The organism is Ciceribacter sichuanensis (genome assembly GCF_024055605.1).
Lineage (GTDB): Bacteria > Pseudomonadota > Alphaproteobacteria > Rhizobiales > Rhizobiaceae > Allorhizobium > Allorhizobium sichuanense.
Genome location: NZ_JAMXLX010000001.1, coordinates 230687 through 676204, shown reverse-complemented (window position 1 = coordinate 676204; position 445518 = coordinate 230687). Strand labels below are relative to the sequence as shown.

446 protein-coding genes, 1 tRNA gene, 2 pseudogenes and 2 riboswitches (2 of these 451 only partly in view) are annotated in these 445518 nt (G+C 61.7%); of the genes and pseudogenes, 218 read left to right on the top strand and 231 right to left on the bottom strand.

The window, feature by feature from the left end:
- From NBH21_RS03275 to NBH21_RS03255, 5 genes are all read left to right on the top strand, one after another.
- Nucleotides 1-405: the 3' portion of a hypothetical protein gene (locus NBH21_RS03275; protein ID WP_250912509.1), read on the top strand. It extends 348 nt beyond the left edge of the window; the window shows 405 of its 753 coding nt (coding positions 349-753); its start codon lies off the left edge, out of view; its stop codon occupies nucleotides 403-405.
- Between the two features lie 118 nt (nucleotides 406-523).
- Nucleotides 524-1363, top strand: coding sequence for a CAF17-like 4Fe-4S cluster assembly/insertion protein YgfZ (gene ygfZ, locus NBH21_RS03270; RefSeq protein ID WP_250912508.1), 840 nt, complete (start codon nucleotides 524-526; stop codon nucleotides 1361-1363).
- A 2-nt stretch (nucleotides 1364-1365) separates the two neighbouring features.
- Complete coding sequence (locus tag NBH21_RS03265; protein WP_250912507.1) at nucleotides 1366-1992, top strand: HD family hydrolase; 627 nt, start codon at nucleotides 1366-1368, stop codon at nucleotides 1990-1992.
- Nucleotides 1989-2525: a tyrosine phosphatase family protein gene (locus tag NBH21_RS03260; protein ID WP_250912506.1), complete on the top strand. Its 537-nt coding sequence runs from the start codon at nucleotides 1989-1991 to the stop codon at nucleotides 2523-2525. Before NBH21_RS03265 ends, NBH21_RS03260 begins: the two co-directional genes overlap by 4 nt.
- Nucleotides 2522-3511, top strand: a complete 990-nt coding sequence (locus tag NBH21_RS03255; RefSeq protein ID WP_250912505.1) for an NUDIX hydrolase — start codon at nucleotides 2522-2524, stop codon at nucleotides 3509-3511. Before NBH21_RS03260 ends, NBH21_RS03255 begins: the two co-directional genes overlap by 4 nt.
- Nucleotides 3512-3804: 293 nt before the next feature.
- Here NBH21_RS03255 and NBH21_RS03250 read toward each other — a convergent pair whose 3' ends face one another.
- From NBH21_RS03250 to nadA, 4 genes are all read right to left on the bottom strand, one after another.
- Nucleotides 3805-4395 (bottom strand): EF-hand domain-containing protein, encoded by a 591-nt coding sequence (locus NBH21_RS03250; RefSeq protein WP_250912504.1) that lies wholly within the window; start codon nucleotides 4393-4395, stop codon nucleotides 3805-3807.
- A gap of 240 nt (nucleotides 4396-4635) precedes the next feature.
- A complete protein-coding gene (nadC, locus tag NBH21_RS03245) occupies nucleotides 4636-5541 on the bottom strand; it encodes a carboxylating nicotinate-nucleotide diphosphorylase (protein ID WP_250912503.1) in 906 nt (301 codons plus the stop codon).
- Nucleotides 5542-5558: 17 nt separating this feature from the next.
- On the bottom strand, nucleotides 5559-7157 hold the full coding sequence (locus tag NBH21_RS03240; protein ID WP_250912502.1) for an L-aspartate oxidase: 1599 nt from the start codon (nucleotides 7155-7157) through the stop codon (nucleotides 5559-5561).
- A gap of 46 nt (nucleotides 7158-7203) precedes the next feature.
- Entirely contained in the window at nucleotides 7204-8283 is a 1080-nt protein-coding gene (gene nadA, locus NBH21_RS03235; RefSeq protein WP_250912501.1) for a quinolinate synthase NadA, read from the bottom strand.
- A gap of 315 nt (nucleotides 8284-8598) precedes the next feature.
- On the opposite strand from nadA, the gene NBH21_RS03230 reads away from it, so the two are divergent.
- The 6 genes from NBH21_RS03230 (at nucleotide 8599) to NBH21_RS03205 (ending at nucleotide 16228) form a co-directional block, all read left to right on the top strand.
- Nucleotides 8599-11406, top strand: a complete 2808-nt coding sequence (locus tag NBH21_RS03230) for a DUF2339 domain-containing protein (RefSeq protein WP_250912500.1) — start codon at nucleotides 8599-8601, stop codon at nucleotides 11404-11406.
- Between the two features lie 176 nt (nucleotides 11407-11582).
- On the top strand, nucleotides 11583-12605 hold the full coding sequence (locus tag NBH21_RS03225) for an acyltransferase family protein (RefSeq protein WP_250912499.1): 1023 nt from the start codon (nucleotides 11583-11585) through the stop codon (nucleotides 12603-12605).
- An 83-nt stretch (nucleotides 12606-12688) separates the two neighbouring features.
- The gene (locus NBH21_RS03220) at nucleotides 12689-13342 is read left to right on the top strand and encodes an HD domain-containing protein (RefSeq protein WP_250912498.1); all 654 of its coding nucleotides are present in this window, start codon (nucleotides 12689-12691) and stop codon (nucleotides 13340-13342) included.
- Between the two features lie 8 nt (nucleotides 13343-13350).
- Nucleotides 13351-14202 carry an MOSC domain-containing protein gene (locus tag NBH21_RS03215; protein WP_250912497.1) on the top strand — a complete coding sequence of 284 codons (852 nt, stop codon included), beginning with the start codon at nucleotides 13351-13353 and terminating at the stop codon, nucleotides 14200-14202.
- 156 nt (nucleotides 14203-14358) lie between these two features.
- Nucleotides 14359-15582, top strand: a complete 1224-nt coding sequence (locus NBH21_RS03210; protein ID WP_250912496.1) for an MFS transporter — start codon at nucleotides 14359-14361, stop codon at nucleotides 15580-15582.
- 394 nt (nucleotides 15583-15976) lie between these two features.
- On the top strand, nucleotides 15977-16228 hold the full coding sequence (locus NBH21_RS03205) for a hypothetical protein (protein WP_250912495.1): 252 nt from the start codon (nucleotides 15977-15979) through the stop codon (nucleotides 16226-16228).
- Here the strand turns inward: NBH21_RS03205 and recO are convergent.
- Nucleotides 16156-16929 carry a DNA repair protein RecO gene (gene recO / locus NBH21_RS03200; RefSeq protein WP_250912494.1) on the bottom strand — a complete coding sequence of 258 codons (774 nt, stop codon included), beginning with the start codon at nucleotides 16927-16929 and terminating at the stop codon, nucleotides 16156-16158. The genes NBH21_RS03205 and recO overlap by 73 nt on opposite strands.
- A gap of 155 nt (nucleotides 16930-17084) precedes the next feature.
- Between recO and NBH21_RS03195 the strand changes: the two genes are divergently transcribed.
- Entirely contained in the window at nucleotides 17085-18185 is a 1101-nt protein-coding gene (locus NBH21_RS03195; RefSeq protein ID WP_280924840.1) for an AbrB family transcriptional regulator, read from the top strand.
- 33 nt (nucleotides 18186-18218) lie between these two features.
- Here NBH21_RS03195 and era read toward each other — a convergent pair whose 3' ends face one another.
- The 8 genes from era to rpoZ all read right to left on the bottom strand — a co-directional run bounded on the left by era (nucleotide 18219) and on the right by rpoZ (nucleotide 24999).
- A complete protein-coding gene (gene era / locus NBH21_RS03190; RefSeq protein ID WP_250912492.1) occupies nucleotides 18219-19169 on the bottom strand; it encodes a GTPase Era in 951 nt (316 codons plus the stop codon).
- Nucleotides 19170-19178: 9 nt separating this feature from the next.
- Nucleotides 19179-19901 (bottom strand): ribonuclease III, encoded by a 723-nt coding sequence (rnc, locus tag NBH21_RS03185; protein WP_250912491.1) that lies wholly within the window; start codon nucleotides 19899-19901, stop codon nucleotides 19179-19181.
- Complete coding sequence (lepB, locus tag NBH21_RS03180) at nucleotides 19898-20641, bottom strand: signal peptidase I (RefSeq protein WP_250912490.1); 744 nt, start codon at nucleotides 20639-20641, stop codon at nucleotides 19898-19900. Before lepB ends, rnc begins: the two co-directional genes overlap by 4 nt.
- Nucleotides 20642-20734: 93 nt before the next feature.
- Nucleotides 20735-21139 (bottom strand): holo-ACP synthase, encoded by a 405-nt coding sequence (gene acpS, locus NBH21_RS03175; RefSeq protein WP_250912489.1) that lies wholly within the window; start codon nucleotides 21137-21139, stop codon nucleotides 20735-20737.
- A gap of 27 nt (nucleotides 21140-21166) precedes the next feature.
- Entirely contained in the window at nucleotides 21167-21754 is a 588-nt protein-coding gene (locus tag NBH21_RS03170; RefSeq protein WP_250912488.1) for a DUF2062 domain-containing protein, read from the bottom strand.
- A gap of 128 nt (nucleotides 21755-21882) precedes the next feature.
- Nucleotides 21883-22035 carry a DUF3563 family protein gene (locus NBH21_RS03165; RefSeq protein WP_099057250.1) on the bottom strand — a complete coding sequence of 51 codons (153 nt, stop codon included), beginning with the start codon at nucleotides 22033-22035 and terminating at the stop codon, nucleotides 21883-21885.
- A 240-nt stretch (nucleotides 22036-22275) separates the two neighbouring features.
- Nucleotides 22276-24501, bottom strand: a complete 2226-nt coding sequence (locus NBH21_RS03160; RefSeq protein WP_250912487.1) for a RelA/SpoT family protein — start codon at nucleotides 24499-24501, stop codon at nucleotides 22276-22278.
- 96 nt (nucleotides 24502-24597) lie between these two features.
- Nucleotides 24598-24999: a DNA-directed RNA polymerase subunit omega gene (gene rpoZ / locus NBH21_RS03155; RefSeq protein ID WP_250912486.1), complete on the bottom strand. Its 402-nt coding sequence runs from the start codon at nucleotides 24997-24999 to the stop codon at nucleotides 24598-24600.
- Between the two features lie 300 nt (nucleotides 25000-25299).
- Here rpoZ and NBH21_RS03150 point away from each other — a divergent pair, with 300 nt between their 5' ends.
- The 4 genes from NBH21_RS03150 (at nucleotide 25300) to NBH21_RS03135 (ending at nucleotide 30066) form a co-directional block, all read left to right on the top strand.
- Nucleotides 25300-25878, top strand: a complete 579-nt coding sequence (locus NBH21_RS03150) for a LabA-like NYN domain-containing protein (RefSeq protein WP_250912485.1) — start codon at nucleotides 25300-25302, stop codon at nucleotides 25876-25878.
- 353 nt (nucleotides 25879-26231) lie between these two features.
- Nucleotides 26232-27746: a globin-coupled sensor protein gene (locus tag NBH21_RS03145; protein ID WP_250912484.1), complete on the top strand. Its 1515-nt coding sequence runs from the start codon at nucleotides 26232-26234 to the stop codon at nucleotides 27744-27746.
- A gap of 111 nt (nucleotides 27747-27857) precedes the next feature.
- Nucleotides 27858-28934, top strand: a complete 1077-nt coding sequence (locus NBH21_RS03140) for a bifunctional transcriptional activator/DNA repair enzyme AdaA (protein ID WP_250912483.1) — start codon at nucleotides 27858-27860, stop codon at nucleotides 28932-28934.
- Between the two features lie 253 nt (nucleotides 28935-29187).
- The gene (locus tag NBH21_RS03135; protein ID WP_250912482.1) at nucleotides 29188-30066 is read left to right on the top strand and encodes a LysR family transcriptional regulator; all 879 of its coding nucleotides are present in this window, start codon (nucleotides 29188-29190) and stop codon (nucleotides 30064-30066) included.
- A 153-nt stretch (nucleotides 30067-30219) separates the two neighbouring features.
- Here the strand turns inward: NBH21_RS03135 and smpB are convergent, their stop codons facing one another.
- The gene (smpB, locus tag NBH21_RS03130; protein ID WP_163904416.1) at nucleotides 30220-30699 is read right to left on the bottom strand and encodes an SsrA-binding protein SmpB; all 480 of its coding nucleotides are present in this window, start codon (nucleotides 30697-30699) and stop codon (nucleotides 30220-30222) included.
- A gap of 135 nt (nucleotides 30700-30834) precedes the next feature.
- Nucleotides 30835-31719: a 4-hydroxy-tetrahydrodipicolinate synthase gene (gene dapA / locus NBH21_RS03125; protein WP_250912481.1), complete on the bottom strand. Its 885-nt coding sequence runs from the start codon at nucleotides 31717-31719 to the stop codon at nucleotides 30835-30837.
- A gap of 219 nt (nucleotides 31720-31938) precedes the next feature.
- Here dapA and NBH21_RS03120 point away from each other — a divergent pair, with 219 nt between their 5' ends.
- Both NBH21_RS03120 and NBH21_RS03115 read left to right on the top strand, forming a co-directional pair.
- The gene (locus tag NBH21_RS03120; RefSeq protein WP_250912480.1) at nucleotides 31939-34005 is read left to right on the top strand and encodes a lytic transglycosylase domain-containing protein; all 2067 of its coding nucleotides are present in this window, start codon (nucleotides 31939-31941) and stop codon (nucleotides 34003-34005) included.
- Between the two features lie 174 nt (nucleotides 34006-34179).
- Nucleotides 34180-35064 (top strand): alpha/beta fold hydrolase, encoded by an 885-nt coding sequence (locus NBH21_RS03115; protein ID WP_250912479.1) that lies wholly within the window; start codon nucleotides 34180-34182, stop codon nucleotides 35062-35064.
- Between the two features lie 208 nt (nucleotides 35065-35272).
- On the opposite strand, the gene NBH21_RS03110 is transcribed toward NBH21_RS03115, so the two are convergent.
- Nucleotides 35273-36310: a porin gene (locus tag NBH21_RS03110; protein WP_250912478.1), complete on the bottom strand. Its 1038-nt coding sequence runs from the start codon at nucleotides 36308-36310 to the stop codon at nucleotides 35273-35275.
- A 650-nt stretch (nucleotides 36311-36960) separates the two neighbouring features.
- Between NBH21_RS03110 and NBH21_RS03105 the strand changes: the two genes are divergently transcribed.
- From NBH21_RS03105 to NBH21_RS03095, 3 genes are all read left to right on the top strand, one after another.
- Nucleotides 36961-37051, top strand: a tRNA-Ser gene (locus NBH21_RS03105).
- A gap of 218 nt (nucleotides 37052-37269) precedes the next feature.
- Nucleotides 37270-38307, top strand: coding sequence for a porin (locus NBH21_RS03100; RefSeq protein ID WP_250912477.1), 1038 nt, complete (start codon nucleotides 37270-37272; stop codon nucleotides 38305-38307).
- Between the two features lie 269 nt (nucleotides 38308-38576).
- Nucleotides 38577-39503: a tyrosine-type recombinase/integrase gene (locus tag NBH21_RS03095; RefSeq protein WP_280924863.1), complete on the top strand. Its 927-nt coding sequence runs from the start codon at nucleotides 38577-38579 to the stop codon at nucleotides 39501-39503.
- A gap of 203 nt (nucleotides 39504-39706) precedes the next feature.
- Here the strand turns inward: NBH21_RS03095 and NBH21_RS03090 are convergent, their stop codons facing one another.
- Together NBH21_RS03090 and NBH21_RS03085 are read right to left on the bottom strand one after the other, a co-directional pair.
- Nucleotides 39707-40924 carry an NAD(P)/FAD-dependent oxidoreductase gene (locus NBH21_RS03090; RefSeq protein WP_250912475.1) on the bottom strand — a complete coding sequence of 406 codons (1218 nt, stop codon included), beginning with the start codon at nucleotides 40922-40924 and terminating at the stop codon, nucleotides 39707-39709.
- A 222-nt stretch (nucleotides 40925-41146) separates the two neighbouring features.
- On the bottom strand, nucleotides 41147-41590 hold the full coding sequence (locus NBH21_RS03085) for a glyoxalase superfamily protein (RefSeq protein WP_250912474.1): 444 nt from the start codon (nucleotides 41588-41590) through the stop codon (nucleotides 41147-41149).
- A 319-nt stretch (nucleotides 41591-41909) separates the two neighbouring features.
- Between NBH21_RS03085 and NBH21_RS03080 the strand changes: the two genes are divergently transcribed.
- Nucleotides 41910-42263, top strand: a complete 354-nt coding sequence (locus tag NBH21_RS03080) for a hypothetical protein (protein ID WP_250912473.1) — start codon at nucleotides 41910-41912, stop codon at nucleotides 42261-42263.
- A 58-nt stretch (nucleotides 42264-42321) separates the two neighbouring features.
- Here the strand turns inward: NBH21_RS03080 and NBH21_RS03075 are convergent, their stop codons facing one another.
- A complete protein-coding gene (locus NBH21_RS03075) occupies nucleotides 42322-42768 on the bottom strand; it encodes a baeRF12 domain-containing protein (RefSeq protein ID WP_250912809.1) in 447 nt (148 codons plus the stop codon).
- A 242-nt stretch (nucleotides 42769-43010) separates the two neighbouring features.
- Between NBH21_RS03075 and NBH21_RS03070 the strand changes: the two genes are divergently transcribed.
- Nucleotides 43011-43409 (top strand): PilZ domain-containing protein, encoded by a 399-nt coding sequence (locus tag NBH21_RS03070; protein ID WP_425340370.1) that lies wholly within the window; start codon nucleotides 43011-43013, stop codon nucleotides 43407-43409.
- A 121-nt stretch (nucleotides 43410-43530) separates the two neighbouring features.
- On the top strand, nucleotides 43531-44640 hold the full coding sequence (locus NBH21_RS03065) for a pyridoxal phosphate-dependent aminotransferase (protein WP_250912472.1): 1110 nt from the start codon (nucleotides 43531-43533) through the stop codon (nucleotides 44638-44640).
- 172 nt (nucleotides 44641-44812) lie between these two features.
- Here NBH21_RS03065 and NBH21_RS03060 read toward each other — a convergent pair whose 3' ends face one another.
- A complete protein-coding gene (locus tag NBH21_RS03060; RefSeq protein WP_099057231.1) occupies nucleotides 44813-45079 on the bottom strand; it encodes a sel1 repeat family protein in 267 nt (88 codons plus the stop codon).
- A gap of 528 nt (nucleotides 45080-45607) precedes the next feature.
- Between NBH21_RS03060 and NBH21_RS03055 the strand changes: the two genes are divergently transcribed.
- A complete protein-coding gene (locus NBH21_RS03055) occupies nucleotides 45608-45943 on the top strand; it encodes a DUF2147 domain-containing protein (RefSeq protein WP_250912471.1) in 336 nt (111 codons plus the stop codon).
- A gap of 109 nt (nucleotides 45944-46052) precedes the next feature.
- On the opposite strand, the gene NBH21_RS03050 is transcribed toward NBH21_RS03055, so the two are convergent.
- The 3 genes from NBH21_RS03050 to NBH21_RS03040 are packed head-to-tail and all read right to left on the bottom strand — an operon-like array spanning nucleotide 46053 to nucleotide 47925.
- On the bottom strand, nucleotides 46053-46265 hold the full coding sequence (locus tag NBH21_RS03050; RefSeq protein WP_250912470.1) for a tautomerase family protein: 213 nt from the start codon (nucleotides 46263-46265) through the stop codon (nucleotides 46053-46055).
- A 12-nt stretch (nucleotides 46266-46277) separates the two neighbouring features.
- Nucleotides 46278-47174 carry an SDR family NAD(P)-dependent oxidoreductase gene (locus NBH21_RS03045; protein ID WP_250912469.1) on the bottom strand — a complete coding sequence of 299 codons (897 nt, stop codon included), beginning with the start codon at nucleotides 47172-47174 and terminating at the stop codon, nucleotides 46278-46280.
- A 10-nt stretch (nucleotides 47175-47184) separates the two neighbouring features.
- Nucleotides 47185-47925: an SDR family oxidoreductase gene (locus tag NBH21_RS03040; protein ID WP_250912468.1), complete on the bottom strand. Its 741-nt coding sequence runs from the start codon at nucleotides 47923-47925 to the stop codon at nucleotides 47185-47187.
- 104 nt (nucleotides 47926-48029) lie between these two features.
- Between NBH21_RS03040 and NBH21_RS03035 the strand changes: the two genes are divergently transcribed.
- Nucleotides 48030-48923 carry a LysR family transcriptional regulator gene (locus NBH21_RS03035; RefSeq protein WP_250912467.1) on the top strand — a complete coding sequence of 298 codons (894 nt, stop codon included), beginning with the start codon at nucleotides 48030-48032 and terminating at the stop codon, nucleotides 48921-48923.
- A gap of 32 nt (nucleotides 48924-48955) precedes the next feature.
- Here the strand turns inward: NBH21_RS03035 and NBH21_RS03030 are convergent, their stop codons facing one another.
- From NBH21_RS03030 to NBH21_RS03015, 4 genes are all read right to left on the bottom strand, one after another.
- Nucleotides 48956-49243, bottom strand: coding sequence for a YciI family protein (locus NBH21_RS03030; protein ID WP_250912466.1), 288 nt, complete (start codon nucleotides 49241-49243; stop codon nucleotides 48956-48958).
- Nucleotides 49244-49288: 45 nt separating this feature from the next.
- Complete coding sequence (locus tag NBH21_RS03025; RefSeq protein WP_250912465.1) at nucleotides 49289-49897, bottom strand: TetR/AcrR family transcriptional regulator; 609 nt, start codon at nucleotides 49895-49897, stop codon at nucleotides 49289-49291.
- 125 nt (nucleotides 49898-50022) lie between these two features.
- On the bottom strand, nucleotides 50023-50715 hold the full coding sequence (locus NBH21_RS03020; RefSeq protein WP_250912464.1) for a glutathione S-transferase family protein: 693 nt from the start codon (nucleotides 50713-50715) through the stop codon (nucleotides 50023-50025).
- Between the two features lie 135 nt (nucleotides 50716-50850).
- On the bottom strand, nucleotides 50851-51339 hold the full coding sequence (locus NBH21_RS03015; protein WP_250912463.1) for an acyloxyacyl hydrolase: 489 nt from the start codon (nucleotides 51337-51339) through the stop codon (nucleotides 50851-50853).
- Nucleotides 51340-51621: 282 nt separating this feature from the next.
- Here NBH21_RS03015 and NBH21_RS03010 point away from each other — a divergent pair, with 282 nt between their 5' ends.
- From NBH21_RS03010 to NBH21_RS03000, 3 genes are all read left to right on the top strand, one after another.
- A complete protein-coding gene (locus tag NBH21_RS03010; RefSeq protein WP_250912462.1) occupies nucleotides 51622-51792 on the top strand; it encodes a hypothetical protein in 171 nt (56 codons plus the stop codon).
- 21 nt (nucleotides 51793-51813) lie between these two features.
- Nucleotides 51814-51990: a hypothetical protein gene (locus NBH21_RS03005; protein WP_250912461.1), complete on the top strand. Its 177-nt coding sequence runs from the start codon at nucleotides 51814-51816 to the stop codon at nucleotides 51988-51990.
- A gap of 126 nt (nucleotides 51991-52116) precedes the next feature.
- Nucleotides 52117-53619: an AMP nucleosidase gene (locus NBH21_RS03000; protein WP_250912460.1), complete on the top strand. Its 1503-nt coding sequence runs from the start codon at nucleotides 52117-52119 to the stop codon at nucleotides 53617-53619.
- A 21-nt stretch (nucleotides 53620-53640) separates the two neighbouring features.
- On the opposite strand, the gene NBH21_RS02995 is transcribed toward NBH21_RS03000, so the two are convergent.
- Nucleotides 53641-54615, bottom strand: coding sequence for a lysylphosphatidylglycerol synthase domain-containing protein (locus tag NBH21_RS02995; RefSeq protein WP_250912459.1), 975 nt, complete (start codon nucleotides 54613-54615; stop codon nucleotides 53641-53643).
- Nucleotides 54616-54705: 90 nt separating this feature from the next.
- Between NBH21_RS02995 and NBH21_RS02990 the strand changes: the two genes are divergently transcribed.
- Entirely contained in the window at nucleotides 54706-55707 is a 1002-nt protein-coding gene (locus tag NBH21_RS02990; protein ID WP_342451982.1) for a glycosyltransferase family 2 protein, read from the top strand.
- Nucleotides 55704-57209, top strand: coding sequence for an ArnT family glycosyltransferase (locus NBH21_RS02985; RefSeq protein WP_250912458.1), 1506 nt, complete (start codon nucleotides 55704-55706; stop codon nucleotides 57207-57209). The genes NBH21_RS02990 and NBH21_RS02985 overlap by 4 nt, the downstream gene beginning before the upstream one ends.
- Before the next feature lie 9 nt (nucleotides 57210-57218).
- Here the strand turns inward: NBH21_RS02985 and NBH21_RS02980 are convergent, their stop codons facing one another.
- The gene (locus NBH21_RS02980) at nucleotides 57219-57692 is read right to left on the bottom strand and encodes an OsmC family protein (RefSeq protein WP_250912457.1); all 474 of its coding nucleotides are present in this window, start codon (nucleotides 57690-57692) and stop codon (nucleotides 57219-57221) included.
- 186 nt (nucleotides 57693-57878) lie between these two features.
- On the opposite strand from NBH21_RS02980, the gene NBH21_RS02975 reads away from it, so the two are divergent.
- Together NBH21_RS02975 and NBH21_RS02970 are read left to right on the top strand one after the other, a co-directional pair.
- On the top strand, nucleotides 57879-58460 hold the full coding sequence (locus NBH21_RS02975) for a PadR family transcriptional regulator (RefSeq protein ID WP_250912456.1): 582 nt from the start codon (nucleotides 57879-57881) through the stop codon (nucleotides 58458-58460).
- A gap of 2 nt (nucleotides 58461-58462) precedes the next feature.
- A complete protein-coding gene (locus NBH21_RS02970) occupies nucleotides 58463-58750 on the top strand; it encodes a DUF2218 domain-containing protein (RefSeq protein WP_250912455.1) in 288 nt (95 codons plus the stop codon).
- Nucleotides 58751-59050: 300 nt separating this feature from the next.
- Here the strand turns inward: NBH21_RS02970 and NBH21_RS02965 are convergent, their stop codons facing one another.
- Complete coding sequence (locus tag NBH21_RS02965) at nucleotides 59051-60421, bottom strand: aspartate aminotransferase family protein (RefSeq protein ID WP_250912454.1); 1371 nt, start codon at nucleotides 60419-60421, stop codon at nucleotides 59051-59053.
- Nucleotides 60422-60626: 205 nt separating this feature from the next.
- Between NBH21_RS02965 and NBH21_RS02960 the strand changes: the two genes are divergently transcribed.
- Nucleotides 60627-61985 (top strand): glutamine synthetase family protein, encoded by a 1359-nt coding sequence (locus tag NBH21_RS02960; RefSeq protein WP_250912453.1) that lies wholly within the window; start codon nucleotides 60627-60629, stop codon nucleotides 61983-61985.
- 21 nt (nucleotides 61986-62006) lie between these two features.
- Here the strand turns inward: NBH21_RS02960 and NBH21_RS02955 are convergent, their stop codons facing one another.
- Nucleotides 62007-62912 carry a diacylglycerol/lipid kinase family protein gene (locus NBH21_RS02955; protein WP_250912452.1) on the bottom strand — a complete coding sequence of 302 codons (906 nt, stop codon included), beginning with the start codon at nucleotides 62910-62912 and terminating at the stop codon, nucleotides 62007-62009.
- 340 nt (nucleotides 62913-63252) lie between these two features.
- Between NBH21_RS02955 and NBH21_RS02950 the strand changes: the two genes are divergently transcribed.
- Entirely contained in the window at nucleotides 63253-64425 is a 1173-nt protein-coding gene (locus NBH21_RS02950) for an MFS transporter (protein WP_425340384.1), read from the top strand.
- Nucleotides 64426-64436: 11 nt separating this feature from the next.
- Here NBH21_RS02950 and NBH21_RS02945 read toward each other — a convergent pair whose 3' ends face one another.
- Entirely contained in the window at nucleotides 64437-64859 is a 423-nt protein-coding gene (locus NBH21_RS02945) for a winged helix-turn-helix transcriptional regulator (protein WP_250912450.1), read from the bottom strand.
- A 123-nt stretch (nucleotides 64860-64982) separates the two neighbouring features.
- Between NBH21_RS02945 and NBH21_RS02940 the strand changes: the two genes are divergently transcribed.
- A complete protein-coding gene (locus NBH21_RS02940; protein WP_250912449.1) occupies nucleotides 64983-65999 on the top strand; it encodes a zinc-binding alcohol dehydrogenase family protein in 1017 nt (338 codons plus the stop codon).
- A 23-nt stretch (nucleotides 66000-66022) separates the two neighbouring features.
- Here NBH21_RS02940 and NBH21_RS02935 read toward each other — a convergent pair whose 3' ends face one another.
- Nucleotides 66023-66499 (bottom strand): Lrp/AsnC family transcriptional regulator, encoded by a 477-nt coding sequence (locus tag NBH21_RS02935; RefSeq protein WP_163904355.1) that lies wholly within the window; start codon nucleotides 66497-66499, stop codon nucleotides 66023-66025.
- 126 nt (nucleotides 66500-66625) lie between these two features.
- Between NBH21_RS02935 and NBH21_RS02930 the strand changes: the two genes are divergently transcribed.
- Nucleotides 66626-67531, top strand: coding sequence for a DMT family transporter (locus NBH21_RS02930; RefSeq protein ID WP_250912448.1), 906 nt, complete (start codon nucleotides 66626-66628; stop codon nucleotides 67529-67531).
- Nucleotides 67532-67544: 13 nt separating this feature from the next.
- On the opposite strand, the gene NBH21_RS02925 is transcribed toward NBH21_RS02930, so the two are convergent.
- Nucleotides 67545-68159 carry a L,D-transpeptidase gene (locus tag NBH21_RS02925; protein ID WP_250912447.1) on the bottom strand — a complete coding sequence of 205 codons (615 nt, stop codon included), beginning with the start codon at nucleotides 68157-68159 and terminating at the stop codon, nucleotides 67545-67547.
- Between the two features lie 113 nt (nucleotides 68160-68272).
- A complete protein-coding gene (locus NBH21_RS02920; RefSeq protein ID WP_250912446.1) occupies nucleotides 68273-69409 on the bottom strand; it encodes a low temperature requirement protein A in 1137 nt (378 codons plus the stop codon).
- Between the two features lie 171 nt (nucleotides 69410-69580).
- On the opposite strand from NBH21_RS02920, the gene NBH21_RS02915 reads away from it, so the two are divergent.
- A complete protein-coding gene (locus NBH21_RS02915) occupies nucleotides 69581-69976 on the top strand; it encodes a DoxX family protein (protein WP_250912445.1) in 396 nt (131 codons plus the stop codon).
- 45 nt (nucleotides 69977-70021) lie between these two features.
- Here the strand turns inward: NBH21_RS02915 and NBH21_RS02910 are convergent, their stop codons facing one another.
- Nucleotides 70022-70954, bottom strand: a complete 933-nt coding sequence (locus tag NBH21_RS02910) for a DMT family transporter (protein ID WP_250912444.1) — start codon at nucleotides 70952-70954, stop codon at nucleotides 70022-70024.
- A 95-nt stretch (nucleotides 70955-71049) separates the two neighbouring features.
- Here NBH21_RS02910 and NBH21_RS02905 point away from each other — a divergent pair, with 95 nt between their 5' ends.
- Entirely contained in the window at nucleotides 71050-71838 is a 789-nt protein-coding gene (locus NBH21_RS02905; protein ID WP_250912443.1) for an AraC family transcriptional regulator, read from the top strand.
- A 33-nt stretch (nucleotides 71839-71871) separates the two neighbouring features.
- Here NBH21_RS02905 and NBH21_RS02900 read toward each other — a convergent pair whose 3' ends face one another.
- From NBH21_RS02900 to NBH21_RS02875, 5 genes are all read right to left on the bottom strand, one after another.
- Nucleotides 71872-72978: a branched-chain amino acid aminotransferase gene (locus NBH21_RS02900; RefSeq protein WP_250912442.1), complete on the bottom strand. Its 1107-nt coding sequence runs from the start codon at nucleotides 72976-72978 to the stop codon at nucleotides 71872-71874.
- Nucleotides 72979-73125: 147 nt separating this feature from the next.
- Complete coding sequence (locus NBH21_RS02895) at nucleotides 73126-73872, bottom strand: pentapeptide repeat-containing protein (RefSeq protein ID WP_250912441.1); 747 nt, start codon at nucleotides 73870-73872, stop codon at nucleotides 73126-73128.
- A gap of 368 nt (nucleotides 73873-74240) precedes the next feature.
- Nucleotides 74241-74717: an EF-hand domain-containing protein gene (locus NBH21_RS02885; RefSeq protein ID WP_250912440.1), complete on the bottom strand. Its 477-nt coding sequence runs from the start codon at nucleotides 74715-74717 to the stop codon at nucleotides 74241-74243.
- Nucleotides 74718-74999: 282 nt separating this feature from the next.
- Nucleotides 75000-76664 (bottom strand): electron transfer flavoprotein-ubiquinone oxidoreductase, encoded by a 1665-nt coding sequence (locus tag NBH21_RS02880; protein ID WP_250912439.1) that lies wholly within the window; start codon nucleotides 76662-76664, stop codon nucleotides 75000-75002.
- 300 nt (nucleotides 76665-76964) lie between these two features.
- Nucleotides 76965-77972 carry a magnesium transporter CorA family protein gene (locus tag NBH21_RS02875; protein WP_250912438.1) on the bottom strand — a complete coding sequence of 336 codons (1008 nt, stop codon included), beginning with the start codon at nucleotides 77970-77972 and terminating at the stop codon, nucleotides 76965-76967.
- A gap of 334 nt (nucleotides 77973-78306) precedes the next feature.
- Here NBH21_RS02875 and NBH21_RS02870 point away from each other — a divergent pair, with 334 nt between their 5' ends.
- A complete protein-coding gene (locus tag NBH21_RS02870; RefSeq protein WP_250912437.1) occupies nucleotides 78307-79713 on the top strand; it encodes an FAD-binding oxidoreductase in 1407 nt (468 codons plus the stop codon).
- Between the two features lie 30 nt (nucleotides 79714-79743).
- Here the strand turns inward: NBH21_RS02870 and NBH21_RS02865 are convergent, their stop codons facing one another.
- Nucleotides 79744-80526, bottom strand: coding sequence for a DeoR/GlpR family DNA-binding transcription regulator (locus NBH21_RS02865; RefSeq protein WP_250912436.1), 783 nt, complete (start codon nucleotides 80524-80526; stop codon nucleotides 79744-79746).
- A gap of 162 nt (nucleotides 80527-80688) precedes the next feature.
- A complete protein-coding gene (locus NBH21_RS02860; RefSeq protein ID WP_250912435.1) occupies nucleotides 80689-83961 on the bottom strand; it encodes an autotransporter domain-containing protein in 3273 nt (1090 codons plus the stop codon).
- 365 nt (nucleotides 83962-84326) lie between these two features.
- Between NBH21_RS02860 and NBH21_RS02855 the strand changes: the two genes are divergently transcribed.
- The 3 genes from NBH21_RS02855 (at nucleotide 84327) to NBH21_RS02845 (ending at nucleotide 85836) form a co-directional block, all read left to right on the top strand.
- A complete protein-coding gene (locus NBH21_RS02855; protein WP_099057201.1) occupies nucleotides 84327-85115 on the top strand; it encodes an SDR family oxidoreductase in 789 nt (262 codons plus the stop codon).
- Nucleotides 85116-85268: 153 nt separating this feature from the next.
- Nucleotides 85269-85493: a hypothetical protein gene (locus NBH21_RS02850; protein ID WP_250912434.1), complete on the top strand. Its 225-nt coding sequence runs from the start codon at nucleotides 85269-85271 to the stop codon at nucleotides 85491-85493.
- Nucleotides 85494-85623: 130 nt separating this feature from the next.
- Nucleotides 85624-85836 carry a hypothetical protein gene (locus tag NBH21_RS02845; protein WP_163904334.1) on the top strand — a complete coding sequence of 71 codons (213 nt, stop codon included), beginning with the start codon at nucleotides 85624-85626 and terminating at the stop codon, nucleotides 85834-85836.
- 24 nt (nucleotides 85837-85860) lie between these two features.
- Here the strand turns inward: NBH21_RS02845 and blaOXA are convergent, their stop codons facing one another.
- On the bottom strand, nucleotides 85861-86682 hold the full coding sequence (gene blaOXA, locus NBH21_RS02840; protein ID WP_342451981.1) for a class D beta-lactamase: 822 nt from the start codon (nucleotides 86680-86682) through the stop codon (nucleotides 85861-85863).
- A gap of 101 nt (nucleotides 86683-86783) precedes the next feature.
- Between blaOXA and NBH21_RS02835 the strand changes: the two genes are divergently transcribed.
- The 5 genes from NBH21_RS02835 to NBH21_RS02815 all read left to right on the top strand — a co-directional run bounded on the left by NBH21_RS02835 (nucleotide 86784) and on the right by NBH21_RS02815 (nucleotide 90792).
- Complete coding sequence (locus NBH21_RS02835) at nucleotides 86784-87671, top strand: LysR family transcriptional regulator (RefSeq protein ID WP_250912432.1); 888 nt, start codon at nucleotides 86784-86786, stop codon at nucleotides 87669-87671.
- 138 nt (nucleotides 87672-87809) lie between these two features.
- Nucleotides 87810-89102: an Hsp70 family protein gene (locus NBH21_RS02830; RefSeq protein ID WP_250912431.1), complete on the top strand. Its 1293-nt coding sequence runs from the start codon at nucleotides 87810-87812 to the stop codon at nucleotides 89100-89102.
- Nucleotides 89103-89257: 155 nt separating this feature from the next.
- The gene (locus tag NBH21_RS02825; protein ID WP_250912806.1) at nucleotides 89258-90136 is read left to right on the top strand and encodes a uracil-DNA glycosylase; all 879 of its coding nucleotides are present in this window, start codon (nucleotides 89258-89260) and stop codon (nucleotides 90134-90136) included.
- A 153-nt stretch (nucleotides 90137-90289) separates the two neighbouring features.
- Nucleotides 90290-90481 carry a hypothetical protein gene (locus NBH21_RS02820; RefSeq protein ID WP_250912430.1) on the top strand — a complete coding sequence of 64 codons (192 nt, stop codon included), beginning with the start codon at nucleotides 90290-90292 and terminating at the stop codon, nucleotides 90479-90481.
- A gap of 152 nt (nucleotides 90482-90633) precedes the next feature.
- Nucleotides 90634-90792, top strand: a complete 159-nt coding sequence (locus NBH21_RS02815; protein WP_250912429.1) for a hypothetical protein — start codon at nucleotides 90634-90636, stop codon at nucleotides 90790-90792.
- A 35-nt stretch (nucleotides 90793-90827) separates the two neighbouring features.
- Here NBH21_RS02815 and NBH21_RS02810 read toward each other — a convergent pair whose 3' ends face one another.
- Nucleotides 90828-91736 carry a hypothetical protein gene (locus NBH21_RS02810; protein ID WP_250912428.1) on the bottom strand — a complete coding sequence of 303 codons (909 nt, stop codon included), beginning with the start codon at nucleotides 91734-91736 and terminating at the stop codon, nucleotides 90828-90830.
- Between the two features lie 366 nt (nucleotides 91737-92102).
- Here NBH21_RS02810 and NBH21_RS02805 point away from each other — a divergent pair, with 366 nt between their 5' ends.
- Nucleotides 92103-93335 carry an MFS transporter gene (locus tag NBH21_RS02805; RefSeq protein WP_099057193.1) on the top strand — a complete coding sequence of 411 codons (1233 nt, stop codon included), beginning with the start codon at nucleotides 92103-92105 and terminating at the stop codon, nucleotides 93333-93335.
- A gap of 25 nt (nucleotides 93336-93360) precedes the next feature.
- Here the strand turns inward: NBH21_RS02805 and NBH21_RS02800 are convergent, their stop codons facing one another.
- On the bottom strand, nucleotides 93361-94296 hold the full coding sequence (locus NBH21_RS02800; RefSeq protein WP_250912427.1) for a DMT family transporter: 936 nt from the start codon (nucleotides 94294-94296) through the stop codon (nucleotides 93361-93363).
- A 309-nt stretch (nucleotides 94297-94605) separates the two neighbouring features.
- On the opposite strand from NBH21_RS02800, the gene NBH21_RS02795 reads away from it, so the two are divergent.
- Both NBH21_RS02795 and pepN read left to right on the top strand, forming a co-directional pair.
- On the top strand, nucleotides 94606-95715 hold the full coding sequence (locus tag NBH21_RS02795; protein WP_250912426.1) for a methyl-accepting chemotaxis protein: 1110 nt from the start codon (nucleotides 94606-94608) through the stop codon (nucleotides 95713-95715).
- Between the two features lie 171 nt (nucleotides 95716-95886).
- The gene (pepN, locus tag NBH21_RS02790; RefSeq protein WP_250912425.1) at nucleotides 95887-98535 is read left to right on the top strand and encodes an aminopeptidase N; all 2649 of its coding nucleotides are present in this window, start codon (nucleotides 95887-95889) and stop codon (nucleotides 98533-98535) included.
- A gap of 54 nt (nucleotides 98536-98589) precedes the next feature.
- On the opposite strand, the gene NBH21_RS02785 is transcribed toward pepN, so the two are convergent.
- A complete protein-coding gene (locus tag NBH21_RS02785) occupies nucleotides 98590-99456 on the bottom strand; it encodes a DUF4344 domain-containing metallopeptidase (protein WP_250912424.1) in 867 nt (288 codons plus the stop codon).
- A 244-nt stretch (nucleotides 99457-99700) separates the two neighbouring features.
- Here NBH21_RS02785 and NBH21_RS02780 point away from each other — a divergent pair, with 244 nt between their 5' ends.
- Nucleotides 99701-102046 carry a PAS domain-containing sensor histidine kinase gene (locus tag NBH21_RS02780; RefSeq protein ID WP_250912423.1) on the top strand — a complete coding sequence of 782 codons (2346 nt, stop codon included), beginning with the start codon at nucleotides 99701-99703 and terminating at the stop codon, nucleotides 102044-102046.
- A gap of 454 nt (nucleotides 102047-102500) precedes the next feature.
- Nucleotides 102501-104750, top strand: coding sequence for an autotransporter domain-containing protein (locus NBH21_RS02775; RefSeq protein WP_250912422.1), 2250 nt, complete (start codon nucleotides 102501-102503; stop codon nucleotides 104748-104750).
- A 73-nt stretch (nucleotides 104751-104823) separates the two neighbouring features.
- Here NBH21_RS02775 and NBH21_RS02770 read toward each other — a convergent pair whose 3' ends face one another.
- The 22 genes from NBH21_RS02770 to NBH21_RS02665 all read right to left on the bottom strand — a co-directional run bounded on the left by NBH21_RS02770 (nucleotide 104824) and on the right by NBH21_RS02665 (nucleotide 129104).
- Nucleotides 104824-105795, bottom strand: a complete 972-nt coding sequence (locus tag NBH21_RS02770) for a hypothetical protein (protein ID WP_250912421.1) — start codon at nucleotides 105793-105795, stop codon at nucleotides 104824-104826.
- A gap of 138 nt (nucleotides 105796-105933) precedes the next feature.
- Nucleotides 105934-108891: a bifunctional [glutamine synthetase] adenylyltransferase/[glutamine synthetase]-adenylyl-L-tyrosine phosphorylase gene (locus NBH21_RS02765; RefSeq protein WP_250912420.1), complete on the bottom strand. Its 2958-nt coding sequence runs from the start codon at nucleotides 108889-108891 to the stop codon at nucleotides 105934-105936.
- Between the two features lie 335 nt (nucleotides 108892-109226).
- Entirely contained in the window at nucleotides 109227-110636 is a 1410-nt protein-coding gene (locus tag NBH21_RS02760; protein WP_250912419.1) for a sensor histidine kinase, read from the bottom strand.
- 7 nt (nucleotides 110637-110643) lie between these two features.
- Nucleotides 110644-111345, bottom strand: a complete 702-nt coding sequence (locus tag NBH21_RS02755) for a response regulator transcription factor (RefSeq protein ID WP_280924052.1) — start codon at nucleotides 111343-111345, stop codon at nucleotides 110644-110646.
- A 143-nt stretch (nucleotides 111346-111488) separates the two neighbouring features.
- Nucleotides 111489-113048 carry a Do family serine endopeptidase gene (locus tag NBH21_RS02750; protein ID WP_250912418.1) on the bottom strand — a complete coding sequence of 520 codons (1560 nt, stop codon included), beginning with the start codon at nucleotides 113046-113048 and terminating at the stop codon, nucleotides 111489-111491.
- Between the two features lie 176 nt (nucleotides 113049-113224).
- Nucleotides 113225-113806: a cytochrome c-type biogenesis protein gene (locus NBH21_RS02745; protein WP_425340369.1), complete on the bottom strand. Its 582-nt coding sequence runs from the start codon at nucleotides 113804-113806 to the stop codon at nucleotides 113225-113227.
- Between the two features lie 20 nt (nucleotides 113807-113826).
- Entirely contained in the window at nucleotides 113827-115821 is a 1995-nt protein-coding gene (locus tag NBH21_RS02740) for a heme lyase CcmF/NrfE family subunit (RefSeq protein WP_250912417.1), read from the bottom strand.
- A complete protein-coding gene (gene ccmE, locus NBH21_RS02735; RefSeq protein ID WP_250912416.1) occupies nucleotides 115818-116264 on the bottom strand; it encodes a cytochrome c maturation protein CcmE in 447 nt (148 codons plus the stop codon). Before ccmE ends, NBH21_RS02740 begins: the two co-directional genes overlap by 4 nt.
- Entirely contained in the window at nucleotides 116261-117403 is a 1143-nt protein-coding gene (ccmI, locus tag NBH21_RS02730; protein ID WP_250912415.1) for a c-type cytochrome biogenesis protein CcmI, read from the bottom strand. The genes ccmE and ccmI overlap by 4 nt, the downstream gene beginning before the upstream one ends.
- A gap of 117 nt (nucleotides 117404-117520) precedes the next feature.
- On the bottom strand, nucleotides 117521-117946 hold the full coding sequence (locus NBH21_RS02725) for a hypothetical protein (RefSeq protein ID WP_250912414.1): 426 nt from the start codon (nucleotides 117944-117946) through the stop codon (nucleotides 117521-117523).
- Nucleotides 117947-118057: 111 nt separating this feature from the next.
- A complete protein-coding gene (locus NBH21_RS02720) occupies nucleotides 118058-119455 on the bottom strand; it encodes a sensor histidine kinase (RefSeq protein ID WP_250912413.1) in 1398 nt (465 codons plus the stop codon).
- A gap of 1 nt (nucleotide 119456) precedes the next feature.
- Nucleotides 119457-120116 carry a response regulator transcription factor gene (locus tag NBH21_RS02715; protein ID WP_099057179.1) on the bottom strand — a complete coding sequence of 220 codons (660 nt, stop codon included), beginning with the start codon at nucleotides 120114-120116 and terminating at the stop codon, nucleotides 119457-119459.
- Nucleotides 120117-120191: 75 nt separating this feature from the next.
- Nucleotides 120192-120479 carry a hypothetical protein gene (locus NBH21_RS02710; protein WP_250912412.1) on the bottom strand — a complete coding sequence of 96 codons (288 nt, stop codon included), beginning with the start codon at nucleotides 120477-120479 and terminating at the stop codon, nucleotides 120192-120194.
- A gap of 76 nt (nucleotides 120480-120555) precedes the next feature.
- Complete coding sequence (locus NBH21_RS02705) at nucleotides 120556-120783, bottom strand: hypothetical protein (RefSeq protein ID WP_250912411.1); 228 nt, start codon at nucleotides 120781-120783, stop codon at nucleotides 120556-120558.
- Nucleotides 120784-120954: 171 nt separating this feature from the next.
- Nucleotides 120955-124797, bottom strand: a complete 3843-nt coding sequence (locus tag NBH21_RS02700; RefSeq protein WP_250912410.1) for a baseplate multidomain protein megatron — start codon at nucleotides 124795-124797, stop codon at nucleotides 120955-120957.
- Nucleotides 124798-124806: 9 nt separating this feature from the next.
- Entirely contained in the window at nucleotides 124807-125244 is a 438-nt protein-coding gene (locus NBH21_RS02695; RefSeq protein WP_250912409.1) for an NlpC/P60 family protein, read from the bottom strand.
- A gap of 464 nt (nucleotides 125245-125708) precedes the next feature.
- The gene (locus tag NBH21_RS02690; RefSeq protein ID WP_250912408.1) at nucleotides 125709-126602 is read right to left on the bottom strand and encodes a DUF2163 domain-containing protein; all 894 of its coding nucleotides are present in this window, start codon (nucleotides 126600-126602) and stop codon (nucleotides 125709-125711) included.
- Nucleotides 126599-127240 carry a DUF2460 domain-containing protein gene (locus NBH21_RS02685; protein ID WP_250912407.1) on the bottom strand — a complete coding sequence of 214 codons (642 nt, stop codon included), beginning with the start codon at nucleotides 127238-127240 and terminating at the stop codon, nucleotides 126599-126601. The genes NBH21_RS02690 and NBH21_RS02685 overlap by 4 nt, the downstream gene beginning before the upstream one ends.
- Before the next feature lie 12 nt (nucleotides 127241-127252).
- Nucleotides 127253-127840 carry a phage tail tape measure protein gene (locus tag NBH21_RS02680; protein ID WP_250912406.1) on the bottom strand — a complete coding sequence of 196 codons (588 nt, stop codon included), beginning with the start codon at nucleotides 127838-127840 and terminating at the stop codon, nucleotides 127253-127255.
- 243 nt (nucleotides 127841-128083) lie between these two features.
- Nucleotides 128084-128293 (bottom strand): phage tail assembly chaperone, encoded by a 210-nt coding sequence (locus NBH21_RS02675; RefSeq protein WP_250912405.1) that lies wholly within the window; start codon nucleotides 128291-128293, stop codon nucleotides 128084-128086.
- Nucleotides 128290-128697, bottom strand: a complete 408-nt coding sequence (locus NBH21_RS02670; RefSeq protein WP_250912404.1) for a gene transfer agent family protein — start codon at nucleotides 128695-128697, stop codon at nucleotides 128290-128292. Before NBH21_RS02670 ends, NBH21_RS02675 begins: the two co-directional genes overlap by 4 nt.
- Nucleotides 128697-129104: a phage major tail protein, TP901-1 family gene (locus NBH21_RS02665; RefSeq protein ID WP_112831351.1), complete on the bottom strand. Its 408-nt coding sequence runs from the start codon at nucleotides 129102-129104 to the stop codon at nucleotides 128697-128699. The genes NBH21_RS02670 and NBH21_RS02665 overlap by 1 nt, the downstream gene beginning before the upstream one ends.
- Nucleotides 129105-129212: 108 nt before the next feature.
- Here NBH21_RS02665 and NBH21_RS02660 point away from each other — a divergent pair, with 108 nt between their 5' ends.
- Nucleotides 129213-130409 (top strand): MFS transporter, encoded by a 1197-nt coding sequence (locus tag NBH21_RS02660; protein WP_250912403.1) that lies wholly within the window; start codon nucleotides 129213-129215, stop codon nucleotides 130407-130409.
- Here NBH21_RS02660 and NBH21_RS02655 read toward each other — a convergent pair.
- The 11 genes from NBH21_RS02655 to NBH21_RS02605 all read right to left on the bottom strand — a co-directional run bounded on the left by NBH21_RS02655 (nucleotide 130398) and on the right by NBH21_RS02605 (nucleotide 137443).
- On the bottom strand, nucleotides 130398-130814 hold the full coding sequence (locus tag NBH21_RS02655) for a DUF3168 domain-containing protein (RefSeq protein ID WP_250912402.1): 417 nt from the start codon (nucleotides 130812-130814) through the stop codon (nucleotides 130398-130400). The genes NBH21_RS02660 and NBH21_RS02655 overlap by 12 nt on opposite strands.
- Nucleotides 130795-130983, bottom strand: coding sequence for a hypothetical protein (locus NBH21_RS02650; RefSeq protein WP_250912401.1), 189 nt, complete (start codon nucleotides 130981-130983; stop codon nucleotides 130795-130797). The genes NBH21_RS02655 and NBH21_RS02650 overlap by 20 nt, the downstream gene beginning before the upstream one ends.
- Entirely contained in the window at nucleotides 130980-131315 is a 336-nt protein-coding gene (locus NBH21_RS02645) for a phage head closure protein (RefSeq protein ID WP_250912400.1), read from the bottom strand. The genes NBH21_RS02650 and NBH21_RS02645 overlap by 4 nt, the downstream gene beginning before the upstream one ends.
- 2 nt (nucleotides 131316-131317) lie before the next feature.
- Nucleotides 131318-131887, bottom strand: coding sequence for a head-tail connector protein (locus tag NBH21_RS02640; RefSeq protein ID WP_250912399.1), 570 nt, complete (start codon nucleotides 131885-131887; stop codon nucleotides 131318-131320).
- Nucleotides 131888-132188: 301 nt separating this feature from the next.
- Nucleotides 132189-133475, bottom strand: coding sequence for a phage major capsid protein (locus NBH21_RS02635; protein ID WP_250912803.1), 1287 nt, complete (start codon nucleotides 133473-133475; stop codon nucleotides 132189-132191).
- Between the two features lie 14 nt (nucleotides 133476-133489).
- The gene (locus NBH21_RS02630; RefSeq protein WP_250912398.1) at nucleotides 133490-134065 is read right to left on the bottom strand and encodes an HK97 family phage prohead protease; all 576 of its coding nucleotides are present in this window, start codon (nucleotides 134063-134065) and stop codon (nucleotides 133490-133492) included.
- A gap of 114 nt (nucleotides 134066-134179) precedes the next feature.
- The gene (locus NBH21_RS02625) at nucleotides 134180-134503 is read right to left on the bottom strand and encodes a DUF6107 family protein (protein ID WP_250912397.1); all 324 of its coding nucleotides are present in this window, start codon (nucleotides 134501-134503) and stop codon (nucleotides 134180-134182) included.
- A 270-nt stretch (nucleotides 134504-134773) separates the two neighbouring features.
- Nucleotides 134774-135955 carry a phage portal protein gene (locus tag NBH21_RS02620; RefSeq protein ID WP_250912396.1) on the bottom strand — a complete coding sequence of 394 codons (1182 nt, stop codon included), beginning with the start codon at nucleotides 135953-135955 and terminating at the stop codon, nucleotides 134774-134776.
- A 71-nt stretch (nucleotides 135956-136026) separates the two neighbouring features.
- The gene (locus tag NBH21_RS02615; protein ID WP_250912395.1) at nucleotides 136027-136335 is read right to left on the bottom strand and encodes a Dabb family protein; all 309 of its coding nucleotides are present in this window, start codon (nucleotides 136333-136335) and stop codon (nucleotides 136027-136029) included.
- 87 nt (nucleotides 136336-136422) lie between these two features.
- Entirely contained in the window at nucleotides 136423-136848 is a 426-nt protein-coding gene (locus NBH21_RS02610) for a hypothetical protein (protein ID WP_250912394.1), read from the bottom strand.
- Complete coding sequence (locus NBH21_RS02605; RefSeq protein WP_250912393.1) at nucleotides 136823-137443, bottom strand: lysozyme family protein; 621 nt, start codon at nucleotides 137441-137443, stop codon at nucleotides 136823-136825. The genes NBH21_RS02610 and NBH21_RS02605 overlap by 26 nt, the downstream gene beginning before the upstream one ends.
- A gap of 354 nt (nucleotides 137444-137797) precedes the next feature.
- Between NBH21_RS02605 and NBH21_RS26025 the strand changes: the two genes are divergently transcribed.
- Nucleotides 137798-137932, top strand: a complete 135-nt coding sequence (locus NBH21_RS26025) for a hypothetical protein (RefSeq protein WP_280513847.1) — start codon at nucleotides 137798-137800, stop codon at nucleotides 137930-137932.
- Here the strand turns inward: NBH21_RS26025 and NBH21_RS02600 are convergent, their stop codons facing one another.
- The 8 genes from NBH21_RS02600 to NBH21_RS02565 form a co-directional block, all read right to left on the bottom strand.
- Nucleotides 137933-139147: a DNA-packaging protein gene (locus NBH21_RS02600; RefSeq protein WP_250912802.1), complete on the bottom strand. Its 1215-nt coding sequence runs from the start codon at nucleotides 139145-139147 to the stop codon at nucleotides 137933-137935.
- Nucleotides 139148-139475: 328 nt separating this feature from the next.
- Nucleotides 139476-140072, bottom strand: coding sequence for a hypothetical protein (locus NBH21_RS02595; RefSeq protein WP_250912392.1), 597 nt, complete (start codon nucleotides 140070-140072; stop codon nucleotides 139476-139478).
- Between the two features lie 383 nt (nucleotides 140073-140455).
- On the bottom strand, nucleotides 140456-141505 hold the full coding sequence (locus NBH21_RS02590; protein WP_280924837.1) for an acyltransferase family protein: 1050 nt from the start codon (nucleotides 141503-141505) through the stop codon (nucleotides 140456-140458).
- Nucleotides 141506-141926: 421 nt separating this feature from the next.
- Nucleotides 141927-142277: a hypothetical protein gene (locus tag NBH21_RS02585; RefSeq protein WP_250912390.1), complete on the bottom strand. Its 351-nt coding sequence runs from the start codon at nucleotides 142275-142277 to the stop codon at nucleotides 141927-141929.
- Nucleotides 142278-142367: 90 nt separating this feature from the next.
- Nucleotides 142368-142718 (bottom strand): carboxymuconolactone decarboxylase family protein, encoded by a 351-nt coding sequence (locus NBH21_RS02580; RefSeq protein WP_250912389.1) that lies wholly within the window; start codon nucleotides 142716-142718, stop codon nucleotides 142368-142370.
- A 337-nt stretch (nucleotides 142719-143055) separates the two neighbouring features.
- A complete protein-coding gene (locus NBH21_RS02575; protein ID WP_250912388.1) occupies nucleotides 143056-143262 on the bottom strand; it encodes a heavy-metal-associated domain-containing protein in 207 nt (68 codons plus the stop codon).
- An 86-nt stretch (nucleotides 143263-143348) separates the two neighbouring features.
- Nucleotides 143349-143765 (bottom strand): Cu(I)-responsive transcriptional regulator, encoded by a 417-nt coding sequence (cueR, locus tag NBH21_RS02570; RefSeq protein WP_250912387.1) that lies wholly within the window; start codon nucleotides 143763-143765, stop codon nucleotides 143349-143351.
- Nucleotides 143766-143837: 72 nt separating this feature from the next.
- Nucleotides 143838-146339 carry a heavy metal translocating P-type ATPase gene (locus NBH21_RS02565; protein WP_250912386.1) on the bottom strand — a complete coding sequence of 834 codons (2502 nt, stop codon included), beginning with the start codon at nucleotides 146337-146339 and terminating at the stop codon, nucleotides 143838-143840.
- Here NBH21_RS02565 and NBH21_RS02560 point away from each other — a divergent pair.
- The 4 genes from NBH21_RS02560 to NBH21_RS02545 all read left to right on the top strand — a co-directional run bounded on the left by NBH21_RS02560 (nucleotide 146275) and on the right by NBH21_RS02545 (nucleotide 149225).
- Nucleotides 146275-146691: a hypothetical protein gene (locus NBH21_RS02560; RefSeq protein WP_250912830.1), complete on the top strand. Its 417-nt coding sequence runs from the start codon at nucleotides 146275-146277 to the stop codon at nucleotides 146689-146691. The genes NBH21_RS02565 and NBH21_RS02560 overlap by 65 nt on opposite strands.
- Before the next feature lie 73 nt (nucleotides 146692-146764).
- Nucleotides 146765-147616, top strand: coding sequence for an N-acetylmuramoyl-L-alanine amidase (locus NBH21_RS02555; protein WP_250912385.1), 852 nt, complete (start codon nucleotides 146765-146767; stop codon nucleotides 147614-147616).
- Between the two features lie 26 nt (nucleotides 147617-147642).
- Nucleotides 147643-148167 carry a hypothetical protein gene (locus NBH21_RS02550; protein WP_250912384.1) on the top strand — a complete coding sequence of 175 codons (525 nt, stop codon included), beginning with the start codon at nucleotides 147643-147645 and terminating at the stop codon, nucleotides 148165-148167.
- Nucleotides 148164-149225, top strand: coding sequence for a hypothetical protein (locus tag NBH21_RS02545; protein ID WP_250912383.1), 1062 nt, complete (start codon nucleotides 148164-148166; stop codon nucleotides 149223-149225). Before NBH21_RS02550 ends, NBH21_RS02545 begins: the two co-directional genes overlap by 4 nt.
- Nucleotides 149226-149319: 94 nt before the next feature.
- Here NBH21_RS02545 and NBH21_RS02540 read toward each other — a convergent pair whose 3' ends face one another.
- Nucleotides 149320-149793, bottom strand: coding sequence for a YcgN family cysteine cluster protein (locus NBH21_RS02540; protein WP_250912382.1), 474 nt, complete (start codon nucleotides 149791-149793; stop codon nucleotides 149320-149322).
- A gap of 237 nt (nucleotides 149794-150030) precedes the next feature.
- On the opposite strand from NBH21_RS02540, the gene NBH21_RS02535 reads away from it, so the two are divergent.
- A complete protein-coding gene (locus NBH21_RS02535) occupies nucleotides 150031-152208 on the top strand; it encodes a transglycosylase domain-containing protein (protein WP_250912381.1) in 2178 nt (725 codons plus the stop codon).
- A 209-nt stretch (nucleotides 152209-152417) separates the two neighbouring features.
- Entirely contained in the window at nucleotides 152418-153614 is a 1197-nt protein-coding gene (locus NBH21_RS02530; RefSeq protein ID WP_250912380.1) for a GGDEF domain-containing protein, read from the top strand.
- 11 nt (nucleotides 153615-153625) lie between these two features.
- Here NBH21_RS02530 and NBH21_RS02525 read toward each other — a convergent pair whose 3' ends face one another.
- Together NBH21_RS02525 and NBH21_RS02520 are read right to left on the bottom strand one after the other, a co-directional pair.
- Complete coding sequence (locus NBH21_RS02525; RefSeq protein WP_250912379.1) at nucleotides 153626-154111, bottom strand: hypothetical protein; 486 nt, start codon at nucleotides 154109-154111, stop codon at nucleotides 153626-153628.
- Nucleotides 154112-154140: 29 nt separating this feature from the next.
- Nucleotides 154141-154947: a DUF5677 domain-containing protein gene (locus tag NBH21_RS02520; RefSeq protein ID WP_250912378.1), complete on the bottom strand. Its 807-nt coding sequence runs from the start codon at nucleotides 154945-154947 to the stop codon at nucleotides 154141-154143.
- 327 nt (nucleotides 154948-155274) lie between these two features.
- On the opposite strand from NBH21_RS02520, the gene NBH21_RS02515 reads away from it, so the two are divergent.
- Nucleotides 155275-155862, top strand: coding sequence for a DUF1214 domain-containing protein (locus NBH21_RS02515; protein ID WP_250912377.1), 588 nt, complete (start codon nucleotides 155275-155277; stop codon nucleotides 155860-155862).
- Nucleotides 155855-156403, top strand: a complete 549-nt coding sequence (locus tag NBH21_RS02510; RefSeq protein ID WP_250912376.1) for a DUF1254 domain-containing protein — start codon at nucleotides 155855-155857, stop codon at nucleotides 156401-156403. Before NBH21_RS02515 ends, NBH21_RS02510 begins: the two co-directional genes overlap by 8 nt.
- Nucleotides 156404-156489: 86 nt before the next feature.
- Here NBH21_RS02510 and NBH21_RS02505 read toward each other — a convergent pair whose 3' ends face one another.
- Nucleotides 156490-156681 (bottom strand): hypothetical protein, encoded by a 192-nt coding sequence (locus tag NBH21_RS02505; RefSeq protein ID WP_250912375.1) that lies wholly within the window; start codon nucleotides 156679-156681, stop codon nucleotides 156490-156492.
- A 317-nt stretch (nucleotides 156682-156998) separates the two neighbouring features.
- Here NBH21_RS02505 and NBH21_RS02500 point away from each other — a divergent pair, with 317 nt between their 5' ends.
- Nucleotides 156999-158126: a DUF2336 domain-containing protein gene (locus NBH21_RS02500; protein WP_250912374.1), complete on the top strand. Its 1128-nt coding sequence runs from the start codon at nucleotides 156999-157001 to the stop codon at nucleotides 158124-158126.
- Nucleotides 158127-158151: 25 nt separating this feature from the next.
- Here NBH21_RS02500 and NBH21_RS02495 read toward each other — a convergent pair whose 3' ends face one another.
- On the bottom strand, nucleotides 158152-158505 hold the full coding sequence (locus tag NBH21_RS02495) for a DUF1491 family protein (RefSeq protein WP_250912373.1): 354 nt from the start codon (nucleotides 158503-158505) through the stop codon (nucleotides 158152-158154).
- A 216-nt stretch (nucleotides 158506-158721) separates the two neighbouring features.
- Here NBH21_RS02495 and NBH21_RS02490 point away from each other — a divergent pair, with 216 nt between their 5' ends.
- The 6 genes and pseudogenes from NBH21_RS02490 (at nucleotide 158722) to NBH21_RS02465 (ending at nucleotide 162837) form a co-directional block, all read left to right on the top strand.
- A complete protein-coding gene (locus NBH21_RS02490) occupies nucleotides 158722-159978 on the top strand; it encodes a Tad domain-containing protein (protein WP_250912372.1) in 1257 nt (418 codons plus the stop codon).
- 153 nt (nucleotides 159979-160131) lie between these two features.
- A pseudogene (locus NBH21_RS02485) lies at nucleotides 160132-160566 on the top strand (DUF1801 domain-containing protein); the annotation flags it as partial.
- Nucleotides 160567-160599: 33 nt separating this feature from the next.
- Nucleotides 160600-160995 carry a DUF1801 domain-containing protein gene (locus NBH21_RS02480; RefSeq protein WP_425340383.1) on the top strand — a complete coding sequence of 132 codons (396 nt, stop codon included), beginning with the start codon at nucleotides 160600-160602 and terminating at the stop codon, nucleotides 160993-160995.
- 183 nt (nucleotides 160996-161178) lie between these two features.
- Entirely contained in the window at nucleotides 161179-161985 is an 807-nt protein-coding gene (locus NBH21_RS02475) for a GNAT family N-acetyltransferase (RefSeq protein WP_250912371.1), read from the top strand.
- A gap of 90 nt (nucleotides 161986-162075) precedes the next feature.
- A complete protein-coding gene (locus NBH21_RS02470) occupies nucleotides 162076-162276 on the top strand; it encodes a hypothetical protein (RefSeq protein WP_250912370.1) in 201 nt (66 codons plus the stop codon).
- Nucleotides 162277-162363: 87 nt separating this feature from the next.
- The gene (locus NBH21_RS02465; RefSeq protein ID WP_250912800.1) at nucleotides 162364-162837 is read left to right on the top strand and encodes a VOC family protein; all 474 of its coding nucleotides are present in this window, start codon (nucleotides 162364-162366) and stop codon (nucleotides 162835-162837) included.
- Between the two features lie 69 nt (nucleotides 162838-162906).
- Here NBH21_RS02465 and NBH21_RS02460 read toward each other — a convergent pair whose 3' ends face one another.
- Nucleotides 162907-163338, bottom strand: a complete 432-nt coding sequence (locus NBH21_RS02460; RefSeq protein ID WP_250912369.1) for a hypothetical protein — start codon at nucleotides 163336-163338, stop codon at nucleotides 162907-162909.
- A gap of 7 nt (nucleotides 163339-163345) precedes the next feature.
- Complete coding sequence (locus tag NBH21_RS02455; RefSeq protein ID WP_250912368.1) at nucleotides 163346-163978, bottom strand: TetR/AcrR family transcriptional regulator; 633 nt, start codon at nucleotides 163976-163978, stop codon at nucleotides 163346-163348.
- A gap of 279 nt (nucleotides 163979-164257) precedes the next feature.
- On the opposite strand from NBH21_RS02455, the gene NBH21_RS02450 reads away from it, so the two are divergent.
- The 6 genes from NBH21_RS02450 to NBH21_RS02425 all read left to right on the top strand — a co-directional run bounded on the left by NBH21_RS02450 (nucleotide 164258) and on the right by NBH21_RS02425 (nucleotide 173482).
- Entirely contained in the window at nucleotides 164258-165910 is a 1653-nt protein-coding gene (locus NBH21_RS02450) for an electron transfer flavoprotein-ubiquinone oxidoreductase (RefSeq protein ID WP_425340382.1), read from the top strand.
- Between the two features lie 92 nt (nucleotides 165911-166002).
- On the top strand, nucleotides 166003-167124 hold the full coding sequence (locus NBH21_RS02445) for a thiolase family protein (protein ID WP_250912366.1): 1122 nt from the start codon (nucleotides 166003-166005) through the stop codon (nucleotides 167122-167124).
- 2 nt (nucleotides 167125-167126) lie between these two features.
- Nucleotides 167127-169424 carry a 3-hydroxyacyl-CoA dehydrogenase/enoyl-CoA hydratase family protein gene (locus tag NBH21_RS02440; RefSeq protein WP_250912365.1) on the top strand — a complete coding sequence of 766 codons (2298 nt, stop codon included), beginning with the start codon at nucleotides 167127-167129 and terminating at the stop codon, nucleotides 169422-169424.
- A 24-nt stretch (nucleotides 169425-169448) separates the two neighbouring features.
- Entirely contained in the window at nucleotides 169449-171212 is a 1764-nt protein-coding gene (locus tag NBH21_RS02435; RefSeq protein ID WP_250912364.1) for an acyl-CoA dehydrogenase C-terminal domain-containing protein, read from the top strand.
- A gap of 131 nt (nucleotides 171213-171343) precedes the next feature.
- Entirely contained in the window at nucleotides 171344-172993 is a 1650-nt protein-coding gene (locus tag NBH21_RS02430; RefSeq protein WP_250912363.1) for a long-chain-fatty-acid--CoA ligase, read from the top strand.
- Between the two features lie 12 nt (nucleotides 172994-173005).
- Nucleotides 173006-173482, top strand: coding sequence for a MaoC family dehydratase (locus NBH21_RS02425; RefSeq protein WP_250912362.1), 477 nt, complete (start codon nucleotides 173006-173008; stop codon nucleotides 173480-173482).
- A 377-nt stretch (nucleotides 173483-173859) separates the two neighbouring features.
- Here the strand turns inward: NBH21_RS02425 and NBH21_RS02420 are convergent, their stop codons facing one another.
- Nucleotides 173860-174651 carry an aldolase gene (locus tag NBH21_RS02420; protein WP_250912361.1) on the bottom strand — a complete coding sequence of 264 codons (792 nt, stop codon included), beginning with the start codon at nucleotides 174649-174651 and terminating at the stop codon, nucleotides 173860-173862.
- A gap of 197 nt (nucleotides 174652-174848) precedes the next feature.
- On the bottom strand, nucleotides 174849-175529 hold the full coding sequence (locus NBH21_RS02415) for a GntR family transcriptional regulator (RefSeq protein WP_250912360.1): 681 nt from the start codon (nucleotides 175527-175529) through the stop codon (nucleotides 174849-174851).
- A gap of 334 nt (nucleotides 175530-175863) precedes the next feature.
- Here NBH21_RS02415 and NBH21_RS02410 point away from each other — a divergent pair, with 334 nt between their 5' ends.
- The 8 genes from NBH21_RS02410 to atzF are packed head-to-tail and all read left to right on the top strand — an operon-like array spanning nucleotide 175864 to nucleotide 184178.
- Complete coding sequence (locus NBH21_RS02410) at nucleotides 175864-176994, top strand: BMP family ABC transporter substrate-binding protein (RefSeq protein WP_250912359.1); 1131 nt, start codon at nucleotides 175864-175866, stop codon at nucleotides 176992-176994.
- 22 nt (nucleotides 176995-177016) lie between these two features.
- Nucleotides 177017-178165 carry an ABC transporter permease gene (locus NBH21_RS02405; protein ID WP_250912358.1) on the top strand — a complete coding sequence of 383 codons (1149 nt, stop codon included), beginning with the start codon at nucleotides 177017-177019 and terminating at the stop codon, nucleotides 178163-178165.
- Nucleotides 178165-179091 (top strand): ABC transporter permease, encoded by a 927-nt coding sequence (locus tag NBH21_RS02400; protein ID WP_250912799.1) that lies wholly within the window; start codon nucleotides 178165-178167, stop codon nucleotides 179089-179091. The genes NBH21_RS02405 and NBH21_RS02400 overlap by 1 nt, the downstream gene beginning before the upstream one ends.
- Before the next feature lie 12 nt (nucleotides 179092-179103).
- Nucleotides 179104-179820 carry a biuret amidohydrolase gene (gene biuH / locus NBH21_RS02395; protein WP_099057111.1) on the top strand — a complete coding sequence of 239 codons (717 nt, stop codon included), beginning with the start codon at nucleotides 179104-179106 and terminating at the stop codon, nucleotides 179818-179820.
- Nucleotides 179817-181364, top strand: a complete 1548-nt coding sequence (locus NBH21_RS02390) for an ABC transporter ATP-binding protein (protein WP_250912357.1) — start codon at nucleotides 179817-179819, stop codon at nucleotides 181362-181364. The genes biuH and NBH21_RS02390 overlap by 4 nt, the downstream gene beginning before the upstream one ends.
- Nucleotides 181364-182032 (top strand): cysteine hydrolase family protein, encoded by a 669-nt coding sequence (locus NBH21_RS02385; RefSeq protein ID WP_250912356.1) that lies wholly within the window; start codon nucleotides 181364-181366, stop codon nucleotides 182030-182032. Before NBH21_RS02390 ends, NBH21_RS02385 begins: the two co-directional genes overlap by 1 nt.
- Entirely contained in the window at nucleotides 182025-182369 is a 345-nt protein-coding gene (locus NBH21_RS02380) for a cupin domain-containing protein (RefSeq protein ID WP_250912355.1), read from the top strand. Before NBH21_RS02385 ends, NBH21_RS02380 begins: the two co-directional genes overlap by 8 nt.
- A 3-nt stretch (nucleotides 182370-182372) precedes the next feature.
- Nucleotides 182373-184178, top strand: a complete 1806-nt coding sequence (gene atzF / locus NBH21_RS02375; protein ID WP_250912354.1) for an allophanate hydrolase — start codon at nucleotides 182373-182375, stop codon at nucleotides 184176-184178.
- Nucleotides 184179-184445: 267 nt separating this feature from the next.
- Here the strand turns inward: atzF and NBH21_RS02370 are convergent, their stop codons facing one another.
- The 3 genes from NBH21_RS02370 to NBH21_RS02360 all read right to left on the bottom strand — a co-directional run bounded on the left by NBH21_RS02370 (nucleotide 184446) and on the right by NBH21_RS02360 (nucleotide 188637).
- Nucleotides 184446-185894, bottom strand: coding sequence for a methyl-accepting chemotaxis protein (locus NBH21_RS02370; RefSeq protein ID WP_250912353.1), 1449 nt, complete (start codon nucleotides 185892-185894; stop codon nucleotides 184446-184448).
- A gap of 126 nt (nucleotides 185895-186020) precedes the next feature.
- Nucleotides 186021-187115 carry a peptidoglycan-binding domain-containing protein gene (locus NBH21_RS02365; RefSeq protein WP_425340368.1) on the bottom strand — a complete coding sequence of 365 codons (1095 nt, stop codon included), beginning with the start codon at nucleotides 187113-187115 and terminating at the stop codon, nucleotides 186021-186023.
- The gene (locus NBH21_RS02360; RefSeq protein WP_250912351.1) at nucleotides 187087-188637 is read right to left on the bottom strand and encodes a sensor histidine kinase; all 1551 of its coding nucleotides are present in this window, start codon (nucleotides 188635-188637) and stop codon (nucleotides 187087-187089) included. The genes NBH21_RS02365 and NBH21_RS02360 overlap by 29 nt, the downstream gene beginning before the upstream one ends.
- 450 nt (nucleotides 188638-189087) lie before the next feature.
- Here NBH21_RS02360 and NBH21_RS02355 point away from each other — a divergent pair, with 450 nt between their 5' ends.
- Both NBH21_RS02355 and NBH21_RS02350 read left to right on the top strand, forming a co-directional pair.
- A complete protein-coding gene (locus NBH21_RS02355) occupies nucleotides 189088-189561 on the top strand; it encodes a DUF5330 domain-containing protein (protein WP_250912350.1) in 474 nt (157 codons plus the stop codon).
- 350 nt (nucleotides 189562-189911) lie between these two features.
- Entirely contained in the window at nucleotides 189912-190346 is a 435-nt protein-coding gene (locus NBH21_RS02350; protein ID WP_250912349.1) for a SufE family protein, read from the top strand.
- Between the two features lie 86 nt (nucleotides 190347-190432).
- Here NBH21_RS02350 and NBH21_RS02345 read toward each other — a convergent pair whose 3' ends face one another.
- From NBH21_RS02345 to NBH21_RS02290, 12 genes are all read right to left on the bottom strand, one after another.
- Complete coding sequence (locus tag NBH21_RS02345) at nucleotides 190433-191284, bottom strand: DUF6456 domain-containing protein (protein WP_250912348.1); 852 nt, start codon at nucleotides 191282-191284, stop codon at nucleotides 190433-190435.
- Complete coding sequence (locus tag NBH21_RS02340) at nucleotides 191281-191658, bottom strand: helix-turn-helix domain-containing protein (protein WP_250912347.1); 378 nt, start codon at nucleotides 191656-191658, stop codon at nucleotides 191281-191283. Before NBH21_RS02340 ends, NBH21_RS02345 begins: the two co-directional genes overlap by 4 nt.
- Nucleotides 191659-191857: 199 nt before the next feature.
- Nucleotides 191858-192286 carry a Ros/MucR family transcriptional regulator gene (locus NBH21_RS02335; protein WP_250912346.1) on the bottom strand — a complete coding sequence of 143 codons (429 nt, stop codon included), beginning with the start codon at nucleotides 192284-192286 and terminating at the stop codon, nucleotides 191858-191860.
- 438 nt (nucleotides 192287-192724) lie between these two features.
- A complete protein-coding gene (gene mnhG / locus NBH21_RS02330) occupies nucleotides 192725-193063 on the bottom strand; it encodes a monovalent cation/H(+) antiporter subunit G (protein WP_250912345.1) in 339 nt (112 codons plus the stop codon).
- Nucleotides 193060-193467 carry a cation:proton antiporter gene (locus NBH21_RS02325; protein ID WP_250912344.1) on the bottom strand — a complete coding sequence of 136 codons (408 nt, stop codon included), beginning with the start codon at nucleotides 193465-193467 and terminating at the stop codon, nucleotides 193060-193062. Before NBH21_RS02325 ends, mnhG begins: the two co-directional genes overlap by 4 nt.
- Nucleotides 193464-193937, bottom strand: coding sequence for a Na+/H+ antiporter subunit E (locus tag NBH21_RS02320; RefSeq protein ID WP_250912343.1), 474 nt, complete (start codon nucleotides 193935-193937; stop codon nucleotides 193464-193466). Before NBH21_RS02320 ends, NBH21_RS02325 begins: the two co-directional genes overlap by 4 nt.
- Nucleotides 193934-195511 carry a Na+/H+ antiporter subunit D gene (locus NBH21_RS02315; protein ID WP_250912342.1) on the bottom strand — a complete coding sequence of 526 codons (1578 nt, stop codon included), beginning with the start codon at nucleotides 195509-195511 and terminating at the stop codon, nucleotides 193934-193936. The genes NBH21_RS02320 and NBH21_RS02315 overlap by 4 nt, the downstream gene beginning before the upstream one ends.
- 319 nt (nucleotides 195512-195830) lie before the next feature.
- Nucleotides 195831-196208 (bottom strand): Na+/H+ antiporter subunit C, encoded by a 378-nt coding sequence (locus tag NBH21_RS02310; RefSeq protein ID WP_250912341.1) that lies wholly within the window; start codon nucleotides 196206-196208, stop codon nucleotides 195831-195833.
- On the bottom strand, nucleotides 196208-196627 hold the full coding sequence (locus NBH21_RS02305; protein ID WP_250912340.1) for a Na+/H+ antiporter subunit B: 420 nt from the start codon (nucleotides 196625-196627) through the stop codon (nucleotides 196208-196210). The genes NBH21_RS02310 and NBH21_RS02305 overlap by 1 nt, the downstream gene beginning before the upstream one ends.
- Nucleotides 196624-199011, bottom strand: a complete 2388-nt coding sequence (locus tag NBH21_RS02300) for a putative monovalent cation/H+ antiporter subunit A (RefSeq protein WP_250912339.1) — start codon at nucleotides 199009-199011, stop codon at nucleotides 196624-196626. The genes NBH21_RS02305 and NBH21_RS02300 overlap by 4 nt, the downstream gene beginning before the upstream one ends.
- Before the next feature lie 256 nt (nucleotides 199012-199267).
- A complete protein-coding gene (locus tag NBH21_RS02295) occupies nucleotides 199268-199756 on the bottom strand; it encodes a hypothetical protein (RefSeq protein ID WP_250912338.1) in 489 nt (162 codons plus the stop codon).
- A gap of 92 nt (nucleotides 199757-199848) precedes the next feature.
- Nucleotides 199849-200433, bottom strand: coding sequence for a TetR/AcrR family transcriptional regulator (locus NBH21_RS02290; RefSeq protein ID WP_250912337.1), 585 nt, complete (start codon nucleotides 200431-200433; stop codon nucleotides 199849-199851).
- Nucleotides 200434-200583: 150 nt separating this feature from the next.
- Here NBH21_RS02290 and msrB point away from each other — a divergent pair, with 150 nt between their 5' ends.
- Together msrB and NBH21_RS02280 are read left to right on the top strand one after the other, a co-directional pair.
- A complete protein-coding gene (msrB, locus tag NBH21_RS02285) occupies nucleotides 200584-200994 on the top strand; it encodes a peptide-methionine (R)-S-oxide reductase MsrB (RefSeq protein WP_250912336.1) in 411 nt (136 codons plus the stop codon).
- A gap of 455 nt (nucleotides 200995-201449) precedes the next feature.
- Nucleotides 201450-201596, top strand: a complete 147-nt coding sequence (locus NBH21_RS02280; protein WP_250912335.1) for a hypothetical protein — start codon at nucleotides 201450-201452, stop codon at nucleotides 201594-201596.
- 4 nt (nucleotides 201597-201600) lie between these two features.
- Here NBH21_RS02280 and NBH21_RS02275 read toward each other — a convergent pair whose 3' ends face one another.
- Entirely contained in the window at nucleotides 201601-202677 is a 1077-nt protein-coding gene (locus NBH21_RS02275; RefSeq protein WP_252759570.1) for a helix-turn-helix domain-containing protein, read from the bottom strand.
- 130 nt (nucleotides 202678-202807) lie between these two features.
- On the opposite strand from NBH21_RS02275, the gene NBH21_RS02270 reads away from it, so the two are divergent.
- Both NBH21_RS02270 and NBH21_RS02265 read left to right on the top strand, forming a co-directional pair.
- Nucleotides 202808-203545 (top strand): hypothetical protein, encoded by a 738-nt coding sequence (locus tag NBH21_RS02270; protein WP_250912333.1) that lies wholly within the window; start codon nucleotides 202808-202810, stop codon nucleotides 203543-203545.
- Nucleotides 203546-203657: 112 nt separating this feature from the next.
- Nucleotides 203658-203960, top strand: a complete 303-nt coding sequence (locus NBH21_RS02265; RefSeq protein WP_250912332.1) for a hypothetical protein — start codon at nucleotides 203658-203660, stop codon at nucleotides 203958-203960.
- Here the strand turns inward: NBH21_RS02265 and NBH21_RS02260 are convergent.
- Nucleotides 203911-204411 (bottom strand): GNAT family N-acetyltransferase, encoded by a 501-nt coding sequence (locus NBH21_RS02260; protein ID WP_250912331.1) that lies wholly within the window; start codon nucleotides 204409-204411, stop codon nucleotides 203911-203913. The genes NBH21_RS02265 and NBH21_RS02260 overlap by 50 nt on opposite strands.
- Before the next feature lie 26 nt (nucleotides 204412-204437).
- On the opposite strand from NBH21_RS02260, the gene NBH21_RS02255 reads away from it, so the two are divergent.
- Together NBH21_RS02255 and NBH21_RS02250 are read left to right on the top strand one after the other, a co-directional pair.
- Nucleotides 204438-205007 (top strand): helix-turn-helix domain-containing protein, encoded by a 570-nt coding sequence (locus NBH21_RS02255; protein WP_250912330.1) that lies wholly within the window; start codon nucleotides 204438-204440, stop codon nucleotides 205005-205007.
- A gap of 98 nt (nucleotides 205008-205105) precedes the next feature.
- The gene (locus NBH21_RS02250; protein WP_250912329.1) at nucleotides 205106-205600 is read left to right on the top strand and encodes an ABZJ_00895 family protein; all 495 of its coding nucleotides are present in this window, start codon (nucleotides 205106-205108) and stop codon (nucleotides 205598-205600) included.
- Here the strand turns inward: NBH21_RS02250 and trhA are convergent.
- Complete coding sequence (gene trhA / locus NBH21_RS02245) at nucleotides 205590-206243, bottom strand: PAQR family membrane homeostasis protein TrhA (protein ID WP_250912328.1); 654 nt, start codon at nucleotides 206241-206243, stop codon at nucleotides 205590-205592. The genes NBH21_RS02250 and trhA overlap by 11 nt on opposite strands.
- 335 nt (nucleotides 206244-206578) lie before the next feature.
- On the opposite strand from trhA, the gene NBH21_RS02240 reads away from it, so the two are divergent.
- A complete protein-coding gene (locus NBH21_RS02240; protein ID WP_250912327.1) occupies nucleotides 206579-206962 on the top strand; it encodes an MAPEG family protein in 384 nt (127 codons plus the stop codon).
- 85 nt (nucleotides 206963-207047) lie between these two features.
- Here NBH21_RS02240 and NBH21_RS02235 read toward each other — a convergent pair whose 3' ends face one another.
- Nucleotides 207048-207368: a TraR/DksA family transcriptional regulator gene (locus NBH21_RS02235; protein WP_250912326.1), complete on the bottom strand. Its 321-nt coding sequence runs from the start codon at nucleotides 207366-207368 to the stop codon at nucleotides 207048-207050.
- A gap of 47 nt (nucleotides 207369-207415) precedes the next feature.
- The gene (locus NBH21_RS02230) at nucleotides 207416-207826 is read right to left on the bottom strand and encodes a universal stress protein (protein ID WP_250912325.1); all 411 of its coding nucleotides are present in this window, start codon (nucleotides 207824-207826) and stop codon (nucleotides 207416-207418) included.
- A 313-nt stretch (nucleotides 207827-208139) separates the two neighbouring features.
- On the opposite strand from NBH21_RS02230, the gene NBH21_RS02225 reads away from it, so the two are divergent.
- Nucleotides 208140-209024 (top strand): VOC family protein, encoded by an 885-nt coding sequence (locus NBH21_RS02225; RefSeq protein ID WP_250912324.1) that lies wholly within the window; start codon nucleotides 208140-208142, stop codon nucleotides 209022-209024.
- 54 nt (nucleotides 209025-209078) lie between these two features.
- On the opposite strand, the gene NBH21_RS02220 is transcribed toward NBH21_RS02225, so the two are convergent.
- The 3 genes from NBH21_RS02220 to NBH21_RS02210 form a co-directional block, all read right to left on the bottom strand.
- Nucleotides 209079-210404 carry an adenylate/guanylate cyclase domain-containing protein gene (locus tag NBH21_RS02220; RefSeq protein ID WP_250912323.1) on the bottom strand — a complete coding sequence of 442 codons (1326 nt, stop codon included), beginning with the start codon at nucleotides 210402-210404 and terminating at the stop codon, nucleotides 209079-209081.
- A gap of 103 nt (nucleotides 210405-210507) precedes the next feature.
- Nucleotides 210508-211980 carry a sensor domain-containing diguanylate cyclase gene (locus tag NBH21_RS02215; protein WP_250912322.1) on the bottom strand — a complete coding sequence of 491 codons (1473 nt, stop codon included), beginning with the start codon at nucleotides 211978-211980 and terminating at the stop codon, nucleotides 210508-210510.
- Between the two features lie 173 nt (nucleotides 211981-212153).
- Nucleotides 212154-212954: a polysaccharide deacetylase family protein gene (locus NBH21_RS02210; protein WP_250912321.1), complete on the bottom strand. Its 801-nt coding sequence runs from the start codon at nucleotides 212952-212954 to the stop codon at nucleotides 212154-212156.
- 422 nt (nucleotides 212955-213376) lie between these two features.
- Here NBH21_RS02210 and NBH21_RS02205 point away from each other — a divergent pair, with 422 nt between their 5' ends.
- The 5 genes from NBH21_RS02205 to NBH21_RS02185 all read left to right on the top strand — a co-directional run bounded on the left by NBH21_RS02205 (nucleotide 213377) and on the right by NBH21_RS02185 (nucleotide 215598).
- Nucleotides 213377-213586, top strand: coding sequence for a cold-shock protein (locus tag NBH21_RS02205; protein ID WP_250912320.1), 210 nt, complete (start codon nucleotides 213377-213379; stop codon nucleotides 213584-213586).
- Between the two features lie 163 nt (nucleotides 213587-213749).
- The gene (locus tag NBH21_RS02200; protein WP_250912319.1) at nucleotides 213750-214109 is read left to right on the top strand and encodes a cold-shock protein; all 360 of its coding nucleotides are present in this window, start codon (nucleotides 213750-213752) and stop codon (nucleotides 214107-214109) included.
- 74 nt (nucleotides 214110-214183) lie between these two features.
- Nucleotides 214184-214423: a 30S ribosomal protein S21 gene (gene rpsU, locus NBH21_RS02195; RefSeq protein ID WP_250912318.1), complete on the top strand. Its 240-nt coding sequence runs from the start codon at nucleotides 214184-214186 to the stop codon at nucleotides 214421-214423.
- 270 nt (nucleotides 214424-214693) lie between these two features.
- Entirely contained in the window at nucleotides 214694-214927 is a 234-nt protein-coding gene (locus NBH21_RS02190; RefSeq protein WP_250912317.1) for a hypothetical protein, read from the top strand.
- A gap of 245 nt (nucleotides 214928-215172) precedes the next feature.
- On the top strand, nucleotides 215173-215598 hold the full coding sequence (locus NBH21_RS02185) for a PACE efflux transporter (protein WP_250912316.1): 426 nt from the start codon (nucleotides 215173-215175) through the stop codon (nucleotides 215596-215598).
- Nucleotides 215599-215729: 131 nt separating this feature from the next.
- Here NBH21_RS02185 and NBH21_RS02180 read toward each other — a convergent pair whose 3' ends face one another.
- The 3 genes from NBH21_RS02180 to NBH21_RS02170 all read right to left on the bottom strand — a co-directional run bounded on the left by NBH21_RS02180 (nucleotide 215730) and on the right by NBH21_RS02170 (nucleotide 217826).
- Complete coding sequence (locus NBH21_RS02180) at nucleotides 215730-216515, bottom strand: VOC family protein (protein ID WP_425340381.1); 786 nt, start codon at nucleotides 216513-216515, stop codon at nucleotides 215730-215732.
- A 69-nt stretch (nucleotides 216516-216584) separates the two neighbouring features.
- Nucleotides 216585-217073 (bottom strand): DUF1579 domain-containing protein, encoded by a 489-nt coding sequence (locus tag NBH21_RS02175; RefSeq protein ID WP_250912314.1) that lies wholly within the window; start codon nucleotides 217071-217073, stop codon nucleotides 216585-216587.
- Nucleotides 217074-217097: 24 nt separating this feature from the next.
- A complete protein-coding gene (locus tag NBH21_RS02170) occupies nucleotides 217098-217826 on the bottom strand; it encodes a DUF899 domain-containing protein (RefSeq protein WP_250912313.1) in 729 nt (242 codons plus the stop codon).
- A 130-nt stretch (nucleotides 217827-217956) separates the two neighbouring features.
- Between NBH21_RS02170 and NBH21_RS02165 the strand changes: the two genes are divergently transcribed.
- Nucleotides 217957-218406 carry a MarR family winged helix-turn-helix transcriptional regulator gene (locus tag NBH21_RS02165; RefSeq protein WP_250912312.1) on the top strand — a complete coding sequence of 150 codons (450 nt, stop codon included), beginning with the start codon at nucleotides 217957-217959 and terminating at the stop codon, nucleotides 218404-218406.
- A gap of 346 nt (nucleotides 218407-218752) precedes the next feature.
- On the opposite strand, the gene NBH21_RS02160 is transcribed toward NBH21_RS02165, so the two are convergent.
- On the bottom strand, nucleotides 218753-219175 hold the full coding sequence (locus NBH21_RS02160; RefSeq protein WP_250912311.1) for an organic hydroperoxide resistance protein: 423 nt from the start codon (nucleotides 219173-219175) through the stop codon (nucleotides 218753-218755).
- Between the two features lie 168 nt (nucleotides 219176-219343).
- Here NBH21_RS02160 and NBH21_RS02155 point away from each other — a divergent pair, with 168 nt between their 5' ends.
- A complete protein-coding gene (locus tag NBH21_RS02155; protein WP_250912310.1) occupies nucleotides 219344-219793 on the top strand; it encodes a MarR family winged helix-turn-helix transcriptional regulator in 450 nt (149 codons plus the stop codon).
- A gap of 95 nt (nucleotides 219794-219888) precedes the next feature.
- Here NBH21_RS02155 and NBH21_RS02150 read toward each other — a convergent pair whose 3' ends face one another.
- Nucleotides 219889-220620 (bottom strand): L,D-transpeptidase, encoded by a 732-nt coding sequence (locus tag NBH21_RS02150; protein WP_250912309.1) that lies wholly within the window; start codon nucleotides 220618-220620, stop codon nucleotides 219889-219891.
- Nucleotides 220621-220935: 315 nt separating this feature from the next.
- Here NBH21_RS02150 and NBH21_RS02145 point away from each other — a divergent pair, with 315 nt between their 5' ends.
- Both NBH21_RS02145 and chrA read left to right on the top strand, forming a co-directional pair.
- The gene (locus NBH21_RS02145) at nucleotides 220936-221247 is read left to right on the top strand and encodes a PadR family transcriptional regulator (protein ID WP_250912308.1); all 312 of its coding nucleotides are present in this window, start codon (nucleotides 220936-220938) and stop codon (nucleotides 221245-221247) included.
- Nucleotides 221240-222448: a chromate efflux transporter gene (chrA, locus tag NBH21_RS02140; protein ID WP_250912307.1), complete on the top strand. Its 1209-nt coding sequence runs from the start codon at nucleotides 221240-221242 to the stop codon at nucleotides 222446-222448. Before NBH21_RS02145 ends, chrA begins: the two co-directional genes overlap by 8 nt.
- Nucleotides 222449-222505: 57 nt before the next feature.
- Here the strand turns inward: chrA and NBH21_RS02135 are convergent, their stop codons facing one another.
- Entirely contained in the window at nucleotides 222506-223333 is an 828-nt protein-coding gene (locus tag NBH21_RS02135) for a L,D-transpeptidase (RefSeq protein WP_483413721.1), read from the bottom strand.
- A 78-nt stretch (nucleotides 223334-223411) separates the two neighbouring features.
- Entirely contained in the window at nucleotides 223412-224959 is a 1548-nt protein-coding gene (locus tag NBH21_RS02130; protein ID WP_250912306.1) for an MDR family MFS transporter, read from the bottom strand.
- A gap of 124 nt (nucleotides 224960-225083) precedes the next feature.
- Here NBH21_RS02130 and NBH21_RS02125 point away from each other — a divergent pair, with 124 nt between their 5' ends.
- A complete protein-coding gene (locus NBH21_RS02125) occupies nucleotides 225084-225659 on the top strand; it encodes a MarR family winged helix-turn-helix transcriptional regulator (RefSeq protein WP_250912305.1) in 576 nt (191 codons plus the stop codon).
- 320 nt (nucleotides 225660-225979) lie between these two features.
- Here the strand turns inward: NBH21_RS02125 and NBH21_RS02120 are convergent, their stop codons facing one another.
- Complete coding sequence (locus NBH21_RS02120; protein WP_250912304.1) at nucleotides 225980-226183, bottom strand: hypothetical protein; 204 nt, start codon at nucleotides 226181-226183, stop codon at nucleotides 225980-225982.
- Between the two features lie 234 nt (nucleotides 226184-226417).
- Here NBH21_RS02120 and NBH21_RS02115 point away from each other — a divergent pair, with 234 nt between their 5' ends.
- Nucleotides 226418-227791 carry a TIGR03808 family TAT-translocated repetitive protein gene (locus NBH21_RS02115; protein ID WP_250912303.1) on the top strand — a complete coding sequence of 458 codons (1374 nt, stop codon included), beginning with the start codon at nucleotides 226418-226420 and terminating at the stop codon, nucleotides 227789-227791.
- A gap of 10 nt (nucleotides 227792-227801) precedes the next feature.
- Here NBH21_RS02115 and NBH21_RS02110 read toward each other — a convergent pair whose 3' ends face one another.
- The gene (locus tag NBH21_RS02110; RefSeq protein ID WP_250912302.1) at nucleotides 227802-228434 is read right to left on the bottom strand and encodes a LysE family translocator; all 633 of its coding nucleotides are present in this window, start codon (nucleotides 228432-228434) and stop codon (nucleotides 227802-227804) included.
- 319 nt (nucleotides 228435-228753) lie between these two features.
- Between NBH21_RS02110 and NBH21_RS02105 the strand changes: the two genes are divergently transcribed.
- Nucleotides 228754-230580, top strand: coding sequence for a bifunctional diguanylate cyclase/phosphodiesterase (locus tag NBH21_RS02105; protein WP_250912797.1), 1827 nt, complete (start codon nucleotides 228754-228756; stop codon nucleotides 230578-230580).
- Between the two features lie 110 nt (nucleotides 230581-230690).
- Here the strand turns inward: NBH21_RS02105 and NBH21_RS02100 are convergent, their stop codons facing one another.
- Nucleotides 230691-231245: a DUF2087 domain-containing protein gene (locus NBH21_RS02100; protein WP_250912301.1), complete on the bottom strand. Its 555-nt coding sequence runs from the start codon at nucleotides 231243-231245 to the stop codon at nucleotides 230691-230693.
- 301 nt (nucleotides 231246-231546) lie between these two features.
- Here NBH21_RS02100 and NBH21_RS02095 point away from each other — a divergent pair, with 301 nt between their 5' ends.
- On the top strand, nucleotides 231547-232206 hold the full coding sequence (locus NBH21_RS02095) for a glutathione S-transferase family protein (protein WP_250912300.1): 660 nt from the start codon (nucleotides 231547-231549) through the stop codon (nucleotides 232204-232206).
- Between the two features lie 342 nt (nucleotides 232207-232548).
- Here the strand turns inward: NBH21_RS02095 and NBH21_RS02090 are convergent, their stop codons facing one another.
- Nucleotides 232549-232905, bottom strand: coding sequence for a DUF4406 domain-containing protein (locus tag NBH21_RS02090; protein WP_250912299.1), 357 nt, complete (start codon nucleotides 232903-232905; stop codon nucleotides 232549-232551).
- Nucleotides 232906-233024: 119 nt separating this feature from the next.
- Here NBH21_RS02090 and NBH21_RS02085 point away from each other — a divergent pair, with 119 nt between their 5' ends.
- Nucleotides 233025-233780 (top strand): DeoR/GlpR family DNA-binding transcription regulator, encoded by a 756-nt coding sequence (locus NBH21_RS02085; RefSeq protein ID WP_250912298.1) that lies wholly within the window; start codon nucleotides 233025-233027, stop codon nucleotides 233778-233780.
- 39 nt (nucleotides 233781-233819) lie between these two features.
- On the opposite strand, the gene NBH21_RS02080 is transcribed toward NBH21_RS02085, so the two are convergent.
- Complete coding sequence (locus tag NBH21_RS02080; protein WP_250912297.1) at nucleotides 233820-234602, bottom strand: hypothetical protein; 783 nt, start codon at nucleotides 234600-234602, stop codon at nucleotides 233820-233822.
- An 11-nt stretch (nucleotides 234603-234613) separates the two neighbouring features.
- Complete coding sequence (locus tag NBH21_RS02075; protein ID WP_250912296.1) at nucleotides 234614-235519, bottom strand: AraC family transcriptional regulator; 906 nt, start codon at nucleotides 235517-235519, stop codon at nucleotides 234614-234616.
- 98 nt (nucleotides 235520-235617) lie between these two features.
- On the opposite strand from NBH21_RS02075, the gene NBH21_RS02070 reads away from it, so the two are divergent.
- Nucleotides 235618-236367, top strand: coding sequence for an SDR family oxidoreductase (locus NBH21_RS02070; protein WP_250912295.1), 750 nt, complete (start codon nucleotides 235618-235620; stop codon nucleotides 236365-236367).
- 188 nt (nucleotides 236368-236555) lie between these two features.
- Here NBH21_RS02070 and NBH21_RS02065 read toward each other — a convergent pair whose 3' ends face one another.
- The 5 genes from NBH21_RS02065 to NBH21_RS02045 form a co-directional block, all read right to left on the bottom strand.
- Nucleotides 236556-237563, bottom strand: coding sequence for an asparaginase (locus NBH21_RS02065; RefSeq protein WP_250912294.1), 1008 nt, complete (start codon nucleotides 237561-237563; stop codon nucleotides 236556-236558).
- Nucleotides 237564-238181: 618 nt separating this feature from the next.
- On the bottom strand, nucleotides 238182-239183 hold the full coding sequence (locus NBH21_RS02060; RefSeq protein WP_250912293.1) for an NAD(P)H-quinone oxidoreductase: 1002 nt from the start codon (nucleotides 239181-239183) through the stop codon (nucleotides 238182-238184).
- A 280-nt stretch (nucleotides 239184-239463) separates the two neighbouring features.
- The gene (locus tag NBH21_RS02055) at nucleotides 239464-239853 is read right to left on the bottom strand and encodes a hypothetical protein (RefSeq protein WP_250912292.1); all 390 of its coding nucleotides are present in this window, start codon (nucleotides 239851-239853) and stop codon (nucleotides 239464-239466) included.
- Between the two features lie 131 nt (nucleotides 239854-239984).
- A complete protein-coding gene (locus tag NBH21_RS02050; protein ID WP_250912291.1) occupies nucleotides 239985-241793 on the bottom strand; it encodes a bifunctional diguanylate cyclase/phosphodiesterase in 1809 nt (602 codons plus the stop codon).
- 149 nt (nucleotides 241794-241942) lie between these two features.
- Entirely contained in the window at nucleotides 241943-242491 is a 549-nt protein-coding gene (locus NBH21_RS02045) for an HdeD family acid-resistance protein (RefSeq protein ID WP_250912290.1), read from the bottom strand.
- A gap of 192 nt (nucleotides 242492-242683) precedes the next feature.
- On the opposite strand from NBH21_RS02045, the gene betI reads away from it, so the two are divergent.
- From betI to betB, 4 genes are all read left to right on the top strand, one after another.
- Nucleotides 242684-243280: a transcriptional regulator BetI gene (betI, locus tag NBH21_RS02040; protein ID WP_250912289.1), complete on the top strand. Its 597-nt coding sequence runs from the start codon at nucleotides 242684-242686 to the stop codon at nucleotides 243278-243280.
- A 76-nt stretch (nucleotides 243281-243356) separates the two neighbouring features.
- Nucleotides 243357-244877, top strand: coding sequence for a choline-sulfatase (betC, locus tag NBH21_RS02035; RefSeq protein ID WP_342451978.1), 1521 nt, complete (start codon nucleotides 243357-243359; stop codon nucleotides 244875-244877).
- Between the two features lie 2 nt (nucleotides 244878-244879).
- Nucleotides 244880-245524, top strand: coding sequence for a glutathione S-transferase family protein (locus NBH21_RS02030; RefSeq protein ID WP_250912288.1), 645 nt, complete (start codon nucleotides 244880-244882; stop codon nucleotides 245522-245524).
- Entirely contained in the window at nucleotides 245521-246984 is a 1464-nt protein-coding gene (gene betB, locus NBH21_RS02025; protein WP_250912287.1) for a betaine-aldehyde dehydrogenase, read from the top strand. Before NBH21_RS02030 ends, betB begins: the two co-directional genes overlap by 4 nt.
- A 23-nt stretch (nucleotides 246985-247007) precedes the next feature.
- On the opposite strand, the gene NBH21_RS02020 is transcribed toward betB, so the two are convergent.
- On the bottom strand, nucleotides 247008-247211 hold the full coding sequence (locus NBH21_RS02020) for a hypothetical protein (protein WP_250912286.1): 204 nt from the start codon (nucleotides 247209-247211) through the stop codon (nucleotides 247008-247010).
- Between the two features lie 119 nt (nucleotides 247212-247330).
- Here NBH21_RS02020 and betA point away from each other — a divergent pair, with 119 nt between their 5' ends.
- Both betA and NBH21_RS02010 read left to right on the top strand, forming a co-directional pair.
- A complete protein-coding gene (gene betA / locus NBH21_RS02015) occupies nucleotides 247331-248983 on the top strand; it encodes a choline dehydrogenase (RefSeq protein ID WP_250912285.1) in 1653 nt (550 codons plus the stop codon).
- A 202-nt stretch (nucleotides 248984-249185) separates the two neighbouring features.
- Complete coding sequence (locus NBH21_RS02010; protein ID WP_250912284.1) at nucleotides 249186-249470, top strand: hypothetical protein; 285 nt, start codon at nucleotides 249186-249188, stop codon at nucleotides 249468-249470.
- Between the two features lie 159 nt (nucleotides 249471-249629).
- Here the strand turns inward: NBH21_RS02010 and NBH21_RS02005 are convergent, their stop codons facing one another.
- The 5 genes from NBH21_RS02005 to NBH21_RS01985 form a co-directional block, all read right to left on the bottom strand.
- The gene (locus NBH21_RS02005) at nucleotides 249630-250670 is read right to left on the bottom strand and encodes a sulfate/molybdate ABC transporter ATP-binding protein (RefSeq protein WP_250912283.1); all 1041 of its coding nucleotides are present in this window, start codon (nucleotides 250668-250670) and stop codon (nucleotides 249630-249632) included.
- 14 nt (nucleotides 250671-250684) lie between these two features.
- On the bottom strand, nucleotides 250685-251557 hold the full coding sequence (gene cysW, locus NBH21_RS02000; protein ID WP_250912282.1) for a sulfate ABC transporter permease subunit CysW: 873 nt from the start codon (nucleotides 251555-251557) through the stop codon (nucleotides 250685-250687).
- Complete coding sequence (gene cysT / locus NBH21_RS01995) at nucleotides 251547-252383, bottom strand: sulfate ABC transporter permease subunit CysT (protein ID WP_250912281.1); 837 nt, start codon at nucleotides 252381-252383, stop codon at nucleotides 251547-251549. The genes cysW and cysT overlap by 11 nt, the downstream gene beginning before the upstream one ends.
- Before the next feature lie 109 nt (nucleotides 252384-252492).
- Nucleotides 252493-253515, bottom strand: coding sequence for a sulfate ABC transporter substrate-binding protein (locus NBH21_RS01990; protein ID WP_250912280.1), 1023 nt, complete (start codon nucleotides 253513-253515; stop codon nucleotides 252493-252495).
- Nucleotides 253516-253766: 251 nt separating this feature from the next.
- Nucleotides 253767-254216, bottom strand: a complete 450-nt coding sequence (locus NBH21_RS01985; protein ID WP_250912279.1) for an RrF2 family transcriptional regulator — start codon at nucleotides 254214-254216, stop codon at nucleotides 253767-253769.
- A gap of 330 nt (nucleotides 254217-254546) precedes the next feature.
- On the opposite strand from NBH21_RS01985, the gene NBH21_RS01980 reads away from it, so the two are divergent.
- The 3 genes from NBH21_RS01980 to cysN all read left to right on the top strand — a co-directional run bounded on the left by NBH21_RS01980 (nucleotide 254547) and on the right by cysN (nucleotide 257789).
- A complete protein-coding gene (locus NBH21_RS01980; protein WP_250912278.1) occupies nucleotides 254547-255296 on the top strand; it encodes a phosphoadenylyl-sulfate reductase in 750 nt (249 codons plus the stop codon).
- 62 nt (nucleotides 255297-255358) lie between these two features.
- Nucleotides 255359-256309: a sulfate adenylyltransferase subunit CysD gene (gene cysD / locus NBH21_RS01975; RefSeq protein WP_163904059.1), complete on the top strand. Its 951-nt coding sequence runs from the start codon at nucleotides 255359-255361 to the stop codon at nucleotides 256307-256309.
- A gap of 1 nt (nucleotide 256310) precedes the next feature.
- Complete coding sequence (gene cysN, locus NBH21_RS01970) at nucleotides 256311-257789, top strand: sulfate adenylyltransferase subunit CysN (RefSeq protein ID WP_250912277.1); 1479 nt, start codon at nucleotides 256311-256313, stop codon at nucleotides 257787-257789.
- 94 nt (nucleotides 257790-257883) lie between these two features.
- Here cysN and NBH21_RS01965 read toward each other — a convergent pair whose 3' ends face one another.
- The 4 genes from NBH21_RS01965 to NBH21_RS01950 form a co-directional block, all read right to left on the bottom strand.
- Nucleotides 257884-258192, bottom strand: coding sequence for a Dabb family protein (locus NBH21_RS01965; RefSeq protein ID WP_250912276.1), 309 nt, complete (start codon nucleotides 258190-258192; stop codon nucleotides 257884-257886).
- A gap of 156 nt (nucleotides 258193-258348) precedes the next feature.
- The gene (gene rnhA, locus NBH21_RS01960) at nucleotides 258349-258819 is read right to left on the bottom strand and encodes a ribonuclease HI (protein ID WP_099057024.1); all 471 of its coding nucleotides are present in this window, start codon (nucleotides 258817-258819) and stop codon (nucleotides 258349-258351) included.
- Entirely contained in the window at nucleotides 258816-259781 is a 966-nt protein-coding gene (locus tag NBH21_RS01955; RefSeq protein ID WP_250912275.1) for a homoserine kinase, read from the bottom strand. The genes rnhA and NBH21_RS01955 overlap by 4 nt, the downstream gene beginning before the upstream one ends.
- A gap of 151 nt (nucleotides 259782-259932) precedes the next feature.
- Nucleotides 259933-260907 carry an AraC family transcriptional regulator gene (locus NBH21_RS01950; RefSeq protein ID WP_250912274.1) on the bottom strand — a complete coding sequence of 325 codons (975 nt, stop codon included), beginning with the start codon at nucleotides 260905-260907 and terminating at the stop codon, nucleotides 259933-259935.
- 121 nt (nucleotides 260908-261028) lie between these two features.
- Between NBH21_RS01950 and NBH21_RS01945 the strand changes: the two genes are divergently transcribed.
- Nucleotides 261029-261952: an SDR family oxidoreductase gene (locus tag NBH21_RS01945; RefSeq protein ID WP_250912273.1), complete on the top strand. Its 924-nt coding sequence runs from the start codon at nucleotides 261029-261031 to the stop codon at nucleotides 261950-261952.
- 149 nt (nucleotides 261953-262101) lie between these two features.
- Here the strand turns inward: NBH21_RS01945 and ispH are convergent, their stop codons facing one another.
- The 10 genes from ispH to coxB all read right to left on the bottom strand — a co-directional run bounded on the left by ispH (nucleotide 262102) and on the right by coxB (nucleotide 270207).
- Nucleotides 262102-263106 (bottom strand): 4-hydroxy-3-methylbut-2-enyl diphosphate reductase, encoded by a 1005-nt coding sequence (gene ispH, locus NBH21_RS01940; protein WP_250912272.1) that lies wholly within the window; start codon nucleotides 263104-263106, stop codon nucleotides 262102-262104.
- On the bottom strand, nucleotides 263106-263474 hold the full coding sequence (locus tag NBH21_RS01935) for a DUF1304 domain-containing protein (RefSeq protein WP_250912271.1): 369 nt from the start codon (nucleotides 263472-263474) through the stop codon (nucleotides 263106-263108). The genes ispH and NBH21_RS01935 overlap by 1 nt, the downstream gene beginning before the upstream one ends.
- A gap of 37 nt (nucleotides 263475-263511) precedes the next feature.
- Nucleotides 263512-264180 carry an SURF1 family protein gene (locus NBH21_RS01930; RefSeq protein ID WP_250912795.1) on the bottom strand — a complete coding sequence of 223 codons (669 nt, stop codon included), beginning with the start codon at nucleotides 264178-264180 and terminating at the stop codon, nucleotides 263512-263514.
- A 70-nt stretch (nucleotides 264181-264250) separates the two neighbouring features.
- Nucleotides 264251-264634: a DUF983 domain-containing protein gene (locus NBH21_RS01925; protein WP_250912270.1), complete on the bottom strand. Its 384-nt coding sequence runs from the start codon at nucleotides 264632-264634 to the stop codon at nucleotides 264251-264253.
- Between the two features lie 274 nt (nucleotides 264635-264908).
- Entirely contained in the window at nucleotides 264909-265784 is an 876-nt protein-coding gene (locus NBH21_RS01920) for a cytochrome c oxidase subunit 3 (RefSeq protein ID WP_250912269.1), read from the bottom strand.
- Between the two features lie 58 nt (nucleotides 265785-265842).
- A complete protein-coding gene (locus NBH21_RS01915; protein ID WP_250912794.1) occupies nucleotides 265843-266445 on the bottom strand; it encodes a cytochrome c oxidase assembly protein in 603 nt (200 codons plus the stop codon).
- A gap of 24 nt (nucleotides 266446-266469) precedes the next feature.
- A complete protein-coding gene (locus NBH21_RS01910; RefSeq protein WP_250912829.1) occupies nucleotides 266470-266607 on the bottom strand; it encodes a hypothetical protein in 138 nt (45 codons plus the stop codon).
- A complete protein-coding gene (locus tag NBH21_RS01905) occupies nucleotides 266604-267560 on the bottom strand; it encodes a heme o synthase (RefSeq protein WP_250912268.1) in 957 nt (318 codons plus the stop codon). Before NBH21_RS01905 ends, NBH21_RS01910 begins: the two co-directional genes overlap by 4 nt.
- 83 nt (nucleotides 267561-267643) lie before the next feature.
- On the bottom strand, nucleotides 267644-269308 hold the full coding sequence (ctaD, locus tag NBH21_RS01900; RefSeq protein WP_250912267.1) for a cytochrome c oxidase subunit I: 1665 nt from the start codon (nucleotides 269306-269308) through the stop codon (nucleotides 267644-267646).
- Between the two features lie 14 nt (nucleotides 269309-269322).
- Nucleotides 269323-270207, bottom strand: a complete 885-nt coding sequence (gene coxB / locus NBH21_RS01895; RefSeq protein ID WP_250912266.1) for a cytochrome c oxidase subunit II — start codon at nucleotides 270205-270207, stop codon at nucleotides 269323-269325.
- A gap of 331 nt (nucleotides 270208-270538) precedes the next feature.
- Between coxB and NBH21_RS01890 the strand changes: the two genes are divergently transcribed.
- The gene (locus tag NBH21_RS01890) at nucleotides 270539-271063 is read left to right on the top strand and encodes an invasion associated locus B family protein (RefSeq protein ID WP_250912265.1); all 525 of its coding nucleotides are present in this window, start codon (nucleotides 270539-270541) and stop codon (nucleotides 271061-271063) included.
- A 129-nt stretch (nucleotides 271064-271192) separates the two neighbouring features.
- Entirely contained in the window at nucleotides 271193-272608 is a 1416-nt protein-coding gene (gene tldD, locus NBH21_RS01885) for a metalloprotease TldD (RefSeq protein ID WP_250912264.1), read from the top strand.
- Between the two features lie 79 nt (nucleotides 272609-272687).
- Here the strand turns inward: tldD and NBH21_RS01880 are convergent, their stop codons facing one another.
- From NBH21_RS01880 to NBH21_RS01870, 3 genes are all read right to left on the bottom strand, one after another.
- Nucleotides 272688-272993 carry a nucleoside triphosphate pyrophosphohydrolase family protein gene (locus tag NBH21_RS01880; protein ID WP_250912263.1) on the bottom strand — a complete coding sequence of 102 codons (306 nt, stop codon included), beginning with the start codon at nucleotides 272991-272993 and terminating at the stop codon, nucleotides 272688-272690.
- 230 nt (nucleotides 272994-273223) lie between these two features.
- Complete coding sequence (locus tag NBH21_RS01875) at nucleotides 273224-274609, bottom strand: serine hydrolase (RefSeq protein WP_250912262.1); 1386 nt, start codon at nucleotides 274607-274609, stop codon at nucleotides 273224-273226.
- Nucleotides 274610-274818: 209 nt separating this feature from the next.
- Nucleotides 274819-275583, bottom strand: coding sequence for a glucose 1-dehydrogenase (locus NBH21_RS01870; RefSeq protein WP_250912261.1), 765 nt, complete (start codon nucleotides 275581-275583; stop codon nucleotides 274819-274821).
- 331 nt (nucleotides 275584-275914) lie between these two features.
- Between NBH21_RS01870 and NBH21_RS01865 the strand changes: the two genes are divergently transcribed.
- Complete coding sequence (locus NBH21_RS01865) at nucleotides 275915-276289, top strand: VOC family protein (protein ID WP_250912260.1); 375 nt, start codon at nucleotides 275915-275917, stop codon at nucleotides 276287-276289.
- 138 nt (nucleotides 276290-276427) lie between these two features.
- On the opposite strand, the gene soxR is transcribed toward NBH21_RS01865, so the two are convergent.
- A complete protein-coding gene (soxR, locus tag NBH21_RS01860; RefSeq protein ID WP_250912259.1) occupies nucleotides 276428-276877 on the bottom strand; it encodes a redox-sensitive transcriptional activator SoxR in 450 nt (149 codons plus the stop codon).
- A 147-nt stretch (nucleotides 276878-277024) separates the two neighbouring features.
- Here soxR and NBH21_RS01855 point away from each other — a divergent pair, with 147 nt between their 5' ends.
- Together NBH21_RS01855 and NBH21_RS01850 are read left to right on the top strand one after the other, a co-directional pair.
- The gene (locus NBH21_RS01855) at nucleotides 277025-278437 is read left to right on the top strand and encodes an MFS transporter (RefSeq protein WP_425340380.1); all 1413 of its coding nucleotides are present in this window, start codon (nucleotides 277025-277027) and stop codon (nucleotides 278435-278437) included.
- Nucleotides 278438-278606: 169 nt separating this feature from the next.
- A complete protein-coding gene (locus NBH21_RS01850) occupies nucleotides 278607-279653 on the top strand; it encodes a polysaccharide deacetylase family protein (RefSeq protein WP_250912257.1) in 1047 nt (348 codons plus the stop codon).
- 61 nt (nucleotides 279654-279714) lie between these two features.
- Here the strand turns inward: NBH21_RS01850 and pdxH are convergent, their stop codons facing one another.
- Nucleotides 279715-280335, bottom strand: a complete 621-nt coding sequence (pdxH, locus tag NBH21_RS01845) for a pyridoxamine 5'-phosphate oxidase (RefSeq protein ID WP_250912256.1) — start codon at nucleotides 280333-280335, stop codon at nucleotides 279715-279717.
- Nucleotides 280336-280461: 126 nt separating this feature from the next.
- Between pdxH and NBH21_RS01840 the strand changes: the two genes are divergently transcribed.
- From NBH21_RS01840 to NBH21_RS01825, 4 genes are all read left to right on the top strand, one after another.
- Entirely contained in the window at nucleotides 280462-280857 is a 396-nt protein-coding gene (locus NBH21_RS01840) for an RT0821/Lpp0805 family surface protein (RefSeq protein ID WP_250912255.1), read from the top strand.
- Between the two features lie 188 nt (nucleotides 280858-281045).
- Nucleotides 281046-282293 (top strand): DnaJ domain-containing protein, encoded by a 1248-nt coding sequence (locus NBH21_RS01835; protein ID WP_250912254.1) that lies wholly within the window; start codon nucleotides 281046-281048, stop codon nucleotides 282291-282293.
- Between the two features lie 122 nt (nucleotides 282294-282415).
- Entirely contained in the window at nucleotides 282416-283234 is an 819-nt protein-coding gene (fabI, locus tag NBH21_RS01830) for an enoyl-ACP reductase FabI (protein ID WP_250912253.1), read from the top strand.
- A gap of 20 nt (nucleotides 283235-283254) precedes the next feature.
- Nucleotides 283255-283845, top strand: coding sequence for a histidine phosphatase family protein (locus NBH21_RS01825; protein ID WP_250912252.1), 591 nt, complete (start codon nucleotides 283255-283257; stop codon nucleotides 283843-283845).
- Nucleotides 283846-283877: 32 nt separating this feature from the next.
- Here the strand turns inward: NBH21_RS01825 and NBH21_RS01820 are convergent, their stop codons facing one another.
- Entirely contained in the window at nucleotides 283878-284138 is a 261-nt protein-coding gene (locus NBH21_RS01820; protein WP_250912251.1) for a DUF1344 domain-containing protein, read from the bottom strand.
- Nucleotides 284139-284475: 337 nt separating this feature from the next.
- Here NBH21_RS01820 and NBH21_RS01815 point away from each other — a divergent pair, with 337 nt between their 5' ends.
- From NBH21_RS01815 to ribB, 3 genes are all read left to right on the top strand, one after another.
- The gene (locus NBH21_RS01815) at nucleotides 284476-287514 is read left to right on the top strand and encodes a sensor domain-containing protein (RefSeq protein ID WP_252759569.1); all 3039 of its coding nucleotides are present in this window, start codon (nucleotides 284476-284478) and stop codon (nucleotides 287512-287514) included.
- A gap of 123 nt (nucleotides 287515-287637) precedes the next feature.
- The gene (gene aroC, locus NBH21_RS01810) at nucleotides 287638-288732 is read left to right on the top strand and encodes a chorismate synthase (RefSeq protein WP_250912249.1); all 1095 of its coding nucleotides are present in this window, start codon (nucleotides 287638-287640) and stop codon (nucleotides 288730-288732) included.
- A gap of 9 nt (nucleotides 288733-288741) precedes the next feature.
- Nucleotides 288742-289842: a 3,4-dihydroxy-2-butanone-4-phosphate synthase gene (gene ribB / locus NBH21_RS01805; RefSeq protein ID WP_250912248.1), complete on the top strand. Its 1101-nt coding sequence runs from the start codon at nucleotides 288742-288744 to the stop codon at nucleotides 289840-289842.
- Between the two features lie 75 nt (nucleotides 289843-289917).
- On the opposite strand, the gene NBH21_RS01800 is transcribed toward ribB, so the two are convergent.
- Nucleotides 289918-290781 (bottom strand): DMT family transporter, encoded by an 864-nt coding sequence (locus NBH21_RS01800; RefSeq protein ID WP_250912793.1) that lies wholly within the window; start codon nucleotides 290779-290781, stop codon nucleotides 289918-289920.
- Nucleotides 290782-290894: 113 nt separating this feature from the next.
- Here NBH21_RS01800 and NBH21_RS01795 point away from each other — a divergent pair, with 113 nt between their 5' ends.
- A complete protein-coding gene (locus NBH21_RS01795; protein WP_250912247.1) occupies nucleotides 290895-292292 on the top strand; it encodes an aminotransferase-like domain-containing protein in 1398 nt (465 codons plus the stop codon).
- A gap of 363 nt (nucleotides 292293-292655) precedes the next feature.
- On the opposite strand, the gene NBH21_RS01790 is transcribed toward NBH21_RS01795, so the two are convergent.
- Nucleotides 292656-294071, bottom strand: a complete 1416-nt coding sequence (locus NBH21_RS01790) for a hypothetical protein (protein ID WP_250912246.1) — start codon at nucleotides 294069-294071, stop codon at nucleotides 292656-292658.
- Nucleotides 294068-294835 carry a KAP family P-loop NTPase fold protein gene (locus NBH21_RS01785; protein ID WP_250912245.1) on the bottom strand — a complete coding sequence of 256 codons (768 nt, stop codon included), beginning with the start codon at nucleotides 294833-294835 and terminating at the stop codon, nucleotides 294068-294070. The genes NBH21_RS01790 and NBH21_RS01785 overlap by 4 nt, the downstream gene beginning before the upstream one ends.
- 503 nt (nucleotides 294836-295338) lie before the next feature.
- Here NBH21_RS01785 and NBH21_RS01780 point away from each other — a divergent pair.
- From NBH21_RS01780 to NBH21_RS01760, 5 genes are all read left to right on the top strand, one after another.
- Entirely contained in the window at nucleotides 295339-296733 is a 1395-nt protein-coding gene (locus tag NBH21_RS01780; RefSeq protein ID WP_250912244.1) for an MATE family efflux transporter, read from the top strand.
- Complete coding sequence (locus tag NBH21_RS01775) at nucleotides 296730-297152, top strand: glyoxalase superfamily protein (protein WP_250912243.1); 423 nt, start codon at nucleotides 296730-296732, stop codon at nucleotides 297150-297152. The genes NBH21_RS01780 and NBH21_RS01775 overlap by 4 nt, the downstream gene beginning before the upstream one ends.
- A gap of 268 nt (nucleotides 297153-297420) precedes the next feature.
- Entirely contained in the window at nucleotides 297421-297984 is a 564-nt protein-coding gene (locus tag NBH21_RS01770; RefSeq protein ID WP_250912242.1) for a hypothetical protein, read from the top strand.
- A gap of 279 nt (nucleotides 297985-298263) precedes the next feature.
- Nucleotides 298264-298635 carry an HIT family protein gene (locus tag NBH21_RS01765; RefSeq protein ID WP_342451974.1) on the top strand — a complete coding sequence of 124 codons (372 nt, stop codon included), beginning with the start codon at nucleotides 298264-298266 and terminating at the stop codon, nucleotides 298633-298635.
- Nucleotides 298636-299116: 481 nt separating this feature from the next.
- The gene (locus tag NBH21_RS01760; RefSeq protein ID WP_250912241.1) at nucleotides 299117-300130 is read left to right on the top strand and encodes an aldo/keto reductase; all 1014 of its coding nucleotides are present in this window, start codon (nucleotides 299117-299119) and stop codon (nucleotides 300128-300130) included.
- A 25-nt stretch (nucleotides 300131-300155) separates the two neighbouring features.
- Here NBH21_RS01760 and NBH21_RS01755 read toward each other — a convergent pair whose 3' ends face one another.
- Entirely contained in the window at nucleotides 300156-301067 is a 912-nt protein-coding gene (locus NBH21_RS01755) for a LysR family transcriptional regulator (protein WP_250912240.1), read from the bottom strand.
- A gap of 224 nt (nucleotides 301068-301291) precedes the next feature.
- Here NBH21_RS01755 and NBH21_RS01750 point away from each other — a divergent pair, with 224 nt between their 5' ends.
- Together NBH21_RS01750 and NBH21_RS01745 are read left to right on the top strand one after the other, a co-directional pair.
- Nucleotides 301292-302503 (top strand): MFS transporter, encoded by a 1212-nt coding sequence (locus NBH21_RS01750; protein ID WP_250912239.1) that lies wholly within the window; start codon nucleotides 301292-301294, stop codon nucleotides 302501-302503.
- A gap of 198 nt (nucleotides 302504-302701) precedes the next feature.
- Complete coding sequence (locus tag NBH21_RS01745) at nucleotides 302702-303214, top strand: GrpB family protein (RefSeq protein ID WP_250912238.1); 513 nt, start codon at nucleotides 302702-302704, stop codon at nucleotides 303212-303214.
- Between the two features lie 40 nt (nucleotides 303215-303254).
- Here NBH21_RS01745 and NBH21_RS01740 read toward each other — a convergent pair whose 3' ends face one another.
- The 3 genes from NBH21_RS01740 to NBH21_RS01730 form a co-directional block, all read right to left on the bottom strand.
- On the bottom strand, nucleotides 303255-303644 hold the full coding sequence (locus NBH21_RS01740; RefSeq protein WP_250912237.1) for a cupin domain-containing protein: 390 nt from the start codon (nucleotides 303642-303644) through the stop codon (nucleotides 303255-303257).
- A gap of 110 nt (nucleotides 303645-303754) precedes the next feature.
- A complete protein-coding gene (locus tag NBH21_RS01735) occupies nucleotides 303755-304225 on the bottom strand; it encodes a GNAT family N-acetyltransferase (RefSeq protein ID WP_250912236.1) in 471 nt (156 codons plus the stop codon).
- Between the two features lie 260 nt (nucleotides 304226-304485).
- A complete protein-coding gene (locus tag NBH21_RS01730; protein ID WP_250912235.1) occupies nucleotides 304486-304905 on the bottom strand; it encodes a winged helix-turn-helix transcriptional regulator in 420 nt (139 codons plus the stop codon).
- An 89-nt stretch (nucleotides 304906-304994) separates the two neighbouring features.
- On the opposite strand from NBH21_RS01730, the gene NBH21_RS01725 reads away from it, so the two are divergent.
- The gene (locus tag NBH21_RS01725) at nucleotides 304995-305882 is read left to right on the top strand and encodes an NmrA/HSCARG family protein (RefSeq protein ID WP_250912234.1); all 888 of its coding nucleotides are present in this window, start codon (nucleotides 304995-304997) and stop codon (nucleotides 305880-305882) included.
- Nucleotides 305883-305965: 83 nt separating this feature from the next.
- Here NBH21_RS01725 and NBH21_RS01720 read toward each other — a convergent pair whose 3' ends face one another.
- On the bottom strand, nucleotides 305966-306406 hold the full coding sequence (locus NBH21_RS01720; RefSeq protein WP_250912233.1) for a winged helix-turn-helix transcriptional regulator: 441 nt from the start codon (nucleotides 306404-306406) through the stop codon (nucleotides 305966-305968).
- Nucleotides 306407-306525: 119 nt separating this feature from the next.
- Between NBH21_RS01720 and NBH21_RS01715 the strand changes: the two genes are divergently transcribed.
- From NBH21_RS01715 to NBH21_RS01705, 3 genes are all read left to right on the top strand, one after another.
- On the top strand, nucleotides 306526-307743 hold the full coding sequence (locus tag NBH21_RS01715; RefSeq protein WP_280924855.1) for an MFS transporter: 1218 nt from the start codon (nucleotides 306526-306528) through the stop codon (nucleotides 307741-307743).
- Between the two features lie 181 nt (nucleotides 307744-307924).
- Entirely contained in the window at nucleotides 307925-308557 is a 633-nt protein-coding gene (locus NBH21_RS01710) for a CatB-related O-acetyltransferase (RefSeq protein WP_250912231.1), read from the top strand.
- 202 nt (nucleotides 308558-308759) lie between these two features.
- A complete protein-coding gene (locus NBH21_RS01705; protein WP_250912230.1) occupies nucleotides 308760-309773 on the top strand; it encodes a hypothetical protein in 1014 nt (337 codons plus the stop codon).
- A gap of 234 nt (nucleotides 309774-310007) precedes the next feature.
- On the opposite strand, the gene NBH21_RS01700 is transcribed toward NBH21_RS01705, so the two are convergent.
- The 4 genes from NBH21_RS01700 to NBH21_RS01685 all read right to left on the bottom strand — a co-directional run bounded on the left by NBH21_RS01700 (nucleotide 310008) and on the right by NBH21_RS01685 (nucleotide 313859).
- Complete coding sequence (locus tag NBH21_RS01700) at nucleotides 310008-310400, bottom strand: DUF4209 domain-containing protein (protein ID WP_250912229.1); 393 nt, start codon at nucleotides 310398-310400, stop codon at nucleotides 310008-310010.
- A gap of 16 nt (nucleotides 310401-310416) precedes the next feature.
- Nucleotides 310417-311973, bottom strand: a complete 1557-nt coding sequence (locus NBH21_RS01695; RefSeq protein WP_250912228.1) for a DUF7380 domain-containing protein — start codon at nucleotides 311971-311973, stop codon at nucleotides 310417-310419.
- A 256-nt stretch (nucleotides 311974-312229) separates the two neighbouring features.
- A complete protein-coding gene (locus tag NBH21_RS01690; RefSeq protein WP_250912227.1) occupies nucleotides 312230-312646 on the bottom strand; it encodes a GNAT family N-acetyltransferase in 417 nt (138 codons plus the stop codon).
- Nucleotides 312647-312668: 22 nt separating this feature from the next.
- Nucleotides 312669-313859, bottom strand: coding sequence for a winged helix-turn-helix domain-containing protein (locus NBH21_RS01685; RefSeq protein ID WP_250912226.1), 1191 nt, complete (start codon nucleotides 313857-313859; stop codon nucleotides 312669-312671).
- Nucleotides 313860-313951: 92 nt separating this feature from the next.
- Between NBH21_RS01685 and NBH21_RS01680 the strand changes: the two genes are divergently transcribed.
- The 4 genes from NBH21_RS01680 to NBH21_RS01665 all read left to right on the top strand — a co-directional run bounded on the left by NBH21_RS01680 (nucleotide 313952) and on the right by NBH21_RS01665 (nucleotide 316706).
- Nucleotides 313952-314683, top strand: a complete 732-nt coding sequence (locus NBH21_RS01680; protein ID WP_250912225.1) for a hypothetical protein — start codon at nucleotides 313952-313954, stop codon at nucleotides 314681-314683.
- A gap of 113 nt (nucleotides 314684-314796) precedes the next feature.
- Entirely contained in the window at nucleotides 314797-315477 is a 681-nt protein-coding gene (locus NBH21_RS01675) for an energy-coupling factor ABC transporter ATP-binding protein (RefSeq protein WP_250912224.1), read from the top strand.
- Nucleotides 315474-316076: an energy-coupling factor transporter transmembrane component T family protein gene (locus NBH21_RS01670; RefSeq protein WP_250912223.1), complete on the top strand. Its 603-nt coding sequence runs from the start codon at nucleotides 315474-315476 to the stop codon at nucleotides 316074-316076. Before NBH21_RS01675 ends, NBH21_RS01670 begins: the two co-directional genes overlap by 4 nt.
- A 66-nt stretch (nucleotides 316077-316142) precedes the next feature.
- Nucleotides 316143-316706: a biotin transporter BioY gene (locus NBH21_RS01665; RefSeq protein WP_250912222.1), complete on the top strand. Its 564-nt coding sequence runs from the start codon at nucleotides 316143-316145 to the stop codon at nucleotides 316704-316706.
- Between the two features lie 5 nt (nucleotides 316707-316711).
- Here NBH21_RS01665 and NBH21_RS01660 read toward each other — a convergent pair whose 3' ends face one another.
- Nucleotides 316712-317389 carry a TetR/AcrR family transcriptional regulator C-terminal domain-containing protein gene (locus NBH21_RS01660; protein WP_250912221.1) on the bottom strand — a complete coding sequence of 226 codons (678 nt, stop codon included), beginning with the start codon at nucleotides 317387-317389 and terminating at the stop codon, nucleotides 316712-316714.
- Between the two features lie 76 nt (nucleotides 317390-317465).
- On the opposite strand from NBH21_RS01660, the gene NBH21_RS01655 reads away from it, so the two are divergent.
- Entirely contained in the window at nucleotides 317466-318911 is a 1446-nt protein-coding gene (locus tag NBH21_RS01655; RefSeq protein WP_250912220.1) for an FAD-dependent monooxygenase, read from the top strand.
- Nucleotides 318898-319335, top strand: a complete 438-nt coding sequence (locus NBH21_RS01650) for a RidA family protein (protein ID WP_250912219.1) — start codon at nucleotides 318898-318900, stop codon at nucleotides 319333-319335. The genes NBH21_RS01655 and NBH21_RS01650 overlap by 14 nt, the downstream gene beginning before the upstream one ends.
- A 20-nt stretch (nucleotides 319336-319355) precedes the next feature.
- Here the strand turns inward: NBH21_RS01650 and NBH21_RS01645 are convergent, their stop codons facing one another.
- Nucleotides 319356-319793 (bottom strand): hypothetical protein, encoded by a 438-nt coding sequence (locus NBH21_RS01645; protein WP_250912218.1) that lies wholly within the window; start codon nucleotides 319791-319793, stop codon nucleotides 319356-319358.
- A 223-nt stretch (nucleotides 319794-320016) separates the two neighbouring features.
- Here NBH21_RS01645 and pqqA point away from each other — a divergent pair, with 223 nt between their 5' ends.
- The 6 genes from pqqA to NBH21_RS01615 all read left to right on the top strand — a co-directional run bounded on the left by pqqA (nucleotide 320017) and on the right by NBH21_RS01615 (nucleotide 324792).
- Nucleotides 320017-320112, top strand: coding sequence for a pyrroloquinoline quinone precursor peptide PqqA (gene pqqA / locus NBH21_RS01640; protein ID WP_099056987.1), 96 nt, complete (start codon nucleotides 320017-320019; stop codon nucleotides 320110-320112).
- A gap of 21 nt (nucleotides 320113-320133) precedes the next feature.
- Entirely contained in the window at nucleotides 320134-321072 is a 939-nt protein-coding gene (gene pqqB / locus NBH21_RS01635; RefSeq protein ID WP_250912217.1) for a pyrroloquinoline quinone biosynthesis protein PqqB, read from the top strand.
- A complete protein-coding gene (gene pqqC / locus NBH21_RS01630) occupies nucleotides 321032-321835 on the top strand; it encodes a pyrroloquinoline-quinone synthase PqqC (protein ID WP_280924833.1) in 804 nt (267 codons plus the stop codon). The genes pqqB and pqqC overlap by 41 nt, the downstream gene beginning before the upstream one ends.
- On the top strand, nucleotides 321832-322146 hold the full coding sequence (gene pqqD / locus NBH21_RS01625; protein WP_250912216.1) for a pyrroloquinoline quinone biosynthesis peptide chaperone PqqD: 315 nt from the start codon (nucleotides 321832-321834) through the stop codon (nucleotides 322144-322146). The genes pqqC and pqqD overlap by 4 nt, the downstream gene beginning before the upstream one ends.
- Nucleotides 322143-323279, top strand: coding sequence for a pyrroloquinoline quinone biosynthesis protein PqqE (gene pqqE / locus NBH21_RS01620; RefSeq protein ID WP_250912215.1), 1137 nt, complete (start codon nucleotides 322143-322145; stop codon nucleotides 323277-323279). Before pqqD ends, pqqE begins: the two co-directional genes overlap by 4 nt.
- A 217-nt stretch (nucleotides 323280-323496) precedes the next feature.
- Nucleotides 323497-324792, top strand: coding sequence for a PQQ-dependent sugar dehydrogenase (locus NBH21_RS01615; RefSeq protein WP_250912214.1), 1296 nt, complete (start codon nucleotides 323497-323499; stop codon nucleotides 324790-324792).
- Between the two features lie 84 nt (nucleotides 324793-324876).
- Here NBH21_RS01615 and NBH21_RS01610 read toward each other — a convergent pair whose 3' ends face one another.
- Entirely contained in the window at nucleotides 324877-326343 is a 1467-nt protein-coding gene (locus tag NBH21_RS01610; RefSeq protein WP_250912213.1) for a methyl-accepting chemotaxis protein, read from the bottom strand.
- Nucleotides 326344-326585: 242 nt separating this feature from the next.
- On the opposite strand from NBH21_RS01610, the gene NBH21_RS01605 reads away from it, so the two are divergent.
- Entirely contained in the window at nucleotides 326586-327728 is a 1143-nt protein-coding gene (locus NBH21_RS01605; RefSeq protein ID WP_250912212.1) for an AI-2E family transporter, read from the top strand.
- 123 nt (nucleotides 327729-327851) lie between these two features.
- Nucleotides 327852-329141, top strand: coding sequence for an NAD(P)/FAD-dependent oxidoreductase (locus NBH21_RS01600; RefSeq protein WP_250912211.1), 1290 nt, complete (start codon nucleotides 327852-327854; stop codon nucleotides 329139-329141).
- A gap of 27 nt (nucleotides 329142-329168) precedes the next feature.
- Here the strand turns inward: NBH21_RS01600 and NBH21_RS01595 are convergent, their stop codons facing one another.
- Nucleotides 329169-331115, bottom strand: a complete 1947-nt coding sequence (locus NBH21_RS01595) for a putative bifunctional diguanylate cyclase/phosphodiesterase (protein ID WP_250912210.1) — start codon at nucleotides 331113-331115, stop codon at nucleotides 329169-329171.
- 188 nt (nucleotides 331116-331303) lie between these two features.
- On the bottom strand, nucleotides 331304-332230 hold the full coding sequence (locus tag NBH21_RS01590; protein ID WP_250912209.1) for a bestrophin family protein: 927 nt from the start codon (nucleotides 332228-332230) through the stop codon (nucleotides 331304-331306).
- Between the two features lie 279 nt (nucleotides 332231-332509).
- Here NBH21_RS01590 and NBH21_RS01585 point away from each other — a divergent pair, with 279 nt between their 5' ends.
- From NBH21_RS01585 to NBH21_RS01560, 6 genes are all read left to right on the top strand, one after another.
- Nucleotides 332510-333598, top strand: coding sequence for an ABC transporter substrate-binding protein (locus tag NBH21_RS01585; RefSeq protein ID WP_250912208.1), 1089 nt, complete (start codon nucleotides 332510-332512; stop codon nucleotides 333596-333598).
- A 1-nt stretch (nucleotide 333599) separates the two neighbouring features.
- Nucleotides 333600-334652: a FecCD family ABC transporter permease gene (locus tag NBH21_RS01580; protein ID WP_250912207.1), complete on the top strand. Its 1053-nt coding sequence runs from the start codon at nucleotides 333600-333602 to the stop codon at nucleotides 334650-334652.
- Nucleotides 334649-335407, top strand: a complete 759-nt coding sequence (locus NBH21_RS01575) for an ABC transporter ATP-binding protein (protein WP_250912206.1) — start codon at nucleotides 334649-334651, stop codon at nucleotides 335405-335407. The genes NBH21_RS01580 and NBH21_RS01575 overlap by 4 nt, the downstream gene beginning before the upstream one ends.
- Nucleotides 335404-336714 carry a hypothetical protein gene (locus NBH21_RS01570; RefSeq protein WP_250912205.1) on the top strand — a complete coding sequence of 437 codons (1311 nt, stop codon included), beginning with the start codon at nucleotides 335404-335406 and terminating at the stop codon, nucleotides 336712-336714. The genes NBH21_RS01575 and NBH21_RS01570 overlap by 4 nt, the downstream gene beginning before the upstream one ends.
- On the top strand, nucleotides 336707-337216 hold the full coding sequence (locus tag NBH21_RS01565; RefSeq protein ID WP_250912204.1) for a hypothetical protein: 510 nt from the start codon (nucleotides 336707-336709) through the stop codon (nucleotides 337214-337216). Before NBH21_RS01570 ends, NBH21_RS01565 begins: the two co-directional genes overlap by 8 nt.
- A 141-nt stretch (nucleotides 337217-337357) precedes the next feature.
- Complete coding sequence (locus NBH21_RS01560; protein WP_250912203.1) at nucleotides 337358-338236, top strand: metallophosphoesterase; 879 nt, start codon at nucleotides 337358-337360, stop codon at nucleotides 338234-338236.
- Here NBH21_RS01560 and NBH21_RS01555 read toward each other — a convergent pair.
- Together NBH21_RS01555 and NBH21_RS01550 are read right to left on the bottom strand one after the other, a co-directional pair.
- Nucleotides 338233-339456, bottom strand: a complete 1224-nt coding sequence (locus NBH21_RS01555; protein WP_250912202.1) for a glycosyltransferase family 87 protein — start codon at nucleotides 339454-339456, stop codon at nucleotides 338233-338235. The two genes, NBH21_RS01560 and NBH21_RS01555, sit on opposite strands and share 4 nt — an antisense overlap.
- Before the next feature lie 72 nt (nucleotides 339457-339528).
- Nucleotides 339529-340230, bottom strand: a complete 702-nt coding sequence (locus NBH21_RS01550; RefSeq protein ID WP_250912201.1) for a helix-turn-helix transcriptional regulator — start codon at nucleotides 340228-340230, stop codon at nucleotides 339529-339531.
- Between the two features lie 127 nt (nucleotides 340231-340357).
- Here NBH21_RS01550 and NBH21_RS01545 point away from each other — a divergent pair, with 127 nt between their 5' ends.
- The 7 genes from NBH21_RS01545 (at nucleotide 340358) to NBH21_RS01515 (ending at nucleotide 344755) form a co-directional block, all read left to right on the top strand.
- Nucleotides 340358-340996, top strand: a complete 639-nt coding sequence (locus tag NBH21_RS01545; RefSeq protein WP_250912200.1) for a LysE family translocator — start codon at nucleotides 340358-340360, stop codon at nucleotides 340994-340996.
- Nucleotides 340997-341159: 163 nt separating this feature from the next.
- The gene (locus tag NBH21_RS01540) at nucleotides 341160-341603 is read left to right on the top strand and encodes a c-type cytochrome (protein ID WP_250912199.1); all 444 of its coding nucleotides are present in this window, start codon (nucleotides 341160-341162) and stop codon (nucleotides 341601-341603) included.
- A 100-nt stretch (nucleotides 341604-341703) separates the two neighbouring features.
- A complete protein-coding gene (locus tag NBH21_RS01535; RefSeq protein ID WP_250912198.1) occupies nucleotides 341704-342621 on the top strand; it encodes a c-type cytochrome in 918 nt (305 codons plus the stop codon).
- A 176-nt stretch (nucleotides 342622-342797) separates the two neighbouring features.
- The gene (locus NBH21_RS01530; RefSeq protein ID WP_099056965.1) at nucleotides 342798-343022 is read left to right on the top strand and encodes a hypothetical protein; all 225 of its coding nucleotides are present in this window, start codon (nucleotides 342798-342800) and stop codon (nucleotides 343020-343022) included.
- A 72-nt stretch (nucleotides 343023-343094) separates the two neighbouring features.
- A riboswitch (cobalamin riboswitch) is annotated at nucleotides 343095-343307 on the top strand.
- Nucleotides 343308-343426: 119 nt separating this feature from the next.
- Nucleotides 343427-343603, top strand: a complete 177-nt coding sequence (locus NBH21_RS01525; RefSeq protein WP_250912197.1) for a CbtB domain-containing protein — start codon at nucleotides 343427-343429, stop codon at nucleotides 343601-343603.
- 114 nt (nucleotides 343604-343717) lie between these two features.
- Nucleotides 343718-344467, top strand: a complete 750-nt coding sequence (locus NBH21_RS01520; protein ID WP_250912196.1) for a CbtA family protein — start codon at nucleotides 343718-343720, stop codon at nucleotides 344465-344467.
- A 6-nt stretch (nucleotides 344468-344473) separates the two neighbouring features.
- Nucleotides 344474-344755 carry a hypothetical protein gene (locus NBH21_RS01515; RefSeq protein WP_250912195.1) on the top strand — a complete coding sequence of 94 codons (282 nt, stop codon included), beginning with the start codon at nucleotides 344474-344476 and terminating at the stop codon, nucleotides 344753-344755.
- An 11-nt stretch (nucleotides 344756-344766) separates the two neighbouring features.
- Here NBH21_RS01515 and NBH21_RS01510 read toward each other — a convergent pair whose 3' ends face one another.
- Both NBH21_RS01510 and NBH21_RS01505 read right to left on the bottom strand, forming a co-directional pair.
- Complete coding sequence (locus NBH21_RS01510) at nucleotides 344767-345333, bottom strand: DJ-1/PfpI family protein (protein ID WP_250912194.1); 567 nt, start codon at nucleotides 345331-345333, stop codon at nucleotides 344767-344769.
- A 73-nt stretch (nucleotides 345334-345406) separates the two neighbouring features.
- A complete protein-coding gene (locus NBH21_RS01505) occupies nucleotides 345407-345976 on the bottom strand; it encodes a GNAT family N-acetyltransferase (protein WP_250912193.1) in 570 nt (189 codons plus the stop codon).
- A gap of 231 nt (nucleotides 345977-346207) precedes the next feature.
- Here NBH21_RS01505 and NBH21_RS01500 point away from each other — a divergent pair, with 231 nt between their 5' ends.
- Nucleotides 346208-347131, top strand: a complete 924-nt coding sequence (locus tag NBH21_RS01500; RefSeq protein ID WP_250912192.1) for an alpha/beta hydrolase family protein — start codon at nucleotides 346208-346210, stop codon at nucleotides 347129-347131.
- An 8-nt stretch (nucleotides 347132-347139) separates the two neighbouring features.
- On the opposite strand, the gene NBH21_RS01495 is transcribed toward NBH21_RS01500, so the two are convergent.
- The 5 genes from NBH21_RS01495 to NBH21_RS01475 form a co-directional block, all read right to left on the bottom strand.
- Complete coding sequence (locus NBH21_RS01495; protein ID WP_250912191.1) at nucleotides 347140-347598, bottom strand: cupin domain-containing protein; 459 nt, start codon at nucleotides 347596-347598, stop codon at nucleotides 347140-347142.
- A gap of 10 nt (nucleotides 347599-347608) precedes the next feature.
- Nucleotides 347609-348022, bottom strand: a complete 414-nt coding sequence (locus tag NBH21_RS01490; protein WP_250912190.1) for a MerR family transcriptional regulator — start codon at nucleotides 348020-348022, stop codon at nucleotides 347609-347611.
- Nucleotides 348023-348161: 139 nt separating this feature from the next.
- On the bottom strand, nucleotides 348162-348470 hold the full coding sequence (locus NBH21_RS01485) for a hypothetical protein (protein WP_250912189.1): 309 nt from the start codon (nucleotides 348468-348470) through the stop codon (nucleotides 348162-348164).
- 215 nt (nucleotides 348471-348685) lie between these two features.
- The gene (locus tag NBH21_RS01480) at nucleotides 348686-349207 is read right to left on the bottom strand and encodes a DUF1697 domain-containing protein (protein WP_250912188.1); all 522 of its coding nucleotides are present in this window, start codon (nucleotides 349205-349207) and stop codon (nucleotides 348686-348688) included.
- Nucleotides 349208-349270: 63 nt separating this feature from the next.
- Nucleotides 349271-351379, bottom strand: a complete 2109-nt coding sequence (locus NBH21_RS01475) for a S9 family peptidase (protein ID WP_250912187.1) — start codon at nucleotides 351377-351379, stop codon at nucleotides 349271-349273.
- Nucleotides 351380-351849: 470 nt separating this feature from the next.
- On the opposite strand from NBH21_RS01475, the gene cyoA reads away from it, so the two are divergent.
- From cyoA to NBH21_RS01450, 5 genes are read left to right on the top strand one after another with little or no spacing between them, the layout of a single operon-like run.
- Nucleotides 351850-352980 carry a ubiquinol oxidase subunit II gene (gene cyoA / locus NBH21_RS01470; protein ID WP_250912186.1) on the top strand — a complete coding sequence of 377 codons (1131 nt, stop codon included), beginning with the start codon at nucleotides 351850-351852 and terminating at the stop codon, nucleotides 352978-352980.
- Nucleotides 352970-354955 (top strand): cytochrome o ubiquinol oxidase subunit I, encoded by a 1986-nt coding sequence (gene cyoB, locus NBH21_RS01465; RefSeq protein WP_250912185.1) that lies wholly within the window; start codon nucleotides 352970-352972, stop codon nucleotides 354953-354955. The genes cyoA and cyoB overlap by 11 nt, the downstream gene beginning before the upstream one ends.
- Nucleotides 354952-355575: a cytochrome o ubiquinol oxidase subunit III gene (cyoC, locus tag NBH21_RS01460; protein ID WP_250912184.1), complete on the top strand. Its 624-nt coding sequence runs from the start codon at nucleotides 354952-354954 to the stop codon at nucleotides 355573-355575. The genes cyoB and cyoC overlap by 4 nt, the downstream gene beginning before the upstream one ends.
- Nucleotides 355572-356033 (top strand): cytochrome o ubiquinol oxidase subunit IV, encoded by a 462-nt coding sequence (gene cyoD / locus NBH21_RS01455; protein ID WP_250912183.1) that lies wholly within the window; start codon nucleotides 355572-355574, stop codon nucleotides 356031-356033. Before cyoC ends, cyoD begins: the two co-directional genes overlap by 4 nt.
- A 53-nt stretch (nucleotides 356034-356086) precedes the next feature.
- The gene (locus tag NBH21_RS01450; RefSeq protein ID WP_250912182.1) at nucleotides 356087-356881 is read left to right on the top strand and encodes an SURF1 family protein; all 795 of its coding nucleotides are present in this window, start codon (nucleotides 356087-356089) and stop codon (nucleotides 356879-356881) included.
- Between the two features lie 36 nt (nucleotides 356882-356917).
- Here NBH21_RS01450 and NBH21_RS01445 read toward each other — a convergent pair whose 3' ends face one another.
- Entirely contained in the window at nucleotides 356918-357805 is an 888-nt protein-coding gene (locus NBH21_RS01445) for a branched-chain amino acid aminotransferase (RefSeq protein WP_250912181.1), read from the bottom strand.
- A 332-nt stretch (nucleotides 357806-358137) separates the two neighbouring features.
- On the opposite strand from NBH21_RS01445, the gene NBH21_RS01440 reads away from it, so the two are divergent.
- The 3 genes from NBH21_RS01440 (at nucleotide 358138) to NBH21_RS01430 (ending at nucleotide 359930) form a co-directional block, all read left to right on the top strand.
- Nucleotides 358138-358791 carry a haloacid dehalogenase type II gene (locus NBH21_RS01440; RefSeq protein WP_250912180.1) on the top strand — a complete coding sequence of 218 codons (654 nt, stop codon included), beginning with the start codon at nucleotides 358138-358140 and terminating at the stop codon, nucleotides 358789-358791.
- A 53-nt stretch (nucleotides 358792-358844) separates the two neighbouring features.
- Complete coding sequence (gene tam / locus NBH21_RS01435) at nucleotides 358845-359615, top strand: trans-aconitate 2-methyltransferase (protein WP_250912179.1); 771 nt, start codon at nucleotides 358845-358847, stop codon at nucleotides 359613-359615.
- Nucleotides 359616-359684: 69 nt separating this feature from the next.
- The gene (locus tag NBH21_RS01430; protein ID WP_250912178.1) at nucleotides 359685-359930 is read left to right on the top strand and encodes a DUF982 domain-containing protein; all 246 of its coding nucleotides are present in this window, start codon (nucleotides 359685-359687) and stop codon (nucleotides 359928-359930) included.
- Between the two features lie 103 nt (nucleotides 359931-360033).
- On the opposite strand, the gene NBH21_RS01425 is transcribed toward NBH21_RS01430, so the two are convergent.
- Nucleotides 360034-360840, bottom strand: a complete 807-nt coding sequence (locus tag NBH21_RS01425) for a class I SAM-dependent methyltransferase (protein WP_250912177.1) — start codon at nucleotides 360838-360840, stop codon at nucleotides 360034-360036.
- A 177-nt stretch (nucleotides 360841-361017) separates the two neighbouring features.
- Between NBH21_RS01425 and NBH21_RS01420 the strand changes: the two genes are divergently transcribed.
- From NBH21_RS01420 to NBH21_RS01395, 6 genes are all read left to right on the top strand, one after another.
- The gene (locus tag NBH21_RS01420) at nucleotides 361018-362097 is read left to right on the top strand and encodes an ABC transporter substrate-binding protein (protein WP_250912790.1); all 1080 of its coding nucleotides are present in this window, start codon (nucleotides 361018-361020) and stop codon (nucleotides 362095-362097) included.
- A gap of 59 nt (nucleotides 362098-362156) precedes the next feature.
- Nucleotides 362157-363290 (top strand): ABC transporter substrate-binding protein, encoded by a 1134-nt coding sequence (locus NBH21_RS01415; protein ID WP_250912176.1) that lies wholly within the window; start codon nucleotides 362157-362159, stop codon nucleotides 363288-363290.
- The gene (locus tag NBH21_RS01410; RefSeq protein ID WP_250912175.1) at nucleotides 363290-364357 is read left to right on the top strand and encodes a FecCD family ABC transporter permease; all 1068 of its coding nucleotides are present in this window, start codon (nucleotides 363290-363292) and stop codon (nucleotides 364355-364357) included. Before NBH21_RS01415 ends, NBH21_RS01410 begins: the two co-directional genes overlap by 1 nt.
- Nucleotides 364351-365106, top strand: a complete 756-nt coding sequence (locus NBH21_RS01405; RefSeq protein ID WP_250912174.1) for an ABC transporter ATP-binding protein — start codon at nucleotides 364351-364353, stop codon at nucleotides 365104-365106. The genes NBH21_RS01410 and NBH21_RS01405 overlap by 7 nt, the downstream gene beginning before the upstream one ends.
- A gap of 273 nt (nucleotides 365107-365379) precedes the next feature.
- Nucleotides 365380-366309: a substrate-binding domain-containing protein gene (locus NBH21_RS01400; protein ID WP_250912173.1), complete on the top strand. Its 930-nt coding sequence runs from the start codon at nucleotides 365380-365382 to the stop codon at nucleotides 366307-366309.
- Between the two features lie 20 nt (nucleotides 366310-366329).
- Complete coding sequence (locus NBH21_RS01395) at nucleotides 366330-368477, top strand: methyl-accepting chemotaxis protein (RefSeq protein WP_250912172.1); 2148 nt, start codon at nucleotides 366330-366332, stop codon at nucleotides 368475-368477.
- 57 nt (nucleotides 368478-368534) lie between these two features.
- Here NBH21_RS01395 and NBH21_RS01390 read toward each other — a convergent pair whose 3' ends face one another.
- Together NBH21_RS01390 and NBH21_RS01385 are read right to left on the bottom strand one after the other, a co-directional pair.
- Nucleotides 368535-368861: a DUF2798 domain-containing protein gene (locus tag NBH21_RS01390; RefSeq protein WP_113426174.1), complete on the bottom strand. Its 327-nt coding sequence runs from the start codon at nucleotides 368859-368861 to the stop codon at nucleotides 368535-368537.
- The gene (locus tag NBH21_RS01385; protein WP_250912171.1) at nucleotides 368858-369160 is read right to left on the bottom strand and encodes a putative quinol monooxygenase; all 303 of its coding nucleotides are present in this window, start codon (nucleotides 369158-369160) and stop codon (nucleotides 368858-368860) included. The genes NBH21_RS01390 and NBH21_RS01385 overlap by 4 nt, the downstream gene beginning before the upstream one ends.
- Before the next feature lie 101 nt (nucleotides 369161-369261).
- Here NBH21_RS01385 and NBH21_RS01380 point away from each other — a divergent pair, with 101 nt between their 5' ends.
- Nucleotides 369262-370113: a LysR family transcriptional regulator gene (locus NBH21_RS01380; RefSeq protein ID WP_250912170.1), complete on the top strand. Its 852-nt coding sequence runs from the start codon at nucleotides 369262-369264 to the stop codon at nucleotides 370111-370113.
- A 333-nt stretch (nucleotides 370114-370446) separates the two neighbouring features.
- The gene (locus NBH21_RS01375) at nucleotides 370447-372837 is read left to right on the top strand and encodes a membrane-bound PQQ-dependent dehydrogenase, glucose/quinate/shikimate family (RefSeq protein WP_342451972.1); all 2391 of its coding nucleotides are present in this window, start codon (nucleotides 370447-370449) and stop codon (nucleotides 372835-372837) included.
- A gap of 64 nt (nucleotides 372838-372901) precedes the next feature.
- Here the strand turns inward: NBH21_RS01375 and NBH21_RS01370 are convergent, their stop codons facing one another.
- Both NBH21_RS01370 and NBH21_RS01365 read right to left on the bottom strand, forming a co-directional pair.
- Complete coding sequence (locus NBH21_RS01370; RefSeq protein ID WP_250912169.1) at nucleotides 372902-373510, bottom strand: YceI family protein; 609 nt, start codon at nucleotides 373508-373510, stop codon at nucleotides 372902-372904.
- Nucleotides 373511-373547: 37 nt separating this feature from the next.
- Complete coding sequence (locus tag NBH21_RS01365; RefSeq protein WP_250912168.1) at nucleotides 373548-374267, bottom strand: hemerythrin domain-containing protein; 720 nt, start codon at nucleotides 374265-374267, stop codon at nucleotides 373548-373550.
- Between the two features lie 167 nt (nucleotides 374268-374434).
- On the opposite strand from NBH21_RS01365, the gene NBH21_RS01360 reads away from it, so the two are divergent.
- From NBH21_RS01360 to NBH21_RS01340, 5 genes are all read left to right on the top strand, one after another.
- Nucleotides 374435-374917, top strand: a complete 483-nt coding sequence (locus NBH21_RS01360) for a hypothetical protein (RefSeq protein ID WP_250912167.1) — start codon at nucleotides 374435-374437, stop codon at nucleotides 374915-374917.
- Nucleotides 374914-376266, top strand: a complete 1353-nt coding sequence (locus tag NBH21_RS01355) for a GAF domain-containing protein (RefSeq protein ID WP_250912166.1) — start codon at nucleotides 374914-374916, stop codon at nucleotides 376264-376266. The genes NBH21_RS01360 and NBH21_RS01355 overlap by 4 nt, the downstream gene beginning before the upstream one ends.
- A gap of 164 nt (nucleotides 376267-376430) precedes the next feature.
- The gene (locus NBH21_RS01350; protein WP_250912165.1) at nucleotides 376431-376781 is read left to right on the top strand and encodes a hypothetical protein; all 351 of its coding nucleotides are present in this window, start codon (nucleotides 376431-376433) and stop codon (nucleotides 376779-376781) included.
- Between the two features lie 86 nt (nucleotides 376782-376867).
- The gene (gene secD / locus NBH21_RS01345; RefSeq protein WP_250912164.1) at nucleotides 376868-379390 is read left to right on the top strand and encodes a protein translocase subunit SecD; all 2523 of its coding nucleotides are present in this window, start codon (nucleotides 376868-376870) and stop codon (nucleotides 379388-379390) included.
- Nucleotides 379391-379680: 290 nt separating this feature from the next.
- A complete protein-coding gene (locus NBH21_RS01340) occupies nucleotides 379681-381408 on the top strand; it encodes a chloride channel protein (RefSeq protein ID WP_425340367.1) in 1728 nt (575 codons plus the stop codon).
- Nucleotides 381409-381494: 86 nt separating this feature from the next.
- Here NBH21_RS01340 and NBH21_RS01335 read toward each other — a convergent pair whose 3' ends face one another.
- Entirely contained in the window at nucleotides 381495-381884 is a 390-nt protein-coding gene (locus NBH21_RS01335) for a hypothetical protein (protein ID WP_250912163.1), read from the bottom strand.
- Between the two features lie 224 nt (nucleotides 381885-382108).
- Between NBH21_RS01335 and NBH21_RS01330 the strand changes: the two genes are divergently transcribed.
- Nucleotides 382109-383698: a helicase HerA-like C-terminal domain-containing protein gene (locus NBH21_RS01330; protein WP_250912162.1), complete on the top strand. Its 1590-nt coding sequence runs from the start codon at nucleotides 382109-382111 to the stop codon at nucleotides 383696-383698.
- Nucleotides 383699-384026: 328 nt separating this feature from the next.
- On the opposite strand, the gene NBH21_RS01325 is transcribed toward NBH21_RS01330, so the two are convergent.
- A complete protein-coding gene (locus NBH21_RS01325) occupies nucleotides 384027-384428 on the bottom strand; it encodes an acyl-CoA thioesterase (RefSeq protein WP_250912161.1) in 402 nt (133 codons plus the stop codon).
- A gap of 172 nt (nucleotides 384429-384600) precedes the next feature.
- Nucleotides 384601-384975, bottom strand: a complete 375-nt coding sequence (locus tag NBH21_RS01320) for a nuclear transport factor 2 family protein (protein ID WP_250912160.1) — start codon at nucleotides 384973-384975, stop codon at nucleotides 384601-384603.
- Between the two features lie 177 nt (nucleotides 384976-385152).
- Here NBH21_RS01320 and NBH21_RS01315 point away from each other — a divergent pair, with 177 nt between their 5' ends.
- The 8 genes from NBH21_RS01315 to NBH21_RS01280 all read left to right on the top strand — a co-directional run bounded on the left by NBH21_RS01315 (nucleotide 385153) and on the right by NBH21_RS01280 (nucleotide 392056).
- Nucleotides 385153-386088 (top strand): histone deacetylase family protein, encoded by a 936-nt coding sequence (locus tag NBH21_RS01315; protein WP_250912159.1) that lies wholly within the window; start codon nucleotides 385153-385155, stop codon nucleotides 386086-386088.
- 2 nt (nucleotides 386089-386090) lie between these two features.
- Nucleotides 386091-386345 carry an exodeoxyribonuclease VII small subunit gene (locus NBH21_RS01310; RefSeq protein WP_099056925.1) on the top strand — a complete coding sequence of 85 codons (255 nt, stop codon included), beginning with the start codon at nucleotides 386091-386093 and terminating at the stop codon, nucleotides 386343-386345.
- A gap of 33 nt (nucleotides 386346-386378) precedes the next feature.
- The gene (locus NBH21_RS01305) at nucleotides 386379-387011 is read left to right on the top strand and encodes a LysE family translocator (RefSeq protein ID WP_250912158.1); all 633 of its coding nucleotides are present in this window, start codon (nucleotides 386379-386381) and stop codon (nucleotides 387009-387011) included.
- A gap of 111 nt (nucleotides 387012-387122) precedes the next feature.
- The gene (locus NBH21_RS01300) at nucleotides 387123-388049 is read left to right on the top strand and encodes a pirin family protein (RefSeq protein WP_250912157.1); all 927 of its coding nucleotides are present in this window, start codon (nucleotides 387123-387125) and stop codon (nucleotides 388047-388049) included.
- Between the two features lie 117 nt (nucleotides 388050-388166).
- Complete coding sequence (dxs, locus tag NBH21_RS01295) at nucleotides 388167-390086, top strand: 1-deoxy-D-xylulose-5-phosphate synthase (RefSeq protein ID WP_250912156.1); 1920 nt, start codon at nucleotides 388167-388169, stop codon at nucleotides 390084-390086.
- 28 nt (nucleotides 390087-390114) lie between these two features.
- Nucleotides 390115-390369 (top strand): hypothetical protein, encoded by a 255-nt coding sequence (locus tag NBH21_RS01290; RefSeq protein WP_250912155.1) that lies wholly within the window; start codon nucleotides 390115-390117, stop codon nucleotides 390367-390369.
- A gap of 163 nt (nucleotides 390370-390532) precedes the next feature.
- Nucleotides 390533-391711, top strand: coding sequence for an MFS transporter (locus tag NBH21_RS01285; protein ID WP_250912154.1), 1179 nt, complete (start codon nucleotides 390533-390535; stop codon nucleotides 391709-391711).
- Nucleotides 391712-391714: 3 nt separating this feature from the next.
- On the top strand, nucleotides 391715-392056 hold the full coding sequence (locus NBH21_RS01280) for a YkgJ family cysteine cluster protein (protein WP_163903881.1): 342 nt from the start codon (nucleotides 391715-391717) through the stop codon (nucleotides 392054-392056).
- Between the two features lie 20 nt (nucleotides 392057-392076).
- Here the strand turns inward: NBH21_RS01280 and NBH21_RS01275 are convergent, their stop codons facing one another.
- Entirely contained in the window at nucleotides 392077-392406 is a 330-nt protein-coding gene (locus NBH21_RS01275) for a hypothetical protein (protein ID WP_250912153.1), read from the bottom strand.
- A gap of 196 nt (nucleotides 392407-392602) precedes the next feature.
- Here NBH21_RS01275 and NBH21_RS01270 point away from each other — a divergent pair, with 196 nt between their 5' ends.
- Nucleotides 392603-393205 (top strand): superoxide dismutase, encoded by a 603-nt coding sequence (locus tag NBH21_RS01270; protein WP_250912152.1) that lies wholly within the window; start codon nucleotides 392603-392605, stop codon nucleotides 393203-393205.
- A gap of 93 nt (nucleotides 393206-393298) precedes the next feature.
- On the opposite strand, the gene NBH21_RS01265 is transcribed toward NBH21_RS01270, so the two are convergent.
- A complete protein-coding gene (locus NBH21_RS01265; RefSeq protein ID WP_250912151.1) occupies nucleotides 393299-393790 on the bottom strand; it encodes an SIMPL domain-containing protein in 492 nt (163 codons plus the stop codon).
- A 234-nt stretch (nucleotides 393791-394024) separates the two neighbouring features.
- Between NBH21_RS01265 and NBH21_RS01260 the strand changes: the two genes are divergently transcribed.
- The gene (locus NBH21_RS01260) at nucleotides 394025-394363 is read left to right on the top strand and encodes a hypothetical protein (protein ID WP_250912150.1); all 339 of its coding nucleotides are present in this window, start codon (nucleotides 394025-394027) and stop codon (nucleotides 394361-394363) included.
- An 89-nt stretch (nucleotides 394364-394452) separates the two neighbouring features.
- Here the strand turns inward: NBH21_RS01260 and NBH21_RS01255 are convergent, their stop codons facing one another.
- The 3 genes from NBH21_RS01255 to NBH21_RS01245 form a co-directional block, all read right to left on the bottom strand.
- The gene (locus NBH21_RS01255) at nucleotides 394453-396381 is read right to left on the bottom strand and encodes a methyl-accepting chemotaxis protein (protein ID WP_250912149.1); all 1929 of its coding nucleotides are present in this window, start codon (nucleotides 396379-396381) and stop codon (nucleotides 394453-394455) included.
- A gap of 290 nt (nucleotides 396382-396671) precedes the next feature.
- Nucleotides 396672-397673 carry a DUF4424 domain-containing protein gene (locus NBH21_RS01250; protein WP_250912148.1) on the bottom strand — a complete coding sequence of 334 codons (1002 nt, stop codon included), beginning with the start codon at nucleotides 397671-397673 and terminating at the stop codon, nucleotides 396672-396674.
- 170 nt (nucleotides 397674-397843) lie between these two features.
- A complete protein-coding gene (locus NBH21_RS01245; protein ID WP_250912147.1) occupies nucleotides 397844-399763 on the bottom strand; it encodes a methyl-accepting chemotaxis protein in 1920 nt (639 codons plus the stop codon).
- Nucleotides 399764-400089: 326 nt separating this feature from the next.
- Here NBH21_RS01245 and NBH21_RS01240 point away from each other — a divergent pair, with 326 nt between their 5' ends.
- Together NBH21_RS01240 and NBH21_RS01235 are read left to right on the top strand one after the other, a co-directional pair.
- A complete protein-coding gene (locus NBH21_RS01240) occupies nucleotides 400090-400854 on the top strand; it encodes a TlyA family RNA methyltransferase (RefSeq protein WP_250912146.1) in 765 nt (254 codons plus the stop codon).
- Nucleotides 400851-402104, top strand: a complete 1254-nt coding sequence (locus NBH21_RS01235; RefSeq protein ID WP_250912145.1) for a class I SAM-dependent RNA methyltransferase — start codon at nucleotides 400851-400853, stop codon at nucleotides 402102-402104. Before NBH21_RS01240 ends, NBH21_RS01235 begins: the two co-directional genes overlap by 4 nt.
- 18 nt (nucleotides 402105-402122) lie before the next feature.
- Here the strand turns inward: NBH21_RS01235 and NBH21_RS01230 are convergent, their stop codons facing one another.
- From NBH21_RS01230 to NBH21_RS01220, 3 genes are all read right to left on the bottom strand, one after another.
- Nucleotides 402123-402419 (bottom strand): hypothetical protein, encoded by a 297-nt coding sequence (locus tag NBH21_RS01230; RefSeq protein WP_250912144.1) that lies wholly within the window; start codon nucleotides 402417-402419, stop codon nucleotides 402123-402125.
- 119 nt (nucleotides 402420-402538) lie between these two features.
- The gene (locus NBH21_RS01225; protein WP_250912143.1) at nucleotides 402539-403300 is read right to left on the bottom strand and encodes a crotonase/enoyl-CoA hydratase family protein; all 762 of its coding nucleotides are present in this window, start codon (nucleotides 403298-403300) and stop codon (nucleotides 402539-402541) included.
- A gap of 171 nt (nucleotides 403301-403471) precedes the next feature.
- Complete coding sequence (locus tag NBH21_RS01220; RefSeq protein ID WP_250912142.1) at nucleotides 403472-405262, bottom strand: acyl-CoA dehydrogenase family protein; 1791 nt, start codon at nucleotides 405260-405262, stop codon at nucleotides 403472-403474.
- Between the two features lie 256 nt (nucleotides 405263-405518).
- On the opposite strand from NBH21_RS01220, the gene NBH21_RS01215 reads away from it, so the two are divergent.
- The 3 genes from NBH21_RS01215 to NBH21_RS01205 all read left to right on the top strand — a co-directional run bounded on the left by NBH21_RS01215 (nucleotide 405519) and on the right by NBH21_RS01205 (nucleotide 408786).
- Nucleotides 405519-406652 carry a cache domain-containing protein gene (locus NBH21_RS01215; protein WP_250912141.1) on the top strand — a complete coding sequence of 378 codons (1134 nt, stop codon included), beginning with the start codon at nucleotides 405519-405521 and terminating at the stop codon, nucleotides 406650-406652.
- Entirely contained in the window at nucleotides 406649-407716 is a 1068-nt protein-coding gene (locus NBH21_RS01210; RefSeq protein ID WP_250912140.1) for a ligand-gated ion channel, read from the top strand. Before NBH21_RS01215 ends, NBH21_RS01210 begins: the two co-directional genes overlap by 4 nt.
- A gap of 71 nt (nucleotides 407717-407787) precedes the next feature.
- Nucleotides 407788-408786, top strand: coding sequence for a CorA family divalent cation transporter (locus NBH21_RS01205; protein ID WP_250912139.1), 999 nt, complete (start codon nucleotides 407788-407790; stop codon nucleotides 408784-408786).
- A gap of 71 nt (nucleotides 408787-408857) precedes the next feature.
- Here NBH21_RS01205 and NBH21_RS01200 read toward each other — a convergent pair whose 3' ends face one another.
- From NBH21_RS01200 to NBH21_RS01190, 3 genes are all read right to left on the bottom strand, one after another.
- Complete coding sequence (locus NBH21_RS01200) at nucleotides 408858-409280, bottom strand: BA14K family protein (protein ID WP_250912138.1); 423 nt, start codon at nucleotides 409278-409280, stop codon at nucleotides 408858-408860.
- Between the two features lie 339 nt (nucleotides 409281-409619).
- Complete coding sequence (locus NBH21_RS01195) at nucleotides 409620-410702, bottom strand: FAD-binding oxidoreductase (protein WP_250912137.1); 1083 nt, start codon at nucleotides 410700-410702, stop codon at nucleotides 409620-409622.
- Nucleotide 410703: 1 nt separating this feature from the next.
- On the bottom strand, nucleotides 410704-411948 hold the full coding sequence (locus NBH21_RS01190; protein WP_250912136.1) for an aromatic ring-hydroxylating oxygenase subunit alpha: 1245 nt from the start codon (nucleotides 411946-411948) through the stop codon (nucleotides 410704-410706).
- 108 nt (nucleotides 411949-412056) lie between these two features.
- Nucleotides 412057-412265, bottom strand: a riboswitch (cobalamin riboswitch).
- Nucleotides 412266-412573: 308 nt separating this feature from the next.
- Between NBH21_RS01190 and NBH21_RS01185 the strand changes: the two genes are divergently transcribed.
- Nucleotides 412574-413182: a DUF6656 family protein gene (locus tag NBH21_RS01185; RefSeq protein ID WP_250912135.1), complete on the top strand. Its 609-nt coding sequence runs from the start codon at nucleotides 412574-412576 to the stop codon at nucleotides 413180-413182.
- A gap of 17 nt (nucleotides 413183-413199) precedes the next feature.
- Here the strand turns inward: NBH21_RS01185 and NBH21_RS01180 are convergent, their stop codons facing one another.
- Nucleotides 413200-414273, bottom strand: coding sequence for a GGDEF domain-containing protein (locus NBH21_RS01180; protein ID WP_250912134.1), 1074 nt, complete (start codon nucleotides 414271-414273; stop codon nucleotides 413200-413202).
- 235 nt (nucleotides 414274-414508) lie between these two features.
- Here NBH21_RS01180 and NBH21_RS01175 point away from each other — a divergent pair, with 235 nt between their 5' ends.
- Genes NBH21_RS01175 through NBH21_RS01165 form a run of 3 tightly spaced genes read left to right on the top strand, consistent with a single transcriptional unit; the run spans nucleotide 414509 to nucleotide 417321 of the window.
- Nucleotides 414509-415489 carry an L-threonylcarbamoyladenylate synthase gene (locus NBH21_RS01175; protein WP_250912133.1) on the top strand — a complete coding sequence of 327 codons (981 nt, stop codon included), beginning with the start codon at nucleotides 414509-414511 and terminating at the stop codon, nucleotides 415487-415489.
- A 9-nt stretch (nucleotides 415490-415498) separates the two neighbouring features.
- Nucleotides 415499-416926, top strand: a complete 1428-nt coding sequence (locus NBH21_RS01170) for an FAD-binding oxidoreductase (RefSeq protein WP_250912132.1) — start codon at nucleotides 415499-415501, stop codon at nucleotides 416924-416926.
- Nucleotides 416926-417321: a winged helix-turn-helix domain-containing protein gene (locus tag NBH21_RS01165; RefSeq protein ID WP_250912131.1), complete on the top strand. Its 396-nt coding sequence runs from the start codon at nucleotides 416926-416928 to the stop codon at nucleotides 417319-417321. Before NBH21_RS01170 ends, NBH21_RS01165 begins: the two co-directional genes overlap by 1 nt.
- A 73-nt stretch (nucleotides 417322-417394) precedes the next feature.
- Here the strand turns inward: NBH21_RS01165 and modC are convergent, their stop codons facing one another.
- From modC to modA, 3 genes are read right to left on the bottom strand one after another with little or no spacing between them, the layout of a single operon-like run.
- Nucleotides 417395-418480 carry a molybdenum ABC transporter ATP-binding protein gene (modC, locus tag NBH21_RS01160; protein ID WP_250912130.1) on the bottom strand — a complete coding sequence of 362 codons (1086 nt, stop codon included), beginning with the start codon at nucleotides 418478-418480 and terminating at the stop codon, nucleotides 417395-417397.
- Complete coding sequence (modB, locus tag NBH21_RS01155; protein ID WP_342451971.1) at nucleotides 418480-419172, bottom strand: molybdate ABC transporter permease subunit; 693 nt, start codon at nucleotides 419170-419172, stop codon at nucleotides 418480-418482. The genes modC and modB overlap by 1 nt, the downstream gene beginning before the upstream one ends.
- Nucleotides 419173-419205: 33 nt before the next feature.
- Nucleotides 419206-420006 (bottom strand): molybdate ABC transporter substrate-binding protein, encoded by an 801-nt coding sequence (gene modA / locus NBH21_RS01150; protein ID WP_250912128.1) that lies wholly within the window; start codon nucleotides 420004-420006, stop codon nucleotides 419206-419208.
- Nucleotides 420007-420389: 383 nt separating this feature from the next.
- Between modA and NBH21_RS01145 the strand changes: the two genes are divergently transcribed.
- A complete protein-coding gene (locus NBH21_RS01145; protein WP_250912127.1) occupies nucleotides 420390-420956 on the top strand; it encodes a DUF6101 family protein in 567 nt (188 codons plus the stop codon).
- Nucleotides 420957-421035: 79 nt separating this feature from the next.
- Here NBH21_RS01145 and dmeF read toward each other — a convergent pair whose 3' ends face one another.
- The 3 genes from dmeF to ubiA all read right to left on the bottom strand — a co-directional run bounded on the left by dmeF (nucleotide 421036) and on the right by ubiA (nucleotide 423395).
- A complete protein-coding gene (gene dmeF, locus NBH21_RS01140; RefSeq protein WP_250912787.1) occupies nucleotides 421036-421974 on the bottom strand; it encodes a CDF family Co(II)/Ni(II) efflux transporter DmeF in 939 nt (312 codons plus the stop codon).
- 95 nt (nucleotides 421975-422069) lie between these two features.
- Nucleotides 422070-422348 (bottom strand): metal/formaldehyde-sensitive transcriptional repressor, encoded by a 279-nt coding sequence (locus NBH21_RS01135; RefSeq protein WP_250912126.1) that lies wholly within the window; start codon nucleotides 422346-422348, stop codon nucleotides 422070-422072.
- Nucleotides 422349-422441: 93 nt separating this feature from the next.
- Nucleotides 422442-423395 carry a 4-hydroxybenzoate octaprenyltransferase gene (gene ubiA / locus NBH21_RS01130; RefSeq protein ID WP_250912125.1) on the bottom strand — a complete coding sequence of 318 codons (954 nt, stop codon included), beginning with the start codon at nucleotides 423393-423395 and terminating at the stop codon, nucleotides 422442-422444.
- A 247-nt stretch (nucleotides 423396-423642) separates the two neighbouring features.
- On the opposite strand from ubiA, the gene NBH21_RS01125 reads away from it, so the two are divergent.
- Nucleotides 423643-424335, top strand: a complete 693-nt coding sequence (locus tag NBH21_RS01125; protein WP_250912124.1) for a hypothetical protein — start codon at nucleotides 423643-423645, stop codon at nucleotides 424333-424335.
- A 75-nt stretch (nucleotides 424336-424410) separates the two neighbouring features.
- Here the strand turns inward: NBH21_RS01125 and NBH21_RS01120 are convergent, their stop codons facing one another.
- The 3 genes from NBH21_RS01120 to NBH21_RS01110 form a co-directional block, all read right to left on the bottom strand.
- Entirely contained in the window at nucleotides 424411-425214 is an 804-nt protein-coding gene (locus tag NBH21_RS01120) for a MipA/OmpV family protein (RefSeq protein ID WP_250912123.1), read from the bottom strand.
- 144 nt (nucleotides 425215-425358) lie between these two features.
- Complete coding sequence (locus NBH21_RS01115; RefSeq protein WP_250912122.1) at nucleotides 425359-426615, bottom strand: cyclopropane fatty acid synthase; 1257 nt, start codon at nucleotides 426613-426615, stop codon at nucleotides 425359-425361.
- 275 nt (nucleotides 426616-426890) lie between these two features.
- Nucleotides 426891-429206: a Tex family protein gene (locus NBH21_RS01110; RefSeq protein ID WP_250912121.1), complete on the bottom strand. Its 2316-nt coding sequence runs from the start codon at nucleotides 429204-429206 to the stop codon at nucleotides 426891-426893.
- A gap of 178 nt (nucleotides 429207-429384) precedes the next feature.
- Between NBH21_RS01110 and purD the strand changes: the two genes are divergently transcribed.
- The 4 genes from purD to NBH21_RS01090 all read left to right on the top strand — a co-directional run bounded on the left by purD (nucleotide 429385) and on the right by NBH21_RS01090 (nucleotide 435627).
- Nucleotides 429385-430656: a phosphoribosylamine--glycine ligase gene (gene purD, locus NBH21_RS01105; protein WP_250912120.1), complete on the top strand. Its 1272-nt coding sequence runs from the start codon at nucleotides 429385-429387 to the stop codon at nucleotides 430654-430656.
- A gap of 133 nt (nucleotides 430657-430789) precedes the next feature.
- On the top strand, nucleotides 430790-431263 hold the full coding sequence (locus NBH21_RS01100; RefSeq protein ID WP_250912119.1) for a plant virulence effector HPE1-like domain-containing protein: 474 nt from the start codon (nucleotides 430790-430792) through the stop codon (nucleotides 431261-431263).
- A 426-nt stretch (nucleotides 431264-431689) separates the two neighbouring features.
- Nucleotides 431690-433531: a methyl-accepting chemotaxis protein gene (locus tag NBH21_RS01095; RefSeq protein WP_250912118.1), complete on the top strand. Its 1842-nt coding sequence runs from the start codon at nucleotides 431690-431692 to the stop codon at nucleotides 433529-433531.
- A 263-nt stretch (nucleotides 433532-433794) separates the two neighbouring features.
- Nucleotides 433795-435627 (top strand): methyl-accepting chemotaxis protein, encoded by a 1833-nt coding sequence (locus NBH21_RS01090; RefSeq protein ID WP_250912117.1) that lies wholly within the window; start codon nucleotides 433795-433797, stop codon nucleotides 435625-435627.
- A gap of 191 nt (nucleotides 435628-435818) precedes the next feature.
- Here NBH21_RS01090 and NBH21_RS01085 read toward each other — a convergent pair whose 3' ends face one another.
- The 11 genes and pseudogenes from NBH21_RS01085 to NBH21_RS01035 form a co-directional block, all read right to left on the bottom strand.
- A complete protein-coding gene (locus NBH21_RS01085; protein ID WP_250912116.1) occupies nucleotides 435819-436304 on the bottom strand; it encodes a 2-thiouracil desulfurase family protein in 486 nt (161 codons plus the stop codon).
- Between the two features lie 16 nt (nucleotides 436305-436320).
- The gene (gene glyS / locus NBH21_RS01080) at nucleotides 436321-438474 is read right to left on the bottom strand and encodes a glycine--tRNA ligase subunit beta (protein ID WP_250912115.1); all 2154 of its coding nucleotides are present in this window, start codon (nucleotides 438472-438474) and stop codon (nucleotides 436321-436323) included.
- A gap of 117 nt (nucleotides 438475-438591) precedes the next feature.
- On the bottom strand, nucleotides 438592-438888 hold the full coding sequence (locus tag NBH21_RS01075; protein ID WP_250912114.1) for a HigA family addiction module antitoxin: 297 nt from the start codon (nucleotides 438886-438888) through the stop codon (nucleotides 438592-438594).
- Nucleotides 438889-438907: 19 nt separating this feature from the next.
- Nucleotides 438908-439188 (bottom strand): annotated as a pseudogene (locus NBH21_RS01070) (type II toxin-antitoxin system RelE/ParE family toxin).
- A gap of 75 nt (nucleotides 439189-439263) precedes the next feature.
- The gene (locus NBH21_RS01065) at nucleotides 439264-441195 is read right to left on the bottom strand and encodes a DUF2207 domain-containing protein (RefSeq protein ID WP_250912113.1); all 1932 of its coding nucleotides are present in this window, start codon (nucleotides 441193-441195) and stop codon (nucleotides 439264-439266) included.
- Between the two features lie 18 nt (nucleotides 441196-441213).
- Nucleotides 441214-441765: a LemA family protein gene (locus tag NBH21_RS01060; protein ID WP_250912112.1), complete on the bottom strand. Its 552-nt coding sequence runs from the start codon at nucleotides 441763-441765 to the stop codon at nucleotides 441214-441216.
- Between the two features lie 129 nt (nucleotides 441766-441894).
- A complete protein-coding gene (locus NBH21_RS01055; protein ID WP_250912111.1) occupies nucleotides 441895-443508 on the bottom strand; it encodes a DUF2207 domain-containing protein in 1614 nt (537 codons plus the stop codon).
- The gene (locus NBH21_RS01050) at nucleotides 443486-443713 is read right to left on the bottom strand and encodes a hypothetical protein (RefSeq protein WP_250912110.1); all 228 of its coding nucleotides are present in this window, start codon (nucleotides 443711-443713) and stop codon (nucleotides 443486-443488) included. The genes NBH21_RS01055 and NBH21_RS01050 overlap by 23 nt, the downstream gene beginning before the upstream one ends.
- 122 nt (nucleotides 443714-443835) lie before the next feature.
- Nucleotides 443836-444798, bottom strand: coding sequence for a glycine--tRNA ligase subunit alpha (locus NBH21_RS01045; RefSeq protein WP_250912109.1), 963 nt, complete (start codon nucleotides 444796-444798; stop codon nucleotides 443836-443838).
- Nucleotides 444799-444897: 99 nt separating this feature from the next.
- Nucleotides 444898-445296 (bottom strand): PIN domain-containing protein, encoded by a 399-nt coding sequence (locus NBH21_RS01040; protein WP_250912108.1) that lies wholly within the window; start codon nucleotides 445294-445296, stop codon nucleotides 444898-444900.
- Nucleotides 445293-445518: the 3' portion of an AbrB/MazE/SpoVT family DNA-binding domain-containing protein gene (locus tag NBH21_RS01035; RefSeq protein WP_250912107.1), read on the bottom strand. It continues 11 nt past the right edge of the window; only the last 226 of its 237 coding nucleotides appear in the window; the start codon falls outside the window, past its right edge; its stop codon occupies nucleotides 445293-445295. Before NBH21_RS01035 ends, NBH21_RS01040 begins: the two co-directional genes overlap by 4 nt.

Genomic DNA, 445518 nt, shown 5'->3' with positions numbered 1-445518 from the left:
CTGATCGAAGCAGCCGCATCCGGCGACATCGAGCGGCTTCGCCCCTTCCTCAATCCCGGCCCCAACCAGACGCAGATCCTGCTGGATGCCGAAGATGCCGATCCGGTCACGACCCTGAAAGGTCTTTCCGGCGATGACGACGGGATCGAAATCCTGGCGATCCTCATCGATGTGCTTTCCACCGGCTTTGTTCATGTCGACGTCGGCACGCCGGAAGAAGCCTATGTCTGGCCCTACTTCGCCGAGAAGTCGCTGACATCGCTAACGCCGCCGGAGAAGGTTGAACTGCTGCGAATCGTCACTGCAGGCGACTATGCCGACATGCAGGAGCAGGGAAACTACAACTTCTTCCGCGTCGGCATCTCTCCCGACGGCAAGTGGAAATTCTTCACCGCCGGAGACTGACGCCCGCCCATTCCACCATTCCCGTGGATCGTCTCGATTGCGGCCAATGGAAACGATTCCCTTTTGCAGCCCGATGTTCTACAGCATCGGATAACGAGCAACCGGGATTGGGACGACGATGCCAGCCGCCTTCTTGCAAGACCGCTCCCTCATTCGCGTCAGCGGAGCGGACGCCGAGCATTTCCTTCAGAACCTCATCACCACCGACATCGAAGCCATGCCGGTCGGTGAAGCAAGGCCGGGTGCCCTGCTGACGCCGCAGGGCAAGATCCTGTTCGATTTCCTGATCTGGCGCGACGGCCAAGCCTTCGTTCTGGAGACGGCCTCTTCCCAGCTGGAAGGCCTGATAAAACGCCTTTCCATGTACAAGCTCAGGGCTGCGGTCACGATCGCTGCCGAAGCGCAATCAGGCGTCACCGTTTCCTGGGGTGAGGATATCGCCAGCGAAGGCGTTTCCGATTTCCGCTTTGCTCGCGCCGACGTGGCATTGAAGCGCCAGCCGGGCGAACATGGCACGCACAATGCGGCAGGCTACGATGCGCTGCGGGTTCTCTCCGGCGTTGTGGAATCAGGCCGTGACTACGCCCTTCAGGACGCCTTCCCGCACGATATCCTGCTCGACCTTTCCGGCGGCGTCTCCTTCAAGAAGGGCTGTTATGTCGGGCAGGAAGTGGTGTCGCGCATGCAGCATCGCGGCACTGCCCGCCGACGCGTGGTGATCGTCACGGCAGAGGAAAACCTGCCGCCGACGGGAACGGAGCTTACTGCGCAGGGCAAGCCGATCGGAACGCTCGGCACGGTAACAGGCAATCGCGGCCTTGCCATCGTGCGCATCGACCGCGCAGGCGAAGCAATCAGCACAGATGCCGGCATCCTCGCAGCCAACGTTCCGGTTGCGCTTGCGCTGCCCACTTGGAGCGGCCTCAGTTTCCCGACGAGCGCCTCCGAGGAGGCCTGAGAATGGCAGTCGGCGACAATTCGGGCCGCGCCTGGCAGCGCATGCTGTCCGGCCGCCGGCTCGATCTTCTCGACCCGTCACCGCTGGACGTGGAGATCACCGATATCGCACACGGACTGGCGCGCGTCGCCCGCTGGAACGGCCAGACCTCCGGCGACCACGCCTTCTCCGTCGCCCAGCACAGCCTGATTGTCGAGGACGTTTTCAGCCGCGGCAACCCCAGGGCGACGGTGGACGAGCAGCTGATGGCGTTGCTGCATGACGCGCCGGAATATGTGATCGGCGACATGATTTCCCCGTTCAAGGCGGTCGTCGGCGGCGGCTACGAGGCCGTCGAGAAACGGCTGGAGGCTGCGATTCACCTGCGCTTCGCGCTTCCCCCGCACCCGCCCGCGGACCTCAAGAGCCAGATCAAGAAGGCCGACCGTGTCTCCGCCTATTTCGAGGCGACGGAACTCGCAGGCTTCTCCGAAAGCGAGGCGAAGAAATTCTTCGGCCAGCCGCGGGGCATCACCCGCGACAGCCTGTCGATGGAACCACTTCCGGCATTCAAGGCGCAGGCACTTTTCCTTCGGCGTTTCGAAGAAATCGAAGCTGCCCGCAAGCCCGGTGCGAAGGTGCTCCTATGAGCTATATCGTCGTCGCGCCGCTCTCCCGCATCGCCGAGATGGCCGTCCGCCACAAGGCGCGTGAAATGGTCAGCCTGATTGCCGAGGGGCAGGATTTTCATCGCCCTGCGGTGATTTCAGCTGAACGACACCTGAAGCTCAAGATGAACGACATCAGCTTTGCCGGCACCGGCAATCTGATCGCGCCGCAGGAGGCCCATGTACGGGAGATCATCGATTTCGCCCGTTCCTGGGATCGCACTACGCCTCTGCTCATCCATTGCTGGATGGGTGTATCCCGCTCGCCGGCTGCCGCCCTGATCGCAAGCCTCGCCGTTTCGCCCGATGAAGCCGATGATATTCTGGCACAGCGGCTTCGCGCGGCCTCTCCCTATGCCACACCGAATACGCGCCTGATCGAGATCGGCGACGATCTCCTCGGACGCGGCGGCGCGCTGGTTCGCGCGGTCAAGGCAATCGGACGCGGCGCCGATACCGATGGCAATGCGCCGTTCACCCTCGCCTTGCCGGAACAGGCGGACAAAGTGCCATGACCGAAGGACCGATCAGCGAACGGCCGGCGGCAATCGAGATCGGCCTCAACGCCGCAATCGTCGCGGTGGCTGACCGCAGCCCGCGCCTGCTCGTCGTCAGCGATCCGACAAGCCCGCTGGAGGCACTGCCTTTCGGCCCCTTTGATCCGTCTCGTCACCGCACGATGGAAGTGTCGCTGCGCACCACCGTCACTGCCCAGACGGCGCTGCACATGGGCTATATCGAACAACTCTACACCTTCGGCGATCAGGGGCGCCACAAGATGCCGGGCGACAGTGGCATGCATGTCGTCTCCGTCGGTTATCTGGCACTGACCCGCATGTATCCCGCCCGTCGAGAAAGCCTGCATGCGGCCGGCGTTCACTGGCGGGACTGGTACGGCTACCTGCCCTGGGAGGACTGGCGTCGCGGACGCCCTGCCATCCTCGACCAGGTGATCCTGCCTGCCCTTTCCGTGTGGGCCGAGGAAGCGCCGGTGGAGGACAGCGACACCATGCGTCCCTCGCGCAAATCCCGCCTGAAGCTCGCCTTTGGCCTCGATGACTTCCCGTTCGACGAGGAACGGGTTCTGGAGCGCTACGAACTGCTTTACGAAGCAGGCCTGATCGAGGAAGCGGTTCTGGACGAACGGGTTCCGGCACGTCGGGTTGCCATCCCTCTCGGTACGCCGATGCGCTTCGACCATCGCCGGATCGCGGCAACGGCGCTCGCGAGGCTGCGCAGCAAGATCAAATACCGGCCGGTGGTGTTCGAACTCATGCCACCGGAATTCACCCTGACGGACCTGCAGGCAACGGTCGAGGCGATCTCCGGGCGGCATCTGCACAAACAGAATTTCCGCCGTCTGGTCGAGGGTGCCGAACTGGTCGAGCCGACGGGCGGAACGCAGGCGGCCACGGGTGGCCGCCCCGCAGCGCTATTCCGTTTCCGCCGGCAGATCCTCGAGGAACGCCCCGCTCCGGGGCTCAAGGTCGGCGGCCGCTGAGAGGACCGCGCAACCCCGGCGACACGGACAGAAGCTTGACCGGTCGGCCTCCCGCTCCATGCAGCCCTGTTGAAGTGGCAGGAAGAGGAGCAATTCGGTCTTGGTCGGCTTGCGGTATTGGATGCATGCGGTGGACGTTTGGTCCGTTTTCCGTAAGATCATCAGGCAAGTCAGGTAAATACTCAACGATAGCGACTTGCGATCCGCCCCGACAGTCGAGCATCACCGGCTCGCTGCCCGCGGAGACGGTCTAGTAGCACACTGTTTCCAAACGCCGGCAAAACACTCCGAGGTCAGACCGTCGCGCGAACTGTGGCTTCCGTATCGCCGCCGTCGTCTGCGGCATTGGCCTGATAGGCGGCGATGACTGACTGCATCTCCGCGAGAACATCCAGCAGACTGACAGTGTCGCCATCCTCGCCTTCCGCGTCGGACGAGACGCCTACCGTCCGATTGGCTTCCATTGCCGTGACGAACTGGCTCTCGCTGAGCGATCCGGTCCCCTCGGGGTCGAGTTCGGCGAAGAGCGCCGCGGCGTCCTCCTCGCTCATGTCGCCAGGGCGAGCCGCGACGTATTCGGCCTGCGTCACAGAGCCATCGCCATCGGCATCGATTGCTGCAAAGAGTTCCTTCGGGGAGGGCTTTTCTTCGAAACCGCCGTCCTCCGATCCCGCCAGCATTATCGCCATCACGCCTCCGGTCACCTGGGACGACACCCCGGTTGCGGCATTTTCATTTTCCACGGTGGGATCCTGCGTGCGCTTGCTCTCGGAAGCCGCCGCTACCTCATCGGCGCTCACCACGCCATCGCCATTGGTATCGAGATAGCCAAGTGAAGTAGAATATGCGCTTGCACCGCTGACGGGCAAAGAAATACTGGTCATACAAACCTCCACAATATTACTGGAATATGTCTGTATCCACAGCACGCAATACAAAACCGCGGGATGTTTACGGGGTAGGAGATTCGTTTCAGACGGTCAAAAACCAATAATTATCTACAACAAGTAGCTTGCGAACTTTCGTAGAAACTTCAACACATTGAAAGCTCTTCAAGATTTCGCAGTTGCTGACAGGTTTTCCCAAGACGAGTGACGACGATCGTCACGAAAAATTATCAATTATCAGCGGATTTCCACATCCAGACCGATATCGAGCGTCGGTGCGGCCATGGTTATCTTCGATGTGGAGATGAAATCGACCCTTGTTTCGGCGATGGCACGAATGGTTTGAAGGTTGACGTTGCCGGAAGCCTCCAGAATCACGCGCCCCGGAGCCGCCGCATAATCAGTCGGCGAGAACCCACCGTGAGTGCGGTTGATTTCCACGGCTTCGCGCAACAGATCGGGACCCATGTTGTCCAGCAATATCGCATCCGGCCGTGCGGTAAGCGCTTCCTTCATCTGATCGAGATTATCGACCTCCACCTCAATCCGGACGAGATGGCCGGCATAGGCTCGAGCCGCCAGGATCGCCTGAGCGACACCGCCTGCAACTGCAATGTGGTTGTCCTTGATGAGGATCGCGTCATCCAGACCGAAACGGTGGTTGGAACCGCCGCCGAGCCGGACAGCGTATTTCTCCACGGCGCGCAGACCCGGCAGCGTCTTGCGGGTGCAGGTGACGCGCGCGGAGGTATGTGCAATCTCGTCGGCAAAGCGCGCGGTATAGGACGCGACGCCGGAGAGATGCATCAGGAAATTCAGCGCCACGCGCTCCGCCGAAAGGATGGAGCGAGCCGCCCCCTCGACACGGATCAGCGGCGTGCCCGCCGTCACCCGGTCACCATCGGCCACCAGCGCATGGAAGACAACGGAGGGATCCACGAGGCGGAAGGCCGTGCGGGCAAGCTCGATACCGGCGATGACACCATCCTCACGGCCGTTGAGGGCGGCCTTGGCGGTCTTTTCCGGTCCAATGGTCGCGTAGGTGGTGATGTCGCCTGCGCGTCCGAGATCCTCCAGCAGCGCGGCCTTGACGATATCCTCTGCCATCAGCGGCGAGAGGACGGGGCGAAAGGGCTCGGTCATAGCGATATCCTCGGGGCTCAGCCGGCAAGCTCGGCAGCGATACGGTCGGCATCCTTCAGCGTGATGAAGGTCCGGTGGCGGAAGGCCTCGCGCGGCTCTGGGCAATCCGAACGGTAATGCCCGCCCCGGCTCTCCTCGCGCAGATAGGCGGCGGTGGCGATCAGCTTGGCAGTTGTCGCCATGTTGGCGAAGCGGACACGGGTTCGTCCCCGCTCCTCTTCCAGTGCTACGATTTCGCGGATGAGCGTCTTCAGCCCCTCGCCCGTGCGAATGACGCCGGCATTGGCGGACATCAGCCGCCGCAGCTTCATGAGCTGCGGGCTGTCTTCCAGCGTCACCAGATCGTCGCTTTCGCCGGCGCTCTTCGGCCATTCGTAGAGCCGCGGCTCCGGCATCATGCCCTTGATGTTCTCGGCGATCCGCGCCGCGAAGACCACGGCTTCCAGAAGCGAGTTCGAGGCAAGGCGATTGGCGCCGTGGACACCGGTCGAAGTGACCTCGCCCGCCGCCCACAAACCGTCGATGCTGGTCCGGCCATCGGCATCCACCAGAACGCCGCCCATGTGATAATGCACCGCGGGTGCCACCGGGATCGGCTGCGTCACCGGATCGATGCCCGCCTCCATGCAGGAGGCGTAAACGGTCGGGAAAAGCTCGGGGAAATGCGCGCCGACCGCCTTCGTGCAATCGAGGAAAGCGCCTCGGCCCGCCTGAACCTCGGCAAAGACGCCGCGCGCCACGACATCGCGGGGGGCAAGTTCGGCGTTGGGATGCAGATCGGTCATGAAGCGATGGCCGGCCGTGTTGACCAGCGTCGCGCCATCGCCGCGCAGGGCCTCGGTCGCCAGCGGGGCCGGATCGCGGCCGATGTCGATTGCGGTCGGGTGGAACTGCACGAATTCGGGGTCGGCGATCACGGCGCCAATCCTTGCCGCCATGCCGACACCAGCACCGCGCGCTTCCGTCGGATTGGTGGTAACCTGATAGAGATGGCCGACACCACCGGAGCAAAGCACGACGGCACGCGCGGGAAAGGCGACGCGGGTCTTCGACTGGCCGGCGTCCGGGCGGGCGATGACGCCGGAAACGAAGCGGCCCTCGGAGATCAGCTCCTCGACCACATAACCTTCCATCACACGGATCGACGGCGTCCTGCGTACGGTGGCAATGAGCGCCTCCATGATCGCCTTGCCGGCGCGGTCGCCCTTCACCCGCACGATGCGGCGCTCGGAATGGGCGGCCTCGCGCGAAAGCAGGAGTTGGCCTTCAAGATCCCGATCGAAGGGAACGCCATAGGCGAGAAGATCGCGAATGCGGTCCGGCCCTTCCGAAATCATCAGGCGGGCCATCTTCTCATCGACCGTTCCGGCACCGGCAGCAACCGTATCGGCCAGATGCTTGTCGAAGGTATCGCCCTCGCTCATGGCGGCAGCAATGCCGCCTTGCGCCCAAGCCGACGAAGCGCCGAAGCCGATGGGGGCAGCGGCCAGAACCGTCACCGGACGGGGCGCAAGCTTCAGCGCGCAGAACAGGCCGGCAAGCCCGCCGCCGATGATGACGATATCGTCTATGCCCTGCCAGGATTGCGGGCGGATGGATTCGGTATTGCTGGGCATGCGGCACATTTCTCCGGCCTGCGCCGGCCTTCCTGTCTCGTCGGACCTACTGCTTCAAGTTCACCATGCGCTCGACCGCGAGACGCGCGCGGTCCGCGATTGCCGGATCAACGAGCACCTCTTCCATCATGAACAGAAGGCTGTCGAGAATCTTGGGCAGAGTGATCCGCTTCATATGCGGACAGAGATTGCAGGGCTTGACGAAGTTGACGTCCGGCACCTCGGCCTGAATGTTGGAGGCCATGGAGCATTCGGTGACCAGCAGCACGCGACCGGGGCGACGCGTCTTGACGTAGTCGATCATGCCCGACGTCGAGCCGGCATAATCGGATACGGCCAGCACACTCGGATGGCACTCCGGATGGGCGACGATCTCGATGGAGGGATCGGCTGCCTTGTATTCCAGAAGCTCCTCGGCGGTGAAGCGCTCGTGGACCTCACAATGGCCCTTCCAGGTGAGGATCTTCTTGTTTGTCTTCTTGGCGACGTTCATAGCCAGATATTCGTCGGGGATGCACAGCACCGTGTCCGACTGCAGGCTGTCGACCACAGCGACGGCGTTGGACGAGGTACAGCAGATATCGGTTTCGGCCTTCACATCGGCGGAGGTGTTGACGTAAGTCACCACCGGCACGCCGGGATAACGCGCTTTAAGAGCACGGACATCGGCACCGGTGATCGATTCCGACAGCGAGCATCCGGCAAGACCGTCCGGGATCAGCACCGTCTTCTGCGGATTGAGCAGCTTGGAGGTCTCGGCCATGAAGTGCACGCCGCACTGGACGATGATCTCCGCATCGACGCGGGTGGCGTCACGCGCCAGCTGCAAAGAATCGCCCTTGATATCGGCCACGCAATGGAAGATTTCCGGCGTCTGGTAATTATGCGCCAGAATGACCGCGCCGCGCTCCTTCTTGAGCCGGTTGATGGCGTGGATGTAAGGCGCAAAAACCGGCCATTCGATTGCCGGGATGAAATCCTTCACACGCTCGTAGAGATGCGCCGTCTCCTTTGCGACAGCCGGGGTGTAAGCGAGATCAGGACGCTCCAGCACGCCGAAGCGTTCCGCCGCCGTCTGCAAGGAAGGCGCCTTGCCCGCGTTTCCGGGTTGCGTGACATGCTGCATCTCGACCTCCCCGCCGCATCAAACGGCATTATGCTCATTTTGAGCATAAACATTCCCAAAGAAAACCGGCGACTGCCGGTGGTGTTGATTTAGAAAGTTTTGTGACGAATTGCAAGCATATCCACAGGTGAAATGAGGCACATTATTGACCCTCCGGTTCAGGGGAAATACCTCCGGATGCGCTGATAATCAGGGAAAAGCAAAAGCTTGCGTTCGCAACTTGATATCCTGATTCCGGTGAAGTGATGCCTCCCTCTTTCGTCACGGGTGAAAAACGCTAGTCTCCATGGTCCGGATAGAGGCGCGGGAGGTCCCATGTTCGAAGTCGTGCTGCTGATTCTGCTGCTGGTCCTGTTTGCGGTGGGCCGCGGAACAGGCAATCGGATCGACAGGCTTGAAAAGGAAGTGGCAAAGCTTTCAGAACAGCTCCAGCTGCTTCGGCAATCGCCTGACGCAGTACAAGCCTCTTCCATTCAATCTGCGACAGGCGAGGATGTGGCAGCGATCCCGACACCGGGAGAAGCGGCGGGATCACAGCAGCCGGAAGAAACGACGCCCGCCCTGGCGGCCATCGATGGGCCGCAGGTTATCGCCGACGGCGATGCTGTGCCGGCCGCAGAAACAGCCGGCACGGAAGCGCTCGCCGCTGCGGTGCCCGCCCCGGCAGCTCCGGCCAAGGAAAGCCTTGAGAGCTATCTCGGCGCACGCTGGGCCGTTTGGGCCGGCGGTCTGGCGCTGGCGCTCGGCGGTCTCTTTCTGGTGCGCTATTCCATCGAGAGCGGCCTGCTCGGCCCCGGCGTGCGCCTGGTCCTTGCGAGCCTCTTCGGCCTTGCGCTGATGGGCGCTGGCGAGGCGATCCGCCGCAAGGCAATGCCGGGCATTGCGGCGCTCTATTCCAATGCGATGATCCCAGGCATCCTGACCGCCGCCGGGGCGCTTTCCCTGTTCGGGGCGATTTACGCCGCTCATGGCATATACGGCTTCATCGGTGCGGCAGCGGCATTCACGCTTCTCGCCCTCGTCGCCTTCGCGACCCTCGGCCTCTCGCTCATGCACGGGCAGGCACTGGCCGGCCTCGGACTTGCCGGCTCGATGGTCACGCCGCTTCTGGTCTCCAGCACATCGCCCAGCCCGTGGACGCTGTTCGGCTTTCTCACCCTGTCGCTCGTCGCGACAGCCGCCGCCTCGCGGCTCCGCGGCTGGCGCATCGTGCCGTCACTCGCCAATCTCGGTCTCGGCGGCTGGGCCTTCGTCTATGTGGCGGCAGCCTCTCCCGCCGAACTGATGCCGGTTACGCTTGCGCTGCTCGCCATGCTCGCGACCTCCGCCTTCATCTGGCCGGCCAAGGCATTCGAAATCATCCCGCAAGCGGAGCAGCCTTCGCCCGGCGCGTTCCTGCGGGTTCTCGCCAGGCCGCCGCTCGGCATGGCAATGACGCTTTCCTTCGCGACGCTTCTGCCCGCAATTGCGATGCTCGTCGCCACCCTTGGAAGCGACATCAACCCCTTCTATGTGATGGCGGCGCTTACCGCTGCACTTGCCGGCATCGGCGCAGGCAGACATTCGATGGTCTGGCCAGCGCTCTTCGCCGCAGTCGGCGCGATCCTCGGTACGGCATTACAGGTCCAGATCGCCGAAAGCCTGCTCGCCATGCTCGGCAACTCCATGGACGATGCCGTTGCCATTCCCGGGATTGCGGTCAACGTCATGCCGGTCTCGCTTGGCCTCGGCGCCTTCTTCGTTCTCGCTGGCCTGTTCTTCCTGCAACGGAAGGGAAACCGCGATCCGCTGCTTGCGACGATCTGGGCCGGCATCATGGCGACGGCTCCGCTTGTCATCGCCGCCATCAGCTATTTCGGTTATGGCGATTACGGCAGGGACTGGGCGTATGGTCTCTATGGCATCGCCCTTGCGACAGCGCTTCTCGTCTCTGCGGAGATGCAGGTTCGTGGCGGGCGGCGCGAAAGCCTGACACTCGCCATCGATCTGCTTGTCGCAGGCTCCTTCCTGGCGCTGGCCTTCGGGCTTAAGGCACTGACCTCAGGCCTGACACTGACACTGCTTCTTGCAGCAGCGGGCTTCGCCTATGTGCTGGCGACGCGGCTGCGCGACTGGCGCGCCCTGCCATGGATGATGGTTGCGGCATCGCTTGCCGTCCTTGCCCGCATCGCATGGGAGCCGACCATCGCCGGGCCGCTATCGCTCGGCAAAACGCCTGTCTTCAACGCGTTGCTGCCGGGCTATGGCATCCCGGCCCTGCTCGCCATCCTCTCTGCCTATCTGTTGCGGAACTGGCCGGGCGTCAGGGTGCGCAACGCCCTGCAGGCGCTGGCCAGCCTGATGGGCCTTTTGACCGTCGCCATACTTGTGCGCCATGCCATGAATGGCGGCGTGCTCACCGAGAGCGTACCGACACTTGGCGAGCAATCCATCTACACCCTGCTGCTGACCGGCCTTTCCGGCGTGTTGATGACGCTCGACCTCAAGTCGCCAAGCCCGGTCTTCCGCTACGGCTCGATGATCGTCGGCTGCATTGCAGCGCTGAACGTGCTCTTCCTGCATCTCGGGGTGCTCAACCCCTATTTCAGCGGCGAGAGCACCGGCTCGTGGCCATTCTTCAACCTGCTGCTGATCGGCTACCTGCTGCCGGCCGCCGCCTATGCCGGACTTGCCTATTACGCCCGCGACAAGCGCCCGCAGCCCTATGTCATCATGCTTGCGGTGACAGGCTCCGTTCTCGCCTTCGCATGGGCGACGCTTTCCGTCCGCCGCTTCTGGCAGGGTGAATTCATCTCCGACTGGAAGGGCTTCCTGCAAGGAGAGACCTACAGCTACTCGGTGGTCTGGCTTGCGATCGGCGTCGGCCTTCTGGCGCTCGGCTCCCGCTTCGACGCCAAAAGCATCAGGCTCGCCTCCGCGGCTCTGGTGCTGATCTCCGTCGCCAAGGCCTTCCTCATCGACATGAGCCATCTCGAGGGGGTGCTGAGGGCGCTTTCCTTCATCGGCCTCGGCTTCGTTCTGATCGGCATCGGGCTGTTCTACCAGAAGATCCTGAGCAACAGCCGGAAGACGGAACAAGCAAGCCACGCGGCGACGCCGGGTGTCGGTCCGGACCCGACCTGACGACGAAACACTCACCGAGGAACGTTTCCGCCTGATAGCCGATGGTTGCCCGGGCTTAACCATGCGCATTGGTTTTCAGGCTGTTTCCGGGCGGTTTCGTTGACAAAGCACGCATGCGCGCGCCCTAGTCTGGCACCAAGGAAACAGAAAAAGCCCCATACTGGGACGGAAAACCGATGCAGCAACCGCAGCATATCCGCAGCCTCGACGGCCTTAGAGGCATTGCCTCCTTCGCCGTCGTCCTTTCCCATATCATTCTCCTTTTCCCAAGGGAGACATGGGCCGGAGCACTGGTATTCGGCAACGAAGCGGTGGCGCTGTTCTTCTGCCTGTCCGGCTTCCTGATGGCCTATCTCTACGGCGGCAAGGCCTTTACCCGCCGTTCGGCAACCGACTATCTGGTTCACCGCTTCACCCGCATCTATCCCGTCTATTTCGTCGCGGTGATTTCGGTGGCGCTGCTTTCGATGGTTCCGGGGCTTGATTATCCGCAGCCGCTCGCAGGCTCCGTCGAGATCATCCGTCACATAGCTCTTCTCGGCTCGACCGGGGTCTTCTGGTCGATCCCGCCGGAGATCCAGTTCTACGTCTTCTTCCTCGTTCTCTGGTTCTGGTTCGAAAAGCCCAGGGACCGCCTTCCGCTCGGTGTTGCCATCGCCATCGGTTTCGCAGCGCTCGCCTATCTCGGCTTTCCGGGACCGGGTATCCTGCTACCGTCGAAGATTTCCTACTTCCTGTTCGGAGCGCTCGCCGGTCGGCTCTTCGCGCTGACGGGGCGTCTCAACGGCGGGCATGCCGTCGGCTTGCTGACACTTGCAGCGTTGGCCTTCTTCTTCGCCAGCCGGGCGATCTTCCACACGGAGGAGAGCTTCTGGGGTGTGACATCGGCGCTGGCCGCGACTGTCATCGTCTTTCTCACCGCCACCGAATCCGGTGTTCTTGCACCGCTGCTCGGCTCAGCGCCGCTCCGGCACATCGGCAAGATCAGCTTCTCACTCTATCTCTTCCATATGCCGGTGATGTTCCTGGCTTCGAAGGTACTGCCGGAAAGCCTGCCGGTCGGGCTGACGATCACGCTCTGCATCGTCGCGGCGGTGGTCTTTGCCGATATCAGCTACCGTGTCGTCGAGGCACCGTCGCGCACCATGCTGATAGGCGCATGGAAAAGACGCACGCTTTCCACGCCCCTGCCGGCCTGACGCATCCCTCTTCTTGCAATCTTTCCCGAGGCCATTACTAAGGGCCGCCTGATCGACAGCTGTCAGGACTGGAGGAATGCAAGATGGATCGCAGCGGAATGAGCGCCGCATTCTCACCGGAAGAAAAGCTTGCGGAAGCCCTCCTTCCCCACGCGATCGAGGGAGATGACGGCTCGCACGATATCGTCCATATCCTGCGTGTCTTCCGCAATGCCATGCGTATCCACGCTATCGAGGGCGGAGACCGGGAGATCCTCGCCGCCGCCGTTTTGTTGCATGATTGTGTTTCGGTGGAAAAGAACTCCCCGCTTCGTGCGCAAGCCTCGAAGCTCGCGGCAGACAAGGCGTCGGGTATCCTCAGGGGTCTAGGCTGGCAGCAGGAGCGGATAGAGGCCGTGGCTCACGCCATCCTCACGCACAGCTTTTCCGCCAACATCGCTCCGGAGACACTGGAGGCGAAGATCCTGCAGGATGCCGACCGGCTCGACGCCATCGGCATGATGGGCGCGGCGCGTTGCTTCTATACCGCAGGCCGCATGGGTTCCGCGCTCTACGATCCCGTCGATCCCTTTGCCGAAAACCGCCCTCTTGACGACAGGGCCTTCGCCATTGACCATTTCGCTGCAAAACTGTTCAAGCTTTCTGACAATTTCCAGACAGCAGCCGGAGGCGTCATCGCCCGAGAAAGGCATGCGCGTCTGGAGCAGGTGCTCGAACTCTTGACCGACGAAATCTGAGGCAGGCCATGAAGGTTACCGAACTCGCCATCTATCCGCTGAAGAGCGGCCGCGTGATTCCCGTGCAGACGGCTCGCATCGAGGCCCGCGGGCTGGCCGGCGACCGGTGGATGATGATCACGGACCCGACCGGCCGCTTCATCACCCAGCGGGAGCTACCGGCCCTTGCAGGTCTCACCGCCCTGCCCTCCGCCACCCATCTCAAGCTTTCGCTGGATGACGGTCGCGAGATGATGGTCGCGCCGCCGCATCCTGACAACCGCATGGACGTCGATATCTGGAAATCGATCGTCAGCGCCGCCGTGGCCGATGACAGCGTCAATGCCAAGCTCTCCGAATGGTTCGGCCGGGAGATGAAGCTTGTCTTCTTCAATGGCGAGGCCAGCCGCGAAGCCAGTGTCGACTGGGCCGGCCCCGACACTCCGGTCGGCTTTTCCGACGGCTACCAGGTTCTGGTCACCACCACGGGCTCGCTGAAGGCGATCAATGACGACATGGCCGCCCATGGCGAGGGCTCCATCGGCATGGAGCGTTTCCGGCCGAACATCGTCGTCGATTGCGACGAAGCATGGGCCGAAGACGGCTGGGCTGCCATAGAGATCGGCGGCATCCGCTTCGATCTAGTCAAGCCCTGCGCACGCTGCATCATGACGACTCAGGACCAGATCACCGGATCACGCGAGGCCGCAAGTCCAATGGCGGCCATGGGCCGCATCCGCATGTCAGGCGACCGGCGCGTGCCGGGACCGCTTTTCGGCTGGAACGCGGTTCCTCGCGGGGAAGGCCCGATCACGGTTGGCGACGACGTAAAGGTCATCGAGGCCCGTCCCGAGGGCTGGCCAATCAAGCGGCGTGGCTGAACAGCCCCATCACAGGCGTGACCACACTACATGAGGCGCAAGCACCTCATGTGTCGCATCCGGGCGTCATCAATTCCTTTGATTAGAACTTCACGAAAAGGCGCTTGGCCTCGTGGAGCACGCTTACTATCGTCCGGCTTTCAGGAGGAGAATTTCATGTCCGCATCGACTGCCCGTCCCGCCATGCCATGGTTGATCATCATTGCCGGTTCGCTGGTGGCCATGCTGACATTCGGGCCGCGCTCGGCCATGGGCTTCTTCCAGCTTCCCATGCTCAACGATACCGGCTGGGATCGCTCCACCTTCGGGCTTGCGATGGCCATCCAGAATCTCTGCTGGGGTCTCGGGCAGCCGATCTTCGGGGCGCTCGCCGATAAATACGGTACCGGCCGGATGCTGACGCTGTCCGGCATGCTCTATGCACTCGGCCTATTCGTCATGGCTCATGCCGATGCGCCGGTCTGGCTGCATGTCGGTGGCGGCGTGCTGGTCGGGCTCGGCGTGGCGTCCGGCTCCTTCGGCATCATCCTTTCGGCCTTTGCGCGCAACGTGATGCCGGAGCAGCGTTCGCTTGCCTTCGGCATCGGCACTGCCGCGGGTTCTGCGGGCATGTTCCTGTTCGCACCGCTCAGCCAGGGGCTCATCTCGGCCTTCGGCTGGTCGGACAGTCTCGTCTATCTCGGCCTGATGATGCTGATCGTTCCCCTGCTCGCGTGGCCACTGCGCGGCAACGCAAAATCCGGGACCCAGTCGCGGGGCGAGGTCGAGCAGAGCGCCGGCCATGCGCTGCGAGAAGCCTTTGCCCACAAAAGCTATTTGCTTCTGGCCAGCGGCTTCTTCGTCTGCGGCTTCCAGGTGGCGTTCATCACCGCCCATTTCCCGGCTTATCTCGGCGATATCGGTATCGATGCCCGCTACGCCGTGATCGCCATGGCGCTGATCGGCTTCTTCAACGTCATCGGCTCGCTCGCCTCGGGCGTGATCGGCCAGCGCTATTCGAAACCGTATTTCCTGGCGTGGATCTATCTTGCCCGGTCGCTCGCGGTCACGCTGTTCCTGCTCCTGCCGCAATCGCCGACATCGGTGATCGCGTTTGCCATCGTCATGGGGCTTCTCTGGCTATCGACCGTGCCGCCAACCAATGCGCTGGTGGCAATCATGTTCGGTACACGCCATCTCGGACTGCTCGGAGGCATCGTCTTCCTGTCCCATCAGGTCGGCTCATTCCTCGGCGTGTGGATGGGCGGTTATCTGTATGACAAATTTGGCAGCTATGATGTCGTCTGGTGGTTCGGCGTGGCGCTCGGCATTTTTGCCGCAATCGTTCATTGGCCGATCCGAGAAAGCGCGGTCGAACGCGGTCTTCCCGCGGCGGCCTAAGGTCGCAGTGCGACAGGATGTCATTTTAACAAATGCGGCATCAGCGATGATTTTTTGCCGCAATGCACCCACATTCGGAGCATGAAAGAATTTTATTTTATTTTTCTTTCTGCACCTGTTGACGGGAGAATGTTCGACACCTACCTTTGTCGCATCGGTAAGAGACCGACGCACCAAAGATGAAACCGGCTTCACAGGAAGCCTTTGCCAACAAGGAGGTCAGCGAATGAATATTTCCCTTTATGCCGCCCGCCCTTGGCATAAATCCCCGCTCGGCGTGGCGACGTCCAAACGCTGCCGATGCTTCTGTCGAATGTGACGCTGAACAAGCACTGAATTCTACAATCGACGCATTTATTTAAGTCTGCGCAGGCGCGCAGGCGGGGAAACCATTATGGAAAAGCAAGTCATCGAATACGCCGGCGTTCCCGTCGGCATCACCGTCCCCGAAGGAGATCGGGTCAAGTTCATCGCCGTCAAGTTCCCGGTCATCGATCTGGATGGCGGTACCTATCGCAACGTTAGCGAACTGCAGAACGCCATTCACCGGCATATGCAGAATTCGCCCGGCGATCAGGCACTCTTTGCACGCGCCGCCAACGGCGCAGGCTTTGCCCCGGAGCGCAAGGTCTTCAATGCAGCCTGACAGAACCCCTCGCGAGCCGCGCCGGCCTCAAGGCCACGCGGCTCGTAGACGTGTCTGTTGAGGAAAAAGCCAGTCAGGCGAAAGGCTTCCGCCAGACTTTCCTCGTCCGCCGACGCAGCGGCACCAGCCAGAAGAAAACCCGGAAGCATCAGCATCCTGTCTGCATAGGGCAGACCGGCGGAACGGCAGACCGCCCTGCCCGATTTCGGCGAGACATAGGCGAGATCGTCCCGACCTCCGGTCGCCGCACACTGGTCGAGATCGAGACCGAAACCCAGATCGTTCAGTACCGCCAGTTCGAAACGTACAAAAAGCTCTCCGGCCGCTGCGGCCTCGTCGAGATGATCCAGAATCACATCCAGCGCCTCGAACAGATGCGGATGCGGATCCCTCTCCGGCAATAGCCGCAGAAGCGCTCCAAGCGCCTGAACACCATAGACGGCGGTCGCACTTTCCATCAGCTTCGCGGCCCGTAGCCTCACCGGCTCAACTCGGTATTCCCCGAGATGCTCGTCAAGCCGCGCCCGCCACGTCACTTCCAGCCGATTTCCCGGTTGCAGCACCGGCTGCATGCTGCGCGAACGCCCTCCGCGCACCATTCCCAGATGACGGCCACGGCCCTTCGTCATCATCTCCGCGATAACGCTGGTTTCGCCATGGCGTCGTGCGCCGAGCAATATTGCTTCGTCTGTCCATTCCATAGCGTCATTCTAAAGCGCTTCACGCGTAAATGGAATCGCTCAGTGCGCAGCCGGTCGGCCGCATTTAATTTTCCCGGCAAGAGCAATCCGGCATTCCAGTGCTGTCGGAATTGTTATACTTCCGACGCATCCCCTCCAGACGGGAAGGTTCCGAAATGGCCCCCGCCTCCCCAGGCCCCGACGAAGAACAACCAGAACCCGGACGACTGACGGCATTGCCTCAATCCGTCCGATGGCTGATTCTGACGTTGCTGTCCCTCATCCTTGCCGGCCTGTTGACGATGGTGCACATTCCGGCGGCGCTTTTGCTCGGCCCCATGGTCGCAGCCATCGTCATGGCGACCAACGGCGCGCGGCTATCTACGCCTCTCCTGCCCTATCTCGCGGCCCATTCCCTGATCGGCTGCATCATCGCCCGCTCCATCGACGCCGATATCGTGACGACATTCGCCGCCGACTGGCCCATCTTTCTGTCCATCGTGCTCGCTGTTATCGCCTCAAGCACGCTGATCGGCTATGTCATGGCACGCAGTGCCGTATTACCCGGAACGACTGCGGTCTGGGGTACATCGGCCGGGGCTGCCTCCGCCATGCTGGTGCTTGCGGAAGCCTACGGCGCTGACGCGCGGCTGGTCGCCTTCATGCAATATCTCAGGGTGGTTTGTGTCGCCTCGGCCGCTTCGATCATCGCAGCTGTCGTCTTCCATGCATCCGGGGGTGCCGTGCCCGAAATCGTGTGGTTCCCGCCGGTCGACTGGCTGGAGCTTTCAAAGACGCTCATCGTGGCCTTCGCGGCCTGCGCAGCCGGTGCCTATTTCCGCATTCCCGCCGGAACCATGTTCCTGCCAATGCTGGCGACCGCGCTTCTGCATGGCCTAGGCCTCATCACCATCGACCTGCCGCCATGGCTTCTGGCGTTCGCCTATGCGCTGCTGGGCTGGAAGATCGGCCTCGGCTTTACGCGGCGCATCCTTCGGCACGCGGCCTATGCCCTGCCGCAGATCATGCTTTCGATCGTGGTGCTGATCACCTTTTGCGGCGGCCTCGCCGTGCTGTTGTGGCGCTTTCTCGAGATCGATCCTCTGACCGCCTATCTCGCGACGAGCCCCGGCGGGCTTGATTCGATCGCGATCATCGCGGCCTCGACGCCCGTCGACCTGCCCTTCGTCATGGCGCTGCAGACCGCGCGTTTCCTGCTGGTATTGTTGCTCGGCGGGCCGATATCCAAGGCGGTGGCCCGCCTCATCGATCGCTGACCTGAAGATCGTTGACCGACAAAATTCCCGCGACTATTCGCGCGGGAATTCCAGGCCCATTTCGCGGAAGCGCTCGGGATCGTTGCCCCAGTTTTCGCGCACCTTCACGAACAGGAAGAGATGAACCGTCTGTTCGAGGATTTCGGACAGTTCCTTGCGGGAGGCGGTCGAGATCGACTTGATCGCCTCGCCGGCCTTGCCGAGTACGATCTTCTTCTGGCTATCGCGCTCGACGTAGATCACCTGCTCGATACGGACGGAACCATCCTTGCGCTCTTCCCACTTTTCGGTCTCGACATGCGAGGAATAGGGAATCTCCTGATGCAGGCGCAGGAACAGCTTCTCGCGGGTGATTTCGGCCGCAAGCTGGCGCATGGGCAGATCGGAAATCTGGTCCTCGGGATAATACCACGGGCCCTCGGGAAGCGTCTTCGCCAGGTAATCCATGACGTCGTCGCAGCCGGAACCGGTGGTCGCGGAAATCATGAAGGTGCGTTCGAACTTCACCGCCTCGTTGGCGGCGGAAGCAAGCTTCAGGAGATCCTCCGGCTTCACCCGGTCGACCTTGTTGAGCACCAGGATCTTCGGCTGGTGCACGTCCTTCAGCCCTTCGAGGATCGCCTCGGCATCGCCGCGCAGGCCGCGCTCGCTGTCGATCAGGAGAAGGATGAGGTCGGCGTCCTTGGCCCCGCCCCAAGCAGACGTCACCATGGCGCGGTCAAGCTTGCGGCGCGGTTTGAAGATGCCGGGCGTGTCCATGAAGACGATCTGGGCGTTGTCGTGGATCGCGATGCCGCGCATGACCGCGCGGGTCGTCTGAACCTTGTGGCTGACGATCGATACCTTGGCGCCGACGAAGCGGTTCACCAGCGTCGACTTGCCGGCATTCGTCGGACCGATCAGGGCCACAAAGCCGGAATGGGTCGGGTTATCGCCAGCAGCAGCAGCAGCAGTGTCGGCGGAGGTGTTTTCGGGTTCTGTCATCGGTTCCAATCAGCCTGCGTCAGTGGCTTTCTGCCAGACGCCTTCGCGTTCGAGAAGCCTCGTTGCGGCCACCTGCTCGGCGGCGCGTTTCGAGCGCTCGGTTCCAGTCTCCGGCGCAACGCCGGGAATTTCGACGATCACCGTGAAGCGGGGATCATGATCCGGTCCGGAGCGTTCCGCAATCCGGTAACTCGGAGTAACCGCATGCCTTGCATGCGCCCATTCCTGCAATTCGGTCTTGGCGTCGCGTCGCGCGCCATCGGCGCGAGTGGCGCGGCTCTGCCAGAAGCGCAGGATGAACTCGCGTGCGGCTTCCAGCCCGGCGTCCAGATAGATCGCAGCGATCAGACTCTCGACCACATCGGCGCGAACGTTCAGCATATGCTTGCCGGTCAGTTTCTTGACGTCGGCGCCAGTGCGAATGAAGCGATGCAGTTCGAGCTGGTCGGCAATCTCGGCGCAGGCCTCGGCGCTGACCAGCTGGTTGAAGCGCACGGAAAGTTCACCCTCGGAGGCGGTCTTGTAGGTCTTGAAGAGAAGCTCGGCAACGCAGAGGCCGAGCACGCGGTCGCCCAGGAATTCAAGGCGCTCGTAATCGCCTCCCTTCGCACCGGCCTTGGCGCTCGAATGAGTGAGTGCCCTGTCAAGACGCTCCTTCTCGGCAAAGCGATGACCGATTGCGGTTTCGAGCCACGACCGGTCGTCTTCAGTCAGGCCTTTCGGCTTTTTCATTCAACCACCTTGAACAGACGGTCCCAACGCATGTTGGACGGCCACTTCCAGATTTCGCGGAACGAGGTGTCGTTGCCGAGCGAGAAGAAGATGACGGACGCCTTGCCGATCAGGTTTTCAGCCGGCACGAAGCCAACGTCGAAACGGCTGTCGAGCGAGTTGTCGCGGTTGTCGCCCATCATGAAGTAATGGCCTTCCGGGACGATGAATTCGCGGGTGTTGTCACCGCGGGAATCCGGGGACTGGTCCAGCGTGTCATAGGTGACGCCGTTGTCCATCGTTTCGCGGAACACGGGAACGTCGGTGCCCGGATCAAGGCGGTAATCGGAGGTGAAGCTGCCATCAGGCTCCTTAGGAACCGGCTTGCCATTGATGTTGAGCACACCATTGATGACCTGGATATGATCGCCCGGCAGGCCGACCAGACGCTTGATGTAATCGATCTGCGGGTTCGGCGGGAAGCGGAAGACCACGATATCGCCGCGCTTCGGTTCGCTGGCGAAGATGCGGCCTTCGAAGAGGTCCGGCGAGAAGGGAAGCGAATACTTCGAATAGCCGTAGGAGAACTTGTTGACGAAGATATAGTCGCCCACCAAAAGCGTCGGCATCATGGAGCCGGACGGAATGGTGAAGGGCTGGAACAACACGGTGCGGATCACCATGGCCAGCAGAAGCGCCTGGATAACGACCTTGATGTTCTCCCAGAGGGCACTCTGCTTCTTGTCTGCTCGATCGGTCACGCCGTCTCTTCCTTCTCTGAAATCCTGCACTGTCTAGACGTTTCGGGCGTCCGCGGCAACGGCGCAGGAACGCATTTGGCAGCCCATTCGGGCTCAACCATGGCCGGGTAAGGCCTCGATAATCACAAAAGCCTGAGCCAGAGGATGGTCGTCGGTGATCGTCAGGTGGATCACTGCATGATGGCCAGGTGGCAGCATGCTCTGCAATCGAACCGCGGCACCGCCGGTCAGCTGCATGGTCGGCTTGCCCGAGGGCAGATTGACGACACCCATGTCCTTCCAGAACACGCCCTGCGCCATGCCGGTCCCGAGCGCCTTCGACATTGCTTCCTTCGCAGCGAAGCGCTTGGCGTAGGAAGCCGCCCGGTTCTTGCGGCCGTCAGACTTGCGTCGCTCGATATCGGTAAAACAGCGGTTGGTGAAGCGTTCGCCGAAACGTTCGAGCGATTGCTCGACGCGGCGGATATCGATGAGGTCGCTGCCAATGCCGATGATCATGGTTTTCCTTGCCCTACAACGCCGACATCAAGCGCTCACGCCGCCATCAATCGCCTCGGCGAGACGGGTTCTGGCGCGGAGCGAAAGCCTCGCGCGGCGGCGAGACTGAAAACCACTTACTGCATAGAAGGTCAGACCATAGACAACAAATCCCGTCACCAGCGCCGGTGGGATGGCGCCGATCAGCATCGGTTCAAGCACCGGCCGCCACAACTGCGACAGTTCGAAATTGCTGAAGAGATGATGGAGGTCGATGTGACGTCCAATACTGGCGTCACCTCCGCCAAGGATCAGCGTCCCGATTTCCCAGGTCGCTGCCCAGATGAAGGGGAAGGTCAGCGGATTGCCGAAGGCTGTGCCAAGCGCCGCGGCAACCATGTCTCCAGCGATGACATAAGCCAGGGCGAAGGAAACAATGAAATGCAGGCCGATGAAAGGCGTCCAGGACGATGCGATGCCTGCAGCGAAACCGGCAGCGACCGCATGCGGCGATGCCGCGAGGCGGACGATACGCATACGAAAATACTGGAACGGGCGCGAAAAGCCCTTTGGCGACCAGAAGAGGGCGCGCAACCTTTCGGCTAATCCTGCGGGTTTACGTCGGCGAAACAGCATGGGGGCACATGTAATCGAGAGCCCCGGTGTCTACAAGACTGGCCGAGAGCCTGTTTATATTCGCCATCGCTCCCGGCGAAAATAAGGCGCAGGGCAAGCCGCCGCGCGCCTTCGGACGGCATGTCGGCTTAGAAGCCGCGACGGAACATGCCGCGATCGATCTGACGCTGGCGGAACTCCAGGTCGACCATGTCACGAGCGCCGTTCAGGTATGCCATTTCGCGATCAGCAACGCTCGGTACGCGAAGAGCCTTGGCCAGCTTACGGATAGGTTCAAACATTTCTCTGTCCTCGTTCTTTCTCTCTTATGTGAGGACAATGTAATTGTGCGGCGCAAAAACCACCAGTTCCGATAAATAGCCCCAGCCATGCATTAAATGCATACCATGCGCTTCAATTGACCAATGAGTGCCCATATCGGAGGCATTTTGTCGCACAAGCGCATAACCGGCGGGCAAAATTTGCCCGCGCACCGGCGACCGACGATGGCATGGTTACCGCTTTGCTAACGCCGACATCCGTCAGTCGTAGACTCGCCTTGTCGTGGAAATGCAGTCGAGAGCCTTCAGTTCGGAAATCAACTGATTCAATTGACGCAAGTCCCATACCTCGAGATCGATCGCCATTTCGGTGAAATCGGTCGCGACTCTTGTCATGCTGAGAGTGCGGATGTTGATATCGAGGCGGGCAATCGTCTGGGCGACGGTTGCGAGCGTTCCCGGCTCGTTCAGGGCATTGATCATGATGCGGGCAACGAAGCGTGACTTGTTCGCCTCGTCGAGATCCCAGCGCACATCGATCCAGCGCTCGGGTTCTTCGTCGAAGCGCTGCAGGCTCGATGCCTGGATCGGGTAGATGGTAATGCCCTTGCCATCTTCCATGATGCCGACGATGCGGTCGCCAGGAACAGCCCCGGCTGGTGCGAAATGCACCTCCGCATTGCCCGAGAGGCCTCGGATCGGCAGCGGTTCCGGCCCCTCGGCCGTATCGCCACCCTCCGCGGGACGTGCCTTTCCGGGTATCTTGAACACCATGCCGTTCGCCGTGCTCATGGCGAACCAGCCCTCGTCGCTCGACGGCTTCACCGTGACACGCTCGTCCTGATAATCGGGATAGACGGCACGCAGGACGTCGAGCGAGGAGATTTCACCGCGACCGACAGCGGCGATGGCATCCTCGACATCGCGCTGCCCGAGACGATGCAGCACCGGCCGCAGGCCGTCACGCGAAAACACCTTGCCGGCGCGCTCGAAGGTGCGCTCGAGAATACGATAGCCGAGGCCGGAATACTGCTTGCGGATCGCCATGCGGGTCGCCCGGCGGATGGCCGCACGGGCCTTGCCGGTAACCACGATCTCTTCCCAGGCAGCGGGCGGCACCTGCACGCCGGAGCGGATGATTTCAACCTCATCCCCGTTCGACAGCCGCGTGACCAGCGGCATGATCGAACCGTTGATCTTGGCGCCGACACAGGTATCGCCAATGTTCGTATGAACGGCATAGGCGAAGTCGATCGGGGTCGCTCCGCGCGGCAGCGCGATCAGCTTGCCCTTCGGCGTGAAGCAGAACACCTGATCCTGGAAAAGTTCGAGCTTGGTATGCTCGAGGAATTCTTCCGGATTGTCGCCTTCCGCCAGCGCCTCGATGGTGTGACGCAGCCAGGAATAGGCGTTGCTCTCGCGCGACAGGAGCTCACCCGGCTCGCCGTTTTCGCCATCCTTGTAGAGCGCATGGGCGGCGATACCGAATTCCGCGATCTCGTGCATGCGGCGCGTGCGGATCTGCAGTTCGATACGCTGGCGCGACGGACCGACGATCGTGGTGTGGATAGAGCGGTAGTCGTTCTGTTTCGGGGTAGAGATGTAATCCTTGAAGCGACCGGGAACCACGCGCCAACGGGAATGCACGATACCGAGCGCGCGATAGCAGCCGGGGATATCGTCTACCAGAATGCGGAAGCCGTAGACATCGGAGAGCTGTTCGAAGGAAAGCGACTTCGACTGCATCTTGCGGAAGACCGAATAGGGCTTCTTCTGCCGTCCCTTGACGGACGCCTTGACGAGGCCGTTGGCGACCAGCAGTTCGCGCAGTTCGTCCTCGATCTTCTTGATCAGGCCTTCATTGCGCTGGGAAAGCTCGGCCAGCCGTTGCGTGACAGTCTCGTAGGCTTCCGGATTGATATAGCGGAAGGACAGATCCTCCAGCTCGTCGCGCATGTCCTGCATACCCATGCGGCCGGCGAGCGGCGCATAGATTTCCATCGTCTCTTCGGAAATGCGGGCGCGCTTGTCGTCGCGCATATGCTCGAGCGTGCGCATGTTGTGCAGACGGTCGGCAAGTTTGACCAGCAGGACCCGCACGTCATCGGAAATGGCAAGCAGCAGCTTGCGCAGGTTTTCGGCCTGCTTCGCCTTTTTAGTGACGAGGTCGAGCTTCTTGAGCTTGGTCAGCCCCTCGACCAGCCGGCCGATATCCTCGCCGAACAGCTCGTCGATTTCCGCGCGGGTCGCGGTGGTGTCCTCGATCGTGTCATGCAGCAGCGCGACCGCGATGGTCGACTCATCGAGATGCATGTCGGTGAGGATCGCGGCGACTTCGAGCGGATGCGAGATGTAGGGATCGCCGCTGGCGCGCTTCTGCTTGCCATGTTTCTGCATGGCATAGACATAGGCCTTGTTGAGGAGGGCTTCGTTGGCATCGGGCTTGTACTTCTGAACCCGCTCAACGAGCTCGTATTGCCTCATCATGCAAAGCTGCTCCACAAAAGAAAAGCGCGCCAATCAGCACGATTGGCGCACGTCACTACATTCTAACCGTCAGAATATGACGGAATAAATTGACGATTAGTAATCGTCGCTCTTTTCCGGCGGAACGAGGCCTTCGATGCCGGCCAGCAATTCTTCTTCCGACATCTGGTCAAAAGTAAGGGTTTCCGGCAGTTCGTCCTCGTCGTCGCCCTTTGCTGCGGCAACGGCGTTGGAGATCATGGAACCGGCTTCCTGCTCGGGCTCGTCAACCTCAACATGTTTCTGCAGCGAGTGGATCAGGTCTTCCTTGAGATCGTCGGGCGAGAGGGTTTCGTCGGCGATTTCGCGCAGAGCCACGACCGGGTTCTTGTCCTTGTCGCGGTCTACAGTGATCGGTGCGCCCTGCGAGATCTGGCGCGCGCGGTGGCTTGCGAGCAGCACGAGCTCGAAGCGGTTGTCTACTTTGTCGATGCAATCTTCAACGGTGACGCGGGCCATTGCCTGTCCTTTGCGGTCGTGAACTTTTCAGGAATTAACAGCCCGATACAGCCAATGGAAGGCAAATTCAAGTTTTTCGTCACCACGGCGTCCTCCCCGAAGTGCCGAGGACAAAAAAAGCACGGCTCATTACGGACATTTCAACCTAGGCGTGCTTGGAATATTGCGAATCGTGCCCTAAATCATTCTTATATGAATAGTTCATAATTTACAGGGACTATCCATTGGCGTGCAGGCAAGGTTCTGTTTTGATTATCTTTTGCCAGATAACTCATATTCCTCTTCAAGGATAATTGCGCGATGTTCGACCCACGGGAAAAAATAGCTCTCTTCATCGATGGCGCGAACCTCTACGCAGCCTCGAAGAGCTTGGGCTTTGACATTGACTATCGCAAATTGCTCAAGGCGTTTCAGAAGCGCGGTTATCTCCTCAGAGCATATTACTACACCGCCCTGATCGAGGATCAGGAATATTCTTCCATTCGTCCCCTGATCGACTGGCTCGACTATAACGGCTACAAGGTCGTCACCAAGCCCGCCAAGGAATTCACGGATTCCATGGGCCGCCGCAAGGTGAAGGGCAACATGGATATCGAACTGGCCATCGATGCGATGGAACAGTCCGAGACTGTCGACCATCTGGTGATCTTCTCCGGCGATGGCGACTTCACCACGCTTGTCGAAGCCCTTCAACGCAAGGGACGCAAGGTTTCCGTGGTTTCCACCATGGCCACCCAGCCGCCGATGATCGCCGACGACCTGCGCCGTCAGGCCGACTATTTCATCGATCTCGTTTCGCTCAAGGGCGAAATCGGAAGAGACCCGAGCGAACGCCCGCAGCGCCCCCTGGAACCCCTTCCCGCCTCTGACGCGGAATAAGATCCGAGCCGACCGCGGCACCCATCGACCACAATCGCTTCAGCGGCGTGCTTGTCCGGCTTCGGCCGGTGTCGATGGCGGCTGAAAATTGATAAAATTCAATAATTGGTAAATCCAACATTGCTCTGGACGCGAATAAAGGTGTCCAGAGCAAGCATTGTCGCAGTTTTGCGACAGTTTTTTCCAAATCGCTTTGGGCTTAACTATTATCATTCCATTAAGGCATTCGGGCTAAATTCATCATGCGGCATTGATTGGACACCGCATATTCATGCATGCAGCACTTCAGTTTAACCGGGCAGAACGCAACCTTCCAACGTCCGGTGTTTCTCTCGTACATTATAGGCTTGAACATGGGCAGCTTTCGCCGGGACCCGTCCCAACTGAACGACCGATTGAATTTTCTCGATCTGGGCGCCAAACAGAAAGACACACTCGCTGCCCTGAAGCCCGTGATCGAGTCCGCCATCGGCCCGGCACTCGATGAATTCTACCGTCGTGCGAAGGCTCATCCCGATACTGCACGCTTCTTTTCCAGTGAAGCCCACATCCAGCATGCCAAGAGCAGGCAGGAAAGCCATTGGGCACTGATCTCTTCCGGCCGTTTCGATGACGGTTACGTCGATGCCGTCTCGGCGATCGGTCGCACTCATGCGCGGCTTGGCCTGGAACCACGGTGGTATATCGGCGGCTACGCCCTGATCCTGGACGGGATCATCGAGCGCGTCATCAGCGACGAGCTCAACGGTTTCGGCCAGTCCCGCAAGGCAAAACGTCTCGCCGCCAATGTTAGCGCGATCATGAAGGCCGCGATGCTGGACATGGATTACTCCATTTCCGTCTATCTCGAAGCCCTTGCCGACGAGCGCGCCCGCGCCGAAGAAGAGCGCAACCGCCTCGAAGCAGAGCAGGAGGATGCGCTGAAGGCGCTCGACAACGCCCTCGAGCATCTCAGCTCCGGCGACCTGACGGCGACGATCGAACACGATCTTGCCCCCAAGTTCGACGGTCTGCGGATCAACTACAATAAGGCCATCTCGTCGCTTGCCAACGCATTCGGTGAAATCGTTCAGGAAGCGGACCGCGTCACCTCCAACAGCCGCGAGCTGACCGCCGCCACCGACGACATGGCAAAACGCACAGAACAGCAGGCGGCGGCGCTCGAACAGACCGCCGCGGCGCTGGAGGAAATCACCACCGTTTCAAAGCAGGCCGCGACGCGGACCCAGGAAGCCCGCAGTGCGGCCCGGGCATCAGCCGAAGAGGCCGTCCGCTCCGGCGAGATCGTTTCGGAAGCCGTGGAAGCCATGGGCGACATCGAGGAATCCTCGCGCAAGATCACCCATATCATCAGCGTGATCGACGAAATCTCCTTCCAGACCAACCTTCTGGCGCTCAATGCCGGTGTCGAGGCTGCACGCGCAGGAGAAAGCGGCCGCGGCTTTGCGGTCGTCGCCCAGGAAGTGCGCGAACTCGCCCAGCGTTCGGCCGCTGCCGCCAAGGAAATCAAGACACTGATCGACCGTTCGTCGCAGGACGTCGCACGTGGCGTTTCGCTGGTGAACCGCACCGGCGATGCGTTGAAAACCATCGGCGAGCAAGTCCATGCGATCAACGAGCACATCGCCGCCATCGCCACATCCTCGCAGGAGCAGTCCACCGGGATCGCCGAGATCAATACCGCGATCACCAGCATGGACCGCATGACCCAGCAGAACGCCGCCATGGTCGAGGAGACCAATGCGTCGACTCATACGCTGATGGATGTCTCCACTCATCTGACGCGGCTGGTTTCCCGCTTCTCGGTCTCACGCTCCTATCGCGCGTCGTCAACCTCGTCCGAATATCGCCCGCGTTACGCAGCCTGATCGACAGTGCGCGACCGCGCATTTTTGAAAAGCATTCCCCTGCCGCCCGAAAAAGACATCCATGCTCTTTTTTTGGCGGCAGTGATTCTCCGGTCGGGATAAAACAATGTCATGTTGTTCACTCGCCCTACCGATGAAGTTCTCTATGACGCGCTGATCGCCCGCGATCCGGCGTATGACGGTTTCGCCTATGTCTGCGTCACCTCCACACGCATCTTTTGCCGGCTGACCTGCCCTGCCCGAAAGCCGAAGCGGGAAAACTGCATTTTCCAGGACAATATCGCGGCCTGCCTCGAGGCAGGCTTTCGTCCCTGCAAGCGCTGCCGTCCGCTGCTCAAATACAAGGATCAGGATCCGACCGTCAGCGCCTTGCTCGACGCTCTGGAAAAGGAGCCGGCGCGACGCTGGCGCGAGGATGACCTGAGGGCCGCAGGATATGATCTCTCGACCGTGCGCCGCGCCTTCAAGCGCCAGTTCGGCATGAGCTTCCTCGAAATGGCGCGTCTGCGGCGGGTCGGTCAGGCTGCCGAAATGCTCGCCGAAGGCGGTCGGGTCATTGATGCGCAGATCGATGCCGGTTTCGAGTCGGGCAGCGGCTTTCGTGCCGCCATCAACGCGCTCGTCGGCGAAGCCCCGGCAGCGCTTCGTGGCCAGACGCTGCTCAAGGCCGACTGGATCGAAACGCCGCTCGGCCCGATGATGGCGATCGTCGATGATCACGCGCTGCACCTTCTGGAATTTGCCGACCGCCCCGCTTTGCCAAACGAAATCCGTCGCCTGAAGGAAAGTTCGCGCATGTCCATTGCCAGCGGACGTACGCCTGTGACGGACATGCTAGCCGCAACGCTTGATCGCTATTTCTCCGGGCTGAGTTCTGAATTCGGCATCCGCATTGCCGGTCATGGAACAGGGTTCGAACGTGACGTATGGACCGCTCTGCAGGCAATCCCCGCGGGCGAGACGATGAGCTATTCCGAACTCGCCAAAAAGATGGGCCGCGATTCTGCCGTTCGCGCCGTGGCGCGGGCCAACGGAGCAAACCAGATCGCCATACTCATTCCCTGCCACCGTGTCTTGGGCGCCGATGGAAGCCTGACCGGTTACGGCGGTGGCCTCTGGCGCAAGCGCTGGCTGATCGAGCACGAGCGGCGTATGGCCGCAGCCCGCGAAAGTTCTGTTGCTGGTTGAAGCCTTCTGTACTCCCCTACAAAATTCGGACCAACCGGCAGAGCAAACGGATAACATACTCCCTGCCCTGCCATTCCGGTCGTTCCAGCGGATCGGCAAGCGGATGCTGTTCAAACCGGCGTGTCCTTGCCGCCTGAAAGAGCAGAACCCAATTGAGCCGCATGGCGTTTTCCTCCAGACTGTTGTCGTCACTCCCTGTTAAGCCTTTGGTTTTTCGGGGTGTAGATGCAGGAATGAACGGAGTATTTCAGCCATGAAAGACGAGAACTGGGATGATCTCAGGCTTTTCCTGCAGGTGGCGCAGGCAGGCGGACTCGTTGGTGCGGCCGAACGCACGGGCATCAGCGCGCCCACGATCGGCCGCCGGATGCTGGCTCTCGAAAGGGCGACCGGCCACAGTCTCTTCATCCGTCACAGCAAGGGTTATGGCTTGGCGCCAGACGGCGAAGTCCTGCTGCAGCATGTGCAGAGAATGGAGGCGGAAGCTGTCGCCATCCGTCGCTGGAATGAGAACGGCTATTGCCTGCCCATCGTCTCTGTCGCCAGCAACAGCTGGCTGTCGATGTTCCTCGCTCGGCATCTGTCCGCGATCTGGAGCCCGCAGGATCCCTTCCGGCTCTGCATCAAGGCAAGCGATGCCGGGGTGGACCTGATTTTCCGCGAAGCCGAAATCGAACTCACGCACCAGCGACCTGCCGCCGGCAATCTGGCGGCGCGTCAGTCCGTCCGCATCTGCTACGCCGCCTATGCAAAGCGGGAAGTTGCGGAAGAGGATCAGGAAAGATGGGTTTCGATCGGCCGCGAACAGGCGACAGCTCCTGCCGACAAGTGGATTTCCCGCCAGCCTGACAAGTGGATCAGCATCTGGACCACGACGCCGCCTGCCCTTCTGGAACTGGTTCGCTCAGGCGGCGGCAGGGCAATCCTGCCCTGTTTTATCGGCGAACGGGAAGACGGATTAGTCAGGATCGGGGAGCCTGTCACGGCGCTGACAGCTGATCTATGGATCACCATGCATGACGACGACCGCAGCCGGCCGGAGGTTCGCCTGATGATCGACAGGCTGGCAAAACTACTTCAAACCCACTCGGCACTCTTTACCGGGCCGGAGCCAGCCGCAGCAGCGGAGTGAATTCGCCACAAGGGGGATAACACGTGAACCTCCCGAATTTGGAAGGGATTGAAAAGCCTTGGCTTCGTGAGGGTTTTAAGAGCCCTGCAATGCCTAGACCGGCGGTGAGGAGCGCCATCCGGCCCTGATTATTGGCAACTTGCGGGAAATAAATCAGCCGCCGGTCTTGAGAAGACGTGACTTCTGGCGATTCCAGTCCCGTTCCTTCGACGTCTCGCGCTTGTCGTGCAGTTTCTTGCCCTTGGCGAGTGCCAGTTCCAGCTTCGCTCTGCCCTTCTCGTTGAAGTAGATCTTCAACGGCACGAGCGTCATGCCTTCGCGATTGATGGCCGCGCGCATGCGGTTGATCTCGCGCTTGTTCAACAGCAGCTTGCGGCGGCGGCGGGTCTCATGGTTGAAGCGATTGGCCTGCAGGTATTCCGGCAGGTAGGAATTGATCAGCCAGATCTCGTCCCCTTCGTCCGAGGCGTAGGATTCCGCGATATTCGCCTTGCCTTCACGCAACGACTTGACCTCGGTGCCGGTCAGGACAAGACCGGCCTCGTAGGTGTCAAGGATCTCGTAATTGAAGCGGGCCTTGCGGTTTTCCGCAACGACCTTGTTAACGACGCGTTGGCTGCCTCGGGGTGCCATGATGAAAAGTCCGTTCCGCCCGGGATGCTTGTTATCGTGCGGACGGCGGGCATCCCGTCCGGCTCTTGTCGTCTCTATGTAATATAGCGATCGCCGGAAGGGAAGAAGCCGGGCGGTGGGTGCCCGGTTCGTCGGTCAGTTGATCAGGCCGGCATGCACCAGCGCCGCGTCAATCGCGGCTTCGGTCGCGGGCTCCAGCGTCGGCAAGAGAGGCAGGCGCACGTTACGGCTCATCCGGCCCAGCCTGGACAGCGCATATTTGACCCCACACAGGCCAGGCTCCATGAAGATCGCCTTGTGCAGCGGCATCAGGCGATCCTGATAGGCAAGCGCCGTCCTGTAATCGCCGGCAAGCGTCGCCGCCTGGAATTCGGCACAGAGCTTCGGCGCAGCATTCGCCGTGACCGAAATGCAGCCGACGCCGCCATGGGCATTGAAGCCGAGAGCCGTCCCATCCTCGCCGGAAAGCTGGATGAAATCAGGGCCACAGGTGATGCGCTGGTCGGAAACGCGCTCGAGCTTGCCCGTCGCATCCTTCACGCCCACGATGTTCTTGTGTGCCTTCGCCAGCGCTCCCATGGTTTCGGGCGACATGTCGATCACCGAACGACCGGGGATGTTGTAGATGAATATCGGCAGCTTCACCGTTTCGGCAATGGCAGAGAAATGGGCGAACAGGCCCTTCTGCGTGGGTTTGTTATAATAAGGAGTGACGACCAGCAGGGCATCCGCACCGACGCCTTCAGCATGAAGGGCCAGTTCGACCGCTTCCCGGGTGTTGTTCGAGCCAGCGCCGGCGATGACGGGCACGCGCTTGGCCGCCACCTCGACACAGAGTTCCACGACCCGTTTGTGCTCGCCATGGGAAAGGGTCGGAGATTCACCGGTGGTGCCGACCGGCACGAGGCCGGTGCTTCCCTCGGCGATCTGCCATTCCACATGGGCGGCAAAGACGGCTTCGTCAACGGCGCCCGTATCGGTGAACGGCGTGACGAGAGCGGGAATGGATCCCTGGAACATACAATAGACTCCTGACGGCCCGCGCTCACGCTTCGGCCGTATTCCTCGATTAAGACGCCGGCACATTACTTTGCAGAATGAAGCGCGACAAGCGGAACGCTGACGGTTTTGTGACGGATTTAGAGTAGCGGAACATCGAATTTCTGGCTTTTCGGAAAGGTTTCGTTAATTTGCCGGATGGCTAATGGATGCGATACACAGTGTTCCATGAGTAGCGGGATGAGACGGGTCGGACTTTCGATATCCATCTTCGGACTTGGGCTTGCCGTAATGGCCGGCAACGGCTTCTCTGTGCTTGCCGAATCCATACCCACGCCGTCTCCGAAGCCAGCCCGGCAGGATGTGGCCGCCATCATCCCGCCCTCCTCAGAGGTAACCGGCGCGATCCCGCGCACAGCACGAGTCGGCGCGGCAAATCCTTTGCTCAAGAGCGGTCTCGACGCACTCTCCAACAAGAAGGGTGCCGACGCACTTGCCATCCGCGACCGGATGCCGGAAGGGCTCGACCGACATATGCTCACATGGTCCATCGCCATGTCCGGCCTGCCCGGCATTCCCTCGGCTGAAATCGCAGCCGCACAGAACGAATTGAAGGGATGGCCGGGCCTCGCTGCTTTCCGCGCCAATTCCGAGCGGGCGCTTTATCGTGAAAACCCTAGGGCTGCGGAGGTTCTCTCCGCATTCGGCACCACCGCGCCTGAAACGGCAGAAGGCGCCATCATTCTCGCCCGCGCGCTTGTGGCAAACGGCGACACCGCTGCGGCAACCAAAGTGTTGCGCAAGATATGGCGTGAACAGGCGTTGGACACGTCTCTCGAAGACAAGGTCATCGCCGAGTTCCCGACGCTTCTGACGCCGGCGGACCACAAGGCCCGCATGGATTACCTGATGTATCGGAGCCGGATCAGCCAGGCGAAGCGCTTCTCGAGCCTCGGTCAGGCGCAATCGCTTTATAATGCGTGGGCTGCCGTGCTGAATCGGTCTGCGCAGGCGCCTGCACTGCTCAAGGCAGTGGATGCCAAATGGGCTTCCGATCCGGCGTTCCTTTTTGCCCGCATCGAGAACCTGAGGCGACAGGAAAAATACGAGGACGCGGCCAAGCTGCTGGCGCAGGCACCGCGCGAAACCTCGAAGCTCGTCAACACCACCGAATGGTGGAACGAACAACGGATCGTCGCACGTGGGCTTGCCGATCTCGGCAAGTTCAAGGCCGCCTACCAGATTGTTTCGCGCCATGTCGCCACGGAACCGGTAGATGTGGTGGATGCCGAATTTCATGCCGGCTTCTTCGCGCTGCGCGGCCTGCAAGACGGCCAGACCGCGGCGGGCCACTTCCGCAAGATTCTTCAGGTTTCCGACAAGCCGCTATCTGCATCGCGCGCATGGTACTGGCTCGGCCGCGCCTCCGAGGTGAGCCGGGACGGCAAGGCGCAGGAATATTTCGCCAAGGCGTCCCGTTTCCCGAGCACTTTCTACGGACAATTGGCCAGCGCTCGCGGGACAAGCGGCAGCCTGCAATTTCCCTATCCGCAACCGAGCGCCGAAGAGCGGCAGCGTTTTTCCAATCGCGAGGCGGTGCAGGCGATCGCGCGCTTCGAGGCCGCAGGCCATGGATGGCGTGGCGACAGTCTTTACCGGGCACTCGCGCAGCAACTCGACAGCCCGGGCGAACTGGCGCTGCTTACGTCCAAAGCGGAGAAAGCCGGCAACCACCAGCTATCGCTGCAGATCGGCAAGACGGCCTATGCGCGGGGAATCGACGTGCCGGCGCTCGCCTTCCCGATTGGCGTCATTCCGGCCAATGCCAATATCGAAGGGTCGGGCAAGGCGCTCGCCTATGCCATTGCCCGGCAGGAAAGCGCATTCAATCCTGCCGCGGTTTCCCCCGCCAATGCACGCGGCCTGCTTCAACTTCTGCCGACGACGGCAAAGGGTGTAGCAACACGTCACGGTCTTGCCTATTCGCAGGAAAAGCTGACGAGCGACGCCGGCTACAATGCCACGCTCGGCGCGCACTATCTCGGCGAGCAGATCGACGCCTTCGGCGGCTCCTATATTCTGACCTTCGTCGCCTATAATGCCGGACCGAAGCGCGTGCCCGAGTGGCTCGATCGCTATGGCGATCCGCGCGGACGCCCCATCGACGAGGTGGTCGACTGGATCGAGCGCATCCCTTTCCCCGAGACACGCAATTACGTGCAGCGGGTGATGGAAAACTACCAGATCTACAAGAGCAGGCTCGGCCAGAAGACCGATATCGTTCACGACCTTCGCTACGGCCGCTGAGTGAGCAACGAGCGGTTCGTTTTGGCTTCGGGGTGAACTGACACGCCTCGCGATGCTCAGATTCGCTGAACGCATCTCAACGCCCCGTCCGCCACGTGTCGTTATCGCAAAACCGCCGCACACTTTCGCGAGACATGCTCTAGACTGTCTTTCACCAGTTTGAGGGAGGCTTTGGTGGTAAACGACTACACCGGCGGTTTCGAGAGCCATTACATCCAGGTCGCGGATGGATTGAAGCTTTATGCGCGAATCTACGGTCCGGAAAATGAAGGGTTGCCAATCGTCTGCCTGCCGGGTCTGTCGCGCAATTCCCGCGACTTCCACCAACTTGCGCTTTTGCTCTCAACCCAGCCCCCTGCCCCCTTTCGAGTGATCACCATCGATTCGCGCGGACGCGGTCTTTCCGACCGGGACGAGAACAAGGAACGCTATACGATCCCGACTGAAGCCCAGGATGTGATTGCGATCCTGGATCGCTTCGGCATAGAGCGAGCAATTTTCATCGGGACATCCCGTGGCGGGCTCATCCTGCATATACTGGCGGCTACGCATCCGGAACGATTGGCAGGCGTCGTCCTCAACGATATTGGGCCTGTGATCGAGATCGAGGGGTTGAAACAGATCCAGGATTATCTCGGCAAAGAACGCCGCCCCCGGAATTTCGACGATGCCGCGGCAATCCTCACGGAAACGCACGGTCAGAGCTTTCCTACCCTCTCCGAGGCGGACTGGCGTGACATGGCCGATGCAATCTACCGCGAAATTGATGGAAAACTCGTCGCGGATTTCGATCCGGCAATCGCCGAACAATTTCGCGCCGCCGATCTCAGTCAGCCCCTCCCCGATCTATGGGCGCAATTCGACCTGTTCCGCTCCCTGCCGCTGATGACGATACGAGGGGAAAACTCGAGATTGCTTTCAAAGCAGACATCGGAAGTCATGGCTGAACGACATCCGCACATGCGATTGTTGGCGGCTCCGGGCCAGGGCCACGCCCCTATTCTGCATTTAGCCGACATTCCCTCAGAGATTCAGATATTCCTCGCCGGTATCCACTGAGCCTGGGAAATCCGATGTCTCACTGCCCTGTAAATGGAAGGGTGAGATAAAGGCAGCATTCGACATCTTCGGATACTGAAGCCTTATCCGGTTTAGCGAAGAAGACCTTATGGCTATCCAGCCAGAGAGTCATCCAAAAACCAATGCCCGAAAACGAGAAAAGCCCGGTCTTGCGACCGGGCTTTCCCCATAAGATCAGGAGATCTTATTAGAACGAACGCTGCAGGCGAACGAAGCCTTCCCAAGCGCCGTCAACACCAGCTTCGTCGGTGTCAGCATACTGAACCGAAACCTTGGTCTTCAGTCCTTCAGCGATAGCGTAGTCGAGGGTTACGCCAGCCTTCCAAGCTTCAACGTCGCCGGTGAAGTCGCCGTCTGCGTCAGCAAGACCAGCGTTCCACCAGTACTGGAAGCCGGGGGTCAGGGTCAGCTTGTCGGTGAGCTTAGCTGCGTATTCAGCAGCAACGGTCCACTCTGCCAGGTCGTAGTAAGCGTTTACGCCGGAGGAGTAGATAGCTGCGAGGCCGAGGGTACCCGGGCCGATTTCAGCTTCGACGATAGCGCGGACAGCGCCGTTTTCAGCTGCGAAGTCGTAACCGCCGAGCAAGGTGCCGGTGACCGGACCGAAGGTAGCGGAAACCATGGCTTCGATACCGACGTTGTCGTTGTCGCCGTAGTAGTCGAATGCCGGATCCCAGTCAGCGTAGGTGTCGGTCAGTTCGTCAACGAATACGCCGACCTTGAAGGCGTCAGCAGCATATTCGTAACCGATGGCGTTGATCAGGTTCGAACCGAGGTCGTCGGTTTCGCCGGACAGACCAGCATCCCAGTAGTTGTACATGTAGCCGACCTTGAAGCCGCCAACAGTGATGTAGGCTTCATCAAGCTCGAACGAGCTGTTCGAGTAGTCGCCGTTACCCCAGGACTTGAATGCGAAGTAGGAACCGATCGTGCCGATCTCGGAGTCGTTCTTGGCCTCGATGGAGAGGTAACCACGGGTACGAGCATCCCAGTCGAAGTCGTCGTCGTCGCTCTCAGACCAGTCGAGCTGCGCACGAACGTAACCGCCAACCTTGAGGCAGGTTTCGGTGCCGGGGATGTAGAAGTAGCCGGTGCCGAAAGCGTCGCAAACGCGAACGTATTCAACCGGCTCGGGCTCGGCAGCAACGATAGCGTCAGCAGCCTGAGCGCCGGATACTACTGCGAGAGCAGCAGCGGAGCCGAGAAGAAGGCTCTTGATGTTCATATTGACCTCCAGTCAAGTTTCGTATGGGTCTGGGTTCTTTGGCTGAAGGACAGCATTCCCTGCCCCATCCCCGTCGGTTTCAGAAGACGGACGATCCACCGCCTCGCTTCCGAGATTGAAAATACAAAACGCCGCCCGTCATGCAATCACCAAACAGGAGAAAGGAAGGTTTCCATGTAGCCTTCCCAAAAGGCTGTTGCTGAAAGGACACAAAGTCGCCACCGGACCGACACTTCCGTTTACCCTCTGTTAAGAAAGTCGTTATGAAAGACGGACTTAGAGGGATTTTTGCCGGGAATTGGCGACGCGTAAAATGCCGACTTTTCCCAAAACAAGACAGATTCCGGGCGCGGACCCGCTCCTTTTAGAGATGCCTCACATATATTCAGCACCGCGATAACGATGGCCCATGACCGCGCCAGGCATCGAATCGTACCTTTTTATAGCCAGCGACTCGCCGCGGAACCCGACTCGCGTGGTGAATTGCAGCCTCATCGATTCGAACGGAGAGTAAAAAACCTCGACATCGCACGACCTTAATAGAGAGGTCGCAGTTTAGGCCGGTCGACCGCCGGCAACGTTGGAAATTGTCATCGGACTGCGGAAAAGGCCTTGCATTCGGCCAACCAAGCAAATAATCAGGCCGGACCGGAGAGGTGGCCGAGTGGTCGAAGGCGCTCCCCTGCTAAGGGAGTATACGTCAAAAGCGTATCGAGGGTTCGAATCCCTTCCTCTCCGCCATAAGATTTTCCCCACACATTGCTGTTTATCGGGAGCTCCGTGCTCGAACTTTTTGCGTTCGTCCGGAGCCATTCAGCACGTCGAAAAACGCGATTAGACAAGCCCGACGACGCTTTTTCAGCGAGGCTCGCGAAGCGCTATGCAGTCAACATATTGAAAGTAATCGATAAAAATCACTGAAGGCATCCGGTCGGTTTTATAATTGACTGGAGGTCAATATGAACATCAAGAGCCTTCTTCTCGGCTCCGCTGCTGCTCTCGCAGTAGTATCCGGCGCTCAGGCTGCTGACGCTATCGTTGCTGCCGAGCCCGAGCCGGTTGAATACGTTCGCGTTTGCGACGCTTTCGGCACCGGCTACTTCTACATCCCCGGCACCGAGACCTGCCTCAAGATCAGCGGCTACGTTCGTACCGAACTGCAGTGGTCCAGCCGTGATCGTGGTCCGGGCGAAGACGACTTCGACTGGAATGCTCGTACCCGCGCCAAGGTCAACTTCGAAGCCAAGAACGACTCCGAACTCGGTACGATCGGTTCGTACATCGCAGTCCGCACCTGGGCTGAAGGCGACTACGACGGTGGCTCGCTTGAAATCGACGAAGCCTACATCACTGTTGGCGGCTTCAAGGTCGGCTACATGTACAACTACTGGGATAACGACCTGTCCGGCGAAACCGACGACCTCGGTTCGAACCGCATCAACTCGATCGGTTACGAATACGCAACCGACGCCTTCAAGGTTGGTGCATTCGTTGACGAGCTGACCAAGACCTACTCCGATACCTACGACTTCTACGGCGACAACGACAACGTCGGTGTCGAAGCCCAGATCGCAGCGACCTTCGGCGTTGTTACCGGCGAACTGCTCGGCTCCTACGACTTCGCAGCTGAAAACGGTGCAGTTCGCGCCAAGCTGCTTGCTGACATTGGTCCGGGTACCCTCGGCCTCGCAGCTATCTACTCCACCGGTGCAAACGCCTACTACGACGTTTCCGAGTGGACCGTTGCTGCTCAGTACGAAGCCAAGCTCACCGACAAGCTGAGCCTGACCCCCGGCGTTCAGTACTGGTGGAACTACGGCCTCGTCTCCGCTGACGAATTCGATGAAGACAACGAAGCCTGGAAGGCTGGCGTAACCCTCGACTACAAGCTGGCCGAAGGTCTCACCACGAAGGTTTCGGTCCAGTACTTCGACGAAGACAAGGCCGACGACGACGGCGCATGGGAAGGCTTCGTTCGCCTCCAGCGTTCGTTCTAATCCGATTTATCGGACCAGGGATCCGGCCTGATGGCCGGATCCCACTCTCAAGGCCCTGAAAAGTCAGCCTTTTTGTATGTAAAAGTTGAAAATGCTTCGAGCTGGCCAGTTAAGACAACTGTTGCCGGCTGGCAACGTTATATGAGTAAAACTCAATCTTCCGCGGTGTTGCGCCACTTATAATCTATACTTTTTATGCATCATAACCATATTCAATCCCGCAAGGCCCAACAGGGGGCCGGGATCGTAGTGAGGCAAGCGTGAACAGCATGGCATCGGAAGATAGGGAGACATTCGACACTGGCGTCGAAGTGCCTTTCTATTCCGTTCATTATCAGTACGGCTCAACGAGCAAGCTGAACGAAGTTCGTGACACTTCTCTCCGTGCGCTGTTTGCAAAGTATGGTGACATCCTCTGGCTGAATGGCAGCCACAAATACAACGTCACCAATTTCATCGCCGAACTCCACGATATGCTGGATTGCCCGAGCTTCTCGACGTTTTCGGACGACATGCTCGATGAACTCATTGGAAAGTTGCGCAAACGCGGTAACAGCAACGCTACCATCAACAGAAAGATGGCGGCTTTAAGCAAACTACTGCGAAAGGCGTTCAAGATGGGAGACGTATACAGCCTACCCGAATTCAAACGTCAGAAAGAGAAGGCGGGACGAATCCGTTTTCTCGACAAGGACGAGGAAAACGCGCTCTTCAATGAAATGAGGGCACATTCCGATCTCTACTACCGGTTCTGCATATTCCTTGTTGATACAGGCGCCCGCCTGAGCGAGGGCCTGAATCTGCGCTGGGGCGACATGAACTCCACGCGCGTCACCTTCTGGGTCACAAAATCGGGGCGCAGTCGCTCGGTTCCCCTCACCCACCGGGCTTTCGAGGCCATCGGCCGTTCGAGCAAGCGCCAGCCCGGCCCGTTCTGCGAAATCGACCAGCAGCGTTTCCGCATCGCCTGGCACCAGGCAAAGGAAACGGTCGGCCTCGGCGACGACAAGGATGTGGTTCCGCACGTGCTGCGCCACACCTGCGCATCGCGCCTGGTTCAGGGCGGGATCGATATCCGGCGCGTCCAGATGTGGCTCGGTCACCAGACCCTGTCGATGACCATGCGTTACGCGCACCTTGCCTCGCATGACCTCGATATGTGCGTCCCCGTTCTGGAGCGCGCTGCAGCTTGCTGATTACCCCTTTTTTTGAGGGGTAAATGTTAGCGCTAACATTTTTGTGATCAGACTGTGACCACAGGGTCAAAAGAGTGTCATATTCACAAACACAGAGGCCGGACCCTTTCGGATCCGGCCTCTGTGTTTGTGTCTCTATATATAAAGCAAGAGGCGGCCGTCTTTCGGGACGACAACGGACCTAGGCGCGCCCGGGCCGTTGATCAGGCCAGAAGAACTTTCAGATCTGCAGAAGGATCGGCGATCACCGCCTTGTCGACGCTTCGCCCGAGGTCCAGCAGCTTCTTGCCGGTGACATAGGCCTTTGCGTCATTGATGGCATCGACCGCGATGAATTCCCCGCTGGCGAAGTACCAAATGGAAAGGCTTCCCTCCCGGGCGCCGGGCCTCACGACCGTGTCGTCGTAACCGAGATTGAAACCGGCGATCTGCAGTTTGACGTCATACTGGTCGGACCAGAACCATGGCTTCGGCCGATAGGGTTCGTCGCCTCCCGCCATCACCGCTGCGGCGACCTCCGCCTGATCGACGGCGTTCTGTACCGATTCCAGCCGAATCTTCTGGCCCTTCCAGTCGAAGACGGCGCAATCTCCCATGGCGAAAACCGCGGGATCGGAGGTGCGGGCGAACGCATCGACGAGAATGCCATTGGCGGTTTCGATGCCGGCATCGGCCGCAAGCCGGTCATTCGGCGTGACACCGATCCCGGCAATAACGATATCGACATCGATGACCGAACCATCCGACAGTTCGGCGCCCGTCACCCGGCCATCCCGCCCGATCAGGCGAACAAGGCCGGTCTTTTCGCGGATGACAACATCGTGAGACTGATGGATTGCGCGCATGGCGTCGGCCGTCGCCGCAGCTGCCACGCGGGCAAGAATACGATCCGCCATCTCGATAAGCGTCACCTCAAGCCCCAGATGACGCGCGACCGCTGCAGCCTCCAAGCCGATGTAACCACCACCGACGATCAGCAGATGCCGACCGGGCTTCATTTCCTTTGCCAGCCTGTCGGCATCCGCCTTGTCGCGAACGGTATAGACACCGTCGAGATCGCCACCGATCGTTGCCGGCAAGCGGCGCGGTGTCGAGCCGGTGGCGATCGCCAGCGTCTCGTAAGCCAGAGTGGAACCGTCGAACAGACGAACCGTCTTGCTCGCCCGGTCGATTTCCTCCACGGGCATCGACAGGCGAACCTCGACATCGTTCTCGCCATACCACGCCTCGGGACGGTAGAGCAGCCGGTCGAAACTCATCTCGCCCAGCAGATATTTCTTGGAAAGCGGCGGACGCTGGTATGGCAATGTGTCTTCCGCGCCGAGAATGGTGATCGGCCTGGTGTCCTTCAGAGCCCGAAGCTTTGCCGCGAGGGCAAAACCAGCCTGCCCCGCCCCGATGATGACCAGTCTGCCCGTCACGTCAGTCTCCCGATACCTTGGTTTCTTCGCATGCCGTAACCGCAAAACCGTTGTCCGGCTCCGCGCGACATACGTGTCTGGAAGATCGCGCCCATGGCCGCCGGGGCCTGCGCGGAAGGATGGCAAAAGGGGTAGCGCGGCGGCACCGGCCCGTCAAGGAGTCCGGCTTGCGGCGAGAATACCCCGATGCCCGCAAACAGAAGGGATCGGGGTATCTCCTTATTATTGCAGATGGAGCACTAGGTGAGGACGCCCGTTCGATGTATGGCGTGGGGAAACGCCCCTGCTGTCGATGGTGGCGTTCACCCGGCTGCGGAATGCCGAAAAGCTATCGAACGTCACGACATCCACCGGCTCGTCGAAATGCAGCGTAATTGCGTAATAGCTGCTCTGCGAGAGGCGCGACAAAGCGAGGACGCGACCGGTGAAACGCTGGCCGAGATATTCACCGCTCACCTGTGCCCCCACGGCAACCGGTGCGACTTCGGCATTATCACTGCGGGCCGCCATGGCCGAAAGCGTGTTCCAGTCGCGCACGCCGTGGCTTTTCGCCACCAGTTCCAGCGCAGCGCTATGGCTGACGGGCGCGCCGTTGCCGGCCATGGCGTCGCGCAATCGCCTGGCCTGGGACTTCAGTTCATCAATCGTCAATTGGGCCATGGACATGGCAACCTCTCTCTTTTCACCGCATGCAAATATCGAAGGGGACCCGCATTGCCCCTCCCATGCATGCGCAGACGAGGGTTCTTCCATGTGTCAGGAGGACTTCACCAAGGGCTGTTGCCCGCGGGCGGCCGGCGCCTCCAACCGAGCGCAGATATGGAAAGCCGCGCCGCCGCTGTCAAGATCTTCGACGGCAGATGAGGCCCGAAACCCGGACCGCGGCGGAACGGCGCACAATCCTAGGATTTTATGCTTAGCGTTGAGAAAGCATAAGGGAAGTTGCCTTATATTGAGACCAAAAGATAATCGAGGGAGGGTAATCATGCCCTTGCAGGCCATACCGGACGCCAAGCAAAACATACCGCCGGACCGTGTTTACGAGAAGTTCACGATCGACCGGCCGGGCAAGATCATCTTCGTCGGCCGCCATCTGAGCACGAAGACCAAGCTGCGGTGCCTGATCCGCAACATTTCCCTCTATGGCGCAGAGGTCGAGGTGAGCCCGCATGTGGCGCTGCCCGATCATTTCTTCCTTGAAATCCTCGGCATCCACGACGAGATCGGCTGCACGCTGATCCGCCGCGAGGCAGAGAAGGTGACTGTCGGATTCAACATGCTGATAAACGCGGAATTCCTGCACCACGTCGTCCGCCTGTCCTTCGAACTCGGCCAGTAACAATTAACCTCCCGGCCGCAATCGCGGCCGGCGTCTCGAACTGATCTCTCAAAAGCGCCTATGCAGCGAGATGCTTCTCGATATCGGGTACAGGCATCTTCACATAGTCTTTAGCCACCTCACCGCGGACAACTCCCGCAGCCTCCTCACCCAACTGCGCGCGAAGAATTCCAAGTGCCCTCGGCGGTGCCACCAGCACAACATTCTCGATCTCGCCGCTTCGGGCCATGTGGCCGAGTTTTTCCGCAACCTCTTTCAGGAACCCGGCTTCCGCCTGCTCGTGCCAATCGGTCTCCTCCATGGAACTGCGGGCCTCACCCACCGACTGGTATACCCGGCCAGGACGGCCGGTCCCCTGCTCCCGGCTGGGCTCGTCGGGTTGCGTCAGCGTTTCCATGACCTTGAGGTTCAGCACCCGGGAGTCGCCGGCGTTTTGCAGGAACAGCGCTTTCGCGCCATCACAGACAACGACCCAGGACTTCGACGCGATCATGATGCGTTCCATGACTTCCTCCGTTTCTGCGGCGTACCGCTCGTCCGCCTGCATGACGGACACTCCCTAAAGTATAGTACCGGCGCGGCGAATTTCATGAGCTAGGTCAAAAAATGGCATGCGAGACGGAGATTCCTGCGAAAAATCAGGGCAAAACCACATGATCGGTAAAACTGTAACCATCGTTTTGACATGGCCACAATTGTTTTCGCCGACACTCCTTTTCATAGCCGTTACCGAGGAGGCAGGAGCAGATGGAGAATGCACAGGGGCAGATGCTGGGTGCGACGCATCTGGCGTCGGTCAGGTCGGAAATGTACGAGCGCAAGTGGGAGCGCTTCTATGTGCGCCGGCCGGCCCGTATCATGGCCGTCAGTCCGGGCCTCAGCGGCATCACGATGCGCAGCTGCGAGGTCGTCGATATCTCGCAGGGCGGTGCAGCCCTCGAGATCACCACCACGATCGGCCTTTCCTCTCATTATTACCTGCAGGTCCTCGGTCTTGCCGACCGTATCGGCTGTGCCGAGGTCTACCGCAATGGTAGTCGTGTCGGCGTGAAGTTCATCGCGATCATTCCCGAGCCGCTGCTGCATACCATCGTCCGTGCCGACTTCATGATGGGCGAAAAGATCGAAAAGCCGAAGCGTCGTTGATCATCTGCGGCGCCAATTTCCCTCTCCTCATCACCAGATAGCGAAGAGCTTGCCCTTGCGCCTTCAGCGCAAGGTCTTATGTTGGGCCGACTTTCAAGACTGCCCAGGACAGCCATTCAGAATGCCAGGTTTTTCGCGCTTCACGTCGCTTGTCGATGCCCTTCCCGCAACCGTTCCCTTTGTCGGCCCCGAGGCCATCGAGCGAGGCCGCGGCCTCGCAGTCAAGGCCCGTATCGGCGCCAACGAAAGCGGCTTCGGTCCGGCTCCCTCCGTCCTTGCCGCCATCCGTGAAAAGGCCGGAGACATCTGGCAATACAACGATCCGGAAAACTTCGCTCTCAAGGCGGCACTTGCCGCCCATCACGGTCTTTCGCCAGCCAATATCGCGGTCGGTGAGGGTGTGGACGACCTGCTCGGCCTTATCGTTCGCCTCGTGATCGAACCGGGCATGCCGGTCGTCACCTCGTTCGGCGGCTATCCGACCTTCAATTTCCATGTCAGCGGCTTCGGCGGCAGGCTGGTCACGGTGCCCTACACCGGAGACCTGGAGGATATGGACGGTCTACTGGCCGCAGTGAAGCGAGAAAACGCACCACTTGTCTATTTCGCCAATCCCGACAATCCGATGGGAAGCTGGTGGGACGCCGAAAACGTCATCGCCTTTGCGCGCGCCCTGCCCGAGACCACACTTCTCGTTCTTGACGAAGCCTATAGCGAATGCGGTCCGGCTGGTTCCACGCCGGCTTCCGACGCGCTGATAGACCTGCCCAACGTGATCCGCACACGCACCTTCTCCAAGGCTTATGGCCTTGCCGGTGCCCGTGTCGGCTATGCCTTCGGTACGCCGGAAACGATCGTCGCTTTCGACAAGATCCGCAACCATTTCGGCATGCCCCGGCTTTCCACGGAGGCCGCACTGGCTGCGCTTGCGGACCAGGCCTATCTGAAGGAAGTCGTCGGGAGGATCGGCGCCGCGCGGGAGCGGATCGCGGCCATCGCGGTCGCAAACGGCCTCAAGCCCCTGCCCTCGGCCACGAACTTCGTCGCCATCGATTGCGGACGCGACGGAACCTATGCGCGCTCGATCGTCGATGGATTGATGCAGCACGGCGTTTTCATCCGCATGCCGGGTGTAGCACCGCTCAATCGCTGCATCCGCGTATCGACCGGTCTGCCGGAGGCGCTTGATCTTTTCGAGGAAGCATTGCCGAAGGTGCTCGCTTCCCTCTGAAATTCTGCAGTCAGCACAATAAAAAGAACCGCGCCGGCCTTGTTCCCTGCCGGTCGCGGTTCTCATGTGTTGGCATCGGCCCCGTCCAAAAGACCCCCGCCACTTTCCCCTCTCCCAGGGTTTTTCTTGTTGCCCCCGGCCGGCATTGCACCGGCTCTGGTATTTAAATTTATCAGTGCATCGTCATCCATTCGCGGGCGGCGCGAAGGGCTTCCGCCAGCTGGGGCTTGCTCATCGTCTGGGCCAGATCGGCGCGCAGTTCAGCGGCGCGTTCGCAGCCCTTGATGGCGGCGATGTTCAGCCACTTGTGCGCCGAGACGAGATCGATGGAGCAACCGCGGCCGGTTGCATACATCAGACCCATGTCGCAGAAGACATCGGCGCGAGTTTCGCCACCCATCGTGGCCATTCCGGAATTGTGCATTTCAAAGCGTGCCATCGTTTTTGTCCCTGTCTAGCCTAACGGTTTGTACTGTCCCTGTTTTGCCCCTTTTGGAGCCCCTTCCGGATCCCTGCCGTCTCATTCGCGGCTTTGTTAAGATCCTTCCGGCCGGCGGGTTATTCCCTGCTCGTTTGATGAGCCCAATATGCCAAAAGCCTTTCAACATGCGCTTAAAATGCATGCTTAATTTGCTGAAAACAAAGTACAAACGCTTGGTAAACTTGGTTTTTTGTTAAACATCACTTCGCCTGCATTTTAAGGATTTTCGCGTAAAATTTACGAAGGATTCACGCTCGTCTTTAAACCGAAAGCTAACCATGAAAATCGTCCGCCTTTTCTCGGACACACCAAAAGAGGCGTGCGCCACTGGCCTTCGCGGCGCAGAAGCACTATTTACCTTTACGTCCGCGTAAGATAATTTCCCTTTGTTGATCGGACCTGCCTGGGGGACAAGACTGTCCGGCCGGAGAGGAAGGCAAAGGGTCCCGTCAATGTTCACGCTTGTTTCGGGAGGAAGACATCAACATGCGTTCCATCATCATCGCAGCAGCATTGGCCCTTGGGGCCGTCACGGCCCAGGCAGCAGAGCCTATCGAGGGCAACTGGAAAACCGCCAGCGGCGCAACCGCGGAAATCGCTCCCTGCGGCGGCAGCTACTGCGTCACGCTGAAATCGGGCAAACACGCCGGCAAGCAGATCGGCAAGATGGCCGGCACCGGCGGCTCCTACAAGGGCGAGATCACCGATCCGGAGGCCGACAAGACCTATTCCGGCTCGGGCACTGTTTCCGGCGATTCGCTGAAAATGAAGGGCTGCGTTCTGGCAGTCCTCTGCAAGTCGCAGACCTGGACGCGGCTTTGAACCCAGGGGTGGGGCGGAGCGGCTGAGCCTCCGGCTCGCCGCTCCGAAATAAGGAGCCGTAGACAGGACACTGCGCGCCCGCTGGCCTCGACCAGCGGGCGGACACTCATCAGCTCTTTGCCCGATAGGCTTCCGGAATGACGAAGATTTCGTCGGCGCGGCCGTAGCCGCCATCCGGCACCTCCTCGATCAGCACCATGGTATGGGGCCGCGCGGCCTCGCTGAAATATTCCACCAGCATGTTCGTCGTGCGGTGAACGATTTCCTCTTTCTGCGGTCTGGACAGGGCGCCCGCAGGCGTCTTGATGTTCACGAACGGCATGATCTTTTCCTTTCAGGCTCGTGTGGGATGAAGCAGGTCCTTGAGGCCAATACGCTCGAGAAGCTGCGCGCGGACGCGATCGGCGACGCCGTTGACGATTTCCGCGCCATCTTCGGACGGGTCCACGTGGACGCGGAAGGGACGTTTCCCATGCGGCATGGCGACGACATCGGCCACGGCCCGCGCCACGGCGGACGGGTCCGCCTCCGCCGGCTCGAGGCTGGCAAGACCCTGCAAAGCCGCCTCATCGGCGCCGGCGTAGGGACCTTGCCAATAGACGGCCGAACGCTCGGCATCGGCAGGCTGCATGGCGTGGGCGAAATGCTGCGTGCCCTTGGTAAAGGCACCCGGCACGAGGATCGTGGTCTCGATGTCGAAACGAGCAAGTTCCAGCGCATAGCTTTGGGCAAGCGCATCCATGGCCGCCTTGGCCGCGAAATACGGGGCAAGGAAGGGCGGCGTGCCGCCGCGGGTGCTGCTTGAGCCGATCCAGACGATAAGGCCTCCGCCCGACTTGCGCATGAACGGCAGGGCCGCCCGGTTCAGGCGATGCGCACCGACGACATTGACGTCATAGAGCTGGACAAGCTGCTCCGGCGAGAAGGCCTCCGCCGGGCCGAAACCCATATGGCCGGCGTTGTGAATCAGCACATCGAGCCGGCCCGTCTCCCTGATGATGCGGGCAACGGCGCTCTCGGCCGAAGAGGCGGAGGTGACATCGAGTTCGATCGGCATGAGGTTTAAACCCTCGCTCCTTGCCAAAGCCTCGATCTCGGCGACCGGCGCTCCGCCGTGGGCCTTGAGGTCACGCATGGAGGCGTAGACCCGATGGCCGGCGTGGGCGAGCGACCTCGCGGTCATGGCGCCGAAGCCGCTCGAGGCGCCGGTGATCAGAATCGTCTTTTCCATGGCCGCCTCCTCACACCACGCCGCCATTGGCGCGAACGACCTGGCCATTAACCCAGCCGCCATCCGGTCCGGCAAGGAAGGAGACGACGCCGGCGATATCCTCCGGCTGGCCGAGGCGCTTCAAGGGGTTCATGCCGATGATCGCCTTCAGCAGATCGTCCGACTTGCCCTTCATGAAGAGTTCGGTTTCGACCGGTCCCGGCGCCACGGTATTGACGGTGATGCCCTTCGGCCCGAGTTCCTTGGCGAGGATGTGAGTGATCGCCTCCACCGCCGCCTTGGTGGCGGCATAGACACCATAGGCCGGCTGGTAGAGACCGACGACGCTCGATGAGAAGTTGACGATACGACCACCCTCGCGCAGTCGCTGCGTCGCTTCGCGAACACCGCGGAAGACACCGCCGAGATTGATGGCAACCTGGCGTTCGAAGGCCTCATCTGTCGTATCCGCAATGGGGGAGAGCTGCATGATGCCGGCATTGTTGACCAGCACGTCCACCCCGCCGAAGGCCTGTTCCGCTGAATCGAACAACGCTTTCATGCCATCGGTCGCGGCAATGTCGGCCTTTACGGCGACAGCGCGCCCTCCGGCGCCCTCTATTTCCTTGACCACCGCGGCGGCGGCTTCGGCCCCGCTTGCGTAATTGACGACGACGGCAAAGCCGTCAGCCGCAAGGCGTCTGGCAATAGCCGCGCCAATGCCCTTGGACGAACCCGTTACGATGGCTGTCCTGTTGATGTTTCCTGTCATGACGACACTCCTTGTTTGCGTCCGAGAGGAAAATCGCGCTGTCGACAGTCAAAAACAATCATCAGATAATTGACATTTGAATTCGGCTGTGGCGAACAATTGGCATGGATCGTCTGGACCGCATGCAGCTCTTCGTCCGCGTCGTGGAACGCCGTAGCTTTTCGGCGGCGGCGGCCGATCTCGGCCTTTCACGGTCCACGGCGACCGAGGCGATCAAGCAGCTGGAAACGGATCTCGGCGTGCGGCTGCTGGAGCGTACGACGCGCCATGTCACGACAACGCTGGACGGCAGCGCCTATTACGAACGCTGTGTAGGAATTCTTGCCGAGGTGGAGGAGGCCGACAATGCCTTTCGCGACGCCCGGCCGCGCGGCCTGTTGCGGATCGATGTCCATCCGCTGCTGACCCGCACATTCCTGCTGCCGCATCTGCCGGATTTTCTGGCTCGCTACCCGGAACTCGATCTGCATATCGGCCAGGGGGACCGGCTGGTCGATCTCGTGCGCGAAGGTGTGGATTGCGCCATCCGGGCGGGAGAACTCCCCGACAGCGGCATGATCGCCCGAAGGCTCACCTTCCTTTCGGAAATCACCTGCGCCAGCCCTGATTACATCGCCCGGCATGGAATGCCGTCATCCCCACGCGATCTGGAAGGACATGTCTGCGTGGGATTCATGTCTTCGCGCACCGGCGAAACGATGCCGCTCGAATTCATGGTCGATGGAGCACCGCAACTGGTGCCCCTGCCAAGCCGGGTCACCGTCAATGATTCCGACACCATGGCCGATCTGGCGCGTCTCGGCTTCGGCCTGATACAGGCTCCGCGCTATCGTCTGGAACCGGATCTGGAAAGCGGCACACTCGTCGAGGTGCTCAAGGACTTCCCGCCCTCCCCGACACCGCTTTCGGCGCTTTATCCGCAGAACCGACATACATCGGCGAGAGTTCGCGCGTTCCTCGACTGGGTGTCCGGCATCTTCGCCACCGCGCAGATCTGAACCGGACTTTGCCGCAGTATCGGCTGCCCCTCCTAAGCGACCAGGAACCGCAATCGCTCGTCGGCACGGCCGGGATCGATTTCCATGACTTCAGTGGAAACAATCCCTTCCGCGACAAAGGGATCGTCTCCCAGCCGCTGCTGCAGGGCATCGAGCGACACGCCGTGAACAAGGATCGCGCCACCCAGTCTGGGCTGCAGGCTGCCGGCCAGCAGGAATATCCCGTCATCGAAACCGCGTTTCAGCCAGGCATTATGTGCTTCCATGAATTGCGGCGCGCGGGCGCGGGCTTCTGTAAACTTCAGTTGCACGACAAACACCGGGGATCCTCCTTCGGCGGACTTGAGGGACATCGGAAAACTGCTTCAAACGGTGGGCGATGTGGCGGAGGCCTGAATTTTCACCGGCTCCCTCGACAACTCACCATCGAGCCAATCGCAAGCCATCCGCACCTCCCGGCGCACGAAGGCTTCATCGCGAAAGGCATTGGCGAGAACGGCAACGCCTTGGCTGCGGACAAGCAGATGCATTGCAAGAACGTCGGCATCTGCGCGCCCGAGCGCTACAAACTGACGGGAAAGCCAGTCCCGGAACAGCGAGAACAGTTGGTTGGCCATCGGAAGGAACGGATGGTCCAGCTTGGCCAATTCGCCGCAAAGGGTGCCGACCGGGCAGCCATGCTGCATGATCTTTGCCTGATTGGTGATCAGGATTTCAATGAAACGCGCGATCCTCTCCCGAGGTGCCGGGCTTTCCTGATTCCACTGCGCAAGCAAGGCCGCCGTCTGCTCCAGCCGACGCCCGATGACCGCCTCGAGAATCTCGTCCTTGGTCCGGAAATGATAGTAGAAATTGCCGCGGGATATCCCGACGGCGTCGCCGATGTCCGCGAACGATGAGTGCTCATAGCCATGCTCGTAGAAAAGCCTGTCCGCCATTTCGACGATGGCTTCCCGCGTATTCTTCCGGCTCATGCGATCAACTCCGGCACCTTTTAGGACAATCGACCTAGCCACTAAATAGGACAATCGCCCTAATCGGTCAATATGAAAAACCCGGCGTCTCCGCCGGGCTGGTAATCGTTCCGTAAAAGGATAGTTTAGCGCGCCCGCTGGCCGAAGAGCACCTTCCTGGCTTCCTCGTCCTGCGCGACATTGCTGCGCCGTTCCTGGCCGACGGCGATACCGCGCTCCACGGCGGGGCGGGCCATCATGGTCTCGAACCAGCGCTTGAGGTTCGGGAAATCGTCCAGATCCTGCCCCTGGTTCTTGTGCGGAACCACCCAGCCGATGCATGCGATATCGGCGATCGAATAGTCGCCGGCGAGAAATTCGCGGTCGGCAAGCCGCCTGTTCATCACGCCATAGAGGCGGTTCACCTCATTGGTATAGCGGTTTATTCCGTATTCGATCTTTTCCGGCGCATACTGGCGGAAATGATGGGCCTGTCCGGCCATAGGTCCGAGACCACCCATCTGCCAGAAAAGCCACTGATCCACTTCCACGCGACTGCGTTCTTCGGATGGATAGAACCTGCCGAACTTGCGGCCGAGATATTGCAGGATGGCTCCGGATTCGAAAACCGAGATCGGCTCTCCGCCCGGTCCATCGGGATCTACGATCGCCGGCATGCGGTTGTTTGGCGCAATTTTCAGGAAGTCCGGCTCGAACTGCTCGCCCTTGCCGATGTTGACGTATTTCACGTCATAGGGAACACCGAGTTCCTCGAGCATGATGGAAATCTTCCAGCCGTTCGGGGTCGGCCAATAATGAAGTTCGATCGGTTTGGTCATTCGGTTTCTTTCTGCTGACAGCAATCGCGCTCAAACCGTCGGCGGCAGAGCCACCCCGGATCGGGCGTCCAAAGAAAATGGAGATGACGAAACGATAATCAAGCGCCTGACGGCGCAGAAGCCGCAGCGATCAGCCTACCAAGTGATCGGCTTCGAGATACGGAACTGCAGCGTTTCCATGCCGGGGTTCTTCTTGCCCAGGTCGGCATTCGACCGATGGTCGTAGAGAACGGAGAACTGCCAGTCATTGGGCGCTTTCCAGCCGAGTTCGACGCCGGAGCGGAACTCGACCGGGTAGCCCAGATCCACCTCGTCGCCGCGCATATAGAGGCCGGGGGCGAAAGAAAAGCCGGCGAAAAGGTCGATATCATTGATGGAAAAGTCGATCTGCTGGTAGAAACCGGCACCGATCCACGTACCGCCCGAGCTTGTCACCGACAGATCGATCATCGGATGCAGGCGGTCGAACAGCTTTTCGCCATAGATATAGGAAAGACGGGTTTCGAAGCTCTTGGCTTCGTCCTGATAGAGCGTCGTGCCCATCGACACAGCGAGGCGGTCGGTCAGCTCGGGACGATGAATCGAAAACTTATCGCCCTGCACCTCGGCGGAAGGCAAGCTCATCAGCCAAAACAAAACAGCTAGCCGTCCGTCCATGCATCCCCCCGTGCGGCCACCGAGGCGCCGCCAAAACCACAATCCAACCGGTTCGCGTTCCGGTCACGAAACGCGATGTCCAGCCAAGTTATGTTAAATTATGTTAACGTGAGAGGGAATGTCCAGTGTCCGGAGAGACACACCGGCACTATCGTTAACTGAAATGAACCATGCATGAACCCTCATCTCAGCCGCCATTCAGGGCGTTGCCGTCATAAAGGCGACAACCCAGAGGGAAAGGCGACAACAATGGCCAAGCTTTCGAGACGAATCACCATCATCACGCTGGTCATGGCGATCTTCGCCATCCTGCTTGCCCAGCTCGTGATCTCGACCAGCGAGAGCCCCCGCCGCATGCAGGTCGGCATCGCTTCCGGCTGCCTCATTCCGGCAAGCCCGCTCTGCATGGCAACACTCTAAAGAACAGGATAGGACGATCCGATGGCTGCATCCATGAACATCCTTGCTTCGTCCTTCATGCGCATGGCACTGGCCGCCACCCTGATACTCGGGCCGGTTCTGGCCATCGGCGTTGCGCACTCGCAGGAGTTCCGCATGGAAAAGCGCGGCGCCGGCCTTGTGCTTTTCGTCAGCCTCCAGCGCCAGTCGCTGAGCTGAAAGCGTCGCGCCTTTCGCGTCAGCGGCAAAAAACCTAATGAGCCAGCAGAATCCAGCCGCATTTTTTTCGCGCCTGACGCGTGTTCACGTCGTTTGCTTGTCAAGCAAGCTCCACTATAATGAAGCATGAACAAGCGAATCCATATTCAGTCACCCGTCAATTTCATCCTACCCGAGTCGTTCGAACCCAGGGTTTTCACCGAGGCGGAGCCTGCGGTCGACGCGCTGATCGAGCTTTACGAGCGGAATACCACCTTCCTGATCGACGCCTTTTCCGGGCTCGCCAAGGGGGCCCCGATCACCGGGCGCTACAGGGCCTTCTATCCGCAAGTGGGTATCGAGACCACCAGCTTCGGTCATATCGACTCTCGTCTCTCCTATGGTCACGTCACCTCCCCCGGCCTTTACACGACGACGGTCACCAAGCCGCAGCTCTTCCGCCACTATCTGGTGGAGCAGCTCAACCTGCTGATGCGCAACCATCAGGTGCCGGTCGTGGTCTCCGAGTCGGAAACGCCGATCCCGCTGCATTTTGCCTTCGGCGAAGGCGCGCATGTAGAGGCAGCAGCAAGCGGGCTCGTCGATATGCCGCTGCGCGATCTCTTCGATACGCCCGATATCACCACCACCGACGACGAGATCGCCAATGGAGAATACGAGCCGCGCCCCGGTGAGCCGCATCCGCTGGCGGCCTTCACGGCCCAGCGCATCGACTATTCGCTGGCCCGCCTCTCGCACTATACGGCGACGAGTGCCGCACATTTCCAGAATTTCGTGCTGTTCACGAACTACCAGTTCTACATCGACGAGTTCTGCGCCTATGCGCGCAAGTTGATGGCGGATGGCGGCGGCGGTTATTCCGCTTTCGTCGAGCCCGGAAATGTCATCACTCTTCCCGGGCACAGCGAGCCCGAGGGCGGCGCGTCTGTCGGGCGCCTGCCGCAGATGCCAGCCTATCACCTGAAGATGAAGGGACATGCCGGCATCACCATGGTGAACATCGGTGTCGGGCCCTCCAATGCCAAGACGATTACCGACCATATCGCGGTGCTGAGGCCTCATGCGTGGTTGATGCTCGGCCATTGTGCCGGCCTGCGCAACAGCCAGCGTCTCGGCGACTACGTGCTGGCGCATGCCTATATGCGCGAGGACCACGTACTCGACGACGACCTGCCGGTCTGGGTGCCGATCCCCGCACTTGCCGAAGTGCAACTGGCTCTCGAGGATGCCGTCGAGGAGATCACCGGTTACGAAGGTTTCGAGTTGAAGCGGATCATGCGCACCGGCACCGTCGCCACGATCGACAACCGCAACTGGGAGCTTCGCGACCAGCGAGGACCGGTCAAGCGGCTTTCACAGGCCCGCGCCATCGCACTCGACATGGAATCGGCGACGATCGCGGCAAACGGTTTCCGCTTCCGTGTTCCCTATGGCACGCTGCTGTGCGTTTCCGACAAACCGCTGCATGGCGAGCTGAAACTGCCGGGAATGGCGACGGCCTTCTACAAGACGCAGGTTCGCCAGCATCTGCAGATCGGCATCCGCGCCTTGCAGAAGCTTGGCGCCATGCCGAAGGAAACGCTGCATTCCCGCAAGCTGCGCAGCTTCTTCGAGACCGCGTTTCAGTAAAACGCCCGGCGCCGGCTGTTCTCAGCGGCCGGCGGCCAGCTTGCGGAGACCGTTCAGCATCAGCGAGACCGCTGCACCGATCAGGGCGGCCAGCATGATGATAAGATGCATGTTAACCGCCGCCTTGCCGAGCAGTTCAACCGCGGCCTTTCCGGCCGGAGCACCCAGCGCAAGCGCGCCGGCAACGATGCCTGCCGGATAGGTACCGACGCCCGCCGGGGCGTGGAAGGGCAAAACCGACGAAAGCTCTCCGCCGAGAGCGCCTCCGAAGCTCGCGGCAAGCGGCTCGACTCCCATGAGGCCGAGTGCCCAGGCAAAGACCATCACCTTGACGCCCCAGTTGATCACGGTGACGACCCAGGCACGCAGAAGCCCGCCAAGCGTTGCCGGCAAACCGTCTTCGATACCCTCCAGAATACGGCCGAGTTTACCCTTGAGCTTCGGCTTCAGGAGCCGGAGGACCGGCCCCTTGACGAGATAGGCCGGAATGGGGGCCAGCAGGAAAGCAAGCCATGAGAGCGCCGGCCAGAGCTTGTTTTCGGCTTCCAGAACCAGCCCAAGACCGCCCGCCGCCAGAAGCGCATGCAGGTCAAGAAACCGCATAACCAGCAGCGCCGAGGTTCCGTGCAGCAGCGGCACGCCGAATTCGGTGCGCATCAGCAGCGGAAAACTGGTCTCGCCGCTGCGGAAGGGCAGCATGATGTTCAGAAGGTTGTGCACCTGGGCAAGATGGAAGAGCTCGATGAAACGCCCACCCGTCTGCCGCGGGAAGTAATCGTAGAGCCGCCAGGCGCGGACGAAATAGGTCGAGACCAGGAGCCCGATGGCGAGTGCTACGGTGCCATATCCGACCGCATGCCATTCGGCGAAGATCGTCGACCAGCCCCAGATGTAGTGCACGAAGACGGCATAGGCGAGAATGGCGGCAAGCGCGATCAGCGTCAGCCGATGGCGGGCGAATGCCGAAGGGCGGCGCATGGCCGCATCGCTCTGCATGGCGTTATGAAAAGTTCCGAATTGCGCTCGATGTGTAGTTCCTATAACAAACGCCCCAGCAAAAGCCAGTATTTTCCGGAGTCCTCCCCCGTGTCGTTCGAACGCCTCTCCCAGCCTATTGAAGACGGTGCCGCCTACGAGGTTGAGCTGTCGCTCGTCGTGCCCGTCATGAACGAAGAGGAGAGCCTTGGCCCGCTGATCGACCGAATCTGCGAAGCGATGAAGGGCTTCGACAAGAGCTGGGAACTCATCCTGATCGACGACGGCTCGACGGACCGCACGCTTTCCTATGCGCGCTCCTACCTCGACCGCGAGGGCCTCGACCTGCGCATCGTCGAATTCCAGCGCAATTTCGGCAAGGCCTCGGGCCTGCAGGCCGGTTTCGACGCTGCGCGTGGCCGGCTGATCGCAACGCTTGACGGCGACCTGCAGAACGATCCCTACGATATCCCGTCCATGGTGGCCGAACTGAACGCCCGGGACCTCGACCTGCTCTGCGGCTGGCGCAAGGCAAGACAGGACGCGCTGGTTCTGCGCAAGATCCCGTCTTGGTGCGCCAACTATCTCATCGGCTCCGTCACCGGCGTGAAGATCCACGACAACGGCTGCGGTCTGAAGCTCTATCGCTCCGCCGTCATCAAGCAGGTCCGTATCCTCGGCGGCATGCACCGCTTCATTCCGGCCTGGGTCGCCTCCGTGGTTCCCAGCTCGCGGATCGGGGAAGTGGTCGTCACCCACCATGCCCGCCAGTTCGGTGAATCGAAGTACGGCATCTCGCGCACCATCCGCGTGTTCCTCGACCTGCTGTCGGTGCTGTTCTTCATGCGTTTCAAGCAGCGGCCCGGCCACTTCTTCGGTACTATCGGCCTTATCATTGGCGCCATCAGCTCGCTGATCCTGCTCTATCTCTTCTGGGTGAAGTTCGGCCTCGGCCAGAGCATCGGCACGCGTCCGCTGCTGCTCATCGGCGTCATGCTGTTCCTCACCTCGATCCAGATGATCACCACCGGCATTCTCGCCGAGATGCTGACGCGGTCCTCCGATACGCAAAAGAATTACGTCGTACGCAAGACCTACCAGAAGGACGCGTGAACGTGGTCGCCGCGCTTCGGCAGCGGCCGCAGCTTCTCTTCCTGCTGCTGGCGGTCTATTTCATCGCGAATGTCGCCGTGCGGCTCATCCTCCCGCACGAGCTGGAACTCGACGAGGGGCAGCAACTGTTCCTCGCCCAGTGGCTTGCCGTGGGATATGACAGCCAGCCGCCGCTCTACAACTGGCTGCAATATGGCGCAGAACAGGTTCTGGGACCGACGCTTGCGTCCCTCTCCGTCCTGAAGAACCTCATTCTCTTTGCCTCCTACTCGCTGTTTGCCCTGACGGCGGCGATGGTGCTGCGCTCGCGCGATCTGGTCATCGTGGCGACGCTCGGCCTCCTGACCATGCCGCAGGTCAGCTTCGAGGCCCAGCGCGACCTCACTCACACCGTCGCGGTAATCTTTGCGGCCTGTCTGTTCTTCTTTGCGCTGATCCGGGCCATCAAGTCCCCGAACATCTTGAACTATGCGCTGACGGGTGTCGCCATCGGGCTCGGCTTCATCTCCAAGTACAATTTCGTGTTGCTACCGGCGGCTGCGGCACTGGCCATGCTGATGGAACCGGAGTTCCGTCGCCGCGTGCTCGACTGGCGCGTTCTCGTCATGGTCGCCGTCGCCGCTATTGTCGCGCTGCCGCACGGGCTCTGGTTCCTCGATCACCTTGATGTGGCAACCGGACGGACGATCGGAAAACTGACGTCGACGGGCGCTACCAGCAAGTTGGGACAGATCAATGCCGGCCTGTTTTCACTGGTGGCGGCGGCGATCGGTTTCTCGATCATTACGCTGGTGGTGTTCGCCATCGCCTTTGGCCGCGACTGCACCCGTGCACTCTCGGCATCCAGCCCCTGGAGCCGGCTGATCGGGCGCATCATGCTGATTACGGCTGCGGCCATCGTTCTGCTCGTCATCTTCGGCGGCGCGACCCAGATCAAGGACCGCTGGCTGACCCCCTTCTTTATCGCTCTGCCGCTCTATCTGTGTCTGAAGCTGGAAGCGGCCGACCTTGCAAGCGAACGGCTGCTGCCCCGCTTCATGCCCATCGGCATCGGCGCGATGGTGATCATCCCGCTCATCCTGCTGGTCCGTATTCCGATCCACGGCATGACGGGACGCTACGAAAAGAACAATGTGCCGTATGGACAGGCCGTTCAGACGATCATCACAGGCGAAGCCAACCGCCCCTCGCTGATCCTCACCTCGGATCAGCAGATGGCCGGGAATATCCGCTTGCAGGAACCGGACGTTCCGGTGATGCTGCCGGGCTACGAAGCCTTCCTCAAGCCTTTCGCCTTTGACAGCACACATCCAATTCTGGTCGTCTGGCGCAATCGCGGCAAGGCAGACCTGCCCTTGCCGGATGGCCTTGCCGCTTGGCTATCCGAACATGGCGGGCTCGCCGTTTCCGATATCAAAACGGTTGCCCTGCCCTATCATTTCAGCCGGAACGGCGATCTCTATCATTTCGCCTACAGCTACATCTATCCGACGGTGGAGTGAGGGCTTCCCTCACTCCTCGATGATGACCGGCTCGCACCGCACCGGGAAATTCACCGAACTGGCGATGAAACACTTCTCATGAGCATCGCCGTGCAGTTCGGCTGCGAGCTGTGGATAGGTACCGGCCTTGATCGTCACTCGCGGCTTCAGGACGACATCAGTGAAGCGGCCGGCCCCATCCTCATCCATCACCATCGTACCTTCGGCGTGATCCTCGTAGGCGGTCACGATAACGCCCGATACCGCACAGAAATGCAGGTACCAGAGCTTGTGACAGGCTGACAGCGAGGCAACCAGCAGGTCCTCAGGGTTCCAGCGAGCCGCGTCGCCGCGGAATGCAGGATCGGACGATCCGGGAATGTCCGGCTTGCCGTCCGCCGAGATCACATGATCCCGGCCGTATTCGCGATAACCGGACGTGCCGGTTCCCATATTTCCCTGCCAGGTCACCGTCACACGGTATTCGTGCTGCTTGCCAGCCATGTCGTTCAATGCCTTCCTGATGCCTCGATGCGGTCGACGATACGCCAACGCGCTCACGCCTCCAAGGGCCGCATTACTCCCACTTGCCAATCCCCGCATCGGAAAAAATTCGATGCGCCTCTTGCTTAGATAGATTTACGATATATCTTAGATGCAATTAAACACAGTCAAAAGGAACTGATCACCATGAGACACTTTCATTTTGGACGAAACGGACACGAGCATGATCACGGCTGGCACGCCGTGCGGCACGGCTTCTTCGGCGGTGGCCCGGAAGGCCCTCGGGGACGTGGTCGGGGCGGTGAACGCCGCCGCATGTTCGAGGGCGGCGAGCTGCGGCTCGTGCTCCTGAAGCTCATCGAGGAACAGCCCCGCCATGGCTACGACCTGATCCGCGAGATCGAGAACCGCTCCGGCGGAGCCTATGCACCGAGCCCGGGCGTCGTCTACCCCACCATGACGCTGCTCCTCGACATGGGGCTTGCGGAAGAAGAAGCCAGCGAAGGCCCGCGCAAGCTGCTCGCCATCACCGAAGCCGGGCGTCAGCATCTGGTGGAGCGGGCGGACGAGGTGGCCGTGGCCATGGCCCGCCTCGAGGCGCTTGCCAAGGCCAGTGAACGTACGGACGCTGCTCCGGTGCGCCGCGCCATGCAGAACCTCAAGGCAGCCCTGCAGGACCGGCTCTCGCAGGACGGCGTCAGCCGAGAGACGCAGCTCGAAGTAGCCCGCATTCTCGATGAAGCGGCGAGCAAGATCGAAAGGCTTTGAACATGACCAAGGCAATCGCCATCGTGCCGACCCAAAGCGGCTGGAAATACCTGCAGCAGCTCTGCAAGCATTGGGCGCACAAACTGGAGGTCGAACTTGGAGAGAAGAGCGGTATCGTCCGCTTTTCCGAAGCGGTCGCCACGATGAGCGCCGACGACACCACGCTGACGGTCGAAGTCGAAGCGGTTTCCCCGGAAGTTCTGGAGCAGATGAAGGGCGTCGTATCGAGCCATCTCGACCGCTTCGCCTTCCGCGAGGCGCCGCTTCCCTTCGAGTGGAAGGCCGCCTGAGCGGTCAGTGGCCAGCAAGATGAAAAGGGCCGGCGCTTCGCCGGCCTTTTTTTGACGACGACGTCTGAAAGTTCACGCTCGGCGGTCGATATGCGGAGTTTTCGATAGCGTCATTCCTGTGCTTGTCACAGGAATCCAGTCAGCCCAAGTCTTTGGGCTGAAAGAGTCTTTGACCCGACAGACGTCGGGTCGCTGGATCCCGGAACAAGCCCCGGCATGACGAAGGAAGCGGCGGGCGCCTACCTAAACGGAAGTTCACGCCCTTGTCAGCAAGCCGAGTGCCGGCCTTTTGCTGTCAGCCTATTCCTTGTGGTTGTCCTTCAACCAGTCGAGACCCTTGCGGAGCGTGTCTACCGCCTGGTCGATCTCCGAACGGGAGATGACGAGCGGCGGCGAGAACAGCATGCGGTCGCCGGTGGCGCGCAGGATGACGCCGTCGGCGACGCACTGGTTACGCACCAGCGTGCCGACATCGTCCGGCTTGGAGTAGCGACGGCGGGTCGACTTGTCGGCTGCGATCTGAACCGCGCCCATGAGGCCGACGCTGACGGCTTCGCCGACGAGGTCGTGATCGGCGAGCGAGGCAAGCGCCTGCGCAAGATAGGGACCGACGTCATCGCGCACACGTTCGACCAGCCGCTCTTCCTCGATGATACGCAGGTTCTCGATGGCCGCGGCGGCGGAAACCGGATGACCGGAATAGGTGTAGCCGTGATAGAAATCGCCCAGTTCCTCGACCATCACCTTGGCAACGCGGTCGGAGACGAGCACACCACCGATCGGCAGGTAGCCGGAAGACAGGCCCTTGGCGATCGGCGCCAGATCCGGCTCGAAATCGTAATACTGGTGGCCAAACCAGGTGCCGAGACGGCCGAAGCCGCAGATGACTTCATCGGCAACGAGCAGGATGTTGTATTTCTTGGCGATACGCTTGATTTCCGGCCAGTAGGTCGACGGCGGAACGATGACGCCGCCGGCGCCCTGGATGGGCTCGGCCACGAAGGCCGCGACGTTTTCTTCGCCGAGTTCGAGGATCTTGTCTTCGAGTTCCTTGGCGACCTTGAGGCCGAATTCTTCCGGCGAAAGATCGCCACCCTCGGCATACCAGTAGGGCTGGTTGATATGGGCGATGCCGGGGATCGGCAGGTTACCCTGCTCATGCATCCACTTCATGCCGCCAAGCGAGGCGCCGGCAACGGTCGAGCCGTGATAGGCGTTCTTGCGGGCGATCACCATCGTCTTGGTTTCATGGCCCAGCGCCTTCCAATAGACGCGCGCCATGCGGAACCAGGTATCGGAAGCCTCGGAACCGGAATTGGTGAAGAACACATGCTTCAACGTCGGGCCGGTGACGCTTGCGATCTTCTGGGCGAGCAGCGTGGTCGGCGGCGTCGTGGTGCCGAAGAAGGTGTTGTAATAGGGCAGTTCCTGCATCTGGGCATAGGCTGCCTCGGCAATGGAGTTGCGGCCATAGCCGACATTGACGCACCACAGGCCGGCAAAGGCGTCGAGATACTGCTTGCCGTTCGAATCCCAGATGTGCACGCCTTCGGCCCGGTTGATGATCTTGGTACCGGCTGCATTCAGCTTCTTCATGTCGGAGAAGGGATGCAGGTGATGGGCGGCGTCGATGGCGGCGAGATTGGAAAGGGCAGCAGCAGTTGTCGTCATTTCGTTATTCCCCGGAGCAAGCGCGAACGACCGTGCCGGATGAGCCCGTAAAGGCTGGTCCGCGGGGTCGTCTACCTTGCCTGATTGAAAGGCGGAAGTTTATCGGCTACGAACATGACCTTCCAAAATGCGTTTGGCAAGGGCGTCGATTTCCCACTTCCTGCGGCCAAATCGCCCCTCAATTCGCCAGCGAGAAGCATTTTTCATGACTGATTTGTCCAAGGCCGCCTCAAACTCCGCAGCCGACCCGTCTGCGCGCATCGAAGTTCTGCTCGTCGGCATGAACGGCGACCTGCGCGGCAAGATGGTCCCAATAAAGGCCGAAGACAAAGTCTGGAAAAACGCGGTGCGTCTGCCGGCCTCCACCCAGTCGCTCGACATCTGGGGCGACGACAATGACGACATCACCCGCATCTCGCTGACCCTTGGCGATCCCGATGGCATCTGCGTTGCAGACAAGCGCTCGCTGACCACGCTTCCCTGGGGTCCGGCCGGTTCGAAGCAGGTGCTCGCCACCATGCATACGCTCGACGGAAATCCCCATTACATCTGCCCGCGCGCGATCCTCGCCAACGTTCTGAAGCGCTACGAAGAGCGGGGCCTTACTCCGGTTGTGGCCACCGAGCTTGAATTTTACGTCGTGCAGCCGGACTTCCGCGAGACCGGCAAGCCGATGCCGCCCAAGGAACTTGTCATGCAGGGCGAGGCCGAAGGCTTCCAGCTCTACGACATGCGCGCAACCGCTGCGATGGAAGCGTATCTCGATACGGTGCGCCGATACTGCGACGAGATGGAGCTGCCGGCCGATGCGACCACTGCCGAATTCGGCCCCGGCCAGTTCGAGGTCAACCTCCTGCACCGGTCCGATGCGCTGGCGGCGGCCGACGACTGCATCTACCTAAAGCGGGTTGTCGATTTCGCTGCCCGCCGTCATGGCCTCAAAGCCACCTGCATGGCCAAGCCCTATGGCGATCAGGCAGGCTCCGGCCTGCATGTCCATGCGTCGATCATCGATAAGGACGGCAAGAACATCCTCGACGCCAAGGGTGGCGATCCGGTGAAGCTGAAGTCGATCACCGCCGGCATGCTGAAGACCATGCAGGAAGCCCAACTCGTCTTTGCGCCCTTCGCCAATTCCTTCCGCCGCTTCCAGCCGGGCTCGTTTGCGCCCGACAAGATCGACTGGGGCTTCGGCAATCGCGGCACGGCGATCCGCATCCCTGACAAGGACGGCCCCGCCGCCCGCATCGAGCACCGCGTCGCCGGGGCGGATGCCAACCCCTATCTGCTGCTTGCGGCGATCCTCGGCGGCATGCTGCTCGGCCTCGACGCAACGCTGGATCCGGGTCCTGTCACCAGCCCCGACACCGCGCCGGAGAACCCCGAGATCCTGACCCACGACTTCCTGACGGCGGTCGATCGTTTCAGGACCTCATCATTCATTGCCGACATCTTCGGCTCCGAGTACCAGCGGATTTTCGGCGACACCAAGCGCAAGGAAGCCATGACCTACCTGCGCACCGTCTCGAGCTTCGATTACCAGACTTACCTGACACGCATCTGAGAATGCGGATGGGCAACTGCGTCAGACAGCCGGCACGAGCACCTTCAGCTCACCGGCATGCTGGCGCAGTTCGACATCGCGCGGCATATGCAGCAATTCCCCGTCCATGACGCAGAGCGCGCCATGGCGGCGTTTGGGAAAATGCAGCCTCACGACCTCGGCGGTCGCGGCGGTGACGGCCTCGTTGTCCTTCATCCGCCCGCGCAGGATATCAACCGCCAGCTTCACGACACCCGCCGGCCCCACGGGATCGGTGAGATAGACGCCGAGCTTGCCGCTGGTCAGGTCGTCGGCAAAGAACAGCGGGTTCTTGCCGAAGGGATTGTTGGAGACCGAAATCGCCGAAACCAGACGATGCTCGCGGCGGCCATCATGGTCTATGTCGAAGATCACCTCGAAACGGGAAGGTCTCAGCATGACTCCCAGAGCCGCGCGCAAGCTTGCCCGCATCTTTCCAAAGCGGGAGGCGTAGCTCATCGAGTCCCGCATGCGCACCATGCGCGCATGCATGCCGGCGGAAAACTGATGCACGAACGGCTTTCCGTTGGCGGTCGAAATATCGACCGACTGAACCGTTCCCGTGGCCAGCGCGGGAAGTGCCGCGCGAATGTCGAGCGGGACCTTCAACGAGCGGGAAAAGAGGTTCATCGTTCCGGCGGGGATGACGCCGAGCGGCAGGCCGGCCTTCCAGGCAATCGCCGCGGCGGCCGAAATCGTGCCGTCGCCGCCACCCGCGACCAACACCTCCACGCCCTGTTCGCCGGCCGCACGTTGCAGCGCCTCCAATACCTCTGAGCCCTCGACGACATGGCACTCGATTTCGTGGCCTGCGGCACGGAATGTCTGGGTCGCGCGGGCGCAATACTCTTTCATGTCGGTGGTCCTGAACGTACCGCCATCCCGATTGAAGACTGCCCTGACCTTCATTTTCCCTCGATCACAGTGTCGCCCGGCATGCTGCGCCGCCGTCGGGATGCAACGCCCATGCGGGCCAATGGTTTCTTGCCAGACGAGAAATCGTGAGACGGCGGGCAAAATTCAAGCGACAGCGTGAAAGCCCTTTGCGGCAATGCACAAATGCATGATAAGTGTCAAATCATGCTTCGCAGAGAAGTGTCGTATTTCCCGGCAATCTCTCACCCTCCAGTTTCATATCCGTTGACAGGACCGCGACGCGTCGTCCGTTGAAGGTGGTTCCATGACCGACTGTACCGCCCTGCCCTCCTCGTCATCCGACCGCGATCAGGCCTCGCCTGCGCTGACGCCGATGATGGTGCTGCTGATCGAGATTGCGCTTGCCGCAGGCGGCTTCGGTATCGGCACCGGCGAATTCGTCATCATGGGCCTGCTGCCGGATGTGGCAACGACCTATGGCGTCAGCGTTCCCGATGCGGGCACGGTGATTACCGCCTATGCGCTGGGCGTCGTCGTCGGCGCGCCGATCATCGCAGTGCTGGCGGCGAAACTGCCTCGCAAGACACTGCTTCTCGCCCTGATGGGCGTCTTTGCCCTCGGCAACATCCTGTCGGCGCTGGCTCCGGGTTTCTGGAGCTTCACGGCGCTGCGCTTCATCACCGGGTTGCCGCATGGCGCCTATTTCGGCGTGGCGGCGCTTGTCGCGGCCTCCATGGTACCGCCGCACCGGCGCGCGCGCGCCGTCGGACGCGTCATGCTCGGCCTCACCATCGCCACCCTCATCGGCACGCCGATTGCGACCTTCATCGGCCAGCAGATGAACTGGCGCTCGGCCTTCTTCATGGTCGGCGCCATCGGCGCGCTGACCGTGTTGCTGATCGCGCTCTACCTGCCCAAGGACAAGGTTGCGGAGGGTGCGAGCGTCCGGCGCGAACTCGGCGCATTCGCCCGACTGCAGGTCTGGCTGACGCTCGCGGTAGCAGCCGTTGGCTTCGGCGGCATGTTCTCGATCTTCAGCTATATCGCCAAGACCACCACCGATACCGCCGGCATGCCGGCCAGCATGGTGGCGATCGTCCTGGCGCTGTTCGGCATCGGCATGAATGTCGGAAACGTCGTCGGGTCGCGCATGGCGGACTATTCGCTGAAGGGCACGATCGGCGGCATGCTGGCATTCAACGTCGTGCTTATGGCGATCTTCTCGCTGACGGCGGCCGATCCGGTGATGCTGTGCATCTGCGTCTTCCTCACCGGCTGCGGCTTTGCCGCCTGCCCTGCCGTGCAGACCCGGCTGATGGACGTCGCGGCCGATGCCCAGACACTTGCCGCCGCTTCCAACCACTCCGCCTTCAACATTGCCAATGCGCTTGGCGCATGGCTCGGCGGTCTCGTCATTGCCAATGGCTACGGCTATGGCGCCACCGGCTATGTCGGCTCGGCGCTGTCGCTCCTCGGTCTCGTGGTCTTCCTGATCTCGATTGCGCTGGAGCGGAAGGCCCCAGCGACGGCCAAGGCGAGCGCCTGATCGCAAGCCGATCAGGCGGCGGTCAGCTCCTCGGCCCGCTTCAACTCCACTTCCTTTGACGGGTCGTCCGGCGCAACTGCGTATTTCGCGCCGTTGCGGCAGACGACGTGGCGCTGCCCCCATTGCTCGAGCGCCAGGATCACCGGCTCCAGGCTGAGACCGAGCGGCGTCAGGCTGTAATCGACCCGCGGCGGCACGACCGGGAAAACCGTGCGCGTGACGATGCCGCTCTCTTCCAGTTCCCTCAACTGCTTGGTCAGCATGCGCTGGGTGATGCTCTGCAGCTTGCGCTGCAGTTCGGAGAAGCGCAGCGTGCCGCAGGTGATCAGGTGGTAGAGGATCACGCCCTTCCATTTTCCATCGAGAAAACTGAGCGTGGATTCCACGGGGCAGCCGGGAAAATTGTTCGTGAGCTTGGCGCGGGGTCGGGACATTTACAGTATCCTTTTTGATACTACATACATTTTAGGTCGCTACGGACAGAAAATGTGCATTCTTGCGAAGTCGCAACATATGTATCAATTGAATGGCGTGCTAACAATCCCAAGGAGATTTCCATGCGCGCAGTCGGTTATCTGAAGTCAGGCCCCATCTCGGCCGACGATTCCCTTCTCGACATTACCCTGCCCGAACCCGTCGCAGCCGGTCATGACCTGCTGGTCGAGGTCAAGGCCGTGTCCGTCAATCCGGTCGACACCAAGGTCCGCGCAGGCGCCACGCCGCCGGAAGGCGAATACCGCATCCTCGGTTTCGATGCGGCGGGCATCGTCAAGGCGGTCGGCGAAAAGGTCACGCTGTTCAAGCCGGGCGACAAGGTGTTCTATGCCGGCGCCATCAACAGGCCCGGTACCGACAGCGAGTTTCATCTTGTGGACGAACGGATTGTTGGACGGATGCCCTCCTCGCTCGGCTTTGCCGAAGCCGCAGCCCTGCCGCTTACCGCAATCACGGCCTATGAGTCGATCTTTCACCGGCTTAAGGTTGCCGACAAGGTGCCCGGCGTCAACAATGCCATCCTGATCACCGGCGGCGCCGGCGGGGTCGGCTCCATCGCCATCCAGCTTGCCCGCACCCTGACGGACCTGACTGTGATCGCCACCGCGTCGCGGCCGGAATCCGCCGAATGGGCAAAGGCGCTCGGTGCCCATCATGTGATCGACCATTCGAAGCCGCTCGCCGCCGAATATGCCGCGCTTGGCATCGGCGCTCCGGCCTTCGTGTTCTCCGTCGCCGGCAGCGCGCAGCACCGGCTGCAGATCGCCGAACTGATCGCCCCGCAGGGCCGCGTGGTGCTGATCGACGACATGAAGGACGGCTATGACATCATGCCCTTCAAGGGCAAGGCCGTTTCCGTTCACTGGGAGATGATGTTTGCCCGCCCCGTACACCAGACCGCCGACATGATCGAGCAGCACAAACTCCTTGATCACGTCGCCGATCTCGTCGATGCCGGCAAGATCCGCACGACCCTGTCGCAGACGCTCGGGACCATCAACGCGGAAAACCTCAAGAAGGCCCATGCGCTCATCGAAAGCGGCCGCACCACCGGCAAGGTCGTTCTGGAAGGCTTTTGAGGCAAGACACCTCGGCGGCGGAGCTAACCTTTCGCCGCCGGCAGTTTCAGCGGTCCGCTCGTCTTGACGCTGCGGATCGCGAAATTCGACTGGATGTCGGTGACATGCGGCAGAACCAGCAACTTGTCGGTCAGCAACGCCTCATAGGCCGCGAGGTTTTCGACCACCACTTCCGCAAGAAAATCGGAATTCCCGGAGATCATGTAGCAGCCGACGACTTCGGGCAGCGCCTGGAGCGCCTGCTGAAAGGCATGGGCGTGTTCCCGCGTGTGATGGGCGACCTTGAAGGTCACAAAGACGGTGAGATCCAACCCGACCGTTCCGCGATCGATATCGGCGCGGTAGCCACGAATGACGCCGCTCTCTTCCAGCAGTCGTATCCGGCGAAGGCAAGGTGACGGCGAAAGGTTCACTCGTTCGGCAATCTCGACATTGGTCGCGCGGGCGTCCTGCTGGAGGGCCTCAAGGATTGCCAGATCGAATTTGTCGAGTTTTGGCATATTTCCTACCATTATAGTTTCATAACGCAATTTTCTGCCAATATAGTGGACTTTGCAAGCACAAATGGCAAGGACATACCCGTCCATCTGGCGCTATCCTCATGCATCGCATCAGGAGAGTCCCCCATGACCACCGTCAGCACCGTCACCCGACCTCCCCTTTCAGCCGGCCTCGGAGCCATATCGGCACTCTCAGTGGTCCTGATATGGGCTGCGTGGCTGATTTCGACGCGCCACAGCGTCGGCACTTCGCTTTCTTCCCTCGACCTCAGCCTGCTGCGGTATGGCATACCGGCTCTGGTGCTTGCTCCTGTCTGGCTAAAGACGGGGCTCTGGCCGAAAAAAACACCCAAGCTGCCGCTGGTCCTGATGGTTCTCGGTTCCGGCGCACCGTTTTTTCAGGTGGTCGCCTTCGGCATGAAGGCAACGCCTGCATCGGCTGCGGGTGTCCTGCTGCCGGGCGTCATGCCTCTCGCGGTCGCGCTGATCGGCGTGGTGTTGCTTGGAGAAAGACCGGACCGCATGCGCCGGCTTGGAATGGCCGCCATCTTCTGCGGCGGCGTGCTGCTGCTGCTCGGCAGTCTCTCGACCGGCGCCTTGAGCTGGAAAAGCTATGTGGTCCTGCCCATCGGCGCGGTGCTCTGGGCGATCTACACCCACGCCTTCCGGCACTCGGGACTTTCCGCCTATGAGGGCGGAGCGCTGATCTGCGTCTGGTCGACGATCATCAACCTCGCGCTCATTCCTTTTCTCGGCACGCATCTGCTGGAAGCGCCGGTCGGCGAGACCGGTCTGCAGGTGGTGACGCAAGGCCTATTGTCCGGGCTGCTGGCGACGATCCTCTATGGCAATGCCGTCAGGGCGCTCGGCGGCACACAGGCGGCCGCCTACACCGCCGTCACGCCGGTTGCCGCAGCACTTGGCGGCGCGGTCCTGCTGGGTGAACCTCTGGGTGCGCTGACGATTGCCGCGACGCTGGTCACGGGAGCCGGTGTGCTTCTTTCCACCGGCATCCTCTCCCGTCGCTCCTGATACCTTCCGGCCCTCAGGCCTGCAGGACGACGACCCGTCCGCCGACCTTGACGCGTTCGTAAAGATCGATGACGTCGTGGTTCATCATGCGCACGCAACCGGACGACATCGCCTGGCCGATCGACCATGGCTGGTTGGTGCCGTGGATGCGGAACATGGTGTCGTTGCCACCGCGGTAAAGATAGATGGCGCGTGCGCCGAGCGGATTGTTGATGCCGCCCGGCAGGCCGCCAGCATATTTCAGGTTCTTTTCCGGATCGCGGCGAATCATGTTGCCGGTCGGCGTCCAGGTCGGCCATTCGGCCTTGCGGCCGATATAGGCGCTGCCGGCCAGTGCATAACCGTTACGGCCAACGCCGACGCCGTAGCGCATGGCACGCCCCTCGCCCAGAACGTAGTAGAGCCGACGGGCCGGCGTATCTACGACGATGGTGCCTGCCGCCTCAGTGGTTGCGTAAGCCACTTCCTGCCTGCGCAGTTCCGGCTTGATCTTCTCGATGGGGATCTTCTTCAGCGGATGAGGCTCTTCCGGACGATCTCCATACATCGCCTGCTGGTTCGGAACCGACTGGCAACCGGCCACGAAGAGCGGCAAACCAATCAGCAGACCGCGGCGCGAGATCGTCATTTTGATGTCCTCAATGTGTTCGTCGAATGACGGCAAATTAAGGAAATCATGGTTAATGCGGAGTTAATCCACGGAGAGCCTCGTAAATACTCCCTGCTTATGGCGGGATTTACTTACTCCGCGCGCAGCAAAGCGGAACGACCTCTGGACAGGGTCGCCTCGGTCAGCAAGACAAGAACAATTCCAGCAGCAAGAACCGCAATCAATACAGCGCCATGCAAGGGCAGATGCAGCAATGGCACCAGCGCGAACACCAGCGCCGCGACCAGACGGACCATCACCGGCGCAAGCCCGGCCAGACGGCGGAAGAACACGTCCGCAGCCAGATAGACCGCGACCCCCGTCGCCAGCAGCATTTCCGAACCGTGCCCTTCCGCTCCACCGGGAGCACCAACCGCCGCCTTGAGACCGGCCGCGACGAGGATCAGCCCCGCAATCATCGCAAGGTGGCCGATCGTGTAACCGAACAGGGCGATGCGCGTGCGCCGCCGGTTGTCAGCCGCGAGCATGATATGCTCGGCAAGCGCGTCATCCGCATCGAAATAGCTCCACCACAACAGGGCGATAAGGGCGATACCGAGCACCAGGCGCGCGATCGTGTGAACATCCAGCGGAGCGTCACCTATACCGGTTCCCACTGCAATGATCGTCTCTCCGAGCACGATGATGAGCAGCAGACCATGACGCTCGACGAAATGAGCGGGGTCGAGCGCAAAGCCCTCGCCGGTGTTCATCGCCGCGACCGACAGATAGAGGGCTGCGGGTGCCAGAAGCAGAACCCAACTCCATTCGGCATCCATCATACCTCCCGCGAGCACCAGCAGAGCCGCGAGGAGGTTGAAGGGCACGATACGAAGCATGGCCATCGCGGCCGCGCGACCGCCCTGCGCGGCAAAGGCGGCAAAATGCAGAACGACGATGAAGAGATAGGCCATTCCGAAGATCAGCGAACCTGATCCCCCGGTGGCCGAGGCGGTCAAGGCCATCACCATGAAACCGGCCATCGCAGCCACCAGAACAAGCCGCATAGCCTTCGGTGTGTGGGCATGGTTGGTGAGCCAGATGTAGCCGCCATACATCCACCAGACGAGCATCAGCACGGCAAAGGCGTGCAGATAGTCAACCGCCCCATGGGCGTGCTCGACGAGATGCGTGATACGGGTAATCGTATAGACGAAGACCAGATCGAAGAAGAGTTCAACGGTCTGGGCTCGAAACTGTGGTTTGCTGTTCTCGGTATGCTCGCTCATATCACCCACCCCGATGAGCCACGATTGGTATACGACGATGGGAAATTTCCCTGAAATTCTTTGGTCCGCAAGATCAACGGGAAGAATAAAGACAAAAGGGCAATTTTTGAGGATTGCCAATATTTGAGAGGCAGGCAAACTCTCCATCCGTTCACTGGGGAGAGAGATTACATGAACAGTCTCATTGCATCGCTCACTGCGAGCACATGGTTCGGCTATGTGGCCCGCATCCTGCTGACCTACATATTCTGGGCGAGCGGCATCTCCAAACTCGTGGACTTCCCGGCCGCCGTTGCGGAGATGCAGCATTTCGGCCTCAATCCACCGGCGTCCTTCGCAATTGCCACCATCTTCGTGCAGCTTGCCGGCTCCCTTCTGGTCATCCTCAACCGGTGGACATGGCTCGGAGCAGGCGCACTCGGCGTCTTCACCGCGCTCACCATCCCGATCGCTCACACATTCTGGACGATGGAGGAGCCATTAAAGACCGTCGAGTTCTACATCGTGATGGAACATATCACCGTGATCGGCGGCCTGATGCTTGCGGCCTGGAAAGCCAGCGAGTGAGGCTGGCGGGCAAGAGACCGCGGGTAACGACGCCACCGGAACGGCTCACGTGCCCGCCACGAGCCGCCCTGTGGGCTGGCGAAGACCGATGAGCACGCCGGCAAGGGCAAATCCTCCTCCGATGTAGTGGAAGCTCTCCAGCCGCTCTCCGAGCAGGATCATCGCCAGGACGGCGACGAGCACCGGGAATAGATTGAAGAACATCGACGAGCGGGCCGCGCCAAGTTCACGCACGGCGATCATCCACATGAATGGCCCGAGCAGCGATGTCGGCAGCGCCGCATAAAGAACCAGCGGCAGGTTGACCGCCGTCAGCGGACTTTTCTCGCTCATCATCCAGAACGGCAGCAGGATCATCACCGCCGCCCCGATCTGCCACCAGAGTTGCAGCCAGGTGGAAATCGGAATGCGCCAACGCTTGAGCAGCACACCGTAGAGGGCGCTGGAAAAGACCGCGACGAGCATCAACCCGTCGCCGACGTGAACGCCGCCACTCGTGAGGGTCGCCATATCGCCCCGCGCCGTCAGATAGAGAAGGCCGACGAAGGACACGATACCGCCGAGGATACGGGCCGTGGTCAGCCTCTCATTCGCAATGAGCGCGGCCAGAAAGGCCGAGACAAGGGGAATGAGCCCGATCAGCACGCCCATATTGACGGCGGTCGTGGTCTTTGCCGCCTCATAGGCAAGGCTCTGATAAGCAACCATGCCCATCAATCCGAGAAATGCCAGTTTGGGAGCGTAGCGAAGGGTGACTTCGCGTTCGTTCCAGGCGGAGCGCAGTACGAAGGGCATCAGCACCAGAAAGGCGATCACCCAGCGATAGAAGGCGATGGAAGCCGGATGAATGACATCGATCGCGGCCTTGCTGACAATTGTGTTGCCGGACCAGATGACGACCGTTGCAAGCGCCAGCATGACGGGCACCATCGGCAATCCATTGCCCGCCTCACTCCCCTGTTTCTGAAACTTCGCCATGACCGCGCCTCGCATTCTTCCGTTCGGCCTTCTCTAGCAAATGTCCAAATCTCGCAATATAACGAATATCAGACAATCAATTGCGAGGAGACGCCATGCCCGTCCAGTATGGCCATATCGATGGAGAACCGCCGCAGCCGGTCTTCCTGCGCACGGAATACTATCGCGCGGGAACCTTTTTCCCTCCGCGCCGTCAGCCTTGGGCAGAACTGAACTACGCGCTGGAAGGCGTCTCGGAAATCACCATCGAAGGCATCCCGTTTCTCTCGCCACCCCATTATGCGATCTGGATTCCGCCGGGCTTCCGCCATGAGGCCGTCAATCGTCACGATATCCGCTATGCCACGGCCTATATCGAAGCGGCGCTCTGCGCGGACTTGCCGGCGGAGCCCTGCACCCTGGCTCTCAGCCCCCTACTGAAGGCCATTTTCGCGGACTTCGATGCGCGTGGCGTTCGACATCCGCAAAGCGATGCAGACCTGCGGCTTGCCATGGTGATCGTCGATCAGGTGCGATCCGCGCCGCGCGTCCTGCACTACCTGCCATCGACCGACGATCCGCTTCTCGCTCCGGTATTGCAGGCGCTGCAGGACGATCCCGGCGACAAGCGGTCGGCATCGGAATGGGCACGCTTCGCCGGCACGACGGAACGCACGCTTGCCCGCCGCGCGCAGGATCTTCTAGGCATGCCCTTCAACGACTGGCGACAGCGGCTGAAGCTGGTCACGGCGCTTTCGCTGCTGGAAGAGGGGCACAGTGTGCAATCGGTGTCGCACCGGCTGGGTTATGGCAATGCCTCGGCCTTCATCGCCATGTTCCGGCGACTGACCGGGACAAGCCCCTCGCAGATGCGCAGCAGCCAGAAAAAAGGCCCGTCGGAATAACGGGCCTCAATCAAGCGGGATAGGACGGCGATCTCAGATACCGTCGATGGCATGGAGCCAGCCATGCCGGTCATTGCTCTGGCCGCGCTGGATGCCGACGAGCGCATCGCGAAGCTTGGTCGTGACGGGGCCGTTCTGGCCGCCGCCGATCTGGAATTCGCCTTCCGGATACTTGACGGTACCGATGGCCGCGACCACGGCGGCAGTGCCGCAGGCAAAGGCTTCCTTGAGCTTGCCGCTGGCGACATCGGCCTTCCATTCCTCGAAGGAATAGGGCTTCTCATGAACGGTAACGCCTTCCTCGCGGGCAAGCGAGATCAGCGACTTGCGGGTGATGCCCGGCAGGATCGTACCGCCGAGCGGCGGGGTGACGATGGAGCCATCCTCGAAGACGAAGAAGACGTTCATACCGCCGAGTTCCTCGACCCATTTATGCTCGGCAGCATCGAGGAAGACGACCTGATCGCAGCCCTTGGCATAGGCTTCGGCCTGCGCAACGAGGCTGGCCGCATAGTTGCCGCCGCACTTCGCAGCGCCGGTTCCGCCGGGAGCCGCACGCGTATAATGTTCGGAAACCCAGATGCTGACCGGCTTGGCGCCGCCCTTGAAGTAGGGACCGACCGGCGAGGCGATGACGCAGAAGATGTATTCCTTCGACGGACGCACACCGAGGAAGTTCTCGCTGGCGAACATGAAGGGGCGCAGATAAAGGCTCGCGCCCTCGCCCTGCGGGATCCACTTGGCATCGAGCCGAACCAGCTTTTCGACGGCCTCGATGAAGGCCTCTTCCGGGAGTTCCGGCATGGCCATGCGACGGGCGGATTCGTTGAAACGGTGGGCATTATCCTCGGGGCGGAACAGGACCGCGCGGCCATCGGAGGTGCGATAGGCCTTCATGCCCTCAAAGATTTCCTGAGCGTAGTGCAGAACGCTGGACGCCGGATCGATCGGGAACGGCGCGCGCGCCGTCACCTCTGCGGAATGCCAGCCCTTGCCTTCGCTCCAGCGGATCACCGCCATGTGGTCGGAGAAGAGCGTACCGAAGCCGAGATTTTCGAACGCCTTCAGACGGTCGGCTTCGGGCATCGGATTGGTATTCGGCTTGATATCGAAGATAAGGCGGGGCGTTTCGGCTTGCATGGATGGTGATCTTTCAACTGATCTCTAAGGTGGCGCAAACTGCCGCTTTGGCCGGGATTTTTCAAGGCATTTCGTGACGCCTGCGCAAAGTCAGGCCGGCAGCGCCAAACAGCCGCGCGGCAGGTGTCGAGCGAGGTCCGGCGCCGCTCAGGGATCGCTGCTATCGTCCGGATCGTCGGCGCATGGCCAGCCTGCGGGAGGGACCAGTCCGGGCGGCAGGCGCGTGGAGGCGTCGCCGCAGGCCAGGTCGATCTGCTCCTGTTCCAGCCCGGTGGCCGAGGAAAGATCGAGGCCCTCGATACGGGTCAGCAACAGGAAGGCGTTGCGGAAATCGAGCGGGCCGGTGAAGACCGCATCGTTCAGGCGTGCACGCGCCAGATTGGCCATGGTGAAGCGGCTACCTGTGATCGTCGCCCCGCGGAAATCCGCCCGGCCGAGTTCAGCCTTGGTGAAATCGCTGCCTGCAAGTTGCGCCTCGCGGAAATCGGCACGCTGGACCTCGGCATTGACGAATGTGGCGCGGTCGGCGGTGCTGCGGGCGAAATTGCTTCTGTAGGCCTCGACCTTGTTGAAGTTGGCGCCTTCCAACTTGGCCGCGACGAAGGACGCCCGGACCATCTTGCCCTTCTCGAGGTTGGCCGATTTCATCGAGGAGCCACGCAGGTCGGTGAAGGAGAAATCGGTCTTGGTGAGATTGGCGCCGTCGAGTTCGCTTTCCGTGATGATCAGCATCGACTTCTTGCAACCGCTCCAGTCGATACCCTGCTGGGCGTAACTTCGGCAATCACCGGCCATTGCGCTGCCAGTTGAAGACGCAATCGAAAACAGCAGCGTTGCCGCTGCCAAAGCTGTAGCCTGTCCCGTCGGCAATCGCCCGCCCAAAAGGATCGTCATCATTTCGCTCCGCAACCAGCACCGAAGCGCGACACCGCGCTGTCATGCCTATTTATCTAGGAAAACTGCGGCGCCATTAAAACAGGGAAATCGAGGCAAGCGATCAAAATCGAGAGAACCGCCCAACCGGCGACCGGCTCTTGCCCGACAATCACGGACAGGCGGTCCGGGCGGCCCGCCTGCCGGCCATTACATGTTCGGATAAACCGGGCCTAGCCGCTTTGTGGCGGCGCCCAGTTAATGTCCTGATTCGAGGCCTTGATGTCGTAGGTCTTGCCGCAGTTCCAAGCGTTGACGACATGGTTCAACTCGCCGTCCCTCTCGGGCCTTTCATTGATGCTGGCCGGACTCGAATTGCGCCGCAACGGCTAGTTCCACTGCTGGCTACGCCACTCCCACGGAGTGACCTTGCCATCCTTGTCACTATCAGCGGCCTCGAAGCGAGCCTTGGCATTGGCAATGAACTCGGCCTGGGAAACGCTATCGCTCTTGTCCACGTCCATGGTGCCGAAGCGGTCACTCTTTTGCTTTTCCCGCTCAGCCTGACGGCTCTTGTTCCAGCCATCCTGTGGCCCCATGCGGACAGCCATGTATTCTTCCATCGTCAGTTCGGCGTTATCGTCAGAATCCATTGCGGCGAACACATCCTCTGCCGCCGAGGCAGCCTCCTCCGCGCTGATAACGCCATTTTCATCTGCGTCGATGATCGGGAACCGGCCACGACCGGGTGCGTTCATCATCATGCCACCACGGCCCCAACCGGGGCCCCCGCCAAAGCCATACGGCTGCGCTTCGGCGACACTTGCCACGAGGGCGGCAGCAAGGGACAGAGTAACAAAGGTCATCGATTTCCGTGACATCCGCTCAATCCTCCAAAGTTTCGGGTGTAAGATTACGCCGATGGATCGCCCTGCGATCTCGTCGGATGGATCGTATATTAATCCATCAATTTATATTAACATTGATATGTATAAACAGAAACGTATGGAGCTCGGAGCGAGCGCGAACCATACCCTGAGCCCAAAACACGAGCACCTGACGTCCGGCGGGACGTCAGGTGCTCGGTCACTTTACGATGGAACCTTGCGAGCCCAAGACCTTGGCTTGTCGGTCCGGGAATTGAACTATCACATGTTCGGATAAACAGGGCCCTCGCCGCCTTGCGGCGGTACCCAGTTGATGTTCTGGTTGGGGTCCTTGATATCGCAGGTCTTGCAGTGGACGCAGTTCTGGGCGTTGATGACGTAGTTCATCTCGCCGTCCTTCTCCACCCATTCATAGACGCCCGCCGGACAGTAGCGTGTCGACGGTCCGGCAAAGATGCCGAGTTCGGACAACTTCTGCAGGGCGATGTCCTTCACCTGAAGATGGACCGGCTGGTCTTCCTCATGATTGGTATTCGACAGGAAGACCGAGGACAGGCGGTCGAAGGTGAGAACGCCGTCCGGCTTCGGATATGCGATCGGCTTGTGCCTGGACGCCGGTTCCAGCGACTGGGCGTCGGTCTTGCCGTGGCCCAGCGTACCGAAGAAAGAGAAGCCGAAGAGCTGGTTGGTCCACATGTCGAGACCGCCGAGCGCCACGCCGATTGCCGTGCCGAACTTCGACCACAGCGGCTTGACGTTGCGAACGCGCTTCAGGTCCGTGCCGATATCGGTCGAACGCCATTCGTTCTCGATCTCGACCGGCTCGTCATTGGCGCGGCCGGCAGCGATCGCCTCGGCGATCTTTTCCGCAGCCAGCATGCCGGAGAGCACGGCGTTGTGCGAACCCTTGATGCGCGGCACGTTGACGAAGCCGGCCGAGCAGCCGATCAGCGCGCCGCCCGGGAAAGAGAGCTTCGGCACCGACTGGTAGCCGCCCTCGGTGATCGCACGGGCGCCGTAGGACAGGCGCTTGGCCCCTTCGAAGGTCGGAGCGATGGTCGGGTGGGTCTTGAACCGCTGGAATTCCTCGAAGGGGAAGAGATAAGGGTTCTTGTAGTTCAGGTGGACGACGAAGCCGACGGCTACGAGATTGTCCTCAAGGTGATAGAGGAAGGAGCCGCCGCCAGTCTTCATGCCGAGCGGCCAGCCGAAGGAGTGCTGCACAAGGCCGGGCTTGTGGTTTTCCGGCTTGACCTGCCAGAGTTCCTTGAGACCGATGCCGAACTTCTGCGGCTCGCGATCCTTCGAGAGATCGAACTTGGCGATGAGCTGCTTGGCGAGCGAACCGCGCACGCCCTCGCCGATCAGCACGTACTTGCCGATGAGCGCCATGCCGCGCGTGTAGTTCGGGCCGGGCTCGCCGTTCTTCTCGATGCCCATGTCGCCGGTCGCAACCCCGATCACAGCGCCCTCGTCGTTGTAGAGCACTTCGGTCGCGGCAAAGCCCGGATAGATCTCGACGCCCAAGGCTTCCGCATGGGTCGCCAGCCAACGACAGACATTGCCGAGCGAGACGATGTAGTTGCCGTGATTGTTCATCAGCGGCGGCATGGCGAAGTTCGGAAGACGGATGGAGCCGGCCGGGCCGAGGAACAGGAAGTGGTCGTCGGTAACAGGCGTCTTGAATGGATGATCCGCCTCGTCACGCCAGTCCGGCAGCAGCCTGTCGATGCCAACAGGGTCAACGACCGCGCCCGAGAGAATATGGGCTCCGACTTCGGCGCCCTTTTCCAGCACGACGACGGAAAGGTCGGGATTGACCTGCTTAAGCCGGATAGCCGCCGAAAGACCGGCAGGCCCTCCCCCGACAATCACGACGTCGAATTCCATGCTTTCGCGTTCGGGCAGTTCCATTTCTTCGCTCATCATCCTCTCCGCTTAACCGATCCCCTTTTTTCGGCTTCTTCATTGTCAAAACACAAGCGGCTTGTCGAGCCGGGATGCGACAAGCTCTGGCTCGAAATTATGGTCTGGGATCATTCCCAATCAGAATATCTACCGTTTACGTTCACGTCAATTAAAGGCGCTGCGCCATCCTGACGCGCTGCATTGGGGGTTGAGCGCCGAGTGCGCCTGTGAACCATGTCAGAAACGGAAAATGAGAGCGGCGATGGAAAGGGGCGCGCATTCCTTGCCCCCTTCCCTGATGCCCTGTCGGGCAAGACCTTACAGCCAGCCACGCCGCTTGAAATAGAGGAACGGCAGGGCGGCCGATGCCACCATCAGCATCATTGCCCAGGGGTAGCCGATGTCCCAGCGCAGCTCCGGCATGGATTCAAAATTCATGCCATAGACCGAGGCGACCAGCGTCGGTGGCAGGAAGACGACCGAGGCCACCGTGAAGATCTTGATGATCTGGTTCTGCTCGAGATTGATAAGGCCGAGTGTGGCATCCAGCAGGAAATTGACCTTGCCGGACAGGAAAGCCGCATGATCGCCGAGAGACGACGCGTCACGCTGAACCATCTTCACCCGCTGGCGGACTTCCTTGCTCGGCTTGCGCTGCGGCGTCTCCAGCGCAGCATGATAGGCGACCAGTCGCGAGATGCTGACGAGGCTTTCGCGCACACCGCTGAGGAAGTCGCCCTTCTGCCCAAGCTGTTCGATCAGCGACTGCAGATCCTGGGTCTTTTTCGTGGAAGGCGTCGCCTTGCTGCGGAACACCTCGCGCGAAATGCCGTCGATCTCGTTGCCGATGCGCTCCAGCACGTCCGCCATCCGGTCAACGATCGACTCGATGATGCCGATCATGACCTCCTCGCCGCAGCTATAGGCCTGGGCATTGACGCGCAAGGCACGGTGAACGAAGGCGAGAAAGGGCTTGGGGTCGGCGTAGCGAACCGTAACCAGCGTCGTGCCCTTGAGAATGAAGGTGACCGGGGTCTTCATCGGCTCACCGCTGTCGAGATTGGTCAGCGCCGTCAGCGTCATGAACTCGGCGCCATCCTCCTGATAAAGGCGGGCGGAAAGCTCGATTTCCTCCATCTCGTCGCGGGTCGGGATGGAAAGCTGGAGGGCCTGCTCGACATGCCGGCTTTCGGCCGAGGTCGGGCTTACAAGGTCATACCAGAGGACCGGAGCGGCAACCTCGGGGACGGCGTTTTCAGCGGAAGCGATTTCGGAATCATTGCGCAGAACAAGGCGTTCTGCTTCGCGAAGATAAATGCGCAGCATGGACATGCTCCTTCAGGGCTTTTCAGCCATCCGGAGCAGGCGCGAAGAACGGACCTGTTACCGGACGGGACGGCGGACTTGGTTCGAACTTCGACTGGAAGGATCCATTACGGTAACCTTGGATTGAGACGCGATCCTGTCGCGACGCAAATCAGATGATCCCAAATCGCGCCGGGATCAAGCCCAAAATGCCGCATTGCGAAAGTTTAAGGAAGGCGGGCCAGCTTGCGGGACGGCGCGTGCCCGTGCTTGCCAAAAAAGCCTCCCGGGTGCATGGCAATCGGGACAGCTCGCCTCTCTGCATCGGGAGGCCAATCATCCGGATTCCGCCGCCATGCCAGCCGCTCCCCGCCTCTCGCCAGCCGACCTCGCCGAACGCCTGTCCGGGCTTCATCCTGAGATCGTCGTTCTCGGTCCCTCGGAACTCGCCGGACGCCATCCGGGCGAGCATCCCGACAACTTTGCCGCCGGCGTCATGGCCCAGCCGGGATCGAGCGAGGCAGCCGCCGTGTTCGTCCGTTGGTGCGCCGAGAACAACGTTGCGATCGTACCGCAGGGCGGCCTCACCGGCCTCGTCGGCGGAAATGTCAGCCATGCCGGTGAAGTGATCCTTTCCTCCTCGCGACTGAATCGTATCCTCGCTGTTCATGCCGATGAGATGACGGTCGAGGTCGAGGCGGGCGTGGCTCTCGAGGCGCTGCAGCAGGTGGTAGCACCCCACGGACTGACGACCGGGATCGACCTCGGCTCGCGCGGCACCGCGACCATCGGCGGCATGGTCTCCACCAATGCCGGCGGCATCCTCGCCTTTCGCAACGGCGTCATGCGCCATCAGGTTCTCGGGCTGGAGGCGATCCTGCCGTCGGGCGAAATCTATTCAGACATGACGCGGGTGGTGAAGGTTTCAGCCGGACCGGATCTCAAGCACCTGTTCATCGGAGGCGAAGGCGCCTTCGGCTTCGTCACCAAGGTCGTGCTTAAGCTGGAGCCCATCCGCCCTCACCGCGCCACCGCTTTCATCGGGGTATCGGATGCGACGACGGCACTCTCCGTCATCCGGCATTTCCGCTCGCTGCCGGCCGTTGCGCTGGAGGGGGCGGAAATGATGTGGCCGCGCTATATTCGCGACCATGCCAAACTGAAGAACTTCGACCTGTCCTGGCTGGAAGACGATGCCGGCGCCTTGCTGATCGAGGTTTCGGGCGAGACTGTCGAGCAGGCGACCGGAGTGCTGGAGGAAGGCCTTGAAATGCTCTGGGAACCCGTCGGCCTCAAGGGCGGGATCATCGCCCAGTCGCTCGACCAAGCGGGGAAGTTCTGGGATATCCGGGAGGATTCCGGCTTCTATTACGCAGACATCCCGGATGCGCCCTCCTTCGACATCTCGGTACCCCCAACCGGGCTGGACGCCTATGTCGCCGGCCTTCACGCGCGGCTGAGAGCCATCGACCCAACCTACGATGCCTATGTCTACGGCCATATCGCCGACGGCAACCTGCATCTGACGCTGATCAAGCAGGGACCGCTACCGAAGGCGGAACTGCTGGCCGTCGAGGATGCGATCTATTCAGGCGTGCAGGAAGCTGGCGGCAGCTTCTCCGCCGAGCATGGTGTCGGCTTCGAGAAACGCCACGGCTACGAGAGCAATGTCTCGCGGCAAAAGCAGGCGCTGGCCCGCACGATCAAGCAGGCCATCGACCCGAAGGGGATTTTCAACCCGGGCAAGGTGCCCTTCGCCTGAGCCAAGGCGTTTTCAGGCCTCATCGGTGTGTCACCTTGCGCCTTGTGATCCATTCGCGATCAGCAGGCGCACGCCCGCCTCGTTGAGCTTGCGCAACAGATCGGCATCGGGGAGCGCATCGCTGACCAGTTCGTGGATGTCGGCCAGAGCTGCGAGCTTCACCAGCGCACGACGGCCGAACTTGCTGCTGTCGACGGCAAGGATGATTGTTTCCGCCTGTTTCATGGCTGCCTGAACGGCCGCTACTTCGGCATGGTCGTCATCGCCGATATCGCCTGCGGAATCGATGCCGCTGACCGATATGATGGCGGTATCGAACTTGAACCTGCTGATGAATTCAGGCGTGTCCTGACGGAACACGCCGCCATCCACCCGGCGCACGAAACCGCCCGGCACGGCGACGGTGAAATCCGCACCTTCGCTGAGAACAGTCGCAACACGCAGGCTGTAAGTCACGACCCGGAGCCCCTTGTGCCCCAGAAGAGCGCGGGCGACGGCCTCGCAGGTCGTTCCGGTGTCGATGAAGATTGCCGAACCGTCCTTGATCCGCTCGACGACGGCTGCGCCGATTCTCTCCTTGGCCTCGGCATTCTCGACGCGTCGGGCCAGAAGAACACCGGGATCGATCGGGTGTGAGATCGTTGCGCCGCCATGCAGCCGGCGTACCTTGCCGGCCATTTCGAGATCCTGAATATCCCGCCGTGCCGTCTGCGTGGTCACGGAGAACCGCGTGGCTATCTCCTCGAGCGAGATGTAGCGGTACTGTTCGAGATGCTTCATCAGGCTTTCCTGACGGCGTGTCTTTTTGTCCATTGTCTTTTTTGTTCCCTCCGGCTGTCCGCCCCTACCCGGATTTCGATTTACCGCGAGGGAAGCATATCGCCGGTAAAATGCAAGCAACCGCCGCGCGTCACCAACAGAAACAATGAAGGCGGGCCCTGACCCGCCTTCGCTTTTCAGGATGGCTGTTTCAAATCAGAACGTAAGCTTGAAACCGGCATTGACACCGTGATCTGCGCCTCCGGCGGCGAATTCGCCGACGTAGTTGACGGAGACCGACGAGTTCTTCGCGACATCGAAGTCGATACCGGCCTTGACGACGGCCGTATCACGGCTGGCGGAAGCACCCTGGATATCGAAGACAGAGCCGCCGGCAAGCGCCATTGAGGCATCCGGGGCGTTGTCGCTGAAGGCGTGACGCCAGGATGCCTGCCCCTTGAGGCGAACCACGGTGCCGCCGACATCGAACGAAGTGGCTGCACGCAGACCGAAATTGGCAAAGGTCACGTTGTAGGTGGCGTCGTCGACGGAGAGTGCGGCAGCACCGCCGTCTTCGGTAAAGCCATCCGTCGAGACATGGACCTGGGCCAGACCGGCGAAGGGCTCGAACAGCGCATCGCCAAGCTGCATGCGATAGGCGGCCTCGCCGAAAAGCTGGGCGGTCGCGGCATCGTAATCAGCATTCAGGCTGTCGGTGAAGTTGCCGAAGGAGATGTCCCGGTCGGCCTCGATCGAGTTCCAGCCGTAGCTGCCGCCGAAGCTCAGGCGCAGGGCGTCGAGCTGGGTGGAGCCGTAGAAGCCGAGGATGTAGCTGTCGGCATCGGCGGAAGCCGGCTGGCCGCTCTGCGAAAAGGAGGACCGGCCGTAGCCGCCGAGGATGCCGAGGCGCAGGTCTTCCGTGACCATGCGGTCGATACCCATCAGCAGACCACCGGTGCTGCGGTCGAGCTGGTCGACACCGCTGCCATCGGTAGACCCCTTGGAGCCGAAGCCCTGGCTCCAGGCCTGATATCCGGAAGCATCCTCGCCCGGCTGGCCGGCTATGCCGGTTACCGCTTCCATGCCGCTTAAACGCTGTTCGACGGCATCGCGGACAAAGCGGCTGTCATCGGCCAGCGCGCCGGCGATCGAGGGGTACATTTCACCCGACACCTGATGGAAGGCCTCATCGGCGGTGGCCGCATCAAGCCGCAGAACCGCAGAGTAGAGAGCATTGCCCTCGCCGAGGCTTTCGATACCGCCGGCGGTGGCGATGCGGTTGCGCGTGGTAGCGACGCCGCCGAAGTCGATATCATTGCGCTCGAGCCGCAGGGTAACGCCGGTCGCAGTGTAGAGCATGTCCGGAGACAGGAAGGCGAAATCCGAACCGACGCTGTCGAACCGGCCCGTGATCCCCGTACCGGCGGACAAGATGGTGTAATCCGTCGCCGGATCATAGCCGCTGCCTGCCGCGATGAAGTAGAGCGAGCCGCCGTTGATGAAGATCGAACCGGTGGCAGAGATCATGTCAGAATTGCCGCTGCCATCGACCTCGGCCTCGTAGGTCGAGCCCTTTTCGAAGGTCACGTCGCCGGCAACGTTCAGGTGGCCGATCGAGTTGCCCGGAGCAACCTTGCCGCCAGCTTCGACGACGAGATCGCCGACCGTGCCGTTACCGCCGAGGATGCCGCCGTTGAGGACGGTGGTCATGACAGAGTCCTCGATGGAACCGTTGACTGCCAGACGGCCTGCGGCAACGATGGTTTCGCCGGTATAGCTGTTGTCGGCAGTGAGGTTCAGGGTGCCCGCGCCGGCCTTGGTGAACGAACCTGCGCCGGAAATCTCGCGAGCGACCGTTAACTTGTTGGAGGGGTCGTTAACGTCGATCGTGCCGCCACCGGCTTCAAGGATCACAGAGCGGTCGAGCGAGGTCATGGCCGTTCCGGCGATCTGCAGGGTACCGTTGTCGAGCCGGAGTTCCGCAGCCGAAGTACCGAGGGCGGCATCTTCGTCCACGATGACCGTGCCGCCGTCCTTGACGAGGGTCTCGTCGATGAAGCTATGATCATCGATGCAGTATTCCGCGATTGCCTGCTGGAAGCGGGCATCGGTACTCTTGCAGTCGAGGAGCGTCTTCTTCTCGGCCGCCGTCAGGCCGGTCAGGATCGGCATGCCTTCATCATCGGAGACCTGCCCGAGATAGAGGTCGGTGCGCATATTGTTGCGCATCAGGTAGAAGACCTTGCCCTTTTCCTCGAACACCGGAGCTTCCGTGCCCCAGACCAGACGGGTCTGATCGGCAGCGCCGCCGGCGACTGCATATTTCTCCAGCGCCGGACCGATCCAGCGCATGGTGTGAGCCACCGGTTCATGATCGGAGAGTGGCGTGGTGCCATCGTTCGCGTAGCCGACGTCATCGACAACTCCGAGATACGGGTCGTTAGGATCGTCAGCAAGTTCCCACCACTTGCCGTAGGGACGAGAAACGAGGAAGTGGTCGATCTTCACCCGATCCCAGCTCGTCCATGTATTCGTCGCATCCTCGCCATGGGAGGTCCAGGTGGTGCTGCCGTCGAGGATGGTGTGAGGAGCGTAGGGTTCGCGCTCGCTTTCGTTCTGTAGCAGCATATACTGCTTCTTCAGAATATTCAGGGTCTGCGGCGTATTCGAGGCCACCGGATAGGTCTCATCGACGAATGTCAGGCCATTGCTGGCCATATCCTTGGCGACGATTTCCTCCCACTGCCGCCAGCTCATTTGCGAGATGCTGGTCAGCCCGGGATAATCACTCTGGTGCGCATCGAAATAGGCCTGGATGACATTGCGGTAGTGTGCACTGCCGTTTGGATCGGTTGCCTGCATGCTTTCCACATAGGCTTGGAACTCGGCCTCCCGGCCCGCCGGCGTATATTCGTCCGCAAGATCCAGCCATAGCTGGGAACTGCCGCCGTCAATAATGGTGCGGGCGAAAAGGTATGACTGCTGCTGGGCATTGTGGAGACCACGCTCGGAGACATCGCCGGCATTGAAATCGCCGACGATGACGAGCGGCCCGTCCGTCGAGGCCGCCCACTGATTGAGCGCCTTAGCTTCATCGATGCGGTAGTTGGCTTCGTCATAGTAGTTCAGGTGAACCGAACCGACGACGGTGCTCGGCAGACCGTTCTGCTGGTCAAGCGTGACATAGCTCACGGCCGGTCCGCCGTTGGGAAGCGTTATGGCTCCGGAAGTACCCGGCAGGCGATAGGTGACGCCGACGTCGCTCGTCTGAGCGCTCGCGTAGGTGCCAAGCCCCGCATTGGCTAGAATACCGGGGATCTGCGCCGAGTAGGTGCTGTTGGTCCTTAGTTCCTGGAAGGCCATGATGTCGTAGGCGCCGTTGATCAGGAAGTCGGAGATCTGGGAAGCATCGGGCTTGAAGCGGTCGAGCCAGGTGTTCAGCGACAGAAGGCGGAAGGTGCCTTCGTCAGCAGCTTGAGCGGGAACCATGGCAGCTCCCAGAAAAGCCGCCCCGCAAAGCAATGCACCAAGACGGCGGCGCAGGACAAAAGATCCTCTGCTTCGCATATTAAAATGATACTTTTTTGACATTTAATCACCATGACGAACTATATTTTTTGTTCAGAACCGGGCTTCGTCCCGTTCGCCAATGGTTATCTCAAAGTTAAATGTAACCTTTGTGACATTTCGGATGTAGCGCACGCGTTCTGCAGCAACGTCGGGCGAAGCGACATCCCGACACTCACGGCACGATACCGTGGCGAACCGTTAACGCTTGCAGAGGCCTTTCCTTTCGCACCGCGTGCTTGCTAACGTGGCGGCAACGCAATCACTTCCAGAGAAGGACGGACATCATGGATCTCGGCATCAAGGGAAAGCGCGCGCTGGTGCTGGCGTCTTCGCGCGGGCTTGGCCTCGGCATCGCCAAGGCGCTTGCGGCAGAGGGCGCACATGTGCTGCTGTGCGGTCGTAGCGGCGAAAAGCTGAAGGCCAATTGCGAGGCAATCAATGCTGCCGGAGCCGGCAAGGCCGAATACGTGGTGGCCGACATTTCGGATGCCGACTTCGTCGATACCATGCTGGCCGCCGTTCACGAGAAACTCGGGGGCATCGATATTCTCGTCAACAATACCGGGGGTCCGACGCCCGGAACGGTCGAGGACATGACACCGGAAAAGCTCTACAACTTCTTCCAGAGCATGGTGGTCCGCGTCATCACGCTCACCAACGCGCTCCTGCCGCTGATGAAGACCCAAGGCTTCGGACGCATCGTGACCGTCGCCTCCTCCGGCGTCTTCGAGCCGATCCCCAACCTCGCACTCTCCAATACCCTGCGTTCGGCGCTGGTCGGCTGGAACAAGACCATCTCGACGGAAATCGCTTCCTATGGCGTGACCGCAAACATGGTCCTGCCGGGTCGCATTCACACCGACCGCATCGATGAGCTCGACGGCGCCAATGCGCAGCGCACCGGGCGCAGCATCGAGGAGGTACGCGCTGCCTCGATCAAGACCATCCCGGCCGGACGCTTGGGCGCGGTTGAGGAATTCGCCGCCGCCGCCGCATTCCTCTGCTCTCAGCAGGCCAGCTACATCACCGGCACGATGCTCAGGGTCGATGGCGGCGCAGCCAGCTCGATCTGATATCAGTTCCGCAGATTGACGATCCCGCGCATCGCAGGGTGCGCGGGATTTTTTTGCGCCTCCAGGAGAGGTTTTCAAACCCCTGAAAACACTGGATTTCGACCGCATATCGACTATAGTATGTGCGACAATTTGTTCCATGGGAGGAGAAATATGGAGCATATTCGGCAGCTACTGACGATTGTCGGGAGCCTTATCATTGTTGTCGGCGCGGTCTGGGTCGCGCACGGCACACATATGGTGAGCCTGCCCGGCACGGACTTCATGCCCAAGGATAGCGTCTGGACCGTCAACGGTTCCTTAGTCGCCATATTAGGGCTGATCGTGCTTGTCGGCGCACGTTTCCTGCTTCCACGCGATCACGAGCCGTCTGCCTGACCGCTCCATATTCGACGTGATGAAAAGCGCAATCGGACTGGGAACCCGATTGCGTTGAACAGAGCAAGAAGCACCTCTCTGGCGCAGATGCCAAGCCTCTGATCCAGAAGAGGAAACCGGGAGGAAAGCAATGATTGCGACCGCACGCCTGCTGTTTACCGCCATCGGGCTCATTCTGGGCCTGACCGGCCTCGTATGGGTCGGACAGGGAACCGGCCTGTTCCCCTATCCGGCCACGAGCTTCATGATCAACCAGAACGAATGGATCGCCTATGGCATGCTGGCCATGATCGCCGGCCTGGGCGTCATCTGGGCGGCGCAGAGCTATATGCGCGAGAACTGACGGGGAGGCTCCCCGTCTGCCAAATCAGAAACGGGCCGCGATTCCCGGAAACTCCGCGATCAGGCTCTCGCGCGTCAGGATGCTGAGCGGCTGGTCGCTCGGGCGGTCAGAGACATTCAACCGAGCAAAGACCACCCGGCGATCACCCTTGGTGGCCCATCCGACAAACCAGCCGAGCGGGCGTGAACGATCTGCCTTGCCCGCCTTGTCGCGCATGAAGCCGCTGCCGGTCTTTCCCTGGATGTCCCAGCCGTCACCGGCAGCAAAATGCGGCATGATCGCAAGCGTCATGGCAGAGGCATGCTCGGAGACCGGAAGACCGCCCGACAGAAACCGCCGCAGGAAGGCCACCTGTTCGTCAGGCGAGATCTTCAGCGACGACATCAGCCAGGACTGCGTGAGACCGTCCTTCTTGCCGGGATTGCCCGATACATCGCGGTTGCCATAGCCGAAACGCTGGACATAATCGGCAAACCGGCGCTCGCCGAGACGACGGGTGATCTCCTGCGAATACCAGACGATCGATTCCTTTTCCCATAAGGTCGGATCGGTCGTCTTCTGCTCACGCTTCGGACGGTCGAATTCTGCGCTATAGTCCCAGCGCGGACTGCTTTCGTCTTGAAGGATACCCGCATCGTAGCCCATCATGGCCAAAGGGATTTTGAATGTCGACATCGGAAAGAAGGCTTCCGCGCAACTGCCTTTCCGATAGAGCGCATCGCCGCTCGCCTCCTCGATGATAACCGTGCAATGGATGGGCTCCGCCGAAAATGCCGGAAATCCGGCAGAAACAAAGGCGGTCATGCCAAATGAAAAACCAAGAAACATGCTTCTGCAAAATGCCATGGAAATGCTCCCGTGATTGAACACGGCATTTCTAGGTCAGCTTGTGAGCGATGGACAAACGATGATATCTGCGGTGAGCCATTAGAAAAATAAGGTCTACCATGGTTCGCCCGCATTTGCCGCTCAATGCGCTCCGCGCCTTCGAGGCGGCTGCCCGTCACCTGAGCTTCACCCGCGCGGCCATAGAACTCTGCGTCACGCAGGCCGCCGTCAGCCATCAGGTGAAGCTACTCGAACAGCGCCTTGGCGTAACGCTTTTTCGCCGCCTGCCGCGCGGGCTGATGATTACGGAAGAAGGACAGGCGCTTCTACCCTCGCTGCAGGAAAGCTTCGACCGCATGGCCGACATGCTGGAGCGCTTTCAGGGCGGGCATGTGCAGGAGGTGCTCGCCATCGGCGCCGTCGGCACGTTTGCCGTCGGCTGGCTCCTGCCGCGCCTTGCCGACTTCCGCCGGCAATATCCCTATATCGACGTCCGGCTCTCGACCAACAACAACCGGGTCGACATCGCCGCCGAAGGGCTGGATTATACTATCCGCTTCGGTAACGGCGCATGGCACGACATCGAGGCTGAAGCCCTGTTCGAAGCGCCGCTTTCGGTGCTTTGCATTCCACAGATCGCCCGCCAACTTGAAAAGCCCGAAGACGTGGCTCGCCAGAGCCTGCTGCGCTCCTACCGCCATGACGAATGGCCGGAATGGTTCGAGGCGGCCGGGGTCAGCCCACCGCAGATTCGCGGTCCCGTCTTCGATTCCTCGATCATCATGGTGGAGGCCGCGCTGCAGGGCGCGGGCGTGGCGCTGGCACCGCCGCTGATGTTTTCCCGCCATCTCGCCAGTGGCGCGATCGAACAGCCCTTTCCGATCCATGTCTCCAAGGGCTGCTACTGGCTTACCCGGCTGAAATCGCGCAGCATGATGCCCGCCATGCAGGCTTTCAGCACGTGGATGATGGCGATGGCGCAGGAAACGAAAGAGGCGATTGCCTGATCCGAAGGGCCTTGCCTTCGTCCCGTCATCCATGCCATTAGGCGCGCTCTTCATTGCGGCGCGCATCGACTGCGCCCCTTTTCACGTTCGGGCAACGCCCGATTCCAGAGACAGACAGATCAAAAGGGAGCGGCGGCGATGGCTCACGCGCTGGGGCTTGATTTCGGCACGACCAATACGGTGATGGCGCTTGCGGATGCGGATGGCACGACGCAATCGGTGTCCTTCACCTCGTCGGCCGGCGAGACCGACAGCATGCGCACCGCGCTGTCCTTCATGAAAGATGCACAGCTCGGCGCACGCGCCCTGAAGGTCGAGGCGGGACAGGCCGCCATCCGTCAGTTCATCGACAATCCCGGCGAATGCCGCTTCCTGCAGTCAATCAAGACGTTTGCTGCTTCGGCGCTGTTTCAGGGCACCATCGTCCATGCCCGCCGCTTTCAGTTTGAGGACCTGATGGAGGTCTTCCTTCGCCGGCTTGAAAACTATGCCGGCGACGGCTGGCCTTCGGACGCAAAGCGCATCGTCGCCGGTCGCCCTGTGCATTTTGCAGGCTCCAATCCCGATCCCCAGCTCGCGATGACCCGCTACAACGAAGCACTCTCCCGCTTCGGTTTCCCGGAAGTGCATTACGTCTACGAACCGGTGGCGGCCGCCTTCTATTTCGCCCGTAACCTGAAGAAGGACGCGACCGTTCTGGTCGCCGACTTCGGCGGCGGTACCACCGACTATTCGCTGATCCGATTCCAGACAAATGCGGGCCGCGTCAGCGCCACGCCGGTCGGCCATTCCGGTGTCGGCCTTGCAGGCGATCAGTTCGACGCTCGCATCATCGAGCATCTGGTGGCGCCGGAAATCGGCAAGGGCAGCCAGTTCAAGAGCTTCGGCAAGTTGCTCGACGTGCCGAGCAACTACTACCTCAGCTTCTCGCGATGGAACCAGCTTTCGGTCTTCAAGACCTCGCGTGAGTTCGCCGACCTGCAATCCCTGGTGCGCCAGGCCACCGAGCCGGACAAGCTGGAACTCTTCATCGAACTGATCGAGCATGACGAAGGCTACCCGCTCTATCAGGCTGTGTCGGCGACCAAGATGGCGCTTTCGAGCGCCGAGGAGGCAGAATTCCATTTCGCACCGCTCGGCGCGGCCGGCCGCAAGAGCGTGAAGCGCAGCGATTTCGAGAACTGGATCGCCGACGATCTCGTCCGTATCGAAGGCGCTCTCGACGACGTATTGGCAAGCACCGGCACCACGCCTGAAAGCATCGACAAGGTGTTTTTGACGGGCGGCACATCCTTCGTTCCGGCGGTCCGCCGCATCTTCACCAACCGCTTCGAGACCGACCGGATCGAGACCGGCGGCGAAATGGTGTCGATCGCCCACGGTCTCTCACTTATCGGCGAGCGCGACGATATCGAGCAGTGGACAGCCTGATAGGAAACGGTCTGCAGGACACACTGCCCGCAAGCATAGGCACACCGGAGCAAGCCAAGACGGGAAGAGCGACGAAAACGGGAACCCGATCACGGAGCCCCGATAATCGCAACCACGGCCTTCCTGTTAGCCGCGCTTTGCGTTAAGACCCGATGATGACCCCTGCCCGCGACATGATGCCAGCCGAACTGGCCGCGCTTCTGCATTTTTATGCGGAGGCGGGTGTCGATTGGCTCGTCGAGGACGAAGCGGTAGATCGTGTCGCGGAATTTGCGGAACAACGCGCCCGCGGCCCGCGTGCATCGGCTCCCGCCGCGCCTGGCGGTCAGGGCGCTCCGGCCCAGGCGACGGCCTCAGAGCGCACGCGCCCCAGCGCTGAGCGAGCAGCTCCGCGGCCCGCGCCCCTTGCCCAGGCCCCTGCCATTCCAGACGAACATGCCGTCACGGAAGCGCGTTTCGCCGCCGAGAGTGCGCGGTCGCTTGCCGAACTCAAGACCGCGCTCGAAGCCTTCGGCGGCTGCAATCTGAAGACCTCCGCCCGTTCGACGATCTTCGCCAATGGCGATCCGGCGAGCGGGATCATGGTCGTCGGCCCGATGCCATCCGGCGACGATGACCGCGAGGGGGCAGCCTTTTCCGGCCGCGCCGGGCTTCTTCTCGACCGCATGCTGGCGGCAATCGGGCTTTCGCGCGATGGCGTGATGATGACCACCGTCATGCCATGGCGTCCGCCGGGAGACCGGTCTCCCTCTCAGCCGGAGGCCGCCATCTGCCGTCCCTTCATCGAGAGGCAGATCGAGCTTGCCGAACCGAAGGCCGTCCTTCTTCTCGGCAATTTCACTGCACGTTTCTTCTTTGGCGAGACTGGCACCATCCACGCCCTGCGCGGTCAATGGCGAGACATCGCTTGCGGCGGTCACGCCGTTCCCGCCATAGCCACCCTGCATCCTCAGGAACTATTGACCGCTCCGGCCAGCAAGGCGCTGGCGTGGCAGGACCTTCAGGCCTTCAAGGCTCGAATGGATCGACCGTAGAAGGTCAAAAAAGCGTCATTTATTAAAGGAATATGAAGAGAGCCATGCGCCGGACGCAATGCAGTGCCGCACACGCCTGCCTTGCACAAATCATGTTGCGCTGCAATATTAACTCAAGTCATGGGAGGATTCGGCATACAAGGATTGACAGAGATGTCCATGCGCGCCCGCCCCATTCACTGCAAGTTCGAGACCCTGCGTCTCGCCAGCGAGCCCGTGCGCTCGGGGCAGCCCTATCACAACTTCGGTTCAGCAACGAACGAACAGCTTACGGCGCGTGTTTTCAGTCGCCTCGGCTATGCCTCGCGCCCTGTCGCTGTCTTCGCCGATTTTCGTCAGAGCTGAGTTCGCGAAGCATCATCCGGATACCGGGCGTGCACCACCCGCATTGCAGACCAGAGATATTGTGCATTGCACAATTGTGACATTTTCTTAAACTCATGCGGGAAAATTACGCGGCAGCGGCGTCTCTCGCACGAATGCAAGGACCGAATACCATGACTCTGATGTTTCATCCGCTGCGCAGCCTGAAGGCCGCAGTCTTCCAGATCGGCAGTGCCGTCAGCGCCTCTGAAGTATATTCGAACGAAGTTCGTGGTACGGCCAATCGTGCCGCACGCGGCGACAACGCGCTGATCCGTCAGATTCCGCTCTGAATTTCGAGCCGCAAGCAATTACGCCGCTGGGGCCGTTATGGTTCGCCCACTGCGGCGTTGCGATGGGAGGCCGCGCACTCCGCTTCCGCCGCCAGTTTGCCGTTGGCCTCCTCGAAAACCTGATCGACGATCGCGAATTTCACGGCCTGCCACCGGCAATATTCAGCCAGAAAATCAGCCGTGAACCACAGATTGCTCTTCTTCGTTTCATCCTGCCATTGAAGGCAGTTTTCATCGATCGCCTTGCGAAACAGTCGCTGCAGATGGGTGCGTGACATCATGAATTGCTCGGCAATCAGCCGGGCATCGATCCTGCCGATATCGAAACGACCGTCGATTTCTTCGGACAGCCGCACCCGACGGATCAGTTCATCCATGACCAGCCCGCCCGCCTCGGTCCAAAGGAACATCGCAACCCTTGGCGGCGGCTCCCGCCACTGGACGTTGTCGAACGACCTGCGCGCTACCTGCGGCTGGATCAGCTTGAAGAGTTCCGGCTTATCCACCAGTGTCTTCGCCCTGCTGCCGCCATCCAACCCGTCAAGCGCGGCAAGGTTGGCCACCATCCATCCGAACATCGCCTTCGTCGTAACATCCGCCGCCTCGAAGCGACGCGGCCGGCGCGCGGGATCGCCCGCAATCTTGACGAAGCGATAGCTGACCAACTGGTCCAAGAAATTCAGCACCGTATTGCGGCTCGCCGCATTGCCGGTCGTAACGATCTCCCTCAGACGCGTCGTGGTGAGGCCTGAATTCGGCTCTTCCGGATCATATTCCAGATGAAGTGCGAAAGCGGCCTGGCTCAGAAGCCAGCGCTGATGGGAAGCGAGAAACCGCGCCAGCCTCGGTTGCTCGTCGTAGCGCCCACGAAGCTGCATGGCAAAGGCTTGCAAGGCCTCTACGAAAAGCGGATTGGCAGCCAATTGCTCAGCGGAAAAAGCCATGGACGCCCTCCCCCTCGGATCGCAGATCCAGGCCACAACAAGGCACTTCCGGCGCACCCGCAAAACCACCGGAGCATTCGCCGCTATATCGGCGTCGCAAAGAGAACAAGGCAGTCACGCAATTCATAATATCAACATTTGCAACGGACGCTTGGCGCATCCCGCATACCCGTTGCATCAGAGTGTAGTTCTAATTCTTTTAAACTAAATGAAAATGCCGCGCGGTGACAGCTTTATTACCGCTGGCTAACGAAAAATTGAGTATGCATCGCATAACTCGGTTTTGCGCCGAAACCTGTCGCAATCGACAGTTCGCCAACATTCGAATAAAGGCACAATCCGGTTTCATCATTTCAGGGTTATCCGATGCTGGCCAGCCTCGCCTCGATCGCCTCACTCATGCTCTCGACCCTGCTGATGATGGCGGGTTTCGGCCTGATGAATTTCCTCCTGCCGATCCGAGCGATCGACGAGGGCTGGGCGACCTTCACCATCTCGATCATCGCGACGGCCTATACGTTCGGCTTCACGCTCTCCTGCATCGTTACCCCGATCTTCGTACGCCGCGTCGGCCATGTCCGCGTCTTCACGGCGCTCCTGACCCTTCTGACGGTTTCGGTGCTGCTGTGTTCGCTGGTTGTGGACTGGCGAGCCTGGATGCTCTTCCGCGGTCTTGCCGGCTTTGCCATCGCCGGCGCCTATCTGCTGATCGAAAGCTGGCTCAACGAGCGCGTGAACAATGAGAACAGGGGAGCGCTCTTCTCGGTCTACATGATTACCGCCCTTTCCGGCTCGATCGGCGGGCAATACCTTGTCCCCCTCGGGGATCCGAAGGGCACCGAACTCTTCATCGTCTGCGCCCTGCTCTTCTGCCTCGCGCTGTTTCCGACCGCCCTTTCGACGGCCCAGTCGCCCGCCCCCATCGCGGAAGCCAAGTTCGACCTGAAGCGGCTGCTCAAACGCTCGCCGGTCGCCTTCTTCGGTTCGCTTCTTTCCGGCGCACTTTCCGGCACCTGGGGCAGCCTCGGCGGCGTCTATTCGCAGAATGTCGGTATGACCACAGCGCAAGGTGCGACGCTACTTGCCGCATTTCTCGCCGGCGGTGCCATCGCCCAGATGCCGCTCGGACGCCTTTCGGACTTCATCGATCGGCGTCTCGTGATGATTGGTTCCGGCATTTTCGGGCTGACAGCCTGCTTTGCCATGCTGATCTTCGGCGGCAGTCCGGTGGCACTCTATATTGCCGGTTTCTTCGTCGGCACGGTGCTCTATCCGGTCTACGCGTTGAACGTGGCTCACGCCAACGACATGGCGGAACCCGACGAATACGTGAAGATTTCCAGCGCGATCATGATCCTCTATGGCCTCGGAACCGTTACCGGGCCGCTGATGGGAGGCACGCTGATGGAGTATTTCGGTCCGAACGGTCTCATCTGGTTCCTTGCTGCGGCCTTCGCGCTCTATGCGGGCTATGCCGGCTATCGCATGACGCGCCGCCCCTCCAGCGAAGGGCCGTCGGAGAAGACGGACTTTCAATCCAAGCCGCTGCCGATGCAGGGGCCGGACTCCTCCGGCGGCATTGGAGATCGCCTGTCCTGAGGCGCAGGAACGATGCGGGTCGTAGTTATTGCAGCGTCGAGGCCTTGCGGGCGGCGCGGCGCTCAAGCCCAAGCTGGTGCTCACGGAATATGATGAAGATACCGGCACCGATGACGAAGAATGCACCGATCAGCGTGGTCAAAGTCGGGATCTCATCGAACAGCAGGAAAGCGATGATCGATCCAAGAATGATCGAACAGTATTCGAATGGTGCGATAGTAGAGACGTCCGCGAAGCGATAGCTTTCGGTGAGCAGGATCTGGCCGAGCCCCCCGAAGAAACCGGCCATGACCATAAATCCGAGCGTTTCCCAGGTCAGGACCTGCCAGCCGAAGAACCAGCTCATCGCCGACAATACTGAAGCCGTCAGCGAGAAGAACAGGACGATGGTCGCCGTCCGTTCCTCCTGCACCAACTGGCGCAACTGAAGCATGGCTGTAGCGCCCAGCGCAGCAGCCAGAAGTACCGCGCAGGCGCCTACGGCCGCCTGCGATTCCAAGCCCTGCTCGCTGAAAAGTGTCAATTTCGGCCAGGAAATGATGGAAACGCCGATCATTCCAACGAAGACGGCGCTCCAGCGGTAAACCCTGACATTTTCACGCAGGAAGACCGCCGCGAAAACCACCGCAAGCAAAGGCATGGCATAGCCGATCGCAATTGCATCAGGCATCGGCAGGAGAATGAGCCCGTAAAACCCCACGATCATCGATGCCACGCCGAGTAACCCTCGCTTCAGATGGCCGAATGGATTGCTGGTCTGGAAAGCGGTGCGCAGTTCGCCCTTGAACGCCAGATAAAGCAGGATCGGAAGTATGGCGAAGGCGGATCGGTAGAAACTGACCTGACCGGTCGGCAGTTCGCCCCCGGTCAGCTTGATGCAGCTCTGCATTCCGACAAAGGCCGTTACTGAAAAAACCTTGAGAAGAATGCCCCGGATGGGATCATATGCGGCGGGCGCCATCGGCAGGGCTCTGGATATAAAAAACGGAAATGCAGCAACCGGACGAGGCTGCTGCTCGACGGCGAAGCTTGTGCCGGAAGATAGTCGCTTATTGCGTCAAGAGGCAAGGACCTATCGACGGCAGGCACGATATCGAGCCGGCGCAGGCCTCATCTCCAGTAAATTTGACGAAATATACTTTATTCTCAGTTAACCAATTTTACGGATACTCGATCCCGTTCAATTGCATTCATTTTTCACACCCGCCGCCAACTCCTCCCATTGCTGGCGGGATTTTGACAACCGAGATCCTTTTGCGGATAGTTGCCGATGAGCGAAGCCGTTCCAAAGTTGAAAAGTAATGTCCCCCTCGTCGCTACTCCCCGTTCTATGCGGCTTGTGACGGAGGGTATTGGTACCGATCTGGAGCGCTTCAGCGCCGAGAACACCCATGTCGTGAAACAGATCAGGCTTCTGGCCATCAACGCCCTGATCGAAGCTGCGCGCGCCGGGGAAACCGGCAAGGGCTTTGCGGTCGTGGCAAACGAAGTGCAGCGCCTCGCTCAGGCTGCCGCGGATATTGCAGACCGCTTCCAGGAAAATGTCCTTGGCCGTATCGGTGTCGGTCGCAGCATGGCTGATGATCTCGTCAAGCAGATGGAAGGCGTTCGTCTGACCGACCTTGCCCAGACACTCGTGCAGTTCATCGTGCGCAACCTGTTCGAGCGCACCGCCGACGTCCGATGGTGGGCTACCGATCCCGCTCTCTGGCAGGCATTGGAAAACCCGACAAATGATCGCTTCGCTTATGCCGCCGAACGCCTCGGGGTCATCAACCGTTTCTACACCGTTTATCTCGACCTTGTGATGACCGACGCAAACGGGCGCGTCGTCGCTTCCGCCAATCCGAAGTACCAGCGGGCTCTCAAGGATCGCAACTTTTCCGCCGAACCCTGGTTCACTACGGCCCGTCAATGCGCCAGCGGCGACGACTATGTGGTCGACGAAGTGAAGACCAGCCTCGCCCACGACAATCGCGACGTCCTCGTCTACGCGACCGGCATCCGCGCCGGCGGACGCTCCGATGGTGAACTGGTCGGGACGCTCGGCGTCTATTTCGACTGGCAGGCACAGGGACAGGCGATCGTGGAAAAGGAAGCCAACCTGCCGCCGCAGGTGGCCGAAAAGACCGAGGTCATGCTGCTCGACGGCACGCTGAGGGTGATCGCGTCCAGCACCCCGGCACGTCGCTATACGCATTTTGCGCTTCACAATCCTGAAGGACAGATGCGCGGCAGCTACTATGACGGCAAGGGCTCGATCGTCGCGTTCGCCAAGACCCTTGGCTACGAAGATTACGATGGTCTCGGATGGTATGGCGTCATCGTGCAGCAGAACGAGAGCGACGATTCCATCCGCGCGGCCTTCGGCCTGAAATAGCATACGGAAAACTCGACGGTGGCTGTCCAAAAATGGCCACCAAAATCCCCACTGTTTTAACAATCGTTCAGGAATTGATGCGATTATCCACAATAATCTGGCGGTGATCCTGCGGGCGTATTTCGTATGCCGGTGCCGCAAGGCGGCATCTTCTTACGATCAGGACAAAACATGCGAACAGATACGGGCCGGATCATTCATCTGGCAGACTACCGCCCCACCGACTTCGTGCTGGAACGCGTAGACCTGACCTTCGAGCTTGATCCCACCGAGACCAAGGTGGAAGCGCGACTGATCTTCCACCGCCGCGAAGGCGCGGATCCTTCCGCCCCTCTCGTTCTCGACGGCGACGATCTCAACATGACCGGTCTCATGTTCGACCAGATGGAACTGACCGCCGAGCGCTACACGGCAACGCCCGAAAGCCTGACGATCCGCGATCTGCCGGAAACGGTTCCCTTCGAAATCACCGTGACGACGCAGATCAATCCTGAGGCCAACACCCAGCTGATGGGCCTCTATCGCTCCAACGGCATCTATTGCACCCAGTGCGAGGCCGAGGGCTTCCGCCGCATCACCTATTTCCCCGACCGGCCGGATGTGCTTGCCGTCTATACGGTCAACATCATCGCCGACAAGGATGCCAATCCACTGCTGCTGTCGAATGGTAATTTCCTCGGTGGCGCCGGCTACGGCCCGGGCAAGCACTTCGCCGCCTGGTTCGATCCGCATCCGAAGCCGTCCTATCTCTTTGCGCTCGTCGCCGGCGATCTCGGTGTGGTTGAAGACACATTCACCACCATGTCCGGCCGGGAAGTTGCCTTGAAGATCTATGTCGAACACGGCAAGGAGGCCCGCGCCGCCTATGCCATGGACGCGCTGAAACGCTCGATGAAGTGGGACGAGGAAGTCTTCGGTCGCGAATACGACCTCGACATCTTCATGATCGTCGCCGTCTCCGACTTCAACATGGGGGCCATGGAAAACAAGGGCCTCAACATCTTCAACGACAAGTATGTGCTGGCCGACCCCGAAACGGCGACCGACCAGGACTATGCCAATATCGAGGCGATCATCGCCCACGAGTACTTCCACAACTGGACCGGCAACCGCATCACCTGCCGCGACTGGTTCCAGCTGTGCCTGAAGGAAGGCCTGACCGTCTATCGCGACCACGAATTCTCCGCCGACCAGCGCTCGCGCCCGGTGAAGCGCATCGCGGAAGTCCGTCATCTGCGCTCCGAGCAGTTCCCCGAGGATGCCGGTCCGCTCGCTCATCCGGTCCGACCGACGGCTTATCGCGAGATCAATAATTTCTACACGACGACGGTCTACGAGAAGGGCTCCGAAGTCACCCGAATGATTGCGACCATTCTCGGTCGCGACGGCTTCAAGAAGGGCATGGATCTCTATTTCGAGCGCCACGATGGGGAAGCCGCGACCGTCGAGGATTTCGTGAAGTCCTTCGAGGATGCCAATGGCCGCGACCTCAAGCAGTTTTCGCTCTGGTACAATCAGGCCGGAACGCCGCAGATCACCGTTTCGTCCTCCTATGACGCGGCTGCCAAGACGCTCACCCTGTCTCTGGAGCAGATGATCCCGGCCACGCCCGGACAGTCCAACAAGGACCCGATGCATATTCCGTTGCGGTTCGCGCTGATCGGCGCAAACGGCGGCGAGCAGGCTCCCACCTCTGTCACCGGCGGCGAAGTCTCGGGCGATGTCCTGCATCTCACCGAACGCAGCCAGACCTTCGTCTTCTCCGGCATTGCCAGCCGTCCGGTCGTTTCGCTGAACCGCAGCTTCTCGGCGCCGGTTACGCTGCATTTCTCACAGACCACCGATGATCTCGCCCTGATTGCCCGCTTCGAGACCGACCTCTTCTCCCGCTGGCAGGCGATCACCGATCTCGCCTTGCCGAACCTGACGGCAGCGGCCGGCGCTGCCGCCAAGGGCAAGCCGATTTCCTGCCACAAGGGTCTTCTTGACGCCCTGCTCGCCATCGCAGCCGACGAGAGCCTTGAACCGGCTTTCCGGGCGCAGGCGCTGACGCTGCCGAGCGAATCCGACATCGCCCGCGAACTCGGATCGAACAATGATCCGGACGCCATCCACGCGGGTCGCCAGGCGATCCTGAAGGAAATTGCCGTTGCGGGTGCCGCCACCTTCGAAGCCCTCTACAAGGGTCTGGTGTCGGATGCCGCCTATAGCCCCGATGCAGCAAGCGCCGGACGTCGATCTCTCCGCGACGCCGCCCTCGGCTTCCTCGCTCTCAGCGAAAATACCCCGGTCACAGCGGCCGAGGCCTTCGCCAAGGCCGACAACATGACGGACCTGTCACAGGCCCTGACCGTTTTGGCCCACCGCTTCCCGAACGCTCCGGAAACCCATGCGGCACTGGCTTCGTTCGAAACACGCTTTGCGTCGAACGCGCTCGTGCTCGACAAGTGGTTCCAGATCCAGGCGACCATTCCCGGCGACGGTGCGCTCGACCGCATCATGCGGCTCATGCAGAACCCGAATTTCACCGCCTCCAACCCCAATCGCGTTCGGGCGCTGGTCGGCACCTTCGCCTTTGGCAATCCGACCGGCTTTAACCGGGCTGACGGCGCGGCCTACCGGTTCTTCGCCGAGCAGGTTCTCGCCATAGACAAGCGCAATCCGCAGCTTGCCGCGCGGTTGCTGACGGCGATGCGCTCCTGGCGACTGCTGGAGCCCACCAGGGCCGACCATGCGCGCGAGGCGCTGATGACCATCGAACGCAGCCCTTCGCTGTCGAACGATGTCCGTGACATCGTCGATCGTACGCTGAAGGGCTGAACCAAGCACGGGCGCGGCGTCGAACGCCTCGCCCGTGCTACCTTCCACAGGGCGTTATTCGTCAGGATTGTCGATATACCACTGGGCGTCGAGGTTCGCGCTGTTGAGCAGGTCCTCGTAGCAAAGCGTCATCTCGCGATCGCTGGGGCTCCAGTAGGCGTTCGCCTCTCCGCATTCGCGCGCCGTCAGCTTGATCCCATCCTTGAGCTTGTAGCTGCCGGAAAACGTAACCGCGACCATCTCGAGGATTTCGGTGTCCTTGATCATCTCGCGGAAATAGGCGAGTTGCGGATCGTCGGTCTTCTTATAAGTGATCTTGAAGTCTGTTTTGTCATTCTCGCCCGCCTCGTGCGGAGCCAGAACCCGGTCCCAGCTAGCGGACAGGCTCTGATATTCTTCCGGGCACTGCTCGCGGCGATATTCCGGAAAATCCAGCGAGTCGGCGAAGTCCTTGAAGCGCTTCTCATCCTTGCCCATCATCAGGCAGACGGTGTTGTAGGCGCGCTGCTCGTCCAGACCGTGGGAATCCCAGAAAGCCAGCTCCTCGTCTTCATCAGCCGATCCCGCCGTGAGAAACCAGACATTGGCAAAATCCTCGACGGCACTGTTGAAGTCCTCGTCTTCCGCCTCCAGCAGCAGCACGACCGCAAGTCCGTCGACCGCGTCCTCTTCCTTACCGAGAACGGGCAGGGAAAACTCCGAGATCAGCATGTGGCCGGCCTCGTGGAAGACGGTGGCGATCGCATTATTGAGGGCGAACTGATCCGCTTCCTCCGCCTGCTCTTCCGTCAGCTTCTTGTAGAGTTTCGGCGGCTTGCCCTCGGCAGCCCATACGGCCGAATGAGACAACAGGAATGCGGACAGCACCGCGAAGGCGCCGGCCCGCGCCAGACCTCTGCGAAATGGCAGGAAGTGCTTCAAACAAAGCCCCCTCAGGCGACCGCCCGGTTGTGTTCCCTTGGCTTATCGATAAGGGAGACGCAGGCATGTTTTCAATCAGATTCAAGCGTTTGGCACCAAGCGTACAAAAAAAAGCGATTCGGAATAATGGCTTAAGATTTTGTTCACCAGGTCGGGCTGGACAAGCCGAATCACCGATGATTCATTAAGGCAGATTCGGGCGGGCGGCGCTTCGAATCACACGAGAAAATCGAGGCAGGGGACGATGTCGAACGCGCAGCGGGCAACCGCAGCCGATGAACGGTTGCGGCTTAAACTTACCGGGATTGCTGCTCTTTTCGACGCCCTTTCCAGGGGCCTCTCGACCCTTGGCAATGGCGATGCCGACACGTCCCGGCGGATCGAAACCATCCTTCGGCACTCCATCCCCGTGTTGATCCTGGCGTTCCTGGCGGTCGTCGCAATGGCACGGGTCACCGGCATGCTTTCCGAGCATGCGCGGATCGAGAGCGCGGTGCGCCAATCGACAGCGCTGGTATCGGCAACGGCGAATGCGGCGCTGGTCGCTCAGCCCGAACTCTTCGCCAATGCGGACCGGCAGAGTTCGGAGGCCGCACTTGCGCGCTTCCTGCCGCAGGAGCGCATGGCCGACGGCGCTTTCGTGCTGCTGGTCGATGCGAGCGGGCGCATCTATGCGTCGTCTTCCGATGGGGCCGGCTATGTCGGCATGCATCTCGGCTCGCTACTGCCCGAGGTTAGCACTATCAGGCGTTTCGCCGATCGCAGTGGTGCGATCGAGACGGACATCGGCGGCATCCGCCATTTTGCAGTGGTCACGCCCATCGGAACCGAGGGTGCACTCATTCTCGCAGCGCATTCGCTTCAGGGCGCGATGAACTTCTGGCGCAGCGAGATTTCGCTCAACGTCACGCTATTTGCCGGGATCTCGATGATCCTGCTGGTTGTCCTCTATGCATATTTCCAACAGGTGAAGCGCGCCCGCGACGCCGACGACATCTTCCTCGAAACCAACATGCGGGTGGAAACCGCCCTGTCGCGCGGACGCTGCGGTCTCTGGGACTTCGATCTCGCCTCGCGCAAGCTCTTCTGGTCGCGATCGATGTACGAGATGCTCGGGCTTTCGCCCTCCGAAGACGTGCTGACCTTTGCCGATGCGGCTAAGTTGATGCATCCGGCGGACGGAAATCTCTATGCGTTGGCGCGCGCCATCGGCAAGGGCGGCTCCCGGCAGATAGACCAGGTCTTCCGCATGCGTCATGCCAACGGCCATTATGTCTGGATGCGCGCCCGCGCCCAGGTGATCCGCTCGAATACCGGATGCCTGCACGTCATCGGCATCGCCATGGACGTGACCGAGCAGCACCGACTGGCGCAACGCTACGCCGAGGCCGACCAACGACTGGCAGACGCCATCGAATGCACGTCCGAAGCCTTCGTGCTGTGGGACAAGAACGACCGCCTGGTGATGTGCAATGCGCACTTCCAGCAGGTCTACGGCCTGCCCGACAGCATTCTCGTGCCCGGGACCGAACGCGCCGTGGTGCAGGCTGCGGCCGCGCGACCGATCATCCAGCGTCGCATCGCCGATCCCGATCTCGGCAACAATTCGCGCACGACCGAGGTCCAGCTTGCCGACGAGCGCTGGCTGCAGATCAATGAGCGGCGCACGCGTGACGGTGGCCTTGTTTCCGTCGGCACCGACATCACCCTGCTAAAGCGGCACCAGGAGCGCCTGCGCGATCAGGAACGCCGTCTGATGGCGACGATCGGGGATCTTTCCTCCTCCCAGAAGAAGCTTGAACGCCAGAAGGCGGAGCTTTCCATCGCCAACACCAATTACCTTGCGGAGAAGGACCGCGCGGAAGCAGCCAACAAGGCGAAATCCGAATTCCTGGCCAATATGAGCCACGAACTGAGAACACCGCTCAACGCCATCCTCGGCTTCTCCGAGATCCTCGTTGCCGGCATGTTTGGTCCGATCGGTTCGCCGAAATATTCCGAATATGCCCGCGATATCCATGACAGCGGCAAGCATCTGCTGAACGTCATCAACGACATTCTCGACATGTCGAAAATCGAGGCAGGCCAGATGAAAATCCGTTGCGAGGATATCGACCTCGACGCCCTCATAGAGGAAAGCATGCGGCTCACCGCCATCCCGGCGGACGAGAAGAACATCCTCATCCAGCAGCGCGTTTCGACCGGGCTGACGATGAATGCCGACCGCCGCGCGATGAAGCAGATCCTGCTCAACATCCTGTCGAATGCGGTGAAGTTTACCGATGCGGGTGGGCGGATCGCGCTGCGGGCCCGCCGGACCGGCGATGCGGTGACGATCACCATCGCCGATACCGGCATCGGCATACCGAAGACCGCGCTCTCGAAAATCGGGCACCCGTTCGAGCAGGTACAGAGCCAGTATGCCCGCAGCAATGGCGGCTCCGGCCTCGGCCTTGCCATATCCCGCTCGCTGGTCAGCATGCATGGCGGCGAACTCAGCATCCGCTCCCGCGAAGGTCACGGCACCGTTGTGTCAGTAAGGATACCGGACGAGATCCCCTCCCGGCGTGGCAAGACGGCGGCCGCATAAGAGATAGCCGCCATGATGGCGGCCAATACTCGTCCATCAAGTAGTTATTTCCGTCGAAACACTTAAGATATACTCACGGAAACAGCCATGTTCCGGGCAAAATAGGGCCGCGACACTCTGTCGCCTCATCACGTCCTGCGCCCCAAGATGCTTGTGGGCGCCATGAATTCTGCACAATTCCCTTAATTCGAGAACCTGCATTTCCTTAAGTGTTTTCAAATAGTTGAAAACACAAAAATACGCATACTTGACTTTTTTTGGACACAATCCGGCCACCCGTTGCCAGCGCAAATACAGGAAGCGACAGTTAAGTCAGGCAACAACGATTCGGATTATTCATACACATCTAATTTAACGATATCGATAATCAGTTCATTTTGCAGGATGGCGCATTTGTGCTTGCGCCACCAAGTGACCAAGCCGGCTTTTCTGCCGCATTCCAGGGATAACATTCATGTTCATGCAGAAACCGGCCCGTCGCCGAACGAAAATCAATCTCGCCTCTCTTTGCGGGACCTCAGCACTCGCGATGGTGTTGGCTATGCAGGCTCACAAGGCAAACGCTGACGACGGCGGCTTCAGAGACGTCAGCAACGACCTTTCCGTCGCTCTCATCAATCGTTCGAACGGTAGCTACACTGTCGCCAGAATTGTGAATACAGGCAGCCTTCTGGCATATGACACAAGCGGCTATGTCACCTATAACGAGAATGCCGCAACAACTGTTGTCTCCACCGGTTTCACTACCCGTGGAAATGCCTTGAGCGGGGATGGAAGCGTTATGGTCGGCTATGCCAGATTTGTGGCAGATGGCGATTATCAAGCCTTCATATGGTCGGCTGCCAACGGCATCACCAACATCGGTGCCCTCGCCAGCGGCGAATCCCAGGCCATTGCTGTCAGCGATAACGGCATGGCCGTAGTGGGCAATGCCGAGTTTGGAGGAAACTACGATCACGCCTTCTACTGGTCCGACGGAGCCAGCACACTACGCGATCTCGGAACGTTGGGTGGGGACAGATCCAATGCCTATGCCATAAGCGCTGATGGAAGCACGGTCGTGGGCTCTTCCTATCTGGGTACCACTCCAGAAGCTTCCCATGGGTTCGTCTGGCACGTCGGCGATGCGGGAATGACCGATATCGGCGTGCTTGCAACCGGAACATACAGTGAAGCAAGTCTCGTCAGCAATAACGGGCTGGTTGTCGCGGGGTCTGCAGACGTTACTGAATCAGATGGTAACTCGACTTCGTACTACAGTCGCGCAATTCGCTGGACTGACGCAGGCGGCATCATCGATCTCGGCACATTGGGCGGGAAGCAATCTTCCATTGCCGCGATGAGCAACGATGGAACTGTGATCGTCGGCGATGCCGACATGGCTCCAGATATCAATACCGACGATACGTATTCCCACGCTTACCGGTGGGAGGTCGGCTCCGACGGCATCAACGGCACCATGACCGACCTTGGTACGTTGGGCGGCAACAGTTCTTACGCCTACGACGTCAACGCCGATGGCACTGTCGTTGTCGGTTATGCGAAAGACAGCGCTGATGATAACCACGGCTTCCGGTGGACTCAGACAGACGGCATGATTACCGTCGAACAGTGGCTGCGCAACAATGGCGTCACCGTTGACGACAACTTCACGAGCGACGCCCTGAAAGTCTCGGACGACGGAAATGTCGTCGCGGGCTACGCGCGTAACAATCATTATTATATCGCCCGCGTGGCGACACCGGAGGCGCCCGAAACTCCTACCTCGGGCATCATCGACCTGCCGCAATACCTCAACACCATTGGATCAACCGCGGCTCCGCGCGTCGGTCAGCCGATCGCCAGCGCCAACACCATCATGTTCGGTGCGCAGGGCAGCCCGATGCGAGACCTGCTCAAGACCGGGCAGCGCTCCATCTGGGGCACGGCCGATACCGGATATGACAACAGCGACGCTTCCGATGGCGGCCTCGTGCTTGGCGACTTCGGCTTCGGCTACGGCATTGCCGACGGCATCACCGCCCGCATTTCCGCAGGCGGCACCTATACCGATCAGGACCTCGACGCCGGTGGCGACTTCCAGCACAAGGGTTGGTACGTCTCGCCGGAAGTCTCCGCCAATATCGCCGGTGACATCTACCTCACCGTCGGCGGTTACTACTCACGCGGCAAGCTCGACATAAAGCGCGGTTATCTCAACGGTAGCGCCATGGATTACTCCTATGGCGACACCGACACCGAGACCTGGGCCGGAAAGATCCGCGTCGATTGGCTGAACGCCTTCACCCTCGGCGACAGCGCGTTCACGCCCTATGCGGCCCTGTCGCGCGCCAACACCAAGAGCGACGGCTACACCGAAACCGGCGGCTCCTTCCCGGCCATCTACGACGAGAGCGAGGATCACTCGACCATCGCCCGCGTCGGTATCGATCTGGTTCATACCCTGACCGACGACATTCGCCTGCTCGGTCGCGCCGAGGCTGACTACCGCTTCGAGAAGGAAACAACCGGTACCAGCGGCGAGATCATCGGCATCAGCTCGTTCGACCTCGAAGGACAGGACGTCAAGCAGTTCTGGGTCCGCGCTGGCATCGGTGCAGAATTCGACGTCGGAGGCGGTACCGCTTCGCTCATGGTCAACGCCACCACCGAGGGCGACGATCCTAACGTCTGGCTCAGAAGCGGCTGGAAGGTCAACTTCTAGGCGAGACCACGCAAAAGAAACAACAAGGTCGCCGGCATTCGTGCAGCCGGCGGCCTTGGTGTGAATCCTTGCATCAGCCAGAGGCTTCGCCCTTTTTCTGAATCGGCATGGTTTCAATAACGGGAGTTTCCTCGTCGCTCACGACGACTTCCGGCGCGTCACTTGTACTCATCTCCTCCAGTGAAACATCCCGCATCTCAAAAATAAATTCATCGCGATCTGGATCAGGCCCTGCAAGGATAGATGTTTGCCATCGGGCGTTTTCAGACTTTTGTCTGATCACAAGTTCAGCGACCGCCAATTCCCGTTCTTCAAGAAGGGATTTGAACCAGCCGATTGTTCGTTCGATAATTCCGTTCTCGCGCTTGAGACCACCTCCGCCTCCCGGACTTCCCGGCGGCGCGAGTATTACGGGTCGCACCAGTCGCAACATCGCATTGATATCGTCCTGGGCTACAAACTGAAAAACAGAACCTTGCTGTTTCACACAGGCAACCTTGCCATCGGCGCCAGCCAGAAACGCGTCGCCGAGAGGTTCAAAACTGGCATGCAGATTGAGTTCGACGTCCTGACCGTCAGCGACAAGGATGGTGGCTTTTCCCGCTTTCAGAACCTCTGTTACGATCACGCCATCATCAGGAAATTCGAACTTATCGCTCAGCAACAATTGCCGCACAGCGGCGTCGAAATCCCTTGAACTGGCTGGACGAAGCGTTGCTACGTTCGCGAGATGATAAAGAAATGCGCCCCGATCACTCAGGCTGACGCCAATCCGAACAAGAACACCGCCACCAAGCCCTCCACTCATCCGCATTAACGGCTTGATTGTAGCCCGATCCATGAATTGAACATCATTCGTGCCGCTCCGGTCCGGTCTGGCGACAATATTCGCCCCATAGTCGTTAAGGGTGCCGGACCGTTCGAATCTGGAATCCCGGATCACTCCATAGTCTCCAACCTCGACAAAGTTGCCCGGAAGCCAGTTGCCGAAGAGGCCACCGGACATGAAATGCAGCTTTGGCTGGATTTTGCGTGTTATGGACATAGGGAAACCCTCACTCCCCGAGAAATGGGCAGTCTTGAAGGACAGCAAACTACAATCAAAAGGGGCGGTACGTCATGACACCCATTAAAGGTAGTTCAGACGTATCGGATGTCGCACCTGAGGATTACCAACACCCTTTCAGCCCTTCACCACATTCTGGAATACCCTCCGCGTCGCTTTCGACAGCCGGCGCACCTCGGCCTCCAGCGTCTTGATATCGGGGCAGTCCCCCGCGCGGCAGACGAGATCCACGAGACCGGCGGGCGCATTGGTCGGATCGAAGGGACCGTCGATGCAGAGGCGGACCACCTGCGACAGATCGGTGTAAAAGCGGAGCGCTGTCAGGCAGGTCTCCAGATCGTTCCGATCAAGCAAGGCGCCACCCAGTTGCCTCAGCGCATCCATCGTCGACTGCCCGCTCCCGCAACCACCGACGCCGCGCGCCCTTGCGATCAGGGCAAGATACTGGGCGATGAACTCGATATCGATCAGCCCGCCGGGGATGAGCTTGAAATCCCATATGTCGCGCGGCGGCTTCTCCTTTTCGATCAGATGACGCATCTCCACCACGTCAGCGGCGATCCTCGCCTGATCCCTTGGCCTTGCAAGAACGCTCTCGATGATCGCCTTCGTCTGCCCGACGAGATCCTCGTCACCGCAGATGAGACGCCCCCGCGTCAGTGCCATGTGCTCCCAAGTCCAGGCTTCCTCGTTCTGATACTTCTCGAAGGCGCGCAGTCTGGTCGCGACCGGCCCCTTATTGCCTGAAGGGCGCAGCCGCATGTCGACCTCGTAGAGCACGCCTTCGGCGGTCGGAGCCGAAAGTGCCGCGATCAGGCGCTGCGTCATCCGGGTGAAATAGCGCACCGGGTCGAGCGGCTTCGAACCGTCGGATTCGCCCGCATCGTCGGCATGTTCGTAGAGCAGGATCAGATCGACATCCGAACCGGCGGTCAGTTCGAAGCTGCCGAGCTTGCCCATGCCGGCGAGAGCCACCTTGCCGCCCTCGATCCGTCCATGGGTCGCCTCCATTTCGTCGACAACGGCCTTCAGGGCTTCACCGATGACAAGCCCCGCAAGATCGGTAAAGGCATGCGCGGCCTGCGCTCCCCCGATGGAGCCGGTGAGCAGCCGGATACCGATCAGGAAGCGCTGTTCGGCGGCAAAAATCCTCAACCGGTCGAGAATCTCCTCGTAGAAGCGGCAGCCATTCAGGAAGGAGGCGAGCCTTTTCGCCAGATAGTCCCGTGTCGGAAGTTCCACCATCAGGCCCGGATCGAGCATGCCGTCGAAGACATGCGGGCGGCGGGCGATGATCTCGGCGAGCCGCGGTGCCGACGACATGATGTTGACGATGAGGTCGAGCAGCGCCGGATTGTTGCCAAGCAGGGAGAAAAGCTGAATGCCGGCAGGCAGGCCTGAAAGAAAATCGTCAAAGCGCAGCAAGGCCTCGTCGGCCCGTCGGCTTTCACCGAAAGCCTTAAGCAGTTCCGGTATGAGTTCCGTCAAGCGCTCGCGCGCTTCGACGGATTGCGTGGCGCGATAGCGGCCATAATGCCAGGTGCGGATAACGCGGGAAATGTCCTCCGGCCGTTCGAAACCAAGGCTCTTCAGCGTTTTCAACGTATCCGGGTCGTCCTTCTGGCCAGTGAAGACCAGGTTACCCGTCGCGGTCGATAGCTTTTCCTCATGCTCGAATAGCCCCGCATACCGGCGCTCCACGGTCTTCAGGACATTTTCCAGGCTAGCTGCGAAGCCTTTGGTATCGGCAAAACCCGACATGAAGGCGATGCGTCGCAGTTCCGCCTCGCTCTCCGGCAAGAGATGGGTCTGCTCGTCATGCACCATCTGGATGCGATGCTCGATATCGCGCAGGAACCAGTAGCAGGCGATCAGCTCGTCGCGGGTTTCGCCGTCGATCCAGTTCGCCACGGCAAGCGCACGGAGGGCTGCCTCTGTCGGGCGAACCCTGAGCTCCGGCATGCGGCCGCCCGCGATCAGCTGCTGGGTCTGGGCGAAGAATTCGATCTCGCGGATACCGCCGCGACCGAGCTTGACGTTGTGGCCCTTCACCGCGATGGCCCCGTGCCCCTTGTGAACATGGATCTGGCGCTTGATCGAGTGAATGTCGGCGATGGCCGCGTAATCAAGATATTTGCGGAAGACGAAGGGCACCAGTTCCCGCTGGAACTGCTCTCCCGCCGCAAGATCGCCGGCAATGGGGCGGGCCTTGATGTAGGCGGCGCGCTCCCAGTTCTGCCCCCGTCCCTCATAATAGACCAAGGCCGCCTCGACCGGCACTGCGAGCGGCGTAGAGCCCGGATCGGGGCGAAGGCGAAGGTCGGTGCGAAACACATAGCCATCGGCCGTACGCTCCTGCAGGATGCGCACCAGCCGGCGCATCATCCGGCCATAGGTCTCCGTTGCGTCATCCGGCACGGTAAGGATGCCTGCCTCCGGCTCGAAGAACACGACGAGGTCCACGTCCGAGGAATAGTTGAGTTCGCGGGCACCAAGCTTGCCCATGCCAAGCACGATCAGGCCGCTGCCCCTGGACGGCTCGGACAGGTCCTGAAGTGTGAGCTTACCTGCTTCCTGGCCGGCCACCAGCAGGTGATCGATCGCCGCCGCCACTGATGCATCCGCAATGGCGCTCAGCCAGCGTGTGGTGTCGCGAGCGTCGAAAATCCGTGCGAGGTCGGCAAGCGCGGTGAGGAAGGCGACCTTGCGCTTGGCAATCCTCAATCGCGACATCACCTGCGCCTCGGTCGCGGATGGACCGCCCGGCTCACCCTTCCAGGCGTTGCGGGCAGACGCCACAAGCGCCTCCAGCATTGGTTCGATCGGCTGTTCGATGGCATCAGCCAGAAGCGACGGCGATAGGTTCGCCATATCGCGCAGATAAGGCGAAAGCGTCAGCGCGGCGGCAACGAAATTCTTCAGCGGTCCTTCGCTCGCCAGCAGGTTCGCAATGACCGGTTCGTTCCGGCCCAGATCCTTGAGCATCGATAGAACCGACTTCAGTTCCACCTGATTGAGCGGCCTGATCACATCCGCCGCAACATCCACCAGACGCGTCGTCTTCGGTTCCGTCATCCCACAAGGCCTCCATCCGGGCGAGATCGCGCGGAACCCTCTCCCCGAATCCCGCTCCGCGAGGCGAAGGTATACCAAGGATCGATGATAGAAACCCATAGGATGACTTTATACTGGTTTCTGGCTAGGCGCGGTGCGCAGGGCGATGCTTGCGCATCGTACAAGCAGCGCAACAACGCCAGAAACCAGTATAAAGTCACCGCAGGCCGGCTCGATCGGGCTTTCCGGCGTTGTCGAGGCCCTTGACCGATGCACAAGCATCGCTCTGCGAACCTCTCCTAGCCGGAAAGCCCGATCGAGCCGGTCCTATGGGTTTCTATCATCGATCCTTGGTATCAGGGCTCCTGGCCGGGAAAGACCATGGTCGCGGTCAGACCCCGATCGGTAACATCGTCACCATGCGTGTCGGAAAGCTCAAGCCGCCCGCCATGCAGGGCCATGATCGCGCAGACCAGCGAGAGCCCCAGACCCGTTCCGGGCTTCGAACGGCTTTTGTCGAGACGGACGAAGCGCTTGACCACTTCCTCGCGCTTGTCCTCGGCAACGCCCGGCCCGCTGTCGGAAACCCTGAGTTCCACGCCGTCACCCGCCTTGGCGACGCTCACCTTGATCTTGCGGTCCCGCTCGCCCTCTGCCCCGTATTTGATGGCGTTGTCGATCAGGTTGGAGATTGCCTGCCCAACGAGTTCGCGATTCCCTCTCACCGAGAGACCCGGTGCAATCTCGGTTTCGAGGCTCAGGCCCGCCTCCTCCGCCACCGGCTCGTAGAGTTCCGCACTGTCGGCGGCGATGGCCGAAAGATCGATATCGGAGAGTTCCGCCGCTATCGACCCCGCCTCGACGCGCGAGATCATCAGTAGCGCGTTGAAGGTGCGGATCAACTGGTCGGACTCCGCGATGATGCCTTCCAGCGCCGTCTTGCGGCTTGCCTCGTCATCTTCGTTCAGCGCGTCGGCGGCCTTGTTGCGCAGCCTCGTCAACGGCGTCTTCAGGTCGTGGGCGATGTTGTCGGAAACCTGCCGGAGGCCCTCGTTGAGTTTCTCGATACGGCCCAGCATGTCGTTCAGCGAAGAGGAGAGACGGTCGAACTCATCGCCCGAACCGGAAACCGGCAGACGCTGCGACAGGTCGCCCGCCATGATCTTCTTGCTCGCGGCGGAAACACGGTCGATGCGCTTCAGGGCATTGCGGCCGATGGCAAACCAGATGATGACGGCGCCGGTTCCCATGATAGCAAGCGCCACCATCAGCGCCTGCCGCACCAGAAGCCTCAGCTTGGCCGGTTCGCCCAGATCGCGGCCGACCATTACCCTCAGGCTGTTGTCGAGGAAGAAGACGTGGCCAGCCGCCACATGCCGCTGCACGTCGCCGCTTTCGTTATAACGCTCGTAACGGAACGGAAAGTCGGTCCACCCCTCGTGATCGAAGACGCCCGGCTGCACCGAGGCGACGTTGCCGGCAAGGATTTCGCCTGTCGGGCCTGCGATCACATAGAGGTTAGCGCCCGGCTGACGCGCCCGGCGCTCCATGATGGCAAGCAGCCGATTGATGCCTCCGCGCTCGTAAGCGGTGGTGATGTCCTGAACCTCTTCCTTCAGGGCGTCGCGCGTCTGGGTGTAGAGGATGCGCTCGGAAAGCGCCGTCACATAGATGACGAGCAAGGCCGCGCAGAGGGCGAAGAGGCCAATATAGAGAGCCGACAGCCGGACGGCCGTCGACTTGAACAGAAGCTTGGCGCGGCTCATCCGTGTCTCAGCCTTCGTCCTTGATCATGTAACCGGCGCCGCGCACGGTCTTCAGCAGCGGCTTGTCGAAATCCTTCTCGATCTTCGAGCGAAGCCGGGAAACGTGCACGTCGATAACGTTGGTCTGCGGGTCGAAATGATAGTCCCAGACGTTTTCAAGAAGCATGGTTCGGGTCACCACCTGACCGGCATTCTTCATTAGATATTCGAGCAGGCGAAATTCGCGCGGCTGGAGCAGGATTTCCTTGCCCGCGCGCCTGACCTCGTGGGACAGCCGGTCGAGTTCTAGATCGCCAACGCGGTACATCATGTCCTGTTCGGGCTTGCCCTTGCGGCGCCCCAGCACTTCGACGCGGGCGAGAAGTTCGGAAAAGGCATATGGCTTGGGCAAATAGTCGTCGCCGCCGGCGCGAAGGCCGGTCACGCGGTCGTCGACCTGGCCGAGCGCGGAGAGGATGAGCACCGGCGTATCGATGCCACGCTTTCTCAGCTCGCTGATGACGGAGAGGCCGTCGCGGCGCGGCAGCATACGATCGATGACCATCACGTCGTAGGTATTCTCCGAACCCATGAACAGGCCGCTTTCGCCATCGCTGGCGTGATCGGCCACAATGCCTGCCTCGCGGAAAGCCTTCGTCATGTAGGCGGCGGCTTCCAGATCGTCTTCGATAACCAATATCTTCATGTGCGCGACATTACCGCCGGCCATGCCATCGGCACAACCGGAATCGGCTGGTCCCACAGTACCGCTTCCTCCGGAAATCATGCTCTCGTCCTTGTTTTCCGCTTAAACAAACGGGGCGCTGAAGACCCGATCTTCAGCGCCCCGCGGTCAGTCAGTCCCGAGGGGCATCAGCCCTGGTTGATCGGAAGGGCAACGAAGCGGCTGCCGTTCTCCGATTCGACCTGGAAGAGCGCCTTGGTGCGGCCGTCCTTCTTGGCCTGATCGATCACCTTCATCACATCAGCTGCCGAGGAGACCGCCTGATTGTTGACGGAGGTGATCTTTTCACCGGCCTTCATGCCCTTGTCGGCGGCATCGGAGTCGGGATCGACGTCGATGATCGACAGGCCCTTGCCGTCTTCAGCCGGAGCAACGGAAATGCCCATGTTGGCAAGCGCCTGCTCTGTGGCCGGAGCCTGGGTGTCGCCTTCCTTGCCGGCCAGCGCCTGCTCGCTCGGCAGCGTGCCGAGATCGACCTTGACGGATGTGGCCTTGCCTTCACGCCACAGCGAAACATCGACCTGGGTTCCGGGAGGGAAAGCGGCGATTCGACGAGCGAGATCGCGCGGATCCTTGACCGGTTCGCCATTAACGGCGGTCACGACGTCACCCTGCTTGATGCCTGCCTTGTCGCCCGGCGAACCGGCCTGCGGCGAGACGACCAGAGCACCGCTTGCCTCGGACAGGCCAAGCGAGTCTGCGATATCCTGGGTTACCGGCTGGATCTGCACGCCGAGCCAGCCACGCTGCACGGCGCCACCTTCCTTGAGCTTGGCGATCACATCCTTGGCGACGGATGCCGGGATAGCGAAGGCGATACCGACGTTGCCGCCGGAGGGCGAGAAGATCGCGGTATTGATACCGACCACCTGACCGGCCAGGTTGAAGTCCGGACCGCCGGAGTTGCCGCGGTTCACGGCGGCGTCGATCTGGATGTAGTCGTCATACGGGCCGGAGCCGATATCGCGGCCACGGGCAGAGATGATACCGGCCGTCACCGTACCGCCGAGGCCGAAGGGGTTGCCGACGGCAACGACCCAATCGCCGACGCGCATGGATTCGTCATTGGCGAATTCGACATAGGTGAACTTCTGCTTCGGATTCTCAACCTTGAGCAAAGCGAGGTCGGTGCGGCTGTCCTTGCCGACCAGCTTGGCGTCGAGCTCCTTACCGTCGTTCATGACCACGGTGAAGGCAGCGCCGTCATCGACAACGTGATTGTTGGTGACGATATAGCCGTCTTCGGAAATGAAAAAGCCGGAGCCCTGCGAAGTCGGGCGCAGGCGGCCCTTGCCCTCGCCATGTTCACGCGGGCGGGCATTCGGACCGGCACCGGGGCCCTTGCCGTCAGGGCCGGGCATGCCGAATTCCTTGAAGAAGCGCTTCAGCGGATGGTCGTCCGGCAGGTCATCGAAACCGCGGCCACCGAAATTGAAGGAGAAATTGCTCTCGTCGGAAGCCGTATCCTGCACGTTGGACTGGACACGGACGGAGACTACGGCCGGGGATACGGCAGCGACGACATCGGCGAAGCTCGGGACCTGTGCGGCCTGAACCTTGACGGCTTCCGCATAGGCTGAGTTGATGGCGACCGGAAGAGTGCCGGCCAGCATCAGCGCGGCAAGGCCGGCTGCGGTCGAGTTCTTAAGGATCGTCTTGAGGTTGGAGCGACCGTTCTTGTCAGACATGGATCTTACCTTCATCTGTTCTGCTTGCTGGAGGCCGGGAACCACCCCGGCGGGAAGCGGTGGATGAAGGAGATATAGGGCGCGTCACCTTACTGCGAACTGTACGGAGAATGAAAACTTCGTAATCTTTGCAGGATACCGAAGAAGCCCCCATTCGGCTCCCGGCCTGTCCCGCATCACTCGTCCAGCAACTTGCCGAGACGGGCTTCCTCTTCGGCGGAAAGTTTTTGCGGAACGGGCTTGCTGCGGCCCCGCGCATAGGCAAAGGCAACGCCGAGACCGATGACGAAAAGCACGCCTGGAAGCCCCCAGAGCAGCAGCGTGTGCATGGAAAGGCGTGGCTTCAGCAGTACGAATTCACCGTAACGCGATACGACATAGTCGATCACCTGCTGGTCGCTGTCGCCATCGACGATCCGCTCGCGCACGAGCAGGCGCAGGTCGCGAGCAAGCTCGGCATTCGAATCGTCGATCGACTGGTTCTGGCAGACCATGCAGCGCAGTTGGGCGGAAAGGTCCCTCGCCCGCTGTTCCAGCTTGGGGTCGGGCAGGATCTCGTCCGGGTTGACGGCGAGCGCCGGAAGGGGTGCGAGGAGGAGAAAAAGCAGAAGGAATGATGCAAGTCCCCCTCTGGCCTGCCGGCCATCTCCCCCACGAGGGGGGAGAAGACGCGCGGCAAGGCCCTGCATCCACCGTGACAGCCAAGTGAAGCGGTAAAGCCCCTCCCCCTTGTGGGGAGAGGTTGGGGAGGGGTTCATCCGAAAAGGCTCTGCCGTCCTCATTCCGCAGCTCCCAATGCCGCCGGTGCCGCGACCTTTGCGGCCCGCTTTGGCACGCCGACCCGCAGGCGGCGGTCGGAGAGCGAGACGAAGCCACCGGCCATCATGATCAGCGCGCCATACCAGATGCAGAGGATATAGGGCTTCCACCAGATGCGAACGACGATGCCGCCGTCATCCATAGGATCGCCGAGAGACACGTAAAGCTGATTGACGAGGTTGAAGGTACGTATGCCCGCTTCCGTCGTTGGCATGCGCCGCGCCGTGTAGAGCCGCTTGGAGGACCAGAAGTCGCCCTTGTCGACACCGCTCTGACGGATGGTGAAGTGGCCCCGCTCCTCCGTATAGTTCGGCCCGACTGCCTGCTTCATGCCATCGAAGGTGATGGAGTAGCCGCCGGCCTCAGCCGTCGCGCCGGGCTTCATTTCGACAACGGTTTCCGTCTCGAAGGTGGTAACGGCAACGATGCCCAGCACCGTCACGCCAAAGCCGAAATGGGCGAGCGCCGTGCCGATGGCCGAGCGCGGCAGGCCGTTCAGGCGGCTCAGCGCGGTCCGGAACGGCACCTTGCGGAAGCCGGACCGATACCAGAGGTCAGAGAGTGCACCGAAGATCAGGAAGAAGCCGGCGGCAAGACCGAACACCGCCATCACCGGGCCGCCATTTTGGATATAGTAGACGATGATCGCGAAAACGAAGGCGATGATTGCGGCAGCAAACAGCCGCTGCATCGCGCCGAGCAAATCGCCGCGCTTCCAGGCCAGCAACGGCCCGAACGGCACGGCCACCAGAAGCGGCGTCATCAGCAGGCCGAAGGTCAGGTTGAAGAACGGCGCGCCGACCGAGATCTTCTCACCCGTCAGGGTTTCCAGCAGCAGCGGATAAAGCGTGCCGATCAGCACGGTCGCTGCCGAGACGGTCAGGATCAGGTTGTTGAGCACCAGCGCGCCCTCGCGCGAGATCGGCTGGAACAGGCCACCCGCCTTCAGCATCGGCGCGCGGAAGGCGAAGAGACTGAACGCCCCACCGATGAAGATCGTCAGGATGCACAGGATGAAGATACCGCGGCTCGGATCGGTGGCGAAGGCATGCACCGAGGTCAGAACGCCGGAGCGCACAAGGAAGGTGCCGAGCAGTGACAGCGAGAATGTCAGTATGGCAAGCAGCACGGTCCAGATCTTCAGCGCGTCGCGCTTTTCCATGACCAGCGCCGAATGCAGAAGCGCCGTGCCCGCGAGCCACGGCATGAAGGAGGCGTTTTCGACCGGGTCCCAGAACCACCAGCCGCCCCAGCCGAGTTCGTAATAGGCCCAATAGGAACCCATGGCGATACCGGCGGTCAGGAAGGTCCAGGCGGCAAGCGTCCACGGCCGCACCCAGCGGGCCCATGCCGCATCGATCCGTCCGTCGATGAGCGCCGCGATGGCGAAGGAGAAGCAGACGGAGAAGCCGACATAGCCGAGATAGAGCAGCGGCGGATGAATGGCGAGGCCGACATCCTGCAGAACCGGATTAAGGTCCTTGCCTTCCGCCGGCACCGGCGAAAGCCGGATGAAGGGGTTGGAGGTCATGAGGATGAACAGCGTGAAAGCCGTAGTGATCCAGGCCTGCACGGCCAGCACATTGGCCTTCAATCGCTCCGGCAGGTTGCGCCCGAAGAAGGCGACGAGCGCGCTGAACAGGCTCAGGATCAGCAGCCAGAGCATCATGGATCCCTCGTGATTGCCCCATACGCCGGAGAAACGATAGATCGCCGGCATCAGCGAATGGGAATTCTCCCAGACGTTCTCCACCGAGAAATCGGAAACCATATAGGCCCAGGTCAGCACGCCGAAGGAGAAGGCGACCAACGCAAATCCTGCCAGCGTACCGGTGACGGCAACCGACATCAGTCCCTTGTCGCCCTTTCGCGCGCCGATCACCGGCAGCACGGAGACGATCAGCGCCGTCGCCAGCGCCAGCACGAGGGCATAATGGCCAAGCTCGATGATCATTGGGTCTTCCCCTCGCCTTCCCAGACGCCGTCCTTCTTCAGGCGGTCGGCAACTTCCTTCGGCATATAGTTCTCGTCATGCTTGGCAAGCACGCTGTCGGCGACGAAACCGCCGGCGGCATCGAATGCCCCCTCGGTGACGACGCCCTGCCCTTCGCGGAAAAGATCCGGCAGGATGCCGGTATAGGAGACCGGCACCGTGCCCGTGCCGTCCGTCACGGAAAACTTGACTGTCGAGCCCTCGCCGCGCACGACCGACCCTTCTGCCACGAGGCCGCCGAGGCGGATGCGCGTCCCCGGGCCGACTGCCGTCTTTTCGAGATCGGAGGGCATGTAGAAATAGGCGACCGACTGACCGAAGGCGAACATCATCAGCAGCACGGCTGCGATGATGAAGCTCATGCCGCCGGCGATGACGGCCAGTCTCTTCTGCTTGCGGGTCATTTCAATGCCTCCTCAACCGGCAGGCCGAGTTCACGGGCCATGGCGATCAGTTGCTTACCTTCCTCCCCGTCGGCAGGGAAGGCGGCAAGCCCGTCCTTCAATGCGCCGACCGCGCGTTCCGGTTCCTTCAACATCGCATAGGAGCGCACGAGGCGCATCCATCCCTCAAAATTCTTCGGATCGTCCTTGAGTTTGGCGTCCAGACTGTCGACCATGCCGCGGATCATCGCCATGCGATCCCCCGCAGACATGTCCTGCGCGGCAGCCACATCGGCCTCGCTCGGATTGCCGGGTGCAGCGGGAGCAGCTGGGACGTCGTCACCGTTTGCGGCGATATGCTGGCTGACGAGCGGAACCCAGGGCGCTTCCTTCGGCGAGGCCGCCAGCAGTTTCTCGAACGCAGCCTTTGCCTCGGCGCGCTTGCCGGCCTGTTCCAGCGCCAGAGCCAGATAGAACTCGGCGCGCGGATTGTTGCTGTCGAGACGCAACGCCTCCTCGAAGGCCGAGCGGGCGTCTTCCGTCACGATCCCGCCACTGCCTGCGACCAGCACTTCGCCGAGACCGCTCATACGCGCCGGGTTGGTTCCGAGGAACCGAATGGCGTTGCGATAGGCAAGCTCGGCGTCGCCGATGCGTTGGCTCTTGAAGTAGATCGGGGCCAACACATCCCAGCCCGCCCCGTCATTGGGGTTTTCCGCCAGATGGCGTTCGGCCTTGGCGACCAGAAGTTCCAGATTGTTACCGGGATTTTCCAGCCGCTCGGCAAGCGGTGCCGCAGGCATGCCCGGACTACCTGTCAGCAGATAGAGCCCGAGCCCTATCGCGGGAAGACAGAGGATGATGAAAGCCTGTGCCAGGGGATGATGGCCCGTGCGAACGCCCTTGCTTGCCTTGGCTGCGCCCTTGCCGGTCGAAACTGAAAGCAGGCGGCGACCGATCTCGGCGCGGGCATAATCGGCGTCTTCGGCGGAGATCAGACCGAGACCCTTGTCCCGCTCGAGTTCGCGCAACTGATCGCGATAGACGGCTGCCTCACCGACATCGTCGTCCGGCTCGCTCGCTGCCCCCTTGAGCAACGGCAGCAGCAGGACGACGGCAACGGTAACCGTCAGGAGAGCGGAGATGATCCAGAACAGCATGGCGTCCAATTACTTCAAGCCGAAGCCCAATCCAACAGACAAACGGCCAATGACGCAAAGTTGAGGCGTTTGGCCGCAAGTCGAGCTGTAAGGAAGAGAACGCCTGCAAGCCTTGACTTATGTCAAGGGCGTCCAGGTGCCGTCGCTGTTGCGGCAGGCCGCCCCACGCGTCTCGATCTGCTTGCCGTTGTCGACCAGCTTGTGCGTGTACTGCCGGCAATTCTGCTGACCGACCTGATAAGGAGCGGCCGCAACCACCTGTCCGCTCACGTCTCCGCCCTGCCACGCAACCGGCTGACCACCCGGGGCCGCTTCCAGCGCGCGATATTCGGCTTCGAGCGCCCGCTGGCGTTCGCTGTTCGAAAGCTTGACACCCGAGCGCGACACAATGCCGCCCTGCAGCGCGGAAATGTAGAGGGTCGAGGAATTCGCCTTGCTGGAGGATGCGAGGCCTCCACGCGAGCCACCCGTGGTGCCGCAGCCCGTCAATGCAAGCGCAGTCAGCGCTACCATTGCCACCGAACGAATGCGAGTATCACCCATCGAACCAGCCCAAGTCTCGTCGAAACGCCCGATTGTCACTTCAATCCTCGCTCTGCTGCGGCACGCACATGGCATCTTTATGGCCGGCATTGTTTTTCATAGGTATATCGATCACGCAGTGTCTCTTGTCACAGCCGGCAGCACAAGTCTCGCTTTCAATCCACCAATTTCTGCACGCGACAGGCCGAAGACCCCCTGATATTCGCTGGAAATCTCCTTGACGATCGAAAGGCCGAGGCCGGTTCCCGGCTTGCTCTCGTCCAGCCGTTTGCCGCGCTTCAGCGCCTCGCCTATCTGGTCGGGCTTCAGTCCGGGACCGTCGTCATCGACCGTCACCTCGATCCAGTGGCGTCTTCCGCTATCCGTGCCGCCCGCACTTAAATCCGTGTGCGACGCGCGAAGGAGGACCGTGTTTTTGGCAAAGCGCGCCGCGTTTTCCAGAAGATTGCCGACGGTTTCCTCGACATCCTGCTGTTCCATCGCGAATGTCAGGCCGGGAGCGACCTCGAGGCGAAATTCGGTTTCAGGATTGAGCCGGCGCATGACGCGGACCAGCCGCTCGAGCACCGGTTCGGCGTCGGTTCGGGCGAGAACGGAATCCCTCTGCGCGGCGATGCGGGCGCGGTTCAGGTAAGACGTCACCTGCCCCTGCATGGCTTCCGCCTGGCTCACCACCACCTCGCCATGGGTCTTGTCGAGCGTTCGCGCTTCGTTGAGCAGAACCGCAATCGGCGTCTTCAGCGAATGCGCAAGGTTGCCGACCTGCATGCGGGCCCGTTCGACGATACGGCGGTTGCTGTCGATCAGCGCGTTGATCTCGTTGGCGAGCGGCTGGATCTCACGCGGGAATTCCCCCTCGATCCGCTCTGCCTCGCCGCCGCGAATCTTCTCCAATGCGCGCCGCGCCCGGTCTAGGGGTTTCAGGCCATAGAGAATGGCAAGACCGTTGACCACGAGACCACCAAAACCAAATAGGGCGAGAGCAGCATAAAGCCGCGTCGAGAAGAAGGAGATTTCCTCCTCGACCACTTCGAGATTGCCGGAAACGCGAAAACGCGCCGCGCGCCCCTCGCCGTCGAGCACGACTTCGGTTTCGGCCACCCTCAGCCGGTTCCCGGAGGCGTCTTCCATCGGATAGAAGCGCTCGTAATGTTCGTCGAAGGGATATTCCTCCAGCCCTGGCACCGGCAGGTTGGTCATGCCGAGCGAGGTGGAGGCGAGCGGCGCTGCGCCATAGCTGCCGAGCGGCTCGACCAGCCAGTACCAGCCGCTTTCGGGCTGGGAGAATCGCAGGTCTCCAAGCTCGGGGCTTCCGGCAAGGCTGTTGCCGTCGCTGACCGAAACCGAGTTGATGACGTTGTAGAGCTGGGCGCGCAGCAGATTGTTGAAGCCGCGTTCGACGCCCTGCCGGTAGAGAGCCGAAATCACCACGGCAATGGTTATCAGAGCCGCCGCCGACCAGAGCGTCGCCAGCAACAGAACCCTTGCCGTGAGCGATTTCAGCGCCATCTCAGGGCGCTTGGATGCGGTAGCCGAGACCGCGCACGGTCTCGATCATGTCGATGCCGATCTTCTTGCGCAGCCGGCCGACAAAAACTTCGATGGTGTTCGAATCGCGGTCGAAATCCTGATCGTAGAGATGCTCGACAAGTTCGGTGCGCGACACGACCTCGCCCATGTGGTGCATCAGGTAGGAGAGCAGCCGGTACTCGTGCGAGGTGAGCTTCAGCGCCACACCGTTGACGGTCGCCTTGGAACTCTTGGTGTCGAGGCGCACAGGACCGCAGACGATTTCCGACGAGGCATGGCCCGCCGCCCGGCGGATCAGGGCGCGGATGCGCGCCAGCACTTCCTCGACGTGGAACGGCTTGGCAACATAGTCGTCGGCGCCGGCGTCGATGCCGGCCACCTTGTCGCTCCAGCGATCACGGGCGGTCAGGATCAGCACAGGCATGACGCGGCCGGCCGCCCGCCATTTTTCCAGCACGGTGATGCCGTCCATTTCCGGCAGGCCGATATCGAGGATCACGGCGTCATAGGGCTCGGTATCGCCGAGGAAGTGGCCTTCCTCCCCATCCATTGCCTTGTCGACAACATAGCCAGCCTCCTGCAGCGCTTCGACGAGCTGCCGGCTGAGATTGACATCGTCCTCGACGACGAGAATGCGCATAAGATTTGCCCCCTGCCTGCCTGCGTCCGTCCCGACACGATCAATGCCGGGACGGTTGATTGTTTTGGATGTCGGTTATTCCGAAACCTGCATCGTCACCTTGCGCGGGCGTTCGTTGCCGCTACCGGGCACGAGCACCGTGATGATGCACTGGCCGCCGGACTGGCGCACCGAAAGGAGCTGTCCTCCGACCTCGGAAACAGCCCTTGCCGCGGCTGCGCGGCAATCGGTCCGTGCACGGTTGCTGTCGTCCTGCGACTGAATGAGCACAGGCGCCGGCGTCGTGGCATCGGACGCAAAATAGGGCCACGAGGGAACCGCGAGGCCCGCCGCCAGACCCGTGATGACCATCAATGATGCCATAGCTAATTCTTCCGGACTACTTTTACTGTTGCCGGATTATGTATCGCATGACGTCTGAATGGCAAATGAATGCTGGTTACATCGGGTTCATCTTGCGTGTTTCGATGCCCTGCGTCGCCTTCAGACGCCCGTATATCGCAAGCAGGCCACCGAGCGCGCCTGCGGCGGAAACCGCGATGTCGGCAAGCTGCAACTGGTCGGCCGCGGTGAGTTCGAAGCCCGCAAGCCGGAGCGTCGATGCCCCGATTGCGATCAGCGCGCCCCACACCGTCTTCGACTGATACCATTGTTTCAGGTCGTTCATGCCATGCTCCTTTTGCTGCTTGGTTGATTGTTTTCAGGCACAAGATGTTGACCGGTCGACTTATCGAGGAGCGTGACGGCTTCTCGCTCAGCCGTGCCGCTTGTCCCTTCTCCCAGCCTGCGGGGAGAAGGTGCCGGCAGGCGGACGAGGGGCCGTGCCCAACGCCTGACGTCACCCCACCGTCACCGACGCCTCGGCGGCAGTCCCCATCGCCACCCGCCCGATCTGCCGGACGCGAAATCTGAGAGACGTCTGTGACATGCCGAAATCGGCAAGCTCCAGCGCCTGCGGATAGATCCAGCGCGGCTCGCCGACCTCGACCGTGCGCACTGGCACGTTTCCGTCGATAACCTCGACCCGGTACATCTCCTCCGCCTCATCAAGCGGAATGTCGGCACCCAACCAATTGTCGGCATCGACACGGCCGCGGCGCACCCAGCCGAGTGCGATATCGCCCTCCGGCGCTCTCGTGGCCCGCAGGTGCACCGGAGCAATCGGCGTCTGAGCCCTCATGCCACCGGTAAATACGAACGGTCCCCTGGCTGTAGCCACCCCACCAGCAGCCTCGGCAATGTAGTTCAGCGCCAGCCCCGCCTCTTCTCCCGCAAGCCCGACCGGCTTCACTGCCTCGTCCAGCAGCACCACGGTCGCGCCTTCAACGGCACCCGCCGCCATCGCATCCTCCGTGCCGGCAAGACCGCGCAGCAGGGCCGTCAGTCGCCAGCGCCCCGCAGCAATTTCCTGCGCTCCAGCAAAGGCGAGGATTTCCCAGTCTCCGCTGGCGGAACGCACCGCCAGCCGGTTCGCCCCGTTCAGCACTGCGAGCCGGCTCGCCGAGGAAAGACCGCCGAAGGAAAGCGTCACGTCCAGCGTCCGCGCCATGTCGAAGCGTCCCGAGACGCCGGGCAGCAGCGGAGCGGCCAGCACGCCCATGGTCGCCGGGCGTTCGAGAACAGTGCGCAGCCCATAGCCTTCCGCCTCGGCGGAGGCGGATATCGCGATGCGCCGCCATGGCCGGCAGAAGCCCGCGACCCGCGCGAAGCCCGCCGCCTCTCCCGCCGCGTATTGCGGCAGGTCCATGAAGGCGAGAAGCGGTGCAAAGCCCGCCGATGCCGGATTGTCCGGAACGCGCCCGTCCGCCGCCGAGACCCGGAGCGCGGATGTCGCCGCCGCCACCTCCCGCAGCGTCAGCCGCCGAGCCGCACCGTCGTCGATTTCCTCGACAAGGAAGCGTCCCGCCGGCCCCTTGGGAAAGGCCAGGATATCCCCTGGCTGCACCTCGATTTCGCCCGGTCCGAGTGAAAGTTCCAACCGCCGGCGCCTAATACGGTAGTCGCGCAGCATGGATTCCGCTGCCGCGAGCGCCGTTTCCTCGGGAATGACGGCCGCGAGATCGCGGGCGAGCTGGCGCGTCGTCGCCGCTTCCACCCGCCGCGAGCGAACGCTCGCCTCGGCGTAATCGGCCGCCGGGTCGTAGAAGGTCAGCATCGCTTCGGCGGCGAAATCGCTGTCATGGCCGCGCGTTTCCCGCCAAAGCGGTTCGTCTTCGATATCGGCAAGAACCGGCATTGCCGTTGCGGCCAGCCCGGCGGCCGCCCGCGAACGGAAACGCAGGACGGCGCCGTCCTCGATCACGTCGATCAGGAAGGCCTCGGCCAGCGGCTCGATCAGGCCGCGGGCGGAAGCGAGATCACCCTGCACATAGCCGCCGAGATCGCCTGCCACTTCCGACACGTCGTAGTCGTAAAAACCGTGGTCGTCGAGGATTGCGGCAAGCGTATCGGCAAGTGTCGCCGTGCCCAGCCGCCCGTTCAGCCAGTGGCCCGTCCGCCAGTTGCCACCATCGGCCCAGAGCCCGGTGTCGAGCGGAAAGGCCGGCTGCGGCCGCGCATCCCAGCACCAGAGAAACAACCGGTCGGGATCGACCATACCGGCCGGCACGCCCGCGCCCTGCCAATGGCCAAGATGGGCCTCCAGAAAACGCCGCTGCTGGCTATCCGCCCTGACACCTCCCGAAAAATGCGGCAAGGCGCTTTCCGCCGATTTCGGATCAACGAAGACATTCGGCTGGTTCGCGCCCTTGTCGAGTGCCGGACAGCCGAGTTCGGTGAACCAGACCGGCTTCATCCCCGGCGTCCATGCCGTCGGCAAAGCTTTCTCCGCACCGTTCACCCTGTCGTAATGACGGTTCGCCCACCAGCCGGCGATATCCTTGTAGCGGAAGACCCAGGGCTTGCCGGCCAGCCCGTCGGTAATAGGCGTGCGGATGCGCGCGGCCCGGTCGGCATCGTTCGCATAATACCAGTCGAACCCCTCGCCGCCCGCTATCTGCACGGCCATCGCCGATGCATCGTCGGGCGTGGCAAAACCATCGGGATTGCCAGCCTCCAGATCGCCGTCGCGCCAGTCGGAGAGCGGCATGTAATTGTCGATGCCGACCGCATCGATCGCGGGGCTGGCCCAGAGCGGATCGAGGTGGAAATGGACGTTTCCCGTCCCGTCCTGCGGATGATGGCCGAAATATTCGCTCCAGTCCGCGCCATAGGTGATCTTCGTGCCGGCCCCGAGGATCGCCCTGACATCCGTCGCCAGTTCCACCAGCGCCTCGACAAAGGGAAAGGCGTCCGCCCCGTCCCTCAGCGTCGTCAGCCCTCGCAGTTCCGAGCCGATCAGGAAGCCGTCGACGCCGCCGGCCGCCTTGGCCAGCAACGCATAATGCAGCACCAACCGGCGATAGCCCTCGTCCACGCCGGCATAGGCGACGGCAGTTCCCGACACCGTGAAATCACCGGCCTCAGCCGAGCCGCAGAAGGCCCCGACCGCTCCCCTTGCGCCCGCCGTCCCGTCCGGCGAACCGGCGCGCCCCGGCGCCGGATGGCAGGTGATACGCCCGCGCCAGGGATAGGGCGCCTGTTCCGCGCCGCCATAGGGGTCCGGCAGGCCATTGCCGGCCGGCACATCCATCATCAGGAAGGGATAGAGCGTCACCTTCAGCCCACGCGCCTTCAGATCCCTGATCGCCTCGACCACGCCTGCATCGTCAGGCGTGCCGCCATAGGCCGGGCCGCCCTCATGGCGGCTCACCAGCCGTGCCTCCGCCCGCCCCATGCCGCAAACGCGCCACGCCCGGCTTTCGTCATCGCGGGAAGAAACCTCGACGCCCGGCACGACCCGGCATTCGCCGGCTCTCAGGTCCGTGCCGAACCAGCTCACCACCAGCGCCACGTTTTCGAGATTCGGGCAAAGCGCCTGTAGTTCATCTATCGAGGCCTGCCAGTCGGTCGAGGCGGTCAGCGTGTTGCGGTTGAGAATGCGCTCCTCGCCATCCCCCGCCTGCTCCGAAACTGCCGTTGCCGCATAGCCGTGCTCTGTCGCGCCCGGAATGATCGTCACGGCGCGGATATCGCTTTCCAGCCTGCCGACCGGGCGGATCACCTCGAACTGCAACAACGGAATGCGGTTGCCGAAATCGTCGAGCGGCAGCCGTTCGAACACCACATAGGCAAGCCCGCGATAAGCAGGCGCATTGCCCGCCCCCTGCTTCGCCTCGATCAGCGGATCGGCAAGCTGGCTTTCCGACCCCGGATAGAAGCGCATCTCCAGGCCGGTCAGGTCGATTTCCTGCCCGTCGGCCCACGCCCTTCGGATCGCCGCCACCGGCCCTTCGCAGAGCCCGAAGGCGACGTTGGCGAAATAGCTGTAGGTCTTCACCCGCGTTCCCGTCGCCTTGCCGCCGGCGCGTTCGGTCGTCACCTCCTCCTCGAAGCGCGTCGCCCAGATCAGCGTGCCGCCGAGCCTTGCTGTGCCGTAAAGCCGCGGGATCGCCGTTCCCTCCGAGGCCCCCGGCAGCCTTGCCGCCGAGAGGCGCGACCCCGTCACCGTCGAACCGCCGATCAGCATGCGGTCGACGGCGCTGCCGGCAAGCGCGCCGGCGGCCCGGCCGACCACAGCGCCCAGCGGGCCGAAGACGGAGCCGAGTGCCGCACCCGCCGCCTGGAAAAGAATGGTCGCCATGGAAGGACCTCAGAGAATGTCGGGAAAACGAAAGACGCCGGCAACCCGTCTTTTCCACGCCGGCACCAGCGCCGAGCGGATCACGGCCGCCTGCTCATAGGCATGGATGAAATGGTCGGGACCGGAGAGAATACCGGCATGTTTGGCGGCGAAGTGCGGACGGAAGCGGAAGACCAAAAGATCGCCCGCTTCTGCTTCCGCAAGACTTGAAACTGGCACGAAATGCCTCATGGCGGCATCGAGCAGCCGCTCCTTACCCGCCCTTTCCGCCCAATCCGGCGCATAGACCGGCACTACCTCCGGCTCTTCGCCATAAAGATCGCGCCAGACACCGCGCACCAGTCCGAGGCAATCGCAACCGATCCCCGCCGCCGATCCCTGATGACGATATGGCGTGCCGATATAGCGCCCGGCCGCAGCCAGAACGCGGTTGCCCATGGCAGTCATGGCATGCCCTCCCGGAATTGAAAGGATTGCAGTTCACCCCTCATGCGCCTGCGTCCTGCGGCCCTGCCTCCCCACAAGCGGTAGATAAAGCTCGTATCAAGGACATGTGGGCGGTGCGGGAGCCCCTCCCCCTTGTGGGGAGGAGTTGGGAGGGGTCTTCGCTCTGTAGCAAAACCCCTCCCGCCTGCGTCCTGCGGACCCCTCACCACAAGGGGGAGGGTTAAGAATGCCGCAACGCGCACGTTCCCTATGCGTTTATACTGACACTTGCGGGGCGAAGTTCCCGGCAGAGATGAGGGGCAAGGCCAGATCTTTGAGAAGCGCGACCTCTTCCCCCGTCATGCCGGGCTTGTTCCGGCATCCGGCGACCCGACGTCCGTCGGGTCCAAAGACCCTTTCAGCCCGACAACTTGGGCCGGCGGGATGCCTGTGACGAGCACAGGCATGACGAACCGGAACCAGCCTCACTCATAAAGCACGCTCCCGTCATGCAGGCTCTCGCCCTTCACGTAGGAATAGGCGAAGTCGCTGCCCGGCATATGCGGAAAGCCCCGGAAGTTCGCGGCGTTGGCAAACCGGTCGCGGCAGGTGGAAAACGCCTTGTCGCAACCGATGGAAACGGTGACTGCGTCTCCCGCCTCCGGCACCCCTTCCAGCGGCAACCAGAGTCTGAGCCGCACCCCGCCCGTCGCCGCCTCGCTGTCCTCCACCTGAACAGAGACGCCGGCGTTGGCGCCGGTATCGAAAACCAGCCGGCCGAGCCGGAAATGCCCGTCCGCGACGCCTGCCGGCAGCACAACCACGATCCGGTCCCGGCTTTCAACGGCAACCACCGTCCCGGAAAGCCGCCGCCCGCCCGCCGTCATGTCGATGCCGCAGCGACCGTCGCCGAGGCTCGCGTCGCAGCGGCGGTTGTAGATCCGCCCGTTTTCCTGCGACAGCCGGTGGGCGAAGCTCCTAAGTTCGGCGGTAAAGGCCTCGCCGGCCCGCGAGACCTCGCCGATTTCCTTCACGGACACCAGCAGGTGCTGCGCCTCCGGTTCCTGCCAATTGACGAGGAAAACCTCCACCCGTGCGCCGTCGTAGCACCCGGCCGCAAGGTCGGCCTCGGTGATCGCCTCGCTGGAGAAGCCGCCGGTCACCTCCGCCGCCGGCGCCGCCATGCCGCCCGTCTCCCGCGCTTCACTCGCGGTAAAGCCGCTCGCCGCCCGGAATGTCGTGCCGGCAAACACCAGCGGATGGTCATGCTCGGTAAACCCCAGCACCACCCCATCCCTGCGCTCCACCCGCCAGGCGCGGCAAAGCGTCGTCACTCCGCCCTCGATATGGGCGGCCAGTGCTTGCGGTATCTTTCTCATGGCAGGATCTCGATCAGCGGAATGGTGGGAATGCGACCGGCCCGGAAGGCCTCGATGTTGAGATCGATGCGCTCGGTATCGAAGCGCACCGGCACGTCGAATTCGAATCCCGCCCGTACAAGCGCGCCGGACTGAGGAATATAATCCTCATCGATGACAACAAGACCGGTCGCCGCATCACAGGTGAAGGCGGAAGCCGGGAGTTCAACGCCCTCGGCCGCAAGCCGCACCGTGCCCGCCACCGGCTTGGCGATCACCCGCCGCCATTCGCCCGCCGCATCGCCATAGGTCTTCGCAAGCTGGAAGGTCACGGTCTCGCCGTTCCCCTCGCCGATCACCTGGTCGAAGGGCGTTACCGCCCGGTCGGGCGCGCAGGATTTCCCGTCCACCGGATCGCGGAAGCGAAAGCCATGGAGACCGCCGCCCCGCGCCTCGAAGAAGGAAAGCACCTCGTAAAGGTCCGCCACCGAGCGCATCCCGGACCCCGCATCGTAAGCGCGCCGGCTGTCGCGCCAGCGGCGGTTACGCGCCTCCCTGCCGTTCGACAGGTTGACAATGTCGGTGCGCCGCACCGGCCCGCCCGTCACGTTGAGCGACAGGCGCAGCGGAAACCGCACCTCGTGAAAACCGTCTGCCATCGGCATGCCTCCCTACAGATTCCGCCGGCCGCGCCCGACCGAGCGGGCCAGCATCGCGGTGATCTGGCCTTCGCTGCGGGCAAAGCTCGCGGCATTCGTCGCCGTCACGTTGAAATTGATCTGCGTCGTTCCGCCTTCGCCCGCGGCAACCCCGAGCGAACCGTCAGCCCCGCGCTTCAGCGGCAGGATCGCCTCCGAACCCGCCTCGCCCATCAGGCCGAGATCGCCGCCCAGCGGAAAATAGGTCGGCGCGGAGACCACACCACCCGTTGCAAACGGCGTCACCCGTCCCGGCACGCCGCCATCGGCAAAGGGCAGGATGGAACCGAACCCCGCCGTCAGCGACGAGATCAGCCCCGAGGTCAGCGTCGAAAGCATGGTTTCGAGCGGCTTCAGCCCGGAGGCCAGCGCCACGTCGGAAAGCCGCAACCCCAGCGTCCTCAGGGTATCGTCCAGCCCCTTGCCGCCGATGGTGGCGCTCTTCAGCGCCCCGGTCAGCGCCCGGCCGAAACTCGCCGAGCGGTTTTCAAGATCGTCAAGCACCTTCAGCGCCGTCGACGCATCCAGCTCGACCGCAAACGAAAGACCGTCGTCATTCATGGTTGAATGCTCCTTTGAACAAAACGGAGGCAAGTTCGATACGTTCCGCACCGTCATGCCTGTGCTCGTCACAGGCATCCAGCCAGCCCAAGTCCTTGGGCTGAAAGACCCTTTCGGCCTCTCATCCGCCTGCGTCCTACGGCACCTTCTCCCCGCAAGCGGGGAGAAGGTTAGGGTCAGAGTGAGGGGCAGGGACAGTTGGGGTTAGGTGCAGACTCGTGGCAGATAAACGAGACCCACCCCTCAATCCGGAAAGGCCCGCATCAGCATCTCCAGCCCGTCCCGCCTCAACCGGCCGGGCCGCGGCGCAAATGCACCCGTCATCGCGGCATACTCGACGAGGCTCAGCTCCCAGAAACGCTTCGGATCGAGCCGCAGGCGGCAAAGGCCAGTGTCGAGCACCGCCCCCCAGGGAAAGGGACGCGCTCCCGTCTTGTCGCCTGCGGCTCTCAAGGGTCCTGGCAACGGTCCGGGGAGGACTTGCCGGACCCGTCGATCGTCCTGCTCGCCTCATCAGGGGCAAATGTCAGCGTCAGCAGTTCGCGCACCACCGCGGCGGCACCCGCCACGCCCCCCTCGACCGCCATGCAGCCCACGTCCTCGTCGCTGAAACGGTTGCCGCCGCCGCGCAGGCCCGCGGCGATGATGCTCATCAGATCCGCCGCCTTCAGCCGCCCGCTGGAAAAGCGCTCGGCAAGCCCTGCCAGGCTATCGGCCTGAAACATCGTTTCCAGCTCGGCCAGCGCGCCGAGCGTCAGGCAGAGAATGCCGCGCTCGCCGTCGATCACCGCCTCCACCTCGCCGCGCCTGCGGTTCGCCCTGAAGACCGAAGGCGCAAGATCGCCCGCGCCCCGCATCAGAGCGCCCCGAAGGAAAGTTGTCCCGCCGATTCCAGCGCCAGTTCGAAAGTCACCTCGCCGTCATGCGCGCCGGCATATTCGAGCGCGGTGATCTGGAAGAGGCCAGTCACAGTGCCGAAGTCGGGAATGACCACCTGCCACGAGACAATCTCGCCGGCGAAGAAAGCCGAGCGCACCCGCGCGTCCGAGGCCTGGTCCTTGAACAGGCCCGCGCCGGACAGCGAGGCGCGCTGCACGCCGGCTCCGGCCAGCAGTTCCCGCCAGCGACCGGCGCTTTCCCCGTCCGTCACGTCGACCGTCTCGGCATTGAAGGCGAGCCGCTTCGAGCGCAGCCCGGCGACAGTCATGTATGCGCTTCCATCCAGAACCTTGAGCAGCAGGTCCTTGCCCTTCTGTGCGACCATGTCGGTTTCCTTCTCTTGTCCGTTCGTTCCGTGGATTTTCCGGGAGGCTCGCCGGTTGCCCGCGACTTCGGAAAGCCGTACAGGAAATGGCCCCTCCGGAATTTCTTCATGTCGTCTTCGCGCCTCCGCCTCATCGCCCTGCTCGCCGTCAGCCAGATCGCCGGCTGGGGCGTGAGCTTCGACATGCCCGGCGTCTTCGGCCGGCGCATCGCCGCCGATCTCGGCATGTCGAACGAGATGGCCTTTGCCGGCCTCACGGTGATGATGCTGGTTTCGGGTTTCGCCGGCCCGCTGGTCGGACGGCTGCTGAAACGTCATGGCGCAGCCCGCGTCCTTGCCGCCGGTTCGCTTGCCTTCAGCGCCGGCCTGTTCATGCTTTCGATAGCGCAGGGTCCGGCAAGCTATTTCGCCGCCTGGCTGGTCATCGGTTTCGGCGGCGCCTTCGGACTGTCCGTTCCCTGCTATGCCGCCGTCGTCGAGCGCGAAGGTTCCGATGCCAAGCGCAGCATCGGCCTTCTGATGATCTTCACCGGTCTATCGGCAACTTTCGCCTGGCCTGCGCTTAGCTTCTTCGGCGATCTCTATGGCTGGCGGCCTACGCTCATGGGTGCTGCCCTCCTGCATCTGCTGCTGCTCGCGCCGCTGCATCTCTTCGGCCTGCCCGCCCCATCGGATGGCAATACGGCGGGCCAGGCCTCGGCGGATCGGGAGCCGCTCGCGCTGTCGCCCGACCAGTCCCGCCTCGCCTTCCGGCTGATCGCGGTCATCACCATCACCTTCAGCCTGCTCACCCTCGGCCTCGCCCCGTCGCTCCTCGAGCTGCTGCAGCAGTCCGGCGCATCCGCCGCCGTCGCCCTGCAGCTCGGTTCGCTCAGGTCCGTGCTCGGCATCGCCGCCCGCGCCGTCGATACGCTGGCCGGCAAAAAGGCCTCGCCGCTGTTTTCCGGCAAGCTCGCATGCCTCCTGATGTTCGTCGCCATGCCGGTGCTCGCGCTGTCCGGCGGCGCCGCCCTGCCGCTCTTCCTGTTCATCGCGCTTTATGGCTTCGGATCGGGCATCTCGGCGCTGTCGCGGGCGCTCCTGCCGCTCGGCTTCTTCTCCGCCAGCCGCTACGCGCAGCTTTCGGCGCAATTGTCGCTGCCGGCCAATCTCGCCATGGCGATCGCGCCCGTCATCGTCACCTTCCTGATCGATCGCGGCGGCCCCAATGCCGTGCTCGCCTATTGCGCAGGCCTCGCCGTCGTCTCGCTCGTGGCCTTCCTCAGCCTTTCTCGTATCGAAAAGCGCGCCGGCTCAACCGGTTGACACAAGCGTTTCCAGAACAGCCCGGAACTGCACCTCCGCCACGAACAGCGTTGTCTTCGGCTCGCGCCGGCTGACGCTCGCCCGATGGGCAAAGCTCACCAGTGCATGCCCAGCCACATCCAACGTCGCATCATGTAACAGCCTTCGCACCGCCCCGGCGATCTCCTCGGCCTCACGTCGGCTCACCTTCGACCAGGCCTCCAGCGTCAGCAGGATTTCCGCTCCGTCCTCGCTCGCGGTCGAAAAGTCCCGCGTCTCCACCTCGCCGATCACCAGCGCCGGAAGCGGCAAGCCCGCTATGCGCCGGTCGCGGATGCCGTCCGCGCCGATCACGGCAACAAGCGCCGCATCGGCGACCAGCCTTGTATGGACCGCCTTCAGCAGTTCATTCACCGGATTTGCCATCGGTCTCACCTTCCGCCGTTCTATCGTCTGCCGCACCGCCGCGTTTCGATGACAAGGCCAGCCCCACGTCTTCGCGTCCGTCCTTCGAACGTCGAGCAAGCCTCGTCGAAAGCGCCCGCGACAGCGCCGTCTTCAGATCTCCGCCGGTCAGGTGTATCGCGGCCTTCATCGCCCTTCCTCCCGGCAGCGGCAGGCGAGATAGCGGCCGCTCTCATCGGGATCGCGCACGCTTTCCACCGTGAAATGCCTGTTGCCCTTCACGAAACGCATGCCCGAGACGAGATCGCCGCGCCGGCGCACCCAGATCTCGTGGGTAATCTCCACGGTCTCGGCGCCTGCCCGTTCCTCGACCTTCGCGGCAAGCGGCGTCACCAGCGCCCAGACGCTGGCTACCACCTCGAAAGTCTCGGCAGCACCGCCCTGCCCGTCGGAAACCGGCACGGGACGCTCCAGCAACAGCCGGGCGCTGAGCCGGCCGGGGTCGAAATCGGCAATCCCCATGGTCAGAGCCTCCGTCGGCGATAAGGTGCGATCAGCCGTTCGTAGCCCGCCGGCATCGCCGCCGGCTGGTCCTCCAGCGAGACCGCGCCGCGCACGGAAAACATCAGCGCCACATGGGAAAGCATCACCCGTTTCAGCGTGCCCGGCACCTCCGCGCCGGTATCGCCGAAGCCCGCGATGAAATCGATCTCGATGCCGTTGATCGCGCGGCCCGGCGCCGGCGTCTCGCGAAGCCACAGCCGCGCCGGCCGGCCGTTGCCCTCCAGTAGGTGATCTGCGAGCGACACGAGGGACGGTTCTCCCGCCTCGTCATAGACGGTCACGGTCTCGATTGCGCTGACGGGACCGCGCTCGATGCGGATCACGCCATCGTCAGGCCAGCGGTCGAGCGCCAGCCGGAACCCCTGCGTCATCAGCGCAAGGCCGGTCTCGCGTTCCAGATGCTCACGGGCGACCGTGATCAGCCCCTCGATCAGCGCATTCTCGTCATCGGTATCGACCCTGAGATGCGCCTTGGCCTCGGCCAGCGTCACCGGCTCGCCCGCGGGCGGCACGGTCGGGATATAGGTCATGAATGTCTCCTGTATTGGGGGCATGGGCCGTTATCCGCCGAAAGCAGCGGCATGGCGCGGTGCGTGGAGCCCCTCCCCCTTGTGGGGAGGGGTTGGGGAGGGGTCTTCACTCCACATCAAAACCCCGCCCGCCTGCCGGCCACCCTCCCCACAAGGGGGAGGGTTAGGAATGCCGCGCCGTCTCCGCTCCCTCTTCCCGCCTGCGGGCAGAAGGACAGGCCAGGCATACGGCTCGACCCCGGTCAGGGTTAAGAGACAAGGACGGTTGAAGATGGAGCGCGACTGGCCCCATCCCGCCTCATCAGTTCGCCGAGAACTTCACCAACTTGATCGCCTCGAAGTTCTGCACCCCACCGCCGACGCGCTTGGTGGTGTAGAACAGCACGTAGGGCTTGGCCGAATAGGGGTCGCGCAGCACGCGGACACCCACCCGGTCGACCACGAGGTAGCCGGCGCGGAAGTCGCCGAAGGCGATCGCGGTTGCGTCGGCGGCAATCGCCGGCATGTCCTCGGCCTCGGCCACCGGGAAGCCCATCAGCGAGGCCGCCTCACCTGCCTTGGCCGGTGGCTGCCAGATGTAGTTGCCGTCGGCATCCTTGAACTTGCGGATCTGCCCCTGCGTCTTGCGGCTCATCAGGAAGCTCGCATTCTGGCGATGACCGGCCTTCAGCGCATAGACCACGTCGACCAGAACGTCGGAGGCGCCGGCGGCGGAAAACGCCCCCGCGGCCCCCGTCGCCACATAGCCGATCTTGCCCCATTCCCAGGCGCTGTCGGCCACCTGATCGTAGGCAAGCAGACCCTTCGGCTTGTTCACGCCGTCGCCGGTGACGAAGGCCGTGCCTTCCTGCTCGGCAAAGGCGATGTCCACCTCGCCGGCGATCCAGGCCTCGATGTCGACGGCCGCATCGTCGAGCAACGCCTGGCTTGCGGCCGGCATGGCGTAAAGCTCCATGGTCGGGAAGGAGAGTTCGGCAAGCTGGGCCGTTGCCGTCTGCGGCCGCGCCGCGGTCTCCGACACCCAGCCCGCCGTCATGCCGGCCAGCGAGAAGGGTTTCTTCAACACCGAACCCGAAACCCGCCTGACGCTTGCCAGCGCACGCACCGGCGAGACGACGGAAAGCCGGCGGCCAATCTCGCTGTCGGTTTCCGGCGGCACCAGATAGCCGCCGTCGGCGGGCGCACCCGCGCTCATCGCCTTGGCTTCCAGTTCGCGCAGGCCGCTTTCGTCGCCGCGACGGATATAGGCGTCGAAGGCCGCCTTGTGCTCGGCCGCCTCGATCTCGCCTGCCCCGCCTCGGGAAAGCGACGGACGCATCTTCTTCAGCAGCATCTCGTCGATCATCCGGCTCTGGTCGTCCATCGCCTTGTTGATGCGCTCCACCTTGTCGTGGGTCACGACGTCGGAAACGAGCCTTTCCTCGATTTCCGAAAGCCTGCGGTCGTTGACTTCCTTGAACGCCTCGAAAGCGCCCATGAAGTCCTCGAAGGCCGCCGTCACGCCGTCCGGCACGGCCTTCACTTCCGGGGCCACTTCCGGGGCCACTCCCAGGGAAGAACCGCGCTTTGCAGGCTGCTTGTCATGCATGTTTTCCATTCTCGTCATCCTTTCCTGAAGACACTCGTCGCCATTGCCCGCGCTGCCCGGCGCATGGCGCGGACGAGCTCGGTTTCCCTGTCGCGGTAGAACCGCGCATGTTTCACGTTCGAGACCCGTGCCGCCGGCAGCATGGGGAAGGTCACCACCGAGATCTCCCAGAGATCGGCCTCGAGGATGCGGCGCACGCCGCTTCCCTTGTCGGAGCGCGCACGCACGGTGCGGAAGCCGATGGAAAGCCCATCCAGCGCGCCGGATTTCATCAGCGCATGCACCTCGCGGGCACGCGCCACGCCGGGCGAAAGCACGCCCTCGACATAGAGGCCGCGCTCGTCCTCGCGGATCACCTTCCATGTGCCGATCGGCTCGGCGGGATCGTGCTGGAAGAGCATCCGCACACCGGCGGCACCGCGCGCCTTCAGCGATTTCGAAAAGGCCCCTGACACGATGGTGTCGCGGCCGAGGTCCACCTCGCCGAACAGGCTGGCATAGCCGGAAAAACTCCCGTCGCCCGAGACGCCCTTCAGCGTCAGGTTGGCACGGGTATGGGTCAGCGAAGGCGGTTCGCGCTTCGGCGTCATCGTCCTACTCCTCGTCATGGAATGATGTGTCTGTCCGGCGGCGATGGGAGACCTCACCTCTCGTTGGGGAGAGTGGCGTCCGGGAGCCGGATGAAAATGCCTGCCCGGTCGCGGTCAGGTTTCGGGCGGCCGCCCGCCATAGCGCTGGGCAAAGCGCGCCAGCACGCCGAGCGCCCACCATGCAGAAAGGCTAGCGGCCGCCGCTCCCGCCAGCATCGTCTCCTGCGGCGACAGGCTTGCGGCCACGTCGAGCTTGTGCACCAGCCACAGCCCCACCGGACCGCCGAAGATCAGGCCGCAGGCAACGCCGGTCAGGAAGCGGGTCGCCGCTTCGCGATTTCCCCTGGGCAGGAGATAGACGAGCGAGATCGCCGAGCCCGCGACCGCGCCGATCAGGCGGGCGGCGGAAACGCCGCCGTCGTGGCTGAAGTCAGTCATTTTTAATCTCTCGCAGCTAAGATAAATTCCGACCGGCCGCACGATCCCGCCAGGATTTCGTCTTACGATGGCGGCGGCCGGTCTCCTCCTCTCCGTCCATAGAACGAACGGAAGCGCCTTCACGCGGCGCTTTAAGCGGAGCGGTTTTGTCGAGTCGAAAGAATCGCTTGAAGGCAGAACCTCACACTCCGATTCCGCTTCCCCATGCAGCACTTTAAGGCGTTCATTTTCTGATTCAGCCGGAGGCCAAATTCCCGCCGGCCGAGGATCTCAATACCCCACGGCCTCGCGCTTTTCCTCCTCGGACAGGAAGTCCGCCGCCCCTACCCGCGCCCAAAGCGCGTCGCGCTCAGAGGCAAGTCCCGCCACCTGATCGAGGTCGGGAACGAGATTCAACGGTCTCAGGTAAAGCCCTGAAAGGAATGCCGAAAACCGTGCGGCGGTGCGCGTGACCAGCGGCAGCACGGTCAGCCGGTAGAAGGCGCGGTTGGCCTCCTGATAATTGGCATAGGTGTTGTCGCCGGGAATGCCGAGCAGCATGGGCGGCACACCGAAGGCGAGCGCGATGTCGCGAGCCGCGCCGTTTCTCGCCTCGACGAAGTCCATGTCCTTCGGCGAGAGCCCCATCGACTTCCAGTCGAGCCCACCCTCCAGAAGCAGAGGACGACCGGCCCGCATCGGCCCGGAATACCCTTCGTCCAGCTCCTGCTTCAGCCGCTCATACTGGTCGGCGGAAAGGTTGCCGCCCTCCTTCGGCTGATAGACCAGAGCGCCGGAGGGTCGCGCCGAATTGTCGAGCAGCGCCTTGTTCCAGCGACCCGACGCATTGTGCAGGTCGAGCGCGACCTGGGCAGCGGCAAGCGGCGGAGAACCCGTCTGGTCGTCGAGCGGATGAAAGAGCTTCAGATGCAGCAGCCCCTCCCCGTCGCGACCGGCGGCGATGCGACGGCGGCCAACATCGGCCCGGTAGTCATAGGCCTCCGGCCAGCCGTCCGCGCCCGTCACCACGCTCACCCGGTCGGGCCGCAGCAGGTGCAGTTCGGCCAACCGTTCGCCGAGTGTCAGCGGCTCGACATAGGCATTGCCCGAAAGCAGCAAGTGGCCATAAAGCGCTTCCATGAAGTCCGGGCCGCCCATGCGCGGGTTCGGCCGGGCGATCAGCGCCAGCACCGGGTGATCGCTCAGCTCGCGGCCGTCCTCACAGGCAAGCCAGGGGATTGCCGCGGCCGCCTCCGCTACCAGCCGCACCGTGCGGTGGGCGACGGGGTTTCTCATGAAGCCCTCGCGGGCAAGCGCCCCATAGGAACGGCCCGTCCAGTGCGCAGCCGCCTCCGCCGCGATCAGCGACAAACCGCCCGCTCCGACGGCTCCCTTGGTATCGCTCACCGTATTTGCGGACACGGGTGAACTTTCCGCCGGGCCACGCCACGGCAGACGAAACGACAGTCTCATCGGCTGGATCCTTCAGTCGTTATTCTTGGAAAAGCCTCTGCCTAAGACAGGCAAGGCCTTCGGCCCGGTCTTCAGACCGGCCGCGTCACCGCATGGGCGACATCGTAGTCCGCCGCGATCCTGAGTTCGCGAAGCGGTTTCACGCGGGCAATAGATTCCTGATAGAGCGGGTGCGCCCGATAGGCGGCAAGCGCCGCCTCGTCGTCGAACTCGCCATAGACGATCAGATCGACGCTCGTGTCGTAGAGATCGCTCTTCACGCTCGTGCCGATTTCCAGATGCCGCGCATGGGGTATCCCGGTCAGGATCGAAAGCCCCGACCGTACGCGCTCCAGATTGGCCCTGTCAGGCACGGAAAAGAACACGATATGACGGATCAAGGACATGCACTCCGAAGGCAGCTATCGATGCGGGGCGCAGCATGTTCGCCTAGCCCTTATCCGCGATAGCATGCGCACGCGCCCGGCTCAATCGTCCGGCTTCGGCCCGGCGGTTCCGGTGATGCAGGTGCCGATCATGCGTCCCACGTCACCTTCAGCCCCGAATACCCCCGTCTTCAGCGAAGCCGCGCCCGAAACCTCGAAGGGAACCTCCCCCTCCGCGAGAATACGGAAGATCACGTAGCGCTCGTCGTCGCGCGTTCCCGTCGCCGTCTTCACCTCGCCGATGCGTCCCTCGTCGCAGCGTTCGCCACAGCAATAGTTCACCTTGCCGTCCTTCGTGCTGAAGGAGAAATCGGCGAAACCGCCACCCTCCTCGCAGGCCGGATGGCAGTAATAGATCACCTCGGCGCTGCAGCCGAGTTCGATCACTTCGTCCGCCGCGGCCGTTCCGGTCGCGGAAAGCAGCAGGCCGGCCAAGAGCAGGTCAGGTCGTATAACTGATCGCGCCATAGAAGGCCCTCCCGTAATCGGCGATCTGCAGGGCCCGGTCGAGCCGGTTGATGATCTTGCGGGCATTCACCCAATCCTCACGGCCCGGATTGAAGAACTGGTCGAGCCGCGCCCCGGTGAAGGAGCCCTTTTCCATGCCGATGAACATGATCCTGATCGCCACGTCCATCTGCATGGCCTTCGCCGGATCGGCGACAAGATCCTCTCCCACCAGCGGGCTCATCTTCGCGTAGTTCGTCTTGTGGGTGAGCTGCACCAGTCCGCGCCCGAGCCAGGATTTGCCCTGCGCATCGGGCCGCCAGTAGGGATTGCTGACCCAGGGAAGCTGCCCGCGCGCGAATGCCCGGTCGAGTATGGCAATCGCCTTTGCGTCGGTCGCCGCCAAGGTCTCACGAACCGGCTGCATGGTGCGCGCCGTCTCGTGAAAGGCGGTGGCCAGCATGTAGGCGAGCCACCGGTCGTCATTGCCGGGGCTCGTCGCCTCCCAGTGGTCGAGGATCGCCTCCATGCCCTGCGCCTGCGGCGGCTGGATGCGCCCGTTGAACAATGCCATGCGCACCCGGTCGTAGAAGAAACCCCGGTTGATCCTGCTCATCGCCTTCCCCTTGTCCCGGACGTCACCCCCTTCCCGGTCCGGCCAATGGCGCCTTGCCGAGGGAGCATCCGTCGCGTTTACCGCACGATTCAATGCAACTATAAATATAGTTACACTTCAATGATCTTTATAGTTGCAAAAAGGATCCTGCTTCGCCGGCTCGAAAAACGCCCGCGTTAACCAGAGTGAAAATTTCCTGAGGGATTCAAACGTTTAAAATAATTTCAATCGTTTAAGGAGCTTAACCCTCATATTTACAAAGATTTAACTCTGTGGAACCTTCCCGCTCATTCCACGTTTAGGCACCTGCAGACAGCGTTTCTGGCCTAACCTTGAGCCGTGAGGAGTAGATCGATGCAGACCAACAGCACGACCCAGACGAAGACCGCCGCCGCCACCATTCCCGCCCATGTGATGGAGCGTCTTGAAAGCGAATGGCGCCAGATGCGCCAGGGCAGCACCCAGCCGTCCTCGTCCTCTTCCAAGTAATCAGATCCCGCGAATGCGCGGTTCGCCCGCGCCTTCGAGAAGAAGCGCGGTAAGCGCCCAGACCAGCGCATCCAGCCGGTCGGGCGAGCGCCCTGACGACAGGCCCTCCGGGCCGAAGTCACACATCTGGTCTTCCAATTGCTGAAACCGGGCCGCGTGCAGAACGCGGCCCTGTTCGTAGAGCGCCGCCACCGGCTCGGCCCTTAGAAACTTGCCACGCGTCGCCCTCACCATGCTGACCGGCAGGTTCGCCTCCACGCTTTTCAGCGTGGCCGCCACCATCTCCCCGCCCTGGTTCACTTCCGCCACCACCCGGTCGGCCTCGAAGCGGCGATAGGCCGAGACCACGGCCCTTGCCCAGACCGCCGGGCTTTTGCCTTCGACGGACACATCCGCCAGCACCACCGCCTGCCCGTTTTCCATCAGACCGGCCACGACGATGCCGCAGCAGGAGCGCTCGCCGCTCCCCGCCGGCGGATCGACCGCGACGACGATGCGCCGGAGCGGTTCGGTCAATCGTATGGTGATGCCTTCCAGACGGTCGCGCTTCCACAGCGCGTCCTCGCGATCCTCGATCAGTTCGCCGCCCAGTTCCTGCCGCCCGAGCCGCGTGCCGCCGTAGCGACGCTCCAGCGCGGCAATGAAGCCGGGGGCCAGATTGCCCGCATTCGCCGAGGTCGAGAGACGCGTCAGCCGGGTTCCGGGCTCCGCGATCAACCGCTTTAGCAGCGGCACCGCCCGCGGCGTGGTGGTCACCACCTGCCGGGGTGCGGTCCCGAGACGCAGAGCGAATTGCAGCATGTCGAAGGTCTCCTGCGCATGTTTCCATTTCGCCAGTTCGTCACACCAGGCGAAGTGGAATTGCGGGCCGCGCAGGCTTTCGGGATCTTCCGAGGAGAAAATCTGCGCCACCGCGCCGTTCGGCCAGACGAGCCTGCGCCGGCTGATCTCCACGTCCGGTCGCATGCGGGTTGCGATGCGCACCAACCCCGAAGGGCCGTCGATCATCACTTCTCGGGCATCGCCCAGCGTTTCCGCCACCAGCGCGATCCTGAGATCCGTCTTCGGCCCTGCCGCCCGCACCATGGCCTGAACCCATTCCGCGCCGGCCCTCGTCTTGCCGGAGCCGCGCCCGCCCATCATCAGCCATGTCAGCCAGTCACCCTGCGGCGGCAATTGCTCGGCCCGCGCCAGAAACCGCCAGTCGCGCCGCATCGCCGCAATCGCGCCCAAGGGTGCCGAGCGCAACAACGCGTCGAGACCTGCCACAGCGCCGGTCCGGCCATCGCCGTCTTCCGTCATCTCCGATTGCCCGCCCGCTTCCGCCTCGCCATCCGCGATGGGTATTTCTCGCGCCACCGGCATTGTGGAATTCCGGCAGCTATCGCCGGCCATCAAGCCGATGTCCTGGCGAATCTCGACCAGAGATCCCAGTATCTGCCCGAGCGCGTCGAGTGCCTGACGGCCCGTGTGTTCCGTCTTCGTCACAGCGATCGTGAGTGCCTTGTCCAGCCTTGCGGTCTTCCCGCGCCCCGTCGCCCGGTTATCCGGGAGGCCCACATCCGGCCCCAGGACCTGCACACCCAAGACCGGCACACCCAAGACCGGCACAACCAGCCGCGACACCATCAGCATTTCCAACGCCGTCGCCGCGCGCGGCCAGCATGCCGGCAGCGCGTTCCAGTGCCCGCTCTTCGATGAGGTCCGCGAGTTCCTGTCGTATCCGGTCATGATCCTCGCTCTCGGCTCGCTGTTCCTCGGCTTCCGCCCGGTCGCGGGCAAACTGCCTTTGCAGCGCATCGACCTTTTCCAGCGTTCGGACGATCAGCGAGATCGCATCGGTCGCCGCCTTGGCGTCGGCGCGGGCAAGCTTTGCCGCCGCATCGTCGGCCGCTCCGCCCTCCACCTCGATCCGCGAAAGCATCGCTTCCGCCGAAGCCCGGAGGTTGCGAAACAGTTCGAACTGCCGCGCCATCTCGCCCATCAACTCATTGAGCAGCAGCTCATAGCGGTCAGCGGCGGAAAGGCCTTCAGCCGATTTCAACTCCAGCACCACGCGCTCGGCCGCGCGCCCGATCTGCTCGAAGCTCCAGCCCTCGCCCTCACGCTCGAAAGCAAAAGGCTCGCGGCCCGACAGCATGAGATCGATTTCCCGCTCTTTGCGTATCGCCGCCTCCCGCTCACCGCCGGCTTCGCAAGGCAACCACCGGCCAATAAAAAAGGCCCGGTCGCCCGAGCCCTGCTACAATCCCTTTGCCGAAGACCGCACCCCGAAGCCTTCCGCTCCAGCCGCAACTCTCCGACGATGCCTGAACCCTATCAAACCACCGTCACGCTGTCAAGGATTATTTTCCTATCTCCTGAATTCAGTCTATCGTACCCTTTAAACCGGCCTACTCGTAGCGTCGCTTCGACTGGCCTGAATAGCGTGCCGCCCGCCGAAGTGCGCTCCCAGGCGTGTGCGGGGTCTCAAGGCGCACTATCGGCAACGTCCCGATGTTGCCCGTAAGACCGGAAGCGACGTCAAGCCGTCCGGGTCTTGGGAGTGAAAAAGCCTAGAAGATACCGCTTGATCAATGTGTTCAACCTTCGTTCGACCAAGAGATGGAACAGAAGGGAAAACACGATGAACGCAGTGGAAACTATCGCAATCGCGCTGCCCGCAGAGAACCGGTCCAGCAAGGCTGTCACTGCGATATAGCCGATATTCTGATGGACGAGGTAGAGCGCATAGGTGGCCCCTCCGAGAAGGCGCGCTACAGGCCAGTATCTGCTGTCGATCTTCAAATTGATGAACAGGAAGAAAACGGCAACGGATGCAAATATGATCCCCGCGATCACTTCCCTTGAGAAATCAACAGAATAGGCTTCCTCGTACCAGGCCGCGCCTGAAAGAGCCGTGAACAGGGAATAGGCGCCGGCCATGAAGAACAGCGCGATCCCGTAGAGGGAAATCTTACGCTTCAGCTTGTTGATGACAATCCCCAGCGAAAAGAAGCCGCTATATTCGGTAATGAACAGGTTTTGCAGGTTCTCCGAGCCAATGAAGACTTCGTTGACAAATGAAAAGGCAATCCAGATCGGCAGAATACTCAGGATGTGCCGAAACTGTCCAAGTGCGATGAGCAGGAAGATCCAGCCATAGAACACGATCTCCAGCACGATCGACCAATATACGCCGTCCACGAATGGCTCTCCCAGTATGAGGGAAAAGACGAGAACATTCGCAACATATTGCTTCAGGTCGATGTGAAACTGCGGGTTGCCGGAGAGCGCGATCGTCGCCGCCGTGAGGCTCATGAGAATAAGAAATGTCGGATAAATGCGAACAAATCTGGAGACGAGAAAGTCGTACGGTTTTCGGTCCTCGGCAGAATAGGAGATTACAAACCCGCTGATGATGAAGAACATGCTGACGCCCAGATAGCCATAGCGGGCGACCGTCTTCAGGAGTTCGGGAAGGTCGAGGGACGGCAGTTCACCGGCGGCTTCCCCACGAAAAGCAAAATGGTAGAGCATGACCGAAAGGGCGGCAACCACGCGCAAAATGTCCAGTCCATAAAGGTGCTTCATCTGCATTCCAAAAAAACTGAGAAAATTATCTGATCCAACAAACTGACGTCTGGAGGACGTGGAACCTCCAGCCGAGACCTGTCCGCTTCAGGAGCAGGCCAAAACAAAAACACACCGAGAGATTGCATAACCTACCGGGGCTCTCTTAATTTTTCACAACCCTTGGATAGCAAAACCCGACATCAGCATGCACGCAAACGTGTAGCATCGACCACGAGAGCCCAATTCCGAGAGGACCGTCGGTATTTGGTGCGGTCCCCACAAGAAACCGGCAGGAATCGCTCCCGGCCGTTTTCGGACGGTTACCGCCATGGCTCGCGCCATAAAGGATATTTTTCCTATTTGTTGAATTTTGTCCGCAACGGAACTCCCCCGCTGAACGGCCCTCGCCGTGAGATCACGTCGAAAGGCCGTATCGCCCCTATCGGGCAATCAGCGTATCCACGTTACGAACCTTGATGCCGGGCGTGATCTTGCTGCAGGCCGGCAGCGTCTCGCCTTCCAGCACCGCAGCCATCGAGTGACGGTTCTGCGGATCGCAATAGAGTTCGACGACGCCGTCGGGCAGGCATTGCACGACCTGTTTGCGTCCACCCGAGAGGTTACGCGTGATGAATTCCGGCCGGTTTTTCCAGTCCGGCGTATTGGCGGTAAAAATCGCGTCGCAATCCTTGATCGAACCGATCTCCTTTTCGTAGAAGTTCGGCTCGGCCGCATTCGCCGCGAAAGGCATGCCGACGAGAAAAAGCAGGATCGGGACAATGCGACGCATGGCAGGGACTCCTCATAAGACAGAGGCTCAACCTAGCGTCGAGGCCTCCGCCGGAGAACCGCCAATACTGGGCGGATCGCACCCGTTTCCTTACTCCGCCGCCCCGCCATACTGTTCCCATGCCGTCATCGCGTGACCTGCATACATCAGCGACGGGCCGCCGCCCATGTAGACCGCCATGCCCAGCGTTTCCTCGAATTCCGCCTTGGTGCAACCGAGCTTGACCAGCGTTTCGGTATGGAAGCCGATGCAGCCATCGCAGCGGGTGGAGATCGCGATGCCGAGCGCCACCAGTTCCTTGGTCTTCTTGTCCAGCGCGCCAGCCTTGGTGGCAGCCTGCGCCATGGCGGAGAAGCCGGCCATGACGTCGGGAATATCCTTGCGCAAGGTCTTGATACCGTTTGAAATTTCCTTCGTGATGTCGAGATAGTCCTTGCTCATCGGTCGCCCTTTCAATCAAAACATATATAAATTCATATACATGAAGATTTCGGATTGCCGCAAGCATGAAAACGACGGAAAGACATGGTGCGGCAAACTGGACTAGCGGGCGCACAGCGCTCCGTCTTTTTCGTTCTCAATCCATTGAAGAACAAAGCCAACCCACAAAAAGAAAACGGCCGGGATCGCTCCCGGCCGTTTTCGGACCCCTTACCCTGGAGCGCCGTGCGTCCATCAGGACGCACAAAAGACGCTCCGAATTATTGAATCTGCGCATCAAGCTCTCCGAAAATCGATCCCGATCTTCGGAAAGCTCGATGCGCCAGGGCCTGCGCCGTCAGGCGCTTTTCCGGACCGGCGTATAGCCGGCCTCGCGTATCGCTTCCTCGGCCTTGGCAGCGTCGCCGGCCACGGAAACCTCGTGTCCCTTCAGGTCGATCGTCACGGCAGCACCCGGCAGGGCCTCGCCCAGAGCCTTGGTCACGGCCTTCTCGCAATGGCCGCAGGTCATGTCTTCCACCGCAAAGCGTACAATCTCGTTCATCGTCATCTTCCTTCCGTTTCCGACGCATCGGATCCGTTTCTCTTGCACCCTCCCATCATGGGAAGGTCAATAGACAAAATGCAGGGTCAGCTGTCGCACTGGCGCGGCGTCTTGCCGCTGCCGGCCAGATCCGCGAGGATCGGACAGCTCGGCCGGTGGTCGCCGTGACAGCTTTCCGCGAGATCGCTCAGCGTCGCCACCATGGCCTTCATCGAGGCGATCTTTTCCTCGAGTTCGGTAATGTGGTCCAGTGCCAGCTTCTTCACCTCGCTGCTCGCCCTTTCCTTGTCGGCCCAGAGCGCCAGCAGCTTTTCCGTCTCGTCCAGCGAGAAGCCGAGGTCGCGGGAGCGCCGAACGAAGCGCAGCCGGTTCACCTCGTCGTCACCATAGACGCGGTAATTGCTGGCCGTGCGCATGGCCGGGCGAACCAGACCGATTTCCTCGTAATAGCGGATCATCTTGGCCGAAACGCCGGAGGCGTGAGAAGCTTCACCGATGTTCATGCGTCACTCCTTTCCTTTCCGTTTTCATGCCCAGTTTCCCAGCCCGATGGCCTTCCTTCACAACCGCCCGCATCACATAGCCCCCGCCGTGCTGATGTCCGTCACGGTAGCCCGCTTCAATCGCAACGCATTGGTCAGGACGAAGACGCTCGAAAGCCCCATGGCTGCGGCGCCCACCATTGGCGAGAGCATGATCCCGAAATGCGGGTAGAGGATGCCCGCCGCAACCGGGATCAGCAATATGTTGTAGCCAAAGGCCCAAAAAAGATTCTGGCCGATATTGCGGATCACCTTGCGGCTGATTTCCACGGCATGCACCGCGCCCGAGAGGTCGCCGCCGACCAGCACCACGTCGGCGCTTTCGATGGCGACATCCGTTCCGGTTCCAATCGCAATGCCGGTATCGGCGCTGGCCAGTGCGGGCGCGTCGTTGATGCCATCGCCGATGAAGGCCACCTTGCGGCCCTTCTCGCGCAGTGCCTCGATCGCCTTCACCTTGCCCTCGGGCAGCACTTCCGCCACCACTTCGTCGATCCCGGTCGCCCGCCCGATCGCTTCCGCCGTCCGGCGATTGTCGCCCGTCACCATGACTACCGACAATCCCAGCGCCTTCAATGCCTTGACGGACTGAATGCTGGTCGGCTTCAACGGATCGGCAACCGCAATCGCGGCGGCAAGCCGGCCGTCGAGCGCGACATAGAGCGGCGTCTTGCCCTCCGATGCCAGCCGTGCCGCCGTCTCGCCGAAGATCGATACGTCGAGGCCGAGCCTTGCCATGTAGCGGTCGGCACCGGCCGTCACCGTGACGCCGGAAACCCTGCCGGCGATACCGTAGCCCGCAACCGCCTCGACGGTGTCGGACGCTTCGACCGCAAGCCCCCGCGCAATTGCGGCCTTCACGATGGCCTCGGCCACGGGATGCTCGGAGCGCGCCTCAAGGCTTGCGGCCAGCGCCAGCACCCTGTCCTCCTCGAAGCCCTCGGCAACCGCGATATCGGTCAGTTCCGGCCGGCCCTTGGTGATCGTGCCGGTCTTGTCCATCACGACGGTATCGACATCCTTCAGCGTCTGCAGCGCCTCGCCCTTGCGGAAGAGAACGCCGAGTTCGGCGGCCCTGCCCGTACCGACCATGATCGAGGTCGGCGTGGCAAGCCCCATGGCGCAGGGGCAAGCGATGATGAGAACGGCGACGGCAGCAACGAGCCCGTAGGTATAGGCCGGCTCCGGCCCGACGAAGAGCCAGACGAAAAATGTCAGCACGGCAATGCCGATCACCGCCGGAACGAACCAGCCCGTCACCTTGTCGACCGCCATCTGGATCGGCAGTTTCGCGCCTTGCGCCTCGCCCACCATGCGGATGATCTGCGAGAGCATCATGTCGGAACCGACCCTCTCGGCCCTGAACCGAAAGGAACCCTTGCCGTTGATCGTGCCGCCGATCACGGTTGCGCCGGCAGTCTTCTCGACCGGCACGGGTTCGCCCGAAATCATCGCCTCGTCCACATGGGAGGCACCGTCGATCACGCTGCCGTCGACCGGAATGCGCTCGCCCGGACGCACCACCACGACATCGCCGGCCACCACGTCGGACGCGGCGATATCCAGTGTTACGCCATCGCGCTCGACGCGGGCGGTCTTGGCCTGCAGGCCGGCAAGCTTCTTGATCGCAGCCCCGGTGCGGCCCTTTGCGCGCGCTTCCAGCAGCCGCCCGAGCAGGATCAGCGTCACGATCACGGTCGCCGCCTCGTAATAGACGTGCCGCGCCTCATAGGGCAGCGCGTCAGGCGCGAAGGTGGTCGCCAGCGAATAGAGATAGGCGGCACCGGTGCCGATCGCGACCAGCGAATTCATGTCCGGCCCGCCGCGCAAAAGCGCCGGAACGCCCTTGACGAAGAAACGGCGGCCGGGGCCGAAAAGCACCAGCGTCGCGAGCATAAACTGGATGTAATTCAGGAGGTTGCCGGGGAAGATGTCCATCAGCCTGTGATGCAGCGGCGGATAGATGTGGCTGCCCATCTCCATCACGAAGAGCGGCAGCGAAAACACCAGCGCTGTCCAGAAATCACGCGTCAGGCGGGAGATCTCTCGTTCCTTGGCTTCCTCGTGGGTATCCGTCTCGCCGGCCTCGGCCTGCAGCTTCGCCTTGTAGCCGGCCCTCTCGACCGCCTTTGTGAGAGCGGGAACGGCACTTCTGCCGCCAAGCACTGTCACCACCGCCTTGCCGGTTGCAAGGTTGACGGCCGCGCTCTCGACGGACGGCACGCTTTTCAGGGCCTTTTCCACCCTTGAGACGCAGGAGGCGCAGGTCATGTCCTCGATATCGAGCGTCACCGTCTCGGCCTTCGCCTCATAGCCCGCATCCTGCACCGCCTTGACCAGAGCCTCAGCCGAAAAACCGGGCCCCGGCGTCACGCTCAGCGTTTCGGTGGCAAAGTTCACGGCGCTTGCCGCAACCCCCGGCACCTTGGCGGCAGCCTTCTCGACCCGCTTGACGCAGGAGGCGCAGGTCATGCCCTCGACCGGCAGGATGATCGGCTGGGCGGCCGGCGCTTTGTTTCTCGGCATCTCGTTCATCATCGTCACCTCTGGGCCCATTGCGCCATCGCCGGATCAGCATTCGCCCGATCCGTCCCGGCAAGGCCCGAAATCCATCGCCACACCCCTCCCCGCGCCTGTCACGCCCGGTGGAGAACCGCACCATAGATGGACCTTCCCATCATGGGAGGGTCAAGGGGCAAGGCAGGATTTTTTCAAGATCATGACGGGACAAAAGGAAGCGGGTCCCCAGACCTCCAACGCCGTTCGCAAGACCGCGTCGCCCGAATGTCAAAAGTCGTGCATCCCTTCCCTTCCATTACGCGGCCGCAAACCCATCCTGCAACCTGTCGTCGATATCGACGTGAACTCTACCTATGGATTTATTTAATTGTCAAAGCACGTAAAGCGTGTTTTACATTTCTCATGCAGTACAGATGCCTTGACCGTTGAAGGGGGACGCCGTGGCAGTCAGTATTTCCAGGGGAATGGTGCGTAAGGACGGCCGAGCGGTGCCCGTTGTACCCTCGCCATACAAATCCTCATTCGACGGCAACCAGCCGAAGATCCTCGTGATGCATTTCACCTATGGCTCCAGCGCCGCCTCGAGCGCTGAATGGTTCCGTAGCAAGCAGAATCCCGGTTCGTCGGCGCATGTGGTCATCGATCGGGACGGCTCCATCATCCAGTGTGTGTCCTTCGAGGAATGTGCCTGGCATGCCGGGGCGTCCTCCTGGCGCGACCGGCACGGTAACAGGCTGGAAGGCCTCAACCGCCATTCCTTCGGCATCGAGCTTTCCAACTGGGGCTATCTTCAGAAGAGCGCCTCCGGCTGGCGCAGCTATACCGGCGCTCCGATCGCCGATCCCGTCCTCGCCCAGCACAAGAACGGCAACCCGGATGAAACCCCGGGCCTGATCGGCTGGGAGCCATATCCGGCCGAGCAGATCGATGCCGCCGTGGAGGTCGCCCGCGCCATCGTAGATGCCTATGGCGTGGATGAAATCGTCGGCCATGACGACATCGCGCCGACCCGCAAATGGGACCCCGGCCCGGCCTTCGACATGCAGAAATTTCGGGCGCAGGTGCTCGGCGATGACCGCTCATCGAACGACAGCGACACACTCTCCGTCATCGTGGATGAAGGGCTCAACCTGCGCTCCGGCCCGTCGACCGAGTTTCCGACGGTCTCCCTGCTTGCCCGCGGCACCCTGCTGCAACCGCTGGAACGCCGCGGCCGATGGCTGCTGGTATCGGTCATGAAAAACGGTGTGCCGTTTTCGACCGGATGGGTGCACGGCGCTTACGTCGCCTAGCTCGAGCGGAAGGACAGGCTGACGACATGACCAGTTTGATCACAGACCGCGCCATCCGGCGAATTGCGCAGACCCTGCTTATTCTGGTCTTCATTTTCGAGGCCTGCGTGCCCGGCATCGTCATTGCGACCGTCATCATGCGAAAACACTCGATATTGCTGCACGGAGAAATGCTGGAACTGGCCCGGACCTTCTTCGCCGTGATCTCCATCCCGCTGTCGAGTACGATAGGGCAGCTTGCGGCGGCCGCCACCACGGCGCTGCCCCTCATCGTCGGCGCCGTCTGCTTCCGGATCGATACGGCGAGCACGCCATGGAAGGCAGGGACAAGCCTGAACTGGACAGGAGGCTTCATTCTGTTCCTGCTGCTGGTCGGGGCAGCTCTCTCCCTCATCGTGGTGATTGCCTGCTCCGTCTCTCCCTATCTGGACGCCCTGAACTCCGTCGCCGGAACGCCTGCGCAGGCAACGCTCGTCAAGGGCGTGATCGGCGGCATCCTGTCCCTGCAGATCCTTTACGTGTCACAACTGATCGGATGGAAACCCGCATGACGTTCCGCCTTCCTGCCCTCGGCCTCCTTCTCAGCCTCAACGCTGCGCCACTGTCGGCCGGACAGCTGGAAGTTCAGGCGGTGGATCACAAGCTCAAGGATGTCGATGCCGCGACGCTGGATCTGGTATCGCAGGATATCCAGAACGAGCCGGTTACCGATGGCGTGTGGAAAATCACGTTCAAGCAGCCCGAGGCGTTTTTCGCAAAGGTTCGCCTGACCGCCTCGGCTGCGGACCGGGAGCAGTTCAGGGCCAATTTCAACATTCCCTATTTCTGGGACGAAAAGGCGCCGGCGCCGTTTCAGGCCACACTCATCAAGCCGGACCCGCAAACCAACTCCGTCCAGCAGCTGCGTCGCGAAGCCAGGGTCTATCTCAACGCGGCGAATATGATGGTTCTGAACCAGCACGCCCGGCTCATCTGGAGGCAGCTCAATGCCGAGCTGAGCAGCTGGCGAACCCAGGTCGATCCGGATGATATCGACACCGCCTTCTATTTTCTCCTGACCTCAAAGGAACTGGCGAACAACCGGTTCTTCCAGCCGGACGACGAGGTGACCACCGCCATGGAATGGCTGTCGAAACAGCTCGGCTCGCCCGATGCGGCCGTTCCGCCCAAGATCGCCCAGGAGGCCACCAAGATCATCGGGGAACTGCGGCTTGCGCGCTCGACGCAGTATCAGGTGGTGGTCAACAGGATCAACGAGGATATCGGTGGCTTTTCCTCGGGCAAGCGCATCTCCGCCTGCCTGCGGGCAAGGGCCATCAGCGACACGATGCTCGGCTTCGACAGCACGGAACGCGCCGAAATCGATCCCGACGGACGCCGGGCGCTGCAGGCCATGATCGGCAACGCCAGATGCATTATCCGGAACTATGGCAAGGTCACCGTCGATAACGCCTATACCGAATACGCGAAATGGCTGAGCGAACAGATGCAGGAACGGATCGCCCTGCAGGCGCCGGACAGCAACACGACGCTGGTCCAGCAGGCAACCTCCCACCTCAAGTCCCTGCAGACGGCGCTGGATGGGTGGGAGAAATCGCCGCCGACCTGAGACGGTGGGTCAAAGACACGACAGCCGTTCATGCCCTCCAGGGCTGACGGCCTCCGCTTCGCCTCGGACGCACACCGCGCGGCAAAGCATGTGGCTATCGATCCAGTTTCGCCTTCTCGCCTACGGTCAGCGGCCAATCGACGACATAGTCCTCGAAGTCCTCGACATCGACATCCTCTTCGGAGACCGTGCGTCCGCGGGCGGAGATGCCGGCGGCGTGGACGGTTTCGCGGTCGCCGGAAACGAGGTAGTGCCACCAGTAAAGGTCCTCGCCGTCGCCGATCAGGCGATAGGCGCAGGTGGGCGGCAGCCAGCCGATCTCGTCCACGCCCTTGACGGTGAGCTGGATGCAGTCCGGCACAGTCGCCTTGCGGTTTTCATAATCCTTGCAGCGACAGCTTTCCCCGTCGAGCAGGCGACAGGCAACGGAAGTGAACACCACGTCACCGGAGTCCCAATCCTCCAGCTTGTTGAGACAACAGAGGCCGCAGCCGTCGCACAGCCCTTCCCATTCGGAAAGGGTCATTTCGGCAAGGGTCTTGGTCTTCCAGTAAGGTAGCTCGGTCATCGCCCGTCACCGGGGCAGATCATGCCCCGCTTTTTTCTTGTTCTTTGCGTACAAATCGACAATCTATCAGCATTCACCGATTTGCCGGCCGGTTCGCCATGCTCTTGGCCCCTGCCGGCGGTCGCGTCAAGGGTCGGGCGACCTGGGATCACGGGACTTGCGGCCGGGAGCCCATGTCGGAAGGCCCGAGATAGACAGTCGCGGGCCCTGTCCGCAGCATTCCTGGGAAGCATTCGCGTGGCCGACAACCTGCCGTCAGAACCGGAAAAAAAGCCGCGCCTCAAGCGCCATATCCTGTTGCGTATCGACAGCTGGATCGACTCCACGCTGTGGAATGCCGGATTCCGCTTTACCGAGACCTGGGAAGACATCACCATCTTCTTCCGCCGTTTCCGGGTGCGCGGTCTCAAGCGGTTGTTCTTCGAAGTGCTCGGCGAAGGCATGACGCTCGGCACCGCGGGTTTCGTCGTGCTTCTGGCGCTTGCGCAGCCGGCCTTCGAGGAAACCAAGAAGGACTGGCGCAACCACGACAACTTCGCCGTCACCTTTCTCGACCGCTACGGCAACCAGATCGGCCATCGCGGCATCATCCACGAGAACTCGGTACCGATCGACGAACTGCCGGATCACCTGATCAAGGCGGTTCTGGCGACCGAGGACCGGCGCTTCTTCGATCACTTCGGCATCGACTTCCTCGGCCTGATCCGCGCCATGAGCGAGAACGCCAAGGCCGGCTCCGTCGTGCAGGGCGGCTCGACGCTGACCCAGCAGCTCGCCAAGAACCTGTTCCTCACCAATGAACGCTCGATCGAGCGCAAGATCAAGGAAGCATTCCTCTCGCTCTGGCTCGAAGCCAATCTCAGCAAGAAGGAAATTCTCTCGCTCTATCTCGACCGCGCCTATATGGGCGGCGGCACCTTCGGGGCGGCGGCGGCCTCGCAGTTCTATTTCGGCAAGCCGATTACCGAGGTGACGCTTGCCGAAAGCGCCATGCTGGCCGGCCTGTTCAAGGCGCCGGCGAAATATGCACCGCATGTCAACCTGCCGGCCGCCCGTGGGCGCGCCAACGAAGTGCTCTCCAACATGGTGCAGAGCGGCATCATGACCGAGGGTCAGGTGATCGCGGCGCGGCGCAACCCGGCGACCGTCGTCGACCGCGGTGAGGCGGAGGCACCCGATTTCTTCCTCGACTGGGCCTTCGACGAGGTGCAGCGGATCGCGGCGAGGTTCCCGGATCATTCGCTGGTGGTGCGCACCACCGTCGATACCGGCCTGCAGAAGGCGGCGGAAGAATCCGTCGCCTCCAGCCTTCGCGAATATGGCGAGGCCTATCACGTCAAGCAGGGCGCGCTGGTAATGATCGAGAACGGCGGCGCGGTGCGCGCCATGGTGGGCGGGCGCGACTATGGCGAAAGCCAGTTCAACCGCGCCACGCGGGCGCTGCGCCAGCCGGGATCGTCGTTCAAGATCTACACCTATTCGCTGGCGATGGAGAGCGGCCTCACCCCCGAGACACCGATCACCGACGGCCCCATTTCCTGGGGCAACTGGAGCCCGAAGAACTACGGCAACAGCTATGCCGGCCGCATCAATATCGAGACGGCGCTGGTCAAGTCGATCAACACCATCCCGGTCCGTCTCGCCAAGGAAAAGCTCGGCCCCAACGCCATCAACGACATCATGGCGGAAGCCAAGAAATTCGGCGTAGAGACCCCCATCCGCAAGGACGTGACGATCCCGATCGGCACGTCGGAAGTGACCGTGCTCGACCAGGCGACAGCCTATGCCGTGTTCCCGACAGGCGGCTATCAGTCGCGCCGCCACGGCATCCAGCAGATCATGAACTACAATGGCGACGTGCTCTACGATTTCGATCGCGACGAACCGGCGCCGCAGCGGGTGCTCTCCGAGCAGGCGGCGCATTCCATGCTGCAGATGCTGACCAAGGTTCCCTATATCGGCACCGCGCGACGCGCCGCCGTGGACGGCGTGCTGACTGGCGGCAAGACCGGCACCACGCAGGCCTATCGCGACGCATGGTTCTGCGGCTTCACCGGCAACTATGCCGCCGCCGTCTGGTTCGGCAATGACGACTATACCTCGTCCAACAACATGACCGGCGGCTCGCTGCCGGCGATGACCTTCAAGAAGCTGATGGATTATGCCCATCAGGGCATCGACCTTCGCCCCATTCCCGGCTTCGAAAATCCGGGCAAGGAAGTAACCGGCGAGAAGGTGGCAAGCGCCAAGCCGAAGGACGGCGAGGCCGCGCTGCCGGCCCCTGTTCGCCCGCGCTCGCTGTCATCCGGCTCGACCCGGCTGATTCGCGATATCGCCCGCATGATGAAGGAAGCAAAACCCATTCCCCGGACCGTCCAGAAGCTTGCCAGCGTCGAATTGCGCGGCACGGAATGAGACAGCAAAAACCCCTCAAAATTGACAGAAATCACAGATGAGCACGCCATTCCGGCGGTCGTTTACCCGGCATTAACCAATCACGGCCGGACGCCCTGAAAAGGGGGTGGATTTTCGTTGCTTTAAAGTCTGATTAAGTCGATCGACCTATTTGTTGCGCCGCTCCTGAACGGAGTTTCTCATTTCTTTCGCGCTTTCGGTGAAACTCGATGGACAACTGGCTTGGCCTGGACCCGCGCCCGCGTCTGACGACCGAACAAAGGTCGGCTTACGAACGCGACCGTTCGGATGTCCGCAGCCAGTCGCTCAACCAGACCACCTTCACAATCGCCCTGTTCTACATGTTCTATGCGGCAATCGACGTATTGCTGCTCGGCGACATCGTCTGGCTGTCAATCGGCCTGCGCTTCGGCGTGATCCTGCCGCTGGCGCTGGGGCTCAGCCATTACCAGAGCGGCCGCCGGCCGATCGCCCACAAGGAGGCGGCGACGCTTGCCGTCGTCATCGCCGGAAACATCGTCTGGTGCATTGTGCTGGTGTCGAGCGAAAGTCCGGCGGCGCTGCATTACTATTATGCCGCGGCGGTGTTCCAGATGGTCGTCACCATCGCGGTTCGCGCGCCGCTGGCAATCACGCTTTACGCGACGCTTTGTTGCTTCCTCATCAACTACGGCTTCATCTGGTTCCTGAAGGGCGTCACCCTGGACTACGTGCTCTATCACCTCGCCCTCTACCTGCCGACGGTGACGCTGACGCTGATCTCCAGCCATCAGCTGGAGGCGGAACGCCAGATCGCCTTTCTGCAGGCGCATGAAAACGAGGCGCTGAAGCGCGAGCTTTCCCGGCAGAACGGCGAGCTGGAACGTCTCTCGGCGACCGACCCTCTGACCCAGCTTCCCAACCGGCGCGGGGCCGAAGCCGAGCTGGCGCGGCTGCGCCGCTGGTACAGGAGCGAGGACCTCGCCCAATCGGCGCTGCTGCTGATCGACATCGATAACTTCAAGGCCTTCAACGACAATTACGGCCACAATGCCGGCGATGCCTGCCTCAGGGCCGTTGCCGACTGCATGCGCCGCGAACTGCCGGATTCGATCCACCTGTCACGCCATGGCGGCGAGGAATTCCTGGCGCTGATGCCGCTTTCGGACCCCGCCCGCGCCGGTATGTTCGCCGAGCGCATGCGCCGGGCCGTGCGATCGCTTGCCATCGAACACGCCCACACCGGCGACCGCAACCGACACGTCACCATCAGCATCGGCATCGGCTGCGGCTCGATCGCCAATGAACCAAGCTTCGCCGCCACCCTCAACGCCGCCGACCGCGGCCTCTACGCCGTCAAGGACAACGGCCGCAACGCCTGGCGCTTCGGCCCGCCGGCCGAATGCGAGCGGATCGACGCGGCTTGAGGCCACCGTAATCACCGATTACTACTAGTTAGTAGGTATAGTTCACAGCCTCTCTGCCGAAACTCAAGATCTGCAATCGGCTTCCATGCAATGGCTTGGCGAACTGCCGTGGTAACCCGTTCCGATGCACCAGCTCCCTGCCTTGCCTGCAATGGGTACTGGGCTTGCAACCAGTCTCTTACTGTTTGGGACGCGGCCCCATACCACATACCGGCCCAAAATTCGGGCGAGCGTTCGGCAGTGAAATTTGGCTTATCCTGTGCGGCTTGCTTGCTAAGTTCGATGCCTTCCGAAACTGATTTTAGAGCTTCTTCATATCCCAATATCGCGAAACGATACGTATCTTGATCGCGGTCCGCCCATTGTGCCAGCTCAGCGCATTCGAAAATTTCCGTCGCCTCATTGGCGAGACCAGTTTCTGCAACGAAGGAATTTGCCGCCAGCGCTCCCACAAACATCAAAGCTGGAAATTTCACTCGCATCATACCCTCGCTCATTTATTTTTTTGCAGGATACATCGCAGATTTTAGCTGTCGGCTTCTTCAAGTGATCGAAACCCGGCCTCAACAAACCTGCTATGCGCATCTCCTTTTGGCCCAAAACCTAACTCAAACGTTTTATCGAAAGACGACGCTCCGATCAAAAGGCACTGGGCTGCGGTGAGAAGTAGAAGCGGGATGTCATCCAGTGCAGGGGCATACCGCAATTGCTTTATTTCGCTATCCTCTCCCAAAACCAGATATGCCTCCAACTCTCGCACAGGTGTATGAATGGCATCGCTTAGCAGGGTATAGTGGGCAATATACCACTCATGCATGTCTGCGAGCCTGCTCCACTCGACAATTTTAATCTCCTTTGCCCCTCGCCGTTTAACCTCGGCTTTTAGTTGAGCAATATCATCATCTGTAATCTTGGAACGCGCTTCATCAATATTAGAATAGCTATTATTACGCGCGTTATTCATCGATTTCAGTCTATACAATAGATCTTGTTTAATGAAAATTTCCAGAGAACTTGAATTGATGGAAACTGCTCGCATTTTGAAAATACATTCAACAAGTGCTCGAAGCGTAACTTTTGCATCAGGAATTACACCCCTCCCGAGCAATATGATTGTCGCTTGATAGTGATCGAGACATCGCATGAAAAGCGTCGCAATTATTACCGCCCGATGATCATGATTTCGAACGGTAGCAGAGAAGAGCAGATCATGGCAGTCTCGATTAATATTTCTCGCACCCGCAAATAGAGGGCAATAAGCGGCTCGGATACCATCCTCGAGATCGCTGCTGCGTTTTGTTAAGAATCCATCGGCGTCAAACTCAAAATCCATGTCTGTAGTTGCCTATGGTTTGTCGCACAGGACTACCTGTCTGCTGTCCCCTTGTTCATACCATATATGGACCGAAGCAGGAGAATGAGTAGTTGGCTGGTTGCGCATTTGTCGACTCCAAGGAATGAAATCGATAACAAAGGGAGACATCGCGTCTCCCTCGCCGATGACCGGGTTCATGTAACTCAAGGCTTTTGATCGATTACGGCCGCCCACGATTCCACCTCCCTCCCGCCCTCGCCTTCCCCTTCCCCAGAATCAGTGATACCGCTGGAACCCAGCGGCGGGGCGGGCCGCGTTGTATCTCAAGAGGGTCCAGAGCCAGTCGTGTTCCGTGTTCCACTGCTCATCGCCGTTGCTCTGGTGATCGCCTTTGGCGGCGGGATCCTGTCGGCGCTTTCGGTGCTCAATGCTTCCGTCGGGTTCGGCGCGATCCGGCTTGGGGTGTGGAGCGCATTCCCGCAGGCGCAGACGGATGCAGCCGACCCTTACGCGAAATCCCACAGGGCGAAGGCCGGGCGGCTGCTCTATGGCACGGCGGAAGGGCTGACGTTTACAGCCTCCCATGACGAGAACGGCCACCAGCTCATCGGCACCTGCAGCTACAGGATTGTCGGGCGCACGCCGGTCGCCCGTTTCTGGACGCTTTATGCGGCGGATGCCGCCGGCCGGCCGCTTGCGACCCGCGCCGAGCTTCCGGGCTCGCACAATTCGCAGAGCATCCTGCGCAAGCCGGACGGCAGCTTCGAGATCGCGATATCGCCGACGGCACAGCCGGGCAACTGGCTGGCCCTGCCCGATGCCGGGCGCTTCTCGCTGGTGCTGACGCTGCTCGACACGCCGGCCGCCGGCAGTTCGGGGCTGATCGGGCTTGAAATGCCCAGGGTCGAGACGATCGGGTGCGGCAATGAATAAGCTTCTCTATGCCGTCGCCACCGGCCTCGTGGGCGCCGTGGTGCTCCACATCATCATCATTCTCTCGCTACCGCATTATACCGGCCGCGACGCCTATACGCGGGTGAAGGCGGAGGGCAACTCGAACCGTTTCTATGCGCTGGCCGACAAGCCGGATACGGCGGGCCTTGCCAATGGCGATCCCTATCTCAAGGTGGCCGTCTGTCACTTCGATGTGGAGCGGCGGCCGCTCCGGCTGCTGGCACCGCGCGGGCCGGCCTTCTGGTCTCTGGCGCTCTACGACGCCAATTCCAATGAAATCTTCAGCATGAACGACCGCACCTCGGTTTCGGGCAACCTGGATGTTCTCGTGGCCAACCCGGTGCAGATGGCACGCATCCGCAAGACGCCGGTCGCGGCGCTGACGGAATCGATCATCGTCGAGGCGAAGAGCAATACCGGCTATGCGGTGCTCAGAGCCATGGCTCCGCAAGCAAGCCTTGAGGAACAGGCCGCATCCTTCCTGGAAGACGCCGTCTGCGCGCCGGTCGAAGGACTTTGAGACGAAGTTTTCCGGGCCGCATGAAACCGTTGCGGTTTCGGCGGGTTCGCGCCGAATACCATCCTTAAATGTTCAGGCAGCAGGCCTCAGGGCCTCTGGTCCATGCCGCCGTCCACAGGGCGGGGCAAGGCCGGAAGGCGATTGTCCTTCTTCCTCTGCTGCTCGTAACGTTCGTATCTGATGCCGGTGAACAACAGCACTTCGGCCGCCATTCCATCCCGTCGCACGCGCCTGTCCGACAAAGACAACCGGTCCTTGATCCTGATAATTTCCGCCATTCTCGTCTCCGTTTTCCAGATCGAGACGGATGAGGAGTGCGATCTCATCCTGCCCTTGTCCCGAAGGGCCAGCACATCTCCGGCGGACGGCAATGCCATGCGGTCCATAGGCCGGAGCCAATCGTGCCTTTCTCAGCACGGCCCGACGGAGGTGGAAGCGGCCCACCGCGAGGGGCACGTCAACTGCACTAAATTAGAGATACACGAATCATACCTATGCACCTCCATGCCCTGATTTGGCCACACCTTAGTTAACAGCTTGCTAACAAATTCGTTCTAATCTGAAACACGGGTATTGCGTTAGTGTGGGTCGTGTCGTGAACAGTCGTTTTCGTGAGCTGGAAAATCCGGTGGGCGTAAGGAAGAAGGACGTAGTGCTGATGGCCACCGTCACCAGTTTCGAGGAGATCGCCTTCCCTACCAAGTCCGAGCTCAGGCAGTTTGCGGAACTGTTCACCCCGCTTTTCCATGCGTCCAGCGAGGAAGCGAAACGTCAGGCGGTCGCGGCCCTTTCCCAATGCCCCACGGTTCCGACGGCGGTAGCACTCTTCATCGCCTCCCAGCCGATAGCCATCGCCGCACCGTTTCTGGCGTCTTCGCCCTGCCTTTCCGACGATATCCTGATCATGGTTGCCCGCACGCAAGGGCCGGCGCATGCCCGCGCCATCGTCAAGCGGGAAGCGCTCTCGCCAACGGTAATCGACGCGCTGGTCGGGATGCGCCATCTCGACACGCCGAAGAAGCGGATGCCGGTGGAGCAACCGGCCGCGGCAGCGAGCGCGATAGCGCCGAAGCCGGCTGAAAAGCCGGCAGCCATGCCGAAGGCCACCGCCACCGAACCTCCGGCCGAGCCGATAACAGAGGCCGTTTCCCCGGACGAAGCTTCCCGCATGGAACGTGAGGAAAAGCTGCGCGGTGAAATCAAGCGGCTGGCCGCTCATGTGAACCGGCCGCCTGCCGACCGCCTGGGCCTGAGAACCATTACCTCCCTGCAGGAGGCGCTTCTGGTGCGCTTTGCCCGCAATCGCGAAGCGAGCCTTTTTGCCTCGACGCTCGCCGACACCCTGTCTTCCAGCCACTGGCTGGCCGAGCGCATCCTGCTCGATATTTCCGGCCGCCAGCTTGCCACCACGCTTGTCGGCGTGGCCATGGCGCAGGACGAAATCGCCTTCGTACTGAAGAGCCTCTATCCGCATCTCGCCCGCGACGAGGGCGGCCTGTCGCGGGCCGCGCGGCTGATCGAAAGCCTCGATCCGATCGAATGCGAGGAGCGGGTCGACACCTGGCGCCGAGCCGACAGCTACACTTTCCATCCCGGCCATCCGGGCGACGAAGACAAGAACGGTGCGGCTTCAACAAAGCCTCAGGCGATCAAGCCCGTCTCGTCGATCCTCAAGACCATAGACGAACACAGCCGGCAGGTGCTGAAGGCGCGCCAGCGTTAAAGCGACGTTCGGGAAGCCGGCCCCCTCAGGCCGTTCCGCCGGCATCCGCCATCGGCAGGAGATCACCGATCTCGTCGGTTTCCAACTCCACCACCCAGCAATCCGGGTCCCAGCGGCATTCGCGCGCCAGCATCTCGTCGACCGCATCGGCTTGCGCCTTTTCCAGCCTGATCTCGAAAAGGCGGCTGTCGCGATCCTCCTGCGAGACGAGCGCCTGCGGCGCCGGCCCGTAAAGCGTTTCCAGCCCGTCGCGGAAGCGTTGACGGACGAAGATGGCACCCGCCTCCTCCACGCCTTTCGAGACCACGGCGGCGAAACCTCCGGCCGAAAAAACCCGGCGCAGCAGTGCTGAAACGAAGATATCGGAACGAAGGCGCATGAGGGAAAGTCCCGGAAAACAGGGTTTGGCGGATGCGCTGACAGCATCGGCGGCGCGCGGCAGACATGACGTATAATGCGGTAAAAACCTGCACTAGCTTACATAACTCCGTCAATCGAGCAAAAAGATAGGATTTTAGCAGTCACCTTCAGCGGAATTTCAAGGCTCGCCGTTATCACCCCTCGTGTTTCAGTGGTTAAAATTGCGAGCCAAACGATGTTCAACAGGAAAGCGGCAGTTTTTGCCGCCCGCCATCTCGAAAATCTGTGTCATGACCGGCTGGGCAACTTCGGCATGGTCACGGCTTTGCTTGCGCCCGTTCTTCTGGTGGCCGCGGGCGGCGCCGTCGACATCGCGGCGGCCATGGCCGAAAAGACCCGTCTGCAGGGCAAACTGGACGGCGCCATGCTGGCCGCAGTGCAGGAAAGCGGAGACGACAAGCGCATGACGCTCGCCTCCTCCTTCATGTCCAACCTGCCCGACGAGATTCAACTCGACGAAGACACAATTTCCCAGCGTTCGCTGACGATCGCCAGCAATTCCGACGGCAGCCTGTCCGGCACGTACAAGGCGCCCGTCAAGACTTCGTTCCTCGGCATCATCGGCATCAGCTCGCTGCCGATCACCGTCGTCTCGACGGCCATCGCCTCGGAAGGTTCCGGCTCCGGCGACGGCTGCATCTATGCGCTCGGCAATAGCAGTCAGGCGGTGTTGATCAACTCCGGCGCCAATGTGAAGTCTACGGCCTGCAAGGTGAACGTCCATTCGACGTCGTCGCCCGCCTTCATCATGAACAGTGGCTCGACCATCGACACAGCCGAATTTTGCGTGAAGGGCACGAACTACATCAAGAACGGCGGAACGCTGACCAACCTCAAGGTCGGCTGCAACGCCGCCGATGATCCCTATGCGGGCAAGCTGCCGGAACCGGCGGTATCCTCCACCTGCACCACCCAGGGCACAATGGACGGCCAGACGATTTCGCTCAATCCGGGCGTTCACTGTGCAACGACCTTCAACGGCAGCCCGACCATCACCTTCAAACCGGGCCTGCACATCATCAAGGGCCGGATGATCATCAACTCCGGCGCGACCGTGAAGGCCGAAGGCGTGACCTTCTACTTCCCGGACGTCAACAGCGAAATCCGCGCAAATGGCGGCCTGACGTTTACCGCGTCGGCTCCGACCAGCGGCACCTATGCCGGCATCCTGATGTTCGAGAAAACCTCGGACGCCTCCAACAACGCCAGCAAGCAGCAGTACATCTTCAACGGTTCGAAGGGCGAAACGCTGACCGGCATCATCCACCTGCCGAACCGCGACGTGACCTACAACTCGACCACCAACCAGACCAGCAAGATTTCGCTGGTGGTCAACACCATGATCATGAACTCCGCCAACTGGAAGATCGAGCCTTACGACGGCAAGGGTCCAACCAGCGGCACCTCGACCGCCGTGCGCCTCGTCAACTGAGACGCAAGACGCATCCGATTACGGCTGAAACCGACACCGGCTCGCGGGACACCGCGGCCGGTGTTTGCGTTTGCCCGGCACGACCAGCGCGCGCGGAGCGGGCGACTGCGCTATGATCGCCCCGGGAGAATGTGACGATGGAGGCGCGCGGCCATGCAGGAAAAGAGGAAAAGCCCTGATGAAACAAAGGATGGCAACTCGCCCTCCCGGCTGATCGACGGGCGGATCGCCGAACTCGGCGACTGGCGGGGAGAAACGCTCGCGCATGTCAGGGCGCTGATCCGGCAGGCCGATCCCGAGATCGTCGAGGAATGGAAATGGCGCGGTGTGCCCGTGTGGTCCCATGGCGGGATCATCTGCACGGGCGAGACCTACAAGAGCATCGTGAAGCTCACCTTCGCCAAGGGCGCTTCGCTGGAAGACCCGGCCCGCCTGTTCAACTCGAGCCTTGAGGGCAATACCCGCCGCGCCATCGACATTCATGAGGGCGAGGCCATCGACGGGGAGACGCTGAAAGCTCTCATCCGCGCCGCCATTGTGCTGAACATGTCGAAACCTGCCGGGAAACGGACGGCAAAGGAGAAGGCAACCCAACCGAAGGGCGGCAAAGCGTCGGAGCCTGTGCTGCTGTCGGGCGGCAATCCTCAGATCGCAAAGGGTGACGGCGATGCGCCGGTTCAGGCCTACATCGCAGCCATGCCCGGCTGGAAACGAGAGGCCGGGCGAAACCTCGACGCGCTCATCGTCCGGACCGTGCCCGACGCGCACAAGGCAGTGAAATGGAACTCGCCGTTCTATGGCGTGGTGGGGCAAGGCTGGTTTCTCAGCTTCCACTGCTTCACCCGATACATCAAGGTGACATTCTTCCGCGGTTCTGCACTCCAGCCGGTTCCGCCTGTTGCCTCGAAGGACGAGGACGCCCGCTACGTCCATATCCATGAACACGAGGCAATCGACGAGACGCAGCTTTCGGACTGGATCAGGCAGGCGGCAGCGTTGCCCGGTTGGGTTCCGTAACGCTTCGCCGGCATCGAGCCTGAAGCATTCGGGCAGATGGGAACACACCTCCCGCATAAACCCCTTGGGTAATACCTCCGGGCGATGGTTCGCCCTTGCCGCTCGTGCTAGGTTTTACCTGCCGGCGGAGCCGGCGTTCGGCGTTTCCCTGATACAGGGCACTTCTTTCAAGGAGGGGCTTTCTTGGCGGGTTATTTCGGCACCGAGACACAACAGCGCCTGCAGGCAAGAGCGGAGGAAAATGCGGCCTTCATCAGCGAGACGCCCGGCGCGTGCCAGGCGGGACGAATGATGAGCTGCGACGATCCCGATCTTCTCGGATGGCCGCAGATCGATGCTTTCCTTGCCCGTGACGGCGTCTGCGGCTTCCGTCTTATTCCCGCCGAAACGGTGGATGATCTCAAAGCCAGGCTCGCCGAGAGAGACTACCGCCTCGACACCTGGGATGTCTTTCTCGGAACGCGCGAAACCGCGCTTGCCGCCTCAGAGGCGATCCTTGCCCGAGGGCTGCCGGAGGGCCTGGACGACCTTGCAGGACCAGACGATCCGGAAGGTGCCGATACCGTGCGTATCCAGTCGTTGATGGCGGGTGCCGGCGTCGTTCCCTTTTCCGGGTCCCTTCTGACTGGCGCCGCGGGCCCGGCGCTGACCGTCGTGATTGGCGAAAGAGGGGACAAAGGGGACGGCGATATCGTGGCCACCGCCCATGGCTATCTGCCACACAATGCCCATAGCCCATTTCATCGCTATGCCTGGGGTGGTCTCGTCGCCGTGGCGGAGAGCGAGCGGGGCAAGGGTCTCGGCAAGCATGTCAATGCCCGCATGGTGAGAGGCGTGTTTCGCGATCTCGGCGCCACCCATGTCTATGAGCTCGTTTCCGCAACCAACACCACATCGCGGCGCATGGTGGAAGCCTGCGGGCTCAGCATCGAACCGGGCCTCGTCTGCGGAATCGCAACGCCGAGCGGCGACGACCGCTTCACGCGTTAGAGCGCCGTTCGCCTGAAACGATATTTTCACGGCACGTTTTTGCGGCTGCGGCGTTACCCTCTGACATCGAAACTGCAGAAGGAGCGCATCATGGGCAGAACCTTTGAGCTTTCGGGCCTTTCAGAGCAGGAACTGACCGATCTCATCGATGAGGCGACCAGCATCCGGGCGATCCGGCGAGCGGACCAGCGACGTGAAGCGTCCAGGGTCACCAGCGGTGCCAAGCGCCATGACATGAAGGAACCGACCCATCACCTCAGGCCAACGCCGACGACGCGTCACGAACGCTGATCCCTCTCGGGATCGCTCCGCTTCACCGCGACACCTCGGTCGGCAGGGGCTTTGCAGAAGAGAAAACAGGGAGGACAAGCCATGACGATTGCCAAGAACACGATCTGTGTCTGGTACGACAAGGATGCAGAAGCCGCAGCCCGCTTTTACGCGATGACTTTTCCGAACAGCGTCGTCGGCAGGATCTATCGCGCGCCGGGCGACTATCCCTCGGGCAAGGAAGGTGACGTGCTGCTGGTCGAGTTCACTGTCGCGGGCATTCCCTGCGTCGGCCTTAACGGCGGCCCCGTGTTCAAGCACAACGAAGCCTTTTCCTTCCAGATCGCTACGGAAGATCAGGCGGAAACCGACCGCTACTGGAACGCCATCGTCGGCAATGGCGGGCAGGAAAGCGAATGCGGCTGGTGCAAGGACAAATGGGGCGTCTCATGGCAGATCACCCCGCGCACATTGCTGGAGGCGATGGCAGCCGGCGGCGACGAGGCCAAGCGGGCCTTCGCGGCAATGATGACAATGAAGAAGATCGACGTCGCCGCCATCGAGGCCGCGCGGCGCGGCTGACGGTTGTGGTCGGGCGTGTTGTGGGATAGGGCGGAAAGCCGGGAATTGACGCCTTAATTAATGTGCCGGTTATCGTAGAATTTCGAACTTGATAGCGATACGGCCAGACGCATCCTTGCGGCGGAACTTTATGGTTGAAGGCGCGGCATAGCTCTCCGAAAGCGCAAACCCCACCTGCAGGGTGTCATTGCCCTGCCATGTTATGGAAGGAGAGCCGCCGGTCGTGCACTCACTTTCAAACACCATGTTATCGCTCGCGATCATCTCTTCCTGCGAAGCTTTGACCGAAACCACCGTGAGCCGTTCGTAGCAATAGGGAGAAATGGCGCCTCCTCCGCCCCATGTCGCGAGCACGGCCTTGTACTGTCCGTCAGGCGAAGGCAGGTCCGTAACATATTCCGGCGTCTCGCCGCTGAACCGTGCATGAGCCCACAGGCCGATGTTGAGAAGCCCGACGAACGCGAGCGCTCCAACCACAAACCGCAAGACTTTCCGGATCATCGCCTCCCTATCCCCTATCCGCCTCGTGCCGGAAGATGCGGAGGATCTGGCGGCCGATCTCGTCGGGGGTCATGCGGCCGGGGCGGTACCAGCCGGAAACGTTGTTGAGCAGCGTCAGCAGCAGCAGGCGATAGACGCCGCGGTCAAGCGCCGGATCGAGCGGCAGGGCGGCGATCAGGTCGCGGAATACCTGTTCGAAGGCATCGCGCTTTTCGACCAGCCGTTCGCGGATTTCCGCCGGGGCCGAGGCGAAATCGTTCATCAGCGGCATGGTCAGCGAATTGGGATCGAGCTGGATTTCCATCATGGTGACGCAGGCCGCCTCCAGCCGCGCCCACGGATCGGACAGCGGCGCGATGGCCGCGCGGATGCGGTCTTCCGCCACCTGCAGGGCGATGTCGTGGATGCGGACGAACAGCGCTTCCTTCGACTTGATGTAGTGATAGAGCGAGCCGCCGAGCAGCCCCACCCGCTCGCCGATATCGCGTACCGAGGTCGCCGCATAGCCGCGCTCGGCAAAGAGGGCGGCGGCGGCATCGAGAATATCGCGGTGGCGATCGCTCAGTCCGCTGTCCTGCAATGCGCCTGCAAGCGTGCTTTTTGCAGCACTCGTCATTTCACGGCTGTCCCCTACCGTCATTGCCTCTCCCGGCGTTTTGTCATCTCTCTGCAATCCTTCCAACGCTCATAGAGCATTTCCGCCGACAACGGAATCCACGGCACACGACAGAACTGTGGGCCTGGGGTCCCCCCCTTTGGCCTGCCGGGCGTCCATTTTCCCAAATCCCCTCACCTTCCGCTCTCCACAGGCTTCGCAGACGCCAAGGAAATTTTGCACTTGCGAACTGTAACAATCGTTTGGTACATGTAGCATCATCAACTGAAGGAGGAAAGGTTGAGCGAGACAGTCAGGGAGGCCATGGACTTCGATGTGGTGATCGTGGGCGCGGGACCGGCCGGTCTTGCCACGGCGATCCGCCTGAAGCAGCGCGCAGCGGAGACCGGCGCGGAAATCTCCGTCGTCGTCGTTGAAAAGGGTTCGGAAGTCGGCGCGCATATCCTGTCAGGCGCGGTGATCGATCCTTCCGGACTCGATGCGCTGCTGCCGGACTGGCGGGAAGATCCCGACCGGCCGCTCACCACCGAAGTCACCGACGACCGCTTCCATGTGCTGACCGCCACCCGGTCGCTGCGGCTTCCCAACGCCCTGATGCCGCCGCTGATGAACAATCACGGCAACTTCATCGGCTCGCTCGGCAATGTCGCCCGCTATCTCGGGGCACAGGCCGAAGCGCTCGGGGTCGAGATCTATCCGGGCTTTGCGGCGACCGAGGTTCTCTATGACGAGAGCGGCGCGGTCGTCGGCATCGCCACCGGCGACATGGGGATTGGCCGCGACGGCGAGCCGAAGGACGATTTCACCCCCGGCATGGAGCTTCGGGCGAAATACACGATCTTCGCCGAGGGTGCGCGCGGTAGCCTGACCAAGCAGCTTCTCACCCGCTTCAACCTGACCGAGGGCCGCTCCATCCAGAAATTCGGCATCGGCATCAAGGAACTCTGGCAGGTGAAGCCGGAGAAATTCCGCAAGGGGCTGGTGCAGCATTCGTTCGGCTGGCCGCTCGACATGAAGACCGGCGGCGGCTCGTTCCTCTATCATTTCGACGATCATCTGGTGACCGTCGGCTTCGTGCTGCATCTCGATTACAAGAACCCGACGCTCTCGCCCTTCGACGAATTCCAGCGCTTCAAGACGCATCCCCTGATCCGCGACACCTTCGAGGGGGGCAAGCGCATCGCCTATGGCGCCCGCGCGCTGACCGAAGGCGGTTACCAGTCGGTGCCTCAGCTTGCCTTCCCCGGCGGCGTGCTGGCCGGCTGTTCCGCGGGCTTCATGAACGTGCCGCGCATCAAGGGTTCGCACAACGCCATCCATTCCGGCATGCAGGCGGCGGATGCCGTGTTCGACGGGCTTGCCGGCGGCCGCGCCAACGATACGCTCGAAGCCTATGAGGCCGGATGGCGCGCTTCGGCCATCGGACGGGACCTGAAGCCGGTCCGCAACGTCAAGCCGCTGTGGTCGCGGTTCGGCACCGTGCTCGGCGTCGGCCTTGGCGGCATCGACATGTGGCTGCAGACGCTGTTCGGCGTCTCGCCCTTCGGCACGCTGAAGCATCAGAAGGCCGATTTCCAGAGCCTGAAGCCACTCTCGGAGGTGACGCCGATTCAATACCCGAAGCCGGATGGCAAACTTATTTTCGACAAGCCGTCTTCGGTCTTCCTGTCGAATACCAATCATATCGAGGACCAGCCGGTTCATCTGAGGCTTGCCGATCCAAAAGTCCCGATCGAGCGCAACCTGCCGCTCTATGGCGAGCCGGCACGGCTCTACTGTCCCGCCGGGGTCTACGAGGTCGTCTATGACGACGAACAGGCGAAGACCGGCCCCCGTTTCGTGATCAACGCGCAGAACTGCGTGCACTGCAAGACCTGCGACATCAAGGATCCCTCGCAGAACATCACCTGGGTGCCGCCGGAAGGCGGCGGCGGCCCGAACTATCCCAACATGTGACGTCCGTTCCACCGATTTGTTCTCAAGCATTATCCGACGCCAACCGCTTCGCAGCTTTGCCGGAAATGCCTCCAGACAGGAAGAAGAAGACCATGACCGCAATTTATATCGTCGACACTCTGCGCAGCCCGTTCACGCCCGCCTATCGCGGCGCGCTGGCCGGCGTTCGCCCGGATGATCTCGTAGCCGGCGTCATCAAGGCGCTGGTCGGCCGCTCGGGCATCGACCCGTCCGAAATTGAGGACGTGAACCTCGGCTGCGCCTTCGCCGAGGGAGAACAGGGCCTCAACATCGCCCGCTGCGCAGCGCTGATCGCCGGCCTTCCTCAATCTGTCGGCGGCTCCACCGTCAACCGCTGGTGCGGCTCCTCCATGCAGGCGATCCAGATGGCCGCCGGCGCAATCGCCATGGGCGCGGGCGACGCCTTCGTCGCGGGCGGCGTGGAAAGCATGAGCCGCGTGCCGATGATGGGCTTCAACCCCATGCCGAACCCGGCCTGGAGCGACGCCCAGCGCATCGCCTTCCTCAACATGGGGCTGACGGCCGAAAACCTCGCCGACCGCTACGGCGTCTCGCGCGAGGAACAGGACGCCTATTCGCTGGAGAGCCAGAAAAAGGCCCTCGCCGCCCGCGCCGATGGCCGGCTGGCAGCGGAGATCGCCCCTATCGGCGATGTCACCGCCGATGGCTGCCCGCGCGACACCGATGCCGAAAAGCTCGCGGGCCTCAAGACCGCCTTCAAGGCCGGCGGCTCGGTCACGGCCGGCAACTCCTCGCCGCTCACCGATGGGGCTTCCGCGACGCTGGTCTGCTCGGAAGACTTCGTGAAGCGCCATAACCTGACGCCTCTCGCCCGCATCTCGGGATATGCGATTTCCGGCTGCGCGCCTGAGATCATGGGCATTGGCCCGGTCGAGGCGAGCCGCAAGGCGCTGAAACGCGCCGGCATTTCCGCAGGCGATCTCGACGTGATCGAGATGAACGAGGCCTTCGCCGTGCAGGTTCTCTCCTGCTGCCGCGACCTCGACATCGATCCCACCCGCCTCAACCGCGACGGCGGCGCAATCGCGCTCGGCCATCCGTTGGGTGCGACGGGCGCCCGCCTCGTCGGCAAGGCGTCGCTGCTGCTGAAGCGCGACGGCGGGCGTCATGCTCTCGCTACCCAGTGCATCGGCGGCGGTCAGGGCATCGCCATGGTTCTGGAGGCCGCTTGATCATGACTACGATCAAAAAAGCCGCCGTCATCGGCGCGGGCGTCATGGGTTCGGGCATCGCCGCCCATCTCGCCAATGCAGGGCTGGACGTGGTGCTGCTCGACATGGAGAAGAAGTTCGCCGACGGCGGCGTCGCCCGCCAGCTCAAGGCCAACGGCTTCATGGACCCGGCATTCGCGAGCCGCATCGCCACCGGCTCGACGAAGGACGACCTGGCGCTGATCGCCGACGCCGACTGGATCGTCGAGGCTGTCGCGGAAAAGCTGGAGATCAAGCAGACGCTCTACCGCGCCATCGACGGCGTCAGGAAGAAGGGTTCGATCGTATCTTCCAACACCTCGACCATTCCGCTGCATTCGCTGGTCGAGGGACTGCCGGAAGGTTTCGCCGCCGACTTCCTCATCACCCATTTCTTCAATCCGCCGCGCATCATGCGGCTCCTGGAACTCGTCTCGGGCAAGGCAACCAAGCCCGAAGTGACCGCGACGATCCGTGGCTTCGCGGATCGCGGCCTCGGCAAGAGCGTGGTCATCTGCAAGGACACGCCCGGCTTCATCGGCAACCGCATCGGCAATTACTGGATGGTGGTGGCGCAGAACGAGGCCATCGAACTCGGCCTCGATGTCGAGGAAGCCGACGCCATCATCGGCAAACCCTTCGGCATTCCCTCCACCGGCATCTTCGGTCTGCTGGATCTCGTCGGCATCGACCTGATGCCGACCATCCTGCGCAGCCTGCAGAATGCTACGCCGGAAGGCGACGCGGTGAAGGATTACGATGCCGAACCGGCGCTGATCGCCCGCATGATCGCGGAAAACCGTCTCGGCCGCAAAAGCGGCGCAGGCTTCGTGCGGCTTTCGCCCGACCGCAAGTCGCGCGACGTGACCGATCTCAAAACCGGCGACTACCGGCCGCAGAAGGCGGTTTCCTCCGAGAGCCTCGATGCCTCGGGCGGCGATCCGCGCGCACTGATGGAGCATGCCGGCCTAGGCGGCCGCTATGCTGCGATCGTCATGGAAAAGGCGCTTGCCTATGCCGCATCGCTGGTGCCGGAAATCGCCGACACGCCGGATGCCGTGGATGAGGCCATGCGCACCGGCTACGGCTGGAAGCAGGGTCCGTTCGAGCTGATCGACCGGCTCGGCGCCGGCTGGCTGAAGGCCCGGCTCGAAGCGCGCGGCGTTGCCGTGCCCGCCTATCTCTCGCTCGCAGCCGAAAAGGGCGGCTTCTATTCGGTCGTCGGCGGCAAGCGCGCCAACCTGCTGCCTGACGGCACGATCGAACCGATTGCCAAGGGTGACGGCGTGCTGCTTCTTTCCGACCTCAAGCTCGCCGGCAAGCCGGTCGAAGACTGGGGTGCGGCAAGCCTCTGGGATCTCGGCGACGGCGTCGCCTGCCTCGAATTCCGCACCAAAATGAACACCTACAATCCCGCTTTGCTCGACGCCATCAACAAGGCTGTCGAACGCACGGCGAAGGATTTCAAGGCACTGGTGATCGGCAGCGATGCCGCCGTGTTCAGCGCGGGCGCCGACCTGCGCGTCTTCCTCGACACGGTGGAAAAGGGCGGCCGCGAGGCGCTCAGCGCCTTCATCGACCATGGCCACCGCACCTTCAAGGCAGTGAAATACGCCCCCTTCCCGGTGGTTGGTGCTGCAGCCGGGCTGGCGCTCGGCGGTGGCTGCGAAATCCTCCTGCATTGCGACGCGATCCAGGCCCATGCGGAGCTTTCCATCGGCCTCGTCGAAACCCGCATCGGCGTCGTACCGGGCTGGGGCGGCTGCAAGGAAATGATGCTGCGTTTCTCGGCCTCCACCGTGGCGTTGCGCGGGCCGGTCGCGCCTGCCATTGCCGCCTTCAACCTGATTGCGCCCGCCAGGGTTTCGGCCAGCGCCTTCGATGCCCGCAACCTCGGCTTCCTGAAGGCCACCGACGGCATCACCATGAACCGCAGCCGGCTGATTGCCGACGCCAAGGCAAAGGCACTGTCGCTCGCCGAAGGCTATGTCGCGCCGGAACAGCCGGTGATCGCCATGGCCGGCCCGTCGGGGGCTTCCGCGATCCACAACATCATCGAGAGCGAAGCGCTCGCCGGTCGGGCCACCGTGCACGACGGGGTGGTCGGGCGCGCACTTGCCAATGTTCTGACCGGCGGTCCGTCCGCCGATCCGCTGAAACCGCTCACGGAAGACGATGTGATCGCGCTGGAGCGCGAGGCCTTCGTCGACCTGCTCGCAACACCCGCAACCGTGGACCGCGTCAAGCACATGCTTTCGACCGGCAAGCCGCTGCGCAACTGAACAAGAAGAGGCAAGGAAACTCCCATGGCTGGCTATATCCCTCCCGTCGACGACATCTCCTTCCTGCTCGGCGAGGTCTTCGACTTCGACGCGCAGATGGCCACCCTTCCCGGCTTTGAAGAGGTCAATACCGAACTCGCAGCAAGCGTCATGAAGGAAGGCGGCAAGTTCTGCGCCGAGATCCTCGAACCGCTCAACCGCCCCGGCGACGAGGAAGGCTGCAAGCTGGAAAACGGACTGGTGACGACGCCGAAGGGCGTCGCCGACGCCTACAAGGCGTTCGTCGAGGCCGGCTGGGGCGGGCTGTCGGGCGATCCGGAATTCGGCGGACAGGGCCTGCCGCGCGTGCTGCAGATCCTGCTGGACGAGATGCTGTCTTCCGCCAACCTCTCCTTCGGCCTGTTTCCGGGCCTGACTCGCGGTGCGGTGGAGGCGATTGCCCATCATGCTAGCGACGAGCTGAAGCAGACATATCTGCCGAAGATGATCTCCGGCGAATGGACGGGGGCGATGGCGCTCACTGAATCCTCAGCCGGCACCGATCTCGGCCTGCTGACCACCCGCGCCGAGCCGGTGGGTGATGGCTCCTACGCCATCAAGGGCACCAAGATCTTCATTTCCTCCGGCGACCAGGATTTCGGCGGCAACATCGTGCATCTGGTGCTGGCCCGCCTGCCCGACGCGCCGAAGGGCGTGAAGGGCATCAGCCTGTTCCTCTCGCCCAAGTTCCTCGTCAAGGAAGACGGCTCGCTCGGCGAGCGCAACCGCATGTCGGTCGGCTCGCTGGAGCACAAGATGGGCATTCACGCCCAGCCGACCTGCGTGATGAATTATGACGGCGCCATCGGCTGGCTGGTCGGCGAACCCGGCCGCGGCCTCAACGCCATGTTCACGATGATGAATGCCGAACGCCTGTTCGTCGGCATTCAGGGGCTCGGCATCGGCGAGGCCGCCAACCAGAAGGCCGTCGCCTACGCCCGCGAGCGCCTGCAGGGCCGTTCCGTCGACGGTGCGCGCGGCCCCGTGCCGATCATCGAGCATGCCGATGTGCGCAAGATGCTGCTGACCGGCCGGTCGCTGACCGAGGCCGGCCGCGCTCTTGCCATCTGGACCGCCTTGCAGATGGATATCGCCGCCCGCCATCCCGATCCGGAGGCTCGTCGCAAGGCCGATGGTCTCGTGGCACTCCTGACGCCGGTGGTGAAGGCCGCCTTCACCGATTTCGGCTTCGAGATCGCCGTCCAGTCGCAGCAGGTGTTCGGTGGCCACGGCTATATCCGCGAATGGGGCATGGAGCAGTATGTGCGCGATGCCCGCATCGCCCAGATCTATGAGGGCACCAACGGCGTGCAGGCCATGGACCTCGTCGGCCGCAAGCTGCCGATGGAAAACGGCGCCGTAGCGCGCGGCTTCTTCGCGCTGGTGCGCGATGATCTCTCGGCAACGAAGGGTTCGGCCGAACTGGAGACGGTGAAGACCTCCGTCATTGAGGCTCTTGCCCGGCTCGAGAAACTGACGGAAGACTTGCTGGCCAAGTGCGCCGATCCGGTGGAGGCCGGAGCGAGCGCCACCGACTACCTGCGCTTCTTCGCGCTGGTGAGCTTCGGCTGGCTCTGGGTGCGCATGGCCGAAAAAGCCTCGGCCGATGCAACGACGCCGCTGAAGCAGCGCAAGCTGGCGCTTGCCCGCTTCTTTGCGGCACGCCTGCTACCGCAGACCGCGGCGCTCGACGCAGCCATCCGCGCCGGCGCTACCGATATCATGGCGCTCGACGCCGACCTGTTCTGATCGAAATCCAGAGCATTTGCGGCGAGAACGGAGCCGCCGCAAATGCTCTATCTCTTTGTTTTTACGTAATTCCGAACGCAAAACCGCGTCACACTTTTGATGGAATTACTCTGTCCCGGGAGGAGAAGACCATGCTTGGCATGATGATGAACGCACCGCTGCTCGTGTCGTCGATCCTGCGTCACGCAGCGACCTATCACGGCGGAACGGAAGTGGTTTCGAAGACCGTAGAAGGCCCCATCCACCGCTACACCTATGCGGATCTTTCCAAGCGCAGCCAGAAACTCGCCAACGCGCTCAAGAAGCTCGGCCTTGAGCATGGCGACCGGGTGGGCACGCTCGCCTGGAACGGCTACCGCCACATGGAGCTTTACTACGGCGTATCAGGCTCGGGCTTCGTGTGCCACACGATCAACCCGCGCCTCTTCCGCGAGCAGATCGGCTACATCATCGAACATGCCGGCGACAGCGTGCTCTTCTCCGACCTCACCTTCCTGCCGATCCTCGAGGCGCTGGCCGACCGGCTGGCACCGCTGAAGGCCGTCGTCATCCTGACCGACGAGGCGCATATGCCGAAGTCGGAGGTGCTGCCGAACCTCGTCTGCTACGAGACGCTGATCGCAGACGAGTCGGACGAATTCGAGTGGCCGGTGTTCGACGAGAACACCGCCTCCGGCCTGTGCTACACTTCCGGCACCACCGGCGACCCGAAGGGCGTGCTCTACAGCCACCGCTCCAGCGTGCTGCATGCCATGGCGATCAGCTTCATGGACGTGCTCAGCCTTTCGGCCAATGACGCAGTGGTGCCGGTCGTGCCGATGTTCCACGTCAATGCCTGGGGCCTGCCGTTCGCGGCTCCGATGGTCGGGGCGAAGCTCGTGATGCCCGGCCCGAACCTCGACGGCGCCAGCCTGCATTCGCTGTTCGAAAGCGAAGGCGTGACGGCAACCGCCGGCGTGCCGACGGTCTGGCTCGGCCTGCTCGACTGGATGGATGCCCATGGCCAGAAGTTCACGAGCCTGAAGCGCGTCGCCATCGGCGGCTCCGCCACGCCGCCGATCATGATCAGCCGTTTCCACAACATGGGCGTCACGGTTCGCCATGCCTGGGGCATGACGGAAACGAGCCCGATCGGGCTTGCGGCGACGCTCCTTCCCAAGCACGAGAAGCTCTCGGCGGAACAGCGCCTCATGCTCGAATCCAAGCAGGGTCGCCCGCTGTTCGGCATGGAATTCCGCATCGACGGCAGCGACGGCAAGCCGGTGGCGCGCGACGGCAAGGCCTTCGGCGCCATGCTGGTGCGCGGTCCCTGGGTCGCGGCCGGCTACTACAATACCGAAAAGAGCCCGGCGCATGCCGTCGAAGGCTGGTTCGACACGGGCGACGTCGTCACCATGGACGAGGACGGCTTCGTGCAGATCGTCGACCGCACCAAGGACGTGGTGAAATCCGGTGGCGAGTGGATCAGCTCGATCGAGCTGGAAAACATCGCGCAGGCCCATCCGGCGATCAAGGAAGCGGCGGTGGTTGCCGCTCCCGACGCCCGTTGGGGCGAGCGTCCCGTCCTCGTCGTGGTGGTGAAGCCCGGCCAGACGTTTACCCGCCACGACATGCTCGATGTCTATACCGGCAAGATCTCCAAGTGGAGCATTCCCGACGACGTCATCATCGTCGAGGAACTGCCGCACACGGCAACCGGCAAGCTGCTCAAGACCGCGATCCGCCAGATCGTTCTCGACGAATACGAAAAGCGCTCGCCGGACGCGACGCTGGCCGGCTGAGGGAGACGCGAGATGACCGAAGATGCGCAGGCGGTGAAGCTCTATCTCGACGACCTCACGGTCGGACAACGCTTCACCAGCCCTTCCCATGTGATGGAACTCAACGAAATCCGGGAATTTGCCGGGCGCTACGATCCGCAGTTCTTCCATCTCGACGAGGAACTGGCGCGCGACAGCCTGTTCGGCAAGCTCGCCGCCAGCGGCTGGCACACGGCCGCGACCACCATGCGGCTGCTGGTGCAGAGCCTGCCGCTCGCCGGCGGGCTGATCGGCGCGGGCGGGGAAATCTCCTGGCCCCGTGCCACATGGCCGGGTGATCGCATCCATGTGGAAAGCGAAATCGTCACCATCGCACCGTCACGCTCGAAACCTGAGCGTGGCCTTGTCACCTTCCGCAGCGAAACGATCAACCAGGATGGCGAGATCGTTCAGGTGTTCACGCCGAAGATCGTCTCGTGGCGGCGCGGGGCGGTGATCGCGGGGGCGTGAGGAAACAGGGGTTGGCGTTTCCGACCTAGGCAACTGACACTACAGCATTCCGGGGTACCACCCCTCTGCCCTGCCGGGCATCTCCCCCTCAAGGGGGGAGATCGGCAGAACGGCTGCCTTTTCGCTTCCCAACCTCTCTTCGCCAGTATACCCGACGCTCTTCGCCAATATCCAAAGATGCTTGTGTTTGTGCTGGATCTGGCGGCGTCAGCCATCCGATCCCCCCCTTGAGGGGGAGATGGCCGGCAGGCCAGAGGGGGATGAACCACACACCCGCAGCTTGCCTTTACGTAACGCTGGCAAGCTCGCCACCGCTCCGTTTTTACCTCAACGCATTTCCCGCCAGACAAACCCTGTCCGACACCTCCATCGCCCCCTCAAAGCTTGTAGTCCGGGTCCTTGCGGTCGAGAACGCGTTTGATACTTTCGAGGTGCAGGCGGGCGCTTTCGGGGTCGCCCTCGCGCATCTGGCGGGCGGCGGCGGCGGCGATTTCCGGCTTGACCGGCAGGAGCGTACGGCCGGTGCTCATGGCCTTCAGCTGCACTTCCGCGGCGCGTTCCAGATAGTAGAGATCGTCCCAGGCTTCCGCGATGTTTGCGGCGCAGACCATGACGCCGTGGTTCTTCATGAACAGGATGTCGTTGTCGCCGAGGACGGCGGCGATGCGGTCGCCCTCCCGCTCGTCCAGCGCAAGGCCGTTGTAGTCCTCATCAACCACGGTGCGGCCGTAGAATTTCAAGGCCGTCTGGCCTGCCCAGACCAGCGGCTCGCCTTCCAGCATGCTGAGCGCGGTGGCGTTGGGCATATGGGTATGGAAGGCGGCGCCGACGCGGGGCGACATCCTGTGCAGGCGGGCATGGATGTAGAAGGCCGTCGCCTCAGGCTCGCCATCGCCCGAGAGAACGTTACCGTCGAAATCGCAGATCAAGAGGTTGGAGGCGCTCGCCTCCTCGAAGGCATAGCCGAGGCGGTTGACGAGGAAGAGATCGGGATGGCCCGGCACCACGGCCGAGAAATGGTTGCAGATCCCCTCTTCCAGCCCATGGCGCGCCGCCGTTCTCAGACAGGCGGCAAGATCGATGCGCGCCTGCCAGATCTCGTCGGTCTCGAGATTGACATTGCGGCGGACGGCAAAGGCCGGATCGGGGCGGTTCAGTTCATGGGCCATCGGGGAATCTCCTTGATGACCAATGGTTAGAGTATTCACGGCAGGCGTGTGAAGCGGTTTTGCTGCCGGAATGGCGTCAAAACAACGGGATGAAGCCTTTCAGCGGCAAATCGAACCGTTCTGCCGGCGCAAACGGCGCAACGTGCCGGCTGGCAGAGTGACCGCGCATCCGTCAGCCCAAGCCAAGCCGCCTCCCGTCAGGCCTTGCCCATGCCGCGGGCGAAGATGGAGCTGGCATCCGAGACGATCGACACATGGTCGTAGGCCGCCTTCTCCGCCGCCGCCGCATCGCCCTTGAGGATGGCGGAAACGATGCCCTCGTGCTCGGCATAGGACTTGCCGAGACGGCCCGGCAGGCGGAACTGGGCACGGCGGAAGGGAGCAAGCCGCGCCCGTGTCTGGGTCACGAGATCGTAGACATGTTCGTTGTGAGCGCCGCGATAGATGCGGGTATGGAAATCCATGTTATGGGCGGCATAACTCTCCTCGTCGCCGGCATGCACGAGCCGGGTGGAGAGGCGGTGCACGCTTTCCAGCATGCGTCGCTCGTCGCCCGTCATGCGCCGGGCGGCGAGCCGCGCGCAGACGCCTTCCAGCTCGGCCATGGCCTCGAACATGGAGGACAGATATTCGCCGGTGACATTGGTGACGGCGGCGCTGCGATTCGGTTCGCGATCGACAAGGCCCATCGCACCCAGTTCGCGAAGCGCTTCGCGCACCGGCGTGCGGGACACCTCGAAGCGGGAGGCCAGCGATATTTCATCGAGCTTCTCACCGGGTTTCATCTGCCCGGTGACGATCATGTCGGAGATCGCGCGCACCATCTGCTCGACAGTGTTTCCTGCCCTGACGACTTCTCTTTTCCTGACTGCCTTCACGAACGCTCCAATAGTGTATGCACCTGTCAGACTAACAGAAAACATCAGATAGGTCAGACATTTCTGCCGTTTTTCCCAATTTTTCGGCATTTATTCCGCCTCGTATCCGAAACGCCCTTCCCGCCGGCACGAAGCATACGAATTATCTGCACAGTTTTTGACTTATGCATTCAAAATATACAACACAGTCACAAAACTGCATACAGTTTGCGCTTATCGAAAATCACATAATAAAATTATTGTTTATTTTCAGCATAATAATTCTGGCACGTCATTTGCATACACTTTCCTGTACACGTTCAAACAGGCACTTGCCGTCACAGGGAGCATTGCAATGACCAGACTCCTTCCCATGAACCGCCGCCACTTCCTGAAAACCTCCGCCGCCGGTGCAGCCCTTGCCGGCTTCGCGCCGGGCCTGCTCGCGGAGCGCGCCGCGGCCCAGACCGCGCTCACCGTCGGCTTCATCTATGTCGGCCCCAAGGACGACTACGGCTACAACCAGGCGCATGCCGAAGGTGCGGCCGTGATCAAGGCCCTGCCAGGCATCACCGTCATCGAGGAAGAGAACGTCCCTGAAACCGTCGACGTCCAGAAGACCATGGAATCGATGATCAACCTCGATGGCGCGTCGCTGATCTTCCCGACCTCGTTCGGCTATTTCGACCCCCACATGCTGGAAATGGCAAAGAAGTATCCCGACGTGCAGTTTCGCCATTGCGGCGGCCTGTGGAAGGAAGGTGTCAACCCGGCCAATACCGGTTCCTATTTCGGCTATATCGGCCAGGGCCTCTATCTGAACGGCATCGCTGCCGGCTATGCCACCAAGAGCAAGAAGATCGGCTTCGTCGCCGCCAAGCCGATCCCGCAGGTGCTGCAGAACATCAACTCCTTCCTGCTCGGCGCCCGCTCGGTCGACCCGGCCATCACCTGCCAGGTGATCTTCACCGGCGAATGGTCGCTCGCGGTCAAGGAAGCCGAAGCCACCAACGCGCTGATCGACCAGGGCGCAGATGTCGTGACCTGCCATGTCGACAGCCCGAAGGTGGTGGTCGAGACGGCTGCCGGCCGCGGTGCCTTCGTCTGCGGCTACCATGCCAACCAGAGCCCGCTTGCTCCGGAAAAATACCTCACCGGCGCGGAATGGGCCTGGGGCAACGTCTACACCGACTTCGCCAAGAAGGCGCAGGCTGGCGAAAAACTCGGCAATTTCGTGCGCGGCGGCCTGAAAGACGGCTTCGTCAAGATGAGCCCGCTCGGACCGGCCGTTTCGGCCGAGGCCCGCACCAAGTTCGAGGCCACGCTGGCCGAAATGACGAAGGGCGGCTTCTCGGTGTTCAAGGACGGCCTCAAGGACAACAAGGGCAATGTTGTCGTCGCGGCTGGCACGAGCCTTGCAGAGGATGCCATCGAGCTGGAGAGCATGGACTACCTCGTCGAGGGCGTCATCGGGTCCACCTCCTGAGCCCTTCTGAAGGAGCGGCGTCATGAACCTGGAAATCAATAGCAGATCGCTTGCCCCGGAAACGGTTCCGGCCGGAAATCTCCGGCCGGTCATCGAATGGGCGGCCCGGCGCGCCGAGCCGCTTGCCATAGCGCTTCTTGCGGTCCTTGTCGGGCTGGCATTGTTCTCGCTGTTCATCGCCGCTCTCGGCAAATCGCCGCCGCAGCTCTTCCAGCTCATGTATACCGGCGGCTTCGGAAGCTGGTTCTCCATCCAGAACGCGCTGAGCCGGGCGGCACCGCTCCTGCTCACCGCACTCTGTGTGGCGCTGCCGGCGCGGCTCGGCCTCACCGTCATCGGGGCTGAGGGCGCCGTCGTGCTCGGCGGACTGGCGGGTGCTGCTATCGCGCTGCCGCTGGTCGGCACTCTGCCGCCGCCGGTCGTGTGGCTCTTCATGGCGCTGGCCGGCATGACCGCCGGCGCCGTGTGGATCGGGCTTTCCGGCTTTCTCCGGCATTATCGCGGGGTCAACGAGACGATTGCCTCGCTGCTGCTCGCCTATATCGCCATCGCGCTGATGAACCAGCTGATCGAGGGTCCGCTGCGCGATCCGGCAAGCCTCAACAAGCCTTCGACCACGCCACTTCCGGCGGAATACATGCTGGGCAAGATCCCCGGCATGGACGTTCACTGGGGATTCGTCGCCGGCGTTCTCGCCTGCGTCTTCTCCTATGTGCTGATCGAGGCGACAGCGAGCGGCTTTGCCGCCCGCATCGCCGGCGGCAATGTCCGGGCAGCCCAGATCCAGGGCTTGCCGGTGGGTCGCCTGATCGTCGGCTTCACCGCGCTTGCAGGCGCCTTCGCCGGTCTTGCCGGCATGATCGAGGTCGCGGCCGTTCAGGGAAGCGCCAATGCCTCGCTGGCGGCGGGCTACGGCTATACCGGCATCCTCGTCGCCTTCCTCGCCCGGCACAATCCGCTGGCGATCATTCCCGTCGCCATCCTGCTCGGCGGCATCGATGCCTCGGGCGGATTGATCCAGCGGCGCATGGGCCTGCCGGATGCCACGGTGCTGGTGCTGCAGGGCACGCTGTTCGTGGTGATCCTGTTTTCCGAAACCCTCTACGGCCGTTTCAAGATCTTCAATCCAGACCTCTGGAGCCGGCCTGAAATGAAGAAGGGAGCCGCATGATGGACGGAACCGATATCGGCCTCTGGGGCGTGCCGCTGGCGATCATCGCAGGCGCGATCCGCGTCTCCACGCCCTTCATCTTCGTCAGCCTCGGGGAAATGATCACCGAGCGCTCCGGCCGCATCAATCTCGGGCTCGAGGGAACGCTGGTGTTCGGCGCGATGGCGGCCTATGCGACGGCGGTGCTCACCGGCTCGCCATGGCTCGGCGTTCTCGCGGCCATGGTCGCGGGCTCCGTCTTCGGCCTCATCCACGGCTTCATCTGCAAGTTTCCCAAGGTCAACGACATCGCGATCGGCATCGCCATGATGCAGTTCGGCATGGGGCTTGCCTTCTTTCTCGGCAAGCCCTTCATCCAGCCGGCAGCGCCCAAGCTGCCGTCGATCCCCTTCGGCGCGTGGTCGTCGGTGGCGCAGGTGCAGGCGGCGCTCAACATCAACGTGCTGTTCCTGATCGGTATCGCGCTCGCCTTCGTGCTGACCTGGGCCCTGCGCAACACCCGCCTCGGCCTCATTCTGCGCGTCGTCGGCGACAGCTCGGATGCCGCCCGCGCCATGGGCCTCAACCCCGACACCATCCGCCTCCTTGCAACCGCCATCGGCGGGGCGCTCGCGGCAGTCGGCGGGGCCTATCTCTCGCTCTTCTATCCCGGCTCGTGGAACGAGGGCATTTCCTCCGGACAGGGCCTGATGGCGGTGGCGCTGGTGATTTTCGCCCGATGGAACCCCATCGGCTGCCTTCTCGCCTCGCTGCTCTTCGGCGGCGCGGGCGCGCTCGGTCCGGCGCTGCAATCGGTCGGCGTCACCTCCGGCTACTACCTCTTCTATGCGGCACCCTATGTGCTGACCCTCGTCATCATGATCGCAACCTCTTCGCCCACGCGCTCGCTTGCCGGCGCTCCCGGCGCGCTTTCGCTCACGAAATAGGAGCCCTGCCCCATGAACAGCCTGTCTCCCATCTCCCCGGCCACCGAAACGCTGAGCTTCATCGACGGCGATCCCTATCCCTGGCCGTATAACGGCAAGCTTCGCCCCGACAACACCGCCCTGATCATCATCGACATGCAGACCGATTTCTGCGGCAAGGGAGGTTACGTCGACCACATGGGCTATGACCTGTCACTGGTGCAGGCGCCGATCGAACCGATCAAAAAGGTTCTCGCCGCAATGCGCGCCAAAGGCTATCACATCATCCATACCCGCGAGGGACACCGGCCCGATCTCGCCGATCTTCCCGCCAACAAGCTGTGGCGCTCGAAGCGCATCGGCGCGGGCATCGGCGACGCCGGTCCCTGCGGCCGCATCCTGACCCGCGGCGAGCCGGGCTGGGACATCATTCCCGAACTCTACCCGCTGGAAGGCGAAGTCATCATCGACAAGCCCGGCAAGGGTTCGTTCTGCGCCACCGACCTCGAACTCATCCTCAACCAGAAGCGGATCGAGAACATCATCCTCACCGGCATCACCACCGACGTCTGCGTTTCCACCACCATGCGGGAAGCCAATGACCGCGGCTTCGAATGCCTGATGCTGGAAGACTGCTGCGGGGCGACCGACTACGGCAACCACCTGGCGGCAATCAAGATGGTGAAGATGCAGGGCGGCGTGTTCGGCTCCGTCTCCAATTCCGAAACGCTCGTGAGCCAGCTGCCATGATCATCGGCGAGATCCTTCCCCAGAAAACCATCCCCGCCGTCGGCGTCGAAACCGTCGACATGACGATGCGTTTCGGCTCGTTCACGGCGCTGGACCATGTCTCGATCAAGGTCGAGCCCGGCTCCTTCCACGCACTTCTCGGCGAAAACGGCGCCGGCAAGTCGACGCTGGTCAAATGCATCATGGGCTTCTACCGCCAGACCTCCGGCCAGCTGATGGTCGACGGGCGCGAAGTCGCCGTCGCCTCGCCGCGCGATGCGGCGGCACTCGGACTTGGGATGGTTTACCAGCACTTCACGCTCGTCCCGTCGCTGACGGGAGCGGAAAACCTTGTCATCAGCCGTGCCGACGTGCCCTCCGTGCTCAACTGGGCGAAGGAAAAACGGGCGCTGGCCGCGTTCATGGAAACCATGCCCTTCGACATTCCGCTCGACCGTCCGGTGAGCGAGCTTGCGGCGGGCGAGAAGCAGAAGCTCGAAATCATCAAGCAGCTCTATCTCGGCCGGCGCTTTCTCGTGCTCGACGAGCCGACCTCGGTGCTCACCCCCGGCGAGGCCGACGACATGCTGGGGCTGGTGCGAGGGATGACGGAGCGCGGAGAGCTGACCGTGCTGATGATTTCCCATAAGTTCCACGAGGTCACCAAGTTTGCCGATGCCGTCACCGTGCTGCGCAAGGGCAAGCTGACCGGCGGCGGCAAGACTTCGGAACTCGGCACCAAGGACATGGCGGCGATGATGATCGGCGACGTGAAGCTCGCCGAACTCGACACGCGCCTGCCGGTGGCCGAAGACGCCTCGCCCGTCCTTGGGCTGGAAAACGTCAAGGCCCCGGATCGGACCGGGCTGAAGACCATCGACATCGAGAAACTGGTGGTGCGCTCCGGCGAGATCGTCGGCATTGCCGGCATCTCCGGCAACGGCCAGAAGGAGCTTTCCGAAATCCTCGCGGGGCAGCGCCCGACCGATACGGGCGAAGTCGTGGTCAAGGGCAAGCCCTATGGCGCAACGCGGGAGGAAACGCGGGAAAACAACGTGCGCTTCATTCCCGAGGAACCGTTGCAGAATGCCTGCGCGCCGAAGATGACGGTGACGGAAAACCTCGCCTTCCGCTCCTTCGACGTGAAGCCGGCGGGCAAGCCGAGCTTCTGGCTCGACCGCAGCGGCATGCGCAAGCGCGGCGGCTCGCTGATCGCCGATTTCAAGGTCAAGACCGCCTCGCCCTCGTCACCCATCGCCTCGCTTTCCGGCGGCAACGTGCAGCGCGCGGTGCTGGCCCGGGAACTGACCGGCGAGGTCGATCTGCTGATCGTCTCCAACCCCTGCTTCGGCCTCGATTTCTCGGCGGTCGCGGAAATCCGCTCCCGCATCATGAAGGCCCGCAACGGCGGGACGGCGGTGCTGCTGATCTCCGAGGACCTCGACGAACTGATGGAAATGTCGGACCGTATCCTCGTCATGTCCGAAGGCAGGCTCGTCTACGAAACCCCGGCGCGCGAGGCGGATATCTCCGTCATCGGTGCCCATATGGCAGGTCATCATTGATGGCGGATATCAAGGCGCTTCCCTTCCCCTTCCCTCTCGACCGCAACGCCGTCGCGCTTATCGTCATCGACATGCAGCGCGACTTCACCGAACCCGGCGGCTTCGGCGAAAGCCTCGGCAACGATGTCAGCCTGGTGGCGGGCATCGTGCCCGACGTCAAACGGCTGATCGAGGGCTTCCGCGATGCCGGCCTGCCGGTGATCCACACCATGGAATGCCACAGCCCCGACCTTTCCGACCTGCCTCCGGCCAAGCAGAACCGTGGCAACCCGAAACTCAGGATCGGCGACATGGGACCCATGGGCCGCATCCTGATTTCCGGCGAACCCGGCACCTCCATCCTGCCCGACGTCGCGCCTGTCGACGGCGAGCTGGTGATCGAAAAGCCCGGCAAGGGGGCCTTCTACGCCACCCCACTCGGCGACGAATTGAAGGCGAAGGGCATCCGCCAGCTGGTCTTTGCGGGCGTCACCACCGAGGTCTGCGTGCAGACCACCATGCGAGAAGCCAATGACCGGGGCTATGAATGCCTCATCATCGAGGAGGCGACGGCGAGCTATTTCCCGCACTTCAAGGCGGCGACGCTCGACATGATCCGCGCGCAGGGCGGGATCGTCGGCTGGACGGCGAAACTTGACGATCTCCTGGAGGTGCTGTCCCATGCCTGAAACGACACGCGAAAGCCTTCCCGCCGGCGGCTGGAAGGAGCTGGAATTCGGCCCCTTCCGCGAGGGCGTGACCATTCACTGGATCCGGCGTTTCGACGCCGACCAGCCGGGGGTGGCGCTTCTCAAATACGAGGCGGGGGCCGCCGTGCCCCGGCACCGGCACGAAGGGCTGGAGACCATTCTGGTGCTGCAGGGCACGCAATCGGACGAGGCCGGCGACTATGGTGTCGGCTGTTACGTCGTCAACGCGCCGGGCACGGAACATTCCGTGTGGAGCGACACCGGCTGCGTCGTGCTGATCCAGTGGGATCGGCCGGTCACAATTCTCGGAGAGTAGGACATGACTGAACAGGCATTCGACATCGCCTCGCTGCACGCGGCCTATGCCGCCGGCTGGACCCCGGAAGCGATGATCGACACCGCGCTCGCCCGCCTTGCCGCGGCTGACGATCCCGGCATCTTCATCCATCTTGCCAGCCGCGAAACGCTGACTGCGGAAGCGGCGAAACTCGGCGCGTTCGATCCCGTCGCCAAGCCGCTCTGGGGCATCCCTTTCGCGGTGAAGGACAATATCGACGTCGCGAGCATGCCGACTACCGCCGCCTGCCCGGATTATGCCTACACGCCGGAGAAAGATGCGACCGTCGTGGCGCTGCTGAAATCCGCCGGCGCAATCGTCATCGGCAAGACCAATCTCGACCAGTTCGCAACCGGCCTCGTCGGCGTGCGCAGTCCCTATCCGATCCCGCGCAACGCCATCGATCCGGCGCTGGTGCCGGGCGGTTCCAGCTCCGGTTCTGCGGTGGCGACGGCGCGCGGCATCGTCTCCTTTGCGCTCGGCACCGACACCGCGGGTTCCGGCCGCATTCCGGCAGGCCTCAACAACATCGTCGGCCTGAAGCCAAGCGTCGGAGCGCTTTCGACGACCGGCGTCATTCCCGCCTGCCGCACGCTCGACTGCGTTTCGGTCTTCGCGCTGACGGTGGACGATGCGTGGCGGGTGTTCGACGTCGCAGCAAAGCCCGACGAGACGGACGCCTATTCCCGCGCCTTCGCCCCGGCAAGCTATGGCGCGACACCACCGGTTCTGACGATCGGCGTTCCGGCTCCTGAAGACAGGCAATTCTTCGGCGATATGCTGATGCGAGAGGCCTATGAGGAGGCGCTGGCCAACCTCTCGGCCATGGGCCACCGGATCGTCGAGATCCCGTTTGGCGATTTCTACTCCGTCGCCAACCTGCTCTATGAAGGCGCGTGGGTGGCGGAGCGCTATGCGGCAGTGAAGGACTTCTTCGACGCCCATGAGGAAAGCTTCCACCCCGTGACCCGCAAGATCTATGGCGGGGCAAAGACGCTTTCGGCAGCGGATGCCTTCAACGGTTTCTACCAGCTACAGGCCTACAAGCGGAAGCTTCAGCCTGTCATCGCATCGGTCGACCTGTTCTGCGTACCGACCGCGCCTACCCACTACACCCGCGCCGCCCTCGAAGCGGAGCCGATCCGCGAGAACTCACGGCTCGGCACCTATACCAACTTCGTCAACCTCATCGACATGTGCGGCATCGCCGTGCCGACCGGAACCCGCGGCGACGGCCTGCCGGCGAGCGTCACCTTGCTCGCCCCCGCCGGCAAGGACGGGCTGACGGCATCGCTTGCCGCCGACCTGCACGCAAGGACCGGGCTGACGCTCGGCGCCACCGGCTGGCCGCAGCCGGAGCGCGCGTCTGCTGCCTTCTCCTCGCTCTCGGAGGAACTGATCGAACTGGTGGTTGTCGGCGCGCATCTCTCGGGCATGCCGCTCAACGGCGAACTCAAGAACCTCGGTGCCGCCTTCTCCCGCGCGACCCAGACGGCCAGATCCTATGAGCTTTACGCCCTTGCCGGCACAAAGCCGCCGAAGCCGGGGCTCGTGCGCTCCTCGGGCAGTGATTGCAGCATGATCGACGTGGAGGTCTGGCAACTGACGCCGGACGCCTTCGGACGCTTCGTCGCCGCCATCCCCGCCCCTCTTGGCATCGGCACAATCGAGCTTGCAGACGGCACCACGGCCAAGGGCTTCCTCGTGGAGCCGGTGGCGCTCGCCGGCTCGGAAAACATCACCGCCCATGGCGGCTGGCGGGCGTATATGCGGAGCCTGGCGGCTTAGGTGGGGTATCTGTCTAAGTCAGCTGGATTCGAACCAGACTTGGGCGTTACCCCCTCTGGCCTGCCGGCCATCTCCCCCACAAGGGGGGAGACCCGCAGAGAGGCCTACGTCTCTCACCAAGGATCTGAGAACGTTGGCGTTTGAGAGGAAGCGAGCGATATCAGCTATCCACTCTCCCGCCTTGTGGGGGAGATGGCCGGCAGGCAGAGGGGGGACCCCGAACCGTCGATGCATCTCGTCTAATGCCGGCACCGTGCCACAAATCCCCTAAACCCGGATCGCCAGCCGCAACCCGCCCCAGTGGCGGCCGGAAACCATGATCGGGGCGGAGATGTCCTTCATCACCACGAAATTGCCACCGCCCATATCGCGGCGGTAGGTCTGGACGAGGAAGGGGGCCGTCGAGCGGCCGGCGGCGAGGCCGACGCGGTCGTTGAAAATGCGGCGATTGCGGCAGTTGGCGGTGTTCCACACGGGATCGCCGGGGCGCTGGGGTTGGGAGAATTTCCGGTTATGGGTCGGCAGGTAGCCATTGGTATCCACCGCCGCGCAGAAACCGATGCGGTCGGAGAGCGCAAGCACCGGTTCGATGATGGCGGGCAGGACCTGATCGGTGAAATCGGTGAAGGCGGCCAGCATCTGCACCGGATCGCTGCCTGCTATCGGCCGATAGTTCTGATCGAACAGCGCGGCCATTCCGATGCGGCCACTATCGACGCCGTGTTGGAAAGCAGCGGAAATCGCGGCGGCGACATCGCGGGCCGTCTCGATCCAGTGGCTGTCTTCCGTCTCGATGCCGGCGCTGGCGGTGAGCTGGATCAGGGTCTCGGAAAGATTGACCACCTTGTCCACGCGGACCGCGGCATTCTGCAGGGCGGCGTCTGAATGCTGGACCTCCGACGCCATGCCGCCGAGCGTGCGGACGAAATCGGCGCACTGCCGCTCGACCGTCTCAGTGGTTCTTGCCATGACCGAGGAGCCATCGAGGATGCGGGTGATGACCTCTTCCATCGCGCCGAAGGACTGGTTCATCGCTTGGGAGGTATCGCGCACGCCGAGCGCGCTCTCACTCGCACCCCTGCCCGCCTCGGAAAGCTTGGTAATCTTGTTGCGGATCTCGCTCAGGATCGACTGGATCGACCCCGTCGCCTGCGAGGTCTGCAGCGACAGCGCGCGGATTTCGGCCGCGACCACGGCGAAGCCCTTGCCGGCCTCGCCGGCACGAGCCGCCTCGATGGCCGCGTTCAGGGCCAGAAGATTGGTCTGGCGGGCGATCGAGCCGATCTCCTCGGCAACCTTGTCGACATTGGAAAGCGACACGGCGAAGGCGCCGATTTCGCCGGAGATCTCCTTCGAGGCCGCGACCATGCGGTCGATCTTGTCGACGGCGCCGGCAAGGCGGCTCGCGGACTCGCCCAGCATTTGACGAGCGCCCGCCGCCGTCTCATCGGTCGAACGAAGCGACTGGGCGACATCCTTGTTGGTTTCGGCAATGGCAAGCGCCGTGCTGGTCACCGTATTGAACGTGCTGGAGTGGCGTTTCGACATCGCCGCGACATCCTGGATGGCGCCGGCGATATCGACCAGATCGACGCCGAGCGTCGAGGCCTCGTGAGCCAGTTTTCCGATGATGCCGCGTAGCGTCTCGGCATCGACAAGGGGCGAGCCGGTCGGGGAATGCTCCTCCTCCGGCAACAATCTTTCCACGGCGTTCATGCGGCGTGTCCTCCAACCCGCAGGTAGTATCGGCGGCGTCGGTTAAGGATTTGCAAAGATGTGCAGGGACGCCCCGGCTACAACCAAAGCGCGACAGTCGGCTGTTCCGGCCTACGAAGGTCGCGTTCAGAGCGCCCCGATATCCTTGAGCTTTTTCAGCACGGCGATGCTTGGCTCGCCGTTTTCCGGCAGGCGATAATGGCGCTGGAAACGGCGGATCGCGGCGCGGGTCTGATCGCCGGCCACGCCGTCGATGCTGACATCGGTGTAGGCGATGTTGGAAAGGCCACGCTGAATTTCCATGACGAGGCCGGGATCCGGCGCATCGGTGAGCGCCGCGGGCAGCGCTTCGGCGTCGTTGGCATCGGCGGATGCCGGAATGGCGGCAGGCGGGGTCGGGCTTTCCGGATTGAGCGGGGCCGGATTGAGCGGGGCCGGCTTTAGCGGTGCCGGCCTGGGCTGGACGGGCTTCGGCTGGACCGCCCGTGCCGTTTCGGGTTTCGCTGCCGGACGGGTCGGCGCAGTGGTGACAACCTTCTCGGCGCTGCGGATGGCGGCGGCGACCGGGTCCTTCGTCGCCTGCGAGGACGAGACATCGGCGGGCGGGCGTTGTTTCGGCACGGCGGCAGTGGCGCTGTTATCGACCCTGAGCGCGGCCAGAAGCTCGTTGCTGACGAGGCCGCTCGGCTCCATGCCGACGGACTTCTGGAATAACGAAATGGCCGCTTCGGTCTGCGGCCCGATCACACCATCGGGGTCGCCGGCATACAGGCCCCGGCGGGAAAGCTCGGTCTGCACCGCGACCGCAAGCTCGCTCACGCCGTCGCCATCGAGATCGCCGCTCGGCAGTGGTGCCTGGGCCTGCTGGACGGGCGCGGCATCGGCCGGCTGCTGCTCGCCATCGACCGGCGCTCGCTCGATCCTGAACGTTGTCGTATTGCCCGGGTCCTGCTCCTGCATGGGATTGCGGGCGACGCCGGCAAGCGCATTGAAATCGGCGGCGTCGCGGGTGCGGAAGATCGGCGACGGATGGCGGCCCGGCTGGTACCAGAGCGCATTGGCCGCGACGAAACCGAAGGCAACGGCAAAGGTCGCCACCCCGCCGATCAGGCGTGGATGGCGGGACGCACCGCGCGCAAGCGCGGCAAACCCCGCAGAAAGCAAGCCGGACATCCGTGATGCCGGCTTCCTTTCAGGCGATTTTCGCTTTCGCTTCGTCATGCACAGTTTCTTTCCTGCCCAATTCGCGGACCTGCATTTCCAGCGGCTTCAGCCGCGGCGGAAACTCGACCGTATTGTCTTCGGCAGCCAGCACGGCTGCCGCACCGGAACCATCGGCCGGCAGCGTCACGGTGACCACCGTGCCCTCGCCCGGACGGCTTTCCATACCGAAGGTGCCGCCATGGAGGGCCGTCAGACCCTTTACCAGCGACAGGCCGAGGCCCGATCCCTCGTGGTTGCGGTTCAGACCATCGTGGATCTGCGTGAAAGGCTTGCCGACCAGCGCCATTTTCTCGGGCGCGATGCCGATGCCGGTGTCGCTGACGACGATCTTGAGCTGCGAACCTTCGCGCGTCGCGTCGATAATGACGGCGCCGCCCGCTTCCGTAAACTTGATCGCATTGCCGACGAGATTGATCAAGACCTGACGGATGGCGCGACCATCGGCCACGACCTCGCCAAGACCGCGCGGCAGACGGCTCGTCAGCGAGACGCCCTTGCTGGCGGCCTGCAGCGACAGCATCTTTTCGCATTCGGCGACCGCTTCGGCGATCGGGAAGGTTTCCATCAGCAGTTCGTAGCGGCCGGCCTCGATCTTGCTCATGTCGAGCATGGCATTGACCACCGACAGGAGATGAGCGCCCGACTGGCGGATCAGCTGTACATATTCGCGCTGACGGTCGTTTTCGAGCTTGCCGAAATACTCGCCGGCGAGAATGTCCGAGAAGCCGAGGATGGCGTTGAGCGGCGTGCGCAGTTCGTGGCTGACGGCAGCGAGGAAGCGCGACTTCGCCTCATGGGCGGCGGCGGCCTCGTCTTCCCGGCGGGAAGCCATGTCACGGATCTGCATTTCACCGGCGATGTCGAGCATCTGGGCATGGATCGCGCGGAGCGAACCGTCGAGCGAACGCTCGGCCGACATATCCAGACGCACATGCATGAACTGGGCATGGGCGAAGCCGAGGGCCGGACGCTCAAGCCTGAGGTCGATGACGACCGCATCCACGCCCTGACGCAGTTCATCCATCGACTGGACAAAGGCGAGGCGGTCGGAGACATGGATCTGCTCGACGAAGGCGCGACCGAAGGGATCACGCAGGAAGGAAAGGTACCAGTCACGATCGCGGCCGCCAGTCGTGCGGACGATACCGGCCGCATCGAGACCCAGCACCAGACCGGGGCAGAAATCGACGGACAGATCGGCGGGGCGTTCCTCTTCTTCCTTCGCGCGCTCGGCGGCCCCCTGGCGATGGCCGGCAACCATAAGCACGCAGGAAACGAGGAAAGCGGCAATCACCAGCGTTACGCCAAGCGGCAGGGCGGTGGCCGGTCCGAGAATGAAAGAGAGAATGAACGGCACCGCAACGAGCGGAACAACAAAGCCCGCGGCAAGGCGGCGGACGAGCACGACTTCGCCTGAAACGGCCGGATCGCCATTGGCGCTCCACGACAGGCAGTTGCCGGCCGTACGATCGACGATCGCCTCCGTCCTACCCGCAATGTTACGCAATACCGACACCATACATACTCGCGAAACGACTCATTTCGTGAGCCGAACATAGGCCGTGCGCGCTTAAAGAAAAGATAAGGTGGACCCTTTCAACACCCCTCAGACGGCTCCTCTGATCCATATCGAGACAAATCGACGAAGCTTTCAAAATCGTGGTTAACGGGACGTAAGCGACGGAATTGTCTCATATTTCTCCACCACGTTAACTTTTGTGGCAGCGCCGTCGCGGCAAAGCCGGTGGATTGCCGGGCCTCCGCCATAGTTATGCTTAACGTCGACCGCTAAACTTCTCAGCAAATGCCCCTCAAAGGCAGATCGTTCAACTTTTAATCGAATTTGGCGCGAATCCGAGGAAGTTTTGAAAAGCGATCTTTGCACCCCGCCGATACCTTTGTTCCAGACGACCGGGAAACAACCCGGCGCAGGCCGGGCACGACCGGCAACACGGGATTGGTGAAGACGATGTGGTTTCTGATCAAGGGAACGTTCTGGTTTTCGATGGTGCTGGTCGCGCTGTCGTATTTCGGTACCCAGCCCGAAACAGATGAAACGGCCGGCCCGAAGTTCGCGCTCGGCGACGCAATCACCGTCGCGACCGACGCCTATCAATACATTTCCGCCATTTGCAGCGAGAAGCCCGACGTTTGCGAAAAAGGTGCCGAGACGCTGACCGCACTCGGCCACCGGGCCCGCGAAGGCGCCTATGTCGCCTACCAGATCCTCGACAGCCAGTTTGCCGACGACGGCAAGGCCGAGACCGCCGCTCCGGACATGCCGATGAAGCCGGCAACCGTGAAGCCGGCGATTGCCGCCGCCGAAACCAAGCCTGCCGCCGAGCCTGCCACGATTTCCGAAATCATCACCGGCACGGTGACCCCGGAGCCGCGCCCGAAGAACGGCAACGGCCCGAAACCCTACACCCCGCCGAAACTCTGAGCCTTCCCTCAAGTCTAAGCCTTGTCTTCGGGGTCCGGTCACGCGCCCCTGCCAGCCTCTTGCATCGGAACCGATTCCGCCTTGCGGACCGGTTCGGGTGCCTGTCTGCCTGTCCCACAGGAACTTACGGCCATATTGCCGGGCCGCGCGGAGAAAACCCCGCGCGGCATTTTTCTTTTTAAGGCACATGTCGTGACCGCAAAACCGCACACACTTTTGCGCGACATGGCTTCCTTCCCGCATGTCGTGACCGCAAAACCGCACACACTTTTGCGCGACATGCTTAGAACTGTTCCATCTTTGCCCGGGATCGCCTATATCCAAGGGGAACAGCAAGGACTTCCGACGCCATGACGACATTGCAGCAGATGATCGACGATTTTGCCTATCTCGACGACTGGGAGGATCGCTATCGCTATGTCATAGAACTCGGGAAGGCGTTGCCGGATCTGCCGGAGGCCGAGAAGACGGCCGAGAACAAGGTGAAGGGCTGCGCGAGCCAGGTCTGGCTTTCCACCCATGTGCATGAAGGCGACAATCCGGTCATCGATTTCTCCGGCGACAGCGACGCGCATATCGTGCGGGGGCTCGTGGCAATCGTGCTTGCAGCCTATTCCGGCAAGCACGCTTCCGAGATCGTCAAGCTCGACGCCATCGACCTTTTCTCCCAGATCGGCCTGATCGAACATCTCTCGGCCCAGCGCGCCAACGGGCTGCGCTCGATGATCCAGCGGATCCGCGAGGAAGCCGCCCGCCAGCTGGTAGCTTCCTCCGCAACATCCTGACCGTCCTTATACCAAGGATCGATGACAGCACCCCGTAGGATGACTTTATACCGGTCTCTGGCGTCGTTGCGATGCTTGTCCGATGCTCACCCGAGTTCCGGGCGGTAATCCTCCGCACCCCAGCGATGCTCGCGACGGCTTTGTCGCGCGAGCGGAGCATAGTGGCGGGCGAGCGCCATCAGCCCGGTGCGCAGCATCAGCTTGGCCGAGCGCGCCGGCCACTGTCTTTCCCGCTCGACGGTTTCCAGCCCCTTCATGAAGCAGCAGACATCGAGCACGACACCGGAAAGCTCCGGTCCCACCGCCTCGATGGCCGCATTCAGGCGGTCGCGCGCCCCCAGAGCTGAATCCGTGAGGTCACCGGCGGCTGAAGGCTGGCCGCGCAGCCTGCCGGCAAGCCTTGGTTCCCAGGAGGCGGTGATGCGCGGCTGCAGGCCGGCGCGCTCAAAGTCGGCCGCGAAGCGATCGCCTGCGGCAAGCGCCTCTTCGCCAAGATAGGCCTCCCCCGACTTTTCCTTCAATCGCGAGAGGGCAGAAAGGGGCGACTCCGCCATGTTGCGCCGGACGGTCGTGCGCACCTGCGCGACCTCCACCGTTCCCATGACGATGTCGCGATGCTGGTCGGTGAAGGCATCGTCGCCGTCATCGGCCATGGCGCGGTGCAGCCAGGTGCGCGTGCCCTCGCAAGCCATGAGACGGTTGCCCTCACGCGACAGCAGACCCGAAGACACCGCATGACGCAGCACGGCGACCGGGGCCTGAAGCGTTGCGCCATCTCCCGCGTTCAGGAGTGCGGCCGCTCCCTCCATTCCGGTTATGGTCAAGGGTGCCTTCAGTGCCGCCCGCAAGAGACGCAGGAGCGGACGCCGAGTAGCGGCTTCGATCTCGACGCCCGGGTTGCGCTGAGCCTGCAGGGGTGCGGAGGATGACGTTCTCATGGACGGCTCCCCGGCAGAAGAAGCAACGTTTCCGCAAGTCGCTCGACGCTTGCGACGAAGGCATCGAAACCCGGATCGTCGCGCCGGTCTTCCACCACATGGCAGGAATGGGCGACTGTCGTGCGGTCGCGCCCGAAGGCATCTCCGATCTCCGACAGCGGCATCTGGAGCGCGACGTGGCAGACATACATGGCGATCTGACGGACATGGCAAACCATGCGACGGCGATCGCCGCGCGACTTGGCGGAACCGTCACCTGTCATCGTCAGCATTTCGGAGGTCATCTGCCGGACGATCATGCAGAGGATACGGCGGTCGGCCGTGACTTTCACCGGATCGGGAACAGGAGGAGGCAGGGCAATATCTGGCGTCATATGAATACTCCTAAATTGTAGGAATTTATTCATACACCAACAATGAAAACCGGGGATGGAAAAAGTGTCAGGCGCAACGAAATTCGCTGATTTCACTCAGTCTTTCATTTTCCCTCAGTTTTCTTATGGGATTAATTTCCTCATTCCAGACATAAAAAAACCGGGCATCGCCCGGTTTTTCTATCTTGGAGCGTGCGGCTCACTTGCCGCGCTTGCGACGCTGGCCCAGTCCCATTTCCTTGGCGAGGCGCGAACGGGCCTCGGCATAGGCGGGCGCAACCATCGGGTAATCGACCGGCAGATCCCACTTTTCGCGGTATTCTTCCGGGCCGAGGCTGTGGTGGGTCATCAGATGCCGCTTCAGCGACTTGAAGGCACCGCCACATTCCAAGCAGATGATCTGGTCGTCCTGCACAGACTTGCGCACGGCGACAGCCGGCTTCTGCTTCTCGACGACCGAAACGACGGGCGCCGGCGAAGACGTGTTGCTCAGGGCCGAATGGACGTCGGAAATCAGATTGGCGATGTCTGCGACCGGCACCACGTGGTTGCTGACATAGGCCGCCACGATGTCAGCGGTCAGCTCCACCAACAGATCATGTCCCTGGCCATATGCAGTTTCAGTCATTTAGGTTCTCCTGTTCAAAGAATGCTTGCCAGGCGCCTGCCGAAAGACCGACGCCACTCCTTAAGCAAAACAGGCGATGACTTCCGTGAAGGCCCTGTCGTTTCCGACATGGAATCCACCCCTAGACTCCAGACCGACACAGCGGACATATCCTGCCTGATCCCGCACCTGTCTTCACAACGACGCGAAATTCCTCCAAGTGTAGTACTTTTGAATACAACAAAGGCCGGATGAATTTTCCGTTGCAACAGCCAAGTTCTCAAGATCTGTGCTTGACTAATTCGATTATCACCATCCCAGAAAAAGTCCACTTAATATTTTTCACCAATTATGGGGAGCCCACATACCTTTTATTTCAGACAATCCGAAGCATGCACGCACTGACAGAGCACAAACAGTGAAACATCCTGAATATCAAGGTACTTAAGAGACCTGTACTTAACGGTTCTTGTTCTTCAATTCATCCACGACGGAAACGGTGGATAAGCTGTATCCCATCTGATGGGCTGCCCGCGCAAGCAGATGGGCCGACAGCGGCGCAGTCAGTATGAAGAAGAAAAAACCAGCAAGAGCTCGGCTGAAAACGGCGATATCGCCAGAATAAATACCAAGCGCAAGTAAAAGCAAGCCGGAACCTACAGTACCGGCCTTCGAGGCCGAATGCATGCGGGTGTAGAGATCGGGGAGCCGGTTGATTCCGATGGCCGCAACGAGCGCGAAGAGAGAGCCCAGAACGATAAGCATCGAGGTCAGAATGGAAAGAACGGTCGCCATCATTTCATACCTTTCCCGGACGGATCGTTCGCGGCATCGGCCGGACCTGCGCCCTTTCGGGCAGCCTTCGCATCCCCGCCGATCTCCAGCAACAGCACCGGGCCATCCTCGGCCGGACGCTCTCCCCTGATGCCGCGTGCGAGGATGAAGCGGGCGAAGGCGACCGTGGCAAGGAAGCCGACAAGGCCGAGCGAAATGGCGATGTCGACATAGAGCGTATAGCCGGTGCGGATCGAGATGACGGCGATGAGACCGATGGCGATGCCGACCAGCATGTCGAGCGCCAGCACCCTGTCCGGCAGGGTCGGGCCTCTCACCACCCGGTAGACCGTCAGCAGCAGCGAGACGCCGAGCACGACCAGCGCGAAATTACAGGCGAGCGGAATGATTGTGTCGGGTGCGATCATTCAAAGGCCTCCCTGATCCGGCGCTCGAAACCTTCGGCAATGTCGCGTCTTGCCCCCGCGACATCGGAACAATCGAGCGCGTGCACATAGAGTGTCTTGCGGTCTTCGGAGACATCGACGGACAGCGTGCCCGGCGTCAGCGTGATGAGATTGGCGAGCAGGGCGATTTCGAAATCACCTTTCACCGTCAGGGGATAGGCGAAGATGCCCGGCTTTATCTCTATCTTCGGCTTTACCACCAGTACCGCCACCTTGAAGGCGGATTTCGCCAGTTCGACGAAGAAGAGGCCGACGAGCAGCGCCACGCGCAGCGGACGCACCGGATAGCCCTTCGTCACGGTCTGTTCGCGAATGAGGCGGAGCGACAGCACCGATACCACAAGGCCAAGAAACAGGTTGTGCAGCGAGGCGCTACCGGTGATCGCCAGCCAGACGATCGCCATCGGGAGGGCAAGCGCATAAAAGATCATCGGGCACCTCCTGACGGAAACACCGAGTCATAATAGGCGGAAGGATTGCCGAGGCCGATCGATGCATCCTGGCTGATCGCGACAAGCTTTTCCGGGAAAAGTCCGAAGCCGACGACAAGGGCGGCAAGCGCCGCGATGGGCAGGATTTCGGCAAGGCCGCCCTTCTGCGCGGCAAGCACGGCGGCCGGGGTTGCGCCCTTTCCCTCTCCGACAAGCGCGGGCCGCCAGTAGGCGAGCAGGAACAGTCGGCCGAAGGCGATGGTGGTGATGAAGCCGGACACCAGCACCGCGCCTGCCAGCCACCATGCGCCGATATCGAGCGACGCCTTGACCAGCATGGCCTTGGGCCAGAAGCCGGAAAAGGGCGGCAGGCCGCTCCCCGCAAAGAACAGGGCAAGCGACAGGCCGCCGAACAGGGGGGCGGCGGCCCAGAGACCGGCAAGCTTTTCCAGCCGATAGGAGCCGCCAAGGCGGGCGGCCACGCCGGCCTGGAGATAGAGCGCGGTCATCAGCACGATCGAATGCAGCGCATAGGCGATGGCTGCGGCAAGCCCCGCCTCGCCGCCGATGGCGATACCGGCCAGCATGTTGCCGATGCCGGCAATGACGACGAAACCGAGAAGGCGGCGGATATCCGATTGCGCCAGCGCGCCGAGCGCGCCAAGGACCATGGTGAGCGATGCGGCTACCGCGATGACGAGGCTGAGCGCCTCCCGCTCGACCGGCAGCAGCATGACCATGACCCGGAACAATGCGTAGACGCCAACCTTGGTGAGCAGGCCGGCAAACAGCGCCGAGACCACGATGCGGGGCGTGTGATAGGAAGCCGGCAGCCAGAAATTCACCGGGAAGGCCGCCGCCTTCATGCCGAAGGCCAGCAGGAAGAGACCCGCCAGCGTCATCAGCGGTGCCGTTCCCCTGAGTTCATCGGCCTTGGCGGCGATGTCGGCCATGTTGAGCGTGCCGAACACCGCGTAGAGATAGCCGACGGAAATGAGGAAGAGCGTGGTGGCGATGAGGTTCAGCACCGCATATTTCAGCGCCCCGTCGATCTGTTCCCGCTCGGAACCCAAGATCAGCAGGCCGAAGGACGAGATCAGCAGCACCTCGAACCAGACATAGAGATTGAAGATGTCGCCCGTCAGGAAGGCGCCGGAGACGCCGGCCATCATTACCATCAGGAAGGGATAGAAGCCGTAGCGGCGGCCGCTCGAGCCGATATCCTTCATGGCATAGACGCCGCCGGCAAGCGCTGCCAGCGCCGCCGCAAACGCCAGAAGCGCGCCGGTCAGATCGACCGTGAAGGCGATGCCGAAGGGCGGCAACCATCGGCCCATCATCATCGTCACAGGCCCTTCCGACACGACCCGCGCCAGAAGCGCCGAATCGGTGAGCACCAGCCCGACGAGGCCGGGAATGGCGACGTATGGATGCAGCCGGATCGAATGGCGCATCATCAGGAGCACCGCGCCGCAGAACAGGCAGAGCGCCACCGGCAGGATGACCAGCCAGTCACCTGCCGCGGTCGGCTCCATCACGAGCGCGCGGGAGAGATCGACGGGGGAGGATGCCATCAGAGGGGTTCCCCCTCTGGCCTGCCGGGCATCTCCCCCACAAGGGGGGAGAAACGGTGAGGTGCCGCTTTGCCCACGGTTCCTGGATTCAGGGTGGGCCACTTCGTGACTGGGAGGCCAAAAGACGCGACACAAGCCGCACGGTGGTCTCCCCCCTTGTGGGGGGTGAGGAGCGATCCGCGAAGCGGAGCAATCGATCCAGTGAATCGATTGCGGCGACGGGCGCCGGCAGAGCAGAGGGAGGTGGCCGAGGACCGAGGGATAGCTAACGAGTACCGGCCTTCAGCCGAGCGAGGGAGCATCTTAACAAGACCCATCATCAATACCCCAGCGGCGGCAAAGGCTCGGCCTTCGGTTCGGCGGCGCGCATGTCGTCGATATCATCCGTTCCGAGGTCCTGATAGGCGCGATAGGCGAGCACCAGCAGGAAACAGAAGAAGGAGAAGGAAATGACGATCGCCGTCAGGATGAGGGCCTGCGGCAGCGGGTTGGCGGCATTGGCGGAAAGCGTATCGGCACCGGCCGGGATGATCGGCGGCACCTCGCGGGTCAGCCGGCCGGTGGTGAACAGCAGGAGGTTGACCGCATTGCCGAGGATGGCGATGCCGAGCAGGATGCGCACGACACGCTTCGACATCATCAGATAGAATGCGGCGGCAAAAAAGATGCCGACGAGGCCGCAAAGCAGGACTTCCATCAGTCGAGGCCCCTTTCTTCCAATGCCAGCGCAATCGAGGTGATCGCACCGACAACCACGAGATAGACGCCGACATCGAAGGACATCACGGTGGCGAGCGGAACCTCGACCCCGAGGACTTCAGGGTAAACCCACAGCCCGGTCATGAAGGGCACGCCGAAGGCTGCTGAGACGAGGCCGGAAAGCGTCGAGAGCATAAGCCCTGCGCCCGCAATCGCCAGCGGGTGGAACCGAAGCGCCCGGTTCACCGCCTGCACGCCGAAGGCGATGCCATAGATGGCGAAGGCGGAAGCCGCGATCAGCCCGCCGATGAAACCGCCGCCCGGCTCATTATGGCCGCGAAGCAGCACGAAGACCGAAAACATCAGCATCAGCGCGGTGATGAACGGGGCGAGAACCCGGAAGATGACCGTATTCATGGCGTCTTCTCCCTGCCGGCATTTTCAGCCTCGATGGCGGCAACCGATTTCTGTCCGGCAGCGACCGGCGTCACCCGGATGCGGATCAGCGCGAGGATGGCGAGGCCGGTAATCATCACCACCGAGATTTCACCGAGCGTATCCGTGCCACGAAAATCGACGATGATGACGTTCACGACATTGGCGCCGTGGGCGATCACCTTCGAATAGGCGTTGAAGAAATCGGTGAGCGTGGTGTCGAATTGCACCTGGGTGGCCTTCAGGAGCAGCAGCGAGAGGCCGAGGCCGCAGGCAATGGCAATGCCGCCATCGACAACACGCTCGATCAGGGTGCGGTGATCGGCGGGCGACAGCCTCAACCGGGTCATGACCAGCGCGAGAATGACCACCGACAGCGTCTCCACCATGAACTGGGTGAACGACAGGTCGGGCGCGCCGAACAGCAGGTAGATGACGGCAACGGCAAAGCCCTGAATGCCGAGCGAGACGATGGCCGTCAGCCGGTCCTTCGAGCGCAGCACGGCGACGAGGCCGATGATGGCGATGGCGAAAAGGGCGAATTCGAGAAAGTGCACGTCCCCAGGCCAAGCGGGCATCGCCGGCAGTTCGTCGAAGGCGAAGAGCGGAACCAGCAGCACCAGCGCAAGAAGCGTGAAGGTGAAGGTGATATAGACATCGAGCCGCCCGTTCTGGATAACCCGCGTCACAGTGAAGGCGAAGCGCACGAGACCGCGAATGAAGGCGTCGAAGCCGCGATCCGGGCCGGGACCGAGAATGTCGAGCAGGTGCGCCATAGCCTGACGGGCACGGGAAAGGCCGAGATAGACGAGGACGCCGAGGATGACAGTGATGCCGGAGAGCGCCAGCGGCAGCCCGATATGCGGTACAAGGCCGATGGTGACGCTCTTCGTCACGCCGGAAACGGCACTGGCCATGGGCGAGGAAACCGCCCGGTGCCACGCTCCCGAGAAGACGGCCGCAGCGAGACCGCCAAGCGCCAGAACGAGCGGGCCGAGCCACAGGAGGATAGGTCCCTCATGCGGCCGTTTCGGCGTCTCGACCTTCTGCCCGATGAAGGGCTTCAGCGCGACGGCGAAGGCAATCGCGAACATCAGCGCGTTGCCGATGATGGCGGCCAGCGTGAAGACGATGGGGCGCAGGCCGGAACCCGCAAGAGCCGCATAGATCTCTTCCTTGGCGAGAAAGCCGAAGAAGGGCGGCAGGCCGGCCATCGAGATGGCGGCAAGCAAGGCTGCGGCGAAGGTGACCGGCATGGCGGCGCGCAGGCCGCCGAGCTTCGTCACGTCACGGGTGCCGGTCTCGTGGTCGATGATGCCAGCGACCATGAAGAGAGCGCCCTTGAACAGCGAATGCGCCACAAGATAGAGGACCGCCGCCTCAACCGCATAGGGCGCGCCGAAGCCTGTCAGCATGACCAGCAGGCCAAGCGAGGCGACCGTGGTATAGGCGAGCATCAGCTTGAGGTCCGTCTGGCGGATGGCGAGCAGCGCGCCAACGAGAAGCGTGATGCCGCCGAAGAACGGCAGCAGGATCTCCCAGGCGGGTGTGGCGCCCATCACCGGATTGAGCCGCATCAGCAGATAGACGCCGGCCTTCACCATGGTGGCCGAATGCAGGTATGCCGAAACCGGCGTCGGCGCTTCCATGGCGTTGGGCAGCCAGAAGTGGAAGGGAAACTGGGCGGACTTGGTGAAGGCGCCGCCGAGCACGAGGAAAAGTGCGGTGACATAAAACGGGCTTGCGCGCAGGAGATCGCCGGTGTGAACGAGAAGCGAGAGCTGAGTGACGCCGGTGATATTCCAGATGAAGATCAGGCCGGCCAGCAGAGCAAGCCCGCCGCCGCCCGTCACCACCAGGGCCTGCAGCGCCGCGCGGCGCGAGGCCTCCCGCTGATGATCGAAGCCGATCAACAGGAAAGAGGTGATCGAGGTCAGCTCCCAGAAGACGAAGAGCATCAGGAAGCTGTCCGACATCACGACGCCGAGCATGGCGCCCATGAACATGAGGATGAAGGAGAAGAAGCGTCCCTGCTGCGGATGGCCTTTCATATAGCCGCCGGCATAGAAAACGATCAGGGTTCCGATGCCGGTTATCAGCAATGCGAAGACGAGCGACAGGCCGTCCAGAAACCAGGAGAAGCTGAGGTTCAGGCTCGGCACCCAGGCATAGCCGCCGGTGACGACCTCGCCCCTGGCGATCTCCGGCAGAAAGCCGAGGAGATGGACAAAGACGGCCAGCGGAGCGAGCGCGATGAGCCACGCGGCATACACACCCAGTCGGCGCACGACAAGCGGGGCAAGAAGCGCAGCCACAAACGGCAGGGCCATGGCAAGAAAGGTCAGGGCAGCCCCGTCTCCTGTCATCAATACTCCCCTGCCGCTTCCCGCAGCCCGATCCCCCGACATCTTCGATGCGTCCGTTGTTAGGATAAATGGCCGAGAGCCTCAAGCAAGTTCGGAAAAAGACAGGAAAAAACCGACGGACAAGGCCTTCAAGATTATTTGAACGCACGCGACGGCGGACCATGCCCGGCATGGCGGGGGTGCCGCGAATGGCGCCCCGCCGCCGCTGTCCGGCTCGCTCCTCGGCTGAGCCTCGCGCCGTCCGGACTGCGCCGCCTCAGCCGCGAAAAGCCGTCCCCTTTCGCCGCAGGTGAATTATCTGCGCCGAGAGGCCGATCACGAGAAGGACGAGCAAGCCGGCCTGGAAACCGAGGAGAAGCGGCGCATCGAGCGCGGTCACGAAGGGATGCCCGTCAGGCACCCGCCGCAGGGTTTCGCTCACCGTGGGCACCATCAGGAAAAAGGCGGAGAGGCTCAGACAGACGGTCTCGACATAGCGCGCCAAGCGCGGAGAAGCCGGCAGCAGCCCCACTCCGTAGCCGGCAAGCACCAGCAAGGCGGTGATGAGGCCGATGACGTAGCTGACCGGCTGGTGGGCGACGAGAAACACCGTGGCGGAGCCGATCAGCATGGAGACGAAATAGACGCCGCCGGGGATGGACCGGGGCACGATGCGCCCGTGACGGGCGAACATATAGAAGGCGACAGGGATTGCGGGCAGGCTGCCGAGTGTGTGCAACCAGCCGAGCGGGGAGATACCGAACATGCAGAGATCCTTTCATTGGTTTCGAAACAGCGATTAAATCTACCTATCAGTTGGTAGGCAAATACGGCAAAAAGAGACGTCGCCGCGCGGCATCACCCGCGCGCGTCGAGACGCAGAAGCAAGGGATCGACGATTGCCCCGAAGACGGCCGGATCGCCATAGGCGCGGGCCGACAGCATGGCACCGTGAACCGTGGCCATGAAAAGCTCGGCCTCCGCCTCTGCGGGCTCGGAAAGCGCGATGACGCCCTGCTCGCCGCCCCGCCGCAGCACCGAGGCGAGCCAGCGCGACAGGCCGCGGAAGTGGGCCCTCACCTCCACGACAACATCCTCCGGCAGGACCGGGATCTGGGATGCCAGCAGGGCACAGACGCAGAAAGGTTCGGTGTCATCGACGATGCAGGCCCGCCAGTATCCGGCATAGGCGCGCAACTGCGCGGCGGGGTCCGTCACTTCGCGTTCGAGCGCGGCGACCCCTGCCTCCATCTCCTCGCGATAACGCGCGACCAGGGCACGAACGAGATCGGATTTGGCGGGGAAGTGATGATGGATGCTGGCCTTGCGGATACCGACGACATCGGCGATATCGGCATAGCTGAAGCCGTTGTAGCCGCCTTCAATGATGAGCTTGCGGGCACAGCGAAGAATGTCGTCGGACGTGGTGGAGAGATTGCTCATGGAACTTACCTACCTATCGATAGGTAGATTGTCAATCCAGCCGGTTCCATATCGGCGACCATGCCCGGCCGACACGCGGAGGCCACGGTATGGCCGGCATTGCCGCGGATGGATCGACGTCCTATCTAGGAGGAGAAAAAGGAGATGACCATGGCAGACCCCGTCAAGCCGAAGATCGAGAAGTCCGATGCCGAATGGCGCGAGCAGCTGACGCCGGAGCAATATCGCATCCTGCGCGAACACGGCACCGAGCGGGCGTTCACCGGCCCCTACTGGAATGCATTTGAAAAGGGCCTCTATCGCTGTGCGGCCTGCGACGAGCCGCTGTTCTACTCCGACACCAAGTTCGATGCCGGCTGCGGCTGGCCGAGCTATTTCGAACCGGTGAAGCCCGGCGCCGTGACCGAGCATCGCGATGCCTCCTATGGCATGGTGCGAACGGAAATCCGCTGCGCCAATTGCGGCGGCCATCTCGGCCACGTCTTCCCCGACGGCCCCAAACCGACCGGCCTGCGCTACTGCATCAACGGCCATTCGATGGTGTTTGAACCCGAGGCCTGATGGAGAAGTGCGACATCAGAGGCTCGATTATATAAGCCATTGATGACGTGTTGCAGGACACAACGGCGCTCCGGGCTTCCCCCTCTGCCTTGCCAGGTATCTCCCCCACAAGGGGGAGACCACCGTGTGACTGGTGTCGCATTTTTCGGCCACCGATGACGACGTGACCTACCCTGAAGCCGGAAGACATGAGCAAGGCGGCACCCCGATGCTTCCCCCCTTGTGGGGGAGATGACCTGCAGGCCAGAGGGGGGGGAAACGGCGAGCACGCGACCCGGACCGGGCACTCCATTGCACCGAACGAACCGCCCACACCTACCCCACAAAACCGCTTCGCACTTTTGCGCGGCATGCTCCATTTCTTCGTTTTACGCATTTCCGGATGCAAAACCGGTTCCCACTTTGGCTGGATTTGCTCTAAGTTCCGCGCCACAGCATCCAAGGGAATCATCCGCGTGAGCAATGTCGTCGAATTCAGGAAACCGCAGAAGCCGAAGGAACCGAAGAAGGTGCCGCCGGGGCTGAGGAAAGTCCTGATCGTCGCCGGCATCATTGCCGCTTTTGTGCTGGTCTGGGCCTGGTTCAACTTCTTCGGCGGCTGATACGTTACATCCCGGTGATAGCGGCGGCATTTTCCCCGCGCCAGCGCGTCGGGTTCGTGCCTGTTACCCGCAGGAATTCCCGGTTGAAATTCGATTTGGTCATGAAGCCCGCCTCGAAGACGATGCGGGTGACGGGCATGTCGGTTTCCGAGAGAAGCCGGCAGGCCTCGGCGACGCGAAAATTGTTGACATATTGCGAAACGCTCATGCCGTGGACACGGTTTACCGCATGGGAAACGGCGCGGGCCGGCAGGCCCATGCGGCGGGAGAGCTTGCCGAGATTGAGGCCGGCATCGGCATAGAGACGCCGTTCGCGGATCAACCGGTCGAGGCCGGCCGCAACCGCCTCGTCCTCGCCCGAAACCTCCTGTGTCGCGGAATATGTCCTGACTTCCTCAGCAGGCGATGTCTCCTCCGCCTCGCCCGACCCTTCTTCCGTGCCGGCAACGACGGCGGCAATGCCGAGCAGGAACAGGATGACGGTGGTCGCCGCCGAGACCACCATGGCGGAATGCCGCCCGCCGCCCACCGCCATGTCGAGGCTGATGGCGACGTCAGCCAGTGCCGAGGATATGAGCGAAAGGGCGGCCAGCACCAGCGAGCGGTGAGAGCGAAGCGATCCGTCGAGACGCGAGGCGACGAGGCCATCGGTGCCAAGGCGGGCAATCCAGGCGAGCGCTACGCCATAGCCGAGGAATTCCGCGATGATCAGAAGATCGATGGCACTGCGCCACGTCGGAAGCAGCACGGCAAGCGCCAGTGTCGGCAGGAGATGCGGCCAGTCGCGGAGCGAAATGCCATTCCCCTCCTCGCGGGCGAGATCGCGAAAGGCAAGATAGGTCAGCGGCGGCACGAGACTCGCCAGCAGCGACAGGAGCGGCAGGATGACCATGACGCCATAGCCCCAGCGCAGGCCGACCAGCAGGGTCTGCACCACGTAAAGCGCCACCAGCAGCACGAAGAGATAATTGCGGGCAAGGCTTTCCCGCCCCTGCAGCAGGAGCCGCACGAGAAAGGTCGCGAGGAAGAGCGAGACGGCAAACGATAGCGGTACGAAGATCATGGGCAGGTCGGCGGGCATGAGGAATAAGGTCTGATGTCGCCATATGGCCCGAAAGCACGTTCGAGGTCGACCTGAAACGCGATCAAGGTCGCGAGCGAGACACCGGCATGCTGGATGAGGACACCCCACATCCAAAGGAGCATGACCCATGAGAGTCCGAACCGCCCTCCTCTCCCTCGCCGGCACGATCCTCGCGCTCGCCCTGATCGACGGCGCCGTTGCCTTCATTTCCACCCGCGACAGCCTTGCCGGCCCCGTCGATGTCTCCGAGGTCTCGACGATCCGCGTCGAGGGATCGGCAAGCGACATCCGTATCACCACCGGCGCGGAAGGCCCGCATATCGCCGAACTGAAGGGCGAGCGCCGGGGCTGGGGCGCCATCTGGCATTCCGGCTGGTTCTCCGATGCCTGCCCGGCGCGCGGCGCGATGCGGGTCGATGGCAACACGCTGGTTGTCGATGTCAGTAGTACGCCGCGTTTCTTCGACTGGTCGGACTGCACCACGGAACTTGCCGCCGACCTCCGTCCCGGCTCGGCTGTGATCATCGACCAGAAGGCCGCGCGCACCCGGCTCGACGGAGATTTCTCCGTGGTCGACATCCGCAGCGACGCCGGCGATATCAGCCTCGACGGCCATGCGGAAAACCTGACGATCTCAGGCGCGGCACTCAGGGCGCGGATTACCTTCGAGAAGGTGATGCAGAACGAAACGATCGCGATTTCCGGCAAGATGCTCGACGCGACGCTGCGCTTCCTGCAGCCAACCGCGGTCAGCTATCTGGTGGAGGCGACGGCCTCGTTCGTCGACAGCGCCCTGCCGAACACGCCGGGGGCAAAACCGGCAATCACCATCCGAGGCGAGATGCTGCGCGCGCGCATCGAATGACCTTGCTGCAATCGCATCGGCGAACACGTGGTGTGCGTCGCAAACAGAGCTTGTCAAAAGGCCATATTTCCAGAGTATTCTAAGTAAGATTGATTCGTATTATCGGTAATCGATGGTTTCGCTCGCGCTCGTTCTCTGGCTGCTGCCCGCCGCGCTCTTCGTGGGGTTGACCTATGTCGAGGGCACGGCGAACGGCAATGGCTGGGATGGCGCGCGCATCCTCGGACTTGTCGCAAGCTTCCTCTGGCCGGCAGCCCTGCCGGCCTTTCTCGTCTATGCGAGCTGGTATTATCGCCACAACAAGGGCACGCCGCCCGAGATGCGCCGCTACGAGGGCAATGGCGATCTCACCGTCTTCGAAGGCTTTACAGCCTCAGTTCCATCGCGGCCAGATCGAGCCAGCGGCCGAACTTGATGCCGACTTCCCGGTGAATGCCGACGAGGCGGAAGCCAAGGCGTTCGTGCAAGGCGATGGAAGCCTTGTTCTCCGCCTCGATCGCCGCGATCATCACATGCATGTCTGCGGCCTTCGCCCGCGCGATCAACTCCAGCATCAGCTGCTTGCCTATGCCGGCACCGCGGCAATCCTTGTCGACATAGACGGAATGCTCGACGGTGTGGCGATAGCCGTCGAAGGCCCGCCACTCGCCATAGGAGGCGTAGCCCGCCACCTTGCCGTCCTTCTCCGCCACCAGCACCGGAAAGCCTTTCGCACGGCGCAGCTCCAGCCAGACGCGGCGGTTATCGACATCGATCAACACCTCGTTCCAGATCGCGGTCGTGTGCTCCACCGCATGATTGTAGATGTCGCGGATCGCCGGGAGATCGGCTTCGACGGCATCACGGATGAGAACGGGTTGCTGCATGACAAATTGTCCACTATATTGACGATATGTCCAATTTATCAGACGATTTCGACCGCTGTCTAGGGGAAAGAATCCGTACCGAACGGACGGCGCGCGGCTGGTCGCTCAGCGATCTTGCCGAACGCGCCGACGTTTCCCGGGCGATGATCAACAAGGTAGAGCGCGGAGAAAGCAGCCCGACGGCCGCTTTTCTCGGCAAGCTCGCCGGGGCGCTGTCGCTCAGCGTCTCCACCCTGATTGCGCGGGCCGAAGCAAACGGCAGGCGACTTTCGAAGGTGGGCGACCAGCCGGTATGGACCGATCCCGAAACGGGTTATGTGCGGCGGCAGGTTTCGCCCACCGTCGACATGCCGCTTGAAATCGTCGAGGTCTCCCTGCCGGCGGGCGCCCGGGTTCCCTATGATGCGGCGGCCTTCGCCTTCCTCCGGCAAATGATCTGGGTGCAGGAAGGCAGCCTCGTTTTCCTCGAGGGAGAGACCCGCCATCACCTCGATGCGGGAGACTGTCTCGCACTCGGCCCGCCCGCCGACTGCGCCTTCATCAATGAAAGCAGCGGGGCCTGCCGTTACGCGGTCATTCTGCTCAAGGGGCGGTGAAGGGCGCACCGGCTTCCCTGACAGCCCGCAAGAAAACAGACCCGCCCCTTCTCACATCGCTTGAAAGCACGCGAGAATCACCTTCAGGTTGTCTTTGTTTGATTATCTATTTTCCGGTGGAGACTTTCTTGTCGAGCTTAACTGTGCCGCTCTTCCTTCGCTATCTGGCGATATCGCTCGCATTCAACGTCGCAGCAGCCGCAGTGTATGTTCTGCTTCTCCATTTCGGTGTCATTCGCATCGGAATAGCGGGCATCATCATATGCGTGGCCGCCGGCTGCGGGGTCGTGGCCGGGGCATATTTCCGCAGACGTCAGGGCCGCCTCGCGAAATGGGGAGAGTGCTGGCGAATTTCCGCTGTGTTGCTGTCACCTCACATCGTGCTGACCAGCCTTAACCTCGCCATAGCCTTTGCAACATGGATCACGTCCTTCGACAAAGAACTGCTGGAAACAAGTCCATTTCTTGGTGAGATGATCCTGAACGCCTGCTTCATCATCCTGATGATGTTGACCATAAGCGCCATCGCATTCCGTTTCGGGTCCCAAATGACGACTCTGCCGGCAAAAGGCTGGCGAAAGCTCAAAAGGTGATCGCGGTAAACACCGCCGAGTAATGCACCATGGCCGCGGTCAGCACGAAGCCGTGCCAGATGGCGTTCTGGAAGCGCAGGCGCTCCCAGACGTGGAAGATCACGCCGGCCGAATAGAGGATGCCCCCGGCGAGGATGAGGGTTATGGTGATGCCGGGCAGGATCTGCGAAATCGGCCCCATGGCGAGCGCGCCGCTCCAGCCCATGGCGAGATAAAGCAGGATCGCCAGCCGGTCGTAGCGGCCGGGATAGCGACACTTCAGCCAGATGCCGATGACGCCCGTGAGCCAGACAGCGCCGAGCAGCGCCATGATGCGCCAGTCGCCGGAACCCTTGACCAGAAACGGCGTATAGGTGGCGGCAATCAGCACGAAGATCGCAGAATGGTCGAAACGACGCAGTATCCATTTGGTGCGCGAATGCGGCCACATGTTGTAGGTGCAGGAAACGCCAAGCGAGATGACGAGGCCGAGGCCATAGATCCAGGCCGCCGCCATTTCCGCATGGGAAGACCAGACCGTCGCATAGAAAATCAGCGCGGTAGCGCCGACCAGCGCAAAAACCACGCCGACGGCGTGGACGATGCCATCGGCCACCAGTTCGTGAAAATCGTAGGGCCGCCCGAAGCGGAACTGATCGGTCATCGACGGATACTTTCATTCATGCGAGGTCTCGAAACTGGAGCGCCGAGCACCCATCCGGCCGCACGAAGGACACTCCAGTTTCCTGTTTCCACACATCGGGCCTTCTGAAAACCGAACCCGATTTTCGGGCCGATGCGCCGGGGTTTCATCATGGGCGAATTCACCGGCCGGAACAAGTCAACCTTCGGACGGATCTGGAATACTCCGTGAGCACAGGCAAGCGCAATTCAGGGAAACCGCCGGCCTTTGACGGCAAACCTCCTCGGCTTGCGAAGCACCCGCCTTTCCCTTACCAATCCGGTATTTAGCGGTTTCACACTTCGAGGATCGACGACATGCGCTTCACCGTGCTCGCCACATTCGCGGCGCTGATTACCTATGTGTGGTTCATGGTGAAGGTGGCGCGCGCCCGCAAACAGTTCGGCGTCGAGGCGCCAAAGGTTTCCGGCAATGCGAATTTCGAGCGGATCTTCCGCGTCCAGCAGAACACCGTCGAGCAACTGGTGCTTTTCCTGCCTTCCCTCTGGCTGTTCGGTTATTATACCTCGGATGCCCTCGCGGGCCTGCTCGGCCTGTGCTGGACCGCCGCGCGCGTGCTCTATGCCTCGGAATATTATACCGACGCCAGGAAGCGTGGACCGGGCGCGGCTCTCACGACGCTGATCGGCATCGTGCTGCTCGTCGGCGGCACGATCGGCGCGTTGCTGAAGATGTATTGAAAATCACACCTGCATAGGTGGAGCGCTTACAATATTGTTTGCAGGAAACGGCCCGCCTCCACGAAATGGAGACGGGCCGGATGTCTTATTTGCCGGAGGCGCATTCCTGGCAGAAGGGCGTGTAGGGCACGGCTGCGAGGCGCTGCTCGGAGATCGGCTGACCGCACTTGACGCATGTGCCGAAGGTGCCCTTGGCGATGCGGTCGAGCGCCGCGTCGATCGCCTTCAGCTCCTTCTCGCCGACGTCGCCGAACTCCTCGAGGACTTCGTCGTTTTCAGCCTCGGTGGCCTGCTCCTCGCTATCCTGATCACGAGGCCTGCCAAGATCGGTGTCGATCTTGTGCAGGCGGGTCAGGATTTCCTGCTGTCGATCCTTGAGGATCTGTTCGTATCTTGCGGTGTCCATCCCGGATGTTTCCTCAATATCTATTTTTCAGTCTGTTCTTCCGCCGTTCAGCGGTCAACAAGAACCGAGCATTTTGCGTGACGGACGACGCGGTCGGCGGTGGCGCCGATGAAGTAGTTGGCAAGATCCGGAAGATGCGAGGCGATGATGATGAGATCGGCGCCGTGCTCGCCGGCAGCCGCCAGGATTTCGCGGGCCGGCGCGCCCGAACGGATCTCGACGCGGGCGTCGATGCCGGTCTTTTCCTTGATCTCGACGAGCTTGGCCTTGCCGTCCTTGATCGCGCCTTCGATGACATCTACCGGCAGGTCGATCGCCAGATAGCCCGGCATGTCCTCGACCACCGTCAAAAGAATGATTTCACCACCGGCATCGAGCAGCGAAGCGGCCTTGCGCAGAATCTTCTCGCCCTTGTCGAGCTGTCCGCAATCCACCGGAACAATAATTTTCTTGTACATGACTTTCTCCTTTTATCTGCGACCGTCCCCGCCGCGTTTCCTCTCTTTGTCCGTACCATGGTTCGCCGGTCTCCTCCCCGCATTGATCAGGATCAATTTTGGGCACCTGATTAAAGCGAAAGACCGTCAACAATCGTCGAACGATAAATCCACTTTATCCAGCCTTTCGTGAACGATGCTACGTGTTCATATTAAACCCAAGCAGAGATGAGGAAAAGGATCGGAACGCACAGACGGGCGTGGCGCGAGAGACGGCGCAGCCGCTGACCGCTGGCCGAAAACAACAAGCGTCGCCGATCCCCAGGAGATATCCATGACAGACACAAATACGATCAACGTAACGCAGAGCTTCGCGCTGACGCGGCCGATCCATGTGGGCCGCAGCCATCTGGTGGTGAGCGATCTCGACCGGGTGAAGCAGTTCTACGAAACCATGCTCGGCCTGCAGGTGATCGAGCAGACGGCGAGTGGAGCCGTGCTCGGCGCGGGCGGCAAGCCGTTGCTGACCCTGACGACCGGCGGCAATGTGCAGCGCGCCCCGCGCAACGCCGCCGGCCTGTTCCACACCGCCTTCCTGCTGCCCGACCGCAACGAACTCGGTCACTGGCTCGCCCACGCAGTGGCGCATGGCGTGCGCCTTGACGGCGCCTCCGACCATCTGGTGAGCGAGGCGATCTATCTCTCCGATCCCGAGGGCAACGGCATCGAGGTCTATGCCGACCGTCCCGTCGAGGACTGGACGTTCCTGTCGGACGGAACCGTGGAGATGGCGACGCTGCATCTCGACCTGCAGGGTCTCTATGACAACGCTCCGAAGACGCCATGGGGCGGCATGACGGACAAGGCGGCAATCGGCCACATGCATCTGCAGGTCGGCAACATTCCGGAAGCCAACCGCTTCTACGAAGGCGTGCTCGGCCTGAAAAAGATGGCCGTCTATCCCGGTGCAAGCTTCTTCGGGGCCGGCACCTACCACCACCACGTCGCCGCCAACATCTGGAACAGCCGTGGCGCGACCAGCCGCGAGGGAGCCATGTCCGGCCTTTCGGACTACTCGCTGACCTTCAACGACAGGAAAGCGCTCGACACGGCGCTCTCCGCGCTGGAAAGCCTGGAAATCCCGGTCACCCGCACGGCCGAGGGACATGTGCTGAAGGATCCATGGGGTATCGGCCTGACGCTGACGGCAGCGGAGTAAGCCGGCTTCCGAAGGCATGCGGCGGCGGGCGGCCTTGCTGCCCTGCCCAGTCGATCAAGCGGGACGATCTCCCCCGCCGCCTGCCGTGACCTGCTCCGAGACAGGGACCTTCGGCGCCATGAGGCAGATGGATTGCTGGCGGCCCCTGAGCGGTTCGGAACTGGTGATCTCCCACAGATCACTCTCGTTTGCCGCCTCCACAACCTGGCCGGAGGCCAGAAGCGGCATGTGGAACTGCTTGGTTGCCTGCTCGATGCGCGAGGCGACGTTGACGGCATCACCGATCACGGTGAATTCGCGGCGTTCGTCATCGCCGACGATGCCGCAATAGACCTTGCCCCGGTGAACGCCGATGCCGACCGAAAAGCGGTCCGCCGCATCGACCGAGGCGTTGCGCTCCTCGATCAGCCTGAGGATCTCGCGGGCGCAGTTCAAGCTTCTCGCGGCATCGTCCTCCGACGGATGGGGCACGCCGAACAGAAGCAACGCGCCATCCCCGATGAACTTGTCGATCACCCCGCCATGGGTGCGGGAGGCGCGCTGGACGATGGAGCGGAATGAGCGGATGAGCTTCGACATCGCCTTGGGGTCGAGCCCTTCTGCCATCTGGGTCGAATTGCGAATATCGACGAAGAGGATCGCCACGACCTGCTTGCGCCCCTGCCGCCACTCGTCGCTTTCAGTCACCAATGGCACGATTTCCGGCGGCAGGAAGCGCGAAAGCTCAGAGGTTGCATAGGCTTCGTGGCGGGCGCGGCGCAGCAGCGCGCGGGAGCGATACATCACCACCACCGAGGCAAGCCCGGTGAGTACGATAAGGCACACGCGCGCAATCGACGGCAGCGGCGAAAACAGCGTCGTGACGCCGGCGGTGACCGCAAGTTGCTCGCCATCCTCCCACGGAAGGATGAAAGCGACGAGCACGAGGGCGCTGAAGAACAGGAGGGTGGACCAGATCTGGATCACCGGCTGATAGCGCAGCGCGCCGACCGTGAGCAGCAGCGGAATGGCCCAGGTCACGGGCGCTGCAAAGATCCAGTTGCCCGAGAGACCGTGGAAGGTCAGCGAAAGATAGCAGACCGCCGCCAGCATGGCGGCATCCAGGAACGCGAAGACATAGCGCATCCACGAGCTGAACTTTCCAATGCTGATAAGGAAAAGCGCCACAAGGCCGCTGAGCGACAAGGTGGAGAGCGACAGCACCGAGGGCACCTGCCAACGGACGGGTGCCAGCCCCGAACTGAACAGCGGCTCGACGAAATGCGGGGTAAGCAGAACCAGCGCGCAGAAAAGCCTGAGCACCGCGAGCGTGCGCTCGGCCTCGATTTCCGCATCCGGGATCGACTTCAGCGTGGTCAGCCTTCGCGCCGGAGATTCCATCGGGCAGGTTCCTCGGAGGGTTCGTTCAGGAGCGCCGTTTCATGTAGGAAATCCTTCGGGAAACGCCAGAGCGCATCCGCGCGGCTGGCGCAGAAGCCGGGGCTTAAGAAGCCCGACCCGCTGCCCTGCCGGTCCCGAAGCCAGCAATACCCTTTGCTTCATAATACGCCTTCTTCTGCTCGTACATCAGCGTATCGGCGCGCTTGACGACGGTTTCCATGGATTCGCCGGGCTCGCTCGTTGCGGTCCCCAGCGACATTCCGAGCGGCGCGGTGGAATAGAACTGGTTGTTGATCTTCAGAAGCTCGTTGATGGTGTCCACCATGGCGCCCGCAGCCTTGGCGTCGGCGCCCGGCATCAGGACGGCGAATTCGTCGCCGCCGATCCGTGCCGCATGGTTGGGCTGGGAGACCGCACCGTTCAGGATCTCGCCGAAACGGCGCAGGAGGGCGTCGCCGGCATCGTGGCCGAGCTGATCGTTCGCCTCCTTCAGCCCGTTCAGGTCGATCATGATGACCGAAACCGGACGCAGCGGCTTGCGCTCCAGCCGGTTGATCTCATCGGCATAGAAGGCACGGTTATAGAGCTTGGTCAGCACGTCGTGCTTGCCGAGATATTCGAGATAGGCCTCGGCCTTCTTGCGGGCGGTGATATCCGCCAGCGCCACCTGCACGCGGGACCAGTCGTTCTCGTGGTCGGGGAAGACGGAGAAATGCAGGAGGATGTGCCGCTCGGAACCATCCAGCGCGTAATTGATGACTTCGCGATGATGGTAAAGATTGCCGTTCCACAACTCCATGAGCTGCTCGCGAAAGGGCTTTTCCATCTCGTCGCGGAAGATCTCGTTCAGACGCTGCAGCAGCGTCTGCCTGTCGGGCGCGCAGAACAGATCGAGCGTTGCCTGGTTGACGTCGAGGACGCTGATCTCGCTCATGCACTGGTGCACGAATTCCGGATGCACGTCCATGAAGGTCCTGAAGTCGATGATGCCGCGTTCACGAACATCCTCGATCAATGACCTGATGGCGCTGAAATCCTCGACCCACAGGGACACGGGCGAATGTTCGAAGATGCCCTCGGCGTAACGTCTCTGGACGCTTTCCGCCCGACGCGCATCTTCTCGAACGGTCACGTCTTCCGTCGTCAGAAGCAGCTTGCCGAGCGTGGTCTCGTATCCCGGCATGACGGCGCCGCGAAGCTGGATATCCAGCCTCTTCCCGGAAAGGGTGTAGTTTACGGTCGCGCTCGAAAAGGTGAGCTTGCCGTCGAACAGGTCGGCCAGTTCATTGATATGGGTTTCCAGCATGTCATCGCGGAAAACCTTCGCGGTGTTCGCCCTGAGATGATCGAGGTCGTCGGCTTCGAACAGTTCGAGCGTCTTCCGGTTGACGTCGAGGACCCGGATCTTGCGGGAGCATTCCGAAACCCGCGAAACGTCTTCCCGCAGGAAGGCGCGAATGTCGGTTACCCCTTGCGCACGCCAGACATCGAAGAGGGCCTTCACCTCGCTGAAATCCTCGATCCACATGGCGATCGGTGCGAGGTTGAAGATATCGGAATCAAATGCCTCGGGCATTGAACCTCCTGAGGGCGAGGTTGAAAAGTCATGACGCTACGGATTTTAACCGGCTATTCGGGCAGCATTAGCACTCAATGGTAAACACATCCTGCTGGATGCGGTACCGGACCGTAACGTCGTGGACACCGGAAACAGCGCGAGAACGAGGTTCCGGCGGGTTCATCCACCGCCTACTGCCGCACCATCCCGGCCACCTCCCTCCCCTCCAGCGTGTCCAGCCGGACGAAGACGGCGCCGCGAGCCTTCAGCGCCAGCACGCCCTTGGCGACACCGGCGCCCGAGTCGCGTTCGGGATGGTTGACATGGGAGATGATCACGTCGCCATCGCGGGCAGCGGCGATACGTTTGGCAACGGCGCCGGCAGGCAGCGACGCGCCCTGGTCGCCATTCAGCGAAAATCCTGCGATACGGTATCCCAGACCTTCGATCGCGGTGATGGAAGCGGGCGTGTAGCGTGCCGTCGCCCCGCGGAACCAGCGCGGCGCGGCAAGGCCGTCCTTCACCATCCACTTCGCACCGTTCTCGACTTCGCTCACCACGGCTTCCATCGACCCGGCAGTCGGAATGCCATAGACGGTGCCCGGACGATCAATCGCCGGCACATGGTTGAGACCATGGTTCTCAAGCTCGAAGAGGTCGGGCCGGCTCTTAAGCAAAGCCAGCGCCTCCGCGTTCTTCCGAAGCCAGCGTGCAGTGACGAAGATCGTCGCAGGGATCTCTTCGTCCATCAGCACCGAAAGGATGCGCATATCGACATGGCCGGAACAGGCATCGAGTGTCAGCGCCACATGCGGCGTTGCGTGATTCTCGCTTTTTGCGACATTAAGGTGCGGCTCGAGCGTTCCCTTGACCTCAACTGCGCCCACTGCGGGCGGAACGGAGGGATCCGAAGCCATGGCGCGCGGGGCGGCAAGACCGCAGGCGAGGCAGGCGCAGAAAGCGCGGCGTGACAGGGACGTTGGTCGGCGCATGAATAAAAACCACCAGGGAACGGACGAGAACTGCGGCGTAAGGCACGCATTGTGAATTCCACGGAGCCTTTACCCCGGAGCAAGCCAAAATTGTGGCGGGCGACGGCCAAAAATGGCAGTGCGACATGGCCCGACACAATCAGAGGGAAGCGCCGCGCCTCAAGAAATACGTTGAGCGAAAGCAAGATTATCCCGAACGAAAACAGGGACTCCCCCCCTCTTTCCACCACTCGCAAAAATCGAAATTGCGGAGATTTTTCATTTCCTCATTGCATTAAGGACCATAAGGGCTATATTAACGCCATCGAAGATTGCTTGTGACTTTGTCTAAGTGCTACGGCGCACGGTCAGATTTCCGCTCAACATCGATCAAGCCGGACGAATATCTCCCCGGCGAACTATACGATTGAAAGGAAATCGTTATGAATACCGGCACCGTAAAGTGGTTCAACAGCACCAAGGGCTTCGGCTTTATCCAGCCTGACGAAGGTTCGACCGACGTTTTCGTTCACATCTCGGCCGTTGAACGGTCTGGCATGCGCGAACTGACCGAAGGCCAGAAGGTCTCCTACGATATCGTGCGCGACAAGAAGTCGGGCAAGAATTCCGCAGACAACCTTCGGGCTGCCTGATTGTCATTCGCCCTCGCTGACCACGGATGTACTGGCAGCAGCAGAGCGATACGCTCCAGGGTTTGAGTGACGAGAAGAGGTCGGGTTTATTCCCGGCCTTTTTGTTTTGTCTCGATTCCCGGCCTTCGCACCCGGAGAGATGCTGGAGACGGGAACCTGACGATTGTATCGCGCCCATTCCCGCTTCCATCGACTGATGTCGCGGGACGCAAGATCGTGGCGTTTGCAACAGGATGAGGCCATGAGTTCAACAAAACCCGTAATCGGCGACGTCGTCCTCCTCAAGGACAACGTTTCCGCAAGAAACCGGAGCAGGACGTCCTGTCGGATCGTTGCCATACTGCCGTCGGACGACGGTGAAAAGCAGTATCGCGTCCGCTTCGATTCAGAGAATTTCGAGCGACGCATTGTGCTTTCGGATATAGACACCCTGGCAACGAAAATGATGCTTCCGGAAAAGCCGGAAACAAGCACCAAGGACGAGCCGTGGCTTAAGCCGTCTGCCGTCCGCACCAGCCGCTGACCCTTTGTCGGCATAGCCGATAACCATAGACCTCGACCGTAGAAGACGGTCCAGCACCGTAGAAAGGAATTCACTTGCAGGTTCTCGTTCGGGACAACAACGTTGATCAGGCTCTTCGCGTTCTCAAGAAAAAGCTGCAGCGCGAAGGCGTGTTTCGCGAAATGAAGGCGCGCAGCGCCTATGAAAAGCCTTCGGAAAAGCGTGCCCGCGAAAAGGCTGAGGCCATTCGCCGCCAGCGCAAGCTTGCGCGCAAGAAGATGCAGCGCGAAGGCCTTCTGCCCGCACCGAAAAAGGCGGTTCGGCCGAGCCGCTGACCCGCTTGTTCTTAGAGCGCGTTTCGATCTGATTGAATCAGATCGGCGCTCCAGGATTTTCTTTTTGAAGCATAATCTTATCGATCCTCGTTTCACTCCGGTCAGATTATGCATGAGAGCGCCGCGTTTCCATTCTGACGTGAAAAAGGCGCTCCGACTGCTTGAATCTGCGCATCATGCTTTCCGAAAAGCGATTCCGAATTTCGGAGCGGTGCGCCAGGCTTTGCGCCCGTCCTGCGGGCGCATGCCCCCCACCATCGGAGGATCCCCGTGACTGCGACCAAGGACAAGTTCTTCAAGCCGGAACGAATGAGCGCGGGTGAAAAGGCACGCGCGACCGACGACACGGCCCGCCACATCATCGAATCGGAAGCCACCGCCCGGGGCAAGAAGACCGAAAAACTGAGGGCGCTTCGCCTCGCGCGTGAAGCGGCTGAAGGCATGACGGCTGAACCGAGCCCGAAAGCCAAGAAATCCGCGAAGAAGGCGACCACCACGCGATAGCACAGGCCTAAAGCTCTCGTTTCCGTGACGAAGCCGATTCATTCTTATGCTTTTCCCGCCCCATCGACGCCACCAATGCCGACCTGTGCAGAGTGTGTCCAACCATTCCGGGACAAGCCGACATGACATTCCGCACTGTCGTCCACGCGGCCTGCCTTCCTATGAGGCGGATGTGTTTGCTATAGGACACGGGTGGGCGCTCGCCCCTCATCTCCGTTCAGCCATTCACCGGAAGCCAGTTCGTCATGTCTCCAGTCGTCCGCCGGATCGTCTATGTCTGCGCCTTCGAGGGGCTTGCCCTCCTCTCCAGCGCACTGGTCTTCGCCGTACTGGGAAATGACGCTGCTTCCTCCGGCATTGCCGCGGTTGCCGCTTCGGTCGTGGCTGTATCGTGGAATTTCGTCTTCACCACGCTGTTCGAATGGTGGGAGGCCGGCAATCCGGTGAAGGGAAGAAGCCCGCTTCGCCGGGCCATTCATGCGGTGCTGTTTGAAAGCGGGCTGGCGATCGTGCTCACGCCCGTCCTGTCCTGGACGCTCGGCATGCCGTTGATGGAGGCGCTCGCCACCAATATCGGGCTGCTCGCCTTCTTCCTCGCCTATACCTATCTGTTCAATCTCGGCTTCGACAAACTCTTCGGCCTGCCTGCATCCGCCCAGCCGCAGGGCTGAAGCGCCCTGCGGGTTTGGTTTGTCTGTGAGTGGAGCATTGTCGGCGAGAACGTGATCGTCTCAATGCTCTATCTCTTTGTTTTTACGCAATTCCAGACGCAAAGCCGCTGCACACCTTTGCTGGAATTGCTCTATCGTTTCGTCGAGACAAGGCAAAAATAGGCGCCCTGCGGATCCATGCATTGCAGGATGAAGCTTCCGCCGGGCACTTCCTGCGGCCCGAAGACCACCGTGCCGCCGCCAGCCTTCACGCGCTCCATCGCAGCATCGATGCCATCGACATTGACGTAATAGCCCCAGAAGGGCGCCGACACCTCCGCGGGCTTGGTCATCATTCCGCCGATTGCGGTGCCGTCCTGGGCAAAGCACTGGTAGACGCCCATATCCCCCATGTCGACCGCCATGTCCTTGGTCCAGCCGAACATCTTCGAATAGAAGGCGAAAGCCTCTTCGCCATTGCCGGCCATCAGTTCGTGCCAACCGAAAGTACCCTGCGTGCCGGGAGCCGGAGCCGGCGGCATCGGACCATCCGGCATGTTCGGCTTGAAAAGACTGAGCACCGCCCCTTGCGGATCGGCGACCACGGCGAAGCGTCCGATACCTGGAATATCCTGCGGCTGGTGATGCACGGCGCCGCCATTATCGGCGAATTCCTTCGCCTTGGCGTCGACGTCGTCGACCCAGACGTAACCGGTCCAGTTCGGCGGGATGTTGCGCGCGGTAAATTCCGGCGTCAGTTCCATCATGCCGGCGACGCCCATCTCGAAGCCCGGCACGTTGAAGAGCGTATAGGACATGCCGGGCATGCCGCTGTCCTTCGCCGTCCAGCCCGTGACCTTCGAATAGAAGTCGGTCGCCGCCGCCGGATCGGGCGTCATCAGTTCGTACCAGATAAACCCGCCTTGCATGGGAAAAATCCTCTCTCTTTTATTGAGTACGATTGTGTCTCTCCGGGAATGCCCGGTCTCACGACGGGAAGATGTAAGCTAGCCTCGCCGCCGCATTTCGCTCGTCATGAAAGTCCTGAAGGTGCCGTCCGGCTGGCGCACGCTGCCGGAAAACTGCCGATGATCATCATCGAGAAATTTTATGACGTCGTGATAAATCGCCGTCTTCGAGGGATCGTCGAAATCCGGTCCCTCGGCTTCGAGCGTCAGGGTCATGCCATCCGGCTCCAGCCAGCCCTTGTAGACCCAGAACGTGTCCATCATCGAGCCGATCCAGGTGCCGACATAATGGCCGGCGCGGGGATCGTAGCCGAGCGTCATCACCACCGAACCGCGCTGGCCATCGGGCATGACGCCCCCGCCCTCGCAGACGAACCACAGGCCGCCGACTGCGTGGACCTTTTCCGTCCACGCCTTGTCGGGATCCGAGGCATCGTAATTGCCGTCGCCGGACGTGGACGTCACGATCCAGTCGCCGACGAGCCTTTCAAGAAAGCGGTGCTCCTCCCGCGGTTTTGATGTTTCCATGACCGGTCCTCCCTGCCCGATGCGTCAATGGCAACAGCTCGCCGCCTTCGGCTTCTCCTCGTATTCATCGTGGCGGCGGACGAAATCCATGGTCGATCCTTCGTTGCGCCCCTTCGGCGCGCGGTCGAGGATCATCAGTGTGCCGATCAGCTCTTCCGGGCCGCGCGCATAACTGGAATAGGTATGGAAGACATTGCCGGCGGCATCGCGGTAAAAGCTTGAGAGACCAGGCAGTTCGTCATGAGCCTGAGCCGTCGGCGTTTCCATGAAATTGTAGGTCACATGACCGGATGCCAGCTCCTCCGGGGTGAAGGATACGTGAAAATCCCGGTTGAAGTCGTTGCCGAAGGCCGACACCCAGGGAAAGCGCCAACCCATGCGCCGCTTGTAAGCCTCGATCTTTTCGATCGGCGCGCGGGAAACGCAGACGAGCGTGACATCGTGGTTATTGAGATGTGGCAGCGAACCGTCCAGATGATCCGCCAGGAAGGAGCAGCCGGGACAGCCCGCCTCCCAGTCGGGGCCGAGCATGAAATGATAGACGATCAGCTGGCTGCGTCCGTCGAACAGTCCCGCCAGCGTCTTCGGGCCTGAGGGCGTGTCGAAGACGTAGTTCTTTTCCACCTCCACCCAAGGCAAGGCCAGCCGCTCGGCGTTCAGGCGATCGCGGGCGTGGGTTGCTTCCTTTTCCTTTTGCAGGAGTGCGCGGCGCGCCTCCAGCCATTCCTGACGGGATACGACTGAATGTTCCATTCCTTCCTCCTCCGAAGATCTGCACATTCTGCGGTTCGCACAAAGCTACACCTCACGCCAAGACCATCAACGCTCCACTCCCCGGATCGTTCCATCTTGACATTTAGGTTGATATCAACATATTTATGTCATGTCAAATCAGCCCGCGATTCCCTTTTCGACCACCATCCATGTACGCGACACATGTCTTTGCCTGCATGCGCAGCGGGCGGCCCGCGCGCTTGCGAGGCGCTTTGATACGGCCATGAAGGCGGTCGGACTGACGAACGGGCAATTCTCGCTGATGATGGCTCTGAACCGGCCCGAGCCCCCGCCCATGGGGCCGGTGGCCCATCTGCTTGCCATGGACCGCACCACGCTCACCGCCGCCCTCAAGCCGCTCACCCGCCGGGGCTGGGTATCGATCGAGCCGGACCCGAAGGACAAGCGCGGCAAGCGGCTGCGACTGACCGAGGAAGGCACCGCCATACTCTCGGCCGCCCTGCCGATCTGGCGGGACACCCATGCGACCGTCGAAGCCGAACTCTCCTCCGGCGACGCGGATGGGCTGAGGCAAGACCTGATGGAGATTTCGCGATAGGCTGTGATGCGAGCCCTCCCGACGCGGCGCGCCTCCCCTGCTCTCCAAAGCGAGCAGATGAAGTCACCGATGTTTCGAGAGAATATTGGGACAGCCTGCGTGTCCTCGCGGCAGCCGCCTGACGTCAATCAGCAGCCCGACCCCGTTCTAAATCTAACGGCAGTCGCATCCCGCGTGTCTTGTGACAGACCTGAACGGTCTCGTCTAGCCGTCATGATATTGCGAGACGCCCGCCCCTCCTACCTCCGCGCCCGGAACAGAACGCAGAAAGGCCGGCATGAAGCCGGCCTTGGCGGTGGATCTGTGGGCATATCCCGATGTCCGCGAAGGGGCATCGGGAAAGGGATCAGGCAACCGAGACCGGAACCTCGGTGGAGGTGCGCATGGCGTGGCTATAAGGGCACACGATATGGGCGGCTGCGACCAGCTTTTCGGCCACTTCGCGCTCGACGCCGGGGATCTCGGCAGTGATGGCGACTTCAATGCCGAAGCCGGTGCCGTCTTCGCGCGGGCCGATGCCGACGCGGGTGGTGATCTTCGTGTCTTCGGAAATCTTCACCTTTTGCTTGCCGGCCACGAACTTCAGCGCGCCGAGGAAGCAGGCGGAATAGCCGGCTGCGAAAAGCTGTTCGGGGTTGGTGCCGGTGGCGCCATCGCCGCCGAGTTCCTTCGGAACGGTCAGCGTTACGTCGAGAACGCCGTTGTCGCTCACTGCGCGGCCTGCGCGGCCACCGGTGGCGGATGCCTGTGCGGTATAGAGGATAGCCATTTCGTATGCTCCTTTTACTGGTCTGACCGGTTAACCGGGTTGTGCGGGTTGGTGATGCGCATTATGTATCGCACAATTAAATTGTGCGCAACTATCTTTTTTCACATTGCTTCCGAAACCGGAATTGGCGACAATTCCACTGCGCATGGATAAGGGGCTCGATCGGCCATGGACGACAAGGAATTGGAAAAGGAACTGAAGCTGGATCGGCAGATCTGCTTTGCGCTCTACGGTGCGGCGCACGCCTTCACGCGGGCCTACAAGCCGCTGCTGGAGCCGCTTGGCCTTACCTATCCGCAATATCTGGCAATGATGGCGCTGTGGGAGGAAGACGGCCTGCAGGTGAAGGCGCTCGGCGAACGCCTCGGCCTCGATTCAGGCACGCTTTCGCCGCTGCTCAAGCGGCTGGAACAGGCGGGCTACGTGACGCGGCAGCGCGACAAGATCGACGAGCGTCAGGTTTTCATCACGCTCACGGAAAGCGGCCGGACGATGAAGGGAAAGGCTGTCGGCGTCATGCGCGCGATCGGCCAGGCGACCGGCTGCACGATCTCCGAACTGGAAAGCCTGCGCGACAATCTGAAAATGCTGAAAAACCAGCTCGACGCGCTGGCCTGAGGCTGCTTTCGGTTTCGCTTCCCCTCCCCTTGGAGGGGGAGAGGAACGGTCGCGGCGCGCCCATGCGCTGATCTCCCTAACGGGAGAACGACGGCTTACTGCCAGACGAGAACGCGGGCCTTGTTGGGCACGCGGTCGTAGAGGTCGATGATATCCTGGTTCATCAGGCGCACGCAGCCAGAGGAAACGGCCTTGCCGATGGAGTTCCATTCCGGCGAACCGTGCAGGCGGTAAAGCGTGTCCTGGCCGTTCTGGAAGATGTAGAGCGCGCGGGCACCGAGCGGGTTCTTGAGGCCCGGCGGCATGCCGCCATTGGCGGCGGAATATTTGGCGAGTTCCGGCTGGCGGCCGATCATCTCATCCGGCGGGGTCCACTTCGGCCACTTCTGACGCCACTGGATGACACCCGTACCCTGCCACGCGAAGCCTTCACGGCCAATGCCGACGCCGTAGCGCATGGCGGTGCCGCCGGATTCCACCAGATAGAGGAAGCGCGAAGGCGTATCGACGACGATGGTGCCGGGCGGCTGGCCGGTCGGGTCGACCACGCGCTGGCGATAGTAGCGTGGATCGATCTTCTGGTAGGGCACGGCCGGAATAACGAAGTCGTTGTCATAGATCTCGCCATACATGGCGTCGAGTTCGGCAGAACCCGCCTGCATGGGAGAACTCAATACGGGGCCGCCGGGGCCGCCGCGATAGGTGACGGCGAAACCGCCGGGAGTGACGACGGGGCGCGTGGAGGCACAACCGGCCAGAAGGCTGGCGGCACCTAACCCGGACAATGACAGAAAGGAGCGGCGGGAAAAGCTGCGCGAAGACGACATGGGCAAGAGGACTTCCTATTCAGAGACGACGCGAAACAACCGCAGAGCAAGCTGCTCGAACCCGGTTTGTTCCGACATATCATGCAATGCAACAGGAATGTATTAACCTTGCAATGGAAGACCGGCTCAACTTTACGAGAGGCGGCCGACTTTTTTATAAGGCGATGCGCGAGTGCATCGCCTGTGCCGGCAGCCTGCCCCCTCATCCGACTTCCGTGCCATAAAAAACCATTCATACCGGTGTCACGACGACATCAGATACTATCCTCGAATTTCGATATCGTTTTTCGAGAACAGTGCCATTCATGGTGGAAAATGGAACATCAGGACCTTCTCTCCGGCTTTATCCGGCTGCATGTCCTGCATCACGCGGCCGAGGGCGATCTGCACGGCCTGTGGATGATCGAAGAACTCGCGCATCACGGCTACAGGGTGAGCGCCGGGACACTTTATCCCATGCTGCATTCCATGGAGAGGAAGGGCTATCTGACCTCCCGCACCGAGAAGATCGGGCACACGCATCGCCGGATCTACAACGCCACGCCCTACGGGATCACCGCGCTGGACATGGCAAGGAAAAAGGCCAAGGAGCTGTTTCGTGAAGTCATCGGCGGAAACCATGAGTGAAGCTGTCGCCGACCGGCCGCAGGGCACATCGGGAGAAGTGTTCAGGGCCTTCCTCAAGCTCGGCCTGACCTCCTTCGGCGGTCCGATCGCCCATCTCGGCTATTTCCGCGACGAACTCGTCGTGCGGCGCAAGTGGATCGATGAGGCCGGGTATGGCGATCTCGTGGCGCTCTGTCAGTTCCTGCCGGGGCCGGCCTCGAGCCAGGTGGGCTTTGCGCTCGGGCTTCTGCGCGGCGGTCCGCTCGGGGCGCTGGCTGCATGGACGGCCTTCACGCTGCCCTCCGCGCTGCTGCTCATCGCCTTTGCCATGACCGCGACGGCCTTCGGCGGTCCGGCCGGAAGCGGGCTGTTGCACGGATTGAAGATCGTGGCCGTCGCCGTGGTGGCGCAGGCTGTGTGGGGCATGGCCAAAAGCCTGACGCCGGATCGCGAGCGCGCGGGCATCGCGCTTGCGGCCGTGCTGATCGTGGTATTTTCGGCAAGCGCTATCAGCCAGATCGGTGCCATCGCGCTCGGTGGCATTGCCGGGCTGCTGCTCTGTCGCAATGGCCCCGCCGCGACGACCGGACATCTCTCGTTTCGTGTGTCGCGCCGTTTCGGCGCAGCGTGCCTCGTAGCCTTCTTCCTGCTGCTCGCCCTGCTGCCCGTCATCGCCTCGACTGCCGGAACACAGGGGCTTTCGCTGTTCGACGCCTTTTATCGCGCCGGCTCCCTCGTCTTTGGCGGCGGCCATGTGGTGTTGCCGCTGCTGCAGACGGAAGTGGTCGACCGGGGCTGGGTCAGCGCCGGTGATTTTCTCGCGGGCTACGGTGCGGCACAGGCGGTTCCGGGACCGCTTTTCACCTTCGCCGCCTATCTGGGAGCCGTTTCGGGACCGACACCGAACAGCTTCTTCGGAGCCGCCATCGCGCTTGTCGCGATCTTCCTTCCGGGGTTCCTGCTTCTTCTCGGCGCGCTGCCATTCTGGGATCACTTCCGCCGGAGACCGCTGGCGCAGGCTGCCATGCGCGGCGCAAACGCCGCCGTGGTCGGCATTCTGGGAGCGGCTCTCTACAGCCCGGTCTGGACGAGCGCGATCCTCGAGCCGCGCGATTTCGCGCTGGCGCTGACCGGTTTCGTTCTTCTTGTGGTGTGGAAGACGCCGCCATGGATCGTCGTGGCGCTGCTGGCGGCGGGAGGCATGGGGCTGGCCCTTCTCTGAGGGTAAATCCCAGAGCGGGAAAACGCCGCCGCCATGCGGGGAGCGGCAGCGGGGCCGTCAGATGACGACGATCTGGGCCTTGGCGCCGACGCGGTCGTAAAGATCGATCACGTCCTGATTGAACATGCGCACGCAACCGGAGGACGTTGCCTTGCCGACCGACTGCCAGTCGGGCGTGCCGTGAACGCGGTAAAGCGTGTCCTTGCCGTTCTGGTAGATATAGAGGGCGCGGGCGCCGAGCGGGTTGTTGAGGCCGGCCACCGCGCCGCCGCGCTCGGCGGAAACGCTGCGAAGATCGGGCTGGCGCTCGACCATTTCATTGGACGGCGTCCAGTGCGGCCATTTCCGCTTCATTTCGATCACGCCGCGGCCCGACCATGCGAAACCGTCGCGGCCGAGGCCTACGCCGTAGCGGATCGCCTTGCCGTTGGCCTGCACGAGATAGAGGAAGCGCGCCTTGGTATCGACAACGATGGTGCCGGGGGCTTCCACCGTCTGGTAGCTCACTTCCTGGCGCAGGTAACGCGCGTCGACGCGATCGAGCGGAATTTCCGGCAGCGTGTGGCCTTCATCGCTGATGAGGCCGTAGACCGCCTTATGCAACGGATTGGTGACCGGCAGGCCGTAGGTCTGATGGAATTGCGTCTGGTACAGCTCCCGCTTCTGCGGCACCGGCTGGGTGGCCGCAGGCTGAACGCGGGCCGGATCGTAATAGACCGGAGCGACCTCGTCCTGGAAGACGTCGACATTCATCCGGCTCGTATCGGTCACGAACAGGCAGCCCGACAGGCCGGAGAGCGCAAGCCCGCTTACGGAAAGGCCGAGAGACCGCAAGACGAGTGCGGAACGCGAAGAGGACCGCGTGGAAGAAGGCTGAGACACCATGATTCACCGTTTCAAGCCGACAGAATTGCCGGTACATTGGCAAACGCGGCTGGCGCGAAGCTTTCCTCCACGCAATCTTCAGCCCTTTCCAGCCTTTCCGCCGACCGGCAGACGCACGTTTTTCAGCATGATCGAGGCGATGAGGCCCAGCCCGATCATTCCGGATGCCGTAAGGAACAGCGGGAAGAAGGCATCGGCATAGACCTCGGCGATCGCCGTGCGAGTCGTATCCGGCAGGGACGCAACGACCCGCGGGGTCAGTTCGCGGAAATCCACGCCGCCCGGCAGTTCGATGGACGCGCGGGCGAGATGGGAGCTGATGATGGCCCCGTAGATGGAGATGGCAATCGCCGCCCCCGACATGCGGGTCAATGTCACCGTTCCGGTCGCGGCACCGACATCGCCACGCGACGCCGCATTCTGCACGCCGACCACCGGCACCTGCTGGCCGATGCCGACGCCGATGCCCTGAAGCAGCATGACGGCAGCGATGAAGAAGAGCGGCGTGCCGGCGTGCAACTGGCTGAAGATGGCCATACTGACGACACCGGTCGCCGTGGAGGCGATGGCGAAGGGCTTGTAAAGGCCGGTGTGCGAGATGACGCGACCGGCGGCCAGCGAGCCCGTGGCAATGCCGCCGGTGAGTGCGATGAAAAACAGGCCGGCAACCGTCGGCGACAGGCCGGTGGTCGTCTGCAGGAAGAGCGCGACATAGTTCACCGAGCCGATGCCGATCGCGCCCGATACCAGCGAAATGACGAGCAGCAGATTGACCGTCGGATTGGCGAACAGCGAAAGCGGCACCACCGGCTCGTCAACGCGGCGCTCGACGAAGACCCAGCCAAGCGCGCAGGCAACGCCGAAGGCGACGACGGCGAGGCTTTGCGGCGCGACCAGCGAGCCGAAGATCTGGGCGCTGTCCGCCCACAGCACGACACTTGCGACCCCACCGGCCAGTAAGAGCGCGCCGGCATAGTCGATCTTCGGCCGGCGGTGCGGCTTGCGATAAGGCAGGAGGAACGCCAGCCCGCACAGCACGAGGATGCCGATCGGCAGGTTGACGAGGAAGATCGAACGCCAGCCGAAGAGGTCGCTCAGCGTGCCGCCGAGAACGGGGCCGACAGCGCCGGACGCCATCAGCACGAGGCTGGCATAGCTCTGGTAGCGGGCGCGTTCGCGCGCCTCGAAGAGATCGGCATTGATCGAGAAGATCGACACCATGATGCCGCCGCCGCCGAGCGCCTGCAAGACGCGGGCGGCGATCAGGGTATCCATGGAAATCGCCATGCCGCAGACCAGCGAGCCGAGGGTGAAGATCGCCACAGCGGCCATGATGACGTATTTGCGGCCGAAGAGATCGCCAAGCTTGCCATAGAGCGGCATGACGGCGCTCGTCGTCAGCAGGTAGGCCGAGCCGACCCAGGCGAATCGCTCCAGCTCGCCGAACTCGCCGACGATGGTCGGCAGCGCGGTGGAGACAATCTGGTTGTCGAGCGTCGCCATGAACATCGACGTCAGAAGCAGCAGAAACACTAAAAGACGCATGCGCGGGTCCGGCACCAGCGGAACGAAGAGTTCTGCTCGCGCCGCCTCTGCGGCCGGCTTCTGCGGGGATTTCACATCCATGACGGGGGCTCCGGATTGAGGATTGTCAGTTTATGTGACTTTCGCAAATATTTGTCAATCGCACATATATGACAACAGCATCAAATTGCTTTGAGCTTCGCCGCATCTCTGCTATGGATTGGGAATGAACGACATGACCGACCAGACTGGTTCGCAGGAGCCCGCAATAGACGAGACGATCACCTTTATCGGCCGCTCGATGGGACGCATGCGGCTGATGATCGGCCGCCGCTTCATCGGCAAGCTGGCGATCAGCCGGGTCGGCGCGAGCATGGAGCTTTCCCATCTCGACGTGATCGCCATGGTGCGGCGGCTCGGGGACGGACAGGAAGTGACGATCGGCGCCATTGCCGAGCAATTGCGGGTCGACCCTTCCCGCTCAAGCCGGATCGTCGCCGATCTCGTGCGGCAGGGCCTCTTGAGACGCGAAGTCTCGCAGGAGGACGCCCGGCGCACCATCGTGGTGATCACGCCGCTCGGGCAGGCACTTCTGGAAAAGGTGGACGAGGTGAAGCGCGAAACGATCCGGGAGATCGTCGCGGATTGGCCCCAAGAGGATATCGAGCGTTTCGCCGAACTCTACGACAGGTTCATCAACGGCTTCGACCGTCGGCTGCAGCAGTTCGAGGCGGAAAACGGGGATCAGGTCGCGGCTGATGGCATGGCTTATGGAACGGCACGGGCTGCCTCCCGGGAATAAATCAATTCTATCGCTAAAACGTTTCCGCGTTTCTCCGAACCGCGAAAACCCTCTAGCTTATTTGTTTTTACGCATTTCCGTACGCAAAACCGCGACACACTTTTGCTGGAAATGCTTTAATCGGTGGAAAAGTGTCCCGGCCGACCCTCCCCCAAGAAGGCCGGCCGGAGCCGGGCGCGTTGGCAGCTACGATATGCTGTCGCCAGTCCGCCTAATGAGACGCCAGCAAGCTGAACGCGCCCGTTTGTTCCTCGTGTCATTCCGTATGCGATGCCAGTATTCGGGGCTTGCCATTTCAAGCCCCGCCACAAGGCTGAAATTCAGGCCAAGGCCCGAGGTTTCATCGCGGTATAGATCTTCTTCCCGAGAACCGCCGCGATCGGCAGGGCAAGCACGCAACCCGCGACAAAAGCGCCGGCGATCTGCCATGGCTCCATCATGCGCATTGCCAATACCGCGGTAACGGCGCCTCCGCCCAAGACCGTGGCACAGAGAATATACAAGACTGCTGCGAGACGAAACATCCAACCCTCCATCGTTCATCGCTAAAATTGAAACTATGCTTTCTTTGCAACACAGCATTGATCTGGCTCAAACCACTTCACGGCAGCGTGAAATGGCGTTTTTGTCGCAGTTGAGAAAAGCCCGGATGCCCTCGCTCACCCTCCTGCACTTTTTCGGTCTTAACCGTGATCGGCGGCAGTGCTTGCCGCGCACCGTCGTTTCCGCCAAGTTCCGGACACTGGACAGGGGGTGGCATGCTGCAGCGACGCATGGTGATGACGGGGCTTTCGGCCGCCTTCATGGCGATCGGTTCCCTGCGCCCTGCCCGCGCCACGGCGCAATTGCTGGCGCAGGCCGATCTTCGCGGCGCGATCGATGCAGGCGAAGCCGGCATCCTGCCGGGCGCCATCGACAACCAGAGCCGCAAGCTGCAGGCGCTGATCGACGCAGCCGCGGCCAGCGGCCAGCCAATCTTCCTGCCGGCCGGCACCTACAGGGTTTCCAATATCGAACTCAGGGAAGGCACGCAGCTTTCCGGCGTGCCGGGCCTCACCCTACTCTCCTATGGAGGCGAAGGGCATCTCCTTTCCGCCCGCGACCTGAAACACGTCTCACTCACCGGGATCTCGCTCGATGGCGCGAACCGCTGGCTCGGCGACTATACGGAAGCGCTCGCCGCCTTTCGCGGGGTTGGCGATGTCAGGATCAGCGATTGCGCGATCTCCGGCAGCCGCAAGCATGGCCTGCAATTCGAGCGCTGCGGCGGGCGGCTGGACCACAGCCGCATCACCGGAGCCGGCGGTGCCGGCGTCATGGCCATCGAAACCAAAGCAATGGCCATCACCGACAATGAAGTCGCCGACTGCGGCAATGGCGGCATCCTCGTGCATCGCTGGACCAAGGGCGAGGATGGAGCCATGGTCACCGGCAACCGCGTCGCCCGGATCGGCGCGCGTGACGGCGGCACCGGACAGAACGGCAATGGCATCAACCTCTTTCGCGCCGACAACGTGATGGTCAGCGGCAATCATGTCTCGGACTGCGCCTTTTCCGCGATCCGGGCGAATTCCGCCTCCAACGCCACAATCAGCGGCAACCAGTGTTTCCGCTCCGGGGAGGCCGCGATCTATGCTGAATTCTCCTTCGAGGGCGCCCTGATTGCCGACAATCTCGTCGACGGGGCGGCGTGCGGTATTCTGGTGGTCAATCTCGACCAGGGTGGCCGGCTTGCGAGTGTAACAGGCAATATCGTCCGCAACCTCTCCGAAACCGGCCCCTATGTGAATGACGGCGCGGGCTTCGGCTTCGGCATCGCCGTCGAGGCCGATACCGTCGTCTCCGGCAACGTGATCGAGAACGCGCCGAAATGGGGGCTGATGCTGGGCTGGGGACCGTATCTGCGCAACATCGTCGCCTCCGGCAACGTGATCCGCAAGGCCGGCCAGGCCGGTATCGCCGTGTCGGTGGTCGAAGGGTCAGGCGACGTCGTCATTTCCGGCAACATCATCTCCGATGCACCTGATGGAGCTATCCTCGGCTATCGCTGGAACGACAAGGCGACCGGCGAACTGATCGATGGGAAGGAAAGCTTCCCGCACCTCACCATCGCGGGCAACCGGCGCTCGTAAGGGATAACGGTCAGCTTCTCTGCAATGCCAGATGAGCGCCGAGCCCGACAAGGATGGTGCCACCTGCCCGCTGGACCAGTTTCCTGGCGGTACCGGACTGCTTCAGCCTTGCCACGATCATTCCGGCCAGCAGGACGCTGATGATATCGGCGAAGGTGAAGATGACGTTGACCAGCAGCCCGAGAATGGCGAACTGCGCCCAGACCGGAAACAATGCGGCGCTATCCACGAACTGCGGCAGGAAGGCCATGAAGAAGATGGCCGTCTTCGGGTTCAGCACCTCGACCGTAATGCTCTGCACGAAGGCCTTGCCGGACGATCCCGCCTTGCCGGGCGAAACCTCGCCCGCATGCGTATCCTTCGAGCGGAAAAGCGAAATGCCGAGCCAGACGAGATAAAGCGCGCCGGCGAGCTTCACCAGCATGTAGGCCACGGGAACCGCATGAAACAGGACCGACAGACCGGCCGCAGCGGCGAAAATATGCGCATAGGAACCGAGATGGATGCCGAGCACCGCCATGAAGCCGGCCTTGCGGCCACCGGCCATGGTGCGGGCGGCCGCGTAGAGCATGGCCGGTCCGGGGATGAAGGCGAAGAGCGCTGTGGTCGCGGCGAAAGCAAGCAGAACATCGAGAGACGGCATTTATTCTTCCTTGCTTCGTAACAACCGGGAACCAGCGTTTCGAACCACATCACGCGACCGGGTTTCTCCAGACAGGCGAACAGCATTCCATCAGGCCGGTCAAGAGCCAAGGTGTGGGACACCGCATCCTGCCAAGGCCCGCCAATCGATCAGAATGGATCAGACAGACTAAACTCACTGAATTGAGACAATTTCACTCTTATTCGATCAAGGATAAACCCTTAATAACTTGGCATTTCTCTACAACTTTCGAATAAACGTAAGAACTGCTTAAGGCAGATGTGGTTGCATGCGCTCAGAGCAACACATTCCGATCGCCATGTTTACCAAACTGCAGAACACCATTCTCGAAATGATCGCTACCGGCGCCCCGATGCAGGAAACAGTCGATTTCCTCTGCCGTAACGTCGAGGCGACCATTCCCGATATCGTGTGCTCGGTTCTGATGATCGACCCCCAGAACCGACTGCGGCATCTGGCGGGCCCCTCCGTGCCTCCGCAATACGTAGCGGCAATCGATGGCGTACAGATCGGCCCCGAAGTCGGCTCCTGCGGAGCGGCGGCCTTCACCGGCAAGCCGGTGACCGTGACCGATATTTCTACCCATCCCTTCTGGGCGAACTACAAGGAGCTGGCGCTTTCGGTCGGGTTCGCTGCCTGCTGGTCGACACCGATCATCACGTCCGGCAAGGTGCTCGGCACCTTCGCCTTCTATTTCCGCAAACCCCGCGGTCCCTCGCCGCTGGAGAGGAAGATCGTCGAGGCGAGCGTACATCTCTGCGCCATCGCCATCGAGCGCGACCAGCGCATGGCCGAGCGGCGCAGGCTTGCCGAGACGGATGCGCTGACGCAGCTTCCCAATCGCAGCCGCTTCAACGAAGTGGTGGCCGAATATGACAACAGCGGCAAGTCCTGGGCCATCCTGCTCGCCGACATCGACAATCTGAAATTGGTCAACGACACCTTTGGTCATCTCGCCGGCGACGATCTGATCCGCACGGTTGCCGCGCGGATGGCCGATATCTGCGAACCGGGCCTGGTATTCCGGCTCGGTGGCGATGAATTCGCCGTGGTCGTCTGCACCGCCAGCGGAGCCACCCCGGGCGAGGTCGCCGAACGCCTGATCGCGGCGATCAAGCCTCCATGCATATGCGCCGACCATACGATCTACCCCTCCGTCACCGTGGGGGGAGCCGTGGCGCTTGCCGGGGAAAGCGCCCAGCAGGTTCGCCAGAACGCCGATTATGCGCTCTACCACGCCAAGGAGCGGGCGCGCGGCAATTATATCGAATTCGTGCCGGGGCTCGGCACCGCCATCGCCAAACGCTTCCGCGCCATTCAGGACGTCACAGAGGCTCTTCGCGAAGAGCGTATCGATGCCTATTACCAGCCGGTCATCGAACTGGCGACAGGCCGGGTGGTCAGCATCGAGGCGCTTTGTCGCCTGAAGACCAATAGTGGCGATGTCATCGCCGCGGGCTATTTCCATGAAGCGACCAAGGATGCCAATATCGCCTTCCAGTTGACGGACCGCATGCTCGCCAAGGTCGCGGATGACGCGCGCCGCTGGCTGGACGACGGCCTCGCCTTCGGGCGGATCGGCATCAACTTCGCAGCCGCGGATTTTTATCGCGGCGGTCTCTCCACGCGCATATCGACCGTCTTCGGCGAACGGGGCGTGCCGCTCGACAAGGTCATCGTGGAGGTGACGGAGTCCGTCTATCTCGACCAGCGCGACCAGATCGTCGCCGAGCAGATCCGCGCGCTGCGCGCCACCGGGATGGCGGTCGCGCTCGACGATTTCGGCACCGGCTTCGCCTCGCTCACCCATCTGCTGACGGTGCCGGTCGATATCATCAAGATCGACAAGTCCTTCGTTCAGCGCATGATCGGCGACCGGGCAGGCGCGGTCATCATCAAGGGCCTCATCGATATCGCCAATGGCCTCGGCATCAGGGTGACAGCGGAAGGCATCGAGACGGTGGAACAGGCCGGCTCCCTTCAGCAACTCGGCTGCACCGATGGACAGGGTTTCCTCTTCTCCCGGGCCGTCGACCGCGCCGCCATCGCGACCTTGTTGAAGGAACGGGGCGTAGTCGAGCCCCATCCCTCCTGCGACCCCTCCCTTCTCGGGGCGACCGGCTAGCGCATCGGCCCGAAAATCGGAATCGATTTTCGGAAAGCTCGATGCGTAGATTCAAGATGTTAGAGCGTCCTTTGTGCGTCCAAATGGACGCACGGCGCTCTAAGGCTCGCTTATCTCGACACTGCCGAAACAGACGACGACGCAAGGCGGATGAGCGCCAGCGCGTCCGGTGGCGGCTGGCGCTCGACCCGGCGATAGACCCGGCAATCGGTGGAGCGGGAGAGAAGCCGCAGGTTGACCATTTCGCGGCGGACGAGCGCATGGTCGCCGAAGGCATGGCGGCGCTTCAGGAGGTCGTTGACCTGACGTTCGTTCATTTCCTGGCCGGCCGGAAACTCCGACCACAGCCGCCACAGGCAAAGCTGCTGCAGGCTGGTCTTGGCCGGCCAGCGGACGAGCACGCCCGCCGCATCGAAACAGCGCGCGGCGACTTCCACCCTCTGGAAATCGACCACGGGCGCTTCCACGACCGGCTCGGCCATGCGGCTTTCGGCGGCTCGCGCCGCCTTGAGATGCTGGTAATTGCGATAGCCCGCCGCGCGCGACAGGATATTCAGGATCTCGACATGACCGGGCTTTTCCGCGCGGGCGTCGAGCTCCCGCTTGATCGTGCGGGCAAGGGCCGAAAGATCGGGCGCCTCATAGGCGTGAATGATACGCGACATCGTCTTTTCCTCGATATCGTGCCCGGAAGAAACAAGGTGTTCGGTGGTCACCGACTTCCGACCGGGCACTGGAAAAGTGGCTGTCGTGAAAATCGAAAATTCAGGTTTAGCTCCCCTTTCGGGGCGGTGACGCCTGGGTGAACTGCGGACCCTTCGGAAGACTGATAGAATCCCGACCCCTCGAAGTCAACGATTGCACCTTTTCCATCAGCAGAATTCATGTGCGGATCAGGAAAGTGCGACTTTTCATTCGTCATTTCGCCGGATAGCTTCGGCCCGAACCGAACGGGGGAAAGAGACCATGCTGACCATCTACGGCGTCTACAAATCGCGCGCGACGCGCACATTCTGGCTGGCCGGAGAGCTTGGCCTCACCTTCAAGCATGTGCCGGTGATCCAGGCCCGCAAGCTTGCCGATCCGCTGGCGGCTGGCGCACGGATCAACACCCGTTCGCCGGAATTCCTGGCGGTCAACCCCATGGGTGCGATCCCCACCATCGACGATGACGGGCTGAAGCTCACCGAAAGCCTCGCGATCAACCTCTACCTCGCGAAGAAGCATGGCGGTCCGCTTTCGCCCAAGGATCTCGCCGAGGATGCGCTGATGATCCAGTGGTCGTTCTTCGCGGCGACCGAAATCGAACTCAACGCGCTGAAGATCTCGACGGCCAATGCCGAGGGACGGCTCGGCACCGATGCCGGCAAGGCGGAAGCCGATGCCGTCAGCCGCCTGCTGAAGCGCTCCTTTGGCGTGCTGGAAAAGCAGCTTGCTGCCCACGACTATCTCGTCGGCGACCGCTTCACCGTGGCGGACCTGAACGTGGCGGAAATCGTCCGCTATGCCCAGCCCTACCAACCGCTGATGGAAGAGCACCCGCATGTTACCGCATGGCTGAAGCGCTGCCAGGATCGCCCGGCCTTCAAGGCCATGTGGCAGACCCGCGCCGACGAACAGGAATAAGGGCCTCCTCCTTCCGAACCGGAAAGAGGAGGCCTTGCGGCCTTTTTCGGGGCGCTGGCGAGCGCCCTTTCGGACATATCCTTGGGTCCGCCGATGCTCCCCCAAGGTCGTCATCCCGGCCCTGAGCCGGGATCCAGCGCGATCAAGTCCTTGATCGCATGAGACTCTTTCACGCGATAGACATCGCGCTGCGGGATGCCGGAACAGGTCCGGCATGACGGAGACGGGAGCCTCGACGATCAATACGAGACTTTGTCAGTAAGCTGAGGGAGGCCTTTGGACCTCCCTCGCCTTTTATCCGGCCAAGGCCTCGCCTCGCCTGCCACAGGCGAAAGAAACTGCTCAGGCGCAGCCCGGTACGTCCTCCAGCCGGTGCCAGACCGGAATGCCGCGCTCGTTGGCGATCCGCACGTCGTTGTCCGCCCCCTTGGAAGCGCCCGGCAGGCGCAGCACACCCTCGCAAAGTTGAAGAAGACGGCCCGCGACGGGATGGAATATCTCCTCGTAGAGATCGTCGCCAACGCTCTTGCCGCCCGCCGCATGCCAGACCGGCAGCGCCACCCACTCTCCGATCATCGGCACGTGACCGGCCCTGAACAGGGCATGGGACGGCGCTTCCAGGCACTTCAGGTTTTCGGCCATCTTCGCGGGATCATCCCCCGTTCCCGACCGGTAGGGACCTGCAATCAAGATCAGCATTTCGTGCTCCTTTCATGTCGCATTGCTGAAACATGCGCGAATCTGCACGAATTTTCTGGAATGTCGAATCATTTCGCGTATTATCACGCATATTCACAGACAAAAACGCAGGAAGCCGCATGCTTACCGATCAGCGCCGCGCCCATATTCTCGAAACCTTGCGACTGACAGGCCGCGCACTGGCCAGCGAATTGGCCAAGGAGCTTTCGGTTTCCGAGGACACGATCCGGCGGGACATGCGCGACATGGCGACGGCGGGATTGCTGAGGCGGGTGCATGGCGGGGCGCTGCCTGTTACGCCCGAGCTGCCGGATTTTTCAGCCCGGCAAAGCGTTTCCACGACGGAAAAGGCAGCGCTCGGCGCACGCGCGGCAGCCATGGTGAAACCGGGACAGATGATCTTCCTCGATGGAGGCACGACGACGGCTGAGATCGCCCGGCGGCTGCCGAAGGAGATGCCGCTCACCGTCGCCACCCATTCGCCGACGATTGCCGCCGAATTCGAACATCACCGGCAGATCGAGGTGATCCTGATCGGCGGGCGGCTCTACAAGCATTCCATGGTGGCGGTCGGCGCCGCGGCGATGACCGCCATCGACGCGATCCGCCCCGACATCTTCTTCCTTGGGGTCACCGCCGTGCATCCCTCACACGGTCTCTCGACCGGCGATTTCGAGGAAGCAGCAATCAAGCGGCATATCCTGATGGCAAGCGCCGAAACCTACGTGCCGGTGACCGAAGACAAGATCGGCGCGCTTTCGCCCTGCCTGATCGCCCCTCTCCCGAAAATCGCCGGCCTGATCGTGCCGTCAGGCATGGACGCTGAACGGCTTGCGCCCTACCGCGAGGCAGGGACCGAGGTGATCGAGGGGTGAGGTCTCGGCAGGTCCATGGCCTGCGCCGTCTCTCTGATGTCAGCCGGCATAGGCGAAATAGACCTTTCCGCGGACGGGATCGACAATGGTCAGGCTTCCGCCGCCACCATAGCAATAAAGCGAACCGGGATTCTGGATGGCGCTGTCGACCTCAATCATCCGCTCTTTCTCGACAGGGATCGTGAAGCCATAGCGATCGAGATAGTCGTCGATATTCGGCTTGCGCGCCGCCCGCTCCTCGCTCTCCTCCTGAATCGGCCCTATCCAGCGATCAAAGTCGTCAGACTTTCCAGCATCCTTCTCGACGGGCGTAGGCTTCCAGCACTTTGCGCCTTCGGAAAGCTGCGTTGCCAGTGCGGAGCCTTGTGCCCGCGCCCAACCGGCGCTCTCCTCCGTCAACTGATAGACAACAAAACCGGTTTCGTTATCGCCCGGCCCGCCGATACCCCAGGATTCCTCAAGCTGATATTCGATCTTCCCCATCTCCAGCGGATCGGGAACACGCGCCTCGTGGAACTGGTTCCGATAGCCTTGAAGGAGCACAAGAGGCAAAGCGACAAGAACGGAAAACGCAGCCGCAACTACCGCTGCCCGCGCGACGGGACGGTCGGAAGGAATCCATTTCCACAACATCCAGAAGGGACGTAGCGCTGCCATGCAGATCAGGACAAGCAAGGTCAGACCGAACAAAAGTGCCAAACCAAACAGAATGATGAAAATGGACATTTCGCTCCAGTAACAGTTCAACCGGGATCGCGATGAAACTGCTTTTGCATTCAGAATATTTCGTGGCGGACGTCGCTGCCCTTCCCACGCAATCACTGCCCGCTATCTCACTCACCAGCAAGAGTTGAAACGTATCTTGATGGCGGAAGTCCGACGAAGCGGGTGAAGGCGGTGCTGAAGGCGCTGGCGGAGCGGTAGCCGACCCGTTCGGCGATCTCCTGAATGCCGATATTGCCCTTCATGAGAAGGTTTCTCGCCAGTGTCATCCGCCAGGAAATCAGGTATTCCATGGGTGCCAAGCCCATGGCGCGGCGGAAGCGCTTGAAGAATGCGGATCGGGAGAGCGCGGCTTCGCCCGCCATTTGCTCCATCGTCCATTCCCGGGTCGGATGTACGTGAAGCAAGCGGATGACGGGCGCGAGGCGTTCGTCGCCGAGACCGCGCAGAATGCCGTGGGGGGCGGCCTCGCCCGAGGTCGAGCGCAGGGTCTCCAGGAGCAGAACTTCCAGCAGCCGGGCGAGGATCATTTCGCGCGCCGGCCTTTCGTTTCGGGCTTCGTCGGTCACCAGCCTTACGAGGGCTGACAGCCTTTCGTCTCCGCGGATATGAAAGAACCTCGGCAGCAGGGACAGGAGCAGTTCCGCATCCGGCGATCCGAAGGAAAAATGCCCGACCAGCAGCCGTGCATTGGCGGGCGCATGGGGATCGCCGTGCCTGATCTCGCCCGGAAGCCGGGTGATCGTGCGCGGATCGACCGTCTCATCCAGCGTCTCCCCGCTGCATGACATGGTGAAGTTGCACATGCCGGGAACCAGCACGAAATCACCCGCGCGCAGCTCGACCGGGGCCTCGCCTTCCACCGCAAGAAGGGACGCGCCCTCGATCACCACGCAATAGAACGGGTTTCCCGGCCCATCGCGGGTGACACTCCAGACGCCGCCCCCGCTGACCGCTTTGGACAAGCCCGCGCTCGGCTGCAGCAATGTAACCATTTCGGCGAGAGGATCGCTCAAACGACACTCCTGATAATGTTTACAGGACAATGCATTATGTATCGCATCATCAGAACGATCTACCCTTCTTTCATCCGATATTGAAAAGGAAAAGAAGCATGAAGACCGTTCTCATTACCGGAGCATCCTCCGGGTTCGGACTGGAAACCGCAAAGTTGTTTCTCGAAAAGGGCTGGAGGGTCGTGGCGACCATGCGCACCCCGCGCGCGGAAATCCTGCCCCCTTCGGAAAACCTCGATATCCTCGCTCTCGACGTTACGAATGCCGACAGCATCCGCAAGGCGGTCGAGGCGGCCGGCCCGATCGACGTTCTGGTAAACAATGCCGGCATAGGCTGGCTGAATGCTGTCGAGGGAACGCCGATGGACGTCGTGCGTGATCTCTTCGAGACGAACACCTTCGGCACCATCGCGATGACGCAGGCGGTCCTGCCGCAATTCAGGGAGCGCAGGCAAGGGGTCGTCATCAACGTGACGTCGAGCGTAACGCTGATGCCGCTGCCGCTGCTTTCGGTCTATACCGCCAGCAAGGCCGCCGTGAATGCCTTCACCGAGGTTGCCGCACTGGAACTCGAGCCCTTCAACGTGGACATGAAGATCGTCCTGCCCGGTCGCGCGCCGGCGACCAGCTTCGGCGACACGGCGAGATCCAGAATTCAGGCGGAAGGCGGCTTCCCGGAAGCCTATGCGTCCGTGGTCAAGTCCGTATTTGCCAAGTGGGAAGAACAGGGAGACACGGAGATCACCCACGCCGATGACGTGGCGCAGGCAATCTGGCGGGCCGCAACCGATCCGTCATCTCCCATGAGCATCCCGGCGGGTGCGGATGCCGTTGCGCTGGCAGGATAGGCGCGAGCGGCGGCGCCGGGACGAAAATAGGTGGATCTGTCGCTGGCCTTGCCCCTCACCCTAACCCTCTCCCCGCAGGCGGGGAGAGGAAATAGAGCCGTCGCGGCATATCCCTTCTCCCCGTTCACGGGGAGAAGGTGGCGGCAGCCGGATGAGGGGCTGGCCAGCCAAGAGCCGAGAGCCCAAACTCAATCAAATAGTACGCTGGTGACGCGCACGTCGCCGACGTGCAGGCCGATCCAGTTGTGCATGGAGTGGTTGGCCATGCCCAACAGGGCCGCCTGCTCGGCGCTTTCCTTTTCGAAATAGCGAGCGAGAAGGGCGGCGATCATGCTTTCGGCGGCGCGGCTTGCGCCGTCCTCGCACTTGACGGCAAGGGAGAGGCCCTTTTCCGGCAGGATGGCGCAGAACACACCTTCCGCACCGGTCTTGGCGAAGATCCTGCCGGGCGCGACCTGCATCAGCCGGGTGCAGAAACGGCCGGTGCCAGCGACGTAGAAGGGTTCGGCCATGCAAGCCTCGATCAGGCGTTTCGAGGCTGCCGCGCGTTGCGGCCCGATGCCCTTGCCGGTCGCCATCTTGGCGAAGCCACGGGCGAGATCAACGAGCGGAACGGCATAGGTCGGGATCGAGCAGCCATCGGTGCCGCAATTGTCGCGCGACAGCGGTGTGCCGGTCAGGTCGGCCATCACGGCGCGGATTTCCACCTGCAGCGGATGCTCATAACCGGCATAGCCGCGCGGATCGTCGCCGGCATGGCAGCAGGCGCAGATGAAGCCGGAATGTTTGCCGGAGCAGTTGTTGTGAAGCGCGCTCGGCTTGTCGAGCGTGCGGGCCTGATGGATCAGCGTCTTCTGTTCGAACGACCAGTGGGCACCGCATTCCAGCACGCTTTCGTCCTGCCCTGCACGCTTCAGCATGGAGGCGGCCAGCGCCACATGCTCGTCCTCGCCGGAATGGGAGGAGCAGGCCAGCGCCAGTTCCTTATTGCCGAAGCCATAGGCATCGGCGGCACCGGTTTCGATCAGCGGCAGCGCCTGCATGGCCTTGCAGGACGAACGGGGGAAGGTCGGCGTTTCGATCGCACCGGCGGAATAGACGACATTGCCATCTCCATCCACCACCACGGCGAGACCGCGATGGCGGCTCTCAACCAGTTTGCCTCGGGTAACTTCGACAGTGACGGGGTTGTGCATGGCGTGGCTCCCTGATTTGCGCTTTGGCTGCTTCTTACAGCATGTCGCGCAAAAGTGCGCAGCGATTTTGACGAGAGACCGCGAGGGCGGAAGGAGGCTGTTCTGCCGATCTCCCCCCTTGAGGGGGAGATGGCCGGCAGGCCAGAGGGGGGTGGCCAGAGGGGGTGGCCAGGAGCATTGTTGCATCCGGTGTCATGCGATGCCGGAGCTTGCACAGGAAGCGGGACAGATGCGCGACGGCAAGAACACAGGGAGGGGCAAAAAATGAAAGAGCCGCACGAGGCGGCTCTCCATGAGGTTTAGTCCGTTTGCGGACCCGGATCAGAATACGCGATCCGGAGGAAGGCTGGTCAGGTCGAGGGCTGCCCCGTCAAGACCGACACCTTTCCGATGCCTGCAACAAAGACCGAAATCTCACTAGACATTGGACCACCTTCCTTTCTCTACGTTGACGATAACCCAAAGGTAGGGGCGTAGAGCGCCTTCTGCAAGGCACGTTGTGTAACGGGCGGCAGGCATAAGTGAGTTGCAATCGGCCGGGGAAACCTTACCATTCGCATGCTTCTCGAACCTGCGTCGCAGGCTCTCCCGGCCATCCCCGCCGCTTTCCCCTGCCTTTTACGCCAGTTTCAGCATGATCTTGCCGATGTGCTTCGAGCTTTCCATCAGGTGATGGGCCTCGGCCACCTGCTCGAAGGGCAGTACCGAATGGATTACCGGCGTTACCTTGCCGGCCTCGATCAGCGGCCAGACATCGCTTACGAGCTCATCGCGAATGCCGCGCTTTTCCTCGGCAGTGCGGGGGCGCATGGTGGAGCCGGTCACGGTGAGCCGCTTGATCATGATCGGGGTGAGGTCAACCCTTTCCACCAGTGAGCCGCCGAGGAAGGCGATGATCGAAAGGCAGCCGTCCTTGGCAAGGCTGGACAGGTTCTTCTGGAAATAGGCAGCGCCGATCATGTCGAGGATGGCATCGACCCCGCGCCGGCCGGTCTCGGCCTTGATGACCTCGACGAAATCTTCCTCGCGGTAGTTGATGGCGCGCTTTGCCCCGAGGTCGAGACAGGCCTGACACTTTTCCGCCGAGCCGGCGGTCGCGAAGACTTCGGCACCGAATGCCTTTGCGAGCTGGATTGCGGTCGTGCCGATACCGGAGGTGCCGCCATGGATAAGGACCGTCTCACCCTCGGTCAGCCCCGCCATCTGGAAGAGGTTCGCCCAGACGGTGAAGAAGGTTTCGGGAAGGGCCGCAGCCTTCACCGCATCAAAGCCCTTGGGGAAAGGCAGCGCCTGCCCGGCGGGAACCGCACAATATTCGGCATAGCCGCCGCCATTCGCCAGCGCGCAAACCCTGTCTCCGACGGAGAATTCATCGACGCCCTCGCCGAGCGCCACGACCTCGCCGGCGACCTCCAGCCCGAGAATAGGGCTTGCATCCTTCGGCGGCGGATAGGTGCCCTGTCGCTGCGCAACATCCGGACGGTTGACGCCCGACGCTTCAACCCGAACGAGGATCTCGCCGGCGCGGAGCGTCGGCAAAGGACCGGTTGCGATGACCATCTCCTCGGGTGCACCGAAAGAGGGAAGATCGACGTAACGCATGCTGGCGGGAAGCGACATCACCGGGTCTCCTAGGTTCTCGCGCGATGACACGACATAGGGCACCCCGGGCCGTCTGAAAAGGAGGCTCATTGCCGCGCGCGACAAATCGCATCGGGGTTGCCTGCGGCAAATCGCATTGACGGGGAAGAAGGCCGGTCGCCACCAACAAGCATGACCGGGCCGCGAATGCGACCCGGCCAACGGACGACCCGCCCGTCTCCATCTCCCTGTTTCCCCGCAATTCCGGACGCAAAACCGGTTCCCACTTTTGCTGGAATTGCTCTATGCCGCCGATGGTTCAGTCCTGAGAATTGTAGGCGTAGAGCTCAGGGAACGGATAGTAGCGAAGCCGCTTGTCGCGGCAGCGGAAGTCGGTCTTGCTTGCGCCGAGGATGCGGCCGTCCCTGAAGGAGACACCGAGGATTTTGGGGATTTCTACCCCTCGCTGGGAACTGCCGCGAAGGCAGAAGGCGTAGGTCTTCGTCTTTGGATCGAGAAGCACCACACTCGAGATCTTCGGATCAAAGATGTTACGGGCACTGAAAGCCCCGGCTTCGAATGCCTTGACAACGGCCTTGCGCACGGCGGGAGACGGAGGAACCTGGGAATCTGCAACGGACTGCGGGGCACTGCTCTGGCAACCGGCAAGCAAAACCAGACCAAGAACCGAAAGAATACGTTTCAACATCAATATATCCATTCAATTGTACATGAATACAGAGTTACGCATTCCCGGAAGGCGCATCAAGCGGAAATACAATCAACAATATACATTAGACATCGATCACAAGCTAAACTTCTCCCTTGTCCGGGAGAGCCCTATTCCCCCACCGTGCCGAAAGCCCTGACCGCAAGGCCCGCATCGCTTTCCTTGGCCAGTTTCTTGAGTTCGGCGATCTCCGCACCCACCCGGTTCATGTCGTCGATCACGAATCCCTTCGGCAGTTCCAGCACGCCGATCGAGCAGCGCATCAGCGGGAAATCCCGCTCGCGGCCGTGGCGGTCGCAGCCGCGGATGCGCCCCGCGCCGCGGTCGTCTTCGGAATAGAGTTCGACCACATCGTCGTGGAAATCGGAGAGCAGCCGGTCGAGGATCTCGGACAGTTCCTCGCGGCTCCAGTCACGCACACCGATGAAGAAATCGTCGCCGCCGACATGGCCGAGGAAATCTCCCTCGGAGAAGAAATAGCGGCGCAGGAGCGCCGAGAACAGGCTGATGGCGTGGTCGCCCATCTGGAAGCCGTAGTGATCGTTGAACGGCTTGAAATTGTCGAAGTCGCAATAGCAGAAATGACGGTCCTCATCGCCGTCGCGGCCGCTGTCCTGCATGAAATCGCGGATGGCGCGATTGCCTGGCAGACCGGTCAGCGGGTTCTGGTCCTGCGCCGTCTTCAACTGCTTTTCGTTGATGATGCGGATCAGCGAGGCGGCTGAGACGACGCCGGCATAACGCATGTTCTCGGTGAGGATCACGCAGTCGCTGCCGTCCATGTTGGCGAAGATCGTCATCAGGCGCTCGGCATCGGCATCGAGACCGACGATCGGGGCGCGGTCGACGAAATGGGAGATGGAGCGCTCATAGACCTTGTTCTTCAGGAGGTCGCGGCCGAAGGGCTGGTAGATGTATTCCTTGAGATGGAACTCGTTGATGATGCCGCGCGGCTCGCCGTTGGCGTTCAGCACCGGAAAGAAAGACTGGCGCGGATTGCGGCGGAAAAGATCGAAGACGCTGTCGATGCTCTCGTGTTCGAACACCGTCGGCAAACGCTCGATCTGCTTGCGGATCAGCACCTCGTCAAGCGACTGGGTGGAGCGGCGAACCTTGCCGATGTCCTGCAGATGGGGAAAGGCGGGCTTCAGCTCGTTGAGCAGCGTGGTGGGCCGGGCGATGAACCAGCCCTGCACCAGATCGACGCCGAATTCCCGGCAGGCGATGAATTCCGCTTCCGTCTCGATGCCTTCAGCGATCACCCGGACGCCGAGGACATGGCAGAAGTTGACGATGTTCTTCACCAGATGCCGCTTGCGCGGATTGCTGTCCATGCTGGCGACGAAGTGCCGGTCTATCTTCACGTAGTCGACCGGGAAATCGCAAAGCAGCTTCATCTCGCCATGGCCGACCCCGAAATCGTCGATCGCCAGCTTGAAGCCGGACTTCCTGAGCCGCGCCACCAGACCGGAGAATTCCGGCACGGAAGTGTTGTCGAAACGCTCGGACAACTCGAAGCAGACGGAGGACGGCGGAATATTCGCCTTCCTCAGATGTTCCAGAATGCTGTCGACCAGCCTGTCACCATCGGGAATCAGGCGAACGTCGAGATTGAGAAAAAGCGTGGTGGTGGAAAAATCGGGAAGCGTGGCGAACTTCGCCAGCGCCCGGCTGGCGACCATTTGCTCAAGCGCGAGAAGCTGGTGGCTTTCCGCCGCCTGGTCGAGAATATCGAGCGGGCTCTCGAAGCCGATCCGCTCGTGACCGCGCATCAGGGATTCGTATCCGAAAACTGCGCCGGTACCGACTTCGACAATGGGTTGAAAGGCATTCTCGATGACCAGTTTGGCAAGCGCCAGCAACTGGTCATTGGCGAAGCGGCGCAAAACGCCGGCCTCCACCACTGCGCCCGGAACCATTTCTCTTTCTCCAAAACTGTTAATTTTTATGGCGTCAATGTGGCCTGCACTTCGTCAAGAAAACCTTTCCCGTACGTGAATGCTTCATGAAACTTTCATGACAATGTTCAAGCCGCCGGAGGCATCGGGAGCACCGGCGGCGGAGGGTTTCAGCGTTTCAGCGCAAGACCGAGCGCAACCAGCGACCAGCCTTGCATGATGAGGTCGATCGCAAGGAAAAGGCCGAGTATCCACAAGCTGTTGACCGGCCAGCCGATGGCGATGATGATGCCGGCCAGCATGGTGACCACGCCGCTCAGCACGATCCAGCCCCAGCCTTCCGCGCCCTTGAGCTTGAAGCCGACCCAGAGGCGAACGAGGCCGGCAAACAGCAGCGCAGCACCGATGAGCAGGGTCAGGATGGCCGAGGCCAGCAACGGGTTGGCGAAGGTCAGGAGGCCTGCCATCAGATACAGAAGCCCGCTCAAGGCCCAGAACAGCACGCTTTCCCAGCCGCGCACCTGGAAGGCGTGAGCCACATGCAGCACTCCCGCGACAAGCATCAGCGCGCCGACATAATAGACCGAGACAACGGTGGCGAGAAAAAGGTTGGCAAGCGCGATGCCGCCAAAGATCAGCATGATGACGCCCAGCGCCACCAGCCAGCCCCACTTGGCACGCAATTCGGAAAAACGGACAGGCCTTGTTTCGTCAAGCATCACGGCATCTCCTTTAATCAATTGATCTAATTGCCTACCATCGCGCTTTCAAACTCTCGTGACAATAGGAGATAAAAGATAGCGCCCGAAAGCGACGGTGACAGGCCGGATCGTGGCGCATTTTTTATTGATTGATGAGTCAATCAAAAATAAACTGACAGCATTACGACGGGTATTCCGGAAGGATCTTGCATGCCGAAAATCGGAATGGAGCCGGTGCGCCGCAAGGCGCTGGTCGATGCAGCGCTGCGCGCCATCGGTCATCATGGCTCGCTTTCCGTCACCATGTCGGAGATCGCCCGGCAGGCGGGCGTTTCGCCGGCGCTGGCGCATCATTATTTCGGCTCCAAGGAACAGTTGCTGATCGAGACCGTGCGGGCGTTGCTGCGCCAGTTGCGGACGGATGCCGTCACCGCACTGCGGCAGGCGCGGACGCCGCGCGAGCGGCTTTCGTCCGTCATCCGGGTGAGCTTCCACGCCGACCAGTTCGCCGACGAAACGGTCGCGGCATGGCTTGCCTTCTACGTCGAGGCACAGCGCTCGGAAGAGGTCCGCCGGCTCCTGGAGGTCTATGCCCGACGCCTCAACTCCAATCTCGTTTCGGCGCTGAGGCCGCTTGCTTCAGCCCGTGACGCAAGCCGCATCGCAGAGGGCGCAGCCGCGATGATCGACGGGCTCTATATCCGGCAAAGTCTGAGGTCGGCACCTGTCAGCATCGAAGCGTCGGTGGCGCTCGTCGAAGACTATATCGAGGGGCAGCTGGCGGTATCGCGAGGCGGCATTTCATGACGACACCTCATCGGACCGACGCGGAGGGCGGTGCCGCCACACAGCACCAGACAAGAAATACCGGGGAACGAAGCCAGTGACGCAAAAGCCGAACATTCTGATCATTATGGTCGACCAGCTCAACGGGAAGTTCTTTCCCGATGGGCCGGCGGACTTCCTGCATGCGCCGCATCTCAAGGCATTGGCCGCCCGTTCCGCGCGGTTCCGCAACAACTATACATCGTCGCCGCTCTGCGCCCCTGCCCGCGCCTCCTTCATGGCGGGACAGCTGCCGTCGCGCACGCGCGTCTACGACAACGCCGCCGAGTATGTCTCCTCCATCCCGACCTTTGCCCATCATCTGCGCCGCGCCGGCTATTACACCGCGCTATCCGGCAAGATGCATTTCGTCGGGCCGGACCAGCTGCACGGCTTCGAGGACCGGCTGACGACCGACATCTATCCGGCCGATTTCGGCTGGACCCCGGATTACCGCAAGCCCGGCGAGCGCATCGACTGGTGGTATCACAACATGGGATCGGTGACGGGCGCCGGTGTGGCCGAGATCACCAACCAGATGGAATATGACGATGAGGTCGCCTTCCTCGCGAACCAGAAGATCTACCAGCTTTCCCGCGAAAACGACGACAGCGACCGCCGCCCCTGGTGTCTCACCGTTTCCTTCACCCATCCGCACGACCCCTATGTCGCCCGCCGCAAATACTGGGACCTCTATGAGGACTGCGAATATCTGATGCCGGAAATCGGCATGCTGGCAAAACAGGACCCGCATTCCGAGCGCATCCTGAAATCCTGCGACTATGCGAGCTTCGACATCACCGACGAGAACGTTAGCCGCTCGCGGCGGGCCTATTTCGCCAATATCAGCTATCTCGACGACAAGGTGGGCGAGCTGATCGACACTATGGCCCGCACGCGCCAGCTCGACGACACGCTGATCTTTTTCTGCTCCGACCATGGCGACATGCTGGGCGAGCGGGGGCTGTGGTTCAAGATGAACTTCTTCGAGGGGTCCGCCCGCGTGCCGCTGATGATCGCCGGCCCCGGCGTGACGCCCGGCCTGCATGTCGCACCGACCTCGAACCTCGACGTGACGCCGACGCTGTGCGATCTCGCCGGCATTTCCATCGATGCGATCATGCCGTGGACCGATGGCATCAGCCTCAAGGGCATGATCGACGGTATTGAGCGCACCGCCCCCGTGCTGATGGAATATGCGGCGGAGGCCTCCTACGCGCCGCTCGTCGGCATTCGCGAGGGCAAATGGAAATACGTCCATTGCGAACTCGATCCGGAACAGCTCTTCGATCTGGAGGCCGATCCGCTGGAGCTTACGAACCTCGCCGCCGATCCGGCCTATGCCGAAGTTCTCGCCAGCTTCCGGGCCAGGCGCGAGGCCCGCTGGAACATGGCCGAATTCGACGCCGCCGTGCGCGAGAGCCAGGCGCGGCGCTGGGTGGTCTACGAAGCGCTCAGAAACGGTGCCTACTTCCCCTGGGATTACCAGCCTTTGCAGAAGGCGTCCGAGCGCTACATGCGCAACCACATGAACCTCGACAATCTCGAGGAATCCAAACGCTATCCGCGCGGAGAGTGACCATGCTGACGGTCTGGGGCCGGAGAACATCGATAAATCTGCAGGCGGTGATGTGGACGATCGCAGAACTCGGCCTCGAGTGTCGGCGGATCGACGCTGGTTTCACCTATGGCGTAAACGACACGCCCGAATTTCTGGCCATGAACCCCAATGGTCTTGTGCCCGTGCTCAAGGACGGCGATGACGAGCCGCTTTTCGAAAGCGCCGCCATCGTTCGTTATCTGGCCAGCAGATACGGCACCGGCCCGTTCTGGCCCGAAGACCTATCGGCGCGCGCACAGGTCGACAAATGGGCGGAATGGTCGAAGGTGACCGTCGGGGCGCTGTTTCTCGATCGCATCTTCGTGCCGCTCATCCGCACGCCCTCCGCGAAGCGCAACCCGCAGTCGATTGCCGAGGCGGTCGCGCTGCTCATGAAACGGCTCGCCATCGCCGAGGCACAGTTCGGCAAGCACGACTTCCTTGCAGGCAACGACCTGACCGTTGCCGACATCATGTTCGGCCAGTTGCTCTATCGCTACTATGATCTCGACATCGAGCGCGCCGACCTGCCCAAGCTGAAAGCCTATTACGCCCGGCTTTGCGAGCGCCACGCCTATCGAGAGCACGTGATGGTCAATTTTGACGAAGTGAGAGTTAAAGAATGAAAGCCCAGCCCCCCGCCTCCCATTTCATCGACGGCGAATATGTCGAGGATACCGACGGCGCCGTCATCGAGAGCATCTATCCGGCGACCGGCGAAGTGATCGCCAAGCTGCATGCGGCAACGCCCGCCATCGTCGAGAAGGCGATCGCGTCCGCCAAGCGCGCGCAGAAGGAATGGGCGGCAATGAGCCCGATGGCGCGCGGCCGCATCCTCAAGCGCGCCGCCGAGATCATCCGTGAACGCAACCGCGAGCTTTCCGAGCTTGAAACGCTCGACACCGGCAAGCCGATCCAGGAAACCATCGTGGCCGACCCGACCTCGGGCGCGGACGCCTTCGAATTCTTCGGCGGTGTCGCACCCGCCGCGATGAACGGTTCGCACATTCCGCTCGGCGGCGACTGGGCCTATACCAAGCGCGTGCCGCTCGGGGTCTGCGTCGGCATCGGCGCATGGAACTATCCGCAGCAGATTGCCTGCTGGAAGGGCGCGCCCGCCCTCGTCGCCGGCAACGCCATGGTCTTCAAGCCTTCGGAAACGACGCCGCTCGGCGCGCTGAAGATCGCCGAAATCCTGATCGAGGCCGGCCTGCCGAAGGGCGTCTACAACGTCATCCAGGGCGACCGGGAGACCGGCCCGCTGCTCGTCAACCATCCCGATGTCGCCAAGGTTTCGCTGACCGGTTCGGTTCCGACCGGCCGCAAGGTGGCGGCGGCGGCCGCCGGCGGGCTGAAGCATGTGACGATGGAACTCGGCGGCAAGTCGCCGCTGATCGTGTTTGACGACGCCGATGTTGAAAGCGCGATTTCCGGCGCCATGCTCGGCAACTTCTATTCGACCGGACAGGTCTGCTCGAACGGCACCCGCGTCTTCGTGCAGAAGGCTATCAAGGAAAAGTTCCTCGCCCGCCTGAAGGAACGCACCGAGGCGATCCTGATCGGCGATCCGCAGAAGGAAGACACCCAGATGGGGCCGATGGTTTCCTGGGCGCAGCGCGAGAAGGTTCTCGGCTATATCGAGAAGGGCAAGGCCGAGGGCGCGACGCTCATCACCGGCGGTGGCATTCCGAACAACGTCTCCGGCGAGGGCTATTTCGTCCAGCCGACCGTATTCGCCGACGTGACCGACGACATGACCATCGCACGCGAGGAAATCTTCGGGCCGGTGATGTGCGTGCTCGATTTCACCGATGAAGCGGAAGTGCTGGAACGCGCCAATTCCAGCGAATTCGGCCTCGCCGGCGGCGTGTTCACCGCCGATCTTTCCCGCGCCCACCGGGTGGTCGACGAACTCGAGGCCGGGACGCTGTGGATCAACACCTACAATCTCTGCCCGGTCGAAATCCCGTTCGGCGGCTCCAAGCAGTCCGGCTTCGGCCGCGAGAACTCGCTGGCAGCAATCGAGCACTATTCCGAACTGAAGACCGTCTATGTCGGCATGGGCAAGTGCGAAGCGCCGTATTGAGAGCGCCTCGACCTAATAGTTTCTCATCCGATGCGAATGAAAAGGTCAGCATATATCATCTGGAACGGAATTGAACCGTCCTCGAATTTGACGGTAACGCGTTCAACTCCGTCAGGTGAGGAATTCTCAATAACTTCACCCTTAAGGCCATGTAGTCTTGGGTTTGCTCCCCAAAGAGTTATCCCTTCTACAAGGCGCACCTTAGAACCGATCTCAAGTTTTTTCATCTTCAAGCCTCTCTGTCGTCAGACATTGTTCAGAACAAACTCAAATCTACTGAGCAAAGGTTGAGCTGAAAGAACGGAGCCACCAAAATAATCCAGCATCGAATTCTTGGAAGACGATCATGAACCAAGCAGACTACATCATCATCGGTTCCGGCTCGGCGGGTTCGGCCATGGCGTATCGGCTGTCCGAAGACGGCAAGCATACCGTCATGGTGCTGGAATATGGCGGGTCGGACGTCGGGCCGTTCATCCAGATGCCGGCGGCGCTGGCATGGCCGATGAGCATGAAGCGTTACAACTGGGGCTATCTCTCCGAGCCCGAGCCGAACCTCAACAACCGGCGCATCACCGCGCCGCGCGGCAAGGTGATCGGCGGTTCGTCCTCGATCAACGGCATGGTCTATGTGCGCGGGTCCGCGGAAGACTATACCCGCTGGGAAGAGGCCGGCGCAAAGGGTTGGGGCTATGCCGACGTGCTGCCCTACTTCAAGCGCATGGAAAGCTCCCATGGCGGGCAGGACGGCTGGCGCGGCACCGACGGGCCGCTGCATGTGCAGCGAGGACCGGTAAAGAACCCGCTGTTCAAGGCCTTCGTCGAGGCTGGCAAGCAGGCGGGTTTCGAGACCACGGAAGACTATAACGGCGAGAAGCAGGAAGGCTTCGGCCTGATGGAGCAGACCATCTGGAAGTCGCGCCGCTGGTCCGCCGCCAATGCCTATCTGAAGCCCGCGCTGAAGCGGCCGAATGTCGAACTGGTGCGCTGTTTCGCCCGCAAGGTGGTCATCGAGAACGGTCGCGCGGTCGGCGTGGAAATCGAGCGCAACGGCAAGATCGAGGTGGTCAAGGCGAACCGCGAGGTGATCGTCGCCGCCTCGTCGTTCAACTCGCCGAAGCTGCTGCTGCTCTCCGGCATCGGACCGGCCGCGCATCTGAACGAAATGGGCATCGAGGTGAAGCTCGACCGCCCCGGCGTCGGCGCCAACCTGATGGACCACATGGAATTCTATTTCCAGCAGGTCGCGACCAAGCCGGTCTCGCTCTATTCGTGGCTGCCGTGGTTCTGGCAGGGGGTCGCCGGCGCGCAATGGCTGTTTTCCGGTACCGGTCTCGGCGCTTCCAACCAGTTCGAAAGCTGTGCCTTCGTGCGGTCTGCACCGGGCGTCAAGCAGCCCGACATCCAGTATCACTTCCTGCCGGTCGCCATCTCCTATGACGGCAAGGCGGCGGCGGACAGCCATGGTTTCCAGGTGCATGTCGGCTACAACCACTCGAAGTCGCGCGGCAGCGTGACGCTGCGGTCCTCCGACCCGATGGCCGATCCGGTGATCCGCTTCAACTACATGAGCACCGAGGAGGACTGGGTGAAGTTCCGCCACTGCGTGCGGCTCACCCGCGAAATCTTCGGGCAAAAGGCGTTCGATCCTTATCGCGGCTCGGAAATCCAGCCGGGAGAGCACGTGCAGACGGATGAGCAGATTGACGAATTCCTGCGCGAGCATCTGGAAAGCGCCTATCATCCCTGCGGCACCTGCAAGATGGGTTCGAAGGACGATCCGATGGCTGTGGTCGACCCGGAATGCCGCGTGATCGGCATCGAAGGCCTGCGCGTCGCGGATTCGTCCATCTTCCCTGATATCACCTACGGCAACCTCAACGGCCCGTCGATCATGACCGGCGAAAAGGCCTCCGACCATATCCTCGGCAAGCAGCCCCTGCCCCGCTCCAATCAGGAGCCGTGGATCAACCCACGCTGGGAGACGAGCGACCGATAGAACGACAAAAGCCGTCATCGATGGGTGACGGCATTTTCCTGCTGCCGAATTACTTCGTGGTAACCGCTGCGATGAAGCATGCCTGCCAAGGATACTATGAGCGCGCGTTCTCTCCCAGATTGATGCGCCGGACAGCCATGGCATTGAAAAACCTTGGCGTTTGGTCCAGATACCGAAAGGGTCGATATTAGAGAGAAAACGAATGAACACGACAAAGCGTATCCTCATTTCCCTTCTGATCGGTCTTGCCGTAGCAGGCGGAGCCATGATGAAGGACAAGATGACGAACGCCGAATGGGTGGTATCGCCAGAGCAGATCGCCGAAGCCAAGGCGCAGGGCAAGATCGGCTTCGAGAGTTCACCCGGCACCGTAGCCGTCCTGCCTATCCGCAGCGAAAAAGCCGACATGCTACCGCTCACATGGGCAATGTTCGGAATTGCCGCTGCCGCAGTGTCCTTCCGCGTACTGAGCCGCAAGGCGGCGTGAGGCCTGAATCAGGTCTCGGCGACTTGACGCGAAACTTCGATTAAAGCGGGAGCCGGCCGAGCAGAGGGTTTTGATGCCCTTGCCTGCCCGGTCTCCACGTCTGGTAAAGGGGCCGGTCCGGGACCGGCCTTTTTAATTTGGCGTGCCGAGAGCTGCACCTTACTTCCGAAACAGTTTCCACCGCGTCGGGCGGAAGCGGATTTCGGCACCGACGGCAACGGGCGCATCCAACGGCACCTCGATTTCGAGATGGTAGGGTTCGTGGCCCTCATTGGCGATGTCGATTTCGGCAATGCGGGTTCCGGCGAGACGGCGACATGCGGTGACCTTGCCGTAGAGCGAGGCCTTGTCGCTGGTGATCTCCACATCCTGCGGACGAAAGAAGAGCTCGCCGGCGCTATCGGCGCCCTGCTCGGTGATGCTGATCGGTTCGCCCTGGAACAGGACGGTATTGTCGCGCACGGTCACCGGGATATGGGAAGATTCGCCGATGAAGGAAAAGACGAAGGGCGAGTTCGGCGTGTCGTAGACGTCGTCCGCCGAGCCGACCTGCTCTATCTTGCCCTGGCTCATCACCACCACGCGGTCGGCGAGTTCGAGAGCCTCTTCCTGGTCATGAGTGACGAAGAAGGTGGTGTGGCCAGTGCGGTCGTGGAACTCCCGCAGCCAGCGGCGAAGCTCCTTGCGGACCTTAGCGTCAAGCGCGCCGAAGGGCTCGTCGAGCAGCAGCACCGTCGGCTCGATGGCCATGGCGCGGGCAAGCGCCACACGCTGGCGCTGACCGCCTGAAAGCTGGGATGGATAGCGCTTCTCAAGGCCGGTCAGATGCACCATGTCGAGCAGGTCGGACACGCGCTTGCGGATTTCGGCGGCCGGCGGACGGGTCGCCTTCGGGCGGACCTTGAGGCCGAAGGCGATGTTGTCGGCAACCGTCATGTGGCGGAACAGCGCGTAATGCTGGAAGACGAAGCCGATATGGCGTTCCTGCACCGACTTTTCCGAGGCGTCGTTCTGGCCGAAGAAGATCTGGCCGGCGGTCGGCCGGTCAAGGCCGGCGATCAGGCGCAAAAGGGTGGTCTTGCCCGAGCCGGAAGGGCCGAGCAGCGCGATGAGTTCGCCGGAGCGGATCGACAGCGAAATGTCGTGCAAAGCCGGGAACTGGCCAAACTCCTTGCGGATATTCTTGATGGTTACATCCATTGGGGAGAGACCTTTCAGTGTTTCCGGCTTGCCGCGATTTCGTCACCGTAGTGCAGCTCGAGAATGGTCTTGAGCGCCAGCGTGACGAGGGCAAGGAGGGCGAGAAGCGTCGAGACGGCGAAGGCCGCGACGAAGTTATATTCGTTGTAGAGAACCTCGATGTGCAGCGGCATGGTTTCCGTCAGGCCGCGGACATGGCCCGATACGACGGAAACGGCGCCGAACTCGCCCATGGCGCGGGCATTGCAGAGCAGCACGCCATAGAGCAGGCCCCATTTGATATTGGGCAGCGTCACATACCAGAAGGTCTGCCAGCCGGAAGCGCCGAGCGAAAGGGCCGCCTCCTCGTCGCCGGAGCCCTGTTCCTGCATCAGCGGGATGAGTTCGCGGGCGATGAAGGGGAAGGTCACGAAAACGGTCGCAAGCACGATACCCGGCACGGCGAAGATGATCTCGATGCCGTAGCTTTTCAGCCAAGGGCCGAGAAAGCCCTGTGCGCCGAACAGCAGCACGTAGACCAGACCGGAAATGACTGGCGAGATCGAGAACGGCAGGTCGATCAGGGTGATCAGGAAGGTCTTGCCGCGGAATTCGAACTTGGCGATCGACCACGCAGCGGCGATGCCGAAGACGAGATTGAGCGGCACGGCAATGGCGGCGACGGTCAGCGTCAGGCGGATGGCCGAGACGGCATCCGGCTCGGCGAGCGAGGCGAAAAACTCCTCGGCGCCCTTGCGGAAGGCCTCGACGAAGACGATGACCAGCGGCAGCACGACGACCAGCAGCATGAAGGCGACAGCGATGGCGGTCAACACCCAGCGCCAGACCGGCGTTTCGGTTGCGGCTTCGTGGAAGCTGGGACGGGAGGCATGAGCTTTATCGGACATTGCTGTACCTCCTGCGGCTCCACATCTGCAGAAGATTGATCAAGAGCAGCATGGCGAACGAGATCAGCAGCATGATCGAGGCGATCGAGGTGGCGCCGGCATAATGGAACTCCTCAAGGCGGATGACGATCAAGAGCGGCGCGATCTCCGAGACATAGGGAATATTGCCGGCAATGAAGATGACCGATCCGTATTCCCCGACGGCGCGGGCGAAGGCCAGCGCGAAACCGGTCAGGATCGCAGGAACCAGCGCCGGCAGCACGACATAGAACAGCGTCTGGAAACGGCTGGCCCCAAGAGTGGCGGCGGCTTCCTCGACTTCCCGGTCAAGCTCCTCCATCACCGGCTGCACTGTGCGCACGATGAAGGGAAGGCCGACGAAGATCAGGGCGACCACGATGCCGGCCGGCGTGAACGCGATCTTGATGCCAAGCGGCGCGAACAGCTGACCGATCCAGCCCTTCGGCGCATAGAGCGCGGCAAGCGAAATGCCGGCGACCGCGGTCGGCAGCGCGAAGGGCAGATCGATCACCGCATCGAGCAGGCGGCGGCCCGGAAACCGGTAGCGCACCAGAACCCAGGCGGTGACCACGCCGAACACCACGTTGATGCCGGCGGCAATCAAGGCCGAACCAAAGCTGACCTCCAGCGACCGGAGCGTGCGTTCATCGAGAGCTATGGAAATGAACTCCTGCCAGCCCAGTTCGGCGGAGCGCCAGATCAGGGCCGCAAGCGGGATCAGGATGATCACCGTGAGGTAGAAGATGGTATAACCGAGCGTCAGGCCGAAGCCCGGCAGAATGCTCGGCTGTCGCCAGTTTTTCATGAATGTTCCCGTCATCGCGTCATCGCGCTTTTCATCATGCCTGCAAATCTTCATGCGACAAGCCCCGACCGTTCAAGATCGGGGCCTGCCGTTCGGGAGGATCGCCAATTTACCTGGCGGGCTTGTAGATCTGGTCGAAGATGCCGCCATCGCCGAAGTGGGTCGGCTGCGCCTTGGCCCAACCGCCGAAGATCGGATCATCGATGGTGACGAGTTCCAGCTTCGGCAGCTTCAGCTGGTCGGCGGGAACGAGTTCCGGCTTGGACGGACGGTAGAAGTGCTTGGCGGCGATCGTCTGGCCTTCGGCCGAGTAGAGGTATTCGAGATAGGCGTCGGCAACCTTGCGGGTGCCCTTGGCGTCAGCATTGCCGTCTACGACGGTGACCGGCGGCTCCGCGAGGATCGAGAGCTTCGGCACAACGATGTCGAAGCTGTCCTCGCCGAATTCAGCGCCGGCGAGATAGGCCTCGTTTTCCCAGGCGATCAGCACGTCGCCGATTTCGCGCTGAGCGAACGTGACCGTCGAGCCGCGGGCGCCGGTATCGAGAACCGGAGCGCGCTTGTAGAGATCGGCGATATATTCCTTGATCTTGGTCTCGTCGCCGTTGAACTCCTTGTTGGCCCATGCCCAGGCGGCCAGATAGTTCCAGCGGGCGCCGCCCGATGTCTTCGGGTTCGGCGTAACTATCTGCACGTCGCCCTTTACGAGGTCACCCCAGTCGTGGATGCCCTTCGGATTGCCCTTGCGGACCAGGAAGACGATGGTGGAGGTGTAAGGAGATGAGTTGTTGGGCAGGCGCTTGCGCCAATCCGCCGGAATCTTGTTCGTCGCCTTGGCGATGGCGTCGATATCGCCTTCCAGCGCCAGTGTTACCACATCGGCGTCAAGACCGTCGATGACGGAGCGGGCCTGCTTGCCGGAACCGCCGTGGGATTGCTGGATGGTGACGGTTTCGCCCGTTTCAGCCTTCCAGTGCTTGGCGAAGGCGGCGTTGTATTCCTTGTAGAACTCGCGCGTCGGGTCATACGACACATTGAGGAGCGTCGTGTCCGCGTAAGCCATGGTGGCAGCGCTTGCGCTCAGAGAGAGCCCGACCAGAAGGCCGCTTACCTGTTTCAGAAAGCTGTTCATGGCACTCGTTCCTTTCCTCGTTGTCCCTGCCGTAAACTCTACCGGTCAGGTCGTGTTAGTCAACGCAGCCGGAAAAATAGCAAAACAGTACCTCCACGCTGCATCAGCCGGAAAATGATGGCCCAAAATGCGCATTTCCGGCGGAGCAAATCGTTCGCCAAACCGGCCATTCGCAGAAAAACCGCTTTCGCAAAATTGCACCCAAACGGTCATCAATGACAGTTTTTTGCGCCGCAGCTTTATTTTAGCGATCAATTCGCCCGCTCGAGGGCGGCCGGAACCGGCGCATGCTCGCCGAGCGTATCGGCAAATGTCGTGGAGAACAGCACGGCACGGGTCTCATCCGCGACACGGGCGAAGACGTGCCGGATCTCACAGTCGTTCTCGCCGTCGCAATCCTCGCAGCGGCGATAGGCGGTGAGCGAAAGACAGGGCAAGGGCGCAATCGGCCCGTCGATCAGGCGCAGCACTTCGCCATAGGTGATCTCGGACGCGGGACGCAGCAGAAGGTAGCCACCCTGCTTTCCACGACGGCTTTCGACGAACCCTGCCCGCTTGAGATCGAGAAGGATCTGCTCGAGAAACTTCTTCGGGATCTTCTGGCGGTCGGCGATATCGGAAATCTGCACGGGATCGTCGGCCTCGGCCCGGGCCAGCACGGTCAGCGCCCGGAGCGCATATTTCGCCTTTTGGGAAATCATCTGAAATCACCACTCGACGCGGACACGCATCCGCGTCTCGCCGGGATAGCGGAATTCGGACGGTTTTTCAAATCCCTGCCTCGGGCGGACAGGAAACGACACCTCTGCGATTAAGTCTATTGATTTGGTAGAGATACTGCGTTATAGCTTGTCCCGACTGGGCCTCCATGTCCGGCACGAAAAACCGCCACGCGACAAAACCGGGACGAATTCCCGTCTTTATTCGCGTGGGGAGAGATATTTGCTCTTCATCTTCGTCTGCTTGAAAGGCAATTCCTGTTCGCGCCCTGCGAAATACGGAATAATCCGACCATCAGCAGGAAGAGAATTATGAGCATTCAAAATTCCCCCGAAGCCATCGCATCCCTGGATGCTACCCTTGCCAAAGCCGATCTCACGGAGCGCCTGCGCCTCGTGTCGGCACTCGGCGGTCGTGCCGTCTTCACCACCAGCCTCGGAATCGAGGACCAGGTCATCACCGCAGCCATCGGGCTTGCGGGGCTGCCGATCGATGTCGCTACGCTGGAGACCGGCCGGCTGTTCAAGGAAACGGTCGACCTTATCGCCGAAACCGAAGAACGCTTCGGCATCACCATCGCAAAGTTCCGGCCCGAGCAGGACGATATCGACGCCTATGCGGCGAAGTATGGCCTGAACGGCTTCTACGAAAGCGTCGAAGCCCGCCACGCCTGCTGTCATGTGCGCAAGCTGGTGCCGCTCGGCAAGGCACTGGCCGGCGCCACCATCTGGATCACGGGTCTTCGCCGCGCACAATCCGGCAACCGCGCCACCACGCCGTTTGCCGAATATGATGCGGAACGCAACCTCATCAAGGTCAACCCTCTGGCCGACTGGTCGATCGAGGATATCGACGCCTATGTCGAGGCTCAGGCGGTTCCGACCAATCCGCTGCACAAGCGCGGCTATCCTTCCATCGGCTGCGAGCCCTGCACACGGGCGATCAAGCCGGGCGAGCCGGAACGCGCGGGTCGCTGGTGGTGGGAGAACGACGAAAAGCGCGAATGCGGCCTGCACGTGCCCGAAGCGGCGGCAACGCCGATAGCATCCACCATCGCCTGACCCAACAAGCCACAAGGGCAACAGAGAACGGATCCGGCCGTCCGGATCAACAGGACAGTACAATGCACCATTCCGAGTTCGATCCGCATTCCAAGGATATACCGGCCAAGCCGCCGCTCGATCCGCATCTGAAGGCGCTGGAAAACGAGGCCATCCACATCTTCCGGGAAGTGGCCGCCGAGTTCGACAAGCCGGTCATGCTCTATTCGATCGGCAAGGACAGTTCCGTCCTCCTGCATCTGGCGCGCAAGGCCTTCTATCCGGGCCGCGTGCCCTTCCCGCTGCTGCATATCGACACTGGTTGGAAGTTCAAGGAAATGATCGCGTTTCGCGACGAGATGGTGGAGCGCTACGATCTGGACCTCATCGTGCACACCAATCCGCGCGGCGCGACCGAGAACGTCACACCCTTCAGCCATGGTTCGGCTCTCTACACCGATATCATGAAGACCGAGGCTCTGCGCCAGGCGCTCGACGCCGGCCAGTATGACGCGGCCTTCGGCGGCGCGCGTCGCGACGAGGAGGCAAGCCGCGCCAAGGAGCGCATCTACTCCTTCCGCACGCCCGACCACCGCTGGGACCCGCGTAACCAGCGTCCCGAATTGTGGAACATCTACAACGGCATGATCCGCAAGGGCGAAAGCGTTCGCGCCTTCCCGCTGTCCAACTGGACCGAGGTCGACATCTGGCGTTACATCCAGGCCGAAGACATTCCGCTGGTGCCGCTCTACTACGCCGCCAAGCGCCCCTATGTGGAGCGCGACGGCATGATGATCCTCGCCGAGGATCCGCGCCTGGAGCTCCTGCCCGGCGAAGTGAAGCAGGAAGGCATGATCCGCTTCCGCACACTCGGCTGCTTCCCGCTCACCGGCGCCATCCGATCACATGCAACGACGCTGGAAGACGTGATCGCCGAGCTTGAAATCGCAACCGTGTCCGAGCGTCAGGGCCGGGCCATCGACCGCGACCAGTCGGGTTCGATGGAGAAGAAGAAACGCGAAGGATATTTCTGAGATGACCGCAAGCGTAACCGTACTCGCCACGGCAATTCCCGAGGCACAGCCGGCTCCCGTCACCCGCGATTCGCGTCCGCTGAGGCTCATTACCTGCGGCTCGGTTGACGACGGCAAGTCGACGCTGATCGGCCGTCTCCTGTGGGACACCAAGGCGGTCAAGGAAGACCAGGCCGCGACGCTGCGCCGGGAATCCTCCGGCAAGCAGAACGATCTCGGCCTGCCCGACTTCGCGCTGTTGCTCGACGGCCTGCAGGCCGAACGCGAACAGGGCATCACCATCGATGTCGCCTATCGCTATTTCTCCTCGGAGAAGCGCTCCTTCATCGTCGCCGACACGCCCGGCCACGAGCAGTATACCCGCAACATGGCAACCGGCGCCTCGACCGCTGATCTCGCCGTGCTGCTGGTCGATGCGCGCGCCGGCCTTCTGGAACAGACCCGCCGCCACGCCACCATCGCCTCGCTGATGGGGATCAAGCAGTTCGTCCTGGCGGTCAACAAGATCGACCTGACCAATTACGACCGCGCCGGCTTCGAGGCGATCTCAAACGAATTCCGCACGCTCGCCCTTTCGCTCGGCGTGCGCCAGGTCACGGCCATCCCGATGTCGGCGCTGAAGGGCGAAAACGTCGTCTATTCGGGCGACGCCGTCATGCCCTGGTATGACGGTCCGACGCTGGTCGAGGCGCTGGAACTCGCCACGCTGCGTTCGGCCCAGACCACCGGCTTCCGCCTTCCGGTGCAGCGCGTCAGCCGCCCGGGCGAAAGCTTCCGCGGCTATCAGGGCACGGTTGCCGGCGGCGCGGTGAAGCCGGGCGATGGCGTCGCCATCCTGCCGTCGGGCCAGATCGCCAACGTCAAGCAGATCGTCACCTTCGACCTCGTGCGCAATGCAGCCGTCGCGGGCGACGCCATCACACTGGTGCTCGACCGGCAGGTCGACGTCTCGCGCGGCGACATGATCGTCTCGCTCGACAGCCAGCCGCAGACGGGCCTTGCCTTCGACGCGCAGATCGTGGCGCTGCAGCCGGACGGCATCCAGCCGGGCAAGCGTTACTGGCTGAAGAGCGGTTCGCGCCGCCAGCGTGTTGTGGTGCAGCCGGTCTCCCAGCTCGACCTGAAGTCGGGCAAGTGGAATCACGCCGAGGCGCTGCCGATGAACGCCATCGGCAAGGTGCATCTGTCCTTCGACGAAACCGCGATCTTCGATCCTTATGAACAGAACCGGGCGACCGGCGCTTTCATCCTGATCGATCCGGACACCAACAACACGGTGGCCGGCGGCATGGTGACGGCGAAGCGTTCCGACCTCGGCGCGCTGAACGCCAATGACGGCCGGGTCATCCTGTCGCTGCCGGCCGATCTTGCCGAACAGCTGATGGCGACCGAACTGCTCGCCAGCCGCCGCGACGAGGTGGAAACCCGCCGCGTCACCAATGCCGCGGCCCGCGACCTGTTCGACGGACTGGAAGGGTAAGCATTCCGGTTTTTCGAGATACGCGGCGGGTAGCGAGAGCTGCCCGCCGTTTTCGTTTGCAAGAAGCCCTTTCAGGGCAAAAGCGAGCCGCGCCTCACACCACCATATCGAAGACCAGAACACCGGACAGGCCGCCGTCGGTGGCTCTGACGATACGCTCGCCGGTTACGACATGGTCGGGATGGTGGAGATAGTAGTCTCGGACAGTCTCATCCTCGAAAGTCACGACGAAACCGTCGAGATAGCCACCGTTCAGTCCTTCCGGCGAGACATTCGGGCCGTATTTCACATCGATCATACCCGGCACGACCTCCTTCAGCGCAACGATGGCGTCGTAGATCGCCTGCTTCTCGGCGGCCTGCGTGGCGGCCTTGAAACGCAGGAACACGCTGTGCTGAATCATGGATGTCTCCCTTCCTTGTGATTGCCGGCAGGATAGGGAGAATGAACCGGTTGGCAAGGTACGAATGCGACGCAGCGTTTCGTTCCGGGGGAGCGTACCCACTCGGTCCCCGTTCGCGCAGGAAATCCGCATTTTCCAACGCTCAAAGCAGGCCGCCTATTTCCCCTGCAGGAGCGCCTTGCCGAGATTGGGTTTCTTGAAGGGTTCCATGCCCTTACGGGCAAGCTCGTCGGCGCGCTCGTTTTCCGGGTGGCCGGCGTGGCCCTTGACCCAGTGCCACTTGACCTTGTGGCGCTGGTTGGCGGCGTCGAGCGTCTGCCAGAGCTCGCCATTCTTCACCGGCTTCTTGTCGGCAGTTTTCCAGCCGTTCTTTTTCCAGCCGAAGATCCACTTGGAAATGCCGTCCATGACATACTTGCTGTCGGTGTGCAGATCGATCTCGCACGGGGTTTTGAGGGCGTTCAGCGCCGAGATTGCCGCCAGCAGTTCCATGCGGTTGTTGGTTGTCTCGGCTTCGCCTCCGAACAGTTCCTTTTCCACCTCGCCATAGCGCAGGATCGCGCCCCAGCCGCCAGGGCCGGGATTGCCCGAGCAGGCGCCATCGGTGAAAATTTCGACGTGTTTCATCGGGTCATTCCGTATTCGGCCGCGGATGCGATCTTCTGGTGGAAGCGCAGCTTGTGCAGATATTCGAGCGGGTCCTTCTTGACCACCAGCGCGCCAGCCGGCGTCGTCAGCCAGTCGTAGAGACGGGTGAGGAAGAAGCGCAGGGCAGAGCCGCGCGCGAGAATCGGCAGCGCTGCTGCCTCGGCATCGGACAGCGGGCGCACCGACTGATAGCCCTCAATCATCGCCATGCCCTTGGTGACGTTATAGGCGCCATCCTTTTCGAAGCACCAGGCGTTGATGCAGATCGACAGGTCGTAGACGAGGAAATCGTTGCAGGCGAAATAGAAGTCGATCAGGCCGGACAACTCGTCTTCCAGGAAGAACACGTTGTCGGGGAAAAGGTCGGCATGGATGACGCCTTCCGGCAGGTCCTTCGGCCAGTTTTCGGCAAGGAAGGCGATCTCGCCGCCGATCTCGCCTTCCAGCCCCTTCTCCACCTCGTCGGCGCGGTCCTTCGACTTCGCCCACAGTGTCTTCCAGCCTTCGAGCGACAGCGCGTTGGGGCGCTTCAAGGTGAAGCCATCGCCCGCAACATGCATCTGGGCGAGCGCCTTGCCGACTTCACGGCAATGCTTCGCCTCCGGCTTCCTGAGCCACATGCCTTCGAGGAAGGAAATAAGCGCCGCCGGACGGCCGGAGAGCTCCCCTAAAAGAGCACCATCCTTGCGCGGCAGAGGCAGCGGGCAGGACAGCCCGCGATCGGCGAGATGATGCATCAGGCCGAGGAAGAAGGGCAGATCGTTCTTCTCCACGCGCTTTTCATAAAGCGTCAGGATCAGCGGTCCCTTCGAAGTGTGCAGCAGGAAGTTGGAATTCTCCACGCCCTCGGCAATGCCCTTGTAGGACAAAAGCTCGCCCGTCTCATACTGGGCGAGGAAATCCTTGAGGTCGGTTTCGGTGATATCGGTATAGACTGCCACGTTTTGTTCCCGAACGTCCTGAACACATGCCGCGGACCATGCGCCGCCGAATAAATGATACGCCAACGCATACACAGGGGGATGGGCGAGTGCCAGTCCCGGAACGACACGAGGCACAGGTTTCGGGGGCAGGAGAGAACGGAGCGCGCCGTCACAGCGCCAGAGAAAGCCCTGTCACCATGGCATCCCGCTCTTTCACAAGCGTCGCATCGGGATCCAAGTCGCGGGCATAGCGGCGTGGCGAACAGCCGATGATCCGCTTGAAGGCCGTGCTGAAGGCGGCTTCGGATTCGTAACCCAGAGCGGGCGCGATGACGGAGACGGGTTGATCCGTGTTCTCCAGCCGGTCGCAGGCAAGCAGCATGCGCCAGCGCGCCAGATAGTCTATCGGCGCCATGCCGACGACCTGCCGGAACCGTTCGGCAAAGCTCGAGCGCGACATGCCGGCGACGAGGGCCAGCGCCTCGAGCGTCCAGCGCTGACCGGGCTCATCGTGGATCGCGCTCATCGCTCTGCTCAACTGCCTGTCCGACAGGGCGAGCAGCCAGCCAGCGCCGACCGAGCCTGCTCCATCTGCCAGATGCAGGCGCAGCGCCTGCACCAGAAGCATATGGGCGAGATGCTGGAGCACCAGAAAGCCACCGGGTTGCGGCTCCCGCATCTCCTGCATCATCCGCTCGACAGACCAGCGCAATCCCGCCTCACCATTCTCATCCCTGATAACCACGATGGGTGGCAGGGCCTTCAACAGAAGGCCGGCATGTTGGCTTTCGAGCCCGAAACGGCTGCTGACGGAAGAGAAGGCGTCCCCGTCATTGAGACGCGTCACGCGCCCGGGCCGCGAGGGATCAAAGATCTCGGAGGCCGGGACCGGCTTCACCTCCCTGCCGCTTGCCATCAGGAAGGGCCGGCCGCTCGGAAGGAGCGCAAAATCGCCGGGTTTAAGCCAAACACCATCCGCTATTCCCTCCACCGAGAGCCAGCATTCGCCGGAAATGACCGCGACGCATTTTATGCCTTCCTGCTGGTCGGGAAACTGGATCGCCCAAGGGGCCGCTGCCTCGAAACCCGCCGACAGATAGTTTTTCGGTTTCAGCAACGACAACACGTTTGACAGTGGGTCCATGCACATATCTCGGACGATTGAAAAGATACTACGGATTATAACGCATAGATCGTCCGCAGCAACGAACTATCCTGTCACCCATGCGGTTTCTGGCGCCGCACAGAACAGGAAGGTGAAGATCATGCGTGTTTTTGTAACTGGGGCCACAGGCTTCGTCGGCTCGGCCGTGGTGCGGGAATTGCTCCTCTCAGGGCACAGCGTCCTGGGGCTGGCACGGTCCGACGCGTCGGCCGCCGCACTTCTTGCCGCGGGCGTGGAGGTTCATCGCGGCGATATCGAGGATACGGAAAGTCTCGTGCGGGGTGCCGCGCTTGCGGATGGCATCATTCATACGGGATTCAATCACGACTTCTCGAAGTTCAAGGAAAACTGCGAAAACGACCGGCGCGCAGTCCAGGCGCTCGGTTCGGCGCTGATCGGATCGGACCGGCCGTTGATCGTAACGTCGGGCACTGGCCTGCTGGCAGGCCCTCGCCTTGCGACAGAGGCGGACAACGTACCCACCTCCGCCGCAATTCCCCGCGTGGCGACCGAAGAGGCGGTCGCATCCGTAGCCGCGCAAGGCGTTCGCGTCGCGGTCATGCGGCTTCCGCCCTCCGTCCATGGCGATGGCGACCATGGTTTCGTGCCACTTCTCATCGATATCGCCCGGCGAACCGGTGTCTCCGCCTATATCGGCGAAGGCACAAACCACTGGGCGGCCGTCCACCGGCTCGATGCCGCACGCGTCTTCCGGCTGGCGCTGGAACATGCTACGGCCGGCGCGCGCTATCATGCGGTGGATGAGGAAGGCATTCCGTTCCGCTCCATCGCCGAAGTCATCGGCCGCCGCCTCAGCATACCCGTGGTCGGCAAGTCAGCGGAGGAAGCAGCGGAGCACTTTGGCTGGTTCCAGCATTTCGCCGCGATGGACAGCCGGGCTTCCAGCCAGTGGACTCGGGAGATCCTTGGCTGGCAACCGGTACAACCGGGCCTGATCGCCGACCTCGACAGGCCGGCATATTTCCCTGTTGAAGAAGAGGCGCGGCGGGGCGCGGGCGAATAAAACAGGCGGAACGTTCCGATAGAGGATCGTTTTTCCGGCTACGCCGGATGGGAATATGCGGAACCGTAGCCCGGCGCTTCGCTAAGGCTCAGCGCGTTCGTTGCTAAAAACGATTCACTGGATCGTTTTTCCGGCTACGCCGTCGCAACTCACCCATTTACCCACGCCATGTCTTCGTGGGTGAGTTCGATCGAGCGCAATTCGCGATTGACGAGGAAATGCTCGTTTTCGATGGAGAATTCGGCGAGTTCGACGGTGGTGTCGTAGCGGGCCTTGAAGGCCTCGATGATCTCGTTGACGATGACCTCGGGAGCTGACGCACCGGCGGAGAGGCCGACGGAGCGGATGGGGCCGACTGCATCCCAATCGATCTCGGAAGCGCGCTGCACCAGGAGCGACTGTTTTGCGCCGGCCTTCAGGGCGACCTCGACCAGCCGCTTCGAGTTGGACGAATTCGGCGCGCCGACGATCAGGAAGAGATCGCAGCCGGGGGCTGCCTGCTTGACGGCTTCCTGCCGGTTGGTCGTGGCGTAGCAGATGCTATCGGCCGACGGGTCGTTGAGGTTCGGGAAGCGCTCGCGGAGCTTGGCGATGACGCCGACCGTATCATCCACTGAAAGGGTAGTCTGGGTGACATAGCCGAGATTGTCGGGATCGGCGGGCTCATAGGCTTCTGCATCCTCGATGGTCTCGATCAGCGAAACCGTGCCCTCGGGCAACTGCCCCATCGTGCCGATCACTTCCGGATGGCCCGCATGGCCGATCAGGATGACGTGGCGGCCGAGGCGCTGGTGGCGCATGGCCTGCTTGTGCACCTTCGACACCAGCGGACAGGTGGCATCGAGATAAAAGAGATTGCGGGCGGTCGCATCCGCCGGCACGGATTTCGGCACGCCATGGGCGGAAAAGACGACCGGCTGCGCACGATGCTCTTCCGGGATCTCGTCCAGTTCCTCGACGAAGACGGCGCCCTTGGCTTCCAGCCCCTCGACGACATAACGATTGTGCACGATTTCGTGGCGCACATAAACAGGCGCACCATAGCCCTTCAGCGCCAGCACGACGATCTGGATGGCGCGGTCCACGCCGGCGCAGAAGCCGCGCGGGCCGCAAAGCCTTATCGTCAGGGGCGATCGGGAGACGTTCACATTCATCAATGGCCTGCCAGCAGCACGAGGATCAAGGAGACGACAGCGGGAAGCGCCTGGATATAGAGGATCTTCCGCGAAGCCGTCACGCTCCCATATAGGCCAGCAACGAACACACAGCCAAGGAAAAACAGCTTGAGCTGAAATGCAAATTCCGGTGAGGGATGCGCGAGCGACCAGAAAAGACCGAGCGCCAGGAAGCCGTTGTAAAGCCCCTGATTGGCGGCAAGCACCTTCGTCGCCTCCGCCTGCTGCGGCTTCATGGCAAAGGCTTTCAACCCCGGCGGTTTCGTCCAGAGAAACATCTCCAGTACCAGAATATAGACATGTTCGAGCGCCACGAGTGCGACGAGAATATTTGCAATAGTGATCATTATTTCCCCTCCCCTTCAGCCGAAAACTGCGGTCTTATCAATTCTTTCGGCGGACATAGGCGAAGGCGCAGACGAGCGCCAGCGCGAAGGCCAGTCCATACCAGGTGATCGCATATTGCAGGTGACTGTTCGGCAGGTCGATCTGGGTCACCCCTCCGCGCGGCAGGCCTCCCGGCACAGGCGTCGCATCGGCATCGAGGAAGAACGGCAGCACTGTGTTTTCCGGCAGGCCGACGCTTGCGGCCATGCGATCGAGATCCTTCCAGTAGAAGATGTTCTTCGCTTCGTCATTGTCCGGCACCATGAAGCCCGGCTTGCTCGCCAGCCGGGCGCGGGCAAGGCCTGAGACAATCTGATCGCCCTGCAGCGCGCCTTGCGTCCGCTTCGTGGGCTCCTTCAGGTCATAGGGCACGAAGCCGCGATTGACGAAGAGATAGCGGCCGTCGGAAAGCGCCAGCGGCGTGTAGATGTAAAAGCCCGCCTCGCCATTGAAAGTCGCGAGGAAATGTCGTTCCTTGTCGTTGAGATAGCGGCCTTCGGCGCGGGCGGCCCGATAATCGACATCGCCACCCTCGCGCAGCACGGCCTCAAGGCCTGCCACATCGAGCGGATCGGCATGGCGACGCGCCTCGATATCGGCGATCAGCGCTTCCTTCCAGTGGAGACGCTGGACCTGCCATGTGCCGAGCGAAAGCAGGATGGCCATGGCAACCGACGCCGCGACGACGATCACGGCAAAACGCCAGCCGCCGCTCTTGCGGCCGGGAACCCCAGTGTCAACCACGGTCGATCGTTCCCTGCGCGGCACTGTTCTTGTACTGAAGCGCGATCAAGAGCGCCTTGATGGTCCGGAGAAGCCAGAGCGATACGAAGATCGCCATGGGGCCGAAGAGCACGAAATGCAGCCAGACCGGCGGCTGATAGTTGATCTCCGTCCAGACCGCAAGACCGACCACGATGAGATCTGCGAGCAGGATGACGAAGATCGCCGGACCGTCGCCGGAATCGGCAAAGGAATAATCGAGCCCGCAATTGCTGCAACGGGGCTTGAGCTTGGTCAGGCCATCGAACAGACGCCCCTGCCCGCACCGCGGGCAACATGCCGAAAGCCCGGCCTTCACCGGATCGACCGGGGCGAAATGCGCATTATCCTCACTCATGATCTTCCTTCCCGTAAAGCGCCATGCGTCCATTCGGACGCGTAAAGGACGCTCCAAACTCCTGTATCTACGCATCGGGCCTTCCGAAAAGCCACTCCGATTTTCAGGCCGATGCGCCAGCATGCCGGGGCGACGACGTGAGGCACTCGCCTCAGGCGTTGTCATACCCAGTTATATCGCTCGTACCGGCATCCCAAAATGCGGCCTCCATTCCGGTTAGCCCAAGAAAAACGGCGCCCGCAGGCGCCGTTCGATTTCATCTTTTCATGATGCCTCAGCCGGCCAGCGGCGCGCCCCAGCCGCCCCAGATATAGATGGCGAAGAACAGGAACAGCCAGACCACATCGACGAAGTGCCAATACCAGGCGGCAGCCTCGAAGCCGAAATGCTGCTTCGGCGTGAAATCGCCCTTGGCGGCACGTAGCAGGCACACGGTCAGGAAGATCGTGCCGACGATGACGTGGAAGCCATGGAAACCGGTCGCCATGAAGAAGGTCGAACCGTAGATCGAGTCCTTGAAGGCAAACGGCGCATGGGCATATTCGTAGCCCTGCACGAAGGAGAACAGCAGGCCGAGGATAACCGTCAGCGCGAGACCGTTGACGAGCCCCTTGCGATCACCATGCAGAAGCGCGTGGTGAGCCCAGGTGACACAGGTGCCGGATAGCAGCAGGATCACGGTGTTGTAGATCGGCAGATGCCAGGGATCGAGAACTTCGATGCCCTTCGGCGGCCACTGACCGCCGGTGAATTCCACACGGCTCGCCTGGATCGCCTCGTGGGGAAACAGGCTGGCATCGAAGAAGGCCCAGAACCAGGCGACGAAGAACATCACTTCAGAAGCGATGAACATGATCATGCCGTAGCGCAGGTGCAGCGATACAACGCGGGTATGGGCGCCCTCATGGGCTTCCTTGATGGTATCCGCCCACCAGCCGACCATCGTGTAGAGAACGATGGCCAGGCCGATGAAGAATAGCCACGGATGGGCGAGTTCGAGACCGAACAGCTTGAACGAACCACCATTCAGGTAGCGCATGTAGCCGACGCCGCCGAAGGTCATGAGGAATGCTCCGAGCGATGCCGTGATCGGCCACGGGCTCGGAGCAATGATATGGTAGTCGTGATGTTTCTGATGCGCTTCGGCCATTTCAGCAATCCCCGAATGTCAAAATTTCCCTAGGGCCCGGCGAACCGGACCCCTCCTCTCATAATTTCGGCTTCTCAGTCCCATCCTGCGGCAAGACCGAAGCCACTGGCTTCTCCCCCTTGTCCGGATAGAAGGTATAGGAAAGCGTGATCGTGCCGATATCCTTGGTCTCGACCGCCTCGGTGATGGCGGGATCGACGAAGAAGACGACCGGCATTTCCAGCGTCTCGCCCGGCTTCAGCTCCGTTTCTGTGAAGCAGAAGCACTGAACCTTGTTGAAGTATGCAGCCGCTTCCATCGGCGTGACGTTGAACACCGCCTGTCCCTTGGTCGCATAGGGCGAGCGATTGGTCGCGGTGTAGCTGATCTGGACGGTTTCGCCGATCTGCGGATTGATCGAGCGCTCGACCGGCTTGAAATCCCAGTTCAGGCCATTCGACACATTGGCGTCGAAGGTGACCTTGATCTTCTTGTCGAGGATGACGTCAGACGCCTGCTCGACGCGCTGGGTCGTGCCGTTATAGCCGGTGACCTGACAGAAGAGGCGATAGAGCGGAACCGAGGCGAAGGACACGCCCACCATGCAGCCGACGAAAACGAGGCAAGCAACGAGGATCGTGCCGTTACCACGCCGTCCCTTCCCTGTCTCTCCGGTTGTCATCGTCAAGGTCTCCTCCCCGTTTACCTAGCCCATGTTGCCGATTTTGATCAGCGTCACGACGTAGAACAGAACCACCAGCCCAGCGAGCACGAGGCCGAGCGCAATGTTGCGCCCGCGGCGGGATTTCTTTTGCGCTTCGTTGAGCTTGACCGTTTCCATCATGCGGAGCCTCCGAACATGGCGGCAAGCGAGGCGACATAGTGGTCGACCAGCAGGCCGGAGAAGATGGCGAACAGGTAGAGAATGGAGAAACCAAAGAGCTTCTTCGCCGGCAACATCTTCTCGTCTCCGTCAGGCATGCGCCAGACGGCGATGGAACAGAGCACCAAAAGCGCACCGAGAACGCCGGCGAACAGGCCGTACCACAGCGACGCAAGACCCGTGACAGTCGGCACAACGGCAGTGACGGCGGTCAGGACGGCATAGAGAGCGATCTGGCGCTTGGTCGTTGGCTCGCCGGAAACATTCGGCAGCATCGGCACGCCGACCGCGCCGTATTCACGCATCTTGAACAGCGCCAGCGCCCAGAAATGGGCAGGCGTCCAGAGGAAGATGATGAGGAAAAGAACGATGCTGTCGAGCGAAACGCCGCCGGTCACGCAGGCCCAGCCAACCATGGGCGGGAAGGCGCCGGCAGCACCGCCGATAACAATATTCTGCGGCGTCGAGCGCTTCAGCCACATCGTGTAGACGACGGCGTAGAAGAAGATGGTGAAGGCAAGCAATCCGGCTGCGAACCAGTTAACGGCGAGCCCGAGGATCGACACGGAGAAGACGGAAAGCACCAGGCCGAAAGCCAGCGCCTCGTTCGGCGCAATGCGCCCGGCGGGAATGGGGCGGGTCGCGGTGCGGCTCATGACGGCGTCGATATCGGCGTCATACCACATGTTCAGCGAACCGGAGGCACCGGCACCCACTGCAATACAAAGAATAGCGATGGCGCCAAGAACGGGATTGATGTGGCCCGGCGCCAGCACAAGGCCGGCAAACGCGGTGAAGACCACGAGAGACATGACGCGCGGTTTCAGAAGCGCGAAGAAATCGCGCGCACCCGCCTCCGAAAGGCGGACTTCGCCTTCGAACCCGAGCGTATCGCGATTGTCGATGACTGCCATTGTCTTTTCCCGTCTTTCATTTCATGCGAGGCGCCACGATGGGACTGTGGCGCCTGCGTTTGTCGAGGGACGGTTGCCAGCGCTTACCTGATGCGCGGCAGCTGTTCCCACTGGTGATAGGGCGGCGGCGAGGAAAGCTGCCATTCCAGCGTGGTGGCACCCTCACCCCACGGATTGTCGCCGGCAACGCGCTTCTTGGCGAAGGCCTCGAACACGCCGAAGAGGAAGATCAGGACACCGACGCCCGAGATGTAGGAGCCGATGGAGGACACGTAGTTCCAGCCGGCGAATGCATCGGGATAGTCGATATAGCGGCGCGGCATGCCTGCAAGCCCCAGGAAGTGCTGCGGGAAGAAGACCATGTTCACGCCGATGAACATGACCCAGAAGTGCAGCTTGCCGAGAAACTCGCTGTACATGTAGCCGCTCATCTTCGGGAACCAGTAATACCAGGCCGCAAAGATTGCAAATACCGCGCCGAGCGACAGAACGTAGTGGAAGTGGGCGACCACGTAATAGGTGTCGTGCAGCGAACGGTCGAGGCCGGCATTGGCGAGCTGGACGCCGGTGACGCCGCCCACGGTGAAGAGGAAGATGAAGCCAATCGCCCAGACCATCGGGGTGCGGAAGGTAAGCGAACCGCCCCACATGGTCGCAACCCACGAGAAGATCTTAATGCCGGTCGGCACCGCGATGACCATGGTAGCGAACAGGAAGTAACGCTGGGCGGCAAGCGACAGGCCGACCGTGTACATGTGGTGCGCCCACACGACGAAGCCGACGGCGCCGATCGCGACCATGGCATAGGCCATGCCGAGGTAGCCGAAGACCGGCTTCTTCGAGAAGGTCGAGACGATGTGGCTGATGATGCCGAAGCCGGGCAGGATCAGGATGTACACTTCCGGGTGACCGAAGAACCAGAACAGGTGCTGGTAAAGGATCGGGTCGCCGCCGCCTTCCGGCGCGAAGAAGGTCGTGCCGAAGTTGCGGTCGGTCAGCAGCATGGTGATGCCACCGGCGAGAACCGGGAGCGACAAGAGAAGCAGGAAGGCAGTCACCAGAACGGCCCAGGCGAACAGCGGCATCTTGTGCAGAGTCATGCCCGGAGCGCGCATGTTCAGGATGGTGGTAATGAAGTTGATCGCGCCGAGGATCGACGAAGCGCCGGAAACGTGGAGCGCGAAGATCGCAAGGTCCACTGCCGGGCCGGGTTGGCCGGAGGTCGCAAGCGGCGGATACATGGTCCATCCGCCGCCGACGCCATAGGCGCCCGCCGGTCCTTCGACGAACATCGAAATCAGCAGCAGCAGGAAGGCCGGAACGATCAGCCAGAAGGAGATGTTGTTGAGGCGCGGGAAGGCCATATCCGGAGCGCCGATCATGATCGGAATCATCCAGTTGGCGAAACCGCCGATCAGCGCCGGCATGACCATGAAGAAGATCATGATGAGCGCATGCGCCGTGGTGAAGACGTTGAACATGTGCTTGCCGCCGTCGATGGCAGCATCGCCCTCGAAGCCGTAGACCATGGAAGCCAGACCGTGGAAGATCTGGATGCCCGGCTCCTGCAGTTCGGCGCGCATGGCGACAGACAGCGCACCGCCGATGATGCCGGCGATGATCGCGAAGATCAGATAGAGAGTGCCGATGTCCTTGTGGTTGGTCGAAAACAGCCAGCGATCCGCAAAACTCATCTTGTGGTCGTGGGTGTCGTGTGCATGATCGTCGTGGGCAACAGTTCCAGCCATCGTCCTCACTCCCCTTAGTTCGAAACGTTTTCAGCGAGCTGGACGGCCTTTTGCCCGCCGTCCACTGCCGCGATCAGCGCCTTGTTGGCGCCCTCAAGATCCGAGCCGGCCGCATCGAGCCAGGCCGTGTACTTCTCCTCAGAGACGACGCGGATCGCGATCGGCATGAAGGCATGGTCCTTGCCGCAGAGCTCCGAACACTGGCCGTAGAACAGTCCTTCGCGCTCGGCCTTGAACCAGGTCTCGTTCAGGCGGCCCGGCACGGCGTCGATCTTCACACCGAAAGATGGCATTGCAAAGGAATGGATCACATCGGTCGGAGCGGCAGTGACGAGCAGGCGTACGGTCTTGTTGACCGGGATCACCATTTCGTTGTCGACGGCCAAAAGCCGCGGATAGATCGACTTGTCTTCCTTGCCAGCGGCGGAGCGGTCCTCCTCCTTCAACAGATAACTGTCGAAGGCCAACTCCTTGTCGCCCTGATATTCATAGTTCCACTGCCACTGGGTGGCCGTCGCCTTCAGCGTCAGATCCGGATTTTCCGGCTGGGTCAGCTGGGCGGTCAGGAGATTGAAGGAAGGGATTGCGAAGAAGAGAAGGATCAGAACCGGACCAACGGTCCAGACAACCTCGATCAAGGAGTTGTGGCTGGTCTTGGACGGCACCGGATTGGCGCTCGCCCGGAACCTGATCGCCACGAAGATCAGAAGAAATAGCACGAACAGGGTAATTGGAACGATAAACCACAGGGTATATTGCTCGAACCAGCGGATCTGCTCCATGATCGGGGTCGCGGCCGGCTGCAGGGTGCTCTGCCAGGGCTGCGGCTGATCGGCAAAACTGCCGGAAGCGAAAAGCAGACAGCCCAAGGCGGCCGCTGCTGCGCGTGCTCTCTTCATCACGGTTGTCTCTCCCAAAAGCGTTTGATCCAAATCAAATCAAAACGCAGATTTTATGCTATCCTCAATGTTTCAAACCACAGATCGGCCACAATCGCAATACGTTCGGCTAATACTGGACGCGGCATTTTTGCGCATCGTCAAATCCAAAACGCTCCCGTTCGCTGCAAGGCAACAAAGGATGCACGCGCCCTGCGTGAAAGCCTGCAGGCCCCAAGTCACCCACGGTCCCAATTATGCCTCACTCGGCTGGAAAAGACGGTGCGGGGCTTTCATTTTCCCCGTCCGGGCGACAAGAATGTCCGGGATGATTCGATTTCCAGAGGTACCCATGGGTCTTCCGAGACTTTTCCGGTCGGGTTTGACCGCAAGCGCCATCGCGATCGCCGCTCTTTCGATGCCGGCCTATGGCCAGCAACAGCAGCCCGGCACGATCCGCTCCAATCACGGCGCATGGTCGGTCATCTGTGATACGCCCGCCGGCGCGACCGGCGAGCAGTGCGCGCTGATGCAGAACGTCATCGCCGACGACCGGCCGGAAGTCGGCCTTTCGGTCGTCGTGCTGAAGACCGCCGATCGCAAGGCCAAGGTGCTGCGCATTCTGGCGCCGCTCGGCGTGCTCTTGAAAGACGGCATGGAACTCTATGTCGACAACAACAACATCGGTCGCGCCTATTTCACCCGCTGCTTCTCAGAGGGCTGCTATGTCGAGGTGGAGATCGACGACGAGCTGATGAAGATCCTGCGCGCCGGCAAGAACGCAGTCTTTGCACTGCGTGAATCGGCGGATCAGGATCGCGTCGGTATTCCGATCGAGCTTACCGGCTTTGCCGAAGGCTATGACGCCCTGCCCTGATCCGGGGCGGGTATTCCCTAATATAGGACTTCAACCTGCCAGCCGCCGGCTTTCGCCTGCGCGCTGCGCCTTGCCGTTGACCGCCGATGCGCCTACATCGGGGAACAGACGCCCCAAGGAGACACGACGATGACCCAGGACCTTCTCAGCCTCTTCGACTGCGACGAGGACACGCTGCGCCGCAGCGTCGCCAAGGCGCTCGAAGGCGCGGATGACGGCGAACTCTTCGTCGAGCATGCCCAGGCGGAATCGCTGACCTTCGACAATGGCAGGCTCAAGGGCGGCTCCTTCAACACCGATCAGGGTTTCGGTCTGCGCGCCGTGGCCGGCGAGGCCGTCGGTTACGCCCATGCGGGCGAGCTCTCCCTCTCGGCGCTGGAACGCGCGTCCGATGCCGTCGGCGCCGTGACCCGCGGCTATGGCGGCTCGTATGCCGCGGCTCCGCAGGGCACCAACCGCAAGCTCTACGGCGAGGACAACCCGATCGGCGCGCCGACCTTCGAAGAAAAGGTGAAGCTGCTTTCGGAGATCGACGCCTATCTGCGCGCCAAGGACGACAAGGTCCGGCAGGTCACCGCCTCGATTGCCGCAAGCTGGCAGGTGGTCGAGATCCTGCGCGCCGATGGCCACCGGGTGCGCGACATCAGACCGATGACCCGGATCAACATCTCCGTCGTGGCAGGCTCCGGCGACCGGCAGGAATCCGGCTCTTTCGGCACCGGCGGCCGCATGGCATTCGGCGACTTCCTCTCGGAGGAAAGCTGGCGCAACGGCGCGGACGAGGCGCTACGGCAAGCGCTCGTCAACCTCGAAGCGATCGACGCGCCTGCCGGGACCATGGACGTGGTGCTCGGCGCCGGCTGGCCGGGCGTGATGCTGCACGAGGCCGTCGGCCACGGCCTCGAAGGCGATTTCAACCGCAAGAAGACCTCGGCCTTTGCCGGCCTGATGGGCGAAATGGTGGCCGCTCCCGGCGTTACCGTCGTCGATGACGGCACCATCGACGCGCGCCGCGGCTCGATCAACGTCGATGACGAGGGCACGCCCTCAGGCTACAATGTGCTGATCGAGAACGGCCGCCTTGTCGGCTACATGCAGGACCGGCAGAACGCCCGGCTGATGGGCATGAAACCGACCGGCAACGGCCGCCGGCAGGGCTATGCCCACCAGCCGATGCCGCGCATGACCAACACCTACATGCTGGGCGGAGACAAGACGCCGGAGGAGATCATTTCCTCCGTCAAGAACGGCATCTATGCCGTCTCTTTCGGCGGCGGACAGGTCGATATCACCTCCGGCAAGTTCGTCTTCGGCTGCACCGAAGCCTATCTGATCGAGAACGGCAAGATCGGCGCGCCGGTCAAGGGCGCCATGCTGATCGGCAACGGCCCGGAAGCAATGAAGCGCATTTCCATGGTCGGCAACGACATGATGCTCGACAAGGGCATCGGCAATTGCGGCAAGGGCGGACAATGGGTTCCGGTCGGCGTCGGCCAGCCGCATCTGCGCATGGACCAGGTGACCGTCGGCGGCACCCGGGCCTGAATCTCAGCGGCAAGCGGGGTCCGCTGAACGGCGGCCCCTCTTCTACACGCCAGATCCCTGAAATGCGGAGTTCCGCCCCTCAGCTCTCCGGGCGGAACCGCCACTTGCGCTCGATCGCGTCATCGAGCGCCACTCCGTGATGACGGGCGAAAAGCAGCACATGGCCGAACAGATCGGCGGTTTCGTCCTCCAGCAGACGATGGAGCTCCGCCTCGCTCATTCCCTTGCTCCGGCTGCGGCCACTGATCCGGTTGGCGACCTGCGCCAGTTCGCCGGTCTCCTCCACCAGCTTCAGCAGAAACCAGTCGGCATCCCGCTCCACCCCATTGGCCGCGGCATAATTGGCCGATGCCCTCTCGAATTGCGCAATCAGGTCGAGAATCATTTTGTTCCCTTTATGTTCTTGACTTTGTCGCGCGTTTCGGGAAGATTGTCCACCAGAAGAGCATTGTCGGCGAGACCGGATCGCCGAGATGCTCCGATCCTTTGTTTTACGCATCGTCGAACGCAAAACCGTTTCACATTCTTGCCAGGACAGGCCTGGCTCAAACAGAAACGAGCCCCGCAGGGCTCGTCGTCAAATGATATTCCGGAAGGAGGAAATACGCCGCAGCGTTATCCGCGCGCCGGCAGCAACACGCAATCGTAGCGGTTCTTGACCAGTTTTTCGCAGGCCGTGCGGGCTTCGTCCTTGGTTTCGAAGCCGGTGAAGCGGGCACGATAGAAGGTCGTGCCGTTGCGGGTGACGGCTTCAGTATAGGTGTCGAGCCCGTTCAGGACGCCACCAACCTTGTTCTTGGCATCGCTCAGCAGAGACATCGCAGCCTCGGCGCTGGTGGCTGCGGCAATCTGGACCTGCCACTTCCCGGTCGGCTGACCGGAAGAGCCTTGAATAGAGGAGGCAGGTGCAGCCTTGGGCTTGCCCGTCGGGACCATGGAGGCAGAGACGGTTGCCTTCGGCGTGATCAGCGGGACATCGCTTGCCATGGCGGCGCTCGCGACTTCGGTCGATTCGGCGTAGGCACTGCCATAGCGGCTTGCGGGAACCGGTGCAGCGCCGTTCGCCATGCCGATGACGGCGGCCACGGCATCCTGTCCCGCGCGGGGTGCCGGGACCGGAGCGGAAGGCTTGTCCTCGATACGAGCGACATCGACCGTTGCTGCCGGCGCGGAGCCCGTCGAACGGCTGGCGAGGAGCTTCGAACCGCCGGATGCCTTGCGGATATTGGCGGTGATCAGCTTTTCCATGATCCGGTCACGGCTGGCGGCGGAACGACCGCCCATGACCACGCCGATAACGCGGCGGTCGCCATCGATCACGGCGCTGACGAGGTTGAAACCGGAGGCATTGGTGTAACCCGTCTTGATGCCGTCCATGCCCTTGTAGCGGTACATGAGGTTGTTATGGCCATTGATGGTGCGACCGCGGAAGGCAAAGCTCTTGGTGGAGAAGAGCTTGTATTCCTGCGGGAAGTCGCGCAGCAGCGCGATGCCGAGGGTGGACATGTCACGGGCCGTGGTGATCTGGCGATCATCCGGCAGGCCGGACGCATTGACGAAAACGGTCTTGGGCATGCCGAGCGAGCGGGCCTTGGCGGTCATCATCGCGGCAAAACGCTCTTCGGTGCCACCGAGCTTTTCCGCCATGGCGGCAGCCGCATCGTTGGCGGACTGAACGATCATGCCGAGAACGGCTTCGCGAACGGTGATGGTATCACCCGGTTTGACGCGCAGCTTGGTCGGCGGGCGGGTGGCGGCGTATTTCGAGAAGGTGACCGGGCTATCCCAGGACAGTTTGCCGCGGTGGATCGCGTCGAACGTCATATAGACGGTCATCATCTTGGTCAGCGATGCCGGATGATTGAGGGCATCGGGATTCTCTGAGGCAAGAACCTCGCCCGTGCGGGCGTCGAGGAGAAACTGTGCGCTGCCGGCGAAGGCGGAAGAGGCCGTGGAAGCGATCGCAACAAGGAACGTAAACGCGATCAACAGCTTATTCATGACACCTCCGAAGGCCGGCTAAATTTTGCGAGATACCGGAACACCGGCGAAGCACTTCGTGTTGCGCGAAGCGAGGCCTGACTAAAGCAGAAATGAGGCGACAATTGTGCAGTGCGGCCACAAGATCACCAAAGTTAACTAAAAGTTTCATGTTGTGAGTTAACAGATGGTAAATGGTCCGAAGCTGGATCAATTGCCGGTTTCATGCCTCACGCAGCGAGAAAGCCGCCATCAGCCGCAAGCACATGGCCCACCACATAGGAAGACTGCTCCGAAGCCAGCCAGACGACGGCTTCCGCCAGTTCCTCCGGCCGTCCCATGCGCCTGAGCGGCAGGCCTGCGGCAACCGTCGCCACATCGCCGACGCCGGCTGCGAGCATCATGTCGGTCACGACCCGGCCTGGCGCCACCGCATTGATGCGGATGCCCCGCGCGGCGTTCTCGATTGCCGCCGTTCGCATCATGGCGATCACAGCCGCCTTGGACGCATTATAAAGTGCAAAGCCGGGATTCGGATTGCGCACCCCGCTGACGGAGGCATTGATGACGATCGCCCCGCCGCCGGTTTTCAGCATGGCGGGAATCTGATGGCGCAGGCAATGGAAGACGCCGCGGACATTCGTGTCGAACACGGCGGCGTAGGTCGCGTCAGCCTGCTCCTCGACCGGGGCGCGCCGCTCCTGAAAACCGGCGTTGTTGAAGGCGACATCCAGCCGGCCGAAGCGGGAGAGCGTGCCGGCGACCATCTGTTCGACCTCGGCCTCGCATGTCATGTCCGTCCTGATAAAGCATGACTCGGCACCCAGATCCCGGCAGGCGGCTGCGACCGCCTCGCCTTCCGCTTCCCGCCGCGCGGCGATGACCACGGCGGAAGCGCCCTCACGCGCCATCTGCAGGGCCGTCGCCTTTCCGATCCCCGTTCCGCCGCCGGTGATGAGGCATACATTTCCCTCCATACGATTTGGCTGTGACATGCGGCGTGAACTCCCGTTGCTGCGGATGGCTGACCATTCGCCATTTATTTGACGGAGTCCAGCAAAATGAACAACAAGCCTCTGGAAGCGGAGAATCATTGGGCGGAGGGGCATGACGACCGACACAGACCGTGTTCCACAAAGACAGCGGCACTTCGGTGGCGGTGCGCCAGGAGCGGAACATTGCGGTCGCCGCAGAACATTCTATCTTGCGATGTCGCAAGAATCCGAAAACATGGGCCGCTTTCATCGGAAGTTTTGCGACCGCCCCATTCCCAGATTGGCTTACCCTGGGATGGGAACGCTTTTGGGAACCTACTGGAGATGAAGCATGTTTACCCACGTCATGATTGGAAGCAACGACCTGGAGCGGGCCAGAAGCTTCTACGACGCCACCTTCGCCGCATTAGGAGGCAGGCACGGCGAGATGGATGCGAGAGGCAGGCTGATCTATGCCCACGAGGGCGGTCTGCTGATGATCACGAAACCTATCGATGGCAAGCCGGCGACCGCGGCCAATGGTGGGACTATCGGTATCGCCGCCGCGAGCCGCGACCATGTTCTGGCGTGGCATGCCGCCGGTACCGCGCATGGTGGCACAGCGATCGAGACCCCGCCGACGGAGCGTCCGAACGGGGCATTCGTCGCATATCTTCGCGATCCTGACGGAAACAAGCTGACCGCACGCACTCTGCCGACGAAATGAGATAGGCGCCGGCAGCGCTTGGTGGATAGCGTGATTGATGCTCAAAGGTGAGCGGTCGTGGAATGTCGATCTGGGCTAATTGGGGACGAAAATCGTTTCAACAACGATACCTCGCGCCGATCTAAGTCGCCCTTCCCCTCAATCCTCCTCCACCGCCATCTCCGTGAGCGCCACGGCCCCCTGCCCTTCTCCGGCCAGACAGTCGCCGGGATTGATGACCGTGCATCTGGTCATGGAGAGGCAACCGCAGCCGATGCAGCCGTCGAGGCTGTCGCGTAGCGCCTCCAGCATGTGGATGCGATGGTTCAGCTGCTGCGACCAGCGGGTGGCGATCTTCTGCCAGTCGCGGTGATTGGGGGCGCGGTCCTTCGGCAATACGGAAAGCTGCTCCGCCACTTCCGCCAGCGGCACGCCGAGCTGCTGGGCGACCTTGATGAGGGCGATGCGGCGAAGCACGGCGCGATCGAAGCGGCGCTGGTTACCCTCGGTGCGGTGAGAGGCGATCAGCCCCTTGCGCTCATAGAAGTGAATGGCCGAGACGGCCACGCCGCTGCGACTTGCGATTTCACCGACCGTCAGGCCCTGCATTTTTTCTTGCTCCGGGTATTTACCTCAACTTTGGTTGAGGTTGTAGCATCTGGCCACAATGATGACCATGGAGAGGAAAGACCCGGAATGGATGCAGGAATGGAAGGCGCAGGCGGCATGGAATCACGCGGCGCAGGCGATGCCGGGATGACGGCAGTTACAGGCCGCTGGGCGGAGCTGATGGCACCCCGCTATCTCGCGACCACCACCATGTTGTGCGTGGGCGTCGCGCTCTATGCCTTCAACGGCTTTCTCGTCAGCACCGTGCTGCCGACAGCGGTCCGCGAGATCGGCGGCGCGGCATTGCTGCCGTGGTCGCTGACCCTTTATCTGATCGCCTCGATCGTCGCCGGCGCGAGTGCGGCTCTCCTCAAGCAGCGATACGGCGCGCGAAAGGTGCTGTTCGCCGCAGCAATCGTTTTTCTCGCCGGCACGCTTACCGCCGCTGTGGCGTCGGACATGGAGACAGTGCTTGTCGGGCGCGTTTTTCAGGGCATCGGCGAAGGGATCATCGCGGCGATCTGCTATGCCCTGATCCCTGAAATGTTTCCGCCGGCTCTGGTGCCGAAGGTCTTTGGCGCGGAGGCGACCGTCTGGGCCGTTGCCGCCTTTGGCGGACCGGTGCTTGCCGGATCGCTCACGGAAAGCTTCTCGTGGCGCGTCGCCTTTCTCGTCAACGCCCCGATCATCTGCCTTTTCCTGCTTCTCGCCGCGGTGATGGTGCCGGGCGGACGTAGGACGACAGGCAGCATGACCCTCAGCTTCCCAACCCAGCGCCTTGCCCTGCTTTCGGCCGGGCTGCTCGTCATGCTGGTCGCCGGGCTTACGCCTTCGGCACCGGTCACGGCAACGGCAGTCGCGGCATCTCTCGTTTTGATCTTCGCCGCCGTTCGTCTCGACCGCCGCGCGGATCAGTCCATCCTGCCGAAGGGCGCGTTCTCGCTCGGCTCCACGCTCGGCCTCGGCCTCTGGGTGGTGCTGCTGATGCCGCTTTCGCAGGCAACGAGCGGCGTCTATCTCGTCTACTCGCTGCAAAGTCTCTTCGGCTACGGGCCAACCCATGCCGGGGCGCTCGGGGCGCTGATGGCGATCAGCTGGAGCCTCACGGCCATCGGCGTCGCCAATCTCAGGCATGAAGGCGCAAGGCAGGCCACCATATGGGTCGGGCCCCTGCTGCTGGTCTGCGGCTTTGCGGCACTTGCAACGGCCATTGCCGCCGGCAGCACCGGGCTGCTCGTTGGAGCGCAGATCACCATCGGCGCGGCCTTCGGCCTGAGCTGGGGCTATCTCAGCCAGATGCTGATGGAAAAGACACCGGAACGGGAGCGCGACAAGACCTCGGCGCTGCTGCCCACGCTGCAATCGGCCGGCTATGCGCTCGGCGCGGCGATGGCGGGGCTATGGGCCAACGGCGCCGGCCTTGCCTCTTCTGAAACACCGGAGGCCATGCGGACGATCCTGACGCTGACCTTCGCTCTGGCGCTCGTATGGGCGCTGCCCGCCCTCCTCGCCGCCCGGCGGGCCATCAGGCTCGCCGGCAACACGTCACAGACATCATGAGGTTGCTTGCGTCCCGATCGTCATTTCGGCCATGCTTCCTGGCGGGTGCTGGCCAAAGCTGACAATCAGGACGCGAGAACAGGCAGCGGGCCGTTCAGCAACGCTTAACGGCCCGCCCTTACTTTCGCTGCAGCGCAATGTTCAACCGGGCGCGAAACGGGGAAAGACGATGTCGGCACTACTGAAGAGGATGTTGCGGCAGACGGCGATCACGGCCGGGCTCGAAGCCTCGCATGTGCTTTCCCGCTTCGGCGCAATGCCCTCGGCACGAGGCCGGGGGGCGATCTTCACACTGCATCATGTGAGGCCTCACAGCCCGCGACTTGTCGAGCCGAACCGTCATCTGGAGATCACGCCCGAATTCCTGGAACAGGCCATCCTGCAGCTTAAGGGCGACGGCTACCGTTTCGTGGCGCTCGATGAAATCCCGGCGCGGCTCTCTTCGTCCAACTCCGGCCAGCCCTTCGCCGCCTTCACGCTGGACGACGGCTTCCGGGACAATGCGGAACATGCGCTGCCGGTCTTCGAAAAGCACGGAGTTCCCTTCACCATCTTCGTGGCCAGGGGTTTTGCCGAGCGCAGCCATACGCTGTGGTGGGAAACGCTCGAGGAACTCGTCAACAATACCAACCATTTCACCCTGGCCGATCCCGCAGGCAAACGGACGGTTTTCGAGATTGGCGACCGCGCCGCCAAGATAGCCGCCGGAGATCGTATCGGTGCGACCATTGGCGGACCGGGGGAAAGCGAGGCGATTGCCGCGCTCGATGCCGCGGCGCGCGACGCCGGTGTCGACGCGCGGATGCTGACTGACCGGCTGGTGATGACGCCAAACGAACTGAAGGCGATTGCCAGCCACCCGCTGGCAAGCCTTGGCGCCCACACCGTCAGCCACCGGGCGCTTACCTTTCTCGACGATGCGGCACTTGCTGAGGAATTGTCCTCCAGCGCGGATTATGTCGCGGCACTCACCGGCCGTCGTCCCACGAGCTTTGCCTATCCCTATGGAGACAGCCGCAGCGTCGATGCGCGAACGGCCGCCGCCGTCAGTGCAGCCGGTTTCAAGCTTGCGGTCACGACACGGCCCGGTACGCTCCGGGAAGCATCCCTGGCGACGCCGATGCAACTGCCGCGCATCTCGCTCAACGGTTTCTATCAGAAACCGCGCTACGTCTCGGCATTGGCTTCGGGCATCCCCTTTGTGCGCCGGGGATAAGGCGGGCGGCCCTCTCACCATAAAATGAAAGGGCCGCGTTCAGTTTTCAGGGCTCCCTCGCTCAGGGATACATGCGCACCTTGGTCCAGGGCGCATCCAGCGTCTCGCGGCGGAATTCGATCCGGTCATGCAGACGGAACTTGCGGTCGTGCCAGAACTCGATCGATTGCGGCTTGATGCGGAAACCCGACCAATAGGGCGGGCGGGGAATATCACCGAGCGCAAAGCGGGCGGTATATTCGGCGACAGCCTTTTCCAGCGCGAAACGGCCCTCGAGCGGGCGGGACTGTTTCGAGGCCCATGCGCCGATGCGGCTTCCGAGCGCGCGGGAGCGGTAATAGGCATCGGCTTCCTCATCGGAAACCACCTCTACCTCGCCCCGCAGACGCACCTGCCGGCGCAGCGACTTCCAGTGGAAGCACATCGCCGCCTTCTTCTGACCGAGGATCTCCTGACCCTTCTGACTCTCGAAATTTGTGTAAAACACGAACCCCCGGTCATCAAATCCCTTGAGCAGAACCATCCTCACATTGGGAAGGCCGTGCTCATCCACAGTGGCGACTGCGACTGCGTTAGGATCGTTGATTTCCGAGGCTTCCGCATCCTTCAGCCACGCCGCGAAAAGCGCGAAAGGCTCCGACACCTCGGTGAAGTCACCGGTTGTTAACCCCATTTCTGACATATTGCTTCAAATGCTCCAGAACGACATCATCTCGGCCCAGGGTCAAATCACTGGACAGGACGCCCATTGAGAGACATATCAAAGTCCCACGAGCGCCAAAAGGGTAACAGGATCGCAATGAAGCGAATGCTTGCCGTAATATCGATGACCCTTCCCCTTTGCGGGTGCTTCGGCGGCAGCATGGATCTCTTCGGTTCAGACAGCGTCGACCGTTCGATCTCCACCAATACGGTGGCGACGAAGCGCAATCCGTCCGGCGGTTCCGACGAACTGACCGTGCAGAACGCCGTTTCCTCGGCCGATCTCGACAAGAATGCCGGCAATCCCCTGCCCTGGGCGAATGCCGCAACCGGTAGCGCCGGCGTGGTGACGGCGATCCAGGAGGAAAGGGACAACGGCGTCGTCTGCCGCAACTTCTCCACCACCCGCCATTCCTATGAAGGCATCGCCTATTTCGCCGGCCAGACCTGCACCACCGGCTCCGGCCAGTGGCAGCTCATGCGCTTCGATCGCCGTTCATAATCTGGCAACCATATTCACGGCCAGGCTGCTCCCCCCAAACCCGGCGTAACCACTGATTAGCAACTTCTTGTGATAGTTTCCGGTGTATTATGCCGGAACCGCCATGAGTTGGGCGGCGCGGTGCGTTTTTTCCTGCCGGCGCGTCATATGACCCGATGCACGGCCGTTTGTGTTTACTGGTGGCTTAAATGCGCGATCCGTATTCTGTACTCGGTGTGAAGCGAGACGCAGGTGCCGAAGAAATCAAGGCGGCGTGGCGTTCAAGGGCCAAGTCCGTCCATCCCGACCAAAACCGTGAAGATCCGAACGCCAACCAGCGTTTCGCCGAGATCGGCCGCGCCTACGAGGTCCTGAAGGATCCGAAGAAGCGTAACCAGTACGACCAGCAGCGCAGCAAGGTTGAGGCGATGGAACGCGAACAGACCATCATGCAGCAGCGCGAATCTGCGCGCGAGGCAGCACGCCAGGCGGCGGAAAAGGCCAAGGCCGCAAAGGCCAATGCCGAGCGGATCATGGCAGAGCTTGCCAAGGCCGAAGCCGAAAAGAACCGCACCGAAAAGGTAGCCCAGGCCACCGCTCAGGCCGCAGCGGCACAGGCGAAAGCCACGCAGACACAACCGCCCGGCCAGTCCTCCGGTGCATCCGGCGCGCAATCCTCGGGCCAAGCCAAGGCCGGCCCTGCCGGCGAAACGCCGGAAGAAATGGTATCGCGCATCTTCGGAGACACGCCGGAAGCCGCGGCGGCGGCTGAGACCCTGAAGCGCGAAAACGAAAGCAAGGCGGAAAAGGCTGAAAAGGCCGACAAGACGGAAAAGGCCGAAGGCACGGACGCGGCGGCGGCCGCTGCTGCCAAGCCTGCCTCCATCTTTGCGCCGGTGGAACTCATCAGTTCGCTGGTGCGGCGTTTGCGTGGCGTGCAGCCGGCTCCGGAAAAGGCGCCCGACCTGCATGTCGAAGCCATCGCTACCATCGACGATCTGCTGGCGCAGAGGTCCGTGCCAGTCACACTTGCCGACGGACGCGAACTGCGCGTGCCGCTTTCGGGCGTGAGCGAGGGCCATGTGGTTCAGCTCAAGGCACAGGGACACAAGCTGCCGAACATGGCGCGCGGCGACGTCTATGCCACGATCCGCGTACAGAAGGACGAGAAGTTCCGGGTCGACGGTTTCGACATCAGGACCGTCCTGCCGATCACGCTGGAAAACGCCGTCCTCGGCTGCGACACGCAGGTGGAAACGCCCGCGGGACCTGTGGATATCACCATCCCCGCCTGGTCGAACTCCGATCAGGTGATCAGCCTCGAAGGTCAGGGACTGCCCGACGACGCGGGCGGACGCGGCGCGGTTCTCGTCGAACTGCGGGTGAAACTCTGGGAAAAACCGGACGATAAGGTGACCGACCTGATGCGCGTGATGCGCGAAGGTCTGTTTCTGTGAAGCCTTTGTAACAACTACACCCTTTGTTACGGCCCCTAACAGTTGATGATCCTGTCCAATCTTGAACCACGGATCGGGCTATGCCATAGGCAGGATCACTCGAAAGTATCAGGGAGCAAAACATGGCTCAAGGTTCCGGCCTTATGGCAGGCAAGCGCGGCGTCATCATGGGCGTCGCAAACAATCGTTCCATCGCATGGGGTATCGCGAAGGCCTGCCGCGACCAGGGAGCCGAAATTGCCTTTACCTGGCAGGGGGATGCGCTGAAGAAGCGCGTCGAACCGCTTGCCCAGGAACTCGACGCGTTCATGGCCGGCGACTGTGACGTCACCGATCTCGCCAGCATCGATGCGGTTTTCCAGTCGCTCGAGGACAAGTGGGGCAAGATCGATTTCGTCGTCCACGCCATCGCGTTTTCCGACAAGGACGAACTGACCGGCCGTTATATCGAAACCACCCGCGACAACTTCCAGCGGACCATGGACATCTCGGTATTCTCGTTCACGGCTGTTGCCGCGCGCGCCGAAAAGGTCATGAATGACGGCGGCTCTATCCTGACGCTCACCTATTACGGCGCCGAAAAGGTCATGCCGCACTACAACGTCATGGGCGTCGCGAAGGCTGCGCTTGAGGCATCCGTGCGTTACCTCGCCGTCGACATGGGCGGCCGCGGCATCCGCGTCAACGCAATCTCGGCCGGCCCGATCAAGACGCTCGCGGCCTCCGGCATCGGCGACTTCCGCTACATCCTGAAGTGGAACGAGTACAACTCGCCGCTGAAGCGCAACGTCACGACCGACGAAGTGGGCAAGTCCGGCATGTACCTGTTGTCGGATCTGTCCACCGGTGTCACCGGCGAAGTGCATCACGTCGATTCCGGCTATCATACGGTCGGCATGAAGGCAGTCGATGCGCCGGATATTTCCGTCGCCAAGGAATAAATAAGCCTGAGGTTCTGGCCGTGCTCATCTACATGATCCGTCACGGCCAGACCGACTGGAACGCCGAGGGACGTCTGCAGGGTCAGAAGGACATCGGCCTCAACGATCTCGGCCGGGCGCAGGCCAGCGATAATGGCCGCACGCTTCTCGCCGAACTCGGCGATCAGGCCGAAAACTTCGACTATGTCGCCTCGCCTCTCGGCCGCACCCGCGAAAGCATGGAGCGGGTCCGCGCCGCCATGGGCCTTGATCCACAGAACTATCGCCTCGACGAGCGCCTGAAGGAGGTTTCCTTCGGCGACTGGGAAGGCTCGACCATTCGCGAGGTCAAGCAGCATTCACCTGACAGGGTGAAGGAGCGGCGGCTGCACAAGTGGGACTTCATCCCGCCGGGCGAGGCTGCGGAAAGCTATGAGATCCTGTCATGGAGAGTGGGCGCCTGGCTGAATTCAGTGGAGCGCCCGACTGTCTGCGTCACTCATGGAGGCGTAGTGCGCAGCGTCTTCCGTCTTATCGGACAATGGTCCAAGGATGAGGCCTGCGACATGAACGTGCCGCAGGACCGTATTCTGAAGATCGACAGGGACGGCTCCCTCGTCGACTGGCTCTGAGCCTCGGGCCGAGGCCCCTTTCCCGAGCCAGCTTACTGCACCACTTCCAGATCGTCGACGACGCGCTTGCCGTCGATCTCGGTGTAGAACACGATGACCTTCACGCCGCTCTGCAGCCCATCGAAATTGAACTCCTCCGGCAGCGAATAGGTCTTGCCGTCATCGAGCACGAGGCTGAGGTTTTCGACATTCACGGACTTGATGGTGGCTTCCACGTCGGAGCTGCCCGCCAATACGCTCAGCGGAGACAGGAAACTCGCCGTTGCCAGAAGAACTGCAATCATGACCCGCATGCGATAAACTTTCGTCAAAAACGACTGATTCAGAATGTGTCTCAAAATAAGCCTCCAGAATGTGGCAAAAGTCGCCCGCAATAGTGTCAATTTCGGTGTGATTGATGACCGGAATTGAGGCGGCGATCAAGCCGCCGTGAAGCTTATCCCTGACCTGCCGTCAACTTTCCGCAGAAAGCCTGGAAAACCGGGCCTCTCAAGTAACGTCGAAGCGACGAAAGAACCTGAACCGGCGGCCGTAAATATTTCTCATTCAATGCTAAATTAACTACCGCCCCCTAGGATCATTCGACATGCAGCAAGGGGTTCCGGGGACTTGAATTACAGCAAGACAATCATGGCGCGCGACGGAGAGGAACGATCCGGGGCGAGTTTTCTGCTGCTGGGCGGTGCGCTCCTCAGCATGGCCATTGTCGGCGCCGGATTCATGCTCGACAAATGGTCGATGGAGGCGAGTATAGGAGCCGTGCGCCAGCATGTCGCCGAAGACCTGCGTCTTGTTCGCTCATCCATCGAATCCCGCATCGCCGCCGATACCGCTGCAGCCAATCATCTGGCCGACATGATCGCGGCCGATCCGACCATTTCCACGACGTCGCTGACGTCGATGGCGAAGAACCTCGTTTCAAGAGCGCCGCATATCGACAGCGTCGTGTTCCGCCCGGGCGAGCGTCCCGGCGATACGCCCGTCATCAAGATGCTCGGCGACCATACGTTGCTGCTAGACGTTCCTGTCCTGCTCGCACCCGATGGTGTCAATCGCTACTGGGGCTCCGTCGTATTGTCGATGAATGCCACAAGAACGATCGAAGCAAGCGGCATAGCGGATCGCGAACTCCTTGCCCCGGCTTCCCACTTCCGGAACGAACACCTCGTATTCGCCATCCGCGAGGTGCGGGCGGATGGGTCTGGCCGGTTTCTGTTCGGATCGAGGCAAGTCGCTCGCGAAGATCCGGTAACCGAGCGCATCAACGTGCCGGGCGGCAGCTGGGAACTTCTCGCTGCCCCGACGGGCAGCTGGCAGACGGCACTGGAAAACCGGCTGCCCGCACGGCTCGGAATCATCGCCGCAGTCATTGCCATGATTGTGCCCGTCATCGTCACCCTGACGCTGCTTCGCGAGCGCAACCGTAATATCGCGCGGCTGAAGGCCCGGGAAGAAGCGCTGTTCGAGGTGACGCAGCGCTTCAATCTGGCGATGGACACTTCCAATATCGGCATATGGGAACTGGAGGAGAGAACCGGACAGTTCTACTGGGACGAACGGGCCGCCGCCCTGCATGGTTGCGCGGCAAGCGAACTCGGCCGGCAAGACAGGCTGAACGACTGGTACGGGGTCATTCATCCCGAAGACCGGGAGACGGTCGAACTCAGGATCTTCGACAGTATCACGACCATCGGCAAGCAAAGCTGGGACATGCAGTACCGCATCGTGCTGGCAGACGGCACGATGCGTCATCTGCGCTCGGTCGGAGCGGCAAGCGGCGTGGACAAGCAGATCGGCATCGTCTTCGACATTACCGCCGACGCCGTGTTCACCGAGACACTCAGGGCAGCCAAGGAAACCAGCGAAATCAAGAATGCCGAACTTGAACTGGCGCTCGACGAACTTTCGGTGCGCGAACATCAGTTGATCGAGCTTTCACAGAAGCTCGACCTTGCGCTCGCCTCCTACAATTGCGGCATATGGGAAGGCGATCCGGTCAGCACGACGGCGATCTGGGACGAGCGGATGCACCAGCTCTACAACGTGCCGAACCGGAACCGGCCGGTGACCCGACACGAATGGCTGTCGGCGCTGCATCCCGACGACCGGCAAACGGCGCAGCTGGCAGCCAATCGCGCTGTCAACGCCTCTTCCGCGGTCAACACCATCCAGCGCATTCTCCTGCCCAACAGCGAGCTGCGCTACGTGCGCTCGGTCGGACAGGTGCATGTCGGCAAGGACGGCAAGAAGAAGCTTATCGGCATTGCCTTCGACGTGACCGCCGACGCCAAGATCGCCGAGGAACTGCGGGGCGCAAAGGCGGAAGCCGATGCACGCAACATCGAACTGGAACTGGCGAAGAACCGCATCGAGTTCAACGCCCTGCATGATCCCCTGACCTCGCTTGCCAACCGCCGCAAGCTGGACATGGAACTGGAGGAGCTGACCCGGGAAGGCAGCAAGCAGAGAACCAAGTTCTCAATCATGCATCTCGACCTCGACCGTTTCAAGGAAATCAACGACACACTCGGCCATGCCGCCGGCGACGCCATGCTGGTGCATGCCTCCCGGGTACTGAACCGTACGGTCAACCGGGGCGATCTGGTCGCCCGTATCGGCGGCGACGAATTCGTCATCCTCGCCAAGCGCCAGACCTCGCCGCAAGAGCTGGCAAAGCTCAGCGAGACGATCATCCGGGAAATGTGCAAGCCGATCGACTTCGAGGGATTCTCCTGTCGCTGCGGCGTGTCCATCGGCATCGCCCAGTCCTCCGGCCTCTTTCCCGATGCCGGCAAGGTGCTCATCAACGCCGACATCGCGCTCTACGAGGCGAAGGAAAAGGGACGGAACCGCTTCGAATTCTTCACGCCGGACCTGCAGGCCAACATCTTTGCCCGCAAGCGCATGGCGGACGAGATCCTTGCCGGTCTCGATCACGACGAATTCACCGTCTGGTACCAGCCCCAGTTCGCAGCCAACTCCATGGAACTGACCGGCGCCGAAGCGCTGGTGCGCTGGAGACACCCCGTTCACGGCATCCTGCCGTCGAACGAATTCCTGAAAATCGCAGAGGAACTCAACGTGCTGGCGCGCATTGACCAGCTGGTGCTGGAGACCGCGCTCAAGGACCAGATGCGCTGGACGGCGCTCGGAGTGCGCCTGCCGCGCATCTCCGTCAACGTCTCGTCCCGCCGCCTGCATGACGAGAACCTCGTCGGGCAGCTCGAAGGGTTGAGCATCACGCCGGGCTCGATTTGCTTCGAGCTGATCGAATCCATCTTCCTCGACGAGAACGACGATGTGACGACCGGCAACATCGAGAGGATCAAGGCGCTCGGCATCGAAATCGAAATCGACGATTTCGGCACCGGACACACCTCGATCGTCAGCCTGCTACGCCTGAAACCCAAGCGACTGAAGATCGACCGCCAACTGGTGATGCCCATCGTTACCTCCCCCCAGGAACGCGCGCTGGTACGTTCGATCATCGAGATTGCCCGCTCTCTCGGGGTGGAAACAGTGGCGGAAGGCGTCGAGAGCCACGAGCACGCAACGATGCTCCGCCAGCTCGGCTGCGACTTCCTGCAGGGTTACGCCTTCGCCAAGCCGCTGCCCTTCGCGGACTTCACCCGCTTCGCGCAGGCTCTTCCCCAGCGAAAGGTGTCATAAAGGCGACGCAGCGTTTCCAAGAAAGGCTTGTCGCGCTTGGCGGTTTTCCACTATGAGTGAGCCGCAGTGAAAGCCGAGGCACCCGGAAACGGCGCAGGCCTCCCGCAAACCGGTTCGTCTGACATGTCGCATAACACCTTCGGCCATCTCTTCCGCGTCACCACCTGGGGTGAAAGCCACGGTCCCGCCCTCGGCGCCGTGGTCGACGGTTGCCCGCCCGGCATCCGGTTTACCCAGGAAGACCTTCAGATCTTTCTCGACAGGCGCAAGCCCGGCCAGTCGCGTTTCGTAACGCAGCGCCGTGAAGACGATATCGTGAAGGTTCTCTCCGGCGTGATGCCGCAGGAGGACGGCTCGATGATCACCACCGGCACGCCGGTGTCGCTGATGATCGAGAACACCGACCAGCGCTCCAAGGATTACGGCGAGATCGCGCGGCGCTACCGCCCCGGCCATGCCGACTACACCTATGACGTCAAATACGGCATCCGCGACTATCGCGGCGGCGGACGCTCGTCTGCCCGCGAAACGGCCGCGCGCGTTGCCGCCGGCGCGCTTGCGCGGCAGGTCATCCCCGACGTCATCATTCGCGGCGCGCTAGTGCAGATCGGCAAGCACAGGATCAACCGCGCCAACTGGGACTGGGCGCAGGTGAACGAGAACCCGTTCTTCGCTCCCGACCCGGAAATCGTGCCCGTTTGGGAAAGCTATCTCGACGAGATCCGCAAGGCGGGCTCCTCCGTCGGTGCTGTCGTCGAAGTAATCGCCGAGGGCGTTCCCGCCGGTATCGGCGCGCCTGTCTACGGCAAACTGGATCAGGACATCGCGTCGAACCTGATGTCGATCAACGCAGTCAAGGGCGTGGAGATCGGTAACGGCTTCGGCGCGGCCGAGATCACCGGCGAGGAAAACGCCGACGAAATGCGGATCGGCCCGGACGGCAAGCCGGTGTTCCTTTCCAACCATGCGGGCGGCGTCCTCGGCGGAATTTCCACCGGCGAGCCGATCATCGCCCGCTTCGCCATCAAGCCGACCTCCTCGATCCTCACCGAGCGCCGCTCGATCGATGCCGATGGCCACGAGGTCGAGGTGCGCACCAAGGGTCGCCACGACCCCTGCGTCGGAATCCGGGCGGTTCCCGTCGGCGAGGCGATGCTCGCCTGCACGATCGTCGATCATTATCTGCGAGACCGCGGCCAGACCGGCCGCCTGAAGTGAGGCATTCCCATGAGCTATGACCAGAGCCGCGTCGTCGACGCCATCCGCGCCTTCGAGGCCGGCGAGATCGTTGTCGTCACCGATGACGACGACCGCGAAAACGAAGGCGACCTGATCGTCGCCGCCGTCCACTGTACTGCCGAGAAGATGGCGTTCATCGTGCGCCACACCTCCGGCATCGTCTGCGCCCCCATGCCGAAGGAGGAGGCCAAACGGCTGAACCTCAACGCCATGGTTGCCGAAAACGACAGCGCGCACACCACCGCCTTCACCGTGACCGTCGACTTCAAGCACGGCACGACGACCGGCATTTCCGCCGAGGACCGCACGCTGACCGTGCGTAATCTCGCCAACCCGAATGTCGGCCCGGCCGACTTCGTCCGCCCGGGCCACATCTTCCCGCTGGTGGCGCGCGAAGGCGGCGTGCTGATGCGTTCCGGCCATACCGAAGCGGCCGTCGACCTCTGCAAGCTGGCCGGCCTACCGCCGGTCGGCGTGATCGGCGAACTGGTCAATGATAACGGTACCGTCAAGCATGGACCGGAAGTGTTCGATTTCGCCGATCAGCATGGGCTGAAGCGCGTTTCCGTCGCCGACCTCATCGCCTATCGCCAGCGCAAGGAAACGCTGATCCAGCTCGCCTCAAGCTTCACCGTCGAGACGCCCTATGGCCCGGCGAAAGCGCATGCCTACTCGCTGCCCTGGGATCCGATGCAGCATCTGGCCGTCGTCTTCGGCGACATCCGTGACGGCGTCGACATTCCGGTGCGCCTGCACCTCGAACATGTCGGCAAGGACGTGTTCGGCAAGGATCGCCAGATCGACACCATCATGAAGCGGATTGCCGAGACTGGCCGCGGCGTCATCGTCTACTTGCGCGAAGGCTCGGTCGGCGTCGGAATCTCGACCACGGCGCGCGCCGGCAAGTTCGACCGCGAAGTGCACAACGAAGCCCAGCAGCGCGAAAACGAATGGCTGGAAATCGGTCTCGGCGCGCAGATCCTGAAGGATCTGGGCGTGACCTCCATCCGCCTCTTCTCCTCGCGCGAACGCCACTATGTTGGCCTCGAAGGCTTCGGCATCCGCATCAGCGGAACCGAGATTGTCTGACACGACAATCTTTCCGCCTCCGGAACACTGGAGGCGGAAATTCGTGCCGGGATAGTGCCGGTCGTTAGCCGGAGGTTATCTCGCGAACTGCCTGGCGCCGGCGACGCAGAGGATGACAGCCGCGGTGACCGCGACCATGGACCAGCTCACCGCCTCGCCCAGCAGGGTTGCGGCGAGCACCAGCCCGAAGAACGGCTGGAGAAGCTGCAGCTGGCCGACAGCGGCGATACCGCCCTGAGCGAGCCCGCGATACCAGAATATGAACCCCACCAGCATGCTGAAGACCGAGACATAGGCGAGCCCCAGCCATGCGGGCCGCGCTGCTCCAGCGAAAGATTGCGGCATGGTGAGGAATGCAAGCGCGGCCATGACAGGAAGCGACAACGCCAGCGCCCAGGAAATGACCTGCCAGCCGCCGAGCGTGCGGGAAAGCCTCGCCCCTTCCGCATAGCCGAGCCCGCAGACAACGATAGCCGCGAGCATCAAGAGATCCCCGACCGGCGAGGCGGAAACGCCCTGCATCAGCGCAAAGCCCGCAACCAGCGCACTGCCGAGGCAGGAGAACAGCCAGAAGGCCGGCCGCGGCCGTTCACCGCCCCGCAGCACGCCGAAGATCGCGGTTGCCAGCGGCAGGAGCCCGATGAAGACGATGGAATGAGCCGAGGTGACATGTTTCAGCGCCAGCGCCGTCAGCAGCGGAAAGCCGACGACGACACCAAGCGCCACGACCGCCAGCGAGACAAGGTCGCCGCCCTTCGGGCGCTTTTCGCGGAAGACCAGAAGCAGGGCCAGCGCCAGCGTGCCGGCGATTGCCGCGCGGGCGACCGTCAGGAACACCGGATCGAAATCGGCCACCGCCGCGCGGGTCGCGGGCAGCGAGCCGCTGAAGATCAGCACCCCGATAAAACCATTGATCCATCCGCTCGCCGTCTTGTCCATCATGTCTTTCCTTCGTTCACTGCAACGACAGTTGATAGGCGATAGCGGATGGATTTTTCAGGCACAGTCCATTACGGTTTCGACAAACTGTAATGGCCGAACGAGCAGTACGGATGCTGAACACCATCGAGACGGATAGCGGGACGCGGGTCGGGCAGGTCATGACGACCATCCGGCAGCGGATCAACGCGCGCACGCTTTCGCCGGGGGCGAAGCTTCCCTCGATCCGCGGCCTTGCGAAGACAATGGCGGTTTCCACCTCGACGGTGGTCGAAGCCTATGACCGGCTGGCCGCGGAGGGGCTGATCCTGTCGCGGCGTGGCTCGGGTTTTTATGTCGCCGGACACCTGCCGCCGCTGACTCTTGCGGAAATCGGTCCGAAGCTCGACCGCGCGGTCGATCCATTCTGGGTGTCGCGGCAATCGCTCGAGGCGACCGAAGATGTGCTGAAGCCGGGCTGCGGCTGGCTGCCGGCCTCATGGATGCCGCAGGCGGAACTGCGCCGCTCGCTTCGCCATATCGCGCGGGCGGACGACAGGGTGCTCACCGACTACAGCACGCCACTTGGCCTGCTGCCGCTGCGGCACCTCCTGTCAAGGCGCATGGCGGAGCATGGCATAGAGGTGCTGCCCGACCAGATCATGCTGACGGAATCGGGCACGCAGGCCATCGACCTGCTGCTGCGGCTTCTCGTCGAGCCGGGTGACACCGTGCTGGTCGACGATCCCTGCTATTTCAATTTTCTGGCGCTCTTGCGGGCCCATCGGGTCAAGGTCATCGGCGTACCCTATACGCCTGGTGGCCCCGACATGGCGCTCTTCGCCGCGGCACTCACCGAGCACCGGCCGCGCCTCTACATCACCAATTCGGCGCTTCACAACCCGACAGGCGCGACGCTTTCGCCGGTCAGCGCGCATCGCGTCCTGAAGTTTGCCGATCAGGCCGGGCTGACGATCATCGAGGACGACATCTTCGCCGATTTTGAGCTGGAACCCGCGCCGCGGCTTGCGGCCTTCGACGGCTTCGAGCGGGTCATCCATATCGGCAGCTTCTCGAAGACGCTGACGGCTGCGGCACGATGCGGCTTCATCGCCGCAAGACGGGACTTTATCGAGCGGCTGATCGACCTGAAGATCGCCACCTCCTTCGGCGGCAATGCGCTTTCCGCCGAACTGGTCCTCACCCTGATGAAGGACGGCACCTACCGGAAATACATGAACGGCCTGCGCGACCGGCTCTCCCGCGCCATGGGCGAGACAGGGCGGAAACTGCAGGCGCTCGGCATCAAGCCATGGACCGAACCGCGCGGCGGCATGTTCCTCTGGTCGGAACTCCCCGAAGGTCTCGACGCCGCCGATGTCGCCCGCCGGGCACTCGCCGAAAACGTCGTTCTGGCCCCGGGCAATGCCTTCAGCATATCGCAGACGGCGACGCGGTTTCTACGGTTCAACGTTGCGCAGTCAGGTGATGCGAGGGTGTTTGCGGCGGTAGAGAGGGCGATGCGGGGGTGATTGGAGGCGTCCTGACGTTTCGATGCATTAGAGTTCTGCGTGGGGCTGCTATTGGCCCTAGGCGGACATTCGGCGTAGCAAGCAGACGGGCGGCTTCGCGCCTTCACTTCGGATATTCAGGGCTTCGACTGATAGACCCAAAAGCGGACAGCTTTCATCTCAGCTCAACGGAATTTGATAATAAGTCGGCACTACGTTAACTGAGTGTCCGAAAATCGGCAGCAGGCCAGCATGGCCTACTCACTAATTTTGCGTGCTACAATAAGAACTTGCCAGCAAGTATTGTCTCTTTGGGAAAACACCAATTTCTTTACTTAAATTGGTGTAAGTTGTTATCAGCTTCCCCGGCTCCTTTTTTGACCGCTATCTGTCGAACAGCCCTTCTTTGCCAGCACGCTTTCGATCCCACGCATCCAGAAGTGTCTGAACAGTCTCCAGGTCGTCCTGATCCAGCTTTCCACCTGCCGAGATTTCCTCCAATCGAGCACGAAATGCCTCGGTGTCGATGATCTCGGTATCGTCGCTGATCTGTGCCACCACGGTGGCTTTCGAAACACGATCCCCGAGGCTTCCAAACCCGCCCATTCCCATAGACCATGAGCGTCCCGTGAAATCGCGAGCAAGTGCGACAAGGCTAGGATCTTCGAGGATACGCGCGCCCGTCCACTCGCGCACTTCGGTCGGGTCGCCGCCGAGCAAATCACGCCAACGATAAAGAACGTACACAAGATCCTGGTGGCCAATCAGCGAGCCGTTCGCCGCGGCCGTACGGATTGTATCCAATGCCAGTTGGCGCACAGGCTCGATGGCGGAGGTTTGCACAAGACAATCCTCGTTCGGCTTTGGACCTTGCTTCCGTTCCTCCTCATGATCGCCAATGGCTGATGAAGCAAAATCGACTAGCCAGCCGAGGGCCGCATTCTGAATCGCTGCAACAAGGATATTGCTCCGTTCCTCCGGTGTGAAGCGCTCGCGCGTAACGCGGCGTAGCAGCCAGTGATAGCGCAGGCTCGTGTTTGCCATTCCGCTAAATCCACGCTCGGCATCGACGTCGAGGTCGATCTCATCGTGGATCTCGAACAGTGCACCGAGAAACGCCGTTACCTTCTCTTTGTCGACGCTAGCGGCATGTGTGGTTAGTTCATCTAGATAGACCGGTACCATCGATTTGCCGCTTCGACGGATCGTCTTAGCGGCCGTTCGCATCGTCGCCTTGATGAAATCGGAATCGTCAGCCCGCTTGGCCATCTCCTCAATGATCTTTGTCGGGAGTGTTTCGTCACTCAGGGTGAGGCGGAAATAGGTATCGAAATGGGCCTCTATGCAGACACGGCGTTCGGCATCCCAACGTGAAATCCAATCGCCGCCATAGCCCATGTTTTCGAGCCTAGGGAACAGGCGCTGCAATGCTACCTTTGCGAGGTCATGACGTGACACAGGAACGTCGTCCAGGAACGGCTTCAGACGATCTTCGTGATTCTGGTTGCCGTTATGATGATTGGAGACACCACACGCCTCCTCCTTTCGAGAGCGTATCGCCCGAAACAAGCCAGGCTCATACAGGCGCAACCCTTCCAGAGCGATGAAATCGGCCAAGCTCACCTCGCCTGCAACGGCGGGCCATGTCACGCTGATCGCATTCTGATACCTTGCCACATGCCGAGGGGTCGTCATGTATGGAGCCACGATATCGTAGAACAGGTTCATGATACGGACGATGTCAGCCTCTTCTAGGTCGCCGCAAATCTCCTGGATTGCGGTGAGGACCGCTTGATTCAAGTCTGTTTGGAGGGGGCAGGCACTTCAAATCCCGCCTGGACGATCTTCTCCAAAAAGTGAGGGCCTTCCGAAGGAAACCGCTCCTGCACCGCCTTTTCGGCCAGATCGCGGTCGAACACCAGCAGGTACATGACATTGGGCAGGCGGCCGACGGACTTCACCAGCCTGAATATCGCTATGGCTTCTTCGGGCGAGAGACGATCGATGTCGTCGATCACAACGAGAAAACGTCGGTCTTCATCAGCAAGAATTTTCGCCAGCTTCTGAAATGTCTTCTCAAGGGTCTCGCCCTGCGGAAAGAAGGTACTCACAAACTTCGAGCCGCCAGTGAAAAGCGCCGTCAACGGCGCTCCGCTTGCTAGTGTTACTGCCGCTCCGATAGTCGGTCCCGCTTGTAGCAAACGTTGAGTGATGCTGGGGATCAGGTCTTTTACCTTATCGCCCAGGCTGGTCCGCAACGTTCCGTTCAGGCTTTGCAGAAAGGCAAGTGCCAGCGCTTCTTCACCTCGGTACCACCAGCATTTGAAGTCCGAGACCACCAGCCTGTCATTGCCGGATTGTGCGAGGGAAGTACGGATGAGATTGACGATGCTACTTTTGCCCGACCCCCACGGCCCATTGAGTGCAATGGTCGTTCCAACTGGATTCTGCATCCGCGTGATGCTTTTGGCGATCGATTCCGCGAAACCGGTCACGCCATAGCGGTCATCGTCGGCTGCCTCGATTGGACTGTCATTGAAATAGCTTCGTTTGGACTCGCTCATCGTATGTTCAGGCCCCCGCAATCGCCAGCTTCAAAAACTGCGCCTAAAGTTTACCAATCCAAGCGGCGCGCCGCTAATACCGCAACTTGCCGCTCGGTAGGAAGGGCAGCTTACCGCCGAGCGCGTCCCAAAACCCGACAGTCCGCTTCCGGCCCCATTGCGGACATTGACTTGCTGTTGAAGAGTACGGCCGCTTCGCGCCATGAGCCGACTATTGACCGTAGGATGTCGAAGGATAGCGCATGACCCGTTGAAGGTCGTCGCCCACCGGGCGGTCAAAAGCGAGTCGCCCTTGGGCCGCGTGCAGAATTCTCACGCACGCTCCTATTGACAGTATTTGGCTTTAGTGGTTGTTCTCGCGAAAGGTTCCGAGCACCTGCCGCCTGCAGACGCAAGTCACGGTAAAGCCCGGCATATGACGATTTTTCTCACCCTCGAAGCATTTCGTCGGTGGCAATGCAGGCCCCCATCACAGTCGAAATGCCTCTTTGGAGGAGTGAGTGATGTCTTTGCGACAATCGCCCGAAAACCGTTTTCTGACTGCCTCGCCAGGCAGAATTTTTGTTTCCACCGCACTGCCTATGCTCGCCATCATGGTGATGAACGGGATGCTGGGTATTATCGACGCCGTCTTTCTTGGGCATTTCGTCGGTGCGGACGCCATGGCGGCCGTCGGCATGGCGTTTCCAGTTCTGATGCTGACGATCGCGCTTTCGACCCTTGTCAGCGGGGGAATGTCCAGCCTGCTGGCTCGCCAGCTCGGCGCCGACGACCGTAACGCGGCCAACGCGACCTTCGCCGACGCGCATGGACTTGCGTTGACGATCGCTTCAATGCTGATCGTGATCTTCTGTGCGGGCGGGTGGAATTTCGCCTTACGCGTTGCGGGCTCCGATGGCCCGGTTGCCGAAATGGTGTGGGTCTTCCTTGCACTCACCATGTTCGGAACTCCGATACAATTTCTGCTGGGTGTTCATGCCGATGCCTGGAGGAACGAAGGACGGGCGGGATTGATGGCGCTGATGTCGCTTGGGGTCACGCTCATCAACATTCTGCTGAACTACATCCTGGTTGCGGTACTGGAACTGGGTGTTGCGGGTTCGGCCACGGGCACGGTTCTGGCGCAGGCGCTGGGACTGGTCCTGCTGGCCGGACTGCGCCCGTTCCTTGGTGGCATGATGCCGCTCAACAGTCTCTGGCGGAACCGCTGGACGGGCAGTTGGAGGCGTATTGTTGCGCTGGGTGCCCCCGTCAGTCTGAGTTTTGTCGGAATGGCGCTTTCGTCTGCCAGTGTGGTTCTCGCCCTCCGTCTTGCAGGCGCCACCGATTACGCCACGACCATTGCCGCCTACGGGATCGTGACACGCATTTTCGGTTTTGCCTTCCTGCCAATCATGGCGATCGCAATGGCGATGCAGAGCATCGTCGGCAACAATGTCGGTGCGCGTCTCTACACTCGCTCTGATGCGGTCCTACGGATCGCTGCGGCAACGGCATTGCTCTACTGTCTTGCAGTCGAGGTTTTGTTGCTGAGCAAAGGCACAGTCGTCGGAGCAGCCTTTGTCGCTGATCCGGATGTGATCGGCGAGGTCGGTCGATTGCTTCGTCGCATGGCTGCGGTCTATCTCTTTTCCGGACCGGTTCTTGTGCTCGGGCTATATTTCCAAGCCATCGGACAACCGGCCCGCGCGGCTCTTCTGACCATGGTCAAGCCGCTTATCCTGTTGCCTGTCTTGGTCACGATCGCTGCGGCAATGTTGGGCGCGGATGCGATTTGGTTCGCCTATCCTTTGGCCGATGGCGCGGCCGCAGTCATCGCAACTCTTGTGCTTGCCGTCGCCCTGAAGGCGCGGGGAACCGCTGGTATCGGGCTCAAGGCCCTGGGGAGCATGTCATGACAGTCAGAAATATCGCAGATGCCAAGGCGCACGCAAAATCTCTGAGGAGCGCACTTGCCGCCGACGGTTCCGTGTTGGGCCATGCCCAGGCGCTGGAACTGGTCGCCAGGCAGAACGGCGCACGCGACTGGAACACCTTGTCCGCCCGCCTCGCCAACGCTGCTCCCCCTCCGTTCCATTTGCACCAAAGGGTGCAGGGGCGGTATCTTGGGCAAACCTTCAAGGGCGAAATCGGCGCATTATCATCCTCGGGCTCGCACTATTCCGTGACTGTCCGTTTCGATGAACCGGTGGACACGGTTACCTTCGACAGCTTTTCGAACATGCGCCGAGTGGTGAGAGGTACGGTGGATATCAATGGAACTTCCGTACGCAAGACATCAAACGGCACACCACATCTGATACTAAGCGCATTATGAGCCTCGGTGAGTTGAAGGGTCGCGTCCGACTTTTGCGGTGGCCAATGACCGCTCAGGGCCGAGTACCGTCATGGCGCGGAAGCGCCAACTGCGGTCATTCTGTTGCCCATATGACAATTCCAACGGAGAACAAGATTACCTCCCGTTTCGTGCCAAGAAATTGCATGCGAAAAAATTCACCTTCATTCGCGAGATTTCTTGAATCCACAACCCGTGGGTGCCGCAGAGCGCTTGAAAGAATCGCTGATGAACGTGCGACGGGTTCCTGATGGACGCTTCAGGAGAACAATTGGTAGGGTTTCGAAAATTGGTTGCCATCCTAGCGGCCGTCTGGCTTCTGCTTGGTACGCTGCCCGTTTTTGCAAAGATGTTCGGCTATGACTTCCTGCCGTCGACTGAATGGGCGTCCAGGTCAAACACTCCTGGTCTTGCCGCTGGCCTGATCTCGGCGGCGTTGGTGCTTTGGGCGGTCCTGAAAAGCTTGCACAAAGTTCCGGGCGGCAAGGCGAAAAAGGCTGGCGGCGTACTATTCTCTCCGTTCTTCGGCTACTTCCTGGGCAAGGCTGCTGCCGTCATTGTCGGTCCGATGATGCTTGCGTTGATCGCTGGCCATCAGGTCGAACTCACTTTCATCGTGGAACGGGCCGACCGTGCCGGTTCCAGGCGATGTCACTCACCGCTCGAACTCCAAGGGCTACCATGGCTCTTCGACAGAATTTGTGGCGTCCCAAACGATTTCCGGCACGGCCTCGCGCCTGGCAGGCGAGTTGTCGTGATCGGCCGAGGCACCAGTTTAGGCACTTTTGCAGAAAGCCTGCGTCAGGTTGATTGACAGGTAGCGGCCGCTCAGGGCCGAGAGGCGTCTGCCGCTCAGCGACCCCATTCCAGACGTGAACGGCGTCGCGGCTTAGCGGCTGCTTTCGAGGTTCGGTCGCTCCAACCTGAATGACTGGAATGGAGGCGCGGAGCGGAAGACCGTATTCGGCCCCTTCGAGACACGGCCGCAACTCCACAATCAACCCATCTCGGCATGTTTGCATGGATCTGATTTGGGCTCTGAGAGGTGGCCGCGTCATCTTGATTTCTGCTCAGGCTCTGTCACGGTACCAATATGCACGATCCGCAATGCCGCTTTTGTCTCATAAATGCTATGCTAATAGATAAGCCTATTGGCAGGTTGACGAATTTTTACTTGCTCGGGAGCATTGAGCCCGATCGTCCTGCTCAAAGCTTGGTCGTGCCTTTCCGACATATGGCGACACTTTTCGAGCTGAATTCGGCCGAGTGGGCTGAGCTTGGCAATGCTCTCCAAGTCGCGAAGTCCTTCCTTGATCCTTTCCGTCCCTCGGGATGGACCATTGGCTGGAATGTCGGAGCGATCGCGGGCCAGGAAGTGTTTCATGCCCATCTGCACGTCGTCGCCCGCTTTGCGGAAGAGCCAACAGCAGGGCGCGGAATCCACGCCCTCTTTCGCACCCCGTGATGCACTGTCTCGCAACGATGGTAGCTTATGGCGCAAACCTGCCGGTAAAGCGCGTTGAACTTGACAATCGGTGTGGGTGGAGAGTGGACCTATCAACCGATGGCCTTTTACCCATTTTGCCATCAGTACCCTCTCATATAAACAGCCCCGCGCGGATGTAGTTCTCAATGGCTATTGGCGCCAACCGGACTGTGCCGGCCAATGCCCAGCGCTTCTTCGCCGGCCGGGTGAAGGTCAATGTCACCGAGATCGCCGCGAGATCGCCGCCAGCAATGCCGGCCTGATCTCGAAGGCCGAGGATCTCGCCAGGGTGATCGAGAAGGCGGCGCCGTGAGGTGTCCGAACGGGCTCGCGGGATCTGTGAATTCCCTTCTCATATCTTGCGAACCCCACCCACCTACCGCCTCTGCTCCATCCCTTCTATCTCTCTACTCAACAGGGACGGACCCTGCTGTAGACAGCCAAACGAAAGGATAAGACAATGACTCTCAAGAACATTCTCCCGAGCAAGCTCGGCTTCGGTGCCGCTCCGCTCGGCAACATGTTCCGCGACATTCCGGAAGCCGAAGCGCAGGCCACCGTCGAAGCTGCCTGGAACGACGGCATCCGTTACTATGACAACGCGCCCTTTTATGGCGCCGGCCTTGCCGAGATTCGCATGGGCGAGGCGCTGGCTGGCAAGCCGCGCGAAGACTATATCATCAGCACCAAGGTCGGCCGCGTCATTCTCGACGAGATCGAGGATATCAGTGCCCGGGACCTCGGCGAAAAGGGCGATGTCTTCAAATATGGCCGCCCCAACAAGATAGTCAACGACTACTCGGGGGACGGCACCTACCGTTCGATCGAGGACAGCCTGAAGCGGCTCAAGACCGACCAGATCGACATCGCCTTCGTCCATGACGTTGCCCAGGATTTCTATGGTGACGAGTGGCTGAACGTTTTCGAGACTGCCCGCAAGGGTGCCTTCAAGGCGCTCGACCGACTGCGCGATGAAGGCGTGATCAAGGCTTGGGGGCTTGGCGTCAACCGCGTCGAACCGATTGAACTCCTGCTGGCGCTCGATGGCCCGCGCCCGGACGGCTTTCTGCTCGCCGGCCGCTACACGTTGCTCGACCATGACCACGCGCTCCAGCGCGTGATGCCCACGGTCGCTGAACGTGGCCTCGGTATCGTCGTCGGCGGCCCCTATAGCTCCGGCGCGCTGGTTGGCGGCCCGAACTTCGAATACGCCCCGGCAACGCCTGTGATTCTCGACAAGGTCGCCCGAATCAAGGCCATCGCTGACCGCTACGGCGTCAGTATGAAGGCCGCTGGCCTGCAATTCGCGCTCGCCCATCCCGCCGTCGCTGCCGTCATTCCTGGCGCCAGCAAGCCCAGCCGTATCGCCGAGGACAGCGCGGCGCTTGCCGAGCAGATCCCCGCCGACTTCTGGCGTGAAATTCGCTGGGCCGGTCTGGTCAACGCGGAAGCACCGCTTCCCGCTCTGGAGTGATTGGGACAAGAAGGGGTACGACTACCTAAGTTGGATTGCTGCCAAGGAACTTCTGCATCCGCGGCACCGTGAAGTCGAGGAAGGCGCGAACTCGCGCTGGCAGCAGCTGCGTGCCGCGGTAGAGCACGTTGATATCGTCGCAATCGCTGACCGAACTGTCGGCGAGAAGCTCCACCAGCTCGCCGCGCGCGATCGGGCCACGGACATGGTAGTCCGCAATGCGGCCGATGCCGACGCCGGCGATCGCCATGCGGCGGATCGTTTCACCATTGTTGACGAGAAGCGAGCCGCTCAGCATGCGTTCGACGATCCGACCTCCTTCGCGCATCGGCCATACCGGGTTCGCGCGGCGGAAGTTGAAGCCCAGGCAGTTGTGATGGAGCAGGTCCTCGGGCGCTTCGGGGATGCCCCACTTTTCGAGATAGGCCGGCGAAGCGACGATGCGGCGACGGGTCGTGCCGATCTTGCGGGCAATCAGGTTGGAATCCGCGAGCTTGCCCACCCGGATCGCCACGTCCGTCCGGTCGAGATAGAGGTCGACCGTTTCATCTGACAGCGACAGGTCCACGACGATGCCCGGATAGGTTTGCCAGAATTCCGGCAGGATCGGTTCCAGCGCCGCCACGCCGAAGGTTACGGACGAGCTTACCCGGATCATACCCTCGGGCTCCGCGCCGCCTTTCGCGATCTGCTGCTCCGTTTCATTGAGATCGGCGAGCAGCTGCTGACTGCGCTCGTAGTAAAACTCACCTTCCTTGGTGAGAACCAGCCGCCGCGTCGAGCGCTCGACAAGCCGAACGCCCAGCCGGGTCTCGAGCCGCGCTACAAGTTTCGAAACCGTGGATGGCGTCATCAGCAGCAGACGGGCGGCCTCGGAAAAGCTCCCGGCCTCGACCACCTGAACGAAAACCATCGCCTCGCCGGCCCTGTTGTCCATGCCGATACCCCCGCTCCCGTCTACAAGTGGGGCCGACAATAGCCGCTGTTACCGGCGTTGTCTTGCGACAGGCAACACTACTTGTGAATTTTCTTCTCAAATCGTGGGAATGCGACCTGGCTACTGCGGTCTGGCCGAACATGAGATCCATGTCCTCACACAACACGCCGGTTTTGAGTTCCGCCAAACACCATCAACCACACATTCCGCAAAGGATCACCGCAATGTCCATCACCTTCGAAACCCAGGTCTTCGCTCCCGCCGCAGACACCACCGCCCGTTCGCAGAAGTTGACACTGCTCGCTCTGGCGCTTGGCAGCTTCTCGATCGGCACGTCAGAATTCGCCAGCATGGGCATCATCCAGCTCTTCTCCGAAACGCTCGGCATCAGCGTCCCCAGCGCCACCCACACCATCGAGGCCTACGCTTTCGGCGTCGTCCTCGGCGCTCCCCTGGTGACGTTGGCTGCTGCAACGCTCAACCGCCGCACGCTGCTGCTTGCCCTCATGGCACTCTTCGTCGCAGGCAACGTTCTGTCAGCATTTGCTTCGAACCTCGGGTTCCTGATGCTGGCACGCTTCATCAGCGGCCTGCCGCAGGGCGCTTACTTCGGTGCCGGCGCAGTCGTCGCCTCCTACATCGTCGGCCCCGGCCAGGCAGGCAAGGCTTTCGCCATTGTCATGACCGGTCTGACCGTCGCAACCATCGTGGGCTCGCCGCTCGCCACCTTCCTCGGTCAGACCATCGGCTGGCGCGAAACCTATCTCGCGGTCGCCGCCTTCTCGTCGCTAGCCTTCGGCGCCATCTGGCAGTGGGTGCCGCGCACCAAGGCGCTTGATGGCGTCCCGGTCATCCAGGAGCTGTCGTCACTGCGCAAGGGCTCGGTCTGGGGTGTCATGCTGGTCGCCGCCCTCGGTGTCGCATCAATCTTCGCCGTCTACACCTTTATCGCCCCCATGGTCACCGACACCGTCCGCCTCGCTCCCGAAATGATCCCGGTTGCGCTGACTCTCTTCGGCATCGGTATGACCGCAGGCAACGTCTATGGCGGCAAGCTCGCCGACCTCTACCCCGCTCGCGGCATTGTCATCGGCTTCGGCAGTGCTCTCGTGATCATGGCCATCCTGGCGGTCGGCGGTTCCAATCCCTTCATCTTCTTCCCCGCCATGTTCGGTGTCGGCGCCGCCATGATGGCCGCCATCCCGACCATCCAGGTTCGCCTGACCAATTTCGCTCCCGAAGCCCCGAGCCTGATGGGCGCCATGAACCTAGCCTCGCTCAATGTCGCGAATGCCGTCGGCGCTGCTGCTGGTGGTGCCTCGATCGCTGCGGGTTACGGTCTGCTCTCGGCTGTCTGGGCCGGTTTCGCCCTAACGCTGACCGGCCTGATAATCTTCGGCCTGACCCTCCTCGCGAAGCGGACCACTACGGCTTGAACCGTTTGACAGTGAAGGGTCCGGGCTTGCCGGCAGGACAGAAGCACTGACATCGCTGGCCGGCATCCCGCCGAGCCAGCGATGCTCGTTTCGGGCCAGCAAGAGAAGAGACTTCCGTCTCCAATACGCCCCCAGAGGAGACATTCGCAGGCTGGATAGGCTAAACATGATCGGCCTTCCTCGATCATGGATGCTCTTATGCCGACCTTGGTTGAAATTGTTCCCTACGACGCGAAATGGGCAGATGCTTTTGCAGAGACCGAAGCCCTTTTGAGAAGACTACTCGGCGGATGCGTGATGGCAATCGAGCATATCGGTAGCACAGCAGTGCCAGGATTGTCTGCAAAGCCGATACTTGACGTGGATGTCGTTGTATCGGGGCTCCGAGGCATTCCCGATGCAAGCGCGGTTCTGGTTGGTGCTGGCTTCGAACCTCGTGGTAATCGCTACGATGACGATGTTTGGGCCTTCCTTTCGAAACGCCAGTCACCCCAGTTGAGGGTCTACCTTTGCCCGCCCTCAAACGAGACCCACGAAAGGCGGATGCTTTTCCTAAACTACCTCCGCCGACACGACGATGTGGCCCTGGCATATTCCGCCTTGAAACGCCGCCTGGCGGAGCAGTTCCCGTATGACGGTGATCGTTATACCTCGGAGAAGAGCGCATTCATTTCTGAGATAGTCTGTGCGGCAAAGAAAGGCACGGTATGACCGCTTCAGGCCAAATCTTGCCACGATACGGAAGCGACCGCTATGACTGTGGCAAATCAAGCCCGTTTGGCAGTGAAATCCAGATGACGGCTTGAGCCTCAGGGGAATGGCGCGACAAATGACCCTTGCCATGCGTGTCCTCGACCAACACGAAGCTACCCGCCTGAACGTGGCGAACCTCCCCATTGCTCGTTTCGTATTCCACCGAGCCGTCCAGCCTGACTGTCAGCACTGGCTCTGGCACAGTATGCCAAGCAACTTCGCGCATGCCCGCAGAAATGTGGGTGAGACGGAAACGGAATGCCGGATAGCTGGCCGTAACATCGAACGGCACCGCGTCGGGATGCACCGAAAGCGATATGGTAGGCAGTTCAATTTCATCGAAGTGCGATTTACCATCCGGGGTGGCATAGATGCGCAGGCACTTCATAACTGCTGTCTCTTTCCGCTTCGCGAACGGGGCAAGGTATGCGTATCATGCAGGTTCCAACGACGCTACCGGTCCAGGTAGAAGTCCGCTTCGACCCCATAACTGTCAGATCAGGCGTCGCCCCTGACCGGAACACGGCGCATCTGGAATCCGGTCTTGGATTGTTCGAAACCTGCCCCGAGATAGAAATTCAATGTCTCGGGCTTCTTCGAACCGGTCATGAGCATGACCTTATAGCAGTCTGCCGCCCAAGCGAGATCGGCGGCCTTAAGGAGAAGCTGCCTGCCGAAGCCCCGGTTACGAAAATCCCGGTGCGTGACGACATTTTCGATGAGGCCATAGGACCTGCCGCCATGCGTCAGATTGGGGATGACGACCAGGGTACAGGAGGCCGCAAGGGTGTCATCGACCTTGCCGACGATGATTGCGCTGCCCTCATAGACGCCGAACCGCTCGAAGATGTCTTCGGCCAAAGGGAGACCGGGTTTCTCGTCCCCTTCGGACAGATGCTGGTATAGTTCCACAAGGGCCGGCAGATCGCGTTGATCGGCCTTTCGGATGTATAACGGTGTCACGCTCATGCGCTTATCTTGCATCGCGTCAGACTTTCCGCAACGTCTGCTTCGGCCCGGACCCCGCCATGCCGCAGGAACGCGCGCCAATATTACGTCACTGGCGGACGTTCCGTTGACAGGCTGCCACGGAGGCGCATTCTGGAGAGAACGGGCATCTGGGCCATCGTTTGCCAATCGCCAGGGAGGCCGAACTCTTGGCCGAAGATATCCGGCGTCGTCTGCGCGATCGCCCGTGAGGCCTGCTTCCTGCGCGGCAGGCCATACCGCTATGGGTTGTCGCCCGCTTCGTCATAGGCGCGACGATGTTCTTCGATCTGGGGAAGGTTGTTCCTGAGCCAGAGGTTGAAGCTCTGGAGGGCCGCCAGCGCTTCGACGCCCATATCCGTCAGCTCATATTCGACGCGCGGCGGCACCTCGGGAAAATAGTGCCTGACGATCAGGCCATCGCGTTCCAGGTTCCGCAAGGTCAGCGTCAGCATTCTCTGGGTTATGCCGACTGTTTCCTTCTTGAGCGCCGAAAACCGCAGTCGACGCCCGGCCGCCAGCGAGAGCCGCCACAGAACATGCACGGTCCATTTATCGCCCAGCCTGCTGCAAACCCCGTTTGACGGTATCGGCATGAACTGCCGTGCTGCATCCAAATCCTGTTGCGAACCGGGCCGGCGGGTGTCGTCCAAGCGTATCATCCTTGTGCCTGACGCTGAAAGATGTGCCGTCTTCCGGCGGCTTCCCAAACATATATATGGATACCTCGCGATCAACACGAGGGCCTGTCATGACCGATCAGAAACATTCGATACTTGTTCTTGGAGCGACCGGCCGTCAAGGCGGATCGGTGGCGAAGGCCTTGCTGAAAGCAGGCTGGAATGTCCGGGCGCTGGTGTCGGACCCGGGCAAGCCCGCCGCGCTCGCCTTGCAGGAGGCGGGCGTCGAACTGATGCGCGGATCCTTCGAGGACATGGAGACAGTTCGCGCGGCAATGAAGGGTGCCCATGGCGTTTTCAGCGTGCTGCCGGGCAATCTGGCGGCGGAACAGGAAGAGCGTTACGGAACCTCCATCGCGGATCTGGCCGTCGAAAGCGATATCGCTCACTTCGTCTATTCATCGGGCGCAAGCGTCGGCGACAGGCCGACAGGCGTAGCGAGGTTCGATGCCAAGCCGCATATCGAGGCCCATATCCGCGAATTGCCCATCACCGCCACGATCATTAGGCCGACAATCTTCATGGAAATGCTGGTGAGACCCGGATTCGGACTGGACCGGGGGCAATTGCTGTCACTGATCAGGCCGGAGGACTTCATCCAGCTCACCGCCGTCGATGACATCGGAAAGTTCGTGGCGTCCATTTTCGCCGATCGCGAACGGTTCGGCGGGGTCACCATGAGAATTGCCAGCGACCGGCTTTCCGGCCACGACCTGGAGGCCGCCATGACGGAGGTGGCGGGGCGGCAGATTTCCTACGCCCGCTTGCCGGACGAGGTTCTGGAAGCCAGCCCGGACCTGTCGCACATGGCGAGGAGCCTTGAGGATGGCCCCTTGTCAGTCCGCGTCGATCTCGACGCCATGCGCGCAATCAACCCTGAACTCCTGACCTTCCGGACATGGCTCGCCACGGTCGGGCTGAAAGCGTTCAGGGATGCCATCGGACTGGGGGAAGGCTGAAGTCGGTTGCGCGGATGAAGGTGGAGGCATTGCGCCAAAAGCAGTCATTTACATGCGGGAAACCAGCAGGTTTCAGGGCGCGTTCAGCCCGTTACCCGGGTGTCACTCCAGGCAAGGGAACGGCCGTCGGCGGACCGGATCACAAGCCGTGCTATCGGCTCGCCATTTTCCCGATCCACCAGCGAGGAGCGATCCTCACCATCAGCGAACAGGTGGTCTTCTCCCCATTGCCGCAGAGCGACGATAACGGGGAAAAGGCCGCGTCCTTTCGCGGTGAGAACGTATTCCCGGTAAGCGGTTCCATCCGAGGCTGGCGCGGTTTCGAAAATTCCCCGCCTTACAAGGTCACGCAATCGGGTGGCCAGGACACCCTTGCTGATGCCCAGCCCGTTCTGGAACTCGCCAAAGCGGCGCATGCCGTCGAAAGCATCGCGAATGATCAGAAGCGACCACCAGTCGCCGATTGCATCGAGAGAACGCGCCACCGGGCAACCGGCATTCCACAAGCTGACACGTTTGACCATCGCGACCGATCTCTGTTCCTCAAATCTGGTTCTATCTTAGAACTGGAAATGTGATGCGCCAAGTGGTCTCAAAACGAAGCTGAAACGAGATCGCAAGGGACTGCGCGGTGGACAAGAAAATGACAGATGGCAACCCGCGAGTGCGCGCCCATGGATTGTCGGGAGTGCAGACGCTGATTATCGCGGCGGCCGCAGGTTCGAGCGTGGCGAATATCTATTACGCACAGCCCCTGCTCGACCTGATGGCGCATGACCTTGGAATGTCTTCGGCCGCCATCGGTCTCATCGTCACGCTGACCCAGGTGGGGTACGGGCTGGGATTGATCTTCATCGTGCCGATAGGCGATCTCATCGACCGCCGGAAGCTGATCATCGTCCAAGGGCTGTTGTTGGCGATCGCTCTTGTCATCGTCGCGACAGCGGGAGCGAAAGCGATGCTGCTGGCTGGCATGGGTGCGGTCGGATTGCTGGCTGTTCTCGTTCAGATACTGGTTGCCCAGGCTGCGGCCCTGGCAACTGCGGCCCAACGCGGTCGAGTGGTCGGCACGGTGACCAGCGGCGTGGTCACCGGCATTCTTGCAGCCCGATCCATCGCCGGGACGATCGCCGATCTCGGCGGATGGCGGGCGGTCTACCTGACGTCGGCGCTCCTCACCGCGGCGATGGTCGGCGTCCTTGTCTCGATGCTGCCGCGGCCATCGGCGGAACGAGCTTCGGAAACATATGTCCACGCTCTCCTCTCCATTCCACGCATGTTTGTTCGTGAGCGGGCCTTGCTCTTTCGAGGCATCCTCGCGCTCCTGATTTTCGCATCTTTCAGCACGTTCTGGACCGCGCTGGTCCTTCCGCTCAGTGCGCCGCCATTTTCCTATTCCCACACCTGGATAGGTCTGTTCGGTCTGGTTGGACTGGCGGGAGCAATTGGAGCGACATGTGCAGGAAGGCTGGCTGACAGGGGCTACGGCCAATGGACGACCGGAGCTTCTCTGGCGATCCTGCTGGTATCCTGGGGACCGATCGCTCTCCTTCCCTCATCCATCGCAGTGTTGCTGGCGGGAGTGTTCCTGCTCGATCTGGCGGTCCAGGCCGTCCACGTCAGCAACCTCAGCGTCGTCGTGGCCCTGCATCCGCAAAAAAGCGGCCGCCTGATTGGCGGTTACATGGTGTTTTATTCGGCCGACAGCGCCATCGGGGCAATTTCCGCCACGGCAACCTACGCACAATCCGGCTGGGCGGGGATTTCAATCCTTGGAGCAACATTCAGCGGGCTCGCGCTCGCAGTGTGGATTGCCAGCCTCCTTTCAATGAGCGCAGGTGCAAACAGGTCGGCCCCTTAAATGTCCTCGGGGATGACCGCCACGGGCCGGCTCCCCGCCATCGCGTCCGCTGGCCGATGCCGGTCGCGTCCATTCGGATATTTCATGAAAGCATTCAGGTAACGCCATGGATTACATCGCGATATGACACTAGCCTTCTCGGCATAATTCCACGCAGCCGCATTTCATGTAAGGGATTTCCATGCCGCTTCTTGATGCCGGGGCCGTTCATCCCATTACCTTGCCCGATGGCACTGTCTATCGCGATACGGTCTATCTGAAGAACGTCATCGACCACCCGCGTATCGAGGTGGGCGATTACAGCTATTTCACACATTCCGGAAAGCCTGAAGACACGGCCCTGATACTGGCTCCCTATCTCGGCCATGGCGTTCGGGAACGGCTGGTTATCGGCAAGTTCGTGCAGATTGCGCGTGGAAGTTACTTCATCACCAGCTCGGCCAATCATCCGATGACCGGTTTCAGCACCTATCCATTCCGTATCTTCAAGCCGGAGACCTTCGGCTACAAGGACCTGCCGGTAAAGGATACGATTGTCGGCCACGATGTGTGGATCGGCCATGACGCGGCGATCATGCCGGGCGTGCAGATCGGCGCGGGCGCAATTATTGGCGCGGCTTCCGTCGTTGCCCGAAACGTTCCGCCTTATGCCGTCGTCGGAGGAAACCCGGCAACCGTCATCCGGATGCGATATCCCGAAGACGTTATCGCCCAACTTCTCGACATCGCCTGGTGGGACTGGCCGATCGGCAAGATCGAAGCCAATCTGACCGCCTTGACCGATGGCGATCTGCCAGCGCTTCGGATGGCTTGAGACGGGGGAGCGTGTTTCAAGGTGGCCGCAAATGGCGGCGGCGGCTTCGCATCAATTGCGGATGGCCTGTCGCGAAACTTTGACGGGCTTTCTTAACGGGCTTCTCATCGCGTTCATCTACAGGTTACTAAGGTCACGCTTCTCTCTGCAGGGTTGCGGAGGCGTGGGCTTGTAGGATTCATCGCGCACCTGGAGTATTTCGATGGCTCATAGTTCATTCATTGTCAGCGCATTCGATCAGGAGCTTTGGTGCACAATCCTCGAATGCCGCTTCTTGGTGGATGACATCGAAGCTCTGCGGGCGATTATTGGCCCCGATGCAGATGATGATCCTGAGCTGGAAAGCTCTTATATCCTTGAGCGGCATGAGATCGCTTCGTTGAATGAGCGCTTTGGCGCTGGCTTTGAGCTTGGGCAGCGACCGAATCCAAAGCTTGAGATCCACTTGCAGCGTGAGCAGGTCGACCAGCGAACCCAATTCTTTCAGGACGTTCCGTATTTTATTCACACGAATTTCGAACTCCCGTTGATGTTGGACGGAAGAAAGAAGCTGGCCCGGTTTACTGACGTCTGGCCGGGAGCCGAGGAGGCATTTGACAAGTGGGTCCAGCAAGGCGTTCTGCATAAGGAAATCATCGTCAGACCTGCTCCGGAGGCGTTGAAGCCCTATGCCATCGATCCCAATCAAGGTGATTTTCGAGATGTCTATTACACCTTGAGAGGTGAGGAATGGCGCATCCGGGCAATGGAAATTCTTTGGGAGGCAGCTACGACCGCAGGTAGCGGTGGCTGGAACGAACATCACGAGCGGCTTGAAGGCATGCTCTTTGGCTATGAACGCTGGCAGAACGACTGGTGGATCGAAACGGCTAACAGGGAGACCGGAGGGATTGGTGGAATTCCTTTTTGCTGCACAATCGATGCTGCCGGCCTGGAGTGGATGAAATCCGCAGGATATCGGGCATTACCACCGATCGGGCCTGAAGAGTTTCGGGTTCGAGTCTGGGAGCGAGATGGCAAGGAGAGCATGGCGGCTTTTCTGTCGGAAGATGACGCATCCGTGGCATTGGCCCGTTTCAAGGTTTCCGGTGCGGCGCAGCGAGAGTTTTTCCCCGTCGGGACACACACAGCGGGGCCATACTTTTTGAAGCGCCATCAGGTTCCGCAGATCAATCGCCATCTGGTAAGGCAGGTTGATATCGTTCTTACGCGATGAGCATCAGCGTGTCGGCAAGAGGCAGCCCGAGATGATGCGGAAGCGGCCTCTAGCAGTGCGGCAACTCAGACCTTCGCCGGAGCCCTTGCAGGCCGTTCTGGCGGACGAGGGCGGCGGCTTTGCGCCTCCAGTTCGGTCATTCTCCTCCTCTACTCGGCTTCTGAAAGCCGACACACCGCTCCGAGGCCGACACTAAAGCTACCGCCGTTTGCCTGATGGCGCCGATAGTTAATCTCAAGTATAGCCATTCTCCACCGGATCGCCGGCGGGCATTTCATCTTCGTCATCGTCTTCGCCGAGTTCTGCCTTTTCGGCGGCTTTCGCCCCGCGTTGCGCGGCGACATCGCGAACATCCTCGTAGACCCCTATGACCAGTAGGGAGTGAACGATCAGGTCGCAGACCTGCCAGTTCGCATATGACGAGGAGGCCAGTCCGTGTGCCACGAGGTTCCTAAGATTGGTTCCGCGGGCGTCAGCGAAGATCGATTTGATTTGCAGGATGATGTCCGGACCCATGGCCTTCTGAACCGATTCCATGGCGAGGAAATCACCGAGGTTGGAGGACACCTCCCAGCCCGGTGTGCCGCGTTTGGCCTTGGTCGTCACCTCCCCCAGATTTCTTGCCAACGTCCGGAACCCTGACTCAACCAGAGGCACGAGCGTGAACAGCGCTTTTGATGTAGTCCGCGTTCATCCAAGCCTTGATGCCTTCGCGCATAAGGGGGAAATCATCGAACAAGTCGGACTGGAAAATGAAACTTGCTATCTCCTCCGGAGACAGACGATGAAAATCCACCGCCTCGTCAAGCGCCCTCGTCAGAAAATGTCGGTTGAGTTGTTGGCCGGTATTGGAACGTCGAATGAGGTTTCCTTCTTTGTCGTCTTCAGTCGACCCAACGGTCGCGGCCTGATGATCGTCGGCGAGGATAGACGACGAGAACATCGCCATGAGCGGCGCGGCCCGCGCTTCGCGTTGTAGCGAAATCCCGAGCCGCTCCTTAGGCTCGGTGAATTCTACGGCAATGTTAAATAGAGCCTGCTGCCAACTATCTTTGTCGATGACAAGAGCGAGGAATTCGTCCACTTCCTCCTTGGTGATCGTCATCGTTGTTGTGAAAGACTGCATTTCCTTGTGACTATTGCGGATAGCTTCCTCGCGTTCGAGCCTGAGGGCTTTCACCTGGTCCTTGTCTCCGGCAGTTGACGTATATTCGACGCCGGTCTCGAGCCACGCCATCGCCTGCATGGCGCTCCCAGCACGCGAAATATAGATGAACGCGTCGGCTATCCCCTTGGCGACACGCTCAACCTCGGACGTCGCTCCCGCCTTGCGGTAGAAACCGATGAGACGATCGCCAACGCTCTCCGCGTGATGGGGATCGAAGCCGTCAACGCCCGCTGCAGTGTATCCAGCGAACAGGGTTTCCCAACCAGCTCGTAACCGCTCCCGGTCGTCTTCGCTCAACGCGAGCTTTCGGTTCTCCAACAGTTCGTCGGAGACCGCCCACCACCATATCTTTTCGGCTACCGCCTTGTCGAAGGCAACGAGAAGCTGGTCCTTTGCCCGAATAATGCGTTCCGCGTCGTTGATCAGGGCCGCAAGGCGCGCTGCGCGCTTGAGCACAACGATGTTATCATATTGATCCGGCCGGATATCATTCTCAACCGAGTCCAGATAGCTGTCGATGGCGATGCGAGCGAATTCAGGATCGGCCCGCTTCTTCGAAACGGGCCTGCTGAACTCCCATACGAGATCGGCGTAGCGGCCTCTCAGAACCGGATGGCCAAGGGATTTCGCTCGCGCCTCCCAATGCTGAATTACCTCTGGTGTCAGTTCCCGGACATCAGGTCCATACCAATCAGAGCCATCGGTCTTGGTGCCTGAACTCCATGCTCCGAAATAGGTGTTCCACGGTCCCATGTTCTCGGCTTCCCGCTGGAGAGCGAAGGCCATAGCATCGGGCCATGCGTTACGGAATGCATCTGCGTTGTCCGCAAGTCTCATCCTTGCAGGGCTTAGGGCAGCCGATATCACGTTGGCCCCCAGCTTTTCTCCAGACTGCTCGAAGCCTTGGATAATGGACTCAATCTCCGTGGGCACTTCGATCACGCGTCGATCCTCCACATCCTGCCAGTCAAACGGCCATGTCAGGAGGTTCGACTTCAGGTATTCGTTTATGTTCTTCAATCCGTAAGGCATCGCCCCAGTTTAACCTTTCGAAGACGCCCCATGTTATCAGATGCTAGCGTTTCGCTCCTATTTTCGTGGATATATCCACGGACATTTAGATATCCGCGAATGAAGAGTTGCGGCCAGCACCCCAGCCAGTCCTCCCTCAGCACCACCGTTTCAACGACCACGAAGCGAGCGGGTTCAGCTTGGAGTTTTTCGAGCAGCCAGGCAGACGGTTTGGCGCTCCGACACCTGTAACCTTCCAACAAAGGCGGCCACCGGTTCAGACGACCTTGCGCGCCATGCCGACGGAGCGGGGTGCGGTCTCCTCGAAGCCAAACTGGGCGTAGAGGCGGTTGGCCGGGACGTCGGCGATCAGGCTGACATAGGCGGACTTCGGCAGCGTCGCGATGAAATCGGAAAGCGCCTGCATGATCCACTTTGCCAGCCCCCTGCCCTGATGCACCGGGTCGATGGCGATGTCGGTCACCTGAAAGAAGCAACCGCCGTCGCCGATGATGCGGCCCATGCCGACCACCTCCTCGCCCCGCATCAGACTGACACCGAAGATCGAATTCGGCAGGCCCTTCTCCGCCGCCTCGCGGGAAAAGGGGCTGAGGCCCGAGACTTGGCGCAGGCGCAGATAATCCTCGATGCCGGGCACGCGGGCTTCGATGCGGTAGTCGCTATTGTCGGACACAAGTCCCCTCCCTTTTGAGATTTTATCCCAGCCAGCCCTGGCGCAGCACCACGGTCTCCACCCCCGCAAAGCGGGCGATGCGGGCAAGCTCGGCCTGCAGCTTTTCCAACCGGCCGGCGGAGGGTTTGACGCCCTTTTCCAGCCAGAGCCGTTTCACATCGAGCACGCCCGTCTTGCGGTCGGCCTTCATGTCGATGCGGCCGATCAGGCGGTCGCCTTCCAGAAGCGGGAAAACGTAGTAGCCATATTCCCGCTTCGGCTCCGGCACGAAGATCTCGATGCGGTAGAAGAAGCCGAACAGGCGTTCGGTGCGGTTACGGTCGCGGATCAGGGGGTCGAAGGGGCTGAGTACGCGGATGCGGGCCGGCGGTTCCGGCGCATCGAGCAGCGTTTCCAGCCCCTCGGCGAAGGCGAAGGACGAGCGCGGCTTGCCGCCATCGACAGTCTCGATCGCCACTTCCTCCAGTTCGTCGCGATGGCTTTCCACCCAGAGCCTGGCTTCCTGCGGGGTGACGAGATCGAAGAAGGCGGCGATTTCGCCAGATGTGGCAAAGCCCAGCCGCGTCAGGGCGCTTCGGCAGGCCCAGTCGATGAAGGCATCGTTATCGACCTCCGCCTCGAAATGCTCCCTAGGGATCACCCGTTCGGCAAGATCGTAGATCTTCTGGAAATTCTCCCGGCCGGAGATCGCCAGCTTGCCGGTGTGCCAGAGATATTCGAGCGCCGTCTTTGAAGGGTGCCAGTTCCACCAGCCGCCGGACTTGTGTTCCTCCGCCTTCACCTCGCGCGCCATGACCGGACCGTTTTCCCGGATGCGCTCATAGGTTTCCTCGAAGGCCCGGTCGAAGCCTTCGCCTTGCCATTTGCGCCAGTTTTCGAGGATCTTCGCCTCGCGCCGCCTGAACCGGTGCTTCCAATAGGGAAAGAAGGCCGAAGGAATGATCGAGGCGTCGTGGGTCCAGTGCTCGAACAGCGCCCGGTCCTTCTCGATCAGGGCGGACAGATGCTCCGGCCTGTAGGTCTGGTTGCGCGAAAAGAGGATCTGGTGATGGGCGCGCTCCACCGTCGCGATGCTGTCGATCTGCACGAAGCCGAGATCGTGCACGAGATCGAAGAGCCCCGCCTTGCCCAGTGCCAGATGCGGCGGCCGGGAAAGCCCCTGCCGCTCCATGAAGATCTTTCGCGCCTGCGCATTGGAAACTGGAATCGCCATGAGCAGGAGGCTAGCGGATGTTCATGATATGTTCAATGCATTTGAGGCTTGTGTTTGCTTTCAAATAGAGGACTATCAATCATGATGACTGCTTGGTTCCTATTTCACCCGCCCTTGGAAGCACGATGATACCTAGTTATCGAAACCTACACCCAATTGTTAAATGGGCCATCGGTATCGCCTTTGTAGAATTCTTCCTTGCCCCATTGGGTACCGAATTTTACGATGCATATTTGGAAGGTCCAATAAAAACACTGAAAACCTTTTTGGCGTCCTTCGGTTTCTTACCACATGGCATCCTGATCGGAGCTTCGCTGGGAATGGTCCTTTCCTTATACCTTCTTCGTGGAAACTCTCCAGACTGGTACAAAAATTTTGACATACGCCTAGCAAGGTTCGACCATGAGGCAATATCTATTCAGACACTATTCAGAAACTACATAAAGAAGGATGGAAAATACGAATTTATACGCAGCAAACAATTTTACAATTGCTCATTTCACGGCCCTGGAATGGTTTTATTTATGGACGATACGAGCATAGGCCCCGGAAACACCTGGGATCGAATGGGAACTCCGTTGGTACTTGGAGATGGAGAGTCCGTCACGGGGTGTATTGGATTCCAAGGTTGCCACTTTGAGGGATGCACCTTTTTCCATATTACCCCCATAATCCCCGAACAAAATTATGAAAGATTCCTTAATACGTTCCCCCCGGAACAAAGACATGTCCTCAAGCCATCAAGCGGAATATTGGCACAAACGCCTCCTACGATTGAGGTGGCCACCTCAAGTGACCGTGCGGCTTCAAGACCTTATGAATAGCATTTTGCCCCCGTGTTTACTTACTCTCGGGCACCGACTAAGTCGTACGGCCCATTCCCCTCCCCTGCGACAGAAGCTATAGAGACCTCCACTTGAAAGTCGGGGGAAGCCGCTTGCAGATCACGTTCGACCGGGCCGAGGTGCGTTTCGGCGCGCATGTGGCGCTTCAGCCGCTCGATCTTGCGCTTGAGGAACACCGCATCGGCGTGATCGGTCTCAACGGTTCGGGCAAGACAACCTTCGCGCGGCTGATCAACGGGCTGGTGAAACCTTCCGCCGGATGCGTGACGCTTGACGGGCTCGACACGGTGAAGGACGAGAAGGCGGTGCTTTCCAAGACCGGCTTCATCTTCCAGAACCCGGCCAACCAGATCATCCTGCCGATCATCCGCGACGACATCGCCTTCGGGCCGAAGAGCCGGGGCACCAAGGGCGAAGCTCTGACGCAAGCGGTCGACGGTGTTTTGACGCAGCTCGGCATTACCCATCTGGCGGACCGGCGGCCGCATGAGCTTTCCGGCGGCGAACTGCAGCTCGCGGCCCTTGCCGCCGTGATCGTGACCGGGCCTGACATGGTGATCTTCGACGAGCCGACCAACCAGCTCGACCTCAAGAACCGCGCCATGGTGCAGGCGGCAATCGACGCGCTGCCGCAACAGGCAATCGTCATCAGCCACGATCTCGACCTTGTTTCCGGCTATGGCCGTGTCCTGGTATTTCATCAGGGGCGGCTCGCCTTCGACGGCGGGCCACAGGATGCGATTGCCCGCTACCGGGAGCTTGCCCTGTCATGAGAAGCCTTCATGTTGCCGGCAAGAGCCCGCTGCACCGCCTGCCCGCAGCATCCAAGATCGCCGGGCTGGCGCTTGCCGCCGTTCTCATCTTCCTCACGCGCGATCCGCGCTTTCTGGTGCCTGCGTTCCTTCTGGCGAGCGGGCTTTATTTCAGCCTCGGCCAATCGATCAATGCGGCGATCAGGCCGCTCCGGCCCGTGCTGGCGACGATCCTGCTGGTCGGCCTGTTCCATCTCCTGCTCACCAATGCCGAAGAGGCCATGGTGACAACGCTTCGGCTTTCCACGCTGATGATGCTGGGGGCCGCTGTCACGGCGTCCACCACGGTCTCCGCCTTCATCGAGACGATTACCCGCGCCGCCTCGCCGCTGGAACGGCTGGGGCTGGTCAAGGCCGCCGATATAGGGCTTTCGGTCGGGCTGGTGGTCCGTTTCGTGCCGGAGATCCTGACGCGCTACGAGGCGATCCGCGAGGCGCACCGGGCGCGCGGCATCCGGCCGAAAGTCACCACGATCCTCGGGCCGCTCATCATTTCGACGCTGAAGGATGCCGACAACATCGCGGCCGCCATTGACGCGCGCGGCATTCGCGGCCAATGAGCAAGGGCTGGGGGAAATTCGCAGGCGCCGCCGCGATTGCGGGCGGGCCTGAGCAAGGGAGACACCATGAACACCCGTGACCTCGTCCTCGTTTCGCTGTTTGCCGCGATCATCGTGGCGCTCGGCCTCATCCCGCCGATCACGCTCGGCTTCATTCCCGTGCCAATCACGCTGCAATCGCTCGGCGTCATGCTGGCGGGCGTCATCCTCGGGGCGAAGCGCGGGGCGCTGGCGCCGCTGCTCGTCATCCTCTTGGTCGCCATCGGCCTGCCGGTGCTCTCGGGTGGTCGCGGCGGCCTTGCCGTCTTCGCCGGCCCGACGGTCGGCTTCCTGATCGGCTGGGTTCCCGCCGCCTATGTCACCGGCTTGATCGCCGAACGGTTTGCACGGCCTGATATGGCGGCCCTGCCGCAGACGCTCGGCTTCTTCGCGGCGGCCGCGATCGGCGGTGTCGTGGTGCTCAATCTCTTCGGCATCGGCTATCTCGCCTTCGGCGCGGGCCTCGGATTTCAGAAGGCCTTCCTCGGCTCGATGGCCTTCATTCCGGGCGACCTGCTGAAGGCAGCCGTCGCCGGCCTCGCCGGCCGCGCCGTGATGGTCGGCTATCCGCTTTTGCCGCAGCGGGCCTGAGCCCGTCAGCCCTTCCTGAGAGCGGTGCCGCCCTTGTCGGTGGCACCATTTTCTTTTGCCGCCCTATGTCGGGCGGCGACATGCCTGAAACCCTCGATCTGCATCCGCAGGCCGAAATCGAAGCGTTCGTCGCTGCTCTCGCCGGTGATTTCCGCCATCGCGGAGACGGCGAGAGGATAGGCTTCCAGCAATTCCGGCGGATGGGCCGCCGCTTGCTGCTTCCCCTGCTTCTCCGTGAAGGCCTGCTCTTCTATCGCAAAGCCGAGCACGTAATAGAGCAGCGTGAACGTGCCCCACGCCGCCAGACGTTCATCGCCGCTCGCCTCCTTCAGGCATTCCATCACCTGAGACCCGACCCGAAGCACATTGCCGGAGACGGGAAACGTGCCGGCGAAGACGCGGGCGGCATCGCGACGTGACAGCAGGGCGCTACGCAACTCGTTTGCGATTGCCGCGAGACGCGCGTCCCACGGTTCGCCCATCCGCATTTCCACCGCCACGGGCACCAGCAGCGCTTCGGCCATTCCGTCGAGAAGGGCATCCTTGTTGGCAAAATGCCAATAGAGCGACGGCGCCTGGATCTTCAGCGTTTCCGCGAGCTTGCGCATCGTCAGGCCTTCCAGACCGCTCTCATCGAGCAGGCCCAGCGCAGTGGCGATCACCTCTTCTTTCACGACAGCCATGATTTTTCTCCATCGATCTCGCTTGACTCCCTAACATCGTTAGATCAACCTAACAACGTTAGATTGGAGATATGCCATGCAAAACTTTCACGAAGTCATCATTGTCGGCGCCGGGCCAGTCGGGCTTTGGCTTGCCTGCGAGCTCAGGCTTGCAGGCGTCGATGTCCTGGTCCTCGAGCGCCGCACGGAGCGCAGCCCGCAATCCCGCGCCCTGACCATTCACGGGCGCAGCATCGAGCTTTTCGCTCTTCGGGGCCTGGAAAAGCATTTCCTCGACGCCGGCCGGCCGATCCCGAGCGGGCATTTCGGTGTGCTCGACACCCGCCTCGACTTTTCCACCTTCGACAGCCGCTTCCCCTTCACGCTCTACCTGCCGCAGTCGGATACGGAGGCGCGGCTTGAAGAACGCGCCATCGAACTCGGCGCCAGAGTGCTGCGCGGCGAGAGCGTTACGGAGATCGAAGAGCAGGATGGGCAGGTACTCGTTTCGACGGATCGGGCGGTCCATGCCTGCGCCTATCTGGTCGGCGCGGATGGCGCGAGAAGCATCGTGCGGGAAAGCGCTGGCATCCCGTTTTCCGGCGCGCCGGCCCGCCACACGATGATGCTTGCCGACGTCGTGCTTGGAACTCCGCCGGCACGGTCGGTCCTGTCGACGGTCAACGAAAACGGATGCGCCATGGTGGCGCCGCTTGGAGACGGACAGCATCACCGCATCGTTCTGGTCGATCCCCTGCGCAGCCATGTGGCCCGCACGGAACCAGTGACGCTTGAGGAAGTGACGCAATCCGCCCGGCGCATTCTGGGCAGCGATTTCGGCGCGCGCGACCCGATCTGGATGTCACGTTTCGCGGACGAGACGCGCCTTGCCGACAGCTACCGGCGCGGACGTATCCTGCTTGCCGGCGATGCCGCGCATATCCATGCGCCGGCCGGTGGCCAGGGCATGAATGTCGGACTTCAGGACGCCATGAACCTCGGCTGGAAGCTGGCCATGGTGGTGCGCGGCCATGCTCCTGCAACGCTGCTGGATAGCTATGGCGAAGAACGCCGCCCGGTGGGTGAAGGCCTGTACAAGAACACGCTTGCCCAGGTCGCGCTGATGACCGAATTCAACCCGGCAACACTGGCGCTCAGGGAAACCCTGAACGGGCTGTTGCAAATCCCGGCGGTCAACCACCGGCTGGCGGCGGAGCTTTCCGGCTTCGGCGTCCGCTACGGCCGGACGGATACCGACGTCGTCGGCACCGACCATCCGAAGGCTGGCACATCGGTTGGCGATGTCGAACTCGTGCTCGACGACGGCTCGGAGACCACGCTTTACCAACTGATGCAGGATGGCCGGTGGCTCGATCTTTCCCTTCAGCCAGGCATTCGCGCAGCACGTCCGGGTTGGCTGCGTGAGGAGAATGTCACGACCATCTCCGCAAAGATGAAGAGCGTCCAGCCCGCCGATCTCCCCATGGGCCAGCCGGTGGCAATGACGATCCGGCCCGACGGGTACCTCTATGCGGCAGCGTGAGATGATGTCGATCGAAAGGTTCGACCCGCCGAGCCTCACGCAATCCTTCGTCGATCACATCGCCCAGATCGCCATTGCACCGCCTGCGTCAAGGCTTGCGGCGATCTCCGGACAGGTGGCGCTCGATGCGGATGGAAACCTCGTCGCGCCCGGCGATCATGCCGGGCAGGCTCGCCAGTGCTTCGCCAATATCCGGCACGCGCTTGCGGCAATCGGTGCCGAACCGGAGCAGATCCTGCAGATGCGCATCCATGTCGTGGGCCATCGGCCGGAACTGATCGGCCCCATATTCGAGGCGGGGCGGGAGGTGTTCGCCGAGCGCTGGCCTGTTACCGCCAGCACATGGGTCGGGGTGGAAACCCTCGCCATGCCCGAATGGCTGGTGGAGATCGAGGCGCTGGTTACGGTTCCGTCCTCGCCGTGATTTCCCCTGCTTCCGCTGACTCAATCCCGCCGCTGCATCCACCATGCGGCGGCGGCAAGCCCTATCGCCCCGAGCCACGACGCGAGCGAGACGGCGAGCGCCACGACATAGGTTTCGTAGGAGCGGCCGGCAAGCAGCCATTGCAGCAGCAGGCCTGCGAGCCATCCGCCGACTGCGGCAACGACCACCCATGCGATACGGATCTTCGCTCCCGGTGCGGCTCTCGTCTCGGGATTGCGTCTCCCGGAGACGATCCAGTACCAGATGCCCGCCACCAGAGCGCTGACCACCGCCACCATGGGGCAGATGAAGAATGCCAGCCCCATGGCATTGGCGCCTTCGAACTGCGACACCTCGAAGACATCGAAGGCCGCAAGTCCCACGCCGAGTGCTGCCAGATAGCCGCCGACCAGACCGGCGAGCATGACAAGCAGCGTTTTCAAAAGTCTCATCCCCATCGAGAACCTCCCTCCCCCAAAGCAGTTCCGAGCAGGTTTGCAGCGTGCACCGGTTCTTCACCAAAACCGATACGTTTCTCCGTATTGCCGCCTACCACCTTCGCTTCCTAGGATCATCCCTGCTTGGAGGAGTGTCCAGACCGTGTTCCCGCCCATGGGAGGCGGCATCCACACAAGGTGGAGGACAGCAAGCAGAGACCCACCAACTTCGGGAGGAACTGCCATGAAATGGACTGCGCCGAAATTCATCGAAGTCAGCTGCGGCATGGAAATCAACCGCTACGCCCCGGCGGACGGTGACGAACCCGTCCTGTTCTGATCGCGCGACGGGCACGGGGCGATGAGCAAGCTTCGTTTCCTCGTGCTCGGCGCGGCCGCCGGCGGCGGGTTGCCGCAATGGAATTGCGGCTGTCGCAACTGCATGGCGGCGCGCGATCCGGTCTCGGGCATGACGCCGCAGAGCCAATCGTCGCTGGCGGTCAGCGCCGACGGTGAAAACTGGGCGATTTTCAACGCCTCGCCGGACATCCGGGCACAGATCGAGAAAAACGCCTGCCTGCATCCGCGCGGCCTGCGCGGCAGCCCGATTCGTAGCGTCATCGTCACCAATGGCGATATCGACCATGTCACCGGCCTCCTGACGCTTCGGGAAAAGCAGCCGTTCACGCTGTTTGCCACAGCGACGCTGATGGAAACGCTGCGGCAAAACCCGGTTTTCGAGGTTCTGGACCCTGCCCTCGTGGAGCGGAAGACCATCGGGCTCGACACCGTCTTTTCTCCCCTTCCGGGGATGCGGATACGGCTGTTTCCGGTCCCCGGCAAGGCTCCGCTCTATCTCGAAGCAGAAGGCCTCAGGCTCGGGCAGGAGAGCGAGGACACGGTTGGGGTGGAGTTCCTGATCGGCGAACGGCGGGCCTTTTACATTCCCGGCTGCGGGGCGATGACGCCAGCGCTTGGTGCTCGCCTCAAGGGAGCCGACCTCGTCTTCTTCGACGGCACCGTCTTTAGCGACGACGAGATGATTTCAGCCGGCGTCGGCCACAAGACCGGGCGGCGCATGGGACACATGCCGATCAGCGGTCCCGGCGGCAGCCTTGCAACCCTTTCCACACTTTCGATCGCACGGAAAATCTACGTGCACATCAACAATACCAACCCGATCTGGCAGGCCGGACCGGAGCGCCGGCAGGTGGAAACCGCGGGCTTCGAGATCGGCCATGACGGCATGGAGGTGAGCCTTGCAGACATCAGCATCCCCGCAGATATCGACGTCGCCTGAAAAAGCCGCCTTCGAGGCGCGTCTCAGGTCCATCGGCGCGGCACGTTATCACGACAAGCACCCCTTTCACCGGATGCTGCATGGCGGCGCGTGTTCGATGACGCAGGTGCGCGCCTGGGTCATCAACCGCTATTACTACCAGAGCCGCATCCCGATGAAGGACGCGGCACTCCTTTCGCGCTGCGAAAATCCCCGGCTCCGGCGTATCTGGCGCAGCCGCATCGAGGATCATGACGGAGGCTTGGCGGAGGGCGGCGGCATCCGGCGGTGGCTGAGGCTGGCGGAAGCCGTGGGGCTCGATCCCGATTATGTCGCCTCGACCCGCGGCGTTCTGCCGGGCACCCGTTTTGCCGTCGACGCCTATGTGCATTTCGTGCGGGAAAAGACCCTGCTGGAGGCGGTGGCCTCGTCGCTGACCGAACTCTTTGCGCCGGCTATCCACGAGAACCGTATCGCCGGGCTGCTGAAACACTATGCCTTTGCCGATGATGCCGCCCTCTCCTACTTCCGCCAGCGGCTGAACGAAGCGCCGCAGGACGTCGCCTTCGGGCTTGCCCATGTACTCGACCATGCCGACACACTCGAAAAGCAGGATGCGGCGGCGGCGGCGCTGACCTTCAAGACCGATGTGCTCTGGTCGCAACTGGACACGCTGCATTCGGCTTACGTGGCACCGGCGCGCATTCCGCCCGGCGGCTGGGACGGACGCGAGGGCGTGACCGGCGAGATCGACGATCAACCCTTGCAGGGAGCGGCTGAATGAGCGGAAGCGACGCCCCTGATGCCCCGGCAGCCACCGTCGATGGCAACACCGTCGCCAGGCTCGCCCGCGGCGTGAAGCTGCGGGAAGATCCGGTTCGCGGGCAGACGGTGCTGCTTGCCCCCGAACGGGCGCTGGCGTTGGACGAGATTGCGGTTTCCATCGTCAGGGCGCTCGACGGCAAGCGCAGCCTCGACGAGATCGCGGAGGATTTTTCCCGACAGTTCGATGCGCCGAAAGAGGCCGTGCTCGCCGATGTCATCGCCTTTATCCGGGAGTTTTCCAACCGGCGGCTGCTGGAGCTTGCCTTATGAACGAGCACTCAAGTCCCGCCCGCTTCGTCACGCAACGTCCCGCGCCGCCAATCGCCATGCTGGCGGAACTGACCCATCGCTGTCCGCTCGCCTGTCCCTACTGCTCCAATCCGCTCGAACTCACTCGCGCGTCGGAGGAGCTTTCGACCGCCGAGTGGATCGATGTCTTCCGGCAGGCCGCCGGGCTCGGCGTGCTGCACCTGCATCTTTCCGGCGGCGAGCCTGCCTCGCGCCGCGATCTCGTCGATCTCACGCGGGCGGCAGCCGGTTTCGGCCTTTACACCAATCTCATCACCTCAGGCATCGGGCTGACCGAAGCGCGCATTACAGAACTTGCCGATGCCGGTCTCGACCACCTGCAGCTTTCACTGCAGGGCGCGACGCCGGAGAAGGCCGATATCGTCGGCGGCTACGCGGGCGGCTATGCGCGCAAGATTGCGGTCGCCGGCTGGACGCGAAACGTGGGCATTCCGCTCACCGTCAATGCCGTCTGCCACAAGCAGAACATGCACGAACTCGAAGCCATGGTGGCGCTTGCCATCGAACTCGGCGCGCGCCGCATCGAAATCGCCACCGTACAATTCCACGGCTGGGCCGAACGCAACCGGCAGGCACTGATGCCGACCCGTGCACAGGTGGAAACCGCAGACGCCTTCGTGGCGGAAGCCCGCCGCCGGCATGAAGGGGTGCTGGTGATCGATTACGTACCGGCCGACCATCATTCCAGCTACCCGAAGGCCTGCATGGGCGGCTGGGGATCGAGCGGGCTGAACGTCACGCCATCGGGGCGGGTTCTCCCTTGCCATGCGGCGGAGACCATCAATGGGCTCGCCTTCGACAATGTGCGAGACCGCGGGCTTGCCGATATCTGGTACGAAGGGAGCGCCTTCAACGCCTTTCGTGGCGACGACTGGATGCGGGAGCCCTGCCGAAGCTGCGCCCGCAAGCACATCGACCACGGCGGCTGTCGCTGCCAGGCGATGGCGCTTGCCGGCGATGCGCGCGCCACCGACCCCGTCTGCATGCATTCACCGCTCCACGCAGCCCTTGCGGCAGCAGCCGAGGAGGACGGCCTCGCCGAGCATCCCGCATTCGTCTATCGGGGGCGGCAGCCATCCAGCCAGCCTGTATAAACGGCGCCATCCGGAGCTTGCCGACGAACTGCGTTGAAATGGGCGATCGTCAGTTCCAAGACGGCAGTCCTTTGTCTGAAGCACGGGGCGATCTTTCAGATTCGCTTCCCGCGCTTCAGCCCATTGTCATGTCGCATGTTGTTATCGCAAAACCGCTGCACACTTTTGCGCAACATGCTTTAAGGTGCGTCGAGAAAATCAGACGGGGGGACAAGACATGTCGGCAATTTTTGCGCGCATCGTCGCCATGATCGGCGCGGCGATGATCCTGATGCGGCGCTTCGGCCAGAGCCCGGAAAAGCCGGCCATCGGCGGCGCACCGATCATTCCCGAGGCGAAGGCGCAGCGCATTCCGACGCTGAAGATGCCGACGGCGCGCGGCTGGATCGACGGCCACACGCCGACGGCGGCTCCCGGCCTGAAGGTCAATGCCTTCGCCAAGGGACTGAAGCATCCGCGCTGGATCCATGTGCTCCCGAACGGCGACGTGCTGACGGCCGAGGCGCTCGGCGTCGATGGTGGCCGGATCAGGACGCCCTTCGACTACGCCATGTATTCGACGATGAAGCGCGCCGCAGCCGTCGGCGAAAGCCCGAACCGCATCACGCTGCTGCGCGACGCCGATGGAGACGGCGTGGCCGAGGAACGGCACACCTTCATGGAGGGTCTCAACCATCCCTTCGGCATGGCGATGCTGCACGGCACCTTCTATGTCGGCAATACCGATGGCGTGGTCGCCTATCCCTATAGCGAAGGCGCGACCCATATTGCCGCGCAGGGACGCAGGATCGCCGATTTCAAGCCAGCCGGACACTGGACACGCAGCATTCTTGCAAGCCAGGACGGCAGGAAGCTCTATGTCGGCGTCGGGTCGCTCAGCAATATCGCGGAGAACGGCTTCGAGGCGGAAGAAGGCCGGGCCTGCATCTACGAACTGGATCTGGAGACGGGGCGTAACCGGATTTTCGCCGGGGGCTTGCGCAATCCCGTGGGCCTCGCCTTCGAGCCGACCACCGGCGACCTGTGGACCGTGGTCAACGAGCGCGACGGCCTCGGCGACGAGACGCCGCCCGATTATCTGACATCGGTGAAGGATGGCGGCTTTTATGGCTGGCCCTATTGCTACTGGGGCCAGACGGTCGACGACCGCGTATTGCAGAATCCGGGACTGGTCGCCAGCGCCATCCGGCCGGACTATGCGCTCGGCGGACACACCGCCTCGCTCGGCCTCTGCTGGCTGCCGGCGGGCACCCTGCCCGGCTTCCCCGACGGCATGGTGATCGGCCAGCACGGTTCGTGGAACCGCTCGACGCTTGCCGGCTACAAGGTGATCTTCGTGCCCTTCGAAAACGGCCGGCCTTCCGGCCCGCCGCGGGATATCCTGACCGACTTCCTCGCTCCCGACGAGAAGCATTCCTACGGCCGCCCGGTCGGTGTCACCATCGGGCCGGATGGCTCGCTGCTGGTGGCCGACGATGTGGGCGATGTGATCTGGCGGGTTGCGGGAGCCTGAGGCGACGCTGAAGCGGCAAAAGAAAGGGCGGTTGCAAGACCGCCCTTTTCCATTTGAAACCAGCAATAGCGCCCGGCTCGAAAACTATGCCGCGCGGGCCGATTGGACCGGTTGAGCGAACGAGGAGCGCGTATCGTGTTGCCCGTAGCTTGCGCCATCGAGTCGGAAGTGCTGGGCCAGTCCGGCGAGGTTCTCCGCCTCCTGTGCCAGCGACTGGCTGGCCGCATTGGTTTCTTCCACCATGGCAGCATTCTGCTGGGTCATCTGATCCATCTGGTTGACAGCGGTATTGACCTGGCTCAGTCCGACGGACTGCTCCTGGGTCGAAGCCGCAATCTCGTTCACGAGCGCAGAAATCTCGATGATCTGACGGACGATCTGATGCAGGGCCTCGCCAGTCTTGCCAACCAGAGAGACCCCCTGACCGACCTGCTGCGACGAGGTGGTGACCAGCGTCTTGATATCCTTCGCCGCGTTTGCGGAACGCTGCGCAAGCTCACGGACTTCCTGGGCAACGACTGCAAAGCCCTTGCCGGCTTCGCCCGCACGAGCGGCCTCGACGCCTGCGTTGAGCGCCAGAAGATTGGTCTGGAAGGCGATTTCGTCGATGACGCCGATAATCTGACCAATTTCCTTCGACGATGCTTCGATCTGCGACATCGCAACAACGGCGTTTTCCACGATCCCACCGGACTGCTCGGCGGACGCACGAGCATCCACGGTCACATCCGCCACCTTGCGCGCGCCCTCGGCGGAGCGTTTGACAGTTGCGGTAATCTGCTCAAGCGCAGCGGCCGTTTCCTCCAGAGAGGCGGCCTGCTGTTCGGTGCGTCGAGAAAGATCGTCGGAAGCCCGGCCGATCTCGACGGCGCCGCCCCTGACCGATCCGATCACGGTCACGACCGACCTCATCATTTCAAACAACTTGTCCGCGGCGACGTTGAAATTGGACTTCAGCGACATCGCCTTGGGCTGCACTTCGGCGGTGATGCGATGTGTAAGGTCGCCGGAGGCAAGCGCGGCAAGCCCTTCGTTGATTGCCTCGATAGCGATACGATCGTGCTCGGCCTCAGCGGCCGCCTTCTGCTGCATCAACATCTGTTCGTGAACGTCGGTCAGCGAACCGCAGGCGCGGATGGTCCGGCCATCCGGCTGATGAATACAGCCGCCTGTCGCCCGGAACCAGCGATAGGTGCCGTCTCGCATCTTCAGACGATAATTGACCCGATAACGAACCTTGCCGGTCTTGTCCTTGAGATGCTCGCCGAAAGCGGCGAAGGTCGGCTCCACATCCTCCGGATGCAGCCTGTCGGCCCAGGACTGCACGATGTTCGGGAATTCTTTTTCGGTCTCGAAACCGATCATCCGGCGAAACTCTGCCGACCAGGTCCAGCGGCTTTGCGGGTGCATCGCGTCGCCGTTCAGCAACACGGCTTCCCAAAGACCGACTCCAGACGCCTCGTCCATCAGGTTCGAACGCTCGGTGATAACAGCCAGACGGTTCCTCAGCTCATTGAGCTCTTTCGACTGACGACCGTTAAAAAACGCCATACTTCCCCCCATCACGTTGGAATAACGTGCAAATTCTCGCCATGCAGGCGGCATCACTAAACAAAATATTGCTTAAAAAGCCGTGAATGATAGGACATGGGAGCATGCCGACCGGGCCTCTGTCACGACTGCCATCGGGAGGTTATAATCAATAAAAACGCTTTGCCGGACTGAGACCTTGCGGACGGAACACTCCGGCCATTTTCGCGTTGTCACGCAGCATCATAGAGGGGCATTCCATCATGAACGACGGGTCGAAGGTATCGGGCAAAAGCCACGAAACCGCGGAAGTGCGACCGACCCGCGTGACGGAGGTACGCCGCAAGACCACCCATCGCGTGAAGGCACGCAAGACGGCGCTCGATCTCGCCATGATCTGGTCCGTGATCGGCATCTTCGTGATCCTTGCGATAACGGCAATCCAGCTCGCTTCGAGCGTGCTGATCCCGATCACCCTTGCCGTGGTGGTCGGCCTGATCCTTGGGCTTGCTGCAGACCGGCTCGGAGCGCTCGGCATTCCCTCCATGCTTTCCGCGCTCATTCTGACGACGCTGTTTGCGGCGCTGATCTTCTTCATTGCCAACACGCTGGTCGGCCCGCTGACCGACCTTGCGGCCAGCGCCCCGACCATGGCCGAGAAGGCGATCGACCGGGTCCTGCCTTATCTCCAGCGCATCAAATGGCTGCACATCACCAGCGCCAGCTTCCGCTCCGGCCCGATGTCGATGGAAGCGCTGATCGAAAACAGCAGCACCGTGCTTTCGACGGTCGCCGCGCGGGTAACGCCCGCCGTGGTGCAGACGCTGATCTTCTTTGCCGCTCTCGTGCTCTTCCTCGGCAGCCGCCACGCCATCCGCAAGACGATGATCGTCGCTTTTCGTGACCGGGCACGCAGGCTTTCCGCCATCCGCACCTTCAACGCCATCGAACAGGCGCTCGGCTTCTACTTCGCCACGGCGTCGTTGCTCTATGCCGTGATCGGCATCTCCATGACGATCATCGCCTGGGCGGGCGGGCTCGACATGCCGGTGCTCTGGGGTTTCTTCGCCTTCCTGTCGAGCTTCGTACCCTTCCTCGGCGTCGCCGCCATGACGACGGCGCTGGCGATTGCGGGGCTTCTCACCCACGACAGCCTGCTCTTCGGCCTGTTGCCGGCAGCAGCCTTCTTCGCTGTGCATATGGTGATGGAAAATCTGGTGACGCCGGCAGTCATGGGTCGCCGGCTCGAGATCAATCCCTTCGCCGTCTTCGTCGCCATCATCTTCTGGACATGGCTGTGGGGCGCCATCGGGGCGATGCTGGCGGTGCCGCTTTCGCTGATCGCCATCACCATCACCAGCGAATTGCTGCCGCAGAACCGGATACAGCCGAACCTGCCGGACTGAGCGATCCGCCCGGCATTTGCCTGCGCGTCCAAATTTTTCGACTGACTTGATAAAACGCAAGCAATATCTTCAAATATTCGTATATATGATTTATTATATATCGAGCAAACGGGAGGTTGCTTCATGGCGCATGTCGTCGTACTCGGTGCCGGTCTCGGCGGCACCATCATGGCCTATGAACTGAGAGAGGCGCTGTCGCGCGACGACAGGGTCTCGATCGTCAACAAGGGAACAAGATATTCCTTCGTGCCGTCCAATCCGTGGGTTGCCGTCGGCTGGAGGGACAGGGAGAGTATCGAGGTCGACCTGGAACCCGCCTGCCGAAAACGCGACATCGCACTCCATCCGCAAGGTGCCAAACGGTTGCACGCCGCAGAAAGCCGTATCGAACTCGCGGATGGCGGTTTCATCGACTACGACTATCTTGTGATTGCTACGGGCCCGGAACTCGCTTTCGATGAAATCCCCGGCTTCGGGCCTGAGGCCAACAGCCACTCGGTCTGCCATATCGATCATGCGCTTGACGCCCGCGCGGCGTTCGAAAAGTTGCGAGCCAAACCCGGTCCGGTGGTGATAGGTGCGGTACAAGGCGCTTCGTGCTTCGGTCCGGCCTACGAATTCGCCTTCATCCTGGAAAAGGCATTGCGGGACGCGAAAGTCCGTGATCGCGTGCCGATGACATTCGTGACATCGGAGCCGTATATCGGCCATCTCGGCCTCGATGGTGTCGGGGATACCAAGAGCCTGCTGGAAAGCGCATTGCGCTCCAAACACATCAAATGGATCACCAACGCCAGGGTCAAGGAGGTCGGCCCCGACAAGGTCACGGTCGAGGAGGTGAACGACGACGGATCCGTCAAGGTCACGCATGACGTGCCGTCCGCCTACACCATGATGTTGCCTGCCTTTCGCGGGGTGGAGGCCGTGCGCGATATCGAGGGACTCACCAATCCGCGCGGGTTCATTCTGGTCGACCGGCATCAGCAGAATGGCCGGTATCCGAATATCTTCGCTGTCGGCGTCTGTGTTGCAATCGCCCCCACCGGAAAGACACCCGTTCCCGTCGGCGTTCCGAAGACAGGGTTCATGATCGAGAGCATGGTGACGGCAACGGCACAGAACATTTCCGCGCTGGTGCGCGGCGAAAAACCGAAGGCCCAGAGTACATGGAACGCAGTGTGCCTTGCCGATTTCGGCGATAGCGGCATCGCCTTCGTGGCGCAGCCGCAGATCCCGCCGCGCAACGTCAACTGGTCATCCCAGGGGAAATGGGTCCATGCCGCGAAGATCGGTTTCGAGAAATACTTCCTGCACAAGATCAAAAGCGGACAAGCGGAACCCTTCTACGAAAAGCTCGCCTTGCAAGTGCTCGGCATAGACAAGGTGAAAGCTGTTACGTTCGATCAGGAATGACCGACGAAACTGTCGGGCGGCTTCAAGCTACGAGGCCGCCTCTTCCTGAGGCGGGGTATCATCCTGCGCAGCAAGACGGTCGGTCACGTCGTCAGCAGCCATCGGGCGGCCATAATAATACCCCTGCACATAACGAATACCTGCCGCCTGCACCGCCCTCAGTTCGGCTTCCGTCTCGACGCCTTCGGCCAGGCATGCAACGCCGAGATTGGCGGAGAGATCGGCAATCGCCCGGATGATGTTGCGACCGACGGCTTCGTCTTCCTTGAGCCCGGTGACGAAGCAACGGTCCATCTTGATCCGGTGCAGCGGGAAGCGATGGATATAGGCGAAGCTGGAATAGCCGGAGCCGAAGTCGTCGAGCGCGATCTGGCAGCCCATCGCATCGAGAATGCCGAGTGAGCCGCGCGCGCGCTCGAAATCGGTCATCATCGACGTCTCGGTAATCTCGAAAATCAGCCTCTCCGGAGCAAAGCCGCTCTCATGAATGATACGAACGATGTTGGCGATGGAGCGGGGAGAGACGAGATCGACAGCAGAAAGATTGAAGGAAAGCCTGATGTCATCAGGCCATGTGACCGCCGCCGCCAGCGCCTTTTTCAGAAGAATGCCCGTCATGTGCTCGATCAGGCCCGAACGCTCGGCAGCCGCGATGAAGAGCGCGGGGCTGACAGTGCCGAGTGTTTCGCTGTTCCAGCGGGCAAGCGCCTCGAAACCCACGATCTTCTGCCGCATCAGGTCGTATTGCGGTTGGAAGAGCACCGTGAGTTCCTTGCACAGATCGCTGCTGCGAAGCGTCTGGTCGATCCGCCCGAAGTCGTTCATCTCCGCCTCATGGCGCCGGGAGAAGATCACGACGCCACCACGGCCCGCGCGCTTGGCGCAGGACAGGGCATGGTCGGCACGTTCGTAGATCTGACGAACCGTTTCACCATTGGTCGGATAATGGGCGAAGCCGACCGATGCGGAAATCGAAATGCCGATGCCGGATATCACGAAGGGCTGGCGCAGCCTGTCACAGATGTCACGGCCAATCGAATTCAGCGTATCCCGGGTCAGCGTCTTCGGAATGGCCAGCGCAAACTCGTCACCGCCGAGACGGGCGACGACATAGGCCGGCGGGCAAACGGTCCTGATGCGTTGTCCGACCTCGGTCAGAAGGGCGTCACCGATGGCGTGTCCATGCAGATCGTTGACCGGCTTGAAACCGTCGAGATCGATGATGCCGACGAATACAGGGGTTCCGGATTCCGGTGCAGCCGATACCATGGCTTCGAGGGTCGAGAAGAAATGACGCCGGTTGGGAAGGCCGGTCAGGCTATCGATGTCGGCTTGGAATTCCGCCCGCGCGCGCAGCAGATCGGCTACAAGCCGGGCGCGCACCGCCTTGAGGATAGCGCCGCGCATCAGCAGCCCCATGCAGAGCGCGGCAAAAGTGCCTCCAAGGCCGATCACGGTATATTGGAAGAAGATTTCGGGACCGGCGCGATTGGCGAACCAGAACAAGGTTGCAAAGGAGAGCATGCAGGAAGCGACGATGACCCTGACACTGATGCCCGACGTTGCGAAGAGAGGGATCGCCAGCACGAAATATACGAGCTTTTCCGGGACGAAATCGATCAGCAGCGCTGCGGTGATGTTCAGGTACATCAGCAGGTTCATCACCAGATTGGTGATTTCGAGCCGGCGATAGCCGCCATCGCGAACCAGCCACTTCTGGTGAAGATAAAGGCCGACGACGCAGGTCACGAGGGAGAGCGTGCCGAGCTTGTAGAAATGCTCGCTGTCCTGAAGAAACAGATGAAATATGGTCAGCAGTCCATAGTAACCGGCTGCCGGCATGAGAAAACCGCGGATGACGGGCCGGAAGGCCCGTGCCATCTCTTCACGCAGGGTCTCGGAAGAAAGATCGACCACGGCCTCGTCGCTGTCGTCCAGGACGCGTGAGGGCCGGAGGGTGTCCGATGATGTCATTTTCTGCTGACCAATGCTGGAATACATATACGAAGGCGTGTGACGTCCGGCCCAGCCTTCATGCCAGCGTTGATCGCATCGGATCCATCCAGACAGTATCCGGTATACCAGCAACCCGTTGAAGAAAAATAAACGTCAGAATTTCGTGTTATAAGTTGTCTCGATATTCGAAGCCTGTGGAAACATCCTCACATGAGGATGAAACCCTTCGGTTCCGGCAGCGGCGGAAGATCCTTTTCACCCAGCGCCTCACGCAGGTTGATCTCGATCGTCTCCGCAATAGCCCCTATCGGCAGATCGTTCGGCAGGTCGCCGAAGGGCTCCTCCAGTTCATCGCCGAGGGCGTCGAGGCCGAAAAAGGTGTAGGCAACAAGAGCCGTCGCAAAGGGTGTCAGCCACCCCAGCACATCGGCAAAGCCGAAGGGCAAAAGGAAGCAGAAGATATAGGCGGTGCGATGCAGGAGCAGCGTGTAACCGAAGGGAACCGGCGTGAAGCGGATGCGCTCGCAGGCGGACAGAACCGACGACATCTCGTGAAGGCTTGATTCCAGTACAGAATATTCGATGTCGCTCAGGGCTCCCGTCGCCTTCAGCCGTGCTGTCAGGCCGCCCATTTCCCGCAGGATGAAATCCGGCCGGTTGCGGCTTTCGAGAAAGGCGACGTGGCGCTCCTTCGGCAAGCGCAGGAGGATGCGGCCATGATCGCCGCCGGGGCGCAGATGGATCAGCAACGTATAGGAAAAGGCGATGGCGAGTTCCAGCAGGCGGCGCCGTGCAACCGGTTCTCCATCAAGCATCCGTCCCTCGAGGATCAGCGATTGGCGGGCGAGGCTGCGAACCGCGATGACCAGTTGCCCCCAGTGCTTTCGCGCCTCCCACCAGCGATCGTAACAAGCATTATTGCGGAAGCCGAGAAAGATGGAGAGCGCGATGCCGACCAGCGCAAGCGGCGCGCTGTTGAAGCCCGGAACCAGAGCCGGCCAGAACCGATGCGCCAAGATCACCAGCGCCGACAGGCCAAAGACGAACAGCACCTGCGGAAAGATCATCGGCAGGACCGAGCCGCGAAGAATGAAGAACAGGGCGAGAAGACCGGGCCGGTCGCGGACGATCATGGAACGTGAACCTCTGCTGCCCGACTGGACCGGGCCTGACATTCGTCTATCGCCTTCATAGGCGATTTTTCGTGGGCGTCCACCGGAAATCGATGGCGCCGGAAAACGGAGAAATCATTTCAAACGGTTCAATTCATGCTTTCCGTCAAGGGCGCAAAATCCCCCAGAAACTAAAGGAATATATTAGCATAAAAAATCTTGACACTTTTATTCATGTTTGCAATCCGAGGTATCGGAAAATCAAGACAGTCATTGTCCACTTTTCGAAAGGTTCTCCCGATGCTTCCTCGCCGCCTGCTCACCCGCCTTGCCGTTTCGGTCGCGGCAATCGGCTTTGCCGCAACGGCTTCCGCCGATCCGATCACCATCGTCGACCAGGCGGATCGCACCGTCACGCTTCAAAGGCCGGCCGACCGCATCGCCTCGATCCCGATCCCGATGGCATCGACGATCATTGCCATGGATGGCGGCACCTCCAAGCTCGTCGGCATGAACCCGACGGCGAAATCGGCGATTGTGGAAGGCGTTCTCGGCAGGATCTTCCCGCAAGCGAAGGATATTCCCTCCGACATCACCGCGCCGAACTTCATTCCCAATATCGAGGAACTAGCTGCCACCCATCCCGATCTCGTGATTCAGTGGGCGGATTACGGCGCCGATCTGGTCGACCCGATCAGCAATGCCGGCCTCAACGTCGCGATGATCTCCTACGGCACCGAGGAAAAGACCCGTTACTACCACAACATGGTGGCGACCGCGCTCGGCAAACCGGAGCGTGCCGCCCTGATCAATGGCTGGCGCGATACGGTGGCCAACGAAATGGCTGCCAAGGCCAGGGACATTCCCGCCGACAAGAAGCCGAAGGTGCTCTATCTCGGTCGCGCGCTCGAAAACCTGACGGCATCGGGCAACAAGGGCAATTACAACGCCTGGTACATCGACCTTGTCGGTGGCGTGAACGTCTCCGCCGACGTGCAGGGCAACGGCACGACGATCAGCCCGGAGCAGATCGCCGAATGGAACCCCGACGTGATCCTGCTGAACAGCTTCGAAGCCAAGCTCGGGATCGACCGGATCTATAACAATCCGATCCTGTCGCTCACCAAGGCCGCCAAGGAGCGCAAGGTCTACAAGATGCCGCTCGGCGGCTATCGCTGGGACCCACCGAGCCAGGAAAGCCCGTTGACCTGGATGTGGCTCGCCAACCTGCTGCATCCCGACGTGTTCGCCTACGACCTGCGCGGTGAGATGAAGAAGGCCTACAAGACCCTCTACAACTACGACCTCACCGATGCCGATATCGACGGCATCCTGTGGATGGACATGCAGGGCGCGGAAACCGCCTACGCCCAGTTCAAGGCCAAGTGAAATGAGCGCGGTCGCGACTGAACCGGTGCGGAGCGGTGTCTCCGTCCTGAGGATCGGCGTCTTCGGACTGATGATCGCGGGACTGGTCGCGACCATGCTGTTTTCCATCGGGGCCGGCCGGTTTTCCGTCTCCGTGCCCCGGATCGCGGAAATCCTCGTCAACGGGGCACTCGACCCCGGCACGATCCCGGACGAGATGGACGAGCGCATCGTGCTGCTGGTGCGCCTGCCACGGGTCTTGCTCGCGGCGCTGTCCGGCGCGGCACTCGCCGTTGGCGGCGCGGCGCTTCAGGGCGTCTTCCGTAATCCCCTCGTTTCGCCGCAGGTGCTCGGCATCAGCCAGGGTGCGGCCTTCGGTGGCGCGCTTGCGATCCTTTTCGGCTATTCCGGCATCGTTCTGCTCGGCATGTCGTTCATTCTCGGGCTTGCCGCGCTCATCCTCGTCGGTGCTCTCGCCCGGATCAACGGACGCACCGAGATCATCACCGTCATCCTGTCGGGCATGGTGGTCGGCGCGATGTTTGCCGCGCTGGTTTCCATCGTGCAGTTCGTCGCCGATCCGAACACGTCGCTGCCGGCCATCGTCTACTGGTTGATGGGTTCGTTCTCGACCGCCACATGGGCAAGGCTCGGCCTTGCCGTTCCGGGCATGGCGCTCGGGCTTCTGGCCGTGTGGCTCCTGCGCTACCGGCTGAACCTTTTGGCGCTGGAAGACAGCGAGGCACGTTCGCTCGGCGTCAATCCCGACCGCGAGCGCTGGATCGTCTTCGCCGCCATATCGCTGATGACCGGCACATCGGTCGCGGTCGCCGGCATCGTCGGCTGGATCGGCCTCGTGGTGCCGCATGCCGCGCGCATCCTCGTCGGCGAGGATCACCGGGCGCTGATCCCGGCATCGGCCCTTCTCGGAGCCGCCTATCTCACCTTCATCGACACGCTGGCCCGCACGCTGACAGCGGCCGAAATCCCGCTCGGCGTGCTGACCGCGCTGATCGGCGCTCCGGTTTTCGGCCTGCTTCTGCGTCGTCACTTCAGGGAGGCGAACCGTCCATGATCGGCCTCGAAAACGCTTCGGTCACCTTCGGCCAGCGCACGCTTTTCCGCAATATCAGCTTCTCGGTTCCCGTCGGCCGTTCGCTCGCCATCCTCGGCCCCAACGGTCGTGGCAAGACCACGCTGCTGAGAGCGCTTCTCGGTTTCCAGCGGCTTGCCGACGGCAGCCGTCACGCGCCGAAGGTCGCGGGTTATGTGCCCCAGCATGGGGCATCGCAGGCAAGGCTTTCCGGCCTCGATGTCGTGGTGATGGGCCGCGCGGCCCATCTCGGCCTGTTCGGCCAGCCGCGCCGCGAGGACAGGGACGCGGCAGAGGCAGCACTGGCGGATGTCGGCGCTTCGGCACTTGCCGGCCTGCGCTACGACCGAATGTCGGGAGGCCAGCGCCAGCTGGTGCTGATTGCCCGGGCGCTCGCCACAGGATCGCAGGCACTGGTATTCGACGAGCCGACCTCGGCGCTCGACCTCGGCAATCAGGCAAAGACCCTGGAACTGCTGGATGCGCTGCGCCTTCGGCGCAACTACGCCATCATCTTCACCACCCACGACCCGAACCACGCACTCGCCGCCGCCGACGACGTGTTGATGATGATGCCGGGCGGACGTGAGGTCCACGGCACCGTTGCCGACATGATCGAGCCGGAGCGGCTGACCGAGCTTTACGGCGTCCCGATGCGCTGGGTCGATGTCGCCGGACCAGTTGGCGAAACACGCCGGGCAATCCTGCCCGCATTCGCCGGAATTGAGGCAGCATGAGCACGATCTATCTGAAATCCGCCTATGGCAAACCGTCGCCGGGCATTCTGGACGCGGCGGCGCGCGGCGATGTCGTCATCGTGGAACAGAAGGATCTGACGGCGGAGGTGCTTGCCGCCCACACGGGCCTCATCACCGGACAGCAGCTCGACCAGAACGCCCTTCTGGCGCTGAAGCCCGCGCTCGAAGCCTTTCTCGACGCCGGCGGACGCTGGTTCTTCAACGGCCATGTCGTGCGTCCACTGGTGGACGGGATGGCACAGTACCAGCCGATCGACGCTCCGAAGCGAGCGGATTTCGACCTCTCGACCATCAACCCGCATCCGCTCTATGACGGCCTCGACCTGAAGAAGCTGGAAGCCAACAAGGGCGTTGCCGGCTTCTATGGCCGCGGCTGCAATCCCCTGCCGGAGGGTGCCGTCGCCATCAACGGGCTGGGACAGGCCCGGGTGCCGGTCGACTGGGTCTGGGCGCGGACGCGTGGCGGGCGCATCTTCTCCCATGCCGGCAACGATCTTTCCAGCATGGGGCTGGAATGGGGACTTGCCCCGGAACTTTCCGCCCGCATCCTCGACTGGGTCAATGGTGGCCCATGCCTCGATCCGTGGCCGACAAACCCGGCAAGGCCTGCCGACAAGTTGCCACTGGCAGAGGCGGAGGCCTATACCGGCCCGAAATCCTCGGGCAAGATCGGCCGGCGCATCGTCACCCCCTCCTCCGGCACCTACTACAATATCCGCAGCCTCGAAGGGCCTCGCTATGCCGGGTATTTCGACGTGGTGACGACGCCGGAGGAACTCGCCGAGGTGCTTAGACCCGACGACGTGCTCTGGGTGCCCTGCCGCACGCCGGCGCAACGAATGATCGATCAGAAGGACATCATCGCCCGGCATCTCGCCGCCGGCGGCACGGTCGTCGCGCTCGGCGAAAGCCATTCCGACCTCTGGCTCCCGGCCATCGATTTCACCGAGACGCCGACGAACTGGTGGTGGTGGCTGGACCCCGAGGCAGATCTCGGCGTGAGGGTAACCGATGCGGCCTCTTCCCATCCGCTGATGAAGGACATCGGCGACAAGGAGGTGACATGGCACCTGCACGGCTGGTTCGTACCGCCGGAAGGCGCTGAGGTTCTCGCCCGCGACGGAGAAGGCCGCGCCATTCTCTATGTCGATGACGTCTCGACGCCCGGACGGATGATCCTCTCCTCGCTCGACCCGATGTTCCATCACGGTTCGCATTTCATGCCGGCGACGACCCGTTTCCTCGACCGGTTCATTCCCAATCTGAAGGCCTACACCCATGCATGACACGATCACCGTCCGCGAAGGCGGCAAGGACCTCACCTTCACCTTCACCGATATCAACACCTATCACGGCGGCGGATTTCCGGGCGGCGTGGTGCATGGGCTGAAGGCGATGCAGGCGGCCTTCCCCCTCCTCTCCGATACGCCGCCGGAACGCCGCGAAATCACCGTGGTCACCGCCTTTCCCGGCCCCGGCGGTCGTGACGCCATCGAGATGGCGACGCGGGCCTTGACCGACGGGCGGCTGACCATCGACCGAAGCCTCGGCGGCAAGGATGTGATTTCCGATCCACCCGGCCCCTATGTCTGGCGCTTCACCTACAGGGGCACGACTGTCGAGGTGAGGATCAAGCCTGGCCATGTGCGCGAGGAGTTCGTCACGCTCGGCGCGAAGAAGGACAAGACGGACGAGGAAACCGCTCGCCACGAGGCGCTGAAGGTCGAGATGGCCGAACGTCTTCTGCCGCTGCCGGCAGGCGACATCTACGTGGCGAAGGTTCTCTGACGTCGTCCCCCCGAATACCGGAGCGGGCCAAACCTTTCCATCCCGGGAAAAGATCGCCGGCGGTCAACACCGGCGGTCCGCGTCACACGACTGTCATACCGGCGGCCTATTCCCGCGGCTGGTTTTCATGATGTGTAGAACATGCCCTCAGACAGTCTTCTTCCCCGCCTCCGCTTCGGCCTGATCGCCGATCCGCAATATGCGCCGATCGAGCCCAACCTGACGCTCAATCGCTACTACGCAAAGAGCCTCGACAAGCTTGAGGCCGCGATTGCCCGGCTGAACGCCGAGGATCTCGATTTCGTCGTCACGCTCGGCGACGTGATCGACCGGGATTTCGACAATTTCGACCGCGTGCTCGACATCTATGGCGGCCTTCGCCACCGAACGCTCTTCCTGCCCGGCAATCACGATTTTTCCGTTGCACCGGAACATCTGGCGAAAATCCACGACAGGCTCGGCATGCCCTCGCCCTATCACGATTTCGTCTGCAAGGGCGTGCGCGTGATCCTCACCGATGGCAACGAGGTTTCGCTGTTTGCGCCGCCGCCCGGCGATCCGCGCAGGCAGGAGGCCGAGACCCGGCTTGCCGCGCTGCGCGCCGCAGGAGCAGCGAATGCCCAGACGTGGAATGCCGGCATGAGCGCTGCGCAGGTCGAGTGGCTGGACGGACGGCTGAAACTTGCGGAAGCAGCGGGCGAACCCGCCATTGTGATGGGTCACTACCCGCTCGCTCCGGCAAACGATCACAATCTCTGGGGCTCGGAAGAGGTGGCGGGCGTGATCTCAAGATCACCTGCGGCTCTGGCCTATTTCTGCGGTCATAACCACGCCGGCAATTACGCCGCGCTGAGCGGCACCCATTTCGTCAACATGAAGGGCATGGTCGACACACCGGACGAGAATGCGTTCTCCGTGGTCGAACTGTTTGATGACAGGCTGGAAATCCATGGGTTCGGCCGCGAGGAAGACCGCCGGCTTTCCATCACGTCGGCGAACACCGCATCGGTTGCCGGCTAGGCCAACTGGACGCGTGCCGGCGCGGCGCTTGCCTCGATCATCCTGTCGGTCGCAAGCGTCACGCCATAGGCCAGCAGCAGCACCAGCGGTGCGAGCGGCAGCCCTTTCAGGCCGAGCAGAAGGGTAATGAGCGGCACGAGGGCGACCAGCACCGAGAGCGCGATGCGCAGCATGGCGAGGCTCCGGGGAAGCGCCGACTCCGGCCGGGCGGCAAGGGCCGCGAGAGCCGCCAGCGCGCCGAGATCATGGCTCTGCGTATAGGGCGAGATCAGAAAGGTGGCGTAGAGCAGGCTGCGGGAACGGGCAAGCGGCGACTGGAGCCGCATCAGGCTCCAGATGAAGGCCGCAATGGCGGCCAGCGCCACCGGCATATGGAACAGCCGGGCGGCTTCGGCGGGGAAGCCGAGGCTGCGCATGGAGCCGAAGACAGAGGGCACCAGATTGGGAAAGAAGCCTCCCAGATTGTTCATCAGGTAGATCTGGTAGGGCGCGTTGAACGCGGCATAGCCGATCCAGCCATTCACGCCGACAAGCGCGAGCGACAGCGCCACCATCACGAGAGCCGTCGCCACCGCGGCGAGGAAGGTGCGCCAGTTGCCCTCGAAGATCAACAGGACCGGCAGCAGTAGGCCGAGCTGCGGCTTGATCGTCAGCACCCCGATGGCGATGCCCGCGAGCACGGGATGGCGGTCGCGAAGGCCGAGACCGTAAAGCATCAGGGCCGCGGTCAGGTAGCCGCTATCGGCAGCGAGGATATTGGCCAGAAGAAAGGGCAGCAGGAGCAGTGCAGAGAACGGCGGGAAATCGCGATCCTGCAGGCTGACGGCGTGACCGTAAAGCGCCAGCGTCGCCATCAGGAAGACGAGCGCCGAAGGCAGATAAGGCATCAGCGAAAACGGCGCGAAAACCAGCAGCGCATGGGGAAGATAGCTCCAGTACTGCCAGCCTGCCCCGACCCCAAACACCGAGAGCACATGGGTAGAGTAGACTTCCGCCCCGCGAAAAAGCTCCATCGCATTTCCCGAGAGCAGCAGCGAGGATCCCAGCCAAACATTCACATGGTTGCGGCCGGCAAACATATCCGCATCGGGATCCACAAGACCGAGCATCACGCCAAACAGCACGGCAAGGAGGACGATCCCGACAAGCGAGATCACCGCCGCAAGCGGCCAATGTCGCCATCCCTCACGCCACGTCTCCTGCGTTTCCGACGCGATCATGTCAAACTCTCCTTCGGATGCATCACCTTAGGAATTCGCTGTTAAGAAAACACAAAAACCGGAAAATCACACTCAGGAATACTTCATCCCGGCACCATCCACCCACCCATCCATCCAGCGTCTCCTTAACGTATCCCCCTCTCCCCGGAAGAAAGTCGGCGCCAGCGAACAGACCATAACACGATCCGCGCGAAAATTGCGGATCGCCGAACGCAGTTCGCACCAGCCGACAAGATTCACGGTATCCGAATAATAAATCAGCGCTATCGGCCGCACACGACGCTCGGTCTGGCGGTCTCCGGCATCCCGATAGGTCAGATCGAGGGCCTGCTCGTCCCGGATAGCTCCGCGAACGGCAGCAAGATCGAGCGTCGCGGGAGTGGCCGCCACGCTTCCCCAGGCCTTCAGCACCGGTGTCTGCAGGCTGCGCCTCAACGGCTCCGGCACGGCGGCGGAAATCTTGTCGTTGACGGTACGCGCCGCCGCCTTGAGTGAACGATCCCCGGTTCGATCCAGAAGGGCCAGTCCCAGCACGATCGCCTCGGTTTCCTCGACGGAAAACATCAGGGGCGGCAGGTCGAAACCGGGTCGCAGAATGTAGCCAAGGCCACGCTCGCCCTCGATCGGCACGCGCATCGCCTGCAATGCGACGATGTCGCGATAGATCGAGCGGGGAGTGACCTCCAGCCGCTCGGCGATTTCGGCCGCAGTGACCGCATGGCGGGAAAGCCGAAGGATCTGAATGATCTCGAAGAGACGCGAAGCCTTTCTCATTTCCTCAACTCCCGGCGAGACAACTGACACAATGATGTCAGTTGGGGACTTTTAAGAAAGCCCACAAACCCCTGTGAAACCGGAAATTTTTAACCTCCGGTGGACTTTCTTACCTGAGGATACTGACATGGACTACACGCAAACGCTCTGGCTGTTCTTTCTGCTGGTTCTCGGCATCGTCATCGTGCCGGGCATGGACATGATCTATGTCCTGGCAAGCGCGCTTACCGGAGGACGCAAGGCCGGCTTCACCGCGACGGCAGGCATGATGGCGGGCGGAACAGTGCATTCGCTTTACGGTACGCTCGGCACCGGCATCCTTGTCGCTTACGCTCCGCGTCTCTTCCTGCCCCTCGTGATTGCAGGCGCAATCTACATGATGTGGATCGGCCTTTCGCTAGCAAGAAGTACAATTACCGTCGGTACCGTCGATAGGGCGGGGCCAACTACGCTCTTCACCACATTTCGGCGGGCGGTGACGACCTGCCTGCTCAATCCCAAGGCCTATCTCTTCGTGATCGCGGTCTATCCTCAATTCCTGAAACCCGCTTATGGGCCGATCCTTGCGCAAGGACTCGTACTGGGGCTGATGACCATTGCCGTGCAGGGCGGCGTCTATGGCGCGGTAGCGCTGGCCGGCGACAGAGCACGCCACCTGCTGGCCGGGCGACCTGCCATGACGATCTGGATCGGGCGCGCGGCCGGCGGCCTGTTGATCGCCGCTGCCGTATTCACTCTTATCCACGGAATAACCTCGGGCATGTAGCTTCCGAGAGAGATTTCTGAATAAAAATCAGATCTTTGACATCATTTTCAGGCATCACCGGAATGTGACTTCATTCCGCCTTGTGAATTTTGCAAACATCCAGACGCCCCTCAGGCGCCCCCAGAACCGCCGGCACGTCCGGCCGATACAAACGGAGAAATCGATGAAGCTAAAACTTGTCCTGACCGCTGCCGCCATCGCCTGTCTCGGGATGAGCGCCGCGATCGCTGCGAACGAGCCGCAGGTCGTCCGGCAGGAGATGATGAAGAAGGTCGGTGGTGCAATGGGCGCTATCGGCGCCATCGCCAAGGGCGAGAAGCCCTTCGATGCGGAGGTCGTGAAGGCTTCGCTGACCACGATGTCGGAAGTCGCCAAGGCATTCCCCGACCAGTTCCCGGCCGGCTCGGAAGTCGGCCTCGACACCGAAGCCAGCCCGAAGATCTGGGAAAACATGGATGACTTCAAGGCGAAGGCACACGCCCTTTCCGCCGCCGCCGATGCGCAGCTCGCCGCCATGCCGGCCGATCAGGCAGGCGTCGGCGCCCTCATGAAGGCCGTCGGCAGCACCTGTGGCGACTGTCACCAGTCCTATCGCCTGAAGAAATAAGCGTCAGGCGAAATGCCGGGCGTCGCGCCTTGCGTGAAGCAGGGACGGCACCGGCATTTCGCCGCGTTGTTTTACAAGACAAGAAATGCTGGAGGGTGCCATGGCATCGAAACTGCTGAAGGGACTTGGCGCCCTGGTCGCACTTGGCGCGGCGGGAGCCGCTGCCTTCGTGTTCATCACCGCACCGACGAGACAGGATCCCGAGCATTGGGCGAATCTCGGCGAACCGGATCTCGTCAACGGACGTGACGTGTTTTTCGCCGGTGGCTGTGCAAGCTGTCATGCGGCACCCGGCGCGGAAGGCGATGCGCGGCTTATCCTTTCCGGCGGCGCGCCGCTGAAGAGCCCGTTCGGCACGTTCCACGCGCCCAATATTTCCAGCAGCCCGACGGCCGGCATCGGCAGCTGGACGCTTGCGGAATTCGGCGACGCCATGACCCGCGGCGTCGGTCGCAACGGCGAACACCTTTACCCGTCGTTCCCCTACGGCTCCTATGCGCGGATGTCGCCGAAAGACATCAACGACCTCTACGGCTTCCTCAGGACCGTGCCGGCCAGCGACGCCGTGGCGCCCGCGCATGAACTTCCGTTTCCCTTCAACATCCGCCTTGTTCTCGGCGGCTGGAAATTCCTCTATTTCAACGACGCGCCGCGCGTCACGCTCACCGCTCGGGACGACAAGCTGAAGCGTGGCCAGTATCTGGTCGAAGGGCCGGGCCATTGCGGCGAGTGCCACACGCCGCGCGACGCGCTTGGCGGCTTCGAGGCCGGCAAATGGCTGGCCGGCGGCCCGAACCCGGAAGGCGAAGGCAAGATCCCCAACATCACGCCCGGCTCGGAAAGCATTGGCTCATGGTCAGAGGGTGATATCGTCGGCTATCTCGAAACCGGCTTCACGCCCGACTTCGACAGCGTTGGCGGCTCCATGGTCGAGGTGCAGAAGAACATGGCGGCGATCACCGCCGATGACCGCGAGGCGATCGCCGCCTATCTGAAAGCTATACCGGCGGTGAAGTAAACTCGATCCGAAGGCGGGGCGCTTCGTCAGAAGCGCCCCACTCCTGCCGGCTGATCGGGAAGCGACGCCGGATCAGCTCGCCCGAACCGAAGCGTCGCTGCGACAATTCTAAAATACAGCACCGCGCAAGCCTCACCCGACAGAGTGTCCGCGGTCACTTGGAGAACGAAAACGGCATGAGCATCGAACGACGTCGGATGGAAAGCGCATTGCGCTCGTTGCTCGACAGCTATCCCGACCCTGCCCTGCATCGCTGGGTGAACGAGACCGTTACCGCTTTCGAAAAGCGGCTTTCCGGCATCGTCGATCCGCGCGAACGAGATCACGCGCAGCAGGCCGCGCTCATCCTGATCAAGACGACACTGCAGAAATGGTCGGAAAATCCTCCGGTCCGGCACTGACGTAGAACCGCCTCACCCCCTGGAATTTCGCACCTGTTGCATGACTGGCGATTGACACGGCCTGTGCAGCCTCCGATAGTGGCTCCCGATGGTTCCCCAGAAGCGGCGCTTCGGGGATTAATAGGGAACACGATAGGGACGACCCTGACGGGGCTCGATTCGTGGCTGCCCCCGCAACTGTGAGCGGCGAACGCCTGAACGACAACGCCACTGGAGCGATCCGGGAAGGCAGTTCAGGGGTCATGACCCGCAAGCCAGGAGACCTGCCATCGCCTGTTGTCGCCTGCCGGACGGGGTGTCCGGGAAACAGGACGTGGTCGCCGGATTTTCTTGTCCCCACCGACCTTCGCCCCGTTTTCCACCCTTCGATCGTCGGGCATCATCGTCATCGTTCGGAGGGAAACATGTCCGCGACCACCATCACTTCATCCGCTTCGTCCAGCGTCAGCCGCTTCGCGCCGGCACTTCTCAGCGTCTTCTTCGGCCTGCTCATCGTTGGCTTTACCGGTTTCTCGCCGATGGAAGCAGCGCACAATGCCGCGCACGATGCGCGCCACGCCAACGCGTTCCCCTGCCACTAAGGCACGTCGCGCACCTTCAGGTTCGCTCAGCGCGCTTTCAGTCTTAGTTTTTTCGCATGTCGCTGCCGCAAAGCCGCGACGCGCTTTTGCGCGACATGCCTTGAGGGGAATTCCATGTCAGTTTTACGTTCGCTCGTCTTCACTTCGGTGCTGGTCGGGCTGATCGCCGGGACGGCTGTGACGCTCGCGCAGTTTCTCGGCACGACGCCGCTTATCCTCGCCGCAGAGGTCTTCGAGACCGGTGGCGCCGACGAAGGCCACAGCCATGACGCCGGCGCGGCCACGGAAGGCCACGACCACGCCAGCACCGCCGCCGCAACGACCACCGAGGCAGATGACCATCATCACGACCCGGAGGCCTGGGCGCCCGCAGACGGCTTCGAGCGCAACGCCTACACCTTCGCTGCCAATGTGCTGACGGCCATCGGCTTTGCGCTGGTGATCAACGGCCTGATGCAGATTTCCGGCAAGGAGAGCGACTGGCGGCACGGCCTCATATGGGGCCTTTGCGGTTTCGTCGTATTCATGCTGGCGCCCGGCTTCGGCCTGCATCCGGAACTTCCGGGCACACCGGCCGCCCCGCTCTTCGAGCGTCAGGTCTGGTGGATCGGCACCGCGGCAGCGACGGCCGCCGGCCTCGGCCTGCTGTTCTTCCAGCGCAAGCCCTGGGCTGCGGCTCTCGCAATCGTGCTGATCGCCCTGCCGCATATCATTGGCGCACCCGTGCCGCCGGAAGGCGAGCATGCGCTCGCGCCGGAAGCGATGTCCCATCGCTTCGTGGTGGTCGCAACGATGACCAGCCTTTTCTTCTGGGCGCTGCTCGGCGCATTGAGCGGCTATTTCCGCCGCCGCTTCGAAGCCTGATCCGATATGGCAGGCACACCCTGCCCCGAATTCGACTGGCGCATCGATATCGATGCGCTGGTCTTCCTGCATGAAGCTTCCGCCTGCCGCGGCTTCGTCCACCGTCTGGCGTTTCGCAGCCTGACCGGACAGACGTCCCCGACACCTCAGGACTGTATGGACTGGTTCGGCCAGCACCACCCGGCCTTCCTTCTCGCCGCCGATCGCAAGCTCAGACGCGGAAGACCCGCGGGCGATGCCTTCAGCCTGAACAGCCGCGACATCCGCCGTGCGCTGGAGGCGTTTTAGGCCGTTTCATATCAGCGATGCTCGGCGGAGAATGCCGCGATTTCGCTCTCGGCGGCCGGCACCCAGAGGCCCAGCGCCTTCAGCACTTCCTGGGTAAACGTCACCGGCGAATTGCCGGGCGCGGTCACGATGCCGCCATCGGAGACAGCCTGCGGCCGGTCGACATATCGCCCGGCGCCGTGATAGCCGGGATATTTGCGGTGCGAGGCAAGCGAATTGCCGGTATGGGCGACACCATCCAGAACGCCGGTCGCCGCAAGCGCGCTTGCGGCCGCGCAGATGCCGCCGACGACCTTGCCCTTCGCATGGAAGCCGTTCGCAAGTTCGGAAAAATCGAAAGCCTTGCCCTTTTCCCAGGCATAGCCGCCGGGAATGACCAGCGCATCGGAGCTGGCCGGATCGATTTCGGCAAAGCTGATGTCGGGCGTCACCTTGAGACCGCCCATCGAGGTTACCGGCTTGCCATCCGGCGAGGCTGTGAGAACCTCACAATCCAGATAGTAGCGCGCGGCGGCCATCAGGAGTGCGGGTTCCCAATCGGCGAAATCATCCTGCAGGGCGACGATAATGCGGGGCATGCGATATTCCTTCGGCGAACAGCGTTTTTTATGCGGTCGAGACTCAGGGCCTCGACAATCAGGGCTTTTATATTCAGGACAGGGCCTGCATGTAGCGCATGCCCGTTACCGGACGCGGCACGAAATCCATGTGCTCGTAGAAACGATGGGCTGCGAAGTTACCGGTGGCGGCGCTGACGGAAAGGTAGTCGCAACCGGACTGGCGCGCCATCTCTTTCGCACGTGCGACGAGATGCTGGCCGATGCCGTTGCCGCGCTGGCCGTCACGGACATAGAGGTGATGCAGGTCCATGCCGCGCTTGGCTTCCTGCGCCTTGTAGAGCGGCACGAGAATGGCGTAGCCGATCAGGCCTTCGCCACTATCGGCGACAAGGGCGGAGATCCATGGCATGGGACCGAAGAGGTCGCGCTCCAGCTTTTCCGGCGTCATGGCAGAGGCGTCGCCATGATGGGCGGCGAGCGAGGCAATCATCTCGTTGAGCGCCGGCAGGTCCTGACGTTTCGCCGCGCGGATGATGACGACCGGGGGCCGTGGGAGGGTGATATCGGTATCTTCAGTCATGTTCGCTTCCCTTTTTCGGTTACCGCCATCAGGGGAAGCTGCTGAAAACAACAAGGCCGCCTGACGGCGGCCTGTTGACAAGATGATCTGTCGGGCCGCCGGTTACCGGTAGGCCCAAAAATACGTGCAGGAGATGAGTGCGCGTGCGTCGATCATGGCTGCATGCAATGCACCCATTTCAATCGATTGTCAACGGCCGAAACATGAGCGTGCCGAAGCAGGCGTTTTCTGCAGAATCGTAACGTCATCGTGCCTTGCCTTTGCCGAAAAGCGCGCAAAAATAGCGGGGCTTGGATCTTGTGGATCGCTGTCATGACGTCTGATCGGAATTTCGAAAAAACAATCTCGCGCCGAGCCGTTCTCGGTGGACTTCTCGGCACGCTGATGCTGCCCGACATCGCCAGCGCGCTCGATACACCCGTGAACCCGCCGCTGATCGGCAGGGACTATGCGCACGATCGCCAGGCCTTCCGCACCCATCTTTTGACCAAGGGGCCGGCACCGGACAAATACGAGCCGCTCGATCCTCCCGCCAATGCGGAGCGCATCTTCTATACCTCCGGTCACAACGGCAACCTGCATCTTGCGGCATGGGTTTCGAAACACCAGCCGTCGCACAAGCTGCGCCCCGGCGTCCTGTTCCTGCATGGCGGCAATGCCATGGGGACCGGCCACTGGACGCTGATGAAGCCCTATATCGACTCCGGCTACATGGTCATGATGCCGACGGTGCGGGGCGAAAACGGCCAGGCGGGCTCCTTTTCCGGCTTCTACAACGAGGTGAGCGACGTCCTGGCCGCAGCCGATCATCTCGCCGGCATGCCGGGCGTCGATGGCAACCGCCTGTTCATCGCCGGCCACAGCATCGGCGGTACGCTCACCATGCTGTCGGCCATGGCGTCGAACCGGTTCCGCGCCGCCGTCCCGATTTCCGGCAATCCCAATGCCTTCCGCTTTTTCCGGCGCTATCCGGAGGATATCCGCTTCGACGACAGCGATGTCCGCGAGTTCGAGGTTCGCACCGCTCTTTGTTATGCACAAAGCCTCAAATGCCCTACCTATCTGATGCACGGCACCAAGGAGCCGCATCTCAACCAGGGCGCCAGATTGATGGAAAAGCGGGCGAAGGCCGCCGGGCTTCCGATCGAGGCCAGCCGGATCGAGGGCGATCACACCACCGCCCTGCCAAAAGCCATATCCCGCTCGATCAGCTTTTTCCGGTCGGTATCGACCTGATACGAAGACTACCGGACGATGGGATTGCCTTCCCGGTCGGTCCAATGCTTGACGAAGCCGATCTTCGTCAATTTCAGGTTCTCATCCGAATAATGCACCACCTCGTCGGGCGAGCGCGTGCCGACGACGAGATAGCTGACCGGGCCGTCCGAGCGATTTTCCAGGCAATGACCTGCTGCAACGCCTGCCTTGAAGGTTGCGCTGTCACCGGCTTTCATCTCGGCGATCACGTCACCCTCGTGCAGGGTGACCGTTCCTGAAAGGACGAAAACGAATTCGTCCTCGCGCTCGTGCCAGTGCTTGCGAGACGAGCGGGAACCGGGCGGAAGCGTTTCGATGAAGGCGCCAAACTGGGTCAGCCCGCCGGCATCGCTGAGCAGTCTCGCGCTGTAGGGGCCAAGTTCGCCGTTCGGACCCTTGCCGTCTTCCTGCTCCAGCGGAGCATCCTCCTGCCTGATCACCGGCATGCCTATCTCCTCAATGCTCGTGGTTGCAGAGACCGTGGTCGGACAGCGCTCGAATGACATAGCAATCGCCAACGCTATGCCCCCCGCAATGGGAGGCGATGCGCTCCAGTTCATCCTCCAGCTTCCTGAGGCGGGCGATCTTCTCGCGCACCTCGACCAGTTGTTCACGGGCGATATCGTCGGCGCGCTCGCAGGGTTCGTCGGGATGGCGGCTTAAGGCCAACAGCTCGCGGATTGCATCGATCGGGAAACCGAGATCGCGGGCGTGGCGGATGAAGGCGAGCCGCTCGAGATCGGCCTGCTCGTATCGACGCTGATTGCCTTCCGTGCGGTCGGCCGCCGCAATCAGGCCCATCTGCTCGTAATAACGGATCGTTGGCACCTTGACCCCGGTGCGCCGGGACAAATCTCCAATCGAAAACATTCCTGCGTCCTCTTGCGCCCTCAAAATCTCTAGTCTCTAGAGAAATTAGGACGCACCGCTCGTGGAATCAAGAAGCAGGCTTGCCGACACGAAAAAGGCGCCGAAGGCGCCTCTGGACTATCCATGGATGAGCGCCCCCTCAGGCGTCGTATTCATCGAGGCTCGGCTCGTATTCCCGGTAGAGGTCCTCGACCTTCTGGGCGTCGCTACGGTCATCCGACACCATAACGCGCTGCGTTATCGACGGCACGGGCTTGCGCCCGCCTTCAACGACCCAAAGCGCGCTCGCGAGCGAATTGGAAACCAGCGAGTTGCTGAAACCACTCGAACCAACACCGCGCGGAGTGGAAACGGGCGCCTGCTCACTGGCGCCATCCTCACCCTCGATGGAGGTCGGGATGTATCGGTTCTGGTAATAATAGCTGTTCAGACTGCTGTCGATTCGCATGTCGGAAGCTCTCGTTTCAAAAGTTAACTAATCGTTAACCACTGAAGCTTGCGCGAAGCTTGCGTCGCCCAAGCGGAAGACGCAGACAAGACTTGCCTAAAATTCAAAAGCGCGAACGACGTAACGAATCGGCACGAGCACAACGAGGCCGCCGCCGGGTAACAACCCCGCGCCGCAAGACCTGTCTTCTGCCTGAAGGAATGCTGCGGTCCGGATCAGACCTCACCGAGGGCGTGCGCGATTTGCGACAGCTTTGCCACCGTATTGATGTTGCGCGCCGTGCCTAGCTTGAGAACCGGCAGTTTCAGCCGCGACCGGCCGGCACCGATCGGATAGTGTACATAGATCTCGCGACCGAGCACGACGACCTCCTCGCCATCAGGCGCCACAAGACCAGACAGCGCGTTGTCCGGCAGAGGTTCTGCGAAGAAGGTCACCAGCAATTGGCTGGGAGTTGCGTCAGGAAAGGGATTGGACGCAAGGATGGCGTCGAGTTCCGACGCGCTGCGGACGAAAACGCCCGGCGGCTTTCCGAGTTTCTCACCCAACGCGGCGTCGAGCCGTCCCGCCACGGACGCAGCGTCTTCATCGTCGCGGAAGATCAGGTTGCCGCTCTGGATGTAGGTCGAGACGTCGCGGAGCCCAAGACCTTCCGCGAGCGCCTTCAACTCACTCATCGGGAGCTTTCCGGTCCCGCCGACATTGACGGCCCGGAGTAAGGCAACGTGTACGGTCATGCCATGGGCTCCCTTTAAATCCTGACGCATCGCGCCCCGAAAAGGGCCGCGATGCGTCAGCCGTTACATCTTCCCCGCCACCTTGATAGCAAACGCGTATTCGAAGGCGATTTCCTCGAGGCGCTGGAAGCGGCCCGACTTGCCGCCGTGGCCGGCGGCCATATTGGTCTTCAGAAGGATCGGGGCTTCACCCGTCGTCTTCTCGCGCAGCTTCGCCACCCACTTGGTCGGTTCCCAATAGGTGACGCGCGGGTCGGTGAGGCCGGAGAGCGCGAGGATCGGCGGATAGGGCTTCTCACCGACATTGTCATAGGGTGAGTAGGCGGCGATCCAGCGATATTCTTCTTCCGACTCGATCGGGTTGCCCCATTCCGGCCATTCCGGCGGGGTGAGCGGCAGCGTATCGTCGAGCATGGTGTTCAGGACATCGACGAAGGGAACGGCGGCGATGATGCCGGCGAATTTCTCCGGCGCCATGTTGGCGACCGCGCCCATCAGCATGCCGCCGGCGGAACCGCCCTCGGCGATGATGTTTTCATAAGACGTGAAGCCTTCCTTCACCAGATGATCGGCAGCGGAGATGAAATCCTTGAAGGTGTTGACCTTCTTTTCCATCTTGCCGTCTTCATACCAGGAGAAGCCCTTGTCCTTGCCGCCGCGGATATGGGCGATGGCATAGACGAAGCCGCGATCGGCGAGCGACAGGCAATTGGTGTTGAAGCCGGCCGGGATGGTAATACCGTAAGCGCCGTAACCATAGAGAAGGCAGGGTGCGGAACCGTCGAGCTTCGTATCCTTGCGATAGAGGAGCGTGACCGGCACCTTCTCGCCGTCATGGGCTTCGGCAAAGACGCGGCGGGTGACGTAGTCATCCGGATTATGACCCGAGGGGACTTCCTGGGTCTTCAGGAGCACGCGCTCGCGGGTCGCCATGTTGTAGTCGAAGAGCTGCGACGGCGTCGTCATCGACGAATAGGAGAAGCGGATGACGTCGGTGTCGTATTCGGCAGCACCCTGCAGGCCGAGCGAATAGGCCTCCTCGGCGAATGCGATGGCATGCTCCTCGCCGGACTTGCGGTCGCGGATCATAATGACCGGCAGGCCGTCGCGGCGCTCCAGCCAGACGAGATGGCGGGCAAACGCCATGTGGGAAAGGATCAGGCGACCCGGCTCGTGCGGGACGATCTCCTTCCAGTTCGCCTTGCCCGGCGCTTCGACCGGGGCCTCCATGATCTTGAAGTCCTTGGCGCCGCCGTCGTTGGTGAGGATATAGAAGACATCGCCGCCTTCGGTCATCGAATATTCGATGCCTTCCTCCCGCTTTGCCACCAGCTTCGGCGCCGCCGTCAGGTCCTTGGTCGAGAGCAGGTAATATTCCGAGGTCTCGTGGTCGTGGATATCGATGTAGATGTAGTCATCGAGCAGCGAGCCGCCGACACCCATGAAGAAGCCGGGATCTTCTTCTTCATAGACGAGCCGGTCCGCGGACTGCGGCTGGCCGATGATATGGTGGAAGACCTTGGACGGACGGTGGTTCCCGTCCTGCAGCGTATAGAAGAAGCTCTTGCCATCCGGCGCCCATGCACCGCCACCGCCGGTGTTTTCGATCACGTCAGGCAGATCCTCGCCGGTTTCGAGATTGCGCACACGCAGCGTGAAATATTCCGAGCCCTTGTCGTCATAACCCCAGATACCGAAGGCATGGTCGCTCGAATGATCGATGCCGGCGAGACGGAAATAGTCCTTGCCGGCGGCCTCCTTATCGCCGTCGAGCAGAAGCTTCCGACCCGACTCGTCCTTGTGGTCAGCGTCGCGGGGAATACGGAAATAGCGCGGCTGCTCGCCGCCGGTGACGAAGGCGGTGCCGTAGGCATAGGGGCCGTCCTTCATCGGGATGGACGAATCGTCCTCCTTGATACGGCCTTTCATTTCGGCAAACAGCACCTTCTGGAGGTCCTTGGTATCAGCCATCGCCGCTTCCATATAGGCGTTTTCGGCTTCCAGATGCTTGCGCAGTTCCGCATCGAGCAGGCTAGGGTCCTTGAACATCGCCTGCCAGTTGTCGGCTCGCATCCAGGCATAATCGTCGGTGCGGGTGATGCTGTGCCGGGTGTCGGTGACGGGCTTTTTGGCAGCACTCGGGGCAGCGGGCAGATTGTTGAAGACGGACAAGGCAGAACCTTCCTTCGCAAGGAAAACATGTTGACTTCAAAGAGAGATAGAGAGGGGCAGCGCGGCGATCAAGGCGAAATCCGACGGGGTGGAGAATGTTCCGGACTGCGACAGGCAAGCGGCCTCGGGGTGGTTTTCCACGGTTTGATCGGGATCAATGCGCACGCTGCGACACCTTGACCTCTCCCGCTGTCAGATTTGATAAACGTCTATTTTTCCTCACTTTTGTGGCAAATTCATCAAGCAAAAGTGATCGGTACCGCCTGCAACGGTCTCATTTGTGACGATTTGTCACAGGGTGGCCACTTAACCTTTTTCAAAAATGGGAGCAGGAAGGCCTCCGAAGAAGATCCTCCCAAGCTTTTTCTTCATAACGGACGGTCGCGCGGTCGGAACTTCGGCCGCCGGCCGTCAAGCAACAACCGCCAACCTGCGTCGCCTCGGGCGAAGCAGGAGTGCTCTTGCTCGCCATGAAGAACGATATGACCATTCTCAAGAAGACCTTGCGCATCGCGCCCGTTCTTGCAGCGGCGTCGCTGCTTTCGGGCTGCAACTACGTGCTGCTCGATCCGGCCGGCTGGGTCGCGGAACAACAGCGCGATCTGCTGATCTACTCGACCCTGCTGATGCTGATCATCATCATCCCCGTGATGATCATGGGCGTCTATTTTCCGTGGCGCTACCGCGCCAACCGGCCCGACAACACCGACTACGAACCCGAGTTCGATCATTCGACGAAGTTCGAAATCTTCATCTGGGGCGTTCCGGTTCTGATCATCGCCGCCCTCGGTACGCTGACCTACATCTACACCCACAGGCTCGACCCCTACCGGCCGCTCGAGGCAAGCTTCGGCAAGCCGATCGAAGTGGAAGCCGTCGCGCTCGACTGGAAGTGGCTGTTCATCTATCCCGAGCAGGGTGTGGCGACCGTCAACGAGCTGGCCATTCCGGCCGGTCGTCCGGTCAACCTCAAGCTCTCCGCTTCCTCGATGATGAACGCCTTCTCCGTACCGGCGCTCGCGGGCATGATCTATGCCATGCCGGCCATGGAAACGAAGCTGCACATGATCGCCGACAAGCCCGGTACCTTCTACGGCCGCTCGGCCAACTATTCGGGTCCCGGCTACTCGCAGATGGAATTCCAGACGCTCGCCATGACCGATGCCGACTTCGACACCTGGGTTTCCAAGGTTCGCGGCAGCGGCGTCGAGCTGACCCAGGATGCCTATCTTGAGCTGGACAAGCCGTCCTTCTCCGTTCCGGTAGCTCACTATGCCGGCGTGATGCCGGATCTGTTCCAGCGTATCGTTGGTCTGTGTGTCGAACCCGGCAAGGTCTGCATGCATCAGATGATGATGCAGGACGAGCAGGGCGGCGGCGGCCTCGACGGCCTGAAGGACAAGGGCCTCTACGAATACGACGAACACCGGGCACAGGATGGCCATGGCGAACTGATCACCTCCCAGCGCGAGACCCCGAGCGCCGAGACGATCGCCAAGGCAGCAGCAATCAACCAGCTCTGCACCTCCGAGACCCTGATCAGCGCCGCGGCTGCCGCCATGTCGCTCGCCCCCGAGAAAGGAGCTGCAAATGCTCTCTGAAAACCTTCAGCACCTGATCTTCGGGCGGCTGGATCTTAACGCCCTCCCGCTTCACGAGCCGATCCTCGTCGGCACCTTCTGTGCCGTCGTGCTGGGTGGCATCGCGCTGCTCGGCGCGGTCACCTATTTCGGCAAGTGGGGTTACCTCTGGAACGAGTGGTTCACCTCCGTCGATCACAAGAAGATCGGCATTATGTACATCATCATGGCGTTCATCATGTTCGTCCGCGGCTTCGCCGACGCCCTGATGATGCGCGCCCAGCAGGCCATGGCGGCCGGCGGGGCCGAAGGCTTCCTGCCTGCGCACCATTATGACCAGGTGTTCACCGCCCACGGCGTCATCATGATCTTCTTCATGGCCATGGCCATGATCACCGGCCTGATGAACTATGTCATGCCGCTGCAGATCGGCGCCCGTGACGTGGCCTTCCCGTTCCTGAACAACTTCTCGTTCTGGATGACGGCTGCCGGTGCGATCCTCATCAACATCTCGCTGTTCGTCGGTGAATTCGCACGCGTCGGCTGGCTTGCCTATCCGCCGCTGTCGGGTGCCGCCTACTCAACCGGGGTGGGGATGGATTATTACCTATGGGCGCTGCAGATCGCAGGCGTGGGTACGACGCTATCGGGCATCAACCTGATCGCGACCATCTTCAAGATGCGCACGCCGGGCATGACCATGATGCGCATGCCGGTCTTCACCTGGACCTCGCTCTGCGCCAACGTCCTGATCGTCGCCGCGTTCCCGGTCCTGACCGCAACGCTCGCCATGCTGACGCTTGACCGTTACATCGGCACGCACTTCTTCACCAACGACCTTGGTGGCAACCCGATGATGTACGTCAACCTCATCTGGATCTGGGGCCACCCGGAAGTGTACATCCTGATCCTGCCGATGTTCGGCGTTTTCTCGGAAATCGTCGCCACCTTCTCGGGCAAGCCGCTCTTCGGCTACCGTTCGATGGTCTATGCGACCGCCTGTATCATGGTCCTGTCGTTCGTCGTCTGGCTCCACCACTTCTTCACGATGGGCTCCGGCGCCAACGTCAACACCTTCTTCGGCATCACCACGATGATCATCTCGATCCCCACGGGCGCCAAGATCTTCAACTGGCTCTTCACCATCTACAAGGGCCGGGTACGGATGGAAGTTCCGATGCTCTGGACGGTCGGCTTCCTGGTGACATTCACCATCGGCGGCATGACGGGCGTTCTGCTCGCGGTTCCTCCGGTCGACTTCCAGCTGCACAACACGCTGTTCCTCATCGCCCACTTCCACAACGTCATCATCGGCGGCGTGGTCTTCGGGGTCTTCGCCGCGATCACCTACTGGTGGCCGAAAGCGTTCGGCTTCAAGCTTGACGACACCTGGGGCAAGCGTTCGTTCTGGTTCTGGTTCGTCGGCTTCTACTTCGCCTTCATGCCGCTCTATGCGCTCGGCCTGATGGGCGTTACCCGCCGCGTATCGCAGTACATGGACACCGCCTGGCAGATCTACTTCATCGTAGCCGCCTTCGGCGCAGTCCTGATCGCACTCGGCATCGCCTCCACCTTCATCGGCATCGCCGTCTCGATCAAGAACCGCGAAGCCCTGCGCTGCGGTCCCGATCCGTGGAACGGCCGTACGCTGGAATGGGCAACGACCTCTCCGCCGGCGCCCTACAACTTCCCGCAGACGATTCGTGTCCATGGCATCGACGCCTGGTGGAGCATGAAGAAGGAAGGCTTCCGCTGGTCGACGACATACCGGCCGATCCACATGCCGAAGGGAACCTCGATGGGCCTTATCCTGTCGTTCTTCTCGCTGGTCCTGGGCTTCGCGCTGATCTGGTACATCTGGTGGCTGGCGGCTCTCGCCTTCCTCGCCGCGCTCGTTACCGGCATCGCCCACACCTTCAACTATGACCGCGACTACTACATCCCGGTCGAAGAGATCGCCAAGCAGGAAGCGCTGAGCAAGGAGGCGCTGGCATGAACATAGCAGTCAAGATCAACTCTCCCGTCACCGTCGTCGAAGAAGACGACGATCACGGCCACCACAGCAGCCCGACCTCGATCGGCTTCTGGATCTACCTGATGAGCGACTGCATCATCTTCGGATGCCTGTTCGCCACCTATGCCGTGCTCGGCCGCTCCTTTGCGGGCGGCCCGGCACCGGCCGACCTGTTCGAGCCGGGCTTCGTGCTGGCCGAAACCGTCCTGCTGCTCCTGTCGTCGATCACCTTCGGTCTCGCCATGCTGCAGATGGACAAGTCGAACAAGGCCGGCGTCCTTCGCTGGCTCGCCGTCACCGGCGTGCTCGGTCTCGGCTTCATCGTCATGGAAATCTATGAGTTCCATCACCTGATCGAGATCGGCGCCGGTCCGCAGCGTTCGGGCTTCCTGTCGGCCTACTTCACGCTGGTCGGCACCCACGGCGTTCACGTCACCGGTGGCCTCATCTGGCTCGTCACGCTGATGATCCAGGTCAGCCAGCGCGGTCTGGTCGAAGCCAACCGCCGCCGTCTGACGACGCTCAGCATGTTCTGGCACTTCCTCGACCTGATCTGGATCGGTGTCTTCTCCTTCGTCTATCTCGTGGGGATCGTACAATGAGCTCCAACAGCCACTCCACCGCTCACGCAGACCACGCCCATGGCGGCCATGACAGCCATGGCGATCACGGCGGCCACGGCAGCCACTCGACCCTGATGATCGGTTTCGCGCTCGCCGCGATCCTGACCATCATCCCCTTCGGCCTAGTCATGGCCGAAGTCGAGATCAGCAAGACTGCGATGATCGCGATCATCATGGGCCTCGGCGCCGTGCAGGTCATCGTGCATCTCATCTACTTCCTGCACCTGAACAACAGCCAGGAAGAAGGCTGGACCATGGCGTCCACCATGCTCACCGTCATCATCCTGATGATCGTGCTGGCGGGTTCGCTCTGGGTCATGCACAATATGAACGCGAACATGATGCCCATGGGCAACGACGCGATGCAGCAGGTGATGGGCGATGGCGAGACGACCGGCATTGCGCCGGAACCGGGCACCGAACATCAGACGCATTGACGACACTTGCGGGCGCCAAAATGGCGCCCGCTTCGTTTCAAGGACCGCTTGCCATGGCCGACCGCAAGACACCCGACATCAAGGCGATCATCATCCGCCCGCGCTTCTGGATCGTTATGGCGCTTGCAGCCCTTCTGACCGCCGGCTTCATATCGCTCGGCATGTGGCAGGTGCACCGGCTGTACTGGAAGCTGGATCTGATCCAGAACGTCGACGCGCGGGTCGCTGCACCCGCCGTCCCCGCTCCCGGTGAGGCAGACTGGGGCTCGATCACCCAAAGCAACGACGAATACCGCCACGTCACGCTGACCGGCACCTTCCTCAACGAGGACGAGGTGCAGATCTACACGCCGACCGTTCTCGGTCCCGGCTACTGGATCCTGACGCCGCTGAAGCGCGACGACGGCACCGTGGTCATGATCAACAGGGGCTTCGTGCCGGAGGACCTGAAGGACCCTGCGAAGCGCACGCCGCCGCAGGGGTTGGTGACCATAGACGGGCTGCTGAGGATTTCGGAAGATCGCGGCTGGCTGTTTTCACGCCCCAACGATGCCGAAGGACGCAAGTGGTTCCGCCGCGATATCGGCTCGATCACCGAGACGCTCGGGCTTTCTCCCGCCGCACCCTATTTCGTCGATCAGGAGGCCGGATCGGATCCGAAGGCATGGCCGCGCGGCGGCATGACCGTGCTCAATTTCCGCAATTCGCATCTGTCCTATGCGATCACGTGGTTCGCCATGGCCGCCATGACGCTGTTCATGTACGGCATATTCCTGCGTTTCGAGGGCTTCTTCGGCAAGAGCCGCGCCAGGACGACGGAAGAGGAAGCCGACGACGAGTGGGAGTGATTTCCCCTCCCCCACGCGCCGCCGGCAGCGCGTCTATCAGCCGTCGGTGCCGTGGGTCGAACGCGCCCAGTCCATATAGAGGTCGAGAGCCTTGCGGGCGACCGGGCCTTCCTGGAACTGGCGATCGTCGAGACGGACAACCGGAACCACCTTGGAATAGTTACCGGTGGTGAAGACTTCGTCGGCGTTCATGAAGTCCTCGACCGAAAGCGTCACCTCACGCACATCGAAACCCGCCTGACGCAGCAGACCGATGATGCGGGCGCGGGTAATGCCGGCGAGGAAGGTGCTGTTTGCAACCGGCGTCAGAACCACGCCGTCCTTGACCATGAAGACATTGGAGGATGCCGTCTCGACGACATTGCCGTTCATGTCGCGCACCAGCGCGTTGTCGAAGCCTCGCTGGTGAGCCTCATGGATCATGCGGCCGGAATTCGGATAAAGGCTGCCGGTCTTGGCGCCGGTCATGGCCGTTTCCGGCGTCGGGCGACGGAAAGGCGAGAGCGTCAGCGACGAGGGCTTCGCCGAGTTCATCGGAGCCTCGAACAGGCAAAGGGCGAAGCGGGTCGATTCCGGATCGGCGGCGACGACCGAGAACGGCGCGCCATGCTCGGCCCAGTACATCGGCTTGATGTAGATTGCCGTCTTGCCGTCGAACTTCTTGACGCCTTCCCAGGCGAGCTTCTCGATATCCTCCGCCGCCACCGTCGGCTTCATGCCCATGGACAAGGCCGAACGATTGATGCGCTGGCAATGCAGGTCGAGATCCGGTGCGATGCCGTCGAACCAGCGGGCTCCGTCGAACACCGTCGAACCCAGCCACATGGCATGCGACACCGGCCCGATGAGCGGAGGATTGCCGGAGATCCAGTCTCCGTCAACATAGGTCCAGGTTACGGTGCGGGCGGATGTATCGACGGCCATGGCGGTCTCCTGTTCTTGTCGTTGAAGCCATCAAGGGCAGGCGAAGCCTCGAGGTCAAGGGCAAACTCCCCCTGGAAAGCCAATTGGCAACAATCCGTGGCGCGGGCTTTTCGGTGCGCAAGATCTTTTCGTTGAATCAACAGCTTGTCAAATATATCGATCAAAATTAGTGATCGATCGCACGCCTTCGCGCCGCCGCCGCGACGTGGCATAGTCGGGCGATGGTTCGCCTTCGATCCGGCGTACCGGCAGGTTTTTGTTTCATCGCATGCCGCTGCCGCAAAACCGCTTAACACTTTGCGCGACATATTTTTGACCCAGGTGGGGAACAGATGACAGCAGCCTATGTCTTCGATGCCTATGGCACCCTGTTCGACGTGCATGCGGCCGTGCGCCGTCATGCCGAACGGGCCGGTCCCGATCACCTGCGCTTCTCCGAGATGTGGCGCGCCAAGCAGCTGGAATATTCCTGGGTGCGCACGTTGATGGGCAGCTATCGCGACTTCTGGAATCTCACCGAAGAGGCGCTCGACTATACCTTCGCCCGCATGCCGGAGGTCGACCGCTCGCTGCGCGCCGACCTGCTTTCGGCCTACTGGAAGCTCGACTGCTATCCGGAAGTGCCGGCGGTGCTGAAAAGCCTCAAGGCGCAGGGCGCGAAGGTCGCGATCCTTTCCAACGGCTCGCCCGACATGCTGGCGGCGGCCGTGAAGAACGCCGCACTGGACACGGTGATCGACGACGTCTTCTCTGTCGATGCAATCCGCGCCTACAAGACGGCGCCCCAGACCTATGACATGGTGACGACCGGTTACCGGCTCTATCCCCATGCCGTCTCCTTCCAGTCGTCGAACCGCTGGGACATCGCAGGCGCAAAGAAATTCGGCTTCCGCACGGTGTGGATCAACCGCGCCGGACTGCCGGACGAATATGCCGATCACGGACCGGACCTCATCCTGCCCTCACTGGAGAGCCTGCCGTCGTAATATTGTCGCCAGTGCCAGCCAGACATGGATGACATCAATTCAGGGAGAACGTCATGGCATGGTCAGCCGAACAATATCTGAAATTCGAGGATGAACGCACGCGGCCCGCCCGCGATCTCCTCGCGCAAGTGCCGCTTGGCGAGGCTGGCCATGTATTCGATCTGGGCTGCGGCCCCGGAAACTCGACCGAGCTTCTGATCGAACGGTTCGGCAAGGCTGCCGTCACCGGGCTGGACAGCGACGACGACATGCTGGCCAAGGCGCGCAAGCGGCTGCCCGGTACGCCTTTCCTTCAGGCAGACCTTGGCAGCTGGACGCCGCCGCAGCCCGTTGATGTCCTTTATGCCAACGCCGTGTTCCAGTGGCTTCCCGATCACCTTTCGCTGCTCGCTCGCCTCATGGATCACCTGACACCCGGTGGCGTGCTCGCCGTGCAGATGCCCGACAATCTCGACCAGCCGACCCATCTCCTGATGGAGGAAACGGGCGCCGCCGGGCCATGGAAGGACACCTTCGCCGGAGGACGCCTGCGGCGCGCGCGCCTGCCCTCCCCCGCGAGCTACATGGAACGGCTGTCGCCGAAGGCCTCCCGTGTGGATGTCTGGCACACGATCTACTATCACCCAATGGCCAATGCCGAGGCGATCGTCGAATGGGTGAAGGGCACCGGGCTTCGCCCCTATCTCACCGCTGCCGGGGCCGAAAACGAGGCCGCCTTTCTTGCCGATTATACCGACCGCATCCGGCAGGCTTATCCGCCCATGGCCGACGGCCGGGTGCTCCTGAAATTCCCGCGCTTCTTCGTCGTGGCGGTGAAGGCGTAACTTGTGTAAGAAGCGCTTCGACATTCCGGAGGGGCAACGACTGCCTCTCCCATTCCGAAAGCGCGCCCGATGAACAAGCCCTGGAAAACCCCTGTCATTCTCGCGCTCGGCGAAGACGGCAGCGACGTGACAATCGACACGACGGAGGCAGCCTCCTGGGCGATGATCGAGGATTGGCCGACCGAGGACGGACCGGCGCTCGACCGTGCGCTTCTGGTCTGCGCCGCTGTGCAGGCCGGCAAGAAGACGGACGAGGACGCCCGTCAGGCCTTCATCGCCGCAGCCGTAGAAGCCGGGATAGCCATGAAGAAGTGAACCGGCACGCGGGCCTTCTTTTCCAAGCGCCCGCCAGTTCTTTGCATTACGCATTTTGCGGCAAGCAAACCGCCGCGCACTCCTGCCGGTATCGGCCCAGTCCTCATTTCACCGCGCAAATGGCGTAGCGGTGCTGGGTGGCGCGTTCGAGGCCCTTCAGGAAACTGAAATTCTTCTTCTGTGTGCGATGGATCGCCCTCATGTCGGTATCGACTGTGACGGTCGAGAAACCGGCCTCCCGCAACAGGTCGGCCACCGCTTTGGCGCGCGCGCCTTGCGAGAAATAGACGCGGGAGAGGATGCTCTGGTGGGTCTCGGTCATCGCCCCGGCCGCCGGCCCGTTCTGCGGCTTGCCGCTTTCTCCTGTGAAGCGGGAAACCATGACGGCCAGGCGCTTGGCAAGCTTCGCGACCAGACCCGGATTGACGAAATCGCCGTCAACCACCAGCAGCTTCCCACCCGGCTTCAGCACCCGATGCCATTCGCGGAAGGCGGCGAGCGGATCGACCAGCGTCCAGACCAGATGCCGGTTGGTGACGACGTCGTAGGACGCATCGGCTTCCATGGTATTTTCCGCATCCCCCATCAGGAAACGGATCTGCCGTCCGCGGGTTTTCGCCTTGGCGCGCGCCCTTTCGAGCATCGGTTCCACCCAGTCCATGCCCGTCACCCTGAAGCCAAGGTCATCGAGAAGATGGGAGACGACGGCCGTGCCGCAGGCGAGATCGAGCGCCTGCCTGCCCTCGCCATCGCCCAGATGTCTGCGCAGCAGCGAATGCCAGGCGGCACGTTCCTCTTCCGAGAAAATCTCATGGCCGGGCTGGCTGTCGAAGGTCTCTGCCCGCAGCGACCAGTAGGCTTTGATTTCGTCGCGAAGATCGTGGTTCGAAAGGGCGGCGGCAGTCTGCATTGCGGAGGCCTTTGTGAAATATGAGCGATATTGGAAGCTTTCTAAAAGATATTAGTTGACTATAAAAGTCATAAAATAATAGATCGCTTCGAATTCCACTGCACAGGAGAGGACGACGTGCTCCATTTGAACAGGGTGGCCACCGCCGCCACGATTTCGCTCGCGCTTTTTTCGGGTATGGCCGAAGCCGGAGAAACGATCAAGATCAAGGATATCACCGGTCGTGACGTCGAGGTCAGCGTGCCGGTGGAACGGGTGATCCTCGGCGAGGGACGGCAGATCTATTTCACCGGCGCTCTCGACACGGATGCACCGTTCAAGCGCGTCGTCGGCTGGCGCGACGACTTCCAGAAGGCCGACCTCGACGGCTACAACATCTATCTCCAGAAATTCCCGGAAATGGCGAAGATCCCGACCTTCGGCGGCATGAAGGACGGCACGTTCGACATCGAGCAGGCAGTCGCGCTGAAGCCGGACGTCATCATCATGAACACGGAGGCGAAGTCCGCGACCGAGGAAAGCGGCTATATCGAAAAACTCGCCAAGGTCGGCATTCCGCTGGTCTATATCGACTTCCGCGAAAAGCCGATGCAGCACACCGATGAATCCATGCGCATCATCGGCAAGCTGTTCGGCAAGGAAGCGCGCGCCGAGGAATTCGTGAAGTTCCACGACGAGCAACTCGCCCGTGTCACCGATACGCTCGCCAAGGCCGGCGACCTGAAAAAGCCGGTGGTGTTCATGGAACGCGCCGGCGGTTATTCCGAAGATTGCTGCATGTCCTTCGGCAACGAGAACTTCGGCAAGATGGTCGAACTCGCCGGCGGCATCAACATGGCCAAGGACATCATCCCCGGCACCTTCGGTGCGGTCAATCCGGAGCAGATCATCGCGTCCAACCCGGATCAGGTGATCGTCACGGGCTCCAACTGGGAACTCTACGTTCCGGGCGGCGCCTGGGTGGGCGTCGGCCCCGGCGCAGACAAGGCCAAGGCCGAGGAAAAACTCGCGGCCCTGATGAAGCGCCCGGCCTTCACCGGCATCAAGGCGGTTACCGAGGGCAATGTCCACGCCATCTGGCACCAGTTCTACAACAGCCCCTACCAGTTCGTCGCCGTGCAGCAGATCGCGAAGTGGCTGCATCCGGACCTGTTTACCGATCTCGATCCGGAAGCCACCTTCAAGGAACTGCATGAGCGCTTCCTGCCGGTTGCCTATCACACCGGTTACTTCGCCTCGCTGAAGGCCGGCCTCTAAACCAGAACGGAAAGGCCGGCGGGAACCATCCGCCGGCTGCTTCGCCAAGGACGATACGAATGATTGCCAGATACGCGCGGGCGATAATCGCCCTTCTTCCATTTCTGGGCAGCCCTGCCCTTGCAGAGACCATCACCGACGTCGCCGGCAGGACGATCGAACTCGACCTGCCGGCGAAGCGCGTTCTCGTCGGAGAGGCGCGGCAGATCCATGTCATCGCCGCACTCACGGGCGAACATATGCTCGACCGCATCGTCGGCTGGCGTGACGATTTCCTGACCAAGGACCCGGACAGCTATGCGGCCTATGTGGAACGCTTCCCCGCGCTCGAAACCCTGCCGCGCTTCGGCTACGTGCCGAACGGCACCTTCAGCCTGGAATCTGCAATCGCCCTCTCGCCCGACGTGCTGACGCTCAACATCGAGTCGCAGAAGGGTGCGGAGGAGAGCGGGCTGGAAGACAAGGCTGCGGCTGCCGGCATCAAGGTCGTCTATGTCGATTTCCGCGCGAACCCGGCAAAGAACAGCGAAAAGTCGATCGAGCTTCTCGGCAAGATCTTCGGCAGCGAGGAAAAGGCACAGGAGTTCATCGCATTCCGCAGGGCGCAGATCGCCCGCGTGACCGACCGCATCGCCAGCCAGCCCGATCTCGTGCGTCCGAAGGTCTTCATCGAGCGCGCTCCCGGCAACGACGCCGAGAACGGTTGCTGCCGCAGTTTCGGCCCGGCCAATTTCGGCGAGATGGTCGAACGCGCCGGCGGCCACAACATCGCCGCGGACGTCATCAAGACGACCTTCGGCGATATCAGCATCGAACAGCTGATCGTCCAGAACCCGGACCACTACATCGCCACCGGCTCCAACTGGGCGGCCGAATCCAAGACCAATCGCTTCGTCCATGTCGGCCGCGGCGCCGATCCTCAGGCGGCGCGCGAAAAGCTGCAGGCGCTGGTGGAGCGCACCGGCTTTTCCGGACTGAAAGCCGTGGAGAACAAGGACGTTCACGCCGTCTGGCACCAGTTCTACGGCGCGCCTTACGAGTTCGTGCCGATCCAGCAGTTCGCCAAGTGGTTCCATCCGGAGCTCTTCGCCGATCTGGACCCGGAAGCGACTTTCCGCGAATTCCACGAGAAGTTCCTGCCGATCGCCTACAAGCCCGGCTATTTCGTCTCGCTCGAGAAGGGAACCAACTGATGGCCGTTGCCACCGAAACATTGCCCTCAGCCGAGGGACGCGTTCAGTACCGGGCGATGTCCGCCCGGCGTCTGGCGATCCTCGGAATGATGGTCGCCGCATTGCTCGTCAGCGTCGCCGCCGATATGGCGCTTGGCCCGGCCCGCTATACGCTGAACGAGGTCGTTTCCACCATCCTGTGGCCATCCTCCGCGGGCGACCAGCTGCGGGTGGTGATCTGGGACATCCGCATGCCGGTGGCGCTGATGGCGGTCACCGTCGGCGCCTGTCTTTCGCTTGCGGGCGCGCAGATGCAGACGATCCTCGCCAATCCGCTGGCGAGCCCGTTCACGCTCGGCATTTCCGCCGCCGCCGGCTTCGGCGCAGCCCTCGGGCTCGTGGCGGGCGTCGCAATCTTCCCGACCGCAGTGCAGTTTATGATCCCGATCAATGCCTTTGTGATGGCGATGGCTGCGTCGCTGTTCATCTACGGCGTCTCGACGCTGCGCGGAGTCACGGTGGAGACCATCGTGCTGCTCGGCATCGCGCTGGTCTTCACCTTCAACGCCCTGCTCTCGCTGCTCGAATACCTCGCTTCAGAACAGGCGCTTGCCGCGGTCGTGTTCTGGACCATGGGTTCGCTCACCAAGGCGACATGGACCAAGGTTGCGGTTACCGGCGTCGTGCTGGTTGTCTGCGTGCCGCTTTTCGCGCGCAATGCCTGGGCGCTGACGGCGCTGCGTCTCGGCGACGACAAGGCCGCATCCTTCGGCGTCAACGTCAAGCGGCTCCGGCTGGAGACCATGATGCTCGTCAGCCTGCTGGCGGCCATTCCCGTCTCCTTCGTCGGCACCATCGGCTTCATCGGGCTCGTCGGTCCGCATATCGCCCGCATGGTGGTCGGCGAAGACCAGCGCTTCTTCCTGCCGGGATCGCTGATCTGCGGCGCGCTGCTGCTCTCTGTCACCTCCGTCGTCTCGAAGACGCTGATCCCCGGCGCGATCCTGCCGATCGGGGTCATCACCGCGCTCGTGGGCGTTCCCTTCTTCTTCTCGCTGATCTTCACCAACCGGAGGCGCGCATGGTAGCCCTCAGACTCGAAAGCCTCGGCGCTCGCTACGGCAGCAACCGGATCTTCGAAGACATCTCCACCGGCATCATCGAGGGCGGCGGGCTGACGGCTGTGATCGGTCCGAACGCCGCCGGCAAGTCGACGCTGTTCAAGCGCATCGCCGGCCTGCTCAAAGGCGAAGGCGTGGTGCATCTGAGCGGCGAGAGTGCACTCTCTCGACCGATCTGTTACATGCCGCAGGACACAGGCGCGAACGCCGTCCTGACCGTCTACGAATCCGTGCTGCTGGCCGCCAAGCAGGGGTCCGGCTGGAAGGTCGCCGACGACGAACTCGCCGATATCGACCGCATCCTGTCGTCTCTCAAGATCTCCGATCTCGCCTTCCGCGACCTTGGCCAGCTCTCGGGCGGCCAGCGCCAGCTCGTCGCCATCGCCCAGGCGCTGGTGCGCAAGCCGGATATCCTGTTGATGGACGAGCCGACCTCGGCGCTCGATCTCTTCCGCCAGATCGAGGTGCTGCACTACATGCGCGAACTCGCCCGCGAGAGCGGCATCGCCGTGCTGATCGCGCTGCATGACCTCAACCACGCCATGCGCTACTGCGACCAGGCGATGGTGGTGGCCAACGGCAGGCTCGTGGCAAGCGGCCCGACGACAGAGGTCATCACCGCTGATCTCCTGCGCGAAGTCTACCGGGTCGATGCCCGCATCGAGAATTGCACACAGGGCCGGCCGCTGGTGATCGTCGACGCAGCATTGGCCTAGCGCATCGGCCCGAAAATCGGAATCGATTTTCAGAAAGCTCGATGCGTAGAATCAAGAATGCCAGAGCGCCGTGCGTCCAAATGGACGCACGGCGCTCTGGCATTCTTGGCCGGCGGCACCCCAACGGGACGACCGCGGGCGGCCCGATTCTATTAGCAGAACAATAATTCCATAGTGCGGAATAAAATCGCGCCATGTTCCATTCATACACATCTAATTAACCAGCAGCGAACATGCTCTTCTGCATCCACAACCGGAGATTCGGTGATTTCGATGCACAAGACCTCTTTGCTGGCCCTGACGCTCCTCCTGACCGCTGGCACCGCCAGCGCTCAGACGATCGGCGTCTCGATGTCAAGCCTCGACAAGTTCAAGACGGTATTGCTGAACGGCATTCTCGCCCATGGGAAGACGGTCCCCGGGCTGAAGATCATTTCCGAAAATGCCGAAGGCGACACCGCCAAACAGCTCGAACAAATGCGGAAATTCGTAGCGGACAAGGTCGATGCGATCATCGTCGCCCCGTCGGATGGTGACCTGGGACCGCAAATGTCGAAGATCGCCAGCGATGCCGGCATTCCGCTGATCTACGTCAACAACGAACCGTCGAACCTTGCCGAACTGCCGGAGAAACAAGCCGTCGTCGCCTCCGACGAGAAGGATTCCGGCACGCTCGAGACCAGGGAAGTCTGCCGGCTGCTGAACGGCAAGGGCAAGGCCGTGGTGATGATGGGCGAGCTTTTCCACGCAGCGGCCCGCAAGCGCACCGAGGACGTGTCCGATGTGTTGTCGACGGACACATGCAAGGGCATCCAGATCGTCGAACGGCAATCGGCAAACTGGTCGCGCGACCAGGCCGACAGCCTTATGCAGGAATGGCTGAAAGCCGGTGTCAAGTTCGATGCCGTGATCACCAACAACGACGAGATGGCGCTCGGAGCTATCCGCGCCATGAAAAACGCCGGGATATCGATGGACACAGTCGTCGTGGCCGGGGTCGATGCCACTGACGACGCGCTTGCCGCCATGGTGGCCGGCGATCTCGACGTCACCATCCTCCAGAACGCGACGGGCCAGGGCAAGGGCGCCATCGAAGCGGCCCTGAAGCTGATCAAGGGCGATAAGGTCGAGAAGACAAACTACGTGCCCTTCGAACTCGTGACGCCTGCCAACGTCGCCACCTACCTGCCCAAGAGCCTGTGAGAAAGCCAAGGACAACGACGATGAATTTCTGGAAAAAACTCGGTATCCGCACCCAGATCACCGCCGGCTTCCTGCCGCTGATCCTGCTTATGAGCTTCCTGTCGTTGACCGCCCTGAATGGCATGAGCGGTCTCGCCTCCATATTCGGCTCCTATCGCTCCACGGCCGGCCAGAGCCTTGCCATCTCCGACTATTCGAACCAGTTGCACGAAATCCAGATGGCGGCCGAAGCCTTCCGCTCGACACCGAGCGCCGAGGTCGCGGAACGCTTCCAGGCCGGTGTCAAGGCTTTCTCGTCCGACGACCCGCGACTGGCCGGCAACGCCGAATTGCAGCAGGGCATGGCGGCGATCCGAAAGAACATGGACGACTACAGCAAGGCCTTCGGCGAGATCGTCGCGCTGCAGACCAAACGCGAGGCGCTGATCGCCAAGGTGACGGAATTCGGTCCGTGGACGTCGATCGCGCTCAACGACGTGATGCGCAGCGCCTGGCGCCAGGGGGACCTCTCCACCCTGCACGCGACCGGCGACACCCTCGAAGCGCTGAACCGCAGCCTCTATTATTCCGAACGCTTCCTCCACGCCAACGACCTCAAGGCCTATGACACCGCACAGGCGGCGCTTGCCGAGGCTGTGAAACTCAACACCGCCGCCCAGAAGGCGGTCGGCAACGAGATCCAGCAGAAACGCCTGTCCGGCGCCGAAAGGCTGATGCAGAACTATACGGCCCGGCTTGGCGACGTGAAGAACGTGCTGCTCGCCAGCAACGACATCCGCGAGAAGCAGCTCAATGTGCTGGCGCCCCAGATCGCCACGGGCTTCCAGAACCTGCAGGCCCGGATCACCGGCGAGCAGCAGACGCTGGATGGCTCGATCGAGAGCACCGTCAAGTCGACCACGACGGCAACACTGGCCATTTCCGGCCTTCTGATCGTCATCGGTCTCGTACTTGCCTACACCATCGGGCGGCTGATCTCTTCGGCTGTCCGCAACATCGCCCAGGCGATGGAGCGCCTCGCCCGTGGCGACGAGTCGATCGCGATCGAGGGGACCGAGCACCGGCACGAACTCGGTGCTATGGCCCGCTCGCTGCAGGTCTTCCAGGAAACCGGCCGCGCCAAGCTGATCGCGGAAGCGAATGCCGAGCGCACCCGCCTTGCCGCGGAAGAGGAACGGCTGCGCCAGGAAGCGGAGCGCATTGCGGACGCCGATGCCATGGCCCATGCCTTCAGCCAGATCTCGGTCGGCCTGGACGCGCTGACGAAGGGCGACCTGACGGTCCGGATCGGTGCTGTCGACCAGCGCTACGAAACGATCCGCGATCACTTCAACAGCTCCGTTGCGAGCCTTGAGGAAGCCCTGCGCTCCGTCGTGCACGCCGTCAGCACGATCCGCTCGGGGCTTGGCGAAATCTCGTCTGCCTCGAACGACCTCGCCCGCCGCACGGAACAACAGGCGGCCTCGCTGGAGGAAACCGTTGCGGCGCTCGGCGATGTCACCCGCGGCGTCAACGGCACCGCGGAAGGTGCCGGCCGCGCCCAAAGCACCGTCGCGACCGCCCGCTCGAACGCCGAGAAGGGTGGCGAGATCGTGGCCCGCGCCATCGCCGCGATGACCGAGATCCAGGGATCGTCGGCCAGGATCGGCAACATCATCGGCGTGATCGACGAGATCGCCTTCCAGACCAACCTGCTGGCGCTCAATGCCGGCGTGGAAGCCGCCCGCGCCGGGGAAGCCGGCAAGGGTTTCGCGGTCGTGGCACAGGAAGTGCGCGAGCTTGCCCAGCGCTCCGCCAACGCCGCCAAGGAGATCAAGGAACTCATCTCGACCTCCTCGACGCAGGTCGAGGCCGGCGTGCAACTGGTCAGCGAGTCCGGCTCATCGCTGCAGGAGATCGTCGAACAGGTGGTGGCGATGAGCGCCACGATCGGCGATATCGCCACCAGCGCCCGCGAACAGGCCCTCAGCCTGCGCGAGGTCTCCTCCGCCGCCGACCAGATGGACAAGGTCACTCAGCAAAACGCGGCGATGGTGGAGGAAACCACGGCCGCCGCCCAGAGCCTCAGCCAGGAAACCGAAAACCTTGCCCAGATGATCGCGCGGTTCCGTACCCATGCGCCGGGACAGGTTCGTGGGCATCACCAGAGCTATGCGATGGCCTCGTAACGGCCCCCGCTTCCGAACGAAAAACAAGGCCGCCGGATTTCCTCCGGCGGCCTTGTTTCATGGAGCATGGGTTCCTTGGGAACGATTGCGCTCTCCGCCCGGCGCCTCGACGATCAGGTCGACGATCCAGCGAACGACGGGCATGACCACTAGCGCGGTGGGAAAGGCCACGATGTAGGACATGGCCCATGCCTGCGGGATGATGGTGCCGAGATCCGGCGTCAGTCCCGTGGCGCGGATCGTGGCGATCGAGGCCACGATACCGGACATCAGGAAAGACAGGATCATCGGCGTGACGATGTGCCGGCTGCGGGCCGGCAGTTTCCGCCGCCGTCCGCGCGCGGTCTTTTCGGCCGCGAGCGCGGCAGGTGTGCCGCCGCTCATGCCAGCCACTCCCGCGAGATCGGCTCGGCCGACTTCAGGAAACCCAGCTTGAAGAAGGCCTGCGTGTAGGGCTTGGCCAGATGTTCCTCCAGCGCGGCATGATCGGCGAAATCCTCGACCAGCAGGAAGGCCACATCATCCGCCAGCGAGCGATAGAAATCGAATTCCGCGCAAGCCGGTTCTTCAAGCGTCTCCTTGCGCAGGTCGAGAAGGGCGGTGCGCAGCTCTTCCTGCCTGCCGGGCTCCATCGTCAGCCGAACGACGCGCCTCTGGCGGCGGGTCTCCTGATTATCCGTCATGGGTGGGCTCCTTTTCCAGCGGTTCAGGCCTTTTCTATTGCCCGAGGGCCGCATTGGGCGCTATTCCCCAATGAGGCACATCAAATGGGCAAATTTGCACAATGCTGGATTGGGACGATCTCCGCTTTTTCGTGGCGCTTGCCGACGAGGGTTCGCTTTCGGCGGCGGCCCGCCGCCTCAAGGTCGATCACGCCACCGTCGCCCGCCGGGTGCAGGCGCTGGAGGAAAAGGCCGGTATCCGGCTCTTCGACCGGCGACCCCGCCGCTACCTGCTGACGGAAAAGGGTCGGCTGGTGGCCGAACGGGCACGGCGCATGGAGGGCGAAGTCTTCGCGCTGGAACGCGATATCCTCGAAACCGAAGGCGAAGCGCCGGTGGAGATTTCAGTGAGCGCGCCGCCGGTGCTGACCTCCTTCTACCTGACGCCGAAGATCGCGGCCTTCTACGAGGCAAGGCCGCGCATCAGGTTGCGGCTGGTGGCGGATGTGCGCAACGTCTCGCTGACCCGGCGCGAGGCCGATATCGCCGTCCGGCTCAGTCGTCCCACCGATCCCAGCCTCATCATCCGCAAGGCCGGCAGCGTGCGTTACCTGCTCCTCGCCTCCCCTGCCTATCTGGCGACACGAAAGCCCGAGCAATACGGCTTCATCCTGTTCGACGAATTGCTGGACGAAACGCCTCAGCAGGTCTGGCTCAAACGCATGTCGGCCGGCCGGGAGACGGTGCTTCGAACCAACGATCTCAGCGTTCAATGCGCGGCAGCAGCAGCGGGCGTCGGCATAGCCGCCCTGCCCGATTTCGTCGCAGCAACCTATGGCCTGCAAGTCGCCGGCGGTGAGGGAGAACACATCACGCGGGATATCTACCTCACCTACCATCACGATCTGCGCGACAGCGACACGATTGCCGCAACGGTAGCATTTCTGGCGGAATGCCTGCGGCCGGAACGGTGAACTCGCTGCACCGCGACGATTCGTGCCTGACGAAACGTGACGCTGCCTTTTGAGCAAAACATGTGGCTCGCAACCGACTTCAATCGTCCACAACAAGATTTCAGGCGGAAAAAATCATAAAAATCAAACTGATAGATGCGAATTTTTACCCGCGTTAAATTGTCGCGATTTTGTGTACGCAGTGTTTTCGAAGATTCGGTTGGACGCACTCTTGATGTTGCCCTAAGTCCACAGACAGGGAGGAGGATCGGGAGGTCCGCAGGCAGGCAATACCCCCCAAGGGGCCTGACACCCGGATCTCGCTAAACCCTCAAGGAAATCCGGAACAAAATCGTGCAAAACTCGATCAACGCCCCCTCCGGGATCATGCGGCTTTGGCTGTATATCCTGGCCGCGGCTCTTCTCGCAGCCGGCCTGTTCTTCGTTATCGGAGGCATAAAACTCATTACGCTCGGCGGCAGCTGGTACTTCACCATTGCCGGCATCGCCCTCGTCCTTTCGGCCATCCAGATCTTCCGCGCGAAATCATCCGGCGCGGCGCTCTTTGCCCTCACCTTCCTCGGCACCGTCGTCTGGGCCGTGTGGGAAGTCGGCTTTGAATTCTGGCCGCTGATCTCTCGCCTCTTTGCAATGTCCATCGGCCTGCTGATGGTGATGCTGACCTGGCCGGCGCTTCGCCGTCTTGCCGGCGCGGCCCCCAAGCGTGCGCCGATCCTCGGTTCGGCCGCCGTCCTCGCGCTCGGTATCGTTGCGACGACCGTCAGCGCCTTTTCGCCGAAGAACGTCGTTGCCCCGACACAGACGGCGGAAGCAGCCAAGTCGGTCGACAAGTCAGCGCCCGTCGCGGATTGGTCCGCATGGGGCGCCAACGTTGCCGGCACCCGTTTCGCCGCGCTGGACGATATCTCGCCCGCCAACGTCAACAAGCTTGCGGTTGCCTGGACCGCCCATACCGGCGAGACCCCGCAGAGCACCGGCTCCGGCGCGGAAGACCAGAACACCCCGATCCAGATCGGCGACAGCCTGTTCCTTTGCACCGCTTACGGCACGGTCATTTCCTATGACGTCGATAGCGGCAAGGAAAAATGGCGCTATGCCGCCGGTGGCACCGTTCCCGCCTGGCAGCGTTGCCGTGGCGTTGCCTATTACGACGGCTCGACCGCACAGCGCGTAACCGAGCAGCCTGACGGCTCGACTATCGATCCGTCCATCAGCCCGAAGCGCGTCTTCGTTCCCACCGTCGATGCCCGCCTGATCGCGCTCGATGCCGACACCGGCAAACCGGCCGCCAACTTCGGCGACAACGGCATCGTCGACCTCAAGATCGGTATGGGCGAAGTCAAGCCCGGCTACTACCAGCAGACCTCGACCCCGCTCGTCGCCGCCAATCTGGTGATCGTCGGCGGCCGCGTCGCCGACAACAACGAAACCGGTGAACCTCCGGGCGTCGTTCGTGCCTTCGATGCCGCCAGCGGCCAGCTCGTCTGGGCCTGGGATCCGGGCAATGAAGCCGTGACCCGCGAGCCGCTTTCCCCGGAAGGCTATACGCGCGGCACGCCGAATGTCTGGTCGGCCATGTCCTATGACCCCAAGCTCGGTCTCGTCTATCTGCCGACCGGCAATGCGACACCCGACTTCTGGGCCGGCGAGCGCACCGCGCTGGACGACAAGTATTCGTCCTCGCTCGTCGCCGTAAACATCGCCACCGGTCGCCCGGTCTGGCACTACCAGACGGTTCACCACGACCTCTGGGACTTCGACGTACCGGCGCAGCCGGTGCTCTACGACATCCCGAATGCGGATGGCAGCACCACGCCCGCCGTCGTCGCCGTCTCCAAGACCGGCATGATCTACCTGCTCAACCGCGAGACGGGCCAGCCTATCGCCGACATCGTCGAAAAGCCGGTTCCGCAGGGCAATGTCGAGGGAGAACGCTATTCGCCGACGCAGCCCTTCTCGGTCGGCATGCCAATGATCGGCAACCAGACGCTCGCCGAGAAGGACATGTGGGGCGCAACCCCGTTCGACCAGCTGCTTTGCCGCATCTCCTTCAAGGGCATGCGTCATGAAGGCGTGTTCACGCCGCCCGGTCTCGATCCGGCCCTGCAGTTCCCGGGTTCGCTCGGCGGCATGAACTGGGGTTCGGTCTCCATAGACCCGACGACGAGCTACATGTATGTCAACGACATGCGCCTCGGGCTGGCCAACTACATGATTCCGCGCGATGATGTGAAGGGCGGCAACGGCATCGAAATGGGCGTCGTACCCCAGCTCGGCACCCCGTTCGGCGCCATGCGCCAGCGCTTCCTGTCGCAGCTCGGCATCCCCTGCCAGGCTCCGCCCTTCGGAACGCTCTCAGCCATCGACCTGAAGACCCACAAGCTCGTCTGGCAGGTTCCGGTCGGCACCGTCGAAGACACCGGCCCGCTCGGTATCAAGATGGGTCTGCCGATCCCGATCGGCATGCCGACGCTCGGCCCGACGCTCTCCACCCAGTCGGGTCTGGTGTTCATCGCCGGCACCCAGGACTTCTACCTGCGCGCCTTCGACAGCCGCACCGGCCAGGAAGTCTGGAAGTCCCGCCTGCCAGTCGGCAGCCAGGGCGGCCCGATGACCTACCGCTCGCCCAAGACCGGCAAGCAGTACATCGTCATCACCGCAGGCGGCGCCCGCCAGTCGCCGGAACGCGGCGACTACGTGATCGCCTACGCCCTGCCGAACTGATTCCGGCAAGAGAAATCAGACCAAAAAGGAAAGGCCCCGGTTTCGCCGGGGCCTTTCTGCTTTTTCATTTCGCCTTCGGCGGTATCATTTCCGTCTCGATCTGAAGCGCCACGTCCTCGCCAAGGGCGGGGACCGCGAAATCGAGACCCCAGTCGGTGCGCTTGACGATGCCGGTCGCGGAAAAACCGAGCCGGGGCAGCTTGTCCATCGGGTGCTCGGCTACCGAACCGTTGAACCTGATGTCGAGGGTCACGGGATGGGTTTCCCCGCGAAACGTCAGGTCGCCGCTCACGGTGCCAGTATTCTCGCCCGTCAGCGTGATGTTCTTCGCCTCGAACGAAATCGGCTTTCCGGCCAGAAAATCAGGCGTCGTGCCGATCTTCCCGTCGAAATCCTCGACCTGCGGGAAGGGAAAATCCGTTTTGACCGAAGTCGGGTCTATCGAAACCGAGAGCTTTGATTGCGCAGGGTTTTCCGCATCCCACGCAAGATTTGCGCTGACGGTGGAAAAGCGCGCGGTATAGTTGGACAATCCGAAATGGCTGATCCGCCATGTCAGGCTTGTGTGAGCAGGATCCGAGACGTAGGTCCCGCTGGGCGCCGGCTTTGTCGCCGCCCCGGCCAAGGCCTGAACCGGGGCGGCGAGGAGAAAAACGAAGGCAAGTCTGAACATCTGATGATTTCCTTCATGAATACCCTGCCGACCGCGATCAGGCGGCGAGCGCGATCCGGTCCGAGAGATCGCTGAAAGCCTTTTCAGAAAGGCTCGGGCGAACGGCGAACTCGATGATGGCGCAGAAAATTTCCGGCGGCGTGTTCTGCTGCATGGCGGAAAGCATCGCGGCCCGCTCCGCCGGGTTCATGGCCGGCACCATCAGGCGCAGGAAAGCCATGTTCTTTTCCGGCGACATGGAGGCGACGATGTGCATCTCGATCGTCGCCAGTTCCTCGTCTGTGCAGATCCTCCAGAGTTCCGGGGCCGTTACCGTTTCCTCCTCGTGCATATGAGCAAGGTCTTCCGCGAGATAGGCGGCGAAGGCGAGGTAGAGCTTGCGACCGGCCGCCTGCTTGTGCATCGGCCAGGCCTTCTCGATGTCGCTCGCCAGTTTTTCGAGCGTGGCGAAGGCGGCGCGGTGATCGTCGTGCTGGTCCTCGATTGTGGTGGTCGAAGCACCGCGTGCCCGCAGAACGCCGTGAATATGCTCGTCCTCATGCATCACATGGGAGGCTGCGAAGACGATGAAGCTGCGCAGATTGCCGAGCACGGTTTCGGCCTCGTCGGGGTTTTCGAAATCGGTCGAACCGATGCGGCAAAGCATGTCACAGCCGGCCTTACGCAGGCCCTTGTGAATGGCGCCGTAAAGGTCGTAACGGCCGGAGAGATCGGGGATGGCGGTCAGTGAAACGCCGTGGGAAACATTGTGGGTCATGGGGATTTCCTCTTGTCCTCAGCCCGGTCGGAACAGCCCGCCGGTGCGATGGGCAGGCTCTTAGGCCACCCCGCCTCGACCCGCTTCCTAAATGCTTCCTAACGGCCGCAACACGTTGCTAAAATTTTCCTATTTTCCTAAGATTGCGCTCAAACAGGGGAAGAGCGGTGATCGAGGCGGGGGTCGCAAGTTTCATCGAGGGACGGGTGATGATCCTCATCGCCACCCGCAACGACGCCCATCGCCCGATGATCGGGCGGGCGACGGGTGCGCGTTTCGATTCCGACAATGGACGAATTTCGCTGCTTGTTTCGGCGAGCCAGTGGCCCGACGCCGTGGCGCATGCCGTGCCCGAAGCGCCGATCTCGGCCACCTTCGTCAAGCCGGACAATTACAAGGCCTACCAGATCAAGGGACCGATCATCGAGGTGCGCGCGGCCGATACCATCGATCAGGCCCGCGGCAGCCGGTACGTCGCCGACATGCTCGCCGAAATGGGCGCGCTCGGGGTGAGCCGGCTGCAGCTTTCCAGCACGCTCAGCGACCGCAACCTCGTGCGCATCACTTTCTTTCCGCGCGACCTCTTCGTCCAGACACCCGGACCGGAGGCGGGACGCCGGCTTGGCGACAGCGGAACCGCGGCGTCATGATCCGGCTCAGCACCATCCGCGACGCCTTCGAGGGCGTGATACCCTCCGTCATCGCGACCACCGACCGGGAGGGCATGCCGAATGCCTCCTACCTGTCTCACGTCTATTACATCGATGACCACCATGTGGCGCTTTCCAACCAGTTCTTTTCCAAGACGGCGGAGAACGTGGCGGTGAACGGCCTCGCCACCGTCATGGTGGTCGATGGGCATCTTGGCCTGCAATACATCCTCGATCTCGTCTACGAGACCTCAATGACGGAAGGCCCGGTGTTCGAAACCGTCAGCGCGCATCTCGACGTGATGAGCGTCGAACAGGGCATGGGCGGGATCATGAAGCTCAGAGCGGTCGACATTTACCGGGTGGAGGACTGTCGGCTCGTGCCACCGGCCCACCCTCTGGAGGAGCCCTCGCCGGAGGCGGAGGATCGGCGCGACCATCTGGATCTCACCCGCCGGCTCGCCGTGCAGCTTGCGGCGGAAACCGATGCCGAGCATCTGCTGGACAAGGCGCTGGAGGGCCTGGAGACGATGTTCGGGTTCCGGCATTCCATGGTGCTGGTGCCGGACGACGAACGGAGGCTGCTTTCGACCATTGCCAGCCGCGGCTATGACCGCTTCGGCTTTGGTTCGGAAGTCGCGGTCGGTGCCGGCGTGATCGGCATGGCGGCAGCGACATGCCGGCCGGTGCGCATCAGCGATTTTCGCCGCAGCCGGCGCTACGTCAACGCGGTGGGTTCTGCAAGCGGCATTACCGGCACGGACCCGCTGCCGCTGCCGGCGCTTGCCTCGCCGCTCAGCCAACTCGCCGTTCCGATGGTGGCGCAAGGCAGGTTGGTCGGCGTGCTGTTCGTGGAGGCGGAACAGTCCTTCGCCTTCCGCCACCGCGATGAAGAGGCACTCTGTATTCTTGCCGGGCATCTCGCCCTCTCGATGACGCTGGCCGCGCAGGAACGCGAACGTCCCGAGAGCGAGGCCGAGGCGGAGAAACCGGCGCCCGCCGATACCACCCATGCGTCCGCCGGGCCGTTGCGCATCCGCTTCTATCCCCGTGACGGATCGATCTTCATCGACAACGACTACCTGATCCGTGGTGTGCCTGGCCGACTGCTGAAGCATTTCGTCGAGGAATATGCCAAAAGCGGGCGACAGGACTTCCTCAACCGCGAAATCCGCCGAGACAGGAGCCTGCAGCTTCCTGACTTCAAGGACAATCTGGAAACGCGTCTGATCCTGCTTCGACGGCGGCTCGAAGAAAAAGGCGGCCCTATCCGTCTTGGCCGCGCCGAACGCGGCCACATCCGCCTTGATATCGAAGGCATCCCCGAACTGGTGGTCGTGGAGGAATAGCCGGCGGTTCGGCCGATCTTTCGTGGAAAATCGAGAGCCTGACGCCCTCCAATGGCTTTCGGCGCCCTCTTGTGCAATAATTGCCGGTGAAACGAGGATATCGAGCCATAGCACCCGCGTCGACAGAACAGGAGAAATCACATCTCAGAGCCATGGCGGCAGCCATGTCAGGCCTGATGTGTATGCTGTTCGCCGCCCTGTTTGCGGTTTCGAGCGCAAGCCCGTGGCAGGACGCCGAGACGAGGCGGACGCAATCGCTGGACGCCGTATCCACCAGTTCCAAGCCCGCGTTTGCTGGCAAGCGCGATCCGGCCCGCATCGTCCTCACCGCAGATCTGCGGCAGGGCAACAAGGCGCGGACATCGGACAATCCCGATGCCTCCCCGGGCACCACCGGCATCGAACTGCCTGCATATGCGTGGGCTTTGCAGACGATCGAGCGGGGCCGCGACCCCGATCATCCGGCGCCGCCCGGTGCCTTTAATCCGCGCGCGCCGCCGCTCAAGGCCGCCTGATCCTTCATCCGACATACCATCGGCATATCGTCAACGCGGCCGGACAGCCATGCCTGTTCGCTGACCGCACAAATGGATGCATAAAATTGAGAAACTCGACATGGAAGGTGGTGAGCTACATCCTCATCATCCTCGCGGGGGTGCTTGTCGCGCTACCCAACGTTCTTTCAGACAAACAGTTCGCAAGCCTGCCAGGCTGGCTGCCGCACCAGAAGGTGTCGCTCGGCCTCGACCTGCGCGGCGGCTCGCATCTTGTTCTGGAGGTCGACCGCCCCTCGCTTGAAAACGAATGGCTGCAGAACCTCACCCAGGAAGCGCGGTCCAGCCTGCGTGACGCCAAGATCGATACGCGGGCGGTCCAGCGCCAGGGCAATGCCATCCTGATCACGCTCGCCGATCCCTCACAGCGAACAGCGGCAAAGCAGGAACTGGAAAAGCTCGGCAATCAGGTCACCGTCGGTGTGCGCACGGGTCTCGATCTTGACATCATCGATTCCGGCGACAACGGCATTACCGTCAAGCCATCGGACAACGGCATCACCCACCGGATGTCCAGCGCCGTCGACCAGAGCCTTGAAATCATCCGCCAGCGTGTCGACCAGGTCGGCGTTGCGGAACCGACGATCCAGCGCGTCGGCGGCGACCGTGTTCTCGTTCAGCTTCCGGGCGAACAGGACCCGACCAACCTGCGCGCGCTGCTCGGCTCGACGGCCAAGATGAGCTTCCATCTTCTCGGCAACCAGGGCGATCGCGGCGTGCGCATGCTGCAGGACGAACACGGCCAGACCTATCCCGTCCAGGAGCGCGTGCTGCTTTCGGGCGACCGTCTGACGGATGCAAGGGTGGCCTTCGACCAGCAGAACAACCAGCCGGTCGTCAGCTTCCGCTTCGACCAGACGGGCGCTACCCGTTTTGCCCAGATCACTCGCGAAAATGTCGGCAATCCGTTCGCCATCGTGCTCGACGACAAGGTGCTCTCCGCGCCCGTCATCCGGGAGCCGATCACCGGCGGCTCGGGCCAGATCTCCGGCGCCTTCACGGTTTCCGACGCAACCACGCTCGCCGCCCTCTTGCGCGCCGGCGCACTGCCGGCCAAGCTGACCGTCATCGAGGAACGCACCGTCGGCGCCGATCTCGGTAGCGACGCCATCGAGATGGGCATCATGTCCGGCCTCGTGGGCTTTGCGCTGGTCGTCGGTTTCATCATCGCGCTCTATGGCAGCTGGGGTCTTCTGGCGGTCGTCGCGCTGACCCTCAACGTCATCCTGACATTCGCCGGCCTGACGCTCTTCGGCGCAACGCTGACGCTGCCCGGCATCGCCGGTATCGTGCTCGGCATCGGTCTTGCCGTGGACGCCAACGTTCTCATCAACGAGCGTATCCGCGAAGAATGCCGCAAGGGCAGAAGCGCCTTTGCCGCCATCGACCTTGGCTTCGACAAGGCCTATTCGACCATCATCGACAGTAACGTCACCGCCCTGATCGCAACCGTGCTCCTGTTCTGGTTCGGCTCCGGCCCGGTTCGCGGCTTTGCCGTGACCATGGGCCTCGGCATCGCGATCTCGATGTTCACGGCGGTCTCGGTCGTCCGTGTCGCCATGGTAGCGATCGCCAACCGCTACAAGATGAAGACGATCAACATCCGCCCGCTGCTGCCGCTCAAGCTCATCAAGGACGGCACGAAGATCGACTTCATGAAGGCCCGCCTCGTCGGTATCGGCATTTCCGCCGTGCTGTCGATCACCTCCATCGCGCTCTTCATCTCGCCCGGGTTGAACTATGGCGTCGACTTCAAGGGCGGCATCCAGATCGAGGTATCGACGCAGGAGCCGGCCGATCTCGCCGTCTATCGTTCCGGCATCGAAAGCCTCGGTCTCGGGGAGGTCGCGCTTCAGGAATTCGGCGACCGCAACCACATGCTGCTGCGTCTCGAACGCCAGCACGGCCCGGAAACAGCACAGACCGAAGCCGTCGAAAAGGTTCGCGCCAAGATCGCCGAGATCAACCCCGTCGCCAAGATCGAACGCACGGAAGTCGTCGGCCCGAAGGTCAGCGGCGAACTGGCCACCGCCGGCATCCTGTCGGTCGTGCTCGCCAGCCTTGCGATGCTGGTCTACATCTGGGTCCGCTTCGACTGGCCGTTCGCCGTCGGGGCCATCGCGACGCTCGTTCTCGACGTGACGAAGACAATCGGCTTCTTCGCGCTGACGGGACTGGACTTCAACCTGACGGCGATCGCGGCGCTGCTGACGCTGGTCGGCTATTCGGTGAACGACAAGGTCGTGGTCTACGACCGCATGCGAGAAAACATGCGGCTCTACAAATCCATGCCGTTCCGCGACCTGATCAACCTGTCGATCAACGAAACGCTGGCCCGAAGCCTCTATACCTCGGCCACCGCCTTCCTCGCCATGCTGCCCATGGCGATCTGGGGCGGCAGCGCGGTGGAAAGCTTCGCCGTTCCGATGATCTTCGGCATCTTCATCGCGGCCTCTTCTTCCGTCTTCATCGCGGCACCCATCCTGCTCTTCCTGGGCGACTGGCGCACCCGCAGACAGAAGGCCAATGCTTCGGTCGAAACTGTCCAGCCGCAGGCGGAACAGGGCTGAACGAACAAAGCCGGCGGCGCTTCACGTCGCCGGCTCCCAAGGCAGCATCACCGACACGAATTTCCTTTGCCGTCCCAAGGCGCCGGTCTTCCGGGCAAGGCTGGACATATCGGCACTGCTTTGCGATTCAGATGTGGATCGTCACCGGGCCTGCCGATATGACGTCAGCCTGAAAGGCGAAACTCGATCGAGATAGGTGGTCAGCTGGCGTGACGGGTAACGACAATAGCTTTGTGAGTCCGGGCAACTTTCGCCTGTCGCGTCTGCGGCGGATGTTCAGCCTGGAGCGTATGGCGCTGATAACCCGCCGCACCGAATTCGGCCTTGCGGCGGTCGGTGCCGTCGTCGGCCTGTTGGCCGGACTGGTGGTCCTGGCCATGAGCTACATGAGTACCCTCATGCACCGCACGATCTTCGGTATCGAGCCTTCGGCAAGGCTCAGTTCCTCGCAATTCGAAAACAACCTCACCCTTCTCATCGCTCCGGTCGGCGGCGGCATCCTTCTCGGACTCCTGCTTTATGTTCTCGCCAGCAAGCGAAAGCGCAAACTGGTCGATCCGATCGAAGCGAATGCCCTTCACGGAGGACGTCTGTCCCTGACCGACAGCGTGCTCGTTGCAGTGCAGAACATCATCTCCAACGGCTTCGGCGCATCGGTGGGGCTTGAGGCCGGTTACACCCAGCTCGCCGCCGGCATCGCGTCGAAGCTCGGCATCAAGTTCAAGCTGCGGCGGTCGGACCTGCGAATGCTGGTCGGATGCGGGGCCGCTGGTGCGATTGCGGCCGCCTTCAATGCACCGCTGACTGGCGCCTTCTATGCCTTCGAGCTGATCATCGGTTCCTATACCATCATGGCGTTGACACCGGTGGTGGTCTCGGCGCTTGTCGCCACCTTGACCGTACGCCTGTTCGCCTCCCCCGATTTCATCGTCAGCATCGGCGAATTCGGTGCCGTGGTCCCCGCCGACTTCGTGCCCGCGATCCTGCTCGGAATCGTCTGCAGTGTCGTCGGCATCGCACTCATGCAATCTGTTTCCTACGTCGAGGAACTGGCGCGCAAAAGCTCGGTCCCGCCGCCGTTGCGACCCGTTCTGGGTGGTGTCGCGGTCGGTGTGCTGGGAATGATCTCGCCGCAGGTCCTGTCCGGTGGCCATGGCGCCCTGCATCTCAACCTGGCGCAGGATACAGCCGTCATCGCACTGCTTGGCCTTTTCCTGTTGAAGGCGCTGGCTTCCGCGATTTCGATCGGCTCTGGCTTCAGGGGCGGCCTGTTCTTTGCATCGCTGTTCATGGGAGCACTCCTCGGCAAGCTTTTCGCCTTCTCGGCTCCCTATTTCCAGGAGGCGACGCTGACGCCCGTGATTTATGCCATCGTCGGCATGAGTTCCCTCGGCGTCGCCGTCATCGGCGGCCCATTGACCATGACGTTTTTCGCGCTGGAAGTGACAGGCGATTTCCCCATCACGGCGCTGGTGCTGGCGGCAGTCATCACCTCGTCCTTCGTCGTGCGGACCACCTTCGGCTATTCCTTTGCGACCTGGCGCTTCCATCTGCGTGGAGAGACGATACGCAGCGCCCATGACGTCGGCTGGATCCGGAACCTCACTGTCGACAAGCTGATGCGCGCCGACGTGAAGACCGCAAACGCCGACATGAGCGTGAAGGAGTTCAGGAAGGTCTATCCCCTCGGCTCCACGCAAAGGGTCATACTGATGGATGAGAACGGCAAATATGCAGGTATCGTGCTGGTTCCCGAGGTCCATGGCGGGCTGGTCGAGCAGGACGAGGCCGATAAGAGGATTGTAGAATTCGTGCGCAACAGGAAGGACGTACTCCTTCCCCAGATGAATGCCAAACAGGCCGCGGCGCTGTTCGACGAGACCCACAGCGAAGCGCTTGCGGTCGTGAACAACCTGATCGAGCAGAAGGTGATCGGTCAGCTCAGCGAAAGCCATACGTTGAGACGTTACAGCGAAGAACTGGATCGCCGCAGGCAGGAGGTGTCAGGCGAGATCTGATCTTTGGCGAGAACCATCCTCCCCGCAACCAAAAAGCCGCCGGACTTTCACCCGACGGCTTTTCGATTCAATGAGGGTTGCCTGGCTCAGACGAACTGGCTGAGGCCCGGGACGGAGGCGACGACTTCGTCGACTGCTTCATCGCCGGCATATTCGCGGGCAACCACGATGGTTTCCTTGGCGAGCGTGGTGATCTCGCCCATGCCGAGGCCCTGGGCCATGAGCTGCTGGCCGAGGCCCATGATGCCGCCACCGCCGATGGCGCTCATCAGGCCGCCGAGCAGGCCCTTGCCCTCGCCTTCGCCGTTATACCTGGCGACGAGGTCCATGGCGCCGGGAATGGCTTCGATCATCTTAGCGACCGGTCCATCGGCGGCCTCGCGCTGAAGGAAGCCGAGCATCATGCCGACGGCCTTTTCGGCGACTTCCGGTTCGATGCCGACCTTTTCGGCGATGCGGGATACGAGTTCGTTCATGTCTTCCTCCTGCGGATTTTTTGACGTTAACGTCAACGTAATTGAACTGTTCTGCGAACTCAAGCGTCCGACCGGAACACTCCGCGGTTTTCCCCGCCCGGCAGTGTTCCACGTGCTGTTGTCGATGTTTCACACTATCCTTATAAGGGCAAGGTGATGAATCGATGAAAGTTGTCGCATGCCGGCCTTGCGCCGACAGGGGCACGGAAACGGGGAAGACAGGCATGCTCGAGAACGGGAAGCTCTATATCGGCACAAGCCGCAATCCGGACGACAGCCTCAACAAGCCGGAATATCTGGAGCTGAAATTCGGCAACCGCCACGGCATCGTCACCGGCGCCACCGGCACCGGCAAGACGGTTACGCTGCAGGTGCTGGCGGAGAGCTTCTCCAATGCCGGAGTGCCGGTGTTCTGCGCCGACATCAAGGGCGACCTTTCCGGCATCGCGGCCATGGGTGAGGCCAAGGACTGGGTGTCGAAGCGTGCCGAACAGATCGGCTTCAACGACTTCGCCTTCCAGGAATTCCCGGTCATCTTCTGGGATCTCTACGGCGAAAAGGGCCACCGCGTGCGCACCACCATCGCCGAGATGGGACCGTTGCTGCTGTCGCGCCTGATGGATGCCTCGGAAGCGCAGGAAGGCGTGCTCAACATCGCCTTCAAGATCGCCGACCAGGGCGGACTGCCGCTGATGGACCTCAAGGACCTGCAGGCGCTGCTCAACTACATGGGCGAGCATGCGACGGAACTTTCCAACCAGTTCGGCCTGATCTCCAAGTCCTCCGTCGGCTCTCTGCAACGCGGCCTGCTGGTGCTGGAGCAACAGGGCGCCGAACACTTCTTCGGCGAGCCGGCGCTGAAGATCTCCGACATCATGCGCACGACCAATGACGGGCGCGGCGCAATCTCGGTGCTGGCCGCCGACAAGCTGATGATGAACCCACGGCTCTACGCCACCTTCCTGCTCTGGCTACTTTCGGAACTGTTCGAAGAGCTGCCGGAAGTGGGCGATCCGGACAAGCCGAAGCTGGTCTTCTTCTTCGATGAGGCGCATCTGCTCTTCAACGACGCGCCGAAGGTGCTGACCGAGCGGGTCGAGCAGGTCGTGCGCTTGATCCGCTCCAAGGGCGTCGGCGTCTACTTCGTCACCCAGAACCCGCTCGACGTGCCGGAAACCATTCTCGCACAGCTCGGCAACCGCGTGCAGCATGCGCTGCGCGCCTATACGCCGCGTGAACAGAAAGCGGTGAAGACCGCCGCCGACACCTTCCGACCCAACCCGGCCTTCGACTGCGCAACGGCAATCACCACGCTCGGCACCGGTGAAGCGCTGGTCTCGACGCTGCAGGACAAGGGCATCCCGTCCATGGTCGAGCGCACGCTGGTACGCCCGCCATCGGGCCGCGTTGGTCCGCTTTCAGACGGCGAGCGGCAGGCCGTCATCAATGTCAGCCCGGTCGCCGGCCTCTACGACAAGGACCTCGACCGGGAATCCGCCTATGAGATCCTGACCGAGCGCGCCCGCAAGGCCGCGGAAGCGGAAGCCGCCAAGCGCGCGACGGAGGAACAGGCGAGCCAGGGAGCGAGCGACGACAGCGCCGCCGGCCGCTGGACGCTGCCGGGCTTCGGCAATGACGGCGAAGACGAGGCTCCCCGTTCGACCTCGAAGAACGGTAACGGCGGCACGCGCCGCTCTTCCGGCTACCAGCGCGAGACGGTGATCGAGGCCGCCATGAAGAGTGCCGCCCGCTCGGTCGCCACTTCGGTCGGCCGCGCCCTGGTGCGCGGCATTCTGGGCAGCCTGCGTCGCTGACCGGGATCGACAGGATGCGGTGGGAGAGCGGTCGTTCATTGCCGGTGGCCGCCCCGAACTGCATTCAAGCCCGGCTTGGCGTAGGCGCAAGCTATCCTGGTCCGTCATTCCGGGCTTGAGCCGCAATCCAGCTGCGCGATGTCCATCGCGCGGGAAACTCCGCCATTCGGTCGGCTTGGGAGTCTTTCCGGCTCGTGGACACTCGCCGGCTGGATGCCTGTGACAAGCACAGGCATGATGACGGGCGCTGCAAGCGCGTCGTGCTCACCTAAGCCCCCGCACCCCTTCTTGAAGCCTTGGCAGGATTTCAGCCGGATCCGCCCCGCGCTTACGGCAGGTAGGTGTAGAGCCAGTCGCGGATGTCTTCGGGCAGCGGCACCGTCTCACCCGTAACGGGATCGATGGCCGTCCAGAGCATCTCGATCTCGGCGGCCAGACGGTTTCCCGCTTCCACGGTCACGCTGAAGCCGATGGACTTGCCGCCGATCTTGTCGATATGCACCGTCAGGCGCGCTTCGTCGTCGAGCCTCAGCGGCTCGTGAAAACGACACTCGATCTTGCTTGCGACGAAGTGCGGCTCGTCCTCCAGCGGCGGCCGGTAACGCCAGAAATGGGCAAGAGCCGCTTCCGCGTGGACGATATAGGCGGCATTGTGCATGCGCCCATACATGTCGATGTCGCGGAAGGGTACGCGAAACCCGGAAACCTCCACCCGCTCGATATCGTCCATCGCTCCCAAGCCCCTGTTTCTCAAACTATTTAAGTCATCTAAGACCATTCGGCCAGTCATAACAAGGGTTCCACCCGGGAGGCGCTCTTTGGCAACGCGGGAAAACCGGACCTAATGGAGCAGGCGCAACAGGATTCCGCAGAGGACCCGGGCCTAGCCAATCTGGCGCGGTTCAGGCCCTGATCGTACCCTGATGAAAAAGCATCTGCCATTTGAGCCCGTTGTGCTTCCATATGGAACTTCGCAGCACACGTCGCTTTGAGCCATCCTGATATGAGCGCTCTGTTTCATAGGTCAGAAGGACAGCATCATTCGAGATGGGCTTGAGGGTGTAATTCGATGCCTGGAGTTCGCCGTCATTGTCATCGCCCTGCTCTGCCAACAGGCCGATGATTGTCGCTCGTTCATAGACTCTTCCCGATGCTCCGAACTCCATAAAACCTTCTGCGAGCAGGTCTTCGACCGCCTCTCTGCTGCGCCTTATCTCAGGGCGATGCAGGGCTTCTTCGAGCGATCGGATTTCTTCAAGGTCGGAAAATCTGGGCAATGCTGGAAACTCCGTTGAATATAGCGCACCAATCTATCCGCCCATCCGCTTTACCGCATCATGAAACCGGCATCCCCGCCTTACACCACTTGCTTCTCATTCCGGAAAAACCTCGCTGGCAGTGGATCATGACCGTGCACTGCACTATGTTCGCCGCAGGCCGAAGGACCTGTACCGATGACCACACGCCTCTACGAGCATGCCGTTTTCCTCGAACACCACACGCCGCCGGGACATCCGGAGCGGGCGGATCGGCTGCGTTCGCTCAATATCGCGCTCGAGCATCCCAATTTTTCCAGTCTCGACCGGAAGGAAGCGCCCATCGCCAACGAGGATGCGGTGACGCTCGCCCATCCGGAGGAATATCTGTTTTCGATCATGCGGCAGATCCCCGAAGAGGAGGACCGCATCAACCGCATCGAGAATGACACCTATGCCTCGCCGCAAAGCCTGAAGGCGGCGCTGACCGCCATCGGCGGGGCCATGGCCGCCGTCGACGATGTGATGGGTGGCAGTCACGACAACGCCTTCGTTGCCTCGCGCCCGCCGGGGCATCACGCCGAGAAGGCGAAGGCCATGGGCTTCTGTCTCTTCAACACGGTGGCGATTGCCGCCCGTCATGCGCAGCTAAAGCATGGCGTGGAGCGCGTCGCCATCGTCGACTGGGACGTGCATCACGGCAACGGCACGCAGGACATTTTCTGGGACGATCCGTCGGTTCTCTTCTGCTCCACCCATCAGATGCCGCTCTATCCCGGCACGGGAAAGAAGGACGAAACCGGCATCAAGAACAACGTGGTCAATGCGCCGCTTTCGCCCAATGTCGGCTCGGAGCATTTCCGCGAGGCCTTCAAAAGCCGCGTGCTGCCGGCACTGCACGATTTTTCGCCCGACCTGATCCTGATTTCGGCCGGCTTCGACGCCCATCACCGCGATCCGCTTGCGCAGATCAACCTCGTGGGCGAGGATTTCGACTGGGCGACGGGGCGGTTGATGGAAGTCGCCGACCGTTTCGCCCATAACCGGGTCGTCAGCGTTCTCGAAGGCGGCTATGATCTCGAAGGCCTCGCCGAATCGGCGGGCCTGCATATCATGAGACTGATGAAGGGTTGAGTATGTCCGAAAGCGCCGTTCCCGCCGATATCTCCGGCTATTCCTTCGAGAAGGCGGTTGCCGAACTCGAAAGCATCGTCGCGCGGCTCGAACGCGGCGACGTGGCGCTGGACGAGTCGATCACGATCTACGAGCGCGGCGAACTTCTGAAGAAGCACTGCGAGGCCCTGCTCAACGCCGCCGAAAACCGGATCGAGAAAATCCGCCTCGACCGGGCCGGCAAGGTCCAGGGCACCGAGCCGCTCGACCGGGAATAACCCTCAACCCACAAAGGCACAGGCCAGCCGCATATGGACCCCATCGCCACGCTCCTGCATCTCATGGCCATCCACATTCTGATGGCGATGCTGCCGGGGCCGAATACGGTGGTGGTCAGCTATTGTTCGGCAAGCGTTTCCCGCCGCGCCGGGCTGGTTGCCGCATTCGGCGTCACCTGTGCTTCCCTCGTCTGGCTTTCGCTCAGCCTTGCGGGCATCAGCATGCTGCTGATGCAGGCCGGCGAGCTTTACCGTATCGTCCGTCTCGCGGGTGCGGCCTACCTGATCTATGTCGGCGTCAAGATGCTGCGTTCGCGCGGCGGCGGTCTGGAAAACGCCGGCAGGCCCGTCTATCGCTCACCCTTCCTGGCCGGAGCGGTGACGACGCTCAGCAATCCGAAATCCGCCGTGTTCTGGACCAGCGTGTTCAGCGTGGTGCTGCCGGCCGGAGCGCCCGGCTGGTTCTACGGCACCGTTCTCGCCGTGATCGGCCTGCAGGCCTTCCTGTGGTACAGCTTCGTGGCTCTCGCCTTCTCGACACCGTTCAGCCGCAGGCAATATGCCCGGGTTACGACCATGCTCAACCGGGTCTCCGGCGTCTTCATGATCTTCTTCGGCATCCGCATCGCTGACGAGGTGCGCCGGGAATTCGTGGCCCGCGTCTGAGGTCAGGCCCGGCGGAGAAATATACGCCGCCGTATCAGGCATAACCGCACTGTCTTTTCTCGGAATTCGACCCTACATTAGCGACCGACGCCAATATGGAGGCCTGAACCCATGTCGTTCTTTCCCGGAAATGATCCTGTTCCCGGCGATGCATTCGCCTGTGACGCCATCGAACACCTGATCATTCCGCGCACCAGCGACCTCGGCGGTTTCTCGGTGAAGCGGGCGTTGCCTTCGGCACGCCGCCGACTGGTCGGCCCCTTCATCTTCTTCGACCGGATGGGCCCTGCCCTCCTGAAGGCCGGCGAGGCGATGGACGTGCGTCCGCATCCGCATATCGGGCTTTCCACCGTCACCTATCTCTTCGATGGCGAGATCCAGCATCGCGACAGCCTCGGCACCGAACTGGTGATCCAGCCCGGCGACATCAACCTGATGACGGCCGGTCGAGGCATCGTGCATTCCGAACGCACCCCGGAAAAGCTGCGCGGCAATCCGTTTTCGATTTCCGGCCTGCAAACCTGGCTGGCGTTGCCCGACGATCAGGAGGAGATCGATCCCGCCTTCGCCCACACGGAAAAGAGCGCCATGCCGACTTTCGATTCGGCCGGAGCGAGCGGACGGGTGGTCATCGGCAGCATCGGCGGGCTGACATCGCCGGTCAAATCCTATTCCGACACGCTTTATGTCGATGTGACACTCGTTCCCGGCGGCAGCTTCCCCTTCGACGCCAGCCACGAGGAGCGGGCGGCCTATGTGCTGTCCGGCGAAGTGGAGATTGCGGGCGATGTCTTCGCCGCCGACCAGTTGCTGGTGTTCCGTCCGGGTGACGCGATTACGCTTCGCGCCGGCGCTGCGGGCTGTCACATCATGCTGTTCGGAGGAGCAGCACTCAATTCGAAGCGCCACATCTGGTGGAATTTCGTGTCATCCTCCAAGGAACGCATCGAACAGGCGAAGGAAGAATGGCGAAGTGGACGCTTCGATATCGTTCCCGGCGACGAGGAGGAGTTTATTCCTTTGCCCGAAGGCTTTTGACGGTTATATAAGCCCTTCGGCACCGTTTGTGAGGCATCGCGCTTTTGTCGTCCGGTTAATTCCTGTAAAGGCGGACGACACGCCGAAAATGAAGACAAGCTCAAGAGTTACGCGCCAGTGACACCCCTTCCCGAGACTCCCTTGCTGGACAAGGTCAAGCTTCCCGCAGACCTGAGAGGTCTTGACGACCGTGACCTGCCGCAGCTCGCAGCAGAACTTCGCAAGGAAATGATCGACGCCGTGTCGAAGACCGGCGGTCATCTCGGCGCGGGTCTCGGCGTGGTGGAACTCACCATCGCCATTCACAAGGTCTTCGAAACGCCTGACGATCGGCTGATCTTCGACGTGGGACACCAGTGTTATCCGCACAAGATCCTGACAGGGCGGCGCGACCGCATCCGGACGCTGCGCCAGGAAGACGGTCTCTCCGGCTTCACCAAGCGGGCCGAGAGCGAATACGACCCCTTCGGCGCGGCTCATTCCTCGACCTCGATCTCGGCCGGCCTCGGCATGGCGGTCGCCTCTGATCTTGCCGGCACCGACCGCAAGGTGATCGCCGTCATCGGCGACGGGGCGATGTCGGCCGGCATGGCCTATGAGGCACTGAACAATGCCGGCGCGCTCGATGCGCGGCTGATCGTCATCCTCAACGACAACGACATGTCGATTGCCCCGCCGACCGGCGCGATGAGCGCCTATCTGGCGCGCCTTGCCTCCGGCCGAACCTATATGGGCTTCCGCGAGATCGGCAAGAAGCTCACCGCCTATCTCGGCAAGAACGTCGACCGGGCGATCACCCGGGCCGTCGGCCATGCGCGCGGCTATGTGACTGGCGGCACGATGTTCGAGGAGCTCGGCTTCTACCATATCGGCCCGATCGACGGTCATTCCTTCGAGCACCTTCTGCCGGTCCTGCGCAACGTGCGCGACAATGCGCTCGGCCCCGTGCTGATCCATGTAGTAACGCAGAAGGGCAAGGGCTATGCTCCGGCCGAAGCCGCCGCCGACAAGTATCACGGTGTCAACCGGTTCGACGTCATCACCGGCGCTCAGGCGAAGGCAAAGCCGAACGCACCGAGCTATACCTCGGTCTTCGGCGAAACGCTGGTGCAGGAAGCCCGCCTGGACGACAAGATCGTCGGCATTACCGCCGCCATGCCCTCCGGCACCGGCCTCGACAAGCTGCAGGAGGTCTTCCCAAAGCGGACCTTCGATGTCGGCATCGCCGAGCAGCATGCCGTCACTTTCGCGGCAGGACTTGCGACGGAAGGCTACAAGCCTTTCTGCGCGCTCTATTCCACCTTCCTGCAGCGCGGTTACGACCAGGTGGTGCATGACGTGGCGATCCAGGGCCTGCCGGTCCGCTTCCCGATCGACCGCGCCGGTTTCGTCGGCGCCGATGGTCCGACCCATGCCGGTTCGTTCGATACCGGCTTCCTCGCCAGCCTGCCGGGCTTCGTGGTGATGGCGGCTGCTGACGAGGCGGAACTGAAGCACATGGTGCGCACGGCCGTTGCCTATGACGACGGCCCGATCTCCTTCCGCTATCCGCGCGGCGAAGGCGTCGGCGTACAGCTTCCCGAACGCGGCGAAATTCTCGAAATCGGCAAGGGCCGCGTGATCCGTCAGGGCAGCAAGGTGGCTCTCCTCTCCTTCGGCACCCGTCTTGCCGACTGCATGCTGGCGGCCGAAGATCTGGAGGCAGCAGGGCTTTCCACCACGGTTGCCGATGCCCGTTTCGCCAAGCCGCTCGATCACGACCTCATCCGCCAGCTTGCCCGCCATCACGCCGTGCTGGTCACGGTCGAGGAAGGTGCGGTCGGCGGTTTCGGCTCGCAGGTCCTGCATTATCTCGCGACCGAAGGCCTACTCGACAGCGGGCTCAAGGTGCGGCCGCTGGTTCTGCCGGATATCTGGATGGATCAGGCAAAGCCCGAGACCATGTATGCCCGCGCCGGTCTCGACCATACGGGCATCCTGAAAACCGTCTTTGCCGCGCTCGGCCAGAGCGGCGTCGGCGTCAACGCGGCCGGATAACATTTCCGGCGAACAGAGGGAGGCCAGCATGCGCTCTTCTATCGTCGCCGGTTTCTTGGCCACGGCGCTGGCCTCAGTCTTCGCCATTGGCCCTGCTGCCGCCGAGGACGCGGCGCAGGTTCAGCGCAATATGGAAGCCTTCCTCAAGGCCGAACCGGCCTGCGCCGAATTCACCGACCAGTGCAGCATCTGCAAGGTCACGGACGGTCAGCCGGTCTGCTCGACGCCATCGATCGCCTGTATCAAGAAGGACTATGTCTGCACCCGCAAGCGCGGCGAGTAACGGCGGCAAAATCGCAACGGCTCCGTCGTCTTGAAATCGAGGTAGCACCGCTCACGCTGGACTTCCGCCCCGCGCCCCGGTAGACCGGAGCCCAATCCAGACAAAAAATCATGAGAACGCAGCCCAAACCTGCGCCCCCACCTGCGCCCCAAGGGAGGCCGTGATGCAGATGTCCGCCATTGCCGAAGACTTCGCACCCGACTGGGCGGCGATTGCCGTGGTGATCCTGGGCGTCACGGCGTTTTCCGTCGGACAGGGTCTGACCTATCCGCTGATCGCGCTGGTACTGGAAAGCCGTGGCGTTTCGTCGAGCCTTGCCGGCCTCAATGCTTCCGTCTTCGCGGCGGGGCTTGCCACCTCGACCCTGCTGATCGGACGGCTGACCACGATGCTGAGAGGCGACCGGCTGATCGTCGCCGGTCTCGTCGGGGCATCCGCGTCGCTGACGGCATTCGCGATATTCGATGCGGTCTGGGTGTGGTTCATCGCCCGCTTCCTGCTCGGATTCTCAACCAGCATCATCTTCACCATCAGCGAGGCATGGCTGAACACGGCCTGTCCCGACCGACTGCGCGGCCGGGTTTCCGGCATATACGGCGCCAGCATGTGCGCGGGATTTGCCGCAGGGCCGCTTGCCATTCCCTTCGTCGGCACGGAAGACGGTTTCGCCTTCGCGCTGGTTGCCGTCTACATCGCCTTCGTCGCCTTCGCATCGGTAATGCTCGGACGTTTCGCCCGGACAAGGCCAGAGCGCTCGTCGGCTGGCGGACTGATCCAGTTCGTGCGGCTTGCGCCCATTCTGGTGCTGATGGTCGTCGCCTTCGGCTTTTCCGACATCGCGGCGATCTCGACCATCCCGCTCTACTTCGTCGAGCGCGGCTATTCCGAGAACTTCGCCGCCTTCGTCGTGACCATGGTGGCGCTGCCGACGGCCCTTGCCCAGCCGCTGGTCGGCTACCTGCTGGACCGCATTCCGCGTGCAATCATCACCGTCGGGTCTGCCATCGCCTGCGGCGCAAGTTTCATGGTTTTGCCCCTCCTGACATCGGAGATCGCGCTGCTGGTTACCGTTTCCGTGCTCGGGGCGGCAAGCTTCTCGCTCTATACCTGCGCGCTGACCCTGCTCGGCGACCGTTTCCGCGGCGGTCTGCTGGTTTCGGGCGCTGCCGCCTATGGTCTTGCCTATGCGATCGGCAGTGCTGCCGGTTCCGGTGCGATGGGCGTCGTCATGGATAGCGTGTCACTGGATGCCGGTCCGCTCTCCATCGGCATCACCATGCTGGTCTTCGCCGGCATATTCGCCTTCGGCCTAGCGCGTCGTCCAGCGGCAACGAAGGGCTGAGCGATGCTCGAAACCTCGCCTCCCGAAATCTTCGACTGTCAGTCCTGCGGCGCGTGCTGCGCCTATTCGGCGGAATGGCCGCGCTTCTCGCTGGAAAGCGACGAGGAAATCGCCGCCATTCCCGAGGCGATGATCGCAAAAGACGAAAGCGGCATGAAGTTCGAGAACGGACGCTGCGCGGCACTGACCGGCGAAGTCGGCAAGCATGTCGGCTGTTCGGTCTACATGGTGCGCCCGCATGTCTGTCGCACCTGCATGCCGGGCGACGAGGAATGCAAGATCGCGCGCGCCGAATTCGGCTTCAGCCTTGCGGGCCTGCCGGATCCGGATCGTTATTTCAGCTGAGTGCCCGAGCCTGCGGGGTCTTAGTTCGATCCTTCGGGGATGGTAACGGTAATCGTGTCCGCCGTCAGTTCGCTGCCGAGTTCGACGGTCTGCGCCTGCTTGTCGTAAACGCAGACGTAAGTGACCTTGGCGTCGCCACCCTTGGCCTTGCCGCTGAGGACCGCGAGACCAAAGCGTTCGGAGCCGAAGGGGTCGACCGCAATCGCGGCCTTCTCGATCTTCGGCTCTGCAGCCTCGAGACACTTCTTCTTCACATCGGCGGCGAACTCTTCCCACGCGCCATCGGACGAAGCAAGTGCCGGAACAGCAAGCGCGAAAAAGGCCAGTGAAGCAGTAAGGCTGCGGCGCATCGAAAGCTCCTCAAGGTTTTGTTTCGACTGTTTTACCGGTCTGGAATGAACGCTGCGTGAAGTGGCCCTGCGGCAGTGAATTCTTTCTCCGGAATGGAACAATTTTGACCTTTGGCAGGTTGCCTCCCGGAGGTTCCGCTCCTATGTTCCCGTCACCCGCCGAATTCGCAATCTGTTGCCAAAAGGAGATTTTACCATGGCTTTCGAATTGCCTGCACTTCCTTATGCCTACGACTCGCTTGCGCCGTTCATGTCGGCCGAAACGCTGGAATACCACCACGACAAGCATCACAAGGCTTACGTCGACAACGGCAACAAGCTTGCTGCCGAAGCCGGCTTGGCCGACCTGTCGCTCGAGGAAGTCGTCAAGAAGTCCTTCGGCACCAACCAGGGCCTCTTCAACAACGCTGCCCAGCACTACAACCACGTCCATTTCTGGAAGTGGATGAAGAAGGACGGCGGCGGCAACAAGCTTCCGGGCAAGCTGCAGGCCGCTATCGACAGCGACCTCGGCGGTTACGACAAGTTCAAGGCTGATTTCATCGCAGCCGGCACCACGCAGTTCGGCTCCGGCTGGGCATGGCTTTCCGTCAAGGACGGCAAGCTCGCCATCTCCAAGACCCCGAACGGCGAAAACCCGCTGGTTCACGGCGCCTCCCCGATCCTCGGCGTCGACGTATGGGAACACTCCTACTACATCGACTACCGCAACGCTCGTCCGAAGTACCTCGAAGCCTTCGTCGACAGCCTGATCAACTGGGACTACGTTCTCGAACTTTACGAAGCCGCAGCGAAGTAATCTTCGCCGCCGTTTCATCGGCTTGTCGAAACACCTGGTACGGAAACGTGCCAGGTGTTTTGCTTTTCATATACTGGCTGGAAAGCCTTCCGCTCAGCCGGCAGGCTTGAGCGAGGAGCTGATGTCCAGCAGGACCTTGCTGTGCTTTTCCTGTTCGCCCTTGGTGCCCCAATAGGTGATGACCAGAAGCTTGCCGCGCTTCGGCGAGACCAGCGACACGCCGATGCTGACATCGCCGTCCTTGTCGGTGCCGCTCCAGTCGAAATTGGTCATTTCCATGCCGTTGAACTTGTCCTCGGACTGCTTCTGCGTCGTGGGGTCGATCTTCACCCCGTTGTCTTCCAGAAACGCGAAAACATCATCGATCACCTTGTCCGTCGTGTCGCTTTCGGCAACGTCGATGGAGAGGTAGATCGCGCCGTCATCCGAGGTCGCCTCAATGCCGGATTCCGTCTCGGACGGTCCCCAGCTGTCGGGAATCTCTATGGATGCGATCGGTTCGTCGCTTGGAAATTCAAGCGTTGCAGCCTGCGCTGCGCCTGAGAGTGAAAGAGCCACGAAGGCCGCGGCAAGAATGGTCTTCATCTGATGACACCTGCTGAGAGAAAGGGTTCGGAAACGAATGTCGACCACCCCCGCGTACCGTGTTCCCCCGACGCAGCCAGGCCGCTTTTCACTCGCCCTGTTACCAGCGATACCCCGAGATCGCCTGACTCGCCTAACTTTTTTGGGGAGTACAGCGTCTCGATCTCCGGAACCTTACCGCCCCTTTCGCGTTCTCCCGTCGAGAAGTTTCAACGAGACCGAAAGGAAGAGACTATGGCTTCGACCAACAACAGCGACATCATGAACGAGTTGCGCAGCCTGCAGGCACAGGTCATGCATTTCAAGGATCTGCTGGCTGAGGAAGGCGACAAGGTCTCCGGTCAGGTGCGTGGGCGTGCAGCCACGGCATTGAACGGCGCCTCGCGCAAGGCGCAGGACGTGGCCACCTATGCCAAGGACGAGGCCGGCACCGTGGCATCTGTCGTACGCGAACATCCCGCAGCAACTTCAACGGCTCTCTTGACCGTCGGCATTCTCGGCGGCCTGATCGGCTATTTCCTCGCCAGCGCCACCCAGCCTTCGCGCAACAGCAGCAACTGGAACTGGCGCTAAGGTCACATGCCAGGGCGACCCGCCCGCGATGGCCTATAACAAAAAAGCCCGGCATCAGCCGGGCTTTTCGTTGTGAACAAAGGGAACGATCAGAATTCCGACCATTCCTGCTTGGCCGCAGCCGCCGAACCTCCGCCGAAAGCGCTGGAGACACGACCGGCGAGCGCGCGGGCCGGAGAAGCAGCGGGCTTCGCGTCGCGACCTGCCGGACGCGGTGCCGACACCTGACGCTCGGAGCCGAGCTGGAACTGCGCCAGAAGCGCATTGAGCGAGGCGGCCTCGGTCGCCAGCGAGTGGCTGGCTGCCGTCTGCTGTTCCACCATGGCGGCGTTCTGCTGAGTGCCTTGGTCCATCGAGTTGACGGCGGTGTTGATCTCCTGCAGGCCGGTTGACTGTTCGCGGCTTGCGGTAACGATCGCCGACACATGGTCGCTGATTTCCAGAACCGCGTGCACGATCTTTTCAAGCTCGGTGCCCGTTTCATCGACCAGCGCCACGCCGTTGCCGACCTGTGCGGAAGAGGTCGAGATCAGCGACTTGATTTCCTTTGCTGCGTTCGCAGAACGCTGGGCGAGTTCGCGGACTTCCTGTGCGACGACCGCGAAACCCTTGCCGGCCTCGCCAGCGCGGGCAGCCTCGACGCCGGCGTTCAGCGCCAGAAGGTTGGTCTGGAAGGCAATGTCCTCGATCACGCTGATGATCTTGCCAATCTCGCCGGATGACTTCTCGATCTCGGTCATGGCGGCAACGGCATTGCCGACGACCTGACCGGAGCGCTCGGCGCCGGCGCGGGTGCGGGCAACGAGAGCGCCGACATCCTCGGCGCGGCGCGCGGTATCCTTGACCGTGGTGACGACCTGCTCAAGAGCGGCCGCGGTTTCCTCAACGGAAGCCGCCTGCTGTTCGGTGCGCTTGGCGAGGTCGTCAGCCGAGGCGCGGATTTCCGATGCGCCGGCATTGATCGCGGCGGCGTTGTCACCAACGGAGCGAAGTGCGGCCTGAAGCTTGTCCAGCGAGGCATTGAAGTTGAGCCTGAGAGCATCGAGACGGGCTGCGAACGTGGTGTCGATGCGATAGGCGACGTTTCCGTCCGCAAGCGCGGTGAGACCGGTGGCGAGCTGGTCCATGGCGAAGCCGATTTCTTCGGCCTCGCGAGCCTTCTCGGCCTCGGCGCGACGGCGCTCCTCTTCGGCCTGGGCACGCATGGCTTCAGTTTCTCCCGACAGGCGCAGCTTCTCGATGGCAGCATCCTTGAAGACGACGACGGCTTTCGCCATCTTGCCCACTTCGTCACCCCGGTCGAGGGCCGGAACGTCAACGTCGTGCTCGCCATCGGCTAGGCGCGTCATGGCGGCGGTCATGCCGACGATAGGCAGAACGATGGCGCGGGAAAGCTGCCAGATGAGGAATACTGCAACGACACCCGCAATGCCGCCACCGACGAGCAATGCCATTTCAAGATTGAAGTGGGCGCTTTCCAGAGCCTGATGGTTGCGGACGGATACCTCGCCGATCTGGGCCTTGATCTTCGCAGCTTCGGCGCGGAAAGCATCGAGCTGCCCCTTGGAAGCGTTGCGGCCGATCTCGACGATCTCGGAAATCGGCTTGTCCGTATCCTTGGCTGCGGCGAGCTGCGGCTCCGAGAGTTCCTTGTGGAAGATGTCGGCTGCGGACTTCATCGAATCCAGCGATGCGACGATCGAAGGCATGTCGGCGGCCGCCTGCCTCGCTTCCGCGATATAGGTCAGCATCTTCTCGCGATAGGCAAAGACGTCGGCATAGGTGCTTTCGCTGCGAAACAGCAGGTAGCCACGCAGGTTGACGGCCTGCTCCAGCATGGATTCCAGCGCCATGTCGGAGAGTGCGAGGACGTGTTCGGACTTGCCCTGTTCCTGCGCGGCAAGCTTGGCGCGATAGGCCTCGACGAAGACAATGGCGGTCGCGATGAAGCAACTGGCCATGATGCCGAGGAAAGTCAGGATCAGCTTCTTGTTGAGTGAAAGGTTCTTCAGGGACATGCAATCAGTCTCTTTCGCCTGGCGATCAACGAGAACAGTTGCATTGAACCGAACTCTACCGCCGCATCGGGCATGATTGCGCTTTCAATCGGGAATACCGATGAGCCGCCCCGAAAGCGAGCCATGGATATCCCCGACGAAGCCGCGGCGCGATCCATCATGGATGCAGCCAAATGTGCGGCCCTACAGGCAATCGACCGAAGATAGACCGATTGCCCTTATTTTTTCGTTATGGACTATAGACAAATTGCCGGCTTTCCCCGGCGAGGGAGAAATGCTTCCAGTCAGGCTCACTCGGAGGCTACCAGTAGCAGGATATCGAGATCCCGTTCCGGAAAGAAATCCTCCGCCTTCATCTCGAAGGTGGTCGGGCCGGTCTTCGTCACACCCTCGCCGCAGAAGCTGACGAAGTTGTTCGGCTTCCCCTTGTCGATGGTCAGCTTGAAGTTCCTGATCGGGCCGCCCCAGTTGGCCCCTGTCGTCAGGACATAGGAGATCCAGTTTTCCGTGTAGTATGGTCCTTTCCCGTCCTGGCTGGCCTTTTCGAGCTTTGCCGCCGTGCGCATGAAATCGTCATCGAGACAGTAACGCGTCTTGTATGTCTCATAAGCGTATTCGGTCGGTTGACCATTCTCTATGAAGGTCATGGCGACCGTGCCGCCGACGCTTGGCGTGTAGGAATGATGAACTTTCACATCCTTGCCCGCGGGAAAGGTCGTCTTCCACCAGTAGGCGGATTTCAGCGTCCAAAGCGGCGCGGGGTGATGTTCCCAGCCATTGCCGGCATCATAGGCATCGTCATAGACGAGGCCGCGCGACATCCAGTCGGCCAGCACGTCCTCCGGCAATTTCTCGATAGCCTCGCCGGTCTCCTCGCTGAAAGGCTGGAGAGGTACGCCCTGCGCGGTCACCACATTCGTCATATCGATGCCTGCGGCATAAACGCGCTGCTGCAGTTGCGGCGTGATCGGCTGCCCATCCTGGGTGACGGAAAAGCCGAGGAAATTATCCTTCTCCAACTCCGGGAGAGATATGTTGACATCCGGCCCGGCGGTGATGTCCGGCATGGGAAAGGCGACATAGGATACAATGTCCTTGTCGGTACCGTTGTGGAAGACGTAATTGACCTCGACGCGTTCAGACGAAATGAAAAGCTCTTCCGACGTCATCTCGACTTCAGTGGTCTGCACATAGACCAGACCGCCGGTTTTCACTTCGGCCATGGTGTCATTGGCAAGCACAGGCATCGCCCCCAGAACGCCAATAGCGGCCAACAGAACCTGCTTCATCATCTCTCCCCCTTTGATCCATCCGGCGAAGCGCATCGCGATACACCGAGTTAGCGGGGCAAAGACGTGAAGGTCAATCGTGGAAGGTCACAGGCACTCGCTTCCTTTCAACGAAAAACCCTCCAGCCATGAACCGGAGGGTTTCGCTCTATTCAATCGTGTTGGAGCGTTGCTCAGAACTCCGTCCACTCGTCGGCCTTGAGGGCCGTGTTACCCTGAACCACGGGCATCGAGCGGCGGGCGACCGGTGCCGGGGCCGACTTCGGCGCGCTGCGGGTCGCCGGAGATGCCGCGGCCGGAGCCTGACGGCTGCCAGCCAGCTTGAAGCGGGCGATCAGATCACTCAGGCGGGCGCTTTCCATGGCAAGGCTTGCGCTTGCGGCGTTCGATTCCTCGACCATCGCAGCGTTCTGCTGGGTCACCTGGTCCATCTGGTTGACGGCGGTATTGACCTCGCTCAGACCGTTCGACTGTTCCCGTGCCGAGGTGGCGATGGCGCTCATGTGATCGTTGATGACGAGGATGAGTTCCTCAATCGACTTCAGCGCGACGCCGGTCTCGCGGACCAGCTTGACGCCGTTCTGCACCTCGCCGGCCGAGTTCTGAATGAGACCCTTGATTTCCTTTGCGGCCTGGGCCGAACGCTGGGCAAGTTCACGAACTTCCTGGGCAACGACGGCAAAGCCCTTGCCCGCTTCACCGGCGCGGGCCGCCTCGACACCCGCGTTGAGCGCCAGCAGGTTGGTCTGGAAGGCGATTTCGTCGATCACGCTGATGATATTGGAAATCTGGCTGGAGGATTCCTCGATCCGGCTCATGGCGTTGACCGCTTCCGAGACGACCGCGCCGGAGTGGGTGGCGCTCGCCGTTGCCTTGGTCGCCACTTCGCGGGCCTCTTCGGCGCGCTTGGTGGAGTTGGAGACGTTTACCGTGATCTGGTCGAGCGCGGCGGCGGTTTCTTCAAGCGAGGCGGCCTGCTGTTCGGTACGGCGGGACAGATCTTCTGCACCGGACGAAATCTCGCGGGTACCGTTGTCGATGGTGCGGGTGGCACCGGCGACTGCGGCCAACGTTTCGCCAAGCTGTTTCACCGCCGAGTTGAAGTCCGCCTTGAGGCCTTCGAAATCCTCGGAGACCTGTTCGGTGATCTGGAAGGTGAGGTCACCGCCTGCAAGGCTCTTCATGCCGACCGCAAGGGCGCTGGTGGCTTCGAGCAGCTTGCGGCGAGCTTCTTCCTCGGCGCGGCGCTGAAGGACGACACGCTGTTCCTCGTTCGAGCGTCGCTGTTCCTCGGCCTCATGCGACAGGCGGATGTTCTCGGTCGCAGCTTCACGGAAGACCTGAACGGCACCGGCCATGGCGCCGATTTCGTCGGTGCGCGTGGAGAATGGTACCGGCGACGCCGTATCGCCACCGGCCAGCCGACGCATGGACTCGGTGATCTTCTGGATGGGTGCGGCAATGCCGACCATTGCAAAAATCGCTGCTGCGATAACGATCGCGAAAACGATGGCGACCGTGACGTAGGTCGATATGACAGCCGCGTGATAGGTCACCTTGGAGGCAGCAACGGACTGCTCAGCTCCATCGACGCTTACCTGAACCAGTTCGTCCAGAAGCGTCAGGACAGGCTGCATCAGGGAGCGCATGTCCTCGATGACCTTCAGTGCCTCATCTTTACGGTTGCTGCGCGACAGAACAAGCACGTCCTCACCACGCTTGTTGTAGAACTTCACGGCAACCACGATCTGGTTGAACAGGTCCCGCTCGTGGGCGGAGGTAATAAGCGGCTCATAGAGCTTGACTGCGGTATCGAACTCTTTCAGGCGGTTCTGAACCGCACGGTCAGCCTCCACGAGAGCTTCCGGCGTTCTCGATGTGACATGGCTGAGATAACCGATGCGAAGATCGAAAGTCGCAGCCTCCAGTTCCTTCGCCATCCTGACGCTCGGCAGCCAATCCTCGGAGACCTCGCTGGAAGCCCTGTCGATCGCTTCGAATGAGCGGAGTGTCAGCCACGCAAAAACAGTGGTGATGAAGGCAATAATGACAAAAGTTGCAATAAGGGAATTTTTGATATTTGGCCGGGACATAGGGAATCTAATCCTTGGGGGCGCCGTCTTTCCGGCGACATAAACGCATGCTGCGGGCGTACCATCATGACGTCCGCAAGCATTTCCTCACCGCCTGCATCGCGGTGCACCACGACGGCTCACCGTCGCCTCAAAGGCTAATTCAGTGCCGATATAAAATTTCCTAAATTTCCCAGCATGCGACAATTGGTCTCGACTGATACCGTTATATAATGAAATAATTTGTTCCGTATCCCTTTCCAAATCCGGTGCCGCCGACCGCTATCGGCACGACCAAATGCAACAAAGCACTTGCGCTCCGGCGTGCATGTCGCCATTGACAGGCGATGTCATCAAAGCCCGAACCCCAGCGCCTCGACCAGCTTCTGGTCGCCCTCGACCTCTTCGCCAGCCGCTCGCGCGCCCGCGACGCGATCCAGCGCGGCACGGTAAAGATAGACGGCAAGGTCGTCACCAAGCCGAGCCTCGTGTTTTCGGCCGATCATGAATTCTCGATCGACGATCCGGCGCAGGACTACGTGTCACGCGCGGCGCTGAAGCTTGTCGCCGGGCTCGACCATTTCAAGCTCGACCCTGAGGGACGCGAGTGTCTCGATGTCGGGGCCTCGACCGGTGGCTTCACCGAGGTCCTGCTGAAGCGCGGCGCGGCCCATGTGACCTCGATCGACGTCGGCCATGGGCAGTTCCATCCGCGGCTCGCCGACGACGAGCGCGTCACCAATATCGAGGGGCTGAACGCCCGCTACCTCGAACCCGAAGACATCGACGAGCGGCCCATCGACTTCATCGTTTCGGACGTATCCTTCATCTCGCTGAAGCTGGCGCTCGCCCCCGCGCTCGATCTGGCGGGACCGGGCAGCCACTGCCTGCTGCTGGTCAAGCCGCAATTCGAGGCGGGCCGCGACGCGATCAGCAAGGCCGGCCTCCTCAAGGAGCCGGAAACCGCACCGCTCGTTGCAGCTGAGCTGGAACGCTGGCTTGTCGAGGACATGGGCTGGGAAAGCCTCGGCCTCATCCCGTCCCCCATCGCCGGCGGCGACGGCAACGAGGAATTCCTGCTGGCGGGTCGCAAGCCGGAGGACGAGGAATGAGTACGGAAACCGTCACCATCGACAGCCTCGGCGCGCAAGGCGACGGCATCGCCCATGGCGCGGCCGGCCCGATTTACGTTCCCTTCTCGCTGCCCGGCGAAAAGCTCGCCATCGCCCGCGTCAAGAACCAGGGCACGATCATCTCCTATACCGAGACCTCCAGCGAGCGCATCACGCCGGCCTGTCGCCATTTCGGTCCCGACGGGATCGGCGGAAGTTGCGGCGGGTGTTCGCTGCAGCACATGGCGAAGCCGGCCTATAACGCCTTCAAGCGCTCGCTGGTCATCGCAGCATTGAAATCCAAGGGCATCGACGCGCCGGTCGGCGAGATCATCGAGGCCGATCCGGGGCAACGCCGGCGCGTTGTATTTGCCGCCAGACGGACCGAAAAGGAACTGCTGATCGGCTTCAACCAGGCGGAAAGCCACCACATCGTGGCCATCGAGGAATGTCCCATCGCCTCGGCAGGCATCCTGTCGAGGCTCGATGCGCTGAAGAAAATCGGCTGGTCCGCGACGACCAATGCCGACCCCTTCCGGATGACGGTGATCGAGACGATTTCCGGCCTCGACATCGCGCTGGACGGCATCAAGACACTCGCCGACAAGGACCGCCGCGCCATCACCGAAACGGTGCTTGCGATGCGCGGCATCGCCCGCGTCTCCTTCAATGGCGAAGTGGTGATCGAGCCGCAGAAACCTGTCCTCGACTTTTCCGGCATCCCCGTTTTTCCTCCGCCCGGCGCTTTCACCCAGGCGACCATCACCGCTGAGGAAGCCATGGCGCGGCTGACACTTCAGCATGTCGGCAAGGCCAAGCGGGTCGCCGATCTCTTCGCCGGCATCGGCACGTTTGCGCTCAGGCTCGCCCGCACCGCGCAGGTGCTCGCGGTTGAGAGCGAGGAAAAGGCGCTGAAGGCGCTCGACTTCGCCGCACGCAACACGCAAGGGCTGAAGCCCGTCAAGGTCGAGAAGCGCGACCTTTTCCGCCGTCCGCTGATGACCGCCGAACTCAAGACCTTCGACGCCGTGGTCTTCGACCCGCCGCGCGCCGGCGCGGAGGCGCAGTGCAAGGAACTCGCCCGCTCCTCCGTCAAGAAGATCGTGGCCGTAAGCTGCAATCCGCTGTCGCTTGCCCGCGATCTCGCGCTGCTGACCGCCGGCGGTTACCGCATCGACAGCGTAACGCCAATTGACCAGTTCCTGTGGTCGCCGCATGTCGAAGTCGTGGCAACGCTTTCCAAGGGGTGATGGCCCGAAGCCTGTCCATCAATACGTGTAGAGGGTGCCCGAGCCGGTAACGTTGGCGCAGCGGCAACGGCCGCCAACGCGACCGGGCTGGGCCGGACACGTGAACTGCCCGCTCATCCTGGCGCTCGCCGGCGGATCGACCGCGCAATAATAGCGCTGCGGACGCACGCCCGGCTGCGGCTTCGGCCGGTTGGACTGGCTGTTGACGATGGTGCCGCCGCTCTGGGCGAAAGCCACGGCCGCCGTCAGCGGCTCCAGCATGGCGGTGGCGGTCACGATCAATGCGAGGGCGAGGCTTCCAGCTGAAATCTTCACCGTTCGGCTCCTCCGTTTTTCCTCCGGCGATAAGAGACCGCCAGTGATTAAAGAAACACCAAGAGGCGATATTATGGTCTCGCCTCGTCCCCTGCATTCGCACGTTATCTGTCTGTGATTTATCCGCGCCCTTTCATGAAGCTCTGGAAAGAGGCCATGGCCTCGGCGCTCTTCAGGCGTTCTATGAAATAGGTGAGTTCCTCTTCCATGCGGGCGAGCAGTTCGCCACGGTCGCCGCGCAGCAGGTCGCGGGTGATGCGCATGGCTTCCGGCGGCTTGGCGGCCAGCGAGGCTGCAAGCTTCAGGGTCTCTGGCTCGACGGCTTCGGGGGCAACGACCTTCCAGATCAGGCCCGCATCCTTCGCCTCGGCGGCGGAGAAGCCCTCTCCGGCAGCGAGCAGGGCAAAGGCCCGCTGTTGCCCCATCATGCGCGGCGCGAGCAGGCTGGAGCCGGCTTCCGGCACCAGAGCGAGATCGACGAAGGGGGTCCTGAACAGGCTGCGATCGGAGGCAATCGTCATGTCGCAATGCATGTTGATGGTCGTGCCGATGCCGATGGCAAGACCATCGACGCCTGAGACGACCGGCTTCGACACGCTCCAGATCGCCTTCAGCACCTCAAAGGCCGCCGGCTGATCGACGGTTCCGGCCATGGCATAGGCGAGGAAATCGGCCATGTCGTTGCCGGCGGAGAAGCAGCCTTCGGTTCCGAGCAGGGCAATCGTGCGGATCGCCGGATCGGTCTCGCCCTCGAGAAGACCCGCGGTCATCTTCTGATACATCGCCTTGGTGATGGCGTTCTTCTTTTCCGGGCGGTTGAAGCGGATCACCAGAACACCGGGACAGGCCTCGGGACGTTCGATCAGGATATGGTCGGTCATAAATTCTTTCCCAGTTGGCGTTGCACTCCCAAAACGGGAGGCTGGTTCAAACGAAATCACCTCTGGCCAGCTGTCATCTTTCCTCCAAGGAGGGCGAAAATACGTGGCAAACTTTCTGCCTGCCCCGAACAGCGGCGGTTGGTTGAGACCCTCTTTCTTGTTGGAGGGGTACTAGCCGAGAAGCGCACGTGCGGCCGTCAGGCTCGCTTCGCCGTTGATCACGCGATCCTTCAGCGCAGCCGTTTCGGCAATCAGGTTTTCGGCGGCAAAGCGGCAAAGGACAACACGTTCGAAACCGCCGGTTTCAGCGTCGGCGAGCGCACCCTTCGCAAGATAGGCGCCGGTCAGCGCCAGGCCGAACAGCCGCTGGTAAGGGGTGGCGCCTGCAAGTGCTGCAGCGGTGTTGCCCTCGGCAATCCGGGCGAGCAGCCATTCGGTCGCCTCGTCGAGATCGGCAAGGCTTGCCTCCAGACGGTCGGCCGTGGTGCCGAAACCGTCCCGGTTCAAGCCACGAACGGAGGAGACGATTTCCCTGAGTTCGGTGATGAAGCCCCTGACATGGTCGCCGTTCGACAGCGGCAGCTTGCGGGTGACGAGGTCGATCGCCTGAATGCCGTTGGTACCTTCATAGATCGGGGCGATGCGGGCGTCTCGCAGGTAACGGGCGGCACCCGTCTCCTCGATGAAGCCCATGCCGCCATGAACCTGAATACCGAGCGATGCGACATCGACGCCTGCGTCAGTGGCGAAGGACTTGGCAATCGGGGTGAGCAGCGCTGCGCGTTCCTGCCAGTGCGCGGCGCGGTCCGCCCGCGCGTGGTGGGCCATGTCGGTTGCGTGGGCGCAGGTGTAGCAGATGGCGCGCGCGCCCTGCGTCAGCGCCTTCATCGTCACGAGCATGCGGGCGACGTCGGGATGCTCGATGATCGGGCTCATTCCCCCGGTCTGGCCTGAACCCGACCAACCCGGGGCCTTGCCCTGCGTGCGTTCCTTTGCGAAGGACACCGCCTTCTGGGTGACCGCCTCGCAGATCGCCACGCCCTGCATGCCGACGGCAAGACGGGCATTGTTCATCATGGTGAACATGCAGGCGAGGCCCTTGTTCTCCTCGCCGATCAGGTAGCCGATCGCCCCGGCTTCATCGCCGTAGCGGCCATCGCCATAGATCATGGTGCAGGTGGGCGAGCCATGGATGCCGAGCTTGTGTTCCAGCGAATGGCAGTGGAGATCGTTGCGAGCCCCCAGCGAACCATCGTCATTGACGAGGAATTTCGGCACGAGGAAGAGCGAGATGCCGCGCGTGCCGGCCGGCGCATCCGGCAGGCGGGCAAGAACCAGATGAACGATGTTGCGGGTGATTTCGTGCTCGCCCCAGGTGATGAAGATCTTCTGGCCGAAGATGCGGTAGGTGCCGTCATCACGGCGCTCGGCGCGGGTCTTCATCACGCCGAGGTCCGAGCCGGCATGGGGTTCGGTCAGGTTCATGGTTCCGGTCCATTCGCCGGATACCATCTTGTGCAGGTATTTTTCCTTGAGTTCGGCGCTGCCGTGAGCCGTCACCGCTTCGACGGCGCCCATGGTCAGAGTCGGACCGAGCGCGAAGGCCATGGAGCCGGAATTCCACATTTCGAGGGCTGCGACGTTCAGCATGTGGGGCAGCCCCTGCCCGCCGAAGGCCGGCGAAGCGACAAGCGAATTCCAGCCGCCCTCGGCCCAGTGGCGGTAAAGATCCGCCCAGCCATCCGGCACCTCGACCTTGCCATCCACGAGGCGCGCGCCCTGCTTGTCACCGATTTCGGCAAGCGGCGCGACTTCATCGCTGGCGAAGCGTCCGGCCTCTTCAAGAATGGCGTCGACGAGATCGTCGCTGAGATCGCCCAGCTGCCCCTCTTCCAGCGCATCGGCCATGCCGGCCACGTGTTTCAGCGTGAAAGCGATTTCCTCAACCGGTGCGTTGTACACGGACAGCCTCCTCCTGCTTTGCCGTTGCGCCATGGGACCTTTTCTCCACCCCCGGAAAGGATCCCGCAACTGGTCTTTTGGCTAATTTATTTTTACGTAAACGTCAAATCTTTTTGCTGCATCGGTGCCCTTGAGACAGGTAACGGGCAGGTCTGGAAAGTGACCGCCGCCGTAACGATACGCCCAGATTTGGACGATACAGCGCCGCCCGGATTGCCGTACCTCATTGGGATTACAGCGATCGCGGATGGACCCAATGACGCTTGACCGATCACTCGCACTCGTGACGGCGATCCTGCTCGCCACCATTCTCGGCGTGGGCGGCTACATCGTCGTAGACGGTACCCGCCAGCAGCTCGAAGCCGCCAAGGGCGACGAGATGCAGGCAACCGCCCTGCTGCTCACCTCGTCCATGGCGCAATCGGCCAGCCTTTCGGCAACCCATGCCGACCGTATCGCCAAGGATCCACTCGTCCTCGACCTGATGAAGAAGGGCGACCGGGAGGGACTGACCTCGCTTCTGAAGCCGACCTACGACGCGCTGGCCAGCGAAGCTGGCGTCAACATGCTGCATTTCCACACAAGCGACATCAAAAGCTTCCTGCGCGTGCAGGATCCGAAGAACTTCGGGCAGGATCTTTCGACAATCCGCCCGATGATCCTTGCAGCCAACCGCAGCCATATCCTGCAGAAGGGGCTGGAAGTCGGACTTGCCGGTCTCAGCCTGCGCGCGGTCGCCCCGATGCTCGAAGGCGAGACGCTGGTCGGAACGGTCGAGGTCGGCGTCGACCTGAAAACACTCCTGGAAATCGCCAAGTCGGCATCGGGAGCCGATTACGCCCTGTTCCTCAGCCCTGCGATGACGGGAATCATGCCGAAGGACAGCGCCGTGAAAGCCGACGGCGCCGGGCTTGCCATCGAATCGGCAACCGACACCACGCTTTTCCAGAAACTCTACGACCGTCGCGCCATCGGCCTTTCCCGAGAGCCGACATCCGCCATGGTGGAGCTTGACGACCACAGATACGGCACCTTCGCCCAGCCGCTTCTGGACTATTCCGGCCGGATGATCGGGACGATCTTCATCGTTCGCGATTTCTCCACGATCGAGAGCGGTTTCCTGCGGTCGATCGCAATGGCGGCGATCGTTGCCGCCGTCGGCGGTATCTTCGTTTTCTCGATCGTCACCGTGGCCCTGCGGGCAGTGCTGATCCGCCCCCTTACCGATCTCGCCGACCATGCGGAGGCGCTGGCATCGGGAAAGGCCGAAGGCGCTGCGCCGGAGGGCAGCGGTCATGGCGATCTCAGGCGGCTGAAGGACGCCATCGACAGCCTGTCGGCTGGCCGCGTTACCGCAGAGGGCAAACCCCATGACGGAGGCGACGCGTGAAGCCAGCCGTCCTGCGCCCGATCCTCGTCCTCGCCGGCTGGCTTTGCCTTATCCTGTCGGGAACGGCGATGGCGGACGAAACCCCTCGCCTGCCAAAGGGCGTACATCTGCCGCTCGCCGTCCATTTCTCGATGCGGGTGCTCGACATTTCCAGGTTCAACGAGACCTCGGGCGAAGCCTCGATGACGATCGAGACCACCGAACGCTGGAAGGACCCCACCCAGGCGTTCGATCCCAAGACCACCGGCTTTGCCCGTTTCGACTATGTGGGCGCCGAGGCCGAGGCGAAGCTCGCCGGCATCTGGACGCCGGCAACCGAGATCGAGAACCGCATCGGCGAGCCCAGATCCGGCTCCGTCGCCCTGACGATGCGGGCGGACGGCACGGTGACCCGTATCCGGCGGATCGATGCCGATTTCCGGGTTGAGGTCGACATGACGACCTTTCCGTTCGACCGACAGACCCTGACGCTCTCGCTCGTCACGCCGCGGCATTCGGCCGACGAGGTCATCTTCGTGATGAACGACATAGACCGGGAACTTGCCTCGGTCGCATCCGAGCTTTCGGCCAATAGCTGGACGGCCCGGTCGCTGCAATTCGTGATGGAGCGTTTCTACGGATGGAACGCCAAGCCCTTCGTGCGGATCAAGGCATCGACCGAGATACAGCGCAAATGGCAGCATTATGTGCTGCCGATCTTCGTTCCCTTCGCCGCCGTGCTTTCGGTGTCGCTGTTCCTGCTGTGGGCTCCGGCGCGCCTGCGGGGCGACGAGGCGCCGATGACCTATTCCGCCCTGCTCGCCCTCGCCGCACTCGGATTCACCTATGAATCGAGCTTCCCCGGCGCCATCTCGATGAATTCGCCCGTCGCCTTCATGGTGTCGCTCGGCTATTTCTATCTCGTCATCGTGCTTCTCGTCTCCATGCTGCTGACCGACGCCAACTTTCCAGGGCGACGGCGATATCCGCATCTGGAAGAGACGATCCGCGCCAATATCCGCTTCTCCATTCCGATGAGTTTCCTGCTTATCTGCATCTGCTCCGTGCTGCTGTCGCTGCTCTGACACAAGGATTGTAATCGAACTGTCACAATGCAGGCATAGAAGCGCTGGCGGGCCGTTTCCGGAGCAGACCGATGCATCCCCTCAGCACGAAAATTCCCGGCCTCGTCTGGGGCTATGTGATCAATGCGTCTTCCGGCCGGGCTACCCGCTTTTCGCCCGAAACCGACCCCACCGACATCAGGATCGATGAAGGCAGTTTCGTCTGGCTGCATCTCAATCTCGCCGATGCGCGCTGCACCGCCTTTCTCGATAACTTTCCCGGCCTGACCGAGCAGGCGCGCGCAGCCCTGACGACGCACGAAGCCCATGCCGCGCTGACCGTGGACGAACAGGCTTTCTACGGCACTCTGGTCGACTTCCAGCGGGAGTTCGACGCCACCACCCGCGATATCGGCTGGCTGCATTTCGCGCTGTCCAACGGTTTCATCATTACCACGCGGCTGCAGCCAATCCGGTCAATCGACCCGGTGCGGGCGACCATCGAGAAGAACGCGGCGAAGTTCCGTCAGCCGATCCAGATCTTCGAAGCGCTGGTGGTGGAGTTCCAGCGAGGCATCATGTCCGTGGTGCTGGAACTGACCGACGAGCTGAACGCCATCGAGGATTTCGTCTATGACAGCGAACTTCGTGACGAGCGCCGGCGGCTCGCTCCGGTCCGGCGCGTCGTCGTCAGGCTGCACCGGCACCTGCGCACCGTGCTGGCGCTGATGCGCCGGGCAGCAGCGGCCGACGATGATGAACTGCCCTCCGGCTTCGAGGATGTCGCAGAGAGGCTGGTGAACCGGCTGGAGGCGGCAGACAACGACGTCTATGCGCTGCAGGAAAGGGCGAGGCTGCTGCACGAAGAAATCGATTCCAAGCTTTCCTCGGAAACCAACCGCCACCTCTATGTCCTGTCGCTGATGACAGCCTTCCTGCTGCCTCCGTCTCTGGTGACAGGTTTCTTCGGAATGAACACTTCGTCCCTGCCTTTTGCCGAGGGCATCGGCGGCACGCTGTGGGCCGTGGGCTTCATCGCCGTGTCGATCATCGCGGCATGGCTGATCCTCAGGCGCGCCGATATCCTTTGAAACAGGTTGTCTTCAAAACGAAATGCCCGACCAGCGGCCGGGCATCGTGACTTCTAAGGTACTGCCTGCGATCAATAGTAAGGCGACAGGCACTGACGGCGCGGGCCGTAGTTCGGCTGGAAGGTGTTGCTGTAGGAATCGTAGGAACGATACCTTGCATAGCACCACTCATAGTGCCGCGGATTGATGCCGGAGGCGCGCCGCGGAGCCGGCGGTGCGGCTATGGCGCCACCGATCACCACACCTGCGCCGAAGGCTGCGAGCGGATACCACCAGCCGTCGTTATGACGACGGTAGCCGGGGCGGTAATCGCGATAACCACGATGGCCATGATAATAGCCCGGCGGCGGGCGGCGATAGTAATCGACCGCTGTCACGTCAGACGTTGCCGTGACGGGCGCGGTCACCGGCATCGCCTGCGACGGCACGAAGCTCGTCAGGACGACGGCGGAAGCCAGGGCAACAGCGGCCCAGCGCTTCATCATATTTGTCATGTCAGTTCTCCATTCCCTGCTTGGTCAGGATGCACAAGGCGAGTCTTGAACGACGGGCGAGAAAAATCACGGTATCGACAAGACTTGACAGCAAGCTATCCGGTCCATCCTGAACCCATTATTAACATCATAAAGCTGTAGGGAACTTGTGACACATCACTATCGATTGAAGAACAATGTGAAGCCCAGCCCCGAACTTCGCTTTAGCGAAGGGGAAACGCAGCACGCAGATCATTGTTCCGTCGCATCTTCGGCGAAGCAGGCAAAACAGTCAAAAAGGCGACGGATCGCCCCGCCGCCTTTCATGAACATGTTTTCCGCCAGCAGACGGCTTTTGCTTCAGGCCTCGATCTCGAGGTCGCCCTTCGGACGCGAGCAGCAGGCGAGAATGTAACCCTCGTCGATCTCGTCATCGAGAATACCGCCATTGTGGTTCATCTCGACCTCGCCGGAGAGCTTCATCACCTTGCAGGTTCCACAAAGACCCGATTCACAGGCAGCACCGATGCGCACGCCCGCGGCACGCGCGGCCTGCAGGACCGTGTGGCCGGGCTCACAGAGCCCTTCCTTGCCGGACATGGTAAAGGAGACCTTGGTCGCAACAGCGCCATCGGAGTGATCGGCGACCACCACCGGCGGCTCGGGCGCCACCGGCTGGAAGGCTTCCTCGTGGTAGTTCTTCATGTCGAAGCCGGCGCCCGACAAGGCTTCGCGAACCGTCGCCATGAACGGCTCGGGGCCGCAGCAGAACACGGTGCGCTCCAGGAAATCCGGAGCGAGCAACGCGATCTTCGCCTTGTCTATGCGTCCCTTGAGACCCGACCAGAGCTGACCACGGGCAATCTGCTCGACGATGAAGCCGAGCGTCAGGTGCGGCATATCGCGCGCCTTGGCTTCCAGCTCCCAGCGGAAGATGATGTCATCCGGCGAGCGAGCGCAGTTAAGGAACACGATATCGCTGTCGGGAGCACGGTCGCCCATGTCGCGGGTCATCGACACCATCGGCGTGACGCCCGAACCGGCCGAAATGAAGAGGTACTTCCTGCCGGGGTGCTTGGCGTAGGAAAAGTCGCCGAGCGGGCCGATGGCCTTCAACTTCATGCCCGGCTTCAGATTGTCGAACATCCAGCGGGTGCCGATCGAATCCTTCTGCGCCTTCACGGTCACGGCGACCGTGTAGGGGCGAGAGGGGCTCGACGACAGCGTGTAGGTCCGCATTACCGGTTCGGGCGACGCCGGGATCTCCAGCGTGACGAACTGCCCCGGTAGATAGCGGAACCAGTGGCCGGGCCGGTCGGGCCGGAATGTGAAGGTCATCACATCCGGCGCCTCGGGCGTCACGGCCACACATTCAAGGCGATGCTCCCTGTCGGACCAGGGACGCATCTCATCGACATGACGATAGGTCACGGCAACCGTCATCTCAGGCGACCGCGGACAGGCGGGCCTTGTCGCCCTGCAGACGGTTGATCATGAAGTTCGAGTACCATTCGACGAACTGCATGACGCCGCCTTCGTGGTCGGCCGAGTACGGACCCGGCTCATAGGCCGGCGAACGGATACCGAAGGCGTTCTCTTCCACAATGGCGCGGTCCTGGTCGTTGGTCATGTTCCAGACATGGGTCAGGTCCTCGACATTGTAGTCGACGCCTTCGACCGCATCCTTGTGAACGAGCCAGGTCGTGGTGACGGCGGTTTCCTCGGCCGAGATCGGCAGGACGCGGAAGGAGATCGCGTGGTCGCCCAGCATATGGTTCCAGGTCGTCGGGTAGTGGAACAGCAGCATGGTGCCGATATGGGAGATCGGAACATCATCCGACAGCGGCCGCTTGACCGCGCGCTTGCCGTCCATGGTGTAGCTTTCGGCGTCCTGGATCAGCGGCATGCGGGCAACGCGGAACTGGCCGGACGGGTCCATCGTGAACTCGCTCGGGAGACCGGCACCCTCGCAGCGGGCCCAGTGCTCGGAAATGAACGGATCGTCCTTGGCGCCCTGAACGCCGGTCGCGGTCGGGGCCTCCGGATAGGTGCGGCAGAGCTCCGGATGGTTGCCGGCGCAGTGGTAGCACTCGCGATTGTTTTCCCAGACGAGCTTCCAGTTGCCCTTCTCGATGATGGTGTTCTTGTGGGCGACCTTGGCTTCCCACAGGCGGTGAGGCTTCATGTAGGGCTCGATCGTCGCGCGGACCGGGGCGAAATCGGACGGCTCCTCGGCGAGGCAGACGAAGATGTAACCGCCGACGCTTTCGCAGGCGACGTGCTTCATGCCGAACTGCGCCTTGTCGAAATCCTCGCCCATCTGGCGGGCGAAGACCAGCGAACCGTCGAGGTCATAGGTCCACTGGTGATAGGGACAGACGAGCTTGGCCGAAGCGCCGCTTTCCTTGGTGCAAACGCGGTGGCCGCGATGGCGGCAGGTGTTGTGGAACGCGCGGATCACGCCGTCCTTGCCGCGCACGACAACGACCGGGTAATCGCCGATCTGGACGGTGAAGTAATTGCCGGCCTTCGGGATTTCGCAGTCATGGCCGATGAACAGCCAGTCGCGATACCAGATGGTCTCCATGTCGAGCTTGAAGTAATCCTGGTCGATATAGAACGGCTGCTCGAGGCTGAAGCCTTCGCGGCGGTTCTTCAATTGGCGCAATACCGTGCTCTGCAAATCCATCGTCGTCCTCGTTTCGTTACGGCAATGGCGAGGGACGAGCACATGTACGGGACCAGTCTCCGGGAAAAGACCGACCGAACCTGTCTCGGGCCGCCCGCCGCGACCTTCAATCTTTTCTCTCTCGCGGCTGGTTTCCGGGCTCTGGAGACGTCCGGAGAACCGGACTGCGTGGAGCGCCTTCCCAGGAAGACTTCCCAGTGGCTTTTTGCCCTTACGCTTGTTCTCCACCACCGTTGCGGGGGCAGCGCCGGATTTTGACCGGCTTCCCAATTTTCCGCCCTCCCTAGCAGGGCGGCACCTTGAGCTTGAAATTATCTAATCACAATTACTTAGGTTCCGCTGCATTGCGAAACGACACGGCATCAAATGTTTGCGACATGGGCGCAGATGGTGGCCCTGAGTGATATTTTCCGGAATGCTTCATTTTTTCAGTCAGTTAAAAAAATCGTTGCCGAAAAATCGGGCAACCAATGGCGCAAAATGACAAGGACAGATCTGCGACGTCCGACGCACCTCTCGCATGGCAAGCCTCGCGAAACCGTGATCGCGGAGAATACCGACAAATTGTCGTTAAACACTCTCGTTCTAGAATCATCCCGGTTGTCACTCCCGATCGAGCCTCGCCATGCAGAAGCTGAGATACTACGCCGCCCCGAAGAAGCCTTCCGCGCTGCCGACCCCAACGACGCGCGCCGTGCACACGGAGTTCCTGCGCACGGGACGTATCCTGCGGCGCCGCGAAGACTGGCTGCCGGAAGAAAAGCGCTACCTCACCCATGAGGAGGTCGCCGAACGGACAGGACGCCGGCTCGAAACCGCCGGCGAGACCACCCACAACCGGATCAACGGCTTTCATCGTTCGATCCAGTTCCCCAAGCTGATCTTTCACAAGACGCTCGATAACAGGCCGCATCTCGGCTACTGTCATGTCACCGCGGCGCGGACGAACTTCGCAAAATACGCCGATGTCAAATGGGCCTTCTACATCGCCAATTTCTTCGCCGAGGTAGGCGAAGGCGACCAGTTCTTCGAACAGATCCGGACGAACTATTCACGCATGTATTTCGCCGTCGCAATCCAGCCGGACCAGTCGAGCAAATCCATGGCGATCGACCGCTCGATCCGCGAGAACGGTCTACTGTTTCGCACCCACGATCCGAAGGAAGCGCTGAAGAACGTGCTGATGCTCGGCGCGCGCGACGCGCAACTGCGCAAAATCATCGCCAGACTCTAGGTCAATCCGGAAGATCCTCAGAAGCGACCGGCCGGGGTCTTCTTGTAGATCAGCCAGTCCTTCGGCACGTAGTCGCTCGCGCCGTAGATGGTGACCGTGTTGCCGCCGGCGGCGCGTGAGGAAGCGAGCGCTTTTTCGGCGAAATTAGTAAAGTCGAAAGCGTTCGGCGCCTGTTCGGACAGGCAGATACCGAAGGACATCAGCACCTGGCCGAGCGCACGGCCATTGCCGGAATTGACGACCGCCGTCGCCTTCAGCTTGGAGCGTATCAGATCGACGATGCGGCTCACCTCTTCCTGCTCGGATGTATAGAGCAGCATGCCGAAACGACCGCCATCGAAGCGACAGGCGAGATCGCCTCTGCCGGCCACGGCCTGCATGACCTTGGCGACCTGCTTGAGGAAGCGGTCGGCAACCGCGGGACCCATCTGTTCCGAAAGGCGGGTGAAGTCATCGATTTCGCCGATCGCGACGCCGCACAGGACCGGCATTTCCGGATTGGCGTAAACCTTGGCGACGGCCTTGTTGAAGGCGCGGCGGCTGGAAAGCCCGGTCAGCGGATCGACGAACTTGGTCGCCTCGGCATCCTCGGCTTCGCGCTGCATGTCCGCAAGCGCTACCGTCTTGTCGACCACGGCCCTGACGACGTTGCTGTTCTGGCTGGCGCGCTTTTCTGTTGCAACCTTGAGCGCCTTGATCGACTGGCCGAGTTCCGCGTGATCGACTTCCCCGACCGTCTGGATGACCTTGGAGGCATCGCCGATCAGGCGGCCGTAATCGCTGAGCGACACCTTCTCCTCGTTTAGCAGGGAGATGAAGTTGCTCATCTCGGCGCGAACCTGCCCATTCTGGCGCGCCAGAAGGCCGTCCTCGTGATGGTGGGGGAGATATTTGCGGCCTAGTGCATCGAGCGCTTCCTGCGTCTTCACCTTGCCGAGCGCGATGAAGTCGCGAACCAGTTCCGGATTGCCTCCCGCATAGGCTTCGTAGACCAGTTCATAATTTCTTGGCAGGCCGTCAATTCCCATCTGATGCATGGCGGTTGCGACACGAAGAGCGATGCTTGAGGCGGGATTCTTGACTTGCTGCATGGTTCTTTTTTCCGGCGGGTGAAGGCGAAAGGCTCGAACGAGCGGACTATAGGCGCAACATTTCTTTCTTTCGGTTACGTCGGTAGATAAAGTTTTACGGATACGCTCCGACGGTGTTGCGAGGCTCGCCGACAACTGTGGAAAACCCTTGCCGTGGCCTTCAAAATCAACGTTTGCCCCCACCCGCCAAGACGCGCTATTGACGGCGAGACACATGACAGGAAGGCGTTGATACATGGCTCGGCTGATCCCGATCGACAGCGACAGGCAAGGCGCAATCGATGCGGCCATCGAGATCCTGTCGCAGGCACGGCCCATAGCGCTGCCGACCGAGACCGTTTACGGGCTTGCGGCGGATGCGACCGATCCGGCGGCGATCACCAGCATCTATGAAACGAAGGGCCGGCCGCGCTTCAATCCGCTGATCTGCCACATGGCGGATCTCGCCATGGCGGAACGCTATGCCGACTTCGATCCCATTTCCCGCGCGCTTGCAGCCCGCTTCTGGCCGGGGCCGCTGACGCTCGTCGTTCCGCTCAAGGCCGGAAGCTCCATCCATCCGCTTGCGACCGCCGGGCTCGACACCGTCGGCATCAGGGTGCCCAAGGGTTTTGCCGGCGACCTGATCCGCGCCTTCGGCAAGCCGCTTGCCGCACCCAGCGCCAATTCCTCCGGCAAGATCAGCCCGACGACGGCCGAGCATGTGGAGGCCGATCTCGGCGGCAGGATCGAACTCATCGTGGATGGCGGCCCCTGCCCTGTCGGCGTCGAATCCACCATCGTCAAGGTGGAGGATGGCCGGATACGGCTGCTGCGTCCGGGCGGAATTGCCGCCGAGGACATCGAAGAGGCGACCGGGCTTGCTGTCGAACGGCTGAAACCCGCCGGCACGGCTGCAATCGAAGCGCCCGGCATGCTCGCCTCGCATTATGCGCCGAACGCCCATGTGCGGCTCGACGCCCAGTCCATTGCTCCGGGCGAGGCGTTGATCCGCTTTGGCGATGCTGAGATCGCGGGCGAGAAGGACGCATCCATCGTGCTGAACCTCAGCCGCCACGGCGATCTGGCAGAGGCGGCGGCGAACCTCTTCGGCTATCTCAAGCAGGCCGATCAGGCCCGCCCTTCCGGCATCGCGGTCATGCCGATCCCCATGCAGGGGCTTGGCGAAGCGATCAACGACCGGCTGAAACGCGCAGCGGCTCCCCGCAGCGCATAGGAGAACGATGTGAGCAGCGGCACCCTGTCCGAAACCTTGAAGGCCCTCGTGGCGATCGTGGGCGAGGCAAACGCGCTGACCGCTGCCGCCGATATCGCGCCCTATCTCGTGGAAAGCCGGGGGCTCTATCACGGCTCCTCGCCGCTGGTGCTGAAGCCCGGATCGACCGAGGAGGTTTCCGCCATCATGGCGCTCGCCAGCCGGACGGGCACGCCCATCGTGCCGGCCGGCGGACGCACGGGCCATGTGGGCGGACAGGTGCCGCGCGATGGCCTGTCGGACGTCGTGCTTTCCCTTGAACGCATGAACCGTATCCGCGAGATCGACATTTCCGGCGAAGTGATCGTGGCCGATGGCGGGGCCATCCTCGCCGATATCCAGAAAGCGGCGGCGGAGCATGACCGGCTGTTCCCGCTCTCGCTCGGCTCGGAAGGCTCCTGCCGCATCGGCGGCAATCTCTCCACCAATGCCGGCGGAACCGCAGTACTTGCCTATGGCAATGTCCGACAGCTCTGCCTCGGGCTGGAAGTGGTTCTGCCGACCGGCGAGATCTGGGACGGGTTGCGACGGCTGAAAAAGGACAATAGCGGCTACGACCTGCGCGACCTGTTCATCGGCGCGGAAGGCACGCTCGGCATCATCACCGGCGCGGTCCTGAAGCTTTTTCCCCGCCCGCGCGGCCATCAGGTCGCATTTGTCGGCCTTGCTTCGCCGGGGGATGCACTCGCGCTGTTCGAACGCGCCTCGACGCTCTGCGGCAGCGCGCTGACCGGTTTCGAGATCATGCCGCGCATCGGCATCGACTTCACCACGAAGCACATTGCCGGCGTTCGCGATCCACTGCCCTCGGCCCACCCATGGTATGCGCTGATCGATATCTCCACCTCGGATTCCGCCGAAACAGCGGAAAGAATGATCACCGGCCTGCTGGAAGAAACCCACGACACGGGGCTGGTGAAGGACGCTGTCATCGCTTCCTCGCTCGCCCAGCAGGAGGCCTTCTGGCGTTTAAGGGAAAGCATGTCCGACGCGCAGAAGCCGGAAGGCGGTTCCATCAAGCACGACGTCTCCGTGCCGGTTTCCAGCGTACCGCGCTTCCTTGCGGATGCGGATGCCGCCGTGATGGCCCGCATGCCGGATGCCCGCATCGTGTCGTTCGGCCATCTCGGCGACGGAAACATCCATTACAACATCAGCCAGCCGGTCGGCGCCGACAAGGCTGCGTTCATTGCCCGCTGGCGGGAGATGAACGCCATCGTGCATGCCGTCGTTCATGCGCATGGCGGCTCGATCTCGGCCGAGCACGGCGTCGGCCAGTTGAAGCGCGACGAACTGGCGGCAAGCCGTCCGGCAATCGAGACGGAGCTGATGAAGCGCATCAAGCTGGCTTTCGATCCGGCCGGCATCATGAACCCGGGCAAGATGGTTTCGACGTAATGAGCGGAGACAAGATCAAGCTGACACTCAGGCTCGACCTGCCGAACGGGGTTCGCCTCGGCCCCGGCAAGGTGTCGCTGCTCGCCGGCATCGCCGAGCACGGCTCGATCCGGGCGGCGGGCGCGACCATGGGCATGTCATACCGCCGGGCATGGCTGCTCGCCGACGAAATCAACCGCATGTTCAAGGAACCATCGATCTTCACCCGCCACGGCGGCAAAAGCGGCGGCGGCGCAGGATTGACGCCGTTCGGACAGGCCCTGCTCGACCGCTGCCGGAAGATGGAGGCGGAAAGCCGCAAGGTTCTGACTGACGATCTCCTGTGGCTTGAGGAAATGAGCGCACCGGATTTCCAGCCCGCAGGCGGCGGCGCCAAGGATGCGCACGAGGATTGAGCCTTTGGGGGACAGAGGGGGTGCCATAGTACGCAACCGTGGCAGTTCCCGCAGTCCCTCGCGTAAACCTATCCTACCGCACCGCCTGCCGGAAAATGGCTTCGGAGGCGAGCGATACGGTCTTGAACAGCAGATGCACGGGGGAACCGGTGGCGAGGCCGAGGCTCTTGGCGGACCGGCGCGTGACCTCGCATATCATCTGCTCGCCGCCGCAATCGACGGAGACCATGACAGAGTTTCCTTCCTCGCGCAGACCGATAACGACGCCGTGGAGTCGGTTGAGCGTGGAAATGCCCTCCAGCAGGCTGGTCGCAACGACGATCTCACTGACCGGCACGAAGACGCGGATTCGGGTGCCGACCGCCACATCGGTCTTTCGGAGGAAGAGCGGCCCGGCGGGACTTTCCGCAAGGGTAAGGCCATCCTCGGCGCTCTGGCCGGTAACGGTGGCATGCAGGAAATTGCCCGGCTGGACGCCGGCGCCCGGGGCCAGAATGTCGAGCACCTCGTCCGGCGCGCCGATTGCGGTGGCTCTGCCATGGGAAAGCGCGATCACGCGCGTCGCAAGACGGGCGACCTCTTCCAGCGAGTGGCTGACATAGAGGATCGGAATGCCGACCTCGTCGCGGATGCGCTCGATGTCGGGCAGGATCGCGGCCTTGAGTTCGACATCCAGCGCCGACAACGGCTCATCCATGAGCAGAAGGTGCGGGTTCGACATCAGCGCCCGGCCGAGCGCCACACGTTGCTTCTCGCCGCCCGACAGGCCGGAAGGACGCCGTGTCAGCAGGCGGGAAATGCCGAGCAGATCCGCCACGCGGTCAAGGCTTTCGGTCCGCTCTGCAGCGGGTACGAAACGCGTACCGTAAAGCAGGTTCTGGCGCACGGTCAGATGCGGGAAGAGCCTTCCCTCCTGAAAGACATAGCCGATACGGCGGCGATGGGGCGGAACGAAGTGGCCGGTCGCACCATCGCTCCAGACCTGATCGTTGAAGACGATGCGGCCCTTCGTCGGACGCACCAGACCGGCAACGAGATTGATGAGCGTGGTCTTGCCGGAGCCGGATGGGCCGAAGAAGACGGTCAGCCCCTGCCCGACCGAAAAATCGGCCACAAGATCGAAGCTCCCCTGATTGTGCTCGATATCGATGGTCAGCATCAGGCGCTCCCCATCCTTGCAGCCAGCCGCCGCGACAGGACCTCGGATGCCACCAGCGCCGCTAGCGAAACGGCAATGGAAATCAGCGTCAGGCGCATGGCCTGGAGATCGCCGCCCGGCACCTGGGTATAGGTGTAGATGGCCGAGGCCAATGTCTGGGTTTCACCGGGAATATTGGAAACGAAGGTAATGGTCGCGCCGAACTCGCCCATCGCCTTGGCGAAGGACAGCACCGTACCGGCAGCGATGCCCGGCAGGATCAGCGGCAGCGTGACAGTCAGGAACACCCACACCGGAGGCGCACCAAGCGTCGAGGCTGCCGATTCAAGCTTGCGGTCGACGGCATCCAGCGACAGGCGGATGGAGCGCACCAGCAGCGGAAAACCCATCACGGCGGCAGCAAGTGCTGCACCTGTCCAGCGGAAGGAGAAGACCAGCCCGAACCATTGGTCGAGAAAGGCCCCGACGGCACCGCGACGCCCGAAGGTGAGCAGCAGCAGGTAACCGGTCACGACCGGCGGCATGATGAGCGGCAGATGGATGATGCCGTTCAACAGGGTCTTGCCGTAAAAATCACAGCGAGACAGAAGCCATGCAACGAGCACCCCGACAGGCAGCGAGAAGGTCACGGCGGTAACCGCGACCTTCAGGCTGAGCAACATGGCTGTGGTTTCTTCAGGAGTAAGCGTCACCCGAACGATGCCTTGACTGCGATAGCGTCAATATCAGTTCGTCTTGGAGAGCACCGTGAAACCGGCAGCGCTGAAGATTTCCCTGGCCTTTTCGCCATGCAGGTATTCAAGGAAGGCCTTGGCATCGGCATTCTTCGATTCCTTCAACAGAGCGGCCGGATAGACGATCTCAGGATGGCTGTCTTCCGGGAAGCGGTCAACGACCTTTACTTCCTTGTCGGCCTTGGCGTCGGTTTCATAGACGATACCGAGCGGGGCTTCGGCGCGGGAAACGAGGAGAAGCGCGGCACGGACGCTGTCCGACTGGGCGATGTCCGTCTTGACGCTGTCCCATACGCCGAGCTTTTCCAGTGCCGCCTTGCCATAGAGACCGGCCGGAACCGATTCCGTATTGCCCATGGCAAGCTTGCCGCCGGCGAGAAGATCCTTGAGCGGGAAGCCTTCAGCGATCTTCGTGGTCACGGTCGAATCCTTCGGCGCAACGAGAACGATGCGGTTGCCGAGCAGGTTGGACCGAGTGTCGGCGGCGATGAGGCCCGCCTTGTCGAGATAATCCATCCACTTCAGGTCGGCCGAAAGGAAGATGTCGGCCGGCGCGCCTTCCTGGATCTGCTTGGCGAGCGCGGAACTCGCAGCGAAGGAAACGCTCGTTTCCTTGCCGGTTTCGGCCTTCCAGGCGGTGGAGATATCACCCAGCACTTCCTTGAGGCTGGCGGCGGCAAAAACAGTTACCGCTTGATCGGCAAATGCGGAGGTTACCGGCTGGGCAAGGAAGGCGGCAGCGACGAATGCTGCTTTGGCAACGGCACGGAAGGCGCGAGACGAAACGGACATGGAGGACCTCTTGAGTTATCGATATATTCTCCTGGCTATATCGATAGCGAAAAAGAAACAACCGGACAAGAGAACGGAAGCTGCCCTCTCCCGAATTTGGCTTGAAACGAAACGCCTTTGCAGCAGGCATCGAGGGCCCGCCGCAACCGCCGCGAGCCTGTCGCGCCGCCGTCCCAAACTCCGACACCTTTCCGCCTATATTCACTTTTTCGAAACCTTGCCTCGTCTGAAAATGCTAACCATTTGACGCAGCAAAGTTTTTTTAACCGCGATTTTTAAGCTGTCCGGAACAGGCCCTCGGTATGGTCAGGCTACAGAGGACGAAAAGTCCCGATCGGAAGAACGCATGAAGCGCTCTCGGGTAAAACAAGGGTAGCATGAAGATGACGAACACGGTTATGAAGCCCGCATGGGCAGGGGCAACGTTGCGACTGGATCCGTCCCGTTTTCCGCAGCAGGTCACCTACGCATTGCGCGGAGCGTCCGGCGATGTCACCATTACGATTGACGAGCGGGGCGCAGTCCTCAGAAAGATCCTGCAGGGCAGCGGTTTGCCGCTCTCGTTCGCGCTGCCGGCCCGCGCCTTCAAGGGGGTCGCCGCCCGCGCGATCGACCATGGAGACGGAGAGGTTACCGTGACACTCGAACTGCATCATGAAGACCCGGAACTCTGCATTCCGCTGCTGGTTGCCCACGATCTCTGCGATATCGCCGCAGACTGGCGCAACTGGTCCGACGCCTTCCGCATTCCCATGCTCATGGTCGAGGCCGATGGCATTGCCCGTCCGCTCGAGGAGCATCTCGGCGATGTCCGCGCCCGGGAAACCCAGCCGCGTCGCCGCCATTCCTATTTCGCCGAACGCCGGCCGCGCTTCCTCGTGCGCCGCACCACCGGCAAGCTGGGCGTGACCATGAAGATCTCCGGCAAGGAAATCATCGCCCGCAACTGATCCGTTAACAGGGTCGGCGCACACAAAAGGGGTCCGAACGGCGTTCGGACCCCTTTGTCGTTTCAGAACGAAACACAGGTCAGGCAGCAGCTGCGCGTTCGACCTCGACCGTGACATGCGACAGGTCGGGAATGCGGGCGAGTTTCTCGCGATAATAGGACGGCGCGCGCGGCTCGGTCGCCGTCAGCGAAACGATGGCACCGTGATGGCCGGGGCCAAGCTGCCAGACATGCAGGTCGGCGATCTTCGCTCCCTCCGGTTCGATGATCGCCCTGATTTCCTCCGGCAGGTCCTCACTTTGTGGAACATAATCGACGAGCACACCACCCGCCTGACGCATAAGGCCATAAGCCCAGCGGGCAATGACGACCGTGCCGACCAGGCCGATGATCGGATCGAGCCAGAGCCATCCGTAAAAGCTGCCGGCAAACAGGCCGGTAATGGCGAGAACCGATGTCAGGGCATCGGCGATCACATGCACATAGGCGGCGCGCAGATTGGTGTCGCCGCCGCCATGGGCGTGACTGCCTGCATGAGCATGGCTGCCGGCGTGATCGTGGTGGCCATGATGATGACCGTGGCCGGCGCCATGATGGTCGTGATCGTCCCAAAGCAGCCATGCGCAGACGAGATTGACGGCGAGACCGAGGACTGCAACCGCAATCGCCTCGTTGAAATCGATGGCTACCGGATTGCGGAAACGCATCAGGCTTTCCCAGCCGATCAGCAGCGCCACCATGGCCAGCACGATTGCGCTCGAGAATGCCGCGAGATCGCCGAACTTGCCGGTGCCGAAGGTGAAGCGCTCGTTGCCGACATTCTTCAACGCATAACGATAGGCGAGCGCCGAGATCAGGATGGCGCCGGCATGGGTTGCCATGTGCCAGCCGTCCGCCAGCAGGGCCATGGAACCGAACAGCGTTCCGGCGGCGATCTCACCCACCATCATGACAGTGGTGATGGCGATGACCGCCCATGTCTTGCGGGCGTTACGCTGGTGATCGGCGCCCAGGAACATGTGCTGATGGCTTGCGGCAAGGCGCGGCGGGCCAGAAACATGGGAATGGGCATGCGGATGGGGATGATCCTGATGGTGATCGTCGTGGTCGTGCGTCATTTCAGATAACTCCTGATGACATCGATAAGTTCGGCAGCCCCCTTGGCGCGCTCGGGGTCTTCCTCGCGGTCAGGATTGATCACATGCTCGCGGATGTGATCCTCAATCAGCTCCGCGGTCAGGCCGGTGATCGCGCCACGAACCGAAGCGACCATGTTGAGAACGTCGCCGCAGGGCGCCTCCGCCAGCAGCGCAGTTTCGATGGCTTCCATCTGCCCCTTCATCCGCCTGATGCGGGCGAGCAGCTTTGCCTGATGCTTTATCGTATGACTCATAATATAGGGGGGTACCCTATTTTTAGGCAGGAAGCAAAGCATATCACCCGGAATTGCCGGGCGATCGATCAGGCTTTCATCGGATCGGGAAAATCAGGCGAAGGGAATGGCCAGCAGCAGACCGGCAAAGAGGATCAGGCCGACGCGGTTGTTGGACTTGAACAGGGCAAGGCACTGGTCCGCATTGTCGATATCGATCACGACGATCTGCCGGACCAGCATGCCCAGCGCGATAAACAGGCCGAGATAGGCAAAGAAGCCCATGCCCGACGCAATGAAGGCAGCCAGGATCAACAGGAAGGTTATGCCGTAAAGGGCAATCAGCCAGTAACGCGTGTCATCGCCGAACAGCCGCGCGGTGGAACGAACGCCGACGAGTGCGTCGTCCTCCTTGTCCTGATGGGCGTAGATCGTGTCATAACCGATCGTCCAGGCGACGGCGGCAACGTAAAGCAGCACGGCGGAGAGCGATAGTGACCCCTGCAGCCCGGCCCAGCCCATCAGCCCACCCCAGGAGAAGGCGAGACCGAGGAAGAATTGCGGCCAGTCGGTAAAGCGCTTGGCGAATGGATAGATGGCAACGATCGCCAGCGACAGGATGCCGAGGACGATGGAAAAGCCGTTGAAGCAGAGCAGCACCGCCAACCCGACCAGCGCCTGGGCAAGGATGAAGATCTTCGCTTCCTTGCGGCTGACGCGGCCCGACGGCAAGGGCCGAGAGCGGGTGCGCGCGACCTGCATGTCGATATTGTGGTCCACGAGATCGTTATAGGTGCAGCCCGCACCGCGCATGGCCACCGAACCGACAAAGAATAGAAAGAGATGAAAAAGGAAGAGCGAAAAGGACAGACGCCCTTCCGCAGCCAGCACATTGGCGGCCATGGCCGACGACCAGAAGCACGGCCACATCAGCAACTGCCAGCCGATCGGCCTGTCCCAGCGCGCAAGCTGCGCATAAGGCCACCAGCTACGAGGCAAGGTCCGGTGAACCCAATTATCGGAACGCGCGTCAGCGACACGGCCGGCGAAGTCATCTGTCTGTTGCATCAGGCCATCTAAGGGCGAGGCCGGAGTCGGGTCAAGCAAGATCGCTTCTCGGAGACACGATCAAGAACAATCTTTGATTGTATTTATATCGATAACAATTTTTGCACGATTTCGCATTGCCTTGCCGAGTTATCAATGATTGTATTTTTATAGATCGCAATCACTGGGGGAATCGATGCGAAACCACATGCCACACGTCCTACTCGTCGCGGCAGGCGTCGCTCTGGCCAGTTGTACGAGAACTGCAATGCCCAGTCCTCCCCCGCCACCGACGCTGGAAAGCATCCAGCTCCGCGGTTACACAACGGTCGCACCCACGAGCGGGATAGAGGTCGGACGCCTCTACTTTTCCGGGGAAGGCAAGAGGCCGAAGTTCGTGACCGGTGATGGCACCGTTTACAATGCCATGTGCTACGACGACTTCCTGAAAACCGGCGCGCTCAAGCAGATTGGCGATTACATCGTCGTCGAGGAACCGGTCAGGGTGGCGAAGAAGACGGTGGATGCGAGCAGAACCTATGGGGCCGCCCTTTCCACGGGCAAGCTGGGATATATCGGGGAAATCTCGGCGGATGCCGGGGGCAAGGGTTCACGCATCTATACGCTTGAAAACGTTCGTGAACTCACGCTGACTGAAGCCGGCGCAAAACTCGTCATGAACAATATCGGCGACGACTGTCGCGCGATCATCAAGGAGCGGAAAGCCGCAGGCAGTGAGGTCATTCTCGTTCTCAACGCATGGCGCGCCGACAAGCTCACGGACGTCACCAACCAGTATGCCGGAGCCTCGGCCGGTGTCGCCATCGGCGGCACGGTGGCGTCTGCGGACGGCAAGACCAAGGTCAGCGGCCGCGGCATCGGCGGGACGCTCGAAGGCCGTAGCGACGACACCACCGAGTATTCCTACGTCGTGGTGTCGATCAACCCGGACAGGATCTAGAACACTCCGCGTCAGGTGCCTGCTGACGCGGAACCGTTTCGGGCTGCTGCCGGAAATGCTCGAAGAGCTTCGGCCTCAATCGAGGCTGAAGCCGAACTTGTAGCTGGCGGAAACTCCGAACATGAACTGGTTCCGCGAACCACGTTCTTCAACGAGCGTACTGTCGCCGGCGGGGCCGACCAGTCGGGAATATTCGGCGAAGGCGCTGGTGGAGAGCTGTTCGGTCGCCTTCCAGGTGAGCGCGGTGCCAACGCCGACTGACTGCCAGCCGCCATCCGGATCATACTGGCTGAGGCCGGATGCCGCGGATTCCTCGGCGTTCACGCCGTAATAGGCCTTGGAATAGCCGCTCGTTGCGTAGCGGGCGCGCGGACCGCCGGAAAGCTGGATATCCGGGGCGATATCGGTGAAGACATCAGCCGAAAGATCGGCAACGAGGCCGTCATGGCTGCGGATGCCCTGGCGCAACTCGCCACGCAGACGGACGAAATCGGTCGGGTAGACATCGACGAAGCCGCCGAGTTCGGCGCCCCATTTGACGTCGGAGAGGCCCTTGATGTCCCGGTAGTCGTCAGAGTCGCGGCCCGGAACGATCTTGCCGGCGATACCGGCGCGGAACATATCGGTATCAACGATGGCGATCGATGCGCTGTCGTTACGCGACGAGAACCGCGAGCCGGTGCCCTGACGACCGAGCGAGATGATCGGCGAGAAGGAGAGCTTGCGGCTATCGGCGCCTTCGAACTTCGGGCCGGAAATGCCGGCACCGCCAAGCGTCAGATACCAGTCGCCAGACCAGAAATGTTCGCCAGCATGGCTTTCGGTGGCAATAATACTGAAAAAGCTCGCGGAAACGAGAGCAAGCACCGGCTTTCGCATGGGTCGATCCTAAAAAACGCAATACTAAAATTCTGCTGATCGGCAGAGAGGATGCGTCAAAATCGCACGAATGCGTTACCGGATCATTAACCAAGACGGGGCGGCAGCCCCGTCTTCCCGGACTTCACCCATCCGCCGGCAGTTCTAGAACTCCACCTTCTCCAGCGGTGCCCTTGCCCCTTCCGCAGCCTTCAGCTTTGCCTCGGCCTCGGCGATATAGTTGCGGCTATCGGGCACGACGAACTGGCTCTTGGTGATCTGCATCTGGAAGATGAAGAAGTTCTCGTGGGTGAAGGCCATTTCGGAGCCGGCGAGATAGAATTCCCACATGCGGAAGAAGCGCTCGTCGTAAAGCGAGACGGCCTCGGCCTTGCGGGCAAGGAAGCGCTGACGCCAGTGCCGGAGCGTGTGGCCGTAGTGCAGCGGCAGGATCTCCACGTCGCGGATCAGCAGGCCCGACTTCTCGATTGCCGGCAACACCTCAGCCACGGAGGGAATGTAACCTCCGGGGAAGATGTATTTTTCGAAGAAGGGATTGTTGTAAAGCGCCGGATAGGGCTGCCCGATGGAGTGGAGCACCATCACGCCGTCGTCCTTCAGAAGCTCCGAAACCTTTCCGAAGAAGTTGCGATAGTTGGACGGCCCGACATGCTCGAACATGCCGACGGAGACAATGCGGTCGAAGGGCGCCGCACGCATGGTGCGGTAGTCCTGAAGATCGAACCGGACGCGGGGAGAAAGGCCGCGCTTTGCAGCCCGGCTGCGCGAGACGCGCAACTGTTCGGTGGAAAGCGTGATGCCGTTCACCTCGACACCCGCCATTTCCGCGAGATACATGGCCATGCCGCCCCAGCCGGAGCCGATTTCCAGCACCCGCTGGTCCTTTTCGAGACGAAGCTTGGCCGCGATATGCCGTTTCTTGGCGACCTGAGCCTCATCGAGCGAGATGCCGGCGGGTTCGAAATAGGCGCAGGAATACTGCCAGTCCTGATCGAGGAAGAGGTCGAAGAGCTTGGCGGAAAGATCGTAGTGATGCGCGACATTGCGGCGGTTGTGATTGACCGGGAAGAGACTGCAGATCCGGGTCAGGCAATAGCGCGCCAACCCGCGCCATATCATGCTGAAGTTCAAACCCTCGGAAAGGGTATTCGACTTGATGAGAGCGAGGAGGTCGTAAATATCGCCTTCTTCGACGATCATCCGGCCATCCATGTAGATTTCACCAAGCTTGAGCTGGGGATCGGTGACCAGCTCATTTTCGGCCTTCTCGTCGGTGAAGCGCAAGGCGACCGGTTCGCCGCTGCCATCTCCGATAGTCTTTGTCCTTCCATCCGCGAAGGTTACGCGGAAATTTCCCTTTCGGATGATCCTTGTCAGTAAGTCCTCAAGCCTTGAGGTCATTCATTGCCCCCATTATGCCTAATACAAACGTCTGGAATCTATCGCGTCTGCCTCACGAGGCAAGCACGGCATTGTTATAGAAGCTTCATATTTTTTGAGGCATCATTCAGCCGAGGTCTTTCGGGGCGCACCTCAGCCCGTTCTTTCGCGGTGTCATATCGCAATGCAGCGCGATTTCGGGGCAGCTCTGCCGCGCGCCAAGCCCTTGTTTTCACGCATGCCGCACGGAACAACCATAAGGTCTTCGTGCGGCATGCGTTCAAGGCGCGGCCTGTTTACTTCTTGCGCATCGCCTCGGCCAGGGCGGCACCGAGACCGCCAATGGCAGGCGTTTCCTGACGCCCGCCCGACTTGCCGCCGGAGTTGCGCATGTTGGACTGGCCGCGATTGTCACGCGCGGACGGGGCCGGAGCTTCGCCGCCATCCTTGCGCATGGTGAGCGCGATGCGCTTGCGCTTGACATCGACCTCGACCACGCGAACCTTCACCACGTCGCCGGCTTTCACCACCTCGTGCGGATCCTTGACGAAGCGATCGGCAAGCTGGGAAACGTGTACGAGCCCGTCCTGATGGACGCCGATATCGACGAAGGCTCCGAAGGCTGCGACGTTGGTGACGGTGCCTTCCAGCATCATGCCGGGCTTGAGGTCGGTGATCTCGTCGACGCCTTCCGCAAAGGTCGCCGTCTTGAAGCTCGGGCGCGGGTCGCGGCCCGGCTTGTCGAGTTCGGCGATGATGTCCTTGACCGTCGGCAGACCAAACTGCTCGTCAATGAACTTGCGCGGATCCAGCCCCTTCAGCAGGGCACTGTCACCCATCAGGCTGCGCAGGTCTCGGCCACAGGCAGCGACGATCTTCTTCGCCACGCCATAGGCCTCCGGGTGCACCGAAGAGGCGTCGAGCGGCTCCTTGCCGTTCTGGATGCGCAGGAAGCCGGCGCACTGTTCGAAGGTGCGGGCGCCGAGACGCGGTACTTTAAGGAGATCCTTGCGGCTTTCGAATGCGCCAGTCTGGTCACGATAGGAGACGATGGCTTCGGCAATCGAGCCGCCGAGACCCGAGACGCGGGCAAGCAGCGGCACAGACGCAGTGTTGAGATCCACCCCGACAGCGTTCACCGCGTCTTCAACGACCGCGTCGAGCGAGCGGCCGAGCTTGCCCTGGTCGACGTCGTGCTGATACTGGCCAACGCCGATCGACTTCGGCTCGATCTTCACCAGTTCGGCCAGCGGATCCTGCAGGCGGCGGGCAATGGAGACGGCGCCACGCAGCGAAACGTCGAGGCCCGGGAATTCACGGGCGGCGGCTTCCGATGCCGAATAGACGGACGCGCCTGCCTCCGAGACGATGACCTTCGTCGGCTTCGCGGCTGTCGACGGAAACTGCGAGAGCATGTCGGCCACCAGCTTTTCGGTCTCGCGGCTTCCGGTGCCGTTGCCGATGGCGATCAGTTCGACATTGTGCTTGCGGATGAGGCCCGCGAGTTCCACCTGCGTCCCGCGCACATCGTTCTTCGGCGGGAAGGGATAGACGGTCGTGGTCTCCAGGAGCTTGCCGGTTCCATCGACAATCGCGACCTTGACGCCGGTGCGGATGCCCGGGTCGAGGCCCATGGTGGCGCGCGAGCCGGCGGGGGCGGCCAGCAACAGGTCCTTGAGGTTGCGGGCGAAGACGTGGATCGCCTCCTCCTCGGCGCGTTCACGCAGTTCGCGCATCAGGTCGAGCGACAGCGAAACAGAGAGCTTGACGCGCCATGTCCAGCCGGCGGCCTCCATCAGCCACTTGTCGGCCGGCCCTGCCTGACGGATCTCATAGGCTGCGGCGATGGTGCGCTGCGCCGGCTTGACCGGCGACGGATCGTCCTTGTCGACCTCGATCGAAAGGGTCAGCATCTCCTCGTTCCAGCCGCGCAGCATGGCGAGCGCGCGATGGCCCGGCACCGTCGCCCAGCGCTCGAAATGATCGAAGTAGTCGGCGAACTTCTCGCCCGCATTTTCCTTGCCCTCGACCACCTTCGAATAGAGGACGGCGCGCTCCTTCATGTCGTTGCGCAACCGGCCGATCAGGTCGGCATTTTCCGAGATCGCCTCGGCGACGATGTCGCGCGCGCCTTCGAGAGCCGCCTTCACATCGGGAACGTCTGCAGTGATATAGGCCTCGGCCAGTTGCTGGGGATCGGCGGCGCGGTTGGCCCAGATGGCGTCGGCCAGCGGCTGCAGGCCCTTTTCGCGGGCGATTTCCGCGCGGGTGCGGCGCTTCGGCTTATAGGGAAGGTAGATGTCCTCAAGCTCGGCCTTGGTGCCAACCTGGAAAATCTTGACCATCAGTTCGTCGGTCATCTTGCCCTGCGAGGTGATGGACTCGACGATCGCCTTGCGGCGAGCGGCAAGCTCGCGCAGGTAGGTGAGCCGCTCGGCCAGATCGCGCAACTGCGTATCGTCGAGACCGCCCGTCACTTCCTTGCGGTAACGGGCGATGAAGGGAACGGTCGCACCTTCGTCCAGCAACTGCACGGCGGAAGCCACCTGATCGGGGCGAGCCTTGATCTCGGAAGCGATGATCGCGGCGATGGATTTGTTGTCGTCGGCCATGATAATCCGGTGTTCTCCAAAATTTGCGAGCCGCGACCATAGCGGCAGCGACGACGAAGGCAACGCAGGCGCCCGGGGTTCCACAGGAAAGCGCCGGAAGCGCATTTGACGCTTTTCGCCTTGACCTTTCGGTCCCCTGCCCTTAACCGCCGGGATCATGGCATTCGGAGGGCAGGCGATGAAAGTTCTGTTGATCGGTTCTGGCGGACGCGAGCATGCACTCGCATGGAAGCTGGCGCAATCGCCTCTGATGGAGGCTTTCTACGCGGCCCCGGGCAATCCGGGGATCGGCGAATACGCGACACTGGTTCCGATCTCCGTCGATGACCTCGAGGAAATCCTCGCCTTCTGTCGCGGACACGACATCGACTTCGTCGTCGTCGGCCCAGAAGCGCCGCTGGTTGCGGGGCTCGCCGACAAGCTCCGCGCGGAAGGTTTTGCCGTCTTCGGCCCATCCGCCGCCGCAGCCCAGCTCGAGGGCTCCAAGGGTTTCACCAAGGATCTGTGCGCCCGTTACGACATCCCGACCGGCGCCTATCAGCGTTTCAACAACGCTCCAAAGGCCAAGGCCTATATCCGCGCGCAGGGCGCGCCCATCGTCATCAAGGCCGACGGACTGGCCGCTGGCAAGGGCGTGACGGTCGCCATGACCGTCGAGGAAGCGCTGGCGGCGGTGGATGACTGCTTCGAGGGTGCGTTCGGCGAAGCCGGCGCGGAAGTCGTGGTCGAAGCCTTCCTCGACGGCGAGGAGGCGAGCTTCTTCTGCCTCTGCGACGGCAAGACGCTTCTGCCGCTCGCAACAGCACAGGATCACAAGCGTGTCGGCGACGGCGATACCGGCCCGAACACCGGCGGCATGGGCGCTTACTCCCCCGCTCCGGTGATGACGCCGGAACTGGTGGAGCGCACCATGTGCGAAATCATCGAGCCGACCATGCGCGGCATGGCGGACATGGGCATGCCGTTCTCCGGCGTGTTCTTCGCCGGCCTGATGATTACCGCAAAGGGCCCTGAACTCATTGAATACAATGTCCGCTTCGGCGATCCGGAATGCCAGGTGCTGATGATGCGGCTGAAGAGCGATCTCCTGCCGCTGCTTCACGCCGCAGCCACGGGCCGGCTGCACGAGGTTTCCGCCGAGTGGCGGGACGAGGCGGCGCTCACCGTCGTCATGGCCTCCAGGGGCTATCCCGGCTCCTACGAGAAGAACACGGCGATCGGCACGCTGCCTGAAGCACGAGGTGACGCCAAGGTTTTCCATGCCGGCACGGCGCTGAAGGACGGGAAGCTCGTCGCCACCGGCGGGCGCGTCCTGAACGTGACCGCGCTCGGCCGCGATGTTGCCGAAGCCAAGGACCGGGCCTACGGCCTGGTCGACAGGATTTCCTGGGACAACGGCTTCTGCCGCCGGGACATTGGCTGGCGCGCCATCGGCCGCGATAAAACCTGACGGTAGTTTCATGCCTGACGGGCGCTTCAGGCCGTCAAAAAACGACACATTGCTAAAATTGTAGCGATGCGTCTGACCGGATAGCAACGAAGAGCGGCTATTTTCCCCTTGAAAGACATTCGGGGAACTCGCCATGCGCAATCTCGTTCTGACGTCCATTCTGCTGGCCGCCGCCGCTCCGGCCTATGCCTCTTCCATCGAGGTGGTCGGCCCGCAGGCTGCAAAGGGCAACAGCATCATCGTCATGTCCTGTGCCGACTGCCCTACCCCGCAAGAAGCACCGATGAAGCGCTCCTATGTCGTGCCGCACGTCGCCCAGGGCACGCAAGCCGCCGAGATCGTCGAGGTCAACGGCGAAAAGAAGCTCAAGAGGACGGAAGCCTGGATGGGCGGTTCGCCGGTGGTCTTCATGAGCACGGCCGAAGGCTGGACGACCGACGGCTCCGTCATCGCGGCAGCCGGCCCGCAGGAAGACGGCATCGACGCGCAGGCAACGACCGCCGCCCTTCCAGTCGCAGCCCCTGCACCCGCCGTTTCAGCCGGAATGAACGGTCCGTCGGAACCGAAGCCCCTCGATCTCACGACCTTCGACCTGCGGCTGAAATAAGTCGCCGTCCGCCTTCCCTGCCCCACCCAGCCTTACGATCCGGGCTGATCGGGCCTGCCGCGCCAATGCGGAGCAAACGCCTCGGCAAAACCGGGGCGTTTTTGCTACCTTGAGACGATTTAAAACGCTTGCAAGACAAGCAAGACTACCCTGACGCGACATCAGACATGATGCGTGTCAATTTCAAATTATATATTGTTTCCCAATAGTTATTTGAAATCTCGAAACAGTATCGTCTGCGACTAAAACCCTCCTATTTTTTGGGGTTTATTTGTTGTCGAGCCGATATAATTCAAATTTTACACAACACCCCGCATCCTCTCGGCATAACCCGGAAGCCGCATGATGCATGTGCACTGGCGAGTGCAGAGGAACCTCGCAAGGATCGGCAGAACGCCGCCGGACCCTTTGATTGAGCGAGGACCTATGAAGAATCTGAAGATTTCCCACCAGTTGCTTGGGTTGATCGGTGCCCTGATGATCGCATTCGGCATCGCGACCTATTTCCAGATCAGTTCAGCCGCGGACGCGATCTACGCCGAGCGCACCGACATGCTGCGCACGCAGGTCGAATCCGGGCTTGCCATCATCGAGAGCTATGACGCCAGGGTAAAATCGGGCGAGCTCACCCAGGAAGAAGCCCAGAAGCAGGCCTTCGCGATTCTCTCCAAGGCAAAGTTCGAACCGAACGGCTATCTCTTCGGCATCTCCTACGACGTGGTGACGGTGTTCCATCCCAATCCGAAACAGGTCGGCCTGAACAGCAAGGGGCAGCCCGACAAGAAGGGCAACATGTTCCGCGAGGAAATGCTCGAAAAGGGAAAGAAGGGCGGCGGCGTCACCCACTACTTCTGGGAAAAGCCCGGCGACAAGAGTGGCGAGGTCTTTGAGAAGGCCGTCTACAGCAAGTCCTACGAGCCCTGGAACATGATCGTCGGCACCGGCGTCTACATCGACGACCTGCAGGTCAAGCTCAATGCGATGATCTGGAAGGCCATGATGATCGGCGGCAGCGTGGCGGTGATCGGCCTTGCGGCTGCATGGTTCGTCATCCGCGGCATCACGCTTCCTCTCAAGGCCATCCACAATGCACTGGAGGAAGTGGCCAACGAGAACGTCTCGCTCGCCATTCCACATACCGACATGGGTAACGAGGTCGGCATGATGGCCAAGGCCACCAGGGAACTGCAGGAAAAGGTGCGTGAACGCCACGCGCTTGCCGCCCGGCAGGACGAGCAGCAGATGCAGCTCGACAGCGAGCGCCAGCAGAACGCCGACATGCAGCGTTCCGAGGCAGAGCAGCAGGCCCGCGTCGTCTCCACCATCGGTCAGGCACTGGAACAGCTTGCCCACGGCGATCTCACCGTCCGTTGCGGCGATATCGGCGCCAAGTATTCCGGCCTGCGCGACAACTTCAACGAAGCGCTGTCCCACCTCGAGGCGGCCATGGCGAAGGTCAGCGCCAAGGGCGTCGACATCGGCGGCTCGAAGGAAGAGATCCGGCGCGCCTCCAACGAGCTTTCCCAGCGCACGGAGCGTCAGGCAGCCAATCTCGAGGAAACCTCGGCAGCCCTTGACGAACTGACGGTTGCCGTACGCCAGACCGCCGACGGCGCACAGGAAGCCGCCAAGCGCGTCCATGCCGTCTCGACCGAGGCGTCGCGCTCGGATGCCGTCGTGGCCCAGGCGATCGACGCGATGAGCGGCATCGAGCACTCGTCATCGGAAATTTCCAAGATCATCGGCGTGATCGACGAGATCGCCTTCCAGACCAATCTGCTGGCACTGAATGCCGGCGTTGAAGCCGCCCGCGCCGGCGAAAGCGGCAAGGGTTTTGCGGTCGTCGCCCAGGAAGTGCGCGAACTTGCCCAGCGCTCGGCTGCTGCCGCAAAGGAGATCAAGGAACAGATCTCGCGGTCGTCCGGCCAGGTGCAGAACGGCGTACAGCTCGTCGGCGAGGCAGGCGAGGCGCTGAAGCGCATCTCCGACCAGATCAAGGCGGCGAGCGACATCGTTACCAAGATCGCCCATTCAGCATCGGAACAGGACACCACCCTACGCTCCATCTCCTCGTCGATGAACCAGCTCGACGCGGCGACCCAGCACAATGCGGCCATGGCGGAAGAGACCACGGCTTCGGCCGAGGCGCTTGCCAGCGACACCGAGGAACTGCTGAACCTCATTCGCGGCTTCCGGGTTTCCGGACAGGGCGTCCAGTCCTCCGCCGGGCTTGGTGCAATGGCCGAAAGAATGCGCCGGGCCTCCTGACCCGCCTCGCGCGTATAACCTGAATATCGCAACCGTCGCCGGCAGAAATGCCGGCGACTTTTTTTGGCCTGCTTGCCAAGACTATCCCGAATGCTTCAATTTTAGGAAAATGTTTAAAATTGAAGTTCCATAGTATTTTCAATGATGCGATGCAGCATCTTCCTTTGGCGCATCATGCGCTTTTTCAGAACTTCCTGCGATTCATGCCGCCGCCGCTTTCCCGGTGACGCGCGCCCTTTCATGGTGTCCGAAAGTCAACTGCGATGAAAAACCTCAAGATCTCCTCCCAGCTCATTTTGCTGGTCGCCTTGCTGATGGTGGCCTTCGCTTTTACCAGCTTCTATGAAATCCGTTCTTCGGCCAAGGCCATCTACAGCGAACGTTACGAGATGCTGCGGACCCAGACGGAGACCGCGCTCTCGATCATGGCGCGCTATCACGATCTTGAAACGAAGGGCGTGCTGACGCGAGAGCAGGCTCAGGAGCAGGCCTTTGACGTCATCACCGACCTGCGCTTCGAGCCCGACGGCTATTTCTTCGGTTACGACTACAAGGGCATCCGCCTCATCTACCCCGGCAGGAAGGGCGTAGGGCAGGACTTCTCGGGCCTGACGGACAAGAAGGGCAACAAGTTCCTGATGAACATCATCGACAAGGCCAAGGCCGGGGGTGGCTGGACCGAGTTCGAGTTTTCGAAGCCCGGCAAGCCCGAGGATGCCCTCTTCCCGAAGGCGGCCTACTCCAAGAACTTCCCCGCCTGGGAGGTCATGGTCGGCACCGGCGCCTATCTCGACGACCTCGACGCCAGCATAATGAAGGACATCACCGGCGTTCTCATCATGGGTTTCTGCGTTCTGGTCTTCGCCGTCATGGCGGCCTGGTTCGTCATCCGCGGTATCACGCAGCCACTCAAGGCCATCCACAACGCGCTGGAAGAAGTCGCCAACGAAAACGTCTCTCTCACCATTCCCCATACGGAAATGGCCAATGAAGTCGGCATGATGGCCAAGGCAACCAAGGCGCTGCAGGAAAAGGTGCGCGAACGCCATGCCATGACCGCCCGGCAGGAAGAGCAGCAGATGCAGCTCGACAGCGAGCGCCAGCAGAATGCCGACATGCAGCGCTCCGAAGCCGAACAGCAGGCGCATGTGGTCTCCACCATCGGCGCTGCCCTCAAGGAACTTGCGCAGGGCGACCTGACCGTGCGTTGCGAAGATCTCGGCAACAAGTATTCGACGCTGCGCCACAACTTCAACGAAGCGCTTTCCCGCCTCGAAGAGGCCATGGGCCGCGTCAATCTCAAGGGCAACGACATCGCCGTCAGCAAGGAAGAGATCCGCCGCGCATCCGGCGAGCTTGCCCAGCGCACCGAGCGTCAGGCCGCAAGCCTCGAGGAGACCTCGGCTGCTCTGGACGAACTGACAGTTGCGGTCCGCCAGACCGCCGAGGGCGCCCGCGAAGCCGCAAGCCGCGTCAACGCCGTCTCCTCCGAGGCACGCCAGAGCGATGCAGTCGTTGCCCAGGCGATTGCCGCGATGAGCGGTATCGAGCACTCCTCCAACGAAATCACCAAGATCATCGGCGTGATCGACGAGATCGCCTTCCAGACCAACCTGCTGGCGCTGAATGCCGGCGTTGAAGCTGCTCGCGCCGGTGAAAGCGGCAAGGGCTTTGCCGTCGTCGCCCAGGAAGTTCGTGAGCTTGCCCAGCGTTCGGCTGCAGCTGCGAAGGAAATCAAGGACCAGATCGCCCGCTCCTCGGCCCAGGTCGAACAGGGCGTGCAGCTGGTCGGCGAGGCTGGCGAAGCGCTGAAACGCATTTCCGGCCAGATCGAAAGCGCCAACGACATCGTGTCGAAGATCTCCTACAGCGCGCAGGAGCAGGACACGACGCTGCGTTCGATCTCTTCTTCGATGAACCAGCTCGACACAGCCACGCAGCAGAACGCCGCCATGGCCGAGGAGACCACGGCTTCGGCCGAGGTGCTGGCCAACGACACCGGCGACCTGCTCGAACTCATTCGCGGCTTCAGGGTCGGCGGTTCGCAGACAAGCAGCCTCTCCAACATGGCGAACCGCATGCGCATGGCAAGCTGATACAAACCTTCAACGCGGGGGCGTGAGGGAAGCCGTCGGACGATGTATGTCCGGCGGCTTTTTATTCGTTTCGGGAAGAGATGCGTCTGGAACGTATTCCGTGACGACTGGGTGGCGCTGCAAACCATGACACCTGCGAGCTTATCGCTTACGCGCCTTGTCAATTCGCGATCAGCAGATAGTTATGCCCGTTATTTGCGAAGACGCTCGGCCAACGCATCGATGTCGTGATGGGAAAACACGTCTATCCCTGACCGGCGGAAAAGTGCCGCGGTCACGCCGCGGCCCGCATGTTTTATACCGGCGAAGGAGCCGTCATAGATCAGGCCCGATCCACAGGACGGGCTGCCATCGATCAAAAGCGCGACGGTGCAGCCATTGTTGCTTGCGAATGCGAGAGCCCGCTCGGCGCCGGCCACGAACTCCGCAGTCACATCGCCGCCCGTTACCTCGATGACGCGGGCCTTGCCGTCCAGCACATCCTCGCCGGTGAGGCCGTTCTCGATCTCCGCCGGCGGACGCGGAACGGCCATGCCGCCCGCCATCTCCGGACAGATCGTCACCAGCCGCCCCTCCTCCCGCCAGCGATCGATCGCGGGATGGACGAGCAGCTTGCCCTTGCCATCATAACGGACGGCGTGGCCGAGAAGACAGGCGCTGATGAGGATCCTGTCCATCGCCCGCGCCTCCGGATTACCCCGTGATCTTGGAGAAATCCGCAACCGTACCCGTTGCCTCGCGGATGGCCTTCAGCAGCGCCAGACGGTTTGCCCTGATGGCAGCGTCGTCGTCATTGACCAGCACATCGTCGAAGAACGTGTCGACCGGCGCGCGGAGCTTCGACAGCGCCTGCATGGCGGAGCGGAAATCCTCCTTGGCGACGGCATCGGCCGCTTCCGCGCTCGCCACCTTGATGGCGGCGAAGAGCGCCTGTTCGGCGTCGAGCGTCAAGAGCGCATCCGACACGGCGTCGGCAACCACGGTGCCCTTTTTCTCTTCCGCGGCCAGAAGCTGGGTCGCACGCTTGGTGCCGGCCAAAAGGTTCTTGCCGTCCTCGGAGGTGATGAAGGCGGTCAGCGCCTCGGCGCGACGGGCGACCATCAACAGATCGTCGGCCTCCGGCGTCAGCACGGAATCGATGATGTCGTGGCGCGCGCCCTGATCGCGCAGGTAGACCTTCAGGCGGTCATGGAAGAAGGACAGGAGGTCGGCATCCTTGATGACGGCCAACAGCGGCAGGCGGATGCCCCGCTCCAGAATGATGCGGACGACGCCAAGTGCGGCGCGGCGCAGCGCGTAAGGGTCCTTCGAGCCGGTCGGCTTTTCGTCGATGGCCCAGAAGCCGATCAACGTGTCGAGCTTGTCAGCAAGCGCCACCGTGATCGCGACCTTGTCGTCCGGCACCCGGTCGGAGGGGCCCTGCGGCTTGTAGTGATCCTCGATGGCGGTTGCGACGGAGCCATGCTCGCCCTGCAGAAGAGCGTATTTGCGGCCCATGACTCCCTGAAGTTCGGGGAATTCGCCGACGGCTTCGGTGCGCAGGTCCGCCTTGGCCAGCACTACGGCGCGGTCGACCAATACCGCATCGGCGCCGACGATCGGGGCGAGTTCCTTGGCCAGCGCCCGGATGCGCGTGACGCGTTCGCCCTGGGTACCGAGCTTGGCATGGAAGGTGACGTTCAGCGCGTCGAGCTTGGCCATGCGCTGGTCGAGCGGCTTTGAAAGGTCGAGGCCGAACTTTTCGGCGGAAGCCTTCAGCGTTTCCAGATCCGGCAGGTCGCCCTGGTCGCGCTTCCAGAAGTGCAGCGCATCCGAAAGGCGGGCGCGCACGACCTTGCCGTTACCGTGCATGATCTCCTTGCCGCCATCCTTCGCCTCGATGTTGGAAACGAGAACGAAATGATTGGAGAGGCCTTCGGTCTCGCCATGCGGGCGGGTGACGAAGCATTTCTGGTTGGTCTTGATGGTCAACCGGATGATTTCGGCCGGAATCGTCAGGTAGTCCGCCTCGAAGGTGCCGAGCAGCACGTGCGGATATTCGACGAGGCCGGAAACCTCTTCCAGCAGGCCTTCGTCCTCGACCAGATCGAGGCCGTTGGCGAAGGCGAGATTGGCGGCGTCCTGCGCGATGATCTGCTTGCGGCGCTCGGCATCGAGAATGACCTTCGCCTTTTCGAGGCTCGCGACGTAATCGTCGAAACGGCGAACCGTAATGGCGGCAGGCGCATGGAAGCGATGGCCATAGGTGACGTTGCCGGCAGTGATGCCGTCGATCTCGAAGGGAATGACGACGGTTTCGTCATGATCGGAACCGAAGGTGCAGACGATCGACTGCAACGGGCGCACCCAGCGCAGCGCTTCCGGACCCTTGCCTTCGATCCCGCCATAGACGGAGCCCTTCGGCATGGAAGCAAAACCGGAGCGCATGGACTTCGGCCAGGGGAAGGTGCGGATGATGCCGGGCATAACATCGGCGACGATTTCTTCCGCCGCGCGACCGGGTTTTTCGAGATAGGCGACGTAGAAATCGCCCTTCTTCGGATCGGTCTTGACGGTTGCCTGATCGATGGAGGTGAGGCCCGCGCCGCGCAGGAAGCCATCGATGGCGGGCTGCGGAGCATTGACACTCGGCCCCTTCTTCTCTTCGCGGATATCGGCGGAACGGGCGGTCAGGCCGCGAATGTCCAGCGTCAGCCGGCGCGGCGTCCAGTATTCGCGCGCACCCTCGTAACTCAGACCCGCCTCGACCAGTGCATCGGTGACGAGTTTCTTGAGGTCGCCGGCAGCCTTGCGCTGCATACGGGCCGGGATTTCCTCGGAGCGAAGTTCGAGCAGAAGATCGGGCATGGAACTGACTTTATCTTTGTTGCTTAGGCTGCGGCGGACTTAGCAAGCCCGGCGAGAAAAGTCATCCATGCAATCGCCGCAAAATGCGCGATCAGTTCAAGGAATGAAGCTTATCGGCTACGCCGCGCTCATCACCGGAATGGCCGCGATCTCCTTCGCCTTTGCAATTGCCGCCACCTTAAGATCGTGGCTCGTCTGAAGGTTCATCCAGAATTGCGGCGTTGTATCGAAAAAGCGCGCCAGCCGCAGGGCAGTATCAGGGGTCAAGGCTGTTTGTTCTGCGACCAGCCGTTCAATCCTTGTGCGTGGCACATTCAGTTTCTTCGCCAAGGCGCCAGCACTCATGGCCAGAGGCAGGAGGAATTCATTCCTCAGGATTTCTCCCGGATGTACCGGAGGCAATTCTGCAACCATGTCCTGTCCTTCCGTTTGGTCAGTGATAATCGACGATCTCGACATTTTCCGCAGCTCCGTTCACCCAGAGGAAGCAGATGCGCCACTGATCGTTGATCCGGATGGAATGTTGGCCCTGCCTGTCTCCTTTCAAAGCTTCCAGCCTGTTTCCCGGCGACTGGCAAGATCGTTCAGAGCGAAAGCGTTATCAATCAGGGTCAGCTTTACGACGGCACGGCGCAGAAGATCGGTCGGAAATCCTTTCGTCGCCTTTCCCGACGCGACTGCCTCAGTCAATGCAGAAGCATAAGACCTTATCAAGACGCTCCCCCAACCTAATCAAGATGTATCACGTTGCGATACAAAACTCGACGAGGTTGGTATCGGGCCAGCAGCCTACCACCCGCCACCGCCACCGCCGCCACCGCCACCGCCGGAGGAGCCGCCGCCTCCGGAGGAAAGACCCGACGACGAGCTTTTTGGCGGTTCGGGAAGTGTGGAGGCCATGGTGGAGGCCATGGATGAGGAGAAACCACCGATGCGGCCGCCGAAATCGCCGGGGCTTGCGCCATGATACCAGGCCGGCTGATAGGCGGCAGCGCCAGCCTCCGCTGTCGCGAGCCACGTCTCGAAGGTGCGCGTCCACGGCTTTTCCACGCCGAGCGCCACCGCATAGGGCAGCAACGTCTCGAAATGCTGCGGCGACATCTTCGGCGCGCCCTGCATGTTCATCCGGTCCTTTTCGGCGAGTGTCATGTAGATGCGCAGTCCTTCGATGCCGTCCATCAGCTTGCGGCCGAGCGGCGTCGGCGCGCCCATCAGGAAGAAGAACAGCGCATTGGCAAGAACCACGCCGCCGATGGCCGCGAGCACGCCGAGCTGATGGCTCTCCTCCAGCTCGGTGAAAATGGCCAGCAGGATGCCGGAGAAGACGGCAAGTGCCACGGCGGAGACCACCGTCAGCCCGATGATGGAGAAGATGCGGATGGGAAGCGATGCGCCGCGGCGCAGGCCCTTGCCAAGATTGACGGCGAAGCCGCCGAGAAAGACTGCAAAGAAGATCGGCACGAACATCATGCCGATCGTTTCCTCGCTCAGATCTCCGAACATCAGCAGCGCAACAAAGACCGCACCGCTCAGCACCACACCGCCGAAGACGTAGCCCGAGTTCGAGCGGTAGTACCTGCCGCGATGTTCCTTCTCGATGGCCGAGCGGAACCTCTGGCCGACAGACTGCACCCGCTGGCCATTGGCCTTGTCGATCACCAGTTCGGAGCCGGGCCTGCCCACCTCGGCGATCAGCGCCGCCTGCCCGGTCGGCAGTTTGTCGTCCAGCGGCTTTTCCGTCCGGCGGATGACGATGGATTTTTCGAGGTCATCAAGGACGACATAGCCCTTCACCGCGAGGTCGAGGGCGGAAGCAGAGAGCGCCGTCCAGCCCGCGCCGGAAAAGCCCTTGTTGTCGATGTAATTCACCAGCGCCGGGGAGATGCCATCGGGCGCATCCCATCGTGGCACGATGACGCCGCCGGCCGGATCACGCCCGACAACTAGCCAGGAGCGCAGATAATAAACAAAGACGAGAAAGAGGCCGCCGAAGCCGATGATGTTGGCGAGATTGTCGCGCAGCAGCCACCAGAGGTTCTGCTCGCTGGACGGCGCGGCAAGCGCGCCCTTCGGCAGACCGACAGCGATGGTCAAGCCCTGCTCGGGCAGAAGCCGCGCGGTGGTCTCGAAATAAACGCCCTCGCTCGTCCGAAGCATTCGCGCGTTGCGATCCGTCGCGCCCAGATACCCCGTGTAATAGGCCGTTTCGGTCGGCTTCACACCTTCCGGCAGAACGACGGTGGCGGAGGCTTCATTGATGGCAAACTGCCAGCCATTGCCGGTCACGTTCCAGTAGAGTTCGTCGTGATCGTCGAAATAGCGGATCTGCCGGCCGGTGCGGTAGACGATGCGGTAGGTATAGTCCCCGGGGGCAAGATATGTATCCGCCGATCCGGCATAAATGCGGATGCCGCCCGAAATGCTCTCGGTGTGCCAGGCTTCCGCCTCGCCATCCCGCTCAACCGACAGGAGTTCGAAGTCGACCTTGGTGCGGCGTCCCTTCGCATCCTGAGCATAGAGCGGAAAATCGCGGAATATGCCGCGCCTTATGTCGTTGCCCTCGGCATGAACCGTAATGGTCTCCGTGACCTCGAGGCTGGCGTCAGTGGAAACGGCGATTTGCGCATCGTAGCTGCGGATGAATTCCGCAGCCGTGGCAAGCCCCGGCGAGAGCGCGAGCAGGCAGGCGAAGCAAAGGGCGGCGAGCTGGCGGAAGGACATGCGGGGCTCCGGAGCCAATCAGAACTTCACGCTCGGCACGGCCCGGTCGGCCTCGTTGGCAATCTCGAAATAGCCCGCCTTGCCGAAACCGAAATTGCGGGCGACGAGGTTGGACGGGAAGCTGTCGACCTTGACGTTCAGATCGCGGGCGGCGCCGTTATAATAGCGGCGCGACATCTGTATCTCGCCCTCGATGATCTCCAGTGACTTCTGCAGTTCGAGGAAATTCTGGTTGGCCTTGAGATCGGGATAGGCTTCGGCAAGCGCGATCACCCGGCCAAGCGCCTGACCGAGCAGGCCTTCCGCCTGGGCACGACCGGCGACATCGCCCGAGGGCACCGCCTGCGCCCTGTTGCGCAGTTCGACGACCTCTTCGAGCGTGCCCTTTTCATGGGCGGCATAGCCCTTCACCGTTTCGATCAGGTTCGGGATCAGATCCGCGCGCCGCTTCAGCTGCACGTCGATGCCCGACCATGCCTCCTCGGTCATTTGCCGGGATTTGACGAGGCCGTTATAGACATAAACAACGTAAAGGGCGACGGCGGCAAGAATAACGAGGATGGTGAACATGAAATGGGGCTCCCAGCTTTAACGGGCGCAGGTTAACCGGTTGCACCGTCAAAGTCATGATGCATCGAACGCTCGGCGAATAATGAGGCTGACGGTGTGGACAGCATCCTCATCATCGGCCTGATAAGCCTATGCTTCCTGAACTATTGGCTTGATGAGCCAATCAGGCTCGTAGGATGCGAGGCCGGCATCGGCTCGCCATCTGTCGAACGCCCCAGTCCATGCGGTTTCAACGCCGAGCGCAATGGAAAAGGGGAGATAGCGCTCGTAGGTTTCGACCGACATCGCGGGACCAACGATTTGACCCAGCATGTAGCGGCGCAGGAGGACGACGTTTTCATTCCTCCGACGATGTGCTGCGGAGGGTATTCGCCAGATAAAACTGAGTGCCAGAATGCAGACCATGTGTAGCCCGATCAGGATGGCGTATGGGCGCTCGTCAATCGTCGGCGGATTGTTGAACATGTAGATCAGCGAGAAGGCTATGAGCAAAGGAGCCAGTAGGGCAAAACCAGCCTCCTGTTTGAGGCGTGCAAACTCGCTCAACGGCGTCGGGACTTCCGACGGGCGCAGTATCCTGAAAGCCAGCCCTTGAACCATGGACAGGAACATAAACAGGGCCAGCGAGAAGAATAGCTGTCCAGTGAGATAGATGGTCGAAGCGCAGGTGCCCGCAATGAAAAGCGCCGTGTAGCCATATGCGCCAACCCGTTCGCCTTTGCGTAGCTTGTACTCGGTATCAACTTCATCGCGCAGTCTCCGCTCCATCCCTCCGAATGCATCGGAAACCCGATACAGGCCGTTACGGCTCGCTGACTTTCGGAGACGGGTTCGTAAGAAATTCAGCGAATAACCGAGGCTTTTTCCGCGTTTCTTGCGGCCCGCGCTGCGATCGGCTTTCGGCTGCGTCCAATCAACGGCCACGGCGGCGTCGTCAAAGCCGGAAATGCGGAACCTGCGCTCAATGGCCAGCCTGCACAGCGAAGCCCGAAAGGCAGGCGAGAAGGCGCTGTCCTGCCAATCATGGTAGATGAAGGCAGCGAGGGCGGGCGACGTCTTGTCGGTAATCTTGTTGTCAATCCTGGAAAGCGGCGAGCGCACCGTCCGGTAAATCGCCCACAGCTTGACGGAGACCAGCCACAATACCGCCAGCGGTCCGGCCAAGCCTATAAAAACCAGAAGATTGTCGGAAATCCACCAATAGGCGGCATCAACCACAGTCGTGGTCGGAAAGGTTGCGGGAGGGTACTCGATCTCGATGTCCGGCGGGTTTCGATCCGCATTTCCTGCGGCGAAGGAAATCAGGAAGCTGTTCGGTCCCGTCTTCTCGATGTCATAGCCATTTGCACCATTACCGGATGTGCGCACATTGCCGCCCTCGGGCACTGTCAGCGCAATTTTCTTTTCGGCGCGCAGATCATGAACGCTCGCCATGTAGGCGGGTAAAACAAGGATCTGTCTGTCGCTCTCCTCCCGGATCAGACGCCCCAACCGATACTCGACCCCGATCTTGTTGACGGTCGGCGGCAGGCTACGGTTACGGCGGTTCGTAAGGTAGTTCTTGCCAATGTAGATCGAGTAACCCTGCAGTTTATGACCCAGAAAATAATGCTCGTCATCCAGCCCGCGTTTTGCCGCCAACAGGACGAAGCTTCGCCAGTGCGCTGAACCCTTCACATCGAAAAACCGTTGGGGTATATCGACATAGACACCGCCGGAATTATTGGCGATCAGGCCCTGCACCCGAAATGTCTCCGACACGCGCGAAACCGTCGCGGGACACGGTAACGGTGCTCTCGGCGGAGCGCACGGAGAACTCCTCGTCGAAATCATTGCAGGCGGTCAGAAGCGGCAGCAAGGCGATGAGGAGAAGCCATGCGAAAAGACGCCTCCGCTTACCCGGCAGAGTAACGAACGAGGAAGGATCGAGCGAAAGGATGTGCTTCAAAGAAGAGACCGAATCTATGCTTAAAAGTATGACGGCCGAGGAGACAATGTCTTCCCGGCCGTTGCAACTTGAAAGAAGTGTAGATCCGGCACACGGGCGAGATTTCGCCCGCTATCACATCTTTAGCAGGCGGCCTTGCCGAAGTTCGCGCCGCCGGCGTCGGTGAGCAGAAAGGCTTCGCCACAGGCCTTGGCGAGTGTGCGGACGCGCAGGATATAGCTCTGGCGTTCGGTGACAGAGATCACGCCGCGGGCATCCAGCAGGTTGAAGACGTGCGATGCCTTGATGCACTGGTCATAGGCCGGGAAGACGCATTTGTGCAGGCGCTGGTTATCGCTGTCGGCCGGAGCGCCGGCGGCGAGAAGCGCCAGGCATTCCTTCTCGGCGTCGATGAAGTGCCGATGCAGCATTTCGGTGTTGGCATATTCGAAGTTATGGCGGGAATATTCCTGCTCGGCCTGCAGGAAGACATCGCCATAGGAAATCTTCTCGTCGCCTTCGCGGCCGTTGAAGTTGAGGTCGTAGACGTTGTCGACGCCCTGGACATACATGGCGAGGCGTTCCAGTCCATAGGTCAGTTCGCCTGCCACCGGCGAGCATTCGATGCCGCAGACCTGCTGGAAATAGGTGAACTGGCTGACTTCCATGCCATCGCACCAGCATTCCCAGCCGAGGCCCCAGGCGCCGAGCGTCGGGCTTTCCCAGTCGTCCTCGACGAAGCGGATATCATGCAGCAGCGGATCGAGGCCGATGGCCGCGAGCGAGCCGAGATAAAGCTCCTGCAGGTTCGACGGGTTCGGCTTGAGGATGACCTGATACTGGTAATAGTGTTGCAGGCGGTTGGGGTTTTCACCGTAACGGCCGTCAGACGGGCGGCGCGAAGGCTGGACGTAAGCGGCCTTCCACGGCTTGGGGCCGAGAGCGCGCAGTGTCGTGGCGGGATGGAAGGTACCGGCGCCGACTTCCATGTCGTAAGGCTGGAGAACCGCACAACCCTTGTCGGCCCAGTAGTTGTGCAAGGTCAGGATCAGAGCCTGAAACGAGCGCTTGGGATCCATATGAGGGGCGATGGTGGTCTCGGTCATGGGATTTTGTCCGGAGCTTGTCTTGCAAAGGTGGCCCGTCTGGTGCCACGACAGGGCGAAGGGGTCAAGTGATGCTTGGGCAAAGCAGCCCGCCGCCGTTTAGATAAACGGATTAGCGACCGTCGTTCCGCCCTCGATCAGCAGGCCGTGCTGCATGTCTTCGGAAAGGCAAGAGGGACAGCCAGCCAGACAAGCAGCAGACAACATGAGGCTGTCGTAAAAGGACAGGTGGTATCGCTCGGCAATGTCGAGCGCCATTTCATGGGTGCGGCGATCCAGCGGGAATATGTCCTCGGCCAATAGGCAAATGTCCGCGATGGCAATGCGCACTTCGGGGGGCGCCATGCCTAGTTTGCGAAGTGCGACGTTGGCGAATTCATTCAGCGCCTGCGTCGAAAGCACGAAGGGTTGCGCAAGGCACTCCTGTGCACGTCCAGCCTTCAGATCATCGCTGAAAGCATAGATCAGGATATTGGTGTCGAGGAGAGGTGGCATCATCCGCGGCGTTCGTTCGCTTCGTCGCGATCAAACGTCCAGCCCGCCGGCAGCCTGATCCTTGCGTTGCGAATACGCGTCAGAGCCTGTTCCCGGCTATCCTCCCGTCCGATCTCGAAAGTGCGGGAGCCACTCACGCGTACATTCACCTCGTCGCCTTCCTTCAGCTCAAGCGCTTCGGCAACGGCGACAGGAATGCGAATGGCAAGACTATTGCCCCATCGG

What these genes read in the sequence shown, in the direction of transcription:
- ygfZ (WP_250912508.1), top strand. Translation starts at nt 524, where the DNA reads ATGCCAGCCGCCTTCTTGCAAGACCGCTCCCTCATTCGCGTCAGCGGA.
- NBH21_RS03265 (WP_250912507.1), top strand. Translation starts at nt 1,366, where the DNA reads ATGGCAGTCGGCGACAATTCGGGCCGCGCCTGGCAGCGCATGCTGTCC.
- NBH21_RS03260 (WP_250912506.1), top strand. Translation starts at nt 1,989, where the DNA reads ATGAGCTATATCGTCGTCGCGCCGCTCTCCCGCATCGCCGAGATGGCC.
- NBH21_RS03255 (WP_250912505.1), top strand. Translation starts at nt 2,522, where the DNA reads ATGACCGAAGGACCGATCAGCGAACGGCCGGCGGCAATCGAGATCGGC.
- NBH21_RS03250 (WP_250912504.1), bottom strand. Translation starts at nt 4,395, where the DNA reads ATGACCAGTATTTCTTTGCCCGTCAGCGGTGCAAGCGCATATTCTACT.
- nadC (WP_250912503.1), bottom strand. Translation starts at nt 5,541, where the DNA reads ATGACCGAGCCCTTTCGCCCCGTCCTCTCGCCGCTGATGGCAGAGGAT.
- NBH21_RS03240 (WP_250912502.1), bottom strand. Translation starts at nt 7,157, where the DNA reads ATGCCCAGCAATACCGAATCCATCCGCCCGCAATCCTGGCAGGGCATA.
- nadA (WP_250912501.1), bottom strand. Translation starts at nt 8,283, where the DNA reads ATGCAGCATGTCACGCAACCCGGAAACGCGGGCAAGGCGCCTTCCTTG.
- NBH21_RS03230 (WP_250912500.1), top strand. Translation starts at nt 8,599, where the DNA reads ATGTTCGAAGTCGTGCTGCTGATTCTGCTGCTGGTCCTGTTTGCGGTG.
- NBH21_RS03225 (WP_250912499.1), top strand. Translation starts at nt 11,583, where the DNA reads ATGCAGCAACCGCAGCATATCCGCAGCCTCGACGGCCTTAGAGGCATT.
- NBH21_RS03220 (WP_250912498.1), top strand. Translation starts at nt 12,689, where the DNA reads ATGGATCGCAGCGGAATGAGCGCCGCATTCTCACCGGAAGAAAAGCTT.
- NBH21_RS03215 (WP_250912497.1), top strand. Translation starts at nt 13,351, where the DNA reads ATGAAGGTTACCGAACTCGCCATCTATCCGCTGAAGAGCGGCCGCGTG.
- NBH21_RS03210 (WP_250912496.1), top strand. Translation starts at nt 14,359, where the DNA reads ATGTCCGCATCGACTGCCCGTCCCGCCATGCCATGGTTGATCATCATT.
- NBH21_RS03205 (WP_250912495.1), top strand. Translation starts at nt 15,977, where the DNA reads ATGGAAAAGCAAGTCATCGAATACGCCGGCGTTCCCGTCGGCATCACC.
- recO (WP_250912494.1), bottom strand. Translation starts at nt 16,929, where the DNA reads ATGGAATGGACAGACGAAGCAATATTGCTCGGCGCACGACGCCATGGC.
- NBH21_RS03195 (WP_280924840.1), top strand. Translation starts at nt 17,085, where the DNA reads ATGGCCCCCGCCTCCCCAGGCCCCGACGAAGAACAACCAGAACCCGGA.
- era (WP_250912492.1), bottom strand. Translation starts at nt 19,169, where the DNA reads ATGACAGAACCCGAAAACACCTCCGCCGACACTGCTGCTGCTGCTGCT.
- rnc (WP_250912491.1), bottom strand. Translation starts at nt 19,901, where the DNA reads ATGAAAAAGCCGAAAGGCCTGACTGAAGACGACCGGTCGTGGCTCGAA.
- acpS (WP_250912489.1), bottom strand. Translation starts at nt 21,139, where the DNA reads ATGATCATCGGCATTGGCAGCGACCTCATCGATATCCGCCGCGTCGAG.
- NBH21_RS03170 (WP_250912488.1), bottom strand. Translation starts at nt 21,754, where the DNA reads ATGCTGTTTCGCCGACGTAAACCCGCAGGATTAGCCGAAAGGTTGCGC.
- NBH21_RS03165 (WP_099057250.1), bottom strand. Translation starts at nt 22,035, where the DNA reads ATGTTTGAACCTATCCGTAAGCTGGCCAAGGCTCTTCGCGTACCGAGC.
- NBH21_RS03160 (WP_250912487.1), bottom strand. Translation starts at nt 24,501, where the DNA reads ATGATGAGGCAATACGAGCTCGTTGAGCGGGTTCAGAAGTACAAGCCC.
- rpoZ (WP_250912486.1), bottom strand. Translation starts at nt 24,999, where the DNA reads ATGGCCCGCGTCACCGTTGAAGATTGCATCGACAAAGTAGACAACCGC.
- NBH21_RS03150 (WP_250912485.1), top strand. Translation starts at nt 25,300, where the DNA reads ATGTTCGACCCACGGGAAAAAATAGCTCTCTTCATCGATGGCGCGAAC.
- NBH21_RS03145 (WP_250912484.1), top strand. Translation starts at nt 26,232, where the DNA reads ATGGGCAGCTTTCGCCGGGACCCGTCCCAACTGAACGACCGATTGAAT.
- NBH21_RS03140 (WP_250912483.1), top strand. Translation starts at nt 27,858, where the DNA reads ATGTTGTTCACTCGCCCTACCGATGAAGTTCTCTATGACGCGCTGATC.
- NBH21_RS03135 (WP_250912482.1), top strand. Translation starts at nt 29,188, where the DNA reads ATGAAAGACGAGAACTGGGATGATCTCAGGCTTTTCCTGCAGGTGGCG.
- smpB (WP_163904416.1), bottom strand. Translation starts at nt 30,699, where the DNA reads ATGGCACCCCGAGGCAGCCAACGCGTCGTTAACAAGGTCGTTGCGGAA.
- dapA (WP_250912481.1), bottom strand. Translation starts at nt 31,719, where the DNA reads ATGTTCCAGGGATCCATTCCCGCTCTCGTCACGCCGTTCACCGATACG.
- NBH21_RS03120 (WP_250912480.1), top strand. Translation starts at nt 31,939, where the DNA reads ATGAGACGGGTCGGACTTTCGATATCCATCTTCGGACTTGGGCTTGCC.
- NBH21_RS03110 (WP_250912478.1), bottom strand. Translation starts at nt 36,310, where the DNA reads ATGAACATCAAGAGCCTTCTTCTCGGCTCCGCTGCTGCTCTCGCAGTA.
- NBH21_RS03100 (WP_250912477.1), top strand. Translation starts at nt 37,270, where the DNA reads ATGAACATCAAGAGCCTTCTTCTCGGCTCCGCTGCTGCTCTCGCAGTA.
- NBH21_RS03095 (WP_280924863.1), top strand. Translation starts at nt 38,577, where the DNA reads ATGGCATCGGAAGATAGGGAGACATTCGACACTGGCGTCGAAGTGCCT.
- NBH21_RS03085 (WP_250912474.1), bottom strand. Translation starts at nt 41,590, where the DNA reads ATGTCCATGGCCCAATTGACGATTGATGAACTGAAGTCCCAGGCCAGG.
- NBH21_RS03080 (WP_250912473.1), top strand. Translation starts at nt 41,910, where the DNA reads ATGCCCTTGCAGGCCATACCGGACGCCAAGCAAAACATACCGCCGGAC.
- NBH21_RS03075 (WP_250912809.1), bottom strand. Translation starts at nt 42,768, where the DNA reads ATGGAACGCATCATGATCGCGTCGAAGTCCTGGGTCGTTGTCTGTGAT.
- NBH21_RS03070 (WP_425340370.1), top strand. Translation starts at nt 43,011, where the DNA reads ATGGAGAATGCACAGGGGCAGATGCTGGGTGCGACGCATCTGGCGTCG.
- NBH21_RS03065 (WP_250912472.1), top strand. Translation starts at nt 43,531, where the DNA reads ATGCCAGGTTTTTCGCGCTTCACGTCGCTTGTCGATGCCCTTCCCGCA.
- NBH21_RS03060 (WP_099057231.1), bottom strand. Translation starts at nt 45,079, where the DNA reads ATGGCACGCTTTGAAATGCACAATTCCGGAATGGCCACGATGGGTGGC.
- NBH21_RS03055 (WP_250912471.1), top strand. Translation starts at nt 45,608, where the DNA reads ATGCGTTCCATCATCATCGCAGCAGCATTGGCCCTTGGGGCCGTCACG.
- NBH21_RS03050 (WP_250912470.1), bottom strand. Translation starts at nt 46,265, where the DNA reads ATGCCGTTCGTGAACATCAAGACGCCTGCGGGCGCCCTGTCCAGACCG.
- NBH21_RS03045 (WP_250912469.1), bottom strand. Translation starts at nt 47,174, where the DNA reads ATGGAAAAGACGATTCTGATCACCGGCGCCTCGAGCGGCTTCGGCGCC.
- NBH21_RS03040 (WP_250912468.1), bottom strand. Translation starts at nt 47,925, where the DNA reads ATGACAGGAAACATCAACAGGACAGCCATCGTAACGGGTTCGTCCAAG.
- NBH21_RS03035 (WP_250912467.1), top strand. Translation starts at nt 48,030, where the DNA reads ATGGATCGTCTGGACCGCATGCAGCTCTTCGTCCGCGTCGTGGAACGC.
- NBH21_RS03025 (WP_250912465.1), bottom strand. Translation starts at nt 49,897, where the DNA reads ATGAGCCGGAAGAATACGCGGGAAGCCATCGTCGAAATGGCGGACAGG.
- NBH21_RS03020 (WP_250912464.1), bottom strand. Translation starts at nt 50,715, where the DNA reads ATGACCAAACCGATCGAACTTCATTATTGGCCGACCCCGAACGGCTGG.
- NBH21_RS03015 (WP_250912463.1), bottom strand. Translation starts at nt 51,339, where the DNA reads ATGAGCTTGCCTTCCGCCGAGGTGCAGGGCGATAAGTTTTCGATTCAT.
- NBH21_RS03010 (WP_250912462.1), top strand. Translation starts at nt 51,622, where the DNA reads ATGGCCAAGCTTTCGAGACGAATCACCATCATCACGCTGGTCATGGCG.
- NBH21_RS03005 (WP_250912461.1), top strand. Translation starts at nt 51,814, where the DNA reads ATGGCTGCATCCATGAACATCCTTGCTTCGTCCTTCATGCGCATGGCA.
- NBH21_RS03000 (WP_250912460.1), top strand. Translation starts at nt 52,117, where the DNA reads ATGAACAAGCGAATCCATATTCAGTCACCCGTCAATTTCATCCTACCC.
- NBH21_RS02995 (WP_250912459.1), bottom strand. Translation starts at nt 54,615, where the DNA reads ATGCAGAGCGATGCGGCCATGCGCCGCCCTTCGGCATTCGCCCGCCAT.
- NBH21_RS02980 (WP_250912457.1), bottom strand. Translation starts at nt 57,692, where the DNA reads ATGGCTGGCAAGCAGCACGAATACCGTGTGACGGTGACCTGGCAGGGA.
- NBH21_RS02975 (WP_250912456.1), top strand. Translation starts at nt 57,879, where the DNA reads ATGAGACACTTTCATTTTGGACGAAACGGACACGAGCATGATCACGGC.
- NBH21_RS02970 (WP_250912455.1), top strand. Translation starts at nt 58,463, where the DNA reads ATGACCAAGGCAATCGCCATCGTGCCGACCCAAAGCGGCTGGAAATAC.
- NBH21_RS02965 (WP_250912454.1), bottom strand. Translation starts at nt 60,421, where the DNA reads ATGACGACAACTGCTGCTGCCCTTTCCAATCTCGCCGCCATCGACGCC.
- NBH21_RS02960 (WP_250912453.1), top strand. Translation starts at nt 60,627, where the DNA reads ATGACTGATTTGTCCAAGGCCGCCTCAAACTCCGCAGCCGACCCGTCT.
- NBH21_RS02955 (WP_250912452.1), bottom strand. Translation starts at nt 62,912, where the DNA reads ATGAAGGTCAGGGCAGTCTTCAATCGGGATGGCGGTACGTTCAGGACC.
- NBH21_RS02950 (WP_425340384.1), top strand. Translation starts at nt 63,253, where the DNA reads ATGATGGTGCTGCTGATCGAGATTGCGCTTGCCGCAGGCGGCTTCGGT.
- NBH21_RS02945 (WP_250912450.1), bottom strand. Translation starts at nt 64,859, where the DNA reads ATGTCCCGACCCCGCGCCAAGCTCACGAACAATTTTCCCGGCTGCCCC.
- NBH21_RS02940 (WP_250912449.1), top strand. Translation starts at nt 64,983, where the DNA reads ATGCGCGCAGTCGGTTATCTGAAGTCAGGCCCCATCTCGGCCGACGAT.
- NBH21_RS02935 (WP_163904355.1), bottom strand. Translation starts at nt 66,499, where the DNA reads ATGCCAAAACTCGACAAATTCGATCTGGCAATCCTTGAGGCCCTCCAG.
- NBH21_RS02930 (WP_250912448.1), top strand. Translation starts at nt 66,626, where the DNA reads ATGACCACCGTCAGCACCGTCACCCGACCTCCCCTTTCAGCCGGCCTC.
- NBH21_RS02925 (WP_250912447.1), bottom strand. Translation starts at nt 68,159, where the DNA reads ATGACGATCTCGCGCCGCGGTCTGCTGATTGGTTTGCCGCTCTTCGTG.
- NBH21_RS02920 (WP_250912446.1), bottom strand. Translation starts at nt 69,409, where the DNA reads ATGAGCGAGCATACCGAGAACAGCAAACCACAGTTTCGAGCCCAGACC.
- NBH21_RS02915 (WP_250912445.1), top strand. Translation starts at nt 69,581, where the DNA reads ATGAACAGTCTCATTGCATCGCTCACTGCGAGCACATGGTTCGGCTAT.
- NBH21_RS02910 (WP_250912444.1), bottom strand. Translation starts at nt 70,954, where the DNA reads ATGGCGAAGTTTCAGAAACAGGGGAGTGAGGCGGGCAATGGATTGCCG.
- NBH21_RS02905 (WP_250912443.1), top strand. Translation starts at nt 71,050, where the DNA reads ATGCCCGTCCAGTATGGCCATATCGATGGAGAACCGCCGCAGCCGGTC.
- NBH21_RS02900 (WP_250912442.1), bottom strand. Translation starts at nt 72,978, where the DNA reads ATGCAAGCCGAAACGCCCCGCCTTATCTTCGATATCAAGCCGAATACC.
- NBH21_RS02895 (WP_250912441.1), bottom strand. Translation starts at nt 73,872, where the DNA reads ATGACGATCCTTTTGGGCGGGCGATTGCCGACGGGACAGGCTACAGCT.
- NBH21_RS02885 (WP_250912440.1), bottom strand. Translation starts at nt 74,717, where the DNA reads ATGACCTTTGTTACTCTGTCCCTTGCTGCCGCCCTCGTGGCAAGTGTC.
- NBH21_RS02880 (WP_250912439.1), bottom strand. Translation starts at nt 76,664, where the DNA reads ATGAGCGAAGAAATGGAACTGCCCGAACGCGAAAGCATGGAATTCGAC.
- NBH21_RS02875 (WP_250912438.1), bottom strand. Translation starts at nt 77,972, where the DNA reads ATGCTGCGCATTTATCTTCGCGAAGCAGAACGCCTTGTTCTGCGCAAT.
- NBH21_RS02870 (WP_250912437.1), top strand. Translation starts at nt 78,307, where the DNA reads ATGCCAGCCGCTCCCCGCCTCTCGCCAGCCGACCTCGCCGAACGCCTG.
- NBH21_RS02865 (WP_250912436.1), bottom strand. Translation starts at nt 80,526, where the DNA reads ATGGACAAAAAGACACGCCGTCAGGAAAGCCTGATGAAGCATCTCGAA.
- NBH21_RS02860 (WP_250912435.1), bottom strand. Translation starts at nt 83,961, where the DNA reads ATGGTTCCCGCTCAAGCTGCTGACGAAGGCACCTTCCGCCTTCTGTCG.
- NBH21_RS02855 (WP_099057201.1), top strand. Translation starts at nt 84,327, where the DNA reads ATGGATCTCGGCATCAAGGGAAAGCGCGCGCTGGTGCTGGCGTCTTCG.
- NBH21_RS02850 (WP_250912434.1), top strand. Translation starts at nt 85,269, where the DNA reads ATGGAGCATATTCGGCAGCTACTGACGATTGTCGGGAGCCTTATCATT.
- NBH21_RS02845 (WP_163904334.1), top strand. Translation starts at nt 85,624, where the DNA reads ATGATTGCGACCGCACGCCTGCTGTTTACCGCCATCGGGCTCATTCTG.
- blaOXA (WP_342451981.1), bottom strand. Translation starts at nt 86,682, where the DNA reads ATGGCATTTTGCAGAAGCATGTTTCTTGGTTTTTCATTTGGCATGACC.
- NBH21_RS02835 (WP_250912432.1), top strand. Translation starts at nt 86,784, where the DNA reads ATGGTTCGCCCGCATTTGCCGCTCAATGCGCTCCGCGCCTTCGAGGCG.
- NBH21_RS02830 (WP_250912431.1), top strand. Translation starts at nt 87,810, where the DNA reads ATGGCTCACGCGCTGGGGCTTGATTTCGGCACGACCAATACGGTGATG.
- NBH21_RS02825 (WP_250912806.1), top strand. Translation starts at nt 89,258, where the DNA reads ATGACCCCTGCCCGCGACATGATGCCAGCCGAACTGGCCGCGCTTCTG.
- NBH21_RS02820 (WP_250912430.1), top strand. Translation starts at nt 90,290, where the DNA reads ATGTCCATGCGCGCCCGCCCCATTCACTGCAAGTTCGAGACCCTGCGT.
- NBH21_RS02815 (WP_250912429.1), top strand. Translation starts at nt 90,634, where the DNA reads ATGACTCTGATGTTTCATCCGCTGCGCAGCCTGAAGGCCGCAGTCTTC.
- NBH21_RS02810 (WP_250912428.1), bottom strand. Translation starts at nt 91,736, where the DNA reads ATGGCTTTTTCCGCTGAGCAATTGGCTGCCAATCCGCTTTTCGTAGAG.
- NBH21_RS02805 (WP_099057193.1), top strand. Translation starts at nt 92,103, where the DNA reads ATGCTGGCCAGCCTCGCCTCGATCGCCTCACTCATGCTCTCGACCCTG.
- NBH21_RS02800 (WP_250912427.1), bottom strand. Translation starts at nt 94,296, where the DNA reads ATGGCGCCCGCCGCATATGATCCCATCCGGGGCATTCTTCTCAAGGTT.
- NBH21_RS02795 (WP_250912426.1), top strand. Translation starts at nt 94,606, where the DNA reads ATGAGCGAAGCCGTTCCAAAGTTGAAAAGTAATGTCCCCCTCGTCGCT.
- pepN (WP_250912425.1), top strand. Translation starts at nt 95,887, where the DNA reads ATGCGAACAGATACGGGCCGGATCATTCATCTGGCAGACTACCGCCCC.
- NBH21_RS02780 (WP_250912423.1), top strand. Translation starts at nt 99,701, where the DNA reads ATGTCGAACGCGCAGCGGGCAACCGCAGCCGATGAACGGTTGCGGCTT.
- NBH21_RS02775 (WP_250912422.1), top strand. Translation starts at nt 102,501, where the DNA reads ATGTTCATGCAGAAACCGGCCCGTCGCCGAACGAAAATCAATCTCGCC.
- NBH21_RS02770 (WP_250912421.1), bottom strand. Translation starts at nt 105,795, where the DNA reads ATGTCCATAACACGCAAAATCCAGCCAAAGCTGCATTTCATGTCCGGT.
- NBH21_RS02765 (WP_250912420.1), bottom strand. Translation starts at nt 108,891, where the DNA reads ATGACGGAACCGAAGACGACGCGTCTGGTGGATGTTGCGGCGGATGTG.
- NBH21_RS02760 (WP_250912419.1), bottom strand. Translation starts at nt 110,636, where the DNA reads ATGAGCCGCGCCAAGCTTCTGTTCAAGTCGACGGCCGTCCGGCTGTCG.
- NBH21_RS02755 (WP_280924052.1), bottom strand. Translation starts at nt 111,345, where the DNA reads ATGGCCGGCGGTAATGTCGCGCACATGAAGATATTGGTTATCGAAGAC.
- NBH21_RS02750 (WP_250912418.1), bottom strand. Translation starts at nt 113,048, where the DNA reads ATGTCTGACAAGAACGGTCGCTCCAACCTCAAGACGATCCTTAAGAAC.
- NBH21_RS02745 (WP_425340369.1), bottom strand. Translation starts at nt 113,806, where the DNA reads ATGAACCCCTCCCCAACCTCTCCCCACAAGGGGGAGGGGCTTTACCGC.
- NBH21_RS02740 (WP_250912417.1), bottom strand. Translation starts at nt 115,821, where the DNA reads ATGATCATCGAGCTTGGCCATTATGCCCTCGTGCTGGCGCTGGCGACG.
- ccmE (WP_250912416.1), bottom strand. Translation starts at nt 116,264, where the DNA reads ATGACCCGCAAGCAGAAGAGACTGGCCGTCATCGCCGGCGGCATGAGC.
- ccmI (WP_250912415.1), bottom strand. Translation starts at nt 117,403, where the DNA reads ATGCTGTTCTGGATCATCTCCGCTCTCCTGACGGTTACCGTTGCCGTC.
- NBH21_RS02725 (WP_250912414.1), bottom strand. Translation starts at nt 117,946, where the DNA reads ATGGGTGATACTCGCATTCGTTCGGTGGCAATGGTAGCGCTGACTGCG.
- NBH21_RS02720 (WP_250912413.1), bottom strand. Translation starts at nt 119,455, where the DNA reads ATGGCGCTGAAATCGCTCACGGCAAGGGTTCTGTTGCTGGCGACGCTC.
- NBH21_RS02715 (WP_099057179.1), bottom strand. Translation starts at nt 120,116, where the DNA reads ATGCGCATTCTCGTCGTCGAGGACGATGTCAATCTCAGCCGGCAGCTC.
- NBH21_RS02710 (WP_250912412.1), bottom strand. Translation starts at nt 120,479, where the DNA reads ATGGCATCATTGATGGTCATCACGGGTCTGGCGGCGGGCCTCGCGGTT.
- NBH21_RS02705 (WP_250912411.1), bottom strand. Translation starts at nt 120,783, where the DNA reads ATGAACGACCTGAAACAATGGTATCAGTCGAAGACGGTGTGGGGCGCG.
- NBH21_RS02700 (WP_250912410.1), bottom strand. Translation starts at nt 124,797, where the DNA reads ATGGCGACCATTCTTTTCCAGGCGGCGGGTGCGGCACTCGGCTCCGTC.
- NBH21_RS02695 (WP_250912409.1), bottom strand. Translation starts at nt 125,244, where the DNA reads ATGACTGCCATGGGCAACCGCGTTCTGGCTGCGGCCGGGCGCTATATC.
- NBH21_RS02690 (WP_250912408.1), bottom strand. Translation starts at nt 126,602, where the DNA reads ATGAGAAAGATACCGCAAGCACTGGCCGCCCATATCGAGGGCGGAGTG.
- NBH21_RS02685 (WP_250912407.1), bottom strand. Translation starts at nt 127,240, where the DNA reads ATGGCAGACGGTTTTCACGAGGTGCGGTTTCCGCTGCGCCTGTCGCTC.
- NBH21_RS02680 (WP_250912406.1), bottom strand. Translation starts at nt 127,840, where the DNA reads ATGAATGACGACGGTCTTTCGTTTGCGGTCGAGCTGGATGCGTCGACG.
- NBH21_RS02670 (WP_250912404.1), bottom strand. Translation starts at nt 128,697, where the DNA reads ATGCGGGGCGCGGGCGATCTTGCGCCTTCGGTCTTCAGGGCGAACCGC.
- NBH21_RS02665 (WP_112831351.1), bottom strand. Translation starts at nt 129,104, where the DNA reads ATGGTCGCACAGAAGGGCAAGGACCTGCTGCTCAAGGTTCTGGATGGA.
- NBH21_RS02660 (WP_250912403.1), top strand. Translation starts at nt 129,213, where the DNA reads ATGTCGTCTTCGCGCCTCCGCCTCATCGCCCTGCTCGCCGTCAGCCAG.
- NBH21_RS02655 (WP_250912402.1), bottom strand. Translation starts at nt 130,814, where the DNA reads ATGGCAAATCCGGTGAATGAACTGCTGAAGGCGGTCCATACAAGGCTG.
- NBH21_RS02650 (WP_250912401.1), bottom strand. Translation starts at nt 130,983, where the DNA reads ATGAAGGCCGCGATACACCTGACCGGCGGAGATCTGAAGACGGCGCTG.
- NBH21_RS02645 (WP_250912400.1), bottom strand. Translation starts at nt 131,315, where the DNA reads ATGGGGATTGCCGATTTCGACCCCGGCCGGCTCAGCGCCCGGCTGTTG.
- NBH21_RS02640 (WP_250912399.1), bottom strand. Translation starts at nt 131,887, where the DNA reads ATGACCTATATCCCGACCGTGCCGCCCGCGGGCGAGCCGGTGACGCTG.
- NBH21_RS02635 (WP_250912803.1), bottom strand. Translation starts at nt 133,475, where the DNA reads ATGCATGACAAGCAGCCTGCAAAGCGCGGTTCTTCCCTGGGAGTGGCC.
- NBH21_RS02630 (WP_250912398.1), bottom strand. Translation starts at nt 134,065, where the DNA reads ATGACGCCGAAGCGCGAACCGCCTTCGCTGACCCATACCCGTGCCAAC.
- NBH21_RS02625 (WP_250912397.1), bottom strand. Translation starts at nt 134,503, where the DNA reads ATGACTGACTTCAGCCACGACGGCGGCGTTTCCGCCGCCCGCCTGATC.
- NBH21_RS02620 (WP_250912396.1), bottom strand. Translation starts at nt 135,955, where the DNA reads ATGAGACTGTCGTTTCGTCTGCCGTGGCGTGGCCCGGCGGAAAGTTCA.
- NBH21_RS02610 (WP_250912394.1), bottom strand. Translation starts at nt 136,848, where the DNA reads ATGGCGCGATCAGTTATACGACCTGACCTGCTCTTGGCCGGCCTGCTG.
- NBH21_RS02605 (WP_250912393.1), bottom strand. Translation starts at nt 137,443, where the DNA reads ATGAGCAGGATCAACCGGGGTTTCTTCTACGACCGGGTGCGCATGGCA.
- NBH21_RS26025 (WP_280513847.1), top strand. Translation starts at nt 137,798, where the DNA reads ATGCAGACCAACAGCACGACCCAGACGAAGACCGCCGCCGCCACCATT.
- NBH21_RS02600 (WP_250912802.1), bottom strand. Translation starts at nt 139,147, where the DNA reads ATGCGGCGCGACTGGCGGTTTCTGGCGCGGGCCGAGCAATTGCCGCCG.
- NBH21_RS02595 (WP_250912392.1), bottom strand. Translation starts at nt 140,072, where the DNA reads ATGCTGTCGGGCCGCGAGCCTTTTGCTTTCGAGCGTGAGGGCGAGGGC.
- NBH21_RS02590 (WP_280924837.1), bottom strand. Translation starts at nt 141,505, where the DNA reads ATGAAGCACCTTTATGGACTGGACATTTTGCGCGTGGTTGCCGCCCTT.
- NBH21_RS02585 (WP_250912390.1), bottom strand. Translation starts at nt 142,277, where the DNA reads ATGCGTCGCATTGTCCCGATCCTGCTTTTTCTCGTCGGCATGCCTTTC.
- NBH21_RS02580 (WP_250912389.1), bottom strand. Translation starts at nt 142,718, where the DNA reads ATGAGCAAGGACTATCTCGACATCACGAAGGAAATTTCAAACGGTATC.
- NBH21_RS02575 (WP_250912388.1), bottom strand. Translation starts at nt 143,262, where the DNA reads ATGAACGAGATTGTACGCTTTGCGGTGGAAGACATGACCTGCGGCCAT.
- cueR (WP_250912387.1), bottom strand. Translation starts at nt 143,765, where the DNA reads ATGAACATCGGTGAAGCTTCTCACGCCTCCGGCGTTTCGGCCAAGATG.
- NBH21_RS02560 (WP_250912830.1), top strand. Translation starts at nt 146,275, where the DNA reads ATGCCCTCGACCGGCAGGATGATCGGCTGGGCGGCCGGCGCTTTGTTT.
- NBH21_RS02565 (WP_250912386.1), bottom strand. Translation starts at nt 146,339, where the DNA reads ATGAACGAGATGCCGAGAAACAAAGCGCCGGCCGCCCAGCCGATCATC.
- NBH21_RS02550 (WP_250912384.1), top strand. Translation starts at nt 147,643, where the DNA reads ATGACCAGTTTGATCACAGACCGCGCCATCCGGCGAATTGCGCAGACC.
- NBH21_RS02545 (WP_250912383.1), top strand. Translation starts at nt 148,164, where the DNA reads ATGACGTTCCGCCTTCCTGCCCTCGGCCTCCTTCTCAGCCTCAACGCT.
- NBH21_RS02540 (WP_250912382.1), bottom strand. Translation starts at nt 149,793, where the DNA reads ATGACCGAGCTACCTTACTGGAAGACCAAGACCCTTGCCGAAATGACC.
- NBH21_RS02530 (WP_250912380.1), top strand. Translation starts at nt 152,418, where the DNA reads ATGGACAACTGGCTTGGCCTGGACCCGCGCCCGCGTCTGACGACCGAA.
- NBH21_RS02525 (WP_250912379.1), bottom strand. Translation starts at nt 154,111, where the DNA reads ATGAGCGAGGGTATGATGCGAGTGAAATTTCCAGCTTTGATGTTTGTG.
- NBH21_RS02520 (WP_250912378.1), bottom strand. Translation starts at nt 154,947, where the DNA reads ATGGATTTTGAGTTTGACGCCGATGGATTCTTAACAAAACGCAGCAGC.
- NBH21_RS02510 (WP_250912376.1), top strand. Translation starts at nt 155,855, where the DNA reads ATGAATAAGCTTCTCTATGCCGTCGCCACCGGCCTCGTGGGCGCCGTG.
- NBH21_RS02505 (WP_250912375.1), bottom strand. Translation starts at nt 156,681, where the DNA reads ATGGCGGAAATTATCAGGATCAAGGACCGGTTGTCTTTGTCGGACAGG.
- NBH21_RS02495 (WP_250912373.1), bottom strand. Translation starts at nt 158,505, where the DNA reads ATGCGCCTTCGTTCCGATATCTTCGTTTCAGCACTGCTGCGCCGGGTT.
- NBH21_RS02490 (WP_250912372.1), top strand. Translation starts at nt 158,722, where the DNA reads ATGTTCAACAGGAAAGCGGCAGTTTTTGCCGCCCGCCATCTCGAAAAT.
- NBH21_RS02470 (WP_250912370.1), top strand. Translation starts at nt 162,076, where the DNA reads ATGGGCAGAACCTTTGAGCTTTCGGGCCTTTCAGAGCAGGAACTGACC.
- NBH21_RS02460 (WP_250912369.1), bottom strand. Translation starts at nt 163,338, where the DNA reads ATGATCCGGAAAGTCTTGCGGTTTGTGGTTGGAGCGCTCGCGTTCGTC.
- NBH21_RS02455 (WP_250912368.1), bottom strand. Translation starts at nt 163,978, where the DNA reads ATGACGGTAGGGGACAGCCGTGAAATGACGAGTGCTGCAAAAAGCACG.
- NBH21_RS02450 (WP_425340382.1), top strand. Translation starts at nt 164,258, where the DNA reads ATGGACTTCGATGTGGTGATCGTGGGCGCGGGACCGGCCGGTCTTGCC.
- NBH21_RS02445 (WP_250912366.1), top strand. Translation starts at nt 166,003, where the DNA reads ATGACCGCAATTTATATCGTCGACACTCTGCGCAGCCCGTTCACGCCC.
- NBH21_RS02440 (WP_250912365.1), top strand. Translation starts at nt 167,127, where the DNA reads ATGACTACGATCAAAAAAGCCGCCGTCATCGGCGCGGGCGTCATGGGT.
- NBH21_RS02435 (WP_250912364.1), top strand. Translation starts at nt 169,449, where the DNA reads ATGGCTGGCTATATCCCTCCCGTCGACGACATCTCCTTCCTGCTCGGC.
- NBH21_RS02430 (WP_250912363.1), top strand. Translation starts at nt 171,344, where the DNA reads ATGCTTGGCATGATGATGAACGCACCGCTGCTCGTGTCGTCGATCCTG.
- NBH21_RS02425 (WP_250912362.1), top strand. Translation starts at nt 173,006, where the DNA reads ATGACCGAAGATGCGCAGGCGGTGAAGCTCTATCTCGACGACCTCACG.
- NBH21_RS02420 (WP_250912361.1), bottom strand. Translation starts at nt 174,651, where the DNA reads ATGGCCCATGAACTGAACCGCCCCGATCCGGCCTTTGCCGTCCGCCGC.
- NBH21_RS02410 (WP_250912359.1), top strand. Translation starts at nt 175,864, where the DNA reads ATGACCAGACTCCTTCCCATGAACCGCCGCCACTTCCTGAAAACCTCC.
- NBH21_RS02405 (WP_250912358.1), top strand. Translation starts at nt 177,017, where the DNA reads ATGAACCTGGAAATCAATAGCAGATCGCTTGCCCCGGAAACGGTTCCG.
- NBH21_RS02400 (WP_250912799.1), top strand. Translation starts at nt 178,165, where the DNA reads ATGGACGGAACCGATATCGGCCTCTGGGGCGTGCCGCTGGCGATCATC.
- biuH (WP_099057111.1), top strand. Translation starts at nt 179,104, where the DNA reads ATGAACAGCCTGTCTCCCATCTCCCCGGCCACCGAAACGCTGAGCTTC.
- NBH21_RS02390 (WP_250912357.1), top strand. Translation starts at nt 179,817, where the DNA reads ATGATCATCGGCGAGATCCTTCCCCAGAAAACCATCCCCGCCGTCGGC.
- NBH21_RS02385 (WP_250912356.1), top strand. Translation starts at nt 181,364, where the DNA reads ATGGCGGATATCAAGGCGCTTCCCTTCCCCTTCCCTCTCGACCGCAAC.
- NBH21_RS02380 (WP_250912355.1), top strand. Translation starts at nt 182,025, where the DNA reads ATGCCTGAAACGACACGCGAAAGCCTTCCCGCCGGCGGCTGGAAGGAG.
- atzF (WP_250912354.1), top strand. Translation starts at nt 182,373, where the DNA reads ATGACTGAACAGGCATTCGACATCGCCTCGCTGCACGCGGCCTATGCC.
- NBH21_RS02370 (WP_250912353.1), bottom strand. Translation starts at nt 185,894, where the DNA reads ATGAACGCCGTGGAAAGATTGTTGCCGGAGGAGGAGCATTCCCCGACC.
- NBH21_RS02365 (WP_425340368.1), bottom strand. Translation starts at nt 187,115, where the DNA reads ATGACGAAGCGAAAGCGAAAATCGCCTGAAAGGAAGCCGGCATCACGG.
- NBH21_RS02360 (WP_250912351.1), bottom strand. Translation starts at nt 188,637, where the DNA reads ATGGTGTCGGTATTGCGTAACATTGCGGGTAGGACGGAGGCGATCGTC.
- NBH21_RS02355 (WP_250912350.1), top strand. Translation starts at nt 189,088, where the DNA reads ATGTGGTTTCTGATCAAGGGAACGTTCTGGTTTTCGATGGTGCTGGTC.
- NBH21_RS02350 (WP_250912349.1), top strand. Translation starts at nt 189,912, where the DNA reads ATGACGACATTGCAGCAGATGATCGACGATTTTGCCTATCTCGACGAC.
- NBH21_RS02345 (WP_250912348.1), bottom strand. Translation starts at nt 191,284, where the DNA reads ATGAGAACGTCATCCTCCGCACCCCTGCAGGCTCAGCGCAACCCGGGC.
- NBH21_RS02340 (WP_250912347.1), bottom strand. Translation starts at nt 191,658, where the DNA reads ATGACGCCAGATATTGCCCTGCCTCCTCCTGTTCCCGATCCGGTGAAA.
- NBH21_RS02335 (WP_250912346.1), bottom strand. Translation starts at nt 192,286, where the DNA reads ATGACTGAAACTGCATATGGCCAGGGACATGATCTGTTGGTGGAGCTG.
- mnhG (WP_250912345.1), bottom strand. Translation starts at nt 193,063, where the DNA reads ATGATGGCGACCGTTCTTTCCATTCTGACCTCGATGCTTATCGTTCTG.
- NBH21_RS02325 (WP_250912344.1), bottom strand. Translation starts at nt 193,467, where the DNA reads ATGATCGCACCCGACACAATCATTCCGCTCGCCTGTAATTTCGCGCTG.
- NBH21_RS02320 (WP_250912343.1), bottom strand. Translation starts at nt 193,937, where the DNA reads ATGATCTTTTATGCGCTTGCCCTCCCGATGGCGATCGTCTGGCTGGCG.
- NBH21_RS02315 (WP_250912342.1), bottom strand. Translation starts at nt 195,511, where the DNA reads ATGGCATCCTCCCCCGTCGATCTCTCCCGCGCGCTCGTGATGGAGCCG.
- NBH21_RS02310 (WP_250912341.1), bottom strand. Translation starts at nt 196,208, where the DNA reads ATGGAAGTCCTGCTTTGCGGCCTCGTCGGCATCTTTTTTGCCGCCGCA.
- NBH21_RS02305 (WP_250912340.1), bottom strand. Translation starts at nt 196,627, where the DNA reads ATGAATACGGTCATCTTCCGGGTTCTCGCCCCGTTCATCACCGCGCTG.
- NBH21_RS02300 (WP_250912339.1), bottom strand. Translation starts at nt 199,011, where the DNA reads ATGACAGGAGACGGGGCTGCCCTGACCTTTCTTGCCATGGCCCTGCCG.
- NBH21_RS02295 (WP_250912338.1), bottom strand. Translation starts at nt 199,756, where the DNA reads ATGTTCGGTATCTCCCCGCTCGGCTGGTTGCACACACTCGGCAGCCTG.
- NBH21_RS02290 (WP_250912337.1), bottom strand. Translation starts at nt 200,433, where the DNA reads ATGAGCAATCTCTCCACCACGTCCGACGACATTCTTCGCTGTGCCCGC.
- msrB (WP_250912336.1), top strand. Translation starts at nt 200,584, where the DNA reads ATGGCAGACCCCGTCAAGCCGAAGATCGAGAAGTCCGATGCCGAATGG.
- NBH21_RS02275 (WP_252759570.1), bottom strand. Translation starts at nt 202,677, where the DNA reads ATGCCCGCCGACCTGCCCATGATCTTCGTACCGCTATCGTTTGCCGTC.
- NBH21_RS02270 (WP_250912333.1), top strand. Translation starts at nt 202,808, where the DNA reads ATGAGAGTCCGAACCGCCCTCCTCTCCCTCGCCGGCACGATCCTCGCG.
- NBH21_RS02265 (WP_250912332.1), top strand. Translation starts at nt 203,658, where the DNA reads ATGGTTTCGCTCGCGCTCGTTCTCTGGCTGCTGCCCGCCGCGCTCTTC.
- NBH21_RS02260 (WP_250912331.1), bottom strand. Translation starts at nt 204,411, where the DNA reads ATGCAGCAACCCGTTCTCATCCGTGATGCCGTCGAAGCCGATCTCCCG.
- NBH21_RS02255 (WP_250912330.1), top strand. Translation starts at nt 204,438, where the DNA reads ATGTCCAATTTATCAGACGATTTCGACCGCTGTCTAGGGGAAAGAATC.
- trhA (WP_250912328.1), bottom strand. Translation starts at nt 206,243, where the DNA reads ATGACCGATCAGTTCCGCTTCGGGCGGCCCTACGATTTTCACGAACTG.
- NBH21_RS02240 (WP_250912327.1), top strand. Translation starts at nt 206,579, where the DNA reads ATGCGCTTCACCGTGCTCGCCACATTCGCGGCGCTGATTACCTATGTG.
- NBH21_RS02235 (WP_250912326.1), bottom strand. Translation starts at nt 207,368, where the DNA reads ATGGACACCGCAAGATACGAACAGATCCTCAAGGATCGACAGCAGGAA.
- NBH21_RS02230 (WP_250912325.1), bottom strand. Translation starts at nt 207,826, where the DNA reads ATGTACAAGAAAATTATTGTTCCGGTGGATTGCGGACAGCTCGACAAG.
- NBH21_RS02225 (WP_250912324.1), top strand. Translation starts at nt 208,140, where the DNA reads ATGACAGACACAAATACGATCAACGTAACGCAGAGCTTCGCGCTGACG.
- NBH21_RS02220 (WP_250912323.1), bottom strand. Translation starts at nt 210,404, where the DNA reads ATGGAATCTCCGGCGCGAAGGCTGACCACGCTGAAGTCGATCCCGGAT.
- NBH21_RS02215 (WP_250912322.1), bottom strand. Translation starts at nt 211,980, where the DNA reads ATGCCCGAGGCATTTGATTCCGATATCTTCAACCTCGCACCGATCGCC.
- NBH21_RS02210 (WP_250912321.1), bottom strand. Translation starts at nt 212,954, where the DNA reads ATGCGCCGACCAACGTCCCTGTCACGCCGCGCTTTCTGCGCCTGCCTC.
- NBH21_RS02205 (WP_250912320.1), top strand. Translation starts at nt 213,377, where the DNA reads ATGAATACCGGCACCGTAAAGTGGTTCAACAGCACCAAGGGCTTCGGC.
- NBH21_RS02185 (WP_250912316.1), top strand. Translation starts at nt 215,173, where the DNA reads ATGTCTCCAGTCGTCCGCCGGATCGTCTATGTCTGCGCCTTCGAGGGG.
- NBH21_RS02175 (WP_250912314.1), bottom strand. Translation starts at nt 217,073, where the DNA reads ATGGAAACATCAAAACCGCGGGAGGAGCACCGCTTTCTTGAAAGGCTC.
- NBH21_RS02170 (WP_250912313.1), bottom strand. Translation starts at nt 217,826, where the DNA reads ATGGAACATTCAGTCGTATCCCGTCAGGAATGGCTGGAGGCGCGCCGC.
- NBH21_RS02165 (WP_250912312.1), top strand. Translation starts at nt 217,957, where the DNA reads ATGTCAAATCAGCCCGCGATTCCCTTTTCGACCACCATCCATGTACGC.
- NBH21_RS02160 (WP_250912311.1), bottom strand. Translation starts at nt 219,175, where the DNA reads ATGGCTATCCTCTATACCGCACAGGCATCCGCCACCGGTGGCCGCGCA.
- NBH21_RS02155 (WP_250912310.1), top strand. Translation starts at nt 219,344, where the DNA reads ATGGACGACAAGGAATTGGAAAAGGAACTGAAGCTGGATCGGCAGATC.
- NBH21_RS02150 (WP_250912309.1), bottom strand. Translation starts at nt 220,620, where the DNA reads ATGTCGTCTTCGCGCAGCTTTTCCCGCCGCTCCTTTCTGTCATTGTCC.
- NBH21_RS02145 (WP_250912308.1), top strand. Translation starts at nt 220,936, where the DNA reads ATGGAACATCAGGACCTTCTCTCCGGCTTTATCCGGCTGCATGTCCTG.
- chrA (WP_250912307.1), top strand. Translation starts at nt 221,240, where the DNA reads ATGAGTGAAGCTGTCGCCGACCGGCCGCAGGGCACATCGGGAGAAGTG.
- NBH21_RS02135 (WP_483413721.1), bottom strand. Translation starts at nt 223,333, where the DNA reads ATGGTGTCTCAGCCTTCTTCCACGCGGTCCTCTTCGCGTTCCGCACTC.
- NBH21_RS02130 (WP_250912306.1), bottom strand. Translation starts at nt 224,959, where the DNA reads ATGGATGTGAAATCCCCGCAGAAGCCGGCCGCAGAGGCGGCGCGAGCA.
- NBH21_RS02125 (WP_250912305.1), top strand. Translation starts at nt 225,084, where the DNA reads ATGAACGACATGACCGACCAGACTGGTTCGCAGGAGCCCGCAATAGAC.
- NBH21_RS02120 (WP_250912304.1), bottom strand. Translation starts at nt 226,183, where the DNA reads ATGTTTCGTCTCGCAGCAGTCTTGTATATTCTCTGTGCCACGGTCTTG.
- NBH21_RS02115 (WP_250912303.1), top strand. Translation starts at nt 226,418, where the DNA reads ATGCTGCAGCGACGCATGGTGATGACGGGGCTTTCGGCCGCCTTCATG.
- NBH21_RS02110 (WP_250912302.1), bottom strand. Translation starts at nt 228,434, where the DNA reads ATGCCGTCTCTCGATGTTCTGCTTGCTTTCGCCGCGACCACAGCGCTC.
- NBH21_RS02105 (WP_250912797.1), top strand. Translation starts at nt 228,754, where the DNA reads ATGTTTACCAAACTGCAGAACACCATTCTCGAAATGATCGCTACCGGC.
- NBH21_RS02100 (WP_250912301.1), bottom strand. Translation starts at nt 231,245, where the DNA reads ATGTCGCGTATCATTCACGCCTATGAGGCGCCCGATCTTTCGGCCCTT.
- NBH21_RS02095 (WP_250912300.1), top strand. Translation starts at nt 231,547, where the DNA reads ATGCTGACCATCTACGGCGTCTACAAATCGCGCGCGACGCGCACATTC.
- NBH21_RS02090 (WP_250912299.1), bottom strand. Translation starts at nt 232,905, where the DNA reads ATGCTGATCTTGATTGCAGGTCCCTACCGGTCGGGAACGGGGGATGAT.
- NBH21_RS02085 (WP_250912298.1), top strand. Translation starts at nt 233,025, where the DNA reads ATGCTTACCGATCAGCGCCGCGCCCATATTCTCGAAACCTTGCGACTG.
- NBH21_RS02070 (WP_250912295.1), top strand. Translation starts at nt 235,618, where the DNA reads ATGAAGACCGTTCTCATTACCGGAGCATCCTCCGGGTTCGGACTGGAA.
- NBH21_RS02065 (WP_250912294.1), bottom strand. Translation starts at nt 237,563, where the DNA reads ATGCACAACCCCGTCACTGTCGAAGTTACCCGAGGCAAACTGGTTGAG.
- NBH21_RS02060 (WP_250912293.1), bottom strand. Translation starts at nt 239,183, where the DNA reads ATGTCGCTTCCCGCCAGCATGCGTTACGTCGATCTTCCCTCTTTCGGT.
- NBH21_RS02055 (WP_250912292.1), bottom strand. Translation starts at nt 239,853, where the DNA reads ATGTTGAAACGTATTCTTTCGGTTCTTGGTCTGGTTTTGCTTGCCGGT.
- NBH21_RS02050 (WP_250912291.1), bottom strand. Translation starts at nt 241,793, where the DNA reads ATGGTTCCGGGCGCAGTGGTGGAGGCCGGCGTTTTGCGCCGCTTCGCC.
- NBH21_RS02045 (WP_250912290.1), bottom strand. Translation starts at nt 242,491, where the DNA reads ATGCTTGACGAAACAAGGCCTGTCCGTTTTTCCGAATTGCGTGCCAAG.
- betI (WP_250912289.1), top strand. Translation starts at nt 242,684, where the DNA reads ATGCCGAAAATCGGAATGGAGCCGGTGCGCCGCAAGGCGCTGGTCGAT.
- NBH21_RS02030 (WP_250912288.1), top strand. Translation starts at nt 244,880, where the DNA reads ATGCTGACGGTCTGGGGCCGGAGAACATCGATAAATCTGCAGGCGGTG.
- betB (WP_250912287.1), top strand. Translation starts at nt 245,521, where the DNA reads ATGAAAGCCCAGCCCCCCGCCTCCCATTTCATCGACGGCGAATATGTC.
- NBH21_RS02020 (WP_250912286.1), bottom strand. Translation starts at nt 247,211, where the DNA reads ATGAAAAAACTTGAGATCGGTTCTAAGGTGCGCCTTGTAGAAGGGATA.
- betA (WP_250912285.1), top strand. Translation starts at nt 247,331, where the DNA reads ATGAACCAAGCAGACTACATCATCATCGGTTCCGGCTCGGCGGGTTCG.
- NBH21_RS02010 (WP_250912284.1), top strand. Translation starts at nt 249,186, where the DNA reads ATGAACACGACAAAGCGTATCCTCATTTCCCTTCTGATCGGTCTTGCC.
- NBH21_RS02005 (WP_250912283.1), bottom strand. Translation starts at nt 250,670, where the DNA reads ATGGATGTAACCATCAAGAATATCCGCAAGGAGTTTGGCCAGTTCCCG.
- cysW (WP_250912282.1), bottom strand. Translation starts at nt 251,557, where the DNA reads ATGTCCGATAAAGCTCATGCCTCCCGTCCCAGCTTCCACGAAGCCGCA.
- cysT (WP_250912281.1), bottom strand. Translation starts at nt 252,383, where the DNA reads ATGAAAAACTGGCGACAGCCGAGCATTCTGCCGGGCTTCGGCCTGACG.
- NBH21_RS01990 (WP_250912280.1), bottom strand. Translation starts at nt 253,515, where the DNA reads ATGAACAGCTTTCTGAAACAGGTAAGCGGCCTTCTGGTCGGGCTCTCT.
- NBH21_RS01985 (WP_250912279.1), bottom strand. Translation starts at nt 254,216, where the DNA reads ATGATTTCCCAAAAGGCGAAATATGCGCTCCGGGCGCTGACCGTGCTG.
- NBH21_RS01980 (WP_250912278.1), top strand. Translation starts at nt 254,547, where the DNA reads ATGAGCATTCAAAATTCCCCCGAAGCCATCGCATCCCTGGATGCTACC.
- cysD (WP_163904059.1), top strand. Translation starts at nt 255,359, where the DNA reads ATGCACCATTCCGAGTTCGATCCGCATTCCAAGGATATACCGGCCAAG.
- cysN (WP_250912277.1), top strand. Translation starts at nt 256,311, where the DNA reads ATGACCGCAAGCGTAACCGTACTCGCCACGGCAATTCCCGAGGCACAG.
- NBH21_RS01965 (WP_250912276.1), bottom strand. Translation starts at nt 258,192, where the DNA reads ATGATTCAGCACAGCGTGTTCCTGCGTTTCAAGGCCGCCACGCAGGCC.
- rnhA (WP_099057024.1), bottom strand. Translation starts at nt 258,819, where the DNA reads ATGAAACACGTCGAAATTTTCACCGATGGCGCCTGCTCGGGCAATCCC.
- NBH21_RS01950 (WP_250912274.1), bottom strand. Translation starts at nt 260,907, where the DNA reads ATGGACCCACTGTCAAACGTGTTGTCGTTGCTGAAACCGAAAAACTAT.
- NBH21_RS01945 (WP_250912273.1), top strand. Translation starts at nt 261,029, where the DNA reads ATGCGTGTTTTTGTAACTGGGGCCACAGGCTTCGTCGGCTCGGCCGTG.
- ispH (WP_250912272.1), bottom strand. Translation starts at nt 263,106, where the DNA reads ATGAATGTGAACGTCTCCCGATCGCCCCTGACGATAAGGCTTTGCGGC.
- NBH21_RS01935 (WP_250912271.1), bottom strand. Translation starts at nt 263,474, where the DNA reads ATGATCACTATTGCAAATATTCTCGTCGCACTCGTGGCGCTCGAACAT.
- NBH21_RS01930 (WP_250912795.1), bottom strand. Translation starts at nt 264,180, where the DNA reads ATGGCCATCCTGCTTTCGCTCGGCACATGGCAGGTCCAGCGTCTCCAC.
- NBH21_RS01925 (WP_250912270.1), bottom strand. Translation starts at nt 264,634, where the DNA reads ATGAGTGAGGATAATGCGCATTTCGCCCCGGTCGATCCGGTGAAGGCC.
- NBH21_RS01920 (WP_250912269.1), bottom strand. Translation starts at nt 265,784, where the DNA reads ATGGCCGAAGCGCATCAGAAACATCACGACTACCATATCATTGCTCCG.
- NBH21_RS01915 (WP_250912794.1), bottom strand. Translation starts at nt 266,445, where the DNA reads ATGACAACCGGAGAGACAGGGAAGGGACGGCGTGGTAACGGCACGATC.
- NBH21_RS01910 (WP_250912829.1), bottom strand. Translation starts at nt 266,607, where the DNA reads ATGATGGAAACGGTCAAGCTCAACGAAGCGCAAAAGAAATCCCGCCGC.
- NBH21_RS01905 (WP_250912268.1), bottom strand. Translation starts at nt 267,560, where the DNA reads ATGGCAGTCATCGACAATCGCGATACGCTCGGGTTCGAAGGCGAAGTC.
- ctaD (WP_250912267.1), bottom strand. Translation starts at nt 269,308, where the DNA reads ATGGCTGGAACTGTTGCCCACGACGATCATGCACACGACACCCACGAC.
- coxB (WP_250912266.1), bottom strand. Translation starts at nt 270,207, where the DNA reads ATGAAGAGAGCACGCGCAGCAGCGGCCGCCTTGGGCTGTCTGCTTTTC.
- NBH21_RS01890 (WP_250912265.1), top strand. Translation starts at nt 270,539, where the DNA reads ATGGGTCTTCCGAGACTTTTCCGGTCGGGTTTGACCGCAAGCGCCATC.
- tldD (WP_250912264.1), top strand. Translation starts at nt 271,193, where the DNA reads ATGACCCAGGACCTTCTCAGCCTCTTCGACTGCGACGAGGACACGCTG.
- NBH21_RS01880 (WP_250912263.1), bottom strand. Translation starts at nt 272,993, where the DNA reads ATGATTCTCGACCTGATTGCGCAATTCGAGAGGGCATCGGCCAATTAT.
- NBH21_RS01875 (WP_250912262.1), bottom strand. Translation starts at nt 274,609, where the DNA reads ATGAATAAGCTGTTGATCGCGTTTACGTTCCTTGTTGCGATCGCTTCC.
- NBH21_RS01870 (WP_250912261.1), bottom strand. Translation starts at nt 275,583, where the DNA reads ATGTCACAGCCAAATCGTATGGAGGGAAATGTATGCCTCATCACCGGC.
- NBH21_RS01865 (WP_250912260.1), top strand. Translation starts at nt 275,915, where the DNA reads ATGTTTACCCACGTCATGATTGGAAGCAACGACCTGGAGCGGGCCAGA.
- soxR (WP_250912259.1), bottom strand. Translation starts at nt 276,877, where the DNA reads ATGCAGGGCCTGACGGTCGGTGAAATCGCAAGTCGCAGCGGCGTGGCC.
- NBH21_RS01855 (WP_425340380.1), top strand. Translation starts at nt 277,025, where the DNA reads ATGACGGCAGTTACAGGCCGCTGGGCGGAGCTGATGGCACCCCGCTAT.
- NBH21_RS01850 (WP_250912257.1), top strand. Translation starts at nt 278,607, where the DNA reads ATGTCGGCACTACTGAAGAGGATGTTGCGGCAGACGGCGATCACGGCC.
- pdxH (WP_250912256.1), bottom strand. Translation starts at nt 280,335, where the DNA reads ATGTCAGAAATGGGGTTAACAACCGGTGACTTCACCGAGGTGTCGGAG.
- NBH21_RS01840 (WP_250912255.1), top strand. Translation starts at nt 280,462, where the DNA reads ATGCTTGCCGTAATATCGATGACCCTTCCCCTTTGCGGGTGCTTCGGC.
- NBH21_RS01835 (WP_250912254.1), top strand. Translation starts at nt 281,046, where the DNA reads ATGCGCGATCCGTATTCTGTACTCGGTGTGAAGCGAGACGCAGGTGCC.
- fabI (WP_250912253.1), top strand. Translation starts at nt 282,416, where the DNA reads ATGGCTCAAGGTTCCGGCCTTATGGCAGGCAAGCGCGGCGTCATCATG.
- NBH21_RS01820 (WP_250912251.1), bottom strand. Translation starts at nt 284,138, where the DNA reads ATGCGGGTCATGATTGCAGTTCTTCTGGCAACGGCGAGTTTCCTGTCT.
- NBH21_RS01815 (WP_252759569.1), top strand. Translation starts at nt 284,476, where the DNA reads ATGGCGCGCGACGGAGAGGAACGATCCGGGGCGAGTTTTCTGCTGCTG.
- aroC (WP_250912249.1), top strand. Translation starts at nt 287,638, where the DNA reads ATGTCGCATAACACCTTCGGCCATCTCTTCCGCGTCACCACCTGGGGT.
- ribB (WP_250912248.1), top strand. Translation starts at nt 288,742, where the DNA reads ATGAGCTATGACCAGAGCCGCGTCGTCGACGCCATCCGCGCCTTCGAG.
- NBH21_RS01800 (WP_250912793.1), bottom strand. Translation starts at nt 290,781, where the DNA reads ATGGACAAGACGGCGAGCGGATGGATCAATGGTTTTATCGGGGTGCTG.
- NBH21_RS01795 (WP_250912247.1), top strand. Translation starts at nt 290,895, where the DNA reads ATGCTGAACACCATCGAGACGGATAGCGGGACGCGGGTCGGGCAGGTC.
- NBH21_RS01785 (WP_250912245.1), bottom strand. Translation starts at nt 294,835, where the DNA reads ATGAGCGAGTCCAAACGAAGCTATTTCAATGACAGTCCAATCGAGGCA.
- NBH21_RS01780 (WP_250912244.1), top strand. Translation starts at nt 295,339, where the DNA reads ATGTCTTTGCGACAATCGCCCGAAAACCGTTTTCTGACTGCCTCGCCA.
- NBH21_RS01775 (WP_250912243.1), top strand. Translation starts at nt 296,730, where the DNA reads ATGACAGTCAGAAATATCGCAGATGCCAAGGCGCACGCAAAATCTCTG.
- NBH21_RS01770 (WP_250912242.1), top strand. Translation starts at nt 297,421, where the DNA reads ATGGACGCTTCAGGAGAACAATTGGTAGGGTTTCGAAAATTGGTTGCC.
- NBH21_RS01765 (WP_342451974.1), top strand. Translation starts at nt 298,264, where the DNA reads ATGCACGATCCGCAATGCCGCTTTTGTCTCATAAATGCTATGCTAATA.
- NBH21_RS01760 (WP_250912241.1), top strand. Translation starts at nt 299,117, where the DNA reads ATGACTCTCAAGAACATTCTCCCGAGCAAGCTCGGCTTCGGTGCCGCT.
- NBH21_RS01755 (WP_250912240.1), bottom strand. Translation starts at nt 301,067, where the DNA reads ATGGACAACAGGGCCGGCGAGGCGATGGTTTTCGTTCAGGTGGTCGAG.
- NBH21_RS01750 (WP_250912239.1), top strand. Translation starts at nt 301,292, where the DNA reads ATGTCCATCACCTTCGAAACCCAGGTCTTCGCTCCCGCCGCAGACACC.
- NBH21_RS01745 (WP_250912238.1), top strand. Translation starts at nt 302,702, where the DNA reads ATGCCGACCTTGGTTGAAATTGTTCCCTACGACGCGAAATGGGCAGAT.
- NBH21_RS01740 (WP_250912237.1), bottom strand. Translation starts at nt 303,644, where the DNA reads ATGAAGTGCCTGCGCATCTATGCCACCCCGGATGGTAAATCGCACTTC.
- NBH21_RS01735 (WP_250912236.1), bottom strand. Translation starts at nt 304,225, where the DNA reads ATGAGCGTGACACCGTTATACATCCGAAAGGCCGATCAACGCGATCTG.
- NBH21_RS01730 (WP_250912235.1), bottom strand. Translation starts at nt 304,905, where the DNA reads ATGATACGCTTGGACGACACCCGCCGGCCCGGTTCGCAACAGGATTTG.
- NBH21_RS01725 (WP_250912234.1), top strand. Translation starts at nt 304,995, where the DNA reads ATGACCGATCAGAAACATTCGATACTTGTTCTTGGAGCGACCGGCCGT.
- NBH21_RS01720 (WP_250912233.1), bottom strand. Translation starts at nt 306,406, where the DNA reads ATGGTCAAACGTGTCAGCTTGTGGAATGCCGGTTGCCCGGTGGCGCGT.
- NBH21_RS01715 (WP_280924855.1), top strand. Translation starts at nt 306,526, where the DNA reads ATGACAGATGGCAACCCGCGAGTGCGCGCCCATGGATTGTCGGGAGTG.
- NBH21_RS01710 (WP_250912231.1), top strand. Translation starts at nt 307,925, where the DNA reads ATGCCGCTTCTTGATGCCGGGGCCGTTCATCCCATTACCTTGCCCGAT.
- NBH21_RS01705 (WP_250912230.1), top strand. Translation starts at nt 308,760, where the DNA reads ATGGCTCATAGTTCATTCATTGTCAGCGCATTCGATCAGGAGCTTTGG.
- NBH21_RS01695 (WP_250912228.1), bottom strand. Translation starts at nt 311,973, where the DNA reads ATGCCTTACGGATTGAAGAACATAAACGAATACCTGAAGTCGAACCTC.
- NBH21_RS01685 (WP_250912226.1), bottom strand. Translation starts at nt 313,859, where the DNA reads ATGGCGATTCCAGTTTCCAATGCGCAGGCGCGAAAGATCTTCATGGAG.
- NBH21_RS01670 (WP_250912223.1), top strand. Translation starts at nt 315,474, where the DNA reads ATGAGAAGCCTTCATGTTGCCGGCAAGAGCCCGCTGCACCGCCTGCCC.
- NBH21_RS01665 (WP_250912222.1), top strand. Translation starts at nt 316,143, where the DNA reads ATGAACACCCGTGACCTCGTCCTCGTTTCGCTGTTTGCCGCGATCATC.
- NBH21_RS01660 (WP_250912221.1), bottom strand. Translation starts at nt 317,389, where the DNA reads ATGGCTGTCGTGAAAGAAGAGGTGATCGCCACTGCGCTGGGCCTGCTC.
- NBH21_RS01655 (WP_250912220.1), top strand. Translation starts at nt 317,466, where the DNA reads ATGCAAAACTTTCACGAAGTCATCATTGTCGGCGCCGGGCCAGTCGGG.
- NBH21_RS01650 (WP_250912219.1), top strand. Translation starts at nt 318,898, where the DNA reads ATGCGGCAGCGTGAGATGATGTCGATCGAAAGGTTCGACCCGCCGAGC.
- NBH21_RS01645 (WP_250912218.1), bottom strand. Translation starts at nt 319,793, where the DNA reads ATGGGGATGAGACTTTTGAAAACGCTGCTTGTCATGCTCGCCGGTCTG.
- pqqA (WP_099056987.1), top strand. Translation starts at nt 320,017, where the DNA reads ATGAAATGGACTGCGCCGAAATTCATCGAAGTCAGCTGCGGCATGGAA.
- pqqB (WP_250912217.1), top strand. Translation starts at nt 320,134, where the DNA reads ATGAGCAAGCTTCGTTTCCTCGTGCTCGGCGCGGCCGCCGGCGGCGGG.
- pqqD (WP_250912216.1), top strand. Translation starts at nt 321,832, where the DNA reads ATGAGCGGAAGCGACGCCCCTGATGCCCCGGCAGCCACCGTCGATGGC.
- pqqE (WP_250912215.1), top strand. Translation starts at nt 322,143, where the DNA reads ATGAACGAGCACTCAAGTCCCGCCCGCTTCGTCACGCAACGTCCCGCG.
- NBH21_RS01615 (WP_250912214.1), top strand. Translation starts at nt 323,497, where the DNA reads ATGTCGGCAATTTTTGCGCGCATCGTCGCCATGATCGGCGCGGCGATG.
- NBH21_RS01610 (WP_250912213.1), bottom strand. Translation starts at nt 326,343, where the DNA reads ATGGCGTTTTTTAACGGTCGTCAGTCGAAAGAGCTCAATGAGCTGAGG.
- NBH21_RS01605 (WP_250912212.1), top strand. Translation starts at nt 326,586, where the DNA reads ATGAACGACGGGTCGAAGGTATCGGGCAAAAGCCACGAAACCGCGGAA.
- NBH21_RS01600 (WP_250912211.1), top strand. Translation starts at nt 327,852, where the DNA reads ATGGCGCATGTCGTCGTACTCGGTGCCGGTCTCGGCGGCACCATCATG.
- NBH21_RS01595 (WP_250912210.1), bottom strand. Translation starts at nt 331,115, where the DNA reads ATGACATCATCGGACACCCTCCGGCCCTCACGCGTCCTGGACGACAGC.
- NBH21_RS01590 (WP_250912209.1), bottom strand. Translation starts at nt 332,230, where the DNA reads ATGATCGTCCGCGACCGGCCCGGTCTTCTCGCCCTGTTCTTCATTCTT.
- NBH21_RS01585 (WP_250912208.1), top strand. Translation starts at nt 332,510, where the DNA reads ATGCTTCCTCGCCGCCTGCTCACCCGCCTTGCCGTTTCGGTCGCGGCA.
- NBH21_RS01580 (WP_250912207.1), top strand. Translation starts at nt 333,600, where the DNA reads ATGAGCGCGGTCGCGACTGAACCGGTGCGGAGCGGTGTCTCCGTCCTG.
- NBH21_RS01575 (WP_250912206.1), top strand. Translation starts at nt 334,649, where the DNA reads ATGATCGGCCTCGAAAACGCTTCGGTCACCTTCGGCCAGCGCACGCTT.
- NBH21_RS01570 (WP_250912205.1), top strand. Translation starts at nt 335,404, where the DNA reads ATGAGCACGATCTATCTGAAATCCGCCTATGGCAAACCGTCGCCGGGC.
- NBH21_RS01565 (WP_250912204.1), top strand. Translation starts at nt 336,707, where the DNA reads ATGCATGACACGATCACCGTCCGCGAAGGCGGCAAGGACCTCACCTTC.
- NBH21_RS01560 (WP_250912203.1), top strand. Translation starts at nt 337,358, where the DNA reads ATGCCCTCAGACAGTCTTCTTCCCCGCCTCCGCTTCGGCCTGATCGCC.
- NBH21_RS01555 (WP_250912202.1), bottom strand. Translation starts at nt 339,456, where the DNA reads ATGATCGCGTCGGAAACGCAGGAGACGTGGCGTGAGGGATGGCGACAT.
- NBH21_RS01550 (WP_250912201.1), bottom strand. Translation starts at nt 340,230, where the DNA reads ATGAGAAAGGCTTCGCGTCTCTTCGAGATCATTCAGATCCTTCGGCTT.
- NBH21_RS01545 (WP_250912200.1), top strand. Translation starts at nt 340,358, where the DNA reads ATGGACTACACGCAAACGCTCTGGCTGTTCTTTCTGCTGGTTCTCGGC.
- NBH21_RS01540 (WP_250912199.1), top strand. Translation starts at nt 341,160, where the DNA reads ATGAAGCTAAAACTTGTCCTGACCGCTGCCGCCATCGCCTGTCTCGGG.
- NBH21_RS01535 (WP_250912198.1), top strand. Translation starts at nt 341,704, where the DNA reads ATGGCATCGAAACTGCTGAAGGGACTTGGCGCCCTGGTCGCACTTGGC.
- NBH21_RS01530 (WP_099056965.1), top strand. Translation starts at nt 342,798, where the DNA reads ATGAGCATCGAACGACGTCGGATGGAAAGCGCATTGCGCTCGTTGCTC.
- NBH21_RS01525 (WP_250912197.1), top strand. Translation starts at nt 343,427, where the DNA reads ATGTCCGCGACCACCATCACTTCATCCGCTTCGTCCAGCGTCAGCCGC.
- NBH21_RS01520 (WP_250912196.1), top strand. Translation starts at nt 343,718, where the DNA reads ATGTCAGTTTTACGTTCGCTCGTCTTCACTTCGGTGCTGGTCGGGCTG.
- NBH21_RS01515 (WP_250912195.1), top strand. Translation starts at nt 344,474, where the DNA reads ATGGCAGGCACACCCTGCCCCGAATTCGACTGGCGCATCGATATCGAT.
- NBH21_RS01510 (WP_250912194.1), bottom strand. Translation starts at nt 345,333, where the DNA reads ATGCCCCGCATTATCGTCGCCCTGCAGGATGATTTCGCCGATTGGGAA.
- NBH21_RS01500 (WP_250912192.1), top strand. Translation starts at nt 346,208, where the DNA reads ATGACGTCTGATCGGAATTTCGAAAAAACAATCTCGCGCCGAGCCGTT.
- NBH21_RS01495 (WP_250912191.1), bottom strand. Translation starts at nt 347,598, where the DNA reads ATGCCGGTGATCAGGCAGGAGGATGCTCCGCTGGAGCAGGAAGACGGC.
- NBH21_RS01490 (WP_250912190.1), bottom strand. Translation starts at nt 348,022, where the DNA reads ATGTTTTCGATTGGAGATTTGTCCCGGCGCACCGGGGTCAAGGTGCCA.
- NBH21_RS01485 (WP_250912189.1), bottom strand. Translation starts at nt 348,470, where the DNA reads ATGCGAATCGACAGCAGTCTGAACAGCTATTATTACCAGAACCGATAC.
- NBH21_RS01480 (WP_250912188.1), bottom strand. Translation starts at nt 349,207, where the DNA reads ATGACCGTACACGTTGCCTTACTCCGGGCCGTCAATGTCGGCGGGACC.
- cyoA (WP_250912186.1), top strand. Translation starts at nt 351,850, where the DNA reads ATGAAGAACGATATGACCATTCTCAAGAAGACCTTGCGCATCGCGCCC.
- cyoB (WP_250912185.1), top strand. Translation starts at nt 352,970, where the DNA reads ATGCTCTCTGAAAACCTTCAGCACCTGATCTTCGGGCGGCTGGATCTT.
- cyoC (WP_250912184.1), top strand. Translation starts at nt 354,952, where the DNA reads ATGAACATAGCAGTCAAGATCAACTCTCCCGTCACCGTCGTCGAAGAA.
- cyoD (WP_250912183.1), top strand. Translation starts at nt 355,572, where the DNA reads ATGAGCTCCAACAGCCACTCCACCGCTCACGCAGACCACGCCCATGGC.
- NBH21_RS01450 (WP_250912182.1), top strand. Translation starts at nt 356,087, where the DNA reads ATGGCCGACCGCAAGACACCCGACATCAAGGCGATCATCATCCGCCCG.
- NBH21_RS01445 (WP_250912181.1), bottom strand. Translation starts at nt 357,805, where the DNA reads ATGGCCGTCGATACATCCGCCCGCACCGTAACCTGGACCTATGTTGAC.
- NBH21_RS01440 (WP_250912180.1), top strand. Translation starts at nt 358,138, where the DNA reads ATGACAGCAGCCTATGTCTTCGATGCCTATGGCACCCTGTTCGACGTG.
- tam (WP_250912179.1), top strand. Translation starts at nt 358,845, where the DNA reads ATGGCATGGTCAGCCGAACAATATCTGAAATTCGAGGATGAACGCACG.
- NBH21_RS01430 (WP_250912178.1), top strand. Translation starts at nt 359,685, where the DNA reads ATGAACAAGCCCTGGAAAACCCCTGTCATTCTCGCGCTCGGCGAAGAC.
- NBH21_RS01425 (WP_250912177.1), bottom strand. Translation starts at nt 360,840, where the DNA reads ATGCAGACTGCCGCCGCCCTTTCGAACCACGATCTTCGCGACGAAATC.
- NBH21_RS01420 (WP_250912790.1), top strand. Translation starts at nt 361,018, where the DNA reads ATGGCCGAAGCCGGAGAAACGATCAAGATCAAGGATATCACCGGTCGT.
- NBH21_RS01415 (WP_250912176.1), top strand. Translation starts at nt 362,157, where the DNA reads ATGATTGCCAGATACGCGCGGGCGATAATCGCCCTTCTTCCATTTCTG.
- NBH21_RS01410 (WP_250912175.1), top strand. Translation starts at nt 363,290, where the DNA reads ATGGCCGTTGCCACCGAAACATTGCCCTCAGCCGAGGGACGCGTTCAG.
- NBH21_RS01405 (WP_250912174.1), top strand. Translation starts at nt 364,351, where the DNA reads ATGGTAGCCCTCAGACTCGAAAGCCTCGGCGCTCGCTACGGCAGCAAC.
- NBH21_RS01400 (WP_250912173.1), top strand. Translation starts at nt 365,380, where the DNA reads ATGCACAAGACCTCTTTGCTGGCCCTGACGCTCCTCCTGACCGCTGGC.
- NBH21_RS01395 (WP_250912172.1), top strand. Translation starts at nt 366,330, where the DNA reads ATGAATTTCTGGAAAAAACTCGGTATCCGCACCCAGATCACCGCCGGC.
- NBH21_RS01390 (WP_113426174.1), bottom strand. Translation starts at nt 368,861, where the DNA reads ATGAGCGGCGGCACACCTGCCGCGCTCGCGGCCGAAAAGACCGCGCGC.
- NBH21_RS01385 (WP_250912171.1), bottom strand. Translation starts at nt 369,160, where the DNA reads ATGACGGATAATCAGGAGACCCGCCGCCAGAGGCGCGTCGTTCGGCTG.
- NBH21_RS01380 (WP_250912170.1), top strand. Translation starts at nt 369,262, where the DNA reads ATGCTGGATTGGGACGATCTCCGCTTTTTCGTGGCGCTTGCCGACGAG.
- NBH21_RS01370 (WP_250912169.1), bottom strand. Translation starts at nt 373,510, where the DNA reads ATGTTCAGACTTGCCTTCGTTTTTCTCCTCGCCGCCCCGGTTCAGGCC.
- NBH21_RS01365 (WP_250912168.1), bottom strand. Translation starts at nt 374,267, where the DNA reads ATGACCCACAATGTTTCCCACGGCGTTTCACTGACCGCCATCCCCGAT.
- NBH21_RS01355 (WP_250912166.1), top strand. Translation starts at nt 374,914, where the DNA reads ATGATCCGGCTCAGCACCATCCGCGACGCCTTCGAGGGCGTGATACCC.
- NBH21_RS01350 (WP_250912165.1), top strand. Translation starts at nt 376,431, where the DNA reads ATGTCAGGCCTGATGTGTATGCTGTTCGCCGCCCTGTTTGCGGTTTCG.
- NBH21_RS01340 (WP_425340367.1), top strand. Translation starts at nt 379,681, where the DNA reads ATGGCGCTGATAACCCGCCGCACCGAATTCGGCCTTGCGGCGGTCGGT.
- NBH21_RS01335 (WP_250912163.1), bottom strand. Translation starts at nt 381,884, where the DNA reads ATGAACGAACTCGTATCCCGCATCGCCGAAAAGGTCGGCATCGAACCG.
- NBH21_RS01330 (WP_250912162.1), top strand. Translation starts at nt 382,109, where the DNA reads ATGCTCGAGAACGGGAAGCTCTATATCGGCACAAGCCGCAATCCGGAC.
- NBH21_RS01325 (WP_250912161.1), bottom strand. Translation starts at nt 384,428, where the DNA reads ATGGACGATATCGAGCGGGTGGAGGTTTCCGGGTTTCGCGTACCCTTC.
- NBH21_RS01315 (WP_250912159.1), top strand. Translation starts at nt 385,153, where the DNA reads ATGACCACACGCCTCTACGAGCATGCCGTTTTCCTCGAACACCACACG.
- NBH21_RS01310 (WP_099056925.1), top strand. Translation starts at nt 386,091, where the DNA reads ATGTCCGAAAGCGCCGTTCCCGCCGATATCTCCGGCTATTCCTTCGAG.
- NBH21_RS01305 (WP_250912158.1), top strand. Translation starts at nt 386,379, where the DNA reads ATGGACCCCATCGCCACGCTCCTGCATCTCATGGCCATCCACATTCTG.
- NBH21_RS01300 (WP_250912157.1), top strand. Translation starts at nt 387,123, where the DNA reads ATGTCGTTCTTTCCCGGAAATGATCCTGTTCCCGGCGATGCATTCGCC.
- NBH21_RS01290 (WP_250912155.1), top strand. Translation starts at nt 390,115, where the DNA reads ATGCGCTCTTCTATCGTCGCCGGTTTCTTGGCCACGGCGCTGGCCTCA.
- NBH21_RS01285 (WP_250912154.1), top strand. Translation starts at nt 390,533, where the DNA reads ATGCAGATGTCCGCCATTGCCGAAGACTTCGCACCCGACTGGGCGGCG.
- NBH21_RS01280 (WP_163903881.1), top strand. Translation starts at nt 391,715, where the DNA reads ATGCTCGAAACCTCGCCTCCCGAAATCTTCGACTGTCAGTCCTGCGGC.
- NBH21_RS01275 (WP_250912153.1), bottom strand. Translation starts at nt 392,406, where the DNA reads ATGCGCCGCAGCCTTACTGCTTCACTGGCCTTTTTCGCGCTTGCTGTT.
- NBH21_RS01270 (WP_250912152.1), top strand. Translation starts at nt 392,603, where the DNA reads ATGGCTTTCGAATTGCCTGCACTTCCTTATGCCTACGACTCGCTTGCG.
- NBH21_RS01265 (WP_250912151.1), bottom strand. Translation starts at nt 393,790, where the DNA reads ATGAAGACCATTCTTGCCGCGGCCTTCGTGGCTCTTTCACTCTCAGGC.
- NBH21_RS01260 (WP_250912150.1), top strand. Translation starts at nt 394,025, where the DNA reads ATGGCTTCGACCAACAACAGCGACATCATGAACGAGTTGCGCAGCCTG.
- NBH21_RS01255 (WP_250912149.1), bottom strand. Translation starts at nt 396,381, where the DNA reads ATGTCCCTGAAGAACCTTTCACTCAACAAGAAGCTGATCCTGACTTTC.
- NBH21_RS01250 (WP_250912148.1), bottom strand. Translation starts at nt 397,673, where the DNA reads ATGATGAAGCAGGTTCTGTTGGCCGCTATTGGCGTTCTGGGGGCGATG.
- NBH21_RS01245 (WP_250912147.1), bottom strand. Translation starts at nt 399,763, where the DNA reads ATGTCCCGGCCAAATATCAAAAATTCCCTTATTGCAACTTTTGTCATT.
- NBH21_RS01240 (WP_250912146.1), top strand. Translation starts at nt 400,090, where the DNA reads ATGTCATCAAAGCCCGAACCCCAGCGCCTCGACCAGCTTCTGGTCGCC.
- NBH21_RS01235 (WP_250912145.1), top strand. Translation starts at nt 400,851, where the DNA reads ATGAGTACGGAAACCGTCACCATCGACAGCCTCGGCGCGCAAGGCGAC.
- NBH21_RS01225 (WP_250912143.1), bottom strand. Translation starts at nt 403,300, where the DNA reads ATGACCGACCATATCCTGATCGAACGTCCCGAGGCCTGTCCCGGTGTT.
- NBH21_RS01215 (WP_250912141.1), top strand. Translation starts at nt 405,519, where the DNA reads ATGACGCTTGACCGATCACTCGCACTCGTGACGGCGATCCTGCTCGCC.
- NBH21_RS01205 (WP_250912139.1), top strand. Translation starts at nt 407,788, where the DNA reads ATGCATCCCCTCAGCACGAAAATTCCCGGCCTCGTCTGGGGCTATGTG.
- NBH21_RS01200 (WP_250912138.1), bottom strand. Translation starts at nt 409,280, where the DNA reads ATGACAAATATGATGAAGCGCTGGGCCGCTGTTGCCCTGGCTTCCGCC.
- NBH21_RS01195 (WP_250912137.1), bottom strand. Translation starts at nt 410,702, where the DNA reads ATGACGGTTGCCGTGACCTATCGTCATGTCGATGAGATGCGTCCCTGG.
- NBH21_RS01190 (WP_250912136.1), bottom strand. Translation starts at nt 411,948, where the DNA reads ATGGATTTGCAGAGCACGGTATTGCGCCAATTGAAGAACCGCCGCGAA.
- NBH21_RS01185 (WP_250912135.1), top strand. Translation starts at nt 412,574, where the DNA reads ATGCAGAAGCTGAGATACTACGCCGCCCCGAAGAAGCCTTCCGCGCTG.
- NBH21_RS01180 (WP_250912134.1), bottom strand. Translation starts at nt 414,273, where the DNA reads ATGCAGCAAGTCAAGAATCCCGCCTCAAGCATCGCTCTTCGTGTCGCA.
- NBH21_RS01175 (WP_250912133.1), top strand. Translation starts at nt 414,509, where the DNA reads ATGGCTCGGCTGATCCCGATCGACAGCGACAGGCAAGGCGCAATCGAT.
- NBH21_RS01165 (WP_250912131.1), top strand. Translation starts at nt 416,926, where the DNA reads ATGAGCGGAGACAAGATCAAGCTGACACTCAGGCTCGACCTGCCGAAC.
- modC (WP_250912130.1), bottom strand. Translation starts at nt 418,480, where the DNA reads ATGCTGACCATCGATATCGAGCACAATCAGGGGAGCTTCGATCTTGTG.
- modA (WP_250912128.1), bottom strand. Translation starts at nt 420,006, where the DNA reads ATGTCCGTTTCGTCTCGCGCCTTCCGTGCCGTTGCCAAAGCAGCATTC.
- NBH21_RS01145 (WP_250912127.1), top strand. Translation starts at nt 420,390, where the DNA reads ATGACGAACACGGTTATGAAGCCCGCATGGGCAGGGGCAACGTTGCGA.
- dmeF (WP_250912787.1), bottom strand. Translation starts at nt 421,974, where the DNA reads ATGTTCCTGGGCGCCGATCACCAGCGTAACGCCCGCAAGACATGGGCG.
- NBH21_RS01135 (WP_250912126.1), bottom strand. Translation starts at nt 422,348, where the DNA reads ATGAGTCATACGATAAAGCATCAGGCAAAGCTGCTCGCCCGCATCAGG.
- ubiA (WP_250912125.1), bottom strand. Translation starts at nt 423,395, where the DNA reads ATGCAACAGACAGATGACTTCGCCGGCCGTGTCGCTGACGCGCGTTCC.
- NBH21_RS01125 (WP_250912124.1), top strand. Translation starts at nt 423,643, where the DNA reads ATGCCCAGTCCTCCCCCGCCACCGACGCTGGAAAGCATCCAGCTCCGC.
- NBH21_RS01120 (WP_250912123.1), bottom strand. Translation starts at nt 425,214, where the DNA reads ATGCGAAAGCCGGTGCTTGCTCTCGTTTCCGCGAGCTTTTTCAGTATT.
- NBH21_RS01115 (WP_250912122.1), bottom strand. Translation starts at nt 426,615, where the DNA reads ATGACCTCAAGGCTTGAGGACTTACTGACAAGGATCATCCGAAAGGGA.
- NBH21_RS01110 (WP_250912121.1), bottom strand. Translation starts at nt 429,206, where the DNA reads ATGGCCGACGACAACAAATCCATCGCCGCGATCATCGCTTCCGAGATC.
- purD (WP_250912120.1), top strand. Translation starts at nt 429,385, where the DNA reads ATGAAAGTTCTGTTGATCGGTTCTGGCGGACGCGAGCATGCACTCGCA.
- NBH21_RS01100 (WP_250912119.1), top strand. Translation starts at nt 430,790, where the DNA reads ATGCGCAATCTCGTTCTGACGTCCATTCTGCTGGCCGCCGCCGCTCCG.
- NBH21_RS01095 (WP_250912118.1), top strand. Translation starts at nt 431,690, where the DNA reads ATGAAGAATCTGAAGATTTCCCACCAGTTGCTTGGGTTGATCGGTGCC.
- NBH21_RS01090 (WP_250912117.1), top strand. Translation starts at nt 433,795, where the DNA reads ATGAAAAACCTCAAGATCTCCTCCCAGCTCATTTTGCTGGTCGCCTTG.
- NBH21_RS01085 (WP_250912116.1), bottom strand. Translation starts at nt 436,304, where the DNA reads ATGGACAGGATCCTCATCAGCGCCTGTCTTCTCGGCCACGCCGTCCGT.
- glyS (WP_250912115.1), bottom strand. Translation starts at nt 438,474, where the DNA reads ATGCCCGATCTTCTGCTCGAACTTCGCTCCGAGGAAATCCCGGCCCGT.
- NBH21_RS01075 (WP_250912114.1), bottom strand. Translation starts at nt 438,888, where the DNA reads ATGGTTGCAGAATTGCCTCCGGTACATCCGGGAGAAATCCTGAGGAAT.
- NBH21_RS01065 (WP_250912113.1), bottom strand. Translation starts at nt 441,195, where the DNA reads ATGTCCTTCCGCCAGCTCGCCGCCCTTTGCTTCGCCTGCCTGCTCGCG.
- NBH21_RS01060 (WP_250912112.1), bottom strand. Translation starts at nt 441,765, where the DNA reads ATGTTCACCATCCTCGTTATTCTTGCCGCCGTCGCCCTTTACGTTGTT.
- NBH21_RS01045 (WP_250912109.1), bottom strand. Translation starts at nt 444,798, where the DNA reads ATGACCGAGACCACCATCGCCCCTCATATGGATCCCAAGCGCTCGTTT.
- NBH21_RS01040 (WP_250912108.1), bottom strand. Translation starts at nt 445,296, where the DNA reads ATGATGCCACCTCTCCTCGACACCAATATCCTGATCTATGCTTTCAGC.